The 387,500-nt window shown below is 40.3% G+C and carries 364 protein-coding genes, 8 tRNA genes, 2 rRNA genes and 1 pseudogene (2 of these 375 cut by a window edge); 153 read left to right on the top strand and 222 right to left on the bottom strand.

The genetic code is table 11. From position 1 onward, the window contains the following. The 7 genes from T7867_RS11195 to rpmH form a co-directional block, all read right to left on the bottom strand. A protein-coding gene (locus T7867_RS11195) for a DUF2480 family protein (RefSeq protein WP_273515014.1) crosses the window boundary here: on the bottom strand, positions 1-332 show its 5' portion. Its footprint begins 190 nt before the window's first position; 332 of the gene's 522 nt are visible here — the first part of the coding sequence; it begins with the start codon at positions 330-332; its stop codon lies beyond the left edge, outside the window. Next, entirely contained in the window at positions 332-1,015 is a 684-nt protein-coding gene (gene tsaB / locus T7867_RS11190; protein ID WP_068218662.1) for a tRNA (adenosine(37)-N6)-threonylcarbamoyltransferase complex dimerization subunit type 1 TsaB, read from the bottom strand. The genes T7867_RS11195 and tsaB overlap by 1 nt, the downstream gene beginning before the upstream one ends. Before the next feature lies 1 nt (position 1,016). Then, positions 1,017-1,829 carry a sulfite exporter TauE/SafE family protein gene (locus T7867_RS11185; RefSeq protein WP_084375614.1) on the bottom strand — a complete coding sequence of 271 codons (813 nt, stop codon included), beginning with the start codon at positions 1,827-1,829 and terminating at the stop codon, positions 1,017-1,019. A gap of 3 nt (positions 1,830-1,832) precedes the next feature. Continuing rightward, positions 1,833-3,473, bottom strand: coding sequence for a S41 family peptidase (locus T7867_RS11180; protein ID WP_273515018.1), 1,641 nt, complete (start codon positions 3,471-3,473; stop codon positions 1,833-1,835). Positions 3,474-3,614: 141 nt separating this feature from the next. Continuing rightward, positions 3,615-3,881, bottom strand: coding sequence for a YtxH domain-containing protein (locus tag T7867_RS11175; RefSeq protein ID WP_068218652.1), 267 nt, complete (start codon positions 3,879-3,881; stop codon positions 3,615-3,617). Positions 3,882-4,031: 150 nt separating this feature from the next. Next, positions 4,032-4,415, bottom strand: coding sequence for a ribonuclease P protein component (gene rnpA, locus T7867_RS11170; protein ID WP_273515020.1), 384 nt, complete (start codon positions 4,413-4,415; stop codon positions 4,032-4,034). 31 nt (positions 4,416-4,446) lie between these two features. Then, the gene (gene rpmH / locus T7867_RS11165) at positions 4,447-4,605 is read right to left on the bottom strand and encodes a 50S ribosomal protein L34 (RefSeq protein ID WP_068218650.1); all 159 of its coding nucleotides are present in this window, start codon (positions 4,603-4,605) and stop codon (positions 4,447-4,449) included. A 95-nt stretch (positions 4,606-4,700) separates the two neighbouring features. Between rpmH and T7867_RS11160 the strand changes: the two genes are divergently transcribed. Continuing rightward, on the top strand, positions 4,701-6,377 hold the full coding sequence (locus tag T7867_RS11160) for a M61 family metallopeptidase (protein WP_273515022.1): 1,677 nt from the start codon (positions 4,701-4,703) through the stop codon (positions 6,375-6,377). Between the two features lie 57 nt (positions 6,378-6,434). Here T7867_RS11160 and T7867_RS11155 read toward each other — a convergent pair whose 3' ends face one another. The 7 genes from T7867_RS11155 to T7867_RS11125 form a co-directional block, all read right to left on the bottom strand. After that, positions 6,435-8,492, bottom strand: coding sequence for a M16 family metallopeptidase (locus T7867_RS11155; RefSeq protein WP_068218644.1), 2,058 nt, complete (start codon positions 8,490-8,492; stop codon positions 6,435-6,437). Next, a complete protein-coding gene (locus T7867_RS11150; RefSeq protein ID WP_273515025.1) occupies positions 8,492-9,853 on the bottom strand; it encodes a M16 family metallopeptidase in 1,362 nt (453 codons plus the stop codon). The genes T7867_RS11155 and T7867_RS11150 overlap by 1 nt, the downstream gene beginning before the upstream one ends. Positions 9,854-9,962: 109 nt before the next feature. Continuing rightward, entirely contained in the window at positions 9,963-10,958 is a 996-nt protein-coding gene (locus T7867_RS11145; protein WP_068218636.1) for an adenosine kinase, read from the bottom strand. A 2-nt stretch (positions 10,959-10,960) separates the two neighbouring features. Beyond that, positions 10,961-12,133: a hypothetical protein gene (locus T7867_RS11140; protein WP_068218633.1), complete on the bottom strand. Its 1,173-nt coding sequence runs from the start codon at positions 12,131-12,133 to the stop codon at positions 10,961-10,963. Positions 12,134-12,210: 77 nt separating this feature from the next. After that, complete coding sequence (locus T7867_RS11135) at positions 12,211-13,086, bottom strand: glycerophosphodiester phosphodiesterase family protein (protein WP_322299270.1); 876 nt, start codon at positions 13,084-13,086, stop codon at positions 12,211-12,213. A gap of 3 nt (positions 13,087-13,089) precedes the next feature. Then, on the bottom strand, positions 13,090-14,103 hold the full coding sequence (locus T7867_RS11130; RefSeq protein WP_322299269.1) for an alkaline phosphatase D family protein: 1,014 nt from the start codon (positions 14,101-14,103) through the stop codon (positions 13,090-13,092). A 193-nt stretch (positions 14,104-14,296) separates the two neighbouring features. Then, positions 14,297-14,683, bottom strand: coding sequence for a hypothetical protein (locus tag T7867_RS11125; RefSeq protein WP_068218627.1), 387 nt, complete (start codon positions 14,681-14,683; stop codon positions 14,297-14,299). A gap of 181 nt (positions 14,684-14,864) precedes the next feature. Here T7867_RS11125 and T7867_RS11120 point away from each other — a divergent pair, with 181 nt between their 5' ends. The 14 genes from T7867_RS11120 to T7867_RS11055 all read left to right on the top strand — a co-directional run bounded on the left by T7867_RS11120 (position 14,865) and on the right by T7867_RS11055 (position 22,224). After that, a complete protein-coding gene (locus T7867_RS11120) occupies positions 14,865-15,290 on the top strand; it encodes a hypothetical protein (RefSeq protein WP_322299268.1) in 426 nt (141 codons plus the stop codon). Further along, a complete protein-coding gene (locus T7867_RS11115; RefSeq protein ID WP_068218621.1) occupies positions 15,287-15,589 on the top strand; it encodes a hypothetical protein in 303 nt (100 codons plus the stop codon). Before T7867_RS11120 ends, T7867_RS11115 begins: the two co-directional genes overlap by 4 nt. 200 nt (positions 15,590-15,789) lie before the next feature. Further along, complete coding sequence (locus T7867_RS11110) at positions 15,790-16,821, top strand: YqaJ viral recombinase family protein (protein ID WP_322299267.1); 1,032 nt, start codon at positions 15,790-15,792, stop codon at positions 16,819-16,821. Between the two features lies 1 nt (position 16,822). Continuing rightward, positions 16,823-17,077 (top strand): hypothetical protein, encoded by a 255-nt coding sequence (locus T7867_RS11105; RefSeq protein ID WP_068218604.1) that lies wholly within the window; start codon positions 16,823-16,825, stop codon positions 17,075-17,077. Next, the gene (locus T7867_RS11100; RefSeq protein WP_322299266.1) at positions 17,078-17,512 is read left to right on the top strand and encodes a hypothetical protein; all 435 of its coding nucleotides are present in this window, start codon (positions 17,078-17,080) and stop codon (positions 17,510-17,512) included. A 139-nt stretch (positions 17,513-17,651) separates the two neighbouring features. Next, positions 17,652-17,807, top strand: coding sequence for a hypothetical protein (locus T7867_RS11095; protein ID WP_322299265.1), 156 nt, complete (start codon positions 17,652-17,654; stop codon positions 17,805-17,807). Beyond that, positions 17,807-18,241, top strand: a complete 435-nt coding sequence (locus T7867_RS11090; RefSeq protein WP_322299264.1) for a single-stranded DNA-binding protein — start codon at positions 17,807-17,809, stop codon at positions 18,239-18,241. Before T7867_RS11095 ends, T7867_RS11090 begins: the two co-directional genes overlap by 1 nt. Positions 18,242-18,442: 201 nt before the next feature. Beyond that, complete coding sequence (locus T7867_RS11085) at positions 18,443-19,045, top strand: hypothetical protein (protein ID WP_322299263.1); 603 nt, start codon at positions 18,443-18,445, stop codon at positions 19,043-19,045. Continuing rightward, complete coding sequence (locus T7867_RS11080; protein WP_322299262.1) at positions 19,042-19,245, top strand: hypothetical protein; 204 nt, start codon at positions 19,042-19,044, stop codon at positions 19,243-19,245. Before T7867_RS11085 ends, T7867_RS11080 begins: the two co-directional genes overlap by 4 nt. After that, on the top strand, positions 19,242-19,595 hold the full coding sequence (locus T7867_RS11075) for a DUF2493 domain-containing protein (protein WP_068218584.1): 354 nt from the start codon (positions 19,242-19,244) through the stop codon (positions 19,593-19,595). The genes T7867_RS11080 and T7867_RS11075 overlap by 4 nt, the downstream gene beginning before the upstream one ends. 16 nt (positions 19,596-19,611) lie before the next feature. Then, on the top strand, positions 19,612-21,489 hold the full coding sequence (locus T7867_RS11070; protein WP_322299261.1) for a bifunctional DNA primase/helicase: 1,878 nt from the start codon (positions 19,612-19,614) through the stop codon (positions 21,487-21,489). After that, a complete protein-coding gene (locus T7867_RS11065; RefSeq protein WP_068218577.1) occupies positions 21,486-21,722 on the top strand; it encodes a hypothetical protein in 237 nt (78 codons plus the stop codon). Before T7867_RS11070 ends, T7867_RS11065 begins: the two co-directional genes overlap by 4 nt. Continuing rightward, the gene (locus tag T7867_RS11060) at positions 21,719-22,027 is read left to right on the top strand and encodes a hypothetical protein (RefSeq protein ID WP_322299260.1); all 309 of its coding nucleotides are present in this window, start codon (positions 21,719-21,721) and stop codon (positions 22,025-22,027) included. Before T7867_RS11065 ends, T7867_RS11060 begins: the two co-directional genes overlap by 4 nt. Further along, positions 22,024-22,224: a hypothetical protein gene (locus tag T7867_RS11055; protein WP_322299259.1), complete on the top strand. Its 201-nt coding sequence runs from the start codon at positions 22,024-22,026 to the stop codon at positions 22,222-22,224. The genes T7867_RS11060 and T7867_RS11055 overlap by 4 nt, the downstream gene beginning before the upstream one ends. A 49-nt stretch (positions 22,225-22,273) precedes the next feature. On the opposite strand, the gene T7867_RS11050 is transcribed toward T7867_RS11055, so the two are convergent. After that, positions 22,274-22,579, bottom strand: a complete 306-nt coding sequence (locus T7867_RS11050) for a hypothetical protein (RefSeq protein ID WP_322299258.1) — start codon at positions 22,577-22,579, stop codon at positions 22,274-22,276. A 101-nt stretch (positions 22,580-22,680) separates the two neighbouring features. On the opposite strand from T7867_RS11050, the gene T7867_RS11045 reads away from it, so the two are divergent. The 6 genes from T7867_RS11045 to T7867_RS11020 all read left to right on the top strand — a co-directional run bounded on the left by T7867_RS11045 (position 22,681) and on the right by T7867_RS11020 (position 35,157). Further along, on the top strand, positions 22,681-24,741 hold the full coding sequence (locus T7867_RS11045) for a DEAD/DEAH box helicase (protein ID WP_322299257.1): 2,061 nt from the start codon (positions 22,681-22,683) through the stop codon (positions 24,739-24,741). Then, the gene (locus tag T7867_RS11040; RefSeq protein ID WP_322299256.1) at positions 24,738-25,010 is read left to right on the top strand and encodes a hypothetical protein; all 273 of its coding nucleotides are present in this window, start codon (positions 24,738-24,740) and stop codon (positions 25,008-25,010) included. The genes T7867_RS11045 and T7867_RS11040 overlap by 4 nt, the downstream gene beginning before the upstream one ends. 62 nt (positions 25,011-25,072) lie before the next feature. Next, on the top strand, positions 25,073-26,719 hold the full coding sequence (locus tag T7867_RS11035; protein ID WP_322299255.1) for a hypothetical protein: 1,647 nt from the start codon (positions 25,073-25,075) through the stop codon (positions 26,717-26,719). Next, entirely contained in the window at positions 26,716-34,389 is a 7,674-nt protein-coding gene (locus T7867_RS11030) for a hypothetical protein (RefSeq protein WP_322299254.1), read from the top strand. The genes T7867_RS11035 and T7867_RS11030 overlap by 4 nt, the downstream gene beginning before the upstream one ends. A 72-nt stretch (positions 34,390-34,461) precedes the next feature. After that, entirely contained in the window at positions 34,462-34,842 is a 381-nt protein-coding gene (locus T7867_RS11025; protein WP_322299253.1) for a PEGA domain-containing protein, read from the top strand. Between the two features lie 9 nt (positions 34,843-34,851). Then, on the top strand, positions 34,852-35,157 hold the full coding sequence (locus T7867_RS11020) for a hypothetical protein (protein WP_322299252.1): 306 nt from the start codon (positions 34,852-34,854) through the stop codon (positions 35,155-35,157). Positions 35,158-35,243: 86 nt separating this feature from the next. Here T7867_RS11020 and T7867_RS11015 read toward each other — a convergent pair whose 3' ends face one another. After that, positions 35,244-35,477, bottom strand: coding sequence for a hypothetical protein (locus T7867_RS11015; protein ID WP_322299251.1), 234 nt, complete (start codon positions 35,475-35,477; stop codon positions 35,244-35,246). 89 nt (positions 35,478-35,566) lie between these two features. Between T7867_RS11015 and T7867_RS11010 the strand changes: the two genes are divergently transcribed. Then, a complete protein-coding gene (locus tag T7867_RS11010) occupies positions 35,567-35,971 on the top strand; it encodes a hypothetical protein (RefSeq protein WP_068218551.1) in 405 nt (134 codons plus the stop codon). Between the two features lie 14 nt (positions 35,972-35,985). Here T7867_RS11010 and T7867_RS11005 read toward each other — a convergent pair whose 3' ends face one another. The 41 genes from T7867_RS11005 to T7867_RS10805 form a co-directional block, all read right to left on the bottom strand. Continuing rightward, the gene (locus T7867_RS11005; protein ID WP_322299250.1) at positions 35,986-37,251 is read right to left on the bottom strand and encodes a hypothetical protein; all 1,266 of its coding nucleotides are present in this window, start codon (positions 37,249-37,251) and stop codon (positions 35,986-35,988) included. A 126-nt stretch (positions 37,252-37,377) separates the two neighbouring features. Next, complete coding sequence (locus T7867_RS11000) at positions 37,378-37,551, bottom strand: hypothetical protein (protein ID WP_322299249.1); 174 nt, start codon at positions 37,549-37,551, stop codon at positions 37,378-37,380. A gap of 46 nt (positions 37,552-37,597) precedes the next feature. After that, entirely contained in the window at positions 37,598-38,143 is a 546-nt protein-coding gene (locus T7867_RS10995; RefSeq protein WP_322299248.1) for a hypothetical protein, read from the bottom strand. A gap of 48 nt (positions 38,144-38,191) precedes the next feature. Next, positions 38,192-38,545, bottom strand: a complete 354-nt coding sequence (locus T7867_RS10990; RefSeq protein WP_322299247.1) for a beta barrel domain-containing protein — start codon at positions 38,543-38,545, stop codon at positions 38,192-38,194. Between the two features lie 52 nt (positions 38,546-38,597). After that, positions 38,598-41,732, bottom strand: coding sequence for a hypothetical protein (locus T7867_RS10985; RefSeq protein ID WP_322299246.1), 3,135 nt, complete (start codon positions 41,730-41,732; stop codon positions 38,598-38,600). Then, a complete protein-coding gene (locus T7867_RS10980; RefSeq protein WP_322299245.1) occupies positions 41,729-42,466 on the bottom strand; it encodes a hypothetical protein in 738 nt (245 codons plus the stop codon). Before T7867_RS10980 ends, T7867_RS10985 begins: the two co-directional genes overlap by 4 nt. Beyond that, positions 42,463-43,125 (bottom strand): hypothetical protein, encoded by a 663-nt coding sequence (locus T7867_RS10975; protein ID WP_322299244.1) that lies wholly within the window; start codon positions 43,123-43,125, stop codon positions 42,463-42,465. The genes T7867_RS10980 and T7867_RS10975 overlap by 4 nt, the downstream gene beginning before the upstream one ends. Beyond that, positions 43,122-43,736 carry a hypothetical protein gene (locus tag T7867_RS10970; RefSeq protein ID WP_322299243.1) on the bottom strand — a complete coding sequence of 205 codons (615 nt, stop codon included), beginning with the start codon at positions 43,734-43,736 and terminating at the stop codon, positions 43,122-43,124. The genes T7867_RS10975 and T7867_RS10970 overlap by 4 nt, the downstream gene beginning before the upstream one ends. Before the next feature lie 465 nt (positions 43,737-44,201). After that, a complete protein-coding gene (locus T7867_RS10965; RefSeq protein ID WP_322299242.1) occupies positions 44,202-45,263 on the bottom strand; it encodes a DUF5074 domain-containing protein in 1,062 nt (353 codons plus the stop codon). Beyond that, complete coding sequence (locus tag T7867_RS10960) at positions 45,260-46,333, bottom strand: hypothetical protein (protein ID WP_322299241.1); 1,074 nt, start codon at positions 46,331-46,333, stop codon at positions 45,260-45,262. Before T7867_RS10960 ends, T7867_RS10965 begins: the two co-directional genes overlap by 4 nt. Before the next feature lie 169 nt (positions 46,334-46,502). Beyond that, positions 46,503-46,919, bottom strand: coding sequence for a hypothetical protein (locus T7867_RS10955; RefSeq protein ID WP_322299240.1), 417 nt, complete (start codon positions 46,917-46,919; stop codon positions 46,503-46,505). Then, the gene (locus tag T7867_RS10950) at positions 46,916-49,051 is read right to left on the bottom strand and encodes a hypothetical protein (protein ID WP_322299239.1); all 2,136 of its coding nucleotides are present in this window, start codon (positions 49,049-49,051) and stop codon (positions 46,916-46,918) included. The genes T7867_RS10955 and T7867_RS10950 overlap by 4 nt, the downstream gene beginning before the upstream one ends. Next, positions 49,052-49,633 (bottom strand): hypothetical protein, encoded by a 582-nt coding sequence (locus tag T7867_RS10945; protein WP_322299238.1) that lies wholly within the window; start codon positions 49,631-49,633, stop codon positions 49,052-49,054. A gap of 66 nt (positions 49,634-49,699) precedes the next feature. Further along, positions 49,700-50,596, bottom strand: a complete 897-nt coding sequence (locus tag T7867_RS10940) for a hypothetical protein (RefSeq protein ID WP_322299237.1) — start codon at positions 50,594-50,596, stop codon at positions 49,700-49,702. 63 nt (positions 50,597-50,659) lie between these two features. Continuing rightward, positions 50,660-51,985: an SU10 major capsid protein gene (locus T7867_RS10935; RefSeq protein ID WP_322299236.1), complete on the bottom strand. Its 1,326-nt coding sequence runs from the start codon at positions 51,983-51,985 to the stop codon at positions 50,660-50,662. Positions 51,986-52,018: 33 nt separating this feature from the next. Beyond that, positions 52,019-53,125 carry a hypothetical protein gene (locus T7867_RS10930; protein ID WP_068218997.1) on the bottom strand — a complete coding sequence of 369 codons (1,107 nt, stop codon included), beginning with the start codon at positions 53,123-53,125 and terminating at the stop codon, positions 52,019-52,021. Positions 53,126-53,219: 94 nt separating this feature from the next. Continuing rightward, entirely contained in the window at positions 53,220-53,990 is a 771-nt protein-coding gene (locus T7867_RS10925; protein ID WP_068219000.1) for a hypothetical protein, read from the bottom strand. A 29-nt stretch (positions 53,991-54,019) separates the two neighbouring features. Further along, positions 54,020-56,275 carry a hypothetical protein gene (locus T7867_RS10920; protein ID WP_322299235.1) on the bottom strand — a complete coding sequence of 752 codons (2,256 nt, stop codon included), beginning with the start codon at positions 56,273-56,275 and terminating at the stop codon, positions 54,020-54,022. Continuing rightward, positions 56,275-56,790: an N-acetylmuramoyl-L-alanine amidase gene (locus tag T7867_RS10915; protein ID WP_322299234.1), complete on the bottom strand. Its 516-nt coding sequence runs from the start codon at positions 56,788-56,790 to the stop codon at positions 56,275-56,277. Before T7867_RS10915 ends, T7867_RS10920 begins: the two co-directional genes overlap by 1 nt. Next, positions 56,787-57,215: a hypothetical protein gene (locus T7867_RS10910; protein WP_322299233.1), complete on the bottom strand. Its 429-nt coding sequence runs from the start codon at positions 57,213-57,215 to the stop codon at positions 56,787-56,789. The genes T7867_RS10915 and T7867_RS10910 overlap by 4 nt, the downstream gene beginning before the upstream one ends. Next, entirely contained in the window at positions 57,212-57,544 is a 333-nt protein-coding gene (locus T7867_RS10905) for a hypothetical protein (protein WP_322299232.1), read from the bottom strand. Before T7867_RS10905 ends, T7867_RS10910 begins: the two co-directional genes overlap by 4 nt. 101 nt (positions 57,545-57,645) lie before the next feature. Then, positions 57,646-59,889 (bottom strand): hypothetical protein, encoded by a 2,244-nt coding sequence (locus T7867_RS10900; protein ID WP_322299231.1) that lies wholly within the window; start codon positions 59,887-59,889, stop codon positions 57,646-57,648. Positions 59,890-60,041: 152 nt separating this feature from the next. Then, positions 60,042-60,389, bottom strand: coding sequence for a hypothetical protein (locus tag T7867_RS10895; protein WP_322299230.1), 348 nt, complete (start codon positions 60,387-60,389; stop codon positions 60,042-60,044). Positions 60,390-60,467: 78 nt separating this feature from the next. Next, entirely contained in the window at positions 60,468-60,722 is a 255-nt protein-coding gene (locus tag T7867_RS10890) for a hypothetical protein (RefSeq protein ID WP_322299229.1), read from the bottom strand. 15 nt (positions 60,723-60,737) lie between these two features. Further along, positions 60,738-60,974 (bottom strand): hypothetical protein, encoded by a 237-nt coding sequence (locus tag T7867_RS10885; RefSeq protein ID WP_322299228.1) that lies wholly within the window; start codon positions 60,972-60,974, stop codon positions 60,738-60,740. Then, positions 60,971-61,639: a hypothetical protein gene (locus T7867_RS10880; protein WP_322299227.1), complete on the bottom strand. Its 669-nt coding sequence runs from the start codon at positions 61,637-61,639 to the stop codon at positions 60,971-60,973. The genes T7867_RS10885 and T7867_RS10880 overlap by 4 nt, the downstream gene beginning before the upstream one ends. After that, positions 61,636-61,872 carry a hypothetical protein gene (locus T7867_RS10875; protein WP_322299226.1) on the bottom strand — a complete coding sequence of 79 codons (237 nt, stop codon included), beginning with the start codon at positions 61,870-61,872 and terminating at the stop codon, positions 61,636-61,638. The genes T7867_RS10880 and T7867_RS10875 overlap by 4 nt, the downstream gene beginning before the upstream one ends. Beyond that, the gene (locus tag T7867_RS10870; protein WP_322299225.1) at positions 61,869-62,108 is read right to left on the bottom strand and encodes a hypothetical protein; all 240 of its coding nucleotides are present in this window, start codon (positions 62,106-62,108) and stop codon (positions 61,869-61,871) included. Before T7867_RS10870 ends, T7867_RS10875 begins: the two co-directional genes overlap by 4 nt. A gap of 5 nt (positions 62,109-62,113) precedes the next feature. Then, entirely contained in the window at positions 62,114-62,389 is a 276-nt protein-coding gene (locus T7867_RS10865; RefSeq protein ID WP_322299224.1) for a hypothetical protein, read from the bottom strand. Positions 62,390-62,412: 23 nt separating this feature from the next. Beyond that, the gene (locus T7867_RS10860) at positions 62,413-62,697 is read right to left on the bottom strand and encodes a hypothetical protein (RefSeq protein WP_322299223.1); all 285 of its coding nucleotides are present in this window, start codon (positions 62,695-62,697) and stop codon (positions 62,413-62,415) included. Further along, positions 62,694-63,032, bottom strand: a complete 339-nt coding sequence (locus T7867_RS10855; protein WP_322299222.1) for a hypothetical protein — start codon at positions 63,030-63,032, stop codon at positions 62,694-62,696. The genes T7867_RS10860 and T7867_RS10855 overlap by 4 nt, the downstream gene beginning before the upstream one ends. After that, on the bottom strand, positions 63,032-63,718 hold the full coding sequence (locus T7867_RS10850; RefSeq protein WP_322299221.1) for a DUF6808 domain-containing protein: 687 nt from the start codon (positions 63,716-63,718) through the stop codon (positions 63,032-63,034). The genes T7867_RS10855 and T7867_RS10850 overlap by 1 nt, the downstream gene beginning before the upstream one ends. Before the next feature lie 15 nt (positions 63,719-63,733). After that, a complete protein-coding gene (locus tag T7867_RS10845) occupies positions 63,734-65,167 on the bottom strand; it encodes a metallophosphoesterase (protein WP_322299220.1) in 1,434 nt (477 codons plus the stop codon). A gap of 16 nt (positions 65,168-65,183) precedes the next feature. After that, positions 65,184-65,453 carry a hypothetical protein gene (locus tag T7867_RS10840; protein WP_322299219.1) on the bottom strand — a complete coding sequence of 90 codons (270 nt, stop codon included), beginning with the start codon at positions 65,451-65,453 and terminating at the stop codon, positions 65,184-65,186. 1 nt (position 65,454) lies between these two features. After that, a complete protein-coding gene (locus T7867_RS10835; RefSeq protein ID WP_322299218.1) occupies positions 65,455-65,685 on the bottom strand; it encodes a DUF3310 domain-containing protein in 231 nt (76 codons plus the stop codon). Continuing rightward, complete coding sequence (locus T7867_RS10830) at positions 65,682-65,936, bottom strand: hypothetical protein (protein ID WP_322299217.1); 255 nt, start codon at positions 65,934-65,936, stop codon at positions 65,682-65,684. The genes T7867_RS10835 and T7867_RS10830 overlap by 4 nt, the downstream gene beginning before the upstream one ends. A gap of 1 nt (position 65,937) precedes the next feature. Beyond that, entirely contained in the window at positions 65,938-66,927 is a 990-nt protein-coding gene (locus tag T7867_RS10825; protein WP_322299216.1) for a hypothetical protein, read from the bottom strand. Beyond that, the gene (locus T7867_RS10820) at positions 66,924-67,415 is read right to left on the bottom strand and encodes a hypothetical protein (RefSeq protein ID WP_322299215.1); all 492 of its coding nucleotides are present in this window, start codon (positions 67,413-67,415) and stop codon (positions 66,924-66,926) included. The genes T7867_RS10825 and T7867_RS10820 overlap by 4 nt, the downstream gene beginning before the upstream one ends. Continuing rightward, positions 67,415-68,578, bottom strand: coding sequence for a DNA (cytosine-5-)-methyltransferase (gene dcm / locus T7867_RS10815; RefSeq protein ID WP_322299214.1), 1,164 nt, complete (start codon positions 68,576-68,578; stop codon positions 67,415-67,417). The genes T7867_RS10820 and dcm overlap by 1 nt, the downstream gene beginning before the upstream one ends. A gap of 123 nt (positions 68,579-68,701) precedes the next feature. Continuing rightward, complete coding sequence (locus T7867_RS10810) at positions 68,702-69,079, bottom strand: hypothetical protein (protein WP_322299213.1); 378 nt, start codon at positions 69,077-69,079, stop codon at positions 68,702-68,704. After that, the gene (locus tag T7867_RS10805) at positions 69,076-69,342 is read right to left on the bottom strand and encodes a hypothetical protein (protein ID WP_322299212.1); all 267 of its coding nucleotides are present in this window, start codon (positions 69,340-69,342) and stop codon (positions 69,076-69,078) included. The genes T7867_RS10810 and T7867_RS10805 overlap by 4 nt, the downstream gene beginning before the upstream one ends. Before the next feature lie 1,246 nt (positions 69,343-70,588). On the opposite strand from T7867_RS10805, the gene T7867_RS10800 reads away from it, so the two are divergent. The 34 genes from T7867_RS10800 (at position 70,589) to T7867_RS10635 (ending at position 84,992) form a co-directional block, all read left to right on the top strand. Then, positions 70,589-70,681 (top strand) — tRNA-Asp (locus T7867_RS10800). A gap of 17 nt (positions 70,682-70,698) precedes the next feature. Continuing rightward, positions 70,699-70,998, top strand: a complete 300-nt coding sequence (locus tag T7867_RS10795) for a hypothetical protein (RefSeq protein WP_322299211.1) — start codon at positions 70,699-70,701, stop codon at positions 70,996-70,998. Between the two features lie 171 nt (positions 70,999-71,169). After that, positions 71,170-71,427, top strand: coding sequence for a hypothetical protein (locus T7867_RS10790; protein WP_322299210.1), 258 nt, complete (start codon positions 71,170-71,172; stop codon positions 71,425-71,427). Between the two features lie 199 nt (positions 71,428-71,626). Continuing rightward, on the top strand, positions 71,627-71,932 hold the full coding sequence (locus T7867_RS10785) for a hypothetical protein (RefSeq protein ID WP_322299209.1): 306 nt from the start codon (positions 71,627-71,629) through the stop codon (positions 71,930-71,932). Next, a complete protein-coding gene (locus T7867_RS10780; RefSeq protein WP_322299208.1) occupies positions 71,929-72,330 on the top strand; it encodes a hypothetical protein in 402 nt (133 codons plus the stop codon). The genes T7867_RS10785 and T7867_RS10780 overlap by 4 nt, the downstream gene beginning before the upstream one ends. Next, entirely contained in the window at positions 72,327-72,521 is a 195-nt protein-coding gene (locus T7867_RS10775) for a hypothetical protein (protein ID WP_322299207.1), read from the top strand. Before T7867_RS10780 ends, T7867_RS10775 begins: the two co-directional genes overlap by 4 nt. Next, on the top strand, positions 72,490-72,804 hold the full coding sequence (locus tag T7867_RS10770) for a hypothetical protein (RefSeq protein WP_322299206.1): 315 nt from the start codon (positions 72,490-72,492) through the stop codon (positions 72,802-72,804). The genes T7867_RS10775 and T7867_RS10770 overlap by 32 nt, the downstream gene beginning before the upstream one ends. Positions 72,805-72,939: 135 nt before the next feature. Further along, on the top strand, positions 72,940-73,467 hold the full coding sequence (locus T7867_RS10765; protein WP_322299205.1) for a hypothetical protein: 528 nt from the start codon (positions 72,940-72,942) through the stop codon (positions 73,465-73,467). Further along, entirely contained in the window at positions 73,464-73,676 is a 213-nt protein-coding gene (locus tag T7867_RS10760; protein WP_068218910.1) for a hypothetical protein, read from the top strand. The genes T7867_RS10765 and T7867_RS10760 overlap by 4 nt, the downstream gene beginning before the upstream one ends. After that, complete coding sequence (locus T7867_RS10755; RefSeq protein ID WP_068218907.1) at positions 73,673-74,029, top strand: hypothetical protein; 357 nt, start codon at positions 73,673-73,675, stop codon at positions 74,027-74,029. Before T7867_RS10760 ends, T7867_RS10755 begins: the two co-directional genes overlap by 4 nt. A gap of 1,098 nt (positions 74,030-75,127) precedes the next feature. After that, a complete protein-coding gene (locus T7867_RS10750) occupies positions 75,128-75,448 on the top strand; it encodes a hypothetical protein (RefSeq protein ID WP_322299204.1) in 321 nt (106 codons plus the stop codon). 111 nt (positions 75,449-75,559) lie between these two features. Then, positions 75,560-76,123: an antirestriction protein ArdA gene (locus T7867_RS10745; RefSeq protein WP_322299203.1), complete on the top strand. Its 564-nt coding sequence runs from the start codon at positions 75,560-75,562 to the stop codon at positions 76,121-76,123. Positions 76,124-76,304: 181 nt separating this feature from the next. Continuing rightward, positions 76,305-76,637: a hypothetical protein gene (locus T7867_RS10740; RefSeq protein ID WP_322299202.1), complete on the top strand. Its 333-nt coding sequence runs from the start codon at positions 76,305-76,307 to the stop codon at positions 76,635-76,637. 132 nt (positions 76,638-76,769) lie between these two features. After that, positions 76,770-77,033, top strand: coding sequence for a hypothetical protein (locus T7867_RS10735; protein WP_322299201.1), 264 nt, complete (start codon positions 76,770-76,772; stop codon positions 77,031-77,033). A gap of 43 nt (positions 77,034-77,076) precedes the next feature. Next, complete coding sequence (locus tag T7867_RS10730; RefSeq protein WP_322299200.1) at positions 77,077-77,208, top strand: hypothetical protein; 132 nt, start codon at positions 77,077-77,079, stop codon at positions 77,206-77,208. Positions 77,209-77,217: 9 nt separating this feature from the next. Next, positions 77,218-77,457: a hypothetical protein gene (locus tag T7867_RS10725; RefSeq protein WP_322299199.1), complete on the top strand. Its 240-nt coding sequence runs from the start codon at positions 77,218-77,220 to the stop codon at positions 77,455-77,457. Next, entirely contained in the window at positions 77,451-77,825 is a 375-nt protein-coding gene (locus T7867_RS10720; protein WP_068218891.1) for a hypothetical protein, read from the top strand. Before T7867_RS10725 ends, T7867_RS10720 begins: the two co-directional genes overlap by 7 nt. Further along, positions 77,819-78,010, top strand: coding sequence for a hypothetical protein (locus T7867_RS10715; RefSeq protein WP_068218889.1), 192 nt, complete (start codon positions 77,819-77,821; stop codon positions 78,008-78,010). Before T7867_RS10720 ends, T7867_RS10715 begins: the two co-directional genes overlap by 7 nt. 44 nt (positions 78,011-78,054) lie before the next feature. Next, entirely contained in the window at positions 78,055-78,714 is a 660-nt protein-coding gene (locus T7867_RS10710; protein WP_068218886.1) for a hypothetical protein, read from the top strand. A gap of 82 nt (positions 78,715-78,796) precedes the next feature. Further along, complete coding sequence (locus T7867_RS10705) at positions 78,797-79,042, top strand: hypothetical protein (protein ID WP_068218883.1); 246 nt, start codon at positions 78,797-78,799, stop codon at positions 79,040-79,042. Positions 79,043-79,061: 19 nt separating this feature from the next. After that, the gene (locus T7867_RS10700; RefSeq protein WP_068218880.1) at positions 79,062-79,424 is read left to right on the top strand and encodes a hypothetical protein; all 363 of its coding nucleotides are present in this window, start codon (positions 79,062-79,064) and stop codon (positions 79,422-79,424) included. Between the two features lie 163 nt (positions 79,425-79,587). Next, entirely contained in the window at positions 79,588-79,881 is a 294-nt protein-coding gene (locus tag T7867_RS10695) for a hypothetical protein (RefSeq protein WP_068218877.1), read from the top strand. Next, positions 79,875-80,078, top strand: coding sequence for a hypothetical protein (locus tag T7867_RS10690; RefSeq protein ID WP_068218874.1), 204 nt, complete (start codon positions 79,875-79,877; stop codon positions 80,076-80,078). Before T7867_RS10695 ends, T7867_RS10690 begins: the two co-directional genes overlap by 7 nt. A gap of 168 nt (positions 80,079-80,246) precedes the next feature. Then, entirely contained in the window at positions 80,247-80,444 is a 198-nt protein-coding gene (locus T7867_RS10685; RefSeq protein WP_068218871.1) for a hypothetical protein, read from the top strand. Between the two features lie 63 nt (positions 80,445-80,507). Continuing rightward, positions 80,508-80,909, top strand: a complete 402-nt coding sequence (locus T7867_RS10680) for a hypothetical protein (RefSeq protein WP_068218868.1) — start codon at positions 80,508-80,510, stop codon at positions 80,907-80,909. 70 nt (positions 80,910-80,979) lie between these two features. Further along, complete coding sequence (locus T7867_RS10675) at positions 80,980-81,153, top strand: hypothetical protein (RefSeq protein WP_157717627.1); 174 nt, start codon at positions 80,980-80,982, stop codon at positions 81,151-81,153. Between the two features lie 218 nt (positions 81,154-81,371). Further along, a complete protein-coding gene (locus T7867_RS10670; RefSeq protein WP_157717563.1) occupies positions 81,372-81,590 on the top strand; it encodes a hypothetical protein in 219 nt (72 codons plus the stop codon). Between the two features lie 162 nt (positions 81,591-81,752). Next, on the top strand, positions 81,753-82,037 hold the full coding sequence (locus tag T7867_RS10665) for a hypothetical protein (protein ID WP_068218862.1): 285 nt from the start codon (positions 81,753-81,755) through the stop codon (positions 82,035-82,037). Positions 82,038-82,268: 231 nt separating this feature from the next. Then, positions 82,269-82,466: a hypothetical protein gene (locus T7867_RS10660; protein ID WP_157717620.1), complete on the top strand. Its 198-nt coding sequence runs from the start codon at positions 82,269-82,271 to the stop codon at positions 82,464-82,466. Positions 82,467-82,608: 142 nt separating this feature from the next. Next, positions 82,609-82,875 (top strand): hypothetical protein, encoded by a 267-nt coding sequence (locus T7867_RS10655; protein WP_068220882.1) that lies wholly within the window; start codon positions 82,609-82,611, stop codon positions 82,873-82,875. 142 nt (positions 82,876-83,017) lie between these two features. Then, complete coding sequence (locus tag T7867_RS10650; RefSeq protein WP_157717629.1) at positions 83,018-83,236, top strand: hypothetical protein; 219 nt, start codon at positions 83,018-83,020, stop codon at positions 83,234-83,236. A gap of 44 nt (positions 83,237-83,280) precedes the next feature. Further along, positions 83,281-83,466, top strand: a complete 186-nt coding sequence (locus T7867_RS10645) for a hypothetical protein (RefSeq protein ID WP_068221376.1) — start codon at positions 83,281-83,283, stop codon at positions 83,464-83,466. Positions 83,467-83,530: 64 nt separating this feature from the next. Next, positions 83,531-83,818 carry a hypothetical protein gene (locus tag T7867_RS10640; RefSeq protein WP_157717628.1) on the top strand — a complete coding sequence of 96 codons (288 nt, stop codon included), beginning with the start codon at positions 83,531-83,533 and terminating at the stop codon, positions 83,816-83,818. Between the two features lie 364 nt (positions 83,819-84,182). Beyond that, positions 84,183-84,992, top strand: coding sequence for a tyrosine-type recombinase/integrase (locus T7867_RS10635; protein WP_084375672.1), 810 nt, complete (start codon positions 84,183-84,185; stop codon positions 84,990-84,992). Positions 84,993-85,030: 38 nt separating this feature from the next. Here the strand turns inward: T7867_RS10635 and T7867_RS10630 are convergent, their stop codons facing one another. After that, on the bottom strand, positions 85,031-86,476 hold the full coding sequence (locus tag T7867_RS10630; RefSeq protein WP_322299198.1) for a tyrosine-type recombinase/integrase: 1,446 nt from the start codon (positions 86,474-86,476) through the stop codon (positions 85,031-85,033). A gap of 159 nt (positions 86,477-86,635) precedes the next feature. On the opposite strand from T7867_RS10630, the gene T7867_RS10625 reads away from it, so the two are divergent. Next, complete coding sequence (locus T7867_RS10625) at positions 86,636-88,855, top strand: M1 family metallopeptidase (RefSeq protein ID WP_322299197.1); 2,220 nt, start codon at positions 86,636-86,638, stop codon at positions 88,853-88,855. Between the two features lie 253 nt (positions 88,856-89,108). Then, positions 89,109-89,324 (top strand): hypothetical protein, encoded by a 216-nt coding sequence (locus T7867_RS10620; RefSeq protein WP_068221367.1) that lies wholly within the window; start codon positions 89,109-89,111, stop codon positions 89,322-89,324. Positions 89,325-89,330: 6 nt separating this feature from the next. On the opposite strand, the gene T7867_RS10615 is transcribed toward T7867_RS10620, so the two are convergent. Further along, positions 89,331-90,437 carry an AI-2E family transporter gene (locus T7867_RS10615; RefSeq protein ID WP_322299196.1) on the bottom strand — a complete coding sequence of 369 codons (1,107 nt, stop codon included), beginning with the start codon at positions 90,435-90,437 and terminating at the stop codon, positions 89,331-89,333. Positions 90,438-90,653: 216 nt separating this feature from the next. On the opposite strand from T7867_RS10615, the gene T7867_RS10610 reads away from it, so the two are divergent. After that, entirely contained in the window at positions 90,654-91,877 is a 1,224-nt protein-coding gene (locus tag T7867_RS10610) for a site-specific integrase (RefSeq protein ID WP_322299195.1), read from the top strand. 29 nt (positions 91,878-91,906) lie between these two features. Here T7867_RS10610 and T7867_RS10605 read toward each other — a convergent pair whose 3' ends face one another. The 3 genes from T7867_RS10605 to T7867_RS10595 all read right to left on the bottom strand — a co-directional run bounded on the left by T7867_RS10605 (position 91,907) and on the right by T7867_RS10595 (position 94,821). After that, on the bottom strand, positions 91,907-93,142 hold the full coding sequence (locus T7867_RS10605) for an ImmA/IrrE family metallo-endopeptidase (protein ID WP_322299194.1): 1,236 nt from the start codon (positions 93,140-93,142) through the stop codon (positions 91,907-91,909). A 683-nt stretch (positions 93,143-93,825) separates the two neighbouring features. Beyond that, positions 93,826-94,269, bottom strand: coding sequence for a hypothetical protein (locus T7867_RS10600; protein WP_322299193.1), 444 nt, complete (start codon positions 94,267-94,269; stop codon positions 93,826-93,828). Between the two features lie 9 nt (positions 94,270-94,278). Further along, positions 94,279-94,821 carry a hypothetical protein gene (locus T7867_RS10595; protein WP_322299192.1) on the bottom strand — a complete coding sequence of 181 codons (543 nt, stop codon included), beginning with the start codon at positions 94,819-94,821 and terminating at the stop codon, positions 94,279-94,281. Between the two features lie 221 nt (positions 94,822-95,042). Between T7867_RS10595 and T7867_RS10590 the strand changes: the two genes are divergently transcribed. Then, a complete protein-coding gene (locus T7867_RS10590; RefSeq protein ID WP_322299191.1) occupies positions 95,043-95,330 on the top strand; it encodes a helix-turn-helix domain-containing protein in 288 nt (95 codons plus the stop codon). A 17-nt stretch (positions 95,331-95,347) separates the two neighbouring features. On the opposite strand, the gene T7867_RS10585 is transcribed toward T7867_RS10590, so the two are convergent. The 4 genes from T7867_RS10585 to T7867_RS10570 form a co-directional block, all read right to left on the bottom strand. Beyond that, complete coding sequence (locus T7867_RS10585) at positions 95,348-96,850, bottom strand: hypothetical protein (RefSeq protein ID WP_322299190.1); 1,503 nt, start codon at positions 96,848-96,850, stop codon at positions 95,348-95,350. 340 nt (positions 96,851-97,190) lie between these two features. Continuing rightward, a tRNA-Pro gene (locus T7867_RS10580) sits at positions 97,191-97,267 on the bottom strand. A 48-nt stretch (positions 97,268-97,315) separates the two neighbouring features. After that, positions 97,316-98,221, bottom strand: coding sequence for a D-Ala-D-Ala carboxypeptidase family metallohydrolase (locus T7867_RS10575; protein WP_273515036.1), 906 nt, complete (start codon positions 98,219-98,221; stop codon positions 97,316-97,318). Positions 98,222-98,224: 3 nt separating this feature from the next. Further along, on the bottom strand, positions 98,225-99,808 hold the full coding sequence (locus T7867_RS10570) for a L,D-transpeptidase family protein (RefSeq protein ID WP_273515038.1): 1,584 nt from the start codon (positions 99,806-99,808) through the stop codon (positions 98,225-98,227). A gap of 170 nt (positions 99,809-99,978) precedes the next feature. On the opposite strand from T7867_RS10570, the gene T7867_RS10565 reads away from it, so the two are divergent. The 5 genes and pseudogenes from T7867_RS10565 to T7867_RS10550 all read left to right on the top strand — a co-directional run bounded on the left by T7867_RS10565 (position 99,979) and on the right by T7867_RS10550 (position 105,526). Beyond that, positions 99,979-100,314 (top strand): PadR family transcriptional regulator, encoded by a 336-nt coding sequence (locus T7867_RS10565; RefSeq protein WP_273515040.1) that lies wholly within the window; start codon positions 99,979-99,981, stop codon positions 100,312-100,314. Further along, the gene (locus T7867_RS10560; protein WP_273515255.1) at positions 100,314-101,522 is read left to right on the top strand and encodes an ABC transporter permease; all 1,209 of its coding nucleotides are present in this window, start codon (positions 100,314-100,316) and stop codon (positions 101,520-101,522) included. Before T7867_RS10565 ends, T7867_RS10560 begins: the two co-directional genes overlap by 1 nt. 39 nt (positions 101,523-101,561) lie before the next feature. Beyond that, positions 101,562-102,899, top strand: coding sequence for an ABC transporter permease (locus T7867_RS10555; protein ID WP_273515042.1), 1,338 nt, complete (start codon positions 101,562-101,564; stop codon positions 102,897-102,899). Positions 102,900-102,901: 2 nt separating this feature from the next. Continuing rightward, positions 102,902-103,108: pseudogene (locus T7867_RS19670) on the top strand (permease prefix domain 2-containing transporter); the annotation flags it as partial. Beyond that, on the top strand, positions 103,109-105,526 hold the full coding sequence (locus T7867_RS10550) for an ABC transporter permease (RefSeq protein WP_322299189.1): 2,418 nt from the start codon (positions 103,109-103,111) through the stop codon (positions 105,524-105,526). Positions 105,527-105,726: 200 nt separating this feature from the next. Here T7867_RS10550 and T7867_RS10545 read toward each other — a convergent pair. Beyond that, a tRNA-Val gene (locus T7867_RS10545) sits at positions 105,727-105,801 on the bottom strand. Between the two features lie 102 nt (positions 105,802-105,903). Further along, positions 105,904-107,553: an alpha-glucan family phosphorylase gene (glgP, locus tag T7867_RS10540; RefSeq protein ID WP_068221359.1), complete on the bottom strand. Its 1,650-nt coding sequence runs from the start codon at positions 107,551-107,553 to the stop codon at positions 105,904-105,906. A gap of 202 nt (positions 107,554-107,755) precedes the next feature. On the opposite strand from glgP, the gene T7867_RS10535 reads away from it, so the two are divergent. Beyond that, positions 107,756-109,036, top strand: a complete 1,281-nt coding sequence (locus T7867_RS10535) for an acetyl-CoA hydrolase/transferase family protein (protein WP_068221358.1) — start codon at positions 107,756-107,758, stop codon at positions 109,034-109,036. A 37-nt stretch (positions 109,037-109,073) separates the two neighbouring features. Here the strand turns inward: T7867_RS10535 and T7867_RS10530 are convergent, their stop codons facing one another. The 4 genes from T7867_RS10530 to T7867_RS10515 form a co-directional block, all read right to left on the bottom strand. Continuing rightward, complete coding sequence (locus T7867_RS10530) at positions 109,074-121,007, bottom strand: MBG domain-containing protein (protein WP_068221357.1); 11,934 nt, start codon at positions 121,005-121,007, stop codon at positions 109,074-109,076. 180 nt (positions 121,008-121,187) lie between these two features. Further along, entirely contained in the window at positions 121,188-121,955 is a 768-nt protein-coding gene (locus T7867_RS10525; RefSeq protein ID WP_068221355.1) for a succinate dehydrogenase/fumarate reductase iron-sulfur subunit, read from the bottom strand. Positions 121,956-121,983: 28 nt separating this feature from the next. Beyond that, the gene (locus T7867_RS10520; protein ID WP_322299188.1) at positions 121,984-123,993 is read right to left on the bottom strand and encodes a fumarate reductase/succinate dehydrogenase flavoprotein subunit; all 2,010 of its coding nucleotides are present in this window, start codon (positions 123,991-123,993) and stop codon (positions 121,984-121,986) included. Between the two features lie 10 nt (positions 123,994-124,003). Further along, entirely contained in the window at positions 124,004-124,690 is a 687-nt protein-coding gene (locus T7867_RS10515; RefSeq protein ID WP_068221351.1) for a succinate dehydrogenase cytochrome b subunit, read from the bottom strand. 303 nt (positions 124,691-124,993) lie between these two features. On the opposite strand from T7867_RS10515, the gene T7867_RS10510 reads away from it, so the two are divergent. The 5 genes from T7867_RS10510 (at position 124,994) to T7867_RS10490 (ending at position 130,757) form a co-directional block, all read left to right on the top strand. Beyond that, on the top strand, positions 124,994-127,867 hold the full coding sequence (locus tag T7867_RS10510) for a T9SS type B sorting domain-containing protein (protein WP_068221350.1): 2,874 nt from the start codon (positions 124,994-124,996) through the stop codon (positions 127,865-127,867). Continuing rightward, on the top strand, positions 127,867-128,268 hold the full coding sequence (locus tag T7867_RS10505; RefSeq protein ID WP_068221395.1) for a thiol-disulfide oxidoreductase DCC family protein: 402 nt from the start codon (positions 127,867-127,869) through the stop codon (positions 128,266-128,268). The genes T7867_RS10510 and T7867_RS10505 overlap by 1 nt, the downstream gene beginning before the upstream one ends. A gap of 64 nt (positions 128,269-128,332) precedes the next feature. Continuing rightward, entirely contained in the window at positions 128,333-128,761 is a 429-nt protein-coding gene (locus tag T7867_RS10500) for a hypothetical protein (RefSeq protein WP_157717625.1), read from the top strand. A gap of 76 nt (positions 128,762-128,837) precedes the next feature. After that, the gene (fabD, locus tag T7867_RS10495; RefSeq protein WP_068221346.1) at positions 128,838-129,710 is read left to right on the top strand and encodes an ACP S-malonyltransferase; all 873 of its coding nucleotides are present in this window, start codon (positions 128,838-128,840) and stop codon (positions 129,708-129,710) included. 189 nt (positions 129,711-129,899) lie between these two features. After that, a complete protein-coding gene (locus T7867_RS10490) occupies positions 129,900-130,757 on the top strand; it encodes an alpha/beta hydrolase (RefSeq protein ID WP_068221344.1) in 858 nt (285 codons plus the stop codon). Here the strand turns inward: T7867_RS10490 and folK are convergent. After that, positions 130,754-131,242: a 2-amino-4-hydroxy-6-hydroxymethyldihydropteridine diphosphokinase gene (folK, locus tag T7867_RS10485; protein ID WP_068221343.1), complete on the bottom strand. Its 489-nt coding sequence runs from the start codon at positions 131,240-131,242 to the stop codon at positions 130,754-130,756. The two genes, T7867_RS10490 and folK, sit on opposite strands and share 4 nt — an antisense overlap. 74 nt (positions 131,243-131,316) lie before the next feature. Between folK and bioB the strand changes: the two genes are divergently transcribed. Then, the gene (gene bioB, locus T7867_RS10480; RefSeq protein WP_068221393.1) at positions 131,317-132,420 is read left to right on the top strand and encodes a biotin synthase BioB; all 1,104 of its coding nucleotides are present in this window, start codon (positions 131,317-131,319) and stop codon (positions 132,418-132,420) included. Between the two features lie 18 nt (positions 132,421-132,438). On the opposite strand, the gene T7867_RS10475 is transcribed toward bioB, so the two are convergent. From T7867_RS10475 to T7867_RS10460, 4 genes are all read right to left on the bottom strand, one after another. Continuing rightward, the gene (locus tag T7867_RS10475; protein ID WP_068221341.1) at positions 132,439-134,322 is read right to left on the bottom strand and encodes an IGHMBP2 family helicase; all 1,884 of its coding nucleotides are present in this window, start codon (positions 134,320-134,322) and stop codon (positions 132,439-132,441) included. A 150-nt stretch (positions 134,323-134,472) separates the two neighbouring features. Then, positions 134,473-134,838 (bottom strand): dihydroneopterin aldolase, encoded by a 366-nt coding sequence (folB, locus tag T7867_RS10470; protein WP_068221339.1) that lies wholly within the window; start codon positions 134,836-134,838, stop codon positions 134,473-134,475. Between the two features lie 83 nt (positions 134,839-134,921). Next, on the bottom strand, positions 134,922-135,776 hold the full coding sequence (locus tag T7867_RS10465; protein WP_068221337.1) for a DivIVA domain-containing protein: 855 nt from the start codon (positions 135,774-135,776) through the stop codon (positions 134,922-134,924). Continuing rightward, positions 135,773-136,699 (bottom strand): WD40 repeat domain-containing protein, encoded by a 927-nt coding sequence (locus T7867_RS10460; RefSeq protein ID WP_068221336.1) that lies wholly within the window; start codon positions 136,697-136,699, stop codon positions 135,773-135,775. Before T7867_RS10460 ends, T7867_RS10465 begins: the two co-directional genes overlap by 4 nt. Positions 136,700-136,763: 64 nt before the next feature. Here T7867_RS10460 and T7867_RS10455 point away from each other — a divergent pair, with 64 nt between their 5' ends. Next, complete coding sequence (locus T7867_RS10455) at positions 136,764-137,387, top strand: 4'-phosphopantetheinyl transferase family protein (protein WP_068221333.1); 624 nt, start codon at positions 136,764-136,766, stop codon at positions 137,385-137,387. Here the strand turns inward: T7867_RS10455 and T7867_RS10450 are convergent. From T7867_RS10450 to T7867_RS10435, 4 genes are all read right to left on the bottom strand, one after another. Further along, a complete protein-coding gene (locus T7867_RS10450; protein WP_068221330.1) occupies positions 137,381-138,244 on the bottom strand; it encodes a transglutaminase-like domain-containing protein in 864 nt (287 codons plus the stop codon). The two genes, T7867_RS10455 and T7867_RS10450, sit on opposite strands and share 7 nt — an antisense overlap. Before the next feature lie 2 nt (positions 138,245-138,246). Then, complete coding sequence (locus T7867_RS10445) at positions 138,247-139,875, bottom strand: acyl-CoA carboxylase subunit beta (protein WP_068221329.1); 1,629 nt, start codon at positions 139,873-139,875, stop codon at positions 138,247-138,249. Positions 139,876-139,981: 106 nt separating this feature from the next. Then, a complete protein-coding gene (locus T7867_RS10440; protein ID WP_068221328.1) occupies positions 139,982-140,941 on the bottom strand; it encodes an MlaD family protein in 960 nt (319 codons plus the stop codon). Next, entirely contained in the window at positions 140,941-141,744 is an 804-nt protein-coding gene (locus T7867_RS10435) for an N-acetylmuramoyl-L-alanine amidase family protein (RefSeq protein ID WP_068221391.1), read from the bottom strand. The genes T7867_RS10440 and T7867_RS10435 overlap by 1 nt, the downstream gene beginning before the upstream one ends. Before the next feature lie 124 nt (positions 141,745-141,868). Between T7867_RS10435 and T7867_RS10430 the strand changes: the two genes are divergently transcribed. After that, complete coding sequence (locus T7867_RS10430; protein ID WP_068221326.1) at positions 141,869-144,535, top strand: putative LPS assembly protein LptD; 2,667 nt, start codon at positions 141,869-141,871, stop codon at positions 144,533-144,535. A gap of 58 nt (positions 144,536-144,593) precedes the next feature. Here T7867_RS10430 and lysS read toward each other — a convergent pair whose 3' ends face one another. After that, positions 144,594-146,303 carry a lysine--tRNA ligase gene (gene lysS / locus T7867_RS10425; protein ID WP_084375670.1) on the bottom strand — a complete coding sequence of 570 codons (1,710 nt, stop codon included), beginning with the start codon at positions 146,301-146,303 and terminating at the stop codon, positions 144,594-144,596. A gap of 148 nt (positions 146,304-146,451) precedes the next feature. Here lysS and T7867_RS10420 point away from each other — a divergent pair, with 148 nt between their 5' ends. Next, positions 146,452-146,811: a BlaI/MecI/CopY family transcriptional regulator gene (locus tag T7867_RS10420; RefSeq protein WP_068221325.1), complete on the top strand. Its 360-nt coding sequence runs from the start codon at positions 146,452-146,454 to the stop codon at positions 146,809-146,811. Beyond that, the gene (locus T7867_RS10415; RefSeq protein ID WP_068221324.1) at positions 146,804-147,904 is read left to right on the top strand and encodes a M56 family metallopeptidase; all 1,101 of its coding nucleotides are present in this window, start codon (positions 146,804-146,806) and stop codon (positions 147,902-147,904) included. The genes T7867_RS10420 and T7867_RS10415 overlap by 8 nt, the downstream gene beginning before the upstream one ends. A 75-nt stretch (positions 147,905-147,979) precedes the next feature. Here T7867_RS10415 and T7867_RS10410 read toward each other — a convergent pair whose 3' ends face one another. Further along, on the bottom strand, positions 147,980-149,191 hold the full coding sequence (locus T7867_RS10410; protein ID WP_068221322.1) for a proline dehydrogenase family protein: 1,212 nt from the start codon (positions 149,189-149,191) through the stop codon (positions 147,980-147,982). A 79-nt stretch (positions 149,192-149,270) separates the two neighbouring features. Here T7867_RS10410 and T7867_RS10405 point away from each other — a divergent pair, with 79 nt between their 5' ends. The 9 genes from T7867_RS10405 to T7867_RS10365 all read left to right on the top strand — a co-directional run bounded on the left by T7867_RS10405 (position 149,271) and on the right by T7867_RS10365 (position 158,225). Further along, positions 149,271-150,371: a chorismate mutase gene (locus tag T7867_RS10405; protein ID WP_068221320.1), complete on the top strand. Its 1,101-nt coding sequence runs from the start codon at positions 149,271-149,273 to the stop codon at positions 150,369-150,371. After that, entirely contained in the window at positions 150,364-150,903 is a 540-nt protein-coding gene (locus tag T7867_RS10400) for a prephenate dehydratase domain-containing protein (protein WP_068221318.1), read from the top strand. Before T7867_RS10405 ends, T7867_RS10400 begins: the two co-directional genes overlap by 8 nt. Before the next feature lie 221 nt (positions 150,904-151,124). Next, entirely contained in the window at positions 151,125-152,222 is a 1,098-nt protein-coding gene (locus T7867_RS10395) for a chorismate mutase (RefSeq protein WP_394364971.1), read from the top strand. Beyond that, entirely contained in the window at positions 152,219-153,244 is a 1,026-nt protein-coding gene (gene aroB, locus T7867_RS10390; RefSeq protein WP_068221314.1) for a 3-dehydroquinate synthase, read from the top strand. Before T7867_RS10395 ends, aroB begins: the two co-directional genes overlap by 4 nt. A gap of 7 nt (positions 153,245-153,251) precedes the next feature. Continuing rightward, the gene (locus tag T7867_RS10385) at positions 153,252-154,466 is read left to right on the top strand and encodes a 3-phosphoshikimate 1-carboxyvinyltransferase (protein ID WP_068221312.1); all 1,215 of its coding nucleotides are present in this window, start codon (positions 153,252-153,254) and stop codon (positions 154,464-154,466) included. A gap of 75 nt (positions 154,467-154,541) precedes the next feature. Further along, positions 154,542-156,293, top strand: coding sequence for an ABC transporter ATP-binding protein (locus T7867_RS10380; RefSeq protein ID WP_068221310.1), 1,752 nt, complete (start codon positions 154,542-154,544; stop codon positions 156,291-156,293). Next, positions 156,293-156,871: an NUDIX domain-containing protein gene (locus tag T7867_RS10375; protein WP_068221308.1), complete on the top strand. Its 579-nt coding sequence runs from the start codon at positions 156,293-156,295 to the stop codon at positions 156,869-156,871. The genes T7867_RS10380 and T7867_RS10375 overlap by 1 nt, the downstream gene beginning before the upstream one ends. Positions 156,872-156,895: 24 nt before the next feature. Further along, positions 156,896-157,552: a GDSL-type esterase/lipase family protein gene (locus T7867_RS10370; RefSeq protein ID WP_068221306.1), complete on the top strand. Its 657-nt coding sequence runs from the start codon at positions 156,896-156,898 to the stop codon at positions 157,550-157,552. A gap of 166 nt (positions 157,553-157,718) precedes the next feature. After that, positions 157,719-158,225, top strand: a complete 507-nt coding sequence (locus tag T7867_RS10365) for a DUF1036 domain-containing protein (RefSeq protein WP_068221304.1) — start codon at positions 157,719-157,721, stop codon at positions 158,223-158,225. 278 nt (positions 158,226-158,503) lie between these two features. Here T7867_RS10365 and T7867_RS10360 read toward each other — a convergent pair whose 3' ends face one another. The 3 genes from T7867_RS10360 to T7867_RS10350 are packed head-to-tail and all read right to left on the bottom strand — an operon-like array spanning position 158,504 to position 161,949. Then, on the bottom strand, positions 158,504-159,274 hold the full coding sequence (locus T7867_RS10360) for an ABC transporter substrate-binding protein (RefSeq protein ID WP_322299187.1): 771 nt from the start codon (positions 159,272-159,274) through the stop codon (positions 158,504-158,506). Beyond that, positions 159,274-160,341, bottom strand: coding sequence for a M42 family metallopeptidase (locus T7867_RS10355; protein WP_288343261.1), 1,068 nt, complete (start codon positions 160,339-160,341; stop codon positions 159,274-159,276). Before T7867_RS10355 ends, T7867_RS10360 begins: the two co-directional genes overlap by 1 nt. Before the next feature lie 21 nt (positions 160,342-160,362). Continuing rightward, a complete protein-coding gene (locus tag T7867_RS10350; RefSeq protein ID WP_322299186.1) occupies positions 160,363-161,949 on the bottom strand; it encodes an acyl-CoA carboxylase subunit beta in 1,587 nt (528 codons plus the stop codon). 138 nt (positions 161,950-162,087) lie between these two features. Here T7867_RS10350 and T7867_RS10345 point away from each other — a divergent pair, with 138 nt between their 5' ends. Both T7867_RS10345 and T7867_RS10340 read left to right on the top strand, forming a co-directional pair. Beyond that, the gene (locus T7867_RS10345) at positions 162,088-163,026 is read left to right on the top strand and encodes a Ppx/GppA phosphatase family protein (RefSeq protein WP_322299185.1); all 939 of its coding nucleotides are present in this window, start codon (positions 162,088-162,090) and stop codon (positions 163,024-163,026) included. A 10-nt stretch (positions 163,027-163,036) separates the two neighbouring features. Beyond that, complete coding sequence (locus tag T7867_RS10340) at positions 163,037-164,110, top strand: Ldh family oxidoreductase (RefSeq protein WP_322299184.1); 1,074 nt, start codon at positions 163,037-163,039, stop codon at positions 164,108-164,110. A 47-nt stretch (positions 164,111-164,157) separates the two neighbouring features. Here the strand turns inward: T7867_RS10340 and T7867_RS10335 are convergent, their stop codons facing one another. From T7867_RS10335 to T7867_RS10080, 52 genes are all read right to left on the bottom strand, one after another. Next, entirely contained in the window at positions 164,158-164,751 is a 594-nt protein-coding gene (locus T7867_RS10335; protein ID WP_322299183.1) for a hypothetical protein, read from the bottom strand. Between the two features lie 36 nt (positions 164,752-164,787). After that, a complete protein-coding gene (locus tag T7867_RS10330; RefSeq protein WP_068221292.1) occupies positions 164,788-165,087 on the bottom strand; it encodes an FtsB family cell division protein in 300 nt (99 codons plus the stop codon). A 232-nt stretch (positions 165,088-165,319) separates the two neighbouring features. Continuing rightward, positions 165,320-166,609: a phosphopyruvate hydratase gene (gene eno / locus T7867_RS10325; protein ID WP_273515093.1), complete on the bottom strand. Its 1,290-nt coding sequence runs from the start codon at positions 166,607-166,609 to the stop codon at positions 165,320-165,322. A 5-nt stretch (positions 166,610-166,614) separates the two neighbouring features. Then, on the bottom strand, positions 166,615-167,727 hold the full coding sequence (carA, locus tag T7867_RS10320) for a glutamine-hydrolyzing carbamoyl-phosphate synthase small subunit (RefSeq protein ID WP_068221280.1): 1,113 nt from the start codon (positions 167,725-167,727) through the stop codon (positions 166,615-166,617). A gap of 133 nt (positions 167,728-167,860) precedes the next feature. Continuing rightward, positions 167,861-168,403: a 50S ribosomal protein L17 gene (rplQ, locus tag T7867_RS10315; protein WP_068221278.1), complete on the bottom strand. Its 543-nt coding sequence runs from the start codon at positions 168,401-168,403 to the stop codon at positions 167,861-167,863. Between the two features lie 5 nt (positions 168,404-168,408). After that, positions 168,409-169,398 carry a DNA-directed RNA polymerase subunit alpha gene (locus T7867_RS10310; RefSeq protein WP_068221274.1) on the bottom strand — a complete coding sequence of 330 codons (990 nt, stop codon included), beginning with the start codon at positions 169,396-169,398 and terminating at the stop codon, positions 168,409-168,411. A 31-nt stretch (positions 169,399-169,429) separates the two neighbouring features. Then, positions 169,430-170,035: a 30S ribosomal protein S4 gene (gene rpsD, locus T7867_RS10305; protein ID WP_068221272.1), complete on the bottom strand. Its 606-nt coding sequence runs from the start codon at positions 170,033-170,035 to the stop codon at positions 169,430-169,432. 18 nt (positions 170,036-170,053) lie between these two features. Continuing rightward, the gene (gene rpsK / locus T7867_RS10300) at positions 170,054-170,446 is read right to left on the bottom strand and encodes a 30S ribosomal protein S11 (protein ID WP_068221270.1); all 393 of its coding nucleotides are present in this window, start codon (positions 170,444-170,446) and stop codon (positions 170,054-170,056) included. 36 nt (positions 170,447-170,482) lie between these two features. Continuing rightward, positions 170,483-170,860, bottom strand: a complete 378-nt coding sequence (gene rpsM / locus T7867_RS10295; protein ID WP_068221268.1) for a 30S ribosomal protein S13 — start codon at positions 170,858-170,860, stop codon at positions 170,483-170,485. A 2-nt stretch (positions 170,861-170,862) separates the two neighbouring features. Beyond that, a complete protein-coding gene (ykgO, locus tag T7867_RS10290; protein ID WP_084375668.1) occupies positions 170,863-170,979 on the bottom strand; it encodes a type B 50S ribosomal protein L36 in 117 nt (38 codons plus the stop codon). Positions 170,980-170,985: 6 nt separating this feature from the next. Beyond that, entirely contained in the window at positions 170,986-171,204 is a 219-nt protein-coding gene (infA, locus tag T7867_RS10285; RefSeq protein ID WP_068221267.1) for a translation initiation factor IF-1, read from the bottom strand. Position 171,205: 1 nt separating this feature from the next. Further along, a complete protein-coding gene (map, locus tag T7867_RS10280) occupies positions 171,206-171,979 on the bottom strand; it encodes a type I methionyl aminopeptidase (protein WP_273515099.1) in 774 nt (257 codons plus the stop codon). A 2-nt stretch (positions 171,980-171,981) separates the two neighbouring features. Further along, a complete protein-coding gene (secY, locus tag T7867_RS10275; RefSeq protein WP_273273197.1) occupies positions 171,982-173,307 on the bottom strand; it encodes a preprotein translocase subunit SecY in 1,326 nt (441 codons plus the stop codon). A 4-nt stretch (positions 173,308-173,311) separates the two neighbouring features. After that, complete coding sequence (gene rplO, locus T7867_RS10270; RefSeq protein ID WP_273273196.1) at positions 173,312-173,758, bottom strand: 50S ribosomal protein L15; 447 nt, start codon at positions 173,756-173,758, stop codon at positions 173,312-173,314. A 1-nt stretch (position 173,759) separates the two neighbouring features. Then, positions 173,760-173,939 carry a 50S ribosomal protein L30 gene (gene rpmD / locus T7867_RS10265; RefSeq protein WP_068221261.1) on the bottom strand — a complete coding sequence of 60 codons (180 nt, stop codon included), beginning with the start codon at positions 173,937-173,939 and terminating at the stop codon, positions 173,760-173,762. Positions 173,940-173,943: 4 nt separating this feature from the next. Then, complete coding sequence (gene rpsE / locus T7867_RS10260; protein WP_394364970.1) at positions 173,944-174,447, bottom strand: 30S ribosomal protein S5; 504 nt, start codon at positions 174,445-174,447, stop codon at positions 173,944-173,946. A gap of 18 nt (positions 174,448-174,465) precedes the next feature. Further along, entirely contained in the window at positions 174,466-174,810 is a 345-nt protein-coding gene (gene rplR, locus T7867_RS10255) for a 50S ribosomal protein L18 (RefSeq protein ID WP_273515101.1), read from the bottom strand. Between the two features lie 8 nt (positions 174,811-174,818). Beyond that, complete coding sequence (rplF, locus tag T7867_RS10250) at positions 174,819-175,370, bottom strand: 50S ribosomal protein L6 (protein WP_273515106.1); 552 nt, start codon at positions 175,368-175,370, stop codon at positions 174,819-174,821. An 11-nt stretch (positions 175,371-175,381) separates the two neighbouring features. Continuing rightward, on the bottom strand, positions 175,382-175,777 hold the full coding sequence (gene rpsH, locus T7867_RS10245) for a 30S ribosomal protein S8 (protein WP_068221253.1): 396 nt from the start codon (positions 175,775-175,777) through the stop codon (positions 175,382-175,384). A 138-nt stretch (positions 175,778-175,915) separates the two neighbouring features. Next, positions 175,916-176,185: a 30S ribosomal protein S14 gene (gene rpsN / locus T7867_RS10240; protein WP_068221251.1), complete on the bottom strand. Its 270-nt coding sequence runs from the start codon at positions 176,183-176,185 to the stop codon at positions 175,916-175,918. A 2-nt stretch (positions 176,186-176,187) separates the two neighbouring features. Further along, positions 176,188-176,748 carry a 50S ribosomal protein L5 gene (gene rplE / locus T7867_RS10235; RefSeq protein ID WP_068221249.1) on the bottom strand — a complete coding sequence of 187 codons (561 nt, stop codon included), beginning with the start codon at positions 176,746-176,748 and terminating at the stop codon, positions 176,188-176,190. Next, on the bottom strand, positions 176,741-177,088 hold the full coding sequence (gene rplX / locus T7867_RS10230) for a 50S ribosomal protein L24 (protein WP_273515107.1): 348 nt from the start codon (positions 177,086-177,088) through the stop codon (positions 176,741-176,743). The genes rplE and rplX overlap by 8 nt, the downstream gene beginning before the upstream one ends. Positions 177,089-177,090: 2 nt before the next feature. Continuing rightward, positions 177,091-177,459 (bottom strand): 50S ribosomal protein L14, encoded by a 369-nt coding sequence (rplN, locus tag T7867_RS10225; protein WP_068221245.1) that lies wholly within the window; start codon positions 177,457-177,459, stop codon positions 177,091-177,093. A gap of 2 nt (positions 177,460-177,461) precedes the next feature. Beyond that, complete coding sequence (rpsQ, locus tag T7867_RS10220) at positions 177,462-177,719, bottom strand: 30S ribosomal protein S17 (protein WP_068221387.1); 258 nt, start codon at positions 177,717-177,719, stop codon at positions 177,462-177,464. 7 nt (positions 177,720-177,726) lie between these two features. After that, entirely contained in the window at positions 177,727-177,921 is a 195-nt protein-coding gene (gene rpmC / locus T7867_RS10215) for a 50S ribosomal protein L29 (protein WP_068221240.1), read from the bottom strand. Between the two features lie 2 nt (positions 177,922-177,923). Then, positions 177,924-178,343 (bottom strand): 50S ribosomal protein L16, encoded by a 420-nt coding sequence (gene rplP / locus T7867_RS10210; protein ID WP_068221238.1) that lies wholly within the window; start codon positions 178,341-178,343, stop codon positions 177,924-177,926. A 23-nt stretch (positions 178,344-178,366) separates the two neighbouring features. Then, positions 178,367-179,089 (bottom strand): 30S ribosomal protein S3, encoded by a 723-nt coding sequence (gene rpsC, locus T7867_RS10205; protein WP_068221236.1) that lies wholly within the window; start codon positions 179,087-179,089, stop codon positions 178,367-178,369. 6 nt (positions 179,090-179,095) lie between these two features. Next, positions 179,096-179,488: a 50S ribosomal protein L22 gene (gene rplV / locus T7867_RS10200; RefSeq protein ID WP_068221234.1), complete on the bottom strand. Its 393-nt coding sequence runs from the start codon at positions 179,486-179,488 to the stop codon at positions 179,096-179,098. Continuing rightward, on the bottom strand, positions 179,488-179,763 hold the full coding sequence (rpsS, locus tag T7867_RS10195) for a 30S ribosomal protein S19 (RefSeq protein WP_068221231.1): 276 nt from the start codon (positions 179,761-179,763) through the stop codon (positions 179,488-179,490). The genes rplV and rpsS overlap by 1 nt, the downstream gene beginning before the upstream one ends. A gap of 6 nt (positions 179,764-179,769) precedes the next feature. After that, the gene (gene rplB / locus T7867_RS10190; RefSeq protein ID WP_068221229.1) at positions 179,770-180,591 is read right to left on the bottom strand and encodes a 50S ribosomal protein L2; all 822 of its coding nucleotides are present in this window, start codon (positions 180,589-180,591) and stop codon (positions 179,770-179,772) included. A gap of 10 nt (positions 180,592-180,601) precedes the next feature. After that, positions 180,602-180,889: a 50S ribosomal protein L23 gene (gene rplW, locus T7867_RS10185; protein ID WP_068221227.1), complete on the bottom strand. Its 288-nt coding sequence runs from the start codon at positions 180,887-180,889 to the stop codon at positions 180,602-180,604. 7 nt (positions 180,890-180,896) lie between these two features. Then, the gene (rplD, locus tag T7867_RS10180; protein WP_068221225.1) at positions 180,897-181,526 is read right to left on the bottom strand and encodes a 50S ribosomal protein L4; all 630 of its coding nucleotides are present in this window, start codon (positions 181,524-181,526) and stop codon (positions 180,897-180,899) included. 4 nt (positions 181,527-181,530) lie between these two features. Continuing rightward, on the bottom strand, positions 181,531-182,163 hold the full coding sequence (gene rplC, locus T7867_RS10175; RefSeq protein ID WP_068221224.1) for a 50S ribosomal protein L3: 633 nt from the start codon (positions 182,161-182,163) through the stop codon (positions 181,531-181,533). A 211-nt stretch (positions 182,164-182,374) separates the two neighbouring features. Then, positions 182,375-182,680 (bottom strand): 30S ribosomal protein S10, encoded by a 306-nt coding sequence (gene rpsJ, locus T7867_RS10170; RefSeq protein WP_068221223.1) that lies wholly within the window; start codon positions 182,678-182,680, stop codon positions 182,375-182,377. A 19-nt stretch (positions 182,681-182,699) separates the two neighbouring features. Next, the gene (gene fusA, locus T7867_RS10165) at positions 182,700-184,799 is read right to left on the bottom strand and encodes an elongation factor G (protein ID WP_322299182.1); all 2,100 of its coding nucleotides are present in this window, start codon (positions 184,797-184,799) and stop codon (positions 182,700-182,702) included. Positions 184,800-184,813: 14 nt separating this feature from the next. Then, a complete protein-coding gene (gene rpsG, locus T7867_RS10160) occupies positions 184,814-185,281 on the bottom strand; it encodes a 30S ribosomal protein S7 (RefSeq protein ID WP_068221221.1) in 468 nt (155 codons plus the stop codon). Positions 185,282-185,298: 17 nt separating this feature from the next. Beyond that, a complete protein-coding gene (gene rpsL, locus T7867_RS10155) occupies positions 185,299-185,679 on the bottom strand; it encodes a 30S ribosomal protein S12 (protein WP_068221218.1) in 381 nt (126 codons plus the stop codon). Between the two features lie 263 nt (positions 185,680-185,942). Continuing rightward, complete coding sequence (locus T7867_RS10150) at positions 185,943-188,180, bottom strand: hypothetical protein (protein WP_068221215.1); 2,238 nt, start codon at positions 188,178-188,180, stop codon at positions 185,943-185,945. An 84-nt stretch (positions 188,181-188,264) separates the two neighbouring features. Next, complete coding sequence (locus T7867_RS10145; RefSeq protein WP_068221213.1) at positions 188,265-188,588, bottom strand: DUF3467 domain-containing protein; 324 nt, start codon at positions 188,586-188,588, stop codon at positions 188,265-188,267. A gap of 3 nt (positions 188,589-188,591) precedes the next feature. Then, positions 188,592-192,902 (bottom strand): DNA-directed RNA polymerase subunit beta', encoded by a 4,311-nt coding sequence (gene rpoC / locus T7867_RS10140; RefSeq protein ID WP_068221211.1) that lies wholly within the window; start codon positions 192,900-192,902, stop codon positions 188,592-188,594. 46 nt (positions 192,903-192,948) lie between these two features. Next, positions 192,949-196,818: a DNA-directed RNA polymerase subunit beta gene (rpoB, locus tag T7867_RS10135; protein ID WP_068221385.1), complete on the bottom strand. Its 3,870-nt coding sequence runs from the start codon at positions 196,816-196,818 to the stop codon at positions 192,949-192,951. Between the two features lie 177 nt (positions 196,819-196,995). After that, positions 196,996-197,376 (bottom strand): 50S ribosomal protein L7/L12, encoded by a 381-nt coding sequence (gene rplL / locus T7867_RS10130; protein ID WP_068221204.1) that lies wholly within the window; start codon positions 197,374-197,376, stop codon positions 196,996-196,998. A 40-nt stretch (positions 197,377-197,416) separates the two neighbouring features. Further along, positions 197,417-197,950, bottom strand: coding sequence for a 50S ribosomal protein L10 (rplJ, locus tag T7867_RS10125; protein WP_068221202.1), 534 nt, complete (start codon positions 197,948-197,950; stop codon positions 197,417-197,419). 2 nt (positions 197,951-197,952) lie between these two features. Next, the gene (gene rplA, locus T7867_RS10120) at positions 197,953-198,651 is read right to left on the bottom strand and encodes a 50S ribosomal protein L1 (protein ID WP_068221201.1); all 699 of its coding nucleotides are present in this window, start codon (positions 198,649-198,651) and stop codon (positions 197,953-197,955) included. An 11-nt stretch (positions 198,652-198,662) separates the two neighbouring features. After that, complete coding sequence (gene rplK / locus T7867_RS10115) at positions 198,663-199,106, bottom strand: 50S ribosomal protein L11 (protein ID WP_068221200.1); 444 nt, start codon at positions 199,104-199,106, stop codon at positions 198,663-198,665. A gap of 1 nt (position 199,107) precedes the next feature. Further along, complete coding sequence (gene nusG / locus T7867_RS10110) at positions 199,108-199,665, bottom strand: transcription termination/antitermination protein NusG (protein WP_068221198.1); 558 nt, start codon at positions 199,663-199,665, stop codon at positions 199,108-199,110. Positions 199,666-199,676: 11 nt separating this feature from the next. Next, the gene (gene secE, locus T7867_RS10105; protein ID WP_068221195.1) at positions 199,677-199,865 is read right to left on the bottom strand and encodes a preprotein translocase subunit SecE; all 189 of its coding nucleotides are present in this window, start codon (positions 199,863-199,865) and stop codon (positions 199,677-199,679) included. Positions 199,866-199,887: 22 nt separating this feature from the next. After that, positions 199,888-199,960: transfer RNA gene (locus tag T7867_RS10100), tRNA-Trp, on the bottom strand. Between the two features lie 204 nt (positions 199,961-200,164). Next, entirely contained in the window at positions 200,165-201,352 is a 1,188-nt protein-coding gene (gene tuf / locus T7867_RS10095) for an elongation factor Tu (protein WP_068221192.1), read from the bottom strand. A gap of 78 nt (positions 201,353-201,430) precedes the next feature. Then, positions 201,431-201,505, bottom strand: a tRNA-Thr gene (locus T7867_RS10090). Positions 201,506-201,582: 77 nt separating this feature from the next. Then, positions 201,583-201,655, bottom strand: a tRNA-Gly gene (locus T7867_RS10085). Positions 201,656-201,731: 76 nt separating this feature from the next. Further along, positions 201,732-201,817 (bottom strand) — tRNA-Tyr (locus T7867_RS10080). A gap of 299 nt (positions 201,818-202,116) precedes the next feature. Here T7867_RS10080 and T7867_RS10075 point away from each other — a divergent pair. The 3 genes from T7867_RS10075 to frr are packed head-to-tail and all read left to right on the top strand — an operon-like array spanning position 202,117 to position 203,897. Further along, a complete protein-coding gene (locus T7867_RS10075; RefSeq protein WP_068221187.1) occupies positions 202,117-202,614 on the top strand; it encodes an acetyl-CoA carboxylase biotin carboxyl carrier protein subunit in 498 nt (165 codons plus the stop codon). Between the two features lie 6 nt (positions 202,615-202,620). Next, positions 202,621-203,328: a UMP kinase gene (gene pyrH, locus T7867_RS10070; RefSeq protein WP_068221185.1), complete on the top strand. Its 708-nt coding sequence runs from the start codon at positions 202,621-202,623 to the stop codon at positions 203,326-203,328. An 8-nt stretch (positions 203,329-203,336) separates the two neighbouring features. Then, positions 203,337-203,897: a ribosome recycling factor gene (frr, locus tag T7867_RS10065; RefSeq protein ID WP_068221183.1), complete on the top strand. Its 561-nt coding sequence runs from the start codon at positions 203,337-203,339 to the stop codon at positions 203,895-203,897. Between the two features lie 51 nt (positions 203,898-203,948). Here frr and T7867_RS10060 read toward each other — a convergent pair whose 3' ends face one another. Together T7867_RS10060 and T7867_RS10055 are read right to left on the bottom strand one after the other, a co-directional pair. Next, entirely contained in the window at positions 203,949-204,371 is a 423-nt protein-coding gene (locus tag T7867_RS10060) for a type II toxin-antitoxin system VapC family toxin (protein ID WP_068221181.1), read from the bottom strand. A 5-nt stretch (positions 204,372-204,376) separates the two neighbouring features. Next, positions 204,377-204,646: a DUF6364 family protein gene (locus tag T7867_RS10055; protein ID WP_245660232.1), complete on the bottom strand. Its 270-nt coding sequence runs from the start codon at positions 204,644-204,646 to the stop codon at positions 204,377-204,379. Between the two features lie 236 nt (positions 204,647-204,882). Here T7867_RS10055 and T7867_RS10050 point away from each other — a divergent pair, with 236 nt between their 5' ends. From T7867_RS10050 to T7867_RS10010, 9 genes are all read left to right on the top strand, one after another. Beyond that, positions 204,883-205,215, top strand: coding sequence for a PadR family transcriptional regulator (locus tag T7867_RS10050; protein WP_068221177.1), 333 nt, complete (start codon positions 204,883-204,885; stop codon positions 205,213-205,215). After that, positions 205,212-207,833 (top strand): ABC transporter permease, encoded by a 2,622-nt coding sequence (locus tag T7867_RS10045; RefSeq protein ID WP_068221174.1) that lies wholly within the window; start codon positions 205,212-205,214, stop codon positions 207,831-207,833. Before T7867_RS10050 ends, T7867_RS10045 begins: the two co-directional genes overlap by 4 nt. A 177-nt stretch (positions 207,834-208,010) precedes the next feature. Continuing rightward, a complete protein-coding gene (locus T7867_RS10040) occupies positions 208,011-208,349 on the top strand; it encodes a PadR family transcriptional regulator (RefSeq protein ID WP_068221171.1) in 339 nt (112 codons plus the stop codon). Next, positions 208,349-210,949 carry an FtsX-like permease family protein gene (locus T7867_RS10035; protein ID WP_068221168.1) on the top strand — a complete coding sequence of 867 codons (2,601 nt, stop codon included), beginning with the start codon at positions 208,349-208,351 and terminating at the stop codon, positions 210,947-210,949. Before T7867_RS10040 ends, T7867_RS10035 begins: the two co-directional genes overlap by 1 nt. Then, complete coding sequence (locus T7867_RS10030; protein WP_068221163.1) at positions 210,942-213,551, top strand: ABC transporter permease; 2,610 nt, start codon at positions 210,942-210,944, stop codon at positions 213,549-213,551. Before T7867_RS10035 ends, T7867_RS10030 begins: the two co-directional genes overlap by 8 nt. Positions 213,552-213,657: 106 nt before the next feature. Next, the gene (locus tag T7867_RS10025) at positions 213,658-213,999 is read left to right on the top strand and encodes a PadR family transcriptional regulator (protein ID WP_068221160.1); all 342 of its coding nucleotides are present in this window, start codon (positions 213,658-213,660) and stop codon (positions 213,997-213,999) included. Next, positions 213,989-214,714, top strand: a complete 726-nt coding sequence (locus tag T7867_RS10020) for a permease prefix domain 2-containing transporter (RefSeq protein WP_068221157.1) — start codon at positions 213,989-213,991, stop codon at positions 214,712-214,714. The genes T7867_RS10025 and T7867_RS10020 overlap by 11 nt, the downstream gene beginning before the upstream one ends. A gap of 341 nt (positions 214,715-215,055) precedes the next feature. Beyond that, positions 215,056-216,651 carry an FtsX-like permease family protein gene (locus tag T7867_RS10015; protein ID WP_068221155.1) on the top strand — a complete coding sequence of 532 codons (1,596 nt, stop codon included), beginning with the start codon at positions 215,056-215,058 and terminating at the stop codon, positions 216,649-216,651. 243 nt (positions 216,652-216,894) lie between these two features. Further along, on the top strand, positions 216,895-220,425 hold the full coding sequence (locus T7867_RS10010; RefSeq protein WP_068221152.1) for a hypothetical protein: 3,531 nt from the start codon (positions 216,895-216,897) through the stop codon (positions 220,423-220,425). Between the two features lie 107 nt (positions 220,426-220,532). On the opposite strand, the gene T7867_RS10005 is transcribed toward T7867_RS10010, so the two are convergent. The 8 genes from T7867_RS10005 to T7867_RS09970 all read right to left on the bottom strand — a co-directional run bounded on the left by T7867_RS10005 (position 220,533) and on the right by T7867_RS09970 (position 228,993). Beyond that, positions 220,533-222,701 carry an acylase gene (locus T7867_RS10005; RefSeq protein ID WP_322299181.1) on the bottom strand — a complete coding sequence of 723 codons (2,169 nt, stop codon included), beginning with the start codon at positions 222,699-222,701 and terminating at the stop codon, positions 220,533-220,535. A gap of 68 nt (positions 222,702-222,769) precedes the next feature. Then, positions 222,770-223,384 (bottom strand): thiol:disulfide interchange protein DsbA/DsbL, encoded by a 615-nt coding sequence (locus T7867_RS10000; RefSeq protein ID WP_068221142.1) that lies wholly within the window; start codon positions 223,382-223,384, stop codon positions 222,770-222,772. Positions 223,385-223,465: 81 nt separating this feature from the next. Next, on the bottom strand, positions 223,466-224,122 hold the full coding sequence (locus T7867_RS09995) for an ExbD/TolR family protein (RefSeq protein WP_322299180.1): 657 nt from the start codon (positions 224,120-224,122) through the stop codon (positions 223,466-223,468). Between the two features lie 86 nt (positions 224,123-224,208). Further along, complete coding sequence (locus T7867_RS09990) at positions 224,209-226,806, bottom strand: DUF5686 and carboxypeptidase regulatory-like domain-containing protein (protein WP_322299179.1); 2,598 nt, start codon at positions 226,804-226,806, stop codon at positions 224,209-224,211. A gap of 128 nt (positions 226,807-226,934) precedes the next feature. Continuing rightward, entirely contained in the window at positions 226,935-227,510 is a 576-nt protein-coding gene (nadD, locus tag T7867_RS09985; RefSeq protein WP_068221131.1) for a nicotinate (nicotinamide) nucleotide adenylyltransferase, read from the bottom strand. Positions 227,511-227,513: 3 nt separating this feature from the next. Next, on the bottom strand, positions 227,514-228,086 hold the full coding sequence (gene gmk / locus T7867_RS09980) for a guanylate kinase (protein WP_068221129.1): 573 nt from the start codon (positions 228,084-228,086) through the stop codon (positions 227,514-227,516). A 2-nt stretch (positions 228,087-228,088) separates the two neighbouring features. Then, entirely contained in the window at positions 228,089-228,382 is a 294-nt protein-coding gene (locus tag T7867_RS09975) for a hypothetical protein (RefSeq protein WP_273273151.1), read from the bottom strand. A gap of 8 nt (positions 228,383-228,390) precedes the next feature. Continuing rightward, positions 228,391-228,993 carry a sigma-70 family RNA polymerase sigma factor gene (locus tag T7867_RS09970; RefSeq protein ID WP_273273149.1) on the bottom strand — a complete coding sequence of 201 codons (603 nt, stop codon included), beginning with the start codon at positions 228,991-228,993 and terminating at the stop codon, positions 228,391-228,393. Positions 228,994-229,107: 114 nt separating this feature from the next. Here T7867_RS09970 and T7867_RS09965 point away from each other — a divergent pair, with 114 nt between their 5' ends. From T7867_RS09965 to T7867_RS09955, 3 genes are all read left to right on the top strand, one after another. Continuing rightward, a complete protein-coding gene (locus tag T7867_RS09965; protein ID WP_322299178.1) occupies positions 229,108-230,190 on the top strand; it encodes a glycosyltransferase family 4 protein in 1,083 nt (360 codons plus the stop codon). Between the two features lie 385 nt (positions 230,191-230,575). After that, complete coding sequence (locus tag T7867_RS09960) at positions 230,576-231,715, top strand: hypothetical protein (RefSeq protein ID WP_068221110.1); 1,140 nt, start codon at positions 230,576-230,578, stop codon at positions 231,713-231,715. Between the two features lie 266 nt (positions 231,716-231,981). Next, on the top strand, positions 231,982-232,170 hold the full coding sequence (locus T7867_RS09955) for a hypothetical protein (RefSeq protein ID WP_068221106.1): 189 nt from the start codon (positions 231,982-231,984) through the stop codon (positions 232,168-232,170). A gap of 99 nt (positions 232,171-232,269) precedes the next feature. Here the strand turns inward: T7867_RS09955 and T7867_RS09950 are convergent, their stop codons facing one another. Then, positions 232,270-233,289: a hypothetical protein gene (locus T7867_RS09950; RefSeq protein ID WP_068221105.1), complete on the bottom strand. Its 1,020-nt coding sequence runs from the start codon at positions 233,287-233,289 to the stop codon at positions 232,270-232,272. Between the two features lie 36 nt (positions 233,290-233,325). Next, the gene (locus tag T7867_RS09945; protein WP_068221102.1) at positions 233,326-234,165 is read right to left on the bottom strand and encodes a hypothetical protein; all 840 of its coding nucleotides are present in this window, start codon (positions 234,163-234,165) and stop codon (positions 233,326-233,328) included. A gap of 264 nt (positions 234,166-234,429) precedes the next feature. Between T7867_RS09945 and T7867_RS09940 the strand changes: the two genes are divergently transcribed. The 8 genes from T7867_RS09940 to T7867_RS09905 all read left to right on the top strand — a co-directional run bounded on the left by T7867_RS09940 (position 234,430) and on the right by T7867_RS09905 (position 243,313). Next, positions 234,430-236,487 carry a tetratricopeptide repeat-containing sensor histidine kinase gene (locus tag T7867_RS09940; protein ID WP_068221099.1) on the top strand — a complete coding sequence of 686 codons (2,058 nt, stop codon included), beginning with the start codon at positions 234,430-234,432 and terminating at the stop codon, positions 236,485-236,487. After that, positions 236,484-237,122, top strand: a complete 639-nt coding sequence (locus T7867_RS09935; RefSeq protein WP_068221096.1) for a response regulator — start codon at positions 236,484-236,486, stop codon at positions 237,120-237,122. The genes T7867_RS09940 and T7867_RS09935 overlap by 4 nt, the downstream gene beginning before the upstream one ends. Before the next feature lie 162 nt (positions 237,123-237,284). Beyond that, positions 237,285-239,549: an ATP-dependent helicase gene (locus T7867_RS09930; protein WP_068221094.1), complete on the top strand. Its 2,265-nt coding sequence runs from the start codon at positions 237,285-237,287 to the stop codon at positions 239,547-239,549. A gap of 59 nt (positions 239,550-239,608) precedes the next feature. Further along, positions 239,609-240,250, top strand: a complete 642-nt coding sequence (locus T7867_RS09925; RefSeq protein WP_068221092.1) for a DUF4290 domain-containing protein — start codon at positions 239,609-239,611, stop codon at positions 240,248-240,250. After that, positions 240,251-241,558, top strand: a complete 1,308-nt coding sequence (gene murA, locus T7867_RS09920) for a UDP-N-acetylglucosamine 1-carboxyvinyltransferase (RefSeq protein ID WP_288343312.1) — start codon at positions 240,251-240,253, stop codon at positions 241,556-241,558. 96 nt (positions 241,559-241,654) lie between these two features. Next, positions 241,655-242,389 carry a VIT1/CCC1 transporter family protein gene (locus tag T7867_RS09915; RefSeq protein ID WP_322299177.1) on the top strand — a complete coding sequence of 245 codons (735 nt, stop codon included), beginning with the start codon at positions 241,655-241,657 and terminating at the stop codon, positions 242,387-242,389. A gap of 43 nt (positions 242,390-242,432) precedes the next feature. Continuing rightward, complete coding sequence (locus T7867_RS09910) at positions 242,433-243,137, top strand: hypothetical protein (RefSeq protein ID WP_273273134.1); 705 nt, start codon at positions 242,433-242,435, stop codon at positions 243,135-243,137. Then, a complete protein-coding gene (locus T7867_RS09905) occupies positions 243,137-243,313 on the top strand; it encodes a hypothetical protein (protein WP_322299176.1) in 177 nt (58 codons plus the stop codon). The genes T7867_RS09910 and T7867_RS09905 overlap by 1 nt, the downstream gene beginning before the upstream one ends. Before the next feature lie 10 nt (positions 243,314-243,323). Here T7867_RS09905 and T7867_RS09900 read toward each other — a convergent pair whose 3' ends face one another. The 3 genes from T7867_RS09900 to T7867_RS09890 form a co-directional block, all read right to left on the bottom strand. After that, positions 243,324-244,046 carry a phosphoadenylyl-sulfate reductase gene (locus T7867_RS09900; protein WP_273273131.1) on the bottom strand — a complete coding sequence of 241 codons (723 nt, stop codon included), beginning with the start codon at positions 244,044-244,046 and terminating at the stop codon, positions 243,324-243,326. Then, positions 244,043-244,288 (bottom strand): DUF2061 domain-containing protein, encoded by a 246-nt coding sequence (locus T7867_RS09895; protein WP_407691172.1) that lies wholly within the window; start codon positions 244,286-244,288, stop codon positions 244,043-244,045. The genes T7867_RS09900 and T7867_RS09895 overlap by 4 nt, the downstream gene beginning before the upstream one ends. 423 nt (positions 244,289-244,711) lie before the next feature. Next, a complete protein-coding gene (locus T7867_RS09890; protein ID WP_322299174.1) occupies positions 244,712-245,131 on the bottom strand; it encodes an RrF2 family transcriptional regulator in 420 nt (139 codons plus the stop codon). A gap of 52 nt (positions 245,132-245,183) precedes the next feature. Here T7867_RS09890 and T7867_RS09885 point away from each other — a divergent pair, with 52 nt between their 5' ends. Beyond that, a complete protein-coding gene (locus T7867_RS09885) occupies positions 245,184-245,708 on the top strand; it encodes a hypothetical protein (protein ID WP_322299173.1) in 525 nt (174 codons plus the stop codon). A gap of 51 nt (positions 245,709-245,759) precedes the next feature. On the opposite strand, the gene T7867_RS09880 is transcribed toward T7867_RS09885, so the two are convergent. Then, the gene (locus T7867_RS09880; RefSeq protein ID WP_322299172.1) at positions 245,760-245,978 is read right to left on the bottom strand and encodes a hypothetical protein; all 219 of its coding nucleotides are present in this window, start codon (positions 245,976-245,978) and stop codon (positions 245,760-245,762) included. Between the two features lie 34 nt (positions 245,979-246,012). Between T7867_RS09880 and T7867_RS09875 the strand changes: the two genes are divergently transcribed. Both T7867_RS09875 and T7867_RS09870 read left to right on the top strand, forming a co-directional pair. Continuing rightward, a complete protein-coding gene (locus T7867_RS09875; RefSeq protein ID WP_322299171.1) occupies positions 246,013-248,568 on the top strand; it encodes a hypothetical protein in 2,556 nt (851 codons plus the stop codon). Between the two features lie 9 nt (positions 248,569-248,577). Further along, a complete protein-coding gene (locus tag T7867_RS09870) occupies positions 248,578-249,384 on the top strand; it encodes a GLPGLI family protein (RefSeq protein ID WP_322299170.1) in 807 nt (268 codons plus the stop codon). Between the two features lie 118 nt (positions 249,385-249,502). On the opposite strand, the gene dnaN is transcribed toward T7867_RS09870, so the two are convergent. Then, positions 249,503-250,624 (bottom strand): DNA polymerase III subunit beta, encoded by a 1,122-nt coding sequence (gene dnaN / locus T7867_RS09865; RefSeq protein ID WP_068221080.1) that lies wholly within the window; start codon positions 250,622-250,624, stop codon positions 249,503-249,505. 280 nt (positions 250,625-250,904) lie between these two features. Here dnaN and T7867_RS09860 point away from each other — a divergent pair, with 280 nt between their 5' ends. The 4 genes from T7867_RS09860 to T7867_RS09845 are packed head-to-tail and all read left to right on the top strand — an operon-like array spanning position 250,905 to position 254,711. Continuing rightward, complete coding sequence (locus tag T7867_RS09860) at positions 250,905-253,034, top strand: nitrite/sulfite reductase (protein ID WP_322299169.1); 2,130 nt, start codon at positions 250,905-250,907, stop codon at positions 253,032-253,034. A 1-nt stretch (position 253,035) separates the two neighbouring features. Further along, entirely contained in the window at positions 253,036-253,794 is a 759-nt protein-coding gene (gene cobA, locus T7867_RS09855; RefSeq protein ID WP_322299168.1) for a uroporphyrinogen-III C-methyltransferase, read from the top strand. A gap of 1 nt (position 253,795) precedes the next feature. Next, positions 253,796-254,392: a precorrin-2 dehydrogenase/sirohydrochlorin ferrochelatase family protein gene (locus tag T7867_RS09850; RefSeq protein WP_273515131.1), complete on the top strand. Its 597-nt coding sequence runs from the start codon at positions 253,796-253,798 to the stop codon at positions 254,390-254,392. A 1-nt stretch (position 254,393) separates the two neighbouring features. After that, positions 254,394-254,711 (top strand): rhodanese-like domain-containing protein, encoded by a 318-nt coding sequence (locus T7867_RS09845; protein WP_068221072.1) that lies wholly within the window; start codon positions 254,394-254,396, stop codon positions 254,709-254,711. A 158-nt stretch (positions 254,712-254,869) separates the two neighbouring features. On the opposite strand, the gene T7867_RS09840 is transcribed toward T7867_RS09845, so the two are convergent. The 4 genes from T7867_RS09840 to T7867_RS09825 all read right to left on the bottom strand — a co-directional run bounded on the left by T7867_RS09840 (position 254,870) and on the right by T7867_RS09825 (position 259,778). Further along, positions 254,870-255,349, bottom strand: a complete 480-nt coding sequence (locus tag T7867_RS09840; RefSeq protein ID WP_273515133.1) for an SAM-dependent methyltransferase — start codon at positions 255,347-255,349, stop codon at positions 254,870-254,872. 3 nt (positions 255,350-255,352) lie between these two features. Next, positions 255,353-257,758, bottom strand: a complete 2,406-nt coding sequence (gene gldG / locus T7867_RS09835) for a gliding motility-associated ABC transporter substrate-binding protein GldG (protein WP_322299167.1) — start codon at positions 257,756-257,758, stop codon at positions 255,353-255,355. Position 257,759: 1 nt separating this feature from the next. Next, complete coding sequence (gldA, locus tag T7867_RS09830) at positions 257,760-258,659, bottom strand: gliding motility-associated ABC transporter ATP-binding subunit GldA (protein WP_068221064.1); 900 nt, start codon at positions 258,657-258,659, stop codon at positions 257,760-257,762. Positions 258,660-259,088: 429 nt separating this feature from the next. Further along, positions 259,089-259,778, bottom strand: a complete 690-nt coding sequence (locus T7867_RS09825) for an SDR family oxidoreductase (RefSeq protein WP_068221062.1) — start codon at positions 259,776-259,778, stop codon at positions 259,089-259,091. Positions 259,779-261,476: 1,698 nt separating this feature from the next. On the opposite strand from T7867_RS09825, the gene T7867_RS09820 reads away from it, so the two are divergent. The 16 genes from T7867_RS09820 (at position 261,477) to T7867_RS09745 (ending at position 282,392) form a co-directional block, all read left to right on the top strand. Next, positions 261,477-262,037 carry a hypothetical protein gene (locus tag T7867_RS09820; protein WP_322300139.1) on the top strand — a complete coding sequence of 187 codons (561 nt, stop codon included), beginning with the start codon at positions 261,477-261,479 and terminating at the stop codon, positions 262,035-262,037. A gap of 126 nt (positions 262,038-262,163) precedes the next feature. Then, entirely contained in the window at positions 262,164-264,584 is a 2,421-nt protein-coding gene (locus T7867_RS09815) for a TonB-dependent receptor (RefSeq protein ID WP_068221056.1), read from the top strand. A 70-nt stretch (positions 264,585-264,654) separates the two neighbouring features. Next, a complete protein-coding gene (locus T7867_RS09810; protein WP_068221054.1) occupies positions 264,655-264,981 on the top strand; it encodes a hypothetical protein in 327 nt (108 codons plus the stop codon). Beyond that, on the top strand, positions 264,981-265,262 hold the full coding sequence (locus tag T7867_RS09805) for a hypothetical protein (protein ID WP_068221053.1): 282 nt from the start codon (positions 264,981-264,983) through the stop codon (positions 265,260-265,262). Before T7867_RS09810 ends, T7867_RS09805 begins: the two co-directional genes overlap by 1 nt. A gap of 8 nt (positions 265,263-265,270) precedes the next feature. Further along, positions 265,271-267,322, top strand: coding sequence for a PepSY-associated TM helix domain-containing protein (locus T7867_RS09800; protein WP_068221052.1), 2,052 nt, complete (start codon positions 265,271-265,273; stop codon positions 267,320-267,322). A gap of 246 nt (positions 267,323-267,568) precedes the next feature. Beyond that, complete coding sequence (locus T7867_RS09795) at positions 267,569-268,150, top strand: class I SAM-dependent methyltransferase (RefSeq protein ID WP_221405994.1); 582 nt, start codon at positions 267,569-267,571, stop codon at positions 268,148-268,150. An 811-nt stretch (positions 268,151-268,961) separates the two neighbouring features. Continuing rightward, the gene (locus T7867_RS09790; RefSeq protein ID WP_068221049.1) at positions 268,962-272,111 is read left to right on the top strand and encodes a SusC/RagA family TonB-linked outer membrane protein; all 3,150 of its coding nucleotides are present in this window, start codon (positions 268,962-268,964) and stop codon (positions 272,109-272,111) included. 19 nt (positions 272,112-272,130) lie between these two features. After that, a complete protein-coding gene (locus T7867_RS09785; RefSeq protein WP_068221046.1) occupies positions 272,131-273,768 on the top strand; it encodes a RagB/SusD family nutrient uptake outer membrane protein in 1,638 nt (545 codons plus the stop codon). A 245-nt stretch (positions 273,769-274,013) separates the two neighbouring features. Next, positions 274,014-274,631, top strand: coding sequence for a response regulator transcription factor (locus T7867_RS09780; RefSeq protein ID WP_068221043.1), 618 nt, complete (start codon positions 274,014-274,016; stop codon positions 274,629-274,631). A 130-nt stretch (positions 274,632-274,761) separates the two neighbouring features. Beyond that, positions 274,762-275,091, top strand: a complete 330-nt coding sequence (locus T7867_RS09775) for a DUF6686 family protein (RefSeq protein WP_157717622.1) — start codon at positions 274,762-274,764, stop codon at positions 275,089-275,091. 153 nt (positions 275,092-275,244) lie between these two features. After that, positions 275,245-277,599 carry a TonB-dependent receptor gene (locus T7867_RS09770; protein WP_322300138.1) on the top strand — a complete coding sequence of 785 codons (2,355 nt, stop codon included), beginning with the start codon at positions 275,245-275,247 and terminating at the stop codon, positions 277,597-277,599. Between the two features lie 35 nt (positions 277,600-277,634). Beyond that, the gene (locus T7867_RS09765; RefSeq protein WP_322300137.1) at positions 277,635-278,258 is read left to right on the top strand and encodes an HmuY family protein; all 624 of its coding nucleotides are present in this window, start codon (positions 277,635-277,637) and stop codon (positions 278,256-278,258) included. Between the two features lie 367 nt (positions 278,259-278,625). Beyond that, on the top strand, positions 278,626-279,450 hold the full coding sequence (locus T7867_RS09760) for a heme/hemin ABC transporter substrate-binding protein (RefSeq protein ID WP_322300136.1): 825 nt from the start codon (positions 278,626-278,628) through the stop codon (positions 279,448-279,450). After that, entirely contained in the window at positions 279,447-280,526 is a 1,080-nt protein-coding gene (locus tag T7867_RS09755) for a FecCD family ABC transporter permease (RefSeq protein ID WP_322300135.1), read from the top strand. Before T7867_RS09760 ends, T7867_RS09755 begins: the two co-directional genes overlap by 4 nt. After that, the gene (locus T7867_RS09750; protein WP_322300134.1) at positions 280,526-281,341 is read left to right on the top strand and encodes a heme ABC transporter ATP-binding protein; all 816 of its coding nucleotides are present in this window, start codon (positions 280,526-280,528) and stop codon (positions 281,339-281,341) included. The genes T7867_RS09755 and T7867_RS09750 overlap by 1 nt, the downstream gene beginning before the upstream one ends. Beyond that, positions 281,334-282,392 carry a hemin-degrading factor gene (locus T7867_RS09745; protein WP_322300133.1) on the top strand — a complete coding sequence of 353 codons (1,059 nt, stop codon included), beginning with the start codon at positions 281,334-281,336 and terminating at the stop codon, positions 282,390-282,392. The genes T7867_RS09750 and T7867_RS09745 overlap by 8 nt, the downstream gene beginning before the upstream one ends. An 879-nt stretch (positions 282,393-283,271) precedes the next feature. On the opposite strand, the gene T7867_RS09740 is transcribed toward T7867_RS09745, so the two are convergent. The 4 genes from T7867_RS09740 to T7867_RS09725 are packed head-to-tail and all read right to left on the bottom strand — an operon-like array spanning position 283,272 to position 289,444. Beyond that, entirely contained in the window at positions 283,272-285,743 is a 2,472-nt protein-coding gene (locus T7867_RS09740) for a TonB-dependent receptor domain-containing protein (RefSeq protein WP_273515161.1), read from the bottom strand. Further along, positions 285,724-287,091: an HTTM domain-containing protein gene (locus T7867_RS09735; protein ID WP_273515163.1), complete on the bottom strand. Its 1,368-nt coding sequence runs from the start codon at positions 287,089-287,091 to the stop codon at positions 285,724-285,726. The genes T7867_RS09740 and T7867_RS09735 overlap by 20 nt, the downstream gene beginning before the upstream one ends. Beyond that, complete coding sequence (locus tag T7867_RS09730) at positions 287,091-288,191, bottom strand: imelysin family protein (RefSeq protein ID WP_068221014.1); 1,101 nt, start codon at positions 288,189-288,191, stop codon at positions 287,091-287,093. The genes T7867_RS09735 and T7867_RS09730 overlap by 1 nt, the downstream gene beginning before the upstream one ends. A gap of 38 nt (positions 288,192-288,229) precedes the next feature. Then, entirely contained in the window at positions 288,230-289,444 is a 1,215-nt protein-coding gene (locus tag T7867_RS09725) for a DUF4856 domain-containing protein (RefSeq protein ID WP_068221383.1), read from the bottom strand. A gap of 830 nt (positions 289,445-290,274) precedes the next feature. On the opposite strand from T7867_RS09725, the gene T7867_RS09720 reads away from it, so the two are divergent. Further along, a complete protein-coding gene (locus T7867_RS09720) occupies positions 290,275-290,613 on the top strand; it encodes a helix-turn-helix domain-containing protein (protein ID WP_068221011.1) in 339 nt (112 codons plus the stop codon). 194 nt (positions 290,614-290,807) lie between these two features. On the opposite strand, the gene T7867_RS09715 is transcribed toward T7867_RS09720, so the two are convergent. Continuing rightward, positions 290,808-291,626: a purine-nucleoside phosphorylase gene (locus tag T7867_RS09715; protein ID WP_068221008.1), complete on the bottom strand. Its 819-nt coding sequence runs from the start codon at positions 291,624-291,626 to the stop codon at positions 290,808-290,810. 243 nt (positions 291,627-291,869) lie between these two features. On the opposite strand from T7867_RS09715, the gene T7867_RS09710 reads away from it, so the two are divergent. Continuing rightward, positions 291,870-292,397, top strand: coding sequence for an NADPH-dependent FMN reductase (locus T7867_RS09710; RefSeq protein WP_068221006.1), 528 nt, complete (start codon positions 291,870-291,872; stop codon positions 292,395-292,397). Positions 292,398-292,553: 156 nt separating this feature from the next. Here T7867_RS09710 and T7867_RS09705 read toward each other — a convergent pair whose 3' ends face one another. The 16 genes from T7867_RS09705 to T7867_RS09630 all read right to left on the bottom strand — a co-directional run bounded on the left by T7867_RS09705 (position 292,554) and on the right by T7867_RS09630 (position 311,169). Beyond that, positions 292,554-293,231 (bottom strand): helix-hairpin-helix domain-containing protein, encoded by a 678-nt coding sequence (locus T7867_RS09705; protein ID WP_068221005.1) that lies wholly within the window; start codon positions 293,229-293,231, stop codon positions 292,554-292,556. 703 nt (positions 293,232-293,934) lie between these two features. Next, a complete protein-coding gene (ftsZ, locus tag T7867_RS09700) occupies positions 293,935-295,503 on the bottom strand; it encodes a cell division protein FtsZ (RefSeq protein WP_068221001.1) in 1,569 nt (522 codons plus the stop codon). Positions 295,504-295,557: 54 nt separating this feature from the next. Next, positions 295,558-295,890, bottom strand: coding sequence for a four helix bundle protein (locus tag T7867_RS09695; RefSeq protein WP_322300132.1), 333 nt, complete (start codon positions 295,888-295,890; stop codon positions 295,558-295,560). A gap of 93 nt (positions 295,891-295,983) precedes the next feature. Then, positions 295,984-297,294: a cell division protein FtsA gene (gene ftsA, locus T7867_RS09690; protein ID WP_273274990.1), complete on the bottom strand. Its 1,311-nt coding sequence runs from the start codon at positions 297,292-297,294 to the stop codon at positions 295,984-295,986. A 7-nt stretch (positions 297,295-297,301) separates the two neighbouring features. Beyond that, a complete protein-coding gene (locus T7867_RS09685) occupies positions 297,302-298,069 on the bottom strand; it encodes a cell division protein FtsQ/DivIB (protein WP_322300131.1) in 768 nt (255 codons plus the stop codon). Beyond that, the gene (gene murC, locus T7867_RS09680; RefSeq protein ID WP_322300130.1) at positions 298,066-299,439 is read right to left on the bottom strand and encodes a UDP-N-acetylmuramate--L-alanine ligase; all 1,374 of its coding nucleotides are present in this window, start codon (positions 299,437-299,439) and stop codon (positions 298,066-298,068) included. Before murC ends, T7867_RS09685 begins: the two co-directional genes overlap by 4 nt. After that, the gene (gene murG, locus T7867_RS09675; protein ID WP_407691171.1) at positions 299,436-300,521 is read right to left on the bottom strand and encodes an undecaprenyldiphospho-muramoylpentapeptide beta-N-acetylglucosaminyltransferase; all 1,086 of its coding nucleotides are present in this window, start codon (positions 300,519-300,521) and stop codon (positions 299,436-299,438) included. Before murG ends, murC begins: the two co-directional genes overlap by 4 nt. Positions 300,522-300,550: 29 nt before the next feature. Next, on the bottom strand, positions 300,551-301,711 hold the full coding sequence (locus T7867_RS09670) for an FtsW/RodA/SpoVE family cell cycle protein (protein ID WP_068220985.1): 1,161 nt from the start codon (positions 301,709-301,711) through the stop codon (positions 300,551-300,553). A gap of 195 nt (positions 301,712-301,906) precedes the next feature. Next, positions 301,907-303,244 (bottom strand): UDP-N-acetylmuramoyl-L-alanine--D-glutamate ligase, encoded by a 1,338-nt coding sequence (murD, locus tag T7867_RS09665; protein ID WP_068220981.1) that lies wholly within the window; start codon positions 303,242-303,244, stop codon positions 301,907-301,909. Between the two features lie 2 nt (positions 303,245-303,246). After that, positions 303,247-304,461 (bottom strand): phospho-N-acetylmuramoyl-pentapeptide-transferase, encoded by a 1,215-nt coding sequence (gene mraY / locus T7867_RS09660; RefSeq protein ID WP_068220978.1) that lies wholly within the window; start codon positions 304,459-304,461, stop codon positions 303,247-303,249. A gap of 2 nt (positions 304,462-304,463) precedes the next feature. Next, a complete protein-coding gene (locus T7867_RS09655) occupies positions 304,464-305,933 on the bottom strand; it encodes a UDP-N-acetylmuramoyl-L-alanyl-D-glutamate--2,6-diaminopimelate ligase (RefSeq protein WP_322300129.1) in 1,470 nt (489 codons plus the stop codon). Further along, a complete protein-coding gene (locus T7867_RS09650) occupies positions 305,933-308,035 on the bottom strand; it encodes a penicillin-binding protein (protein WP_322300128.1) in 2,103 nt (700 codons plus the stop codon). Before T7867_RS09650 ends, T7867_RS09655 begins: the two co-directional genes overlap by 1 nt. Continuing rightward, positions 308,025-308,402, bottom strand: a complete 378-nt coding sequence (locus tag T7867_RS09645; RefSeq protein WP_068220969.1) for an FtsL-like putative cell division protein — start codon at positions 308,400-308,402, stop codon at positions 308,025-308,027. Before T7867_RS09645 ends, T7867_RS09650 begins: the two co-directional genes overlap by 11 nt. After that, entirely contained in the window at positions 308,383-309,312 is a 930-nt protein-coding gene (gene rsmH / locus T7867_RS09640; RefSeq protein WP_068220967.1) for a 16S rRNA (cytosine(1402)-N(4))-methyltransferase RsmH, read from the bottom strand. Before rsmH ends, T7867_RS09645 begins: the two co-directional genes overlap by 20 nt. A 6-nt stretch (positions 309,313-309,318) precedes the next feature. Further along, on the bottom strand, positions 309,319-309,765 hold the full coding sequence (gene mraZ, locus T7867_RS09635) for a division/cell wall cluster transcriptional repressor MraZ (RefSeq protein ID WP_068220963.1): 447 nt from the start codon (positions 309,763-309,765) through the stop codon (positions 309,319-309,321). A 429-nt stretch (positions 309,766-310,194) separates the two neighbouring features. Next, on the bottom strand, positions 310,195-311,169 hold the full coding sequence (locus T7867_RS09630) for a polyprenyl synthetase family protein (protein ID WP_068220960.1): 975 nt from the start codon (positions 311,167-311,169) through the stop codon (positions 310,195-310,197). A 74-nt stretch (positions 311,170-311,243) separates the two neighbouring features. On the opposite strand from T7867_RS09630, the gene T7867_RS09625 reads away from it, so the two are divergent. Next, complete coding sequence (locus tag T7867_RS09625; RefSeq protein WP_068220958.1) at positions 311,244-312,095, top strand: alpha/beta hydrolase family protein; 852 nt, start codon at positions 311,244-311,246, stop codon at positions 312,093-312,095. Here T7867_RS09625 and T7867_RS09620 read toward each other — a convergent pair. Next, positions 312,085-313,044 carry a lipid A deacylase LpxR family protein gene (locus T7867_RS09620; RefSeq protein ID WP_068220955.1) on the bottom strand — a complete coding sequence of 320 codons (960 nt, stop codon included), beginning with the start codon at positions 313,042-313,044 and terminating at the stop codon, positions 312,085-312,087. The genes T7867_RS09625 and T7867_RS09620 overlap by 11 nt on opposite strands. Positions 313,045-313,107: 63 nt before the next feature. On the opposite strand from T7867_RS09620, the gene T7867_RS09615 reads away from it, so the two are divergent. Genes T7867_RS09615 through T7867_RS09605 form a run of 3 tightly spaced genes read left to right on the top strand, consistent with a single transcriptional unit; the run spans position 313,108 to position 316,976 of the window. Next, positions 313,108-314,211, top strand: coding sequence for an aminotransferase class I/II-fold pyridoxal phosphate-dependent enzyme (locus T7867_RS09615; protein WP_068220952.1), 1,104 nt, complete (start codon positions 313,108-313,110; stop codon positions 314,209-314,211). 43 nt (positions 314,212-314,254) lie between these two features. Beyond that, positions 314,255-315,949 (top strand): 1-acyl-sn-glycerol-3-phosphate acyltransferase, encoded by a 1,695-nt coding sequence (locus T7867_RS09610; RefSeq protein ID WP_068221380.1) that lies wholly within the window; start codon positions 314,255-314,257, stop codon positions 315,947-315,949. Continuing rightward, on the top strand, positions 315,942-316,976 hold the full coding sequence (locus T7867_RS09605) for an NAD(P)H-dependent glycerol-3-phosphate dehydrogenase (protein ID WP_068220949.1): 1,035 nt from the start codon (positions 315,942-315,944) through the stop codon (positions 316,974-316,976). Before T7867_RS09610 ends, T7867_RS09605 begins: the two co-directional genes overlap by 8 nt. On the opposite strand, the gene T7867_RS09600 is transcribed toward T7867_RS09605, so the two are convergent. Together T7867_RS09600 and T7867_RS09595 are read right to left on the bottom strand one after the other, a co-directional pair. Then, positions 316,963-318,210, bottom strand: coding sequence for a M48 family metallopeptidase (locus T7867_RS09600; RefSeq protein ID WP_068220946.1), 1,248 nt, complete (start codon positions 318,208-318,210; stop codon positions 316,963-316,965). The genes T7867_RS09605 and T7867_RS09600 overlap by 14 nt on opposite strands. 10 nt (positions 318,211-318,220) lie before the next feature. Then, positions 318,221-319,255 carry a PorP/SprF family type IX secretion system membrane protein gene (locus T7867_RS09595; protein WP_084375664.1) on the bottom strand — a complete coding sequence of 345 codons (1,035 nt, stop codon included), beginning with the start codon at positions 319,253-319,255 and terminating at the stop codon, positions 318,221-318,223. A gap of 214 nt (positions 319,256-319,469) precedes the next feature. On the opposite strand from T7867_RS09595, the gene T7867_RS09590 reads away from it, so the two are divergent. Continuing rightward, positions 319,470-324,815: a T9SS type B sorting domain-containing protein gene (locus tag T7867_RS09590; RefSeq protein WP_068220940.1), complete on the top strand. Its 5,346-nt coding sequence runs from the start codon at positions 319,470-319,472 to the stop codon at positions 324,813-324,815. A gap of 75 nt (positions 324,816-324,890) precedes the next feature. Here T7867_RS09590 and T7867_RS09585 read toward each other — a convergent pair whose 3' ends face one another. The 11 genes from T7867_RS09585 to T7867_RS09535 all read right to left on the bottom strand — a co-directional run bounded on the left by T7867_RS09585 (position 324,891) and on the right by T7867_RS09535 (position 337,716). Then, positions 324,891-326,078, bottom strand: coding sequence for a phosphoglycerate kinase (locus tag T7867_RS09585; protein WP_068220937.1), 1,188 nt, complete (start codon positions 326,076-326,078; stop codon positions 324,891-324,893). Between the two features lie 3 nt (positions 326,079-326,081). Continuing rightward, a complete protein-coding gene (locus tag T7867_RS09580; RefSeq protein ID WP_068220934.1) occupies positions 326,082-327,047 on the bottom strand; it encodes an L-threonylcarbamoyladenylate synthase in 966 nt (321 codons plus the stop codon). Continuing rightward, positions 327,047-327,766 (bottom strand): tetratricopeptide repeat protein, encoded by a 720-nt coding sequence (locus T7867_RS09575; RefSeq protein ID WP_068220931.1) that lies wholly within the window; start codon positions 327,764-327,766, stop codon positions 327,047-327,049. Before T7867_RS09575 ends, T7867_RS09580 begins: the two co-directional genes overlap by 1 nt. Positions 327,767-327,817: 51 nt before the next feature. Then, positions 327,818-330,676: a T9SS type A sorting domain-containing protein gene (locus T7867_RS09570; protein WP_068220928.1), complete on the bottom strand. Its 2,859-nt coding sequence runs from the start codon at positions 330,674-330,676 to the stop codon at positions 327,818-327,820. Between the two features lie 46 nt (positions 330,677-330,722). Continuing rightward, positions 330,723-331,289, bottom strand: coding sequence for an NUDIX hydrolase (locus T7867_RS09565; RefSeq protein ID WP_245660230.1), 567 nt, complete (start codon positions 331,287-331,289; stop codon positions 330,723-330,725). After that, complete coding sequence (locus T7867_RS09560) at positions 331,267-331,632, bottom strand: hypothetical protein (protein ID WP_068220922.1); 366 nt, start codon at positions 331,630-331,632, stop codon at positions 331,267-331,269. The genes T7867_RS09565 and T7867_RS09560 overlap by 23 nt, the downstream gene beginning before the upstream one ends. A gap of 2 nt (positions 331,633-331,634) precedes the next feature. After that, on the bottom strand, positions 331,635-332,225 hold the full coding sequence (locus tag T7867_RS09555; RefSeq protein WP_068220919.1) for a hypothetical protein: 591 nt from the start codon (positions 332,223-332,225) through the stop codon (positions 331,635-331,637). 36 nt (positions 332,226-332,261) lie between these two features. Continuing rightward, the gene (locus tag T7867_RS09550; RefSeq protein ID WP_068220916.1) at positions 332,262-334,196 is read right to left on the bottom strand and encodes a RecQ family ATP-dependent DNA helicase; all 1,935 of its coding nucleotides are present in this window, start codon (positions 334,194-334,196) and stop codon (positions 332,262-332,264) included. A gap of 121 nt (positions 334,197-334,317) precedes the next feature. Then, positions 334,318-334,698: a hypothetical protein gene (locus T7867_RS09545; protein WP_068220914.1), complete on the bottom strand. Its 381-nt coding sequence runs from the start codon at positions 334,696-334,698 to the stop codon at positions 334,318-334,320. A gap of 184 nt (positions 334,699-334,882) precedes the next feature. Further along, positions 334,883-335,656: an enoyl-CoA hydratase/isomerase family protein gene (locus tag T7867_RS09540; protein ID WP_089082293.1), complete on the bottom strand. Its 774-nt coding sequence runs from the start codon at positions 335,654-335,656 to the stop codon at positions 334,883-334,885. Further along, positions 335,653-337,716, bottom strand: coding sequence for a ComEC/Rec2 family competence protein (locus T7867_RS09535; RefSeq protein ID WP_322300127.1), 2,064 nt, complete (start codon positions 337,714-337,716; stop codon positions 335,653-335,655). Before T7867_RS09535 ends, T7867_RS09540 begins: the two co-directional genes overlap by 4 nt. Before the next feature lie 132 nt (positions 337,717-337,848). On the opposite strand from T7867_RS09535, the gene T7867_RS09530 reads away from it, so the two are divergent. Then, positions 337,849-338,457 (top strand): Crp/Fnr family transcriptional regulator, encoded by a 609-nt coding sequence (locus tag T7867_RS09530; RefSeq protein WP_068220906.1) that lies wholly within the window; start codon positions 337,849-337,851, stop codon positions 338,455-338,457. 63 nt (positions 338,458-338,520) lie between these two features. Here T7867_RS09530 and T7867_RS09525 read toward each other — a convergent pair whose 3' ends face one another. From T7867_RS09525 to T7867_RS09510, 4 genes are all read right to left on the bottom strand, one after another. Next, positions 338,521-339,864 carry an alkaline phosphatase family protein gene (locus T7867_RS09525; RefSeq protein WP_322300126.1) on the bottom strand — a complete coding sequence of 448 codons (1,344 nt, stop codon included), beginning with the start codon at positions 339,862-339,864 and terminating at the stop codon, positions 338,521-338,523. Between the two features lie 73 nt (positions 339,865-339,937). Continuing rightward, complete coding sequence (locus tag T7867_RS09520; protein WP_322300125.1) at positions 339,938-343,117, bottom strand: TonB-dependent receptor; 3,180 nt, start codon at positions 343,115-343,117, stop codon at positions 339,938-339,940. A gap of 160 nt (positions 343,118-343,277) precedes the next feature. Continuing rightward, positions 343,278-343,718, bottom strand: coding sequence for a GNAT family N-acetyltransferase (locus tag T7867_RS09515; RefSeq protein WP_273515207.1), 441 nt, complete (start codon positions 343,716-343,718; stop codon positions 343,278-343,280). After that, positions 343,678-344,661 carry a PhoH family protein gene (locus tag T7867_RS09510; RefSeq protein WP_068220894.1) on the bottom strand — a complete coding sequence of 328 codons (984 nt, stop codon included), beginning with the start codon at positions 344,659-344,661 and terminating at the stop codon, positions 343,678-343,680. The genes T7867_RS09515 and T7867_RS09510 overlap by 41 nt, the downstream gene beginning before the upstream one ends. A gap of 88 nt (positions 344,662-344,749) precedes the next feature. Here T7867_RS09510 and T7867_RS09505 point away from each other — a divergent pair, with 88 nt between their 5' ends. The 3 genes from T7867_RS09505 (at position 344,750) to T7867_RS09495 (ending at position 346,172) form a co-directional block, all read left to right on the top strand. Then, positions 344,750-345,490 (top strand): SAM hydrolase/SAM-dependent halogenase family protein, encoded by a 741-nt coding sequence (locus tag T7867_RS09505; protein WP_322300124.1) that lies wholly within the window; start codon positions 344,750-344,752, stop codon positions 345,488-345,490. Positions 345,491-345,559: 69 nt separating this feature from the next. Further along, positions 345,560-345,853 (top strand): putative quinol monooxygenase, encoded by a 294-nt coding sequence (locus tag T7867_RS09500; protein WP_273515212.1) that lies wholly within the window; start codon positions 345,560-345,562, stop codon positions 345,851-345,853. Positions 345,854-346,090: 237 nt separating this feature from the next. Further along, positions 346,091-346,172 (top strand) — tRNA-Leu (locus T7867_RS09495). 682 nt (positions 346,173-346,854) lie between these two features. Here the strand turns inward: T7867_RS09495 and T7867_RS09490 are convergent. The 8 genes from T7867_RS09490 to T7867_RS09455 all read right to left on the bottom strand — a co-directional run bounded on the left by T7867_RS09490 (position 346,855) and on the right by T7867_RS09455 (position 360,737). Then, positions 346,855-347,358 (bottom strand): FlgD immunoglobulin-like domain containing protein, encoded by a 504-nt coding sequence (locus tag T7867_RS09490; protein ID WP_273515214.1) that lies wholly within the window; start codon positions 347,356-347,358, stop codon positions 346,855-346,857. A gap of 61 nt (positions 347,359-347,419) precedes the next feature. Next, entirely contained in the window at positions 347,420-347,887 is a 468-nt protein-coding gene (locus T7867_RS09485; RefSeq protein WP_273277554.1) for a hypothetical protein, read from the bottom strand. A 1,198-nt stretch (positions 347,888-349,085) separates the two neighbouring features. Further along, positions 349,086-349,607 (bottom strand): hypothetical protein, encoded by a 522-nt coding sequence (locus tag T7867_RS09480; RefSeq protein WP_273277552.1) that lies wholly within the window; start codon positions 349,605-349,607, stop codon positions 349,086-349,088. After that, positions 349,604-350,365: a hypothetical protein gene (locus T7867_RS09475; RefSeq protein WP_273277550.1), complete on the bottom strand. Its 762-nt coding sequence runs from the start codon at positions 350,363-350,365 to the stop codon at positions 349,604-349,606. The genes T7867_RS09480 and T7867_RS09475 overlap by 4 nt, the downstream gene beginning before the upstream one ends. A gap of 1,330 nt (positions 350,366-351,695) precedes the next feature. After that, positions 351,696-352,133, bottom strand: coding sequence for a hypothetical protein (locus T7867_RS09470; protein ID WP_068220862.1), 438 nt, complete (start codon positions 352,131-352,133; stop codon positions 351,696-351,698). Beyond that, complete coding sequence (locus T7867_RS09465; protein WP_068220858.1) at positions 352,130-354,211, bottom strand: hypothetical protein; 2,082 nt, start codon at positions 354,209-354,211, stop codon at positions 352,130-352,132. The genes T7867_RS09470 and T7867_RS09465 overlap by 4 nt, the downstream gene beginning before the upstream one ends. Before the next feature lie 267 nt (positions 354,212-354,478). After that, a complete protein-coding gene (gene porU2 / locus T7867_RS09460) occupies positions 354,479-359,548 on the bottom strand; it encodes a putative type IX secretion system sortase PorU2 (RefSeq protein WP_322300123.1) in 5,070 nt (1,689 codons plus the stop codon). Further along, entirely contained in the window at positions 359,538-360,737 is a 1,200-nt protein-coding gene (locus T7867_RS09455) for a putative type IX sorting system protein PorV2 (RefSeq protein ID WP_084375616.1), read from the bottom strand. The genes porU2 and T7867_RS09455 overlap by 11 nt, the downstream gene beginning before the upstream one ends. A 221-nt stretch (positions 360,738-360,958) precedes the next feature. Between T7867_RS09455 and T7867_RS09450 the strand changes: the two genes are divergently transcribed. The 6 genes from T7867_RS09450 (at position 360,959) to T7867_RS09425 (ending at position 367,131) form a co-directional block, all read left to right on the top strand. Next, the gene (locus tag T7867_RS09450; protein ID WP_068218794.1) at positions 360,959-361,294 is read left to right on the top strand and encodes a PadR family transcriptional regulator; all 336 of its coding nucleotides are present in this window, start codon (positions 360,959-360,961) and stop codon (positions 361,292-361,294) included. A 5-nt stretch (positions 361,295-361,299) separates the two neighbouring features. Beyond that, positions 361,300-363,753, top strand: a complete 2,454-nt coding sequence (locus T7867_RS09445; protein ID WP_185101233.1) for a PspC domain-containing protein — start codon at positions 361,300-361,302, stop codon at positions 363,751-363,753. Positions 363,754-363,887: 134 nt separating this feature from the next. Continuing rightward, the gene (locus tag T7867_RS09440) at positions 363,888-364,469 is read left to right on the top strand and encodes an RNA polymerase sigma factor (protein ID WP_068218799.1); all 582 of its coding nucleotides are present in this window, start codon (positions 363,888-363,890) and stop codon (positions 364,467-364,469) included. Next, a complete protein-coding gene (locus T7867_RS09435) occupies positions 364,459-365,244 on the top strand; it encodes a hypothetical protein (protein WP_068218804.1) in 786 nt (261 codons plus the stop codon). Before T7867_RS09440 ends, T7867_RS09435 begins: the two co-directional genes overlap by 11 nt. 26 nt (positions 365,245-365,270) lie before the next feature. Next, positions 365,271-366,143: an outer membrane beta-barrel protein gene (locus T7867_RS09430; protein ID WP_084375617.1), complete on the top strand. Its 873-nt coding sequence runs from the start codon at positions 365,271-365,273 to the stop codon at positions 366,141-366,143. Between the two features lie 25 nt (positions 366,144-366,168). After that, positions 366,169-367,131, top strand: a complete 963-nt coding sequence (locus T7867_RS09425; RefSeq protein WP_322300122.1) for a hypothetical protein — start codon at positions 366,169-366,171, stop codon at positions 367,129-367,131. A gap of 73 nt (positions 367,132-367,204) precedes the next feature. On the opposite strand, the gene T7867_RS09420 is transcribed toward T7867_RS09425, so the two are convergent. Together T7867_RS09420 and T7867_RS09415 are read right to left on the bottom strand one after the other, a co-directional pair. Further along, positions 367,205-367,666 (bottom strand): GyrI-like domain-containing protein, encoded by a 462-nt coding sequence (locus T7867_RS09420; RefSeq protein ID WP_322300121.1) that lies wholly within the window; start codon positions 367,664-367,666, stop codon positions 367,205-367,207. A gap of 22 nt (positions 367,667-367,688) precedes the next feature. Continuing rightward, positions 367,689-368,183, bottom strand: coding sequence for a hypothetical protein (locus T7867_RS09415; RefSeq protein ID WP_322300120.1), 495 nt, complete (start codon positions 368,181-368,183; stop codon positions 367,689-367,691). Between the two features lie 65 nt (positions 368,184-368,248). Here T7867_RS09415 and T7867_RS09410 point away from each other — a divergent pair, with 65 nt between their 5' ends. Then, positions 368,249-368,830 (top strand): TetR/AcrR family transcriptional regulator, encoded by a 582-nt coding sequence (locus T7867_RS09410; RefSeq protein WP_273277210.1) that lies wholly within the window; start codon positions 368,249-368,251, stop codon positions 368,828-368,830. A gap of 1 nt (position 368,831) precedes the next feature. Here the strand turns inward: T7867_RS09410 and egtD are convergent, their stop codons facing one another. The 3 genes from egtD to T7867_RS09395 form a co-directional block, all read right to left on the bottom strand. Further along, complete coding sequence (gene egtD / locus T7867_RS09405; RefSeq protein ID WP_068218820.1) at positions 368,832-369,797, bottom strand: L-histidine N(alpha)-methyltransferase; 966 nt, start codon at positions 369,795-369,797, stop codon at positions 368,832-368,834. Position 369,798: 1 nt separating this feature from the next. Continuing rightward, positions 369,799-371,070, bottom strand: a complete 1,272-nt coding sequence (gene egtB, locus T7867_RS09400) for an ergothioneine biosynthesis protein EgtB (protein WP_068218823.1) — start codon at positions 371,068-371,070, stop codon at positions 369,799-369,801. Positions 371,071-371,171: 101 nt separating this feature from the next. Next, entirely contained in the window at positions 371,172-372,263 is a 1,092-nt protein-coding gene (locus tag T7867_RS09395) for a ferredoxin--NADP reductase (protein WP_068218826.1), read from the bottom strand. A 175-nt stretch (positions 372,264-372,438) separates the two neighbouring features. On the opposite strand from T7867_RS09395, the gene purB reads away from it, so the two are divergent. Further along, complete coding sequence (gene purB, locus T7867_RS09390) at positions 372,439-373,782, top strand: adenylosuccinate lyase (protein ID WP_068218829.1); 1,344 nt, start codon at positions 372,439-372,441, stop codon at positions 373,780-373,782. A 60-nt stretch (positions 373,783-373,842) separates the two neighbouring features. On the opposite strand, the gene T7867_RS09385 is transcribed toward purB, so the two are convergent. From T7867_RS09385 to T7867_RS09375, 3 genes are read right to left on the bottom strand one after another with little or no spacing between them, the layout of a single operon-like run. Then, positions 373,843-375,357 (bottom strand): TolC family protein, encoded by a 1,515-nt coding sequence (locus T7867_RS09385; protein ID WP_068218832.1) that lies wholly within the window; start codon positions 375,355-375,357, stop codon positions 373,843-373,845. 13 nt (positions 375,358-375,370) lie between these two features. Next, a complete protein-coding gene (locus tag T7867_RS09380) occupies positions 375,371-376,747 on the bottom strand; it encodes an ABC transporter permease (protein WP_068218835.1) in 1,377 nt (458 codons plus the stop codon). A gap of 19 nt (positions 376,748-376,766) precedes the next feature. Further along, entirely contained in the window at positions 376,767-378,248 is a 1,482-nt protein-coding gene (locus tag T7867_RS09375; protein WP_084375618.1) for an efflux RND transporter periplasmic adaptor subunit, read from the bottom strand. 334 nt (positions 378,249-378,582) lie between these two features. Between T7867_RS09375 and T7867_RS09370 the strand changes: the two genes are divergently transcribed. Further along, positions 378,583-379,350: a class I SAM-dependent methyltransferase gene (locus T7867_RS09370; RefSeq protein ID WP_068218839.1), complete on the top strand. Its 768-nt coding sequence runs from the start codon at positions 378,583-378,585 to the stop codon at positions 379,348-379,350. Here T7867_RS09370 and T7867_RS09365 read toward each other — a convergent pair. From T7867_RS09365 to T7867_RS09330, 8 genes are all read right to left on the bottom strand, one after another. Further along, positions 379,329-380,309 (bottom strand): glycosyltransferase, encoded by a 981-nt coding sequence (locus T7867_RS09365; protein WP_068218842.1) that lies wholly within the window; start codon positions 380,307-380,309, stop codon positions 379,329-379,331. The genes T7867_RS09370 and T7867_RS09365 overlap by 22 nt on opposite strands. Further along, the gene (locus T7867_RS09360) at positions 380,309-381,265 is read right to left on the bottom strand and encodes a glycosyltransferase family 2 protein (RefSeq protein WP_068218860.1); all 957 of its coding nucleotides are present in this window, start codon (positions 381,263-381,265) and stop codon (positions 380,309-380,311) included. The genes T7867_RS09365 and T7867_RS09360 overlap by 1 nt, the downstream gene beginning before the upstream one ends. 1 nt (position 381,266) lies before the next feature. Continuing rightward, the gene (locus T7867_RS09355) at positions 381,267-381,776 is read right to left on the bottom strand and encodes a DUF4199 domain-containing protein (protein WP_068218845.1); all 510 of its coding nucleotides are present in this window, start codon (positions 381,774-381,776) and stop codon (positions 381,267-381,269) included. Positions 381,777-381,891: 115 nt separating this feature from the next. Further along, positions 381,892-382,422, bottom strand: a complete 531-nt coding sequence (locus T7867_RS09350; protein ID WP_068218849.1) for a DUF4199 domain-containing protein — start codon at positions 382,420-382,422, stop codon at positions 381,892-381,894. Position 382,423: 1 nt separating this feature from the next. Next, entirely contained in the window at positions 382,424-383,677 is a 1,254-nt protein-coding gene (locus T7867_RS09345) for a dihydroorotase (protein WP_068218851.1), read from the bottom strand. A 1-nt stretch (position 383,678) separates the two neighbouring features. After that, positions 383,679-385,676: a BatA domain-containing protein gene (locus T7867_RS09340; RefSeq protein WP_273515253.1), complete on the bottom strand. Its 1,998-nt coding sequence runs from the start codon at positions 385,674-385,676 to the stop codon at positions 383,679-383,681. Between the two features lie 150 nt (positions 385,677-385,826). Next, a 5S ribosomal RNA gene (gene rrf, locus T7867_RS09335) occupies positions 385,827-385,938 on the bottom strand. Between the two features lie 93 nt (positions 385,939-386,031). Beyond that, a 23S ribosomal RNA gene (locus tag T7867_RS09330) occupies positions 386,032-387,500 on the bottom strand (it continues 1,405 nt past the right edge of the window).

Genomic DNA, 387,500 nt, shown 5'->3' with positions numbered 1-387,500 from the left:
AAGGCATCTTGATAAAGAGCGTATTCTAAGGTTTCAAGAGAACCCATTACAACCTTATTCGCAACCCCTTCTAATTTAGTAGCCACTAACATATATGCCCATGTTGGCACAATAGCATCTTCAGAACAAGTGAGCGCAATGTTCTTTCCCTCGTACTTAGACCAATCGTGTTCCTTCACGAATTCTCTTAAATCCTTTTCGCGCAAAATCATTCCTTGAAAAAGGTTTTGCGCCAAATCATAAACTTCCCTTTCGCCTTTGTGATAATAATCTTCTAAATCGATTGTGACCAAAGGACTTGAGGCCACTCTATTTATTATTTCTTCTGCCATTACAATAATGATTTAGGCTTTGTTGCCTGAAACTCTTTCAAATAAACTGGTTCAAAGTATGCCAAGTCTTCCACCTGATTATTCTCTAACTTTTGAAAAGCCAAAACACCAACTGCCCATGCAGATGGTGATAGATCTTCGATAAATTCTGAATTTGACAGAGAGACCACCTCTTTGAACTTACCTGAACCGTTACCAAAAAATAACACAAAAGCATCTCCTAGAGTTTCTTGAAAGCTCTCTTGATTCAAGATTTTCGGATGTGGAGCCTGCAGCTCATCTAAACTCGAATTATACACCGCGGTGTAGACCTCCATCCTTCTAGCATCAATCATAGGACACAATAAAGCACTAGGTTTGGAGGTTGCTTGCACCTCATATGCCATCGCCTTCAATGTACTAATACCAATTAAGGGAACACCTAATGCGTAACAAAGTCCTTTAGCGGTAGACACTCCAATTCTCAAACCTGTATAAGACCCGGGCCCTTCTGAGATAGCTATTGCTTCTATATCGGACATAGCCCTACCCGACTCTTCAAGCACTTCTCGGATAAGAATGGTTAAGTGACTCGCATGAGACTTATCTTCTAACAGCTTCCTTGTGGCTATAACTTTTTTTCCGTCTGTAATGGACACAGAACAAACAGTGGTAGAAGTTTCTATACTTAGAATCAAAGGCATTTTAAATTAATTGAATCAGTTTATCGATAATGACAACCATTACGAATGCCACAAAGATATAACTGATTGTTTTTCCCGACAGTCTTCTGGCGACAGAAACACCAAATGGGGAGGCAATAACGACTCCGAGCGATAGAATAAGAGCTAGTGGCCAAACAATATATCCTGAGTAGTATTTGGCAGAATCAAAGCTAGTGACTGCAAAAACGTTCATTAACGTAAGACTGAAAGACGTAATGAATATAACTCCAAGAGAGATTGACTTGGCTTTCTGCATAGTCATTTTGAAACCTGTATTTAGCACTGGGATGATAATGGTACCACCTCCTAAACCAGACAATGCCGCAACAGCTCCGGCTGCACTACCTATAAATGAAAAACCTAGCACACCAGCTTTCTTATCTTCACCCTCGACTCTCTCAATTTTTGCTTGCCGCAATGTTCTCCAAACGATAAGCACCATTAAGCATATAACCACTATGTTGAATTCTGTTTTTTGGTATGCAGGGGTATTGACGAAAAAATACAGAATAGCCAAACTCACCAAAGTACCGAAGAAGCCAATACTCAAGACTTCCTTGGTATAGAACTCACCTCTTTTCCATAAGGCAACATTACCAGACAAGGCTGCGAACATGGTTCCGAAAATAGAATTAGCTATTGTGAGCTGAACTATATCTGAAGAGGGAAAGCCCATTGAATTTAAGAGATAAGGAAGCACTAAGACATACATTACCCCACCACCTATACCAATCAGACCTGCTAAAAAGCCTCCGATAAGCCCCATTAAAAACAGTAACAAATACGACTCCATTGACTACTGACCAGAAAGAGTCTGATTGTAGGTACTGGAACTTGAGAGCACCTCTATTGCCTTTTGAATATCTTTATCGAAGCTAAATGAGACCTCAATTTTCCCCGGCTCTAAAAACTGCCTTGTTACAAACTCTTCCTTCAGCAAAAACATGATTTCTGCTTTACTTTTTTCTAAGTCTAATAGCACATCTTTAGTCAAGGCCTTTTCTAGGCCACCCAACTGAGCAGCAATTCTATTTAACTCACCTACATCTTCTGCAGCAATCCTCAATTGATCTATTTCATCTTGTAAGGGATGACTATAACTAAACTCCTTATCCACAACCCATGCCTTGAAGTCAGTGAACACTGATTCTGGCAACCTATAAGTTACTGGATTATCAATCTCACCCAGTTGGTCATTATACTCATTTGCGAATCGGAAAATTAGGTCTTCGCTTAGCAACCCGATAGCTACGGGAGAGAACCTCCGCCTTTCTACAGAAAAATCTGGGTCTACCCCTCCTCCATCATAAACCAACCTACCATTATTCGTTTTGAAACCTGTTTTAAGGGAGTCTGCAATTTTTCCAACCGAGCCATCATCATTTCTAGTGCTATAGTCTATTGCCTGAATACAGCGACCACTCGGAGTATAGTATTTAGCAATAGTCACTTTCATCTGCGAATTATAGGAGAGCGGCAATGTTCTTTGCACAAGCCCTTTCCCAAAAGATTTTCTGCCAATTAGTACGCCACGGTCGTAATCTTGCATCACTCCAGCAACAATTTCAGAAGCAGACGCACTAGAACTATTAATTAATACTGCCAATGGGATTTCTGTGTCAGTTGCCGCATTTAAAGTTTTATAGGTAGCATTCATTTCTTCTAGCTTACCTTTTGTAGTAACCACCAACTCACCTTTGTCAATAAAAATGTTCGAGATATTAACCGCTTCATTCAACAATCCTCCGCCATTATCTCTTAAATCTAAAATCACCTTTTTAGCCCCTTCCTTTTTCAGTTCTCGTAAAGCAGCCTTCACTTCTTTCCCTGCGGCATCTCTAAACCCTGTAAGTTTTATATATCCAACCTCCTCGTTCACCATTCCGCTATAAGGAACATTAGGCAGTTCAATTTTCTCGAAATCAACTTTGAAATCTATTTGTCCTTGCCCTGGTCGCTCCACCTTAATATTTACTGATGAAGATGCCTGACCTCGAAGGTAAGTACCCGCCTTATCATAATCATTGCTTACATCTACACCATCTATTGAGAGAATTACATCGCCTCTTTTCATCCCTGCCTTTTCCGCGGGATAGCCTTTATTCGGCAAAATGACAGTAACCTCACCTCCATTTCTCTCTCCAATAATGGCCCCAATCCCTCCAAACTGACCAGTATTCTCCGTTCGAACATCCTCAATCTGATCTTCAGAATAATAAACGGTATAAGGATCCAATGAAGTCAGCATTGCATCTATACCTGTGCGCATTAGCGTGTTCGGGTTAAGATCATCTACATAGTTGGCATTTACCTCCTTATACATGGTGGCGAAAATGTCCAGGTTCTTAAGGATTTCGAAGTATTTGTCGTTTTGACGAAGAGATGCCGCACTTAGCACCATCACTCCAAGCACTAGACAAACGATGATCTTTTTCATAATCAAAGATTTGTTTCAGGATTAGAACGGAAGATAACAGATCATGTTTTTGAATAAAATCATTTTGATGTAGATGGGTTTAAAAACAAAAAAACCTCCGAAGGTCTCTCCGAAGGTTTTTAAACTACAATTAGTTTTAGTTTAAGATATGGCCAGTTTTTCTTTTGCTTTATCTACTCCATTTTTAGTAGAATTTGCAGCCTTTTCAAGTGAGTCGTTATAAGTCTCTTTGGCAGACTTTGCTTTTACTTCAGCTTCTTCCTTAAGGTTATCTACCATGTCATTGGCTCCTTCTGCAATTTTCTTTCTAGTATTTTTTCCGCTGTCAGGCGCTAGCAAAATACCTGTGACAGCTCCTGCTGCAACTCCTGCTACTACACCTGTGATGATTTTTGCTGTATTATTCATAGTCTTTCTGAGATTTAAGTTTAGAAATATTTTACTCAGAGAAGTTGCAAAGACTATTCCACAGGAAAGAACTGCTATTAAATTGATTAAAGGTGCATTTATTTAGAAACCGGCTCTCAGAATGAAAAAAAGGCTTTCAATATGAAAACCTTAAGCTAATTCTTTGTTCAACCTATCTAGAGATTTCAAAAAGCGCTTTTGAATAAATTTAAAGTCGGGCATATCATTAGAAGTGTAAACAAATGCCAACACAAGATGATCAGATTGAACTTGAGACTTATTCAGTCGGTAAGCCTCTTTCATTAGTCGCTTTATTCTATTGCGCGTTACTGCAGACTTGAATTTCTTTTTAGAAACAGAGAATAGCACCTGAGGCGGCTTAGAGGCATCTTCCTTGACAAGGAAAGTCACTCTAAACGGATACAAATAAAAATAGGAGCCTTCGTTAAAAAGCTCCTCAATTAATTTCTTGCTATGTAGTCTCTCCTCTTTAGGGAAAGTGAATTTCAAATCAGTTATAGCGCTTTCTGTCACGAGGTCAAGTTAACAAACCTCCGATCAAGAATTAGGCTTTGTGTCTTCTTTCGTCAGACACAGTCAACTTGTGACGGCCTTTAGCTCTTCTACTAGCCAAAACTCTTCTTCCTCCTGGAGTCTCCATCTTAGCTCTGAATCCGTGCTTGTTTCTTCTTTTTCTCTGCGAAGGTTGGAATGTTCTTTTCATTTTCTACTGCGTCTAATTGCAAAAGGACTGCAAAGATAGATAGTCTTTTTTTATTTGCCAACCTCTGCTTAAAATTGTTGAAGAAAAGATTCGCTATGCCAAAATATAAATTCAGTTACCAGAACCCTTTGAGCCATTTCTTGCATGTAGAAACGGTTTTCAATAACCTTAATGGGTCAGTTACGCTACATCTGCCTTTATGGAGGCCAGGTCGTTATGAGATTCAAAACTTCCCGAAACGCATCAGAGGTTTTAAAGTAACTGACAACAAAGGTAAACAGCTTCCTTTTAAGAAAACAGCAAAAGGCACTTGGACTGTAGATTTACAAGAGAGCTATTCTCTTAATGTTCAGTATGAATATTTTGCTGGACTTATGGATGGAGGAAACACCTGGTTAGACGATGAGCAACTTTATATTAACCCTGTTAACTGCTGCATGTACGAACCCTCACTAATGAATGAGGAAATTGAGCTCGAACTTGACTTACCTTCGGACTACACTCTAGCCTCTGGACTAAAACCAAACGGCAAGCATCAACTCTTGGCTAAGTCTTACTACCAATTGGTAGACAGCCCTATTTTCGCGAGCAATAAGCTAAGAACGGTTAACTACTCGATAGAAGGGTATGAATTCTATATTCACATTCAGGGCGATGTACCACAGTCTGACCAACAGGTAATTGACGATTTTGCCCCTTTTACCAAAAAGCAGATCGAAGTAATGGGAGGCTTTCCTTGCAAGCATTACCATTTTCTAATTCAGAGCCTACCTTACAAAGCCTACCATGGAGTAGAACACTGGAACTCAACGGTTATCTGTTTAGGCCCATCGGAAGATTTGAGTAAACGAGAGCTTTACAAAGAATTACTCGGTGTAAGCTCACATGAGTTATTCCATACTTGGAATGTAATTCGAATGAGGCCAAAGGAAATGACTCCTTACAATTTTCAGGGGGAAAACTATCATGAGACTGGCTTTATTACTGAGGGGCTGACCACCTATTATGGCGACCTTTTCCTTATCAGGTCGGGCGTTTTTAGTCTTGAAGAATATTTAGGCGAAGTGAACAAATTGCTAAAACGCCACTATGAAAACGAAGGCAGAAAGAACTATTCTGTTGCTGAATCTTCTTTCGATTTATGGCTAGATGGCTACGAGGCAGGTATTCCTGCCAGGAAAGTTTCTATATATAATGAGGGCGCTCTGGCTGCCATGATTCTAGACCTAAGCATTCGCAACAAGTTTAACAATGAAAAATCGCTCGATGATGTGGTAAAGACCTTATGGATATTAAGAGGTGAAAATCTCTCGGGCTACACTTATCAGGATTATCAGCAGGTAGCTGAAGAGGTTTATGAAGGTTCTTTAGGTTCATACTTTGAGGAAATAATTTCTGGCACCACTCCTTACGAGAACTATCTCAAAGAGCTATTTGAGGAATTCGGTTTAGACTTTAAGTTGACTTCGACCCAAAAGCCTGAAGAAAGGCATTATGGCTTTAGGCTCATTGACGGAAAGATCGCCATTATTGCCCCAGACTCACCTGCTGAAGCAGTATTAAGTTTGGGAGATCAAATACTTAAGGTGAATGGCGAAGACTTGAAGAATGAGTTTCCCGGTTCTGAAAGTATAGAGCTGAAGATTATGAGAATGGGCAGAAAGAAATCTATTCGACTTGAGTCGGGTGAGAGTGAATACTTTCAGGTTTATCAGGTTCAGATGGGTCACGGACCAAATGAGCTTCTAAAAAGATGGCTAGAGCTTGAGTAAAAAAAGAAGGCTGCTCTTCTCACGAAAAGCAGCCTTCTTTTTTAATACGTTATTCAATTAATTAAATATAGAATCGTCTATACCCTCATTAATTTTAACCTCGTTGATTACAAATTCCATAGGAACTGGTAGTGCAGCAGTTTTAACGGAGAGCTTCTTAGGCAATTTGATACCATTGTACTCAGTATAATCAGAATAAGAATAGGTACCATTCTGACCTAAATCTGACTGAACCTTTAGGCCAGTTTCAACATCATAGTACTCCATAGCTGTAAACGAACCAATGGTTACATCTACTCTATGCGCATCTTTTCCGTCTATCTTTTTCAAGCCCTTATACTCGGCTGAGAATCCTTCTTTCAAGTAGAATCTTTCACCAAACATTACAGCAAAGTACTTCAATGCATCTACCTGCGGGCCTTGTACCGGAATGGTTTGTCCACCTGCTATAACCTTTGCAGAACCAGCATTATATACTTGCTTCTGCTCTCCCATCATAGGGATAGTGGTTGCGTCTACAAACTTATCTGGAGATTTTTGATAAACCGTTCTAGATATCTCTAAAGATTGCCCTCCCATATTTAAAGTGGCATTAGCAGAATACTCTAAAGTCTCAACCCCATCTAAGGCAGCTTTACCTCCTATGGCCTCAATATAGTCAGCTATGATACTCTCCACAGAAACGTCTCCGGAGATCACCACTTTAGTTGGGTCATCCACCACATTTCCAAATGCATCGTAGTAAGTGATTTCCCCGAAAGGCTCTAGCTTAGAAGCTACCTCTTCGGCCTTACCTACTACTACAATATTAGCCTTATCAGGTCTGATATATTTCTTGGCCACCTCAAGTAAATCTTCTCTGGTTACGGCATCCACTCTTTGAAGATAAGTAGCATAGTAATCATCTGGCAGATTATTCAACTCAGTATTCAGAGCAAAGCTGGCCACAGTACCTCTTCCTTCTAAAGACCTAGCAAAAGAACCTTTAGCCGAATTCTTAGCAAGGACAAACTCTTCTTCTGTTACTAATTCTGAAGTGATTTTGTTGAGTTCGTACATAAACTGAGTAAGCGCGCTATCGGTCACTTCATTTCTTACACTTGCACCAGCATTGAAAATAGCACTGTAGCGGCTAGAACCAATACTTGAGTTAGCACCGTAAGTGTAACCTTTATCTTCTCTCAAGTTCATGTTGAGACGAGTAGAAAGGCCTCCTCCTCCAAGAATAGTATTCAGTAAAGACAGCTTAACTACATCTGGTGTGCCTGGCTTATTATCTATTGGGTAACTAATGCTAATTACAGACTGCACAGAAGAAGGTCTGTCTACAAAAGAGATGTTAGTCTTAGTAACCATTTCAGGAGCTTCAAACTCTTCTTTTTGAACCTCGCCAGACTTCCATGAACCAAAGTAATCTTTGGTTAAGCTCTGAGCCTCTTTCTTAGTAATGTCTCCTACAATAACTAAGTAGGCAATATTTGGCTTGAAATACTTAGCATAATGCTGCTTAAGATCTTCAAGTGTAATATTCTTAAGACTCTCTTCAGTAACAATTTCTCCATAAGGATGATCTTTTCCGTAATTGACAATACCCCTTACGTTAGCTGCAATTGCATCTGGATTATCTAAAGACTGCTTAATACCTGTTAAAGACTGCTCAATTGCTCTGTCGAACTCATCTTCTGGAAAAGCAGGGTTATACAGCACATCCGTCATTAGTTTCAGAATGTCTTCTTTATACTTCGAAAGAGAAAACGCACTGATTGAAGAAGACCCCACATTAAGAGAAGCCCCCATAAAGTCTACTTCTTCATTGAAAACATCTTTAGGTTTCGATACAGTACCTGCTCCCATTACCTGACCGAAAATCCCCGTATATCCGGCAATGTCGCCTTCAGTGATAGGCCCTGTGTTAAAGCTCAAAGTAAAGCCCAATGTTGGCAACTTATGGTCTTCTACAAGAATTACTGTAAGCCCATTTTTCAGCTTAAATTTTTCGTAGTCACCAATTTCAATCTCTCTTGCAGGAGCTGGTTCTGGCAACTTAGTTCTATCTATTTGTGCAGTAGCTGCAAAAGAAAGGCAGCTTAGTGCGATGATGAATAACTTTTTCATTATCTATTTCCTCCTTCCTTCTTTAGTTTAGTTTCACCTGGTTGTTCTTGTTCAGACTTAGGCCTGTAGGTTAGCTCCACCTTGTTTTCAGGTACCAAATATTTCTTGGCTACTCTCATTAAATCTTCGCGAGTTACCTTTCTATATCTTTCTATTTCTGTATTAATTAAGCCAGCATTACCAAAGTACACATGGTAATTAGCCAGGCTTTCTGCAATTCCTTGTACTGATCCATAACCAGAAATAAAATTGCTTTCTATCTGATTCTTCAGTTTTTGAAACTCTCTTTCTGGCACCATTTCAGTTTTTACCTGCTCTACCATTTTATCTACTTCGGCAGCTAAATCTTCGGTAGAATACCCCTGATTAGGTAGCGCAAAGTTGATGAATAGCCCTCCATCTTCTAGCGCCAAAGGAATAGCCTGAACAGCTAAAGCCATTCTTTTTTCGTCTACCAAACTTTTTTGGAATCTCGAGCTCTGGCCACCAGACAATAATTGGGTTAAGAACTGCAGTGCATAATAATCTTCAGTTCCCTGAGGCGGCATTCTGTAGCCCTGAATTACGGCCGGTACCTGAATGTTGTCGAAAACAGTAGCCTCTACCGTACCATCTAACTTAGGCGCTTCAATTTCTGGACGAGGGATATCTTTTGTTCCTCTTTTAATTTCGCCAAAATAAGCCTCTACCAACTTCTTAGTTTCTTTAATGTCAATATCTCCAGCAATTGAAAGAGTAGCGTTATTTGGAACATAGAAAGTCTCATAGAAGTCTACAAAATCTTGATCTGTTGCAGCATCTATATCTTCAAAACTACCTATTGGCGCCCACTCGTAGTTAGTGCCCTTGTATGCGTTCGCCAACATTTTCTCTAGAATAGAACCATAAGGTTGGTTATCTACCCTCAACCTTTTTTCTTCTTTAACCACCTCTTTCTGAGTAGCAATTCCAACAGAGTCGATTACTGCATGAAGCATTCTTTCAGACTCCATATAAAGGCCTAACTCTAGTTGGTTCGAAGGCAGAGTTTGATAGTAGTAAGTTCTATCGTTAGACGTGTTTGCATTCAAGCTTCCACCAGCAGCCTGAATAATTTTGAAATACTCACCTCTTTTAATGTTAGGAGAGCCCTCAAACATAAGGTGCTCAAAGAAGTGGGCAAAACCAGTTCTGCCCGGAGGTTCGTTTTTAGAACCTACATGATACAGCACTGCGACCGTTGCAATTGGCGTGCTATTATCCTGGTGTAGGATAACATGCAGGCCATTGTCTAAGTCATACTCTTCAAATTCTATGTTTTGCGCCCATGCTGAAGTAAGCATGAAACAAAACATGAGAAGAAAGCTAATTTTCCTAGTCATATTCCTATTTAAGTTTTTATGCAATGTAATTAAGCATGCAATAAAAAGCTTAAAAAACAGGAAATGTTTAGTGGGCTAAACCACAGGTAAACGGATTATAGCTTAGATGCTATTTTAGGTCGTGAAGCAGTCTTTGAACTTCATGTGTTTTTAGCCTTGGTCCAAACTGAGAAACCACCTTAGAACTAGCTAAACTCGCCAGTTTGCCAGCAGCAGCCATAGACATTCCATTAGTGATTCCGTAAAGGAAAGCACCGGCAAACATATCTCCAGCTCCGTTGGTATCAACTGCTTTTACTGAGTAAGGCTCGATATCTATAAAGGTATCTCCGTCAAAAATAATGGCTCCATTTTTTCCTTGGGTTATTGCAAATTGCTTAGCCTCTTTTTTCAATGCCTGTCTGGCATCTTCCAAATTGTCTGTACCCGTAAAAGTCATGGCTTCATCTTCATTACAGAAAAGCAAGTCTACGGAAGCACCAATTACGTCTTCAAACTGAGGTTTGAAGGCCTGCACAATAGAAGGGTCAGAGAGTGTAATAGATGTCTTCACTCCATTTTCTTCAGCAATTTTCTTGGCGAGCTTCATAGCCTCCACTCCGTTGGTAGAAGGTGTAAGGTAACCTTCAAGATAGATGTACTTGGAGTCTTTGATAGCCCTTTCATCTACCTCTTTTACTGAAATATTGGTAGTGGCTCCCAAGAAGGTATTCATGGTTCTATCAGCATCTGGCGTAATCATTACGAGGCACTTACCAGTTACTCCGCCATCTCTATCTTTACCATCGAGGTTAGTATCTACACCAGCCTCATTCATATCCTTAAGATAGAAATCGCCATACTCATCGTTAGAAACTTTGCATGAGTAGAAAGACGAACCACCAAATTGGCTAACGGCAATAATTGAGTTAGCTGCCGAACCACCAGACTTTCTTACCAAATCATTTTGGTTAATGGCGTTAATCAACCTGAATTGAGTGTCTTCATCTACCAAGGTCATCAATCCTTTTTTCACTTTATGATCGTATAAAAACTGATCGTTTACTTGGAACTCAAGGTCTACCAAGGCATTGCCTAGGCCATAGATGTCGTACTTTTTACTCATAATTATTGGATAATAGGAGCTCTTTTAAACTCCTTGGTTTCATCGAATAGTTTTCTGTAGGTAATGTGTGTTTTGTATTTCTGGCCACCGATTTGTTCAACCACTCTTATCATTTTTGGGTTGAAATCACCGATCCAGTTCATTTCAATATCGTTATAGCGGAAGCCATCTTTCCATGCCATTTTCTTCACAAAAGAAATGACCAATCCGCCTTCTACTCCTTTTTTCTGATGCTCTGGTACTACTCCAAATACAATTCCTAAGCCTGTTTTACACTTGCCAGTTTTGAGCAAATACAAGAATTTAAGCTTGCTCCATAGATTCCATTGTCCATTAAGGTGCTTATACAACTCATTCAACTCAGGAATTGAAATAAAGAAAGCCACTGGCTCACCTTTGTAAAAAGCGAACCACAACAATTTGACATCGGCAATAGGCTTTAGGGTTTTGAAAGTTGCCTTTGCCTGCTGTTCCGTCATAGGTTTTACCCCACTATGACCACCCCAGGCCTTATTATAAACTTCTAAAAAGTATTTATGCCCATGAGCATATTCTTTTTTAGAAAGATGCCTGAATTCATAATCTGGATTATCGAGCACGGTTTGCGCTCTTTCATAGAACCTTGGGGTAAAGTCTACCGAACTTCCCATTGGCCTTCGGTAAGTATACTGCTGAAAGTATTCCTTAAAGCCGTAAGCCTCAAATAACTCCTTGTAATAAGGAAAATTGTAAGGCATTTGATAATTAGGTTTGTGGAAACCATCTACCAGCAGACCCCACCAGTTATTTCTATCGCCAAAGTTTATAGGCCCGTCCATGGCCTCCATTCCCCTTTCTTGCAACCAAGCTTTAGCTGCATCGAAAAGCACAAAGGCGGCCTTTTTATCATCAATACATTCAAAGAAGCCAACACCTCCTGTTGGTTGTTCTTGTGCTTCAGATACTTTCTTTATGTAGAATGCCGCTACTCTACCAATTACTAGCCCCGCATCGTCTTGGAGAATCCAACGAATGGCCTCTCCTTGTCTAAAATTCTTGTTTTTTTGAGGGTCGAAAACTGATTTGATGTCCTTGTCTAAAGGCCTGACCCAATTTTTATCTTCTTTATAAAGCCTTACTGGCAGTAATAGGAATTGTTTCTCTGCGGACTTATTGTTGACTTCTACCAGCTTCATATTTCAGGGCACCAAAAATAATGAGTAATCCCTTACTAAAAAATCAGTCTAGGGATGTTTTACAAGGTAGAGTATTATTACCTCAGTCCTTTGGCTCTATCAGGATAATCTGTGATAATTCCGTCTACCCCCCAATTCACTAGTTTTTCCATTCTATCTCTATCATTCACTGTCCATGGAATGACTTTCATCCCTTCTTGGTGGCAGAGTTCAATGTCTTTTCGAGATAGCAGCGCGTGATATGGGCTGTAAATCTCAGGAACAAAGCCTAATTCTTTCAGGTTCCCCTTCACTCCTTTCATGTTCTCAACTAGTGCTACCAAATCTACATCTGGATATTTTTGGTGATAATACTTCAGCACTCTAAAGTCGAAGCATTGAATTGTGTACCTATCATTAGTAAGCACCTGATCTAAAACAGTTTGCACAATATCTGCAAACTCTTCTACCTGCGGGTGGCTTATTCCGTCACCTTTGGGCGTACTTTTCAGCTCTATATTATAAGCTACCTTCGGAAGTCCCTTTTCAGCTAGATAATTCTCAACCTGTTTTATCATATCTACCAAAAGTGGCTTACTCGCGGCCATTTTCTGTTGCTCTGGAAAGCGTGAATTTCCTCTAATCCCGCAATCGAACCGAGACACTTCAGCATAAGTCATCTGATAGATATTGAATTGCTCCATTTCACTGTTGGTCACTGGCTGACCGTTTGGCTTAGAGCAAATACTAATAGACATATAGGGCTCGTGAGAAATGACCACTTGCTTGTCTTTAGTAATTACCACATCTAATTCTAGTGTAGTAACGCCTTCTTCTAAGGCACGAATAAATGCCGGAATGGTATTTTCCGGCACTAAACCTCTTGCACCTCTATGGCCTTGAACATCTAATTCTTGAGATTTCAATGAAAGGGAAACCATTATGAAAACACAGAGGAGCAATATATTTTTCATAGTTTATCTTTTATCCCACTTAATGGTTACCTCATCTATGAGTGAACCTTCTGGGCTGAACATCTGACAATTTACACTAGTATTTTCTCCTTGCCAATCTATTTGCATCAGGCCAAAGCTCTTTTGAGTAATTAGATCGCTAATTCTGAAGGCGTTTAATTCGGTACTAGATTCAAAGCTGTGAGTCATTCCACTAGAAGTAAAATCGAAAACTTTTCCGTAGCCAGGTACATACATACTAGCTACTTCAGAAATATGTCTGTCTCCACTTAAGAAAAGAACGTTTTTTGGCTGAGTTTTTACAACAAGGTCTAACATACGTTGACGCTCCTTAGGGAAGTTGCCCCACTTTTCATAAGGATGTTCTTGTACTATAAACTGAATGCCACTACCAATAATGTGCATATCGGCATTACTGTCTGTCAATTCTTTTTCTAACCAAGCCCACTGCTTTTCGCCTAAGATTTTACCATCCCAGTTTAGTTCATAGCGGCCATTCTCTCTATGAAGTTCTTCTCTAAAGTATCTAATGTCTAGAAGTATAATTTTCACTCTCTTCCCATCCACCCCGTATTCATAAGATTGAAAAGCACCTTCTCTTTTTCTGGCAGGATGGTTGGCAGGTACATCTAAAAAGTTGAACATTAACTCCTTGCTCTCCTTCTTTTTAGGGTATTCTTTTCCCCCATCATTTACACCATAATCATGGTCGTCCCAAATACCAATTACAGGTATTTCTGAGGTGAATTTCTTATAAGCTGGGTTATTCTTCTGCAGCTCGTACTTGGTTTTTAGAACGTTTAAGTCTTCTGAGTCTCCGTAAATGTTATCACCTAGCCAAACCCATAACTCTGGGTTCTTATTGGCAATGTTTGGCCAAATGACTTGAGGGGCTTCTTGTCTATTACATGAGCCTATAGCAATGGTACTAAGTACTTGATTTGATGATGAATCTTGTGCCGTTGCCGCTCCGGCTAAAGCGCACAATACAGCTGTTATAGCGAGTAATTTTTTCATTCCTGCAAATTTCTAACAATTCCAATACAGCATGTGAATTGAGGGTTAATTAACTATTAACATTTAACACCTTAAAACAAGAATTTAGAGGGGTTTTTCCTCATAATCATTTTAAATATCTTGTTTTTTAGCACCTCACTACTTTTCAGCTACTCTCAGTCACTAAAACTTGCACACAATCCGCACACGATTTCTACTTGGTAAGGGCGTGAATCACCCCTCTAAGTCTTTCAATTTCTAGCTTCGCTTCGGCCAGCTCTTTCTTCTCTTTACTTCCGCTGTTTAGACTCCTTCCTAGGATGACCTCATCGGTAGTTACTCCCATTAGTTCTGCAAACTTCGCCACTTCTTGAAGTGTCATGTTTTGCTCGCCTCTAAAAATGTAGCCAACACTCTGAGCACTCTTGCCCCAGAGAGAAGTGAGGTTCATTTGAGTGAACTTCTCAAAGTACTTATTATTCTCCTTCTTGCAGAAGTAAGCGACTCTACTCGCCACCTTATCTTTAGAGGCCAAGGTTTCAGCAGCCTCTAAGTCTCCTGTTATTTTTCCTAACAAAGATAGGAATGCCCTCTCTTTCATATCATTATTCTTTTTGTTGACAATGCGAATATCGTTATAATTTTTTTACTAAACAACTATACATAATCTCTTTTTATTATTTACACAAGTATATTGATACTCGGATTCTATTTTTTATAAAGTATTTCTTGTTTTTCTACCCCCGAATAGATTCCTTTGTACTGTATCAAATACGCAATTGATGGCTAAACAAATTAAAAGAGAGCCTTTTGACGGAAGGGCTGGAGAAATGAGAGATAGCCCTTGGATGGCCAGTGAAGACCTCGAAGGAATCAACTCAATAGACTTGGTTATTGCCAATGTTTACAAAAACAGGGATGTAGAATTTGAGGGAGGGAGAAGCAAAGATGTAGTGTACTCGCTTGAGTTCTCAAAAGCCAAGAGACAACTAGTACTTAATGGCTCTAACAGAAAAACACTTGTTGGACTGTATGGTGCTGATGTAAAGAACTGGATAGGCAAAACTATCACGGTCTACGTTGAAGAGGGCATTAAGGTCGGGAGAGACATCAAGAAAGGGCTTAGAGTAAGAGCCTCTAAAGAAACCAATCAAGCCAAGACCCAAGAGAAGTCTAAGGCGGCACTAGATAGTCTGAAGAAATCTTGAAAAGAAAAAAGACAGGCGAGTTAGAGCTATTCAAAGAGATTTGGAATGAGCGGCCACATGAATCTGAAGTGTCAGGAGAGCTTATCTACGAGTTTAGTGTCAGTTGCTTCGCTCATGTGCTTTCAAAAGGTGCATACCCTTCATATAGGCTAGACAAGAGAAACATTGTCTTAATGACTCCTGAAGAACATCACTTATTCGACTTCAAAACAGACAAAGCAAAACAAGACAAGCGATTCTCTTGGGTATTCAACCGAAAAGAAGAGCTAGTCAGGGAGTATTACGACTCTCAGTTATAAAAAACGCAAACGAGGGGCTAGAGAATAGACAGTGTGATCTACCCCTTGCTTATCCATTCACTTGCAGACCCTTCCCTAACGGCCTTACTCAAGGTGAGAATTAAAGGACTGCAAGCATTCGGTTCTCTAGCGGAAACAATTTTTGCCGAGAATGATAAGCAGGGGTTTCTGAAAAAGTAAAACAACAACCAAACAGCCTAATGCTATCAAGAAAACTCCAAAAGTTTCCATACAAGAACTACAAAAACTTCATCAAGCTAAGACACAAGCTCCAGGGCTTTGGAAATACTGAAGCAGCAAGGCTTGGTGGTTCAGATATTGGCGTACTCATGGGCTTCGACCAATACAGAAGCAAGTTAGAGCTGTTTCACCAGATGATTAGAGAGACACCGCCTGTTCATTTCGATAACATATTCACTTGGAAGGGCAAAGTGTTAGAAAGAATCAGTGTAGAAGAATGGTGGCGCTACATAGATCCGCTAAACCAGTCGCAAGAAGTCTTTGAAGAGAATATCAACAAGGGTAATAAACTGCGCTCATACAGACCTGCAAACTTCACTTACATCAACCCTGAGTACCCACAGTTTGCTATCAATATGGACTTTATGTGCCGAAGGTATAAGGCCGTTCCCGAAGGCTGCGTAGAAGTGAAAAACACCTCTTCTCAAGCAACCGACAAATGGGAGTCGGGCGTATCTCCTGCCCACATCTACCAACTAATTACACAAGTACATACTTCTGGACACCAATACGGAGAGATTTTTCAGTTGAAAGACTCTACCTACCCAGAAATCATCCCTTTCTATAAAGAAGACACTAACACTATTTTTCAAAGTGTTGTACAGGCCGCAGACGACTTCCTGAACAATGTAATCTTCGTAAAGAAAGAACTCGCTAAAGGGCTTCAGGGCGAAGAAAAAGAAGCGCTAATAACCGAATACGAGCCAATGGCCGAAAGCGGAGAGGCTACCGAGAAATTCCTCAAAGAGAAATACCGAAACCTACCAGAGAATTTACCAATGGAAGGCGACATGGAAACCTTCGGTCTAGCTAAGCAATACCTAGAGTTCGGCCAAACCAAAAAAGAAGCTACAGCAGAGCAAAGCGGAATCAAAAACAGGCTTATCCAAATCATGGGCAACAACAAGGTTAAGTGCATAGACTTTGGCGCAGCGGGCAAGGTTTCCAACTACTCAAAATTCACTGTATCACCTAAAATACTAAAAGGCTAAGATGAAATTCGAGAAGATGGTGAGGCTAATTGTTAAGACCGTTTTGGAAGGGCATTCAAACTTCGATCCAGACGAGTTTATAACAAGAAAAGAGTTGGCTAAAAGGTGGAATGTACACACCAATACCATTGCCAGTTATCACGACCGAAAGAAATACAGCCCTAGCATTTCTTACTACCAATTTGGCAAGAGTATAAGCTACAAGTGGAGCGAGTGCCTAGAGTTTGCCAATCAAAACTTCAAAACAAGAGACTAAATGAAGATATGGGCATACATAGACCTTATCCATAGGCTTGAAACAATAGACGAGGATAGGCTTGAAATACGCAGGCTTTACTTCAGAAAAAGAAGAAGGCTAACCGAGCAACAGGCTCAGTCAATGCTAACCAAGCTCTACCCTGTCCTTGGTCGTTGCGCAGCTATTGTAGACTATCTAAGGAACGATTTCCCTAATAACGATAGAGACGAGCAGCAACTAGAAATATGGGCTATTGCAGAAAGACAACTAAGGTTAATCAGGTGGTTGGAAGACAGGCTAGAAGAAGAATGCACCGACCACGACTTTGTGCCCGAAATAGTCTTCACCCCAAAAGGAAGAGAAAAAACCATTCTAGCCTGTACCAAGTGCGGCAAAGAGGTGAGAATACTAACTCAAGCATTGATAGAAAAATACAACATAGAAACAGAATGAGAAGCACTTATCACACCAAAGAAGAAGGAGGTTATAATGTAACCTATCGAACAGGAATAACTGCCGCCACTCCTACACACACACACACACACACAACGGATGGGTAGAAGGTAAGCAGTACAATATCAAAATAACACCAATGACAGACGGTAGGCTTATGATCTACAAAGATACTAAGCACTTCAACGAGCCGTCTGGCTACCAAGTACACCCAACCTTTGAAGATGCAGAGAAAAGCTTCTCGTTCAAGGTTGACACAGTAGAAGTAAGTAAAGTCAAAATTGAAAGGAAATAATGAATAACAAAGTACAATTAATCGGAAGGTTAGGTCAAGACCCAGAGGTCAGACACCTATCAAACGGAAGTAAAGTCGCTAATTTCTCAGTCGCTACGTCTGATTTCTACAAAAACAAACAGGGCGAAAGAGTTGAAGACACTCAATGGCATAATGTTGTAGTGTGGGATGATAAACTCATTGAAAACGTGGTAGAAAAGTTCATGTCTAAGGGTTCCCAGGTGGGGCTTACTGGTAAGCTAAAAACAAGGAGCTACGAGACAAACAGCGGAGAAAAAAAGTACGTTACCGAGGTGGTCTTAGAAAGGTTTTCTGGAGAAATCTTATTGTTAGGAGGTAGAGAACCTTCTCAAAGAGACACAGACATCCAAAACTTTGAAGAGAGAAAAGCCCCTGTAAGCACAGAAGAAGATTCTGACGACTTGCCTTTCTGATAACTAACTGATAATCAATAAATTATGAAAACATATCTTATTACAGTAGGAATAATACACGTACTTAGTTTCGGATATTACTTAGCTAAACACGGACAGCCTAAAAAAGAAGATACCTATAACGCTTGGCACTACCTTATTGGGTTCGTTGCAACTTGGTTATTTATGTATTGGTGCGGGCTTTTTAATCACTTATAACCCATGCTATACACCAACCCTAAATTCATTAACGCTTCGGTAGAAATGAAGCTGTTTATCCATTACCTAATGGAGCATTGCAGCAAGGTTGGTTTATGGACTAAGGAACACGAAGAATACCCAGTGAAGACTGGAATCAACCCCAAACAACTAAAGGGATTACAGGAGCAGCTAGGAGAAGAAATAATCCTAGACTTCGGGAGCCACCTGCTCCTGCCCTTTTTTATGGAGTACAACCAACACCGAAAAAACGTGAGCCTTAGCAAAACAGCCTTGAAAGAACTCAATACCGTTTGTCCTCGGTGGTGGAAAGAACAACTAGCCTCTGGCCGATACATACTGTCCGACCAAGACCTAGAGAAACGGAAAGAAGCCTTCAGAAAGAAGATAATCGGGGTCATGAAGCAGTACGAAGAAGAAAAAGCCCAAGGCAAAAGAGATTGGGTTCCTACTGCCGAAGATGCTAACCTATTCTTCACGCACTGGTCTACTGTGGCTGACAACGGTCATCTAATGAAGTGCGAACTCAAGCAATTCAAACCCTGGAACACCAAAGGGAGGTTCGGAGCATGGATGCGAAGAAAAAACGAATGGAGTAAGAAGTGAAAGTAACCTTTGAAACCGAAGACGAAAAAGAGGCCAAGCGACTAGCCAAAGCAAACGACATGGCTTTTATGCTGTGGGATCTGGTACACAATGGATGGAGGGACTTCAAGCACACTGACTACGACTATGAAAAGTCCTGGAATAAAATACACGAACTGCTTGACCAGTACAAGATAGATGTAGATGAACTAGCACAATGACATTCAAAGTAATTATAGCAGGAGGAAGAACCTTCAATGATTACGAGATGCTTAAGGCCGTTTGTAAAGCCGCACTCCAACACAAGAAAGACATCGAAGTAGTTAGCGGAACCGCTAATGGAGCTGATAAACTTGGAGAGAGATATGCGAAAGAAAACGGACTTAAGCTTACTCAATTCCCTGCCGATTGGAATAGGTACGGCAAAAGCGCTGGCTACAAAAGAAACCGAGAGATGGCGCTTTATGCAGATGCACTCATAGCCTTCTGGGACGGAAAAAGCAAAGGCACAAAACACATGATAGACCTAGCCAAAAAGTCGGCACTTCAAATTCGGGTAAAGCACTACTAGCAAACAAAACAAATTAATGTCAGTAATAGACGAGTTTAAGGCCGTTGGCATAGATATTCCTGCCAATATCAACTCTGGGCAGCACAAAATCATGTGCCCTAGAGCTAAAGATGTTTGTGGAAGAAAGAACTGGAAGGAGAAATGCCTAAGCGTATCTATTGACGAAAAGCTATACAATTGTCAGCATTGTCCAGACTTTAAAGGCAAAGTTGGAGACACTAAGCTTTCAACCACCCACACCGAGCGCAAGCAGTATGAGCTACCCAAACGGCCTAACATCACCAAGCTATCTCAGAAGGGCTTAGACTACTTCACAGGGAGAAAAATTACCCAAGAGGTGGTCAACGCAAACAAGATAGCAGAAGAGAACGGGTGGCTTGTCTACCCTTATCACAAAGACGGAGTACTTACCAACTACCAAAAGCGTAAGATCGGCTCAAAAGACTTCAGACAAGCGCCTGGTGCCATGCCTATTGTCTTCAACTACGACAGATGTTGGCAGAATGTAACCGAAGGCAGCAAAGAGATAATTATCACCGAGGGCGTTGAAGACGGACTCAGCTTTGAAGTTGCTGGCTTCCCTTTCCATACAAGCGTAAACCAAGGAGCACCCAACGTTCAAGACAAAGATGCCTCTAATAAGATTGCCTGTATAGACAACTGTTACGACCTATTTGAAAAGGCCGAAGTCATCTACATAGCGGTAGACAACGACCCCAACGGCAAGAGGCTAGAGCAAGAGCTTGTCAGAAGGTTTGGAGAAGAGAAGTGTAAGACCGTTGACTTTGGCGAATACAAAGATGCTAATGAGGTGCTTAAATGGGAAGGCAAAGAAAAGCTAGTAGAACTCAAAGAGAACGCCAAGTTTGTTCGAATAGCTGAGGTGTACACAGCCAAAGACGCCAAAGATGAACTAGTTAGACAGTTGAAAGAAGGGCGAGTAAAAGGGTCTACCACATACTTCACAGACATTGACCAAGCTTGGACATGGAGGAAAAAGGAACTCAATCTATGGTCGGGATACGCAAACGAGGGCAAGTCTCTCATCTTAAATCAACTCGCTCTATTAAAGGCCGTTCATGACGGATGGAAATTTGCTGTGCTATCTCCTGAAAACTTCCCAGTTGAAGAGTATTTCGATGATTTTGTTCAGATGTACGTAGGGAAGCCAACAGACAATTCTCTGCCAAATTGCATTACAGAAAACGAATTGAAGGAAGCTTTAGACTTTCTAGAGAGCCATTTTTTCGTTGTTTACCCAGATAAAGACTTCACCATAGAGCACATTCACGCCAAGCTCAAAGCATTAGTGAGAAGGCATGGCATAGATGGGGTTATAGTAGATCCGTTCAATTGGCTTGCAAACAGGCAGAAAGGCAACGAAAACAGAGACCAATACATAACCAGTATGCTGTCTGACATGAAGCGGTTTTGCAATGAACAAGATGTCTCTTACAATCTAGTAGCCCACCAGCTTAAGCCAGAGAAAGATGGGTCTGGAAACTATAAAGCCCCAGATGCTTACAAAGTAAAGGGAGCCAGTGACTTTATGGATAAAGTGGATAACATGATACTTATTCAGCGCCCATTTGTGGCAACAGATTATCGAAACCCATTGGTGGAGTTTACTACGGCAAAGATTAAAAAGCCAAAGCTAGTCGGGAAGAGAGGTATTGTGGTTCCACTAGAGTACGACTATAAAACAATGAGATACCATCAAGAGTCGGATAAGTTTTGCCCCTTAGCAGGCAGAAGTTTAGGCGCAATAGAAAGGATAAGCCCCGAACAAGCCTACTCCCGAAACGACATCTTCAAGAGCCAATCAAGCGCTTTTGACGAGCCTGCAATTAAAGAGTCAGACTGGAAAACCGACAACGAAGAACCTCTCTTTTGAAAAAACAAGACGACTATGTAATAAGCTTATGGCTATGGAACAAATCAGGGAAGATAGAGGAAAGACATACAGTGTTTGTAGGTCATAAGGTAGAAGCAGATGATATGGTGGCTTATTGTAAGGCCGTGGCCAATGAATTATGGGTCGAATACCCTTCAAAACTCTTTAACAAAGAGGTCACAATCAAAAAGAACAGAAAAGTACTAATCACAAAAGACAATTTTAGAGAATGAGTGAACTAACAACAAAAAACCAAAACACACCAATAGACTTAATTAAAGACCAGATAGACTTGATAGAAAAGTCCATTTTCGTTCAGCCTGTATATGAAACTGGAAATTGGTGTTTTATTATCCACATACTCCCAAGCCAAGAAGATGTGTCTTTCGCAAAAAACAGCGAGTATGAAAATAAGGATTTATGGCTAAAAAGCGAGGTCTTAAATACTGACTGGTACTTACAGGAATATGAATCATTTACTCAGGCTCTGTCCGAAGGAATCAAATCAGCACGACAATACGACAAACAACTGAAATGAAACGGCCTAACGAAAAAGACTTCTTTGAGTATCGAGGTAAGCAAAGAATCATAGACTATGGGAGTGCCGACAACTATATAGACGCACTTGAAGAGTACATAGATTTTCTAGAAGAAGAACACCAATGTAAGTACATCAGAAAGATAGGAGAAAGCTGTACTGCGAACAACAACTGTAAATACCCTGATTGTCCTTAGTAAAACTTACAGCAAAACACCTAAAAACGGTACTGTTCTCGAACAATTGCTACCTCACAGGTACTATTGCATCCTCTATTTCTCTGACGCTAAAAACTACACACCCAAAAAGTTTGTACTTGCTCAGAACACCATTTCTGGCATGGTTTTCAAGGGTAGTCCGCTTAATTCCGTAAACCGACTCAATCATCTTGGGTCTCATGTACCTGACATCACTAGCACTAGTCGATAAATCAGAGAGTGCATGGTTAATTTTTCTCAACTCTTCCACTACCATTTCGTGTTGAACACTATGGATGCTCTCCATCATATCCACGAAAGCCCTGTACATTTTTTCTTTATTACCTCTATTCATAACATATTGATTATATGGCGTAAATATAAAGACAAAAAACAAAATAAAACATTATTTAAAGTATTTCTTGTTTTTATGAATCACTCATTTTACATTTGTATATGGATTTACTTGATTTTAAAGAATGGTTTGAATCACGCGGCTTAAGGCCGTTTGAATACCAACACAAGCTCCTTCAAGGGCTTAATGAAGCCTACAAAGAACACGAAGAGGTTGTCCTAGCCGCATGTACAGGGGCTGGTAAAACAAAAATGTCTATATATTTTGTTGAAAAATACCTGAAAGAAAACAAGCATTCCAGAGTCTTGATACTTGCTCACGGAACCGTTGTTCTCCGCTCCCAATTCCATTTAAGTATTGCAGAGTCCCGTCCCTCATTCACTTACAAGGCAATAGAATCTAGGGGCGAATTGGAAGAATCAAGAGAGCAAGTTGTTGTAACACTACCTCAAACAGTTTCTGGACAAGACTTATCAGGCTTTGACTTGCTAATTGTAGATGAAGCACATCATTTTTACTTCGGGAAAACTGTTCAAGACATGATTAATCAAGGCCGTTTTAAAAAGCAGCTACTTCTCACAGGCACTCCTAGTTCATTCGTTCTAAGAGATTATAAAATCTTATGCATAGCCGAAAATGAAGTGATTGATTACGGCCAAATATCTGACCTAAGCATTGAGATAGCATCTTCATCCTATGACTTTAGTATGGATGATTTTAACAAGTCACAAAACATAAAGGACGGTATTAAAATTGATGACGCACACACTCAGTTCACTATGGACGAACTGTTAAAACAGATTGTCAAAAGGCTGAAGTCAATCCACAAAAATGACCCAGAGGCTTACTACCAACTACAAGGAACAGTAAACTGGTCTTTGTCATTCAAGAGCATTGGTAAAACTATGATAGCTTGTCAGAATCAAGACCAAGCCCGATCCGTAGCTAATTACATGAGAAAGAATGGGGTAAGCTATGCCCTCAGTACTTCTCATACCGATTCTGAGTCAACCGAAATAGACAGGTTTCAAGACGACCCTGACTGTAAGCTGTTGATTGTGGTAAACCGAGGCGTTCTTGGATTCAATATGCCAGAATTAGAGACCGTTATAGATATGACGCTTACCCAGAACATTGACCGAATAAAGCAACTCATGGGCAGGGTTCTCAGGGTTCACCCTAACGAGAACAAGAAACTGTTCGTTAAGATTGCTCCAATTAGCCTCAAAGAGTATTACAAATACATAATGACTTGTGTTATGTGCTTGACCGACAAGGAGTATCTGACCACATACAACGGCAAAAACTTCAATAGCATGCGGATTCCTGTTAAGCGAATTACTAATCCGAATCCAACAGAGAACAAAAAGAAGACTACTTCCACTAATGAATTTCAGCCGATAGACTTTGAAGGAATGCCTTCTATCGAACTATTCAAGCAACTATCAAATAAAGAAGAGTCTGTGCTGAATGGATATGGGTATGTTGAGTTGATTGATGCCGTTGCTCAGATAGGGGTTTTGAGTAAGCTGCCAAACGACTATTGGACTTACGAAAGGTGTGCTAACGAATCCTTGAAGTATACTAAAAAATCGGACTTCCAAAAATGGAGCGCTGGTGCTTACAATGCGTCTTTTAGAAACGGTTGGCTAGACGAAATCTGCGCACACATGGAAACTTCAAGAAATGGAGGATACTGGACTTACGAAAGATGCGCTAAAGAGGCGTTGAAATACAATACAAGGGAGCGATTTCGTAAAGGAAGCAGTGGCGCCTACGATAAGTCTAGGATAAAAGGCTGGCTAGACGAAATCTGCGCACACATGGAAACTTCAAGAAATGGAGGATACTGGACTTACGAAAGATGCGCTAAAGAGGCGTTGAAATACAATAAAAGGACGGACTTCTGCAAAGGAAGTGGGGGTGCATACAATTCTGCCATTAAAAACAACTGGCTAGACGAAATCTGCGCACACATGAAAACTTCAAGAAATGGAGGATACTGGACTTACGAAAGATGCGCTAAAGAGGCGTTGAAATACAATAAAAGGACGGACTTCTGCAAAGGAAGTGGGGGTGCATACGATAGGTCTAGGATAAAAGGTTGGCTAGACGAAATCTGCGCACACATGGAATCAGCTAAAACAAGGAAAAAGAAATGAACATCGAAATACCATTAGAAGAAGTTGTTAAACAGGTAGTGAAAGAATTGGGTGCTGTATACAAATACTCTCCCGATGAATACATCACTGGATTGGAATTAGCAAACAGGCTTAACTTAAACCACAAAAGCTATAAATCGACAATTACTCGATGGAAAGACCCAAGAAAGCACAACCCTCCCCTAGTCTATTACAAAACAGGAAAAGAGCATTCTTACAAATGGTCTGATGTAATGGAATTCATTGATAAGCATTTAAGAGTAGACTAGCTCACTACAAGCCCTATTTTCACCCCCATTAGGGCTATTTTTGTTTTATAAATCGAGCATTAATGGCTAATCAGTTTACAAATACAGGGTTTGCAACAATCCTTCCAAGACAAACCCAAGGCGTTTACAACACTCTCCTTTACGGAAACCGACAAATACAACAGAATAAAGAGTTTCAGGCCAAGCAAAGAGCAGCCGTAGATGACTTTAACTACAAAGTGTTTAAAGACTACGCTAACCTAGATTTCAAAGGAATGGACGGCAATCATAAGGCCGTTTTGAAAGACATGGCTAGTGGTTATATGTCCACTGCATTAGACGCCTACAAACAAGCAAGACAACAAGGCGTAAAGCTTGACCCAACGGCCTTAGAGAAGATTAAATCCGATACATATGCTGCCAGAGACATCATGCTTTCTCACCAACAAGGAATGCAAGAGTTAAACCAACTTTACAAGCAAAATCCCGATTTGTACAGTGAAGACATGCTCAAAGATGCCTTTTCTCAAATGTACAAAACAGATGAAGAAGGAAAGATAGATGTCAACTCCCCTAACTTAGATTATAGCGCTCAAGATTTAAAGAAACTTGCTTCCGACCCCAAATACGTGAACTATGGCTATGGAGTAAACAAGTTTGTGGAAAACATGGGCAAGACCATCTCCTCTAAGTTCTCAACATTCAAAGACCCAAATTCAGGTGAGTTTTTCGATAGAGAGGAAGACTTTGAATCATACAAGCGATTAGTCGAGATGGGCGAAAACGGTAGGCCAAAAATAAGCGAGAAAACGGGCTTGCCAATATTCAAAGACTCTCAGGCCGTACTAGCTGAAATGGCTATTTCTCCCGACCCTGAAATTCAAGCATCTTACAAGGCGTTGCTACACAATGCAGAACAGCAAGGAATTAGCGCAGTAGACTTGCTAGACAAGGAACTGGCTCCAATGAGAACTTCAGACCTCAAGAAACAAGACAACACAAGGATAGCCAGAACAACAGGTAGTAAAAAGAAAGAAGACACGCCTAATACATTCAACCTAGTTCAAGGTGGTTCGGGCGAGTTTGAATCTAAAGGAAGAAGGTTTTCAGGAGATTCTATGCCAATGCCAGGGGCATTAAAAGGCGTACCTATTGATGTTAAAGATTTGGGAAAGACAGAAACAAAAAAGGGAACTCTAGACGACATAGGGTATGACCCAAGAACACTTGAGAAATCATTCATATTTACTGTCCCAGGCACTATGCAGGGCGAATTTGAAAAGGTCTACATTCCACTCGCTGACGAGAAGACTATGGCAACTGTTTTAAACATGCTTGATGACGATTCTCCAGAAGAAAAAGAAATTCTGAATGCAATAGACACCTTTAAAGAAAAGGGCGAGTTGAAAAGCTTAGGCTATAAAGAAGACCTGCCTATGGAAGCCTTAAAAATGGTAGACCAAATCAGATATGCAGGGAATTACAAGAAACAAGAAAAAGGCAGCAATGAGCAAACTCTTGACGTGATAAAAGGCATCGGTGAAGAATATGGAATTGATGTTTCTGACATTGTGCCTGAGCGCTCCGTTTGGGCAAAGAGCATAAAGATTGGCGATAAGTCATATTCAACAGAAAATGATGCTCAAGAAATAGCCAACATTCTTCTTGAAAGAATTAAACAGGCCAACCCTATTCAGGGCGAAATACCAACCACAGCAGACAACCTATGATAAACAACACTGATCCTAAAAAGAAGCTTTGGAATTTCCTTAGCCAAAAAGGACTGTATTCAAAAGACTACAACGCATTTCAAGAGCAGTTCAGCACGCCAGAGAGTCAGGGTAAGCTACATAGGTTTATGACCGAAAAGCAGGTTTACTCTAAATCAGCCGAAGACTTTTCGTCACAATTCTTCCCTCCTACAGAAAAACCACTTTCAACAGAAGAGCAAAGACAGTCTATCATAGACAAGTACGACCAACAGGCCGAAGAGCAAATTGGTAGCGACCCTGTTATTTCTCAAAAAAGAGACTCTTTACAGTCGGTTTACCAACAGAGGTTCAACCAAGTAGAAGAAGGTATTGCCAAGGAGGTAGATAGCTACTTGCAAGACAAGCAAGACTCTTTGCAGCAGCTATTAGATGCTGAACAAATAACCGAAGAACAGGCCAATAAGCAGTTAGATGAAGCCCGTTTGCAAAAGAGTGCTGAGTACAAACAAGCACTAGAAGAGCAGGCTAAAACATTCGATAGCGAATACGCCAAAGAACTCAACTCCTTGCCAGAAGTAAACGAGCGGATTCAGAAAATTGAGGCAGAGCGATACAAAAACCTGCAAGAAACCCTTAGTGCGTTCGATCAGATTGAGTTTGATAAGAGTCAAAAACAAGCAGAGGAAGCAAGAAAGGCAGGGCGAAAAGTAGCAATTGATAATTTAGGTTACGGACATGTGCTAGCTAACGACCTTGTTAATGCCGCACTCACTAAAGCTAAGTATGGCGTTCCTCAGTCGGTTAAGCAAATAGACTTAATGCAAACAAGTCAAAACATCTCAAAAGCTAAGGGGATATTAGACTCCCTTGAAGGTATAGAAGATGATACAATGGTAAAGGATGCATATTACTTCTCAACTTCCCCTGGTGCTAGACGAGTAAAAGCTTCTGAATTAAGGAAAGAAGCCAAAGAAAGGCTTTCCAACTCAGTTCAGGGAATGGAGAAATTAACTGAGGGCATTTCCAAATTAGAAGCCAAGATTGCAGGCGAGGGAATCAAAACCGACTTGCTTGCCGTAAAATCTTGGGACGACTTTTTTCAAACGGCCTCAAACATTGCGGGGGAGCAAGCAGTAATTATGCCTCTAGCCTTACTTGGAGGCTCTTACGCAATGGAAACGGCAGAGGCTTATTACTCACAAGTATCTTCTCTAGCCAAGGCCAAGGGCATAACCATTCAAGAGGTGATAGAGCAAGGCTTAGACAATCCCGATGCAGCAGCAACAGCAGGGGTGATTTCTGGCTCCTTAGATGTACTCGGTACAGGTAAAGTAGTGAATGCTATGCGTAAGGCCGTTACAGGAACCGTTAAAAAGAGGCTTGCCGAGTTTGGGGGCACAACCGCTACAGAGTTCTTAACAGAGTTTGCTCAATCCCTAACCCTTCAAACACAAAACAACCTTGTGTCTGGAGAGAAAATCAATCTGAGAGATGCCGTTTCAGAAGGTTTAGCAGGGGCTTTAATGGGCGGCTTATTAGGTTCTAGTGTATTCCTGAGTAACCCAGAAAAAACACAAATAGTCAAGAATGTAGAAAAAGAACTCGAAGCAACCACTGGAGACTTAGGGGTTCAAGACGGCCTTGATAACAGTACCGACAGTACAATTACAGAAGACAATTTAAACCATGAGAGAGGACAAGAACCCACTACTGCCAGAGCAGAGGAAGAAACTAATACAGATGGACAGCGAGATACAGCAGAACAAGAAGCAATTAGCGGAGACCAACCACAAACTACTGATGCTGTCGAAGAGAATGGAGTTGATGGACAGACAGAACAGCCAACTATTGCAGAAAGTGAAACAGTTGGAGAATCTACTGACACAACTGAGCAAGGACAGCTTACTAATGAGGGTGAGTTAGAGGTATTTGAAGACCTAGTAAAAGAGTCAGAATCATTTGAAGAGGCTTTTGTTAAAGCTAAGGAAGTCAAAGACGTACCTCAAGAAGTGGCTGACTTGTTTTCTGAAAAATACAATCCAGAAGGAAACAAAACTCAGGAGGAGGCATTTAGGGATTTTTATGATGAAGTAAAGCAGTCCGATGCACTCACCGAAAACGTAACCTCGCAACAAAGCAGCAGTGAGGAGTCAATTGAACCTACAGTAGAGGGTCAAGTAGAGCCTGTAAAAACAGCAACCCCAAAGCCTGCCCAATCTTTGGCACAAACTGAAAATAGTGCCGTTAATTTGCCTACAAAGGGCGCGGCTATCACTGCAAAGCCGAGCGTAAAAGTTCAGCCTGAACAGTTAAAAGCAGCAAGCGAAAAAATATCAGCCGCTTCTCAGAAAATTCAGGAAATTCTGAAGAAGCAAAGAGGGCAATTAAGCGCTAACCCCTTTACCGACCCTGAATTACTTAAGGCCGTTGGCGAATTAGCAGTAGGGCTTGTTGAAATGGGTTACTTGAAAGCCAAAGAGTTTGCCCAAGCATTGTCCGAATCACTTGGCTTCGAGGTAGAAGAACAGCAAGCCAAAGACCTGCTTAAACAGGCTAGAATTGCCACGGGTATAGACGAGGACACTAGCTCCGACATTATTGACCAAGCAAATGACGGAGCTACTGACGGAGCTACTGACGGAGTAAACGGTGGTACAATAGACGACACTGCCAATTCTAAAACAGGCAGGGAACGTTCTGGCTCTAAAACAATCAGAGACAACACCACTCCCGAAGCTAGAAAAACACTCAACAAGAATAAGCCATTTTTTAGAACAGTAGGCCGAGAAGAAACACTAGAAGAATCGGCTAAGTTTATTGACGATAACGGAGGTTTAGAAGCTACGAAAGACCTCCTTATGAGTAAGGATACCAAGATTGATGATGAAGTCCGTTTCGGTTCGTTATTCTTAGTCTACAAGCACTATGCGGATAAACTCAAACAGGCCATAGAAGAAGGGAGTCCTTCAGATGCAATTGCAGAAACCCTCCAGTCTATCAGAGACTATTTAGCAAAAGAAGGAACCCACGCAGGTAGGAGAATAGACTTGTTTAACCTCTTCAAGATGGACGGTGCTGAGGGTGTGATTCACATGCAGAACAAAAAGGCTCAAAAACACAATAGCAAGCCCAAGAACAAAAAGAAGTCAGATGGACTAGACAAGGCTTCGGAAGAGGTGGTTTCGGAGTACCAAGAGGCTATAAATAAGGCTGTAGATGAAGTGTTTAAAAAGTCGTCTGTAGCAAAGGCTACTAAGACCGCTTCCAAACGGTCTCAAACCAAAGACAAGCTCACTAAAATAAAGGCCAAGAGAGACAAGATTCACAAAGACTACAAAGAGTCTGACTTGTTTTACTCTTCGGTGGTTCCCTTCAAACCAGAGTTTATCACTTACGTATCTAAGCTTGCAGCAACCTATGTTGAAGAAGGCTATGTTCGTGCTTCAGATATTGCTGCCAGAATAGCCGAAGACATCAAGGAGAAGTTCAATAAAGACATAGACCTTGAGACTATTTCTGGCATTGTACAAGATTCACTAGAAGCCCTAAACGAGTCGCAAAGAAAGGCCATTGACGAGGCCATTAAATCAGGCAACTTCGACCCTAAGCCGTTAATAAACAAAGCTGCCAAAGACTTAGAAACCTCTTTAAGAAAAATAGCAGGGTACGATAGCAACGCCTTGTCCGAATCTAAAGACAAGTTAATTGAAAAGATAATGTCAGGGCTTGGTGATAGCCAAAACACTGAGCTAAAGAGCCTATTGTCAGAAGCTTTCGATCAAGCAATCAAGGAGAACCAAAACAAAGAGATAGAATCTTTCTTTAGGAGTAGAATATTTAATCCTAAAACTAAGGAAGAAGTGCTTAATTCTTTCTTTGAGAAAATTCAAAGGGTAATTAACGCAGGTGCTCTCCCTCAGTTTACTGAATCTATATCTGAGAAATCACTACAAAAAGTAATAGACTATCTTCCAGAGACTTTACGTGCAATAGCCAAGAAAACCAAGGGAGACAGGCTTAAGCATGGGGTGGCAATTGTAAACGAAGCCCTTTCTAGACTAGGATTAACACCAGAGCAAGTCAACCTTCTTTCGGGAGAAATAACAAGACAGTATGAGAAGCAAATAAAAGAAGAGCAGACTAAAATACTAGAGCAGTACTTTAAAGAAAGGATTGCCCCTCACCCAGACAATGTGTTGAAGAATTTCTACGCACGTATGAGTGGGCTAATTAACTCAGGGGCTACAAAAAGAAGCGATAGACTTACCAACATCTCCAATAAGATTTTAAGCAAGGCGTTAAAACATGCCGAACAAAAAATCAGAGACATTGTAAGGAACAATCAAACAGATAAGATAGATATAGACTCAATTATCGAAGAGGCTGTTGCTAATTTGGACATTGATGAAAACCAAAGGCCAATAATTTCAGAAGCTTTAAAACAAACTTACAATGCGCTAATTCAGCAAGAAAAAAGTAAGTTTGTAGAAGATTACTTCAGGGAGAGAAAGGTTAAAGAGCAAACTAAAGAAGAAAAAGCCAATAGCTTCTACGGCAAAATAAGCTCACTTATCAATGCAGGAGCCTTAAACAAATTCAAATCTAAGCTATCTGAAAAAGTATTAAAACAAGCTCTCTCAAACCTAGAGACAAGCATTTCCAAACTAGTCAACAAACAATCTGAAGGGATTGATTTAGAAGCTGTTTCAGAAGAATCCGTGTCTAACTTAGACATCACAAAAGAGCAAAAGGCCGAATTAAAAGAAGAGGTGAAGAAAATCCTTTCTGCCGCTATGCAAGAATATAGGGTAGAAATGGTCAATCGAGAGATAGAAAGGCTAGAGAAAAAACAAGAAGAGGGGTCAGAAAAATCAATCGAGGACAGGTTTTTCAACAGGGCTGCAAACCTTATTAAAGGAGGTGCAGAGAAGAACTCAGAGCTAATGTCTAAAATAGCTAGGCGCTTAATAGAAAAGACCGCTAAAGACTTAGAGATAGACCTTCAGCAAGTAATCAGGTCTCACTTCTTAGGGCAATTCAAAACTAGAGATACGCTTACTAACAGAATAGTTTCTCAGCTAGACCTAGACCCTGAAACGGCCAAGAGAGTTGCCGCCATTGTTGAAAAAGAGTTGGCTAGTACTATCTCTAGCATGCAAGACAGGGCACTTCAAAAGCTACTCGGACTAGACGAAAACAATCAGAAGAAAGAGGTTAAGCCAAAGGAGAAAAAGCAGTACCTAGACAAAATGATTGAACTCATTAACCTTGGGGTGTTCTCCAGAGAAGAGTTCAAAAATGCCTTTGCAGAAAAGTTTGGTCTTCTTCCTGAAATAACCAACTCAGACGCTATCAAGATTGAAAACCTCATTAAGCTAATTGAAGAAACAGAATCAGGTTCAAAAGCCTCTACCCTAGCTAAACTAGAATTTGTAAGGCTGTTGCAAAAGTATGAAATGGCTCAAAACTGGGCAGATGTTTCACATGAGGTAATCATTACCAACCTACTTTCGGGATGGACTACCGATGTGCAAAACACCAAGTTCAACATGTACTCTATTTTCTTCAAGTACGCAGTCTTGCCAATATTCCAAGGCAAGGCATGGAAGAAATCATACATGGCTTCGGTTAAGAATGGCAGCATTAAAGGATTCTTGAAAACCAATCCTATTATACAAGCGGCCTTAATGGAAAGAGCTGCTTTTAAGGCCGTTACTAACATGGGAGTGTTCAGTAAAAACCCTTCTAAAGCATGGGCTGGCTTTATGGACACAATCATTAATGGCGGTGTAGATTCTAAGTTCTTCGATGAACACACAGACCCTAGAGGCTTCCATTTGCCGAACATTGATAAAGATCCAAAAGCGCAACACCCTATTTACAAAAACTGGAAGATTCCTGTAACCAAAAACTTCTCCATCCCTATCAACCCAATCAGGGCTTTCCAGTTCAGAACAAGAACATTGCCTGCTATGGATATTTTCTCTAGGTCGGTGGCTGAGGAAATGATGTTCACTCAGTACTTTTTAGAAGAACAGCAGAACAGTAAAAATCCGTCTATAAGAAAGGCTTGGAGTAAGGCCGTTCGAGAAGGGGTAGACATGGATCAGGTAGAAGCGGAAACAAAAGAACAGGTCGGCTTACTAACTAAGTACGGTGTAAAGGTTTCCAAATATGCTGAAAAGGTAATCAGAGATGAAATTATTGAATCCAAGCTAGGTATTCCACAAGACGAGATCCAAGAACTAAAGGAAATATCAAGAGATATTACGGCCACAATGGAAAGAACTGGCTTCTTCCCTAAATTGGCAAACAAGGCTATTCAGGCTTCCAATTATGGTAGCCAAATGAATCATCCAATGGCTCAGTTTGGCAGTAAGCTGTTGATTAACGTGTTCTTCCCGTTCAAAAAGATTATAGGACAGATTGGCGATATTATGCTAGACTCGGTTCCAGTTTACAATTATGCTAGAACTTACGGGTACGGGGTTACGGGTCTAAAGAGAAGGCTAGAGCTGCAATCTGAATTAGGCAGAAGACAAGCTTGGAGTAGAAAAACCTTTGCCGAAAACACCTCTCAAATGGGTGAGGTTGGCTCCAGGAAGTTCAACAATCAAATGGCGTTGGCTCACCTCCATAATACAATGATGGTAGGTTTGGCGGCCTTATTTCTAGGTACAGACGAAGAAGATTATTTCTACATTTCTGGCGGCTACCACAACCTGTCTTTTAGCGAAAGAGAACTCCAAAACAAAAATGGAGTGCCTGCTAACACTATCAAAATAGGTGGACTCCAATTCAATTACTTAAACACACCATTACATATTGCAGCCTCGGTAATAGGCAACTGGAATGACGGCATGAAGTCGCCAGATTGGGATGAAGACGGCTTTATAAAGAGATCGGCATTGGTGGGGCTGTACTCCATGAACTCCATAAAAGATGTGTCCATATTTTCAGGTATTCAGGACTTCACAGACTTTACCGCAACAGCCTTAGAGCTACTAGATTCTGACTCTAGGATTCCTGAAAATGCTCTGGAAGAAAAAAGCTCTGCGGCCACTAAAGTTGTTAAGCCAATTGTGTCTTATCTTTCTAAAACATTGCCTTGGAATAACAACGGTATTCTTCAAGTGAAGAAAATGTTCGACCCTACCTCGTATTCTCAAAAGGATATTGATGAAATGCTTGCTTACCATGCAGGGCTTCACTTCTTCCCAGACGCTTCAGGGAGTATAAAAGCTAGGTTCGATATTTTCGGGAATGAAATCACTACCTACCCTGGTGAATCACTGTTCCCGTTAAGGCACTACTTAGACAAAGGCAAAGACAACAAAGACTTTATGTTTCTGAAAGAGATAGACGCCCTACCTTCTGCCCTAACCGACTGGAAGCTAAAAGACGATGAAGGCATTTATGTAGACGACCAAGACATCCCTGTTTCATTCCAGAGAAAGTATAAAGTATTAGCTTCTAAAAACTTCCAAAAGCTAGTTGCTGAAATAAGAACTGACTATGAATCAATGTCTGAGAAAGACAAACGGGCTTACGCAAAAGAAGACTATCGAGCGTATTATGGTAAAAAAGTGTCTAGGGCGCAGTTCGAAATAAAACTAGCCATGACAAGAGCTAAACTACTTGCTAAAGAAGAGCTTGAAGATGAGGTAGAGCGTTTTATTAAGAGGTAAGCTTTCATAAATACCTATTTCTTGGTATTTTGAAGCTTAAATAATTAGCGCACTTTGCCAAGAAAAATTGACATGAAAAATTTGAGACTACTTCCTAGTGTTGTTATCCTCATCACCTTTACTAGTTGCGCCACATTGTTTGCGCCAAACACAAGAGCTTTAGCCGTGTCTTCTCAGCCCGCTGGAGCAGATGTTTATGTAAACGGGTTTAAGATGGGGGCTACGCCTATCGAACTTCAACTAACCCCAGACAAATCATACAATATTGAATTTAGACTTGAAGGGCACGAGTCTGTTACCAGAGTAGTTAACACGAAAGTAGGCGGTGGATGGATTGTGCTTGATGTGCTTGGCGGTCTTATCCCAATAGTTGTAGACGCAGCGACAGGTGCATGGAACAAATTAGACCAAGATTCCGTTAATGCCGCCTTGGTAAAGTCTGGCGGTCAATAACATTCATACATGAATAAGAAGATAAAAATATCTCTTTATGCTTTAGGGCTGGTGCTAACTGCCTTGGTTATTACCAACCCTTCTCCATCTGAGTTTGATTCCTATTCCGTGAGTTTAATAAGAGAGTGGGGAGCTATAAATGAGGCTTGTGTAACTCGAAGCAGGGTGAGAAACAATTTCTTTTACAGCAAATACGAATTAACAGACGTATGTCATGAAAAATGGGATAGCTTCCTAAAAAAAGACGAGTTTGAAAGCTTTGTTGTTTTAGCTTACCTTGGTCGTTTTAAAGTAGTCTGGAGGGGCTACAAATAAGGCCGAATATTAAACTCGACCTCCCTAATTAATTGCCCCTACCAGTTATGAGTAGAGCCTCTTCTATATCCACTAGTCTAATCTTCCTATTCTTCATTATTTGAGTCTTTTTCTGTGTTTACGTTGGTTTCCTTTTCATCCTCAACTATCTTTGACGCTATGCTAAAGAGATGAAGCAGGGTGTTTTTTGTTGATGCACTATCTGTTTTACTCATTTTGTTGAACTGAGTATTTAAGGCTATCACAAAAAGCGATCTCTGAACGTCTTCTGCGTCCGTTACATCTAAAATCTGGTCGAAGCTGGCTTTTGTCTCTTGCATAATCAAATATTGTTGTTAACTTTACTGTCACCAAATGTACACAAAATTACTCAGTCTGACAAAAAATAGTTGGATGAATTGATAAAAAAATGCCAAAGACCGAAGACACAGCGTTAGCCAGAGAAATTAGCGGTAAGAATATTAAGTTCTTAATAGACCTAGACGGAAGCAAGCAAGATGCTTGGGGAGATAGGTTTGGATTAGGGCGTAATTCCGTTAATAACTACATCAACAAAAAAACGCTAATGCAAATCCCTACAGCTCAAAAGGTTTGTGCGCATTACAAGCTAGACTTAGGGAAGTTTTATGGGCAAATAATAAGTAAAGAAGATGTTGGCCTTTATGCGAATAACACTCCTAGTGAATTACTAGAGCCAGAAGCATCATATTCAAATCCTTCTCTTGATTCCATTTCTAAAGAAGATCTTTACAAACAATTACAAAAAGAAAAGGCTAAGGTGAAATATCTCACCGAAGCCCTTAGAAACCTTTAGTCTAGACAGTTATTCTACCAACCGTCTATCTCTTTTATCTTACTTAAGGCCGTTTCCACAATTTGTTTAGACCTCTCCTTTCGGTTCACCATCTTCCTAATCAATACGCTTATCAATACCAGGGAGATTAACAATAGCCCTCCAATAACCATTCTTTCTCTAAGGAGCTTCTTGTACCGAACAGATTGCAATGCCATAAGTCTAATGCTCTCAGCCTGAAACTCCGCAGCTCTTACCGATTCAACCTTTCTAATCCTGTCCACGTTTTCTTGGTGCTCTGCTGTTAGGTTCCAGAACTCACTTTTATAAGCACTGGCTTTGTTGTCTTCTCCAATTCTTGAGTAAGCGGTTGATATGTAGTCATACACTAGTAGGTATTTTGCATTGTCTTCAAACTTCCAATGATTCTCGACAGCCTCTAACAAATACCCCAATGACTTATCTTCTTTTCCTTGGTCTAGCCACATCTTGCCTTGATCCATAAGTACGTGGAATTTGCCGTAAGTGGACTTCATCTTAGGTTTAGCCATTTCGAAGTATCGCTGCGCCTTTTCCGTGTCTCCTATTGCTGCGAACGTCTTGGCAATATTGTGATGTCCGCTTCCCTCTAGCACCCCCCATTTATCGGCAATAACCGCTTCATGAAAATAAGAAAGCGCCTTTTCATTTTCTCCAATTGAATAGTTATTAAGGCCGATTTCACTAGCCACCCTTGGGAACACCTTTTCATGAACAGCCCCTTTTTTATAAAGAGCGGCTAATTCAAGATTTCCTTCCTCATACATGCTTCTACTCTGTGACTTAGAGACAGCAATATAAAATCTTGTTAAGTCTTGTTGAATCAAATCTAGCTCTTTCTGCTTGCTAGTATATCCGCTCTTGTCCCTCAATGAATCTATGGAAAGCCCATCTGAATAAGCCTTGGCTGCGCTCTCGTAATTACCAATGTTATAGCTTATTGCAGCTAGGTTTCTGGTGATTTGATAGATAAGGGAAATATCATCGGACTCAATTGACTTTAGCAACTCTAAAGACTGAGTGTAGCGCGTGTGTGCAGAATTATTATGCCCTTTTCTAGACTCAATCATGGCTAAGAACGCGTCATACTTAGCGTACCAATAAGTGTCTGCTTGTTTTTTAGCCTCTTGAAATAAAGAGATAACAGAGTCTTCTTGACTCCTGAAGTTATCCCTACCCCAATTAAACTTTTCTTCATCTGTTTGAGACTGTAGGTTTGCTGAAATCAGAATAGCAACCGCAATAAATAACCATTTTTTCATAGTGTCCATTGATTTAATAATATTTTGGCTATAGGCTGAGGAACCGATTTCAAGTAAACAAAAAAAAGCGTACAGTCAAACAACCATACGCTCTTTTTTGTTTTTTTGAGTAAATTAATTGTCGACTCAGCCATTCCCGCCAATTATAACCCCTGTGTCTCCTGGGTCAGGCAGGTTTCCATCATAATCCCCATTTAGCTCAATCTCTTGTGGAACAACGTCTTCACTGTCAGTGCAGGCCAGAACACCAAAAAATGATACAATTGCGATTAGGGCTACGTTCAAAATAGTCTTTTTCATAATGATTTGTTTTAAAATGGTTGTTTTATGTTACTACAATATAGTGTTAATTGGGGTTCATTTGACCTAACAAGTCAATAGAAGCCGCATCTTCCGCGCCACCTACCATATTGTTGAGTCCTGCATTAATTAACGCATCTCTTCTATCTCTTTTCTCAATGTATTTCTGGCCTTGGTTCCAATCCCATGCCTTGTCTTGATACCTGCCTAGAGTTTGTAAGGATCTTATGTTGTCTTGAAAGCTTTGGTATCTGAAGGCTTCATTTTTAGCCTGTTCGCCCAGCATTGCCCTATTTTGCTGAGACTGTGCATTCATAAGTCCTTGCATTACATTTGAGGCCGATCCTCCAACGTTTTGAATGGTGTCTACAATATTAGCTGCATTGGTTTGAATAACAGATTCGGCAGCACTAGCCCCTGGTCTCTGGGTTAAATTAGCCTGCTGCCTTGTAGCATCTGTGGCCTGTGTTACTGCGGTTGGTATTGAATATGTGGGGCGCTTGGGTTTCTTGGTAAACAACCCTGCCCCTGTTTGAATTATCCCTAAGCCTGTTTTGGCTAGAGAAGGAATCATTGCTGATGTTACTTCCATACCCCAAAGGTAGCTTGGTTGGGGTAGAAAATAGGGCTTGGAGGGGCTTTAACAACCCATAATTTCAGCTATCTTTCTTAGCTTCTCAACCTCTAGATTCCACTTGCCATAAGTAGGGATGGCATTTTTTATTCTGTCTACTAAGTCTTCTTGCTCTAGTTGTAGCGCAAGTTCCGCTTCATCAAAGTACAAAGTGTAATCAGGGGTAAGTTCGGTTTTCTGCCTACCTGTACTTATTTCGAATAAGCCAAATCCTTCCACTGTAACATATTTCCTCCCTACCTTTGATAGGACAGAAGTTTTAATATCCTTACTCCTTCGGAAAGCATTCCCAAACTCATTTGGCCTCAAGAAAACAGCCTGCCCTATCTCTGGCTTTTTATTGATACGGTCTTTATTCATACTGTAAAACAATATAAACGGGGATATAAAAACAAGTATATATTGTTTTTTTTTATTTCTGAGCAGCCAACAAATGTCCTGTCAATGGAGAATATCCTACATAGATAGCGTTTATCTTTTGCAGGTCTGAGGCCGTTTTTCTCAATGTAATTTCAACATATTTCGACTGAATTGGGTCTCCTGCCAAAATTGCTGGCTGCCCTCCTAGTAAGTCCGAGGCTGTGTTTTTGTCTCGCTTCAAGTACGCGTAATATTGGTTGTCTACCAAATCGAACTCAGCTTCCAATAAGTCGGTGTCTTGGCCTTGAGGGTTGGTAATGCTTAATACATCCCAAGCCTCGTCTGCGTCTAATGAAAGGTTATCGAACGACTTGTCTAAGGCCACATCAGGGTTGCTTACGAACGTAATTCGAGAGTCATACTGAGTGTTGTAGAAGTTGTTGTAAACACTATTGCTATGATGCTTCCAGATGTTCTGAGATTTGAATGTTGCAAAATTATTGCCTAAGCTTATTGACTGCTCAAAACAAAAGCTAAATCGGCCTATCCAGTAGCCTTTTTTAATATCCCACGCCCAAGTTTCTGGCGAAAGACCGTCTTGGTCTGGAAAAGTAACGAGATAGAGTCCAAGGTAAACGTCTATTGCCCCAAACACTTTGTAGCCTGAACTGTAAGTTTCTGCTTTGGTTCTGAAATAATCTTTCAACCCTTGATCGCTAATTGAATCAAGGCCATTTGCAGAATATCTAACAACACACCCATTGTTGGAATCCCACCAAAAACATTGCCCTAAATACTTCTTTACCGACTCAGGGTTAATGGTTCCATAGCCGCCTTTTAGTAGCCTTTCATCTCCAAAGAATGAATCGGTTGTAGTTACAGTGTCTTGTCCTGAAGCTTGCTTTAAGAACTTAGAGCCAATGTACACTGAGGTTGCATTTCTTTCGTGTAGAGCAAGCAGTACATCATTGACCACTTCTAAGTGAGTAATTGGGGTTCTCTCATTTGGCAAGTTAAACTCGTCCTCGAAATCAAATCTGTTAAGGCCGTTTATCTTAGTGTTTTCTACATAGCTGTTAGAAGCTATAAGTGTGTTGTATAGGTTTTTTTCACTATACTCAGTGTTTTCTATGTTTGCAACACCAATATCGGCTACTTTTTTAGAGTAATCTAAGGTAAGCGTTCTCTTTCCTTCTGACACGTTGAATCCTCCTGAATTAGTTAGCTCAGGATTTCTTATATCTACCAAGTCATTCTCGCTTACACATGGTGTTGGCGACTCTAATATACAGCCTTGTTCTGTTAGGTATGAATCGAACAGAGTGGAGCTTGGCTTGTTTGTTACTTCCTTGTAGACGAATCTAAACTCTGGGTCTGTCAAGTCTACATAAGCGGTGTCTCCATCAATAGTTATACCACCTCCGTCTGTAAATGTACTTCCTCCTACATCGTAAAACTGATTGTATTCAACTGTGTTTGGCTTGTAAAACTCAACAAAAAAATACGGACTCTTGCTAGACCAGTCTTCAAAGTCAAATCCTTCTACACGAACCACATTGGTGAATACATCGCTAACATATAAGTCACCTCCAGATATGTCAGAAGCGTTATTGTCTCCAGACTCTATTACGCGAACTCTCCATCCTATTTCTGGCTTAACAGGGATGTTGACTGGCAACTGAAAGTCTATCGCTGTGTAGCCCTGAAATTCATCTTGCCCACTGTTGTATGTACCGTCACCTGCTGAAAGTCTTACATCTGCCTCAGATTGTTCGTTCACATATAGGTTGCCGTCTAAAAAGGCGAAATTAGGATCCCCCTCTCCGAAGTTGACCGCAGCCGCTTCTGGCGCAGAGTAAAACAGTACATTGACGGGCACTTGTATGTACTCTTCATAGTTCTGCTCCTTAGTTGATACTACAACAACACTGTCAACCCATGAGGGCGCTGTTCCTGAAAACTCCACGCTAATTCTTGGTCTAGTAGAATGTACTTTCCCGAAGCCTGCATAGGTTCCATCTGGATCTTTGTAAGGAACGGTGATTTGCTTCTTTTTCAGTACTGAAGTCCTTCGGCCTTTCGCGTCTAAAAAAACCAATCCTATTTCGTATGTGCCTCCTTCTTTTGCGTACAAACCGCTAGAACTTCCTGAGTAATAGTCCACAGAAAGAGAAAAGTCATAGTTGCCACTAAGATCATATTCATCTAAGCCCTTAACCGCAACCATTCTATTTTCTGGGTAGGCAATAGAAACTGGTTGTCTAGAAATGTTTTCATACGGCTTCAACGCCTCCGATTCCGATAAGGTCTTACTGTTGTTGGCATTAGTAAAGTTGAATGTACCGCTTCCATCTGTCCCATAGTCTACTTCTCCCAAAAACTTGTGTACTCCTTCGTTGTTCTTGATTCCGTAGACTTCTATTTTGTCAACAAACTTAGCTAGAATATCCCCCTCTATTGCTGTAAAAGATATTGCAATCTTGTTTTTAGCGGAATTGTCGTAAGGATTCTTATTTGCCAGTGTCAGCCCTTGGTATTTCGTTAATGGTGACTTTGCTCCATTCTTAAATCTATACCTGAACCTAAATTGCCAGCTATCTTTGCCTACTGTATTGTTGAGTATAGTTGAGTCATAAGACTTGCTGAATGAAGCCACAAGTCTTGGCGCGAGTATGTAGAGACTAAAAGGGTCTAAGGAGAAGCTTACTCCTAAAAAATCTCCAGACAAAGAATCATAATCACCCGCCTTAGCTTGGGCAATATTTAGCTGTTTTAATTCGTCTCCGTCATTATAATATATCCACCCAGACTCAATGAATCCCTTTACGAAATCAACCGTATCGCTTAGGAATATCCCTTCGTCTAGGATAAGTATTTGGGTAAGGCTGTTTGCGGAGAAGTCATATTCTAGCAATGCCGAACTGTTTACCCCTTCAAAAGCACACGTACAAAACAGGTAAGCTAAAGAATTTTCTTCGTCTACCACCACCCCTTTGCAAGAGTAGTTTGTACCCGTCATTCCTGTTTGAGTAGCGGCTGAATTCCCTTTCAAGTTCTGTCTTTCACCTGAGTTACTAGCTCCGTTAGATACAGGGATAAGGTTTAGCATATCCCTGACCATTCCATTCTCTAAGGCTCTGGCGCTAGTGTCTTTGTCTATTGCTATGAATTGGTGTTGAGAAATCATCTAAGTTGGTTTTCTCCGTAGGCTTGTTTGTATGCGTCAATAATTCCCGTGAGAGTTAAGTTTGATTCTCTTGCGAACAATTTGCTTCTCTCTCTTTCAAAGCTCTGCTTTAAAGATTGTGTCTCGTAAGAAGATTCTCCGTTCTTGTGCCTAGAGTCTCGGTAGTGGATGTATTCATTGAGACAATTAGCAGCCAATGGAGTTAAGGCCGTTTCGCTTCCAGGTGTTTCTGGGGTGGCTAAGTACTCTACAAATATCTTTCGGCTAGTTACCCCACTATCGAATTGTAATTCTCTTGGGAACGTTCCTTTATTCTCTCTGAAATAGCCCTTGTTATTGTGCCCTTTTCCTTTGCTAGAGATTTCCAATCCATTCAATGGGTTTCTAGTGGTCGGACTGTTGCCAAGGGTGAATAAACTCCTTCTTTGGTAGAAAGCCTCATTTGGTGTCTTAGTTCCCTCATGGTGAAAAGTAATAGATCCGTCTTCAGACATTTCTGAAATTCGATCTCCCACCTTTGCAAACACCCTGACTAGCTTAACATAGTCAGTAGGTAGTTTTGCAACGTATATCTCATTCAGGGTCAGCTCAGCCGTTTTAACCTCAGCAACTACATCGAAAGACAACTCCTGAAAACCCCTCAATGCATAATGCAATCGGGAAACATACCCATGTAGCGTAGGGTTTTGAGTGTCGCCCATGTTCGACCTTACAACAGAATCAATAGTTATCATCTCGGAACGCTTGAGTTATCGTTTACTTCATCGGGCATTATACCCATTAATGATGCGTACTTTTGAAGAGTAGCATCTACAATTGTTTTTCTCTGCTCTGGGCTAATCGGCAATACATCGGTAATGCCGATATTCTCGTTTGCCACCGTAACTAGGGTTACCAGCACATTCTTTACCCCTTCATCTAACAAGGTCTTGCCCCATCTTTTAGTGAAGTAGATTCTATCGTCTAAAGCGAACCATGAGAACTGCCCTTCTAAAGCTTTCGTGATAGTTCCGTGATACACGTCCATCTCTTGCGGACGGGTGGGTATCATCGCTTTATTAATAGCCGACTTGGTAGTTACTGGCCGAACGCTCCAAATTCCTGTGCCGTCTGGCAAGTGTATGTAAGGAACTCCAACCGATACGTAGTTGGCCTTCTCAGAAGTATCAATACTTACTGGAAGAGTGAATGTGCTTAATAGCCTTGGGTTTATGGTTTCCCATTTGTTCTTTTTGGCCTCATACCATTTGTCGTAAACAGAAGATGCTAACTCTTGCCTCAAAGACTCTGCTATCTCTCTTTCGTCTAGCCTAGAGTCTTTGCTTGGAGTGCCTTTTGAGAGCATCCGAATGACCTGTTGAGCCATGTACTTTAGGGTAACTCTATCTGTCATTTGTCGGTCTGGTTTTTAAGTAGTTCAAATTGGGTTAAGTCCGTTTGTTTAAGGCTAACACCAAGGTATTTCAGTGTCTTGGCAAGTAGTTCTGGCGCTCTATGGGCAGGAATTTCTACGTCTGTACTACCTACTTCGCTAAAGATGTAATCCCTGCCATTCTCAGATAATGTTTTTCCGTACACTGCCTTTGTAGGCTTTTTTAGATAATTAATGTCTACCGATGAAACTGAACTTGGGAGTACTCTAACTTTCGATCCATAAATATTGAGCACAGGGTAGTCTGAATCAGCAGGACAAATAACATCGTTCTTTACTTCCCCCCAACGTTCGTCAGTCACCACGTCAATATTATCTTCAAACCCTGTTAATGAAGCATAGTCAGTAGGTAAATCACCTTCTCCCTCGGTAAGCGCTATTGTGGCTTTGGTTTTGAAAACTCTGAGCAAGTCATTGACCACTTGTGTTTTCTCGAACTCCGAACGGCCTTCATTAAACATGTCTAAAACGGCATCATTAATGGCCTCCGTTATTTCATCTACACTGAAGTACCTAGATTGCCTTCTGTTTGAAAGCTTATTGACTGCTTTTACTATGTCTTGAATAATCATTGACTATTGATTGTAATTTTTTCAGGCACTTGATTAAATCCTATTATTTGCCGTCTGATAAGCTCAACACAAACACTTAGTTTATCACCTTATGGAACATCATTGAATGACTCCCAACCTTCTTCAACGGCCTTGTCGTAAAATACAGCCGCACCATGCTTTGTGAATGTTGAAATGTAGCTGCTAATCCTTCCGTTGTTCCTAGCTATTATTACATCATTGACGGTTCCATCAATCAAGTTATAAGCATCAACAGCTTTGTTGAATTTACTGGCATCTTCATACTTATAGTCTTGTGCCTGTCTGTAGACATCTAAATACTTGTTTGCATTGCCCTATACATTGCCATTGCCCTCAATTATTTTATGCAATGGTATGTCTCGCTTATGTTGTTGACAAAACACTACTAAGGCCAAATCAATAGCTTCTATAAAGTCTCCGTTTGTTATAGTTTCTTTTATCATGTTAAAGTTTATTATAATATCTATTGTATGCGCTTGTAGATAAATTATTTAAATCGACTGGCATTTGCGCATCAGCGCCAAGAACATTTGGAGTATTGACATTCGCAAGTCCTAAAACTTCGTCAGCAGTAGCAGGACAGAAGTAAACAGCGCCCTTGCTGTCAACATATGTGCCTCCAGAATATTTTGTAGAACCTGATACTCCGCTAATAACTAACCTTATAGAGTTGTCGGATGGGTCAATCTCAAAAATTCGAGTTTCTCCATAAGGAGACAAGTATATTTTTCCGTTTTTGGCGATTGATAATGTAAAATATTTCCCCCCCCCAGACTGAAAAATATCAATAGTAGTAGTACTATTGTCAGACGGGTCGATGACCAATATGCTTGACGCATTAAATGGAGCACAGTATATCTTGCCGTTAGGGGCTAAAACTAACCCAGCATACTTTCCTGATGTAGACCCAAAACTACCGAATGTGGTAGTGCTATTGTCGGAAGGGTCGATGACCAATATGCTTGACGCATTATATGGAGCACAGTATATCTTGCCGTTAGGGGCTAAAACATTTCCGTAACCACCGCCATAACTGCCTAAACCTCCAATAGTAGTAGTACTATTGTCAGACGGGTCAATCACCAAAACGCTTGACGCGATTAAAGGCGTGCAGTATATCTTGCCGTTTGTAGCTAAAGATGCTCCAGCATATTTAATGGACCCACTAAAACTACCAAACGTGGAAGTGCTATTGTCTGATGGGTCTATGACCAAAATGCTCGTGGCATTTAAAGGAATGCAGTATATCTTGCCGTTGGGTGCTAAGCATAAACCAACATATTTTCCAGAAGCATCCCCGAAACTACCAAATGTGGTAGTGCTATTGTCAGACGGGTCGATGACCAATATGCTTGACGCATTAAATGGAGCACAGTATATCTTGCCGTTAGGGGCTAAAACTTGACCTACCCACTTTATATCGTCTGATGTTAAGCTCCCAAAAACAAAACTTTCCACTGGTAAAAAAGAACTACCCAATAAAGCATGTCTTCTTAGTAAACTCATATAGCAGAAGTTATTACTTTAATAACTGGTTTAGAACTATCCGTAAATGTTGCTGATTTCAAAAAAGACAACTCGAAGTACTTATTAGTACTGTTATCATTGGTAATGACTAAAGAAGTAATGTCAGCACCATCATTATCAACGAAATGATAATTTGTAGTGTCTAGCGTTACTGTTACATCTCCTGCAAGCGTTTTCTTTCCGAAAATAGACGTTACTTGAGCTGCCGTGCCAGCACTAAAAACTAAGCTTACCGATGCCGTGTTTGCCGTCCAGTCAAAGGTTGCCTGATCTTTACTTCCTCCGTTTACCGTTACCGTTGCGCCATCTGTTAAAGTTCCTAACGTTTTAGTAACTCTTTCACTCAAGTCGCTCTCTAAATCCGTAACGGTAGACTGTGCTTGCGTACCTGTGTGGTTGGCTCTATTTCGGTTATTAGTGTCTCTGGTATTGAGTTCTGCGGTTGTTTCGAAATTTTCAATATCCGAGCTAACTAGCTTTGACTCTAAGGCCGTTTGCAAACCACTAACCGTACTGATTGCCTGACTGCCCGTGTGATTAGCCCTATCTCTGTCTGACGAGTGATAGTGTAAAGAAGAGTCTCCACCATCTGTTAAGTCGGTTGCGTTAGCGTCTGAAATATTGTTTGCCTCAGACCCATCTTCAACATTGATTAAAGACCTTACCTGAGTAGCCGATAAATCTTCAGGATCGCCAGTACCTGAACTTACTCTACCCTTGATAGTAGCAGTAGAAACATCGGATAGTTTTGCGTTGGTGATTGAGTTATCCGAAACTGTACCACCACCTGCAAAAGCCTCAATATAGCCGTTACTCAAATCGTCTGAGACGTTATCGGCTGTAAACGGCCTTGATAAAGAAACAACCCTGTATAATGAGTTGTCTGTGATGTCAAGTAGTATTAGCTTTTCTTCGGCATACTTTCCTCCTTCTACATATTGCTTAATAGTATAGTCGTAAATAGACCCTAATGTGTCGGGTACATAGGGGTCGGTCGCTCCAACAAATAGAACGTTCTTATTCAGGTAGTAGAAGTCGTCTGCGGCCATTTAAGTTTTAGTTGTGTCTTCTTTGAGTTTTTTCAGCTCAATCAAGGCTGTTTGCAAATGAATGATACACTCGTTCACTTCAGCCCCTAAATTGTAGGGAAGCCTTACGTGTTCAGTCGTTTTCAAAATTTGAGATAGCCTAACTAATGCTTGTTGTGGTTCCATGTTTTTAAGATTCAGGTGGGACGTCCATTAGTCTAACCTCAACGTAAATCCTAGCTCCAGTAAGCGACTCATTATTCAATGTTATACTAGGAGATATAGGGCTATTAGTTTCAGTAGTATCAGAGTCTTCTTGAATAAGAGTCCCATTGTTGCTGTTTAATTTAGCTACTATATAAAGCGTAACGCTTCCCCCAGTGGAATTTGAAATATCTCCAGATGTCACGCTGTAACTAGGAGATATTGTCGTTCCGCTGTTTCCAATATTTATATTACTGGTGCTATCTTCATTGACAGAAGTGCTCCCTATTGTGCAACTAACCACCCCTTCTTTTTCAGCAAAGGAAGCGACAAAAGAGTAGTCACAAACTTTGTCTGAACTGATTAAATCTCCATCAATAACACAAGAAGGGGTTACTATCATACAACGTAAGTTCCGTATATAGTTGAAGTGCTCTCGGCTATTGTCAAGCACACTTGAGAAGCGCTATTTGCTGCCTTACCTGAGAAATCAGGTGCAGAGCCACCGCCACTCAGCCAGGTTATCGAGGCTGGCCAACCTGAAACAGTTCTCCCACCAGTTGCATCTTGTACGAATATTAAATTGTGAACTGAATTTTGTTTAATGTTTGACATAGATACCGTTGTTACGTTTTCATCTAAAAGTACGGTTCTAGTATTTCTGGTATCTAGGTCTATCGTCATTGTTCCTGAAGATATAGAGGCCGCACCTCCAACGGTTGTTGATGCTGAAGGCTGATACACCTGCCCTTTTAAAGCGGACGTACCATCAACCAATAAATTAGCCCCTTCTATCAACTGAAGATCTTCGTCTGTATATAGCAGCAAATCTTCAGCGTTAAATGATATCCCTCCTGTCTTCTCTACAGCGCTAAGGTTTTGAGCCTTAAAGAACAGTGTCGCTATTGAAGTAGAGATGTTTCTTACTGTAGTGCTTCCATTTATAACGGTGTCTCCATTTATAGTTTGCCCTTCAGAAAAATTGTTGTCAATATTTTTTCTGGCTACATCGGAAGATAAGGAAAGTGTCCTGTTTACAGTTAGATCACCCCCACCGCTAAGCCCGTCTCCTGACGAGATGGTTCTTGATGATTCTACGAATCCCGAAGAGTCTATCCCATCTAAAGTATCTGCATCAACATTCAATGCATCAACAAAAGCCTTGTCTACCCTAGCGTCAATAGCTGCATTTGCTCTTGATGTGGTGTAATACAGGTTACTGCCTTCTGAAAGGTCTGTTGTGCTTCGAGTTCCTAACCACGTTAAAGCCCTTGCGTCTGTATGGTATTGTGTATGGTCATCGTCAGACAGCCCTGTTAACGCCCCATGATCCGAAACCCCACCTCCTGACGCATCTAGCTGAGATTTTGTCACAAAGTCGTCCGACTCAGTTGCGTCAAATCCTTTTACTCTGGCGTAAAATGTGGCAATTCCATCTTCAAAAGTTAAGATATTAGAAGAAGTACCGTAGCTATTAGTTGAGCTTTGAAAGTACAGTTTATCTACGTGTTGCCTAAACCTCCAGTGCCTGGTAGACCCTGAATCAACAAGGTCTAGATTCGGGGCTGCCTTCTCCATAGAGACATCTCCCGATATTGTTCCTCCAGATTTATCGTACTTTCCACTTAAGTCCGTTTCTAAACCTACAACAGTAGATTGTGGTTGTGTACCCGTGTGGTTGGCGCGGTTCAATAAGTTTGCATCCGAACTGTTGGCCGTTGCTCCATCTTCAACATTTATAATGCTTCTGACTTGCGTGGCTGTTAAATCTTCAGGGTCGCCTGTGCTTGCTGTAACTCTACCTTTGATTGTATTCTGAGCCATGTTTGCAGCTTTGGCGTTTGTTACTGCATCGTTAGCAATCGTTAAAGCAGTGTCGCCTGTTACATCGCCTGTATGCGTTGCGTTTGAAACCTTGGCCGTGTTCGCTGCCACCGCACTGTTATTCGCCACTTCTGTATCGAAGTCGGATATAGTTGAGGCCGTTTGGGTTCCTGTATGATTAGCTCTTTGTATTGAAAAAGCCTGAATTGCCGCATCTGCTGCTGCCTGCGATGTGCTTACGGGCTTATCTATGTCGGCAGTATTGTCCGCATTTCCAAGGCCAACTTGAGTCTTAGTTACCGAATGAGGGTTGTCTGTGTCTGAAGTATGAGTGTGTGCAGCATCCCATTCAATAATATCTGTTGTGAGTATCTGTTTTACGTGAGTAGGAACCGTTGGGTCTGTCTCTGTTAGTAAGTCTCTTTCTTCTAATGTTAAAAAAGGAATACTAAGATCGTTCAGAGCGTATTGACCTACTTTGTCTAGCCCTCCTGCCTTACGTAAACGGTCTTCAACAATCTCAAACTGAGCATCAGTCCAAGTGTCTGTTCTCTTGAAAGAAATAACGGTGTGGCACGTTCTAAGGAAGTACGCTAGGTCTTGTTTTTCTTGCCAAGCACTACCACTTTCTTTAGCGCCTGCAACCTCTAATTGAAGCTGACCAACCCTAACCAATAAGTCATTAAGAAGTTCGGTCTTGTCTACTGCCATTTACTCTATTTCTATAACTCTTGCTGCGCTTGAATACTTACCTGTTTGAGCGAGTGATTGGGCTGCCATTATCTTTGTAAGAATAGGTGCTACTTGATAACTCAAAGCAGGAATGTCGAGGTCTACATCGTGGTCGCTTAGACTTAAAAGTATGTCATTAGCTTCTTGGTGTAGCTTTGGTAAAGGAAGTGCGTATGCTGTTGCAGTATCTTCGCTTAAGGCCGTTAGCTCTGCATCGGTATAGCTGTCTTCATCGGCTCCGTCTATCTGAAACTTACCACCTGATATGCCCTCATAAAGAGAAGCGTCCAAGGCGAATAAGACTAGCTTATGCACTCCATCTATTGGAGATATGCCGTCAGCAGTTTGGTCTACCGAAAGTGTCCATGTAGATACGGTTGTCGGGTCGTAAGTATTGAACTCCTTTCTTGTAGCCGTTAGGTCTTGGTTTAAATGATAGACCCTCATGATTAAAGCCAATTCATTCCTCGCAGGGTCAGAATAGCTTGTTTGGTCGGTGAAGGTCATTGTTTCACCATCTACCGTTTGGGCTGTTGCGTTAAAAGATACTGTTACTGCCATGTTGAAAGTTTAATTAAAAAAGGCGAGGGACTACTGCCACTCGCCCCACACGGAAACCACAATCAGTTAACCGAGGCTAACCTTAGTTCTTAATTCCCTCAATAAATTCGGGTTGTCTTTTAGGTAGTCCGTGAATTGAGCGTCTAGCGCTCCACCATTTGGTACTCCATCAAATAATGGTTTCTCGTCTTGGTTTTGAGCAAACCACCATATTTTGTGTCTGTGCTTCTTGATTACTTCTTGCTTTACTGCGGCCTCAATTAAAGCTCCGTAGTCGCTGAAGTTTGTGATTTTACCACTGGTTCCACCAACAATTTTCTCTGGGGTTTCGTCTGCTACTTCAAGTAGTTTGGCTCTAATCTGAACCCCTTTCATTGCAGCTGTTGTCTTGGCTCCAAAAATACTCTCTGCAAGCTTTAATCGCTCAGAAGAATCCATTGTTTCAACCGCAACAATAGCTACCCCTTTTGCGGATCTCTTTTCAGCATTCTTTTCAGCAGCAGCGTGTTCATCAAACTTTGAGAACTTGTATTTACCAGGAGAGATGTGCCAGTCCTTTCCTTTATTGTCTTTGTTTTGAGGGTGAATAGAGAGCAATTTTCTAAGCTCATATAACTCTACTCTTCCTTCTGGAATAATATGCGACCCTCTGCCCACCTTGGTGAACTTTACTTTGGCCGTTACTTTCGTGGCCTCACCTTTAGCGTTAAGGTCTGCAAGTCTTTCGCCTACAACCCAATTACACCTTACCGACTTTTTAGCAAAGTGGTCGTAAACCATAAACTCAGAGAGGATTGAAACCGAGGTAAGCGTAACTTTTTTTGGCTTACCCGATTCGTCTCTTACGTTTAACAGCTCGAACCTGTCTACTTCACCCTTTGAGAGAGGTGGGTAGATGTGCTTCTCTAAATACTCTAGGAACTTTGGGCTTGCTCCGTTAATTTCTAGTTGCCCTACTTTCATTATGATTGTGATTGTTGTGTGAAATAAAGGAGGGTGGCAATTAGCCCCCCTCCCTTTAGTGTGTTATTTTGAAACGTAAATCCACTCGTTTCCACAGAAACCTTGGAAACCAAACTCAGACTGCATGTTCAGTTCGAACTGGTCTTTGTTTGTGATGGTCTTGTCTCTAGTCCAGACGTTGTAGTATCTGTTCTCTTTGTCAGACTCTTTGTATCTGACCTTAAGCTTAAACTGACTGTTACCGTTCTTGTCAGTGTACTTATCAGCAGGCACAATGATACCCTCTTGAGGAAGGTTTGTGTTTTGAGTAATGCCCTGAGCGTTCATTGCTTCAACCACTTTTTGGTGGTAGGTTCTGTTGTTGATTCGGAAAGAATCGAACCCTAAGTCGATAGATCTTTGTTTGCCATCTCCTTTTCCAAAAGTTGAATAGTTGATACCAGTAGTCTCATTCAATCCTCTAAGCACTGCGTTTACCGAGATGTTTAGATCTGAACCCTGGAAGAAGAATACCTCATTACCTACATGGTTAGCGTTCAAAGTTTGCTCATAACCAGTAAAGTCGGCTAATGCCCAAGTAGTGTAAGAGTCATCGTTACCTAGAGTCTTTGCAAACCACTCCATACCGCCTGTTTCGTAGATAGTTTCTCCGTTTGAAGCTGTCTTGTCGTTTCTCTTTTGCCCCATTAGTAAGGCATAGTTTACCGACAAATCGTGGTCTTGCTTGGCTCTCTTCTCTTGCTTAATAGCGTAGTAGTGCTTGCCGTTGATTTTGCGATACACCTTGTTCGCTCTTTCAGAACCATTGATTCTGTACGCGGTCTTGACGATTTGAGTGTAGTTAGAGAAATCTAACGGCACAGAAGCGATACCATCAGGCATCTCTTCACCATCAGCAAAAGAGTTTGTCAGTCTACCAGCGATGTCGGCCGCGGCTAAATCGTCCACTAGGTTTACCCCTGTTTCTTGTGCTGTAATTGTGTGGTTGCTTGCAGAAGATTTATTTACCGAATTTACTCGGAAAATGTATCTACCGTTTGAATTATCAACCATGAATACGTCACCAACTTGCACAGGAGACTTGGTTCCACTGTCAATATGGTTTGCTTCTTCTAGCGTAATAGTAGCTGCGTTACCCGCGCCAGAAGCACCCGTTACCGACTCAATAGTGAACTCATTTCTGAGTGCATCTTCTTCAGTCCATTTGTATTCTGTCTGACCTGTTTTTTCAAGTCTTTTTGTCCAGACCATGAAGTCGAACAAGTTTGCCTGACCCCTATATCTGTCAGGAGCTTCGCCTAGCACTTCGGGCATGAGCAAAGCGTTTGATAGCGACATAAAGGAGGCGTTAACCGCGCCAACTACATTATGTCTGTTTTGTGCTGCCATTTGTTGTTTTTAGTTTTGAGTTTTTTGAATGTTTTAATACCCCATTTCATCTAGGAATGACACTAACTCGTTTTTAGAGCCAGCATTGACCTTTGTCTTCCCGTCAGTAGGGTTTTCGAGCTTTCTTTCTACGATGTCCGTATTTTTGACCGTTAATGCGTGTTCTGCTAAGTGCTTACCCAAAGTTCCGTTCTTGACATGGGTTAAGACCGTTGCAGCTTGTAGCATGGTATTGAAGTCGAAGCTTCCATCTTCTTTGATTCCCACAAGCGAAAGCAATTCTTGAGGGTCTTTTGCGATAGACTCAACCTGAGATTTGACAGAATCATCGGCAGCTAGATTGAAGGACTCCCCTTCGTTGTCACTAATCGAGATTTTGACTGGCTGAAAGTCTTTAAGAGCGTTTTGCACATTGGAACCAAACTGCTTCAGATTCTCCTGAACATCGGCATCTTTCTGTTGCGTTGGAGCAGGCAGTACAGCGTACTTTTCCTTTCTCTCCATCAAGCTCTTTCTTGCTTTTTTTATATCACCCGACTTTTTTAATCGGCTAAATTCAATGTCTTCTTTGTTGTTGCGCTCCCACTCAGCCTCTTCATCTTCATCCACAAAATCGGGCTTAACAACACTGTATGATTTAAGCTTGTCTTGGAATGCTTTTCTTACAAACTTTTCGCCATAATCCTCTAAGTCTTCCTTGTTTTTTAGCTTGAAGTCTTCCCAAAGAACGTCTTCATCAGACATCTTCTCGTAGTCGGCTTTTTTAAGGCGAAGGTACTCTTGCAAGTCACCTTCTCCTGCTTCTCTAAAGGCTCTTATCGTCTTTACTTCTTCGTCTTCCTCGTAAGACTTAAGGCTGTTCCGAACCCCTTCAAATTCCTGTTCTAGCCTTGCCTTTTCTTTTAAGGCAGAAACAAGTTCTTCTTTACTATTTACTTCATAGCCTTCTTCTCTAAGTGAGGCAATGATGTCGGGGACTTCTTCTTGTTCAGGTTCTTCGGAAGGTTGTTCTTGAGGTTCTTCTTGCTCAGGCTGTTCTTCCTCAAATTCAACCTCTTCTACTTGATTTTCAATGGCTTCTTCGGGGTTGTCTTCAACAGGATCCCCTATTCCCATCCAAATATCTTCGTCTTGCGTCATAGCTGTATTTCTCGTGATTTCCTAAGCAAAAGTACCTAGTCCGTCATAAAAAATACGGCTTGCAGCTTGCGTTTGTAAATTATTTTTTGTTTTATTATCCTTCGGTGTAAGATAACTCCACCACAAAAGTGAAGGCATTATTTCCCTGTGGATCTACGGGGTATTCCAAAAGTCCAGCAATATCTATTCTCCCTATGTTCATAAGCGGCTTTGAAAAATTAATCCACTTATTGCAGTCTTGAGGGTATAAAAAAGACGGGGATCCAGTTGATCCGTTTAGCTGAGAAGAAAAATCTCCATTATTAGCTTCGCTGCCCCATGGTACATTATCTAACTTGCTAAGAGCTTCGTTAACGTATAATTCATCTTCATTATCTCTAAAGTATAGCCTTAGCTCTGCAAATTTTAGCAATGCTATAGGGTCGCTCATATCTAAGAAAACGTTTCTGCCAGAAATTCTAAAGCCATGAATATTTAAGATTTCTCCATCCTTTGCGGTATACGCCCCGTTTTTAGTGCTTAGGGAAAATATAGTCCCCCCTGTTGTTGGAGATAATGAGAATCCGTTCGCTTCAGAGCAAACAACTGTTAAAAACAGGCTTTTTAGATTGTCATTTTTTTTTACGTACTCCTTGGATACCCATCTAAATATTGATTCAGAGTCTGTAATTTCATCGGTCGCCAATGAGGTATCTATTGCTTGTGGCTTTATTGAGATTTGAATATTCTCCTTGGTTGTAACCGTTATTACATTATTCTTCTTGTCAAAAAAAGAAGAGGCTCCGTCTAGTTCATATACACTTCCGTCAATATTTTCTAGGTATGAGTTTAAATTATCGTCTTTACTGAAAATTACACTTGCCATGATGCTTTGTTTGTAGTTATTGTTCCTTTTTAATTGTTGTTATTAGTAGTTATTGACTTGTTGGTCTTTTCGATTTGCTCTAGCTTCGCCTGCGCTTTAATAGATTCTTGAAGTCTGATTTCTTCTAGCTTATTTTTGTGTTTAAGCTGTTCGGTCTTCCTTTCTTCCTCTGCCTTGATTAGTTCGAGTTGCTTGGCTTGTTCTAGCTCTGCTTGCTTGGCTTGTGAGGCAACCATTGTTGATTGCTGTTGGGCTTGAGCGTTTGCTTCAATCTTTTCCATTTCTCGCTTACGACTCATTTTATCTCTTCTTCTTTCGAGCCTTCTTAACTCAAATTCGGCTTTCTTTAAGCTGTCTACTCGCCTTAGCATAGTGGCCTCGCTACCTGTTATTACTCCGTTGCCAAGCATTATGTCTACCGTTTCTAAGAACTTGGCTTTCTCCATATCTGAAGGGAGTGGTTCAATATCGAAGGAGTAGTCGTGCTTGGTGAGATCTAGGTTTTCTCTGAACATTTGAGAGCCTATTTTGCCATAAATTCTATTGTACCTGCCTGGCTTTCCGTATTTCTCCGAGTAACAGTGGAGTATGGCTAGCGACTTACATACTTCAATGAATATCTTTCTATCGGCATAGAACAGGTAGTCAAGCGCTAAGTCTGATTGTTGTATTTGAAGCTGGGTGGTAGTAGCTCCCGCCCTTTCCCCTAGCTGAGAGGCTACTGCAGCTGCATTCAATCCCAATACCTCGTCTAACTCTCCTAACTTATTAGCTATTAAGGCTAGGTATTCTTGAAGCTGAATGCCTTGATTGAGTTCGACTACTGCTTGGTCGCTAGACCCCTGCAATGGCTGTCTATCTGTAACCAGAATCTTTTTCTGAAACATGAAAGACAGAAGATCTTGAGGCTCCATCTTTTTATTCCCCCATTCAAAGGCCACCGCCTTTAAGGCATGGAGATTGATTTCAGCTCCATTAGGGAATGGGCTTGCAAGTATGTGCCTAACTTTGATATTATATGCCTGTAAATCGTCTAGGATTGGAATGATTTGCTCCCCTGCGCTTACTAATGTGTTGTTTCTCATTAGTGGGGCGTATACCTTAATTGACAAAGGGGTTTCGTTCATGTTGCCTCTTTTGCGCTCCATGAAGTGCTTCCTTCTGTAATTATAGATTAAGTCCGTTCCTAAAACCCAACAGCCTTCGTAAACCGAAGTGTATTTGTGTTGGATTTTGTCGTTCTTTCCGTTGCCTTTGTATGTGTTTTTCTTTCGGTACAGCTTAGGATTTCCAAACTCATTTATCTTTTTGGCATAAGTCTCTACCTCTGTGGTTTTCCACTCAAACCTTAAAACAGGAATAGACCTTACCGTTTCTTCAAATTCTGATCTGTAATAGCCTCCTAGCTTTCCAAGGTATATGTTTTGTTCTTCTCTAGTATCTTTAGCTATTTCTAGTTGCTCTTTAGTTAATTGACCTTGCGATTCTTTCTCAAGATCGGACAAAGAAATAAAGTCTAAATAGCCCCAATACTTTGCGTCTCTAAAGTCTGGATAGTTAGATTGAGGAAGAATAATTTTATCTACCTCCAGCCTGTCAATAAACGGAATAATATTCTCGTCTAAGCCAGTTATTACTGCTCCAATTCCTGCTTCTATCAGGTCTTGGGCGCACTCTCTTTTTAACTGATCGTAGTCATTATCTTTTAGGTGTTCTTCTACGGCTGTTTCTATAAGCGAAGCAGCAAATAACTTGGTGTGTGTTAAGTAGTCTTGAAGTTGGTCTTTATCCGAAGGGAGGTCTTCTAGTGATAGGTCTTCTGGCAGGTATTCTTCTATTGAGGCTATTTCTTGCAAGAACTCTTGAGACTCCATGAGTATTTTCATTTTGTCTCTGATTTCTGCTTTAAGCTCTGAGGCCGATTCGTCTACCGCATCGCAAGTGGCCTTGTACTTCATGCCTGCGATTTTGGACACGGCAATATTGATTCGCTTTGTGGCATAAGCAATAACGTCCCATCGAATGCCTTGAACAAAAGCCTCTGCATCGCTAGTTTGAGGGTCTACTCCTGCTAGTGGTTTGTACTGGTCGGGGTCTTGCCTACCGAGAAGATAGTCTCTTACCTCATTGATTTTTCTTGCCCGACCTACAAACAGCTCGCTGCCATACTTTTCGTGATGGTAGAAGATAGCCTTAGCCACTTTAAGGCCGTATTCTTTCGTTTCCTTGTCTTCAGGGCTTACCAGTTCATCAGGAAAGCCTGTAGCATCTTCAGTATAGCTCATTAGTAATTTTCAAGTTCTCTTATGCTCAACATCGTCCTGAATTTTAGCCAGTTGAACCCACTACCAGGGTCTTGTTTTGGGTCTTCAGGTCTTACTTCTGCCCCAGATACATCTGAATGTCTTGCAACTGTATCTAGGCTGATTAATGGGTATTCCTTCATCCATTCAGCACAAATGTTGGCTAGTGACGTGTACTGTGCCTCTGTAAATGTTTTGGGGTCTTTTATTTTAGCAATGAAGCTGTCGTAGCTATGCACGCCTTCTACTAATAACTCTACACCTAAGTAGTGGCTGTTAAGGTATTCAAGGCCGTTCCACTTAGATTTGCCTGCGTGTGAGGCTTTTTGTGGAACTGGCTTCATAGGCACTACTGAGCCGTCAGGCTCTACGAAAGCATGTACACTCAGTCCGATTGATGCTAAAAAGTCTTTGGCATGGACTGTCTTTCCGTCTTCATTCACCAAGTACTGAGCCATTGAATGAATTACTATGCCTTTTGGTTCTATTGTTTTCAAGATGCTTTTTTGGGTTCAAAATTCCCTACCCATTCATCGTTTTCGAATGGTGGGTGGTATTGAATGAAAATCTCAGTGTCGTCTTCTAATATTTGGGCATCGTGCCACATGAAAGGGGGGATTTCAAAGGCGCAAGACTCTTCTACTATGTAGCTTTCGAAAGGGGTGTTTATTTTGATTCTGCCTTTCAGGACTATGCCTGCTTCTTTGTTTTCGTGAAAATGTTTCTTGAAGTAGCCTTTGTTAGACTTATACAGCATGCAGTATGAGTCTTTTACTCCTGTGTCTACCTTTTTTGCTAAGTCACCTTCGATAGCTCCAAAAGCTTCCCATGTTCGGCCTACCTTTTGAACCTTGGTAGGCGTGTTTGGTAAGCCCTTTTTAAACATGGCTACCTTGAATTTATTAACCCCTTCTCTAATCATGGTTGAGATTTTAAGTGCTTCAGTTCTTTAATCCCATCCTTAATGTCTTCCAACTTTGGGGCAATATTCTCATTAATGACCTCCTTTACATTGCTAGGCATATTTTCTGTAACCCTGTAAACATTATCTACCGTATTGGCTAGGTTTCCGAGAATGTCATTGACTATCTTGGCCTGCTCTCTGATGTAGTCGTCTCTTTTTTCTTTAGACTTCCACAGGATATAGATAAAGCCTATAAGGACAAGGATGAATACACCCATTATCCCTTTTTCTAGTAGCGTCTCAGAAACTCCAGGCGCAGTGTTTTGTAACATTATTGATAGATTCATGCCCTACTGAGATATTTTGTGTGTTTGAAATTAGCGGGAGATGGTTTTGAACTTGTTAATGCAAATTTATTTAGTACGGGGTAGAAAATAGGGCTTGGAGCTTACCTGTACCCGAACAAGTTTTTTATATCCATTTTCTGAGTTTCTTGCACTTTTTCTTCCTCGTCTTTTGCTTCGAGTAGTGAAAGGCCGAATGAAACAGTAAGGTCAAAAACCTTTGTGTCTTTAGGTTCAAATTTGAAAAGCTCTTCAACAAGTGATAAATGCTTGTACTTATGTCCGTTTTGGGTTACGTCCTTTTTTATCTTACCTGTGTATTGTTCAATAAGACCGTTCGCACCCCCAGATGATGCTTGCCCTGGAATTGGGCTTGAAGAAAACTCTGTACCTAGTTTTGGCCTTATTAACCCTAGCAGCCCAACTCTTGTTAGATAGTTGATAAACTCGGCTTTATTGGATTCTGCATTTGCTGTTGCGCCATAGAACATAAGTCCATACGTTATTTCTTTAAATGCGTCTTCTGGGTTGTTGGTTCTCTTTCTGTAAATGGCTACGGGTATGTTTCTGAATTTTTTAGGAATACCCATGTGATTCCCCGTTCTAATCGTGCAGGCATTATCTGATCCTCGTTTCTTTTCATCCAAGAAGTCTACAAAGTGAGAAACAGGGTCAACTCCTGCGGTCATAAATTCATTGAGAGGTAGAATTGACTTTTGCTTTACCCTATCTACGTAATACATAGAATATCCGCTGGTGTAGTTGTTTGACTTGACCACTTCTTCGTCTGGGAACCAACATACTTCCCAACCGCCTTGAGGATGGTCTTCCCACCCTATTTTTCCATTAGCCTGTGGGTAGAACCTCACCGTTCTTATTGGCTTGTAATCGGGGTCTTTTAGCTTTACCTGAACATCTGAAAGAATGCCTTCATCGAAGTGGCCGCCTCCAGTTCCGAACATGAAAATCTCGTCTTCGTTGGTTGGGAATTTTCTAACGATTTGCCTGTATTCTGAGGGATTGTCTTTTACTGCCCTTCTTTGGTTGTCTACGTAAGGTATTCCCCCCTTCATGGCGTATTCACCGTATCGCTCTTTTAGGAATAAGGCCGTTTCTTCATCAGGGTTTTCTCTAACAGGAAATCCGTATTTGTCGCAAAAGATGTCGTATGCAGAAACTACATACTTGAGTACTCCGCTTGGTGTCTGTCCGTTTTGAGTGAGTTTGTTTGGGTCTGAACCGTCCCACATTAGCTTAAACTCGTCACCACCCTTTTCGATCTCTTCTACCGTTCCTGCTATCCAGAAGTTACCGACTTTTACCCCGTTACGCCAAACCGATTGCTTTTGGGTGTTGTGCCTAACCGAAGCCTTGGCTGTTGAAGGGTCTGTTTTCCCAGGCTCTTCTACGGCAATCATTCTCCTGGTAGCTCTATCGAGCACCCCTTCCCCTGCCGACTCAGGTAATAAGCTAGAATTTAAGGCCCTCTTTTGCTCTTGCTTGTGGGCAAATGAGTTTTTACCCCTTCTGGCAGGAGGTGAGAAAGTTAGCTTTGTGGTTGGGTTGGTTCCGTTGTCGTTTAGAGGGATAAGGAAGTCTGGGTAATTCTTATAGTGCTGAACTACCTTTTCTATGAAGAATAGCCTGGAGTCGTTATCGTTACGGCCTACTACTGAACAAATGGCGCTTTCGTTCCAAATGGTTTCTACGTATGAGGCGCAGGCCATGAGTGCTGACTTCCCATCTCCCCTTGGTGCTACTTCGATTCTACCTAAGTGTAGTTTGTGGTCTCTTACATAGTCCCAATGATAGCACTTTAATAAGTCGTTGATTTTTAGGTATGGGTAGCCGTTGTCGTTTTTTGCCCATTGGAGGTAAGTATAGTATGTGCCCGTGAGCCAAACGGCCATGCCTTTGAGCATAATCCATACGCCACCGCCTTTGTATGGGTAGCACCGTTCTAGTTCCCTCTTTCGGTAGTCGTTTAGGGCTTCTATACAGTAGTTTGGATTGGGCTTGATGTCTTTTACAGGCTTGGGGTCGCCATGTGTGTTGAGGTCTTCAGGATCTAAGCCTGTTTGTCCGATTATCTCTTGTCTTCTGGCTGTGTCCCAATCTACTCTAATGTCGTAATCATCGGGTTCGTCTACAAACCACTTGATGTCTTTTGCGCTGAAGGTTGGGATTTCATGACGTTGCCAGTACTGCTCTTTGATGGGTTTGTCAGAGAACAGTATTTCGCCTTGGGTCGGCATTTTGGGCACGTAGAATTTTATGCCCCCATAGAGTGTTTTGAATAGTCCTTTCTCGTCTTTCTCGTAGAAGGACTCAATAAGAGGTAGTGACATTGTTTTGTTTGTGGCTGTGTGCGAGTTAAGTGCGTTTGGGAACGGGCTTATAGTGTATTTCAAAGTCCAGATCCCAAAACACTGTGTATTCCCAACTCATGCTACAAAACTATGTCTTGTGGGGTAGAAAATAGGGCTTGGAGGGTTAGTGGCTACATCTGAAGAAACTCCCACAAGTCTGAGGGTGTTTTTAGGGTGATGTTTTCTCCTTCCATTTGAACCATTCCCTCTTTATAGTCTTTCCCGAAGTCTAGCTCCCAGATGAAGTATTCTATCCATCCTGTCTGTTCATCGTTCATGGCTAGTTTTACCAGTTTTAGCAATTGGCTTCTAAGAGGCTCGTTATTGTAGCATGAGATGTAGTCGTCAGGGAGTATTACTCTGAATGCCTCGCTACATTTACTGTCGTGCTTATGCTGCTTTTCAATTTGATTAATGGTTTCGATAAACAGCTCTTTTGTAATAGTAAGATTGCCGACTGGTTTAGGAATTGTGTTCATGGTTTGCGATTCGCGAATTAAGAATTATTCTCTCTCAAGGGTAGATTTTCTTTTCTGTATAAATGCATGAATCGGAGGCTATACTCGGTTAATCTCAAACCAATCAAGTCGAATCTGAACATTGTATGGCTCGTGCCAGGCTCCTTTTACTTCTAGTGTTTTGATGTACTCTAGATCGGGGTCTTCATCTGCTTTGTGACGGCTGAGTTCTTTGTGCTCTCCGTAATATTCATTGATGACTTCTTCCGCTTTTTCAACAGAATCGGCCACTCCAATAACAGATTGTTCGTTGTCGTTTAGGTCTTTTTCTTGGATTACTAATACCTGTTTCATGGTCTTGAGTTTTGGTTACACCTCAAAGTATTGTCTGTACTCTTCTTTGATGTTGTTGATGAAGTTGTTGCTCAGTTGGATTCCGTGAGTTAAGGCCGTTTGCTTATTGCCTTCTATGCTTGTTCTGAGCACATCCATGTGGCCATCATCATCGAAATTAGGCGTGACCTTGTCTTTGATTGCGTTGTATCTGGCGAGCATTCGCATGTTCTTTTCGTAAGAAGCTTGTACTGTGGTTTTTGCGTCTATCAAAATGTCTCTTCTCCTTTTACTAGTTTCTCAATGGTAAAGTAGTTTTGGGCAGACTGTACTTGTACTAGCCTGTCTCTGTCTCCGAATATTTTGAGTTCGTAGGTTTTTAATGCTTCTCGAATCTTTTCGGATTCAGCCCTGAATTTTGCCTTCTTCTCTTGGGCTGCGATTTGGTCTTTGTCCTTGTCTTCCTGAATGGGTGACATTCGGATCTTGTTGTTCTCCATGAGTTCGTGCTGGAGAATGCACCACTCTGACCAGTCTGACTTGGATTGAAAGCGTAGGTACTCCAAAATCATAAGTACAAACTCGTCTTCTTCTAGGTTGAAGAGTCTTTTGTCTACATTCTTTTTGAAGCCGTCTTCTTTCACCAGTCTTTCAAGCCCTGCTAGGTCTGCGGCTACAATCATTCTTTTGCTGAACTCTTCGAACTTGTACTTTGGGCTTTGGTGCAAGAATGAGTCGTGACTGTACACTAGAATGATGTAGGTGATTAGGGCATTTCTGTTAAGGCCGTTTGGCTTCATTTGCCCTGCGTAGGCTGCAAAGCTACCTATGGCTTTAAGGTCTTTGAAATGCTCTAATATGTCTGGCTTCTGGCCTCTCTCGTCTGAGGGAATGTTTAGCACATCGAACCTCATGTTTTGGCTTTGGGATTCTGTCATTTTCTCTTGAAGATTTCTTTATAGTCACTATCCTTACCACACCACCATGATTTTATGTTACTTTCTGAGGTCTCCTCAATCCAACATGCCCTGTAATCGCGTGTCCAAACACTTCTTTTACCTATCCACTCATTATTCACTATCCTCCAAAGAATATTGCTATTATCAAGATATGATGCCTGATGGCCAAAAGCACTCACAAGCGCTTCTCCTACATTATTGTTTATTGTCATTCTGATTCAGTTTTTGGAATTTCAAATCTTTTCGCCCAAAAAGTTGCCCCGTCTACGGTGTCCACTTTGTCTAAATTCATGGAGTTCATTACTGTTTCGAAACGGCCTTGATTCATCTTTTCACAAAGCAGGCTCAGTTCTTTTGTCCTTAGCTTAGAGAAGTCTTCATCGTCCCGCTCGCAGAAGCAGTCTTCTATTTCTAATTGGCAAGTGCATGGTCTTTTATCTGTATTCATTTTAATCATTCGTCAATTGAGATAATTTTTTTCGGTTGAAACTTTAATCCTCCTACCCCCTTTACATATCCATGTAGACTCACATCGTCATAATAACACACGTCTGTTACGTTATTGAATATCTGTTCCTTCATTTCTCCAAATAAGAATCCCTTAACTGTAATCTTTCTTGTAGAAAGCATCTCTGCAATTTCTTTCATACAGTTATCAAAATCCTCATACGCCTTGGTGGCTGTTTTTGACAATTCCTTTACTCTTTCAAAATCATTATCTGTGTTCATAGTATGTAATAGTTTGGGTTGGGCTACCATTCAATGGTGAAACTGATTTTCTCTTGAATAACTTCCCATCTCTCTTCTGATACAGAGAAGTCCTTGTGTCTCTTTTTGAATAACCTAAAAGCGTTTATAGTGCTCCAATCTCTGCTGCCCCACTCGTATTCTAGATTCCTACATTTATAAGCGCTTTCGCCTCGGCTCGCCTCTTTCTTGACTGCTTTTTTTATAGCCTTATAGTATGACAAAACCTCTTTTCTGTATTTTTTTCGGTTATGGCGATTTGATTTCTCTCTAAGTTTTTTTGCTTTCATATCAATTTCTCTGATTTTAGCATTTGGATTATCTCGTAGAAGTCTTCTTTGTACATTACTACAAGGTCTTTCTTGCGAGGTGCTTTGTGAAAGACAAGGTTGTAGTTACTGTCTTCTGGCATCTTGTCTAGTTCGGTTCTGAAGTTGGGTTGATTCTTATAGGCTTTGCATTGAATACTGAAGCAACCTGTTTCGGTAAGATCTACACAAGCATCGTCTAGCTTTCTGTTGGCGTATCGAGAGGTTTCGCAGTCGTTGAAGCCTAGTTCTCGCATTTCTTTAGCTACTTGGCGCTCGAAGTTGTGGCCTTTGGTTCTGGAGGTTTTGCCTGACATCACCAAATTCTTATTGTGAGGCCAACTCCTGCGTATGGACTAAGACCGTTGTTTGTTATTCCGTAGCCTGCCTGAAGGCCGAACTGCATTCTCTTGGGCTTGTGCTCTACCTCAAATTGGGTTAAGCCTGTAATGGTGCTGTTGGGGTTGTGACTGACTACTTGTACGGTGGTGACTCTTGGCTTGAGAAACCCTTGCTTCTTGTCGAAATTGACAATGGAAAGGGAGTCTGTGTATGAATAATTAAGGCCGTTTGTCTTGGGGTCGTACCGAAACTGTGTCCACTTGTCGGAATACTGAAGGGTTTCGTTTACCTTAATTGTATTGTTAACTACTAGGGTATCGTAAACGGTCTTAAGTATTACGCTATCTCTGGTTTCTGTGGTTACGTTGGTTACACTGTTTAGTCCTTTACCATTGCGGCCAATGCCAATGTTTTGCTTTCTGAGACTGTCTATCTCTGATTCGTAAACCTCTTTGGCTATTTGCTTTTCCGTCTTTACGGCTGTTACTTCCGCTCTAGCTTTGCCTGTTTCGTCTTTCCAGAAAGTTGCCGACTGTTGCTCTTTAGCTAAGGCCGTTTGGCTAAGGTCTCTGTCTCTTTTCAGGGCGTGAACCTTGAATATTCCGAGAATCAATAGGGCAGCAATCACCACCCATTGAATTTTGATTAATTGGTTTCTCATTCTTGTTTTGTTTGATTAGTCTAATGGCGTAAGAGTGTACTTAGCCTTTCCGTTGCCTGCGTTTTCGAACTCTAAGAAGCCAGGGTTTGAATTGAAGCCTAGCCCTTCTGAGTAGTAGTTGCCAGGGAATATGCTTGGAGAAACTACTTTGAGTACTTTTACTGAGTTTTGGAGCACTCTGAACTCGTGCAAATGACCCTGAACCCATACGTTGTAAACTCCATTGTTGCCGTATTCGAAGGTTAGGTCTTCGCCTTTCTTTTTACTGATTGAGTTGTGACCATGTGTAAGGCCGTACCCAATGCCGTCAATGATTTTGTACATCAAAAGGCTGTCGTACTCTATTGGGAATGCCTGTTGGAAGTTTCTTCTGAGTTGTTCGAGAATCATTAGGCCGATTTCGCCTGTTACATCTACATCTCTTCTTCCATCGCCCCTATCGTGGTTGCCCGACACTCCGATTACTTGTTCTACATTGCCAATGGAGCCAAGGAAGGAAGTGAGAATGTCTACGGCATTGAAGTAAGCCTTCTTTCCGTACACTCCATACTCCATGCCTTGATAGCTATTGGCGTGGTTGGTTCCTGTGAAAGACTCGATATAGTCGCCACCCAATAGCACGGAGACTTTCTTGGCCTTTCTGCTGTTGATTTGACGGCTTACTTCTTCCATCCACTCAGTAGCCTGATCCCTGTCGTAATCTTTAATGAGTCGGGAACCCATTGTTTTTGCTCCGAAGTGGGTGTCTGAAATGGTGACTACAATATGGTCTCGTTCGGTTGGTTCCAGAACGGTCTTAACCACAACGGGCGGCACTTGGTCTTCGTCTCTCTCGGTGGTTTCAAACAGGGTTTCGAACAGCTCTATTTTTCTGTTGCTCTCTATGGCTTTTTTGGCCTCTTTGAGCATGTGCTTTGAGTACTGCCTTTCTACTAGTTCGCCCATGTTGTCGGTGAGCGTTTGCAGCTTGCTTTCGACCATTTGCTCTAACTCAGCCTTTGGCGTGATTTCTACCGTGTGGGGCGAGAATATGTTTGAGCTTTTGTAGAGTAATAGTCGGTTTTTAAGGGCGTTCCACTCCCAAGGCTTTAGGTTGTACCTGTTTATCATCTGAACACTGTCCATGTTTTTGCCATGCCTTGAGTATTCAAAGAAGAATTGGTCTACCTTTTCAATAGGGAAAGTGACTTTTCCTCGCTTGGTTACAATTACATACGAATCGTTTTTGATGGTGTAAGGCTGTTTCTCTTCGGCCTCAATTTCGACAACCTCTCTTGGGTAGTCTTCGAAATAGCTAGTAAGAACCAGTCTGAGGTGGTTTACCGAATACTGATTGCCTCGGTTTACCATCTCTCTCGCTATTGAGGTGTTTGTTTTGAGTTCTGGGCACTCGTTTAGAACTTCTTCTATCTGAGTTTTGAACTGATTGTAGTCTCTCTTTTGAGTCATTCCGTTTTGTTTGTGGCTACCTGATTATGTTTATTTTGATAAGAGGCGCTCGGTAGTCCTTGCCTAGCTTTTTGTAAAGCGGTCTGAAAACAATTTCTTTGACCGTAAGACAATAGCCGATGGAAATGATTAATAAGGCCACGAAGTCAATTGTATGTTCCCATTTTTTGTACTCAGTGATAGACTCTGTTTGAATCAATGAAAGCATGAAAAAAGGAATAAGGGAGATTGCTAGGTAAACCAATGACCTCCATATTGTCTCTACTATAATTTGCTTTTTGTTCATCTTATTTGGATTTAAGTTCTTTTGCTTTGGATTCGTACCACTGAGCTTTTTTGAGGTCTCGCTCAATGGGCTGCTCTGGCTTTGCCCCTAGTCGCATTCGGTACTTGAAGGCGCTCATTTCGCAGTGTTTTACAAAAGCCTCTTCCCCCCAGATGTCTATCATCATTTCATAAACCTCTTTATCACCCTTTTTGTAGTGCTCAGGGTTTATGTAGTCGTAGGTTTGGCTCATTTCTCTAGTGGTTTGTATGCTGTTTCTAAATAGTTTTCGTCAATCTGAGGCTCGTAGCTTTTGCGAATATGCTTGTTGTACCGAATTGCCGCGTTTCTCCAATCTAAGGCAAAGGCATGGTGTAGGGTGCGGTAGTCTAGTGTTACCTTTTCGCTAAACAAGCAGTTGATAAACCAGTCTTCTAAGTAGCCTACATGCTTGTATTCCTTTTGGGCAAGCTTGTTTTCTTTTCTTCTTTGGGATCTGTTCATTTTAAGGCTGTTTGGGTTCCCACTTGAAAAGTATTTGTCCTTCGAATGCCAGAATATCGTTGTAACCCTCGAATTGAATGAAGTCGTTAAACCTTACTCTGTCGCCTTTTTGCAAAGGGTATGTACAACCTGTACCCACCCCTGTAATTTCACCATCGGTTATCTTTTGCTTGTCGATTACCGTTTCTGGAATGAAAAGGGTTGATTTTATTTGAGGCCGTTCGGGTTTGATGGAGAAGTATTTGCCAACGGGCTTAATCTCATTCTCTTCGATTTTAGCAAACACATTGACGTTCCAGGTGAGGAATACTTTTTTGCCTTCGATTTCTACCTCTTGCTCTCTCTTTTTGTGAACTAGTACGGTGTCTCCTTCGGCCACATCTTCTAGCCTAGCGCCTTTGATGCCTTTATTGGCTGCTATTACCTTACCATGACCAATTCTTCGGCCTGAGCTTGGCAATACTAACTCTAGGGTTCCGTACTTAATTCTTTTGCCCTTAACGGTGATTTTGCCTGCTTCAAACTCTTCAATGTCTTCGCCATGATAGGGTTCGTACAGTAAGTAGTGGTTCAGCATTTTGATTTCACCATCTACCACTTTGCAGAAGAGATCGTGATACTTGACCGAGATGATTACCTTCTTGGCCGACTGCTCTAAGATTACAGGGTTTTCTACCGCTAAAAAGCTGAAGTACACCGTGTCGCCTGCTTCTACGTCTACTGGATTGCCCGTGGTGGTTACTTTCTCGTATCGCTCGGCATCTGTGATAGGGCAAGACTTCTCGTGGTTGATTATCATGTTACCACTATGGGTACATGTGCCTACTACTTTGCCTTTGATGTTGTGGAAGTGAGAGTAGAAGCCCTTTTCTTTGGTTCCTGTTCTGCTAACGGACTTATAAAGCTTAAGGCCGTTGCCTACCTCCATTTGGTCAGACATAAGACTGTCTAGCTCAATGGCTACTGAGTATGTTCCTTGGTAATTATTCATGAGTTCAAGTATTTAGTGAGTGCTTCTCTTGGGCTTGGCTCCCAGTCGTCTGTATCAAGCTCGTCTGGCCTAATCTTGCCCATGTACCACAAACCCTCGAAAGTGTATAGCTCTAAGTCGGACTCGCCTAAACCTGTCAGGCTTTCTAGCACAAACTCGAACGGAAATAGGTTGTGAGACTGAGCAAAGATGTATTCTACCCTTTCCCTGATTTCGCCTGCTTTTTCGGTGCTATCGTTGGCTTCAGCCAGTTTATTGTACTCCTTCACCATTTTGGAAACGGCCTTAACAGGGTCAAAATCATTAGCTCCTACAAACGACTGCGCTCTAACAGGGTCTATTCTGAATATCTCGGCTAAATCTTCTAGCCATGCCTCGTTAGCTGCTTGTCTTTCTTCGAAGGTGCTGTCTACCCCTAGCTGTGCTTGCCTTTTAGCGTTGCGCTCTAGGATTCTGTCTACTCTTGCTTTTTTGGTTATTCCTGGCATTAGAGTCTTTCTGCTATTAGTTTTACTACATCTGTTGTTACTGCATTTCCGCACATTTTATAGCGTTGAGTTGCGCTAATTTCTTTGACAATACCATCGCCAAAATCTCCGTACTGAGTCCAATTGTCAGGAAATCCCTGAAGCCTTTCACACTCTATCTCGGTGAGCCTTCTTATTTTCCCTTCTTGCAAGGTTGCTTGGTGATTCCCCGTGTCTAAAGTCTGAGCACAGCCTTTGCCTATTCTGCCTCTTCTGGTTTTTGAGTTTGGGTTCGAAAGGTTTATACTGTCTCCAGTTCGTAATTCATCAAACCCTTTTTTAGTGTTTGTCTTTACTCCCCACCTACCTGCGGATGAATCTATCGTTGGGCTAACTCCTTTTGAGTCGAAAACTCTATTCTGCATGTAGGGCTGTTTGCCTCCTGATTCTTTAGAAGAGTTGATTTGAATTACCCCCGACTCTCTCCTGTTGCTTTGGTTGGTTTTTACTTGTATGTAATTATCTGTTCTCCCCATTTTGTAATACCTAGATGTTATGCAGTTAGCTACATCATCTGGACTTTTGGAGAGAACTCGCCCTGAAACTCGTTCTCTTTTTTTGATAAAGACTTCACAAGTTTCTCCGATAGGAAATACTTGTCTGCTACCCGCTTCTGCAAGATGTCCGACAAGGTAAATTCGCTCTCTATTTTGGGGTAATAACCACTTTGTATTAAGCAGTTGCCATTCAAGTCGATAGCCCCCAATGTTGGCAAACGCTTGCAAGATTGCCGTAAAGTCTGCGCCAGAGTTTGAGGAGAATGCCCCTTTAACATTTTCCCAGATAAATACACTTGGTCTGGCTTCAGTAATGAGCCTAATTGCTTCGAGGATAAGGCTACTTCTCTCTCCGTCCATTCCTGCTCTTTTTCCAGCCAAGCTGAAATCTTGGCAAGGGCTTCCGAAAGTGATAATGTCTGGTCTTTTGAGTTCTGACCCTTGAATATCTTTAACTGATCCGACATGAATTGCTTGTTTAAATCTGTGTCTGACTACTGCCGATGCATATTTGTCTATTTCTGAGTAGTAGTGCGTTTCTATGCTGTACCCAGCTCTTTGAAAACCGAGTGCAAATCCATCTATTCCGCCAAATAGAGATAGTAAAGTGATGTTTCGATTAATCAATCTCTCAGATATTGAACTACTTCAAAAATTGTTTCCTTGCTGTCGCCTCGGCTTACCATTTCGAGGACTTTGTTGAGGATTAAGGCCGTTGACTCGGTTTTATTGGCCTTATTCACAGCCTCCTTAAGCTCTTGCAGATTCACACTCAGCTTCTTTAAATGCCTTTTCTAGTTCTCTTTTCTGCCTGCTAGTCATAGAGATATTAGATAGGCAAGAGAATGGTAGGCAGTTGCCGTCTTTTCTGTACGCCCAAGTACCTTCTACATACTCTACCTGAAATTCTTCTAGTAATTCGAAGCCCTTATAGTTTTTAGCATCTACCACTAAGGCAGTATCGCCCTCTTTGAACCTTCTTTCTGAGGGGTTTTTCTGGAACAACTGCCTCATTTGCTCTGTAAAGGCTGGCGACTTATCCCAATCTTCTCTTCTGTCGAAATTGTAAATGCCTCTGTCTACTGATGGGCTTGTAGTGTTAGTGCCGTTTGCTGTCTTGGTATTCATCTTTTTTTACGTTTGTTGTGAAATTCTTTTATGCCTTCTGAAATAATGAAGAGTAGTGTAGCAGGGAATGACCTCTCTAGTGTTGGTCGGTCAGGATATACAGCCTTGTGAATTATCTCATTGCCCTGAATAAACTTCAACTCAATAGCTCCAGACTTTTCTTGGTTTACATCCAGTCTTAATCCTTCAACCCTGCCGTCATTTTTGCTTATAGACATGAGTTCGTTAGCCCATGCCATAGAAAGTTTTTCTTGCTCTTCCATGATTCAAAGTAAAGTAATCCGTGATTGATTTCCTAATTTTTATAAAGAATTTCTTTACTTTTTATTGCTTAAGGCCATTTAAAGACCATATGAAGCGGTTAACATGTATTTTTTATGTTGATAATACTTGTTTTATTACCCCCGAATAAATAGGTTTGCATCATTATAGGTTACAGCGAGCAGCGATTCCCTTGAAAGGTGATGTTTTCTAAAAATCGGTTTTAGTTTTATTTGCTTCCCTTTGCGCTATATAAGGAACCCGTCTAACAGGCACGGAAACCATACGCATAACTACACCAAGCGCAATAAACTCTGCGGGGGAGGTTGAAGACAGATAGGCTATGAGGCAACATCAGTAAAAGAATAAGCCTCAATTCCCAACTCTACCTTTAGTAGGTGGTTATGCGGGGTAGCCTGTGGTGTGCCTACTCTATTCTTAACACAATATATCTATTAATTTGTTTATTTTCTAATCAATTCAAATTTATTAAAGTTTTACTTGTTTTTTAATCGCAGACTCCGTTAGTTTGTGTCATAAGGCTGTTGAAAAACGGTCTTAAAACAAGTTCTTTGAGATAAGAAAATTAAAGCGAGTGGCGGAAATGGATACGCTAGAACGTGGTCTCTTTGAGGGATAAGAGACTCCATAGTTCTTAGTCAGGTGAGTTAACCTGGCTGCAAGGCAAACACCCTTGTGGGATACCCGATTCAGGTTCGATTCCTGAACTCGCTTTAAAATATTTACGAATAGTGGCGGAAGCGCATTTGAGTACATGCTTTGTTGAGAAATAACTGAGAGTACATGTGAAAAGTAGACGCTATGCGGGGAAACTGCCCTAGGCAGAAGGAAAGAGTGAATCACTGCCATGCAAGCATCAAATCTTGCCTATTCGTAAAACATGCGCTCATGTTCCTTGGCTGGCGAGTTGGTCTCCAAAACCGACTGTGATAGGTTCGATGCCTATAGCGCGTGCAAATTTAAATAAAAACAAACAGTACATCAAGCGAACTCAAAAGCCGTAATGGATTGAATCGTACCAGTTGATGTCTTTTGCAAAATCCATTCCCCGTTAAGGAAAGCGGATCGGGGCAGGAGTTAGAGAGGTCTCCCGAACAAACCAAATCTATACCGTGTGGCAGAGTTGTGGAATCTCTGCCTTTTTAACAGAACCCGCTTTGCTTACCGTCAGATCAGCTTGCGGGTCTTTTTCCAAGTAAGGCTGGTTGCAAACGGTCTTACTTACACTGTAACGTGGTGGAATTGGCAGACACACCTCCCTATCTCGGAGGCAGAGACAAGCGAAAGCCCTCTATGAAGGTTCGAACCCTTCCGTTACAGCCCTTAAATCACAAACCATGAAAGCTAAGTATGTCAAGTTCAGGTCAATAAAATACAAGGAAAAAGAAAAAGACAAGAATGAGTCTTTGAGCGACCGTGTATTGAGAGAAATAGAAGGCAAAGAAGATAATCCACTCCTATTTGAAGTAGAGACCGATGAATTTACTGTCAGTGAATACATTGATGTAAATCGAATAGTGAGTTTTCATGAGTCTATCGACAACAGAAAGAGAACGCTAGTAGAAACTGACCCCTACATGAACATGGAGCTAGACCACCCTATTGAAACGGTCTTAAAAATGATTCAAAATGCCTGATATTTCTAAGTGCATTGGTACTGACTGCCCTCTAAAAGAGAAATGTTACAGATATACTTCTAAGCCGAATCCATATAGACAATCATACGATGAATTTTGGAAAGGCATTCAAAAGAGCGGAACCCATACTACTTGCGAATATTTCTGCCCCAACAATCAGACTGAGATAAAATGAGCGAAGCAATCAATACAACCCAACTAATAATAAGCCTCTTCCAAGATGGAAACACACTTGAAAAGACCAGTGATGAATACGAGGAAATGGAGGTCAAGATACTTACTCAGGGCTTAGATATTTCGGATGAAGACAGAACATTCTTCACCATCAAAACAGATACAAGCTGGTCATTTAACGACAGAGAAGAATGGATTTCATTTTTCGACAATCACATAGCTAAATACCTACCAAAAGAGGGGGTGAAGAAGTGAGTCCTGAACCTTGGAGCGAGTCAGATTTCAAGGCGTTTGTCCGAAAATGCATAGACAAGCAAAGAAATATTGCTTCCTCTAGAATAGTACTGAAGTCTTTCTACTTCGGTGAAGTTAAGAAGCCCAAGAACGTAACTATAAAGCAGTTTGATTGGCTTAGGTCGATAGCTGAAAACGAATCACAAACATGCAAGTCAAAATGAGCCACTACACCTTAGAACAACCCCCGTTCGATTTGAGAAAGCTAGTCTGGATTGTAATTGCCATAGGACTACTAATCATTATCATGGACTCATGTGCAGAGAAGAGTTACCCGACTATTCAGGGTAAGGCCGTTTCGGTAACTTTTACAGTGATTGGCTCAGATGTATCTACTACCCTAGTTTGCGATTCTGTAAACTTTAAAGGCAATACGGTCGAACTATTTACAAACGGCCTTAAACAAGAGATCCTTCTTGGCGAAAACGTAATAGCAAACAAATCAAAACTCCCTCACATAAGATGATACAATGGATTAAAGATAATTGGCCTGCTTCTAGGAAAAGGGTTGAAAGCGTTAATGCCGAAACAGTAAAGAACTTCGGTAAAATCATGAATGAGAGAGCTAGTAGACTTAGGCTTGCTAACTCAATAGTAGACACTCTAGACAGTGCCATCCCTGCAGTAAAACTAGAAGCCTCTTTCACCAAAAAAAGAGTAGATCTTTTAGAAACGGCCTTAATCGACCTATGGCAACAGCTAAACCCAAGCAAGTACAAACAGGGAGAAACAGTAAGAGGCTGGACAATCGCCAAGCTAACAGTAGACACTAGTCAATTGCCAGAGCTGACCTACCAATACACCGTAGAGAAAGACGATGAAACAAGAGTGCTCCAAGAGCTTACTAAAGAAACCCTAGCGTGAACACCCACATCGACCAACTCTACGAAAAGATTAGAGAAGTAGAAGAAAAGCCTACCAACGATCAGTTCTCTGATACTCTAAAAGAAGGAATACTAGAGGGCTTAACCCTAGCCTTAGAAATTCATATTAATTGTCGTGAGACTTTAAAAATTTTTGAAAATGAACCTCAACAACATCAAGAAACAACTTAGAAAACTAACCGAACAGGTAGAGTCTATTGAGTCCAAGAAGCACACACCAACCAGTGACGAACTATTTAACAACCCATCAGCATACATCTCTTTATCGTGCGCACTAAATTACTCGGCAATCATTCTGACGGATATGTCAGGCCAATCCTCCAGACAACCCAACAAGGTGTATATACGGGTTAAGAGCGGATTTTCTTTAAGGGAAGAACAAAAGAAGGCCTTAAAGATTTTTTATAAATCAATGACTAAAAACACTGAAGTAATCATAGAGGATGCACGATAAACAAGAAGCAACCCTAACATTCACCCCCAAACAGTTCGAAAAACTAGTCACACAAGCCTGTACTTACAGCCAAGACAAACGAACTCGATACAAAGCATACGAAATCATTGATAACCCATTCAAATTCTTGAAGAAATGAACGACTTACAAAAATTCAGAAACGGATTAGCCTCAGTATACTGCGATTTACCCGAAGAAGGGTTTAATAAATTCTTAGAGAAGGTTTATTCTATGGAGGGTAGCTTCAAGCTCGACACCGCATGGACGACTCCCTATACAAGTGGAGATTGTTACGAAATACCAGACAGATCCAACAGAATACAGAGAACAAACAGCGGTAGATTCACTCCATTACCCATGAGCCATATACTCAATCAAGATACTGAATGGAAACCACAAAGAGGCGAAAGGGTTTTGGTTAGAGATTCCGAAGCTACAGGGTGGAGGGAAAGGATTTTCTTATGTGAAATAGAGGGGTCTGAATCTCCATATACCACAGTAAAAAAGGCATATGAGGCCGAGTTTGAGAAGAAAGAGATGTTCGAACATTCCTGTTACGAACAAATGAAGCCCCTTAACCAAACACCCTTAATCGAAGTCACCATCTCAGAAATAGCAAAACTAAAGGGAGTAAAACCAGAGCAAATCAGAATAAAGAAATGAGAACCTTTAACGCAGAAGCCCGAAGTAAAGAAAACTTCTTAAATGACCTCCAAAAACTAAAAGACAGCTTCTCAGAACAGAGACATATAGCTAGAAAGGAGAAAAACGAAGAAGACATCATTTCAACCGAGGCCAAAATAGCGACCATCGACCAGGTTCGTTCAATCTTCAACAAACACTTCCCAATACTAAACCAAGAAGTACAATGAACCCAGAAGAACTCAGAATAGGCAATCTGTATAATTGGACAGCAGAAGGGAATGATTATGTGTTTGAGGTTGAGTCAAAAGACTTCAGTGATGAGAACTACAAAAACTTCGAGCCAATACCCCTAACCGATGAATGGCTAACCAAACTCTGGTTCTGGCCTGAAAAAGAAAACCACAGAGTAACCCCATGCTGCAACTACGCATTAGTAAAGCTAAAAGATGGATACTACATATACAACCACTCAGAAGTTGACGGAAGCCTGACATGGATTAGAACCAACGCAATCCAATACGTACACCAACTCCAAAACCTATACTTCGCACTCACTGGAGAAGAACTGCAACTAAGATGAAAATCCTGAAACAACTCTTCTGCAAACACGAATGGAAACCAAAAGGAAACCCAATCGACCACCCTTACGCTTTCTTCCACCAACATAGATGCCCCAAGTGTAAAAAGATCAAAACCACGCATTTTACCAAAACCTCTAAGACAAGTTTTTAGGGGTTTTATTTTGCCTATATTGTAAAGTTATACTTGTTTCGGTGTGATTGTGCCAATAGAATGATTGGAGGGCTTAAAACGGCTTAAAATGGGTCATGGAAATACAGGGTTTTGTACAGTGGATGATGGTTGGGGCTACCCCTACAAACACCCCCTCCCAAAAACCCATGGGAAATCCAAAAACCTAGACGGGGTGGAGTCTTCCCCTGGAGTCCGAAAAAAGCTCATTAAACCCACAAACAAAGGAAACTAAAACAGCTCAAAAGGCTAAAAAAAGGCCATTAGATTAATTTATAGTTAACATTCAAGGCCATTTAAAGCCAATGAAAGCCCTTTTTAAGGGAATTGTGTGCGCTTTGTGTGCAAGCCAGTGACTGAGAAGACTATTAACTACGAAATCCTTCGTACTTGTTTTGTCCTATTATTGGGAAGTCTCAAATTGTGATGTTTCGCTTAGGGGAAATCGCTATTAACGGTATCAAAAAGGCCGATTTGATTTTTCTCTGTTCATGGCTTACTTTCTTGGAAATATACAATTTTAGGCGTTCGTTTTTCCTCATATTTCGCAAATATTCTCAATTCTTGAGTAGTACCTAATACAAACCAACATTTCCAAACCTATTCAAACCCTTCTATAATCGGCCTTTTTGACTCTATAACCCACATTATCAGTATTGACCTAACAAACCTAAACAATCTAACTAAAATCAAGCCTTGAAGGTGTGCGGGCTTCGCCCGTCTGCTTACTCTATATATGTGTATTTCTTATAGTAGTGTCTCTTTTTATTAAGGCCGTTTCTAAATCTTTACAACATTCTTTCATTATTTATTATCCTCATTCTCAATACGTTACATTTTATTTGAAATATTTCTTAAAGTATTTATTGTTTTTTAAATTTCAATCCACCACCTTTGAAACATCATCACAAACAAAACAGCATTAATAATGAAATACCCAAAAGAACAACAACAAGTATTTGAAAGGTTTTTAAAGAAAATCGCACCTATCATTGATATAAAAAACTCAAATGGTCACTCGCTGCATTTCATGTGCTTTCAGCAACATAGCGAAGGGCAAAAGCACAACTGGCTTTACAACACTACAGAAGGATTAAAAAGGGGCTACAAGCTTACAGAAGATGAAGAAGCGCATAAGTTTTTCGAATCTGATTTTGAGTTCGAGTTATACCCTGAAGGGTGCAATGATAGCCATGTTGAAACAATGATAAAATACACACTTAAAAACATAGGACTAGCTAAAGATTGACTATTAAACCCATTTCGGAACATTAGCAGAGTTCGATTCTCTGCATGGGTTCAAGGCTTTTAATTAAGGCCGTTACACAAACAAAACATTTAACACTAAAACAAAAACAAGATGCAAAACGCAAGAATATTTTTAACAGACTACGCAAGCTACAACAACGGAACACAATTTGAGTTTGGGCACTGGGTTGACCTCTCAGATTTTTCAGATGCCTCTGAGCTTATGGATTACATTTCTGAGCATTTCAAACAAGCAGACGAAAAAAGCCCACTCGATGAATTTGGAAGCACTCGCGAGGAAATAATGATAACAGACTTTGAAGGCTTCCCTAAAGACTTCTATTCTGAAAGCATGAGTGAAGATGATTTTGAGAACCTTTACAACTTTTTTTATAGATGCAATCAAACACATCTTGATTATGAGGTGATTGAAGCCTTTGCTAATCTCGGTAATTATGACATTGAAGATGTAGATAAATTCTTTGATGCCCTAGAGGAGAGCTATCAGGGCGAATATTCAAGCGATGCGGACTTTGCGCAAGAACTTGCGGAAGAATTGGGCTACACGAACGAAAAAGTCTTTTGGCCTTATACGCATATAGACTGGGAGTGGGCGGCTAGAGACCTTATGATGGACTATTACGAATCTAACGGGCACTACTTTAGGGCTATTTAGTTTAAGGCCGTTTGGCTTGGGGCTTGCCATTAAAAGCTCCGCATTTCCAAAACGAACAGCCTTAACAATGGAAGACCTAACCAAAGAAGACTATATAAAAATGATTATCGGCCTAGCCTTAGTAGTAATAGGATTGATTCTGAAGTAAGGCCGTTTGTATAACCAAAAAACACTAGAACAAATGAAAGAATTTAAAGGAACAAAGGGAGAATGGTGGACTAAGTTTAGCGAGTTAAGCCTATTAAGCCCAGAAGGAGAGTCTATAGTAAAAGCAGGAGAGATAGGCACGCCAGTATGCATATTACCAATGCCATTAGGAGGTATAGACACAAAGGCAAAAAACATCGCCAACGCCCAACTAATAGCAGCAGCACCACAACTTCTTGAGGCTCTTGACAAGGCAAGCAAGGCACTCAAGAACATAAAGTCACAGCTTACAAAAGAAGAAAGTGATGAGGTTTTAAATGCTCACTTAGATGCCGAACGAGCAATCAAAAAAGCACTAGGAGAATAAAAGAAACTTGTTGTTTTAGTGTAAGGCCGAAAGCAAAAGCGAGTAGGCCACCTAAAACTGCATCAAAGTTCATTCACTAAGCATTCAAAACGGGCTTAATGAGTGAAAAATCAAACACTAAACAAACAGAACATGAAAGACTTTACAATAATAGAAAGAACCTCAGAAGAGAGAATCCCGATGATAGGGACTATTACAGGCGTTTATAATAGCCAAACATCCATTGATGGGTTCAAAAAAAGATTCATTCAAGCAGTATCAGAACACTTTGATATTGTAGACTTCAACCATGATGAATTGCCCAACTTATTTGATGGAGAAATTAAGTGGGAGGTAGAGATTGAAGCAGAAGGGATCAATTATCCACTAGTAATAATGGAAACTTACCTCTATTAGTAAGGCCGTTCCGAAACGCACTTAACACTAAAAACAAAACAAAATGCAAGCAACAAACGAAACAATCACTCAAGGCAACAGATTAATTGCCGAGTTTATGGGGTTTTATGGCAATCCGACAACCAAAGAGCCTATCACAAGTATTGAGAAAGACTCTAAATATCATTCATCATAGGACTGGTTAATGCTAGTAGTTGAGAAGATTGAGTCTATCAATAGCATTAAGGATCAATCCACTACAGATTATTTCTTTCAGGCCACAAATTTCATTCAAAATTACACGGCCTCAATAATGTCAAGAGATAATTTACTTATAGTAGAAGCTGAAGGGGAGGCTAGAATTGATGCATCTTTCAATGCAGTTGTAGAGTTTATCGAATGGTATAATCAAGACCGTTCGGAAAAGGAGGTGCAGTCATGCTAATCCAGGACTTTAAAGACCAGTTCGAATCTCACCTTTCAACATTAGAAGATATGATTCTCAGAATGCCAGAGAAAGGGAATACTGAAAGCGAATCTCAAGCAATAGTTTTGAAAAACAGGTTAGGCGATTTATGGCACAGCCTGAACGGAACAGAGCAAGAAGATTTAATCTTTGAATATGACGAGCTACCAGAATTTGTTCAGGAATGCATGTCAGACTTTGACGAAGATGGAAACCAAAAAGAGGAATGTGTCAGAATCATTCACAAACTTAATCAAATTGGATGGGCTGCCAACTATGGACTGGATTGTGTCCTTTACGATTTCAGGAGATTGTCTGACCAAGAAAGAAAGGACTTATCATGCTAATCCAGCTAGACAAAACCAACGGAGGACGCGGAAGAGTTCAGTCTGTCAGGATCTACGAAGACGGCAAACTGTCAGCCTCTATACATTGGGGAAAGCATGGTCTGGTATATTCTGCAAAAACCACCAAACAGAACGTAAGAATAGAAGAAGCAACCCCAGGAGGATTTAAAGTTATTCAAGATTAAGACCGTTTTTAAAAGATTTATATTTACATACAAAAATTAGCGACATGAAAAACTTAGAACAATTTACAATTGAAACTCATCACGACACTGAATATGCGCTTGTATTCGAAGCATTGGCCTACCGATGGGAAGATACAGCAGACCCAGAGAGAGAAGATTCCAAATTCTTTTTTGAACTAGACAAGGCTATTGAATACGCAAAATCAATCGAGTTAGAAATCGGTTTTCATCCAGTGGTTGAAAAAAAGGGAATTGAAGTAAGTGATATTAATGAGTGTGAGGACGAACTCGATACTGCCGAAGAATACATTAACTATTTTGATGTGGAAACTTTTGATGATGTATGGAGAGGCTGTGTTAATAATGGAAGAAGTATTGAAGGCGACATTGTACTGGTATGGTCTTACGAAAAACACGTTGGTTATGCTCGGAACTTCTTAGAAATTAGATACGGAGGCCATAACGAATTAGAGTCTGATTTAGTAACAACAAATCACGAAAGGGTTTGGTCTCCTGTGGCTCAAGTTCTACTAGAAAAAACGAAGGTTAAAACCCTGTCAGATGAAGAGATACTCGAAGCTGTCAATTGCGAACTATACGAGGCCAGGGAATGGAAATGGAATCACTTTAAAAACCAGCCTACCGACCAAAAAATAATAGACGGATTAGGGTTAAGTATTGAGCTAGAAGAAACCAAAGACTAACTCTCGCAGTTTCTCGCTAATTCTGCGAGAAAAGCCTTGGCCGAGGGCTTTGTACTCGGCCATATTTAAAAAAGACCACAAAATGATTGAAAGCATAAAGGAAGTTAGGGATTTAGTAATACCTGTTATTCAGGAGATAGGGTTAACTATTGACAGGACAAAGCAAACAACCTCCGACCAGTCTATTTATATATATACAAATGAAGGAGTGGTTAGAATTTCTGACCATCACAACCAAAATTCATTTGATAAATGTATAGTTTCAATAACTGTTCCTGTCAAAAAAGAAGTTGCGATTAAAATGATAAGGCTGTTAAGAAGACAGTAGATATTCGACTTAAAGATTTATGAAGCTAATAGATTTATCACTCCCTAGTTTCGCCTTTTTAGACGATCAAACAGGCGCCACTCACCAGCTAGAAGACCGAACGGTAGTTTGTCAGCCTAAAACTGGCTTAGTTTTCGAGGTGTTCAGTAATGAAGAGCCTGTGGCTATTACTACCGATAACTTTCAGAAAAAGTACAGCTATCAATCGCCAATAGTGGCAGACGCAAAAGAAAAGCACACGATAGTAATGCACGTAAACCCTAGCGGACTGCCTCTAGATATGATTGAGGAAATAGCGGACATGCTCTGGGCGTGGTACTCTGCATATTTGAAATGGGAAGATGGAAACATTGCGAATCAAAACAGGCCTAGGCTTAATTAAGTAAGGCCGTTTTTAAAAGATATTTTTGTTTAGTGTTGAATGATAGAGGGGAAGCGAGAGCCAGTACCCTCTTTTCGCAAACAGCCTTAATAAAAACAAATATTTCTTGTTTTTCTACACCTAAAACCCTAAATTACAGTAACAAACAAAACACTATAAAAAGATGCAAACACTTAACAGATTAGTATTCAAGGCCACCAGGGAGCCTTCACAAAACATTATAACACTCAGAAATTACGAGCTTCACTTGGAGTCAGAGTCAAACAGAGGCTTTTGCTACTCTCTATTCAAAAACGGAACCCGAATCGCTCAATGGAAATGGGAAGCAGACAAACAATTCACAAGCATTTCTTTATTCAGAAGAAATAGCACTCCTCCTACCCTTCAGTCAGACTTAACCGAAGCAATCAGGAAAGCAGGCTTTTGGACATTTCATTCTCAAGTAGAAGTATGCTAGAAAAAAGACTAACACTAGAGGGCTACCAAGATCTATATATAAACGGTCAGCCCCTACTTACTACCGAAGCAAAACACACGGTAAGGTATAGAATTGAATTGCTCGAAAAGATGGTTGAAGGCCGTTCCGAAACGGTCTTAAGACAAGCCAGTCAAATCAAATCTCAGCTCTTCTCAGACTTTCAGATCGGAAGGTAAGGCTACGTGCCTCGAAGGGCATAGAGCCAAACGTGCCGAGTATATGAAACGGTGGAGATAGTATGCGCTTACCTATCCGAAACCGATAACCTTTATTAAGTGCAAGTGGGCTAAAAAGACACACAACACCCCACTGTTTTACATACTGTGTTGTGTGCAGTACGAATTATGAATAAGTATCTTTTAACAGCTAACGTAACTATAAGCGTTTATACAGAGGTAGAGGCTGAAAATTTAGCAGAAGCTATGAGAATAGCAGAAGAACGTGATTTAATGCCAATTGTGCATAGTGGTGGAGAAACGCAAGAAGATACATGGATGTGTGATGAATTAGATGGTGTGCCTGAAAATATTACGGAAGCGTAGTATTGCACACAAGGCTGCACTGCGTAAGCATCGTGCGAGTGAAAGAATTTAAAAGAGAATATTATGAATAACGAAAGGTTTATAGGATTATTAGAGATGAAGTTGATTGGAATGATTTCAGCTCATAGACTGATTACTGAGTTTGACAACTCTTCAGTTGACCATTATCAGAGAGAAGTAGATATGTTAAAGAATAGAATTTCTCTTTTAAAGGCTGAAAACGAGATAGATGCTTCGGATGCGCCAGATGTAAAGCATGATGCTTACGCGGATGTTAGAAATCTGGAATGCGAAGCGGATAGCACCGACACAGTAGCGCATACGAGCAGTGCAGCGTTAGAAACTAGAATTGATTTAGAGAATTTATGTGTGTGTACTAGTCCTAATTTCCATAAGGAACCTAGAACTGGCAATATTATTTGCCTTAAATGTACTAATCTGCATATAACACACTTAAATGAATAAATCATAGTGAGCGAGGTACGCAGCGAGCATTCTATTTTCTAACGGCACTTGTATATAAAATCGTAAAATTATGGAAGATATAATAACAAAAGACAGAGAACAATTTTTACTTTCTGAAATGAAACACTTTGGCAAAAGAAGTATTGAAAGGTTCAAAAAGTATATGAAAGATATGGACACAACTTGTAAAAATTGTGGTGTTTATTATTGGAAAGGTTGTAAAAAGAGGTGTGAATGCGAATAATTTTATGTTTTATATACAATGTTATGTTCTCGTTTTAATGGAACATAACAGTTCTCAGCGTATGGTGAGTAACAATGGTTTTCTGAGGTACGAAGAAAAGGAGAATTGTTACTGGCCATTTGGGGAAATGCTTGTTGGGGTGAGTTATTCACCATACGCCTTAGTTGGCGTTTCGTGCCATGTACTAAAGTAACGGATTAGATTAAACAATAAATATTATGAGCGAAACATTGAAAACGATGGATGAGCGTTTTGACGAATTGGAAAAAACGTTCGAAAAAGAGGGTGTTACATTTTTAGACATCCAATGCTGGTTGAGTGCAAGGCACAACAAAACGCTTTGTGATTCTGATGTTCTGATGAATATGAAGGACAGGTTGCATGATGAAGTAGGCGCAGAAGGTTGGGATGTAGATTGGGATCTGGAATGCTCCTAAGTATCCATATTTATTGTGCATTTCTCCAAAGCTGAGAACTGTTGGCGTTCATGAGGCTGCAAGGAGCGACCGTAGGGAGTGGGCAGCCGTCCCATTCGGGGCATGAACGCCAACGCTCTGCGTATATCTGAAGTAAGCGAGAAAGAATATTAAATACGATTTATGACTGATGTAGTAATTGGAAGTTTTAATGATAGTGGTGAGAACACCGTATCAATTGAAAAAACAATTAAACGATGGAATCACTTATGGTGTTTGATTCAATGGGAGGAAAAGTTTACTCTAGTGAAATACCTGAGAAAAGATTCACCCATTACGGTACTGAAAACACAAATAAGTGATACTCAGGCAAGGCAACTAATTGATGTACTATCATTAAAACGTACCCAAGGGTTTATGAGTTCATCTGCATCTTCATCTTGGAGGAAAGATGAACATAGTATTTAATATTCTGAGAGCGCGTCTTCAGATCAAGGCTAGCTGCCAGCTTATTGCAGATATACGGCTGTTTGGTTGCAGTTTGAGTAGCGGTGAATTACCATAAACAGCAAGCTAGACTTGGCGCAGAGCGATGGGTTGAAAATGCAGAGGAGCGAGAATGTGAGGTACGAACATGTAGCTACTCAAATTCGACCAAACGTTCGCAGGTATCAGACGTGAATTGTGAAGGAATCAAAAATGAAGACAAGGAAAATACAAAAGACATTTAAACCTAATGAGGTATTGCATGATGAATTCAATGAGTTTATATCTATGTCATTACATGGCAATTATACTGAGGTTTACTCTGGAGATTACCCAATACCAGATCAAATGTTTAAAAATAAGGTAAGGGTAACGATAGAAATTTTTGAGGCCGAAAACAAGATCGGATGACGGCTCAATGCCTCTGATTCATGGCTGATACTAGATGTTAGGATTACGTGCCCGAAGAGGTGTGGTACGGTTAACAGCGCATTGAGACGCTGCGAACGTTAGGATTAATGAGTGAACGATGAATTTAAAAACGCTATAAGATATGAGTACAATAAACATTACCTGTGAAGGTTGTGGTAAAACGCACGAAGTTAGAAGGACTCCTGAAATCCCTGACCATGTGGTTAGTATGGGGTGCAACTGGTGTCCAGTATGTGAAGACAAAGCGGAAGATTATTACGAAGAATGGTATAATGAATCTGATAGAGATAATGGAGGTGATGATATACCACCTAATCAGCTTTGTATGCCATTTGAAATGGAAAGGATTATAGGTCAGGATATTCAGGAGGAGGCTACTAGTTTTTAAATGGCAGTGAACGCCCCTCGAAGGGCATTAATCCTAACGGTTTGTGTATGTGCCGTGCAAACCACTAACAATTGAATAACGGCACTAACTTTCGCTGCATGGCATATACACTTTGTTATGCACCGTTTTTTAAATGATTGAAATGAAAATACTAAAACTTAGAAAAGTAAAATTGGGTAATGAATACCCCTTAATTAGAGTTACTTATAAAACCTTGTTTGGGAGCAAGCAAAGAGATGTAATAAAGAAAACTGGTATAGGTTGGAAATGGGTGGATACAGACGATTTCTGCTTAAATGATTGCTTGCTGGATAAATTTCACGAGAGCAGTGAATTTGAGTATGTGCTAAATGGTGCATAACGCTTTGGGCGTATGCTCAGTGCAGGCGATTAAAATTTTATGATATGGAAAAACTGTTAGACATCAAAAATAGCACTAAAGAAGAGCTATTAAATGAGTATGAGAATTGTATGAATGATTGGGGTAAATATAGCTGTGATTCATTCGGCTACTATATCCAAGCTCTTCATAGGGAAATCGTAGATCGTGGCGGATGGAGCAATAAAATTTTAAGTAAAGTTGGAATCTGAGCATTTGGTTCAAGGCATTGAGCATAAGCCATGTTGTACTCTGTGACCCCGTAAAAAGATGAAGATGGAAAAAGATATGAAGCAAATATTGATTGACTTCTTAGATGTCATTCGAGAACATCCTTCTATTCAGATTTTCGCACCTACTCAGGTGGTTGTTGATTGGCATGAGAAGGAAATCAATTGCCTTGAAGCAAAGCCCAAAGCGTTGCACTCAATGAAGTGTGACGAGAAGGTTTGCTGCTACGAGTTAAGTGATGAAGAATTTTTAAATACTAAAGTATCTGATACTTGTAAATGTAATAAAGACGAATGCAAACATGAAGGCACACGACCCTCTAGGGGTCATTGAGTGCAACGGTTTGTGTATGGGTAGTGTGGGATTGGAAAGCACATACCTATCGAATAATAACAAAACTTAATAAATAGAAATTATGAATGAATTAAACGAAAAACCCACATTACTTATACACGGTGTTATGCCCCGTTTTTCTGCCGAAAGTTGTGAATGGGCAGTTAAAAGGGGTTACGTACCAACATACGGAGTAACTGGTGTAGTTGAATGTAAATATCACGAATGTAAAAGTCAACACTGCCCATTTTGGAAGGAATGCTTCGTTAAAGGCAGAACTATTCAGGTAAATATGTCCTAAATGGGGCATAACTCCCATATATCATTAACCCCTACCTAACTATCTAATAGACGGCACAATAGAATGAGTCAAAAGCTAAAATCTTCCACACATGCATTTATACAGAAAATGCGTGTTTTAAGGTACGGAGAGACAACCATAAAAGCATACTCTAAGAGTTTAGAAGATCTTTTTATTTTTTGTCAAGGCACGCCACCTGCCAAGATAACCTACAACCAGGTTGAAGCATTTCTTTACAAGAGGTATCTAGATGGTGTTTCTTGGAGTACTCAGAATGTCTACATAAATTCATTTAATCTCTGGCAAAAGTTAGCCTTTAAACAGAAGAAAAGAAATTACGATAAGTTTAGGCCAAGGAAGACTAAAACCCTACCTAAACCTATTAGCAAAGAGCAAATCAAGTCTGGGTTCAGTCAAATCAAAAACAAAAAACACTTGGCAATCTGCCAGCTTCTTTACTACTGCGGACTTAGACGAAGCGAAGTTATAAATGTGAAGTTTACTTGGTTCAACGCAGACAAGACTATCACAATATTTGGTAAGGGAGGTAAAGAAAGAAGTGTGCCTTGTGACATTATTTCCGAAAGCTTAAGTGCGTATGTAAAAGAATTTCAGCCAAAAACCTACCTGTTTAATGGACAAAAAGGAGAAAAATACACTGCGAGCAGCATCTATAGCATTGTCAATAAGTACTTTCATTGCAGCCCTCACCAATTAAGGCACTCATTTGCTACACATCTATATCTAGCCAAAACAGACCTAATCACTATTAAAGAACTACTTGGCCACGAGAAGCTAGAAACCACACAGATTTACACTAAGCTTGACATTGACACAAAAAAAGAAGCCGTCAGGGTTTTGGCAGCTTCTTGAATTTAATCTAGTTTTGTAACGTTTTGTTTGTGAATGGCCTAAACCGCTGTTTGCATCTTGGGAGGGGTAGTGTCCTCCCTTCTTTTTTGGTAAAAATCGTTAATTGCCGAATTAAAGAAGCTGTTTGATTGGTGTACACTCTTAGTAAGATTCACATGCTTATACCACCCCTCAGTAATACTTATGCTAGAATGACCCAATATTTCAGAGACAACCTCTATCGGCATACCGCTTTGAAGCATAAAAGCGCCAAACCCGTGCCTAGCAGTATGCCATGTAAGGAGGTTATATTTCTTCTCGTAAGTCTCTACCCTCTCCGATCCATCTGGATATTTGACAACTTTTATCCTCTCGTCTAGCCCAAGGCTCTTATTCATATTATTCAAACGGTCAAGAGATCTTTTAAGGCTTTGATTAGTGAATGAAGATTTTCCGCTAAAGTTATAAATCAATGGCTCTTTTGTAGGGTCTAAAACCTTACTAGGGCGCTCAGATATGATTTCTAACAATATTTCAGAGCACGGGGTAAACAAGTCTTGTTTTTTCCCCTTCTGACTCTCGTTTAAAATCCCTTTCACCTGCTTTAGTTCTCCATCAACACTAGCAGTTCTTGTAACTATATCTGAATACTTTCTATCTAATATCTCAGAAACTCTCATTCCTGTAAAGTATAGAGCAACATATAGGTTGATGTAAAACCTGTACCTATTTGGAAGCTGTTTAGCCGCCTCATAAAGCTCTATTGTTTCTTCAACCGAAAGATACACTCTTTCTTTTTCTGCTCTATCTGGAACCCTGTATCCCCTTAGTAAATCAGCCTTTCTCACATCAGGAATCTCAAGTATCTTTGAATCAACAAGGCTCCTCTTTTCTACTTTCTTTCTGTTAATAATTTTCTTAGCCTCATTTATCGCATTGATGACATAAGTTATCCTAATCTTGGCAGTCTCAAGGCTTCTCTTTTCTACCTCGTTTTTACAGATTGCAAATGCATGGTCATAATCAAAGTCAAAAGCGCTCAACTTCTTGCCTATTAGCCCCTCATACTCTTCTACTGATTTTATTGAGTACCTTATGACTTTCTCGGTATTCTTACTTCTTTTCTTCAGACTTAACAGGTCGTGAATTAAGTCCGTTAGTAAAGGGATATTTGTTTTTTCTTGGCTATTTTTTATTGACAGCTTTTTTTCAATAGCATCAAAAAACATGAGTGCTGAAGGCTGAAAACCTTCTTGTTCGACTATTGAATCTTTAAGCTCAAAAACAACATAGTCCCTGAGATCAAGCAGCTTGCTCCTGACTTTTTTATCAGCTAATGATGATGCGCTGACTATTTTGCTCTTACTGTCCCAAGAAGATCTTTTTATCGTTACGCCTGTCGACCCAGACTTCCTTTCCCCGAGGTACCTCACTCGGTACATTACGTTCACAAAATCTGACTTACCTCTATGAATAAAGAACGAAAAGCTTACTTTGCCACTCATTTATTAGATATTTTATTTTGAATTTACCCGTAGTATAAAATATTATTTGCACATAATATTACACATAATTACAAAAAATGCGATCAATTTTCAAGTATTTAGCGCATAACATTAATTAACTATTATTGTTATTGAAAAAACACTTTCAAACGACTAGAAATGAAAAGTACTTTATCAATTTTTTTAATGCTCTTAGCATTTACCGCTACCAGTCAGACTGGTTGGCAGGGAAAGTTTGAGCAGATGGGCAACATGCTCCCAACCCCGAACCAATACAGGACAGGTTCTGGGGAACCGGGACCAAGTTATTGGCAGCAGAAAGCCGACTACAAGATTAAGCTTGAGTTGGACGATGAGAACCAAAAAATCACAGGTTCTGAAGTGGTAACTTATTACAACAATTCCCCCTCGGCATTGAGGTATCTTTGGGTTCAGTTAGACCAGAACGTTAGGCAAAAAGACAACCTTTCTAGCCTTACCAGTGGCACAAGGGGTATTCCTGACAACGTAACCAGCTTAAGAACTACTCAAGCACAAAGTGCTTTGGGAGACACTGGTTTTGATGGTGGCTTTAAACTAATGGCAGTTAAAGACACCAAAGGGAACGACTTAGACTATGTTGTGAACTTTACCATGATGAAGATTAACCTGCCTGAGCCATTGGAAACAGGTGACTCATTCAGTTTTAATATCGATTGGTGGTATAACATCAATGACAGAGGCTTAATTGGAGGTCGCTCTGGCTACGAATATTTCAAAGAAGACGACAATTACCTTTATACCATCGCTCAGTTCTACCCTAGAATGGCGGTGTATGACGATTTCAACGGATGGCAAAACAAGCAATTCATTGGCTCTGGAGAATTTGCTTTGACTTTCGGTGACTTTGAGGTAGAAATTACCGTTCCTTCAGACCACATTGTGGCATCTACAGGAGAGCTTCAAAACCCTAAAGATGTGCTTACATCTAAAGAGCTACAGCGATATGAGCGTGCTAAGGAATCTTTCGACAAACAGGTTTTTATTGTTACGGAAGACGAAGCTAAGAAAAAAGAAAAATCTAGATCTAGTAAGAAGTCTACTTGGGTCTATCATGCAGAAAACGTAAGAGACTTTGCTTTTGCCTCTTCTAGAAAGTTTATCTGGGATGCTCAAGCGGTGAAAGTTGGAGAAAAAACTCCTTTAGCCATGTCTTATTATCCTAAAGAAGGAAATCCCCTTTGGGAAAGAGAATCTACAAAGGCAGTAATCAATACGTTAATCAACTATTCTGAAATGACCATTGACTACCCTTATCCTGTAGCCATTTCGGTTCATGCAGCAAGTATTGGTATGGAATACCCAATGATCTGTTTCAACTTTGGCCGCCCGAGACCTGATGGTACTTACAACGATTTTGTAAAAACCAGAATGGTATCAGTAATTGTGCATGAGGTTGGACACAATTACTTCCCTATGATCATCAATTCTGATGAGCGCCAATGGGCATGGATGGATGAAGGATTAGACTCATTTATGGAATACATGACCATGAAGCGTTTTTACCCAGACCTTCCGTACAACTCTAATACACCAGAAGCCATCATCCCATATATGAAAGGAAGCAAGGATTACATGCGACCTATCATGACTAACCCTGAGCAATCTCTACAACTAGGACCTGAAGCATACTCAAAACCATCTGCCGCTTTAGTGGTGCTTCGCGAAGAAGTAATGGGGCCTGAGCTTTTTGATGCTGCTTTTAAAGAGTACTCTAGAAGATGGGCGTTTAAACATCCTAAACCAGCAGATTTCTTTAGAACGATGGAAGATGCTTCTGCTGTAGATCTAGATTGGTTTTGGAAAGGTTGGTTCTTTTCTACAGACAATGTAGATGTTGAGGTAGCCGATGTGAAATGGTTCAAGATTAAGGGCGAAAACAAATCTTTAGAGGGTGAAGTAAAAGCGCAAGCTGGCAACCTTGGTGGTAATAGCCAGACCAACGAAGACAACCCTTTTTACGGACAGCCGCAGGAGTTAAGCCTTAATGATGATCAAGTAAGAGGCGAGTACCGAGGTGAAATTGATAACGAAGCCATAAAACAGAGGTTTGCAGGTAAAAACGTTTACCAAATCACCTTTAAAAATAATGGTGGGCTAATCACTCCAATAACTTTGGAGTGGACCTATAAGGATGGCTCGAAGGAAATTGAAAAGATACCTGCCGAAATCTGGAGAAGAAATGAGGCAGAAGTAACTAAGCTCTTTGTAAAAGACAAAGAGGTAGACAATGTAGTGTTCGATCCATTTAAGCAATTGGGCGATGTGAACACTGAGAACAACTCTTTCCCACAAGGAGAGTCAAGAAACTCTAGATTCGATCAGTTCAAAAAGAACTAAAAGCGGAAACATCAACCTTAAATAGAAGAGGCTGTTTCAAGAGCTAACTGTAATTTCAGACCCCGTCCAGATAAATCAGGAGGGAATGACGAAAAAGCAGCTTTTGAAACAGCCTCTTTTTATTGCAAATGCATTATCTCAGAATTACACTAAAATGTACTAGAGCCGACAAATGAATTAAAAATCTACCGTTTGTCAGAAACATTAGCCTTAGCTACTAGGCTTCGCGTTAGCTGCTTTATACTTTTTTACTGTGGACGAGAGACAACAACTAGTAGCACAGCCAGCTCACAAACTGGCCATTCCCCTTTTTCTGTTAACTGCACTGCTTTACATGGGCACTGTTGCTTTTGAATACTTTACCAACTGTTGCCATGCTTTCGATGAAACTTTCGCGTGGTTCGGTGGCTTCTACATAACCTTGGGAGTGATTTTCTTGGTAATTAAGAACCTGAAAAGCCAAGAATAGGCTCGTCTAATTCTTCATTCCGTCATTTCCAAGTAGAAAACCTACTGGCTTCAGGATTGGGATATGATCACAGGCAATTTTTACAATGCCGAAAAGAGGAATAAAGGTAACCATCCCCATTATCCCCCAAATACTTCCTCCTAATACAACTACAATAATAATAGCCACAGGGTTAAGACTCACCTTATCGCCCACCACGTACGGCTGCAGTATATAGTTTTCTACAACTTGAGCTACGCCAAACGTAATAAACACTCCTATAAAGGTTCCTAAATCTCCACCAGAAAAAGCCGCCAAAGCTAAGGCCAAAGCAAAACCGATAATATTTCCTATATATGGGAGAAACGTGAGCACAGCAGCTATTACACTAATGAGGATGGCATGCTTTACGCCAGAAATGGCTAAGCCAGCTGAATATAGAATAGCGAGAAAAAGAATCAGCAAAAACTTACCAACTAAGTACCCCTGAGAAAGCTTTACCGACTCTTCAATCATATTCTGAGCTTTCTCTTGTTCATCTTCAGCTACAAATTTGAGCAAGGACTTCTTAAGCATTCTTCGATAAAAGAGTAAAAAGAACAGATATATGAGTGTAAGAAATGCTAAAGAGAGAAAGTCAAAGAAACTGAGTAATGCTTGCCCTGCAGATTTTATAACCGAAGAATTTTTGAGCATTTCTTCCTTCTTATCCTCTTTCTGGGAAGCCCCTGCCCCCTCATCAGAAAAGATATCGAACAGATTGGTTTCGTTGAAAGTAGACATGCCGGTTTTTTCTGCCAACCAATCTTGAGCAGTGCCCACTTTAGGTTTCATTTGTTCTTCTATCTCTGGCCAGTCGGAAGCTATACTACTCACTTGAAGGCTAAGTAGAAAGAACATGCCCACAAAGAATAAAGCAGCAATAGATATAGAAGTAAGGGATGACAAACCTCTATTCAGTCCCAACTTTTCTAGCTTGTTGGCTAGTGGTGAAAACATCATGGTCAATAACATAGCCATGGTTAGAGGCGCCAAGAAAGATTTGGCGGAGACTAACCCCTCGATTAGAAAGTATACTCCAACAATTAAGGCGAACGCTACAAAAAGTGATTTTTGTCCTTTAGAAAAGCTCATGGTTAAAAAATGGTCTACCTATAATTGACCTTTGAAAAGGCATTTTGTTTGAATAGATCAGAGGACTTTCGAAACTGAACTACAAAAAACAATAGCCAGCGATGGCTGGCTATTGTTTTTTGTCGGGATGACAGGATTTGAACCTGCTTTTAATCGCGAGTAAAGAAAGATACTTGGTACTAGAAATCATGTAAAAACTAGATTTCTGTACTAAAAATGAAAAATGTTAAAAGAGTAATTCTTTCTAACCAAGCTAATAAAGAAGGCTATTGTACAATCTACTTTGAAGTTTCAGATTCTTCAAAACCAAATAGAAGTAGAAAAAGAATTTCATCAGATATTAAAGTAAAGCCTAAGAGTTGGTCAAAGAAAAAATCCCTTGTTCTTAAATCTGATCCTGATTTTCTAATAAAAAATGAAAGGCTTGATGAAAAGCTAAATGAGATAGTTGGTGTCAAACCAGAAGTTGAAAAAAATAATCAGTCCGAGCTCATTAATTACCTTGAACAGTTCATTGAACTTAGAATAGCTCTAGGAAGAAAAAGAACCTCTTACAAAGAGTTTATTACTATTAAGAATAGGATGATTCAATTTGAAGAATTCAGACTTTCACAAGGCTTAAATCGGATTAGATTTCAAGATTTGACACTTAGATTTTCTGATGACCTAAAAATGTGGATGTCCAGTAGAAAGTATGACCCTAATACTATAAAAAAGCATTTTTTAACACTGAAGACTTTTGTCAATCACTACTTTAATAGAAGGACAGAATATCCAGAGATTCAATTTACTGATGACTACTTAAAGTCAGAGTTTGGAAAAGTAAACACCCATTCATCTCCACCTCTACCTCTTAACGATACTGAATTTTCAGTTTTGCAAGATTGTGATCATTTACTAGTGAACAAGCCTTCTTTGATGAAAGTGAAAGACGCATTTCTATTTGGGTGTGTAACTGGATTGAGGTATTCAGACCTATTTACTATTTCGAGAGCTAATATTAGAGAAGGCTTAATCATAGTTAGCCCTTCCAAAACTGAAAACACCAAATCAGATAACCATTGTAGAATTCCATTGAACTTAATAAGCCAAAGTATTCTGGAAAAGTATAATTGGAATACAAGAGCACTCAAGCTTAGCAATCAGGTTTACAATAGAAGATTGAAGGAGCTATTTCAACTGCTAGGATTTGATGATTTGATAGAGACCAAAATCTATTCTGGACTAGGCTCTCCATCAGTGAAAGTCATTCCAAAATATAAGCTAATATCCTCTCACAATGCACGTGATACATTCATCACAATGTGCATTAAAAAGGGAATTGGAATTCCATTGATTATGGAAATGACTGGTCACACCAAGTATGAGACTATGAAAAAATATGTTAAACTGGACGACACTGATCTTTTGAAGTTAATGGGAAGTTTTTTAAATGGTTAATGTCTAGATAAATGCTTGACTCTTCTATTTCAAAAATCATCGAATAAAGCCCTATAGATTTCCCTAGCTTCATCTTTGAATTTGTCCTTTTTTCTAGCGTAGGTTATTAAGTCAAGCTCCTCCAATTTGTATAGAATACTAGTTTTTGATGTATTAAAAAACTCTGCTAAATAATCAATTATTTTCCCAAAGTCCTGAGTATTCACTGGTTGATCATCTAGAAAAATATGCCCATATTTTGCAATTCCTATACTTTTTTGGAATGAACATAACCTGTTAAAAAAAGCAATGGTGGGCATTAACAAGTAGCTTGCAAACTTGTTAGCCTGCCATTCAATCCAATGCTTAGGATTAATCAAGTCATGCTTTCCCAAGTATAGATTAAGACTAGAATCGCTGAAATCATTATAAGACTCTTGGTTTAACTTAAGATCACTATGAAGTATTAAATGGCCAACTTCATGGGCTAAGACAAACCCAAATCTACTAGTTTCGAAAATGGAATTGTCTACTATAATTTTATTTGTCTTTGAATCAAATTTCCCAAGATCACCCTCTTCTAACTGTGCCTTGACATCTACTTCAACACCATATTTATTTTCCAAATGGTGGATTAAAGACTCCAATTTAAGCTTCCTTACTCCAATTTTAATTTCTTCATCTATTTCATCTAACAATTTGATTGCACTTTTCTCGAGTGACTTTGTTGAGAGCTTTTTAAGTCCTAAAATAACACTAGATTGAAATAAGCTTTTAATGGAATTCTCAACATCTATGCCTAGGGATTTTAAGACTTGGTCTTCTTCATACTCCATTTTATTTCTCTTCCAGAGTAGTTTGGAATCAGATTGATCAGAATTTACCTGAATGATCATCATCCCAGTATTTTTGGCATAGATCAGTGATGAATCAGTGTATTTACTATTAGTAATGAATATTGCCTTTCCATTTAATTCTGCTACATCATTAACATCACTCGCAAATTTTCTTATATCACCTATTGGCACTTTTTTAGTGGAGTAAGACTTGCATTCAATCAAATAAAGATTGGTGTAATTAGTAGCATTAGGAGGCCATATTTCAATAGCTAAGTCAAAAACAATCTCCTTTTCAAGTTTCTTAGAATAGTATTTAGCTTTTTGATAAACTCTCGCATATTTCTTAGAGAAACCAAACTCTTCATTTTCAACAGCTTTAATAATTCTATTATAAGAATCGAACTCAAAGGCATCACCTTTTTCTACACTGCTTCTAACTTTTCCCAAGACTCTTCTTTTTAGAAGAAAATTAAGAATATTTATTCAATAATAAATTTTAACTATTAAGATAGTCTAACATGTTCCCTAAATGCCCTTCACTAAGGATTTCATGACTCCAAAATGTCTGCAATTAAGCGTGCTTAATTCTAGCGTTGGCCTTGAGCCTTTTGGAGTAGAATGAAATAGGGCTGGTTTTTTATTGATTAAGGAGGGTAGGATTTTGCGAAGCCTCTGCGAGTGCGAAGAATACTCCTTCAAGAGGAAAATTACGTGAGTAATTTGATTGAAGGTAGGATTCAAGCCAGCAGGCGAGCTCAAACTCTAGCTATGGATTTTTCTTTTAACCCATCTGCCGAAGGCTACAATTAACTAAAAGAAAAATAGGAATAGCTGTAGCAAAGTACCACAAGGCAACAAATGGAATAAAAAGCAAATTGGCTAAAGGGTGGGTAAATTGTGGAAGGAATAAAATGACACGATGACACCTTATCTGCTTTCATTTATTTAAATGAGTGCAAAACAAATGAGCTTCTTTCATGGTGTCATTTTATAACTGGAACACTTTAAGGTGGGAAATTTACTTTTTATGGAGTGCAGCTTGACTGAGGACACTTTGATACTCCGCTTTACCTGCTACTGTATCTCAACCTCTGTCGCATCCTTGTGACCAAGGGGAACAACTGATTCTATTAGATTCTTTTCTTACTAATTATATAAACATTCTGCTGCCTATATCCTTCGTATCTTTTATCATAGTCCCACAGAATAGCTATGTTACCATCGGCATCATTAATGATTACAACAATATTATCATTTGATTTATAGACAAATAACTTATCCTTTTCATTGTATTCTACAAAACTGAGGTAGATTTTCTTTGTTCCAGCAACGGTAGAATGAGTCATACCATCAGATTCAATCAAGAATTCACTGTATAGGTTTGCAACACTCTTTTTTTGCTTATAAATGTTCTTCTTCTTTTTGTAGACAACATCAATATGAACAAATGTCTGTGACTCATAAATTGTTCCGATGAGAGGCTTAGTTTGTGCTGTTAAACTAGTGTTGATGAGAAGCGTAGTCAACAATAGACAAAGTGTTAAAATGTCGAGCCTTGCTTTAATTTTTGTCATGACTATATGCTAAAATAAATTACCATCCTTGATTTGAATCCCTTTCGTTTTACCAAGGTGAATAATTGCCTTTTTAATCTTATCTGCAACCTCGGAGTTATCTGCAATCACAATCTTCATTCTGTCTATATTTTCATTAAACTTTACTGGTTGATTTGGATTATTAAGGTTCTTAGTACCTCTAAGAGATGAGAATTTGTTTGACACATAAATAGAAATTACATATTGTCCACCAGCCGCACTCACAGTGGAAACCTTATTAATGTCTCTTATGTCGATAACTTCCCACATTGAAACTATTCCTGCAACATCATAACCCCAGATCAGAATGTTCTCAAAGGCATCATCAGATAATGTTTGGTTGGCAAAAGTTTCAGCATCTTTTTTCAGAATATTAGTTGAAAAGAACATGGCTGAGTTATCAAAATCCTTGAGTGTGTTTTGTTCGAAATTCTCAACTATGAATTCCTTAGTGTCAACAATTGACTGTCCATGTATCAATTGAGCTTGAAGTAGGATAAAAAGAGTTAGAATTATGTAATAATTTTTCATCTTAAAATATGTTTGGTGAGAGAATAGACCCCGGTATGCCCCAATTTTCGCATTGGTGGGGGGTGTCTTTTTGAATACCTGCATGCTTTCATGAACAATAAAAATGTGCAATACTTTATTTATGTGCTTTTATAACAAAAACTTGTGAGTTAGACTTAAAATCTGTGTTATGATCACGTACATAAACATAATGAATTAAAACCAATCCTAGCATATATGCCATGCCGCATGACTTCTCATTTGTATTGTTTCGCCATGTGGCAGAGAAGAAATGGCACCGAGACAATGTTGATGACAAAAGACTGAAAGCTTTTGGGAAGCACCTTGCTGAGATAAGAAAATCCAAAGGGATGACTCAGGAAGACTTGGCCTTCAAAAGTGAACTCTCTTTTACTCAAATTGCTAGAATAGAAACAGGGGTAATAAATACTACTTTGAATACCATTTTCATTATCTGTGACGCTCTTGAAATCAGCCCAGCCATCCTTTTTAATGGATTTGAGTCCTAAATATTGGATATTCTAATCTAACCTGTCCCTGTTTGACTCTGAAATTTAACTCTTAACTGATCAATTCCACTTTTTTGATATATCCAATATTCTGATTGAACCGTACCTACGTAGCCTATTCCTTTCTGCATTTCCTCTTTCAACACTTGTCGGATATAATTCTCTCTGTCAACCACAGTTACTATGCTGTCATGAATAGTGAAAATAGGAACTCTCCTGTTTTCTCTGTTAATTCTACGAGCAACTCTATTAATCAAAAGCTCACTCTCTATATTCTGAAGGAGTCGTGGTAGAGTAGTGTGATCCTTTGACTTAATAAGGCTAAAAAGGTTGTAGACTGAAGGGTATCTTTTTCTTATAGCTCTTTTTACAAAGGCTTGTGGAGAATTTATGGTTTGATTCCTTGAGTAAAAGCTTGTAAGAACGCATGTTTTGAGAGCCTTATAATCATTCAATACCTGTTGTAAGAGGTTAACATCCCAATTACCACTTTTTATCTTTTCTAAACCGAACTTGACAACTACATCCTGTAGCTCTTGTTTTACTACTTGATATAGTCTTCCACTTAATACATCATCTCTGTACATGGTAATATCCTGACTAACAACTGGTTGTAGATTATTTACTAAGTTAAGGGATGTAGTATAATGAGAATATGAAGAATTAATATTGATAGATTGTATATAATTTTTCCCTAAGCAATGAATATTAATTAATCCCCTCGAACAACCATTTGTATCCCAAAAGTTTGGATTCAATAGAGTCAAAGACAAATAGGGTTGAGAATTTTTCAAGTCTAGTGATACTAACTTTTGGCCATTGTAAGTCAGAAAATTTCTGAGTTCACTTTTCATATTGGTTAGGTTAGAATGAAATCTACCCTGCTCATCAGTTGTAAAATGAAAAAAACCGTTTTCAAACCTATGAATGCTATTACAAGCAGCATTATATTTATTCTCAGGAGATTCTACTCTGTTTGAAATGTCCTCTTGGTAGGACAATTCGATTAATTCTGATGCACTTTTGACATCTAATTCAAGTTTATCAAACCATTTTTTGAGAAAACCATGTTTATCGAATTCAACTGAAGTTGGCTTATCTGTTTTTAATCTACCTACTCTTGTCCTCTTAACAGAAAGTCTCAATTGTGCTTTTATCAATTTCTTACTAATGATATGAATAGGTTTTACTTTGCATTGGTAATGGATACTGAATCTGAAACCAGTACATTTTTCAGAGTCTATCCAATGATTATCAGATTCAATCACATTTTCTTGTATCAATAGATTTCTATACAAGGGGAAATTCCTAATCCCTAGTTGTTGAATTCTGCGGGAACAGAGGGGGGCAAAACCATTTTTGAAAAGGTCTTTCTTATAATCCTTAAACCCTAGTACATCATTAAGGCTATTGAGAATTACAATTAATTCATCCTTATTAATCCAAGGATTAGATTTTTTGTGTTTTAAGACAAAATTGGTGGGGCTGAAGTTTTCAGGAATATACTGCTTTAGTTTCATGTCGTAACTCAATTTTGAGACATAACAAACCAGTATGGCTGTATGTCATTTTTTCAAAATGAGTCACTTTGAGCATAAAAAATGCAGTATCTAATTGTAAGTGACTTACCAATAAAATTCACGGGTTCCGTGAAGAAAAATAAAACTAGATAGATGAGTAGAAAGTTCCCTTTATTATGGATTTTTCGAAAAATTAATTGGGGTAGCCTCACTTCCTACTATTGTCAAAATCATTACTTTAGTACTGAATTTTAAATCTAGTACCAAGTAGATTTCCCCAGTGATTAAAAGTATGCTCTAATGCATGAAAAAAGCCCATTTTTGAAAAATTAGCTTTTCATGGTCGGGATGACAGGATTTGAACCTGCGACCACTCGCCCCCCAGACGAGTACGCTACCGGACTGCGCCACATCCCGAAGAGGGGTGCAATTATACCTTTTTGGATGAGATTTTTAAACTAATACCTACCACCTAGCTCTTTTTCCTCTTACATCTACATGGATAAAACCGCTGTGACGTCCGTTCTCTTTGTAGAAACCTAGTCCACCGACAAACTTTTTATAGTCCTGCTTCTCGAATTCATCTTCCACCAGGTTATAGAAAACGCGCACATCCTTCTCATCAACCTTTCCATCTTTATTCAGATCATCCATTCGTCCATCTTTGTCTTGATCTATGAAAACATCTGCAGCACCACCCCAGACGTGTCGACTGTATGGCACATTACCGATGGACTTATTGTAAAAAGGTGTTCTGTAACCACTGATAAACCCAAAGGTATCAATCTCCATTCCTTTAGACTTAGCTATTTCCAGAAGGTATTCCAGCTTTAGCAGTAACCTTTCCTTTACAATGATATACTTGGGAAAGCCACCTGCTTGCTTACAGATGAACTGACTCATATTGAAGTTTGGTGTGAGTTGAAGATTCTGAGTTTCAGCAGTAATCTCAAATAAGCCTTTGGGCCTATCGTAAATGGGATCGTCATTCAGAGGAGTAACGGGATAGTTTCCAATTCGGTAGCCATTCAGGTACTCGCCCTTCTTATTCGACATTGGTGTTAACACCAGAATATTTAGCACCATTCTTTCAGCATCCTTGGCTAAAGTAACCTTGTATGCTCCTGGCTTTTCAGGTGCCTTTACGGTATACTTTGAATCTGATTTTCTAGAAACAGCCATCCCGCTTGCTCCCAAATCGAAAGAACCATTTGCAGAAAGATTAAGAGTTTCGCCCGGCATCACGAAAAAGCTAAAAAGCCTGTATGGAACTTCTTCACCATTTATCGACACTTCAAAAGAAAGCTTGTCACCAGTATTGCCCATAATCATTGAGGTAATGAGGCAAAAAACAATCAAAAACTTCCACATAGCCTATTCCATAGTAGGGGCACTTTCTGCCAGCGCTTCAATAACTGCAGCATCTCTTTGGTACACATCATTTCTGAACTGAACTCCAGAATCATCAGCCCAAGCGGTGAGGTACAGAATATGGACATTGATAGGCCTCTTGAGCATCACCGTTTTATCTTTACCAGTTTTCAATGTGTTGTCTACTTTCTCTGAGTTCCAGTCTGGGATGTCGGTAATCAGGTAATCGACAAACCCCATTGGCTTATTCAGACGAATACAACCTGAGCTAAAAGCTCGGTCTGGTCTATTGAAAAGTTCTTTACTTGGAGTATCGTGAATATAAATATTGTACTTATTCGGAAACATAAATTTTACCGCACCCAAGGCGTTTGTTGGCCCAGGGTCTTGCCTAATGGTGTAAGGAAAATTACTTCGAGAAAGCTTCGACCAATCAATGCTTTGAGGGTCTACAACTTCGCTCCCTTTAAGCACTTTCATATTCTTCACTTTTAGGTAGTTGATGTCCTTTTTTACCTCTGGCAACACATCATTAAAGAGAATAGTAGGCGGAACCGTCCAATAGGGGTTCAGTACAAAATATGTCATTAAATCACTAAAAACAGGGGTTTTACGAAATGGCTTTCCCACCACTACGTTCTGCTGATAACTCAAAGTATCGCCTCTGTAAACTTTCATGGTGAAGTCGGCAATGTTCACAAAAACGTAGTGAGCTCCCATGTCTTGACTGATCCACCTCAAGCGCTCCATATTGGCTCTAATCTGAGCTATTTTAGAGCTGACAGGAATATTTAATGAAGCAAGAGTTTGCTTACCTACATTACCATCTACTTCCAGGCCATGGTGTTTTTGAAACTCACGAACGGCTTCAGATAAGTCTTGCGTATACACATCGTTAGGGTCTCCCTCCATCAGGAAATAACCTTCAATAGATAGTCTATGCTTTAGAGCAGTAACTCTAGCACCCGCCATTTGCGGCTTCAGTGTTTCTCCAGCTTCGAGTAAATCCCAACCACCGTTATTCTGAATTTCACGATACTTCTTTAATGCCTTCAATAGGCCATGATAGCTTACATTTTCTGGCTCTAGTTCCTTGAAGTGCACTTCAATATTGCCCGAAGCCAAACACTTCTTCAGAAAAGACTTGGCATTACCCTCTCTCCTTACGGCTTGCCATTCTCCCTCCACTTCTTCAGGATTCAGCTTGCCGTTGAGAAAATGACTGGCATAAAGTAAAAAGGCATCGGTAAAAAGGATTTCTGCATCGGTACTTTGAGACTCGACTGCATCTGCATGAAGGGCATTGATAGCACTAAAGTGATAGTCGGCTGGGTTTAAACCGTGCTCATAGGCTCTCCTCACCAAACCTAGAAAGGAAGCCTGAAGCGGCCTTGTCCACACCCTTTGAAATTGGTTCTCAAAATAGAATTCCGGCAAAAGAGTCGTGCTATGAATCAGCTGACCTTGTACTTCGGTTGGCACTCCGGCACTGATGCTTTCAGTATACTTTCTAATGGCTTCGCTCGACTGAGATAATGCGCTGGCAGAAAACACCGTCAGGGCAATTAAGGTCAAATGCAGTTTCATAAACACTTCTGTTGGGTATTCTAATATAACTCTGAATAAGACGGATTGATAATGAAAAGTCACAAATAAGAATCACTCCTATTCAAAAACCTCAGCCATTAAATTTACATAAATATAAAATATTTGGAATTCAGATTTTATATTATTTACATTTATATAAAATATAAGTTATGAAAGGAGACTCCTTAGGAGAGTTTGAAGAATTGGTGCTACTGGCTACTTGTTCATTGGGGGAAGAAGCCTATGCCAATACTATTAAGGATGAAGTTGAAACACATAGCCAACGCACTTATAACCTAAGTGCTATTCATGCTGCTCTCTACAGGCTAGAAGATAAAGGCTTTCTTAGCTCTCATTTGGGTGACCCTACTCAAAAGCGGGGTGGTAAACGCAAACGCATTTTTCAGCCTACCTCTTATGGAATTAAGAGCTTGAAAAAGAACAAGGAAATGCGTGAATCGCTCTGGCAAAACATTCCCGCCTCCACCTTAAACCTAGCCAAGTGATGCACCAACCACCTAAAGTTCCGCTAAAGCTTTTAAGATGGTTCTGCACTGACAGGTATGTTGAAGAAATTGAGGGCGACTTATTCGAAGCCTACCAAGATTGGCGTGAAACTAGAAGCAAGCTAAACTCCAATTGGCTTTACTGGTGGACTACTATTCGCTCCATTTTTCTGCATAAGCAAAAGAGAAATCAATCCGGTTTCTTATGGTTACAGATTAGACATTACTTCAAAACTGCCTGGAGAGAAATTAACAGGCACAAAACGGTAGCCAGCATTAACCTCATTGGACTGTCTCTAGGTTTTACCTGCTGCTTGCTCATGGGTATTTATATCTTCGAGCAAACTCAGTTCGACAATTTCTTTGAAGACAAGAGCGAGGTTTATCGTCTAGAAGGCACCAATACAACCATATCGGCCTCGGGCAACAGTTGGTCAATTCATCCGGGAATCCCAGAAGTATTAGAAAAGAACATCCCTGAAATCGTAGATTATTGTAGGGTTAACAAATATGACATTGAGTTTCTTTCTTTAACTGAAAATTCACGTGAGTTCTTCAGGGAAAAAACCGCTATCGCAGACTCAAACTTCTTTAGCTTCTTCCCTTTCGAAATTATTTATGGTGATCAAGGGGCACTCACAAACAAGAGCAACCTAGTTGTTTCTGAGCGCTTTGCTCAAAAATTAGGAGGAATAGAAAAAAGCATTGGCAAGAAACTTATGATAGAGTATGACAACTCATCTTTCACCATTGCTGCTGTAATGAAAAACCCTCCCCAAAATTCTTCCATCCAGTTCGATATTGTCCAACCATTAGACATCCCTTACGGCATTAACTCAAGAGGTTACTCTCCGGCAGTGGTTTTTCTTAAAACCACAAAGGGTACTGACGCGAAAATGCTGGAAGGAAAAGTTCAGCCGACTATTCTGGCAAACTCAGACAACAACATTTTAGAAGGAAAAAGCTACGAACTCTTTGCCTGGAATGACTTGCGGTTTAGAAAAGAGGTGCTCGATGGTGTAATAGACGTTACTGACAAAAATGTAATTGTTCTCTTTACCATAATCGGAGCGCTGATTCTAGTGTTGTCTATTTCTAATTATGTCAATCTCACAGCATCCCGAGCTTTACAAAAAGGGGCTGAATCGGGCATGAGGAAAGTATTAGGAGCCGGACGGTCAAGTTTTATGCTTCAGTACATTATCTAGTCTATAGTGTCGTGTTCAATAGCTCTCCCAATTTCCATATTGCTATTGAAGTTAGTTACTCCATACTTTGAATCTGTTATAGGCAGAGAACTGTTCTTTTACTTTTGGACTGAACCGATCTTCTATATCGCTTGTATTGCAGGTACCCTGTTCATTGCCTTGATTGGAGGTTTATACCCAAGCATTTTAGTGGCCAACTTTAAATATTCAGATTTTCTTAAGGGTAAACTTACTTCTTCCCGGAAAGGAAGATGGTTTAAGAATGGATTGATTGTCTTTCAGTTTGTCATCACTGCCACACTCATTATATCTGCTATCACAGTTAAAAATCAGCTAAAATATATTCAGAAGGAAACCCTCAGTTTTCACCCTGAACAAGTTCTCGTCATTGACCGAGCAATAACCACCAAATTTGGAGCTCTCAAAAGGGAGTTAGGGAAAATAGCCAGTGTACAAAACATTAGTTTCACCTCAAGCCCTCCGGGAGGTGATAATCGATACATGACGGCCAGAAGCAATACTATAGACATTCCGGTAATTGTGCATCAGGTTGATGAAAAGTACTTCGATTTACTAGATTTGGAGTTTGTATCAGGCCATAATTTCGACCCACTAATAGCGGAGAACAATCCTGGTGATGTGATTATTAATGAGGCTATGGCGAATTACCTGACCAACGCTAATTATCATCAAACCGAAAAGCCCCTGGAGAAAGAATATGACTTTCAGATGAGGACTATGGGAAAGATTGTTGGCATTGTGAAAGACTTTCAAATGGAATCGGCTCATAACCAAGTTGAGCCTATGGCCTTTTCTTTTAGCTCATTTAAAGGTTATACCGGGGGTTGGACATTGCTTAAAATAAATACTGCCAATACCTCCGAAACTCTAGAACAGATTGAAGAAGCATGGTATAAGGTGTTTCCTAACAAGCAGCTGAGATATCAATTTCTGAGCACCAGATTTGAGCAACTCTACACGGAAGAAACCAGATTGGCCAAAAACTTCAATGCCTTTACGGTATGTGCTTCAATCATTTCATTGCTTGGGCTATTAGGTTTGATCGGATTTATCATCGAAGGTAGAATTCAGGAAATTGGCATTAGAAAAGTGATGGGTGCGGATGCAATTCAAATCACCAGTATTTTCGTAAAACAAGTTTACGCGCTTGTAGGGCTTGGCTGCTTAATTGCCATTCCGTTGTCTGTCTACCTAGGTAATAGGTGGCTCCAGGACTACGCACTGAGAACACCCATTCCCTACCTATCGATAATTCTGATTGTACTCCTAATATTTTTGGCCACCGGATTGACTGTTGCTTTAAGAGCCAAAAGAGCCTCTGGACTGAACCCTGTTCATACACTGAGAAACGAATAGACATGTACCACCATAAGGATAACAAATACAATTATCAACCACCAAAGCTTCCTTTACGGATCTTTCGTAAGTTTTGCTCTGACAGGTATGTTGAAGAAATTGAAGGTGACTTGTTTGAACAGTATCAAGATTGGCGTGAAACCAAAAGCAAGCTAAACTCCAATTGGTTGTACTGGTGGACGGTTATCCGATCGTTTAGATTCTACCTTATGAAAAAACACACATCTAGTCCTAGTATGTTTTTGCTTATGCTAAGGCACTTTATTAAAACTGCTTTTAGAGGTTCACTCAAGCATAAGCCTCATACTTTCATCAACCTTTTGGGCCTAAGCATTGGCATTGCCACTAGCCTAATGTTAGCCATGTTCATTGCTGATGAGGCTCGAATGGATTACGACCTGAAAGACAAGGACCTGATCTATCGGGTTGAAAGCTACAACTCCCTGAGGTCGCAAGAGGGCTTTAATGGCCGGGTTCATACTGGCCTAGGGCCTGCTTTAGTTGAAATGATTCCGGAGATCACTCATCAGACTAGAATGGGTAAACTCAACTGGACGGTGATGATTGAGGAAGATGAGAAAAGAAGCTTCTTTCAGGAAGAGTTTATTCTAACAGACTCAACTTTCTTCGAATTCTTTCCTCTGGAGTTTATTCACGGGAACGAAAAACAGGTACTAACCAAAGTAGGAGATGCAGTGCTTACAGAGTCGCTTGCTATAAAGCTTTATGGCACTACCGATGTTATTGGTAAAGGACTTCATACTACCAGTAACTTCGATAACTATTATCAGATAAAAGGAGTGGTAAAAGACCCTCCTACTCATTCAAGTATTCAATTCAATATTCTTGTACTTAAAGACAGGAGCAGAGAGAATATTAGAGAGCAAATCTCGGTGTGGTCAGCTACATACATTAAAACACTCCCTGACATTTCACCTAAGTATCTAGAAACCAAAATAAACAAGACGATAAAGCCTATAGTTTCCGGAAAAACCATGAAGGCCACCACTTTCAAACTGTCTTCATTTCAAGATGCCAAATACGACAAACACACTGATGACACCATAATTGAGGCTCGTGACAAACAGATGTATGCTGTTTTTGCAATGGTCGCTATTTTTATTCTGGTTTTGGCTATTATTAATTACACTAACCTCACCGCTGCCAGAGCTTTGCAAAGAGGTCAAGAGGCGGGAATCAGAAAAATTATTGGAGCAGGCCGAAAAAGCTTCTTTTTTCAGTTTGTTACAGAGTCTACTCTAATGTGCTTTTCATCACTAGCGGTTGCTCTTCTGCTTACTGCTTCTCTCCTACCCTCCTTCGAGCAGGCTATCAACCGACCACTGCTATTTAATTATTGGGTCGACCCTTGGTTCTGGGGAATAGTCATTTCTGCCATCATCTTACTTTCAACTATTGCCGGTATTTACCCTGCCATATTGGTTTCCCGATTTAGGTTCTCTGAGTTTATCAAAGGCAATATTGCCAACTCAACCAAAGGGGCTCTTCTGAGGAAAAGCTTGGTTATTTTTCAGTTTGCAGTGGCCATAATTATGATTGTTAGTGCCACAGTGGTGAAAGATCAAATCGATTTCATCATTAACAAAAAGCTGACCTATAAACCAGAGCAAATCATTTTGGTAGACGCTGCAGTCTCCAACAACCTTGGCCTTTTCAGAGATCAGCTTAAGCGTGTCCCTGATGTAAACTTAGCATCTGTGACAACAAGCCCTCCTGGTGGAAACTCACATAGGGTGAGCAGTGATAGAAATGTATTTGGACAAGCCATTTACCAACATAATATAGATCACAATTATGCTGAGCTTCTCAATTTTGAATTCATTAGCGGAGAAAACTTTAACCCAGAAAAACCTTCAACAAACGGAGAGGAAGTCATCATTAACGAAACATTAGCCAAACTAATCCAATCAGTGAACCCTAAGAATGTGAATGAGCCATTGGCCGAAACTTATCAATTCACTGTTGAGCCGGTCAAGATTAGGGGAATCATAAAAGACATTCACATGGAGTCTCTCTATGAATCAGTTAAACCAATGATTTTTGCTTATGAGCCATCGAATGGTTTTAATGTGTCTCGGGTTTTAATTGAAATCCGCACAGACCAAATACAGGAGACCATTGCAGCCATTGAAGACTTATGGACTGAAGTTATTCCTGATCAAGGTTTCAACTTTCAATTTTTGGACTCGCGCTTTGAAAAGCTCTATACCTCTGAGATTAGATTGGGTAAAATCATGAGTGTTTTCACCTCTATAGCCATTCTGATTTCTTGCATGGGGCTTTATGGACTAATAATGTTCTCCATTCAATCGAAAACCAAGGAAGTTGGCATTAGAAAAGTAATGGGCGCTTCGGTTTCTCAAATCGTCATACTCTTCAATAAGCAAGTTTTCTGGTTAATTGGTTTAGCTGTTTTAGTAGCCATTCCAATTGCCTATTGGACGATGAATAGCTGGCTCAATGGATTTGCGTATCATGTAGATATCTCAGCCCTGACCATCATTTTGACCATTTGCTCAAGTTTTTTACTGGCCTTTTTAACTGTGTTCTTCAGGTCATATAAAGCAGCCAATGCAAATCCGGTGGATGTCTTAAGGAGTGAGTAATAGTGATTCTGAAACAAGTTCAGAATGAAGAATTCATGAAATGCAAAAAGCCTAATTTTTGTCTATGAATTGTATTGGATTATATCGCTACGCTTATGATATCTCGGGGGCCTCGTGAAGCTCCGCTTTCGAACCAACTGGCTCTCATCTCAAAACACTACAATCAAAAAGACCAGCCGTTTGGCTGGTCTTTTTGATTGTGGGATATACTGGATTCGAACCAGTGACCTCTGCCCTGTCAAGGCAGCGCTCTAAACCAACTGAGCTAATATCCCTTAAGCTCTAAACCTCCCGATAACTATCGGGAGAGCTAATATCCCAATAAGAAAAGTAGTCTCACAACTGCCTCGCAATATTAGTAAAAGTCTTAATTCCTCTTAATGATTATACAGCTTTTTATAGTACTCATCGGCCATGCGTGATGCCCTGAAATACTTATTCACATCTTCCATACTTTGAAAATTGACCTCAACCCAACGGTCATGATCATCATAATACATCGGTACAATTTCTTCTTCCAAAATACGCATCATGTGATCTGCATCCCACTGGTCTTGCTCACCCTCTGGTGCAGATGTATCAGCTTCAGGAATTACGAAACCGTTTTTCCCGTGCTCACCAAACTCCAGTATCCAACCATCATTAGTTGAAAAATTGAGAGAACCATTCATAGCAGCCGTCATACCAGATGTTCCGGAAGCTTCTAGTGGAATTCTTGGGTTGTTCAGCCAAACATCAGATCCTTTCTTCATTAAGGCAGAAAGGCTCAACTCATAGCCTGTAAGAATGGTGGCATTGTGGTACTTTCTAGTAAAATGCACCAACCAGTTAAAAGTACTTACTGCTGAATGATCTAGTGGATATGGTTTCCCTGCCCAAATCACCTGAACTGGGTAGTCTTTATTATTTAATAAACGCTCGAACCTCGCAACATCTCTTGCTATCAGGTCAGCCCTTTTATATCCGGCAAATCTCCTTGCCCAAACTATAGTGAGTGCATTCGGATCTAGAATTTTCCCTGTCTGATCTGCAACCAATTGAAACAACTCGTTTTTGAGCTCCTTCTTACGCTTTACAAACTTCTTAGCATTACGTTTATCATACGCCTTCTCTAATTCTTTGTCCGTCCAATAAGCCTGGTTCTGGGCATTAGTAATGGGTATGATGTCGCAGATATTCTCAAACTCTCCCCACATTTCATTAGAAACCTGCTGATGTTTCTTAGAAACAGCATTGGCAATTTTAGACAGTCTTAAAGCAGCTAAAGTATGATTGAACATGCCCTGATCTAAACCGATTAGCTCATCAATTTCTTGAATGCTGAACCCATTGAAGAACCCTAGTTTATGCAGAAAATTAGGATCGTTAACTTCATTACCTGCTTTTACAGGCGTATGAGTAGTAAACACCAACTTCTCTTTCACTTTTTCAACACTTCCTAACTTTTCCAATAGCCTAAAAGCAGCGGGTAAAGCATGTGCCTCATTGAAGTGATACATATCTACTTCATGCCCCAGCGCCTCTAAAACCTTAGCTCCACCAACGCCCAATAAAATATACTGTGCAATTCTTGTCGCTATGTTATTGTCATAAAGCTTATGCGTAATGGTATGCGCCAGGTGATCATTTTCAGGATGATCGGTAGAGAGTAAAAAGATAGGTGCTGTCCCAAATACTTCAGGAGCCAAGTAATATACCTTTGCTTTTACTGGATGGTTATCAACCGAAACTTCAATATCGAAATCCATTTCCTGTAAGAAATTGTAATGCCTTTCTTGCCAAAGTACATCCAGTTCATTATTGTGCTTCCTCACCTGATCGTAGTATCCGTATTTCCATAGAATACCGATACCCACAACGTTCTGCTTAAGATCGTAAGCGCTTCTCATGTGAGATCCTGCCAAAAATCCGAGACCACCAGAGTAGATTTTCAGTGGTTGATCTATGGCAAACTCCATTGAAAAATAGGCCACAGGCTTTTCGTAGCCCTTGCCAAACTTGTACGGATGCTTAAGCTTGAAACTCATATCGATTCAATTGTTGAGATATTAAAATTACACGATTGGTTCAGCTATTTAACCGAGCCTGAACATTTCTTTTATGCAAACGATTGAGAACTTAACATGAAAAAACAGAGCATAAAAAGCTTATTCAAATTTCATTGTTATATGATCTAAATCAACTTTCTACGGGGCAGCTTTCAGCACCTTTGCCTCAAACAAAATCGCCATGAAAGTCAACTCCGCTTTAGAAGCAGTATCCATATTAAAATCTGGCCACAACGTATACCTTCATACAGCCGCGGCAACCCCAATTGCTCTTGTAGAAGCTATGAGCTCAAGAGCTTCAGAACTTAGAAATGTTTCTATCTATCAAATGCATACAGAAGGCCCTGCGCCTTATGCTGAACCAGAACATGAAGAATCATTCATTATCAACTCCATGTTTATTGGAGGAAATGTCCGCAAGGCTCACAAAGAAGGTAGGGCTAACTTTATTCCGTGTTTTTTGAGTGAGGTACCCATCATGATCAGGTCAGGGGTAGTTCCTATAGATGTGGCAATGATTCAGGTTTCTCCGCCCGACAGCCACGGTTTTTGCTCTTTAGGAGTTTCTGTAGATGCTACAAAAGCAGCAGTAGACACCGCACAAATTGTTATTGCACAGGTGAACCCAAGAATGCCAAGAACTCATGGCGATGGACTTATTCACCTCAGCAAATTTACTCGGTACTTTGAGCATGAAGCAGAACTACCTGAGCACCCAGCTCATGAATTAACTGACGTAGAACAAGAAATTGGTCAAAATGTAGCAGAACTAATCGAGGATGGTGCCACGCTACAGATGGGGATTGGTGCCATTCCTGATGCGGTGCTTTCATGCCTTGGTGGCCATAAAAACTTGGGAGTACACACTGAGATGTTCTCCGATGGTGTTATTCCTCTCATTGAAAAAGGTGTAATCAACAACAAGTTTAAAACTAAACATAAAGACTACTTGGTTTCTGGCTTTATGATTGGCACAAAAAAGCTTTACGATTTTGTAGATGACAACCCTATGATTAGAATGCTGGACATTCAATATGTAAATGACACTGCGGTGATCAGAAGAATGCCAAAAATGACCAGCATCAACTCAGCCATTGAAGTAGACCTTACAGGGCAAATATGCGCAGACTCTATCGGTACTATGATGTACTCGGGTGTTGGTGGTCAAATGGACTTTATTAGGGGAGCTAGTCTCTCGCCAGGCGGAAAACCAATTATTGCCCTTCCTTCAATTACGGGTAGAGGCGAAAGCAAAATTGTCCCTTTATTGAAACCTGGAGCAGGAGTTGTAACTACACGTGCACACGTACATTATGTAGTCACTGAATTTGGCGTGGCAGATCTCTACGGTAAAAGCATAAAGCAAAGAGCACAAGCACTTATCAATATTGCTCACCCAAACCACAGGGAGGAACTCAGCAGAGCCGCTTCAGCAAGGTTTATGGGCAAGTGCTTTAAGTAATAGAAAAAGCCTCCATCCCGAGATGGAGGCTTTTTCTTTATCTAATAACAATGAACTTCTTCCTAAGAAGCTTATTCTCACTTCTTACAAGCACTATATGTGTACCTTCCGGAAGGTATGATACATCAAGGCTTACCTGCCTTGTGGCTTGCTGAAGGGTAGTTTGACTAAACTCTGTACCAATATTGCTCAGTAGCTTAATGGTAGTTCCTTTTTGCAAGGTCTCTTCGAACTCAAGTTCCAGTACATCAGTGGCAGGAACAGGGTAAATCTTGGCCGAAATCTCCTGATAACCATCTTCTATACCTGCAAGCACTACTTCCACTAACTCTGAAGTAACTGAACATCCATTGGCATTAGTAGCTCTTAGCGAGTATTGTCCTGAAAGAACAGGTTCAAAAGCACTCGATGTTGCCCCTTCAATCTCTTCTCCATCCAAAGTCCATTGGTAGGAGATATTACTTACCTCTGTGGTTGTAAGCGTTCCCTGATTGTTAGTGACTGTTGGTACATCAGGTATACTATAAAGACTTGCTGTAACAGGAATTCTGAGCTTTGATTCTATACCTGAGAAAATGCCCGCAACGTAATAAGTCTTAGTCTCTGTTACATTAACTTCTATACTGCTACTCGTTGCAAAGGATGTTCCTTCTAATGCTGAGGTATACCAGTTATAATCGTCAGCTCCGGATGCTGATAAGTTTATTGAACCTGGACCACAGCTTCCTTCGTCTTTAACAGCAATATTAGAACCAAGTACGTCTACCGAGATTGTAATGGTCTTAGTATCTACTCCTCCATTAGCTGTTCCTCCATTATCCTTGATAGTTACCTCGATCGTTCCGCTACCGGTTTGATCTTGGATAGTTTGGAAGTTAAGCGTTGCGGATTCATTATCTGAGTTGATTGATATTGACGAACTTTCTACAATTCCAGAAACAGAGCTATTCAGTTCTATAGTCTGGTTTGCTTCTTCTCCTGCACTTAGCCCTGTTACAGTTAAGCTCAGCTCTCCAAGGTTCCGAACTATCTCTATTGCTTCTACCTCATTAATAGTTGGCTCCTCATTTACGTCAGTTACACTTATACTGAACGTTTTCGAATAGGAACCTTCATAATTATCTGTGGCTGTAACTGTAATGCTGTAGGTCGACTTCTCTTCAAAATCCAAGACATCCTTGACAACTAGGTTTGATCCATTAATCTCGAACGAATCATTATCTGTTACCCCTGACTCTAGCTCATAGGTATGCGTATCGGTACTATTCTGGTCTGTAGTAGAAAGTAATCCTATTACTGTAGCACTAGCTGAATTTTCCAGAACAGTAAGGCCTGAGATTTGGATGTCTTCGGGCACTATGTTCAACACTTTAAGGGTAGCTGTGGTTTCTCCTTGATAATTAGCATCATCAATCACAACTTTCACTATATACTCCCCTACTGTGGAAGGCACAGCTGACTCTTCATCATATGTAAGGGTGTAGTTCAAACCCGATGGAACTGTTGTGACTGTAACTGGTGTTTCCGCCTCACTATTAACAAACTCTAGTTCACCTAACATAATTTCAGCTTCAGCCTTGGCGATGTTCACTGCAAAAGTGGTAGTCACTGATTTACCTCTAGTATCCGTTGCCTTTAAAGTTACATTGGCTTCTCCTGCTCCCTGAACATTCATGTTCAAAACACCATCTGTAGAACTGATTGCCTCTGCAGTAACCACTGCTTCTGAGTCTATAGAAACAACTTCATAAGTCAGTTCTTGATCAGTACTCTCTGCATCTCTAAAATAGTCAAACAAACTTACCTCAAACTGACCCTCAGGAGCATAGGTCTCTTCCTGAGAAGGGATGTCCAATGCTGCCGGAGCTGTGTTTGGAGCTAATACATTGATAGTGATTTCTTGCTCTTTGACCTTTCCCTTACCATCGGAAATGAACAAAGTAAAACTATGCTCTCCTATATCCGATTCTTGAGGTGTTCCTGAGATAGTAGGCACAGTGTAACTTAATCTGTCTATTCTATTTGGTCCGCCTAATAAAACATCTCCATTAGAAAGTTCTTTTATGGCATAAACAGGAGAGAACACTACATCTTCTACATTTCCATAAATCGGCCCTTGGTATCCCTTCCCAGCAATAGTTGAGATGGTTCCCTCTTTCAAGTCAAGCTCCCTTAGAGACAAGTTGAAATCATCAAAAAATAGAATTTTACCATTTCTTAATAACTCAGAACTAGAAACTGAAGAAAACTGCGCCTCTTCCAAGCTTCCATCCTTAAACCCATAACCTTTAAACCCAGAGATAGACCTTACACTATTATCAGCCAATAACTTTAGTTTGTAGTTCTGGCTATCCCATATCAATATTGAGTCTTTGCCTAAAGCTATCAATGACTTGATGTTATAGAACCTCGCATCAGACAGAGCTCCATCAGCATCTTCTGGCGTAAATGTAAATGCCGGATTACCTGATAAATGTGAGTAATTACCTGTATCATCAACCTTTCCCAAAGAGAAAAGCTCGCCAGAAAATAAGCTACCAGTAACGTCTTCTACCAGCCCAGAAATCCAGAAAGGTATAGGGTCTCCAGAGTTATGATCGAAACCTGTATAAGCGGATAGTTGAGCGATAGGTCCTGATCCTAAAAGCGTAGAAACTTGACCATTAGCATCAATTAACCTGATAGAGGCATTTTTCCTGTCTCCAATTAATATATCTCCATTTGACCTTACTAGTAGACGTCTTGGCCAGTTAAATTGAGCTTCTGAAACATCGCCATTCAAATAGCCGGCTTCACCTGTACCTGCAAAAACCTCAAACTTTCCGTCTACTAACTTCATAATTCTATGCCCAGAACCATCTACAATTAGCGTATCACCCGTATGGGTAACTGCAATATCACTTACATTCACCGCCAACCGTTGTTGACTTGAGTCTGGCAAGGACTCAGAATAAATTGTATTAATAAACTCTTGGACTACCTGAGTAGAGTCCGCTGTAAGCCAGCCAGGGAAATCAGTAGAATTAAAAGCTAGGATATCACCATCCAAATCGCTTGCATCAAAGTTTAAGTCAAAGGAACTTCCTACTTCAACTTCAACATGGTCAGTTCCTGTGAAAATTGGCAAATCATTCTCTGGTTCTATAAAGAGGGAGATTTGGCCATTCATAGCCAACCTTCCTCCTAACTTTTTGAATTCAAAAAGGATATCAAATGTGGACCAATTTTCAGAAGAGAAATGGAGACAGGAAAGTATCTGATTGATTTGCTCTACATTTCCATTGATTAACCAAGCACCATCGCTCTGCCTTTCTAAAACACTTTTTTCATTGTGTATTAGATCAACTTCTATACCTTCGTTAACAGCAATTTTTACCTCCACGTTTTCTGATAAATCCGCTTCAATAGTTATTTCTGGAAGTTCAACTCTATTGGTTGATTCCTTTGCAAACAATACAGTATCTAGACCGGAGACTTGCAGTCTATCGTTTGAGAAAACCTGAATTTGAAATTCCTCAGACGCTATACCATCTTGATGATCCTTTACAGTCAACCTTATATGATTTTCACCCACATCGCTATCTTCCGGTAGTCCATAAAGCACTGGAACATCTACCCAAATTCTCCTAAGAGAGAATCTATCTGCTACATAAATTGCATTGTCTTCGATCAATAAATTGCCAACACTTCGGAATTGAATTTCATCTTCTAACCCGTCAGAGTACAGGTCACTATTGGCTACACCTGCTAGGGTCTCAATAAATCCAGAATTATTAATTTTCCTTAACAAAGTCCCTCCAGCATCTGTAAAATAGATTTCTCCATTTTTAGCTTCCTTTATCCCTCTTACACTACTAAGAGTCGCTTGACTTGAATATCCATCCGAAAGGCCATACCCTGCCCCATATTGATATAAGTATTGTCCAACTGAATTGAATCGATAAATGGCGTTTGTCGCTGCTATCAGGAAATCTCCATTGCTAGCTATATCGAAGGAATTCATTCCATTAAGAGTAACACTGGAAACGTTCAGTAGTGTTGAAACTTCTTTATCAATGAGATCCAAAACTCTAATTTCATTTCTCTGTTGAATGTAAATTTTGGTTTCGTCTTCAGAGAGTTCCAAATGTCGAATCCCTGCAAAAGTGGCTTCCTCTGATGTTCCATTAGCATTCCCATTCTCTCCAGTTCCTGCAAGGGTTGAAACATTCATATCCAAATCAATAAGCCTAATCACATTATTACCTGCGTCTGCAACGTAAATGAGACCTTCCGAAGAAATTGCTACTCCTTTTGGATTATGAAAAAGAGCCGAATTTGTAGAGCCATTTAAATAGCCTAGTTTCCCTTTACCTGCAACAAGAGATACCTCTCCCGAGTCAGCTATCTTAACTATTGAATGAGTTGCAGCGTCTGTCATTATAATCTCACCTTCTGAATTGAAGGCCATGTACTGAGACTCATATGGCCCAAAGTATAATTCCTTTTTAAAGAAGAATCCATCTCCATTAGGATCACCAGCAACCAATTCAGATTTGGACTTGGCTAATCGATAGGTTAACCAACTAGGCTTCTCTTGGAATTCTATACTCAGGTTCTTTCCATCTTCAGGGTCATTGAACTCAACTGGAATAATTATATTCTCGTTAACGAAGCTTACTGTGTCAGATATACTCTCAATTGTTGGCAAATCGTTAACAGGAGTCACATTCAGAGATATATAATCTTTATAAAAGAGCTTTCCTCCCTCCTTTCTGATATTAAACTCTACATAGCCGTTATAACTATTATTGAGTGACGGTTCAAACGAAAGCGTGGTTAGAATGTTATTCAACTCACTTTTAGAAGCTTTAAGATGATAGCTTTGACCTGCCTTAAACAAGGACAGGTCAGTATGCGAGGACTGAATAGTTCCAAAAGCATTGTATAGTCTAAAGGATACCTCAAAAATTTCATTCTCCTCTCCTGAAACAATTTCTATTGGATCCAGATCAAATTTCGGGTCATCCTCAATGTAGTTGAAAGCCTGAGGAAGCCCCGTTACATCAGGCCTGTCTCCAGGAAGTACTTCAAGAGGTACGTCTTTATTTATAGTATTGCCTGTAACATCTGTAATCTTAAATACTAGGTTAGTAGAACCAGTTGCCCCTTCAGTCGGAACACCAGTTAATTTATATTGTGGATTAAGTGTAATAACACGAATATCTCCATAGAGATTATCAAAAAAGGCATATCTATTTTTACCAATCCTAACAATATCAGAGTAATTACCCCAACTTGATTCTTCAATGTCGCCATCAGCTAGTGGTAAAATTCCTCTAGCTGTGATCGACCTGAAACGATTCGTTGAACTATCATATAGGTAGATAGTTCTATTGAGAAAAACGAGGATTTTCGAATTTTCGAAAGCAAAAAACTTTGTAGGATATGCAAAATTAGAATTAGACAGTGGAAATGCGTACTCAATAACCTCATTTCTAAGCCTGTGGTATTTTCTTCCACTGGTAGCACTTGAAATAATAACAGAACCATCTGTATCTAATTGAATAGCAGTTATGTTATCGAAATAAAATGGATTACCCAGCTCATCCTGAACAAAGCCATTGCCAGCAACTGTTTTAACGAGGAAATCAGCAGACATATGCCTCAGGGTATTTCTACTTGCAATAAAAAAACCATCATTTCCATCTGAAATTACATCTCGAATGTCATTAAAGTATGCATTTGTACCACTTCCATCAACATCACTAGTGAATCCACTTTCATTACCAGCCAAAATTTCCAGTGAATTATTAGCAAAGCGAAATATTCTGGAATTATCGAATAAATAGATTTGGTCATTTATAATCTTTATTCCTTTAAATCCAGAGAAGTTAGCTAAACTATATCCGGCATCATAAATGGTAACAACTTCTCCCTGTTCAGATACTCTTCTAATCTTATTTTTATCGGCTACATAGAAATAACGAGACTCCAGATTGTAAGCTAAACCTCTTGGTGAAGAGAATTTTGCTTCACCTTCGCCTCCATCAGTAATTTGGTTTTCGTTATAAACAATCTGAAAATCTGCAAGGGTTGAAACCTGAGCACTTAAGTCTATGTTCAACGCCATCCAATCGGGCATATTCTCGACATCAAGAACATACATATCGTTATCACCGTCTTCCACATTAACTTGGATATCCAAATTCAGGCCTTCCATTGCCTGCATGGCCAAGGGTGAGATTAAAACTGGATCATCATTTACAGGGCTCAGGTTAATTTGGAATTGTGCTTCCCTCGTAAAAAACCCATTCTCTCTCTTTGCTTTTACACCTACTACAATAGTCCCCGAGAAATCCTCTTGCGGATAAAACTCAAATGAATTCAAGAAATCATTTAGTTCAGTTTGAGTCCCTTTTATCCTCCATTCTCCTGTTTGCTCATTGTACCCGTTTTCTAATGTGGTACTCAGCTTAAACTTACCAGCATTAGGGTTGGATAAAGTAAGACTCAACTCAATATTAGCATCTGTCACTCCTGACATACTCATACCAGATAGGCTAACTGTCTCTTCATCTTCAACCCCAAAGAATGTCTGTTCCATTCCAATCAAAACGGGCATTCCATTCGATCTAACCTCTATCTCCATATCCAAAAGATAAGAAGACTGATAACCCTCGCTAAACTGAACCTTAAGCTGATTACTTCCTAGGTCAATATCTGATGGAGTACCATAACCTGTAATGCTCTGAATCCTCACTCTTCTTAAGTTACCTTGGTTAGAGTCGGCAATTAGTAGAAAACCGTCTCTTGTATTTACAAGGCTTAGCGGATTGTTAAATAGAGCTTCCTCGCCTACCCCATTTTCATAACCATAAGTATCGGATCCTGCAATAGTTCTCACAACTCCGTTCGATGTGAGAACACGTAGCCTATTCTGCTCTAAAAACCATGTGTTTCCATAATCATCTACCTCAATGCTTCTTATAATTGTTATGCCTGCATCAGTACCCTGGCCATCAGAACTAATAAATGAGCCGTTTCCAGCCAAAACTGTGATGTTTTCTGATGAAAGATCTGCTTCCCATACGTACCTTTCTCCAGCCATTAATAATTTACCAGTTGGAGAAAATGCGATAGTTCCCACATAACCACCTCCAAAGGTGGAAAATGCCCCCTCATTATTGTTAGTATATTTTCTTTCGACTACAATTTCAACTTCTTTATCTGGAGATAGCTTCAGTATTCTCCAAGGGTCATAAGTGTTTCCTTCTAGTATATATAGCTCTCCTTCAGGAGAAACAACCATGTCTCTTATCAGATTGATGTAAAGTGAAGGTTTCCATCCATTTTCTAGCCATGAACGACTTTCACCTGCAATAGTCCTCACAACACCTTCTCTGTCAAGCATTTTCAGCTTGTTATTCCAGGTGTCACCAAAGTAAATATTACCGGATTGATCAACGGCAATTCCTGACAACAGACCAAACTTGGCATTAGCGGCAGGGCCATCTTGATCTCCATTATTTATTGAACCCGCTATAGTACTTACAACACCAGTTGGACTAATTTTCCGAACTGAATACTGGTCTAGAAAAACGATAGTGCCATCTTCCAGTCTAACCATATTTGATGGGTTAACATATCGGGCTTCATCTAAACTCCCATCCAGTATGGTTTTTTCATCTATTGAACCACTATAAGCAAATACCTCAGGTTCTGATTTGATTGTTAACCAATCAGGCTTATCTAAAACCTCAAAATCGAAGTAGTAGTCGTCAGGGTCTGTTAGACTAAAATCTGTAAAGTACGGTATTTCGTTGTAGGCACTATCAGCAGGTAGAGGTTCAATAACCAAAGGGTCATTCACCGGGATTACCTCAAGAGTAATTGTTCCAGTATTTGGAACATGGCCTCCATTCCTAATGATTCTAACTTCTATTTGTGAGTCCTTGTCCAGGTTTTCCGTTGGAATAAACTGAACCTGCGCTAATGCTGTATTCACTTGTCCTGTTGTTCCAATGACTGACCATTCTCCTGAATTAGCAACATATGACTCCCCACTTCCAGATTCTGCTGATAGAATTCCTTGATTAGGCTTTTTAAATGATAATAGGACTTCAATGAGTTCATCTGCCGTTGTTCCTGAGATTACAATATCCTCTAGATCTACTACCGCATCTTCGGTATAAGTTAGGCTTTGGTTTAGGTTAGTAGCAGTCACTTTGTCTGAGGGAGACACATTAATAACAGTACTATGAAATCTTTCTACTCCAAAAATATCCCTAGCTATCAAAGATAGTTCTTGTTCGCCTACATCGTCATGATCAAAAACACCCTTTACTTTATCTATGGATTGATAGTGAATCATTAGCGTACCTCTCCTCTCATCATTGACTAGAATTCTTCCTTCATCAACGAACAACTCAAACCCAAGAATACTATGATGCAAAGAATTCCCCTCCTCAATAAATGGAGCGGCTCCTGCTCCAGCAATCTGATTAAGCTCCTTTGTAATCAAATTGAATGTATACAATTTGAGCAGGTTGTCTACTTCCATATTAAAGACAACAACATCATCTGTCAAATAGGCTATGTTTGTTGACTTGAATTCCTGATTGGGTAATGGAATTATTTCCATTACCCCATTTTTCACCTTGTACAGATTATGCGAAAAGTGGTCTGCAACAATAATCTCATCTCGAGAGTTTATATCAGCTGCAGTAGGGTAAGCCCATTCATTTGTGTCAAAATAGGTGGATACAACATTATTGTTAGTATCAAGCTTTCGAATACGCCCACCAATTGGCTCTATTATATATATATGCCCTTTACTATCTATTAAAACATCACTTGGATCCAGTAGTTCAGCGACATTTGCAGGACCATCAACATATCCATCACGCCCATGCTTCCCAATAATAACTGTACCTTCTGCTTCTGGTGTTATCTTAATCAACCTGTCTTCCCAACCATCATCGATGACATAGAGGTTATCATTACCGTCAATAGTAATACCTGACGGCCCTTTAAACTGTAACTCTGAGCCAATTCCTTCATTGAGACCGTGAGTCCCTCCCGCGAATAAAGAAACCTCTCCAGAAGGTGTAACTTTGTATATTTTAAAGTTACCCCTATCCATTATAAAGTAATTTCCTCTTGAATCCTTGACTAAACGGTTAGGCTGATTGAATTGAGCGGAAATCCTTCCTCCTAGACGATCCCCCTTAACACCTGTCCCTAGGAAGGTAGCAACTCTCCATGTAAGATTAGCACTTAGTGACTCTGGTAACTCTAAAGGCAAGACCTGTACTGGAATCTGGGTCTCAACTTCTGGTATATGGTTAAATTCAAGCTCAGCATAAGCGTTTACCTCTGTTGGTGATACAAAGTCAATTTGGTTAGGATACGGCAAAACAATAACTGGCTGATAAATCACTGTATTCAATGCCCCGTCTGATAGTCTGAGTCTAAGATCTGTAACCCCTAAATCTTTATTGTTTGTTTTAAATTTGACTTTATAAGAAGACTTGTCTTCCAAATACTCAAAAGTCACATCGTTACCATCCACAAAGTCATTATCAGAGGAAATATCCATTTCCATTGTAACACTCTCATCTTCATAAAGTCCTGGAGAGACTCCGGTTATTAAAAACTCATATTCTCCAGCATCACTAAACTGAAAAAATTGAGGTTCAATAGGATCAGTAATAGGCGGATCATTTCTTCCAGCCACTTCAACTATTGCAGTTCTCTCATCATCTGAGAGAAACTCTCCATCCGTTGCCCTCAACTTAAAGGCTTCAAGTTCACCGAATTGATCCTTAGATGGAGTCCAACTATAGTTTAAAGTTCTGTACAACGTATCGCCTACTTGCGCTTCTCGATAGTCTCCCTCGAAACTACCTTCAATCTTTCCTGAAATTAACTCAGTAAGCAGATACCTCACCTCATCTCCATCTTGATCAGAAGAAATAACACGATACCAGAAGTTTGAAGATTGAAAGTCCAAGGCATAATCCTCCACCCCTCCCGTTATTAACCTAATTTCAGTTAACTCAGGTTTGTAATCATTAACAGGGTTCACTATAAATGGGCCTACCAATGTTTCTACAAGGTTAATCCCATCTTGGATTGTCACTTTAATATTATCTACTTGACCGTATTCATCTTCTAATGGCGTGAGTATTAGTTCAAAGAATGTAGTATCTCCATCAGTACTTAGTTGATTCACCTGAAGCCCAGAATTGTTCATTAATGAGGTTCCAGCCTCATCAATGCTAGCCGAAACCTTAAGTAAGTCTTGTTCTTTATCAACTACCTTGAAGGTCATTCTACCATCATTATCTTCATCTACAATAGTGGATGAAGTTTGCCTATATACCACAGGCTTTGAATTACTAGCTGTGCTGAACCAACTTAAACTTTCCGAATTATCCACCGCAGCGACTGAATACACTCTTTCATCTAAAGTTGGCAAATCAACACCAGAGAAGGGCTCTGATATTGACTGTATAAATACGGTATCCAACACATTATCCTTCATCGTAGAATAAACCCGCAATTCAGTAGTAGATGGATGAGTCATTCCGAATGAAAGACTTAATTGATTTAAATAATCGGTGTTATCATGCTTTCTACGAGAAGTTAACACTGGAGGCATTAGGAGATTTGTTGAAGCTGGTGTATTCAGAAAACCAGAATAGTCGACCACTCCATAACTAATGTAGTCATTATAGTGATAGATTGTTTCCTCTATTTGATCCGAAGTTGTATACTGATCAAAGTAGTTACTCTTGGCATCTACTGGCTTTGAGCTTAAATTACTAATAGCATCTAAAGGATGTGAATAGAAATTTGAGTTATTAACAACGAACGAGGCGAAGTTCTCCAAACCCAATACTCCGTTGGTTCGTCCTCCATCATAGTTAACCAAAGTTGAATTAAGTATTTTAGACTCTCCTGATATATTATAACCATCATACCCTGAAATATGAATAGCCCATCTTCCGCCATCCCCATTCACGTAACAATCTGTCATTAATAGTCTACCCACTTTGAGTGGAGCTGCTACGTATATTGTACCAGACGAACCATTTGATAAATTCTTGTCTACAAAAAAGACAGATTTATCAGCGATAACGTAAGCACTAGGCAAGTGAATGGGAGAGTTAATAAACTTCGAATTGGCTATATTAATAGGGCCAGCCTTTGGATTCCCATCCCCCTCAATAACTTTTGAGTCAACCAAAGTGGTATTTCGAAAATCGAGATTTGCTCCACAGCAACCAATAAGAAACTCACTATCATAGAATGAATTATGACTTAATAATATCCCTGCGTTATATGAACCACTATAGATTCTGGAATTTTCACCTTTAGAATCCCTTATTTCTATTGGCTCACTTCTTGGATATGCTCCGTACACCGTGGTATAATTCAGGTATGAGTGTTTAATAACCAACTTACCTGAGCTTTGATAGCCATCTGTTGCCAGATAGTTACCGAGAAAACTAGAATTTGAAACAGTCAGTGTTCCTGTTACTTTGATAGGCGCTTGTTGATGTTCGGTCTCTTTGCTTACTCTTAAAAAGAGTGATTTAATATCATAATTAGAAGCCCTAGACTCAACTTGAAGATAGGAGAGAGCACTGTTTGATAAGTTTGTTTCCTGAAAACTTAGAAAAAATTTAGATTCTGAAGCCTGACTAATCAACCCATCTTCAAACCTTATTGAATCAGTACTAGCCCCTTGCGCATTTAAGGAACCTTTAATAAGAATTTGAACATTTCCAGTTCGTCTAACAATTACCCCTGGCTCAATAGTCAAAGTAACTCCTGTCCCAATTCCCACATCACCAGTTAAAACATATGGCGAATTGGTCTTAGACCAAGTTGTGTTGGTTAAAATATTCCCACTAACATTGGTCTGAGAAAATAGAACTGTACTGCAAATAATTAGCAGAAAGGAGATTAATAGTGCACGCATATCTAAAAATTAATGGCCAATAATACCACTACAAACACACCTAAAAAAGCCGTTGAAATAATATATTTTCAAAGAAATAAGAAATATCACTTTTTCTTGACAAGACTCTCGAAATAAAAATGAAAACACAAAAAAAAGCCTCCAATTGGAGGCTTTGAACTTCAATTTCTGTTAAGAGAACTACTCCCCTTTTATACTTGCACTTAAGTACTCTCTATTCATTCTAGCTATGTTGTCTAGGGAAATTCCTTTAGGGCATTCCACTTCACATGCACCAGTGTTTGAACAGTTTCCGAAGCCTTCTTCGTCCATTACTTTTACCATGTTTTGTACACGTTCTTTAGCTTCTACCTGACCTTGTGGTAACAAGGCAAACTGAGAAACTTTAGCAGAAACGAACAACATAGCAGAAGCATTCTTACAAGAAGCTACACAAGCACCACAACCAATACAGGTGGCTGCATCGAAAGCTTCATCGGCCTTTTGCTTCTCAATAGGAATAGCGTTAGCATCTTGGGTGTTACCTGAAGTATTGACACTTACAAACCCACCAGCAGCCATTACTCTATCAAAAGCACTTCTGTCTACCATCAAGTCTTTGATAACAGGGAAAGCCTTTGCTCTCCATGGCTCAATGTAAATGGTATCGCCATTATTGAATTCTCTCATATGGAGCTGGCAAGTTGTAATACCTCTACCAGGACCATGAGCTTCTCCGTTGATGTACATTGAGCAGCTACCACAGATACCTTCTCTACAGTCGTGATCGAATACTACAGGCTCTTTACCCTCTTCAATCAACTGCTCGTTTAATATATCCATCATCTCTAGGAAAGAGCTATCTGGTGAAATATCAGAAACCTGATAAGTCTCCATTTGGCCTTTTTCCTTTTGACTTTTCTGTCTCCAAACTTTAAGCGTAAGGTTTAATCCTTTATGAGCTGACATATTTTGAATATCTATTTTCTTAAATCAATTATTTGTAGGAACGAGTCTTGAGTTCAATATTCTCATAGACTAATGGCTCCTTGTGTACCACTGCATCTGAAGGCTCTCCTTTATATTCCCAAGCAGAAACATAGGTGTAATTTACATCATCGCGCATTGCCTCACCTTCTTCAGTACTGTGCTCTTCTCTAAAGTGACCACCGCAAGACTCTTCTCTTTCCAGAGCGTCTCTTGCAAACAACTCCCCTAACTCTAGGAAGTCTGCCACTCTACCAGCCTTCTCCAACTCTTGGTTGATTCCTTCTGCAGAGCCAGGCACCTTTACATCTTTCCAGAACTCCTCACGGATTTGTTTGATTTCAGCAATAGCTTCGTTCAATCCTTGAGCATTTCTAGCCATACCCACTTTATTCCACATTACTTTACCTAAACGCTTGTGGAAATAATCTACCGACTTGCTTCCTTTATTATTCATAAAGAAGTCGATTCTATCTTTTACTGCTTTCTCAGCCTCATCGAACTCTGGTAAGTCAGTAGAAATTTCGCCAGTTCTAATGTCATCTGCTAAGTAGTCTCCAATGGTATAAGGCAATACGAAGTACCCATCTGCCAAACCTTGCATTAGAGCAGAAGCACCTAAGCGGTTGGCTCCGTGATCTGAGAAGTTAGCCTCACCAATAGCGTAACAACCAGGAATGGTAGTCATTAAATTATAATCAACCCAAACACCACCCATTGTATAGTGTACTGCTGGGTAAATCTTCATTGGAGTTTTGTATGGGTTATCTGCAGTAATCTTCTCATACATCTGGAAGAGGTTACCGTATTTTTTCTCAACTACTTTTTCTCCCAACTCTCTAATTTGAGTTTGAGAAGCGTTGTGGTATCCTTTTACGTTCGCTTCTTCCTGGCCATATCTCATAATGGCTGAAGAGAAGTCTAAGTAAACAGCTTCACCAGTTTCGTTCGTACCTACTCCGTAACCAGCATCGCAACGCTCTTTAGCCGCTCTAGAGGCAACATCTCTAGGCACTAGGTTACCGAATGAAGGATATCTTCTTTCTAAGTAGTAATCTCTGTCTTCTTCAGCAATGTTAGTCGGATCTAATTTTCCGGCTCTTACCGCTTCGGCATCTTCTTTCTTTTTCGGAACCCAAATTCTACCATCATTCCTTAAAGACTCAGACATCAAGGTCAATTTAGACTGCTGGTCTCCGTGCTGAGGAATACAAGTAGGGTGAATTTGAGTGTAGCAAGGGTTAGCGAAGAATGCACCTTTTTTGTGCACTTTCCAACCTGCCGAAACGTTCGACCCCATGGCATTGGTTGAAAGGAAGAATACGTTTCCGTATCCACCAGAAGCAATAACTACTGCATGAGCCGAATGTCTTTCAATTTCGCCTGTAACCAAGTTACGAGCTATGATTCCACGGGCTTTTCCGTTCACAATCACCAAATCGAGCATCTCGTGGCGATTGTACATTTTGATTTTACCTTTACCAATTTGACGAGACATGGCTGAATAACAACCTAGTAACAGCTGCTGACCTGTCTGCCCTTTGGCGTAGAAAGTTCTTGATACTTGAACACCACCGAATGAACGGTTATCTAACAACCCACCGTAATCTCTAGCGAATGGAACACCTTGCGCTACACACTGGTCAATGATGTTTGCAGATACTTCTGCCAAACGGTATACATTAGCTTCTCTAGAACGATAGTCACCACCTTTTACAGTATCATAAAACAATCTGTAAGTAGAATCACCATCACCCTGATAGTTCTTCGCTGCGTTGATACCCCCTTGAGCTGCAATTGAGTGAGCTCTCCTAGGAGAATCTTGGTAGCAAAATGCTTTTACGTTGTAACCCAGTTCTGCAAGAGTTGCTGCCGCTGAGCCACCAGCCAAGCCCGTACCCACTACAATAACATCGATAAGACGTTTGTTTGCAGGGTTTACTAGCTTGATATTATTCTTATGATTGGTCCATTTATCTGCAATAGGACCTTGAGGGATTTTTGAATCTAGCTTTGTCATTCTTACTTACTTAATGTGAAGTTAAATGATGATATAAGGCGATGAAGATGAATCCGGCAGGAATCAAAATCGCGTAGATGTTTCCGAACTTTTTGATGCCCGGAGTATATTTTGGATGTCTCGCTCCCATAGACTGAAAGGCCGACTGAAAACCGTGCATTAAGTGCATGGCAAGTAGTATAAAAGAAAGTGAGTAAATACCTACTCTCACAGGGTCATGGAACTTCTCAACCATCTCATGATAATAGCGATATTCGCCATTTATCATTCCAGACATATCTCCTTCAATATACTTGGTAGTAATCTCAGGCACCCAGAAGTCGTAGAAGTGCAGCCCTAAAAAGGCTAAAATCACCGCTCCTGAGATAATCATGTTACGAGAGAACCAAGATGAATTTGCCTGCCCTTTATTCATGGCATACTTAACTTCTCTTGAATTTCTGTTCTTAATTTCTAGAGCAAATCCCATTGCAAAGTGATACACCACAGCAAAAATAAGAACTGGCTGAAGTGCGAACTGCACAAGAGCATTCGTTCCCATAAAATGAGAAATGTCGTTAAAGACAGTCTCACTAAATACTGAGGTGAAGTTGATGACAAAATGCTGAAGAAGGAAGATCATTAGGAAGAGTGCCGAAAGTGCCATGGCAAACTTTCTTCCTATCGAACTGCTGAAGGTATTCTTTACCCAACTCATTTAATTTCAATAGTTAAAATTCAGAATCAAAATTACTGTTCAAACCTTTGCAAACAAAAGCAATTTAGCTTGGAACTATTCTAAATAAGCTCCATGCCAGACGAACAGCCTGTTTTAAAAGTTTGTTTGGGCAATACTGGTAATTATTTAGAAATCTAAGCCCAACTAGAAAAATGCTCACAGTGTCTTAAAGGTAGGTTATTTATTATCTCAGGTGTGATATTGGTAACCTTAGCGTGATTTTTCTGTTTGAAGATATAACTTAGAGACTTAATTGCGTTTAGCAAAAGGGCTATTGACATTATGCTGCGAAAACTTCTACTTCTAACTATCCTTCTATCGTTTGCAGCCATTGAGGCTTGGGCAACCCACATAAGAGCAGGAGAACTGACTGCGGTTCGAATTTCTCAATCTAGTCTTAGGTATCGTTTTACACTCGTAATATATAGAGATACAGAGTCTGGAGTAATTGTTGGAGAAGGCGGGCTTTTGAATTTTGGTCAAGGAAGAATTTTGGAAGGAAAGCCAGAATTAGAGGCCGCCTCTGTGAGTGGCTCTTTCTCAGAAACCAATATAGGCAACCAAACCTCAAAAGTGGTTATTGAATGGGAACACACTTTCGATGGCCCTGGGGTTTATGTAGTTAGTTACACAGAACAAAACAGGAATGCCAATATTGTGAACCTTGGAGGTGCTTCTTCAGACAACATCCCATTCCACATTGAGACGGTAATCCGAATTGACCCAGGGTTAGATGTAAATGGCACACCACAACTAACCATTCCTCCTATAGATAGGGCTTGCATTGGAGCTAAATTCATTCATAACCCAGGTGCTTACGACCCAGACGGTGACAGCTTAGCATATAAACTAGTAACCCCACTACAAGATAGAGGCACTGAAGTAGTTCCTTATTTGCCTCTAGATGATCCCTCAATTTCTACAATCAGTGAAGGAGGAGGTAGTCCGGCTCAATTTAGTATTGACCCTGAAACAGGAGATTTGATTTGGAACGCCCCTATGTTTGCCGGAGAATACAATGTTGCATTCATTGTTGAAGAATGGCGTTTTTCCTCGTTTACTGGTCGTTATGAGCTTTTGGGTTATGTGACTAGAGATATGCAAATCATTGTAGAAGATTGCGATAATGAACGCCCCCTTTTAGAAATACCAAACGACACATGTATTGAAGCTGGTACGCAATTAGAAGCATTAATTCGAGCTACCGACCCTGATGGCAATGATGTATTAGTAGAGGCTTTTGGAGGACCATTTCAGGTTAATACATCTCAAGCCGAATTCTTGAATCTGCCTGGCCTAGACGATACTCGCGACTTTAGACCTGAACCATCTGAACACTTATTCAGATGGCAAACGAACTTCTCACACATTCAGTCTAGACCCTTTGAAGTACAATTTAAAGTGACTGATCAACCTAATGATCCTGATGCACCTAAACTTACTGATTTTCAAAGATGGAACATTAAGGTTGTGGCTCCAGCACCTACAGGGTTAACAGCTAACATACTAACAGGTCAATCCATCGAACTCAATTGGGACAACTATGTGGCCGCCAACCTGAATCCAAAAATGGAGATTTACAGAAGAGTGGAAAGCTACGATTTCACCCCTGAGAATTGTAATGTTGGAATCCCTGCTAACTCTGGATACGAATTGGTAGATGACGTTGCCATTGGCCAAACTTCTTTTACCGATGATAACGACCTTAGACCAGGAGTAAACTATTGCTACAGAATTGTAGCAGAATTTCCATTGCCTTCTGGAGGAACCAGCTATGCATCTTCCGAGGTTTGCGTTCTTATTCCGCTAGATGTGCCAGCTATAACAAATGTATCTGTAGAAGAAACTAGTGATACCAATGGTGAGATTTTCGTGAAGTGGACCTCTCCTCTTGAGATCGACCAAACCTTATTTCCCCCACCTTATACTTATGAATTAGTAAGGTACAATGGTTTTAATGGAACAAGTGGAAGGACTTTACTTACCACTACTACCGATACAGTTTTTAACGACACTGGCTTGAACACAATGGATCAGCCATACAATTATCAGGTTAGATTTTACGATGCTGGCGACAATCTGATAGACAGTTCTGCCACTGCATCTTCTGTTAGACTAGAAGCACTAGGCAGAGTTAAAGCTGTTGACCTTTCATGGTCTGCAGATGTCCCTTGGTCATTACAAATCCAAAGCGCCCCTTATCATCTAATCTATAGGAACAGAACTGATGCTGCAGCTGAAGACGAAAGTAACTTTGTCCTAATTGATAGTGCACTGGTCACAGCAGACGGATTAAAGTATTACGATGATGGCTCTTTTAATGGTATAGAACTGCTAGACGATAGGGAGTACTGTTACTTCATTACAACCAGAGGTGGCTATGGAAACCCAAAAATCCCTTCACCTTTAATTAATAATTCACAAATTCTATGTGTTCAACCTAACGATGAGGTTGCACCTGAAAAGCCTGTTATTGAAGTAGACCCAGAAAAACCAACTGAAGAGATTGAAGGGCCAGATGGACCTTTGGTTGTGTTGGAAAATGAAAACTGTGAGAGACTTCAGTTCGAACCCTGTAGCTTTGCTAACTTTAGCAACACCATTACTTGGACTTCTGATGATATAGATGATGATATCGCTAGGTATAATATATACTTCTCTCCAACTGGTGCGGAAGCTGATTATAGTTTGGTGGGAACTAGTCAACAAACCTCCTTCCAACATACTGGACTAGCCTCGTTAAAAGGCTGTTACAAGGTGTCTGCAGTAGATAGGAGCAATAACGAAAGCGAATTGAGTTCAGCTATTTGCTTCGACAATTGTCCTTATTATGAGTTACCAAACACTTTCACTCCAAATGATGATGGTATTAATGATACGTTCAGAGCATTTGATCAACCCAACGGCAAATGTCCGAGGTTTGTGGAGTCGGTTGCTTTCAAAGTATTCGACAGATGGGGAGGAAAAGAAATTTTCAGCTACTCTACTACAGACACTACCGAGCCTAACTTCTTTATCGACTGGAATGGCTTAGATTCTAACGGAGTTCAGCTACCTAGTGGAACCTATTATTATACAGCTACTGTTACTTTTGATGTACTTGACAAGAGAAAAGAAACACAAGAGTTTAAGAATTGGGTAAAGCTGATAAGATAGTGGAGAAAGATATTTTACTATTTGACGGGGTCTGTAACTTGTGCAACAGTTCCGTCAATTTCATCATCGATCACGACCCCAAGGGGCACTTCAAGTTTGCGGCATTGCAATCTGAATTCGGCCAAAAGAAACTTGAAGAGTTAGGATTTGACCAAGAAGAGTTCGATAGCTTGGTGCTATTGTCTGGAGACAAAGTTTACAAGAAAAGCTCGGCTGCCTTAAGAATTGCCAAGAAGCTTTCAGGACTGTATCCACTCCTATACGTCTTCATCATTATTCCCCCGTTTATTAGACATGGAATTTATAACATTATAGCCAAAAACCGCTACAAGTGGTGGGGAAAAAGAGACAGCTGCAGAATGCCTTCATCAAATTTACAGGCTCGCTTCAAAATAAAATAATTTGATTTATTGAAAATCTTAACCTATTAATGCATATGTTTATTTAAAAAGAAAATAATCGCATATGAAAACTCTATTTGTAATTCTCATTTCGTTTATGACAATTCCAACAACCTCAAAAGTTATTGAAAATGACTCTTTTGGAAATACATCGCCCTCATTTGAATTACTAATGTATGATTCAAGTGGTAATTTGGTAGACCCGAGTACAATTTCATCTGGTTCAGGTTATAATTTTAGAGCAAGGGCAATAGGTAATATCTGTCCAAATAATTCTGCTTATCAGGTTGTAGAAATATTCAATGTTTCCTCATCTCTTCTTGGTTACGCAAGAGATGCATCATGCGGAACATTCACAATAGCCGGTGGTAATTTTTCTGTTAATTCCTCCAATTGGTATGTCACCGTAGCGCCACTTGATACACAAACTTGGAACCCTGATATGGGTTCTGCAAAATGCATAGGCCCAAGTCAACTTGCTCCTTGTATTTAATATTAACACGAACATTTTAAGCAAAGAGATCGTGATGGCGATCGCTTTTTTATTAATACCAAATGATATCTCATTTATGAAAGCATATGTTTTCCCAGGTCAGGGAGCACAATTTCCAGGAATGGCGAAAGACCTTTACGAGTCTTCCGAAGAAGCAAAGAGACTGCTGGAAGTAGCCAACGAAATTTTAGGATTCAGAATCACTGACATCATGTTCGATGGAACTGATGAAGAGTTGAAGCAAACTAAGGTGACCCAACCTGCCATATTTCTCCATTCTGTGATACTAGCCAAGATTTCTGATGATTTTAAGCCAGACATGGTAGCTGGTCATTCTCTTGGAGAGTTTTCTGCCCTTGTAGCCAGTGGCGTGCTATCATTTGAAGACGGATTAAAATTAGTCTCGCAGAGAGCTTTAGCCATGCAAAAAGCTTGCGAAACCAACCCTTCTACTATGGCGGCTATTCTAGGTTTGGAAGATGCTGTTGTAGAAAAAATATGCTCTGACATTGATGAAGTAGTTGTTGCAGCCAATTATAACTGCCCTGGACAACTGGTTATTTCAGGTTCACATAAAGGTATTGAATTAGCTTGCGCTGCTGCTAAAGAAGCTGGAGCGAAGAGAGCCCTCCCCCTACCCGTTGGTGGAGCATTCCACTCTCCACTTATGGAGCCTGCAAGGGAAGAACTAGAAAAAGCAATCGACTCAACAGTATTCAGCCAAGGCATTTGTCCTATTTATCAAAATGTGACTGCCAAAGCCTCTACTGACATCAACGAGATCAAGGAAAACTTGAAAATTCAATTAACGGCTCCAGTACGATGGACTCAATCGGTTCAGGCTATGGTGGCCGATGGTGCAACTCAGTTTGTGGAATCTGGCCCAGGCAAGGTACTACAAGGCTTAGTGAAGAAAATTCACAGAGCAGCTGAAGTAAGTAGCATCTAAAATCACCTTCCGAATAATATTATAGGCCTGATTCTTATGAATCGGGCTTTTTATTTTCAAAAAAATCTTTTCTCTTCCAATCACTCTATCATCTAAAAAACCAATACCTAAAACCCTACCATTCATAACATGTCTATTGTGATTGAAGTGTCTTTTCTGGAATTTTCTAATTAAACCACGATCACTTTTATGAAAACGCGCTTCATATTAATCCTATTTCTAACGGCTATCAGCTTATCAGCTCAAACTGGCAAAGTCTACGACAACCTCTCCTTAAAAAGCGAGATATTGAAGATGGATAGGAAATTTGCCATCTACCTTCCTCCTGACTATGAGACTTCCGAGAGAAGCTATCCAGTCCTGTATTTACTTCATGGAGCAGGAGACGATCAAACAGGTTGGGTACAATTTGGAGAGGTACTTAGAATTACTGACCAAGCCATTAAAGATGGTTCCGCCACCCCAATGATCATTGTAATGCCCGATGCCAATACAGGCCAGCGAGGCTACTTCAATATTCCAAAAAGCGAGTGGAGATACGAAGATTTCTTCTTCGAAGAATTAATGCCTTATGTAGAAGACACTTATCGCATAAAAAAAGAGAAAAGGTTTAGAGCCATATCTGGTCTTTCTATGGGAGGCGGTGGCACATTTATGTACGCTATGCACAGACCAGATTTGTTTTCTTCAGCAGCACCATTGAGTGCGTACATAGGTCCTCTTTCGCTAGAACAATACAAACAACAGGTGCAACGCATGAACCTTGAGGCATCTGATGCCGAAATAGAGACCTATTTCAAAAGACACAACGCCCTTTCATTAATTGAAGAAGGAGATGTAAAAGAACTAAGCTCTGTTAGATGGTTCATAGACTGCGGAGATGATGACTTTCTTTATGAGGGCAATAGCCTTGTACATATCGCCATGCGCAAAAAAGATATACAGCATGAGTACCGAGTTAGACAAGGAGGGCACACGTGGACCTATTGGAGAGAATCTCTACCTGTTGTGCTCAAATTTGTTTCAGACGCTTTTCACCAGTACTAGTATTGATCAAACACGGAAACCTCTAGCTGATCTTCACAAACACTAAGAAGTTCAGCTTGAGTTTTCTCCAGAACCGGATGCACCATTTCTGAAGCAATTTCTACCAAGGGTACTAATGTAAACCTTCTGTCTGCAATCCCTGGGTGAGGCAAACTCAAGTCGTTCTCTTGAAAAATCAGATCATTGAAGTAAAGAATATCTATATCAATGAGTCGTTTACCCCACTTCTCGTAACGAACCCTACCCATTTCATTTTCTATAAGCTGAGTGATCTGAAGCAGACGCTGAGGAGATTTCTTAGTTTCTATCTCAATTACTTGATTTAAGAACGCCTCTTGATCTTCATTCCCCCAAGCTGCGGTCTCGTATATCTGAGACTCCTTCTTTATGGTTATACCATTACTGACTATCAATTCTTTAGCTCGATCGAGATTCTTCAATCTTCGTCCAATATTGGATCCTAGTAAAAGATAAATTCCAGACATGGCTGCAAATATAGGCTTTGTTATTGGAGTTGAAGGGCTACCTAAGTATTTTGCCACTTCATAAGCAAGAATACATGAGTGAACTAAGACACGACTGGACGAAAGAGGAGATTCTTGAAATCTATAATAGACCATTGCTAGACTTGGTCTATGAAGCAGCATCGATTCACAGAAAATATCACAACCCCAATGAAGTACAGGTAAGTACTTTGCTCTCCATTAAGACTGGAGGTTGCCCAGAAGACTGCGGGTACTGTCCGCAAGCAGCGCGTTATCATACAGACATTGAGACCAATGACTTGATGACTGTTCAACAAGTGAAGGCGCAGGCCCTACGAGCAAAATCTTCAGGCTCATCTAGAGTTTGTATGGGAGCCGCTTGGAGAAATGTGGAAGACGGCCCAGAGTTCGATCAAGTGTTGGACATGGTTCGCACCATCAACTCGCTAGATATGGAAGTATGTTGTACGCTAGGGATGTTAACAGAAAATCAAGCTCAGCGTTTGGCAGAAGCAGGACTTTATGCCTATAACCATAACCTAGATTCATCGGAAGAATATTATAAAGAGATAATCTCTACTCGTGGTTGGGAAGACAGACTTGAGACCCTGAAAAATGTTCGCAAGACGAACGTAACGGTGTGTAGTGGCGGAATCATTGGAATGGGAGAATCTATTGAAGATAGAGCCGGCATGCTGGTAGCGTTATCATCTCTAAGCCCACAACCTGAATCAGTTCCAATTAACGCGCTGGTTTCGGTTGAAGGAACACCTTTAGAAGAGCAGCAAGTAGTACCGATCTGGGATATGATCCGTATGGTGGCTACTACAAGAATTGTACTTCCTACTACCACCGTCAGGCTTTCAGCAGGTAGAACCGAAATGAGCAAAGAAGGTCAGGCCTTCTGTTTCTTGGCAGGAGCAGGTTCTATTTTTGCAGGAGACAAACTATTAACCACTCCGAATCCTGATGTTAATGAGGACATGGAGTTGTTCAATATCTTAGGAATCAACCCTATGAAACCATATGCAAAAGGAGCCAAACCTCAGCCATTACCTATGGATGAAATGACTCCTGAAGAAGGAGAGAAAGTGAAATGGAGTCGTCCTAAGCACAGAATTGAAAAGAACGTAGAAGCCACTAAAAAGGCCAATCAAAAAAGAAAGGAAGCTATATAGCTTCCTTTCTTTTTTTCTCTAATACAAAAACTCAAAGGCACTTCTGTAGCCTCCAACCTTCTGAGCATAGTCTAAAACGGCATTGTAAAAGTTGTCCTTTCCTAGAGTTCCAGAGTCACCAATAATTACTAATTGAGTTTTGGCTCGGGTCATGGCTACATTCATCCTGCGATATTCCTTAAGGAAACCTATCTCATTTTTGTCATTGGAACGTGTGAGGCTGATATAGATAATATCTCTCTCCTGCCCTTGAAACGCATCTACTGAATTGATGCTTATGTTATCACGAACCTCATCGAAAGCTTCATTGTCCTTTATCAGCTCTCTGAGAACTTCAGTTTGAGCTTTATACGGAGCAATTATTCCGATCGACATATCTACTTGAAGGTTATCAGCAAGGTGCTTCACTAATAGAGCGGCCTCCTCCTCATTATAAGTGCTGAGCGTTTGCTTCTTCACTTTTTCAGAAAAACCAGTTCCGGCAGTGTCAATAAACACAAAGTGTTCAACAGTCGATTCTCTTTCCCTTTCAATTACCGAGTCAGCAGTTTTCAAACCTCCTTCATAGAAATAATCGCTTGAGAATTGCATAATCTGAGGATGCATGCGGTACTGAGTTTCCAGCATAACAGAAGCAGGTGGAATCTTCATTGCTTTCTCAAAGAGTGTATTCTCTAACCCTTCTTTAGCCGCCTTGATAGACTTTACCGTGGGAGGCAACTGTAAATGATCACCAGCCATTACTACGCGATAAGCTTTGCGAATGGCTATCCAGGCACCTGGTTCCAGCGCTTGAGAAGCTTCATCGATAAAGACTGTCTTGAAGATTCTGTCATTAACCAACGAATGGGTTGAACCAACCAAAGTACAAGCAATTACCTGTGCTCTATCGAGCAAATCTTCTGTAATGTGCTGCTCTATTCTATCGGCATCTTCCTTTAGCATTCGAGCTTCCTTTCTCAGCAGGTCGCGCTGCATGCGTTCATGATGACCGAAGTTGCGTTTGTATTTACCTGCCATTCTTCGGTACTCTTCAGACCGCTTTCTAATTTCTCGAAGTTCTTTGAAATAAGCATGACCAGAGATTTTAACATCCAAGCTATTCTCAATCACCTCTGGAGTAAGTCTGGCCGGGTGGCCCAGTCGTAAAACATCTAGTCCTAGGCTATCTAGTTTTTCGACCAGCAAATCGACAGCAGCATTGCTTTGAGCACAAACCATCACTTGGCGCTCATTTTTCACCACTTCCTTTATGGCATTGACCAAAGTGGTAGTCTTGCCCGTTCCCGGAGGGCCATGAATAATGGCTATATCTTGCGCATTAAAGATATTGGTGAGCGCCTTATTCTGGCTTTCATTGAGGTTGACCGATTGGAACTCAAAACCATTTTTAAATGAGGGCTCTTTGGCACCATAGAAGATTTCTCTTAAGTCAGCTAGTCTGCCATGCTCTGCATTCAGCACTTCTTTCAGTGCCTTTTTCATCTCGCGGTAGCTACCTTCATCGAAGAGCAGATTCACTCCAAGCTTACCATCGTTAATCCAATCGGGCAGCTCATCACTATTGATAACAATTCGCATTTTGTTATCTCTAATAAAGCTAATGACACCTTGAGTAGTACTGTCCTTTTCGTCTTCACCAAGAAACAAGCTCACCACTGCTCCCGACTGGAAAGCATGATTTTGTTCGAGATGAGAAGTCCGTTCTACCTCTACGGTCCAGCGCTCCCCTGTACTAATGAAGTGATTTACCTTCACCGCTGGGTACCAGGTCACCCCTTGTTTTCTGCGTTCTTCTAAAGAAGTATTCAGCATCTTTTTCTGATACTGAGCATAGTCTTCGTCCTTCTCTATTTTCAGAAGATCGATTAGTTTGGATATTTCGGCTTGCGCTGGAGTCATTTCTTAGAAAGGCCGCAAGATGGGGGATTGTTTTGAAAATCAGGAATCGAAATCGTAAATAGAACGTCATCCCCGACCTGATTGTGGATCTCAATGGTATTGAAAAAGATTTAGGGATTCCCGCCTACGCGGGAATGACGGTATCACTGACTACTTACGCACCCTGATCATTGTAATCTTAGATTGAGCAATAGGAGCATCAATAGGTGGGTTCTTCTTAGCCACAGCTACTTTTACTTCTGTAACTGTTGGAAACTGCTCGAAGCACTTTTCAATGATTCTGCCGGCAACTCGCTCTAAAAGTTTGGTCGATATTTCCATTTCAGCCTTCACCAAGGCATGAAGCTCTTCGTAGTTGACGGTTCCGGAAAGCTCGTCTGTTTCAGCGGCCTTTTCGAATGAGGTAGTCAGGGCAACATCCACCACAAAATGATTACCCTTTTCTCTCTCCTCTTCATAAAAACCATGAAAGGCATAGAACTCCATGCCTTCCAGTGCAACGATATCTTTATTCATCGATTCGCTTAAATATTGGAATGAATATCCTCAATCGTCCAATGGTGATGACACCATCTATGGCGTGAGGTGAGTTAATTGAATCAGTCGAACTGATCGAAGAAAGAGCCTTTTTCCTTATTCTCAGAAACCCCTTCCATTACTTGTTCTTGCTTCTTTGGCTTTTCGGCCTTCGGTTCTTCTGGCTTCGGCTGCTCCGGCTTAATTTCTTTGGTTTCGGTAGTTTGAGGAGTTTCATCAATATCTTCTACCATAGCAATTGAATCCTCATCGTCAGTATCTTCTACCATTTCATCGATACTGGCCTCAGCTTCCTTTTTCTCGTTGTGGGCAATAATTTTATTCACATCCACCGGGCCATTATTCTCATTCACCTCTCTGGCCAATTCTTTGGCCTTCTTTATATGAGGTTTAATATCTGCCGGAAAATCTTCGTGACGACCGAGCTTAGATAGGATATCTTCTGCCAACATTTTTAAGTCTCCCATCAAAGAGGCCTTATTGGCATCGAGGCTTCTGAAAACCTGTTCGAGCTGACGAATTTCGTCTTCCATATCTTCTACAATCTGGCCAGCTCTATCTTCAGCATCTTCTATGATAGACTTCGCTCTAGACTTTGCTTCGCTCATCAATGCATCAGCCTTCATTTCGGTTTCACGCATATGAAGCTCAGCTGTTCTGGTTGCCTGCTCAATCATGTTGGCGCCAGTATCTTCTGCCGTTTTCAATGTTTTGAATAGTGAGTTTTCTACTTCGCGCAGCTTCTTCACTTCTTCATGAGCCGCTTCCAACTTAAACTTTAATTCCTTGTTTAAATCGTTTAGCTTCTCCCACTCTATGGAAAGAGAGTTTAAAAAGGCTTTAACCTCGTCTTTGTCAAAGCCTCTGAAGTTCTTTTCGAACTCCTTTTGTCTAATTTCTAATGGTGTAATATTCATTCCTCAGAAAATTTAAAATTGATATCCCAGATTGAAATACTCCGGTCGTCACTTGCCGACAATAGTAGGTTGTTGAAGTTGGTCCATAGTACTTTATTGACTGAAGTACCGTGACCTGCGTGTCGCGCTTTGTCTATGACTTTTAGCAGATGGAAAGTCTCGGCATCCCAGACCTTTATTGACTTATCCATGCTACAAGTTACAAAATGTTTGCCATCAGCACTAAAAACCAGATGGTTAATTGCATACATATGCGCCACTATAGACTCTTTAAGCCTATAATCAGATTCAACATCCCAAATTTTTAAATGAGCATCTCTACTGCCACTGAGTAGATAACGTTGATCTGGCGAATATTGTACTGTGAAAACAGAGATTTTATGGGCTGGAATTACTCTTTTCTCACTGAAATCGTGAAGGTTATAAATCCGAATATGGTTATCGCTAAAGCCAACTGCAAACTCTCTGTTTACTTCAGAAATTGCTATACACCTAGCACTTTCGGTTGAGGCTTTTATCACTTTAATTGTTTCTAGCGATGTAATGTCCAAAATGTGGATTTCTCCGTTACCGAGAGAACAAAACACCCTATCGTTCAATACTTTTATATCGAAAATCTGAGTATTCCCAAGCTGAATAGATCCACGCTCTTTGCGCTCTTCAAGATCTATAATGTGGATTCCATCGAAGTTTTGCCCTACCACTAAAGCGTTCCGCTTCGGATAATAGCAAAGGGCATACACGGAACTCGGAACTTTTGCCAGCATTCGTCCTTCTTGTGGCTTGGTCAAATCCCACTCGGCAATTACACCATCACCTCCGGAAGAGAAAAAAACATGTTCTTTTGGACCTTTTTCAATGGTATACACACAGTCTTGATGACCTGCGATAGTATCTACTTTAGTGACTTGAATTTTAGACATATCTTTGGCTCATTGAAAGGGCTTGCAAAATTAAGCAGCACAAAATCAAATTCGCAGTAAGTACATGCCTATTATAAAAAAAGGTTTAAACGAACCAAATATTCAGTTTGCCATTTGGGAAATCACTGAGAGTGAAAATGAGTTATTTGACGCTTTGGGCTCGAGCATTAAGGACGATGAACCTTTAGCAGAAATTAAAGTTGAATCAAGACGTTTAGAGTCATTAGCCGCCAGGTGCGCTTTACAAGAACTACTTAAGCCTTATGGGGATTTTGAGATTTACAAAGATCAGTTTGGCAAACCTCATTTACGCGATGAAAGCATAGGCCTTTCTATTTCTCATGCTAAAGGTTTTGCTGCCGCTGCTATTAATTTGGATGGTGACATTGGAATTGACATTGAGCATGAGCGTGATCAGGTAGTTAAAATTGCTCACAAATTCATTCATTCTACAGAGAGAGAATGGGTGGCTCAAGACATTCATAGACTTACACAGGTTTGGTCTGCCAAAGAGGCCCTGTACAAACTGCATGGGAGAACTAAATTAGCCTTTGCTGAACAGTTAATCACCAAAAACTTAGACCGAGAACTCGGGGAAGGTAAAATTATAGAGAAAAAAGAAGGAGTTTCGCTATACAAGCTTTACCAGCCCAACGAAACTCCTTTGGTTACAGTAATTGCTTACTGATCTACCTTCTCTTCAATTATTCTGAGCATTTCAGCCACTTCTTCTACCTTTTCTGTGTGGCCTAGCTTTTCATGTGCATGACTTAAGTTTCTCAAAACTCTGGCCACGATTTCCACATTTTCGCATGGCTCATAGTACTTATCGTTTGGAGAGAGTCTTAAATTAGTTAAGTACTCATCTATCTCCTTTTTTGAAAAAACTAGCCCCCTATTAAATGCGTTGATGTAAAATTGAACATCTCCCTGTTTGTAAGTCATTACGAAAAGGTTCGGCAAATTTACTCCGTAAATAGGCAGGTTCAATTTTTGGGCAACCAACATGTAGATAACGCAAAGGGCTATTGGATTACCCTTTTTTGTTTGCAGCACCACATTGAGCATTGAATTGCCCGGAGAATGAAAATTCTTTGTGTTAGCTCCAAACTTGAGCTTATTGAACAACACCGAATTGATCAGCTTCACTTGATCTACCGGATGCAACTCGCTTTTGAATTCCATCCATACATCATAATAGATTTGCTCAATTTCTTTGCTGAGTTGCTCTAACTCCAAATCAGGATATTGATAGGTACTAATGAGCCACATACCCTCTAACAGATCTTTGCCACCTTGTGCCTTCCAAGCATATAGTTTTTCTTTGGTGAGCTCAAATTGCAAGCTATGCACGAGTTCTTCTATACGCTTCTGAACAACAGGGTTAAAACTGCTCTCCCACTCAAACTCTAAGTACGGTATTATATACGTACCCAAAGCCATTATCCTATCTTCCACATGTTGAACTACCTCGATGTCATCATCATCTAATAATGACACCAAGGCTTTAAGCTCATTGTTATTCAAATTACCCGATTCTTCCATACTTAAGTCTGAATCACACCTACATTAAAAGACTCTTTAATAGGTGCATGATTCGCTGCTTCTATACCTTTTGATATTACTTTTCTGGTTTCTTGAGGATCAATAATTCCATCGACCCATAATCTTGATGCGGCATAATACGGGCTCATTTGTTCATCGTACTTAGCCTTAATATCTTCCAAAAGCGATTTCTCTTCTTCTGGAGAAATCTCCTTACCCTGTGCTTTTAAGGTAGATACCTTGATTTGCAAAAGCGTTTTCGCAGCAGAAGCTCCACTCATAACTGCTATTTGAGCGGTTGGCCAAGCGTAGATTAACCTAGGATCATAGGCCTTTCCACACATAGCGTAGTTACCTGCTCCAAATGAGTTACCTGTAATGATGGTAAATTTTGGCACCACTGAGTTGGCCATGGCATTCACCATTTTAGCACCATCCTTAATAATTCCTCCATGCTCGGCTCTACTCCCTACCATAAACCCACTTACATCTTGCAAGAAGACCAATGGTATCTTTCGCTGGTTGCAATTCATAATAAACCTTGCTGATTTATCTGCTGAGTCGGAGTAAATAACTCCTCCCATTTGCATTTCGCCTTTTTTAGACTTTACAACCACGCGCTGGTTAGCTACAATACCAACAGCCCATCCATCTATTCTGGCGTAGCCACACACAATGGTTTGTCCATACTTTTCTTTATACTCTTCAAACTCAGAGTTGTCTGCAATTCTGGCTATGATATCGCGAACATCATAAGGCTTCACGCGATCTTGCGGCATTATACCGTAAATCTCTTTAGCATCTTTCTTTGGGGCTACAGGCTCTTTTCTATCGAAGCCTGCCTTTTCAAAAGAGCCAATCTTATCGAAAATAGACTTGATATAGTCTAAGCAACTCTGATCATCTGGAAACTTATTATCAGTGACTCCTGATATTTCGCTTTGGGTTGTTGCCCCACCTAGTGTTTCATTGTCAATATCTTCACCAATAGCGGCTTTTACCAGATAAGAACCCGCTAAAAATATAGACCCTGTTTTATCGACAATAGCAGCCTCATCGCTCATAATTGGCAAATATGCTCCTCCTGCCACACAGCTACCCATAATAGCAGCCACCTGAATAATACCCATAGAAGACATTTTTGCGTTATTTCTAAACTGTCTTCCGAAGTGTTCTTTATCAGGAAAAATCTCATCCTGCATTGGTAAGAAAACACCTGCACTATCTACCAAATAGATAATTGGCAACCTGTTCTCCATGGCAATTTCTTGCGCTCGTAGGTTTTTCTTGGCCGTAATTGGAAACCAAGCACCGGCTTTTACAGTAGCATCATTGGCTACAATCATACACTGTCGGCCGCTTACGGTTCCAATACCCGTTACCACGCCTCCAGAAGGGCAACCACCAACATCTGAATACATGCCATCGCCTGCAAAGGCACCAACCTCTAAAAAGTCTTCTTGGTTATCAATCAGGTAGTCTATCCGTTCACGAGCAGTGAGCTTTCCTTTCTTGTGCTGAGATTCGATTTTCTTTTCTCCTCCTCCAAGCTTCACCTTCTTCAACCTAGTGTTTAGTTGAAAAATGAGCTGACGCATTTGGTCGTCATTTTTATTGAAGTCTATATCCATTCAATTTCCGTTGTGAGTTACTCAATTCCATTATAGTTTACAGGTCTAAAAATAGACCCGTACACTAAGAATTCAAACCGGAAATTTGAGCGACTGTTTGGAACTGCTATCTATTTGAGCTTCTACCGTCAGCAGGTGGACGATTTTTTCTGCCGAAAAGAGAGAAATGCATGTAGCGTTTCGGGTTATAACGCAAGTCTATCATCAGACTATCCAGGTCTGCCATAGTCTGTGTAAGGGTGTTATAAAGAGAGTCGTTGGTCATTAATTTGCCCAAAGTACCATCGTTAGAGTTAAGCCTAGTAATGAATGTTTCGGCTCCAGTGAGTACAGAATCTATTTTAACAAGTCTACTTTCGAAATCAACAGCATTAAGCTTTTCGCCCAATTGCTGATATTCTGCCAAAAGTGGCTTTACTCCTCCCATGGCAACCACCAAAGAATCTGTTACATACTCCATTTGCAGTCTAAACTGTTCCATGGTTGTTTGTGCAACTCTATTGGTAACAATAAGCTCATCAGATAGCTTTTTGAAGTTATCCAAAGCAGCACCGATGGTATCACTTTTTTCCACAAAAGGATCTAACACATCATTGATTTTATTTACCAAAGAGGTTAATTGATTGGCTGCAGAGATACCTTCTTGTGTAAGTAGTTCAGTAATACCTCCGTCTACTTCACCATTAAGTGTATCGCCCATTTCTAGGAGTCTTGTTCCTCCTGGCTTTAGAATAAGCTGAACTTCTATACCACCTAGTAAGTCTGGCTTGGCTAACCGTGCATAGGTACTATCGGTTAGTTTGATCGTTTTATCGATAGCCATGGTAACCAAGATTTCGTTGTACTGATCGTTTGAGAACTTTCGCTCAACTACACTACCAACATCTAAGCCGTTGAGTATAATTCTATCTCCTTTGTTAAGCCCACTTACGTTCTGATATTTCACGTAGTAAGTGTTTAATGGAGAAAATACGTTCAACCCTCTTAGGTAGTTAAAACCTATGTACAACACAGCGGCCATTACGACCACAAATAACCCAACCTTAAATTCTCTGCCTTTAGCCACTAGTTCTGTGTGGTTTTTAAGTATTCAAAATAATCTCTAATTGCCCTAAAAATAGCCGAGGCTATATAGTCCTGAACTTGCTCAGTAGCTAACTCACTCTCCTCTTTCGGGTTGGTAAGATAACCTATTTCTATCAAAACACTTGGCATTGCCGTGTTCCACAGCACCCATAGGCTCGACTGTTTTACACCTCTACTCTTTCTACCTGCCCTTTTAGAGAATTGCTCCTCAACGTTCTGAGCTAATCTAATGCTATTTTCCTGATATGCCTCCTGCTGAATTTCAAACATAATATTCACCTCTGGTGCCTCAGGATCAAAACCTTGGTACTTCTCCTTATAATCTGCCTCTAGCATAATTACGGAGTTCTCTCTCTTTGCTACTTCAAAGTTTCTTCCTTCGTTTTTAGTTCCCATTACATAAGTTTCGGTTCCGAACACATGGGAATTACCTGCTGGCATAGCATTTGCGTGGATGGACACGAACAAATCTGCTTCTGCCTGATTGGCTTTTGTAGCTCTAACTGCAGGATGGCTATACTCATCTTTAGTACGCGTAAAAATGACCTCAATGTCGTCAGTATACTCATTTAGGTACTTCCCTACCTTTATTGCAACTGGGAGCACCACATCTTTTTCTTTCAGCTTTGCCCCCATGGTTCCAGAATCCTTGCCTCCGTGGCCAGGATCTAAAACTACCTTGTACTTCTTTTTTTGCGTTTGCCCGAAAGAATTAGTCGTCAAACCGGCAAGGATTGTTAAAAGAACTAAAGGAATCAGATAAAATTTCACTTTAATGCGCATGAAACGGCTGATTGAAATAACTTTACGCAAAAATCTTAAAAATTCGGAAAAACCGAAATACAGCGTGTTTTCAAACGGAAAAATATATTTACTTCTCATTTTTCTTTTTTGCTTCTCCAAAGGTATGGCTCAGACTAGTCCGATCCTCCAAGAAGATAGACAAAACCGTGCCGATCTTAATAGCATCAATGAGAACGATACAATTCCTGGACAGTCAGATTCTCTACAAGTTGTTGTAAATGGAATTCAAACCACAATAAAATACTACGCTGCCGACTCCATAATTACTAAACTTTTAACAAACCAAACCTACCTCTATGGAAAAGCCCGAATTGAATACGGTGATATAAACCTCGCAGCGGAAAGAATTGTTATCGACAGAAACAAAAATGAGCTAACCGCCACAGGAGTTCAAGACTCTACGGGAGTCTGGCTGGGCAGACCTGTTTTCAAAGACGGTTCAGATATCTTTGACACTGAAGAGATTAGATACAACTTTGAAACACAGAAAGCCTATATTAAAGGAGTAGCCACTCAACAGCAGGAAGGCTTCTTGAGGGGGAGTGTAGTAAAAAGAGAGGCCGATGAAAGTGCATATATAAAGGATGGAAAATATATACCGTGCCCAGATGACCCTGATGCAGGCACATACATCAAAGCCAAAAAAATTAAGATCAACCCGGGTAAAAATGTCATAACAGGGCCTTTCCTATTATACGTGGGTAATATTCCAACTCCACTAGGCCTACCCTTTGGTTACTTCCCTGATACACAAGAAGCTACTTCTGGCATATTGTTCCCTAAATACGGTGATGAGCGAAGAAGAGGGCTTTTCTTGAAAGAAGGGGGATATTATTTTGCTTGGAATGACTACATCCATACTGCTGCAACTGCTGACGTCTATTCTAAAGGTAGTTGGGCAACCACTATTAGGTCTGTGTACAGGAAGCGCTATAGCTACGGTGGACAGTTCAACGTTACTTATAATAAAAACATTACACCCGAGTACGATCCTGATAGACTGAACTCTAGAGATTTTTGGGTGAGTTGGTCGCACACTCCTGAGTCTAGAGGAAGAAACTCTCGGTTCTCTGCTAGTGTGAATGCAGGTACTAGCACTTACAACCAAAACAATTTAAACACCACAAACCTATCTAACAACGTCCGTTCCGAGTTTAGGTCAAACATTCAGTATAGTGGTTCTATCCCAAGGTCACCGTTTAGTTACTCTTTTAGTGCAAGACATAATCAAAACGTTCAAACAGGAGTAATAGATGTAGCCTTACCAGAAATGTCATTAAACATGAATAGGATTTATCCATTCAAAAATGCTGAGGCAGACATTTTAAATAGAGTAAACTTTGATTGGAGGTTTAACGCATCAAATCAGATAACAAATATTGTTAGGCCAGGCTCTGCAGGCTTTAACATTGCCAATAGAGCCACTGAAATTGACACCATTACTGTAGGTTTTGATACGCTTGGTGAACTCTTAGATAATGCTAAAAATGGAGCCAGGCACAATGTGGGGCTATCCACTTCTTTCACCTTACTGGAACACTTTAACTTTTCACCATCTTTTCAAATAGAAGAACTCTGGTATTTGCAAGAATTAGACTATGAGTTTCTTGAAGAAGAGAATGCAGTAAAAATTGATACCATAAACGGCTTTAGCAGAGCAATGACCTACAGCGCTTCATTAGGTCTGTCTACACAAATCTATGGAAAGTTCAACTTCCCTAAGAGCCGTAAAGTCGAAGCGATAAGACACATCATGAGTCCAAATATTAGTTTCAGCTACAGACCAGACTTTAGTGATCCTAAATATGGTTTTTACCAAGAGGTTCAAACCGATACAACAGGAAATGGCACATATAGACTTCTTTCAAAGTATGATGGCTTTCGCTTTGGCTCACCAAGTTTAGGGGAGTCTGCTTCAATTGGTTTTGGAGTTAGCAATAAATTTGAGATGAAAGTAAAGAACGACACAGCCAAGGCAGAAAAAGTAGCACTTCTAGAAAGCTTAAACTTTCAAGGCAGTTATAACTTCTTAGCCGATTCATTTAATCTTTCTCCCATAGCCATCACAGCCAGAACCACTTTATTTAATAGAAAACTTAGTATTAACGCAGGCGCTACATTAGATCCATACACTTACTTAACTCAAGTTTCTGAAACAGGTGTTGAAACCTTAAGAAGAGTTGACGCCCTAGCGATAAGGTCTGGACAAGGGCTCGGCAGAATAACAAGTGCAAGATTCTCGCTTTCCACTAGCTTAAACTCAAAGGCTGCCAACTCCGGAGGAAACAATCAGGGTTTCTCAAGAGAAAATGCCAGTATGATAGGCAGTATGGGTGATGAAAATGAATTTGGCACAATCAATAATGGAGGAAGCGACATAGTACGGCAAATGGAGCAGTACTTTTATGACGAAAACTCCTACGTGGATATCAGTGTTCCTTGGAATATTAGGTTGAGTATGGATTATAGCTATCGCTGGACACCAACAAATACCACGACTAGAAAGTCAATAAAAGCCAACGGACAAATTGGTCTGACCCCAAAATGGCAGGTAACCTACAATACTGGGTATGACTTCGATGCCAAAGACTTCACTACTACATCAGTAGGACTGTATCGTGACTTAGGTTGTTGGGAAATGAGAGCCAACTGGATTCCTTTTGGTGCTTTCACATCTTACACCATAGACATTCAAATTAAATCTTCCGTACTAAAAGACTTAAAAATTAGCCGAAGAAGAAGTCAGTTTGATAATAATAGAGGATTCTAAGACACAAAAAAAGCACATACTTTGCAGCATGTGCTCTCATTTATTTTTCTACTAATCTTTATCCAACAAACTCCACCGTCAGCGAGTCGTCAGTTTTCTGTACTTTGGCTAAGCCATTTTTAGTTAACTCCTTAATGGCTTTATCCCACTTCTTATTTGAAAGACCTGTACTTTCTTTAAATGAGTTTAAGTCAGTTTTACCAGCTTTCTTCAAAGATTCCATTACACCTTTGGCATCTTCACTCAACTCCACAGAAACTTTTTTCTCTGGCTTCATTTGAGGAAAGAACAACACATCTTGAATAGAGTTTGAATTAGTCATAATCATGGAAAGCCTGTCTATACCTACACCTAAACCAGCCGTAGGTGGCATACCATACTCTAAAGCGCGAAGGAAGTCTTCATCGAGCACCATGGCTTCATCATCTCCTCTTTTACCTAGCTCTAGTTGCTCTTCGAATCTGGCTCTTTGATCAATAGGATCATTCAACTCAGAGAAAGCATTACAGATTTCTTTTCCATTACAAATGGCCTCAAAACGCTCCACTAATCCTTCTTTAGTGTTGTGCTTCTTAGCCAATGGAGACATTTCTACTGGGTAATCAGTAATGAAAGTTGGCTGAATCAACTTAGGTTCGCAGTGCTCACCAAAAATTTCATCAATCAGTTTTCCTTTACCCATTGAATCATCTACATCTACCTTTAGATCCTTAGCCGTTGCCCTTAGCGCGTCTTCGTCCATTTCGGAAATATCAACGCCAGTAAAGTGCTCAATAGCCTCGAACATAGTGAAACGCTTCCAAGGTCTTTGGAAGTTGATTTCATTCTCGCCCACCTTTACTTTAGTGGTTCCGTGAAGATCCATTGCTACTTTTTCGATCATAGCCTCCACAGTGTCCATCATCCAGTTGTAGTCCTTATAAGCTACATACAACTCTACCTGAGTGAATTCAGGGTTATGGAAACGAGACATACCTTCATTTCTAAAATCTTTTGAGAACTCAAACACACCATCGAAACCACCAACAATCAATCTTTTTAAGTAAAGTTCGTTGGCAATTCTCAGATATAAAGTCATATCTAAGGTGTTGTGATGAGTCTTGAATGGACGAGCTGCTGCTCCACCATAAAGTGGCTGAAGAATTGGTGTTTCCACTTCTAAGTAGCCTTTATCGGCCAAGAAGTTTCTCATTGAATTCACCAATTGTGTCCTTTGAACGAAAGTCTTTTTCACCTGCGGATTCACCACTAAATCTACATAGCGCTGACGGTATCTTTGCTCTGGATCAGTAAAGGCATCGTGCACCTTACCTTCTGCATCAGTTTTTGGTAATGGCAGTGGCTTAAGTGATTTAGAAAGCACTACAAGCTCTGTTACATGTACAGAAATCTCTCCAACCTTAGTCTTAAAAACATGCCCTTTTACCCCAATAAAGTCACCGATGCTCAAAATCTTTTTGAAAACGGTGTTATATAAAGTCTTGTCCTCTTCAGGACTCACCTCATCTCTAGCAACGTAAACTTGAATTCGGCCTTGTGAGTCTTGTATTTCGGCAAAAGAAGCTGATCCCATAATTCTACGGCTCATCATTCTACCGGCCAAAGTCACCTCTTTGTATTGATCAGGATTCTTATCGAAGTTTTCCTTTATTTCCTTTGAAAATGCGGTTACCTCAAATGTCTTTGAAGGATATGGGTTTATCCCCATTTGCTCCAATTCTTCTTTCTCCTGTCTTCGTTGAATTTCCTGTTCGCTCAATACTTGCATTTCGCATCAAAATTTTGAAGCCGCAAAGTTAATCATTCAACCAAAACATTTAAACAATTGACCTCTTGTGTTTACAGGTGAAAAAGAATTCCTAGTTTTCTAGGAGTTGTCCGAAATTATTAGGACATTTCCGAAATACTTAGGAGTTATGAAAGATTTAACGAAAGCGGAAGAGCAAGTAATGCAGATAGTATGGGAGTACGATCAGCTCTTCATAAAAGAAATTGTAGATAAAATGCCCGAACCAAAACCTGCATACAACACTGTGGGAACATTTCTGAAAATATTAGAAAGCAAGGGCTTTGTAACTAGGACTAAATTAGGCAACACCTTCTCCTACTCTTCGGCAATTGAAAAGAAAGCATATACCCGAAAGTCTATGAATGGACTATTGAGTAATTACTTTGAAGGATCAGCTGAAAAGCTATTCTCTTTTATGGTTCAGGAAAAGAAACTGAACATGGAGCAGGTTGAGGATTTAATGAAAAAGCTGAAAGACGATGAGTAATTTCCTAATTGAATCGTCCATTTGCTTGGCAGTTTTCTACCTGTTCTACTGGGTGTTTCTGCATAGAGAGAAGCTGCTCAACATAAACAGAGCATACCTTTTAATATCAGTTATTATCTCTCTGATTATCCCATTTCTGAACATTGAAACGAACTGGAACCTGTTTCCTTCAACTCCACCTATTCAAGAGGCAGTTTCAGTAGAAGACTCAATTGCAACAAATGGTAAAGGCGGCATTAGCATTTCATTTGGGTTAATCTACATACTCGGGCTAACCACCTCTTTAGCACTCCTTTTAGTAAAGCTCTTGCTTGTTAAAAGAAAGCTAGGCAAAAACTTCGTTCTAAATAGAAAGCATGTTGAGATAATCGAAATAGAAGGCAATGAAGCGTTCAGCTTCTTGAATACTATTTACATTGGCAAGGATTTAGCTTCCCAACACAAGTTCCGAGAGCAAGTCATAGCCCATGAATTTGCTCATATTGATGGAAAACACACTTTAGACACACTATTTTTTGAATTACTGAAGTGTTTCTATTGGTTCAATCCATTTAGCTACTTCTATAGTAAATCGGCTCAGCTTCAGCATGAATTTATTGCCGACCATTATGCACTTAGCAAATCTGACGCAAGGGCCTATGAAAAATCATTGCTTGAATTAACACTGAGCAAAATAAATCCTAGCCTAGTCGCCAACTTCGGTCAACACCCGATTCAAAAAAGATTGAAAATGATAAAAACTATAAACTCAAATATCATGAAACGTTTAAAACCATTATTCGCATTACCGGTACTTGGAGCATTGGTCTTTGCTCTCGCATGTACTGAAGAGGCAAATCCTGAAACCAATGAAATTGTGTTCGAGGAAACGGAAATTCCAATTGATGTAGACTTAAATCCAATAGTGGAGAATGTAACGAGGTCGTACTGGAGCCCCACTGACTCACTTGTGGCTTCCAAAATGATCAACGGAAAAGTCAAAGTATACTTAAGCCCTCAAATTCAAAAAAGAGTGGATGACAATACAGTTATTGAGGAAGAGGAAATCCCATTAAGCAGAGTTGTGTCTGTCGAAATTATTAAGAGGGACTAGAACCTATCGTTCCTCAAAAAAGAAAGGCTGGAAAATATTTTCCAGCCTTTCTTTTTTTATGTGTTATTAGAACTATCAGAACTTATCCTGATGCCCTAACTGCTTCTTAAATAACTTCCTTCTAGAGAGCTCCTTTTTAACGTTGCTCAGTTCCCTTCCACTCTGACCTTTAACCGAGGTGTTTTCGTTGGCTCTTCTAATTAAGTAAGGAATTGTAGCCTTTAGTGGCCCGTAAGGCACATATTTAATCACGTTATAACCAGCATCGGCTAGATTAAAGGAAATATGGTCACTCATGCCATACAACTGACCAAAGAAAATACGGTGGTCGTTCTTTTGTAAGCCCAGTTCATCCATCACGAGCGTGAGCTTATAATTTGATGCTTCATTATGGGTTCCTGAGAAAAGACCAATTTCATGGATATGTTCCACACAGTACCTCACAGCTAAATCGAAGTCTCTATCAGAAGCCTCTTTGTTAGGCTGAATAGGATCTTCGTACTCCATTTCTTCAGCTCTCGCTCTCTCCTTTTCCATGTAGGCTCCTCTAACCAACTTGGCCCCCAAGCGATAACCATTATCCCTACCATGTTGATGAAGCCTCTTGAGATTATCTAACATGCTATGGCAATACATTTGGAAAGTATAGTAGATGAGCGCTTTTTCTCGGTTATAGATACTCATCATTTTGAGCGTCAGTTCATCTACAGGCTTTTGAATCCACGTTTCCTCCGCATCTATCAGTACAGAAACATCTTTCTCGTAGGCCAGCCTACAGATTTTATCTACTCTTTCGAAAACCCGATCATAAGCAGCTTGCTCATCTGGAGTTAGCTTTTCACCAGCATGGATTTTGGCTAAAAGGTCGAACGATGCCAACCCTGTAATCTTAAAAGCGGCAAAGCGGATGTACTCCATCTCTCCTGCCCTTTCAATTGTTCTCAACAGTTCGTTTGTGGTTTGATCGAACCCCTCTTCTGTTTTTTCACCTTCTACGGAATAATCGAAGATGGCACCAATACCAAAAGCCGCTAGCTCGTGAGAAGAACGTTGACAACCATCTAAGGTTTCTCCTCCACAAAACATATCAAAGATGGTACTTTTAATAAGCCCTTTAACTGGCAACCGAGCGGCTAGCGCAAACTTAGTCATGGTGGTTCCTATTTTAACCAGCCATGGCCATTGCATAGTACTGAAAATGAAATGACGCTTTTTCAGCGCTTCATCGGTTTTAGATCTGAAGGCTGTTTCTAATTCGTCAAAATCGACAAACTTCTTTAACTCCATAGGCGAATTTAGGTCGGCAAATATAAGAACAAACCAATAGGTTTTTACTTTTGTTATTTGGTTCTAAAAGCCATTGCTCATGAACATCCGCGAACTTAAAAATTGGTATCAGGACTACAAAAAACCATTGATTATTTCAGGGCCCTGTAGTGTAGAAACTGAGCAACAGTTTAGAGATAGTGTATTACCTATTTTAAATAAAGTAGACTTTGTAAGAGGGGGAATTTGGAAACCTAGAACTAGGCCTGGCAACTTTGAAGGCAATGGAGAAAAAGCCCTTAAGTGGGTAAAGGCTTTGAAAGAAGAAACTCCATTCAAATTTGCCATGGAAGTGGCCACCCCAGAACATGTAGAGCTAGCTCATCAATACCAAGTTGATTTAGTTTGGATTGGCGCAAGAACAACCGTAAACCCTTTCAATGTTGCAGAGCTCGCTGAAGCCTTACAGGGGTCCGAATTACCAGTTTTGGTCAAAAACCCCATCCATGCAGAGCTTTCCCTTTGGAAAGGAGCTCTAGAAAGATTCAGCAAAGCGGGCGTCACTAAATTAGGAGCTATACATAGGGGCTTCCATACTTACCAGCAAAGTAAGTACAGGAACATTCCCATGTGGCAAATTCCTCTTGACTTAAAAAGTGAGTTTCCCGAATTACCATTAGTATGCGACCCAAGTCACATTGCTGGTGCTCGAGATTTAGTGCCTGAAATTGCTCAAAAAGCAATGGATCTAAACTATGATGGTTTAATGATTGAGGCTCATTGTGAGCCTTCTAAAGCCTGGAGTGATGCTGCGCAACAAGTTCCTAGCAACGACCTCAGCGCCCTTCTTGACAATATAATATTAAGAGACTCCGCATTTACTAAAGATAACATCATTAATCAGTTAGAGGTAATTCGAGAGCAAATTGATGCTGCAGACAGAGAAATTCTAGAGGCAGTAAATTTAAGGATGAACTTAGTGGAGAAAATTGGTGAGTTCAAGAAAGAGAATAATGTAGCCATTTTTCAGCTAAGCAGATGGAAGGAAATCTTCAACTCTAGACAGGAATGGGCCGAACAGCTCAACCTGGATAAGGATTTTGTGGTAGATATACTAAGGCTACTACATCAGCAGTCTGTCAAAACTCAAACCGAAGTTTTCAATAAAAACGAACAAAATATAAATTTACCGAATGACTGACTTAGGCCTTCTTGGGCCAGAATACACTTTTCATGATTTAGCCCGTAGACGCTTTTTGCCAGAATTAAAGCATACCTACTACAGCTCATTTGATGAGGTATTCAACGCCCTGAAAAGTGGAGAAATTAAACATGCTCTTATTGCTTTGAGAAACTCGCACAGTGGAGATGTAAATACTAACAGTAAGTTAATACAGAACAAAGGACTTAAGCTTTTAAAAGAATTCGATCTGGAAGTCAACCTTTGCTTAGGCGGCTTCTTCAAAAACAATATCAGCTCTATTCAAAAAATTCATTCACACCCAATGGCCATAAAGGAGACTCGTGATTATTTCTCCAAATACAGTCATATCAAATTCATCTCTAGTAAGAGCACTGCTGGAGCTATTGAAGAATTACGAAATGGACGAGATAAATGGGCAGCCGTCATTAGTTCTAAAGAAGCTCTAATAGCGAACTCACTTTCTATTGTCGCAGAAAACATACAAGATAGCAACCAAAACGTCACTACTTTTGGTCTTGTATCTCACTAACTAACAAACGTTTGTTTCTACAATCGATTTCCAAAATTTCTAAAATAAAGTTTTCTATGTTTCTAGAAACTCAATATGTTTAAGGCATGAAGACATGGTTCGCGGCTTACTTTTACTTTTTTTATTTCTTTACGAGAGTGAGGTGAACCGCAGCTTATTAGAAAAAATTTAACTTAACATATAAGCCCGGTTCACAAGAGCCGGGCTTTTTTATTGTCAAAATCATGGAAATTGTAGACATCAAAGATTGGGGTTTAGGACTATCGGAGCACACCTTAATCGCTGGCCCTTGCAGTGCAGAGAGCCCAGAACAAATTGAGGCTATCGCTAGAGGCTTAAAAGGTAGCAGAGTAGAAATGTTCAGATCTGGAGTATGGAAACCAAGAACAAGGCCTGGCTCTTTCGAAGGTATTGGAGAAGATGCTCTGGAATGGCTCAATATTGCCAAAGACATATTGAACGTGCCCGTTACTGTAGAAGTGGCCAATGCAGCTCATGTTGAAGCAGCATTAAAAGGTGGTGTAGACGTTCTTTGGATAGGTGCCAGAACAACTGTAAACCCTTTTTCCGTTCAAGAAATCTGTGACTCATTAAAAGGAGTTGATATTCCTGTAATGGTAAAAAACCCAATCAACCCAGACCTACAACTTTGGCTTGGAGCATTCGAAAGACTAAGCAAAGTAGGCATCAATAAATTGGCAGGTATTCACAGAGGCTTCTCCGACCCATACGAAAAACGGTACAGAAATAAACCTGAGTGGAGTATGCCTATTCACCTAAAACGCATGATGCCGGGTATATCTGTAATTTGTGACCCTAGCCACATTGCAGGGACCCGTGAAATCATTGCATCTGTAAGTCAAAGAGCCATCAACTTTGGCTTAGATGGTCTAATGATTGAAACCCACCATGACCCTGACAAAGCTTGGAGTGATGCCAAGCAACAAATAACTCCAGATACCTTAAAAATTATTTACGACAATTTAAATTTCCGTGAGTCGATAGATAAACACCCTGAGGCAATTACAGAACTCGAAGAGCTCAGACAAAAAATTGACCTATTAGATGCGCAATTAATTGAGTTATTTGCCGACAGATTCCAAATCATTAAGCAGGTAGGTGACTATAAGCGGGAACACAATCTTGCAGTGTACCAACCAGGCCGATGGCAAGAAGTGATGGAGTCTAGAATTAAAACCGGGAATAAAAAGGGCATGACTGAGAAGTTTATGAAGAGCTTACTTTTCGCTATACATGAAGAATCGGTAAAAATGCAAGAGGCCCAACTCAAAGAAGCTAAAGCTGAAATTAAAGCATGAGCATAAAAATCGATGACATTGGCACTAGCCTTTCAGGTTATTTTGCTGAACATCAGTACTCAAAGGTAGCGGTGTTGGTAGATGAAAATACACACCAATACTGCTACCCTATAATCGAGAGTCTTTTACCTCCACATGTTCTCATTCAGATTCAATCTGGAGAGATCAATAAAAACTTAAGCACTTGTGAACATATCTGGTCGGCTTTAACCGAAAACCAATTCGACAGAAAATCGCTTCTAATCAACTTAGGCGGTGGAGTGATTGGCGACATGGGTGGCTTTTGTGCAGTTACTTATAAAAGAGGTATAGACTTCATCAATATTCCTACTACCCTATTGGCTGCAGTTGATGCCAATATTGGAGGAAAACTAGGAATTGACTTTAATGGATTTAAAAACCACCTAGGCTTCTTCCAAGATCCAAATGAAGTATTCATTGACCCTGTTTTTCTTGAAACTCTTAGTGAAAGAGAATTAAGGAGTGGGTTTGCTGAAGTAGTCAAACATGGCCTAATTACTGACAAAGACTATTTCAATGAAGTGACCAAAGATGGGTTAAATCAAGCCAATTGGAATGCCGTGATTGCCCACAGTGTTCAAATCAAAAATGCAGTAGTTACTGAAGACCCGAAAGAAAAGGGCTTAAGAAAAATCTTAAACTTCGGGCATACGGTTGGGCATGCTATTGAGAGTTTTTATCTCGACACGGAGAACCATTTACTTCATGGCGAAGCCATTGCTATTGGTATGATTTGCGAAGCCTTTCTTTCTACAAAACTATTGGGCATGGCTAAGGAAGAATTGGAAATCATAAAAACTACCTTAACCCTAATCTATCCGAATCTAAACATTCATAAAGGAGACTTTACATCCATTATAAAACTGATGTATCAGGACAAAAAGAATGTCAATAGCTTTTTAAATCATTCTTTGCTTTACGAAATTGGTCGTGCCGGATATGATGTTGCGGTAGATGAAAAGGACGTAATGGACTCACTGTTCTACTATCATAAAATATAGACTCAACTTGGAATCAATAGAACTACAACATTGCTCGAGCCTCAAAACTGTAGAGGTACCGCTAGAGGCCTCAAAGAGTGAGAGCAATAGAGCCTTGATCATTAATGCCGTTTCAGGAGATAAATCTACTCTCCACAATTTATCGAATGCGAGAGATACTCAAACCATGTTGAGGTTATTGAAATCGGACGATGAAACCCTGGATGTACTAGATGCGGGAACAACCATGCGCTTTCTTACGGCATACAGCATTTTAGGAGATAAGCCTAGAGTAATGACGGGAACTGAACGCATGCAACAGCGCCCTATTCACATTTTAGTTAAGTCTCTAAAGCAAATTGGTGCAAAGATTAAGTACTTAAACGAAGAAGGTTACCCACCCCACAGAATCAAACCTCTTGAGGTACAGAAGACCAATCAGGTAGGCATAAAAGGTGATGTCAGCAGTCAATTTATTTCTGCTTTGCTAATGATTGCTCCTGCCCTTCCACAAGGACTCTCTCTAAGACTCAAAGGAAAAGTTGGTAGCCGCCCCTACATTCAGATGACACTGGATATGATGAAGCTCTTTGGTGTACAGGCCAGTTGGACGAACAATACCATTGAGATTGAACCGCAAGAATACAAAGAGTACCCTTACGTAGTAGAGTCAGATTGGTCTGGTGCAAGCTACTGGTACAGCTTTGTGGCTTTGGCAAAAGAAGCCAAAATCAAACTGCTCGGCTTAAGACAAAAGTCGCTTCAAGGCGATATTGCGATTGTACACATCATGAACCGACTCGGAGTAATGAGCACATTCGAAGAAGATGGTGTAGTACTTGAGAAAATTCCGCATCAACAAGAGTTTGAATATGATTTCTCGGATTGCCCTGATTTAGCCCAAACTGTTGCTGTAGTTTGTGGAGTCAAAGGTATAGAGGCTAAGTTCACAGGCCTTGAAAGCTTGAAAATTAAAGAAACCGACAGAATTAAGGCCTTGAAAAAAGAGCTGAAAAAGTTCAAAATCAAGCTAAAAGAGACTGAAGAAGGAGTTTATGAAATTAAGTCGAAGTTTCAACCTACTGAGGAAATCATAGAAGTAGAAACCTATGAAGACCACCGCATGGCCATGGCTTTCGCTCCTATGCTTACGCATCAATCGATCAGAATTTTAGATCCTTCCGTAGTGAATAAATCTTACCCAAGCTTCTGGGAGCATGTGGAGTTGGTGACTGATCTGTAATTGTCTGCTGAATTACTTTTCCTAAATTGAATTAATTCTTATGAGGTGGCGTTAGCCACAGATTAGCATTGATTTATGGCGAAAAAGAACAAACTCGAAAATATATCGGTCAAGGAGGTATTTAGCAGAATTATTTGGCCCAAACGCGGCATGCTCCTCTTCGGCTTAGTACTCATCTTACTTAGAAGTGCCGCTACCATCATCCCTCCAAAAGCAACTCAGTACTTGATAGATGATGTAGTAATAGATGGTGATTTACAAGAACTTAAGCTTACGGTAGGCCTCATTGTTTTAGCTATTATAGTACAAGCAGTAACCTCTTTTACACTCACAAGAATTCTGAGTGTGCAGGCACAGAAACTCATTGCAAAATTGAGAGTGCAGGTGCAAAAGAAAATACTTTCTCTACCTATCAACTTCTTCGACAGTCAAAAATCTGGAGCTTTGGTTTCCCGAATAATGACTGATGTAGAAGGGGTGAGAAATTTGGTGGGAACCGGTTTTGTTCAGCTTATTGGTGGTGCTATCACTGCTGTAGCTGTGCTTTTTATCCTCATCAACACCAATGCTAAGCTTACCGCCCTAATTGTTTTACCTATTATTCTCTTTGGAGTAATTGCCATGAAGGCCTTCGGTGTACTTCGCCCAGAGTTCAGGAAAAGAGGAAAACTAAATGCAGAGGTAACTGGCAGGTTGACCGAAACGCTGAATGGCGTTAGAGTAATTAAAGGCTTCGGGGCTGAACAACAAGAAATTAAAATCTTCGAAAAAGGGGTTGACTCCCTCTACAAAGTGGTGAAAAAGACACTGACCGCCACTGCCTTTGTTTCTAGTTCAGCTACTTTCCTACTTGCCGGAGTAGCCAGCACCAGTATTCTTGGCTTGGGCGGATATTACATTATGGAAGGCACTATGACTCCTGGTGAACTCTTTGCCTTTATAGGATTACTAGCTGTGGTTGTAGCTCCCGTACTACAAATGTCAAACATTGGTAGTCAGATCACCGAAGCCTTCGCTGGGTTAGATAGAACGGAGGAAATAATGCAAACTCCTTCTGAAGAAGATGATACATCTAGAACTGAGGAGCTAGGTATAATTCATGGCGAAGTAAAGTTCGACCAGGTTTCATTTGCTTATGAAGAAGATGATGATGTAATCAAGAATGTGTCGTTCAATGCTCCTGCAGGCTCTGTTACCGCACTTGTAGGTTCGTCTGGCTCGGGTAAGTCTACAATTGCTGGATTAGCGGCTACTTTTTTAAACCCTAGAGAGGGAACCATAACGATTGATGGAACAGATCTTTCAAAGGTTAAGCTAAGAAGCTTCCGCTCGCAGTTAGGAGTTGTACTGCAAGACGATTTCTTATTTGAAGGCACCATAAGAGATAACATTCTATTTCCTCGCCCGGAATCTACTGAAGCAGAGTTACAAGCAGCAGTAAAGGCAGCATATGTGAATGAATTCACGGATAGGTTCGAAAAAGGACTAGATACAGTAATTGGAGAACGTGGGGTTAAGCTCTCTGGTGGTCAGAGACAAAGGCTAGCTATTGCTAGAGCCATTTTGGCCGATCCAAGAATACTCATCTTAGATGAGGCCACCTCTAACTTGGATACCGAAAGTGAATCGTACATTCAGCAAAGCTTGAATGAGCTAATGAAAGGTAGAACCACATTTGTGATTGCGCATAGGCTAAGCACCATTAAACGAGCAGACCAGATTTTGGTCATTGAAAAAGGCGAAATTGCCGAACAAGGAACTCACGATGAACTAATTGCCAAAGAAGGCAGGTACTATCAATTATACACCTATCAGGCCAGAATATAATGGAAGAACGAGTTAAGATTATTGAAGAAAGGAGTCTCTCCGAAGGCTGGTTCAACCTTAAAGAGGTTATTTACGATTACACTTGGTTCAACGGCAGGGTGCAAAGACAGTCAAGAGAGGTAGCCAAGAAAGGAAACTACGCTGGCATTCTACTTTACAACAAAGAGAAACGCACTGTTATTCTAACCAGACAATTTAGAATGCCTTCTTATTTGAATGATACCTCAGATGGTTTTATAGTAGAGGCGTGTGCTGGAATGCTTGATGATGATGCCCCCGAAGAATGTGCAAAGCGCGAAGCACTTGAAGAAACTGGTTTTAAAGTCAAGAATATTGAAAAGGCCTTTGAAGCATACACCTCTCCGGGCACTCTGAGTGAACTTGCACATCTTTATGTAGGTGCCTATGAAGACGATATGAAAGTGTCTAAAGGAGGTGGTGCAGACGAAGATGAAGATATAGAAGTGCTAGAAATCTCCTTTACCCAAGCATTGGAAATGATTAAAACTGGTGAAATTAAAGATGCCAAGACGATAATGCTTTTACAGTACGCTCAAATAAATGAGCTTTTAAACTAGTACGCGAACCGCAATTTTCCACTAATGAAAAAGACCAACTATCTACTAATCATATTATTACTCATTACTTCTATCGACCTATTTGGTCAAGACCCATTAAGGTTTGCTGAAGAGGTTAAAAAGTTCGAAAACGCTTCATTGCAGTATCCTGCACAAAACCGAATTGTATTCACGGGTAGCTCTAGCATAAGACTTTGGGTAGATTTTAAGTCTTACTTTCCTGAACACAACGTCATCAACACTGGCTTCGGTGGTTCAGAGACTTCTGACCTGATTCACTACAAAGACCTATTGATTTCTCAGTTCAACCCAAAGCAGGTATTCATTTATGAAGGCGATAATGATGTAAACTCTGGAAAGTCAGGGCTGCAGATATTAGCAGACATGAATAAACTAGTAAACGACCTGCTAGAAGAGGGTGTAGAAAACATAGTGATCATCACTCCTAAACCAAGCGTAGCACGTTGGGAACTAAAAGAAAAGTACGAAAAAGTAAACGCGTCTTTTAAAGCTATGGCAGACCTCTCACCAAATGTAAAATTTGCAGATGTTTGGGCACCAATGCTCAACGAAGATGGTAAAGTGAAGAGTGATATCTTCATAGAAGACAACCTCCACATGAACAAAAAAGGCTACGATATCTGGATAAAGGTGATAGGCCCACTGTTAATAAAGCCTTGATAAAGACTATTTTAACGAGCTAAAAAAGCCTTCTCAATCTAAAGAGAGGGCTTTTTTTCGCTAATACGTAAAGTTAACACTACATGAATCAATAAAACTTTTTATGAATATATGTTGAATTTTTCATGTAAAGTCTCCATCTTTAAAAACCGTTTCACCTAAACGTATGAAAACATTAGCCGTCTATGCACTAGTGCTTGGGACAGGCGTAATGAGCTTGCTTTCTCTTTCCGAGAGTAAGGAAGATCATACCGCTGAATTCCCGAGTTTGGAATTAAGCTCACTTTTAGAGCTAAACTCCAACGAATTACCAAGCTTACCAAGTGCCACACCACACTCAGAAGTAAGAAAGAAAGAATATCACATCTATTTTGAAAATAGAGCAGAAGAGCCTCTAGAAGTTGCTATTAGATATAAAGACTACAATGGTGACTGGCAAACAGAAGGATTCGTAACCCTAAAGTCTGGAGAAAAAAGACATATGGGAGTATCCGATCAAAAGACCTACTTCTATTATGCCGAAAATCAACACAAGTGGAAAAAAAGAAAATGGGCGGGGAAGTATAGTTTCCCCGTCAACGAAGCTGCATCTAATAAGCTTCGATTTGTGAAGCAAGATATTTGGGAGTGTTACGACACTAAAATGTGCAACACATTTGCCGTGTTTAGGTAATGTTGAGAGGGAAGCTGCTGGGGCTTCCCTTCTTTTTTTGCCAAGACTTTGTTTCTCCCTAATCCCACTCACCAACAAGGGCTTAGGCCATACGGCAACATAACCTAAGGGCAATTACCTTTGACGAACTTCATTAAGATACGCCTCCACTAGATGCGAACTTTGCAGTTGCTAGAATCAAAAGTTAGTCAAAGATTGACAGCAAAGTCTTGTGACCGCTAATCTCCGCCTTTGGTGGTCTTGTGACCGCCACACCTATGGCAGCAATGCTTCGAGGCTTACAAAGACTTGAAATAAGCAGGAGCTTTCACTAATCGGCTTCCATACCAACTGAACATTTCTCCATCTACCAACCTCACTTCTACATTGGGTAGTTCAGCTTTCAGTTCTTCAATATGCTTATCTTTGAAAGGATAAGGTTCAGAACTCAAAAGCACTACTTCAGGAGCAAGGTCTTTGATTTCTTGTACGGTCAGTTCTGGGTACCGATCTTTCTTTACTTGATTTTCGAAACCAGCTACCTTAAGCATTTCATTGATAAACGTTCCTTGACCGGCAGCCATATACGGTCCTTTCCAGATCAGGTAAACGGCCTTCTTTGCAGGAACATATCTTTCTTCCAATTCAGCGAATCCACTGAGGATATCGACTACTATGGCCTCTGCTTCCTTTTCTTTGGCTGTAAGATCACCGATCATCTCAATCATATCCAAAGCTTCATTAAGGTTTGAAATATCGCTCATCCACACAGGGTATTTCTTTGCTAGCTCAGTGATGAATCCCTCCTCATTCTCTTCCTTATTTCCGATGATAAGGTCAGGCTGAAGTTGATCGATAATATCGAAATGAACTTGTTTAGTCCCTCCTATAATGGTCTTTTCTTTTCGCCACTCTTGAGGATAAACACAGAATTTGGTGATACCTACAACTTCGGAACCCAGTCCCAAATCATAAAGCAATTCTGTTTGCGAAGGAACAAGAGAAATGATTCTTAAAGGGGCTTCAGGTACGTTGACCTTTCGCCCCATTTGATCTTTTACAGTTGGCATTATTTTAAATACCTGAAGTCATGACCACCTTCTAGCTGAGTCAAGAATTGATACATCAATTCTATTACCTGATCAATATCTGTTTCGTGAGCTGTCTCGACAGTAGTATGCATGTACTTAAGTGGAAGTGAAATCAATGCAGCCGGAACTCCCTCATTAGAGTAAGCAAAAGCATCAGTATCTGTTCCTGTAGACCTTGAAGCTGCCGAGCGCTGGAATGGAATTTCATTCTTCTCTGCCACCTCAATCAGCATATTCAAAAGGTTATTCTGAACTGCTGGACCGTAAGTAAGTACAGGGCCGTTTCCAGATTTTTGATCTCCTTGTAGTTTCTTATCATACATAGGAGAATGAGTATCGTGGCAAACATCAGTGATAATAGCCACATTAGGTTTGATTCTCGCAGCAATCATTTCAGCACCTCTTAAACCAATTTCCTCCTGAACAGCATTCACTATGTATAGACCGAAAGGCAATTCTTTACCTTCCTCCTTTAACTTTCTAGCAACCTGAGCAATCATGTATCCACCAATTCGGTTATCCAAGGCTCTACCACACCAATATTTCTCGTTCAGTTTGAAGATTTCATCATCGAAAGTAGCCACAGTTCCCACATGGATTCCCATATCTAAAACCTCTTGCTTGGTGCTAGCACCTACATCAATAAAGATGTTCTTCAATGAAGGTGCGCTTTCGCTTTCTTTCTCTCTAACATGAATAGCCGGCCAACCGAAAACTCCCTTCACCACTCCCTTTGGAGTATGGAGATTCACCCTTTTTGAAGGTGCTATTTGGTGATCACTACCTCCATTTCTGATCACATAGATATATCCATCATCAGAGATATAATTTACAAACCAGCTAATCTCATCAGCATGTGCTTCGATAACCACTTTGTATTCTGCTTCAGGATTAATGACTCCTACAGCAGTACCATAATTATCCGTAAAGTATTCATCTACATAAGGCTTCATATAATCTAGCCAAATCTGTTGGCCACTAGATTCGAAACCTGTTGGCGATGCGTTATTCAAATATTTAACTAAAAACTCTTCTCTTTCCATCATCTGCTATCTATTAAATATTCATTAAAGCGGAATGTTACCATGCTTTTTCTTAGGTAGAGTATCTACCTTATTCTCAAGCATTTTGAATGCTCTAATTAACTTCTCTCTAGTTTTTTCAGGCTCAATTACTTCATCTACATAACCACGTTTTGCAGCATTATAAGGATTAGCAAATTTGGCCGTATATTCATCAACCTTCTCTTGAAGTTTGGCTTCAGGATCTTCAGCAGCAGCAATTTCTTTACGGAAGATGATTTCGGCAGCTCCTTTTGCACCCATCACCGCAATTTCTGCCATTGGCCAAGCGTAATTCATGTCCGCACCAATGTGTTTCGAGTTCATTACATCATATGCTCCTCCGTATGCCTTTCTAGTAATTACTGTAATTCTTGGTACTGTGGCCTCTGCGAATGCATAAAGTAATTTAGCTCCATTAGTGATAATTCCATTCCACTCTTGGTCGGTTCCAGGAAGGAAGCCTGGCACATCTTCCAACACCAAAAGAGGAATATTAAAGCTATCGCAGAAACGTACAAAACGAGCACCCTTCGTTGAAGCATGGATATCCAAAACCCCAGCAAGCGCAGCAGGCTGATTACCCACAATACCTACACTTCTTCCTCCAATTCGGGCGAAGCCTACAATAATATTCTCTGCAAAGTTCTTATGCACTTCAAAGAAAGAATCCTCATCTACCAAATGCTCAATAACCTCATGCATATCATAAGGCTGATTTGGGTTATCAGGAATGATTTGGTTCAGTTCCTTTCTGATTTCAGACTGCGCATCATACTTGTAGATGGGAGCATCGTCTTCACAGTTTTGTGGAACGTAAGACAATAGTCTCTTAATATCGTTGATACATTGTACCTCATTGGCTGAAGCAAAATGTGTTACACCACTTTTAGTGCTATGCGTACTCGCTCCACCAAGTTCTTCAGAAGTAACATCTTCTTGTGTTACTGTTTTTACCACATTTGGGCCAGTAACAAACATATATGAAGTGTTCTCTACCATGAAGATAAAGTCGGTAATTGCTGGAGAATACACAGCACCACCAGCACAAGGCCCCATTACTGCGGAAATCTGAGGAATAAGTCCTGAAGCACGAGTATTTCGGTAGAAGATATCGGCATAGCCACCTAATGACACCACACCTTCTTGAATTCTGGCTCCACCACTATCGTTCAAACCAATGATTGGAGCACCATTTTTCATAGCCAGGTCCATGATTTTACAGATTTTCTCTGCATGAGTTTCAGAAAGTGAGCCTCCAAAAACGGTAAAGTCTTGTGAATAGACATAAACCAAACGGCCGTTTACTGTTCCATAACCGGTAACCACTCCATCGCCCAGAAACTTTTGCTTATCAAGACCAAAGTCAGTAGCTCTATGCTCTACAAACTTTCCAATTTCTTCAAACGAACCTTCATCCATCAATAAAGCTATTCGTTCTCTTGCGGTAAGCTTATTTCTATCGTGCTGTGCATCAATTCTCTTTTGCCCACCCCCTAAAAGTGCTTTCTGATTCTTTTCCTCTAGCAAAGCATATTTCTCTGCTTTACTAAGAAGTTTAACTGAAGAAGATTCTGATTTTTTGTCTGCCATAGGTTCCATTAGATTTGGTAGCCAAAGATATGGACATACGTGGAAATATGAATTTCAAAGCCATGAATTGTCCTTCCGAACAGCCTTATTTTTAGGGAATAATATTATATATTCGGCCAACTTTTCGAGGAGTGTGGCATGAGGAAAGCTGTAATAGATTTAGGTACTAATACTTTCCACCTGTTCATTGTTGAACTGGAGGATGGCCAGCTAAAGACGCTCTACAAGGAGAAAATTGCTGTAAAAATTGGCAAAAATGGCATCAGCAAGGGCTATATAGCCAAAGATGCCATGAAAAGGGCAGTTCATACTCTTGAGGTATTCAAAACTGTGCTCGACCAATTTCATACTACCGATGTTATCGGTGTGGCTACCAGTGCCATCAGAAACGCAAAAAACGGTCAGGAACTACTAGACCAAATTCACAATTCAACTCAGATAGAGATTCAAATTATTAGTGGTGACCGCGAGGCAGAACTAATTTTTGAGGGAGTTAGAGCTGCAGAAGCCGTAGATAACGCACCACAGTTGGTGATGGATATCGGAGGCGGCAGCGTTGAGTTTATTATAGGAAATGACTCTCAAATTTTCTGGAAGAGAAGTTTTGAAATTGGGGCACAACGCTTGCTGGATAAATTCCACAAGCATGACCCTATGCCTGCTAGCTCGGTAAACGAAATGTTTAACTGGCTAGAAGCAGAACTTCAAGAGCTTAAAACAGCCATTGAGAAACATAAGCCAATTGGCCTGATAGGGTGTTCAGGAACGTTTGATACGCTCGTAGAAATACACTTTAAACAAACTGGAGAAGACAGGCCTGTGCATCCGAAAGTATTTGAGCTACCTATTAAAGCCTACCGAGACATGCACCGAGATTTACTTATTCAAGATAAGGAAGCTAGATTGCTGATTCCAGGTATGGTTTCTATGAGAGTAGACATGATTGTGGTAGCCAGTTGCCTTATCTCTTTCGTTACAGACCTCATTCCTACAGAACACATTACTGCGTGTACTTACGCTTTAAAAGAAGGTGTTCTTTATTCCATGGAACACAAACCTATTGCAGAAAAGCAATAACATTTTCCCAATGAATCATTTTAGCTACGACCAACTGTATCGTTTTTCCAAAGACATTTTCATCGCTATGGGTTGCCCTGAAAGTGATGCAGAAACAGCGACCAAAACATTACTTTCCGCAGATATGCGAGGGGTAGACTCTCACGGGGTAGCTAGACTTAGCGGTTATGTTAGGCTTTGGGATAAACAAAGAATTAACGCCAAGCCAGATATTAAGGTGATACATGAAACACCAAGTACAGCCACCATCGATGGTGATGCAGGACTTGGTTTAGTGGTAGCGCCTTTTGCCATGCAAGTGGCTATTGAGAAGGCTAAAAATGCTGGAACAGGCTGGGTAGCGGTTAAGAATTCAAACCACTACGGAATTGCAGGCTATCATGCCATGAAGGCCTTAGATCATGACATGATTGGCATGTCAATGACGAATGCAAGCCCATTGGTTTCGCCTACATTCTCTAAGGAAAGAATGTTAGGCACTAACCCTATTGCCGTTGCTATTCCTGCCAATGAGCAACCTCCATTTGTAGGTGACTTTGCTACAACACCAGCGGCTAATGGAAAACTTGAGGTGCTTATGCGAAAAGGCGAAAATGCCCCTCTCGGATGGATTCAGGACCAAGGAGGGCAAAGTACAGACAATGCTCACGGCATTAAAGAAGGCGGATCTTGGCTACCACTTGGAGGTGATAGAGAGCATGGAAGTCACAAAGGTTTCATCTTGGGTTCCATTGTCGATATATTTTCTGCCGTACTTTCTGGCGCTAATTATGGCCCATGGGCTCCTCCTTTTGTTGCTTTCCTAGAGCCAAGTAAGAACCCTGTAGGCGAAGGGCTCGGACACTTCTTTGGAGCAATGAGAGTAGATGCCTTCCGTCCTGCCGAAGAATTTAAGTCGCACATGGACAACTGGATTACTAGATTTAGAGAATCTGACCGAGCCGATGAAAATCAGCCTGTCGTTATTCCTGGCGATCCGGAAAGAGCTTATGAAAAAGAAAGAAGTGAAAATGGTATTCCTCTACTTGAGCCGGTAGAAAAGGACCTGAGAGCTTTAGGAGAAAGGTTTGGGGTAAAATTTTAAGGTGAAACGAAGGCAATTAGCCCTTGAAGGACTCATTGCCTTAAGACTTATCTCACTATTATCCCTCCTCTACTAGCCAGCGGACTACCATAAGGCGATCTATTATCATCATAAATCACATTATACATCAGCACCAAATTAACAGATAGATTGCGGCCTATAGGATATGTTACACCCCCTCCGATAAAGAAACCAGGAACCCAGTCTCTACCAGTATTGGAAGTACCGTCATTAAGTGGCACTAAGGTATTAAGGCTTTCAAATTCTGTTTGAAAAAAGTAATTATCTAAGAAGCGATAACGCAGAAAGGCTCTCGGACCGTAAGTATTGTTTTTAAGTTTAACGCGGTTATAGCTAGGCAAAAAGATATACTCTCTAGATACATAGAGGTAAGACAAGGATAGTCCCCCTGAAAATGTCTCGGAGAACCTATACCCCACTAAAGGAGACACTTCTATGTACTGCGACTCAACATCTCCAAAGGAGAAGCTTAACCCAAAGTTCCCTCCAAAAAACACCCTGTCCTCCAGTGGAATCTTCTCGGTCTCTTCTTTGTCCTTTTTTTCTTCTTCAAAATACTGTGCCGATACACTATTCGAAATGGCTATCAACAAAAGGAAGCCTAATACAAGTCTATTCATGAGCTCAATAAAAAAGTCCTCGAGTGAGGACTTATCTTAATCTTCGATTACAATCATATAGAGGTCTTCACTCTTTTTCTTCATCATGTAGTTTTCTCTTGCAAACTTTTCGAGCAGTTCAGTATTTGTACTGAGCTCTTCACGATCTTTTAAAACCTCTGTTTTCTTTTCTAGGTAATACTCTTTCTCAGCCTGCAAATCATTCAGTTTGCGAGTCATTCTAATTTGCGATACCACATCATTGGAGTCTACAAACAGCATCCAGATAACGAAGAAGAGACCAAATAGAACATAATAGTTCTTGAGAAATTTCGGGAGCCTGGTGAAAGGATTCATAATATAAAGATACGGAAGTTTTAATTTGAAAGTCAATGCTGTTTGAAATCCTCCGGCCTTTGACCACCTGCTTAAAAAAAGGAAGAATGATTGTTGTCAGAGTTGAGAGATTCCTCTCGTTAAATATCGGGATCGCGGGAATGACAGTACCTAGACATAAAAAAAGCACCTCATTCGAGGTGCTTCTGTCTAATATATAAAGTCTATGTACTCCAGTACTTTGTACCAGATACTAATACGCTTTTCTAAAGTCCTTACCAGGGAATCTTCCAACTTCGCCAAGTTCTTCTTCGATTCTGATCAATTGGTTGTATTTAGCCATTCTGTCTGAACGAGAAGCTGAACCAGTTTTGATCTGACCAGTGTTCAATGCTACTGCCAAGTCAGCGATGGTATTGTCTTCAGTTTCACCAGATCTGTGTGACATTACAGCAGTGTAACCATTGGTTTTAGCCAAGTTAACAGCAGCAATAGTTTCAGTCAAAGTACCAATTTGGTTTACTTTGATTAGGATTGAGTTAGCAATACCGTTATCGATACCTTTCTGAAGTCTTTCTACGTTAGTCACGAACAAATCGTCACCTACTAGCTGTACTTTATCACCGATTTTCTCAGTCAAAGCTTTCCAACCTTCCCAGTCATCTTCAAACATACCGTCTTCGATAGAAACGATAGGATATTTCTCGGCAAGACCTGCTAAGTAGTCAGCCATTTCTACTGGAGAAAGCTTCTTACCTGTTGAATCTTTAAAGTAGTAAACGTTCTCATCTTCTAAGTAGAACTCTGAAGAAGCTACGTCCAATGCGTAAACGATGTCTTCACCTACTTTATAACCAGCATTGGTTACTGCCAAAGAGATAACTTCTAATGCCTCATCGTCAGAACCTAAATTAGGAGCGAAACCACCTTCATCTCCAACGTTTGTAGCCAAACCTCTTTCTGAAAGTACTTTCTTCAGGTGATGGAAAACCTCAGCACCCATTCTGATGGACTCAGAGAATGACCTTCCGCCTACAGGCATAATCATAAACTCTTGGAAGTCGATTGAGTTATCGGCATGAGAACCACCGTTGATGATGTTCATCATAGGAACAGGAAGCGTGTTAGCGCTTACACCACCTACGTATCTGTACAGTGGAAGTCCAAGTTCAGCAGCAGCCGCTTTAGCAACAGCAAGAGAAACACCCAAAATAGCGTTTGCTCCTAAGTTTCCTTTGTTTGGAGTACCATCGGCCTCCAACATGATCTTGTCGATCAAGTTTTGTTCGAAAACTGAGAAACCGATGATTTCAGCTGCCAACACATCGTTAACATTCTGAACCGCCTTAGTTACTCCTTTTCCTAAGTATTTTGATTTATCGCCATCTCTTAGTTCTACAGCTTCGTGTGCTCCAGTAGAGGCACCAGAAGGAACTGCTGCTCTTCCTAGTACTCCATTTTCAGTAACTACATCTACTTCAATGGTTGGGTTACCACGAGAATCTAATATTTGTCTGGCGTGTACGCTTTCAATTAAGCTCATATTGATTATGATTTAAATAGGTCTATGAATTGGTCGAACAAATAACGCGAATCGTGAGGGCCCGGACTAGACTCTGGGTGATATTGTACGGAAAACGTTTTCTTTCCCTTTACAGCAATCCCTGCACAAGTATCATCGTTCAAGTTTACGTGAGTAAGCTCTACCAAATCAGACTTTTCTACATCTTCTCTGTTTACGGCAAATCCATGGTTTTGAGAAGTAACTTCACTTTTGCCAGAAACTAAGTTCTTAACAGGGTGATTCAATCCTCTGTGACCATTATGCATCTTAAAGGTTGGCACACCACAAGCCAGCGAAATAATTTGGTGACCTAAACAGATACCGAATAGCGGATAATCTTCTTCCATTATTTTCTTAGCTGTTTCTACGGCATAAGGCATAGAAGCTGGGTCACCAGGACCGTTAGAAAGGAAATAACCATTTGGTGCCCACTCCTTCATTTCTTCAAATGAAGTTTTAGCAGGAAACACTTTTAAGTAAGCTCCTCTATATGAAAGGTGCTTAAGAATGCTTGTTTTAACCCCTAGGTCTAAAACAGCCACCTTATAAGGGGCACTCTCATCTCCAACAAAATACGGCTCTTTAGTAGATACGAAAGAAGACAACTCTAGGCCATTCATATCTGGCACTTCGGCCAACTTAGCAGCCAATTGCTCATCAGTTAGATCTTCAGAAGAAATGATAGCATTCATAGCCCCTTTATCTCTGATATGCCTTACTAACAAACGAGTGTCTAACTCTGAAATACCTACAATGTTATTTTTGTCTAGATAATTCTGAAGTGAGTCTGTTCCTGTTGGTCTACTAAAATCTTGAGAGAAGGTATTTACTACCAAACCTCTAATCTTAGGAGAGTCAGACTCTTGTTCTTCATCTTCTACACCGTAGTTACCTATATGAGAAGTAGTATTTACTACAATCTGCCCAAAGTACGAAGGATCTGTATAGATCTCCTGATACCCGGTCATACCGGTGTTAAAGCAGATTTCTCCACCTATCGTTCCAATTTTACCAATGGCTATCCCCTCGAAACGAGAACCGTCTGCAAGTAGTAAAACAGCCTTTTTTTGTGATTGATCAAATGTTTTTTGCGACATATTTTGAATGGCTTGCGTTTAACGCATCGTGCAAAAATAACAGGTATTTATTTGGTAGCAAAACCAAATAAAAAAGGGATTGAACTTCCGCTCAATCCCTTTCAATATCTAGTAATATAAAATTACTCTTTGCTTACTTTTTCTCTTCTTCAGCGTTATCAGCAGCTTCAGCTTTAGGAGCTTCCTCCTTTGCCTCTTCTACCTTAGCTTCTTCTGCTGCTGGTGCGGCAGTAGTAGCCTCAGTAGCTTTCTTGCCACCTCTTCTGCTTCTTCTGGTTTTCTTAGCGCTGTCGTCTTTAGTTTCACCTAACAACAACTCGTTATAGTCAACCAATTCGATGATACACATGTCAGCATTATCACCAAGTCTGTTACCAGTTTTGATAATTCTGGTGTATCCACCTGGTCTTGTTGCTACCTTCTCTGCTACTTCATTAAAAAGTGTAGTAACAGATTCTTTGTCTTGCAGGTAAGAGAACACTACTCTTCTAGAGTTAGTTGAATCGTCCTTTGCTTTAGTAATCAAAGGTTCAACATACTTTCTTAAAGCTTTCGCTTTTGCTACAGTTGTAGTGATTCTTTTATGCTGAATCAAAGAAGAAGCCATGTTAGAAAGCATCGCCTTTCTGTGCGAAGCCGTTCTACCTAAATGATTGAATTTCTTCCCGTGTCTCATCTCTATTAATCCTCTTCCAGTTTATATTTAGCCAAATCCATACCGAAGGTAAGGTTCTTTTCAGCTACAAGTTGTTCCAACTCGGCCAAAGACTTCTTACCGAAGTTTCTGAACTTCATCATGTCAGAAATCTCTAATTTCACCAAGTCGCCAAGTGTACGAACATCAGCAGCTTTAAGGCAGTTGTAAGCTCTCACAGAAAGATCTAGATCGTTCAATGAAGTCTTAAGCAACTTACGCATGTGAAGCATCTCTTCGTCTACTTGCTCTGGCTCATCCAATGCTCCTGTCTCTAAGATCATATTCTGATCAGAGAACAACATGAAGTGTTGAATAAGGATATGAGCAGCACCTTTCAATGCATTCTCAGGGTGAATAGAACCATCAGTTTTGATGTCTAAAACTAACATTTCGTAGTCAGTCTTTTGCTCAACCCTTGTGTTCTCCACGCTGTATTTCACATTCTTAATAGGTGTGAAAATAGCATCGATTGGAATGAATCCGAAAACTTGTTCGCTTGGCTTGTTTTCCTCTGCAGGAAGGTAACCTCTACCCTTCTCGATAGTCAATTCAATCTCGAATTTGATATCGTTGTCTATGTGACAAACAACATCTTCTGGGTTCAAGATTTCGAAAGCGCTGGTGAATTTTCCAATATCACCAGCTGTAAACTTATCCTGACCGTCTATTACGACATTGATTTTATTATCTACTGTATCAGAGATTTTCTTGAACCTTACTTTCTTCAGGTTAAGGATGATTTCTGATACGTCTTCTACAACACCTTCAATAGTAGAGAACTCGTGCAACACACCAGGTATTTTGATACCGGTGATGGCGTAGCCCTCTAGAGAAGAAAGCAATATTCTTCTCAAAGCATTACCGATAGTAACCCCGTAGCCTTTTTCAAGGGGTTTGAACGTGAACAGACCGTGAAAATCGTCTGCCTTCTCCATCACCACTTTCTCCGGGATTTGAAATGCGAGTATCGACATATATGTAATGTTTAAAAGGTTCTTAAATTGATTATTTAGAGTAAAGCTCGACAATCAGCTGCTCCTTAATGTTCTCTGGAATATCTTCTCTTGTTGGAACATTAATCATTTTACCAGCTAATTCAGCTTTGTTGAACTCTAACCAAGGGTACCTCTGAACAGTGTTAGCAGCAACGCTATCAGAAATTAATTCCAATGATTTAGACTTCTCTCTTACTGCCACTACATCGCCAGGCTGCACGTGGAAAGATGGAATATTCACAATTTCACCATTAACAGTGATGTGCTTGTGAGATACCAACTGTCTTGCAGCTCTTCTTGTAGGAGCGATACCCAATCTGTATACCAAGTTGTCTAATCTCGCCTCCAATAACTGAAGCAAAATTTCACCTGTAATACCAGATCTTCTTGAAGCTTTGTCGAATAGATTAGCAAATTGTCTTTCTAACACACCGTAAGTGTACTTAGCCTTTTGCTTCTCCATCAACTGGATGGCATATTCAGATTGCTTTCTTCTTCTTCCTCTACCGTGTTGGCCAGGAGGATAAGCCTTCTTCTGTAATGCTTTGCTATGACCGAAAATAGGATCGTTAAACCTTCTCGCGATTTTAGCCTTTGGTCCGTTATATCTTGCCATTACTTCTTAAATTCTTAATTAAACTCTTCTTCTTTTCGGTGGACGACATCCGTTGTGAGGTAGTGGAGTTACGTCTCTAATCACAGTAACTTCGATACCTGAATTTTGGATGGTTCTGATAGCTGATTCACGACCAGATCCAGGACCTTTCACAAAAACCTCAACTTTTCTTAAGCCTAATTCATAAGCCTTTTGAGCACAGTCTTGTGCTGCCATCTGAGCTGCGTAAGGAGTGTTCTTTTTAGAACCCTTAAAGCCCATTTTACCAGCAGAAGCCCAAGAGATAACCTGTCCTTGCTGATTAGTCAAAGAGATGATGATGTTGTTGAAAGACGCCTTAATGTGCGCCTGTCCAAGAGCATCAACCTGTACTACTCTCTTCTTAGCTTTATCTTTTCTTTTTTGAGCCATTTTCTAATTCTTTTTCGGCATTAAAAAACTCACCTATTACTTAGTTGCTTTCTTCTTGTTAGCAACCGTCTTTCTCTTACCTTTTCTGGTTCTAGAGTTGTTCTTGGTGTGCTGACCACGAACAGGAAGACCTCTTCTGTGTCTCAAACCTCTGTAACAACCAATGTCCATCAATCGCTTGATGTTCATTTGTACTTCAGACTTAAGAACACCTTCAATTTTGAACTCTTCACTAATGATAGTTCTGATGTCTTTCTGCTGATCGTCATCCAGGTCGCCAATTTTAGTATTTACATCAATACCTGCTTTAGCCAAAATGTAGTTGGCTGAGCTACGACCGATACCGAAAATGTATGTCAAACCAATTTCGGATCTTTTGTGATCTGGAATATCTACTCCTGCAATCCTTGCCATAATTACCCTTGTCTTTGTTTGAATCTAGGATTCTTCTTATTAATCACGTACAACTTTCCGTTTCTGCGGATTATCTTACAATCGGCACTACGCTTCTTAATAGAGGCTTTAACTTTCATTTTTCTTTATTTATACCTGTAAGTAATTCTTCCTTTTGATAAATCGTAAGGAGACATTTCTAGTTTTACTCTATCTCCTGGCAAAATTTTGATGTAGTGCATTCTCATTTTTCCTGAGATATGAGCCAACACCACATGTCCATTTTCAAGCTCAACACGAAACTGTGCATTAGGCAATGCCTCTACAATTGTTCCGTCTTGTTCTATAGATCCTTGTTTAGCCATATTAAAATTTTACTACTTCTTCTATGTATTTATGACTTGTCAATATTTCAGTCCTGTCTTTGAAGATAGCTACCGTATGCTCAAAATGTGCAGAAGGCTTTTTATCTCTGGTTCTAATCGTCCAGCCATCGCTTTCTTGCACAATATTTCGAGTTCCTAGGTTGATCATCGGTTCAATTGCAATAACTAAACCTTCATTCAACTTAGGACCACGGCCTCTCTTGCCATAATTTGGAACTTCAGGCCCCTCATGAAGGCTTCTGCCCAATCCATGTCCTACTAATTCTCTAACCACTGTATAACCTCTATCTTCTACATACTTCTGTATGGCGAAAGCAAGATCACCTATGCGGTTACCAAACTTGGCTTCTTCAATACCTACATACAACGACTCTTTCGTTGTCTTAAGAAGTGATAAAATTTCTGGGGATGTGTCTCCTACGGGGTAAGTGTAAGCGGAATCGCTATGAAAACCTTGGTAGAAGACTCCACAATCTACAGAGATTATATCACCGTCTTTCAATTCATAATCGCTCGGAAATCCGTGAACAACTACCTCATTCACAGAAATACAAAGCGTGGCGGGAAAACCATTATAACCTTTAAAGGAACCGGTTGCCCCATGATCTGCGATAAACTCTTCAGCGACCTTATCTAGATCTTTGGTTTTTATGCCAGGCTTAATAAGCTTGGCTACTTCTCCGTGAGCTTTTGCTAATATCTCAGCACTCTCACGTATCTTTTGAATTTCTTCTTCTGTCTTATAAAAGATCATATTTACGCTACAGCCATGTTTTGAGACCTACCTCTCATTTTTCCTGACTTCATCATTCCTTCGTAATGTCTCATCAGTAGGTAGCTTTCAATTTGCTGTAAGGTATCTAAGATCACACCAACCATAATCAACAATGATGTACCTCCGTAGAAGTATGAAAACTGCTGCCCTACTCCTGCATTGTATGCGAAAGTTGGAAGGATGGCGATAATAGCCAAGAAAATAGATCCTGGCAAAGTGATTTTATCTAAAACGCTTCCGATAAACTCAGAAGTTGGTCTTCCTGGCTTAATACCCGGAATGAAACCACCGTTTCTCTTCAGATCATCCGCCATGCTAGACGGGTTAACAGTAATTGCTGTATAGAAGAAAGTAAATGCGATGATCAAAATAGCGAACACCACAGTGTACTGCCATGAATAAGGATTAGAGAAAACATTTGCCACTCTAAGTGCTAAATCACTTTCTTCTTGCCAAATCTGACCAATCAATGTTGGCAGAATCATTAAGGCTTGAGCGAAAATAATTGGCATAACCCCAGCAGCGTTAACCTTTAAAGGTATAAACTGACGCTGGCCGCCATATACTTTACCTCCTACAACCTGCTTAGCATATTGTACGGGAATTCTTCTTACAGCTTGTACTAACGCTACTGTTACGATTACAACACCGAACAATACAAGTATTTCAACTACAGAGAATAATGCTCTGCTTAATCCATTTGTAGTAACAAATTCATACCACGCAGCACCTGGTAGGCTAGAGATAATACCGATCATGATCAACATTGAAATACCGTTTCCGATACCCTTATCAGTAATTTTCTCACCTAACCACATACAGAACATTGTACCTGAGGTTAAAAGAACCATTGAAGAGATCATGAAGAATGTAGGATCGATATTCGGAGAGATTGCTTCACTAGGAATAGTCACTCTCAAATACCCTACACTCTGAGCAAGAGTAACCAATATAGTTAGCACTCTCGTGATCTGAGTCAATTTCTTTCTTCCAGACTCTCCTTCTTTTTGCATCTTCTGGAAACTAGGGACAGCCACAGTCATCAACTGAATCACAATGGAAGCAGAGATGTAAGGCATAATACCTAAACCAAAAATAGAAGCTCTACTAAATGAGCCTCCTAAAAGAGTATTAAGGATACCAAGAATACCACTGTCTGCATCATTCAACATAGTAGGATCTACACCTGGTAGAACCACGAATGATCCAAGTCTGAAAATGACAAGGAATCCTAGCGTAGCCAGGATCCTGTTTCTTAATTCCTCAATGGAAAAAATGTTCTTTATCGTAGTTATGAATTTCTTCATCTGATTACAGCTTTGTAACAGTTCCGCCAACTTTCTCTATAGCTGCCTCAGCAGATGCAGAGAATTTGTGAGCTGTCACGTCTACCTTTGATTTCAATTCGCCTCGGCCTAAAACTTTGATCAAGTCATTTTTAGCGGCTAAACCATGAGAAGCTAATACTTCTACAGTGATATTAGACTCGCCAGACTGATCTGCCAACTGTTGTAGTGTATCTAGGTTAATAGCCTTATACTCTACTCTGTTAGGATTAGTGAAACCGAATTTAGGAACTCTTCTCTGAAGTGGCATCTGACCACCTTCGAAACCAGACTTGGTTTTATAACCTGATCTTGATTTAGCTCCTTTATGACCTCTTGTAGAAGTACCACCTCTACCGGATCCTTGACCTCTACCAATTCTTTTATCTGATTTTGTAGAACCTTCTGCAGGTTTTAATGTATTCAGTTTCATCTTATGCTTCCTTTACAGATACAAGGTGATTTACTTTATCAATCATTCCAGCAATCTGAGGAGTCATTTCAACTTCTACAGATCTGTTGATTTTGCCCAAGCCGAGTGCCTGAATAGTTCTCTTCTGTCTCTCAGGTCTGTCTATGGTGCTTCTAGTTTGTGTAATAATAACCTTCGCCATCTTCTTACCCGTTAAAAACTTTATCTAATCCAACACCTCTTTGCTCAGCCACAGTGTAAGGGTCTCTCATTTGCAATAAAGCATCGAAAGTAGCCTTAACCACGTTGTGTGGGTTTGAAGAACCTTTTGACTTAGCAAGTACATTGTGAATACCCGCTGATTCAAATACAGCACGCATTGCACCACCGGCAATTACACCAGTACCTTCTGATGCAGGCTTCACAAGAACGAAACCACCACCAAACTTACCAAGAGTCTCATGAGGAACAGTACCCTTAAATACTGGAACCTCTACCAAGTTCTTCTTAGCATCATCTATACCTTTAGTGATAGCATCGGTTACCTCGTTAGCTTTTCCTAAACCGTAACCAACAACACCGTTTCCGTCACCTACTACTACAATTGCAGAGAAACTGAACCTTCTACCACCTTTTACTACTTTAGCTACACGCTTAATGGCAACAACTTTTTCTTTCAAGTCGATGTCACTAGCCTTAACTCTGTTCATTTTTTGTGTCATCTCTAATTAAAATTTAAGACCACCTTCTCTGGCACCATCTGCCAAAGCTTTCACTTTACCGTGGTAGATATATCCATTTCTATCAAATACTACTTCACTAATTCCGCTAGCAGCAGCCTTTTCAGCTAACTTCTTACCAACTTCTTTAGCTACTTCAATATTGGTGTTTTTCTTAGCACCAAGCTCAGCAGATGAAGCCGACACTAGAGTGTGTCCTTGCTCATCGTCTATGATTTGAGCGTATATCCTTGTATTGCTCTTGAAAACAGAGATTCTAGGCCTAACTGCCGATCCAGAAATCTTTTTTCTGATACCTCTCTTAATTCTAAGTCTACTCTTACTAATAGCCATGATAACTTTTATTTAGCAGCAGTTTTACCAGCCTTTCTTCTAATCTTCTCACCAACAAACTTGATACCTTTACCTTTGTAAGGCTCAATTTTTCTAAGTGATCTGATCTGAGCAGCTACTTGTCCAATCAATTCTTTATCGCTACTGCTTAGAGTAACAATTGGGTTTTTACCTTTCTCCATTTTGGCATCAGCAGAAACCTCTTGAGGAACCTGAAGATAAATATTGTGAGAGTAACCCAAGTTAAGCTCTAACACATTATTTGCAACAGCGGCTTTATAACCTACACCTACTAGTTCCAACTCTTTGGTGTAACCTGAATGAACACCAACTACCATATTGTTAATCAAAGCTCTGTAAAGACCATGAAGAGACTTATGTCTTTTCTGGTCTGTAGGCCTCTCTATCGAGACAACACCCTCTTCAACAGATACTTTAAAGTCAGGGTCTATCGCCTGAGTCAATTCTCCTTTCGGCCCTTTAACAGTAACCGCTGATGCAGCTACGTCTACAGACACTCCCGAAGGAAGATTAATCGGTTTTTTACCAATTCGTGACATCTATCTATAATCTAGTATACGTGACACAATATTTCTCCACCAATGTGCTGAGTTCTTGCTTCCTTATCGGTCATAATACCTTTAGAAGTAGAAATAATAGCTATACCAAGACCATTCAATACTCTTGGAAGCTCTCCAGCACCAGCGTACTTTCTCAAACCAGGTTTACTGATTCTTTCCAGCTTTATAATCGCTGGCTCTTTAGTACGCGAATTATATTTCAAGGCTATTTTAATCTTACCTTGAACACCATCATCTTCAAACTTGTAGTTCAAGATGTAGCCTTTGTCAAAAAGCACTTTAGTCATCTCCTTCTTCACATTCGAAGCAGGAATTTCGATAACCCTATGCCTTGCTTTAATAGCGTTTCTTAAACGCGTTAAATAATCTGCTATTGGATCAGTCATTTTTAAAATGTTTTACGCCCTTTAGGCGTGTGTACCTTGGCGATATCTCCCAAGAATACCCTTTATAAAATGTTAAATACCTTCCGGCCGAAACCGGCCTGCAAAGGTATTAATAATTTTCAGATATAAAAAGAAAGATTACCAGCTTGCTTTAGTCACTCCAGGTATTTTACCTGCAGAGGCCATCTCTCTAAAAGTTACCCTAGAGATGCCGAACTTACGCATGTAACCTTTAGGTCTACCAGTAAGCTTACATCTATTGTGAAGTCTTACGGGCGATGCGTTTCTTGGCAACTTATCAAGACCCTCGTAATCACCTTCAGCTTTAAGCCTTGCTCTTTTCTCAGCATAGCGAGCTACAAGTTTCTCTCTTTTTCTTTCTCTAGCTTTTACTGCTTCTCTTGCCATAATTAGTCTTGTTTTTTACCAGAAGCGAAAGGCATTCCCATAGCCTTTAGCAACTCATAACTTTCTTCATCAGTATTTGCTGTGGTAACGAACGTAATGTCCATACCAGTGATTTTATTCACTTTCTCGATAGAGATCTCAGGGAAGATAATTTGTTCCTTGATACCTAAAGTGTAGTTACCACGTCCATCGAAACCTTTATCTTTTACACCTCTGAAGTCTCTTACACGAGGAAGAGCGATATTCAAAAGCCTGTCGATAAATTCGTACATTCTATCACCGCGCAATGTAACTTTTGCACCAATTGGCATACCGTCTCTTAACTTAAAGTTTGAGATGGAGTTCTTAGCAACAGTTGGAACAGCCTTCTGACCAGTAATGGTAGTTAGCTCTTCTACTCCTACATCTACCAATTTCTTATCGGCTACAGCAGCACCAATACCTTTGTTAAGTACAACCTTGGTGATTTTTGGCACCTGCATAACGCTGGTGTACTGGAATTTCTCCTTTAGCGCAGGAGCAATCTCCTTGCTATATGTTTCTTTTAATCTCGGACTAGCCATTTTTAATTACCTCCCCAGATTTTTTAGAGTATCTAACAAGTTTTCCATTTTCATCAGCTTTTCTACCTACTCTGGTTGCATCACCTGATGAAGGATCTATTACCATTAGGTTAGAAAGATGAATAGAAGCTTCTGTCTTCTCAATACCACCATTTGGATTGGAAGCCGAAGGTTTAATATGCTTGGAGACAACGTTTACACCTTCTACAATAGCTCTATATTTTGAAGGGATTACCTCAAGAACTGTCCCGGTTTTGCCTTTGCTATTACCAGAGATCACCTTAACGGTATCGCCTTTTCTCACATGAAGCTTTTTCACAACTGTTTGATTCTTATCCATGATTACAATACTTCAGGAGCCAATGAAACAATCTTCATAAATTGCTTTTCACGCAACTCTCTGGCTACAGGTCCGAACATACGAGTACCTCTTGGTTCATCGTTATTATTCAATAACACTGCAGCATTATCCTCAAAACGGATATAAGATCCGTCTTTTCTTCTTACCTCTTTTTTGGTTCTTACGATTACTGCTTTAGAAACAGTTCCTTTTTTGAGGTTACTTGAAGAATGAGCAGATTTTACTGAAACCACAATTTTATCACCTACTGTGGCGTACTTCTTTTTAGTACCACCAAGTACACGAATACAGAGCACCTCTTTAGCACCACTGTTATCGGCAACGCTTAGTCTTGATTCTTGTCTAATCATGATTACTTGGCTCTTTCAATAATTTCTACTAGTCTCCAACGCTTGTTTTTACTCAGCGGACGAGTCTCCATGATCTTCACGGTATCTCCGATACCACAATCATTCTTTTCGTCATGAGCGGCAAATTTTGTTGTTTTCTTAACAAACTTACCATAGATCGGGTGCTTCTCTTTTCTCTGAACAGCTACAGTGATGGTCTTATCCATCTTGTTGCTTGTTACTACCCCGACTCTCTCTTTTCTAAGATTTCTGGTCTCCATGCTCATATTAGTTAGCAAGTTCCTTAGCCCTTAACTCTGTTCTCAATCTCGCGATCAGACGTTTTGAATGTCTGATTTTCATCGGATTTTCAATAGGAGAAATAGCATGTGCAAAGTTTAACTTCTGCAGACCGCTAACTTCCGTATTTATCTTTTCTCTAAGCTCCTCTACAGTGAGCGCCTTGATTTCTGAATTCTTCATAACTATGCCACGTAATCTCTACGAACAATAAATTTGGTAGAAAGAGGCAACTTCTGAGCTGCAAGTCTCAAGGCTTCTTTCGCCAATTCAACATTTACACCAGCTGCTTCGAAAAGCACTGTACCTGGTTTAACAACAGCTACCCAATATTCAGGAGCACCTTTACCCTTACCCATCCTTACTTCAGCAGGCTTGCTAGTAATAGGCTTGTCCGGGAATATTCTAATCCATACTTGGCCTTCTCTTTTCATTGCTCTCGTCATAGCAATACGAGCAGCTTCGATCTGACGGCTTGTAATCCAACCTGGCTCAAGAGACTTGATACCGAAGGTTCCGAAATCCAATGTATGTCCACGTCCGGCCACACCTTTGATGCGACCTTTCTGCATTTTTCTAAACTTGGTTCTTTTAGGCTGTAACATCTTCTCTCCTTTTTACAGTTGGGTTACTTCTTTTTATTACGGTTAGGTCTTCTAGCACCACCTCTACGGTCGCCACCACCCATTTGATTAGGGTTACCAACGTTTGGAGATAAGTCTCTCTTACCGTAAACCTCGCCTTTGAAAATCCATACCTTGATTCCGATTTTACCGTAAACAGTGTCGGCCTCAGAGATAGCGTAATCAATATCTGCTCTTAATGTATGAAGAGGAATTCTTCCTTCTTTGTACATCTCAGTTCTTGCCATTTCAGCACCACCAAGACGACCAGAGCATTTAACCTTGATACCTTGAGCACCTACTCTAACAGCAGAAGCAATAGCTTGCTTCATAGCTCTTCTGTAGGAAATTCTTGCTTGCAACTGCTGAGCGATTGACTCACCCACCAATTTTGCATCTAGCTCAGGTCTCTTGATTTCGAAGATGTTGATTTGAACGTCCTTTCCAGTAAGCTTCTTCAACTCTTCTTTAATACGATCAACTTCTTGCCCTCCTTTACCGATTACAACACCAGGTCTGGCAGTATGAACAGTAATGGTGATTCTTTTGATAGTTCTCTCAATTATAACTTTTGAGATACCACCTTTAGGAATTCGGGCATCGATATATTTTCTGATCTCCTGATCTTCAACCAGTTTATCAGAGAAGTCTTTTCCACCGTACCAGCTAGAATCCCAGCCACGTACAACTCCTAATCTGAAACCAACAGGGTTAACTTTTTGTCCCATCTGTTTTTAATTATCAGTTTCGTTATTTATTACTTCTTCAGCGGTAACCTCGGTTGAATTCTTTGAATCAACTACGATGGTCACATGATTTGATCTTTTTCTAATTCTATGAGCTCTACCTTGAGGTGCAGGTCTTAATCTCTTTAACATTCTGCCACCATCAACGCGAATTTCTTTAATAAAAAGATCTGCGTCTTCAAGTCTCTCATCTTCGTTTTTAGCTTGCCAGTTAGAGATTGCTGAAAGCAACAATTTCTGTAGCCTAGCAGCGCCTTCCTTCGGCTCGAATTTCAAGATGTTCAACGCAGTATTCACGCGCTCGCCTCTGATCATATCAGCGACCATTCTCATCTTACGAGGAGAAGTTGGAACATTGTTAAGTTTTGCAACAGCTTCCATTATCTCTTCTTATCTTTTTTAGCAATGTGACCTCTAAAGTTTCTTGTCGGAGCAAACTCACCAAACTTGTGTCCTACCATGTTTTCAGTAACAAACACAGGGATGAATTTATTTCCGTTATGAACTGCAAATGTGTGGCCGATGAAATCTGGAGAGATCATAGATCTTCTAGACCAGGTTTTGATAACTGACTTCTTGCCAGTTTCTTCCATCGCATCGACTTTGTTTGCCAATCTAAAATCGATATATGGTCCTTTTTTTAATGAACGTGCCATGCTAGATTATTTCTTTTTACCGATTATTAGTCTATTCGAGTATTTCTTAGGAGTTCTGGTTTTTTGACCTTTAGCGTAAAGGCCTTTTCTAGATCTTGGATGACCTCCAGATGATCTACCTTCACCACCACCCATTGGGTGATCTACCGGGTTCATTACCACACCTCTTACTCTAGGTCTTCTTCCTAACCATCTCTTTCTACCAGCTTTACCTAACCTCACGTTCATGTGTTCAGCATTACCTACGGCACCAATAGTAGCCATACATGTAGATAAGATGTTTCTTTGCTCGCCTGAAGGAAGCTTTACAGTAGCGTATTTCCCTTCTCTAGCAACCAACTGAACATATGATCCTGCACTTCTTGCCAAAGCAGCACCTTTACCAGGCTTAAACTCCACATTATGGATAATAGTACCCAAAGGAATTTTTGACAAAGGAAGAGCGTTTCCAACCTCAGGAGCAACAGCTTCACCAGATACAATCTGCTGGCCAACTTCTAATCCTTGAGGAGCGACTATATATCTTTTCTCACCATCCGCGTAATAAAGCAATGCAACTCTGGCACTTCTAGACGGATCGTACTCAATGCTTTTAACTGTAGCCGGCACATCGAATTTATCTCTTTTGAAATCGATAACTCTCAGTTTTCTTTTGTGACCACCACCCATGTAGCGCATGGTCATTTTACCGGTATTGTTTCTACCTCCAGATCTCTTAAGAGGAGCAAGCAAAGACTTTTCAGGAGTTGATGTTGTTACATCAGCAAAGTCTGGAGCTATACGGCCTCTTGTGCCGGGGGTCATTGGTCTTAATTTCTTTACACCCATCTTACTTCAATTAAATGCCGCTATAAAAATCGATTACCTCTCCTTCAGCAACAGTTACAATTGCTTTCTTAAACGAACTTGCTCTACCAGAAATGATTCTGGACTTAGTGTAGCGCGATTTGTCTTTACCCTGATACTTCATGGTATTAACATCTTCTACGGTTACACCGTACATATCTTCTACAGCCTTCTTAATTTCAACTTTATTGGCATTCAGGTCTACAATAAAACCGTACTTACCTTTTTCGTTTAAGGCCGATACTTTCTCAGTTACTAATGGCTTCTTTAAAACACTCATCTTCAGATTACTTTAGAAGGTTTTCAAGCTTTTCAATTGAACTTTCGCTAATCAATAGGCTATCAGCGTTCAACACATCATAAGTGTTCAATGAGTCAGCCGTTGTAATTTTAGCATTCTTCACATTTCTACCTGAAAGCACAACATTCTTGTTAGCCGAATCAGGAAGAACCAAAAGAGTTTTCTTGTCAGCCACAGAAAGGCCATTAAGAACTTTTACGAAATCTTTGGTCTTTGGAGATTCGAAGTTGATATCTTCTAACACTACTAAACCATTGTCTTTCGCTTTATAAGCCAATGCAGACTTTCTAGCTAAAGACTTCAATTTCTTGTTCAGCTTAAAGCTGTAATCTCTAGGCTGAGGACCGAATACTCTACCTCCACCTCTAAATATAGGAGACTTAATACTACCTGCTCTCGCAGTACCAGTACCCTTTTGTCTCTTTATCTTTTTCGTAGAACCAGCAATTTCATTTCTTTCCTTAGACTTATGAGTTCCTTGACGCTGATTCGCCAAGTATTGCTTAACATCTAAGTAGATGGCATGATCGTTTGGCTCAATACCGAAGATATCGTCTGAAAGAGTAATCTTTCTTCCAGTGTCTTCTCCACTATTTTTTAATACTGAAATCTCCATCTTCTTATTTCTCTAGTACTACGATTGAATTCTTAGCACCTGGAACAGAACCACTCACTACGATAAGATTCTTTTCAGGCATTACTTTCATCACTTTCAGGTTCAAAACCTTCACTCTGTCGTTACCCATTCTTCCAGCCATACGAGTACCTTTAAATACTCTAGCAGGATAAGAGGCACCACCAATAGAACCCGGAGCTCTCATTCTGTTGTGCTGACCGTGCGTAGCTTGACCAACACCACCGAAGCCGTGTCTTTTAACCACACCCTGGAAACCCTTACCTTTAGAGGTTCCAATAGCATCAACAAAATCGCCTTCTTCAAACACATCACCCACATTGATGACGTTTCCTAGAACGACTTTATCTTCGAATTCTTCACGGAAATCTCGAAACTCAACCACTTCTTTCTTAGGCGTTGTATTGGCTTTTTTGAAATGCCCTTTCAACGAACTTGGCGTATTTTTTTCTTTACGCTCACCGTAAGCAAGTTGTACAGCTCTGTATCCGTCTGTTTCCTCATTTTTTACTTGCGTAACTACGCAAGGACCAGCTTCTATAACCGTGCATGCGACACTAAGTCCATCGGCACCATAGATGCTAGTCATTCCGATTTTTTTTCCGATTATTCCAGACATCTTTTAATTCTTTTTAAACGCTACAAATCTAGCGCTTCCGAGAAACGGACTGCAAAGATAGGAAATTAATATTCTGCAGCAAACGGCACCGTTAGAATTTCTAAGAAATATTTAGCTAACTGTTTGACTGACAATAAAAAGCCCTCTCTATGCATAAAAAAGAGGCCATTCTAAGCAGAACAGCCTCTCTTAATTTCTCAGTATTATATAATTATACCTTAATCTCTACGTCTACACCAGATGGGAGCTCAAGCTTCATCAAAGCATCTACCGTCTTTGCACTAGATGAGTAGATATCTACTAATCTCTTGTAAGTACAAAGTTGGAATTGCTCACGTGACTTCTTGTTCACGTGTGGTGATCTTAGCACTGTAAATTTCTCTTTTACTGTTGGCAACGGAATTGGTCCGCTAACAATAGCACCAGTTGTTTTCACAGCTCTCACGATCTTCTCTGATGACTTATCCACCAAGTTGTGATCGTATGACTTTAATTTGATTCTTATCTTCTGTGTCATCTTATTAAAAATTTACAGCTTATTCGCCTTTTGTCTTTTTGATCACTTCTTCAGCAATGTTGTTAGGAACAACATCATAGTGAGAGAATGTCAAAGAAGCAGTTGCTCTACCAGAAGACATTGTTCTCAAATCTGTTACGTAACCAAACAATTCTGAAAGTGGCACACTAGCCTTAATTACAGTAGAAGTACCTTTGGTATCCATACCTTTCATAATACCTCTTCTTCTGTTCAAGTCACCAGTGATAGATCCGGTATAATCATCTGGAGTTACCACATCTACAGCCATAATTGGTTCCATCAATTTAGGGGTGGCCTTTCTAGCTGCATCTTTGAAACCAAGTCTTGCTGCCATTTCAAAAGAAAGTGCATCTGAATCCACATCGTGGAATGAACCGTGGAACAATCTAACTTTCATTCTCTCTACTGGGTAACCAGCCAAAGGACCGTTATCCATAGCAGATTTGAAGCCTTTCTCAATTGCTGGGATAAATTCTTTAGGAATTACACCACCAACAATTCCATTAACAAACTGAAGACCTAAACCCTCAAATTCATCATCGGCAGGGCTAAGTTCGAATACGATATCGGCAAACTTACCTTTACCACCCGATTGCTTCTTGTAAACCTCTTTGTGCTCTACTAGTGAGTTAACCGACTCTTTATAAGCAACCTGAGGAGCACCTTGATTAACCTCTACCTTGAATTCTCTTCTCAAACGATCCATGATGATGTCTAGGTGAAGCTCACCCATACCTCTAAGGATTGTTTGACCAGTTTCTTCGTCAGTATTTACTGTCAAAGTTGGATCTTCTTCAACTAGCTTGGCAATAGCCATACCCAGTTTGTCTACATCGGCCTGAGTTTTAGGCTCAATAGCATATCCAATTACAGGATCAGGGAACACCATAGATTCAAGAACAATTCTATTCTTCTCATCACAAAGTGTATCACCCGTCTTAATATCTTTAAACCCTACCACAGCAGCGATATCACCAGCGTGCAATTTCTCAATAGCATTCTGCTTGTTAGCGTGCATTTGGAAGATTCTAGAAATTCTTTCTTTCTTATTAGTCCTTGTGTTGTACACATAAGAACCTGAATCTAGCATACCAGAGTAAGATCTTACAAAGCAAAGACGACCTACGAATGGGTCTGTTGCAATTTTAAATGCCAAAGCAGCAAACGGACCGTTTGGATCTGGCTTTCTTGTAATCTTCTCTTCGGTATCAGGATCGGTACCAACAATGTTATCTCTATCTAACGGTGAAGGAAGAAGCTCCATCACGTAGTTTAACATTGACTGAACACCTTTATTTTTGAAGGCAGAACCACAAAGCATTGGAACGAAGTCCAAGTTAATTGTTGCCTGTCTTAAAGCAGCTAAGATCTCGTCTTTGGTGATTGAATCTGGATCTTCGAAGAATTTCTCCATCAAAGTATCATCATATTCAGCGATGGCTTCCAACAGATACTCTCTGTACTCAGCAACATCATCAACCATATCTTCAGGAATGTCGATCTCGCTATAAGTCATACCTTGATCTTCCTCATTCCAAACAATTGCCTTGTTCTCTACTAAGTCTACCACTCCTTTGAATGTATCTTCAGCACCGATAGGTAACTGAAGAGGAACAGCCTTAGTACCTAACATTTCCTTCACCTGCTTACAAACAGCAAGGAAATCAGCACCTGCACGGTCCATCTTGTTCACAAAACCAAGTCTTGCTACTTTATAGTTATCTGCAAGTCTCCAGTTAGTTTCTGACTGAGGCTCAACACCATCTACTGCAGAGAATAAAAACACTAGACCATCCAATACACGAAGCGATCTGTTTACCTCTACGGTAAAGTCAACGTGACCAGGAGTGTCAATAATGTTAATGTGGTACTCTTCATCTTTATAAGGCCAGAACACTGTTGTAGCAGCAGAAGTAATGGTAATACCTCTCTCCTGCTCTTGCTCCATCCAGTCCATGGTAGCAGCACCATCGTGAACCTCACCAATTTTGTGAGAAACACCTGTATAATAAAGGATACGCTCGGTAGTAGTTGTCTTACCCGCATCAATATGGGCTGCAATACCGATATTCCGAGTTAATCTTAAATCTCTTGCCATGATTTGTTTAGGAATTAAAATCTAAAGTGTGAAAATGCTTTGTTAGCGTCTGCCATTCTGTGAGTATCATCTTTCTTCTTCACGGCACCACCTTCTCCTTTAGAAGCGGCAATGATTTCTCCAGCCAATCTCTCTGTCATGGTTTTCTCGCCTCTCTTTCTTGAGAAAGAAATCATCCACTTAATTCCTAGTGATGTTTTTCTGGCAGGTCTAACTTCGGTAGGCACCTGAAAGGTTGCACCACCTACTCTCCTTGACTTTACTTCGACAGAAGGCATGATGTTACTCAATGCTTTTTTCCAAGTCTCAAGACCATTCTCACCAGTACGCTTTTCTACCAATGCAACTGCATCATAGAAAATTCCGTAGGCAATACTCTTCTTACCGTCCACCATAAGGTAGTTCACGAACTTCGTTACCAAAGTATCTCCGAACTTCGGGTCAGGAAGAATATATCTCTTCTTTGGTTTAGCTTTTCTCATTATTAAATAGTGTTATCTTATTTTTTGTCTTTTGGTCTTTTGGCACCGTATTTAGATCTTCTTTGCAGTCGACCATTTACACCGGCAGTATCCAAAGCTCCACGGATGATGTGATATCTCACACCTGGAAGGTCTTTTACTCTACCTCCTCTAATCAATACAATTGAGTGCTCTTGAAGGTTGTGACCTTCACCTGGGATGTAGGCGTTCACTTCTTTTCCGTTAGTCAACCTTACTCTTGCTACTTTTCTCATAGCTGAGTTAGGTTTCTTTGGAGTAGTTGTATACACCCTAGTACAAACCCCTCTTCTCTGTGGGCAGCTATCCAAAGCTGGAGACTTTGACTTCGAAGTCAATTTCTTACGGCCCTTTCTTACTAGTTGTTGTATAGTAGGCATTTACAGAATTTTAGATTTTATTTCCTAGTTACAAATTTTGGACTGCAAAGGTAGTGAAAGGATTCTTAAGAACAAATAGAGAAAAGTAAATTAAAATCATGACGATGAAGCGATTAAAAGGTAGTCGGGCTATTGAGGATAAGAGAATTTCATTGCCTCCGCATCAATCTGTGCAACATTAGGCGTTCACAACCTTATGTGGTATACTAAGATTTTTGAACCAGATTCTATATCATCTTACGCATTTTGACATAGGCTCCATACTATTGCAAAGGAGGATTAAAAAACAAATTCCAATTTGAAAAAAGAATGAGTGTATAAATTATGACAAGTAATAGGCCAGACCAAATCCTCGTTTTGATTGACTTTCGAATATCAAAGAAAAGACCTGCAACTGAAATAACAACTGCAGTTGGAACCCCGATAAATGCTAAATAAATATACTCCTTAATCATTATTGAAGCGACAATTATAGGAAGACCAATAATCAGCATCAAGGCAAGTATATAATACTGCCCCTTCTGAATGGGACTCGATTCTGTCCGGAATGAATTTATTTCAGAACCTTCCTCCTCCAATTCACTTTCAACGGCTTCCTCAAAATTTGAGTCTTGAGTATCAGAAAAAAGTGGTGTCTCAGGTTGGGTTCGAATCTCTGCTTTTGGAGTAGTTAACTTCTTAAGTTCTTGAATAAACAGTCCTTGATCCTCTTCCAACACCTTAATTCTTGCCTTTAATCTTTTCAAATCCTCATCCTTAGAAGCGCTTATTTTCGAAACCTCACTTACCATACCTTCTCTTTCTTCAAGCTTTCCCCTTAACTCTGACATCTCATCATGCATTGATTTATGTTTTCTATTCAACTGAGATTCAATAAAAGGAACTTGTTCTGATTCTTCTAATTGAGAAAATTGCTCAAGAAACACGTTGTCTGCCATACAACTGAGCATCACCCTTTCATCATTGATACCCATTAATTTAAATTTTTGTGCTGATTGTTGCACAGCCACAGAATGATTAGAGTTTGTATCGAAAGCCGTGCTTGAAAGAGCAGAGATAAATGCTTTTTTATAATCGTCCGTAGGAAGAGGTATAAACCTCAGTAGCTTCCCTAGAAGAAAGCTCGGCAAAAAAAACACTGGCACATAAACTGTTCTATCACTTCTTAGTCTATATTTATCAAACCCTATCAAAGTTTTATCAAGAGTTAATCCATAGTACTTTACATCATTCATTGATACAGCCTTAGTACCTCTTAAAAACAAAATAGCTTCACGCAAGAATACGTCATGTTCTAAGAGATGGTCGTCTTTAGGTTGTTTATAATCTAACCCTTTTTCGACTCTAGTTTCATTTCTAAACTTCTCGTACTCCTTAAATGCACTTGTTTCATTTATTATATGTTGATACCCACTCTCTTCTCTTAGACTTTTAAAGTTCGAGTTATAAATTAATACGCCTTTTTCTTTAAGGGAGGCAATATGATGATCAATAATTTCAGTAGGATGCGGAGTTTCATCACCATACTCTAACTTCTGCTCATAATATTTCTTAGAGAAACCGTCAAGATTACCAGATGATAGCAGGGCACTTATTTGATGCTTAGTGAAACTTGTCCTTGCAATGTTTTTATCAAAATCTTTCTTTTTATTGAGTAATTCTTGACGAGTATCAGGTATATAAGTTAATCTGATGTTTAATTTATGATCTCTAATTATTCTGACAATTTGATTGCAAGCATCATCCTCATCGTGTTTATGCAAATTGAGGATTGAGTATAGAAAGTTGGTATCCAAGAAGACAACCCAATCCATAAAATTAAATTCGCTAGCTCTTTCATAAGTCTCCTTATCCATCCCTAGAGAAAAGAATAATTCAGCCTTGTACGCTAGTTTCTGCAAGTAATCTAAATCATCTGAATTCATCACATCAGTGAAATGCTCGACCAAGTCTGTAAAAACACGTTTTTCATTGGGGCTAAAACTATCAATGAATGGTTTTAATATTTGATGCTTAGTCCTCCTTTCAACCTCAGTCAGTTCACCTGATATAATATTTACTGCTCTTCTTCCATACTCATAGAAGCATTCATACATGTATTGAGTAAATGAAATAAGGATTTTTTTGTGTACCTCTGGAGCTAGATTAGAAGAGTCAATTTCATCAATATACTTCCCTATCCGTTTTTGCCTTTCCTCTTGCCTTAAAGCAATACTTCTGCTATGAGCTCTTAAATCAGCAACTCTTGAATCTGAAAGTTTAAACTTGGCATCTGCTATTCTTTCTAGATTACCCTTCTTTAGCATTTGTGAGGCCACACTTTTTAATTCAGCAGGGTCAAACTGAACGTCAAATTCCAATTTTATAAAATCACAAATAGCAGCTATATCCTGAGGTGAGTCTAGGGTATAAACAACGTATTCAATGAGGTTCGCAAGTGCTTCATCTCTATTTTCCGAAGTAACATAACCAAAAGCCTTAATCAGTTTGGCTAATTCCATATCAATTAGTATTGTGCAAAAAAATAAGAATATAAAAAAAGGGTCGCTTTTGCAACCCTTTCTTTTTCCTATTCATATTTGACTTTAAGCCTCTCCGACTGTACCCCCGAAATTCATCGGAAATTTAGGTGGAGCATCAGCCTGTTTTATCTCTCCGAAGTGATCTTCGAACTTATCGATATTATCCTTCAAAGCATATAACAAGCGTTTGGCATGTTCAGGAGTTATAACAATTCTAGACTTAACCTTAGCCTTTGGCACTCCAGGCATCATCTTTATAAAATCTATTACAAACTCGCTGTTCGAGTGAGCAATCATCGCTAAGTTGACATATTGGCCTTCGGCAACTTCTTCCGACAGCTCAATATTCAATTGGTTCTGTTGCTTTTGCTCGTCCTTTTCAGCCATGGCTTAAAGCTCTACTTTTTGTTCTGAAGACTCAGACTGATAAGCTTCTTGTGCGGCCTCAAGAGTTTCTAATTCCTCTTTATTACCAACAATTAGATTATCATACTCTCTCATTCCTGTACCAGCAGGGATCAAGTGTCCAACAATTACGTTTTCTTTCAATCCGTTTAATGTATCAGCTTTTCCTTTGATAGAGGCCTCGCTCAATACTTTAGTAGTTTCCTGGAATGAAGCTGCTGAAATGAAGCTATCAGTACCCAAAGATGCCTGAGTAATACCCTGCAACTTAGGCTTAGATACAGCTGGTTGAGCGTCTCTTACCTCTACCAATTTCAAGTCGCGTCTCTTCAAGCTCGAGTTCTCATCTCTTAGCTCTCTTGGGCTCACAATCTGACCTGGTTTAAGGTTTTCTGAATCACCTGCATCAGATACAACCTTCATATCAAGGATAGCATCATTCTCTTCCATGAAGACGAATTTATCTGCTACCTGACCAGGAAGGAACTGCGTATCACCAGCATCCATGATCTCTACCTTCTGCATCATTTGCTTCACAATAACCTCACAGTGCTTATCATTGATCTTCACACCCTGAAGTCTGTATACTTCTTGAATCTCGTTCACCAAGTATTCTTGTACAGCAGTTGGTCCCTGAATATTCAAGATATCGTTTGGAGTGATGGCACCATCAGATAATGGATAACCAGCTCTCACAAAGTCATTGTCTTGAACAAGGATGTGCTTAGAAAGTGGCACCATGTACTTCTTCTTCACACCGTCTTTAGACTCTACGAAGATTTCGCGGTTACCTCTCTTAATACCACCATATGTTACTACACCATCGATTTCAGAAACTACAGCTGGGTTAGAAGGATTTCTAGCCTCAAACAATTCTGTTACCCTAGGAAGACCACCAGTAATATCTCTCGATTTACCCATAGTTCTAGGAATCTTAGCCAATGGCTGACCAACTTTCACTTTATCTCCAATCTCTACAGCCAAGTGAGCGCCTACAGGAATGTTGTAAGACTTAGAATCGTCTTTATAGTTTACAACTACCGCAGGGTTCTTATTCTTGTCTTTAGTATCGGTGATTACTTTCTCTCTGTGACCAGTTTGTTCATCGAATACCTCTTTGAAGGTAATACCTTCTTCAATAGCATCGAACTCAATAGAACCGTCAAACTCTGAAAGAATTACAGCGTTATATGGATCCCACTTACAAAGCTCTTGACCCTTTTCTACTTTATCTCCCTCTTTCACCTTCAATACGGCACCGTAAGGAACGTGATTAGAGATCAACACTTTCTTAGACTTAGGATCGATCACTTGGATTTCACCAGTACGTCCCATTACAATGTCAATCTTATTGCCTTCATCGTCTGTAGTAGGAAGTGATCTCAACTCTTCGAATTGAATAACACCATCGAACTTCGCCTGAATCATTGCGTCTACAGCAATGTTCGAGGCAGTACCACCCACGTGGAAGGTTCTTAGTGTAAGCTGAGTACCTGGCTCACCAATAGACTGAGCAGCAATTACACCAACTGATTCACCTCTCTGTACCATTTTATTGGTTGAAAGGTTTCTACCATAACACTTAGAACAAACACCCTTCTTAGACTCACAAGTCAATACAGATCTGATCTCTACTTCTTCAATTGCAGACTCATCGAGTTGTTCAGCAATTTTCTCAGTGAACTCGTCACCAGAAGCAATGATCAATTCTTCTGTAATAGGATCATAAATATCATGAACAGATACTCTACCCAACACTCTTTCAGAAAGAGCTTCTACAACATCTTCGTTGTCTTTTAGGGCAGAAACTGTCAGACCTCTTAATGTACCACAGTCTTCTTCATTAACTACACAGTCTTGAGCAACGTCTACCAAACGTCTGGTTAGGTAACCAGCATCCGCTGTTTTAAGGGCGGTATCGGCAAGACCTTTACGAGCACCGTGAGTTGAAATAAAGTACTCCAATACATCAAGGCCCTCTTTAAAGTTCGAAAGAATCGGGTTCTCAATAATAGCTCCTACAGAACCTGCAAGGTTCTTTTGTGGCTTCGCCATTAGACCTCTCATACCACCTAACTGACGAATCTGCTCTCTTGAACCACGAGCTCCTGAGTGCATCATCATATAGATTGAGTTGAAACCTTGACGGTCTTCCTCCATCTCTTGCATCAATCCATTAGTCAACCTAGTATTCACACGAGTCCAGATATCAATTACCTGGTTGTATCTCTCGTTGTCTGTGATTAGACCCATTAAGTAGTTTTGCCATACAGCATCTACCTCTTCTTTGGCACTTTCAATAAGGCCGTCTTTGTTATCTGGAATGTGGATATCATCTAGACCCATTGAAAGACCACCTTGGTACGCCATTTGGAAACCAAGCTCTTTAATATCATCTAGGAATCTTGCAGTTTCTGCAACACCACAAATATTAACTACATTCTGAATAATCTTCTGAAGCTTTTTCTTGGTCAAAAGTTCATTCACAAAACCTACCTTTTCAGGAACAGTTTGGTTGAATAATACTCTACCAGCCACAGTTTCAATCACCTTCTCTACTAACTCTTCGTTCTCACGAACTTTAGTTTTCACATGAATGTATGCATGCTTAGAAAGCTTACCTTCATTCAAGGCAATGATTACTTCTTCTGCAGAGTAGAATCTCATACCCTCTCCTTCAACCTTGAAGTCGTCAGTACTTCTTCTACCTTTAGTTACATAGTAAAGACCCAAAACCATGTCTTGAGAAGGTACCGTAATTGGATTACCATTCGCAGGGTTAAGGATGTTGTGAGAAGAAAGCATTAGCATACTTGCCTCTAACACCGCATCATGACCTAGTGGTACGTGAACAGCCATCTGGTCACCATCAAAGTCAGCGTTAAATGCTGTACATACTAATGGGTGTAACTGAATAGCTTTACCTTCGATCAGTTTTGGTTGGAATGCCTGAATACCTAATCTGTGCAACGTAGGAGCACGGTTAAGTAGTACAGGGTGTCCTTTCAATACATTTTCAAGGATATCCCAAACCACAGGATCTTTTCTATCAACAATTTTCTTAGCCGACTTAACTGTCTTTACAATACCTCTTTCAATCAGCTTTCTGATAATGAATGGTTTGAACAGCTCAGCAGCCATATCTTTAGGAAGACCACACTCATGGAGTTTCAATTCAGGGCCTACTACGATCACCGAACGACCAGAGTAGTCAACCCTTTTACCCAACAAGTTTTGACGGAAACGACCTTGCTTACCTTTAAGCATATCACTTAAAGACTTAAGTGCTCTGTTTCCATCAGATCTTACCGCATTTACTTTTCTAGAGTTATCGAATAGTGAATCTACCGCCTCTTGAAGCATACGCTTTTCGTTTCTCAAAATCACCTCTGGTGCTTTGATATCTATCAGACGCTTCAAACGGTTGTTTCTAATGATCACTCTTCTATACAGATCGTTCAAATCTGAAGTAGCAAATCTACCTCCGTCTAGTGGAACCAATGGTCTCAATTCTGGTGGAATTACAGGGACCATCTTAATAATCATCCACTCAGGACGATTCTCGATTCTAGTTTTTGCATCACGGAATGCTTCTACTACTCTTAGTCTCTTCAAGGCCTCTGCCTTTCTTTGCTGAGAGGTATCTGTAGCTGCCTGGTGACGAAGTGCGTAAGACATTTCGTCTAACTGCAATCTTGAAAGCAACATTTCAAGACCTTCAGCCCCCATTTTCGCGATGAATTTCTGTGGATCTTCATCATCTAGCATTTGGTTCTCACGAGGAAGTTTATCTAGAATATCTAGATACTCATCTTCAGTTAAGAAATCCATGTAGCTGATGCCTTCCTCTTCTTTGATACCTGGCTGAATTACAACGTATCTTTCATAGTAGATAATCTGATCCAGCTTCTTGGTTGGCAAGCCAAGCAGGTAACCAATTTTGTTAGGAAGAGATTTGAAATACCAGATATGAGCAACAGGAACCACCAACTCGATGTGTCCCATTCTTTCTCTACGAACCTTCTTCTCTGTTACTTCAACACCGCAACGGTCGCAGATAATACCCTTATATCTGATTCTCTTATATTTTCCACAATGACATTCCCAGTCCTTCACAGGACCAAAGATTCTCTCACAGAACAAACCACCCATTTCTGGCTTGTAAGTTCTGTAGTTGATAGTCTCCGGTTGAGTTACTTCACCATGTGAAGACTCCAAAATAGATTCCGGAGAAGCCAAGCTAATAGTGACTTTGTTAAAGTCGTTGTTAAGTTTTCTATTCTTTTTAAATGCCATAGCTTTTTTGATTCAATTGTTGTGGCCGAAGCCAAATAAATATGCCTTAGTCTAAGGTAATTTCTAGAGCCAATCCTCTTAATTCGTGAACCAATACATTGAATGATTCTGGAATGTTTGGCTTAGGAATTGAATCGCCTTTAACGATCGCTTCATAAGCTTTAGCTCTACCAATTACATCATCAGACTTAACGGTCAAGATCTCTTGAAGCACGTGAGAAGCACCGAAGGCTTCTAATGCCCAAACCTCCATCTCACCGAATCTCTGACCACCAAATTGAGCTTTACCACCCAATGGTTGCTGAGTAATCAATGAGTAAGGTCCAATAGATCTTGCGTGCATCTTATCATCAACTAAGTGACCTAGTTTCAGCATATAAGCTACACCTACTGTTACTGGCTGATCGAATTTCTTACCGGTTAAACCATCGTATAAGTATACTCGACCTGCTTTAGGAAGTCCTGCAGCTGATAATTCAGCATCTACTTCTTCCATGCTAGCACCATCGAAAATTGGAGTAGCGTATTTCTTACCCAATTTCTCTCCGGCCCAAGCCAAAACAGTTTCATAAATCTGACCAATGTTCATCCTTGAAGGTACACCAAGTGGGTTCAATACGATATCCATTGGAGTTCCATCCTCAAGGAATGGCATATCTTCTTCTCTAACAATTCTGGCAACAACACCTTTGTTACCGTGACGACCTGCCATCTTATCACCAACTTTTAGTTTACGTTTCTTAGCGATGTAAACTTTTGCAAGCTGCACGATACCTGTTGGCAATTCATCTCCTACTTCAATAGTGAAACGCTCACGCTTGAATTCACCAGCGATCTCATTTCTCTTAATGTTGTAGTTCTTCACCATTCTGATGATAAGCTCATTAGTGTGCTCATCTTCTGTCCATCCGTCAAGATTCAAGTCAGCAATCAGGTTTACTTCTTCCTGAACGCTGTAGTTACTCTCATCTCTGTAGATGTTTTTCTCTGGGAAGAGATTGTTAGAAATATTGTTTCTATTGAATTTAACACCTTTAGAAATAATCTCATCTCCAAACTTATGCTTCACTCCTTGAGAAACTTTGCCTTCAAGAAGTTGAACAAGTTTGTCAACCATCTGATTTCTAACAACTGTTAAGTCTTTGCTGTACTGTGCTTTTAGCACTTCAACCTCTTTCTTAGACTTAGCTCTTAGGTCTTTGTCCTTCTTAGGTCTAGAGAAAAGCTTAGTATCGATAACCACACCTCTTAAAGATGGAGAAGCTTTCAATGAAGCATCTTTTACGTCACCAGCTTTATCACCGAAGATCGCTCTCAAGAGTTTTTCTTCAGGAGTTGGGTCAGTCTCTCCTTTAGGAGTGATTTTACCGATTAGAATGTCACCTTCCTTAATTTCAGCACCAACTCTGATTATACCATTCTCATCAAGGTTTTTAACTGCTTCCTCACTTACGTTCGGAATTTCAGAAGTTAACTCTTCTTCACCACGCTTAGTATCTCTTACCTCTAGCTCATACTCATCGATGTGAATAGAAGTAAAGACATCATCTCTTACAACTCTTTCAGAAATTACAATTGCATCCTCAAAGTTGTATCCTTGCCATGGCATGTAAGCCACTTTAAGGTTTTTACCTAGTGCTAACTCACCGTTCTGAGTAGAATAACCTTCACAAAGCACTTGTCCTTTTTGAACTTTATCTCCTTTAAGCACAATTGGCTTAAGGTTGATAGAAGTGTCTTGGTTAGTTCTTCTAAACTTAATTAGGTCGTATGTTCTATATTCAGTATCAAAGTTCACCAACTCATCTTCTTCAGACTGGTTGTACTTGATAACAATTTTCTTAGAATCTACGAAATGAACTGATCCGTTCTCTTCCGCAATTATTAGCGTTCTAGAATCTCTAGCGGCTCTACCTTCCAAACCAGTTCCTACAATTGGAGCCTCTGGTTTCAATAATGGAACTGCTTGACGCTGCATGTTCGATCCCATCAAAGCACGGTTTGCATCATCATGCTCCAAGAAAGGAATCAATGAAGCCGCTACCGATACAATTTGGTTAGGCGCTACATCCATGTAAGAAAGCTCTTTAGGCTCTACTACAGGGAAATCACCTTCGAATCTTGCTTTAACTCTATCGTTTTCGAAATCACCTTTATCACTAATTGGTGCATTTGCCTGAGCTATGTTGTGAGTATCTTCCTCTTCTGCAGTTAGATACTGAACATTCTCTGACATATTCACTTTACCATTGTTCACCTTTCTATACGGTGTCTCAATGAAGCCCATGCTGTTAACTTTCGCATGTACACAAAGAGAAGAGATCAAACCAATGTTTGGACCTTCCGGAGTCTCAATAGTACAAAGACGACCATAGTGAGTATAGTGAACGTCACGAACCTCGAAACCAGCTCTTTCTCTTGAAAGACCACCTGGTCCTAAAGCAGACATTCTTCTTTTGTGAGTAATCTCAGCCAATGGGTTTGTTTGATCCATGAACTGAGAAAGTTGGTTTGTTCCGAAGAATGAGTTGATTACAGAAGACAAAGTTCTCGCGTTGATCAAATCAACTGGCTTGAAGTCTTCATTATCACGAACGTTCATTCTTTCTTTAATGGTTCTAGCCATACGAGCCAAACCAACACCGAACTGAGCATAAAGCTGCTCACCTACTGTTCTTACCCTTCTGTTAGAAAGGTGATCAATATCATCTACAACTGCTCTTGAGTTGATCAAACCGATCAAGTACTTCACAATTGAAATGATATCTTCTGTAGTCAATACTCTTTTCTCAGAATCGATTTCTAGTTGAAGTTTCTTGTTGATTCTATATCTACCAACTTCACCTAAATCATATCTCTTATCTGAGAAGAAAAGCGACTGTATAATATCTCTTGCTGTTTGCTCATCTGGCGCTTCAGTATTTCTCAACTGACGATAGATTTGCTCAACTGCTTCTTTTTCTGAGTTTGAATTATCTTTTTGAAGCGTGTTATAGATGATAGTGTAGTCTGCAATATTGATATCCTCTCTATGAAGGATTACTGATTCTACATCTGCTTCAATGATTAACTCGATATCCTCTTCAGAAAGTACTGAGTCTCTTTCCAACAACACTTCATTTCTATGAATTGAAACTACTTCTCCAGTATCTTCATCCACGAAATCTTCAACCCAAGTTCTTAGTACCCTTGCTGCCAATTTTCTACCTACCGCCTTCTTCAGCTGAGTTTTGTTGGCTTTAATCTCTTCAGAAAGACCGAAAAGATCTAGGATATCTTTATCTGTACCGTAACCAATTGCTCTTAATAAAGTGGTTACAGGGAATTTTTTCTTACGGTCGATGTAGGCGTACATCACGCTATTCACATCTGTTGCAAATTCAATCCAGCTTCCTTTGAAAGGAATAATTCTGGCCGAATAAAGGGTAGTACCGTTAGTGTGCTTACTCTGTGCGAAGAACACACCTGGAGACCTGTGCAACTGAGATACAATAACTCTCTCGGCACCATTCACTACAAATGACCCCTTCTCGGTCATGTAAGGAATATTACCAAGGAACACCTCTTGCTCAATTGTCTCGAAGTCTTCGTTGTCCTCGTCATTACAAGTTAGACGAAGTTTCGCCTTCAATGGCACTGAATAAGTCAGACCTCTATCGATGCATTCAGACACATCATATTTTGGAGGATCGACCAAATAATCAATGAATTCTAATACGAAGTTTTCTCGTGAATCGGAGATTGGGAAGTTCTCAGAGAACACTTTGAAGAGTCCATCTTGAGTTCTTTTGTCGGCAGGGGTTTCTAACTGAAAGAAATCCTTGAACGACTTAATCTGCACATCAAGAAAATCAGGATAATCCAATACTGATTTAATCGAAGAGAAATTTATTCTTTCTGATTGATTTGCTAGAATAGCCAAGGCCGTATAATTTTTGTTTTCAATAATTCAAATTGCACCTGACCGGTGCTGGTAGGAGTTAGACACCTCCCAAGTGTGTACAAACAGGAAAAGACCCGTGATCCCGACCCCTCTAAAGAGGGACTGAGACCAGGGCCTGATCCTTGCCATAATTACTTATGGCTGTTCAAATTACTTAAGCTCTACTTCAGCGCCAGCTTCTTCTAGTTGCTTCTTAAGCGCTTCTGCTTCGTCTTTAGCAACTCCTTCTTTTACAGCTTTAGGAGCGCTGTCTACGATTTCTTTTGCTTCTTTCAATCCTAGGCCAGTAAGTTCTTTTACAAGCTTAACAACAGCAAGTTTAGATCCACCTGGAGCGTTCAATACTACATCGAATGAAGATTTCTCTTCAGCAGCACCTTCGCCATCACCACCAGCAGCAGGGCCAGCTACAGCTACAGCAGCAGCTGCAGGTTCGATACCGTATTCTTCTTTAAGGATATCAGCAAGTTCGTTTACTTCTTTCACAGTAAGGTTTACCAACTGTTCTGCGAATTCTTTCAAATCTGCCATTTTATTAATTGTTATAAAGTTTTAAATCTTAGTTAAATAATTAGTTCTCACGTTCAGACAAAGTCTTAAGAATACCAGCCAATTTGCCACCTGCACCTTGAAGTCCAGAGATAACATTTTTAGCAGGAGATTGTAGTATGGTGATAACTTCACCAATAAGCTCAGCCTTCGACTTAAGCTGGCTCAACATATCTAAATTCTCTTCTCCAATAAAAAGATCAGTGTCGATGGAAGCGCCTTTTAACACTGGAGATTGTCCGCCCGATTTTTTTCTAAATTCCTTGATTAATTTTGCTGGTGCGTTAGCATCCTCACCTGAGAACATAACACCAGAAAAACCTTTTAATACTTTCTCATCGAAAGGGGTATAGTCAGAATCCATCTGCTCCAACGCCTTAGCGATAAGTGTATTCTTTACAACTTTGTACTCGATACCTTTATCGAAGCACAGTCTTCTCAATGAGTTGGTCTGAGCAACCGACATTCCGGAAGCATCAGTGATGTAGAAGTTCATATTGGCTGAAAACTTTTCTACCAACTCGCCTATTACAACTGCTTTTTCTTCTCTAGTCATGATTATAATCCGGAAATAGAGTTTTTATCAACTTTCACACCAGGGCTCTGAGTTGTAGAAAGGTTGATACTTTTAAAGTATGTTCCTTTCGCAGATGCAGGCTTCAACTTAGAGATAGTCTGGATTACTTCATTTGCGTTGTCAGCAATTTTCTCAGGAGAGAAAGAAGCTTTACCAATACTTGTATGAATGATTCCGTACTTATCTACTTTGAAGTCGATTTTACCACCTTTTACATCTTGAACTGCTTTACCCACATCAAGAGTAACTGTACCCGCCTTAGGGTTTGGCATCAAACCTCTAGGACCTAGTACTCTACCTAAACGACCTACTTTCGCCATCACAGTTGGCATGGTGATAATCACATCGATATCTGTCCAACCACCTTCAATTTTAGCAATGTAATCGTCAAGTCCAACGTAATCAGCACCAGCATCTTTAGCCTCTTGCTCCTTATCTGGAGTACAAAGCACCAATACTTTCACTTCTTTACCAGTACCATGTGGAAGGGCAACAACGCCTCTTACCATTTGGTCTGCTTTACGTGGATCTACACCCAATCTAATATCAATGTCTACTGATGCATCGAAACTTGCAGAGTTTACCTCTTTAATGATTCCTGCAGCCTCAGTTAGCGCATATAATTTTGTTGGGTCATATTTACTTAAAGCCTCTTTTTGCTTTTTAGTTAACTTTCCCATGTGTTAAATCTTTAGTTTTCCCAAGGGGCTTTACCTGAAACCTTCAATCCCATACTTCTTGCTGTACCAGCCACCATTTTCATGGCAGACTCAACAGTAAAAGCATTTAAATCCGGCATCTTAACCTCAGCAATCTCCTTAACTTGATCCCAGGTTACACTTCCAACTTTTACTCGATTTGGTTCAGAAGAACCTTTCTTTTGTTTAGAAGCTTCCATCAACATCACCGGTGCTGGAGGAGTTTTAATTACAAAATCAAAAGACTTATCAGAATAAATAGTAACGAGAACAGGTAGAACCTGACCCATTTTATCCTGAGTACGTCCGTTGAATTGCTTACAAAACTCCATAATGTTAAGTCCCTTTGAACCCAAAGCAGGACCTACCGGAGGAGAAGGATTGGCTTGGCCACCCTTGACTTGCAACTTCAGATAACCAGAAATTTCCTTAGCCATCTTAATCTTGTTTTTCGACTTGCATGTAACTTAATTCAACGGGGGTATTTCGACCGAAGATCTTAACCATTACGTTAAGCTTTCTTCTTTCCTCGAAAACCTCCTCAATAGTACCCGTAAAACCACTAAAGGGACCGTCCATAACTTTAACGGTCTCTCCAACTATATATGGAGTATCTAGTTGTTCGTCAAACTCATCAATTTCCTCGACCTTACCTAAGATACGATCGACTTCACCTTGACGCAAAGCAACTGGCGGAGTGGAAGCATTGCCAGCTGAATGACCTAAGAACCCTATGATACCAGGTATATTCTTAATTAAATGAACGACTTCACCGTTTGATAAATCGGCCTGAACCATGATGTAACCAGGGAACATATTTCTGTCTCTTGACTTCTTCTTACCATTTCTGATTTCAAAAATCTTTTCAGACGGAATAAGTACTTGAGGAATTTGCTCAGAGAAATTCTCTTGAACAATCTCGTTATCGAGATACTCCTTCGCCTTACGCTCCTGGCCCGACACAGCCCTAACCATATACCACTTCAGTTCTGACATCGCTCCTTATATTATAGGTTATAAAACCAATCCATGATAGTATCGAACCCTAAATCGATTAAACCGATCACTAGGGCGAAAATCAAAGAGGCCACTAAAACTAATACAGAACTACTCTGGAGCTCTGATAGCTTAGGCCAACTTACTTTGTGTCTCATCTCATCGTATGATTCACTCACAAAGGATACTAATTTACTCATTGGTTTTACTCCTTAATTTTTGCACGGGTGGTAAGATTCGAACTCACGACCTTTGGTTTTGGAGACCACTGCTCTACCAACTGAGCTACACCCGTTTGTTAATGATTTTCAGACAGCAGAATGAAAATCAGTACTTTACAATATTTTAAAAAGCTTTTCTTTCCGAAAAACCATAACACAGCCGCATGAGTAGTGACCCAAAACGGGCTGCAAATGTAGACAAATTTATTTAACAGAACAAACGCGCTTCCGAAAATTCCGAAAACGCGTTTGTCTTAAATATATCTATTATTAGATGATTAGTCTAAGATCTCAGTAACCTGACCAGCACCTACGGTTCTACCACCTTCTCTGATAGCGAAACGAAGACCTTTGTTCAACGCAACAGGCTGAATCAAGTTAACTTCGATTGTTACGTTATCACCTGGCATTACCATTTCGATATCTGCTGGAAGTTTAATCTCACCAGTTACGTCAGTAGTTCTTAGGTAGAACTGAGGACGGTACTTGTTAAAGAATGGAGTGTGACGTCCACCTTCTTCTTTTGATAGAACGTAAACCTCTGCTTTGAAGTGAGCGTGAGGAGTAATTGAACCAGGCTTACAGATAATCATACCTCTTTTGATATCAGATTTCTCGATACCTCTAAGAAGAAGACCAACGTTGTCACCAGCTTCACCTCTATCCAAAATCTTACGGAACATCTCAACACCAGTAATGGTAGACTTAAGGTTTTCAGCACCCATACCGATAATATCTACAGGGTCACCTGAGTTGATAACACCACTTTCGATTCTACCAGTAGCAACAGTACCACGACCAGTGATCGAGAATACGTCCTCAACAGGCATCAAGAAGTCTTTGTCAGTAAGACGCTCAGGAAGTGGAATATAATCATCCACAGCAGCCATAAGCTCTTCGATCTTACCTACCCACTTGTCATCTCCGTTCAAACCACCAAGAGCAGAACCTTGAATAACAGGAATATCATCACCAGGGAATTCGTAGAAAGAAAGCAATTCTCTTACTTCCATTTCAACTAATTCTAAAAGCTCTTCATCATCAACTAAGTCAACCTTGTTCATGAATACAACTAGCGCAGGTACACCTACCTGACGAGCCAAAAGAATGTGCTCTCTAGTTTGAGGCATTGGACCATCAGTAGCCGCAACTACTAGGATCGCACCGTCCATCTGAGCTGCACCAGTTACCATGTTCTTAACGTAGTCAGCGTGACCTGGACAGTCAACGTGAGCATAGTGCCTGTTTGCAGTTTGATATTCAACGTGCGAAGTATTGATAGTGATACCTCTTTCTTTCTCTTCAGGAGCGTTGTCAATTGAAGAGAAGTCTCTTAGTTCAGCAAAACCAGCTTTTGCAAGAACTGTAGTAATCGCTGCAGTTAAAGTGGTCTTACCGTGGTCAACGTGACCGATAGTACCAATATTAACGTGCGGCTTGGAACGGTCAAAGGTTTCTTTAGCCATGATTGTAATTAGTTAATATTAATGTTTATATAATTCTAAAATCAGTCACCCATTTTGGGCACCATATTCAATTCCTCTTGGAGCCAATGACGAGATTTGAACTCGTGACCTCTTCCTTACCAAGGAAGCGCTCTACCCCTGAGCTACATCGGCTTAAATAGCTTTAAGCTCTAAGTTTCATGTTAGAAGTAACGGAACTTAAAACTCAAAACTTTGAACTCAAAGGTTTGAGCGGGTGACGAGGCTCGAACCCGCGACCTACAGCTTGGAAGGCTGTCGCTCTACCAACTGAGCTACACCCGCTTTTAAACTACACACCAAACCTCAAAAATCAATCCCTGACTAGCAGGGATTTGATCTATGATTTTGACGTTAGTCTTGGTGGGGGGAGAAGGATTCGAACCTTCGAAGTCATAAGACAACGGATTTACAGTCCGTCCCAGTTGGCCGCTTTGGTATCCCCCCGAATCAATCTTTAAAAGAACGATTTAAATAGCCTTTACGCGAAAGGGAATGCAAAATTAGACCCTTTTTTATATTAATCAAACAATTGCCACAAAAAGATAATTCTTTTTCTACCTCTTTATAAATATCAGTCTGAGACTCAGCAAACAAGCATTTATAAAAGGTGAAAATAATAGTTAAACATTCGCAAAAGTCTCAAGTGGTTTACTCTCTCACAATAAAAATAGTTACCTATATTTGTGCGATTTGGAACGGTGAATTTTTCACTTTCCTTTAAGTCTCAGAACAAACCTGAATTGATGTATCGCACGGAAACTGCTGCTGGAGATCAAGTCGAAATTTCTTTTGAAGGCAACAAGCCTTTATTTAATGGCTCTCCTATTAATTGGTCTCTTATAGAAGAAAAAAGTAAGAGATACCTTATATCTAAAGACCACAAGAATTTCAAATGTGAAGTTCTTAGTTTGGATCAACTCACCAAAACGGTGGAGATTAAAATCAACAAGAACATTTACACCATTAGCCTTAAAGACAAAATGGATGTTTTGCTAGAGCAAATGGGTATAGACATGGTGGCTGCTAATGTGGTAAATGATTTAAAAGCCCCTATGCCAGGCCTTGTTCTTGAAATACCAGTTTCGGTAGGTCAAGAAATAAAGAAAGGCGACCAGCTCATTATTTTGGAGGCTATGAAAATGGAGAACGTACTAAAAGCCGTTGGTGATGGCGTTGTAAAGAGCATTGAAGTAGGCAAAGGAGATAGCGTAGAAAAGAATCAAGTACTTATAAAGTTTTAACAATAGATGTCTTATAAAAGGATATTACTAAAACTGAGCGGAGAAGCTCTAATGGGTGACCAGAATTATGGAATTGACTCTAAGAGGCTCGAACAATACGCTTTGGAAATTCAAAGGGTGAAAGAGCAGGGAGTTGAAATTGCCATAGTTATTGGTGGTGGCAATATATATAGAGGCGTTCAGGCTGAAGCTTCAGGAATTGACAGAGTTCAGGGAGACTACATGGGCATGTTAGCTACAGTAATTAACGCTATGGCTATTCAGAGTGCATTAGAAAAGCACGGAATGTACACAAGGCTGATGTCGGGAATCAAAATGGAGGCTGTTTGTGAGCCATTCATTAGAAGAAGAGCAGTAAGACACCTAGAAAAAGGCAGAATAGTTATTTTTGGTGCTGGTATTGGCAACCCTTATTTCACAACAGACTCTACCGCCAGTTTGAGGGCTATTGAGGTTGAAGCTGATGTTGTACTGAAAGGAACTCGTGTAGACGGTGTTTACTCTGCCGACCCAGAAAAAGACCCTTCGGCCGTAAGGTTTGAGAAACTTAGTTTTGATGAAGTAATTCAAAATGGTTACAGTATCATGGATATGACAGCCTTTACGCTTTGTCAAGAAAACAATGTGCCAATCATTGTTTTTGACATGAATAAACCTGGAAACCTCGAGAGACTGGTGACAGGCGAAGAACAAGTAGGAACGCTTATTAGTTAAAGAATATCATGGAAGAGATTGAGATATATCTGGACGCTGCCCGAGAAATGATGGAAAAGGCAGTAGTACACACAAAAGCAGAACTTGCTAAAATTAGAGCAGGCAAAGCTATGCCTAGCATGCTAGATGGCCTCAGAGTTGAGTATTATGGAAACCCAACACCTGTTAGCCAAGTAGCTTCGGTATCTACCCCAGATGCCAGAACCATTTTTATTAAGCCTTGGGAAAAAGCTATGGTTGGCGAAATTGAAAAGGCCATCATTAACAGTGATTTAGGTTTAAACCCTCAAAACGATGGAGAGAATATTATCTTAAATATTCCACAACTCACTGAGGAAAGAAGAGGCCAACTAGCAAAACAAGCTAAAGCTGCCACTGAAGATGGTAAGATTAGCATAAGAAATGCTAGAAAAGAAGCTAATGACGAACTTAAAAAACTTCTAAAGGACGGAGTTTCTGAAGATGCCGTTAAAGGAGCTGAAGAAGAAGTTCAAGAGCTTACCGATAAGTTCGTTAAAAAAATGGACGAGCTTTATGAGCACAAGGAAAAAGAGATAATGACGGTGTAAATGTGGTAACCTCTAATCAAAAACTTAAAAGCACTCTAGTAGTGCTTTTTTTTATTTAAAAATATACGTTTTTAAAAACTGCTCTGAAGAAAGCACCGGAATCTCAGCAAAGTAAAAATCATCAAGGTTTTCTGTTACAATACATTTGCAGCCAGCCTCTACCGCTGCATAATACTGAAAACCATCTTCTACATCCTGCACCTTTGGATTTAACAAAGCTTTATTAACCGCTGCTTTATCAATTTTGGCAATTGAAAGGTGTTCGTAGATAAGCGCAAGTTTCTGCTTAGCCATTTGCTTACCTGATTTTTTTGTAGCGAAATAAAAACCAATTGCTAAGCACAAAGGGCTCGTGTATAACTCTACTCCTTTCAAGCTTCCCGAAGAAAGCACTCTAGAAGAATAAGTAAAAAGTGGATACTCTTTGTTCAGTACCGAAACAATCACATTTGCATCTACAAAAGCTTTTAGCATTACTTCTACTTCTTCTCGTAGAAATCTGACTTAGGGATTTTTCGCGACTTGGTATGATATTCGGCCTTACCTTCGGCAACTTCGTTTACCCAATCTGCAATTGGCAAACTGTCTAAGGACTTATAATCCTTAGATACGATTTGACTATACAGGTATTCTGTAAGGCGAGACAAACTGATATTATGTTGCTCAGCAAATGCTTTTGCTGAAGATATTACTTCCTTGTTGAAACTGAGTGTAACCTTTGCATCCATAACTCTAATGTTATACGACAAAAATATAATTTTTATACGTAAAAAAAAGAAGCTTGGTAAAGTCACTTGCGATTCGCCTCCTTTACCTACCAACTCAACACCAATAATTCACAACTCGTTACAAAAAAATTTTCTACTAACAACCTCTTCACTATCTATACCTTGTGAAGGTATCAAACTCATATTTTCTCTATTTGTATAAAATACCATTTTAGTCAGATTCATTTTTTATACATTTAATGAATAAATAGAATCCTATGAAAGGAACCAACTTAGGAGAGTTTGAAGAGATAGTACTATTAACCATTGCTGCCCTTATGGAAGAAGCCTACAGCGTAGCAATATGTGACGAAATAGAAAAGGTTACTGGGAGAAAGGTAAAGCTAAGTGTAGTTCATGCCGTGCTTAACAGATTGTCAGATAAAGGTTATGTGCAATCTGAGCTCGGTGCCCCTACTAAAGAACGTGGTGGACGCAGAAAGCGCTTCTTCTATGTTACGCATGCGGGCAAAGTTGCACTAACAAAATCTAAAGAACAGCGAGACCAATTGTGGAGTCTTATCCCAAGTTTCAACCTAAAATTTACTTGAAGAATAAAAAGACCATACCGCCAAAATGGGCCGATCGCTTTCTAGAGTGGTACTGTAAGCCTTCGTTATTTGAAGACTTACAAGGCGACCTTTATGAACACTTCTACAGGCACATAGAAGATAAGGGAATTAGAAAGGCCAAGCTCATTTTCGTGTTGAACGTCTTTAAATTCTTCAAACCTTATACAGTCAAAAAACTCAATTTTCTGAATAAATTAACTCAATTCATCATGTTCAAGAATTACTTCAAAACCTCTTTTAGGAGCATTGCTCGAAACAAACTGTTCTCCTTTATCAATGTATTTGGCTTGGCGGTAAGCATGTCGGTATGTCTCTTAATGATCACCCTACTTACTGAAGTTAAAAGTTACGAGAAGTTTCATGCCGATGCTTCCGACATATACAGGGCAACCAATTTATATCAATACCTGGAAGAGGAGCCTAACCTTTTTGCCTCTACCTCAATCATTGCTGGTAAAAGAATAAAGGAAGAAATTGCTGGAGTCGAAGCTGCCACCATTATGCGAAGAAACTTTGCAGGCGATTTTGAAAATGACAATCAGAAGTTTGCCCTCAGAGGTATTTGGGCCGATGAAAGCTTCTTTGACGTTTTCTCCTTCGAAGTAATTTATGGAGACAAAGACCAAGCATTGACCAACCCAAAGTCTCTGGTTATTACAGACGAAACTGCTCTAAAAATATTCAATCAACTCAATGTTGTTGGAGAGACTTTGTTGAAGGGAGATGAACCATATCAGGTTACTGCAGTGGTAAAAACGCCACCATTCAACTCGCATATTAAGTTTGAGGTTATTGGGTCGTTTTCAACACTAGATCAGGCTCAAATGCAGAGAAACGCTACAGGTTGGTTGAGCTGGCAAAACATGTGGATGAACTACACCTACTTTAAAGTAGCCGATGGACAGTCAATAAAGAACATTCAAGCTGCTCTTGACAAAATAAGTATCGACCAAAACTCAAGAGAAAAGTACACCTCTATTCAATTGGGAGCTCAACCTATACTAAAAATAATGACAGGACCGCAAATATCTAACAGCCTCGGCATGAATATGGGAAGTGAAACATTATGGATCTTAGGCATTCTATCTTTTGTGGTTATTCTATCTGCAGGCTTTAACTATACCAACCTCTCTATAGCGAGGTCTTTAAGAAGAGCCAAAGAAGTTGGAATTAGGAAAGTGGTTGGCGCAAAACGGGGGCAAATATTCTCGCAGTTCACAGTTGAGGCCTGCATTATCTCCATCTTTTCACTCATACTTGCCTATGGAGGGTTTCTACTAATCAAGCCATTATTCTTAAGCCTTAATCCTGAAATGTCTAGGATGCTTCAGCTCAAGTTAGAACCAATTACAATTATCTATTTTGTGCTGTTCGCAATTCTTGTTGGCTTCGCTGCTGGTTTGCTCCCGTCTTTAGTGCTTTCTAAACTCAAGGCTATACAGGTTTTAAAAACCACTTCCAACACCAAGCTATTCTCTAGTGTAAGCCTTAGAAAAGCGCTGATAGTTATTCAGTTCACGTTGACCCTCGGCTTCATTATTTCTGCTAATGTGGCTTATAATCAATTCAAATACTCCGTGAATTTTGACAAAGGATTTAACGGGGAAAACATAATTACAATTGGCCTAGCAGGCAATGACCCAGAACAAGTAAAGACTCTATTTGAGCGAATTCCGGAAGTAGAACAAATATCTATGGCTGCCATGGTTCTTGGCACAGGAGAAAGATGGGGAGACGATTTGAAATACAAAGACCCGCTTGACTCTACCACCATATATTACTCTTCGGTAGACCAGAACTACATCCCTATGCTGAAGCACAATTTAATTGCTGGTAGCAACTTCCTTAGAACACCAACATCTGATAATGAGTCCGAGATAATTGTGAATGAAACACTTTTAAAAAGATTCAATATTGGTACGCCACAAGAAGCTATTGGAGAACAGGTACTTGTAGGTTCTAACAAGCTCACTATAATTGGTGTGGTTGAAGACTTCCATTATGCCCCCATTAACGAACCAATCGAGTCTTTCGGCTTTAGGCAAAACCTAGAAGATATTCAATTGCTTAACCTTAAAGTGAACAGCACTAACCTTGTGGGCACAATGGATAAACTGAGAGCTGCCTGGGAAGGCTTTGACGAAGTTCATCCTTTTGAATCTCGTTTTCACTCAGAACACATCGCAAGAGCCTACGACACTTATGAACTCATGTTCACGATTGTAACCTTCTTAGCTTTTGTAAGCATTTCTATTGCATGTTTAGGCCTATTAGGAATGGGAGTTTATACAGCAGAAACGCGCATGAAAGAAATTAGCATCAGAAAAGTGCTAGGAGCATCAGAAAGCAGTCTTATACAGTTATTAGTGAAGGGCTTTATGTATTTACTTCTCATTGCCGCAGTTATTGCCATCCCAGCCACCTACTATTTGTTCGATAGTATAATCTTAGCCGATCAAGCAAACAGAATCTCAATTGGTCTTAATGAAATGGGACTAGGTGTTCTATTTATATTCTGTATTGGGTTTTTAACCATTAGCTCACAAGTTTGGAAAGCCGCCAAGGCCAATCCTTCTTCTACATTAAGGAGCGAGTAAATGACCGAATAATCCGAGCTAATGCGTAAGCTCTTACCTACACATTAAACAACATAAATAATGGCGATCAGTCTTGAATCGCCATTTTGTTTTATTGAATGTTATATATTTAATCCATTTAGTCTTCATTTAAGAATTTAATCCCTATATTTCATCTCCATTTAAGAATTAAATAAAATGAAAGGCACTTACTTAGGCGAATTTCAAGAGGTAGTACTTCTCACCATTTTGGTGTTAGAAGGTAATGCTTATGGGGTAAGCATTCAGGAAGAAATTGAAAAACGTACGGGCAGAAGCGTAAGCCGCGGGGCATTGCATACCGCCCTGACCCGATTAGATGAAAAAGGGTTCATCAATTCCGAATATGGTGGTGCAACAGCAGAAAGAGGCGGCCGTAGGAAACGTTTCTATCAGGTAACCAACCTTGGCAAAAGCGCGCTGGAAGAAGCCAAGTCTTTAAGAGAAGACTTGTGGAGCAGCGTTCCAAAAGTGGCACTTCAAAAAATTCAAGGATAATGGAGAACAATAAAACACCACGATTCTGGACGAAAATCTTCAAATGGCTGTGCCATGACAGCCTATTTGAAGAACTACAGGGAGACTTAGAAGAGTCATACATTAACAACACCAATACCAGAGGAGAAAGAAAAGCAAAAGCTATCTACAGGAAAGAGGTTTTGAAGATGGTGAGAGGAAGCGTTATCCAAGCTAAACTTCCTATTCCTAAAAAACTCAAGCTCTCTCTTTTCCGAATGCATTTCATATTAAGCCTAAGAAGCATTAAGAGAAATACCTCTTTCACTATTCTTAATGTAGTTGGTTTTGCTGCAGCTATTAGCGTCTGTCTATTTATAGCCAACACAATTCTTACGGCTTATCAGCTAGACAAAAGCTTTACCAACAAAGAAAATATTTACAGGATAAGCACACATATCCATGACAGGGACGGTAGCCAGTTCACATCTTATAGCCCTGTTTATCTGTATGGCTATTTGAACACCATTCTACCAGAAGCAAAGCGCACTACTGGTTTTAAAGAGTTAAATCGTAGAATGAGCTTTAGAGGCAGGGATATAGACATCAGCAGTATTGAAGCCAGTCCTAACTTTCTAGAACTACTCGACTATAAAGTTTTAGAAGGGGCTATTGAAACGGTTATTGAAAACCCTTCGCATATAGCTTTAACCAAAGATTTCGTAGACAAATACTCACTTGGGCCTGACCTTATTGGAAAAGACTTTGGCGGACATATTATATCAGCAGTGCTTGAATCGCCAAAACTCACATCACACTTAGGTTTTGAGTGGCTTAACTATAATGATCAACTCGATTATGTTCCACCCGTAGAGCTGAAATACGAGTATTATGTCGATCGCTCACGTGTCAATTATATAGAGATACATGATAATGCTGAAATAGAAATCATTGAAGAAAAACTGAATAGGTTTGCTTCCAACATCAACGATACATTAGATACCAAATCTTATAAGTTTCAACTCGAAAATTTGGCAACTCTTGGGCTATCTAAGGCCTCATTATATCAGTCAGACTTATTGACTAGCGAAGGCATTGAGGTTATGCTCATTTTCATTTTAATAATGACTGTAATAGCCTCTATCAACTACACCAATCTTGCCAGTGCTAAAGCTATGCATAGACTTAAGGAAATTGGTGTTCGAAAAGTAATTGGAAGCAAAAAATCGCATATACTCAGTCAATTCCTTATTGAGACAGGTTTATTAGGCCTCTTAGGATTAGGTCTTGGCTTCCTTATCTACTTTTGGTTTTCAAAAGATGTAGGTGACTTAATTCCTTTTGGATTCAACCCACAAATTTCGGCACCAACCATTCTAGTTTTTATCATCACAGCCCTGCTTGTCTCCTTAATAGCCGGAATTGTACCTGGCATCTTCTTATCAAAGATTTCTCCTTTGAATTTGTTCAGACCTAAAATATCTAAGAAAAGCTTTAGCCTTCACACCTTAAGAAAGGTTCTATTAGTAATACAGCTTACGGTAAGTGCCTTTGTTTTTGTTTTTGGAAGCTTATTCTGGAAGCAATACGATACTTATCAAAGTGAAGAGCTGAGTATGGACATACGTGATACATATATGCTAGATTTTGACTGGCCAGACTCTACCAAACATTTGAGAGCTTTAAAGAATGAAATAGATAAAATTCCTGAAGTCGAAGCCAGCAGTTTTATGTCTAAACTGATTCCGATAGATGACGTCAATGGGCTTATGATGATCAAAACGGAGAGTGAGTCAGACTCTATTCTCACCTCCATCTCTTGGGCAGACACCTCATTTCTTCATACCCACCAACCAGAAATGAAACTACTAAATGCATCTATCATTAAAAACAATAGCTCATCGATGTTGGTCAACCAATCTTTGCTAGATCAATTGAACATTCCCCTAGAGTCTGCCTTAGGTACAATCATCAAGTCTGGAGAGAACTTACACCCTATTGCTGGGGTATTTGAAAAATCCATCAGCACCAACTACAGCCCTATTGTTTCTGTTGGAAAAGAGAATGGAGATAACTTTTCTGAAACTGTAATCTTAAAACCTAATTCCATTAATAATTTACTCATAGTAAAGGTCAATAATCAAGAAAAGAGCTTTGATAAAATTGAAAGTGAGTTTTTAAATCTATTTCCTGAAAAGCAACTCACCTTCAGGTCAATTGAAAGCCTTGCCAGAAATAGATACTCGGAATTAAGGAATGTATTGAAAATATTCACCTATGTGTTCTTGTGCATAATTTTGATAACACTTATGGGGCAAATGGGCATGGCCATATTCAACGCTAACATAAAAGCTAAAGAGATTGGAATCAGGAAAGTATTGGGAGCTTCTGTACCTCATTTAAGCTTCAACCTTGTTAAAGGAACCTTAACACAAGTCATCATTGCACTGCTCATAGCCATCCCGATAGCTACATTATTATTCAAGAACGCAATGGGAGATTATAGAAACCCCATCCCACTAACACCTCAACTCTATTCCTCCATTATACTAATATTCGTGTTGATTATAGTTATAACGGTTGTTACACTCATTGTACCTAGAGCAAAGGCCAATCCCACAGAATCTCTGAGAAATGAATAGTCAGCCACCTAAATATTTCACTCGCCTTCTAAAATGGTTTTGCCATTCTAGTCTGTTTGAAGAACTGCAGGGCGACTTAGAAGAATCATTCAATAAAAACACCAATACCAGAGGAGAAAGAAAAGCAAAAGCTATCTACAGGAAAGAGGTTTTGAAGATGGTGAGAATGTCGGCAATAAAGATTGAATTGAAACTTCCGAAATTTATTCATACTTCCCTTCTGAAGTTTCACTTTCTATTGGCTTTCAGAAACCTGAAGCGGAACAAAGTTTTTAGTGCCGTCAACATTTTTGGATTGGCGGCTGCACTTACTATCTGTTTGTTTGCGGTGAACATGATCTATACTGGATATCAGTATGACAAAGATTTCAAAGATGTGGATAGACTATATAGGATCACTACATCGGTAGAAAGCCCTCATGGCAAAACAAAATGGGCCACCTCCTCTTTTGCCCTGAAATGGTACTTAAACTCAATCCCTCAAATTGAAGCTTCCTCCATCATACTAACCAATATGTACGAGTATTTTGAGGTAAATGGTCAGGACATTTATATAAATGGCTACCCTATTGACCGGGAATTTCTCGACATGTTCAACTTTGAAGTGATCGAAGGCAATCCTTATGATCTATTCAATGATCTACAGTCAGTAGTTATAACCGACCAGCTAGCTCAGAAGGTTTTTGGCGATGAAAGTGCTATTGGCAAACAAACTAAATCTGGAGCCATTGTTCGAGCCGTAATCAAATCCCCTAAAAAGCAATCTCACTTCAATTTTGAATTCCTCTCGAATATAGAATTTCTGGGAAGTAGAATAAGTCCTGAGGAATTTGAATCCGTACTAAAAAGGTGGCAAAACTACGATCAAAGCTATTACAGCTACATCAAGTTGAACCAGAATTCCAATATCGATCAGCTAGAATCGCAATTTGAGCAGATCAGTAATAAAATGACCTCAGCAATGGCTGATGGCAACACCTACAGCATGCAATTGCAGCCTGTTTCAAACATAATGTTTGGCAAGGAGCTAATAGCAGATCACAGGCATGTCTATTCTAGAACAGCCCTCATTATTCTCATCGCACCAATTGCACTTTTAATTACGCTGGCATCATTTAACTACACCAACCTTTCTATTGCCAGGGCAATTCAACGCTCCAAAGAAATTGGAATTCGTAAAATCAACGGCAGTACACGTGGTCAAATCATTAGTCAAATTCTGGTTGAAACAGTGGTTTTCTCACTGCTGGCCCTTGTCTTAGCATTATGTTTCTACAAATACCTCGTGCCGTTTTTCGAGATGTACATCTCTGAATTTTCAGCGCTTTTTACCAGTCAGCTGAATGTTGAGATCATCACCTGGTTTGTATGTTTCAGCTTGCTGGTAGGTTTTATTGCCGGATTCTTACCTTCCCTTTATTTCTCGAAAATCTCACCATTGGCTTCAATCAATGAGTCGTTCAACAAAAAAGGAATTAGAATTTCAACGCTAAGGAAAGTCTTTGTTGGCATTCAGCTCACCTTCTCCACCTTTTGTATTCTGTTTGTAGTCCTTAGTTTGAATCAGAAAGACCAGATACTCAATACAGATCTTGGGTTTACTTCTGCTGACCTCATCGCCTTTCCGCTTAAAAAAGTTGATCCGAAACTAATTGAAGCAGAGTTGAGCAAAATTCCAGAGATAGAGAACTTCTCTTTTACCTCTATAATACCGGGAACTGGCGGGATGTCCAGAAGATTCGGCTTCAGTGAGAACAGAATGGACACTTTCTCAACCCGATATGCTACAACCGATGAGAGATTCAGCCAAGTTTACTCACCACAGTTAATCATAGGTTCAGACTTCACCGAAGGGCTTAACAACGAAATTCTGGTCGATGAAAACTTCCTCGCCTCTATCGGTGTTTCAACATTAGACGCACTCAATACTGAAGTAATCATTGATCATTATGATGTTGAAGAAAAGCTTCGGATTGTGGGAATCTTAGACAACTACATCTGCGATGGTCTGGAAGACAACAGCCTTCCATTAATGATCAGGAACTTGAAAGACACCTTTCTTACAAAGTATGCCACCATCAAGCTTCAGCCAGCAAATTCTGAAAAGGTATTGAGTAAGCTTGAGAGCATCTGGCTAAGTATTGCTGGTGACAAACCTCTTGAAACAGAATTCGTGGCAGATAAAATCGAACGTAACTATAGACCCTTTTTCAATATGATGAACATCTTCTTCATTACCGGATTATCCATCGTAATAATTGCTCTTTTGGGTCAGTTTGGTATGGCTCTATACGCTACACAAAGCAGAACCAAAGAAATTGGAATAAGAAAGGTGTTGGGAGCAAGTATTGGATCAATAATCACTTTGCTTTCACGCGGATCTTTTAAGACACTATTCTTCTCCACACTCATTGCCTTGCCACTTGTATTCCTAGTTTTTAGAGAGATGATTTTCCCCACCATTGCCATAAAGCTTGAGATATCCACCCCGCATTTACTTCTCACTGTTATTGGAACCTGGGCGATCGTCTTGGGCATTGTAGCACATCAATCATGGAGAACAGGTCTGGTTAACCCCACAGAATCGCTAAGAAATGAGTAACCTAACAACCAAATCAACTCATTTCTAAATCAACAAATCAACACCAAGTCTACATTTTAGAACTTTATTTTTTTTATCTTTCGTCTACAAATTAGAACTTGTAGATATGAAAGGGAATAATTTAGGTGAATTCGAAGAGCTTGCACTTTTAACCATTCTGGTTTTAGGCGATGATGCTTACGGAGTAACCATCAGACAAGAAATTGAAAAACAAGGGGAGCGAAAAATCAGCCGGGGCGCACTTCACACTGCTTTAAGCCGCTTGGAAGACAAGGGCTTTTTGAATTCACGCCAAGGCGAAGCTACTGAAGCTCGTGGCGGACATCCAAAGCGATATTACGAAGTAACCAACAAGGGTAAGGAAGCACTTCATGAAGCTAAAAACACCCGAGACAGGCTTTGGAATCAGATACCAGAAGTAAGGTTGGAGCTTCAATATGCATGGTAGCCAACACCCTTCTGAATTCTACCAAAGGCTCTTTCGGTGGTTTTGCAAAGATGAATTCTTCGATGAACTACAAGGAGACCTTGAAGAAGAGTTCTATTTCAACTTAAAAGAGCTAGGCACTAAGCAGGCACAAGCGATATATAAAAAGGAGGTACTGAAAATGATCAGGCCTTCGGTAATCAAAAGGTTTAAACTCAGCAACAACTCAATCTTTTACGACATGTTCAAAATCAACGCAAAACTCGCACTCCGCAACTTGGTCAAGCACAAACTTTATACAGCCATCAACATTGGTGGTTTGGCAGTAAGTATAGCCGTTTGTGCTATACTCCTACTCTATGTAAACAGTGAAACCAATTACGACAACTACCATCCCAACGGAGATCGAACTTACAGAATGGCACTCGACAGGTTCTATCCTGATCACACCTCTTACTATGCCATCACTCCATTTTCAATAGCAGAACAAGCTGCAATGGACTTCCCCGAAATAGAGGACTTCACCAGAATATTCCCAGCTGGCTTTGGGGTGAATGTAACCTATAACAATGAAACTTTTCTGGAGAACAACATCATCGCTAGCCAGGCAAATTTCTTCGAATTCTTTGGGATAAAGCTATTGGATGGTAATGCTGAAAAGATCTTCGATGTGCCCAATTCAATCATTCTTTCAGAAGACATGCAATTAAATACTTTGGCCAAGAAAATCCTCTAGGCAAAATACTGGAAACCGGAATTGGAGACAAAGTCGTTTCTGGCATAGTTGAAAACACACCTAAAAACACCCACTTTAAGTTCGACTTTCTGATCAACCTAGATGACCTACCATTTTTCCAACAGGCCAATTTTATCAACTTTTCGGTTCACAACTATTTTCGCCTTGGAGAAGGTGTAGAACCTGAGGTTATCAATGACAAACTTGTTGAAACAGTTGAAAAATATGCAGCCGGACAAATAGAAAGAGAGCAGAGAATTTCATTCGAAGAATTTAAAGCCAGTGGAAATGGCTATCACTATTACCTACAACCTGTTTCCGACATCCATCTAAAGTCTCATTTGGAAGCTGAGTTCGAACCCAATGGGAATATTACCTACGTCTATATTTCCCTTTCCATTGCGGTGTTCATTGTAGCTCTAGCTGCAGTGAATTTTATCAACCTGGCAACAGCAAGGTCTACCGAGAGAGCCAAAGAAGTTGGCATCAGAAAGGTGCTAGGCTCTGAAAAGAAACAGTTGGTCAGTCAGTTTATCATAGAGTCGGTCATGGTTAGCGTGGTCAGTGTAACCCTCGGATTGCTACTGGTTTACTTCATCATCTCCCCTTTCAATAACTACCTAGATAAGCAAATCGACATTATGAGTTTTGCCACTCCTTTGAACATTGGCCTCATTATCATCTTCAGTTTTGCCCTTGGACTTATTGCTGGTATTTATCCAGCATTTGTGCTTTCTAGCTTTAAGCCTGTAGTGGTACTTAAAGGCAAACTCATCAAGAGCAAGCAAGGCTACTGGATTCGAAATGGCTTAGTGGTTTTTCAGTTCTTCATTTCCATAGTACTCATTTGTTCAACGCTAATCGTAGGACAACAAATGAGGTACCTACAAAATAGAAATCTTGGTTTCGACCGAACCAATTTGGTCACCATTCAAAGAGCCTTTGCCGTACAAGACATGGAGACTTTCAAGAATGAGCTTTCTGCAATACCGGGAGTGTCTTCTGTAGGAATTACCTCTGCCATGCCTGGAAATGGCTTCTATTATGGAGCTTCATTTAGGCCTCAAGGCTCTAACGAATCTATTGCCCTCAACTGCGCGGTTTTTGATGAGGACTACATTCAAACCATGAACATAGAAATGGCTTCCGGTAGAAGTTTTTCCAGGGAGTTTCAGGATACCCTTTCTTTGATTTTGAATGAAAGTGGCGCTCGTGCTTTAGGTATTCAAGACGACCCAATTGGCAAGAGAATCATTAATGTTCAGGGAGCGAATAACCCTCAAGACATTATTTACGAAGTGGTTGGTGTTATTAAAGACTACAACTACAAGTCACTTCACACTGAAATAACGCCTATGGCCATCTTCAGTACTGAAGGAGCACAAGGTGGAAATGCAGGAATAATGACACTGAAAGTCAATCCTTCACAAGCCAGTAACATTGTTGCTCGTGCCGAAGAAGAATTTAAGCAAATGGCTCCTAATGAAACGTTCATCTACAACTATTTAGATGAAGAGCTCAACGAACTCTATGAAACAGAAAAACGATCTGGAGATATGTTCTTAGTCTTTTCAGGAATTGCCATCTGGATCGCTTGTATCGGACTATTTGGACTTGCCACCTTTATGATTGGCAATAGAATAAAAGAAATTGGAGTAAGAAAAGTCTTAGGTGCTAGTTCCCAATTAGTGGTTTGGTTGCTGTTAAAAGACTTCAATAAGCTTATTGCCATATCCTTACTTCTGGCAGTTCCTGCTTCGGTTTGGGTAATGGGTCAATGGCTTGGAAGCTTTGCTTATAGAATTGAAATGGTCGACACCTGGATTTCATTCATACTTGGTGGAGCACTTGCCCTTGTTGTAGCTTGGCTGACCGTAAGTTACCATTCAATTAGAGCAGCAATTGCCAATCCGGTGAAGAATCTGCGTACTGAATAGCTATCAGAAAACGGAGAAACGGGGGAACAGAAATCAGTGGATTAGCTCAATCAGTGTCTCCTGCAAGGGACACTGATTCATGCTGCGATCATCAGAGTCCTCTAAGAGAGACTCTGATGGATTGAAATAATGCACTAGTTTGATGTTTTGAAAACGTTGATAAAACTTAGCAGCGAGCTTCTAGTTTGACCTTTTACCTTGGTTTGTTAATTTGGTAAGGATAAACTGAACAAGTTTTCTTTCATGAATTATTTTCCAAAGCTGTCCAAATTCCTCGTTGTCATATTTCTGTTTACCGTAGAACTGAATCTTTCAGCTCAAGAGTCAAGTCGTCAGGAAATTTATTTCAACGATGTAAAAAGTGGAAATACTCAGCTTACTGGCTATGTTACCATAGCTATAGAACCTGTTTTTCTTAATAACCCATATATCAAAGCCAAATGGGAAAATATCAGAATAACTACGGTAAAATATAAAGGCAAGCTATTTAGCAAGGGTAGTTATGACTATGACCTTAACAAGCTTGGAGATTATTTCAACTTCCCATACTACGTAACGGATAAGTCAAAGCAAATTGGTGCTGAAATAAGCGTGTCTTCGTACCCCGATGATATAAGTACCTTATTAGTTCACAGCTTTCAGGCAGATCGTTTGGTCGGAATAACTGACACCTACGAATCAGAAGAAGCAACCGACTTCTTCAAGGAATACAAGAACGCAAACGGGCTGAGCGACAACGATGTATGGAAAAAAGCACGCCTAGATGACGCAAGAATCACCTATTTATCCGAAGGCATAGGCAGAGATATAGCCATGAAGTTAGACTTGTGGTTCAAAGAACAAGGCAAAAAAGCCTATGCCGATGAAGCCAAAAGTTGGATATCTAAAGCTAACCTATCATACGGAGCCAACAATGTGAACACTGTCAAGCAAGGTCTGGATCACATTAAAAAAGCGAAAGATGCTGCCGTTAAGGCGGGCAGTGCATCTTTACTTCAAAGAGCAGAAACACTCGAAGGCCAAATTGTCAATAAAATCACTGATCTAAATAAGCGAGAGTATGATGCCAAAATAGCTCAATATGAACGCGAGCAGAAGAGAAAGCAAGAGATCCAAAACCTAAGAAACGGACCTCAATACCAGACCTATGAGCAGAGGATGCAACAAATTGAGCAGAACTGGAATAATGGGTTCACTCAATTGGCTCAAATATTCACTTCAGGTTCTGGCTATAATGCTGAAAGAGAAACCAGAAGAGATGAAGCATTTATGGCTAGAATAAATGCCAGTAAAGCCAAGGCAGAACGAATGAAATCTTTCCTTGTCGGCTGGGATAATTTGGCGAAAGGTATGATGAATATTTTCACCGATTCTGGTGAAAGTACCAAAGTGATGCTAGATAAATCAGATCCTGGTAGTGGTGGAGGTTATAGCCCAAAGAGATTGAAAAATGAATTTAGATACTATATCTCTAGCCAGCGGCTATTTCCAAAAGGCTACTCCAGTCAAATAGACCATGAACGAATGTCTGGTAAAACCCAAAAACTAAACAATGTAGGCAGTACTTTTTCCTTGCAAGACAACCTAGAATTGGCCATCCGCAATAACATGAAACAGGTTTATGGTAAATGGATTGGCATTTCAGTAGACCTTCGAAAATTTCCGGACCGGTTCAATATAGACCTCAACACCATAGATGTAGAAATACCCACTGCCATGCTGGAAATCTTGCCAGACAATGAAGCCTTTAGCACCATTGAAAAGGGGATTAATTTTAAAAAACTGGGGATAGATAAAGACAATATTATCCTCACCTGGAACGATGAGTATTGCTACGAACAGAACAATACTACCTTGTGCAGAACCATACCTGGCTTCAATAAAGATTATTATGTAGATGGCCAAATGCTATTTTTCGCCTTTTCTACCGAAGAATCGCAACTGAACAGATTAGTGAACAAAATCCATCAAGATCTAAACCGACTAGGTGAGGTAAATGAAAAAAGCTCAAAGGATTTTGATATCACACCACTTCAAAAGCTTTATGCAGACAGCAGAAAATATGTCCGTGCGATTGAGAAAGACTTCGATACGCAAATGAGCAATGTTCAAGGTTTGTATCAAGACGGAAAGTGGAACGAGTGTAGAAAAGCCATTTCTGAGCTTTCGGCTTTCACTAGAAAGCACTCGTTTCTTGAACTACCAGCTCAGGCCGAATCCATATTCATTGAAAGCACCGAGAAATTGGAAGAGTTTATAGAACTGGTAAAAAAAGGCAATCAAGAATTAAATGAAGAGAACAAATTACTCGCTCTGGAATATTTCAAAAAGGCTCAAAGTATATATGCACACCATGCAGAGGCCAATGAAAAAATTGAAGAGCTATCTGTAGAATTGGATGCCAAAAGAGAAGCGTACCGAGAGGAGCTTGAGCTAATTGATAAAATGGAAACCGAGGGTTTAGTAACTGCAAAGAAAACAGCCAAATACTTAGATAGGGCTAGAACAGCGGCAGCTAAAGACCTAAGAGATATATTGCTTAGTAAGTCTACAAGCTCCGGAGAAATGATTGAGAGGTATGAATCTCACTTGAAGAAATATCCTAACGACCTGAATGGCACACTTGAATTCACTGAATACTTATTGACCAAGGAAGATCAGGACGAAAGAATTAATCAATTCATCTTAAAAATAGACTCACTTTCAGGAAGTCTCGGCCTTGGGTTAAGCAAGTCAGCTTGGTTAAAATTTAGAAAAGGCAAATACGAGGATGCTCTTCAAGATTTTGAAAGAGCTAATGAAATGCTCTCTTATGCCGATAGCATGGCCTTATACAGATCGCTCACCACTGCGGACTCGGCCTTCAGCAACTCTAGCTTTCAGCTGCTCCTTGAACCACAGGTTGGCAAATTAGCCTCTGTTGCTAAAGCCAGACAAATGGAACACCCTTCCATTGAAACCCTGCACAAGGCTACTTGCGATGGTTCTAAAGCATTCAATAGCTATTGTAGTGTTTCCTGGCCATACCGCACCCATAAAGGAAGGTGGATGATGATATTAGAAAAAGGAAAGTCTGACCAGACTTTAGAAAGGGCTATTTCCTTAGAAGAGGTACAGGCCCTGATGCTGGACTATCAGGACAAAGCTCTCTTTCAGGACTTGGCTAATAATGATCAGGAATTTCTGGCCGTTTTCGATCCTTCACTTTCGAGCAATAACCGATTGATTGCACAGAAGAACTTGGCAGATGTCAAAAAAGAGTATGAAACTGTACACAGAAGCACACATCGGTTTGTTGATGTAATACCTTATCGCGATCAGTGGCTTATGCTACTCTCTAATAATTCTGAACAGACATATGGCATTTTCGCCTTTAGCAGCACTGCTAACGCATTGATTAAAGGCTTTGATTCAGATAGTAAAAAGGGTGCTGAAACCATTAAACTTTCGGCTAATACCAAGTATTACCCTCGTAATGTCACCATTTCCAACTTTGTTAGTTTCTCCAGCAGAAACTTTACTGATGTTAAACGAGAAATTGCGACCAGTCAAGAACAATTCGACCAGAGTATTGAAGAGTATTTTAATAAAGGATATTACCCTCTGGAAACTAAATTATTGGAAGATAAAGCCGTAACCATCTTTATGAAGACAGATAAACCGAAAGATGATTATGTAATTAAATTCTACTATTCAGCATCGGAGGTATATAATGACTTTATGAAGAACTATCGAAACAAGTTCAGAATCATCAACCTGGAATATCACAGGTAAGGGTAAGATTTGGTGACATAAAATATAACATCATTCAGAGCGAAGCAAAGAACCTACTTGACTAGGGAGATTCTTCGGTCGTACCTCCCTCTGAATGACGTTCTTATTTATTTCCTGCTTCCAGGGTTGTAGGTTTCCTTAGCCCTGGCCACTACATCTTCTTTATAATAGGCTACATCCTTGAACTGAACATCGGCATAGCGTTGAGCCTGATCATCGAAGTGAGGTGAATTTGGATCATTACTTTGTCCACCAGCCAACATACTCTTAGCTTTTACCTTATCTCCAAATTCTACCACAGCAATAAAGCTGTTTCCTGAAGAGCCATAGATTTTTTTGGTGTCATGAGTGTTCGCTCCGAAAGAAGCCAAAGCTCCCCATCTGCCAGAGGCCATACCCACAGCAATACTCGGTTGGTCATCATCATACTTCAAATCTATATCTCCCGAAAGTCTTTGGAATCTGTTGTACTCACCCCAAGGTAATTTCCATGTCCCAAAATCATCTTCAATGTTCTTCAATGCAGTCTCTAAAATTTCAATCTTCTTAGTATCAGCCAGGCCATTTCCTAAGTATTCGAAACGCTCCATACCATTGCCTTGTCTTGGCATTTGACCACTTCTGTAGTAAGCATTTCCATAGAACTGAGCTATCGTCATGGCAATAGACTCCTTCCCTGTTGCAAAGTCCCAAGCCTTTAGAATATCATAAGCCTCTTTTAACTGCCGTTTCTTAGCTGGATTCTTATCCAAAGCTGAAATAAGTCCTGGAATAGTTCTTTCGAAGGCAGGAATATAAGGGTCGTAAGCCAAGTCAATCAATCCATCGAGTGTCAAATCATTGGCTTCGCTTAGTACACGAACTGCATGTACTCCCCTGAAATTCTCCTCATCAGGAGCCATGTAGAAAGGATAATCTTCTTGCTTTGGACTAAATTCTGCAGCCGCGGTAAATGGGGTGGAATTACAGTTCTGAATCCAGCCATTCTCTGGGTTCACAATAGTGATGATGTCTTCCAGACTGTGCATTCCCTGCCAGTCGGTTAGAGGGTTAGACCCATCAACTGGTCTTGAGTAATCGAACTGAGGATCTCTTTTCGGAATGAAATCCCCATGGTAGTAAGCGATAGTTCCATCTGCATCTGCGTAAACAGTATTATTTGATGAGTTTCTTCTGATTCTCATCATTTCCCAAAACTCATCATGGTTGTTGGTTTTGGTTCTGGTGAAAGACTGAATCAGTGCATCAACTGGCTCCCAGTTCAAAGCAGTGGCAATCCATTGATCTCCAGATTTTCCGGTAATTGGCCCATGATGCGTTCGGTACATTGGAAAAGTTCTTTCCTTCATTTCTTCACCATCCTTATATTTCAAAGTCACTTGAGAAGTCCATACATCTCTCCACTCTTCTCCATACTTATATTGAAGCTTTCCATCTCTTTCTTCTACTGTTTCCAAAAAGTCATCCTTGAAATCTACCCTAGTGGAAGTGTGCATCCATCCATTTTTCTCATTGAAGCCTTGATAGATGAAGAATTGCCCCCAAGTTGTAGCTCCATAAGCATTCAGCCCTTCCTCACTTACTACTTGAGACTCGCCTCTGAAATAAAAACTAGTATGCGGATTGATTAGCAACATAGCGTTCCCTGAAGCAGTATGTTCGCCTGCAATGGCAAAACCATTAGAACCTCTTGGCTCTTCGAACAAGTCTTGCTCCTCCACCAAGTCAGATAAAGCTACTTGCCCATTTGGGCCATAAAAAGAGGAAATTCCTCGTGTGGATACACTTTCTATATCTCCTCCAATAGAGCCTTCAAAGAAGAACATCGGGAACCATGGTTCAAACTTGGTTAATACTTTAGGTTGAACTTCTGGGTGCGTATGGAGATAATAATTAATACCATCGGCATAGGCCTGGCATAATTCCTTCAGCCAATCTGGAGCTTTTTCATAATGCGCCTTGGCTTCATCTATTGTCATGTATAGGCGAGCTCTCAAATCTGAATAAAGCGCCTGTTCTCCTTCTACTTCGGCCAAGCGGCCAATGGCCCAATAGTAGTTTCTTTCCACCCTTGGAAAATCATCCTCGCATTGCGCGTAGAGCATACCAAATACAGCATCTGCATCGGTTTTTCCATAAATATGAGGAACACCAAAGTCGTCTCGGATAATTTCGACCCGAGCAGCCTGTTCTTCCCACTTCTCTACCTCTGTTTGCGGTTCAGATTGGCAGGAAATAATTAGGGCTAAAAGAAAAAGGAAAGATAGTTTCTTCATCAGATTAAGGTTTCCCTCAATTTGATGGAAGATTTACTATTCTGCAATAGTGATTTTGTGAATGGAGCTTATTTCTGCTCTAGAAGATACTTAGTGATCTGCCTAAGATCATCCATGGTTCTCATGCTCGACAGGTTGATCTTATATTTATGATTTACCACTATGGTAGGAACATTATCGATACGCCTTTCTACCCATAGCTCAGACATAGCTTTTGCTCTATTAATAACCGATTGACTGTTATACAACGCATCAAATTTAGACTCGGAAACTCCCTGATCTAAGAACAACTGCTTGATCTTGGCCTCTGAATCTATATTTTCTTGCTTTACATGAATGGCTGCAAAGAATGTTCTTCTAAGCTTCTCTTCCATATCTAAATCTAGCATCACATTGTAAGCCTTTACAATACCAAAACTCACCGCCTTATTATCTCTTGGTATATAATCTACATGAGACCTCTCGAAAGTTACGCTTTCAGGTAGAGAGTGATGTAATGAGTCTATGAACGGATCGAAGCTAAAGCAATGGCCACAGAACAAAGAAAAGAACTCTGTAACAGTTGGCTCCTCAGATTTCTTCTCTGCCACCACCTCATAGTGTTGACCTTCTATAAACCTGCTTTGTGCCATTGCCAAGGAACCGACAATAACTAGAGTTAGGACTAAAGCTACTTTTCTCATCTCTGTTCTTTTTTTGCGAAAATAGGTCAAAAGCTATTCGATTGAAAGACAAAACAAAGATTAGGCCTAAAGATGGTTTAATCAGTTTTCTGCTGCTTTGGTTGGCTCAGCTAGAGAAACTGCCTTATTAATTCCACGCTTGCCTTTGTCATATAAATACCTCTGCTCAGGATCAGTTCTATTTAGCTTACGGTACTCTTCGGCTGATAGCCCCACCCTCTCTCCATAGATTTTATAATAGGCGGCAAAGACTTCGTCCACTACCTCAATGTACTTCTGATAAGTGCTTCCCCTATCGGTTTTAATTGACACTACTGCCTTACTTGGCCCATCAGACGAAGTGTCTTTTCCTAGATTGGCCCTGATATGACTCTTCATTGAAGGTGGCAGTGAGTTGAACACTTCAACATCACTAATATCATCTACCACTTTCTTGGCATTAGGACTTCTAAAGTTTAGCACGAAGTCATAAACCATTGCTCTCAATTGAGAAATGTCTTCTAAAAGTTCTTCTTCGACTAAAAGCTGATCTAAAGAGTTAATCTGGATTTTTAATATGTTCCTCTCATTAATAGGCGTATCCGTAATAACATCTGTTTTGGGCGGCAACACCATAGGCAAACCCTTATCGGTTGCAATTTGTGTGGTTACTAGGAAGAAGATGAGAAGCAAGAAGGCAATATCGGCCATAGAGCCAGCATTAACTTCATTTTTAGGGCGATCTTTTCGGTATGACATAGCTTTAAAATTAAATACATAGTTAATTAACTATAATATTAGTTTTAAATCAAACTGTTTATCGATTCGCTGAATATTTCTCCCCTCTAGTTATCGAAAATTGAAGAAACGCCTATTCTAACTCCAAAGTCTTTGGCTTTCCATCCTTGGAATGACTGAACTAACTCCAGTCTGAAAATACGAAACAGGTTATCTATTGTGTAACCTACTTCCATGTAGTTATCAGAAGTTGGCGTGTGCAGGTAATTCACAAATAGATTCTCCTTTATTCCCAATAATCGAACTGCAGGAATATGAGTAAAGGCCAACTTCCTAAAACGAATGTGAGTTAGAATGGAAGCATATTCTTGGGAGGTGCTGTATTTGTAGTAGTCTAGCATGCGGTAACTACCCGTCACATCCATCGGACTCACCTCTAGCCTGTTACCTCTAAAGTGCTTATAGTCCATAAACTCCAAGGTTGGGGTAGCGAAGAACTTACCAACTTCAGCATCTACATCAATGATTGCCCTGACTCCAAGGTTCATTTCTGCATTCAAACCAAGTTCTAGGTGGTCAAAATTAACCTCGCTACCCAAACCGTTAATACCTTTTCTGTACGTAAGGCGAAATTCTGGAGATCTATCATAAATAGGAATCAGCCTTCCGTTGTATTTCCTAAACTTCACCCAAGGCCTAGCCCTCAAAGTTACATTGGTGATTAACGCGGTATTATCTTCAAACCCTTGTGCGCTGTTCTCAAAATTAGTTGGTGCGTTATCACTAAACCTCCTATTATCTCTATCAAAGAAGCTATAATCTGTGTTGTTAAATAGCTCACTTCTATTCGCATATTCAACACTTGCTCCAAGGGTATATCTATACTTAAACCTTCTGGCGAAGCTTGCCTTGGCGAACTGCTTTTCATAAAGATTAACGTAATTTCTTTCTAGCAAAAGTAAATACAACGACCCAACTAACGGATCGATTATACCCGGATTGAACTGCTCTATGTAGCTACCACCAGAAACTCTGATAGTACTTCTTTCTTCTGCCTTTCCTATTCCAAATACGCTCTCTAGTTTGGCATAAGGCTGCTCACTAGCAAAACCGTACCGAACGAAAGGGGAAATTCTTAGTCTGGTAGTTGTATCATTTCTCCACTGAAAAGTTCCTGTAAAGGTTAGGTTCAGCCCTTCTACGGCATTGTAATGGATGTCTTCTAAGAAGCCAGGAAAATCGTACCTCAACCTTTTTCCTAATTTGTAATAGCTGCCGGTTAGTATTTGGCCAGGTTTAAACTTCTGACCGTTTCTAACTTTATTAGAATCTGCCTCGGCTTGAATCTTCTCTGCAACGTACGTACTATCGTCTTTGGCGTAACCTGCCACTTCTTTAGAGGTCAATGGCACTGGCCTGATAGACTCCCAATACAATGAATCCTTTTTGGCAGCAAGCGAATCCATTTTGTAACTATAATCTGAGATAACATCGGGCTCTTCTGTTTCTTCCAGCTCCTGCTTCTCATATTCCTTCATCATTTTCCGGAACTGCTTTCTAGAAACCTCTTTCTCTTCTTCAAAGACTTGCTCCATGCCAGCCTCCAAGTTCTTTTCTTTAATCGCTTCAATTTCTTCAGGCGCTGGCTCTATTTTTTCATCGACCAATACTACAGATGCATCCAAGTCGGCATTAGGCACCACTTCATAATTAGACACAGAGGCCAAATAACTGTACTTTCCTGCCACTCCGAAAATCTGACCAGAGAACTCATACTGCTGGGTTACTGGCATCCAAACCTCATCTTCTATTGGCGCATAAATTTGCTGAACTTGAACTTCGAACCCATAAATACTCGTTCGTAAATCGAGTGAGTAAATATTCCAGAAATCTTCTCTGATGTATATTTCTCCCTCGAACACATCGTCACCCTTCGACCTTGGAGTAACCTTGATTTTATTCACTTCATAGCCATTTTCCCTAAAGCTTCCTTGGTACTCAAATTTGTAATAAGAAAAAGCCCTTGGGTGAAGAGGCGATATGGCATTTACCACTTTGGGCAAATAAAAGCTACTATTGATGTACGAGTTGGGACTAGCATTGGCCATATCCTCACCTGAGGCTCGAACAGAAATTACTCTTTCAGAAAAGGTATTTGGCCTCTCGAAAGAAATTTCGCTAACTGATTCTGAGGTGAAAACCCTGCTTGTATCCACACCTTCTTTCTCTAAAGTCTTTCTCAAGAACCACGGCACTTTAGTTAACTGACCAGTTCCTTTCATATACACTTGAGCTGTATAAGAATCATTCTGAAGCAAATGATACTTAGCCTTAGCAATGGCTTTTCGCATTATGGTATAAGAAGGGTCTTCGGCCTTACCAGAAACCACCACCGTTGGCAACTCATAAACCTGAGGCCTCAGTGTAATATCTAGGGTGGTATAACCATTGCCTACCTGAATTCTGTGCTGCTCTGAAGCAAAGCCCATAAACTGGAAAGAAACATCATAAGCACCAGGCTTTAGGGGAAGCTCGTAATCTCCTTCAAGGTTAGAGCTTGTTCCTGTCCCTGCTTGTTTCACATAAATAGATGCAAATGGCAAGGGTTTGCCTTCACTGTCTTTAATATTTCCTTTAATACCCTGAGCACTAAGTTGACCACATAGGATCAAGGCCATGAAAAGAATTGTTGAGGTTTTGAGCATGGTTTGAGTTTTTGACTTTCGAGCAAAATACAGACCAATAGTTAATTCTGCTCGGAAATTGAGTTTACAGTTTATAGACGCAATAAGCGGCTAAAAGGTATGCCTCAGTTTAGCTAAAAACCAGAAGATTATTGATAAAACTTCTTAAAACGAATGTAATCGATTACGGGAGAGGGAAGCAAATACTGAACAGAGTGATCGTTTCTTATTGAACTTCTTATGAAAGTAGCAGAGATATCTAGCATTGGCGAGTCTATGTACTTAATATTCTCGTGCTTGATTTTAATTTTGCTTTTATCTACCTGAGGGCGAGGGTAAACGTACAATCCAAAGTTCTCTAGTACCGATTCGTAGTTTTTCCATTTGTGAAAATGGACTAAGTTATCTTCCCCAATAATGAGCTTAAATTCATTCTGAGGGTATTTATCTGAAAGATAGGCAAGTGTATCCGCAGTGTAGCTAGGTCTTGGCATGTTGAATTCAACATCAGAAGCCCTGAACTTGAAATTATCTTCAATGGCCAATTCAACCATCTTTAATCTATCGAACTCGTGAAGCAAAGAACTGCTGCTCTTAAAAGGATTCAGCGGGCTAACCACAAACCAAACCTGCTCTAGGTCTGTCTGGTCGGCCATAACATCTGCAATAACCAAATGACCTATGTGGATGGGGTTAAAAGAACCAAAGAACAGACCTACTCGCACAGCTTAAGCATTTAGAAACTCATCTACCAAAACCTGAGCTTTTTCATAAGACTCATCTAGGTTTTCGTTGAGAAGGGTAATATCAAATTTATTTTCGAAAGTAAGCTCAAACTCGGCTCTATACAGTCTTTGCGACATGCTCTCGCGAGACTCTGTACCTCGGCCGGTTAGTCTTTTCTTAAGCTCTTCTAATGATGGGACCTTAACAAAAATAGCCAAAGCCTGATCTCCGAAGTATTTTTTCAGGTTCATGGCTCCTTTAACTTCAACATCAAAGAGTACCGTTTTACCTAGGGCCCAAAGCCTTTCTACTTCAGATTTGAGTGTACCGTAATAATTGCCAGTGTACACTTCTTCCCATTCAATAAATTCGTCAGAGTCTATTTTAGATTTGAATTCTTCCTTAGAAAGGAAGTAATAATCTTTTCCATTTTCTTCTGTCCTGCCGCGTTTGTCTCTAGTAGAAGCAGAGATAGAAAACGCTAATTGCGGATTGTTGGCAAGCAGATGTTTTACGATGGTCGTTTTTCCTGAGCCCGATGGCGCAGTGAAAATAATGGCCTTTCCAGATGTCATGCTTAAAGGTCTACGCTCTTGCGAATGGTAGATACCAAGTTATTTGGCATCTCAGCTCTATGTTCGCAGAGTTTCTTTTTAATCTCTAGTTTTATTGACTTCTCCTTTTCGTAAGACATGTTAGACTTTACACAAGTTCTAATCTTTTGTTCGAAGATAGACCTTGATTCCTCGTCAGCCTCATTATCCAATACTAGTTGAACAATTTCAGCAAACTGATTCTCATCTATCAAATTACCTTGTTCGCAGTAACACTTCTTGAATGTGTCTTTAAACCATGCTGAGAATTCCGACATTGTTTCACTCATTTGTTATACCCCATTTCCTTTGCGTAACTGGCCAGCTTATCTTTCATCATGTTTCTGGCTCTATGCAGTCTAGACCTTACTGTTCCAATCGGAATATCGAGAATTTTCGACATTTCTTCATAGGTAAAGCCCTCTAAATCACTCAATATTATTACAGTTCTGAAATCTACTGGTATGCCATTTAAAGCACCAGAAATCTCGTCCCCGATCATATGCTGAACAGTCTCAACCCTTAAGTCGGTAGTGAAGCTTTCATCTACATCGTCTGAGTTATAGTATTGTTCAACCTCGTTATAGTCTACCTTATTCGGTTGTTTACTCTTCTTTCTATACTCATTAATGAAGCTGTTCTTCAAAATGCGGAACAACCATGCTTTTGCGTTAGTTCCACGCTCAAATGAATTGATAAACCTAAATGCCTTCAAATAAGTATCTTGTACCAAATCCTTGGCATCATCTTCATCAAAAGCAAGGCGAAAGGCAAAGTTGTACATGGAGTCTACATGTGGCATGAACTCTCCATCGAAAATCTCTGTTTTCTCCTTCTCTGAGTAATCCTGTCTACGAGCTTGTTGCTCTTGTTCGGTTTCTTCAGACATGCATCAAATTTAAGAAATTAAACACCAGTGTCTAAGCGCAAGACACCGACCACAAACATACAACAGAAAAGGCTATTTGTCGTAAGTTTGCGGCATAGATTAAAATCAAAAGGTTTGCGAATACTATTTCTGACTTATCAAGGAGGCATGGCAGGCTCCACCTATTCCATCACCTATTTAGCTAAAGGCCTGGCCGATCGTGGACACAAAGTATTTGCAGGGCTTCGAAAAGAAATGCCTATTTGGGACTTGATTGAACACCCAGGGGTAACCCGAGTCCCCATGCGGATTAAAGGGAAGTTCGATTTTGAGAATTGGAGAGAGATTCGTGATTTAGTTCGAAATGAAAAAATTGATATCATCAATGCTCAATCTAGTCACGACAGATACACGAGTATTTTCGCTAAACTGAGGTTTAACCTCCCAGTTCAGATAGTACATACACGCAGACAAAACCCTTTGAGTGCTGGTGGTTGGCTGCAACGCAAGTTTTACATAAAGAACACAGCTAATATTGTTGTAATCAGTGATGGCCTGAAAAGGATTTTTATTGAAAAGGGCTATCCTGAACATCATATTAAGGTTATCCATAATGGCATTCCCAAGAAGCGACTTGAGCAGTGGAGCCAAGAAAAAGTAGAGCAGTTCAGAAAGCAACTAAACCTTCAACCTGAAGACAAGGTGGTGGGCTGCATTTCCAGATTCAAAGAACAGCCTCAACTAATTGAAGCCATAGCAAGGCTAAACGACCCTAACATTAAACTCATTTTCGCAGGCATCTCGCCAGAGCAAATTCAGCCCTATTTAGACAAGTTCAACATCGAGAATGAAGTGCATGTTTTAGGCAAAGTTCCACCTGAAGATATTTTGAACATATACAGATTACTTGATGTAAATGTTCTAGCCTCTACTATGGATGGTTTCGGATTGGTGTTGGTAGAAGCCATGGCCATGGAATGTCCTGTAATAGCCACCAATTTTGGCGGAATCCCCGATGTAGTAGAAGACGGAGTAAATGGCTTTTTATTCGAAAACGAAGACATTGAAGGTTTAGCTGAACGAATTCAAATGGTACTTACTGACAACTCTTTAAGACAACATCTGATAACTAATGGTCTTAAAACGGCCTTCGAGAAATACACCATGGAGAAAACTATTGATGGTTATGAGGAGTACTTTGAGAGCTTAGTGAGATAAATCTTTGTTGTAAAATTTATAGATTTAAGGAGTACCAAACACACTACATCACGTGTTGATGACAAAGACTATTAAGGTTTTTCAAACCTTGCTAATACTAACATATTTCGCCTTTTATTTCTTTCCAACATGGTTTGACTTTAACAGTCAAAGATGGTCGCACTACATTTTGGCTTTCCTTTTTGGTACGCTTATCGTGACAGGCATTTATGGGCTTCAGTCTAAAAGTCAAAACAGAAAAAGAAACTGAAGCATTGACACGCTCTCAAAAAATGAGGAGTATAACCTAAAATTGATTCGAGAAGCTTAAGCCCCGCTTTATTCAAGTCTACAAAAAGCTATCTTCTTATTGCAAAAGAGATGATTGAAAATTATACTTGTATAAATGCAATTCAATAAACACTCACTCCTTCTTTTACTTATACTTTGGGCTTGTTCTAAAAAAGAAGTCACCCAACAAGACACTCCCATAATAAGCGAGATTGCTACTAGTCTCGTTTCAGAGATTAAAATTGATAGTGTCTCTCTAGCACCAGAAAAATATTCGGGTTTGGGTCGCTTAGAGCTCATCAACAACAAGATTGTTTACCTAGACTTAGTTGATCATACAGTGAATTTCTTTGACGAGAGCTTAAAGCTCGAAGGAATGTACGGAGGACAGGGCAGTGGTCCTAATGAAGTGCGAAGCATCAACTATATCGCAGAAGCTCCTGGCTCAAACTATTTGATGATAGACAACTTCGGCTTTAATGTGTTTGAGAATGATTCCATTAAGCTTTCATTCAAACTTTTCGATTGGGACAGTCAAACCTCAAGCCAAGAGCTTTTAGCCAATCCCAATGCAGAAGACAAAGGAATGTACACCATAGATTGGAACCCCAATATACAAAGCAATTTTACCAGCATTCATAATGGTTTTCTTTACCTACCAATCATTACAGAGCACCCTGAAATGAATGCTTATCAAGACGAGGAGTTCTATACAGATACCTATGCAATAGGTAAGTTCAACATAGAAAGTGGAAAACTTGAAAAAATGGGAGTTAACTGGCCAAGCTTTTATTTGGAAAATAAGTTTATTCCAAATTTCGCTGGGCTAGATTTGACTCATTTAAAAGATCATCTAATAGTCGGTTTTCAGACAGATTCTTTGATCCATATTTATGACGAAAATCTCCAATTGGTAAAGAAGTTTGGCGTATCTGGTAAAGGCTTCAAATATGAATACAAAAGGACTAGAACAGTTGAAGAAGCCATCGACTCTTGGGATAGCGACCTAATGGACCAAAGCTATTATGCTAGCTTATGGGCTAATGAAAACATGGTTTTCCGAATCTACCATCCCAATGGAAAAAATGGTCATACGAAAATGCAGGTTTACCAAGGCGAGGTTTTAACCCATGATGTTGAAGTACCCCAAAGATTCAGAGTTATTGGTAAAATTGGCGATTACTACTATGCCGATGGCCATGTCAGCGAAACCGATGAATCTTTATTTGTATATCGATTTAAATTATCTCCGTAATGCACAAACTATTGATAAGCCTACTTCTTTTAGTCGGCTTTTCATCTTTACCATTTGCCCAACAAATTGAAGTGAAAGATACTGAAGGTAAGCCTTTACCTTTCTGCCACTTAAGAGTGGAGAATCAGAAAACTTCCAGTTTTTTTTTAACAGAACACTATCTTCTTATTACACAAACTACAAAAGGAAGGTATGGCAAAATCAGGGCTTAAGTGAATACATGGAACAGTATGGCAAGCATTTAGATTTTAGACAAGCTGTAGAATATGAGGCAATCAGACTATTGGGAACAATTCAACCAGTACCTCAATGAGATTGGTAAAAAAATGGGATTAGTTGGCCTGAAAACTAAGGATGTAGAAAAAAGTACTGGAAGATGGAGAAACAGAGACTCATGTTATCGAAAAGATTCTAAAGACCGTCTTCGAGAAGTACACTATGGAAAAAACCATTGATGGGTATGAAGAATACTTTGAGAGTTTGGTTTTAAGTTAATAATCAAATAAAAAAGCACTCCATTGAGAGTGCTTTTCACGCATAAAAACCTTAATCTCCTATTTTCTCGACTTATCTCGATTAATAAATTTCTTCATACCGAAAATCACATCATCTGTCATCCTTTCAGCTACTAGGTCAACTCCATCTAAATACCATTTCTCTACATTGCCCGTTTTCCTTTCTAAATCTGCGAGCATTATGGGGTCCATCTGAAAGTACGATGCACTCATCGTTAGACCATCTCTATACATATTCATTAGTTTAGCGCCAATTCTTCCGCTATATTCCTTATCCTTTTCATCATCGATAGTAGTTACCACAGCCATTTCAAAACCCCTGAACACCAGAGACCTACCTCCCTTTTCTATACTAACTCGTACCGCAATGAGCAAAGAAGCATCTAAACCGAGTTCCTCTGTAATCAAGCCAATATTAGAAGGTGACTTAAAGTCCATAGAAACAGTCTTAGCAGTAACAGGGTAAAAAGCATAACCATCGGCAGACACCGATCCAGTTCCTCCATTACTATTACCTTGTAACCTATTTAATAGGCCATTGCTGAAAAACTTTAAAATTCCACTCAATTCTACCCTAGAAGGGCCATTAAAGTAAATTTTCTTTTGCTCTTCGTTGGTAATAAACTCATCAGGCTCCATTAGATTAAAACCGGCCGAGGTGTATTTTGCTCTAATCTTAGGAAGTATCTCCTCCATTATCCTATTGGAGATCATGTTACTTCCATCTTCTGAGATAAAGTTTTTCTCATAATACACCCAACCACCTGCTTTACTAGACTTCCATGTACTCTCATCCCAAAGCTGAAAGGTTAGCACCCCAATATCCTTTGGGTTTGGCGTATTTTCTTCTTTTAATAATCCTACATCTATTAAGCCGTCAATGAGCATTAGTTGACTTATATAGTAGTCGCTTCCTTTTCTAAAATTATCCCACTTCTTGTCTTTCATTTGAGCAATCTCCATGAAATTCTTTTGAGCTATGAGAGATCCGTTAAGCACTAGTAGTAAGCCAATTATAAGCACCCTAGCCACTGAATTATTTTTTCTAATCTGATTCATTTGAATAAATTTTTGGTGATAATTTTCTTTTAAAAATTATAGCCCTATACCAAAGGTGTACCTTACTGCTAGCGTAAATAGATAAGCGTCACTGTAAGGCCTTAGACTTAGTTCATAATTGATAGAGCGAGTACCGTAGAATAGCTTCTGAAAGCCTATTCTGGCACCAAAAGAGGTAGCAGGATCTAACGGCACTACCTGCCCATTAGCATCCGTCCCAGGCTCTGGTAAATTTGTAATTGGGGTATAGATAAGGTCTAAGTAAAACTGTTTGTCGTAATGTGTGTCATAGATATAATCACCCACTTCCACTTTGGCATGCTCTCGTTTTCTACGAGTAATCCCGAGTGTCAGTCCGGCATTAGAAGCATCTGAACTACTAAAACTGTATAGACCTACTTTTGCTAATAAATCGGTTTTCACCTCACCACGAGGCCTGAAAGACTTTTCATAAGAGCTTATATAACTACTACTGTAGCTTCCCGCACTTTCAAGAATTATTTTTACATCGTCTTTCTTTTTCTTACCCGGAATAATAGGAAGCATCACTCCGCCATTCAGTTCCATGGGTTTGGCTTTATATTCTAAAGGCCCTCGATCTATATGACCTACCCCCACTAATTCTCTGTGACCCTGAAACCAAGCAGTAAGCGGCAGGCCAGGTATATCGTACTGCCCCCTTACTTCTAATGAAATACCAAGAATAGTGGCTCCACCGAGGAACATACCTCCTCCACCACCAATAAAACCTACATATTTATCTACATCAGACTCCAAAAGCTTATAGCTAAGCTTTTGACTTGTTACACTCTGAGCCTCAGCTAGGTCGACTCCAATTAGGGCAAATATTACTATGAGAAGGGTGAGTTTTTTCATTTCTTTAATGGTTGGATTTTAAAATTTAATGCCCTTCGCGCAAAGGCGAAGGGCTGCTCTCTTTCATAGATTCTCAAAGCCATCAGAGAGCAAATGAGTTTGTATATAAAGTTTTATTAATCTGAGATGACGGGTCAGAAACTGTACTAGAGTTTCTTGATAAAAAATAGGCATTATAAATAGATGCATGACTTTGAGAATTATTGATATCCCAAAGTTCACGCTTACACTCCTGACTCCCTCTCGTGGTAATTTGGTATTTGTATGTGGAAAATACGTAGATGGTCGTGTCTGACTTTATGTTTAAGCATTTTCAGCTTTTCAGCTTTTGGCCAAGGGGCTATAGACAGCCTGACTACCAAACTAGAAACCGCTTCAGACTCTTCTGAATTAATGATGATTTACAAGGCTCTTGGAGATGAGTACTTTAATCAGGAAAATGATCTAAAGGCATTAGAAACTTATGAAAAGCACCTTCAAATTAGTCTTGCTAGAGAAGACTCTTTCAATATCCTTTCAGGCTACTTCAATGTTATTCAACCCTTAATCTATTTGGAGAAACTACCTCGCCACCTTGAAATAGCTCGTGAAGGTTTTGACTACGCCTTGAAGTTTAGCAACTTAAAATACCAAGTGATTTTTGGTAATGAGATTGGAGTGCTATACCGTAAAATGGGTTTGGGCGATAGTTCCATAGTATATCTAAACTCTGCGCTTGAAGCTAGCATTGTACTTAAGAATAAAGGTTATGAATCTTTCATTCTAGAAAATCTAGGAAACACCTACAGTAATCAAGGTGATTTTATAGAGTCAATTCAATCCTATTTAGCCGCTCAAAAGATTTATCGAGAATCTAATGACCATAAAAGTCTACAAGAGTTAGAGTACAACCTTGGAGTTCTTTATAAAAAAATTGGAGAATATGGGAAGTCAATGGATAGTTACAAAGAGGTACTTCAGTATTTCATTCTGCAGAATGACACAACTTACATAAGAGGCACACTCCATAATATTGCTTCTCTTTATCAAATTCAGAATAGGCTAGACTCGGCTCTAATTTATGCCACAAAGAGTGCCAAGTTAGAGTTTAATATGGATGACCTGTGTAATTCCGGAAACTCTGCCTTGCTTGGGAGAATACATCTTGGCTTGGAACAATTAGACTCAGCAGAGTACTACTTAAATAAAGAACTTTCGACTATGGAGAACTGTAATTCAAAGTTCTACTATTCGCCAGCCAAATCAGCACTCGGAGAAATCTACCTAAGGAAAGGTCGTTTAGAACAGTCCGAAGCATACTTTAAAGAAAGCTACAATTACGCCATTGCAAACAATTACCAAGAAGACATAATTGAAAGCTCAAAAGGTTTATTTCAAGTGTACCTTGCCCAAAATGACTATAAAAAAGCTCTGACCTATCATAGAAAATTCAAAAATGCGGAAGACTCCCTACTTAACTTAGATAATACTAGAAAAATAGCTTGGCTAGAAGCTAATCAAAGAATGAATTACCTGGCAGATAGCCTCGAATTTGAGCGCCAACTGAGTGAAACTAAACTTAACGCAGAAATCAATTCCCAAAAAGTAAAAAGACGAACAATAGTCTTTATAGCAACCACGACATTAATAATTGCAGGGGTTTGGTTCTATTTTCTACAAAAAAGAAAACAGATTAGGCATAATGAGCAACTTGCTAAAGAACGAGAAGAAGGCCTTCAAAATGTCTTGGTGGCTACAGAAACAGAACGCAGTCGCATTAGCAAAGATTTACATGATGGAGTCGGACAGCAGCTCTCCGCCATTAAATTGGCGATGTCCGATATCATGGGCAAAGTAGAGGACTCAGCAAAACCCCAAATAGCGCAACTCAACGATCTGCTTACCAGGTCTGCTGAAGAGGTACGCACTATTTCACACCAAATGATGCCAAGAGCTCTTGTGGATCATGGTTTGATTGAAGCGATAGATGACCTACTCAAAAACTCTTTTACGTATTCTGAAATCGAATATGAATTTGAATACAAAAATATCTACAGCAGATTCGGAGAACGTATCGAAATCACTATCTATCGTATTTTACAAGAGCTTATAAACAATGTTCTAAAACACTCAAATGCTACATTAGTAAATGTTCAGCTTTATAAAACAGGCAATCAGCTTACTCTTTTGGTAGAAGATAATGGTGATGGATTAAAACATGACAAACCAAAAGGACATGGCCTGCAAAACATAAAGAGCCGACTCACAATTGTAAATGGCAAAGTAAATTTTGAAACAAGCCAAGGTACCACCGTTTTTGTTAGTATACCTGTAGATAAATGACCAAAGTAATAATAATTGATGATCACGAATTAGTTGCCGAAGGCATTAGCAGACTAATAAATCAACTTGAGGGTTTTGAACTGATAGGCATATATAGCAATTCGAATGAAGGTCTTACCAAAACAAAAGTTCTAAAACCAGATCTGCTTATAACCGACCTTGATATGCCTGGAATAAACGGACTCGAGCTTGTAGAAAAACTTATAACTGCTAATGCTAAACCCAATTGCATATTACTCACCATGCACTTGGATAGAAATACAGTAAAAAAGGCCTTAAAACTTGGAGTTGAGGGCTACATACTTAAAAATGCAGATTCTGAAGAATTCCTACACAGCATAAAAACTGTCAGTAAATCGCACACCTATTATACTCCAAAAGCAATGGAAGCTCTTATTGAAAATGGAAAAGAGGTGAAATCAAGCAGTCTGAAGAAAATCCAGCTCTTAACAGAACGCGAATTGGAAATTTTAAACCTTGTGGTTCAAGGCCTTTCAACCAACGAAATCTCCGAAAAACTCTTTATAGCACGGAGAACAACAGAAACTCACAGAAAATCAATCATGTCAAAACTAGGCGTTAACAATGTTGCTGGAATGGTTAGAATTGCCATGCAAGAAGGTCTAATCGATTAATTAGCAAAAGCAGTCTCACTTGTATTGATGGTTATTGACAATACTTCCAAACTTTGATTACCAAAAATTAGATTCAAGTCTTAACTTGCAGGGTCTTAGAAATCAGCGATTCACAATAATGATAAAGCTGATTTATTTCTCGATAGAAGCTTCTTGTGCTGAATGGATTTTCTCTCAACCCTTAATGAACCACAATACGAAGGTGTAGTAAACACCGAAGGCCCAGCCATGATTATTGCTGGAGCAGGATCTGGTAAAACTCGGGTACTCACCTACCGCATCGCTTACTTGATAAAGGAAAAAGGTGTTGATCCTTTCAACATACTATCACTGACCTTTACCAATAAGGCTGCAAGAGAAATGCGCGAGCGTATTGAAAAAGTGGCAGGCCTGAATGCCCGCAATCTTTGGATGGGCACCTTCCACTCCGTATTCGCCAGAATTCTGAGAGCCGAAGCAGATCGATTGGGTTACCCGAGCAACTTCACCATTTATGATAGTGACGATTCTAAATCGCTCATTAAAACTATCGTTAAGGAGTTTGGGCTAGATGATAAGGTTTACAAACCAAACGTAGTGCTCAACCGTATTTCGGGAGCTAAAAACCGACTGGTAGAATGGTCTGAGTACATCAACAATCCGCTTTACGCGGCAGATGATGCTGCAGCTCAAAAGCCAGAAATGGGTAGAATCTACAAAACCTATTGCCAACGCTGCTTCAAAGCAGACGCTATGGATTTTGATGACCTTCTGCTGAACACCAACATACTTTTTAGAGATCATTTAGATGTGCTGCACAAGTATCAACACAGATTTAAATATGTATTGGTCGATGAGTTTCAGGACACCAATGTTTCGCAGTACCTCATTACCAAGAAACTCTCTGCCGTAAGTCAGAATATTGCGGTAGTAGGTGACGATGCCCAGTCTATTTATGCCTTCCGTGGTGCTAATATTGAGAACATCCTCAACTTTGAGAAAGACTTTCCAGACCTTAAGGTCATTAAGCTAGAGCAGAATTATCGCTCTACTAAAAACATTGTTGAAGCGGCCAACTCACTGATCGCTCAAAACAAAGGGCAGCTTAAAAAGTCTGTTTGGACAGCCAATAATGATGGCAACCGAATAGAACTCATCAAGTCTATCTCAGACAATGAAGAAGGGCGATTTGTTTCTTCAACCATTTTCGAACAAAAAGCACAAAACAATTACGAAAATAAGGACTTCGCTATTCTCTATAGAACGAACAGCCAGTCGAGGGCTATAGAAGAAGCGCTTAGAAAAAGCGGTATTCCTTACAAAATCTATGGTGGTCTTTCCTTCTATCAAAGAAAGGAAATCAAAGACCTGATGGGCTATTTGAGGTTCGCCATCAATACCAACGATGAGCAATCTTTCAGAAGAATCATCAACCTACCGAAACGAGGCATTGGACCTACCTCGGTTGAAAAAATGGTGGTTGCGGCTTTTGAGCATGACATTCCGCTCTGGGAAGTGCTGACCAACATAGACATGTTCCTTCCGGGAAGAGCCGCCAATGCCGTTAGAGACTTTGTTACCTTGGTTAAAAGTTTCAAAATCTATGTAGACTCTAAAGATGCTTTTGAAGCGGCAAGTCATATAGCCAAAGCTTCGGGCTTGCTTAAAGAGCTTTACGATGACAAAACGGTTGAAGGACTTAACCGCTACGAAAACGTTCAGGAACTCCTGAATGCCATGAAGGAGTTCGTAGAAACGCCTGAAGTAGAAGACAAAACCTTGGGCGCATTTCTTCAAGACATTGCTCTATTGACGGATGCAGACAATGAAGACCCTACAGACAATGACTTCGTTTCTTTAATGACAATTCATGCATCGAAGGGACTAGAGTTTAAAAACGTATTCATCGTTGGTTTGGAAGAAGACCTCTTCCCTTCTCAAATGATGTTGAGCAGTAGAGCCGACTTAGAAGAAGAACGCAGGCTTTTTTATGTGGCCATTACGCGGGCTCAAGACAACCTGTACTTTTCTTATGCCCTTTCGCGTTACAGGTTTGGTAGGCTCATTAATTGTGAACCAAGCCGTTTTATTGAAGAAGTAGACCCCAATTATATCTTTGTGAACACACGCTTTGGAAGCAGAGAACCTAAGTTGGGTAAGAGCGAACAGCCACCGGGTTTTTCTTCAAGCTTTGCAAGAAACTTGATGAGCAATAAAAAACCAGTAGCCAAAAAGCCGCTTCAATACCATAAACCTTCGGTAGATTTTAAGCCTAGCGACACATCGAAGCTTGGAGAAGGCATGAAGGTAGAACATCCGAAATTCGGCTTCGGAAAAGTACGAAAACTAGACACCGAAGGCGCCAACAAAAAGGCAATAGTCATATTTGAAGACTTTGGCGAAAAAACGCTCTTGCTGGCCTTTGCAAAGCTTAGAATAGTAGAATAGATAAGCTTAAAACTAGCTTTTCAATAATAATTAGTAATTTGAACCAAGACTAAAAATCAATGGGATTAGAATATAATACGGAGCGATCTGAAGTGAAATTGTTAGAGTATGGTCGCAACATCCAAAAGTTGGTTAATCATATAAAAACGATAGAAGACAAGGAAAAAAGAAGCGCTTACGCAGAAACCTTGACAGATCTGATGAAGCAGATCAACACCAACATCAAAGGCAATCAGGATTACGATCAGAAAGTATGGGACGACTTGTATTTGATCTCCAACTTTGAACTAGAAGTTGAAGCGCCTTTTCCAATGCCTGACAAAGAAGCTATTGGCAAAAAACCACAAAGGGTTAATTACAAAAGCTCAAACATTAAGTACATGCACTACGGCCGTAGCGTAGAAATAATGATTGAGCAAGCCATTGCCATGGAAGACGCAGAAACTAGAGAGTCTGCCATTATTCACATTGGCAGACTGATGAAGTCTTTCTACAATACTTGGAACAAAGACAATATCGATGATGAAATCATCTTAAAGCACATTAAGGAGCTATCTAAGGGGCAGCTAGATATTGACATTGAGAAAGTGAAAGAATTCGGTCTCTTTAACAATAACGTTAAGGAATCGCATCGTTCTAACAGGAACAATAACCGCGACAATAACCGAAGAAGAAACAACAACAAAAGACGCAGAAACTAAATGTCCTCTTTCATTATTGAAGGTGGCACCCGCCTTTCAGGAGAAATTATTCCACAAGGTGCCAAAAACGAAGCTTTACAAATTCTATGTGCAGTTTTGCTTACCGCAGAACCTGTTACAATTAACAAAGTCCCAGACATTCGTGATGTTAACAAGCTGATTGAGCTTTTGGCAGAAATGGGTGTAGATGTTAAATATCTTGGCAATGAGAGCTATCGCTTCTGTGCTAAAAATGTAGACATCGACTACCTAGAAACAGAGGACTTCAGAAAGAAAGCTTCATCTCTCAGAGGTTCAATAATGATTTTAGGTCCGCTTTTGGCTCGTTTTGGCAAAGGAAAGATTTCTAAGCCCGGAGGAGACAAAATTGGTAGAAGAAGGCTAGACACTCACTTCATTGGCTTTCAAAAACTTGGAGCCAGATTCCTTTATGAGGCAGAGACAGGCATGTACCATATCGATGCTAGTCAGCTGAAAGGAACATACATGCTGCTTGACGAGGCTTCCGTAACTGGAACTGCCAACATCTTAATGGCAGCAGCCATGGCCAAAGGAAAAACCACCATTTACAATGCTGCCTGTGAGCCATATCTTCAACAGTTGAGTAAAATGCTCAACCGCATGGGAGCCAAAATCACTGGAATTGGCTCTAACCTCCTTCATATCGAGGGAGTAGACTCACTAGGTGGTACAGAGCATACAATGCTGCCTGATATGATTGAAATTGGTTCTTTTATAGGCATGGCAGCTATGACTCAGTCTGAAATTACTATCAAAGACTGTAAGATTCCTGAGCTTGGTGTAATTCCTGATACCTTCAAGAGACTAGGAATCGAAATGGAGTTCAGAGGTGATGACATCTTCATTCCTTCTCAAGATCGATACGAAATTGAGACCTTTATTGATGGTTCAATTATGACTATCGCTGATGCTATTTGGCCTGGCCTTACCCCTGACCTTCTTAGTATTGTGCTAGTGGTGGCAACTCAGGCCAAAGGAACAGTATTAGTCCACCAAAAGATGTTTGAAAGCCGCCTGTTCTTTGTAGATAAACTGATTGACATGGGCGCTCAAATAATCCTTTGCGATCCGCACAGAGCTACAGTTATTGGCTTGAATAGACAGCAGAAACTTAAGGGAATTCGAATGACATCGCCAGACATTCGTGCCGGACAAGCCCTATTGATTGCCGCACTTTCTGCAGAAGGCCGATCTATTATTGACAATGTAGAACAAATAGATAGAGGCTACCAACATATTGACACCCGATTAAAAGCCCTTGGGGCTAAAATCGAAAGAATGGATTAGTTTATAAGCCTGACACCCGTCAGGCTTTTTTATTTTTCACTCTACTTAGCCAAGCATTCAGACTATATTAGTACAAGTCTTACTACAAAATTGGTTATGGCTAAGCATCTAGAACCCAAACTACATGGAGAGAATAAGTGGTTCTCTCGCTTTCAAGATTACATTGGAGAGTTCATTTATGGCGGCATTGATGGCTCCGTTACCACCTTTGCTGTAGTAGCTGGAGCTGCTGGCGCACAGCTGGATAGTGCAGTTGTGTTAATTCTTGGCTTCGCGAACCTGTTTGCCGATGGCTTTGCCATGTCTGTGGGCAGTTACCTTTCTACCAAGTCAGAACAAGAGAATTACCAAAAACATAAAGCCATTGAATATTGGGAGGTAGACAATCTGCCTGAAAAGGAAAGAGACGAGATTAGGGAAATATATGCTGCTAAGGGTTTTGAAGGTGAGCTTCTAGAACAAGTAGTAGACAAAATCACTGAGAATAAGGATCGCTGGGTAGATGTAATGATGAAGGAAGAACTTAACATGACCGAAGAATCCAAATCTCCATTTCAAATGGGCTTTGTTACCTTCATTTCATTCCTTAGTCTAGGCTTTATACCTCTGATTGTATATGTCATAGACTACACGAGCTCAAGCATTTCTGGCGATCTATTTCTTTATTCATCGGTTCTTACTTTTGTAACATTTGCAGGAATAGGCTTTGCCAAAAGCTACGTAACTCAGGCCAACAAGCTCAGAAGCACTTTGGAAACACTTTTTCTTGGAGGTTCAGCAGCAGTATTAGCTTATTTCGTGGGCGACTTTCTTGAAAAAATGATAGCTTGAGAAGCTAATAAAATGGTAAGGTCAATTTCAGGAACAGCAAGTAATGGTCAAAATAGGTACTTCGAGGAGGCTTAAGAAATCAGCCGCTTCAAAAAAGTTAAGGAGAAGAGACTTCTTTACATATTTTATGGAAGTTTTGCTGATCATCTTTGGTATCAGCGTAGCCTATCAGCTCAATGTTTATTACGAGGGTCAGAAAGATCTTCAACTAGAAAAAGCTGCTTTAAGAAAGGTTTACCGAGAAAACGAAACCAATATGGAGAACTTCTACAGCATTGTTCCAAGCCGGAATGAACTGCAAGAAGATACTCGAGAATTAGCCAGAATACTATTTTCAGGTGGCCTGCTAGAAGACGACAACATTGGAACTTATCTCTTTAACATCAACAGAACTTACAAACCTATCATTCAGCTAGAAGCCATCAACTTCTACTTAAATACTAATTACACGAATAGAAATTCTGACGTAAAAAGTGAACTAATCACGCTCAAGAGCAAGTATTTGGAATTAAGAGACGTGGTAGATTACTATGTAAGGATGAAGGAGAAGTACTACTCAGAATTTTTGGTGTCGGACGTAGACTTCGGGGAAGAAAAAATCATCTCTTACGAGAAGATTAAGAGTGTAGAATTCAAAAACTTAGTAGTTAACCTACTAGCCAATGAACAAGAGCTCAACCGATTGTTTGAAGACACCTTTGAGCTGGCTCTAGATTTGGATGAAATGATTGAGGAGAAGCTAAACTAATGCGACAATTAATAGGAGCTCTTCTTATTCCATTGGGCATTATATTTATATACCGAGCAATTTTACCGAAGGAGAAAAACCCTAAGGACAAACACGAAGCATCACATCGTATAGAAACATTTTCTGGAGGGCTTTTCTTGGCTTCAGCTGGAATTCTTCTATTGATTGGCTGGTAGCAAACAAAGTTTAGATGCTAGCAGTCGCTTTATTTACCTGATGTAGCCCACACTCTTTTTGGGAGGTCTCCCAATACCATCTGCCGGCTCTTGGGTGTTCTCCTGGCTCAATGGCGCGAGTACATGGTGCACAACCTATGCTGATATATCCTTTGTCATGCAACTTGTTGTAAGGCACTTTGTATTGTTTGAGGTAATCGATCATTTCTTCATAAGACCAACGAAGAATTGGATTGAATTTGATGACCTGATTAGCTCCATCCCACTCCAAAAGATCAAAGCCCTGCCTATTCTCAGACTGATCTGACCGTAAGCCCGTCACCCAAACTTTAGCGCCTACCAAAGCTCGTTTTAATGGTTCAACCTTACGAATAAAGCAACATTCCTTACGGTTCTCTACAGACTCGTAAAAGCTGTGCATACCTTTTTTATTCACCATAGTCTCCACTCGCTCCGCTTTAGGGTAATAAACCTTAATTGGCTTTTTATATCTGGAACGAGTCTGATCTATCAGTTCATAAGCCTCCTTAAACAACCTGCCAGTGTCGAGTGTAAACACCTCTATATCGACATCGTTCCTAAAGATTGCATCGGCAACTACTTGGTCTTCCTGACCAAAAGCAGAAGAAAACCTAACCTTACCAGGAAAAGCGTTAGCAACAATGCTCAACGACTCCGCCAAAGACTTCCCTTCTATTTCCTCAATTAACTGGTTGATTATTGCTTCACTCATTTTCTAACTTTTATTGTAGCCCAAACTCGCTCATGTAGGTAATAGAGAATCATTTTAGTGACTACTTCAACCGAACCGATTGAAAAAGCAGTGGCAAAATTTCCCGTAATAATATATGATATCACCATGGTGTCTATGGTACCTACAACCCTCCAGCTTACAGTTTTCAGTAAGCTTTTGAGGTTACTATCAGCCTTTCGGCTCTCCTCAATCTTTCCATTAACAAGCGTATCTACCAACATATTCTCTAGTCTTAAATAGATTCGATTCGACAAATCTATATATTCCCTACCATTTTAGTAGACTTTTAACCCAGAAAATTTCTGAGCGGTTCAGAAAACTTAAATATTCGTTCAATAAAACGATTAGAATATGACTCTGTGATGTTTGAGACTTAAGAAACAGAGCTTCTCTGCCGCCAGTTATGGCCCCTCTCCATGAGCTTCTCCTGTTAGTGATCTCCAGATGTCAACCAGTGAAGACATCGATTGTAGCAAAAGATCTATCAGAAACTTGAGATTGCTTGCCAGTCATTGTGTCCTCACCGTGACTATGACAGTCTTAAACTAATACTCGAGAGTCAACCAGTAAAGACACCGATTGTGGCAAAAACTTAACTCTTGCTCAACCTAATAGGTGGAATTCCATTCTTAGTTCATTGAGATTTAAGAAGCAGAACTTCTTAGCACATCGGCTAAAGTCTTATTTTCCAATACCTTCAATGTATTGTCTCGAACCTCCGCCATAACGTGATTAAGTCCACAAATCTCTTCTTGGCAGTTCTCACACTTCTCATAATAGTTTAAGCTTACACAAGGCAGCAGTGCAATTGGGCCATCGAGCATACGAATAACCTTAGCCAACTTAACTTCTTCTGGAGGCTTAATGAGATAATAGCCTCCACCCTTTCCTTTTTTACTACCTAAAACTCCGGCCTTTTTTAACTCCAGTAGAATATTTTCCAAAAACTTCAACGAAATCTGTCTCTCTTGAGAAATCTCAGAAATCAGTATTGGACCTTTCTCCTGGTTTTCGGCAAGATAAGTTAGTGCGTGAAAGGCATATTGGGTCTTCTTTGAAAGCATCTACAATAATCGAGAAAAATGATTGTGTCTGCAAAATGTCTATTTTTACTCAATGGTAAAAACACACGTTTCAATCTTATTCTTGAGCTTGCTTTTGGTGGGCTGTAGTCTCTTTGAGACGCTTAACCCAAAACCAGAGCTACCGGAGACTACTACCAACGGAGCCAATACTTTTGGAGCACTTGTAAACAGAAAAGTATGGGAAATCCGAAACAGCTTTAGAATGAGATCTCACTACCTCAATTCGGAATATATCTCGATATCCGGCAATTACCGCTCTAAAGAAATTGATCAGCACCTGATCATTCAAATCAGCAATGAGCCTATTGCTGAAGGCGACTACGTATTCAACAAAAGCTTATATCTTGACAGGCTGCTCAGCTGGGCCGATGACAAATTAGACCAATACTTTAGCGGTGACGATCCGAATGTAACTTTCAACGGAACACTTACTATTTTTAAGCTAGATAGATCTAACAAGATTGTTTCTGGAACCTTCGAATTCCAGATTCACAAAGCTGGAGAAGCCACCGTTAATATCGGTAATGGCAGATTCGACATGATCTATGGCCAATAAAAAAGGAGCCGAAGCTCCTAAATTTAATTATCGCAAAACACTTTTAGAATACTAATTTTGTGTTTGCTCTCTTCTTTGAGCACAATAAGAGTTAACGAAGGCCTGAGCATCTGCATAATTATCTGCCTCAAACTCGAATCGATATCCGTCTAAGCAGACTCCAATGTACCTGTTAAAATCAACTTCCTCCATATCTGAATTTACACTTCCTGCTTTCAAAGCAAAAAAGGATGAAAAAACAAAAACTGAAGCTAAAACTGCTTTTTTCATAATAATTTTATATTTATGTTGTGAATAATTGATCATGAATTTTACTTATAAATCCATTTTATTCCTACTAATATTACTTTTTTTTATTAGGCAATTTGGAATTTCTCAGGAGGTGATATTAGAGGGTGGTGTATTTGATGAGGCCAATGAACCAATCCCTGGAGTTTTGGTCTCCGTAGTAGAAAAGGACACCATGATCCACTATCAGTTTTCAGGAGCCGAAGGTGAGTTTCACCTAAAAATTGATACAACCTTATACTCATGGCCAATAAGAATTAAGGCATCATCTTTTTTTTATAAAGACACAGTAATAATTGTTAACACAATACCCACTAGTCCGATTCTAATTTTTATGGGCTTTGAAAACAACGAACTAGACGAATTTGTTGTAGAAACCACCTCGATAAATAATGATACTACAAGCCTGAATTTTCAAAAATATAACATCCAAAAATTGGAAAGCCTGGAAGAATCATTGAAAAAAATTCCTGGTATTAGTGTAGATAAAGATGGGCGAATAAAATATTGGAATCGGGAAATTGAGAAGATATTGATTGATGGTGAAGATTTGGCTAATCGTCAATACACGTTCATTTCTAAAAACCTCAGATCCGAAGTGATAGATGACGTTGAGCTTTTAAAAAATTTTGAGGAAAACACGGTATTAAAAAACTCACAACGCTCAGACAAAATCGCCCTCAATCTTAAGATTAAAGAGGAATTTCAAAATGTATGGTTTGGCAACTTAGCCAGTGCATTTGGAATGGGAAGTGGAGATAATGAGGTGAAGCAAGCCGCCAACATCGGACTCTTAAAAAAGAAAATAAAACTTCTCGATGCTTTTAAATATTCAACCCTCGGAGCCAAAGCTATTCCATTCAATGTCAACTACTCAGACAATTCTATAATAGATAAGCCGCTATACAGCGCCAAATCATTAGACATACCTCTACCTGTAGAACTCACTAATAATAACAAGGCTCTTGGCAACACCTTCCTCTTAAATAAGAAGATAAAAAATACTGATTTTCGCATCACACATTTTCTTGGAAGAGACATTCAAAAGCAGGAGTCCTTTCGTAGTCTCGAGTTTTTCTTTGACGATCAGGAATCATTCAGCGAAACCAATAACTACCTCAACAAAAACCTACTTCTTTCAGGTGAAGTGGAGTTAAAAAACTCACATCTGGACAACAAATACTACACAAACAAATTCAACTACACCTATGGATCTGGCGACTATTCATCTAACTCTCTTTTCAGTTCCAATAGAACAGAAGACCGTACCAAAAACAACGATGTTTCCTTAAGTAACCAGTTTCAATTTACCAACCAGTTAAAAAACGGTTTAGTCCTTGACAATGAACTAGCCATTGGAGCCTCATTTTTAAATGAAACGGCAGACGTAGCCTCTGATGATCTTAGAAACTTCCTGAACGATGAATCCTTAATAACTCAAAAAGTAAACAACGATTTTCAATACATAACCCTTAAATCGAAGATTGACCACTTTATCAGTGATAGAGTAAAAACCCGGTTAGGCCTCAATTTTGATAAAAGTCATCAAGAAATCCTTATCGATTTCGAACCCGACCCAAACACCTATCAAAACGAACAAACTTTTAGAAGAACCCAAATCGGCCTATCTCCAACTTTGGTTTATGACATTACAAATAGCATCGAACTCAATTCGTCAATCCAGAGCACATATGCCAGCTTTCAAAACTGGAATGACCTATTATTTAACTACCGAGCTGAACTCTACATCAAATTCTTTGGGAACCTTCAAATGAGTTATTCGAGAAACCAAGAACTGCCAAAAAATGAATTTTTTCTTGAACGATACTATTTGGTAAACAACAACTCATTTAAACGTGGTGGACTTTTCTTCTCCCCTCTCGACTACGAACAATTCAAAACTTCACTTACAAACCAAAACAAGCGCAGCACCTTCAACAATGAGATATCCTTTACTCACAGAAGATCCAAATCCACTCTCTTGCAAGAATTCACAGCGACAGACAACATCAATTTTAACAATGGCATTCAAATATTCAGGGAAGGAACTGATGATCTGCTTAAGGAACAACTGGTTATCTTAATTAACAATTTGGTGTTTAATATAGAGACTTCTCATACCTTTTTCCGAACACCTCTCTCTAATGATCCTGGAGAACTTAACCGCATTTATTCCAGTGATTACAGACTAGAGATTAGTTCTTATTTCTCCAAAACCTTCAACTTCAGCCTGACTTCTGGCTATCAGAAAAGCGTCCAAAAATTCGGAAACAAATCCTCTGTTTTCGACACTAAAAACCTAAGCGTAGACCTAGATTGGGAAATATTGGAAGATGTTGCTCTTAACCTAAATGGTGGAATCTATGAAGTGAGTGACACTATTTATAAAATATTTAATTCGAGTATAGAGTACACTCCAGAAAACAAAAGGATCTCGTACGGTCTATACTTGAATAATATTCTAAATGAAGATGAGTTTTCCTTTCAGGCAAGGAACTCATTCTTCTATTCATTCTCATCAATCCCACTGGTTCCACGATATATTCTATTTCAAATAAATTACACCTTCTAAATAAACGCTATGAAAACTTTTCTAACATTAACGCTACTGTTCCTCACAATTCACCTGGCAAAGTCCCAAAATCAAAGCCAAGGAGTGATCTACTATGACCATGTAGACAATCATTACGGGGTGGTATATAACGCCTATTTGGCATTTGATAAATCTAAATCTCATTTTGTTACTGCTAAACACTCCTTGGGGATGTCGGGCACGAATAAAGGAGAGACTTCCAACGATAACGCTGTCGTAGAAGTTGCTGACTTTCAAAACATTGAAAAAACATGGGAAAAAGGGCTAGAAGTTTTCTTCAATAGCCAAACCAGCACAATGTATTTCTCTAATGCATTCTCTTTAGTCTCTCCAACACTTTATGTGGTTGAAAGTGTACCGAACTTCAAATGGACCTTTGAGAAAGAACAAAAAACAATTGGCAAATTTCTATGCAAGAAAGCCACCACGGAGTTTCGAGGGAGAACTTACATATGTTGGTATACTGAAGAAATTCCATTGCCGTATGGACCATGGAAGCTTCAGGGCCTACCTGGGCTTATTTTAGAAGCAGAAACCAAGGATGGTTTTTTCGCAGCCAAGTTTAAACAAATTAAATACCCCGACAGCAGCATTCATTTACCCAAGAATGAAGAAGAGATGATATCAGGAAAGGCGAAATTCATCTCTTTAAATGACTATATAAAAGAACAGAGAACCGAAATTGAAACAACAGACAATCGGCTTAAGGTTACAGCTCAAAAGTTCAATGTCAGAGTTCAACCATTCAGCGAGAGAGACAACTTTCTAGAGATATTTGGCAAAGGTGACAACTAAGTTTTGGCATTGAAATGGAGAATATCTGTCTAGAGACAGACGAACACATCAATACTAAAATTACACTGATAACAAAAAAGGGAGCCGAAGCTCCCTTTTTACTTGATTATATAAAACATTAATAGTTGTTCAGCATAACTGGCATTACAAGCATCAAGATATCTTCGCTTTCGTCCTTCTCTGCAGGAATAATCAAACCAGCACGATTAGGAGCAGACATTTGAAGCGTAATTGATTTAGAGTGAATATTACCAAGCATTTCTACTAAGAACTTAGCATTGAAACCAATTTCAATATCCTCCCCTTCATGCTCACATGCCAAAGTTTCCTTCGCCTCATTTGAGAAATCTAGATCTTCAGCAGAGATGGTTAATTCACTACCAGTAATTTTTAACCTGATTTGGTGGGTTGTTTTGTTCGCGTAAATAGAGATACGCTTTAATGAACCTAACAGCTCACTTCTTTCAATTGTCATTTCGATTGGGTTCTCCGCAGGAATCACGTTTTCATAATCTGGGAAACGCTCATCGATCAAACGACAAATCATTTTAATATTATTGAAATGGAAGTATGCGTTAGATGCATTGTATTCCATTACTACGTTCACATTTTCCGAAGGCAAAGTAGACTTCAACAAGTTCAAGGCCTTACGAGGAATAATGATAGACATTCCTGAGTCAGTCGCTACATCCACTCTTCTGTAACGTACCAATCTGTGTCCATCCGTTGCAACAAATGTTGTATTTGTATCTCCTAACTTCACGAAAACCCCAGTCATAGCTGGTCTTAATTCGTCATTAGAAGTGGCGAAAATGGTATTATTGATAGCACTGCTCAACACATCTGTAGACATATCTACAGAATATGCATCAGTAACTTCTGGCACCTTAGGGAAGTCTGTTGCATTCTCACCTGCCAGCTTATATCTACCATTATCAGAGTTTATTTCTACGCTATAAGTTTCATTGTCTATGCTGAAAGTAACAGGCTGCTCAGGTAAGTTCTTAAGTGTGTCCATCAAAATTCTTGCTGGCACAGCAATACTACCATCTTCCTTGGCCTCTACATCAATCTCCGTAATCATAGAGGTCTGAAGATCGGAAGCGGTAACGGTCAAAAGGCCATCATTTATCTCGAAAAGGAAATTCTCAAGAATAGGAACAACCGGATTGGTTGTGATAACGCCATTGATATTTGATAGGCGCTTTAAAAGTTCAGCTGAAGAAACTATAAACTTCATAGAAGATTGAATTTTTGAGTGGTTTTAATAAGCGGATAAAATTAAAAATAAAATCTATATCGCCCATCAATTGTAAGGATTTTGGCGCATTCTACTTGGCCTCAACTTCATTTTGGCCTCAATATTTTTTTAAAGACTAAGGTTGATCATTGAAATACTAGATAAAAGCAAAAGAAAGCATCTCCGAATTATTACCCTACTTTTTTGGTAGACTTTATATTCTTTTATTTAAACTTGCATATCAAAAGCCATCTGTACTACCAGAAAAGAACAACTAACCATGAGCTTGACATATAAAAATAACATCAGCGCGGCCGCCAAAAAAGACATTCTAGAGCTGGAAAAACGAATAGAAAAGTTCAATCAGGGAGAAATTGCTGAAGATAAATTCAAGCTCTACCGACTTACCCGAGGCGTTTATGGACAACGGCAAACAGGTGTTCAGATGATTCGTATTAAGCTGCCTTACGGAAAGGTAACGCCCCAACAGCTCATTACCATTGCCAATGTTTCGGACAAATATGCCACAGGCAACCTACATCTAACTACTCGGCAAGACATACAATTGCATTTTGTTAAGCTGGCAGATTCGCCTGCGCTTTGGGCAGAATTGGAAGAAAGCGATGTTACTCTTAGAGAAGCTTGCGGAAATACAGTCCGAAATGTTACCGCCTCTCCCGATGCGGGAGTTAACCCAAACGAACCATTCGATGTAACGCCTTACGCTCACGCACTGACTCATTTCTTCCTAAGAAATCCTATCTGTCAAGATATGGGCAGAAAGATGAAAATCGCTTTCACAGCCGATGAGCAGGACACAGCCATGACCTACTTCCACGATATAGGCTTCATTCCTAAAGTTGAAAATGGAACCAAAGGCTTCAAAATAGTAGTTGGCGGTGGCTTGGGTGCAGTAGCCATGACAGCCCAAACAGCGCATGAATTTCTACCTGCCGAAGAAATCATTCCTTTCTCCGAAGCACTGATCAGAGTATTCGATAGATATGGTGAAAGAGCAAATCGCAATAAAGCCCGGCTCAAGTTTCTATTGAAGAACATTGGTTTGGAAAAACTGATGGAGCTCATAAATGAAGAAAGGAAGTCCTTAAAAGCTACCGCTACAGATTTCGATCTTAGCCTTACAGAGGCCAACATACCTGAGATCAAGGCCATTCCAGAAACTCAAATAGAAGACTGGGAAGCATTTGAAAACTGGAAACGCACCAATACTTTCGAGCAAAAGCAACAAGGGTATTATGGTATTTGGCTTAGAGTTCCTTTAGGAGATATTGATTCTAACAGAGCCAGAAAGCTGGCTGCTCTAGTACAGGAATTTGCGGGTGATGACATTCGTGTTACTGCCAACCAAGGCCTTCTTCTAAAGTACGTAAGGCCCGATTTACTGCCATTCTTCTTCCAGTCACTTACCGAACTTAATCTTGCCAAACCAGGGTTCAATAGTACCCACGATATCACTTCGTGCCCGGGTAGCGACACCTGCAACTTAGCGGTGACCAATAGCACGGGCTTAGCCACTGCTCTGGAGAACCTACTAGCTAAGAATTTTAAGCACCTTATCGATGAATCAAATATTAAGATCAAGATCAGCGGATGCATGAATGCCTGCGGGCAGCATATGGCGGCCAATATCGGTTTCCACGGCAGCTCCATTAAACACAATGGCTTGGTGATACCAGCCATGCAGGTGGTGATTGGCGGTGGTATTTCTCCTACAGGAGAGGGCTTTATGGCCGAAAAGGTGATCAAGCTCCCAACAAAAAGAATTCCTACCGCCCTTTCTTTACTCTTAAACGCTTTTGAAACGAATGCTGATTGGGGCGAATACTTCAACGACTTCTATCAACGATTAGGAAAAAGGCATTTCTACCATCTCTTGAAGCCTTTGGCCGAACTAGAAACACTAGATCAAGCTGAGTACATCGACTGGGGTAAAGAAGAAAAATTCATCCCGGAAATTGGAGTGGGAGAATGTGCCAGTGTAATGCTCGATGTAATCGGAACGATAATAGATGAAGCACAGGAAAGGTTAGAGTGGGCTGAAGCAGGTTTGAAAGAAGCAGCTCATGCCGATGCCATCTACAATTCCTATTCAGCTTTTGTGATTGGAGCGAAGGCTTTACTGCTAAGCGAAGACGTAAAGTGCAATACGCAAATCGGTATTCTTGAAAGCTTCGAAGAAGTGTTTGGCAACAATGCGAGATTCACCTTCGCAGAAGGATTCAAAGCTTATGTGCTCAGAATGCAGCAACATGAACCTTCGGCTGAATTTGCTCAAGAGTACTTTAATCAGTCGACCGAATTTTTAAGGACTGTCAGAAATCATAGAGGCGAACAGCTCGCAGCCCAAGGAGAAGATAAAGTAGTGATCAGCGATTTTTATAAAGCTTAAGATGAACAATAACGCAAAACTAACTTTGGTCGGTGCTGGACCGGGAGATCCTGACTTAATCACCGTTAAGGGCATTAAAGCCATTGCCGGTGCTGACGTCATACTCTATGATGATTTAGCCAGCAAGGCCTTACTCTCCTACGCCAAACCCAAAGTGGAGAAAATCTATGTGGGTAAAAGAGTAGGAAAGCATAGTCATACACAGCAAACCATCAATGAGCTCATTGTTCACTTTGCTCAGGAAAATGGGCATGTGGTTCGGCTGAAAGGTGGGGATCCATTCATTCTCGGAAGAGGCTATGAGGAGTTGGAATACGCTAAGCAATTCGATATTCCTTGCGAAATAGTACCAGGGATTAGCAGTGCTCATGCCGTGCCAGCACTTCAGCAAATACCAATGACCTCAAGAGGCTTCAGTCAAAGCTATTGGGTAGTTACTGCTACCACCAAGGAAGGTGGACTTACTCCTGATATTGCTCTTGCAGCTCAATCGACAGCCACTATTGTAATTTTAATGGGCACCAAAAAACTTCATGAAATCTGCAACACTTTCCGCTTTTATGGAAAGCAGGACACTCCGGTGGCTATCATTCAAAATGGAACTTTAGAGAATGAAAAAATGGTGATTGGCAACATTTCCAACATTGAGTTTCAGGCTTCGAAACATAACATCTCCTCACCTGCGGTTATTGTAGTGGGAGAAGTGGTAAAATTGGGCAAAGCCTACATAGAGGAATTCAAACACATTCAGGCAGTTTAATATGGCAAATGAGCTCTATCCCGTATTCTTAAAGGTTCATCAGTTTGAAACACTTATTGTCGGAGGTGGTGAAGTAGGTCTTGAAAAGTTGAGTTTTCTACTGAAAAGTAGTCCTCAGGCCAAGGTCACTTTGGTGGGAAAATCCATTAAAGAAGAGATCAAAACCTTGGTCAAGGCTCATCCTTCAGTTACTCTTTATGAGAGGGCATATTTCCCAGAAGATCTAACGGGAATGCAGATGGCACTAATAGCCACGGAAGATCATGAAACCAACATAGGGATTCAGGAAGAAGCCAAAAGTCTTGGCATCTTGGTCAATGTAGCTGACACTCCAGACTTGTGCGATTTTTACCTTGGTAGCATAGTTACCAAAGGCGACTTAAAGATTGGTATTTCAACCAATGGAAAGTCGCCAACAATTGCCAAAAGACTCAAGGAAACGCTAAATGAAGTACTGCCCGATGAAATTGATGAACTTTTACAGCGAATGAGGGAGATTCGTGATGAATTAAAAGGTAACTTCGGTTACAAAGTGAAAAAGCTGAACCAACTAACTTCGAGCTTGGTTTCAAAAAAGTCCATCGACAACGAGAATTAAAATGAAGGAAATAACAGTAAAAGAATTGAAGGCATTAATGGATAACGGTGCCGACTTTCAATTAATAGACGTTCGTGAACAGCACGAAGCAGAGATTGCTGAAATCGGTGCGGAGCTTATTCCATTAGGCACGGTGCCCGAAAATGTTGATAAATTCGCTAAAGACAAGCAAGTAGTGGTTCATTGCAGAAGTGGCGCCAGAAGTGGTAATGCCATTCAATGGTTGGAGGCTAACCATGGCTTTGAAAACCTTTACAATCTCAAGGGCGGCATCCTAGCTTGGGCAGATGAGATTGACCAGAGTGTGCAGAAATATTAATTGTATGCCATCCCCGCTGAGGCGGGGATCTCATAAATAATTGATGAGATTCTTCAGTCGGCCTATGGCCTCCTTCTGAATGACGAGACGAAAAAAACTTCGGCAACAATTCCTCCCCTAACCTAGGGGAGGTGCCCAACGGGCGGAGGGCTTCAAACTCACTTCTCAAACAAGTAGATAAACTTGGTATCTCCTGACATGAGAGGAAACTCTACCGTTTCCTTGGGCTCCCATGCTGGCATGTCAAAATCATGGGTCACAATCCTTGTTCTTTTAGGAGCATGTATTTCAAGTGGCAATGAAAATTTGTTCAGCTCATTGCGAGTAAGGTAAAGCAAGTAGACCGTTCCTTCTGAAAAATCATGTTCCGAAAAATCCTTTTGCCTGATTTCTATTCTATCTGAAAGTCCTGACTCCTCCACAGCTTTAGTGGCCATTTCAACAATCTCTGAGTCAATTTCATAACCGATTGCTCTACAGCCATAACGCTGACAGGCCGCTATCATCACGTATCCATCACCGCAGCCCAGATCAATAATTAGGTCGTCTTTGGTTATCTGCGCCAATTCTAGCTTTTTATCAAGAAGTTCTTCAGGAGTCCTTACAAAAGGCTCTCTGTAGTATGTGTGTTCAGTCATTATTTAAAATGTGTATTTACGCTTTCGTATATAGGCTCTAACAAAACCAAAAATTACCAGAATCACTAAGGGACCAGCCAAGTTCAGGGCCTGCCAGAAGCCTCTTTCCGATTGAAGTTTTGTTCGGTTCAACGGTCTTAAAGTGATTTCCTTGTTCCGAGAGGTAATCAATCCGTTTTCATCAGTGAGATAAGCCAGCGCATTGAACATGAAGTCTTTATTAGCATAGCGCACCTTTTCACCATCTTCCCTGAAAGGGTTCACGCCTAATTCATACGGTGTTCTATTTCTTAAATTCAGTTCATTGCGAATAAAGTCACCATCGGAAACCACCACTATTTTGGATGGCAACCCTTCCTCGAGATAAGAAGCTTTATTCACTGAATCTGGTAAAACCCTGTTCTTGAAAAGTGAAGTAAAATTACCTTCGAGCAAATAACTCACAGCCTTCTTTCCTCCAGAGAATAAACTAGGGTCAGGCTGATTGGCATAATCTTCTAAAGCTACAGGTGCTGGAGCTGGCAAAACCCTCGTAAACTCAGAGGTGAACATCAACGGAGTTTTGGTTACACCACCAGCTTTCACCGTATCTATTGTGCTAAAGAAACGGAGATAAACGGCATCCAAATTCTTGGTGATAGGATGCTCCGCAAAGTCATTGACAGAAGCATAAAACGGCCATGGCAAATTGATAATCTCATTTTGTTCACCAACTACTACCGGATATCTCCCGAAATTCTGAATATCCTGAACATAATTTCCATTAAGTCTGATTCCATAACGGAAAAGCAAATCTTCCAAATTGTGATTGATAGGAGTAGCAAGTGTCCCCATTCCTGCCGCCTGAGACATATCGGCCTGCAATGATTCTATGAGGAACATGACCTTACCACCGTGCATCACATATTGATCGAGTACATACTTCTCCGATCGGCTAAAGGCAGAAGTAGGTTTCGCTATGATTAGGGCGTCATAATCTTCAGGATAAACCTGCTGATCCAGTTTCATCTCCTTCATATCGAAATACTGAACCATTTCACTCATAAAGCCCACAATATTCATGGAATCGAGTTCCTGATGACCACGCACCAAACCGATTGTTTTTCTATTGAGGTTAGCCAGGCGTTGTAAACCGACAGCCAGCTCAAACTCAACATTCTCAATAGCTTGATTAATGGTTTCATTCGGGCTTCCACCCTTTCCACCTTTGAGTAGTAAAATACCGGCAGCCTGTTCACCATAACGAACAATCACATAAGGGAAAATGATCTTCTGAATCTGCCTTCCATCTTCAGTATCCACTACATTGGTTGGCTCGAATCCATTTTGCATCAAATAGCGAATATTCTCATCGCGAGTTTTTGCATCTTCTGCTGCAGATGGATCAGTAAAAAAGTAATTGATCACCCCCGGCTTATAGACATCGAACTCATCGATGGTCTCTTTGATCGACTTTCTGAAACGCTCAAAACCGGCAGGTAAATCGCCAGCCAAGAGAATTTCAATGGTCATCGGCTGATCCAACTGCCTTAGTAATTCTTTTGTCGCAGGCTTCAGTGTGTACCTTTTATCCTCGGTAAGGTCGAATCGATAGAAAAAGTTGGCAGCCACAATATTGAAAACCAACAAAGCCAGCATACCGAGAAATACTCGCTTATAAAGTCTCGATCTGATAGGCTTGAAACTTAGCTTTCTAGCAATAATCTTCCAATGCGTGATAATCAGAATAAAGATGATAGTCGATAAGAAGAAGGTCAAATCTCTGGTATCAATCAAACCACGGCTAAGCGCATCGTAATGAAAGCTCAGGCTCAAATCTTCAATGTAAATGGCAGAAGGACCACTCACTAAATCGGCCAGAGAGCTTATGCCTGTATATAGGAAAAAGCAGAGAAAAACCGCCAGAATAAATGATACAATCTGATTTTCGGTAAAAGCCGAAGCCGCCAAACCAACAGCGGTAAACACACCTCCAAGTAGAATTAGACCAATATAGGACCCGATAATTCCTGGTATATCCAGATTACCAACAGGGTTGCCCAATTGATAAACCGAATAGAAATAAACGAGTGTGGGAACAACTGATAGAATAACCAGCGTAAAAGCCGCAAAGTATTTCCCCAGCACAATCTGCCACTCCGTCAATGGTTTGGTGAGCAGCAGCTCAATGGTTCCTGCCCTTCTTTCCTCCGCCACCATTCGCATGGTGATGGCCGGAATGAGGAACATAAACACAAATGGCCCCAATGAAAAGAGGCTTTCCATATCGGCAAAGCCATAATTGATGATGCTGGTTTCTGGGAACACCCACATTAATAGGCCAATTCCCGTGAGGAAAACGCCAATCACCACATAGGCGATGAGTGAATTGAGGAACTGACGGATTTCTTTAGAATAGATCGCCCACATATCAGTTCGCTTGGGTTAACTGGTGAAAAATCTCTTCCAATTCCTGAGTTTCCTGGCTCATGCTTAGAATTACCCAATCTTCTTCCTTGGCCATTTTGAAGAGCACCGACCGCAGGTCTTTTCCGGCTTCGCTGGAAATGCTAAACTGGTTTGCTCCCTTCTCCTCCACCTGACCTAAAACAGACAGTTTCTGTACATCCACAGCCGACTCAAATTCCACCTTCAGCACCACGCGGTTACCCATGAGGTTTTGAAGCGTATCATCGGCTACAATTTTGCCTTGGTTGATGATCACCACCCTATCACACAAAGCTTTCACTTCCTGCATAATATGGGTACTAAAAATCACAGTCTTGTTCTTACTAATTTCCTTGATCAGCTTTCTGATTTCCACCAGTTGATTGGGATCAAGCCCAGTGGTGGGTTCATCCAGAATCAATACTTCCGGATCGTGGAGCAGCGCCTGAGCCAGCCCCACCCTTTGCCTGTAACCCTTGGAGAGCATGGCAATCTTCTTGTTCTGCTCTTTGGTGAGCCCGCAGAGTGCCACCATTTCCTTTACCCGAGCCTTGGCCGATGCCCCTTTTAGCCCATGAGCCGATGCCATAAAAAGCAAATACTCATGCACATACATATCTAAATAAAGAGGATTATTCTCCGGCAGATAGCCAATCTTCCTTCTGGCTTCAACGGGCTGATTCATCACATCGATACCACAAACTTCTACCGAACCTTCAGAAGGTGGAATAAAACCAGTAGCAACCTTCATGGTGGTGGACTTGCCAGCTCCATTGGGACCCAAAAAGCCCAGAATCTCTCCCGGTTGGGCGATAAATGAAATATCATCTACCGCATGTTGTTGCCCATAAATTTTAATTAGCCCGGCTACCTTTACTGACATTGATGAATGAACGTCTTTTCGTTTTAGGAATTGTCAAAGATAGTGGAGAAGACGGAAGACCGAAGTCGGAAGCCGGAAGTTTTTGCTGTATAGGTTAATCGTTATCGGTTATCAGTTAATCGTGGATGGACAAATACTGTTGAGCCAAACTCCTCCCCTGAAGGGGAGGTGGCTGGAAGCCGGAGGGGTATATCCTCACTGAGAACCCATATAAGTGAATCCCTTGCATCAAGGGAACAACTGTTTCTATAGACTTGAAAGTCGTCTGACCACTTGGAGTGGTCTGACGACTAATCTTTGGAAGATTACCAATTCTTTATTCAGGCAAAACATTGCTGCAGTGAGCCCCTGACAGCATATAAAACAAAAAACCGAACAACTATGCTCGGTTTTCTAATCTTTCCAAATGGCTTTTAGCTCTCTGCTTCTCTACCCTTTCGGTTTCAGCGGTCTTACTTCCACATCTACTACATGGTAATTCGGATGAGTTTGTAGCGAACCTAGAATAGTCTGAGCGATGTCTTGAGGACGCATCATGTTTTCATTCGCGTTAGCAAACTCCATATCATCGAAGAAGTTGGTATTTGTACTACCTGGGTAGATGGTTGTCACCTTAATTCCGTAGTCTCTCAACTCTTGGAAAATTGAGTGTCCGATACCCGTTACTGCATGCTTAGACCCGACATAGCCACTCATGGTTTTCACACCATTGGTTCCTGCAATAGACGAGATATTCACAATATGTCCTTCCTGATTATCAATCATATCTGGTGCTGCCATTTTAATACAGTAAAATAAACCGTGCACATTCACATCGTACATAGACTTCCAGTCTTCAACATCTATCTCATGGATTAATCCCTGAATACCGAAACCTGCATTATTGATAAGCACAGCAGGGTTACCCAACTGCTCTTTAGTGGCCTTGTAAGAAGCCTGAACGTTCTCCCAGTCGGCAACATCAGTTTTAAAGAAGTGGTAATTTTTATGATCTATAGAGTTATTGGTTCTTCCCCAGCCTGCTACATACATGCCAGCTTCCAATAAAGTTTTAACTGTTTCTAAACCGATGCCTTTACTGACACCGGTTACTATCGCTAGTTTTCCTTTTAATTCCATGTGTATTTAATCAATCACGGAGCGATATAGTTTCACGTGATTCCAGTTTTTAGATTCCGGATATTTTTCTTTGCTCGAAAAACTGCAAAGAAAAATTACGGAATGACATACCGATATCAATTTGCTACCTTAGCCACCACCACATAAAAGTCTTAGGGAGATCCTAAGACTAGTTGTTGCATCCTTTCAGAAAATATTATTCTTCCTTTATGATGAATAAGATCCTTTGCTTCTCTCAGAATGATTGAGCCGAGCTTACCTCACTGACCGTCATTCCAGAAAATCTTTTGACACTTTTCCAGTCAAAAGATTTTCTGGAATCCTCTCAAACCAGCTTATTAGATTCCGGATATTTTTCTTTGCTCTAAAGCCTGCAAAGAAAAATTCCGGAATGACGAACGAATATCAATTCGCTACTCTAGTCACCACCTAATAAAAGTCTTAGGGAACCCTAAGACTAGTTGATGCATCCTTTCAAAAAATACTATTCTTCTGTAATTATGGATAAGATTCTTCGCACCTCTAAGAATGACTGAGCCGAGACTACCTCACTGACCGTCATTCCAGAAAATCTTTTGGCATTTTTTCCAGCCAAAAGATTTATCAGGAATCTCCTCAATCCAGTTTTTTAGATTCCGGATATTTTTCTTTGCTTCAAAATCTGCAAAGAAAAATTCCGGAATGACGTACTGATATCGATTCGCTACTCCTGTCACCACCGCATTAAAGTCTTAGGGGACCCTAAGACTAGTTGAAGCATCGTTTCAAAAAATACTATTCTTCTGTAATTATGGATAAGATTCTTCGCACCTCTAAGAATGACTGAGCCGAGACTACCTCACTGACCGTCATTACAGAAAATCTTTTGACATTTTTTCCAGTCAAAAGATTTTCTGTAATCTCCTCAAACCAGTTTTTAGATTCCGGATATTTTTCATTGCTCCAAAACCTGCAAAGAAAAATTCCGGAATGACGAACGAATATCAATTCGCTACTCTAGTCACCACCGAATAAAAGTCTTAGGGGACCCTATGACTAGTTGAAGCATCGTTTGAGAAAATACTATTCTTCCTTTATGATGAATAAGATTCTTCGCACCTCTAAGAATGACTGAGTCGAGACTATCTCACTGATCGTCATTCCAGAAAATCTTTTGACATTTTTCCAGCCAAAAGATTTATCAGGAATCTCCTCAAACCAGTTTTTTAGATTCCGGATATTCTTTGCTCTAAAAACTGCAAAGAAAAATTCCGGAATGACGAACGAATATCAATTCGCTGCTCTAGTCACCACCGCATAAAAGTCTTAAGGAGATCCTAAGACTAGTTGATACATCCTTTCAGATAATGCTATTCCTCTACATAACGAATAAGATTCTTCGCTTCTCTCAGAATGACTGAACCGAGACTACCTCACTGACTGTCATTCCAGAAAGTCTTTTGGCATTTTTTCCAGCCAAAAGATTTTCTGGAATCTCCTCAAACCAGTTTTTTAGATTCCGGATATTTTTCTTTGCTCCAAAACCTGCAAAGAAAAATTCCGGAATGACGAACGAATATCAATTTGCTACTATTTAAAAATCTTATCGCCCCTAAGGCTAGTTGCCTCATCCAGATGATGTCCCTTCCAAATTGCCTAGAGAACGTTTAGTCGATCTTTCGGATTGAATAATACGACTTTCCTTATCTTGCCCCCTGAATGAGCGAGAAAAAACCTTTTCTAGACAGTCAGACATACATCACCTTAGGTTATTTAACCGTAGTGTTGATTGGAATGATGTTCGATTATAAATACTACAATCACTTCGATATCAATATTTTTGAATATGCTGACATCCTTGACTTTTTGTTGGCTCCTGTTAAAAACTTTGAGCTTATCCTTTTTGCAGCAGCAAGTTTAATAGCCGTATTGATCTTCTTTCAAGTCGATAAGCTTTGGCAAGGTCGATGGCCGAAATCATATAAACGGTTCAATTTCGGAATGTCTACCAACGCCTTGAAGAAATATCGCCCGTACATTATTGTTCTTTCCGCCTTAGCTTATTTGAATCTAGCCTCTGAATTCTACGGTGATAGAATGTTCAAGCGATTTAAAGAAGCTCCGAAAGAAATTGAGATCGTTTTTCAATCTGACGAAAGGGTTTTAAAAGGAAAGCTGATTGGTAAAAATGCAGACTATGTAATTATGCAAACCGATGACCAAGCCGTAAAGGCCATACCGGTTTCATCAGATGTACAAGAGATTATCATCCACAGATAAGCTCCATTCATTCTTCTTCTTTAGCAAGTAGCTACCAATAGCGCCAAGATTCACTAGCACTAGTGATTGCAACGGCAGGTGGTGTAATATACTTTTGCGCCATTATTAAGAATCAGTCTAAATAAGATGAAAAAAACTTTACAAATAATCATTCTACTGCTGTTAGCAGTACCAGCTTTTGCACAAACTGGTAGCCTCAAAGGGAAAGTGCTAGACAACAACCAAGAACCGCTCATAGGAGTGACCGTCCTGGTTCTTGGCACCGAAAAAGGGGCTGTAACAGATATAGACGGCACATTTACTGTCGGCAACTTACCAACAGGACAGGCCGTTGCCCGTGTTTCATTCGTAGGCTTCAAAACGGTTGAACTTCCTATTACCATAGAAGCGAACCAAGCCACAACTTTAGAAGACATCACCCTATATGAGGGAAATGAAATTCTTCAAGATGTAGTGGTTACTGGAGAACGAATTAACCAGTTCTCTCGTGAGCAAACAGCTTACGTTTCTAAGCTGCCATTAAAAGACCTTGAAAATACGCAGGTGTATAGTACCATTACCAATGAGCTTTTAGTTTCTCAAACTGTAACCAATTTTGAAGACGCTCTTAAGAATGCCACTGGCGTTGATAAGCTCTGGACTTCTACCGGGCGCGGTGGTGACGGTGCTGGATATTATAGCTTGAGAGGTTTTTCGGTTCAACCCCAATTGGTAAACGGAATGCCAGGTTTAACCAACGGAACCATTAATGCAGCCAATATTGATAGAATTGAAGTAATTAAAGGTCCATCGGCTACCCTTTTTGGAAACTCCGTGGGTTCTTATGGAGGAATTATCAATGTAGTAACCAAAAAGCCATTTGCCGGAACCGGTGGTGGCATTAACTTCACAACGGGTTCATTTGGGTTGAACCAGTTGACTTTTGACTACAACACTCCACTAGATGCCGCTCAAGATATTTACTTCCGCCTAAATACTTCTTACCAGTATAAAGGAAGCTTTCAAGATGCTGGATTCAGAGAAACATTCTTTGTAGCTCCTTCATTGACTTACAGAGTAAACAACAAGCTAACCTTCTCCTTTTACGGAGAAATAACCAAAGCGGAGCAAACTAACCCGACCATGCTTTTCTTGAACAGAGCTGCACCGAGTGACGCTCCTGATTTAGATGCGCTAGGGTACAACAACAAGCTTTCGTTTACCAGCAACGGACTAACCATTGCCACTCCAACAAGCAATTTCAGAGGCGAGGTTAGCTATAAAATCTCTGATAACTGGACTTCTCAAACCGTAATATCTACTAGCCAGACCACAACCGATGGGTACTACTCCTACTTATATGATTATGGCGTATACCCTGGCAACATTTTCACCAGGTTCATTAATAAGCAGAATGCGCAGACCAATACTTTCGACATTCAGGAGAACATTATTGGTGATTTCAAAATTGGTGAATTAAGAAACAGACTGGTTTTCGGAATCGACTATTTAGAAGCAAAGTCGGTTGACAACAGTTCAGGATATGCCTACTATGGCAACGTAAGCCCTACAGGCGAACTTTTCCCAGACAACCCATTTACTCCTGCCACCGAAACCGGTCCATTTCCTCTAACCACTTCTGCTGTAGATCAAGCCATTGCTCCTTTAGCCAACGGAAGCTCAGTAGTTAGACAAAATGTAATCAGTTCTTATGTTTCAGATGTTATTAACTTCACTCCTAGCCTTTCTGTAATGGCTGGTGTTCGTTTAGATAGGTTTGAAAACTTGGGCGACATTAACGGTGAAGGTGGTTTCGACCAAACTACCCTATCTCCAAAATTCGGAGTGCTTTATCAGCCAATTGCGGATAAAATGTCAATATTCGCCAACTATCAGAACAGTTTTAACAATGTAGCCCCTGCCCTGGTAGGCGACCCAAATGCTGGCCCGCAGACGCTCAAGTCATTCGATCCTGAGCAAGCCAATCAGTTAGAATTTGGCTTAAAAACTAACCTTTTCGATTACCGACTAAATGCCACTATTAGCTACTATGACATTCAGGTGAGCGACAAAGTAATGACAGACCCTTCCAATCCTTTCAACCGGGTGCAAGAAGGAACTATAGAGAGCAGTGGTTTTGAACTAGAAGTGAACGCAAACCCTATCGATGGTTTCAACCTAAGGGGTGGGTACACTACCAATGAAAGTGAGATTACAGAAACTGACGATGCAAATCAGTTAGGAACTAGACCTTTGGAGGCTGGCCCGAAAAACCTTTACAACTTCTGGGCAAGCTATGAGCTACAAAACGGCAGTTTGAAAGGAATTGGTTTTGGGTTCGGAATTAACGGTTCCAGCGAAAGAGCAGTCTTGAACTATGCTAATACTGGCACCTTCTTGCTTCCTGAATACACCATAGCAAATGCCTCCGTGTTCTATCAGGTAGCCAAGTTCAGAGTAGACCTCAAAGTGAACAACCTTTTCGACAAAGAATACTATTCTGGTTGGTCTACTATTACTCCGCAAGAGCCAAGGGCATTCTTGATGAGCTTGAAGTATAGATTTTAGTTTTAGTTAGTTAACCCTAGGGTGTCGCTTAGTGATCATCATCAGGCGGCACCCCTTTTTGCTTTAAACCATGGTAAGCACATCTATTCTACTTTGCCTGCTTGGAAGTTTCTTCCTTTACAGTACCTCCACCAAAATGAAATCGGTGAATGTTGAGTTTCGAGGAATAAGCCAGTCACAAAACCGACTTAGAAAACATGCTGGACTTCTCCTTCTGCTAAGCTCGTACATCGTGCTAGGAATTTATGCCGGATTCGGAGCGGCAATAGCCTTTTTTCTGTTGATACTCACATTTGCCGTTTCCATGGTTGTGCTCCTTTATCCACTGAAAGTGCTCACCAAATTCAGCCTGCTTATCATTCTCTTTGTTTCACTCGCCATTGAATTTCTTATCTAATGCCAGCGAACCCTAAATACTTATCGTCAGGACCAGATCGTGCTGCAAAAATTACTGCGGGGCTCATTGGTGGCTACTTATTATCAGCCATGTTTCACTATGTGCTAGGCCTATTGGTAGAAAACAAAGCAGCGGTTGTGGCTACATCGGTCTATACGCTTTATATGCTCTGGATGGTATTTTTCATTATCCCATTTATGATGAAAAGTGGAGCCAAAGCCTGGGTCTACTACCTAGTCTCCATCGTTTTGCTTGTCACAATTGCCTACTTAATCCGATAGTCTGAATTATGAGTTCTGAATCGAAGAGAAATTATCACGTATTCTTTCACCTACATACGGTATCGGGTATTGTTATCAGCACAGCCTTGTTCGTCATTTTCTTTTGTGGTGCTTTTGCTTTAATAAAAGATGAAATCACTGCATGGGAAAAGGGGGATAAAGTGAATGTGGAAGAAGCGATCGACATTGATTATGACCGTGCCATTGAAGTAATCAAGTCTGAAGATTATGAACTATATGGTCGTGACTTACGCATTTTGGTTCCTGATGCTAAACAAGAGATTTACTTTCAGCTAAGTGAATCGCAAGACACTATTAAAGCCCCTACCAAAGAAGATAAACTCTACTATTTCTTTATAGATGCTCACGATTATACTTGGTCAGAATACTATTCTTTCTACAGTATTGGCGAGCTAGTTTACCGCCTGCACTTCTTCTCACAAATCCCTTACGTAGGCATTTATATTGCGGGTTTTGTAGCGTTTTTCTTTCTGCTAGCAATTGTATCAGGAGTAATTATTCATTGGAAGAAGATCGTTTCCAACTTTTATGTTTTCCGCCCTAAGGCCAAGGCCAAAACCATTTGGACCGATGCTCACACTGCTTTAGGAGTGATTGGTCTGCCGTTTCAATTCGTATTTGCTGTAACCAGCTGCTTTCTCTGCATGTCCATTTTTGTTTTAGCACCTGCCTCTCTTATCTATAATGGTGACCAAGACAAGCTACTTGAAGAAGTACGCCCAATGATGCGAACCTATGAGTTAGGTCAACCAACCGAGAATATTGGGAGCTTAAATGGCTTTATGGAAGATGTGCAAAGCCGTTGGGAAGGCTTTACGCCCGTGCAGGTTTACATCCGCAATTATGGAACAGACAACATGATGTTTCAAGTGGATGGCATGTTGATGAACCAGAAGAAGTTTGTAGCGCATGGCCGAGCCATCTATGATGTTGCCAGCCGTGAGCTTATTGCGGAGAAGCTACCAGATGAGCCAAACTATCTGGAAGGTGTTGAGGCAACCGTACGCGCCCTGCACTTTGGCGATTGGGGTGGTTACCCGCTCAAAATGGTGTATTTCATTCTGGCGCTTATCACCTGTTTTGTCATTATCAGTGGCGTATTAATTTGGCTAACCGCCCGCGAGAAAAAGAATATTTCTGCTAGCCAAAGGCTTTTCAATCGAAAAGTTGGCCACTCATTTATCGCCATCTGCATGTCTCTTTACCCGGTAACCGCTTTCGCTATGATTGTTGCGCGTGTGCTACCTCGTAGCATGGATGACAGCAGACAAAGCTTGCTTTACCTTGCTTTTTTCATTGTAGGAACCATAGTAACGCTATTCTTCCGCTTTAAGCGAAGTAACTACTTCACTACCAAATACACTTTGCTATCTGGTGCAGTGTTGGGGCTACTCATTCCTATTGTAAATGGATTGATTTCTGGTAACTGGGTTTGGACAATGATTGCTCAAAATCAGGTAGAAATTGCTTTGGTAGACCTTATCTGGATTGGCATGAGCGCCATCGTACTTTTCACCCTTACAAAAATTAAAAAGCCTGAGCCCCTTTCTCCAAGCCATAAAGAACTGCTGGCTCAACAAAAAGAAGAATTTACTGCTGAATCAACATCACAAACTGAAACAGAAAAACCAATGAAATATAAAATCGCTATACTCTGGCTGGCCAGTGCCATTGGCTACATATTGCACGGCATGTATGGGCTTTATGGTGTCTACTACCATGAAAACATGATGATGGATGATGCAACTGGTCATGTACCTTTATCACACCATTTATGGCGTGTAGGGCTAGAAGGACTTGCCTTTCTATTCTCGGTACTCTGCCTAGAAGTGAAAGTGCGCTGGTTCTATTGGACAGCCTTTACTTGGGCCATTTTGCAAGGAATGTTCAACGTTTATCATTTCTTCACTGCATTGATGTACGAAGCCTCAAACGTTTCTGAGATTGTGGCTTTAGCTGTTATGGTATTGATCAGCATCTTCCTTATCAAAGCATTCAGAGAATGGAATAAGGAGTTGATTGTCTGGATTGAAAAGTAAGGAATTATAGGTCGAAGCGAAAGGCTTCGACCAGAGAGACACAGTCGGGTGATCGACTAGCGCAGCTCTACAGGTAATAATGAAAATGAATGCTCTCCGCATATCGCTAGTGAGCATACAAAATCAATACACTTAAAGAACCTAGTAAGAAAAAAGGACATGAGTAAGGTTGAAATTTTCGAAAAAGAACGGGCTTCCAATTACAATCAGTTTGTATAAGACTGGATTCCGAACTACAGCTATTTTATGGAAAAGCTGCCCAAGCTTTTGAGTGACACCGACAACAAAGATCTTTTGGTAGTGGGTTGTGGTACTGGCAATGAAATAGTGCAGTTTGCTAAAGCTGATCAAGACTGGAAAATCACTGGAGTTGACCCTTCGCCTGAAATGATAAATCAAGCTAAGGAAAGACTAGCTAAACACGAAAACATAGAACTCATTAAAGGGCTTGTGAGCGACCTAAGTCAAGACAGAAAATACGGAGCTGTCACACTTCTGCTGATCCTACACTTTTTAGAAGACAATGGAGAAAAGCTAAACTTACTCAGGCAGATCGCTCAACGCTTAAAAACTGAGGCTCCCCTTGTTATGCTCGGTATAACAGGTGACCAGAAGCAGATGAAAACAAACCTCAAAGTGCTGAAGCAACTTCTCCCTAACAACCTAGACAAAGACCTGTTGCAAAATAGACTTCAAAGAATAGAAAACGACTTGCACTATGTGCCTGAAGAAAGGCTAATGGAGCTATGTCAAGAAGCTGGTTTCGAACGGCCGATCAGGTTCTTTCAAACTTCAATCTATATGGGTTGGATAACCTGGAAGAAGTAAAATCAACTACTCGACATATTGAGAACTAATGAATTCAGCCCTTCCGTTCATCAAAAAAATGCTCATCATGAGACTACCTAGAGATAGTCAAACTGGTCATTATTGCGAATTTTAATTTTTTTTAACACTTCAAGAATTTGAATTACGGTTTTTTTTCGCCCAATTCAGGGTTAAACTTTTTTTAGAAAATTATAAAAATATAAGGATGCTGTCTTTTCCACTTTAGTCCTTCTTTTCAATGCCACTTTTGCTTTCAGCATTACAAAAAATTAACTATTTCTTATTACAAAAATCTTGGCGAATACAAACTGACAAAACCGTAACCCCCTGTATTTCAAAATATTTACGCCCCTCACTCAATAGCTGAACAACCGAAACCTCAACTACGCACAGCCTATCATATTCATTAGAGAGCTCTACTAAAACACCTTCTTTTAAGGAGAAAAGAGCCACACACTAGATGAAAAAATACACTCAGTAAAATGAGCCACTTTTTGCTTCGCAGAGAGGCTAAAAGCGCAAAGACCAAGTGACCTTCAGGTAAGGGCTTAACTACTTCTCCATTGTGTTCTTTATATCTTTACCGAGAGAGAGGAAAACCATAATCAATACTATCTCTTCTCGGCTTTCTTATTCAACGCCTGAGCATTAGAGAGAAAATTACTCATCGGGTAAGCCGTAATTTTTGATTTACTAAAAATCCAAAAATTAAGTTTCAATTTGCCTATTAAAACCAATCAAATAAAAATAAGAAGATTCACTCACGTAAACGTTATATATTGATCACTACAATTAAACTACCCATTTATTTATGAAACATTTTTTACTAAGCTTTATGGCTCTGGTGCTTGTTATTTCGCAAGCCTCAGCGCAGCAAAGAACCGTAACGGGAAAGGTGACCACGGCAGAAGATGGCCTGGCATTTCCTGGTGTTTCCGTTTTCGTAAAAGGCACCACAGTTGGTGTTATTACGGATAGCAACGGAAATTACTCTCTGTCCATTCCTTCGGAAGCAGAGACACTAGTATTCTCCTTTATTGGATATACTTCACAAGAGAAGGAGATTGGCAACAACTCTGTTATTAATGTAGCTATGACCCCAGATGTAACTGAGCTGGGCGAAGTGGTAGTTACAGCTTTTGGTACAACTACTAAAAGGGACTTTACAGGGTCTGCCTCTTCTATTGCCTCAGAAGATCTAAAACTTAGACCTGTAACTAACCCAATTGCAGCAATTGAAGGTAATGCAACAGGTGTACAGTTCATTAATTCCTCTGGAGCTCCAGGTTCATCTCCGAACTTGGTAATTCGTGGAGTAGGAACATTGAATGGAGGTAGCACAAGCCCTCTTTTCATTGTAGATGGAGTGCAGTTCGAAGGAACGCTATCATTGATCAACCAAGAGGATATTGAGTCTTTCACAATCCTTAAGGATGCCGCTTCTACGTCATTATATGGATCTAGAGCAGCTAATGGTGTTGTTATAATCACTACGAAAAGCGGAAGAAAAGGCGAAGCAATGCAGGTAAACTTCTCAACCCAAACCGGTTGGATGTCACCAGCTATTGAGCAATATGAAGCTACCAACCCTAAGCAATACTACGAAGTAATGTGGGAAGCTTATAAAAACTCTTTAAGCGTAGCAGATCCTGCAGCACAAGCTTCAGCTAATATCTACAACAGATTAGGATACAACCCTTTCAATGTTCCTAACGATCAAATTGTAGGAACTGATGGTAGAATTAACCCTAATGCTGAGGTTAGATACCCAGCTCTAGATTGGTTCGATGTATTACAAAGACAGGGTACAAGACAAAACCACAACTTGAGTATCACTGGAGGAAGTGAGAATAGTTCTATATTCTTCTCAACAGGTTACTTAAAAGAAGAAGGTTATGTGATTGAGAGTGACTTTGAAAGGGTTACTACAAGATTAAAAGCAGACTTTACTCCAAAGGAATGGTTAACGATAGGAGGTAACATTAACCTATCCTTGTCTGACCAAGGCGGAGTTGGAGGAGCTGGCTCAGGAAGTATTGTAAACCCATTTGGTTTCGCTAAAAATATGGGAGCAATTTACCCTGTATATATTATAGATGATGCCACTGGCCAAATTGTTAGAGATGCTGCGGGTAATCCATTATATGATAGAGGTGAAGGTTACAGCCAGTATGGAATTTCTCCAAGACCTCAAAGCCCAGGTAGACATGCGATAGAAGAAGCTTATCTGAACGATATTTTCGATAGAGAAAACGCGTATGGTTTTAGAACCTATGTAGACATTGACATTCCAAAAGTTGAAGGTCTTAGCTTAAGAGTTACTTATGGTAGAGATTACCAAGAAAGAACACTTAAGGATTATGAGAATGCTGAAGTTGGTGATGGCCAGCCTACAGCAAGATACGCGGAGACTCGTTCAAGAAGAATTGTTGAAAACTTCAATCAAATTCTTACCTATAAAACATCTATTAATTACGATCACAACTTAGACATCACAGTTGGACATGAGAGCTTTGATAGAAACTTCTCTGGAAACAATACTTTCGCAACTACTCAAGTAGCCGAAGGTATTTATGAGTTCGACAACTTCTCTGTTCCAGTAAGCATTGGTGGATCTACTACTGACAAAACCCTAGAAGGTTATCTTGCTAGAATTAACTATAACTACAGAAATAAGTACTACCTGTCACTATCAGGAAGAAGAGACGGAAGTTCTGTATTCAGCGAAGATGTAAGATGGGGTAATTTCTACTCAGTTGGTGCTTCTTGGAGATTGAGTGAAGAGTCTTTCATGAGCAACGTTGGCTTCGTAGATGATTTGAAAATCAGAGCATCTTACGGTGAAGTAGGTAATGATAACCTTGGTGATTATTACATTTCGCAAGCCCGTTATCAATTGACTTCAAATGCGGGTAATCCTGCAATTTCACTTTCAGATCTTGGAAATCAAGCCCTTACTTGGGAGACAATCGAGAACTTTGATGTTGCTGTAGAATTCTCTCTATTCAACAACCTAATTGATGGTTCAGTAGAATACTACAGACGTAATTCTTCAGACCTCCTTTACAATGTGCCAATCGCAATCTCTAACGGATTGAATTCAATTCCTGATAATATTGCCGACATGTACAATGACGGTCTTGAGATTTCATTAACTGGTCATATTCTTCAAGATAGAGAAGGATTAAGCTGGGACATCACTGCTTTAGGTACTACTTTGAACAACCAGATTACTAATATCCCAGATCCATTCCAGAATGGTTCTAAAAGATGGGATGTTGGTCGTTCTAGATACGACTTCTACATCTACCATACTGCAGGTGTGGATCCTCTAACCGGTGATCAATTATATTATAAGTTCGAAGATGATCCAGAAACAGGAAATGGTGTTCCTGTATTAGATTCTGAAGGAAATCAAGTAACTACTAACGACTGGGCCGAAGCAAACAGGGCCTTTACCGGAGATAGTTCTATTCCAGACTTTATCGGATCAGTATCTAACAGACTGAATTACAAAGGATTCTCTTTAAGTATCCTTGTAGCATTCTCTTCAGGGGGTAAAATATTAGATGGTGGTTACTCTGCAATGATGGGTAGCGGAGACTTCGGTGAGTCTCACCACGTAGATCAACTTAATGCTTGGAAACAACCAGGAGATATTACAAGTGTTCCAAGGTTGGAGAATGGAAACGCAGAGCAGGTTCAAACGCAATCTACCAGATTCTTAACAGATGCTTCTTGGATCTCTTTACGTAACGTAAGCCTTTCTTATACATTCGATGACAGCATGGTGAACCGTTTAGGTCTTAGCAATTTGAATGTCTTCATTTCAGGTGACAACTTATGGTTCAGCGCTGCAAGAAAAGGCCTTAACCCTCAGTACAGCCTTGCTGGAACAGGATCAGGTAATGATTACAACCCGAACAAAATATTCTCAGTAGGTCTAAACCTAGGACTTTAAGATTTAAAGAAGTAAAAACATGAAACGAAGATTTTTATATTTATTGATTTCGTGCATGGTTTTGGCCAGCACGAGTTGCGATGATGAGTTTCTAGAAAGAACGCCTACAGATGCCATCGCGGCAAGTGATGCACTTGCAACCACTGCAAATATGAGACTTGTTATTAATGGACTTCACCGTTTATTATATGCTCAGTCTCAGGTTATTCTACCTGGAGGTTCTTCAACCTTCTCTGGAGAGCATTATTGGATTACATCTGACGATGCTATGGTAGGTAATGTAATTCACTCTGCCCCTGCAAATGGATGGTTAAGAGATGAGCTACAATGGAATGCACATAGCTTACCAACTGATCCTATCAACTTCCATAGATGGTATCAGAGATATCACATAGTTGCTAGTGCCAGTGCTATCATTAATAAAGTAGAAGAAGATGCTATTCCTGTAGATGATGAATTAGCAGATATTTTAGGTCAGGCTTATGCTTACCGTGCTTATGCTTATTATGACCTAATTACGCACTTCGCTAGAGGTTATTTAATCGGTAATCCAGCTTCAGATCCTGGTGTTCCGTTGCAAACGGGTACTGAGCCTCCTTACACTAGTGGCCCTAGAGCTACAGTGCAAGAGATTTATGACCAAATGAGAGCTGATATCAATGAGTCTATCAGCTTCTTTGAGCAGGCATCTGCCAGATGTACAGGTACTCCCGACTGTAAGTCTAACCTGAATATTAATGTTGCTCATGGACTTAAAGCTAGAATTGCACTTTCTAGTGGAGACTGGGCTACTGCAGCTGCTTCTGCTGTTGAGGCAAGACAAGGTTACCCTCTAATGTCAGAATCTGAGTGGAAGTCTGGTTTCAATACCAACTCTCTTCCAGAAGTAATTTGGGGTAGTAATGTAATTAGTACTGAAACCGTATTCTTCAGATCTTACTTCTACCTAATGTCTAACACCTTTAATGGTAGCCAGAACAGAGGTAATCCTAAGCTTTTCAATGCTGAAATGTATAATCAGATTCCAGATACTGATTACCGTAGAGATGTAGTTCTGCCTTTGGCTCCTAACACAAACCCTTCAGCTAACAATGATCAAGGTGGAAGCGCAGACGTAGATCCTAACTATGATGATCAGGCTAGATTTGAGTTTGTTGCTGATTCAATCAGAACAGTTTACGGTACAGATGGTTTGGGTCATAATCTTCACCCTTACATGCACTACAAAATGAAGAATAAGAACCCTGGAACTATTGATCCAGATGATATCATTCTTATGCGTTCTGCTGAAATGTACCTGATCGAAGCTGAAGCTGAAGCTATGCAAGGCAACATCCCTGCAGCTCAAAACGCCCTTCAGGAACTAGTTGGTTCTAGAAACTCTGCTTATAATGCTGCTCTATTCGCTACGCAGGCTGACTTGATGGATGAAATCAAGCTTCAGTGGTATGTGGAGTTATTTGGAGAAGGATTCGGTTATGAAAACCACATCAGATGGGATCAGCCATTAGACTTAACAAACTCTGGTGCTGACCCAACTTACTATGGTGACGGCTTTATGCAAGCTGCACCTTCAGTAAATGATGATTGGATTTGGAAGATTCCTCAAGCAGAAATCGATGCTAATCCAAACCTAACGGAGAACAATCAGAACTAAGAGCCACTTAGTTTAGGACCAAGGTCCGCTTAATACAGACAAAAAGGTCTCGCCCACTTGGAGCGAGACCTTTTTCGTTTACTAGATTTTCGTAAACTAACTCCAAGAGCAAACCACCCGTTCTTGGATCATAGGAGTGGCACATTAGAGTTACTGTAGGTCATACAATTTTATGAAAAGCCACTCTGCTTCCATATAATCGATTACCTTTGCATTGTTTTTAATCAGTCTAAATAAGAACTGCATTGATAGCAGCCATCTACGATCCACAATTCTTAACCCGCGAGGGTGCAAAAAAACTATTAGAGCAACATCAAGGTGTAGTGGCTACGCATGTATTCAATACAGAAATTAATTTGGAAGAGCAGATTAATAAAACCCAACCAGATTTTCTGATACTTGAGTACAAGGGTCAGCAAAGCATACAACCCGATACATTAGACAGAATAAAGAACAAGCTTCCTCAACTCAAAACATTGATAATAAGCGAAGATGACGACCCTATAGTTATCAGACAGTTCATCAATTCAGGAGTGGAAGGCTTTTTAACCAAGCGATGCTCAAATCAAGAAATTAAGACGGCTATTAGCTCCATAAGCGAAGGAGGTAAGTTCTACTGCGACAGAGTGATAAACATTATCACGAACAAAGACCTACCAAACCCTATGGAGTTATCTGACCGAGAAATGCAGGTAATCAGATACGTAGGGAAAGGACTTTCTTCAGAAGAAATTGCCTCAGAGCTCAATGTAAGTATCCATACGGTTAATTCTCACCGAAAGAACGTTCTAAAAAAACTTGGGCTTAAATCACCTACCGAACTTATTGTATATGCCTTAAAGCAAGGCTGGGTTTCTTTCTAGTTCAAGGCTTTAGTCGATTTAAACATACATCAATGACCTACTAGAAATAGCTACGCTCATTCACTAGTATTAGCCATTGTGATTAGCATGCCGGATGATGTACTTCACACAATTCCAAAAAAACAAGCCTGTGTGTAAAACTGAACCCGTTAACCTAGTAGAAGAACACTTCATTCACATCTCTATGTGTAAATGCTGCAAGCGCATTGGACTACATTACACCAATCTATTATGCAGCTTTCGGATTTTAGGATTCAAAAGCTTTGCCTCATCCATAATCAGAACCAATTTCAATTATAACGCGGTTTACTTCCCAGATCAGACAAACCGCATCATCATTAGCACTTGCCATCAGGATATTCAGTTCTGCTTTACAGAGCCTGAGTTCTATGATTTCCAACATGCCATGAACGAAGCATTACTTATGCTAGAAGTGCACATAGCTATCCAAGAGCCATAAGCCACACAAACTCTGAGTGTTGCTTAATGGTAGTATTCCGAACTGACCTCACTACTACTAGGGAGACTCTTTCACTAATACTAGTTATTGTTCGGCAAACCATTCTAGGCTTACATTTGCACTGTTTAGAATTAATCTAAATAAGAAAAGTAAATGAAGAAACTATTGGCCCTCGTTTTCTTAGCAACACTAACGGCTATACCTGCCATGGCTCAGTACTCTATTCAAGGCAAGGTTGTAGATAAAGGCGGCACCCCTATCGCCTTCACCACTATTCAATTGCTACAGACTAGTAAAGCCGTTAGCTCAAATGAAGCCGGTCAGTTTAGCATCAATAATGTAAGCCAAGGTTTCTATGCGCTGAAAGTATCTTTCGTAGGCTTTAAATCCATTACCCAACAGCTGACCGTAGCAAACGAAAACGTGGACTTAGGTACGATAGTCCTTTCAGAAGCCATCACTAATCTAGACCAAATGGTGGTTACCGCATCTAGATTGGAGCAAACCATCGCAGATGTTTCTATTCCTATTCAGGTGATAGATCAGAAACAGATTGAGCGAAGCAGCAACATCAGGCTCAACGAAATTTTAATGGAGCAAACTGGGCTAATGATCAACTCAGATCATGGTGCTGGTATTCAAATTCAAGGTCTTAATTCCGAATATATTCTGATTCTTGTTGATGGAGAGCCACTAATAGGAAGAACAGCTGGCACCTTAGACCTCACGCGAATAACTGTCAATAACATAGATAGAATTGAAGTGGTTAAAGGCCCCTCCTCTTCCCTCTATGGCAGTGAAGCGATGGGCGGAGTGATTAACATTATCACCAAAAATCCACGAAATGGTTTGGGAACTAGCCTTTCGGGAAGGCAAAGAAGGTTCAACACAACAGACTTAAATGCTACGTTAGAATATGCTAACGATAAAGTTCAGGTAAGCACCTTCTTTAACCGTTTAAGTTCCGGTGGTTACGACTTGAACGATAACACCCTTAGCCAAACTGTGGCTTCATATACCGCTAGCACTGCCCAGGCAAAGTTGAAATATAAACTTACTGACAACTTAGATTTATCTATTTCTGGGCGATACTATAACGAGCCTCAAGAAGATCAGACAACGGTTACAATTAGTAATGGAAGCGCAAGCTCAGATGTTGTTCACGACTATAATGCTCAACAAACCGACTGGAACATTCTCCCTAAGCTAGAATGGAGAATTGGAGAGAATTCACTGGTAACGCTCAGACAATACATTAGCAATTACCGAACTGAGACGCGCATCACCAGAGCATCAGACAACAACCTTTACAGCCTCGATATATTTGAACAGAAGTTCAGCAGAACGGAAGGCCAAGGAGACCTATTTATTAACGAAAACAGCACGATCACTTTTGGTGCAGGGTATATTTGGGAAGGTGTAAACTCCACTAGGTACGTAGATAGTTCATTCACATCGGCTTATGCATTTGCCCAATATTTATGGGAACCAACAGCCAAACTAGACATAACCACAGGCTTGAGATATGACGATCACGTGGCTTATGGCAACAACCTGAGCCCAAAACTAGCTGTGGGCTACAAGCTAAATGAAAAACTAAAAATTCGAGTCTCGATTGGAGGAGGCTTCAAGGCGCCAGACTTCAGACAACTATTGCTAGACTTCTCAAATCCAACGGTTGGCTACAGCGTAATGGGCACTTCTGTAGTTCAAGATGGTATTGAAAGACTAATATCTGCTGGAGAAACCTTCCGAACAGACCCTCAAGAAAACCCTAATGCCATAAACAATGCGAGGGCAAACGCAGCGGTTGCAGCAGAAGGATTGAGTGCTGAAAGATCACTTTCAATCAACCTAGGTGCTGACTATCAACTCACAGAGAAAATTCTCATTCAAGGAAACTTATTTAGAAACTATATTTCAAACCTTATCGATACTTGGGCTGTGGCACAAAAAGACAATGGTCAGTTTGTCTTTAGCTACCGCAATGTGGAAGATATTGTAACACAAGGCGCTGAGGTAGAAGCTACTGTTCAACTCAATTCTAACCTGAACATATCTGCTGGCTACCAGTACTTAGACACATACGATCAAAATGTAATTGACCAAATAAAGGAAGGAACTCTGGCCTATAGACCTTTGGGAGAAATAGTATCTCGAAGAGTCACAAGAGCCGATTATGGCGGGCTATTCGGGCGTTCTAGACACTCCGGAAACTTTAAAGTAACCTATACCTACTCTGCCTTAGACTTGACAATTTATTTCAGAAGTATCTACAGAGGAAGATGGGGCTTTGCCGATCGTGATGGCAATCAGGTGTTGGTTGGAGACTATGAGTATGCTGAGGGGTACTTCCAACATAACCTCTCTATCCAGAAAGCTTTTGGTAAATACTGGACTGCAGATATAGGCGCCAATAACCTGTTCAACACCACTAATGAATTTGAACCTACACTGGCAGGAACCATGTGGTTTGCAGGCCTAAAATTCAACCTACATAAAGACTAAGAATACCCTAAAACGAATAATTAAATAGTAAAAAGATGAGAAAAACGTATCTATTAACCCTAGCAGTGATGATGCTCGCAGTAGTTGCCTGTAGCGAAGATGATCCTCAGCCGGTAGCGCTTGAAGTAAAGTCGGAATCTAACTTTGAAGCCCCTGGAGATGTCTATGACTACACCACTCAACCGCCAACTTTGGTACAGGAGAATGATTACCAATACTATGACTTCTCTACAAACAGCGAAGTAAGTGCAACGGGCGACTGGGATATTGCAATTAAAGGCACCACCATCATCACCAATGGAGGAATAAATGGTGACGGAGGAGTTCAGGCCACAACGGTAGCGGCCATCTTCGATGAACTAGATGAAGTCCCAGCCAGCGCCACTTTTGCTGCCGATACTGAGGCAGCTTTAGCCATTAACAAGAATACAGATTTTGCTAATAGATGGTACTCTTATGCTAATGGCATAATTAGCCCAGTTCCAGGAAGAGTTGTACTGATAAAAGATACAGAAGGCAATTATGTTAAGCTCGAGATTCAATGCTACTATAGAGATTGCCCTACTGAGCCAACTTCTGGTTCTGATAACGGAATTTACACCTTCAGATATGTGTACCAACCAGATGGTTCAATGCAGTTCGACTTTACAGGAAACTAGTCGCATGATTAATAAGTGAGATTAAAAATTACTGAAACAAGCGAAGAGTTTTAAGACAATGCCCCCACTTGTTTGATTGTACGTTTCTAGTACATAGTGCGAATCGTTAAGGCCACCCTCGGGTGGCCTTTTCATTTGTTGAGTCAAAGATTTTTTGTCTACCTCCTACCTCACAGCTCAACCGCCAAGAATAGCTCAACTTACCAGATGTACCCACCATAGCCCATAACCTGAATGTGAATAAGGAATATTGCACATGAAACAGATCATAACCACTAGTACTAGTGATTGCATTACAAGCACTTAGCCAATACATTTGCTATTATTTAGAACTAATCTAAATAGAGGCACAAAACCTATCGTCACTGTGAATAGACTAAAAATACACTTAACCATTTTAATGCTCTCGCTTGCCTGTACAGCTCAAGCCCAGAGAATTATTACTGCCGGAAGCTCGTCTACTGAAATTGTCTGTGAACTCGGTCTTTGTGACAAAATTGTAGCAACAGACAGAACTAGCCTTTACCCTCCTCAAATGCAATCGCTACCCTCAATAGGTTACCGAACTAGCATAACCGCTGAAGGCATCATCTCCCTAGAACCAGATGTTATGATCTTAGAGAAGGACTACGTGAACGATGTGGTGCTAAACCAGCTTAAAAATGCTGGACAAAAAGTATTGGTTGTTGAAAACAACAGCAACCTAGAAGACACGAAGCTCAGAATCAGACAGATTGCTGCAGCCCTGAACAAAAAGCCTGAAGGTGAGGCCTTAATTCAGAGGATGGAGACGGAACTAACTTCTTTGGCTAAGAAGGTAGCTCAAGCAAATAATACCCCCACCGTACTCTGTGTATATGCCAGAGGTGCTGGAAACCTTCAAGTTGCGGGTAACGATACAGGCTTTATGATCATTGAGATGGCCGGTACACAAAATGCCGTTCTAGAAATAAGTGGTTATAAACCACTCAATGCAGAGGCTCTTATTAATGCCAACCCCGATTACTTACTCTTCATGGCATCTGGCTTGGAAAGCCTTGGAGGCATAAACGGTGTACTAAAAATACCTGGAGTGGCGCAAACTACAGCAGGCAAGAAAATGCAAATTATTGCTATTGATGGCGTAAAGCTCACCAACTGGGGACCAAGATTAGCCGAAGCAGCATTAGAAATCTTCGAGAAAACGCATTGAACTCATCAATTACCATATCGAAACTGAAATCTCAAAAGCTTACCGCGGGCTTCCTTACTACAGCCATGGCGCTATTCTTATTAGCCCTGTTCTTATTCTCCTTAACCATTGGTGCGGTAGAACTCAGCGTGAGCGAAATATCATCTATTCTTTTAGATAGACTAGGCTTTACCAACCAAAACTTCACGGCTGTTCAGTCTGTGGTTTTAATGGATATAAGATTGCCACGGCTCATTTTCACCATATTAATAGGTACTGCCTTGGGTGTTTCAGGCGCTGCACTACAAGGTATATTCAGAAATCCATTGGTAGAACCAGGAATCATTGGTGTTTCTAGCGGAGCGGCATTAGGAGCCTTTGTGGTAATTCTCGGACTTACTTCCTTCATCGGAGAAATACCCGACTCTCTGAAGGTTTGGCTGCTTCCTCCATTTGCCTTTCTAGGTGGAGTATTGGCCACATTTATGACGCTCAGGTTAGGCAACTATCAGGGAAAAGTTAGGGTAACCATACTTATTTTGGCTGGAGTAGCCATTTCCGCACTGGCCAATGCCATCATCGGTTTAGGCATTTACTATGCTGACGATCAGCAATTAAGAACCTTTACCTTTTGGACTTTAGGCGACCTAAGTGCGGGTACCTGGCAGAAGATTGGCATCATTACAATCCCCATTGTCGCTTCAACCTTGATACTTACCAGAATGGCCAAATCTCTGAACGCTATTGCCTTGGGTGAGTCGGAGGCCTTCCACAGCGGAGTGAATGTTGAAAAAGTGAAGCGCACCATCGTGTTCCTTTCTGCACTCTGCGTGGGCGTAGCGGTTTCCTTCTCTGGAATTATCGGCTTTGTTGGCCTAGTAATTCCGCATATTATCAGAATGGCATTCTCTTCCGATCATAGGATTGTGATCCCACTTTCTGCATTGGGTGGAGCAGCCTTACTTATTCTAGCCGATTTATTCGCCAGAACTGTGGTAGCACCTTCTGAACTGCCCATTGGCGTAGTAACTGCAGCATTAGGAACGCCATTCTTCATTTACCTACTCACCGTTGCTAAAAGAAAAAATCTAATCTGATGCTACAAGCCAACAACATATCATATCAAATTGGAAGTAAGAGCATACTTCGAAATTGCACTATAAGACTGAAGCCAAAAACATTCACCGCCATTGTTGGACCTAACGGAGCGGGCAAAAGCACACTTCTAAAAGCAATTACCAACGAGGTGAAATTGCGCAATGGATCTATTATGGTAAATGGTCGTGCATCTTCTGCGTTAGACAGCAAAGCACTATCACGAATTCGGGCAGTTATGCCTCAACACACCAACATCAACTTCCCGTTTAGCATAGAGCAAATAATAGAAATTGGACGCTTTCCTCATCATACATCGCCCGTAGAAAATGAGGAGATCATTGAAAAGGTCATTGAAAAAACAAGGCTTCAATCTTACCGAGGCCGAACTTATCAGACCCTTTCTGGTGGAGAGAAACAAAGAGTACAACTCGCCAGAATTATGGCTCAGGTTTGGGACAAAAGTCCTCACCCAAAGTACTTGCTGCTAGATGAACCCACTTCTGATCTAGACATTCTGCATCAACATGCCTTGCTGGGAACTGCCCGTGAATTAATGAGCGATAACCTAGGCGTTTTAGCTGTTCTTCACGACCTGAACTTAGCCGCTCAGTATGCTGATTATTTAGTCTTTATGAAAAATGGGGAAATAGTTAAGCAGGGTGAAACCCGAGAAGTATTTACAAAAGAAAATATAGAAACTACATTTAACCATCCGGTTCAAATGCTAGAAGATCCAACAACGGGTCAAACCATTGTGGTTTCCATTCCAAACCACATGCATTTAGAACCACAAAAAGAAATACGATATGCCTGAAGTATTAACTACAGCCGCAGCTACTTTAAAAGAACGCTGGGAGCAATTCAAGGAAGAAAATCCGAGAGTAAGAATTAGAGAAGCTGCTAATCAGCTAGGAGTAAGCGAAGCCGAGCTATTAGCAACTGGACTTGGTGATGATGTAATCAGACTTGAAGGAGACTGGACCGAACTACTCAAGAGCTTTAAGGAGCTAGGCAATGTGATGAGTCTCACTCGCAATGAAGCCTGTGTATTAGAGCACAAAGGTTCGTTTGAAAAAGTGAGCACTTTTGGCAGAGGCAACCATCACATAGGTACTGTCATTGGCCCAATTGAAACACGAGTATTTTTTCAGAACTGGGCATTCGCCTTTGCCAGTGTCATCAGAAAAGGTTCACGCGTTCTACCCAACATTCAGATTTTCGATAAAGCTGGCACAGCTATCACTAAAGTATACGTACAAGAAGATGGCGACCTAGAAGCTTATGAGCACATAGTTGAGAAATTCACCTCAGCGAATCAATCTCCCAATCTGGAGATTAGCCCAATCGATAAAGTTGAGTATGCCGAAGATATTGATCAGGAAGCCTTTCTAGCCGACTGGGCAGCCTTGGAAGACACCCATGACTTCTTCCCGATGCTTAGAAAACATAAAGCCCAGAGAGAGCACGCAGTACAATTAGCAGAAGGCAAATTCACCAGAAAGATTGCCAACACGGCAGTGAACACCATTTTAGAGAAGGCATCTGAGAGCCAATTACCAATCATGATCTTTGCCGGAAACCATGGCAACCTGCAGATTCATCAAGATGTGGTAAAAAAGATTGTACCGATAGAGAGAGAGGAAACTAGGTGGATCAACGTGATGGATCAGAAGTTCAACTTACACTTACGCACAGACCTTATCGCTAATAGCTATGCTGTGGAGAAACCAACAAAAGACGGTATAGTGACCTCAGTAGAGCTATTTGATGAAAATAGAGAAATGATCGCTCAGTTCTTCGGTTTAAGAAAACCAGGCCAAACTGAATTGACAGACTGGAAAGAACTAGTAGCCGAACTCAATTAAAACAACAGATTTTTTCAACTCAGGGGTGTTGGGGTCATAGATTCCTTCACCCTACTTTTACCCTATTCATCTGGCTTTTTGGAATGACCTGACCAGTTTCTCACCTAGTTGAAGCGTCTCGCTTCGACTTAACACTAGGGTCTTAGCGAGACGCTAAAGACCAGAGAGAATCGCCAAATCTAAGTACTATTCAAAAGCCACGGTAACAGACATGTTGAGGCCCCGAAGTATCGGGGGAAACATCTTATTACCCTTTGCTAAGCGCCTCTATTCAAGTATAAGATTCTTCGCTGCACTCAGAATGACTTAGACGAGAGAGCATCAGGCAAAACAATCTAAAGCAGTACCTGTAAGCCTAGCCCCCTCCTAGTTGAAGCGTCTCGCTTCTACTTAACACTAGAGGGTCTTAGCGAAACGCTAAAGACCAGAGAGAACGGCTAAATCTAAGGGCTAAACAAAGGCCACGGTAACAGTCATGTTGAGGTCCCGAAGTATCGGGGGAAACATCTTATTACCCTTTGCTAAGCGCCTCTATTCAAGTATAAGATTCTTCGCTGCACTCAGAATGACTTAGACGAGAGAGCATCAGGCGCAACATTCGAATACATAAAGGCAAGTTTCTGGCTAACCATACCTAGTTGAAGCGTCTCGCTTCGACTTAACACTAGGGTCTTAGCGAGACGCTAAAGACCAGAGAGAAAAGACCAGAGAGAATTGCCAAATCCAAGGACTAAACAAAAGCCACGGTAACCGTCATTCTGAGACCCCGAAGTATCGGGGAAGCATCTTATCCACCAGCAAAGACTAGCCACACTATTCGTCAGACCGGCTCGAAGCGGTCGGACGAATCTCCAAGCTAGTGGAAGCGGTCAGACGAAACTACAACCTAAGCTGAACGGTAAAGTAATAGCTCCTTGGGTCGGAAGGGATTATTCCCGGACCAGGGTATCCTGTTGCTCTTCGAGTGAAATACTTTTCATTCAATAAGTTGTTCACCCCAGTTTCCAGCTTCCACTTTCCTAACCTATAGGATAACGAAAAGTCCATAATGCTGTAAGCCGGAATTTTACCAATAAGCCCATTTCTAGCATCCCCAACCTCGGGTACTTCTGAGTTTTCAGCATCGGTAAATTGCTCCGACAGATAAGTAAATTGCAGGCTAGACATCAGGTTTCTCCAACCGAACTTGAGCCCCGTCTTTAGGTTAATGGCGGGAATAAACTCTACTTCCCTACCCTCCACATTATTTTCATCAGAATTCAAATACTCAGAAGTAGTAAAAGCGGTGTTGACGAAAAAGCTCGACTGAATGGCTCGATCTGACCAATCCGCAGTTTTAGCAATATCCCATTCCGCAAAAGCTTCAGCCCCTAAAATTAAAGCCTTGCCAATGTTCGTTCTTACTCGGTTGGCTCTATCATCTAGAATAATGCCTATTCTATCATTATAAACCATGGTGAATCCGCCCACATCATAAGACAGCACACCATTCCATGCACCTCTGGCTCCAAAATCTGCGGTAAAGCCCTTTTCATCCTGAATATCTGGATCGATAATGAAACTTGGATTCACCGTTCTGATATCGCTGAAAGTCACAGACCTGTAGTTCTGAGAGACATTGGCGTAAACCTCAAAGTCTTCCGATTGATCATAGCTAAAGCCAAGGCCAAAGAGAAAAAATGACCTTTCAAGTTCTCTGTTATCAGTCAGCTGTTGGTTGGAAATTGGATTACCAGCATTATCGAAAACCACATTGTTGTATTTACCAGCACTCTCTGTTTTAATGTATTCAAACCTGAAGCCCGGAGTTAAAGAAATTTCATCATTCAAGTAGAAAATATTCTCTCCAAACACCGAAGCATTGAGGTTCGGAAAATCAAAATCCGACTGATTGGGGTAATCGGGATATTGGTCAATTGCTAGACTGAAATCAGCATCTGTACCATTACTTCCCGGCCCTTGTAGAGATGAATTCTCCGCTTTGTAGAATTTCGAACCAATTAAAAACACTGACTGATGACCGCCTAAATTATACCTGGTCAACAACCTAGTTTCAGCACCCCAGTTGTTGAAATCACCTTTGATCAAGTCTCTTGGGTCGACAAAAGAACCATCACTAGCCTGCTCATCAATATCGGTTATGGGATTGGAATTCAAGTTAGACACGCTGCCCCTAAAACCTACGGCATTTCTGGCAGCATTTAGACCGAATAAATTGAGGCTCCAATCCGTTCGGTCACTAAACTCATGTTCCAACTTTAAGCTGAATAAATTCCAATCTACACTAAACCAGTTTCTTGTACGATTACTGAAAGTTGGGTCAGCATTAAACTGAGTATCAGTTAGTCCTCCAGCTTGTTGAGCCAAATAATTTAGATAGGTATACTCTAAACTCAGTTGAGTTTTACTGGAAAGTTCATAGCCCAAATGAGCGTAGAAATTCTTCGATTCAAATTCGGAATTAGGTCGAAAACCATCTCCCTGTTTATAATTAAAGTAAGTGTAATAGCTCCATCGGTCTTTGGTTCCGCTTAAACTATTGAAAGAGGTGAACAGCCCGAAAGACCCCAAGGTTTGTCGGCTTACCCACTCCAGAGGCTTATCAGGATTAGGCTTCTTCATTTTAAAATTGATGAGTCCACCAAATTGAGTTCCGTATTGCAAAGAAGCCGCCCCTCTAATCACCTGAATTTCCTCCAAAGCCTCTGCTGGAGGCGTATAATAACTTTCAGGATATCCGAGCACATCGGCACTAATATCATATCCATTTTGACGCGTGTTGAAATTAGAAGTCCGGTTAGGATCTAGTCCTCTACCTCCAATACTCAGCTGCAAACCTGCCGCTTCACTATCGTAAATATTTAGCCCTACCACTTGAGCATAAACCTGCCTAGCATTGTTGGAGGCAAGATTCCCCACCATACCATTCAACAAAACCACCTCAGATTTCTTACCAGCATAAATGGCCGTTCCCTCTACAGGTCGCAGCCGACTAATGTTAAATACCTCTTCCCTCTCCTGAACTATTTCTACTTCCGATAGGTCGTTGGAAATTTCTTTCATGCCGAAGTCTAAGGTAAGATCACCATCGACAACCACTAAGGTGTCATTCACAGCGTAACCAAAGGCAAAGGCAACAATAGGGTAAGTACCTGCGGAGTCGACTGTCATTTGGTAGCGCCCATTCGCATCTACCCTGCTGATTTCCGCAGTCAGCTTATTATAAACTTCCGCTCGGTCTATTATTTCACCAGTATTGGCATCTGTTACTTTTCCCGTAATTCTTATTTGAGCAAAAGCACAGTTAGCCAATGTAGCTAGCAGCACTAAACTAAAGACCTTTAATCTCATCGTTAAATGGAAGTATCCAGTTTTTATGTTTAAATGATTCTTTCTGAAGTGTGAGATCTATTTCTGGGTTGATGTATGGTTGGCTTCTGCGCCCATTGAGCGCCACAAAACTTTCAACATACACCCCTATATTTTTATGCCCCTGACTTTCAAAGTGCTCCTTCAGATAATGAGCATATTCCAGAATAAAATCGGGTTGAAAAGACATTTGCTTCTCCTGAAATGAGGTTAGAAAATCAGTGTTATCGACATAGAATCGCTCCCCTGTTGACTTATTCACTACTTTGAAGTTGGCATAGCCAGCCTTTTCCATGAGCATTACACGCCATGAAAACCGGAATCCCTCTTCGGTCCAAAACAATTCTCCAGGATAGAGATAATGCCTGAACGGCAACAGCAATTGCAGAGCGAAAAAACCGACAATCAACTTTCTCTTGAAGCCTCTGCTGTCCCAAGTTTTTTGGTTCAAACTATTTCCATTCCCGAAGTGGTTGAATGGTATTTTAGCCCACCTTGAAACGATCGACAATATTCTCTGATGAATCGAAGCATCGAAGAATATTAACGAACTCACAATCATTATATAAGGGAACATGCCGATTGGAAACAGCACCCGTGTAAGCACGTGAAAGACAACCACCAGAACAAAGGCGAAGGGTCTGGTTTTTCTGTAAAGCAGTAGAAAAGGAATGGCCAAATCATAAGCTGCACCAGCCCATGAAAAACCGTAATGAACCCATTCTTGCTGTAGTAAATCGCCCAACAATGGAAGGTCATACCTGCCTGGCAGCCATATTTTTAGTGGCATGGCATTAATAAGCCAATCTGAATTGAGCTTTGCCAGACCAGCATAGAAATAAACTATCCCTAGAAGTAGCTTTATGCTATCAATTGTCCATCTGGGGATCAATTGATGACGGACTTCGCTGCGCTTAAAAGCATCATAAGAAAAGTAACTATTGGCTGGCAGAAACATCATCAGAAAACTAAGCAGGCTGATGAAATAGTAGTGATTTAGGTAAGTGGTTTTGTCCATCAGCTCTATGTAAGTAAAGCTGATAAAGAAGCTGATTATTGCCCATTTATAGCGATAGCCGAAGGCCACTGCCAATGCAGAAAGTGCACAAATCACAAACAGACCGTAGGTCCATAAGCCAAGCGGTTTCACCCATTCGAAACCATAGTAGGAGAAGAAGAATTTAGGTTGAATGTATAGCTTGTCGATCCATCCATTCGCCCAAAACCTGACGATACTGAAGAACATCATCAACCCAAAGAAAATACGAAAGACTGCCAATGGGGCAGCCTCTGTATTTTGATTAAAATATGTCTTCAGTCCAGACCTCATCAGTCACCGTCTGCATCTACATAATCGATGCGTATGTTCAATTTTTGAAACATATCTACCTTCATCAGAATCACATTTTTCTGTAACTCATCATATGCCTGAAGCATTTTAGAATTATCACTTTCCACTTGAAAGTAGAAGTTATCATTGAGCTGAGATACCGCGCTTTTTGCAGCTTCAAACTGATTGATGATCGCTACACTCAAATCTTCTGTGCTGTTTAGTTCGCTCAAATACCTTAAGTACTGCTCTAAGCTCTCGCCAGTTGACTCCGATTCAAAGTGTTTTCCTTTGAAGAAGTTAATGGTGGCATTCAGTGAAGCATTGAATAAGCCTTTCGAGTATTCTTTGCTGTAAAGCCCTTCAACTCTGTCGCTCAAAGGAGTACTAGAAAATACACCTGACGGAATTCCAATTTTTCCAGCCCTTAAGCTTTTCTCATAGTAGAACAAGAAGTCATTGACCAACTTGTTTACTGAACTACTGGCAGTAGAGCCACTATTCGACACAAATGTGTCTCTATAGCTGCCTTTCCACTCACTCAATACTTGGCTTGATAGAGTCTCTATTCTATCTACTAAGCTACTCAGGTAAGTTGAATAACTGTCAGAACTTAGCTTAACCAAAATCTCCGCATCTGTATCGGCCGTACCAAATAAGAGGTAGTCTAACGCAGGAAATCCCTGAGCATCTATAGTGCTGGGTAAAGTGAGATTATAGTCTCCAGAAGCTACAAAACTCTCTATTTCCGCAGCATCTGTAGGGTAAATGTTGGTGTAATTTCGGAGGCTAACCGATTCTGCTGGACCAATTTCAAACATTGAAACGCTTTGAAATGCAGTGTAAGCTTGAAGCCAGTTATTCCTAAGTTCTCCTAAGGTTGTAAGACTTGGCTGCGTAGTGAATGCATCGGTAGAAGCCTTCATATCTGCCACGGCAGAAGCATAGGCTTCATAAGAGGGTATGATAATGTTATCTGCCCAATTGACAAGCATAGCGCTTCTATCGAAGTTATCTGCCACTTCTGTAGGCTCTCCATCAGACGATGAGCAGGCCATGATCAGCGCAAAAGATAAAAACAGACTTACAATTTTCCTCATTACAACAAATTGGTTTGTTCAGAGATTTTGTTCGGCAATTAGTTACCTGCCTCAGCTACAGTAAAGTCGAACTTAGCGGCTATACTGGCCGAAATAGCGTCTAAAGTGGTAGCGTCCACATCCCAGAATCCATTGGTTGAACCGTACAGGTCATCGATCATTTGATCAACTTCTTCACGGCTAAAGAAGCTATCTCCAGCAATCGGGTTATGCGTAAAACGTAAGCTGTAAATGAAGCCAAAGCCTTCAGATAAATCGTGGAAGGCAGTACCATATTGCTGGTTCTCCAAGGCTATTTTTCCTTGTTGCAGATAGTAAACTGCTCTAATAGCTATTATCTCAGAAAGTTTTTGCTTGATGATGTCAGCTTGTGCATCTCTCACTTCATATTGTTGAGCAACAATTGCAGCCCTGCCTAATATCAAAGCGTCAAATACTTCTTGGGCTACACCTGCGAAATCAGCATCGCCTTCTACCCTTCCTAGGTATTTATTAAGGTAGCTATCTGAGCTACCAAGTTCTGTCAAAGGACTTGCTGTGTTGGCCGCATTACCGAAAAGGTAACCATAAGCCTCATCCCACTTATGTTCCATAGTGGTATAGTTTTTTCCGTCTGCCAAAACACCAGCATTATTATCTTCTTTGTTAGAAGCGGCATCTAGCACAGCTGTACTCAAGTAGTTATTCACCAACTGATCTAGCATAAGGCCACCGATCAAAGATTTGGTGAAGGCTTGGTTGTACTCCAAACCCTTAGCATTTACGTATCTGGTAGAGGTTCCATCGGCCAATTGACCTGCATTACCAGCAGTAGCCAGTTGGTTTCTATTTGGGTAAATCTCATTGATTTGACCTGCAATCCAGCTTTCGAACTGAGCCTTAATTTGAGACGACTCTGTGGTATTTGCAGCAAATAGATCTTGAGAAGCGGCTACTTTACTTTTGATGCTTTTGGTAGCGCTATTCAAGTCGGCATCTTCAAAAGGACTGACATCTCCGCCTTGTCCATCATCATTCCTAAACATTTCTAGCAAAAGCGCCTCTGTTGTATTGTCAAAATCCAAAAAGGCCGAATTCAATTCTTCTGCCATTTTTATTCTAGTTGTCTGTCCCGAGAAAGAAACTGTGCTTTGTGAGTTTCTCTCGAAGGAGTAACTCGAAGGAGCTTCAACTTCTGGTAAACCTTCATTATCATCACAAGAGAATAATGCTAAAACAAGGAGTAAAACAGCCAAGGGATAATTTCTGGTCATCTTTTGTTTTCTATTTTTATTTGGATTCATTTTAAACAGTGCGCAAAAGTATAACAGAGCACTCAGGCTAACAAGCATTAGGTTAACTTATTTTTAATCGATCTAAATAATAATAAAAATCAAAGGCCTATTCTAGATAACGGAAAAGTACCAGAAACAAGCAAGCTAGTCTATTGATTAGGTCTGCACTAGTTAAATAGCCTGGAGATTTAGGGATAGACTAGCAGGATGCTAAAGACTGGAAAGTTTTTTTGTAGTGCCCCAAACTTATTCGTCTGACCACTTTGAGTGGTCTGACGAATCCCCTCCTAGTTGAAGCGTCTCGCTTCAACTAAACACCAAGGCCTTGAACAAACACCTCGGTAACAGTCATGTTGAGGCCCCAAAGTATCGGGGGAAACATCTTATTACCCTTTGCTAAGCGCCTCTATTCAAGTATAAGATTCTTCGCTGCACTCAGAATGACATAGACGAGAGAGCATCTGGCAAAACAATCTAAGACAACTGCTATAATCCTTGTGACTACTAGTTGAAGCACCTCGACTCGACTAATCGCTGCGGACTTAGCGAGACACTAGAGACCAGCGTGCCTTCCACAAAAACCTCAATAACAGTCATGCTCAGATGCGAGCGATCAAATCCTTTTCCGACTTCTATTTAATAAATGTCCTAGCTCCATTCGTTTATCAGCAAACTAGTACTAACTGAAACACCAAATCCCACTTGTACTGAAACAATAATTGACACTAAAAATCATTTATGCTCATTTAATATTCGCATTTGTTATTTTTTGTTCATTATTTTGAATCACTTACTAGTATAGTATAGTTATGAATTACAATTTTATACAAGAAGCAATAGACAAAAGCGGGCAATCTATTACAAGCATTGCTGACAAAATTGGCATCAACAGAAACACACTATATAATTGGATAAAAGAAGGTGAAGACCTTAAGAAAAGTAAGCTTATCAGAATAGGCCAAGCAATTAATCATGACTTTACAGATGTAAAAAGAACCATTTACAATAAAAATGAAAATGAATTGATGATGTTGGACGAAGCTGAATTATTACAAAAGGTTCAAGCCCTGAGTGAGCAAATCCAACTATTAGAAAGTAAAGTGACACGTCTTGAGGTAGACATAATTAGGCTTAAAATGTATAAATAAATTAGGCAGTGGGTGGTGTACAAGTACATATACGCCAAGATTTGCAATTAAGTAAATTGAGATTTGCTGAACTACTCCATAAATAGCTCCAGCCACAATCACCCACTGCATCTAATTTGATATTATTAACCTAAAGAACCTTTCAATAAATATGTCTAGCCGATTTGAAAGACACATCAAAGAGGTAATCAGACCTACTGCTTACTGATTAATTCCTTTATAATCTTAGTCATTCCCTTCTCTGCTTTGAAGGCTGCTGCAAGAATATTGGCTATTTCAGCTTTCTCGAGGTTATCTGGATCGCAGAGATCTGTGATGGCTGACACCGCAAACACTGGCAAGTCCATATGCCGAGCCACAATCACTTCTGGAATGGTAGACATGCCTACTGCATCGCCACCAATTCTACCAATGAATCTGTACTCAGCTCTGGTTTCTAGGTTCGGACCGCTTACTCCGGCATACACTCCTTCGTGACAACGGATGTTATTAGCTTTGGCAATCTCTAGTGCTTCATCGATCATCTTACGCTCATAAGGCTCGCTCATGTCAGGGAAACGCCCGCCAAACTCATCAAGGTTTTTGCCTGTCAACGGGTTCTCTTTGGTTAGATCTATATGGTCTTCAATAATCATCAGATCGGCCACTTGATAATTCAGGTTGACTCCCCCAGCAGCGTTTGAAATAAAGAGCTTCTCGATGCCCAGTAACTTCATAACTCGTACAGGGAAAGTAACTTCCTTCATAGTATAACCTTCATAGTAATGAAATCGGCCTTGCATTGCCACTACCTTCTTTCCAAAAAGTTCTCCAAAAATGAGCTTACCATGATGGCTCTCTACCGTAGACACCGGAAAATGAGGAATCTCGTCATAGCCAATTTCAGAAGTGACATTAATTTCATCGACCAAGGCACCAAGCCCTGTGCCCAGAATAATTCCAAACTGAGGCACTACGTCAGTTTTAGATTGAATGAACTGAACTGATTCTTGAACTTTCTCTGTATAAGTCATGCCGTGAATTTAGTAGCTTATTTTTTATCAAGTAAGCTGAAAAACGACAAATAATCAGATTTCAATATCGATGATCCTTTGCCTCTAAAAGCCAACTCTGGCCGAATGAATGATGGAAGATTTACTAGTTAGCCTGAACTTTTTAGCTCAATTTAATTTTACCAATAAATACAAACAGATTTAGAGCCACCGAAACTCGGTCAATTAACTGAATGCCTTTAAGTTTGTAGCATAAGAAAAAGCATGATTAGTATAGTAGTTGGAACCAATAGAAAGAATTCAATGAGCACCAAAATCGCTCATTACTATAAATCGATTTTAGATACCAAAACCGACAGTGCCTGTCAAATAGTAGATTTGGTAGACTTACCCGAAGATTTCTTGTGTAATGCGTTATATGAAAACAACGGCAACAACGAGTCATTCAATGCTATTCGAGAAAAGGTTCAGGCTTCGGAAAAGATTGTTTTTATAGTTCCTGAATACAACGGTTCTTTCCCGGGTGTGCTAAAGGCTTTTTTAGATGGGTTGAAATACCCTGAAGGGGTTAGAGATAAAAAAGGAGCCTTAATTGGGGTTTCTTCTGGCGTACAAGGTAGTGTAATGGCCATGTCTCACTTAACCGACATACTTAACTACCTAGGTATGAATATTCTTGCTTTAAAACCTAAGCTTGCAGGCATTGAGCAACATTGGGACGGAGAGAAAATTACCCAGCCGTTGTACAACACTCTCCTACATCAACAAGCAGAAAAATTGGTGGCGTTTTAAAAAAGGAGACTGCCCCAAAAGCTAATCGTTATTCTCAACTACAGCCCGTTAAAGTCAAAAAAAGACTCTAAAGACCTATAGGGATTCCCAGTCGAGCTGGGAAAGACGAAAATAGCAGCACTTGAGGCAGTCTCATTCAATGAGAAGGCAAGTAGTTTATTGGTTATTTATATAAACTAACCTTGCCAATCTGTCCAATTCTTTCTCATCTACATACTTGCCGATTTCTTTGTAGAACCTATCCATATTATCGTAAGGTCTATACTCAAGAAATTCATGCACCATTTTATCGCTTAAGCCTGGTAGCGCCTTTATATCATCTTCAGAAGCAGAGTTTAGCTCAACTGGTACAAATACGTAGCTTTCGTACCTCTTCACTTCCGCATCGTCTACATACTTGCCAATCTCTCTTCTAAATTGTGCAATAGAAGTATATGGTCTGTATTCTTCGAACTCATGAGCCATTTTATCTCCAACACCTGGAATCATCTTGAAATCTCCTTCAGCAGTTGTATTCAAGTTAAAAGGAACAAAAATGCTTTTGTAAAGCTCTTCTTTGTTCATGTCTGCCGGCACTAGAGCATCAAAGTCATTCATGGTAATGAATGGACGATTTTCCATAACCTGCTGAATCATATCTGCTGTTAAACCAATCTGAGTGAGTTCTTCTTCACTAGCCAAATTAGCATTCAACACTACACTTGGAGCTACTTTTGATTCTGACTCTGTACTAACAGCATCGGTAGACTCTTCATTGCTTTTAGTATTACCACATGACACTAGACCAATTAGGGCTAAGGCCAAGAATAGAATGGAAATTTTATTTTGTTTCATTCTCGTTATTTATGCTTGATAAGTAAATAAATCCTAATAGTGTAAAGACCAACATGCTCATTGGAGCTAAGGCTGGCAGGGCTCCTGAAAAGCTAGCCCAAAACAAGTCTCCCCCAGAGTCATTTGGCCTCATCTCTTTTTCAAACTGGAAATTTGAGTCTAAATGAAAATAAACTCCGAGGACTCCAGCTACAGCACAAATACACAACACAACTCTGAAAATCTTTCTAATAGCTATAGTGTTATTGAGGAGTAGAATAATAAAAAGAAAGAGAGCCGACCCTATTGATATTATTGGTATCAGTTGGTTTGTGCCTTCATAATGCTCAATGAGAATTAACTCAAGCAAAGCTCCGACAGACGCCAGTACGATGCTAGTTACCACCAGAGAAATGGTCTTCGATTGATGATTTGAATTGAGCTTCTTTTCCAACGGTCACAAAAGTAGAAAAGGATTATTCTCACAGAAAATTATTTAGAACATTTCTAAATAATTTTCAGCTCGCACTCGTCTAGTAGCTTTTTCGATTCAGACAATGACCAGTTTTTATCAGCACTAAAAGAAGTAAGGCTTCTAGCCTTTAAGGACTGGAAGCCTTAAAGAAAAATTCTATCAACTAAAAAAGACAGCCCATGGCAGTAGGCTGTCTTTGTTCACATGTCTCAACTTTAACCGTTGATCAAGCTAAAAAAATGGATATCCTTAATCGACATTGTCATGAAGGAATTTATTGTCCCCCATAATCTCATCGTCATCATTTAGGTTATATCTTGAAATATTTCTCTCAGAAGATGGAGAGTTTTCACTCAAACGCACTTGTCTTCTTTGGTAAGCAGGAACTTCTAGTTTCTCCTTAAAATCATCGTTATTCATACCATAATTAGAAGAACCTCTGAGCCTTTCTTCTCTCAAACGTGCCTGCTCTTGAAGCTTCTGACGTTTCATTTCTAAGAAGTTCTTATTCCTGTCTTCATAGAAATCATTATCTAAAGACCTGCTTCTCTCTTCAGCCTCATCTTCTCTATCAGCATTAGATGAGTACTCTTCAATCTCATACTTTCTGGCCAACTTGGCTAAGAATGAATAGCCTGCTGGTAATTCGTTTTCATCCTCATCTTCTTGCGTATTCACTTCTGGACGAGACTCTTCTTTAGGCGTTTCTTTTGGAGCCTCGAAAAGAGTAGTCTGAGACTGTGGCTGTGGAGTGGTAAAGTTGTTTTCAGGCCTCATGTCGATCTCTCGATTACTCTCGAGATCAATCACCTTTTTTGTTGCCTCACTCGGACGTGTTTTCAACTCTGGAGATTCGAACCCCGTAGCGATTACAGTTACACTGATGTTCTGACCGTGGTTAGCATCGATACCATGCCCGAAGATCACCTCAGCATCATCACCAGCTTTCTCCTGAATGTATTCCGTAATATCGGTTAGTTCATCCATTTGCAACTCTGCTTCTTCTCCAGAAATAATGGAAAGAAGAATCTTGGTTGCTCCGTTAATATCTTTGTTGTTCAGTAACGGAGAAGAAATGGCCATCTCGGCTGCGCGAAGTGCTCTGCCCTCACCATCGGCAGTTGCTGAGCCCATTACTGCTGCTCCAGCTCCTTTCATTACCGTCTGAACATCCATAAAGTCCACATTCACATAACCAGGCACCGTGATTATTTCGGCAATACCTTTTGCTGCAGTGGTTAAGATGTTATCTGCTTCACCAAAGGCTTTACTAATCGGAAGATTACCGTGCACCTCTCTCAATTTATCATTGAGGATAACGAGCACCGTATCGCAATTCTCCTTGAGCTCCGCGATTCCTTGATTTGCAGCATTTGTCTTTTTCTTTCCTTCAAAACTGAAAGGAGCAGTTACAATACCTACTGTAAGCAAATCCATATCTCTCGCAATTTTAGCAATGATAGGAGCCGCACCAGTACCAGTACCTCCACCCATTCCGGCTGTTATGAATACCATTTTGGTATCGTCAGAAAGCATGGTTCTAATCTCTTCCTTACTTTCTATTGCTGCGTTTTTGCCAATTTCAGGATTAGCACCTGCACCGAGTCCTTCGGTAAGGCCCATTCCCAATTGCAGTCGGTTAGGAACCGGACTACTTTTTAAAGCCTGTGCATCTGTATTGCACACTACGAATTCCACATCTTTGATCCCTTGATTATACATGTGGTTTACTGCGTTGCTTCCGCCACCGCCAACACCAATCACTTTAATGATTGATTTGTGGTGCTTTGGAAGTTCAAACATATATGAATCTGCCATGTCGTTATGTTTTGAGCTGGGAGCGAGAAGCTTGAAGCTTGAAGCTCACAGCAGTTATTTTAATCTTTTTCTAAATCCTACTATCATGTTCAAGAGGTTGAAACACCTGTCATAATTGACTGTAAATTCATCCTCAGTTAAATAACTCCTGTTCCTTGCTTTGTAAAGACAAGTCACAACCTCTGCAATCGATCTTACAGAGTAACCTAAAAACCTACTGAACTCAGCGTCTGATTGACCAATCGATCCCTCTGAAATATTCAGAGCAACTGAATCTATCGCTCTTATAATCTGACTAGAGAGATTGAACTTTTCCCGATCAGGGAACTTGTAAGAAAGAGTATTAATCTCCTCACCTAAGTCCATCGCTTCTATCCAAATTTTCATCCGTTCAAACCTAAAGCTCATTCTGTGTGTGATCTAATTTCAAGTTTATAAGGAAGCCATTTGCTTCCCGCTTCAAGCTCCTAGCTTCCAGCTCTAGTACTCTCCTTTATCATGGAAATCATCCATCAAAAGGCCTTTGGTTTTGTCTATCAGTTTGCTGAAAAACTCAGCTCCTTTTTTCTGTCCTTTGAACTCTTTTTTAACTCCCATGCCTGAAGCTTTAGTTTCGTTGTAGCGATTTTCGCGCTCATCTAAAGCTCTAAAGCCTGAAAGCACCAAACCTACCGTTGTAGCATACATTGGGCTTTTAATTGCTTCAATTTTAGACTTGCCCAGGTGTTCGTTAGGGTAGCCTATTCTCGCATCCATTCCTGTCATGTATTCGAACAGTTGCTGCACATAAGCCAGCATAGAACCACCACCAGTAATTACAATACCTCCGGCTAACTTATTGGCATAGCCTGAAGTAATGATTTCAGCATGTACCAATTCAATAATTTCCTCCATTCTAGCCTCAATTATGTGGGCCAGATTACGGATAGAAATCTCTTTTGGCGGTCTGTTTCTCAAGCCCGGAATAGACACAATCTCGTTTGGATTGGCCTCTTCGGCAATAGCTTTACCAAATTTGGTTTTCAACAATTCCGCCTGATTCTGCATCACTTTAAGGCCTTCCTTGATGTCGGTAGTTATAATGTTTCCACCGAAAGGAATTACCGCAGTATGACGAATAATATTATCGTGGAAAATAGCGATGTCAGTAGTACCACCACCAATATCCACAAGGCAAACACCAGCCTCTTTTTCTTCATCACTTAGTACCGAAAGGCTAGATGCCAATGGTTCTAAAATGAGATGTTCTATTTCTAAGCCACCACGCTTAACACACTTATTAATATTTCTTATGGCGTTAGTCTGAGCAGTAATTACATGGAAATCTGCCTCTAACTTAACACCAGACATACCTACAGGATCTTTAATGCCATCTTCATAGTCTACAATGTAGTCTTGTGGCATTACGTGAATAATTTCACAGCCCGGAGGCATTACTATTTTATGAATATCGTTTGTTAGCCTGCTAATATCTTCAACGGTAATCTCATCATCTACCCTATCTCTGGTAATGCTTCCGTGGTGTACTGAGCTCTTGATGTGCTGCCCAGCAATACCTACGTTCACCACATTAATTTCAATACCAGATTGCTCACTGGCCTCTGCAATGGCCTTTTCTATGGCAATTATCGTTTTGTCGATGTTAGTAACTATTCCACGGATTACCCCGTCTGAAACAGCTTTTCCCATTCCCAAGACTTCGAGCTTCCCGTACTCATTCTTGGTACCGACAATGGCACAAATCTTTGTTGTCCCTATGTCTAGTCCTACTACTATTTTATTGTGTTGCATGGCGTTGTTATTCACAAATTATCTGATCCTTATATTCTACATTTACCCTCTCATAGATGTTCCATCCTTTGCTTGGCATTATCTGCTTGAAGAATATCTCTAACTTCTTAAACTTCCTCTCCAAATCTTCAGCATAACCAAACTCCAGTCTCTGATCTCCCACCTGTGGGTACATTACTACTTTACCTTTACTATTAATATCTATCTGACCAATCTGCATGGCCCAAAACTTATGCTCATTGATGTAATTGATGAGTTCAAATACTTTCGAAGCATATTCATCTTCTGCCACTTCGCCTAAACCCATCAATTGCTCCGTATAACGCCCAGTAACAACCGGTACTCGAGCGGTATATTTAGGCGACACCGGAAGAATGTCTCCATCTTCTCCTATGTAAGCGTTTCTACCATTGTTAGAAATGAGTCGAGCCACAGGCTTATTCTGTCTGGCCTTTACTACCAAATGACCTTTCAGGTCTCTGTAAACCTCGGCATCTTTTACAAAGCTGTGCGACTTGATTCGTTGTTCAACGGCCTTTAAACTGACTGCATTAAAGCCGTCTCCAAGAATAGAATCGCTCTCATCTTGCATAATAAGCGCCATTACATCATCTGCATCTACAAAGAAGTTCTCATAGGCATTTTCTATCTCCACATCGATATCTTCCATGTGATACCCCATGTCTCTGTTCTTCACAGAACTTGCTAAAACCACCAAAATGAAGCACCCTACAACAATGCCTAGCACTCTCAAAACAGTATCTCTATTCTTCATGACAATGCACTTTTTATTGGTTGAACTAATTTGTCTATGTCGCCAGCACCCACGGTCAATAGTACCTCCGGCTGCCATGCTTTTATATTATCTATCAAGCCTTCTTTGCTTGAAATCATTTTCTTTTCACAGCTGATGCCTTCCATTAGCATCTCTGAATTCACTCCTTCTATTGGAAGTTCCCTTGCAGGATATATATCCAGCAAAATCACTTCATCGGCCAAAGACAGACTTTCAGAAAACTCTTGAGCAAAATCTCTAGTTCTGCTGAAAAGGTGTGGTTGAAAAACAGCAGTCACTTTCCTCCCTGCGAACAAGTCTTTCACAGACTTGAGCAATGCTGTAATTTCTACTGGATGATGCGCATAGTCATCTATGAACACCAAATCATCTCTTTTGATGATGAACTCGAATCTCCTTTTTACCCCTCGGTAGCTTTCTACCCCAGATTTAATTGAAGAATCATCTGCTCCTAGATGACGGCTTACTGAAATAGCCGCAAGCATATTCTCCACGTTGTGGTAGCCTGGAACATTCAGTCTTATCCCTTCAATGGTTTGCCCGCCATTCTTATAATCGAAGATGAAAGCGGCATCTTCAAAGCGAATATTTTCAGCAGTTATCGAAGCATTGGTTAAGGCATAACCTTCATAGTTCAGCTCATCATCGGAAATCAATTCAGTAGCCAATTCATTCTTCACGAAGAGCTTACCTTCTTTCTTGATCTTTTTGATGAAGTCTCTAAAAGAATCTTTCAATGCATCCTTATGACCATAGATATCTAAATGATCTGCATCTGCTGCCGTCACCACCGCCCATTCAGGATGAAGTGTCAGGAATGATCTGTCGAATTCATCAGCTTCAATCACTGCGATAGCCTCACTGCTTTCGTTGAGGATCATGTTGGTATCGTAGTTGGCACTGATTCCACCAAGGAAGCCCGCCACATCGAAGCCAGATGCTTTGAGCAAGTGTACAACCATAGATGAAGTTGTGGTCTTTCCATGAGTACCTGCCACAGCAACACTTCGCATATTCTGGGTAATAATTCCCAAAACTTGCGACCTCTTCAGCACTTCAAAACCATTATCCTTCAACCAATTCAACTCTGAATGATCTTTAGGAATAGCTGGTGTATATATCACCAAACTACCTTCAGGATTTGCTTTTACCTGATCATCTATCAGGTCGATATTATCTGTAAAGTGAACCTCAATTCCTTCCTGAGCCAATCGATTGGTTAACTCAGTTTGGGTGCGATCATAACCAGACACACGCTTTCCATTGTGCTTGAACCAACGGGCCAAAGCACTCATACCGATACCACCGATACCGACAAAATAGACGCTATGTATCTTTTCTAAATTCACGCGATGAGTTTCAATATTTCATCTACAATTTCATTGGCCGCATTTGGCTTGGCCATAGCCTTTATGTTAGAGCTCAATTGAGCTTTCTTCTCTTCATCTTTCAGCAATTCGATGGCTCTGTCAATGAGCACTTCCCTTGCCTCAGTATCTTTTACTAGCACAGCGGCATTGTTTTCTACCATTGCCTGTGCATTCTTAGTCTGGTGGTCTTCCGAGACATTCGGTGAAGGCACAAAAATGGTCGGCTTGCCAGCTATACTTAATTCAGAAACCGATAATGCTCCAGCTCTGCTAATCACCACATCGGCCACAGCATAAGCCAAGTCCATTTCTTTCAGAAACTCAAAAAGCTTAACAGAACCATTATTAACCACCTTAGCTAGTTTTTCCTGCATTTCTGTGTGGTAGAACTTACCACATTGCCACAGCACCTGAACATTAGAATCTATTAGCTTCTCAATATTCTGAATCATGCTATCATTCAATGTTCTCGCCCCAAGACTTCCACCTAAAACCATTAGTACTGGTAAATCTGGATTCAGACCAAAGTGTGTAGCAGCAGTAGCTCTTTTATCGGCTAACTCGGTTATATCTTTTCTAACAGGATTACCCGTTAAAACCACCTTTTCAGCAGGAAAGAATCGATCCATATTTGGATATGCCACACATATCTTTTGGACCTTCTTTGCCAACATTTTATTGGTTAGACCAGCGTAAGAATTTTGTTCCTGTACTATGGCAGGCACCTTATTCTTTACGGCCATTCTCAATAATGGACCAGAGGCGTAGCCCCCAACCCCAACAGCCGCATGTGGCTTAAACCTTCTGATGATTTTTTTACTCTTCATCAGACTGTCGAGCACCTTAAATGGAAAAGAAAGATTGTCTAAAGTCAGCTTACGCTGAAGACCACTGATCCAAAGTCCCTTAATGGTGTAACCAGCCTCGGGCACTTTCTGCATCTCCATTTTACCCTTCGCCCCAACGAACAAAATCTCGGCATCTTCGAAGCGAGCTTTAAACGCGTTGGCAATGGCTATGGCAGGATACACATGTCCTCCGGTGCCTCCACCGCTAATGATCAATCGATATGGTTCTTTCTTTTCGATGATTAAGCTGTTCTTAATTTATTTTTCACTTCGCCATTCATGGCCGAATAATCTTCTTGTTCTCCACGGCTCACACTGAGGATAATTCCCAGAGAAAGGCCAGTGAATAGTAGGGAAGTTCCTCCCATACTTATCAGCGGAAGCGTTTGCCCCGTAACAGGACCAAGACCTACCACAACGCCAATGTTTACCAAAGCTTGAATCACAATAGCAAAGGTGAGCCCTGCCGAAAGCAAGCCGCCAAAAGCCCTATCACTGTTTGCCACTACTCGCATACCTCTGTAGAGCAAAACCAAGTAGAGGAAGAGTACAAAGACACCTCCTACCAAGCCATACTCTTCGATGATAATAGCGTAAGCAAAATCTGAATAAGCCTCTGGCAAGAAGTTCCTCTGAACACTACCACCGGGACCATTCCCAAAAACACCTCCTGTAGCAATAGCCATGTTGGCTACTTTAGCCTGATAAGGCACTTCCGTAGGATTAATGAACGATTCAACCCTGCTCAAAGCCGTAGCTCCACGTTGACCAACCTTCATTGCTATTAACCCGGCAAAAACACCCACTACTAAAAGCATAGCGAGGTATTTCACTGGTACACGACCAATGAAAAGCAAAAGCATACAGGTTGCAAAAAGCAACACCGCGGTAGAGATATTGGTCATGGCGATGAGGGCACAGATACCCCCACACCAAGCCAACATTGGAATTAAAGATTCTTTAAAGTCATCTATCTTTTGCTGGCGTTTGGCCAACATGGTAGCCAAGGCCGCAATCAATGCTAATTTTGCTAAGTCAGACGGTTGAAATTGTAATCCAATGAATGGTAATTGAATCCATCTAGAAGCTCCATTATGACTCTCCCCTTTTAGCCAAGCATAGAGTAAAAGCGGAACAGCCAAAAGCAAAGCATAACGAGTAAGCTTTGAATAATATCTATAATCAATCTTGTGGGCAATCCACATCACGAATAAGGAAAGACCAACCATAACGGCATGTCTTACCAAATACATTTCAGTGTTCACCCCTGCTCTGTAGGCTAATGAGCCTGTAGCCGAATAAACTACTAGAATACCAAAAACAGAAAGGCAAATAACCACCAGCCAGATGACTGGGTCACCCTCAATGTTTTTATCTGTCCAACTTTTTACTTTGTCTAGCATTCTACTTTCCCCCTTGTATCCCCCTGCTAAAGGGGAATTGGGTTTCGTTTATGTTTTTGGTCTCATCTTTACGATGAGGGTTCTTCTTTTCAAATTCCAACCAATCGATCGGAATCTAATTTCTCCCCTCTTAGGGGAGTCCCGAAGCTTCGGGACAGAGGGGTTACCCCCGACCCCTAAAGGGGTGCCTAGTAATCAGAGATCTAGAACAGCTTTCTTAAACTGTTTTCCTCTATCCACATAATTCTGGAACAAATCGAAACTGGCGCAAGCTGGAGAGAGCAATACTACATCTCCTGGCTCGGCAAGTTCTTTTGCCCAGCGTACTGCCTGAATTAAATCGTCAGTAGATTTTACTGTTGGCACCAGGTTTTCGAAAGAAGTGATGAGCTTGGAATTATCTTTTCCCAAGCAGATCAGCGCTTTCACTTTATCCTGCACCAATTGATTTACCAGACTATATTCATTTCCCTTATCAACTCCTCCGGCTATCCAAACAATAGGACTATCGAAGGCATCTAGGGCATACTTTACTGAATCTAGATTGGTTGCTTTAGAGTCGTTGATATACTCTACTCCATCGAGTTCGCGAACAGGTTCTAGCCTATGTTCAGCGCCTTTGAAAGTCTTAAGAGCTTCCAACAAAGCTTCTGGAGAAACGCCAGCTACCAAAGCTGCATTTCCGGCCGCGGCTGCATTCAACGCATTGTGTAGTCCCTTGATTGAGATATCTGCTCTGGGGGCAGATACCTCAATACCATTAGGGACATAAAACAACCTATCATTTTGTATATAAGTTATCTCAGCAGCGTCTCCGCTGAGCGAAAAGGGATGTGCATTTAGGCCATAAGTGGCTTTTGCAATGCCTTCCCCGATTTGGGTGTCATCCTGCCAATAAACAGCATGACGTCCCAGGTGTACAAGGTGAAATATGCGCATCTTAGATGCGATATATTTTTGAAAGTCATTGTCATATCTATCCAGATGATCTGGAGTGATATTCAATAGAACTCCTATTTCTAATTTCAATTCGTAGGAATCGTCTAACTGGAAGCTACTCAGTTCGAGCACATACCAATCAAAGTTTTCAGTCAGCACCTGACGTGCAAAACTTGTCCCTACATTTCCTGCCAGCCCAACATTAAACCCACCAGTTTTTAGTATGTGGTAAGTGAGCATTGCAGTGGTGGTTTTACCATTTGTTCCAGTAATACCAATCAATTTGGCATTGGTGAATTGCGCTGCGAACTCGATTTCTGAAATGATCAGATTTCCGTTAGCTCTAAGCTTTTGAATCAACTCAGCCTTTTCCGGTATACCTGGACTCTTTACAACAAGATCAGCCTGTAGTGCTTTTTCCGTTGTATGCTTCCCAGACTCAAACTCAATTCCATTATCCTGAAGCTCTTTGAGATATTGCTCTTTGATCGACCCAGCGTCAGACACGAAAACCTCATAGCCCTTTGCTTTTCCAAGCAAGGCTGCTCCGATTCCGCTTTCTCCAGCACCTAGTATGACCAACTTTCTTTTCAAGCCTATCTCAGTTTCAATGTTGCCAAAGCAATAATTGCAAGCAGGATTCCCACAATCCAGAATCGCGTAACGATTTTAGGTTCTGGGATTTCCATTTTCTGGTAATGATGGTGAAGCGGAGACATCTTGAAGATTCTTCTACCTTCACCATATTTCTTTTTAGTGTATTTGAAATAGCTCACCTGCAAAATCACAGAGAGGTTTTCTATCACGAAGATTCCGCACAATACAGGAATCAAAAGTTCTTTTCTGAGCACTAAGGCCAAAACCGCTATAATTCCACCTAATGACAGACTACCGGTATCTCCCATAAAGACCTGAGCCGGATAAGAGTTGTACCACAAGAAACCGACACAGGCTCCAACAAAAGCAGTACAGAAGATTACAAGCTCTCCTGAGTTTGGAATGAACATTACATTCAAGTACTCAGAAAATATGGCGTTACCCGATATATAAGCCAGTATAGCCAGCGTCAATCCTATAATAGCTGAAGTACCAGCAGCCAAACCATCGATTCCATCGGTGATATTTGCTCCATTAGAAATGGCGGTCACAAAAAAGATCACAATCAGAATGTAAATAGCGGCCGTAATCAGGTCATTCTCTGTTGGATTAAGTTTGCTGTAGTCCAACTCATTATTCTTAACAAAAGGGATTGTTGTGGTAGTAGACTTTACATCTTCATAATTAATAACAGTATCTCCGCTAGCCTGAATTTCTGTTGGTGTTTCGCTGAATTCGCGCACCACTACATCTTCGCTAAAGAAAAGTGTAGCTCCAACAATTAAACCTACCGCAACTTGACCGACTACCTTGAACCTTCCGGCAAGGCCTTCTTTGTTCTTCTTAAATACTTTGATGTAATCATCTAAAAAGCCGATAGCTCCTAAAACCAAGGTGGTTACCAAAAGCAGAATGACATAAATATTTTCCAGCTTGGCGAACAACAGAGTAGGCACTACAATGGCCGCAATTATGATAAGCCCACCCATAGTTGGCGTACCCTTCTTCTGCATTTGACCTTCGAGCCCTAAATCACGTATGGTTTCTCCCACTTGCTTCTTTCTAAGCATAGTAATGAGAGACTCCCCAAAAGTGATAGTGATAAGTAAAGAGACCAATACAGCCATACCCGCCCTGAAGGAGATATACTGGAATACACCAGCTCCGATCAGGTCAAATTCTCTATCTAAGTAGTCGAATAAGTAGTATAACATGCTTAGTTAGGCTTATGTATTAGGTTCAACATTTCACTCAATACTTTTCGGTCGTCAAAGTCATTTCTCACTCCTTTAATTTCCTGATATGTCTCATGACCCTTTCCAGCCACAAGTATGATGTCATTTGGCTGCGCCATAGCACAAGCAGCCTTAATTGCCTCTCTTCTATCTTCGATAGTTAAGGTTTTTCTGAAGTTGGAAGGCGTTATTCCTGCCTGCATATCCTTCAGAATATCACTAGGCTCTTCGAAACGCGGGTTATCTGAGGTAAGAATTACCTTATCGCTTAAATCGCAAGCAATCTTAGCCATGATTGGTCGCTTGTCTTTATCACGATTCCCACCACAGCCTACAACTGTAATGACAGTTTCATTGCCTGTTCTGAATTCTTTTATGGTTGAAAGCACATTTTCCAGTGCATCTGGCGTATGAGCATAATCTACCAAAGCGGTAATTCCAGTATTGGTAATTACTTGTTCGAACCTGCCAGGTGCAGGATCCAAATTAGAAAGCTGCTCTAAAACCTCTGTTTCTTCCTCGCCCAGCAATACTGCTGTACCAAAAACCGCCAAGAGGTTATATGCATTGAAATCGCCAATGAGCTTAAACCAAACCGTATAACCAGAAATATCCAGTTCTAAGCCCTGAAGGGTATTGGATAGTATTTTGGCTTTATAATCGGCAAATGACTTTAAGGCAAACTTATGCTTCCATGCTTTTGTATTCTGGAGCATGATTGGCCCTCGTTTGTCATCATAATTCACTAAAGCGAAAGAACCTGCTGGTAAATTATCGAACAGCAGTTTCTTCGCTTTAATGTACTCATCGAATGTTTTATGATAGTCCAGGTGTTCGTGTGAAAGATTTGTGAAGACAGCTCCTTGATATTTAAGTCCTGCAATTCTGTTTTGCACAATTGCGTGGGAGCTTGATTCCATAAAACAATGAGTACAGCCTTTAGACACCATCTGTGCCAAGGTTTCATTTAAAGTGATAGCATCCGGAGTGGTGTGTGTTGCCGGAAGCTCCTCTTCATTTATTTTGTTGACAACAGTTGAAAGGAGGCCTGTATTATACCCTAGAGCTCTGAACAACTGATGTAATAGCGTAACACAGGTGGTTTTACCGTTTGTACCTGTTACCCCAACTAATTTTAATTTCTCTGATGGATTACCGTAGAAGTTGGCAGCCATAAAGCCCAAAGCTTTTGAAGAATCTTGCACCTGAATAAAGGCAACTCCTTCAGGTTGATCTTTGGGCATTTCTTCGCAAATAATGGCAACAGCACCGCTTTCAATGGAAGAAGAGATAAACTCGTGCCCATCTACCTGCGTGCCTTTAACTGCTACAAAAGCAGTTCCGTCTTGTACCTTTCTAGAGTCGAAGGCAAGCGATGTTACTTCAGTTTCCATATTACCAGAAACCGATTGTAAGGACACTTTATATAATATGTCTTTTAATGCCGCCATTACCCTAACTCCAATTCTATAGTTCCACCTTTTGAAGCCCTAACACCTGGCCCTAACGACTGCCTTTTGACACGTCCATTACCAGAAATAGAAACTTTCAATCCAATATTCTCGAGGATGTATATAGCATCACGCAAAGTCATACCTTGCACATTTGGAACTAAGCCAGTATCCTCATGATTTTTTCGCCAAGTAATGGCATTGTTATTTACAGCGCTCCTCACCCATTCACCAGCCTCTTGGTTAGGGTGATTGGAAATACCTAACAGGTTACAAAGCTCATTCAACTCCTCTAATCTTCCCGCACGAATCACAGGAAACGTCCCGTTGTTAGCAGCCGTATATTCAGGAGTAAAGGAATCGTGAATCTCAAGATTCTGAGCATAGATCATGTCTGCAATTTCTTTGAACACCGGAGCTGAAACATCACCTCCATAGCGATTCCACCCCTTTGGGTTATCGATAACTACTATGCATGAATACAGAGGATCTACAGCCGGGAAGTAACCAGCAAACGAAGCATAATAGCTTTGAGTCATGTAACGACCATTCACTAACCTTTGAGCTGTACCCGTTTTACCAGCAATTTTATAGTGTTCGTTTCTAACGTTTTTGGCAGTTCCTCTTTCCACAACCCCCTCTAACATTAGACGCAATTTCTCGAGTGTCTCGTCTGACGCAATCTTCTTATTCAACACTTTGGCCTTGAAAGTTTCAACAGGCTTATTGGCCCTGTTGATACTCTTTATAAGAATTGGCTGAATCATTTTGCCATCGTTGGCTACAGCGTTATAGAAAGCCAAAGTTTGAAGTGGAGTAAGGCTGGTTTCATAACCTACTGACATCCAAGGCAAAGTTGTACCATACCACTCAGGATCATCAGGCCCTTTGATTAACGGCTCTCCCTCACCAAGTAATTGAAAACCGAGAGGCTTACCATAACCTGTTCTCTTAATAAGATCTACATATTCTTGTGGATCATCGCCAAAATGATCAACCACAAGCTTTGCTATTCCTACGTTTGAAGACTTCTCAAAAACCTCCTGAACAGTAATCTTGCCGTAACCGCCATTCTTAACATCAGTTAATGTTCTATCGAAAAACTCAATTGTACCTTCACCAGTATCAACAGTATCAGACAAATCAACTTTTCCAGCTTCGAGTAAGGCTAGCATAGAAGCTAACTTAAAAGTGGACCCAGGGTCATTATTGGTTCCTACAGCATGATTATACAATTCAGCATAGCCACCAGAACTCGTTCTCTCAAGGTTAGAAATAGCCTTAATCTCACCAGTTTTTACCTCCATGAGAACAACCACTCCGTACTCAGCCTCATAGGTTGAAACAGCTCTTAACAAAGCATTTTGAGCAACATCTTGGAGGTTTATATCTATGGTAGTATGAACATCGTAACCATCGATTGGACGAACATCGGTTGAAGCATTTACCGGCTTCCAATTTCCACCAGCCACTCTTTGAAAGAGTCCTTCACCATTTTTACCCGCCAAATAATCTTCAAAACTTGCTTCGACACCAACAAGCCCTCTGCCTTCATTATCAAGAGAACCAACTGTTCTTTGTGCCAAGCGCCTGAAAGGCCTATGCCTTTCGTCCTCTTTTTCAAAAATAACACCACCCCTCATCTGGCCTTTTCTAAAAATTGGCCACTGTAACATCTCTAGCCTGTCTTGATAATTCACCAACTCTCGGTTAAGCACCAAGTAGCGGCTCTTCATTTGCCGAGCCTCCGAGATCTTCTTCTTATAGTAGTCTGAAGAATGATCTCGGAAAAATTTCGACAATAGGTATGAAAGGGAGTCTATTTTAGACGTAAATGTTTTATCATCGACCAACGAGGGATCAAATGCCAGCTTGTAAAACGGAAGTGATGTAGCTAACAGGTCTCCGCCATCGGCATATATATTGCCACGAGTGGCTTTAATAGTTCTATAATCGAGACTACTTTGCTGAGCCATTTCTCGCCAGTGATCTCCATCGATCATCTGAACCTCGACAAGCTTATAGACTACGGCCAAAACAAACAAAACCGCAACCAAGAAAGCTATTCGAACACGAAGCAGTATGGATCGCTTAATATTCATCTTTGTCTACAATGATTTTGATTGGCGGCTCTTTACTCTCTTCCAAACCAAGATCTTTAACCTTCTTGGCCACTTCAGACTGCTTACTGCTGTACATGTACTCCGCTTCTAGCGTAGTTACATCCGCGCGCAAATCTTCCACTTCTCCTTCTAGTTTATCCAGCGTTCTGGTAGACCTTTCGGCATAGTGGTTGTTCCATACGTAGACAATACCCAACAGAACTGCGAAAATCACCTTAGGCATATATTTAACAGGAAAGCCTGTCTCGAAGGCCTTGCCTAACTTTAAACCAGACGACAAAAACCCGAAGAATCCCTTCCCCGAGCCCTGATTTTCCGATTTAACTTTAAACCTGTTTTGTGCCATCTTCAATACGCTCAGCTACGCGAAGTTTCGCACTTCTCGATCGGCTGTTTTCTGTTAGTTCTTGTTGGTTTGCCGTTACCGGCTTTCTATTCACTGCCCCAAAGGGCTTTAATTCGTTTCCAAAAAAATCTTTCTCCACATCGCCAAAGACCTTGCCCTTGTTGATGTAATTCTTCACCATTCGGTCTTCCAGAGAATGGTAGCTCATCACCACCAATCGACCTCCTGGCTTCAGCACTTCTGCACTTTGACTTAAAAAGTCTTCCAACACAGCCATCTCTTCATTCACCTCTATTCTGATGGCCTGAAAAACCTGCGCGTAGTACTTGAATTCTTTTCCTCTTGGCGCAAACTTCTTCAGCAGCTCTATCAGATCGAAAGTAGTCTGAAATGGCTTCGAGAATCTTTGAGAGACAATTGCAGCAGCCACAGACTTTGCATTTCTGATCTCACCATAGATTCCGAGTATTTTATGCAACTCCCTTTCTTCATATTCATTCACCACGGTTTTAGCAGATTTAGCAGCCGACCTATCCATTCTCATATCCAATTCAGCATCACCGCGAGTTGAAAACCCACGAGAAGCCTCATCTATCTGATGAGAAGAAATTCCCAGATCAGCCAAAATTCCATCTACCTGCCTTACACCATGCAGTTTTAGGTAGCGCTTCAAATACCTGAAGTTGGCTTGTACAAATGTGAAAGAACGATTTTCTATAATCTCAGCATTCGCTTTTGCGTCCACATCTTGATCGAAACCAAAAAGCTTTCCGCCATCAGACAAATGCTTTAATATCTCTTTTGAGTGCCCTCCACCACCGAAGGTCACATCAACATAAATTCCGTCAGGTTTGATATTGAGCCCTTCAATACATTCTTTCAGCATTACGGGCACATGATATTCAGCCATCACTTGTTAATCTTCTGCCAAGTACTTTTCGGCCAATTTGGAGTATTCCGAAGTGTCGTTGATGAGGTTTTCTTCATACAGATCAGGATTCCATATCTCCACACGATTACCCAAACCCACCAAGACCACATCCTTTTCCAGCGAAGCAAAACTCATCATTCTTGCAGGGATATTAATTCTCCCAGAACCGTCCATCTCTATTTCTAGATTCCCACGGAAGAAGCTTCTCTGAAACCTCCTGTACTCTTCATTAAACTCGCTCAATGACCGAACGCGGTTGATAATCTTTTTATACTCGAGCATTGGATACAACACCAAACATGACTCAAAGCCCCTCCTAAGAACAAGCTCCTGAGCAGCCACATCAGGCAACGCTGCTTTCACCTTTGCAGGCAAAGCCAACCTTCCTTTTGCGTCTAGCTTACAGTCATATTCTCCAGTAAAAAAAGTCATTACACACCTGAACTAATACAAAGATAGAAAAACATTCCACTTCACCCCACTTTTTTCCCCTTTTTCCCACTTTGTGGTAGAAATTAAGAAAAAGCATTCAATTCAGCACTATTCAGCCAAAAACTAATCTGAAAATATTTCTAAGAAACATTTTACAAAATACTGTAAATCAGTTCTTTAACTCAATGCAAAACACCACAAGAAAGAAGAGTGTTAGAAAAGTGGAACTCGGTGGGAGATTTCCCCACACATGCTGTGGTTTACGAAAAAGAAGAAGCTAAAATGATTTTTAGAAGTGGGAGACTAAGGTTCTAAGCTAGTCTGGTTGTTCAAATTTTACAGATGAGAAATAACTAACTCATCGACCAACGAAAACAAATACTTTAACTACTAACAAATAGCACCCGTTGAGAAACACAGCGGGTGCTATCATTTTGAACGCTCGATAGTGAATTGAACAAGATCTAACAGACTCTGGCGGTATTTAGAATCAGGAAACTCCATTAATAGATTGCGAGACTTTTCGTAATACTCTTGCATTACCCCTTTAGCGTAATCGATTCCACCTGAGGCCTTTACGTAGTCAATTACTTCCTGTACTTTTTTGTTGGTCTGCTTATTACTCTTTACAATCCGCTTAATTCGCCTTCTATCTGAAGCACTTGCTTTTTGGAGCGCATAAATAAGCGGCAAGGTCATTTTCTTCTCTTTGATATCTATGCCTAGCGGCTTGCCTATTTCATTAGTACCATAATCGAATAGGTCGTCCTTAATTTGAAAGGCCATCCCCACATTGAGACCGAACTCTCTCATTTTCTGAACCGTTTCTTTGTCGGCTCCGGTAGACGCTGCTCCTACCGCACAGCAAGAAGCTATCAAAGAAGCCGTTTTCTGTCGAATGACTTCATAATAAATCTCTTCAGTAATATCTAGATTTCTGGCCTTAGCCATCTGAAGCAATTCACCTTCAGACATTTCCCTAACCGCCTCAGATACAATCTTAAGCAGATCGAAATCTTCATTATCAACCGAAAGCAACAAGCCTCTTGAGAGGAGATAATCTCCTACCAAAACTGCGATCTTATTCTTCCAGAGGGCATTAATTGAGAAGAAGCCTCTTCTGAAGTCTGAATCATCGACAACATCATCGTGAACCAATGTGGCAGTATGGAGCAATTCTATCAGAGACGCTCCCCTGTAGGTTCTATCTGTAATGGAGCCAGCGGCTCCTGCAGATAAAAACACGAACATAGGACGCATCTGCTTACCTTTCCGCTTGACAATATAACTCATGATCTTGTCTAGCAGAAAAACTTTGCTCTTCATGAATGACCTGAATTTCTCTTCGAAATCGACCATTTCGGAGGCTATCGGAGCCTGTATTTCTTTTAGTTGGAGGGCCATTTGACTTGAGTGGTACAATGATAATAGTTAAACTAGCAACCGCAAAAACATAACCGCAAATTCAAATAAACAAGGTGCATCAACTGACCAAAAAAGAACTTCTTATTTCGGGCCAAAGCCCGCTGAAGCCAATTACCGCAGACATTACCTTTAAGGACAATAACCAGCTCAAACCTTTGGTTATTTTTATTCATGGTTTTAAAGGATTTAAAGACTGGGGACCTTGGCCAATTGTAGCCAATAAATTTGCCGTTGAGGGTTTTTGTTTCTGCAAACTCAATTTTTCGTTCAACGGAATTACACCAAACAATCTCTCAGAAATAACTGACCTTGAAGCGTTTGGATACAATAACTTTAGCAAAGAGCTAGATGATATAGATAGGTTATTAGCGCATCTGGACGCTAATAATCTGTCAGATCAATTACAAATAGATCTAAATGAAGTATACCTGATTGGGCACAGCAGAGGTGGAGGCATCTCCATTATTAAAACCTCAGAAGATAGCAGAATAAAGAAACTTGTGACTTGGGCATCGGTTTATGACTTCGCTACATACTTCTCTCCTGCCGAGCTTATGTACTGGAAAACTCATGGAGTAGTTTATGTGAAAAATTCTCGCACAGGCCAGAACTTCCCTATGTATTACCAGTTTGTTGAAGACTTTTTGAGAAATGAAGAAAGGTTTGTGATAGAGAAAGCTATCATTAAAGTACAGCAACCTACATTATTCGTTCATGGCACAAATGACGAAACCGTAAATATCAATGCAGCCTTTCAGCTTAAGGAATGGAAGCCAGAAGCTTACTTACATGTAATAGAGCGAGCCAACCACACTTTTGGAGGAACACATCCATTTAGTGAAGAAAAACTACCAGAAGACTTAGAAAACGCAACCGATAAAACCATAGAGTTCCTTAAGGAGTAACGCCCTTAAAAGGTAACCTGAGGTCTAACTGAAAAGATATATAAGAATGCCTGCCGGCCCTGGTCTTAACCTCTCTACTCAACCAATTATATAATACACGAAATGTACTATGTTGGGTGTTAGTTACAAACCCAAGCCTTAAATGGCGAACCCACGGCACAATTTCTTCAGTTATCGGGCTATCATCATCAAAAACATGTCCTTCTATGGTTACATTATGGCCCACAGCCTCAATTCCATACCCAGCAAAGAAGTAGCTATGCTTTTCAATGGCATCGCTACCTTCTCCAATCAGGGCATTAAAAAAGGAACTATGCCTAAGGCTTTTAAGATTCCCAAACCTTAAGTCTACACGCTGCCTTAAGTTGGTAAATGCATTGCCTAGTGATCCAGAAGTAGATGTAACAAGGTCTATCTCCGAAGGTATGAGTTGAAATTGATAATTAAACTCTAGTTTGAAATCAGCCACGAAACCCGTAGAAATCTGCGTATCCCACCCTTCGGGATCTGGAAAGCCAAATAAGTTGTGATAACCTTCTTGAAATGCCTGTGCCCCAGATGGCTTACCAGTAACTCCAGCATCTACACCATACATTAACCTTGAGTTTTCACCATAAAAGCTAGCATCTCGGTACGACACATTAAGCATACCCGCGTATGGGCGATAATAAAATTGACTTCTCGTGATGGTAACATCTTGGGGAGTCCAAAACCTGTGAGATAAGCCTAGGGTGTAAACTCGCTTAACCCCACCTTTTGTAGAATCCTCTCTTGGAGACCACCTGTAATTCAGAAACACACCATTAGAATAGTACTTATCGAAATTCATTAGCAAGTACACATCATTCTCATTAGTGATAGACACCTCCTTATTACGGAACTCAACCTGAGCGGATAGATTTATAGAAATGAGAAAAGATGCTACAGCAATTGCCTTGAGAAACCTCATGTATTTGTAGATTGGTGGCAAAAGTGGCAATATTTTTCGTGTTGCCCTACCCTTTAGACTGAAATGGACTCACTAGAACACAAGCTTGAAGCTAGAAAAAAGGACAACTCCTTTAGGTCTTTAAAGAATGAAACTTCGGACTTAATAGACTTTTCTTCAAACGATTACCTTGGCCTGGCTAGGTCTGAAGAGTTGAAGCAGAAAATACTTTCTTCATACCAAAACGGACAGTGGCCCAATGGCGCCACAGGCTCTAGACTAATTACAGGCAGTAATGAACTAAGTAGCCTTGTTGAAGATAACTTATCTGCCATATTCAACTCACCTTCGGGATTAGTATTTAGCTCTGGCTACATGGCTAACCTAGCCATTTTCTCTACACTACCTCAAAGGGGCGACACTATTGTATATGATGAACTTTCTCATGCATGTATTAAAGACGGTGCTAGATTAAGCATGGCCAAAAGGCTCTCCTTTAAACACAACAGTTTAGAAGATCTGGAAAGGAAATTAAAAGCTGGCGAAGGCCAAATTTATGTGGCATGCGAATCTGTCTACTCAATGGATGGAGACATGGCTCCACTGAAGAATCTCAGTGAGCTTTGTGCTACTTATAACGCAAGACTGATTGTAGATGAAGCCCATAGTACAGGTGTTTGGGGTGCCCATGGATCGGGGCTAGTTAACGAACTAGGCTTAACTACTTCGGTATTTGCAACCACCTACACTTTTGGAAAGGCTATGGGAATACATGGAGCATTTGTAGCCTGCAGCCAAAATGTCCGAGATTTCCTGATCAACTTTTCTAGGCCATTCATTTACACAACAGCACCTTCTGCCTTCGAGCTTATATCAATACAATCGGCTTTCGAGCACCTAAAAACTCACCCAAGCCTTCAATTAAACGTACTTAGTAAATCTACTCTTTTCAATAGCCAACTACCTGAATTTTCGAGCCCTACTCCTATAAAATCGGTAATGATTGGAGGCAACAGCCAAACCAAAGCACTGGCTGGAGAGTTGCAAGAGTCAGGCTATGACGTTCGTCCTATCTTAAGCCCGACTGTAAAAGAAGGGACCGAAAGGCTCAGGATTTGTCTTCATAGCTTCAATACTGAAGAAGAAATTATATTACTTTGCGACCAATTAAAACGGCATTTAGACTAAACTGACCTTTCTAATGCCCGGTGATTCTTACTGAATGCAACAAATCTCTAAAGACTACAAAAAGCAAAAGTTCGACCAGGTGCTGCCTGGCGGAATTAATGAATGGCCTGTTGTTGAGCTTAGTAGAAACAGGGAAGCCTTTATTAAAGAGGTGGCCGAAGAGAGTATTAGAAGAATTAAAGCCCAGAATAAATCTCGCGATGCGCTCATTGAAGAAATCGAGACTACCGTCTATAGAGAAAAGTTAAGGATAAAGAGAAATCCTTGGGCTGTAGACCCACCAGACGAACAGAAATTTCTGAATTCGGTAAAAGCGCGATTAGTAGATATTTCAAACTCCGATGAGGAAGAAGAGAAGAACAGAATCTTAGATCAGATTCTATCTGAGTTTGTAATTCGCTATGCAGATGAAATTGCAGGCAACTTCAAAAAATCGCGCTATAGAATGGCCCGATCGATTGTTACTTTCGGTTTTGCCAGATTGCTGAACGCTTCTAGAGCTAGAGGTTTTTGGTCTATTTTCAGTACGCAGTACACTCTCCAAGATAAAATTCATATTACTGGGCAAGTAGACCAGATCAGAACCCTGGCTAAGAAAGGAACCATTATTATGGTACCTACTCATTTCAGTAATTTGGATTCCATTTTGATTGGTTGGGTTATTAACGCTTTGGGGCTTCCAGCCTTTATTTATGGTGCTGGCCTTAACCTGTTCAACATAAAAATCTTTGCCTACTTTATGAATAGCCTAGGTGCTTATAAAGTAGACCGGAGAAAGAAGAACATGCTTTACCTAGAGACGCTAAAAACTTACTCTAGCATGGCCATTCAGAAGGGTTGCCATAGTTTATTCTTTCCAGGAGGAACTAGGTCTAGGTCGGGACAAATTGAAAAAAGATTGAAGCTTGGCCTCTTGAGTACTGCTATTGAAGCCCAGCGCATCAACTACCAGAAAGGGAAACGAGATGAACTGGAAAAGATTTTCGTAGTACCAGTAACGCTCAATTACAACTTTGTTCTTGAAGCTCCAAGCTTAATAAAACAATACCTAAAACTACAAGGCCAAGAGCGATACTACGTAGAAAACGATGAGTACTCTACCTCATATAAGATTTCTGCCTTCTTACTAAAGTTCTTCACCAAAGGGTCCGACATTTCTGTTTCTATAGGTAGAGCAATGGACGTTCTCGGTAACTTTGTAGACGACCAAGGCCAGAGCTATGATAAAAGTGGACGAGTGATTGACACCCAAGAATACTTTACCCATGACGGGAAAATCATTTCCTCTAACCCACAAAGAGAAGACGAGTACACCAGAATGCTCAGTGAACGGATTGTGGAAGAATACCACAAAATTAATAAGGTCTTCGCCAGCCACTTAGTGGCTTTCACTGCCTTTGTTATTTTCCAAAGACAGTTCAAGAAATTAGACTTATATAACCTACTCAGGCTTCCGGAAGAAGACCTGTCTATTCCTTATGAAGAGTTTAAGACAGCCTTCGAAAGCGTATTAGCAAAGGTTCATCGCATGTACAATGCTGGTGAAATTGGAGTCTCACCATATTTAACTGGAGACGTTGACAAAATCATTAATCACGGACTAAAAAATGTGGGCATGTACCATGCTAAGCGTCCATTGATTAAGACCAAACGAGGTGATATTACAACGCAGGATCTTAACCTACTGTATTATTATCACAACAGACTATCGGGCTATAACTTAGAAAAGTATGTCTAAAGAATTGGTTGGAGTAATAGGAGCTGGCAGTTTTGGCACTGCGGTATCTAACATTCTAGCAAAAAACGTCAACGTGTTGCTCTATGCTCGTAACCCCGAGACCTTTGCAGAAATAAGTAAATCCAGAATTTCTGCTGGCCAAAAGTTAGATGACAATGTAGAGGTAACTAACTCATTAGAAGACCTTCCTCAGCAGTGCAATGTGCTATTCCCTGTAATCCCTTCCTCTAGCTTCAAGGACATGATCAAGGAGTTGGCACCGCACCTCAGACCATATCATATGATGATTCATGGCACCAAAGGACTACACTTGGAGTACCCTGAAAAGAGAAGCCATGATTTTGTATTGAACAAAGATTGCCTCTTTACCATGAGTGAGCTCATCAGAAAAGAGACTGTTGTTGTACGAGTCGGTTGTATGGCTGGGCCAAATTTAGCCTCTGAACTCTCTTTGGGTCATCCTGCGGCAACGGTTATAGCCTCTCCTTTCACCGAAGTGGTAGCAAAAGGGAAATCTTTGTTAAGATCTGAAAGCTTTCAGGTATATGGCAATTCTGACCTTAGAGGAGTAGAACTTTGCGGTGTACTCAAGAACATTATTGCTATTGGTTCTGGAATTCTCTCAGGTTTAGGTTTAGGCGAAAACTCTAGAGGCTTATTGGTAAGCCGTGGCTTGGTAGAAATGATTTATTTAGGAAAGGCACTTGGTGGAGAAATTAGCTCTTTCGTAGGACTGGCAGGTATTGGAGACTTGGTTGCAACCACCACAAGTACCAATAGCCGAAACTATACGCTTGGCCATAAAATAGGCAAAGGGGCAACGCTAGACCAAGCGCTTTCAGAAATGGACGAAACAGCTGAGGGAGTTAACACCATTAAGATTGTAAAGCAACTGGCCGAAAGTCAAGGCCTAAAACCACTTATTACTGATACGCTGCATAAGATCCTTTTTGAAGACATGACAGCAGAGCAAGGCGTGAACTACCTCATGCGCTACCAAGGCAATATTGATATCAACTTCCTTTAGTTAACTCTTCCATAGCCTCTAACCTTTGCAACAATGGCGGATGCGAATAATGGGCGAATACGTAAGCTGGGTGTGGAGTAAGATTACTCAAACTCGAAACAGAAAGCTTCTTCAATGCATCCATTAATGGCTTTCCTGCATATGTTGTAACTGCGTAAGCATCTGCCTCAAATTCATTTTTCCTACTTAAGGCATTCATCGCTAAGCCTGTCAATCTAGAAATAGGTGTGTATAGTAAGCCAAAAGCAATAAAGTTTAAGTGAATTGCCATTTGACTTCCACCTAAGGCTACCGATAAATTATCACTAAAAACGAATAGAGACAGCACATAAAATGTAACAGCCATCTGCAAAATGCTGAGCACCAAACTCAGCACAATGTGCTTCTTCTTAAAGTGCCCTACCTCATGCGCCAAAACAGCTACTAGCTCTTCTTCAGAATGCTTCTCGATTAAGGTATCGTATAACACAATCTTCTTCTTTTTCCCTATCCCTGAAAAGAATGCATTCGCTTTAGTAGACCTCTTGGAACCATCTATGACGAAGATATTATCTAGTGGAAAATCGACTCCTGAAGCATAGGCCATAATTTTTTCCTTTAGCGCGCCATCTTCCAATGGCTTCAGCTTATTAAAGATTGGAAGAATCAGTGAAGTATAAAACAGGTTCATAATCAGCATAAATGCCGAAACCAAGGCCAGTGCATACAGCCAAAAGTTATCTCCTAGTTGGTGAACAATCCAAAGTAGAGCATACCCCAGAACCCCACCTACAATGACGGTGAGTAAATAACCTTTGAGCTTATCCATCACAAAGGTTTTTACGGTCGTTTTGTTAAAACCAAAGCGCTCTTCAATTACAAAAGTTGAATAGAGCGAAAACGGTGTATTTACTATATCAGAAAGAATAAAAAGCACACCGAAGAAAGCCAAAGAAAGCAAAATTGGGTTTTCTATATAAGCTCTTAGAAATTCATCTAGCACACCAAAACCACCGAATAACAATACTACCATGGTCAGCAGCGTGCTAAATGCCGAAGTCAAAAATCCGAACCTAGACCGGGCTTTCTGGTAGGCTTGAGACCGAGCGTATTCCTCTTCATCGTACAGATCTTTAAGCTTATCGGGTACAGCAGTTTTCGAATGCTTGAAATTCAAGAAGTCGAGCAGTTGATCTATTACATAGTCTACCACTACTATACCTAAAATGAGGTAAAGCCATTCGTTCGGATTCATAAGAAAATGATTAGTTCTTAGGACAAGGAATTCTCCACCTATCTCTTGGCACCTTAACTGGCTTATTGAAATCTAAGAAATAGGAAAGCGAAAACTCATGAGCTCCACCAGCTTCTATGCCCAGCTCAGAGATGGTGTAATCAAAGCTATACCCAATATTGAAGTTGTTGGTAGTAACTCCCACCGAAAAAATGATAGCCTCATTATTCGGAAACTCTTCAAACTGTTTAAATGGCACTCCTCTATACTGAACACCAAGATTAATTGGCTCCAAATGAACAAAAGCACCAACATCTAGCTGAGAGAATTTACCTTGTGTTTTATACTGAAAAACCGGAGTTATACTTCTTTCTGCTCGAGTATAGGTTAGGTCTCTTCTCAACGGCCCCTCACCTATTTTTAATTTTATACCACCATGAATAGTTAACCTCTGTTGAAGCGGGCTTACTCCATCAATTAAAGACTGATTCGGTTCTGTTAGGTGTTGTACCGCAGCACCAAGAAACAAGGTTCTTGAATAAAGCACTCCACCAACACTAATATCTCCAAAAGAGGCTCTTAAATCTTTATCTAGTACGGAAGGGTCAGTCACGTTGAGATCCACCTGCCCAGTTATCGGGTCTATCTGATTGGCGAAAATAAGTCCATAGCCAGAGCTTCGTGTAAAGTAGCTAAACTGAACCCCAGGTCTAAATACCAGATTATCATTGATCTTTAACTGATAAGCATAACTACCACCAATACTGGTAGACTTTAATCCGATAGAGCCTTCTTGGTCTGTAGTTACAATTAAACCGATTCCACTATTGGCACCATACAAGTAGTGATCCATATAAAACGAAAAGGTCTTGAAAGAAGACTGAAGGTTAGGCCACTGATTTCTATAGTTTACTCCGAGCCGAGTGTAACCAGAAGCTCCGGTAAAGGCTGGGTTAATGTATAAAGGTGCCGCGTAGAACTGCGAGAACTGCGGATCTTGAGCCTTAAGCTCATTGAAAGACATTAGTGAGATTATCACAAATAAGAGTAGGCCGGTTCTGCGCATCTAAACTTTTAACAATTAAACGGAAAGAAACCCTGTTACTATTATATGATAGAATGAGGATTTTTTACTTTTTCTTGATTAACACCTCGTTCCAACATACAAGATTTCCGTTATCTTAGGGCATCGTAACGAAGGGCTGAATATAATAAAAACCTTTATAAATGCGTATAAGGGATACCGATTCGGCCGTTGTATCTAAGTTAGAAATCATAAAGTGTCCGTAAAGAAGCTAACTCTCTTACTAGTTGCTGTTCTGTTTCAAACTTTCTCCCTAACAGCACAGAATTTCACCCAGCATAATTGGTACTACTCTGGCAATGATCAGGCGCTGATTTTTGGTAAATCACCTGAAGCAACACCAATCTTAAGTCCTGGCAAAATTCCTTTAACCAATATTGGAGAAAAGCTAACAGCAACAGACCCGACCACTGGCGATCTGCTTTTTTATTCTGATGGAGTAAACATTTATGATGGAACAAATCAGGTGATGGTAAATGGAGCAGGCATAACGTCTGATCCGACCGCTATTCAAGGCTTAAGCACTAGCCCAGTACCCGGTACAGGCAATGAGTTTTTGCAGTACTTTTTCTATAGAAACGCTACCGGTGACATACTCTACACTATCGTTAATACCAGCGCCCAAGGCAATAGGCTCGAAGGCCCTCCGGCAGGAGAAGTTTCACTAGGCACTAAAAATATTCCCACCGGGATTACAGGCAGAGGAGATGGCATGATTGCCATTGGCTCTAGAGATTTAAGCGAGTTTTGGCTCCTTACACAAGACGAGGCAACTGGAATGTTTGAGTTGTATTCTATCCCTCAACCTGGAGGCACATTCGACCTTGTGACCAACCTTAATCTTACTGTAGACATAGACGCTTCTCATTTTTCCTATCACAATGCAACAGGTCAAATAGCCATTACGCCAGCGAATTCTACGAACATTCAGGTAATACAATTTACAGAAGGAGGAACCGGACCAGAATTAAACTTTACCAGAAGTATCTTAAACTCTTTCAATGCTGCTGAGCGCTTTGGCGGATCAACAGGTTGGTCTTATTCAGGGCAATTTCTCTACTTCAGTAGAAACGGTGCCGAAGGAGGGCTATATCGTTTCGACATTACTGACAATAGACCTGAAGCCTCTATAGAAACGGTTGAAACCTACAGTGGCCAAGAAAGCTTGAGTTTACAGCTAGCTCCAGACAGTACTATCTATCAAATTACTCAAGAAATAGGCGGAGGAGTAATGCAGGTAAATCGCATCAACTATGGAGATAGTGCGGTTGCCCAGTTACAATTCGAGTCTGGACTATTTGATGGCGAAGACCCAGAGTCTTCATACTTCAGTCAATTCAGTCCGCTAAAGAACCTACAACCTACCATAACAGTAGGCATCCAATCTGGCAACCTTTGTCAGAACACACCTATTCAGTTTTACCCAATTATTGACCCACCAACCGCAATTCCTAGCAGGGTTTTGTGGGACTTCACTTCACTTGGCATTGAGTCTGAAGCTTTTGCTCCTGTTGTAACATTCGATCAGGCAGGCCCTTTAATGGGTTCACTAGAAGTTGAAATTAACGGAATCACCTATCCAGGCATTATTTCTGGCAACATTGAGCAAAACGACCTTCAGTTATCATTACCTGATACTACCATTTGCCCAGGAGAAACGCTAGAGCTAGACGCTGAACCACAAAGTTCAGGAGGCGGAGGTGCTGGTGGTGGCGGCACCGGTGGCGGTGGTTCTTACGACTACCTTTGGAGCACAGGAGAGACTACCCAAACCATTGAAGTATCCGAATCTGGAGATTATTGGGTAGTAGTTACCCCAACAGGTGGAGGCTGCCCAGTGTATGGCACAGGACGAGTAACCGTTTATGGGGACGAAAATCAGACTTCTAACATTTGGTATTTTGGAAATGGTGCAGGACTAGACTTTAACGAAGAAGAAGGACTAGACCCTCCTCCACGGAGTATCACGGAAGCTCATGCTATGGATGCACCCGCAGGAACTTCTACCATTTCAGACGCCAATGGAGACGTACTTTTCTATACTAACGGAACCTCGGTTTGGAACAGAGAAAACGGCCTCATGCCGAACGGAAATCAAATTGGTGGTGATAGTGTGGCTGTTCAATCCGTGCTCATTATTCCGTTTGTGGAAGATGAAACCATGTACTATCTGTTTACAACCGAGCAGGTTTATGGAGAAAACACCTTCGCCTTAAAGTATTCAATTGTAGACATGAAGGCCGACAATGGCCGTGGTGATGTGGTAATGAAAGATGTGGTGCTTTATGCCAATAATACTGAGCGCTTGGCTTCTTTTGAAGGCGGAGATGGCTATTGGCTAGTGGCTCATGAATATGGCAATAATACATTCAGATCTTATCCAATTACTCCTGATGGAATTGGCACACCAATATTGTCTTCCGCAGGAGGTGTTCACTCTTACAATAATGCCTCCACAGCCCAGAGTGGAATGAAATTCTCTAGTACTGGCGAACGAATTGCAGTGTCTATAGTAGAGGGGAATGAAGACTATGTAGAGCTTTTCAACTTTGACACGAACACTGGAGAAATTACCGAATTTGAATACAGAATTGACCTCAATGAGGGAAGTGCTGGAACAGACGATGTTTATGATGTGCATTTTTCCCCTGGAGGAAACAAGTTGTTTGCTTCCATGAACAATAGGTCTGGAGGATCGCCAGGAGGAAGAATTCTAGAATATCGAGTAGACTCTATGTCTACAGAAACTACCAGACTGGCATCGCAAACCAACATTGCTGCCGCAACAACAGGCCTTAATTTCGGGCAAATACAAACAGGACCTAACGGAGTAATTTATGTTGCTGTTGAAACCCCAGGCAACCCTAGTGGATCAGCCTTTGTAAGCTCAATCAACGTAAATGAAGATACCTCAGCCACTTCAGGAATTACAGCTCAGGCTGTAGCCCTTACCGTAGGCAACTCTCGCCTTGGTCTTCCAAATATTGTACAAAGTAATGCCAACCCTCAGCAAGAGCCAGGCATGACTGCGCCAGATGAAGTTTGTGTGGAGCAACGAGTAGAAATGACTGGCTCTGGCACTTCAGATATAGATGTATTTGTTTGGTCTATTACTAGCCAAGATGATAACAGCACTGTATTTAGTGCAGAAGGTCAAGATACAGCCTATGTTTTCCCTGCCGAGCAATCTGGCCTGTTTAATATATCACTCAATATTTCCAACCGATGTGGTTTTGACACTACATTGGTGCAGCCGATTGAGGTACACCCTATTCCAGACCCACCACTTATTCCTCAATCCATTGCATTGTGTGAGGGAGATACCCATATTCTAGATGCTTTGGGCGAAGGCAACCCCGACAACCCAGATTTAACATTTGAATGGACGGATAGTCAGGGTAATGTGGTTTCTACGAGCAGAACCTATGAGGTCACTCAGCAAGAAATATACTCTGTAACTATTTCTAACCCTTTAGGGTGTAGTAGTTCTGGAGAAACTTTTGTTGGGCCTCCTTTTGAAATTCAGCTACCCGAATCTGCCACTATTTGTCAGGATGGATCTCTCACGTTAGATCCAGAGGTAAATGCCGACAATTATATATGGACAGTTACCGACTCTAACAACGCTACCACTACTCTACCAAATCAAAGAACCGCGGATGTTGATAGTAGTAATCCTGGAGATTTCCTGTATGTTGTATCAATAGAAGACCCAATCAACCCTGGCTGTTTTGTAAACGACTCAACCAGAGTTACCATTAACCCATTGGCTCAGGCTTCAGCTCAAAACATAATAAACCCAGCATGTGGTGCTACAAATGGAAGCTTTGAATTGAATATTAGTAGCACAGGAAGCTACTCATACACAGTTAACGGAAACTCGGCAGGACAAGTAGCGCAAAACTCTGTTACAGGCCCAACAACTCAACTTATAGACAACCTGACAGCAGACACTTATTCAGTAACCATAACTGATAACAGCAGTGGTTGTGTGAATACAGTTTCAGACATTCAGGTTCAAAACGATCCTCCTGACTTCACCATCACTTCCACTACTCCGTCAGATGCAGATTGCACCAACCCTACCGGAAGCGTGATTGTAAGTTTAAGTGCCGATGTATTCCCAATTGATTACGTGCTAACGAACAACACAGATGGAACAAGCTATACTGGAACAGTTAATACGGCCATACCTGCTACTACCTTTAACTTCGAAGTAACAGGGTTAAGCGGGGGTGAATATGATTTAGAAGTAACTTCAAACGGAGGCTGTGTTCAAAGTAGTACAGGCATTACTATTGACCAACCTCAACCTGTGCAGAACTTACAAATTAACGGAGACACGGAGGTTTGTGCTGTAAATCCTAGCACCAGCCTAACCGCTACTTCAGATAACGGCACTGCCTACACTTGGGTCACACCAAGTGGAACAACAATAAATGGCGCTACAATAACCGCTACTGAGTCTGGTGATTACACCGTGACAGCCGATGCTCCTGGCACAGCATGCCCTACTTCCGAAACCGTAACTGTAACACTTACTGTTCAGCCAGATGTAAGCTTCACTGTTGGTGATGTTTGTACAGGTGAAGCTCGCCTTGAGGCTGTCATTAATAATACTCAGCCTAATGCCTCTTACAACTACAGATGGACTAACGGCAGTGGAGATGTTATTGGAACGAGTAGAGTCATTACCGTAACTACCACCGATAATTACACATTAATAGTTAGAGAAGCCGGAGACCTAACTTGCTCTGGTACTTACAGCGAAGCAATTGATATTCCGGAAGAGCTTGAGGCAACTATTACTTCTTCTCCTGCTTGTGACGATGGTTCACCCGTAACACTTACTGTAGATGTTACCTCGGGCAATGCAACTAGTTTTACTTGGGTAAGAGGAGAAAATACTCCTGTACCTCAAACAGGATCTACTATTAGTGTAGACCAAGAAGGGGCTTACACAGTAACCATATCTAATGGCACCTGCTCTATTCAAAGAAGCATTAATGTTAGAAGACAAGCTATTCCTGAAGGCCTGCTTCCTGAGGTGGAATATTATTGTTCTACCAGAACCACCAACCCTACACTTTTAGCCGGCAGAGGTTTTGAAACCTACGAGTGGACATTAGATGGTCAACCTTACCCGGCCGCAGGCAGAACGCTAGATGTGGCTGCTCCAGGCGTATACGTAGTGACAATGACTACTGCTATAGGTTGTGTACAAACCGACACGGTGACTATTATTGAAAGCTGCGACCCTGAGGTTGTAGCACCAAATGCTTTTGCACCAAGTAGCCCTGCCCCTAACAATACTTTCTCTGTATTCCCGAACGACTTTGTAGACAATTTTGAAATTTTCATTTACACCAGATGGGGTGAATTGATCTACCAAAGCAACACCACAGAATTTAAGTGGGATGGAACATTGAACGGTGAGCTCGTGCCTGTTGGAGCTTATCCTTATGTAATTAGGTTCACTTCGAGGTTCGAGCCTGAGAGAGGAGTTTTTGAACAGCGGGGAACAGTGGCAGTCATCAGATAAAATCTTTACTCCCAACCAAAAAAAGGGTGCTCAAAATTAGATTCAAGCACCCTTTTTCTTTGATAAAGTTCTCTTTTAGTCTTCTAAAGCAGCAACTCCAGGTAACTCCTTACCCTCCATATATTCGAGCAAAGCACCTCCACCAGTAGAAACATACGAAACATCATTTCCATAACCCAAAGTGTTTACCGCAGCAGCAGAGTCTCCTCCACCAATGAGAGAGAAAGCACCGCCTTTTGTTGCTTCAACAATTGCTTCTGCCACAGCCTTAGTACCTGATGAGAATTTCTCCATTTCAAAAACACCCATTGGACCATTCCAAAGAATAGTTTTAGACTCTTTTACGGAGTTACTAAATACCTGAGCAGCTTCTGGACCTATATCTAAGCCCATCCAACCTTCCGGAATGGAAACATTCAGGCATATCTGTGTATTTGCATCATTACTGAAAGCATCTGCAATTACTGAGTCAATCGGGAGCATAAGGTTTACACCCAACTCTTTAGCCTTTTTAATCAGTTCTTTGGCTAAGTCTAGCTTATCTTCTTCTAGTAAAGAGCTGCCAATATTACCGCCCATTGCCTTAAAGAAGGTATACGCCATACCTCCACCAATCACTAGGTTGTCTACTTTTTCCAATAGCCTCTCAATAATTAAGATTTTATCGGAAATTTTGGCTCCACCCATAATGGCTGTATAAGGCTTTTGAGCATTATCTAATACCTTTTGAGCATTGTCTAACTCTGCCTGCATTACAAAACCACAGCCCTTTTGCTCAAAGAATTGAGCTATTATTGAAGTAGAAGCATGTGCTCTGTGAGCCGTACCAAATGCATCATTTATGTAGATATCTCCATGAGATGATAGCTTTTTGGCAAAGTCTTCATCTCCCGCAGTTTCTTCTTTGTAAAACCTTAGATTTTCCAAAAGGAGAATATCGCCAGATTCTAATGTAGAAGACAGCTTATTGGCCTCTTCGCCTACACAATCATCAGCAAACTTCACCTCTCTATTGAAGACTTGAGATAAATGAGACACCAAATGCTTTAGTGAGAATTTATCTTCTGGTCCCTCTTTAGGTCGGCCTAGGTGCGACATAAGTACTACTGCTCCTCCCTCATCCAAAATCTTTTGAATGGTTGGCACGGCAGCCTTAATTCTTGTATCATCAGTAATATTGAAGTCACTATCTAAAGGAACATTGAAGTCCACTCGGATGAGTGCTTTCTTTCCTGAAAAATCAAAGTCGTTGATGGTTTTCATAGGTTATTTTTTATTAGCTGTAGCTCTTTTTATACGATCGTTTATTGCACGACCTAGCCCTTCATTGGGCACAAATTCGACAAGTATGGTTTTTATTTTAGCTTCCTGATCCAGCCTTCTCAAAGCTGAAAACAGATTTCTAGCAGCCTCATCTAGGTTACTGGTATGCGAAAGAATCACTTGGTTTTCCAGCGGGATATCCTTCAGTGGCTTATTAAATACAATGGTACCAATTTGAGAAAAATCGATCTCCTTATTCCAATCGAAATCATTTATCAATTCAATCGATTTACCTGGTGCATAATGACTTTTAAGCATTCCAGGCGCAGTAGGTCTAGAACTAGAGTGCTGATTCACTTCCACTGAACCTATAACCTCTTCTATCTTCTCCACTGCTAAACCTCCCAGTCGTAAAACTCGAGGATTACCTTCCAAGAAGCTGACTATGGTAGACTCAACACCTACTCTACATTCGCCACCGTTCAATATATAAGCCACCTTTTCTCCCAGCTGAGCCTCTACATGCTCTGCAGCTGTAGGGCTCACATAACCAAAAGGATTCGCACTTGGAGCAGCCAGCGGAAAATCTATCTGCGAAAGTAACTCTAAGGTGAGGGGGTGAGAAGGAATTCTGACAGCCACCGAATCTAATCCTGAGGTGACTAGGTCTGGCACTATGGCCTTCTTTTTGAGCAAAATAGTGACGGGGCCAGGCCAAAATTCACTAACTAAAAGCCTTGCCTTTTCCGGTATAGCTTCAACAAAGCGTTCTACCTTTTCAATGCTGTTGGTATGAACAATGAGTGGGTCAAAGGAAGGCCTGTTTTTGGCTTTAAAAATTTTAGCAACAGCTTCCTCATTTAAGGCATTGGCCGCTAAACCATAAACAGTTTCAGTCGGAATTGCCACCAGATCTCCAGAGACAAGGCTACTTCTGGCTTCGGCTATATCGACTCCAATCTTTGCCACTACTGCATACAGTTTTGAGCAACCGCATCGGCCGCACCCTCAAAATTTAGATTTTGAGCCTCCATGAGGTAAGTACAACCATCTGTTTTATTGTCTAAGGCTAACTCTGCAAGACCTAACCAGTAGTAGGCTTCCCCATACTGAGGGTTCATTTCAATGGCCTTTTTCAAATCGTAAATAGCATCATCAGAATTATTAATCCTTAATTCGGCCTTCCCTTTGTTTAGATACAAAAGTGCGTTTTCAGGATCCATTCTTAAGGCAAACTCAAAGTCGAACAAAGCCCTGTCGAATTCATTATACTTAAAAAGGATAGCACCTCTATTGAGGTATGCATCTACTACATCTGGCTTCAACTCTATTACATAATCGTAATCTAGCATTGCCTCATTATCTCTACCTAATAACCTGAATGAATTTCCTCTATTAAAAAAGGCTTGGTACTGAGTTGTATCCGTATTAATAGCTTTAGTGAACACCTCTATAGATTCATCTAATTGGCCTAACCTGAGTAAGGCCACTCCCTTGGCATTCAATGCTGTATAATTGTTCGGCTCTTTCTCAAGGGCCTCATTGAACACTTTAACTGCCTCGGCATACTTATCGGCTGCCATTAAGTCTCTTCCTGACTCCACAAGTTCCTCTACTGGAGGAGAACAGGCTGCCAAAAAAGTAATTAGAATGATACCAAAGACTGATTTCCAGGTGGTTTTTAACATATCCTTTGTTTAAGGCTGTAAAGATAGCAGTACTATGAGAGTTGCGAAAAATTAATTGCGCTGAAGGATAACTCTTTTACTTTCCTCTCCACCTTCATGGGTGATTCTGATAATATATAAACCACTAGAAACTGGTTGTTCTTGGTTGTTAGTTCCATTCCAGAAAAAGTCATTCTCTCCCTGAAAAGCTAGACTACTAGTGATGCGCTTTACCTCGTTTCCATTGGTATCATAAATTCTCATAATAACGAATCGAGTATCAGGGGAATTGATTTTGATCAATACTTTTTCAGAAAAAGGGTTCGGATAGACCGTTTGAACTTCAAGTTTGTCTACCTCTACAAGGTTATCATTTTGCACAACTGAAGCAATCTGTGAAGTATACAAACCACCTCCATGAGTGGCTACTGCAATTTTACCATCTACCTGACGGTAATCGATCATATTGACAATAGTATTCCCTATACCCTCTGGAGATTCTTGTACCCAAACTGGTTCTACTCCTTCCTCAATAGATGTAGTAGAGAATAAACCTATACTCGTACCAGCATAATACTCATATCTACCTGATGTTTTCGGTACTATGGAAACCCACCTAACAGAAGGGCCTGTTCCTGCACCAGTTGGGTCTCCCTCTAGGTTGCCAGCAGCCATGTGAAAGCTCTCTCCCCCATCAACACTTCTATATATACTGTGAATATTATAGTTAGAAAAAGCTACCAGAATATGGTTTGCGTCTGTAGGGTCTACAGCAATACTCCTTATATATCCCTCACTGCTAAAAGATGAACTGGTAATCTCTGTAACCTCGTAAAGCTCACTATGAGCATTTTCTACCTTATAGAGTTGTCCGTTAGAAGTCCCAAAGTAAAGTATATTTCTAGGGTTGGTAGAGACTTGCAATGCACTTATAGTGCCGTCAGCTATTTCAGTTTCCTCTAATTTATCCCAGTTCACCGAGGTAGGCTGTTGAGAGCCTGACGGGATTTGAGACAAATTCTGGTTTCTCCAGATATGATCACCTCCTGCCAGATACATCCTATTGGCATAATTAGGGTCTAAAATATAAGGGTTAATAAAAAGATAAGATTGGGAAGGGTCGCTTCCTCCACCTATAGGATCTACTCTAGCAAAAGAGGTAAGCTGAGCCCTCTCATTCAGTGCAAGCCTGAATATTCTCGAGTTCTGAAATGACATGTAATAGTAAATCCCAAAGTCTGTAGTGGCAGAAAAGCCACCGTCTCCACCAATTACAGTCACCCCATTAGGGCCATTGTCTGTAGCTGTGTTAAAAGTGAGAATAGAGCCATTATCTTGAGTACCTCCAATAACTAAGTCTTCTGCCTGGTTTCTGCTAATTGCACCTGTGTAAAACTGAGTTGTAACATAACCATTGTTTAAAGAAATATATTCAACCTCATCAGCTAGGTTGTTTTCTGTTAAAAAGAGCCCGCCATCATTGGCAGAAATCATCTTATTCGGGTCACTTGGTAAGAATACAAGGTTATGCTGGTCTGGGTGGTGATTTTCATAAACAACTACATCTCCATCTTCGTCTAAAGCATAACCACCAATCCATTGAGTATTTTCGCTAGAAGTAAAACCATCAGTTGACCTGTATAAGTTAGTTCCTCCTACATAAACCACATTTGGATTTTCAGGATGAACACCTACTACCAGATTATATGATTCTTGAGACTCCAATTCTTCTATATCATCTCCCCCATCAGGAAGGTTGTCACCTAAATCAGTGAGCGCATCTGTAGAGGCGTTATACCTATACAGACTATAACCTCTATTCGCTCTATCCGATAAAAAATAGACAATGTTCGGATCAGAAGCCGAAGATGCTATTTCTGTTCTCTGCACAGGGCTAGAGTTCCAATTGGCTATTACAGACCAAGAGGCTCCATCATTTGACCTATAGACTCCTCCCTTAGATGAAAGATTACCACTTGAGTTTGTTACATTACTGAGTGTAGCGTAAAATACACCATTACCTGCCCTATGTATATCGGTATAAAATATAGCCTGAAGCTCATTAAGATCTGTAGACGAAGGTTGATTAAGAAAATTATCTCCCAATACAGTTGTCCACGTGTTACCTCCATCTGCCGACCGAACAATTCCTCCCCATACAGCTGCTAAAATCACATCTTCAGGAGAGTTAGGGTCTGTGGTTATATCCCACACATATTGAAAAGGAGATACAAAACCTGCCGGAGTTAAGCTTTGAGTAGATGTCAGTACCTGCCAAGATAAGCCTCCATCAACTGATTTAAAGATGCCGTCACCCCTAAAAGGTGCTCCAGGAGCTCTACCAGAGTTACCTACTAGCTCGCCTGTTCCATAATACCAAACATCTTCTTGGCCCGACCTTACATCTTGGGTAATTGCGGTTACACTTTGTATTTGATTTGGCGAGGTAGTTTTAGACCAAGACTGTCCGCCATTAGTTGAACGCCAGACTCCTCCTGAAACCCCTCCTGCTAGAATGGTATTTTCATTTCGAACATCTAAAGCTAAGGCCCTGGTTCTTCCTCCTATATTTTGTGGGCCAATTGATGTCCATTGATTTAAAACACTTAGGGCGTTAAAGTTATCGCTACCGGCAAGAGACTTCTGCAACCTCAGTTTTTCATTCTCGAATTTGAGTTGATTTAAGAACTTGAGCTCTTTGCTACGAATATCTTTAGGAACTTCACCCGTTTTTGGGTCGACCAGCATTTCTCTTTCGTAATCTGCTCTAGATTGAACATTTCCTTCCTGAAAGAAAGAAGCTTCAGGAGCAATCAGCTCTACAGATTCAGTTTCTGGTGAATGATTAGGCTTTAGAGAAATCACTGTGCAGGCTAATACATAGCACAGAATGGCACCTATTAAGAGGGACTGCTTTCTTATTATGGTCATTACTCAAATATAAATTAGAACCATTAAGGACGGGTAAATGGGTTTGCTAATTTCTTAACTTCTCAGTTTTACTAATCATTCTGCTAATAGAATCATTTTCTAGAAAGTAAGTCTTAGCTTCCTCTAACTTAACCCATTTCATGGAGTTAGACTCATGATTGATCTGAATTGTTTCGTCCATGTTTCCGTAAACCAAGAACCTAACATCATAATGATCGTGGCCCGGAATACCCTTACGTTCGGGAATAAAATGTATATCTAAATCAAAGATTTCGCCATCTGCCAGACAGATGTCTTTTAAGCCCGACTCTTCTGTAACCTCCTTCAAACAAACTCTACGCAATTCAGAGTCGCCATCGGCATGACCTCCAAGCTGAAGCCATCGGTTAAGTTTAGCATGGTGAGTAAGCAAACAATGAGTAAGCTCTCTGTTTACTAGCCAAGCAGAGGCCGTAAAGTGAGCATGGAGCAAGCTACGCTCGAAACAGTTGGGGTAATTGTTAAGCAAAAAAAGCATTCTCTCACGGAATGCCTTTTCTATCTCGCTGCTCGGCTCATAGGCCGTTAGCATATTTCTTAATACCTGTTTGTCAAAGTTCGGAGATGACGACATTGGCTTTATTCAACTTTTTCATTTCTAAATCGGAGATTATCTCTCCACCACCAGCATTGGTCATGTCGTCTTTCTCAACTCTTACGTAATATTCTTTCCTTGTAAGCTTTTTAAAAGTAACAACTCCTTTTTTGCTGGTTAATAAAGACTCTTGTACTGGGTTTTTCTCAGCTTTATAGTCTGCTGCGTTGGCATACAAGGTTACTCTGGCAGCAACTACCACATTCCCTAAATCGTCTACAACAGTAATTTTCAACTTAGTATTGAAAATTTGAGCCTGCGCTTCTGGCTTTATACCGACCGCAGCAATAGCTAAAAGTAGTACTACTAAATACTTTCTCATGTTTATGGTTTTATATCAAAGACTTTATCGAGTAAATCCTGAAAAGGTTCTGCTTCTGTATATTGGCGATCTTGATAGACATTTGCCATAAATTTTATATAACTGGGCTTTCTGTCTACATCAATCTTCTCAATGAGTACATTACCGAACCTCTGGTTTACAATTCCTGCCTCAAGTTCTTCTGAAATTGGCTTTAAATACCATTTTTCTATCGTTTCCTCATGACTCTCCTTGTCCAGAATTCTTCTATCTGCTTGAGCAATTTTGTAGCCATTTTCTAGAACTTTCTCTTTTAGGTAGTCGAAAATATTTCGAAAATTTTCTTTCCCTATGTTCTCATTATAACTGATAGCAAAGCCGTTGGCATATTTACTGTCTAGCAAATGTACATCTATCTCTGAAAGCATGCCTTGCTTTTTAAGATAGTAACCGCGTTCAATTTCCTTTAGCAAGTCTATCCCCTCCTCTGTGTGCAGCCATGCCTGATAGTTAGCCAACTGCTTTTCAGATCGCTCCAATACTTCGTGTATATAAGCGGCTTTTGAGGGCTGCTTACCGAAGAGTTTACCTACTACATCATCGAAAAAGCTCATAAATCAAAGGTAATGATAAGGCTTCAACTAAAAGACTTATTTGATAGTTCGTGAAAGTTTCAGAAAGCCGAATTCGTTGTAATGCAAATCTCCATGATCGATCAACTTAGAAAGCAAATTTAGAAAGAGTGTTTTGTCTGAAGGGTCTAACACTCTCACCATTTCATCTTCATTGAAGTCCTCATCTTTAGCTAACAACTCTAGTATTTGCTTTTTGTAATGAACTCGATGATAGCCGTCCTTTTCGTGCTTATGTCGGTTCAGACAGTTGTCGCATACCTCACAGTTTTTATAATCCTTCTCTCCAAAATAAGCCAATAGCAACTTGGTTCGGCAGTCTTCTTCATTGTGCAGGTAAGAGATTACCGACTCCATTTTATCTAGCTTCAGCTTTCGCTTAGCATTTAGTGCTTTTTGGTCGAGTCCTAATTTATCAGGGGCTTTCCTAGGGCTAAGAAAACTCAGCTGTGGCTTTTCCTTTTGCTCATTGTATTCTACAATCTCTCGTTGACTCAAATGCTTTAAGCTAGCGCGAAGTTGGCTTACACTTGTGCCCAAAAGAGCAGAAAGGTTGTTTTCTTGAAGACTAACGAAGTTCTGATATAGCTCCCCGCCATGAAGTCTTAGTAGTGCTTTTATTAGCGGATCGAACTGAGCATTGGCTATCTGAAACTCATACAACTTTCGCTGGTCAATCCTGAATTTGAGTTTACTTGGGCTGAAGAAAGACTCTGAGAGCGTGATGAGCCCCTGTTCCTGCAGCACTTTAACCGCATTGAATATCTCTAGTGGATGACGTTTAAAGCGTTTCGAAAATTCATCAAAATCAAAGTCGAAACTTTCCTGAGGCCAGCTACCAACAGCCAATTGGTAGTAATTTCCAAGCATTTGATAAACCTCCTTGAGCGTATCTAAATCGGGTAAAGACTGTTCTGTTTTTCGTCTTATATGCTCAATATCGGCCTGATTGCAAATGACTACAGCAAAAGCCTTTTTCTCATCTCTTCCCGCACGGCCAGCTTCCTGATAATAGGCCTCCAGATTATCTGGCAAATCCATATGCGCCACAACTCGTACATCGGGCTTATCGATTCCCATTCCAAAAGCATTGGTAGAAACAATGACTCTGGTTCGGTTGTGAATCCAGTCCTCTTGCCTAATATTTCTCTCCTGAAAGGTTAGGCCAGCATGATAGAAATCCGCTGAAATATGATACTGACTTAGCATTTGAGCAACTTCCCTAGCATGCTTTCTAGTACTTACATAAACCACTGCAGAACCCTGAATCTTTTGCAGAACTTCGAGCAGCTTTCGCTCTTTGTGTTCTTCATACCGAACAGAATATGAGAGATTAGGACGTGCAAAACTTTTTGTAAAAACCTTGGCCGACTTGAAATTCAGTCGTTTCTGAATATCCTCTCGCACCTTTGGGGTTGCCGTAGCAGTGAGAGCAATTACAGGCGTCTTGGGCAAAACCTCTCTCAGGTCGGCTATTTCCAAATAAGCGGGTCTGAAATCATAGCCCCACTGAGAAATACAGTGCGCTTCATCTACAGCAATAAGGCTTACACCGCGTCTATCGGCTACTTTCCTAATACGCTCAATGAAAATCTCGGTCTTCAACCTTTCTGGTGAACAATAGAGAAACTTGAGGTCGGAATTGGCCGCATTATCCAAGAGGTAATCAATCTCTCTTTTGGTTTGCCCTGCATGTAATGCAGCAGCAGAAATCCCCCGTTTTTGTAGTTGCTGTACCTGATCTTTCATCAGAGCAATAAGAGGAGAAATCACTAAACACAATCCATCCATTGCCATGGCCGGCACCTGAAAACAAATGGATTTACCTCCACCCGTTGGCAGCAGGGCCAATACATCATTTTGCTCAATTACAGCCTGTATTATATCCTCCTGCAGCGGACGAAAAGCATCGTATCCCCAGTATTGTTTAAGGATGTCTATTGGCTGGTTCATTTTTTTTGAATATAGTGATCGGTTGATCAGAAAATGGTTAATCATCTTAAAAGCCTATGGGTGCCCCTAAGAACAGATAAGTCTAACTATTTAAGGAATTGTGCCATATTCAGCAACTGAATTACTTTATAATATTAAGTGTTGTTTCTAAAGATAAATCACTAAAGTTTGCCGTTGTAGCTACCTTATAATAATCCTTGCCAACCTCGAGAATGGTAACAGTCAAAGTATCTCCTTCATTACCTAACAAAGAATCATCTCCACTTAAAACTTCCGAATTGAACAGTTGATATTTACAGTTGTCCAACCACTTTAATGAGTACTTCATTTTTATTCCCGATTTCTCATTGTATTCAACTTGATTCTTTTCGGTTCTAGTGATCAGAAAGTCTCCAAATTCTTCTGACTTCAACACAAACTCACCAGTCCTGACTGATTGACAGTTGTCTTGAGAAAAATTGGAAATACTGAGGAAAACCAAAAAATAAAAGACTGCCTTCATATGTTTATCGTTTTTAGCTATCGTTTAGGCACTAAACGAACCCAAATACAAGCCTGAGTGTATTTATGGTCTCAGGGTGACCCTAAGACCAGATTCGGTTTTGGAATCCAATATTTACCCCAACCCTAAAGGGTGAAAGATAAAGCTTCTACTCCATCCAAGTCCCCTTTAGGGGATTTAGGGGTCACCAGCTAGGCTTCTCTTTATTTAAGAAAGATGAAATTCCTTTCTGACAATCTTCTGAGGCTCGGGCTTTGGCATTTTGTTCTGCAGCGTGATTCAAACCATCTTCTAAACTCATTTCTTGAACCCCAGCAATCATTTGCTTGGTGAACTGCATAGATTGGCCAGAATTCTTCTTTACTAACTTCTTAGCAAAATCGCTTACCGTTCCATCCAACTCATCTTCTCCAACCACCTTATTCACAAGACCGAAATCTTTAGCTTCTTCTGCGGAAATCAGATCACCAGAAAGCAGCAATTCTTTTGCTTTTCCTTCTCCAATCTTTCTCAACAAAAACACTTTAACTATAGCTGGAATAAACCCGATTCTTACTTCGGTATAGCCAAACTGAGCTTCTTGAACAGTGAACGAAAAGTCGCAAACGGTAGCCAATCCACAACCACCTGCAATAGCATGACCTTGGATTTTAGCAATGACAACTTTCGGATGAGTGTAGATTTGGTAAAACAATTCTTTCAAGTGATTAGAGTCGGCTAAATTTTCTTCAAAAGTATTCTTCTGAAGCTGTTGTAAATAGGCCAAGTCTGCACCTGCACAAAAGGCTGAACCTCTAGCAGCCAAAACAATCACCTTGGCGTCAATATCTTCAGCGGCATAAGCAAATGCCTGCTTCAATTCACTCACAACCTGCTCGTTCAGAGCGTTTCGCTTGTCAGGCCTGTTGAGGGTTATGGTACAAATTCTGTCTTTTACCGAATATTCAACAAATGTCATTTTCTCCATAGACTGCTAAAATAGCCATTGGCACTGACTTGGTGTATATCAACTCGGTTTTCCTTAGCCTCTTCCAGTAAACTTCTTTGAGTGTAGAATGAATTAGACTTATCCAGAATAATCTGATCGGCTAAAATGAATGCTTCTAACTGTTTCAAGCTTTTAATCGCATTGTTAGAAATGATAAGAAAATCAACTTCTATCCGGTCGAAGTCAAAGTCGCCAAGTGGGCTGTTCAACCAAAGAATTGATTTCCCATCAAGTACTATAAGTTCGCCAAAAGGGAGTTTGGTATGTGGAACAGCTAATTCATCTTCCGTTATTTGCTGCTTCACCCCAGACATTAGCCTTTTTCCAGATAAGCTGAACTGTTGACTTTCAGGATCGTTCAAAAACTCATCATTGGCAAAAACTCTCCCCTTAAAACCAGCACGCAGATCTATTACTGAGTGATTAGAAGCATTCAATACAGAAAGCTCGAGCGAATCTGAGTAGGAGCTAAAATGGGCAATCTGCGAAATACTGAAAGCCAAGGCACAGCTCAAACCTAACTTCAAGTAAGCTTTTCTATTGGTTACTAAAAACAGAGTTATTCCACCTAAAACAACATACACTAACCATGTATCGAGTATTGAAAAGTAAACGCCATCGATAGTGCTGTTTGGAAAGCGGCTGACTTGAGCTACCAACCAATTCACCAAGCTGACCAGTCCTCCTAAAACGGTTCCAAATAATGCTGCAATGGCTGGAGCAAAAGAAAGAGCTAAGAGTATCAGTCCACCAATCAGAATGGCAAAAGCAGCAGGAATGATGAATAAGTTAGAAACCAGAAAGTAAGTTGGGAATTGATGAAAGTACAGCATACTTAAGGGGCCTGTAGCTAATTGGGCCGCAATTGACACACAGGTTATCGACCAGACTTTGTCTAGAAAACAGTTGTCAACTTGCCATAGTCCATAGACTTTTGGGTGCAAGTATACTATTCCGAATACTGCTAGAAATGAGAGCTGAAAGCCAACACTCATAATGAGGTAAGGATTGTAAAGCAGCAATGCCAAGGCAGAAAGAGATAGCGTATTGTAGATATTTCCCTTCCTAAAAAGTGCGCGACCTAAGGCCACAAATGAAAACATGGTAACTGCCCTAAGTACCGAAGGTGATAGACCTGTGAGTAAAGCGTAAGTCCAAAGAACCAGAATACTAATAGCGGCCATCCACCATCTGTACTTTCTTTTGTGGAGCCCAACCGCCTTCAGCACCCAAAATATGATTCCGAAAATAATCCCAACGTGCAAACCCGAAACAGCCAGCACATGCATAGCACCAGTTGCAGAAAATGACTGAATCAATTCATTATCCAGCTCATCTTTCACACCGAGAACCAAGGCTAACACAACTGCTCTAGACTTTGGATTTTCTATATACTGGCTTAACTGGGCCACACAGACTTCTCTAATTTCTATAGCTCTTGCCACAAACCAATTGGGTTCAGCATGGCCTATTACATCAAATTCATCACCGACAAACTGCTGAAAATGAATATTCTGGTATGCCAGATAGTTTCTATAATCGAACTCGCCCGGGTTGGCAGGAGAAGTGGTTTCGTTCGGAGCTCCATCAATTAGAAGTAAATCGCCATAAGAAAGAGCTAGCCCCTCCTCTTTTGAGAAATAGCCATTTACTCTACTTTCACTTTTTACCCAACCAGAATCATTGAGCAATTCATAAATCTCCAAAACAGCTCTTGCGGAATTTTTCTTTTCCTCTGGTTCACTAATCAATTGCGCTTTGTAAGCCTTGGTTGACTCAAAATCTCCTACATCATCTACCAAAAAGAAATCTAACCTGTAGGCACCTAAACTAAAGAGCAACACAAAACTTAGAATTGCCAATACCCGCTGATATTCGAGTGAATTCTTAAATAGCAGTAACAGATAACCAAGAATAAAGGCAAAAAGCAGTAGTTGCGGTAGAAGCACAACTTCGCCCAAGTAATGCCTAGAAACAATACCTAGCGCAAAGAAAAAAGTGAAGCGAACAAATGGAAACCGCTGAAACATTGTGTTAGTGCTTATTGATGCAGTAAACTCAACTTTACTCAGTTCTTAAACCATTAATCACTCTTAAACTTAAAGCAATATTGAGTTCACAGCCTGTTGAATTTAGTGAATTTACTTTGAGCAAAAAATAAGATGGAGCTCTACGACTACCTCAACCAGTCATCAGCCTACGACTTAAAAGCTGTAATGAAGGAATACACTGTTCCCAAAGGGCATTCTATCTATACGCCTGGAGCATCTACCCATTATATGTATGAGGTAGTTAGTGGCGCTGTAAAACTTGGCAGCTATGGCAACCAAACCCAGAAGGTAACCTACGACATTCTTCCCCCTTCATTTACTTTTGGTAATTTGAGGTATTTAGATGGGCAGTTTTTTGAGTATGCCGAATCTATTATGCCTACCACTTTAAGAGCTTATCAGCTCGATTTTTTCAAGCGAATCATTGAAGAAGACCCAGTGGCTTCTGCTTGGTTTAATAGAAAAGTGGTAAGAAGATGGTGCATTGCAGAAACTCGTCTTTTCAAAATTCGTGGTCTAGACAAAAAAGAGAACCTCAAATCGATTATTACTGAGTTAAATACCGTTGTAAAAGATGCCTACGGCAGAACTAGAAACCTACTAAGTGAACTCAGTATGCAAGACTTGGGAGATCTTTCGGGCATGACCCGACAAACTGTGAGCACACAACTTAAGCAGTTAGATTTAGGGAAGAGCATTATCTTGAAAAAGGCGTTGTAAAGGTTAACAGACTGCCCAAAGTCTAGCTGCTCTGGAGCAGTCTGTACAACAACCTAATCGCTCTTATTTTTGCTTGAGAATACCCGGAAGTAATACTCCATCTGGTGCTTCAAAATCTAGCTGAAGCAGCTCTGAAATTAGAGGCGCTACATCTTCCAAGCCCATAATATGGATGGTCTTCCCTTTCTGCACTCCAGCACCAAAGGCTACAAAACCAGTTTCAATCTGCTTGAATTCAGGAAAATAACCGTGGGTACCTCCCCCGCCAGACACTACATCGTTTCCAGTAGCCGATGACGACATGGCCACTCCTGGAATTGTTGCAATACCAAAGGCAGCATTCGGGTCTGCCCCTACTTGGTTAAGCTCTTCTTTCTCTACTATTCTGAAAAGCTTTTTAGTTCTTTCTGGCAGTGCTTCTATTGCAGCTCTTACTTTCTTTAAAGTGGCTTGATCATTCTTGTCTTTTAAGTGTAAAAAGGCCGATGCCCCAGAAGTATGAAAAGCAGCCTTCCAGTTACCTCTGTCTTTCTCTTTTCCTATTAATCCCTCTTTCTGCAGCCATACATTTGGAGCTAACCTTGTATGAACATCAACAAAGCCATGGTCTCCCGATACTATGATGGTAGTTCTATCGGCAATACCAGCTCTTTCGGCTGCTTCCCAAATCTTACCGATGGCTCTATCTGCAGCAGCAAGTGCAAAAGCTACCTTTTCACCATCTCTTCCTCCTTCATGCTGAAAGTGATCAGTTGCAATAAGATGCAAGGTCATCAGGTTTGGCTTATACTTCTCTAGCACATAAGCAGCCATTTCACCAGTTCGGTCTTCACGGTTCATATAATCACCGTTGAAGGTTCTCTGATTTAACTTTCCAGTTACTTCTAACTCTAGTTCTTCTAAAAATCCATCAGGCACATCTTTGTCCCTCATAGGTTGAATTCTGTCGCTTCCACCTTCTAAATACCAAAACTCTGGCAGGTTATAATCAATAGGCGCATCTACTGAAACTGGCCAAATGAATGAGGCCGATTTCATTCCCTTTGCTTTAACAGCATCCCACAGAGTTGGCACCTTTATTTGGTTTTCGAACCAATACCAAGCACCTGTTTGGCCGTTCTCTTCGAATGGAGAGTTATAAAAAACACCATGTCGGGCTGGCTTGGCCCCCGTAATCAAAGTGGTGTGAGAAGGATATGTAACTGTAGGAAAAACACCCCTTACTCCTTCGGCCTTGGCTCCATTTTCGGCCATATACTTAAGGTATGCAGCTGGCCATTTTTCTTCCATATAAAAATCTGGCCTAAAGCCATCTATGGAAACCAAAACCACATGGTCAGAAAGTCGCTCTTGAGCACTTGCTGCAAAGCTGGCCAAGAGCATTAAAATGAATAATACTTTTTTCATGAATAATATGATTAGCAAAAGCAGGTAGACTTATTCGTCTACCCGCCTTTACACTATGAAGAAAACTAACTAATTACTGACCGAAGGTGTATTTCAGGCCAAGCTGAAGCCTCCAAGGCGTTCCGCTTATTGGCTCGTTGGCCGAACCTGTTTGCACTGAATACTCATAGGCATTGGTTGCCTGATCGAAACCGGTGATTCTCATCAGTTCACGGTTTCTTCCATAATTGTGGGTATTACCTTTAGACTTGTTCAAGAAATTGGCAAAATTGAATAGGTCGGCAGAGAATTCTAAACCATGACCATGAGGCAACTTAAACTTCTTAATCAATCTTAAGTCTATGTTCGCGAAGAATGGGTTAACCCCGGCATTTCTCTCGGCAAACCTTCCGAAATTATCTCTCAAGTAATCTTTGAAGTGTTGTGGCACCTCAGGATCATCCAAAATCTCGTTGTAACCATTTCTAATAGCTTCAGGAGTTGCCGGATCATTCGGGTCGAAGATATAGGCTTGGTCGTTTGAAAGGTTAAAGTCACCATTCGCACTTCTATTATTATTGTCCACCACAAAGTTGAATGGCGTTCCACCAGTTCCTGTAATTGTAGCACCAAGCACAAAACCGTAGAACGAAGGAGTTGCAGCATTCACCACTAACTTCTCTCTAAAATTATTGTCAGAGAAGCCATAGTTTAAATCTCTCGGATCTCCAGTAACAGGAAGGAAAGTTGAGGTATTGGCCACACAACAGTTGTAAGAAGAGTTGTCTTTAGACCTGTTCCAAGTGAAACTGGCATTTACGTAACCATCTTCTCCCACTCTGGCTGAACCAGAAACAATAACGGCTTGCTGTCTAACAATACCCTCAGACTCAAGCACCAATGTTCTACCAATTTGATCAGAGATTCTGCTGTTTGTCCAGTCTGTAATTCCGCCACTAGTAATAGTATTAGCAGGAACAAACACCTCTCTACCTTCAGGAGTAACAAAGTACGGCTGCTGAACTAAGTTGGCCTCTTGGTAAACGTAGTTATTGGTGGTTTTACTTGCAATGAAGTTAACTGATACTGAATATCTATCATCGAAGTAGTGCGTGTAATCCAAGTTCATTTTAGCAATAGTAGGCACTTCAAAATCATCGCCCACAGCATTGATTGTGCTGAATGGAGTCTGACCAGCAGGAACACCAGGAGCAGTACTCGGATCGTTTCTATATGAATTAAAATCAGGAGTAGGCACATTGGCACCCGTTACATCAATAGCACCTAATAAAGTACCTGAATTCTGAATGTTATTTACCTGAGCGTAATAGTGAGGCTGTGAGTTAAAAATACCTCCACCTAGCTTAATTACATCTGTATCTTTTCCTCCAACATTCCAGATGGCCTGTAGTCTTGGCTGAATATTATCTAAGTCTGAGGGCTTATTGTCTGTTCTGATTCCAAGTTCGTTAAACACTAGCGGGTTAAACTCAGCTGCTTCGCTGAAAATGGTAGCATCCCATCTCAAGCCAGCCGTCAAGTCTACATCTGGGTGAGGCTGAAACTCTGCCTGAGCGAAAAGTGAAAGGTCATATACCGTTTGCTTTACCAAAGGCAAGCCCTGAAGTGGCACCTCTCTAGCATATCTGCTTGGCGTTAGGTTATCGAAATCATCTAATGAGTCGAAGAAGAACCTACCGTTTTGCTCATTGGAAAGTAAAGTTTCCAGATAAGTAATCATGTTATCTGTACCGAAAGTAAAGTTGAACTTTCCGCTTGTTAAATAAGCCGTATTAGTAAACTGAACTTGTTTTTCTAAGTTAGTTTCTGGCGTAAAGCGCTGACCACCAATCTGAGCAGTAATTGTTCTGTTAGAACCATTTGGCAATACAGAGTTGATGTTTACAATAGCTCTAGGAATATTGGCTGAAGGCAACAATGGGCTAGCTTGGAAAGCTCTCTCAGCATGCTGATACTGTAGCTTGAACTCATTAGTAAAGTTGGCGTTAAAGGCAGAACGCAATGACAAGCCCAAAGTATTTTCTTTCGACTCAAAGTCTGACCAGCTCTCTCTAACTTCTATACTTGAGTTATCACTAGTATTGAACGGTCTGAACCACTTGTTATAGTTGTTCTTAATGGTTAGTCTGTGAATATCGTTCAACTGCCAATCTATTCTGGCAAAGAAGGTATTAGCTTCAGAGCTTCTTTCGAACTGACCTACTTGCTGATCGTCAGAAAGTCCATACTTATCTCTTGCAATTTGTAAGAACCTGTTCAGGTTAGCATCAGTTACACCCAATCTGTTCTCATCATCTTCAGTATTGATGTCGGCAATAAATAATGGCTCAGTAGCATCTTGCTGCTCATACACTGCAAAGAAGTGTACCTTGTCTTTGATTATTGGCCCACCTACACTTAAACCGTACTGAGTATTATTGAACTCAGCGGTTCTTTCGTTTTCTCTGATATCGAATTTATTCTGAAGGTTCTCATTTCTGTGGAACACAAAGGCGCTACCAACAAAATCGTTAGTACCCGACTTAGTTACAGCTTTGATGGCTCCTCCACCCTGACGGCCTTGAGTTACATCATAATCGTTGGTAGAAACTTCGAAAGTACGGATAGCCTCTTGCGAAATAGTGTAAGGGCCACGGCCGATTTCACCTGCAGTAAGGGTGTTTCTAGCATTCAATCCATCGATAGTTACATTGGTTGAGGTTCTTCTCTGACCACCCAAGTTGATGCTTCCGCCTCCTTGTAGTGGAGAAAGGCTCACTAGGTTGGTAAAGTTTCTTCCTTCAGAAGGAAGGTTCTGAATTTGTCCAGCATCAATCAAAGTTCCTTCACCTTGTCGGTCTATGCTGGTTCTTAGCTGATCTGCGGTCACCACAAAAGTTTCCAAATCAACAGCCGACTCGCTTAATGTAAAGTTGATTTCCAGTTGGTCTCTCTGGTTGATGAAGAAACCTTCTTTCTTTTGAGTTCCAAAACTCACAAAGGAAACCGTGATTTCATAAGGACCACCCAGCGGTACTTGGCGGAAACGAAATTCGCCAGTGGCGCTAGTTAATGTTCCAGTTTCAAAGCCCGTAGCAGTATTTTTAAGTACTACGGAAGCTCCCGGAAGTGTAGTATTATCGTCTGTTTTGACAACACCACGAATGTTGGCATCGGTAGCTTGACCGAATACCGAAGTGCTCACACCAAATAGCATAAGCAACATCAGGGCACAAAAGGCCTGACTCTTCTTGATTAGGTTTGTTAGTCTCATAAGGATAGCATTTTGGTTCGAAGCTATCCTAAGTACTCTAGGCCGATATGTTAAAAATTAACATGCCGCCCTTAATTAACACAAGCATAAGAAAACTGTCAGATTGTTAACCCAACATTAATCCGACAGTAAAGGTGGGTTTAAGGTTCAAGGCTATTCTTTAGCCCTGAACCTTTTTCTGCATTTCGTAATGATCGATACCTACTTCATCGAACATTTCGCCAACTTTTTCAAAACCAAAACGGGTATAAAGTCCCATGGCCGCTACTTGAGAGTGAAGGTAAATCAAAGTACCTTCCGCTAGGCCTTCCTTATCCAAGTAACCCAAAACGGTTTGCACTAATCTTTTACCAATACCTTCTCCTCTGAATTTCTCTAGAACAGCAAAGCGCTCAAGCTTTACGCCTTTAGAGGTGGTTCTAAACCTACACGTACCAGCGGGTTCACCTTTTACATAGGCTATGAAGTGCGTAGCTTCTTCATCGAAATCATCGAATTCTTCTTCTTCCGGACAGTCTTGCCCTACAATGAATACTTCTCTTCTGATTTCAAAAGCTTCATCAAGCTCCTGCTGATTCTCTATTTTCTTTACTCTGATCACTTTTTTTAGTCGGTTTGTCGTATGCGTTTATAATCTCTTTAACTAGTTTGTGTCTTACCACATCCTTCGTATCCAACTCTACGGTTGCAATGCCCTTAACGTTTCTTAAAAGTCGCACTGCTTCGGCCAACCCTGAATGATGATGACGAGGCAAATCTACCTGAGAACCATCTCCTGTGACTATCACCTTAGAGTTTGGCCCCATTCTGGTAAGGAACATTTTCATCTGCATAGATGTGGTATTCTGCGCCTCATCTAAAAGTACGAAAGCGTTATTCAACGTCCTACCCCTCATGTAGGCAAGCGGAGCAATTTCTATGATATTATTCTCTTGATAGAACTTAAGTTTTTCGGAAGGTATCATTTCACCTAAAGCATCGTAAATAGGCCTTAAGTACGGATCTATCTTTTCTTTCAGGTCACCAGGAAGAAACCCGAGGTTCTCACCTGCTTCTACTGCCGGCCTGGTAATAATAATCTTCTGTACTTCCTTATTCTTCAGGGCCCTAACAGCCATTGCCACAGAAATGTAAGTTTTACCCGAACCAGCAGGGCCAATGGCAAACACTAAGTCGTTGTTATGCACCGCCTCAACCAACTTTCTTTGATTGTTGGTTTTAGGCTTAATTACATTGCCCCTGTTACCATAAACCAGTGTCTCATCACTAGCATCTTTGTCTAAATGACTGATTTCGCTGCGTACGTAAGACCTAACGCTTTCTTGCGTTACTTTTCCGAATTTATGATAATGCTTTACCAATGACTGAACGATGTCATTGATCTGGATGATCTCAGAAGCACTTCCTTTTATCAATAGTTCATTTCCTCTTGAAACGATCTTGCTTTTTGGAAAAGCAGAGGCTACTTCCTTAATATTTTCATTCCCCACTCCGAGGAAATCGACCATAGTAATATTATCGAGAGTTATAAGTTTTTCTACCAAATTTCAGATGCTTCTAAATGATTGTCTAAGCCTAAATTTTCAATACTTTTGCTATCACTAAATTATAGAATTAACGCCAAAAGCACATATGACCCTTATCACTTTCACTTCAGATTTTGGACGGAGTGACCATTATGTGGCGCAATATAAGGCGAGAATTCTATCGGAGTATTCAGAGGCTCAAGTCGTTGACATTTCTCATGAAATTAAAGCCTTCAATATTGCGCATCTTTCATACACCATAGGCTCAGTTTTTAGAGACTTCCCGAAAGGAACCATACACCTTATAGGTGGAAACAGCCAAGGCACGTATTTGGTTGCGCAGATCGAAGAACATTTGTTTGTTGCGCCAGATAATGGAGTACTCAGTCTTATTTCTGATCAAATAACTCAGGTTTATCAATTAAGGACTGAGAAAAACCCGAACAAGGAAATACCAGCCGCTGTAGCCAAATTAGCACAAGGTGAAAAACCTGAAAACATGGGAGAGCCTGTAGCCGAATTCAAGAAATTTATGCGCAGAAAGTCTAGAGCTACTAAAAAGGAGATTTCAGGCCATGTAATTCACATAGACCATTTCGGCAACCTGATCACCAATATTGACAAAGTAGATTTTGATATTCTGAGCAGAGACAGAAACTACACCATCTTTTTTGCAAGAGAGCATGTAAACAGTGTGCAAACTTCTGTAGACCAGGTAGACCCAGGAGATGTATTTGTTATGTTCACAGATGGTGAGCAATTAATGATTGGCATCAACCAAGGTAGTGGAAGCCAACTGCTTGGTTTGGAGTACGACAGTCCTGTTACCATTCAGTTTGAAGATTAATAACCCGGCCAACTTCTTGTGTCCCTACAATTTTGAATACACAATGACTGGCTACCAAATAGTTGAGCAATGTTAGTACGAATTGTTAGAATGACTTTTAAGCCTGAGGAAGTTGATGCCTTTCTAGAGCTTTTCCATGCGACAAAAGACAAGATCAGAAATTTTGAAGGTTGCCAACATCTAGAGCTGATGCAAGACTTCAACCATGATAATATTTTCGTCACCTACAGTTATTGGGAATCTGAAGAGCATTTGAATCAGTATAGATTCTCACCTCTATTTGGTGAAGTGTGGAAAGCCACCAAAGCTAAGTTTGCCGATAAGCCAGTGGCGTTTTCTTCTAAGAAGGTGGTTGAGGTGTAATAAGTACGTCATGCCAGAAAAATAGGGCCTAAATTTAAAAAAGGGTCTATTCTATCCAGTATCTCACTATGGCTATTTCAAAAAAGAGATTCCGGAATTTTTCTTCCCCATTTTAATTTGAGAAGAAAAATTTCGGAATGCCGATCAGATCAATTTTCCTTTACTTCAGTGTTGTTTAATAAAAAATCTTTATCCATTTTTGCACTCCCAACTTCAAGGGAGGAATATTCTCCAAATGCCTTGGTGGCGGAATTGGTAGACGCGTTGGTCTCAAACACCAATGTCTTCGGACGTGCCGGTTCGACTCCGGCCCAAGGTACAAAAGCCTCGACATTGTCGGGGCTTTTTCTTTTTACTCCTGAATTTATCGAAGAACCTACCCCGTATTTCCAACCTTGAGCTTACTGGAAAATCTGCCCTATCGAATTTTCATTTCAACACTATTTCTCTTGGCTGATCCCTCCGTTACGGTCGGGATAAAAAAGGATACAGCTTCTATGAAACTCCGGGTTCGGCAAACACACTTTAGTTATGACATTGGGCTACGCTGTAGCCAGGAATAAGTGATCATTCAATTTAGTCTTAGAGCGAAGACCAAAAGGCAAACTGCAAACCCTAGCTCCGTAGGAGCTTAATGTTAGAACAACCGAACTTAAAAGTAAAGTGAGCTCCAGAGGAGCGAAATAAAAAGTAGTTTTATTGAAGCTCTCTAGCTAAACAACAACTAGACCCCAATTATTTATTTTGCCTCCATCGGTCAAAGAAACGTCTGGTTTTACCAAAAGGAGAAAGAGTCAAATATGTAATAACACCCAAAATCACTCCTATTAAAATATAGTATCCACCTCCGGAAGCCGTCTCCTGCTGTAGGTAATAGTCATAACCTCTTGCATATTTCTCCGACACCAACAGGTACACTCCCCAGCTGATAAGAAATATTGAAAAGGTCGTGACTCCAATTGTCCCCCAAATATGGTCTCTATCCTTTTTCAAATGGACTACTACCTAATAATCACCAGCTTGCCGAAGTCGTTATTGAAGGCTTTGTCTTTTCCTGTGCCGCGGTGGCCGAGGTCTTGGCCATTGGCTTTTACTTGCACACGGTATATATAGGTTCCGTTGGCTAATACATCACCAAACTCATCTCGACCATCCCATGCATAGTCTGTGATATTGTTCCCCACACGGACGGGACCTATCTCATCTTGAGTTATTTCTCGTACTAACTTGCCAGAAACTGTAAAAATCTGAATCTTAATCTGATCAGGGGTTTCGCTTCCTGTTAAGGTAAACACAAACCTTGTACTAGTAGAGAATGGATTCGGATATGGATAAAAGTGAGTAATAGTAGACTCGCTTACTACTTCAAAAGTAATTTCATAAGGCCCTACCCCTGCAGGGTTCCCAGAGGCATCGCTTGCATTTACTTGCAGCATATACTCTCCATCTTCTAAGGCTTCTGGCTGAAACTGAATCTTGAAATTTTCATTTTCGGCCAGACTCACAACACCAACTAGGGTGAAATGCCCCCATCTGCATCATACAGCAAGTAATAATGGCATGCGTTTAGTCTTCCCCGACCTTGAAAAATAAAACCCATTTTTCGCTGTCTCCAATGGCTATAGACATGTCTAACGTACTATCAGTTAATGAATTCCACCCGCCTTTACCGTTACCTTCCCATGGGTTGTTGCCCCAATTAGTGTAAAATCTTCTACTATTATTGTCTAATTCTCTCAATAATAGTGAAATTAAATGCTCAACCTTTTCTGTTGAGAGAACTTCTGAGTTTAGAAATGCCAAGTCAAATCTAAGCATCTGATGCATCATGATAGTGGCTTCATTTTTTTCAATTTTACGCCAACCATCACCAATTATATAGAGCCCCTCTTCTTTACAAATTCGATCAAGTATCTCTCTATCATCTATTCTTAAATCAGACTCCATTTTGTCCATTGAATAAGTTACAGCTCCACCTAAAAAGTATTTGTCCAATTCATTTACCTTGTAAAGGTCCTTCAATTTTTTCATCATTTAGTGATTTAAATAAAGGTAAAAATAAAACTCTATGGATTGGGATACATTGACTTTAACATCCAAACACCATTAACCTTAGAATAGATTGCTTGAACACTATACATGGTCACCTTTGATCCCCCGCCTGACGGATACCCATAACCAAAAGGTAAGCTTGCAGTAATTTTTTGTACAAAACTATTTTGAGTAGAAGAAGGATTGAACCCACTAGTTCCAGGCCCAGTATTTTGTAGTGCCTCTCTCACTTTATCTGAGGACTCAAATTTCGAACTGTAAGGTGGTGGAGTTGGTCGTTTTGAACCATCAGGTGCAACACCCGTATTTGCCCTTTTAATCAAAGCCTCATCCGTTACATCATGCCCATGTCTTTCTAAGGTATGTGCATTTTTATGCTCTGTGAGCTTTGTTAAATCTGATTGTGAATATCCGCTTACATCAGGTGTCCTTTTGTAATGGTAATTATCACCATTTTTATATAATTGATAACCTCCCTCTGGCTCTCCTATAGGTGACCCGCTACTGCCATATTTTGAAAGTAAAAGATTACCATTTTTTACAACACCAATTTCATCAGTATTTTTACTGATGTATTAATTAAAGAGCTAGCTCCCTACTTATCTAACAAATTAATTACCAATTGAATTTTCGAATGATAATTTAACCAGTTAAAATATTTCCCGATATTGAACTCTCTTCCTCCCTTCGTTTTTCGAGAAAACACATCCAAAATTTTATTTTGATATTCTCTATCTACTGGACCATTACCCAGTTCACCTTTATATGCTTTAGTGATATCAAAACTTTTAACCAAACAATGCTCAAGAAAAGCATCTAGCCTTATCCACTCCCTATTGTTATAACCAACCTACGCTTCTAGACCACCATTTCTCTGTTCTACATATTTAAATTCTAGACCTTCAAAATCACAAATCATTTGTTTCTTTTTTTATTTGACATAAGTAAAAGTAGAAGGATTATAAGTATATCCTAACCCACCCTACGCGACTCGCTTAGTCAATTAATCATGTTTTCTTCTGAAAAAAGACAAAGCAGAACCTTGTTTAAAAGTGTTTGTTGTTTTGTCGTGCCCTCTCAATAGCCCTCTATTTGATATTCTCATTAATTAGGATGAGCTTATACTGTTATGAGAATATAAAGAAATACCCAATAAACTAAATAAATAGTTATACTTCCATTAGAACTGTTTATATTTAAAGTGAAAGAAAGGTTTCCTTACTATTTCAAAACTTGAATTCTCTTCTTTTAAACAGCTTTCATGAGCAAAGAATTCCTGAATAAATTCTATCTGGGAAGTCCTCAAAAGCGGAGAAACTAGTATTTTTTTTATGGCAACCATTGGTTCGCTCAAGAATTCATTTAGCGCTAAATAAGACTTAAATAGGTCATTCCTAATTTCTCTTGGGTGCTCTTTTTCCAATTGGTTAATTGAATTTACAATTGAATAAAGCCCTACACTTATATCTGAGTGAAAAACAGACATCATTGACAAGTCAGTAGAGCCACTCTTAACTTCCCAAAGAAAAGGGAGTAGCTCAAAGTCAATGTAGTTTATAATTGGGAACATAGGCTTCTTTGCTCCAGATGAGAAACCTTCAGTTAACACATCATAGAATGATTTACCTAGTTTTTCATTTTCAAATCTTTTTAGCAATTCATAGCTGTTCTCGATTCTAACTCTATTCTCCTCCAATGTCATCTTTTTACCCAGGTTTTATTATTCGCATTAAAAACATAACCATTACTTTGTAAAAGCTCGACTTCTCTTCCAAAAAATGATAAAACACCTCTTGTTCCTACTTCAGTTTGACTAATCGGTAAACCATTTAAGTCTACAAATTGATCAAATTCATTCTTTTTGAACCTATTGTTAATATCAAATGGGTTAGACACGTTTCTAATTATATCATTATTAGAGATAGCCTCATATAACCATGGCTCATTTACATTTGCCCAAATTTCACCGTCAGTTTTATATATATCTGTATTTGCTGATAAAATATTAAACCCTCCAATATTCCTACCAGAGGAAGTTAAACCCGATTCATTAATTTTTTTTAATCCTACACCATCCACTCTATCTATCCACTTGCCTATAAGAGTTGTTGTCTTATTCGGGTTTGCTGTAATTTCTCCACCAAATCCAGTGTATTTAAAAGTCAGTACATTGTTAGTTACTCTGGCAACTTCATCTCCATTTTTACTAATTCGAATAATGCTTCCATCGACATCAGCCTTAAGCCCTTTTTCCAGTGCTAAACCAATTTCATCAAGGTATTTTCTACCGTACTTTACAAACTTAAAGCCTTTACGTACCACTCGGCCTGTGCGCCACACTGTTTTAAATAGCTTATCAGGAGTAAAAGTCTTCAAAATTAAGCCAACTATGCCAGCAGATGTGGGAGCAGCTCTTCCTGTTCTTAGTTTTGTTCCTTGAGGAATACTTACCTCTACCATTCTGTTAGGCGATCCCTCTGGTATGGCAAACTGACTTTTAATTTGTACAAGTGCAACCCTGTTATATCAGACTTCTTCATAATCCATCGTCCCTATCGAATTTTCATTCCAACACTATTTCTCTTGGCTGATCTCTCCGCTACGGTCGGGATGAAAAAGGATACCGCTTCTACGAAACTCAGATTTCGGCCAAAACACTTTGGTTATGACATTGGACTACGCTGTAGCCAGAAACGTGCTAATACAATTTAGTCTTAGAGCAAAGACCAATAGGCCAACTGCAAACCCTAGCTCCGTAGGAGCTACATGTTATAACAACCAAACTTGAAAATAAAGTGAGCTCCATAAGGGCTACTACTATTACAATCATTTTAGCTGATAATTAACAATTCTTCTAGTACCCGAAGCGCTTGTGCGTGCATTTAAGAATGATGATGTATTAGACTCTGTTTTATTTATAGCTTCAGATACAACTTCCGGGGAGTAGAAATTAGAATTATAAGCTGGTTTAATAAAGCGAGTATTATTTATTGTAGAACCATTAGGTGCAACACGGGCATTTAACCTTTCGTTAACGGTTTGTCCGATACATCAATTTTATGGTTCGCTTCAACAGCGATATGATTGAACCAATTACGTTTAACGGATAAACATTTTTGCTCCGAATTATTTTAATCTTATCCAGTCTGCAATCAGGAATTTATCCGGATTTTGTTTTTTTTTTTAATTCGAGATTTAAATTAAAAAAGACTGATGATCATAAAGATGAAAACGCCTAACACTATCAATATAATTGTTTAATTGTTGATACACCTCTTCAATATCAAACCATCTTTTTTAGTCCTCTAGCAATAAGATCAGCTGCTCTTCTATCTTTTTTTTCTGTGAATGATTGAGCATACTTTTTGCTTCTATTATTTCTAAGAGATGATATTCAACAATTGATTTTATGTCATTCGAGGAATAAATATCCACTGAATTGAACATCTTTGAGTTCTTGGCTATTTGATGCTAATCTACTGCAGCTAGGAGCATTGCACTTTTATATTCCTGTCGCAATCGTCCTAATTGAATAACTCTTTCGTTTATTAGGCGTTTAAGAGAGTCTCTACATCCGTCTACTCCCAACTCATATAACCATTCTTCTTCGAATAACTATAATACCTGTATTAACACCTTAAATGTCATGGTTTTATCGGGTGTATTGATGCCAGTTGCTACTGACCTAGAATAAGTTCATATTTAGCTTCAACAGAATAAATATCCTCAAAACCTTTCATATCCTTCTTAACACCTTTACTAAAAGGTATGAAACTAAAAGGATCTTTCTTTATGTGTTAATAAGTTGATAATCCCCACAGTCAAACGGCTCAAAGGTATCTCGAATTATCTTTGCGTTTATCTCATTCATATTAGAATTGGAAGGCCATTCAGTAAATCGTAGTTCCTTTTTAGTGTCATTATTAAAAAGTAGGTTAGCGTTTTTTATATCTATTGTATAATCACTGCCATATATATTTATCGGCTGAACTATTACTTGATTGCCTTTCAACGTATAAGACATTGGAATGCACTTTTCAAAATCAAAACTCTTTGCTGTAAAATCTACTAAATCTCCAATTCTAGAAACTTGAGAAGCAACCATTAACTCGCTGAATGATTTGAAATAGTAGGCATTTAACGCTATTACTATTTCATCACTTTTTATTCTATGCCCCCCTATAATACTTGGTTCTTCCAAGTAATAACCATTTTGTCTCAAAATCATGGTTTAAAAAACTGTTTAGTCAAACTATTATATTGATACCCACTACTGATAAGCGTGTGTACTTCTTTCCCAAAGAAACCAAGATTATCAAACAATGGTGAACCCGTTCCAAAAGAAGTCATATAATCTGCCACCTGACTAAAGTTATTAAAGTTCAAGTTCTGTGGGTTAAGATATAAGATGTTTGATGTTTGGACTGGATCAGCGGTTAATCGTATTATATCCTTCCTGAAAATAGCATCATCTAGCCAAGCCCTATTAAACTCCCATTTTTCATCAACAGTACCATTTGGCAAGTCTCCCAAAATATTCATCCCTCCTTTGTTACTACCTTGCTTCGCCAAACCAGCATTCCAAATGTTCTCAATTTGATTCTCCCATTTACCAATTACTGTTGTCGTTTTATTTGGAACGGTAACAATATCTCCACCAAACCCAGTGTATTTAAAAGTCAGTACATTGTTAGTTACTCTGGCAACTTCATCTCCATTTTTACTAATTCGAATAATGCTTCCATCGACATCAGCCTTAAGCCCTTTTTCCAGTGCTAAACCAATTTCATCAAGGTATTTTCTACTGTACTTTACAAACTTAAAGCCTTTACGTACCACTCGGCCTGTGCGCCACACTGTTTTAAATACCTTACCCGGAGGAAAGAACTCTGTGACAATTCCCACAATTCCTGCAGTTATGGCTACTGCATCCATCTTATTAGCACCTTCTATTAAGTCTTTAAAAGCTAAAGTCAACCCTCCACCTGGTACAGCTTCAATCAAAAGCTCACCGATTAAAGGCTTGAATATCCCCCATAGAGCCTCCCACTCCTGAGTTGAAAGAGGCCACCTACTTTCGTTTATTTGCTTTTTAACCTCTGGATAGAAATCAATGAAAGCGGCATTCCTCGTGATCTCCATCTGATGCACTGGATGGAGGTCGTCAATTTTAAAATTTACAGATTGCGCAGTTAAATAGACCTCACGCCCCATATAAGCTAAAACATGAAGCTCTTCAGCCGTTAGGCTTGGATCTGAAGCAGCCTCACTCAATGAATAGGCAACCTCTTGAGTGTCTGGGTACCTAATAAGCTCTGAAGCGGTTAAGGTCATAAAAGAGGCCAGAACATCTTTAGCATCTCCTGAAGGACCACTTTGAATCATTTCAGAGCCCGGATTATGCCCAAGGTCATCCTTTGGAGAATCTAAGTAATCCTCTAGACCTCCTGTATAATCCGTATGTCCTCCTCCTCCTCCAGTTCTATAAAAGTCATTATCATAGTAGATTGGGTCGTTGTAATTAGTGTCAGGATACCCACCACCATCAACTCCATCATAATAAGTAACAGGCGAATTAGGAGAAAGTGGATCATTGGGCCTAACTACAACTTCTGGAACGCAGTCTACCCAATACTCTGCGATGACATCACCAGTATTTGCGTTGATCACCCACTTTTTGGTACACATCAATCCATAATCCCACGGCTCAACATCACCATAATTAGAGTCTGGGGCATCTCTAAAAATTAACCCTCCTATGGTAATACTCTCGACAGCATTAATCTCTTTCTCTGCTTTTAATAAATATGATGCGACTAACAGCGACTGTCGTTGCATAAGCTGAGCCTCAGTAAGATTGTCATAAACACTCCTATCGGCTATTCTAAAAGTTTCTTCACCATTACTAAAACGCCTATATAGGAGCAACGCGTTAACTGAGCCTCCTTCTTCAGAAACCATAGGTATTAGGATTTCTTGCTCACCTATTTCCGACTGCACCTCTTCACTGCTTTCAGATGCTTCATAATTCTTTTTAACTGATTTCTTTATCCCTATTATACTATGATTCCATTGTGGGAAGCCTAGCTTTTCACTTAATGCCTTAGTTAAGTCGTTTGAATTAGGTTGGTTTCTAAATAAATCTATTGCCCATAATACTTCTCTGTTTGTCCCATCATACTCGAAAAATTGATTATGGATTTCGAGTTGTTTGATTTCCGATTGGTCGAGCGGATCTAACTCTTTATCTCTGTCACAACCAACAAAAAGAACTATTATCAGTAAAGGATAGATTATTTTTCTCATGGTGTTTATTATTTTTCAACAAACCACATTATAGCAATTCATTTTGTAACTTAAAATGATTGATTATGTATTTTATGATTTTATTAACAAGATCATGTTGTTTTACAGGTTAAAAAAACGACTCCTCTTCAAAAAAGAGAAAGCAATTAGCAACATGATTAATCTGTCCACTATAATTACTCGCGGGCAACTCTATAATGAACCACTTGAGTATAATAAAAGCTTTGTGAGGTTAACTAGCCGGCAGGGTTCAAAGACCAACAATAATCACCTAATAATCACCAGCTTGCCGAAGTCGTTATTGAAGGCTTTGTCTTTTCCTGTGCCGCGGTGGCCGAGGTCTTGGCCATTGGCTTTTACTTGCACACGGTATATATAGGTTCCGTTGGCTAATACATCGCCAAACTCATCTCGTCCATCCCATGCATAGTCTGTGATATTGTTTCCCACGCGGACGGAGCCAATCTCATCTTGAGTTATTTCTCGTACTAACTTGCCAGAAACTGTAAAGATCTGAATCTTAATCTGATCAGGGATTTCGCTTCCTGTTAAGGTAAACACAAACCTTGTACTAGTAGAGAATGGATTCGGATATGGATAAAAGTGAGTAATAGTAGACTCACTTACTACTTCAAAAGTAATTTCATAAGGCCCTACCCCTGCAGGGTTCCCAGAGGCATCACTTGCATTTACTTGCAGCATATATTCTCCATCTTCTAAGGCTTCTGGCTGAAACTGAATCTTGAAATTTTCATTTTCGGTGGCTGGCGTATAATTGACAAATCCATCGGAGAAGTTAATTCTCTTTAATGTACAGCCATCGCAAATCTGACCGAGGGAAATCTCTATGCCTGTGGTATCAGTCTTCAATAAATACGGATTGTTATCTCTGAGCTCAATATCTACGGTTGGGGTTGGAGAAACAATATCGCCATCCACTATATATACTCCATCGAAGGTTACATCCATAGCAGGGTTCACCTCGTCTTTCTTCACCTCTAGAAAGTCATCGAGCCTAATTACATTATTAGTATAGTACTGCTCTAGCTCATCTCCAGGGTTTACAAAAATCTCAAAATCGTTTAGCCCCAACTGACCTTCTGTTTCAATAGGCACAGTAAAATCTACCGACTCTCCTGCTGCCACCGGAGGAATCTGAATGTTAGCTGTTATTTCATTCCCGGTATTTTGGTTAGTTACGCTATAGTTCACATTCAATTGCCCCTGAAAACTATAAGCAGATATATTGCTAAACCTAAATTTTGCCTCGAAAGGCTCGCCATTCTGCAACTCAATTCGTTCATTTTGGTCGTTTTGCAGAGTCAATACCCCTTCTGGAACACCCTGATAAGTAACCACCCAGTTCTTTAGCTGAGGAGGTGTAGCAGAAACTCTATCTTTTGCACTTAAAAAGAGTCGCACATAAGGATACTGTTGAGGATCTATACTGCTCATATCGAGCTCATCTACATCATTCAAAGTAAACAAAACTGTTTCGGTTCCATCTTGTGCTCTACCACGTACTTCAAATACTAGCTCATCTTCAGCAGGGTTATCATCAAACCTTTTTGAAAGGCTACCCCATTGACTCACCGGACCAATTACCGGAGAAATAACTGACCCACTATCTGTACTTGCAAATATGGATGTCTGAAACTCTATTTCGGTACGAGTAGCATCAGTCTGAGCCCCTGCTGGTGTACCTTCTACTAAGGTAGCAGTCCCTACCGTGGCGCCTTTTACACCATATACAATCACTGGCTCACCAGCAACGCTTGGCAAGTCATTGGCCCTAACACCTATGCGCGGAAACTGATTGTTATTTAGGTCTGTCCAGCTATTATAATCGAGTTCTCCTATGCTGAACATCAATACGTAATCGCCAGTACTCACTCCATCTAGGTAGTTTTTGAGAAGCGCATCATCATTGTTAATGGCCGTACTCAAATTTTCATCTGGTATCCTATTTATTACTTGAGGTGTTACTCCACAGTTTAATGGATCTTGTGTCTCAAACTCTGCCCCTGGAGTTCTCAAAACTAAATAAGGCCTACCACTATCTTTGTCGAACGCAATAAGGTTTAGAGACTCTGGTGCGCACGAACCATTGGTAGAGCTTCTAAATAGTGACTGTCCGTTAATCTCTATTGTCATATTCAGCGGCTGCCCTCCTAAAGGGTGCTGTTCACCATAAGTAACAACATTGATGAATGTCTCATTCCCCTCAAAGATCCAGGTTTCAGAAGCCTCATCTTTACCAACAGAACTCAAGCTCAAATCTCTAAACTGATCGAATTCAGTTTGCCCCCATCCTTCAACACCATTCTGAATATTTGTAAAGGTAGAAACTGCCCAAGGCTGAGGATCTTCCAATAACTCCTCTTCAAAGATGGTTCTCCAGTAATATTGAATAGTATCATTAAGAGTGTGTGGCAATAAAGTAACCTCCCAGCTGGCCAAGCCTTTTCCCTCTAAATTATTCACTTGTTTCCACGGGCTATCGAAGGTATCTACCGTATCTATTTCAACAATGAAGTTTTGATCGTTAGCCTTTAAGTTGGCAGATTGAACTACTAGTTCTACTGTCTCTTTGTCTAAAGTAGCAAAGTTGGTTGGCGCAGTGTTGAAGGTGCCAGAGGCTCCAAGAAAGATAGAAGCAGAGGCAGTATTGTTAAACTCACTTCCCTCATCGACTTCATTGTTTAGATCTAAAGTAACTTCGAAAATATTCGCTCCAAAAACATCTAGCCCTTGGTTGCTCACTTCATAATAAACCGTATCTCTATTTCTTACAGGAGGAACCTCAATTTCAGGCAATTCTAACACCTGACCATTCGGCAAGGTTCTTCTCACATTTACCTTTACTGGTTCATCTGTAGTTCTACCAGCATTGTTTACCACCACCGCTAAATTGAAGAATTGCGTAGAAGCAGTTACTGGTAAGCCATTGATAGAACTAGCCCGAATATCTTCCTCGCGAACAATATAATCTACTTTATCATGACCGAAAATTGGAATTGCAGGGTCTCCCTGAAGATTGGTTTGCTCTACTAGGGCATGGTCAATTTCATTGATTGAAAAGCCTTGAAGATGCCTTTTTATCACCTCCTTCTGAATCTGACCTACAGACTTGGTCATCCACAAGGTATCGGCCATTACTTCGTAAAATTCCTCGGTATATTCTCTTAGGTAATTGGGGATTCCCACATCACTGTGAGCCAAAATATTCACGGCCCCTTTATCTCTTGCGGCCATCCAGTTTTCAACAAAAGCGTTGAAGTAGAAAATCTCGCCTCCTCTACAGCCATTCACCAACATTACTGGGTAGCGCCCTTTATTGTCGTAGCCGTAGGCCGGGTCGGTAACCCTTCCTACATCAATATCTGTATAGTTAGTAGAAGAGTGACCGAAAAAGGTAACAAAGCCAGTTCCGTTATTGATCTCTTCGGAAATATTGATGGTTTGGTATGCATTGTTATTCGTTTTAGAAACATTGGTTACAGCCGCCCCCAGATAGTCTTGAGCAATTATTCCTTCAAAGTCCTCAATAAACTCTCTAAAGCGGATTAGCTCATCGCTACTTATTCCTCCACTAAGCTGAAGAAAGTTCTTTGTCCATGGAGAGTTTTTAATGTTAGATTCCTTTTCAATCACTTTGTCTAGGTAATTGGCCACTTCAGCAGGCTTGGTAACCGACAAACGCCCCACGGGAAATACTGGCAAATGCTCGGTACCATCTAACTCAGTAGTGTAAACCACATCAGAACCAGGAGCCCCTAGAGTAGGCACTAATTCTGGTGTTCCTGCAGCCAGCGGATTAGGCAACCGCTGCATCTGATTATCTACTCTTCTAGATTTTCCAATTAGGAACAAATACTGTGGGTCTGCCTCCTGATAGGCCTTTCTTACAAATCGCTTAATAGCTAAAGGGGTATACTCTCCATAACTGAACTCATTATACAAATCAGTAACATCTGCATAGTGGACTTTCCAAGCCCCACCTTCTACTGATTTTCTATAATCTATATAAGCTTGAATCGGATCGTCATAAGAGCCATCGACTGGCTTTCGCAAAAACGGATGCGATACCATGAAGTAGTTGAAGCTACTAACATCTTGAAACTTGAATTGAACCGCTTCTACTTCTGCCTCCACTACATTACTTTCTCCTTTTAAAAAGAGCTTTTTCTCTGTAGAGGCTCCAGAAACACCCGCTAGGTAACTATTTGCATTGAGTTGACCTTGAATGAGTTTTGGGTTCTTATAATCCGTAACATCATATAGTGTTGGACTACTAGGCACATTTGGAATAAGAATCTGGCGACTACTTGCGTCTGGCTGAATGTAAAAGAACTTATCTGTGCCAAAAGCATCTATCTCTCTTGGATAACGTAGCCTTAAATAACCAATGGAAATGAGGTCTCGAGGGTATTCATCATAACCAACATTCTCAACCCTGAACACCACTCTGCCTTCATCGCTTACTCTATCCCAATTGAGCTGAAGGTTTTCTCGGGTTCCGAAGTTATTGAATGAAAGGGTAATATCTTGAACCAGAGGCTGGAGACCATCTTGAGACGGACCAACATAGGTATTGGCTCTATGTTGAGCTATATTATTGAACCCAATGATCTGAAAGGTCAACTCAGGTTTAGAAACACTAGGAAGTTGCTTGGTAATTCCATCGAAAACAAAATCTCTCTTGTTTCGGCCACTAGCTACGGTTGAAGCTGTTTTCTCTATGACATCGCTCATAAACATTTGTCCAACGTCATAGTAAGATCGCTTCACCTCGCCAGTAGGGTTACCGATAGGGTAATACTGACCAAAGCTGAAGACTTCTGAGCGAACTTGTAAAATATTCTCCTTATGATAAGTGATAGAGGGAAGACCACTTGGGCTAATATTTTCTACCTGCATTCTCTTACCTTGAGCCTCACCTACGGTTAAAAAGAAGGCGGTGGTGTCTGAGAACATGTTATAGAACTTATGGATTTGATGCTGTGGCCTATAAAACAGCTCTGTATCTTGAGTTCCGTCATTTTTTCTACCCCAGAATTCTATGTAATCATCGGCATCAAAAGATGCATCGTCCATACCTACCGTTCTGATAGCTACCTCCTCGCCTCGGTGAAATAGTTGAAGTTGGGCAGGAGAAATACTGGATACATCGAAGCCCGCATCTACTAAAGCTTGATAAGTGATTCGATGAACATCATCAGTCCCTGTCTTAATCTTAAAGTAAGATTGGTCGTAATTAATCCACTCATTGCCTAGCTGTTGCCCAAGCAGCAAGTGCCCCATTAACAAAAAGAAAAGTACAAGCTTACTTCTCATCCTTACCCTCCTTTTTCACAATTCTCCTCTTATTTCTAGAATAAATACCTGGCAGTTTTTCTAATGAATACAGAATAGAAAATACATGGGAGTAAGGCGATTCTGCAACATTACCTATATCTGTAAGGGCATAGTCTATGGTGAAGTCTTCTAATTTGATACCCATGCCTACATTGGGTTGAAAAGACCAAAAAGTAGACTCGTTGCTCTGTTCAGCAAAACTAAAATCCTTGACCCGCTGAAAATTGCCAACGCCCATTCTAAAGAAGAACTTATCTTCATAGTCAAACTCGGCCCCTAACTGTGGGTCTATTGAAGTAAATCGAGATTTAACGAGTACATTCCTTCTGCCATCAAAAGTAAATACTAAATCGGCCGATGCCAATACATCAACTTTGTTGGTAATCTTAAATGACCTGGAAGCCCCAAAAATTGCTTTAGGTAAAGTAATCTCTGTTGAGTTACCAGGTATTTCATTATTGGTCTGATTGAAAATTGGCCTGAGTTCCTCCTTATTGATGGTCCAAGTATTAAAAGTAGTAGTAATGTCTCTGAGCATTACACCAAAGTTCCAATCGTTATAGCGGTACTTAGCTGAAGCATCTAAACCAAAGCCCCAAGCATCGGCAAACTCGCCAATTCTTCTTCTTATCACTTTGGCATTCATTCCAAAAGTTAGCCCTCCGCCATCAGCAAAGTTTTCACCAGAAATAAAGCTCACACCTCGAGCGTAAGAAAATACTATGGCTAAATCTGAAGAAGAGAAAAAGTTGATTCTGGAATAATCTATTCGACCCTGATCGTCAAACAACAACCTAGTATCTGGAATATCATCTATTCCTAAGCGAATAATACCTATACCCATGTGGCTATCAGTATCTATTGCCATTGCAGCTCCTAGATAGTCGTAATTAGCTACTCCAGCAAAGTAAGCTGCATGCTGAAAAGAGAACTGATACCTATGTTCTATATCGGTTAGTGCTGCCGGGTTCCAATAAATAGAAGTTACATCGTCAGAAACGGAGGTCATAGCATTAGACATAGCCAATGCCCTTGCTCCAACTCCTATTGCCATAAACTCATTACTGTACTTAGGAGAACTCTGAGCCAAGACCTTATGAGAGGACAAAAATATAGGGATGAGCAACACCCCTTTTAATATATAAACCGCAATGTGCTTCACGCTCATGTGTAAGTACTACAACCCAAAAATAATTATACCTACTGGATTTGCAGCATTTTTAAGCTTCAACCTCCAGAAAGATTTTTTATTATCTAAATCGGGCTAAAAACATTCGTAAAACCACTTTTTCACAACCTAAGCACCACAAGGTAATATTTTTTATATAGTACTATGCAACACATAGTACCTTCTTTCGTATATTTGCACAAGGTCTAAAACTTGAATAGATGAATTTGGAGAATACACAAGTGCAAATGCGGAAGGGGATTTTAGAATTCTGCATACTGCATATCATTTCGAGAGGCGAGGTCTACGCCTCCGACATGCTCGAGGAGCTAACATCGGCCAAAATCATGGTTGTTGAAGGAACACTTTATCCACTATTAACGAGGCTTCGCAAAGCAGGTCTTGTTGAATACAAGTGGGTAGAATCTAGCTCGGGGCCACCCCGAAAGTACTACACTATCACATCTCAAGGCCAGGAATTTGTTAGCAGCCTTGACAAAACCTGGAAGGAGTTGGTCAACTCCACCTCACAAATCATCACAAAAAAATCTAAGTAATGGTCATGAAGAAGAACATAAGTATCAATATAAGCGGCATCATTTTTCACATCGAAGAAGATGGTTATAAAAAACTCAAAGACTACCTAGACTCTATCAATAAGTACTTCAGTAGCTATGAAGAAAGTGAAGAAATTATTGCGGATATAGAGAGCCGTATCGCTGAGCTTTTCTTAGAAAAACTAGATGAAGATGGTAAACAAGTAATCTCTAATGAAGACATAGATCAGCTTGTAAGCACCATGGGGAAAATATCTGACTTTGAAGCCATGGAAGAAGAAGCTGGTTTTACACCTGCTGGCGAGCCAAAGGAGAGCAAAACGGAAAACAAATCTTCTGCAAAGCAGGAATACCAAAACACTTACGAAAAAAGAAAGCTATACCGCGACCTGAATAATCAGATTGTAGGTGGTGTGGGGTCTGGTTTGGCCAATTACTTCAATGCGGACCCTATATGGTTTAGAGTAGGGTTCTTACTATTGCTTGGTACAGGTTTTGGCCTTTTAGGCTACATCATTCTTTGGATAGCAGTTCCAGGTTCAAGAGAGCTTAAAGAAGATGAAAGCATTAAGAAATTCTACCGCGACCCAGACGATCGGGTACTTGGAGGTGTTGCCTCTGGTTTGGCCAACTACTTCCGGACAGACTCCATCGTATTCCGGATAATTTTTATAGTTCTGTTCTTCGGAGGCGTAGGTATCATAGCATATATAGTCCTGTGGATCATTGGTCCGCAGGCTAAATCTCTTACAGACAAAATGCAGATGAAAGGGCAAAAAGTAACCCTTTCTAATATCGATTCTAACATAAAAAGAAGCAAAGAAGAAGATCTTAATCCCAAGGGAGAAGGAGCTTTTACTAAAATCCTTTTATTCCCATTTCGCTTAATCGGCAGAATCTTTAGAGCAATTGGTAGTGCATTAACCCCTCTCCTTTTGTTCATTGCCGCTGCCTTTAGAATATTTATAGGAGCCGTTATTTCCATAGTCGGAATCTCTGCAATGTTCAGCCTTTTAGTTACTGCAGGAGTATTATTGGGGCTTCATGATAGTGATTGGTTTATGTTTAACGACTCAGACTTCCCACTTCATATTTTCTATAACACGCTACCCGAAATAGGAATTCTTTTCGCCTTTGCTGCGATTTTCATTCCTTTCCTATACTTGTTCATTGCAGGCATTACCATTATTGCCAAGCGAAAAGTGATGAGCAGCTCTGTAGGTTGGAGTATTTTGGGTATTTGGATGATCTCGGTTTTGGGAACATTTGCCACTGTGCCGAATGTAGTTCGTGATTTCAGAGAAGAGGGCTATCACGATGTTTCAGAAGTGATAAACATAGAAGCAGATACCGTTACACTCTCATTAAGCGAGAGCAAAGAATACAGTTCTGAATTTAGAAACAGAAGAAGGTATAGACGTAACAACAGCTACAAGTCAGAATTTACCGACCTAGACATTCGTGTTAGTAGAGATAACACTTGGAGAATAGACAAAAGAGCTACAGCCAGAGGTAGAAACATTGAAGATGCTGATAGAAATGCAGAAGAAATAGCTTACGAATATCGAGTTACAGGAAACGAGATCGTCTTCGACAATGAACTTACCATGCCTGAAGATGCTGAGTTTAGGTTCCAAGACTTAGATATTACGCTACATATACCTGCGAACCAACCATTCAAAATCAATACCGACATGGGCAACTTGCTCAACTACTTCAGCTACCGTTACAACTGGTGGGAGGTTTACAGAAATACGTGGATGCTCGATGACGATGGCACTCTAATATGTCTTACTTGTGAAGAAGAGGCTGATGAAGAAAACGATGGCTCAACCAGCAACTCTGATTCAAAAACCTTTGAGTACAGCGACTTTGAAAAGATTTCGGTTTACACCGGACTACCTGTGACTATTAAGCATGGAGAAACATATGAAGTAACAGCAGAAGGCTCTAGCAATAAGTTTGACGAACTAAACTTTAGAATTAATGCAGGCAACCTAATCATTTCAGCTAAAGATGATTTTAACAATTGGCGCGGCACAGAATTGATCATTCAACTTCCAGAATTAAAAAACCTAAGCCTTAATGACGATGCCAATGTAACTGTGAATGGCACTAGCTTGGTAGACACCCGAATTGTGTTAACAGACCAAGCTCGACTTCAGCTTACTGGCCGTCTTCAGCGTCTATCCTTATTGGCACTGCAAGAGAGCAGAGTAGATTCTGATGCAACTATTGACGACCTAACCATGGAAGTAATGGACAAAAGTAGGTTTTACGGGTATGATGGAGAAGTTGTAGACTGTAAGCTAACTACAAATTCAGAAGCAAGAGCTAGACTAAATATTACCGAATACCTAGCTGTAGAAGCCAACGGATTCTCTTCGGTAAGATACAAAGGCTCTCCTAAAGTGGATATAAAAGACAAATCAAATTCAGCAATTATAAGCCAATACTAGAATACACAACTAACTGAATAACAATACATTTACTATCTTTAACCTGCACGCATGTCTGTTAAATAAAAAAATTGACAACATGCGTGCAACGTTATTTATCATTCCTACATCTACCTTGTGTAGTCAACCAAAACATGCTTCAAATCAAAAGGTCAAAAACTGAAGAGAGGCTCTTAGAAGATTGCCGTAAAGGCGACAGAAAAGCGCAAAGAGACGTGTACGAAAAGTACTCAGGGCTCATGTTTTCTATATGTCGCAGGTATATCAATGAGCCAGAGGCGGCAGAAGATGTTTTGGTATGCGGATTCATGAAGGTGTTCAGCAAAATAGACCAATTTAAGAGTGAAGGCAGCTTTGAAGGCTGGGTTCGCAGAATAATGGTCAATGAATCACTCACATACATCCGAAAAAATAAAAGCCTGTATATGCAGGTAGAGATTGAAAATGCAGAGCGCGAGCCCGACTACAGTCAGCTTAGCGATCACCTGGAAGAAGAAGACCTCATGAAAATGATCAACAGACTTCCGGCCGGTTACAGAACGGTTTTCAACCTCTACGCTATTGAGGGTTTTTCACACAAGGAGATTGCCGAACAACTGGGCATAAGTGAAAACACTTCTAAATCTCAGTTGAGTAGAGCAAGAGCACATTTACAAAAGCTTTTGATCGAGGCAGAGCGTTTTATGAATGATAAATTAATGAGCCATGAAGGGTAATAAAATTGATGAACTCTTCCGTAACGGACTTGAATCTCACAAAGCTAGCGCACCAGTTGGCGCATGGGATAAAATAGAAGCTGGCCTTCCACAAAAGAAGAAGAAAGGTGCAATCTTCTGGATTAGCATAGCAGCTAGCTTTACACTATTAGCTGCAGTTAGTTGGTTAGCATTAGACAACAAGCAGCAAGCTCAGCTACAACAGCAGGAAATTCTTTCTGAAAAAGAAGCCCAACCCGAGAGCCTTAACAAAGGCACCCTAGCTCAGGAAGAAAATCAACAAGAATATCCTGTTCAAAACAAGACTGTTCCTACAGAGAAAATTGATCCTATCTCAAATGAAATTGATCAACTTCCTTTACTAGTAGCAGATAATTCAGCAAGCTCAAAAGAGATTCAAGAAGAGATTCAGGCCGAATTTCAAGAAATGAATGAACAAGCTTTTGAGCTGAAAATAGAACTTATTCAGCCAAGGGCTCTTAAGCCACAATTTATGGCTCGAAACCTATCGAAATCAGACTTTATTATTAACACAGACTTCTTGAAGGAGAGCTTTTCTATTGCCCCAGAAGGAAGGGATGCACTTGAAAACGAACGCAAGAAAAAGTTTGGCTTCTTAGACGGCATAGTATCTATGGCCAAAAGTGTTAATAGCGGAGCAAAGGCCATTTCTGAAATGAGAAAGTCCAAGAACGAATGGGTTAGCAACGATCTTAAATACGGTGATAAAGCCGAAGACTCAAAAGAAGAAGACTCTGATTTGAAACAACAATAGTCTAAACTCAAAATAACTTATTAGCAATGAAAACTATCTTTAAAACTGCCTCACTTATCGTGTTGGTCACATGCTTGGTGAGCCCAAATGTCTACGGCCAAAATGGTCTTTCAGACAATCTATCAATTACTTCAAGCGTATTTCAGAAGGGTTTAACTCCTTCAAAAAACTTAACGGAGTACACACCAACCAATTCGCTGAGAGTAGAAAAACCAACTAGTTCTGCAGAGTTCTCTAGCACAACAAATAGAAGAGACAGAAGCTTCGGCATAGACAAGTACTACCCGAGAAGAGGCACTCAAAACTTTGTAAACTTCTACCTAGGTTTAAACAACTGGTTAGAAGATGGAGATTTGCCAAACAGTGATAAAGCCTACAGCTTGATACCAATTAACTCGTGGTACTTTGGCGTAAACTTCGACAATGTAACTAATATACTAGGCCCACTTTATCTAGACTGGGGTATTGGCGCTAGCTTAATGGATTATGCCTTTGAAAACACTCGTGTACAAGTAGTGAAAGAAGATGATGGCATAGTATTTCAGGAGCTGGCAGATATTACTGGTAGAAAAAGTAAAATCAATGTAGGGTACTTAAATGTACACTTTGTTCCCACCATTGCTTTTGGCAGATATAGAGATTTCCGCGTTGGCTTCGGAGTTTATGGTGGCTACCGAATAAGCAGCAATACCAAGATGAAGTTTGATGATGCCGATGGCAACAAGCAGAAGGAAAAAGTTAAGGACAGCTTTCATATTAACTCGTTCAAATACGGATTTAGAGCACAAATTGGATGGGATTTCTTTGATATGTTCTTCAACTATGACTTGGTAGAATTCTTCAATGAAGATGTAGATGCTCCAAGGCTAACTCCAGTAACATTCGGAATTGTATTCTAATACGAACTCAAAACTTACAAACAACATGAAAAAAATTACTCAAACTATCATCGTGGGACTGATACTGGTCATGTCAGTCTCACAAGCACAAGCTCAGTGGCGCTGGATGCGCTATGGAGACTACGAAAAATTAGATACTGTGGTCAGTATCCCTAAGCATGAAAGCAACAAAGTCTATATTTCTGATGATGACTTTTACTTACGCATAGGCTTTTTTGGTATGGAAGTAGAAGTTGAAGATCGTTGGGATTGGGACTGGGACTATGATAGCAACTGGAGAGGCAGACGTAACTCCAACACAATTGAGTATTACGAACAGCACGATCACGGTACTTTGAAAGGCCTTAATCTTGAGTTCGGTTTTAATAACTTTTTGAAAAACGGTGACTTTCCTTCTTCTAGCGATTTGTATCAGGTGAAGCCAATCAGCTCAAACTATGTCGGCCTTTTATGGAATCATACTACCTATGTTTCCGGGCCTCTTTACTTAGAGTGGGGCGGTGGATTTAGCTGGTATAATTTCAAATTTGAAAATGCCGCCACTCGCTTAGACCCTAACGGAGGTCAGCTGAACTTTATAGAAGACACCAATGCCAACAGCGTGCTCAAAAGTAAGCTAAAAGTAACTTACATTGGTTTTCAGGCAGTTCCTATGCTAGACTTCGGAAGAGGAAAACGCGTAGTGAGAAGGTTTATGGAGGACGATGTTCGTGTTGGGTTTAGTGCACGTAGAGGCTTCAGAATTGGTGTTGGCCCTTATGTTGGCCTAAGGTTAAGCAACAAGGCAAAATACATCTATCGTAATGATGATGGTAGACAGAAGGATAAAGAAAAAGGCGGGTTCTTCGTGAACGATTTCCGATACGGGCTAAGAGCGCAAATAGGAATTAATGGTTTCGATATGTTCATGACTTACGACATGAATGAGCTATTTGAAGAAGGGAGAGGTCCGCAGCTAAACCCAATAACCATAGGAGTTACTTTTTAAACTCTTTAAGAATAATACTTGAAAGGGATATTTAAACCTCGGTTTGGATATCCCTTTTTTTCTCCCTTTACGCCTAATCTATAGCAATGAACACATCTACTTCTGCATCGCTCCAGTTAGCACTTCTTTCGTCATATACCTCAAAATCGTAGGTGAAACTCCTGTTCACATTACTCGACCAAACAGACTTCCATACATCGGTAATACACTCCGGCATCACTCCTTTAGCCAAAAACCTTTGATATGTCTGACTTGGTACGGTTAAGGTTTGCAAACCGGTTGGAACGGTTGCGTTTTCAGGTACTGCACAACCAATAAAGTAAGAAAATGGCTGATTTTCATCTCCATCATAATCAAAATACACTGCATATATAGCGTTATTGAGCTTACCTGCTATCTGATCTGCAATAGCTTCCTTTTCAAACTTTTGCCATAACTCCCCACAGTCTTTACTAGACTGCCCGTTCTCATTGCTCGTTTTTCCAGCAAGTCTCAAACCTATAAGCCTGATTGGTTCCAATTGTGTGTTTTTCATATAAAAATGGTTATTTGTTTTACTATGCTTCCATCCACTTTTTCTCATCCCCCTTAAGCTTAAGGAGTTTAGAAAAGTACCTGCCAGAAGGTCGGTTGGCTGTAATTAAAATCAAAAACAAGGTAAAGACAAGCGCGTAAATCATGTCTCCTTTTTCGTACAATCCATAAGCACCTATTCCAGCACCCAGTGCCCATAATACATTCCTATAGATTATCGGCTTCTTGAGCATTTTCAGCCTCACGTCTAACTCCTTTACCTTGTCTGTTGCTCTACGCACATCTCTAGTCCAAGTAGCAGTTGTTCTTACAATAATGTATCCTACCCCAATGAACATTACTCCATGAAACATCAGGTCTGGATTCTCAAAAACTACAGATCGGAGGCTACCATTTCCATCTTTCTCAAGAAAAACCCAGCCAAAGGCTAAAAGTGGGAGCACTAAAAAAAGATAAACAACAGACTCTAACTGCTTGATAAAAGTACTTTTATTGAATTGCGGGTCGCTTAATTCCATAGAGTGTCTATATTAGCCAAATTCGAATACTTGCTAACACCTGTTAGCCTCATTACTTTTGTTAAATGGAAACTGTGGTAAAGAAAACGCGCAAGCAACAAATAGAAGAAAAAGCTACCAAACTATTTCGACAAAAAGGCTACGCGGCCACTTCTATGAGAGACCTTGCTCAGGTGCTAGGCATAGAAGCGGCCAGTCTTTATTCACACATCAAATCTAAGGAAGAAATACTTCAAAAGATATGTTTCCGAATGGCAGATGAATTTTTTGACGCCTGGAAAGAAGTAGAAATGGAGTCGGGCAACCATGCTGCTAAAATGGAAAAGGCTGCTATTTGCTATGTAAAAGTGATTACTAAAAACACTGATGCTTCTGCCGTTTTCTTTCACGAATGGAGACACTTAAGTGAGCCATACCTTTCGGAATTTTTGGCCATGAAAAACGACTATGAAGGCAGGTTTATAAAAATCCTCAGAGACGGTATGCAAAGCGGTGAGTTTCACGAAGCAGATGAAAAATTTATGATGCTTACCATTCTATCATCACTTAACTGGACCCACAACTGGTACAAACCCACAGGAAATTTAAGCCCAGAAGAGGTTGGCTCAAAACTGGCCAACCTAATTCTTAATGGCCTCAAAAAGTAGCCTATACTTTTTCCCAGAGACTATCTACAAACAACTCTTTGCTATCAGTAAAGTGGCGAACAATTTTGAAACCAGCATACTGAGCAAATTCTTCGATCATTTGGAATGAGTATTTCTGAGAAACCTCAGTGTGAATAGCCTCCCATTGCTTGAGTTCTAGTGTATAATCAATTGCTTTGAAGTGAACCTGCTGAGCCTCTCTACTCACCAAATAGCTCTTGGTCTCTCCCGTAATAGGGTTATAAGTTGGGTAATGCTGAAACTTATCTACATCGAAGTCAGCATCTAATTCATCGTTAATTCTCTTTAGTAAGTTGAGGTTGAAATCTCTCGTAACACCTTCTCTATCATCATAAGCAGCAAGCACTACTCTAGGGTCTTTCATTAGATCGAAACCTATGAACAGCATATCTCCGCTAGAGAGATTATTACTCAATTCTTTAAGAAAATTCTTACCCGCTTCTAGCCCGAAGTTACCAATGGTTGAGCCAAGAAAAAGCAGTACCTCCTTTTGTAGGTGGTTAGAATTAAGCTCGCTTAATGCTTTAAAATAATCTCCTTGAATGCAATCTATCTTTAGGTTAGGAACTGCCTTGAGCACCCCCTCCTCTAATTGATTCAGTACACTTTGAGAAATATCTATAGGACTGTAAACAAAGTCGGTGCCCTCATTTACGAAGTGCTCTAGTAGTACTTTTGTCTTAGTTCCATCGCCAGCACCTAATTCAACCAACCTAAAGTTAGCATCGCCCCCTAAGAAGCTTTTTAAAATTTCAGCCCTATGGCTTTTTACAATTTCCATTTCCGCCCTAGTGAGATAGTACTCATCTAAAGCCATAATTTTCTGAAAAAGTCTATCCCCTTCGGCATTATAAAAATACATTGAAGGGAGTTGCTTTGGGGTTTGGTTTAAAGCATTCACTACATCTTTTGCGAACGTCTTGTTAACCTCTATTGTATGCTCCATGTTAGGTGAATTCTGCCAGTCTAAAACCTGTGAAATGCCAACGCAGGTGTGGATGAAAAAAGTTTCTGTAAGTTGGCCTAATATGATTGGCCATGGTAGCAAATGAGCCTCCTCTTAGCACCATTTGGTTAATCATGAATTTACCATTGTATTCGCCTAAGGCGCCATCTACTTTTTGGTAATGCGGGTAAGGCAAGTAAGCCGAATTGGTCCACTCCCAAGCATCGCCATAGAACTGTGGGTTAGCGCCCACTCTTGGCATAGTTCGGAAGTTGCGGCTGTCCATAAAATTGGCCTCCGCAGGTATTTCTGGCGAGTGAAGCTTACAAGCTACTTCCCACTCAAATTCCGTAGGTAATCTCATCCCCTTCCACTTGGCAAAAGCGTCTGCCTCATAAAAACTAATATGAGTTACCGGCTCATCGAGATTCAGTTTCTCCTTTCCTCCAAGCGTAAAGTAGAACCACTCTCCCTCCTCTTTTATCCAGTAAAAAGGAGCTCTAATATTCTCTTTCTTTACCCACTCATGGCCCTCCATTAGCCAATGGTTGAAATTTCCGTAGCCACTATCTTCAACAAACTCCAGAAACTCGCCATTAGTAACCAACCTATCCTGAACCTGAAATCCGGGCAGATAAACTTTGTGCTTACCTTCCTCATTATCGAAATGAAAATCTTTACCCTCATAGCCAACCTCATAAACACCTTCATCAACCCTAAGCCAGTTGGTCTTTAAATTAGGTTGATAGTCGGGAAGGTTGCTCCTCTTATAAGTAGGAAATAACGGATTGATGCCTAAAATATGCTTGATGTCGTACACCATCAATTCTTGATGCTGTTGCTCGTGGTTAAGTCCAATTTCAAAAACATTCAACTGCTCTTCATTGAGCTCAGTGGTTTTTAAAAATTGCAACATGCTATCATCAACATAGCTTCTGTAAGCCATGATTTCCTTAACCCAAGGGCGACTCAATACTCCGCGTTCCGAGCGAATCCACCGATCTCCCTCATTTTCATAATAGCTATTAAATAAGAAGGGGTAATCGTCATCGAATAAGCGGTAATCTGAGACATACTTTTTAAGAATGAAAATCTCAAAAAACCATGTTGTGTGAGCCAAGTGCCACTTAGGGGGGCTCACGTCTACTACGGGTTGAACCACAAAATCTTCAGGCTGAAGCGGTTCACAGATTTCTAAGGTAAGTTGCCTTACTTCATTAAAACGGTTGGTAAGTTCTTGCTGCCGACCTACCTGGGCTGTGGAAATATCCATATTGTGAGTTAATGAATATAGAACACAAACCCAAAGCCAATGGTTTAGGAAAACCTAAAAGGTCGGGAGAATAACAGAAAGATAATGTAGAGAAAGGTCTGTTAACCTATCTCCACTACAACATCGTCAGTCATAGGATGCCCCACACAGAGAAGCACATAGCCCTCTTCCAGCTCCGCTTCAGAAAGGCCATCACTAGCATCCATTTTCACTTTACCCGATACACATTTACCTCTACAAGCAGTACACAATCCGCTTTGGCAAGAGAACGGAAGGTCTATCATTTCATCTAAACCCTTCTCAAGAATAGTCTCTTTTGGTTCAACAGTATATTTGTGCTCTTCTCCATCTAGAATAACCGTAACCTCTCTTGCTACAATTTCTTCAGATTCATTAGTAGGCTCAACCGCACTTGAGCTTGGCGTAAAGCTTTCCTTTCTAATCAGTCCTTCAGCAACACCAAGGTTTTTAAGTGAGTTAATGGCTATATCCATCATCGGAGTAGGCCCACAAACAAAGTATTCTGCCTGAGCATCGTTAACAGACTCTTTTACCTGCTGAACAATAGATTGAGAAATATAGCCTTGGTGCTGTCCGTAATTATCGTCATTACTCTCCAGCACATGTATTACTTCCAGTTGAGCGAATCGGTCTTTTAAAGCCTCTAATTGTGACTTGAAAATGATAGATCCGGCATTTCTATTGGCATATAACAAAGTCACTTTTGAGTTTGGCTCAATGTTCAAAGCCGATTTTGCTAAAGACATCATGGGTGTAATTCCACTTCCTCCAGCAATTAGAACTATGTTTCTAGAATTATTGGCTGAGAATTCTGTAGTGAAATTTCCTAAAGGTGGAATAACCTGCATTGTATCTCCAGCTTTCACTTCTGAATTCAAGTAATTAGAAACAATACCCCCCTCTACTCTCTTTACTGCCACAGCTGGAAACTCGTCTACTTCTGGTGAAGAACAAACCGAATAAGACCTTCTTTCCTCTTTCCCATTAACATTTACAATAAGGGTAAAGAACTGACCAGCCTTATAATTAATCTTACCATTCTCTGGGTTTTCAAAATGAATAGAAACAGCATCAGCGGTTTCCTTCACCACATTCTTCACCTTGAGACTGATAATGCCAGTATCCTGTTTTTCAATCTTATCTTTCTTCTTCTTGAATAAGCCAAAAGCCATAGTTATCTATTTTCTCGTGTAAGAACCCAATGTAAACCAAAGGGTTCATTTGCTGGCAAAAATAATGAGTAATGCCTTACGAATGAAGTATATGCCAATACATTGCCTTTGATTTCTCAGGTTCAAGAATTTGGATTGCTTATCTTTGCGCTTTCCAAAAAAATAATCGCTTTTCATGGATTTAAGCAGCTTAACAGGCATTTCTCCGGTAGACGGAAGATACAGAAGAGTAACCGCAGACTTAGCGGCTTACTACTCAGAGTTCGCTCTTATTAAATACAGAGTAGAGGTTGAAGTAGAGTACTTTATTGCGCTTTGCGAAATGCCACTCCCTCAGCTTGAAGGAGTAAACCAAAACGTTTTTGAAGACCTAAGAAATGTCTACAGAAACTTTAGCATTTCTGATGCTCAAAGCATTAAGGAAATAGAAAAAACAACCAACCATGATGTAAAAGCGGTTGAGTATTTCTTGAAAGAAAAATTTGATGGCCTAGGACTAAGCGATGTGAAAGAGTTTATTCACTTTGGACTAACCTCGCAAGACATTAACAACACTTCAGTTCCTCTTTCATTGAAACGAGGACTGCATGAAGTAATTGAGCCTGCTATTTTAGAGGTTAATGACCTTATTAAGCAAATGGCTGAAAGCTGGAAAGAAGTTTCCATGTTAGCCAAAACTCACGGACAACCTGCTTCTCCTACTAGGCTAGGTAAAGAAATGGTTGTATTTTCTACTCGGGTTGAAGAGCAATTGGTATACCTTGGTGATATTCCGTTTGCAGCTAAGTTCGGTGGCGCCACTGGTAATTTCAATGCTCACCATGTAGCCTACCCTGAAACTAATTGGATTGAATTCGGTGATAACTTTGTAAAGGAGTACTTAGGACTTCATAGAAGTCATCCTACTACTCAAATTGAGCATTATGATCACTTGGCTGCATTGTTTGATGTACTAAAAAGGATTAACACCATTCTGCTCGATTTCTCTAAAGACATCTGGCAGTATGTTTCCATGAACTACTTCAAACAGAAAATCAAAGAGGGTGAAGTTGGCTCATCGGCCATGCCACACAAAGTAAACCCTATAGACTTTGAAAATGCTGAAGGGAACTTCGGGATTGCTAATGCTGTATTTGAGCACTTGTCTGCTAAACTCCCAATTTCACGACTCCAGAGAGACCTTACCGATTCTACCGTACTAAGAAATGTTGGTGTTCCACTGGGCCACACTCTAATTGGCCTAAAGTCTCTAGTAAAAGGAATTAACAAGCTTGAGTTGAACCAAACAGCAATAGATGCCGACTTAGAAGATAACTGGGCTGTAGTTGCAGAGGCCATCCAGACTATTCTTAGAAGAGAGGGCTACCCTAAACCTTATGAGGCACTTAAAGGGCTAACTCGCACAAATTCTAAAATCACAGAACAGACTATTAAGGAGTTTATTCAAACCCTGAATGTGAGCGAAGAAGTGAAGGAAGAGTTGGGAAGAATTACCCCGTTCAACTACACAGGTATGTAAAAAAGGAAAGCCCCGGACATCAAGTCACGGGGCCTTCGAATAGACAAAATCTATTTCTATTTATCTCTTCGGCTGAACCTCAATCACTGAGTCAGTCTTAGGATCATACTCCAATAATGGATTGTAAAGCAATTCATTATTACGGAAGTCATAAAGAGTTAAGCTTCTCAACTCATAATAAGCAACCCAATACTGTTGCAGAGCACTCACATAGTTTCTTACTGCTGAGTCCTTTGTTTCACGAGCATTGTTTAATTCCAAAATCCCAACTTTACCAGCCAAGTACCTTCCATTAGTAATTTCAAATCCCTTTAAAGCAATAGCTTGCCTTTTCTCAGCTATCTCAATTTGATTTCTAATCTGATCGAAGTTTCTAACAGCATTAGTAATCTCTTGCTCAAAGTTGATCTCGTTTTGCTCTACTGTAAACTCAGTATTTGTTTGTCTTGCTTTTGCTTGGTTCATTCTAGCCTTGTTTCTACCTCCATCCAAAATAGGAAGGGTGAAAAATAAGTTAACCGTAGAACCCGTAGCTACATTATTACCGTCATAGACATCCCCTAAATCAGTAGTCTGTGCACTATTATATCCAAAAGTTGCTCCTAGACTAGCATTAAACCTTTGAGCTCTAGCGGAGGCTACTTGTCTCTCAGCCTCTAATCTTTGAATCCTAAAGTCAAGAAATTCTGCCCTATTATCCTTAGCGTATTGTAAAGCTTCTTCAGCATCTATGTAGAACTCAGGAACTTCAGCAGGAGGAACTAACTCAAGGCTTACATCATCTCTCAAGCCTATAAAATTCCTCAATTCTAATGAAGTAGATTGAACATCTAATCTTGCTTGTTGCGCTTCAGTCTGAGCAGTCAACAAGTTCAGTTCTGTTTGAAGCAGCTGATCTTCAGTTGATGTACCAATATTATATCTTCCCTCTTCTATACGATAGATGGTATCATTGGACTGTTCGTTTTGAATAGCAATTTCTAGGTTCTTTTGTTCAACCAATAGCCTAAAGAAGAACTGCGCTGCAATTCTAGAAGTCTCTTCCATAGCTTGTACATAACTTCTTTTGGATTGCTCATATTCCAATGGAGCTATTTGCCTATTCCACTTGAATTCATTAACAGCAAACAAAGGCTGTTCTATAGAAAAGCTCACTGGATCACCTTGATACCTAGTAACATCTCCATCATAATCATCGAATCGCTGAAGCCTCGTATCTACAGAAACTGTTGTATTAGTCCAAGGTAATACCTGCTCCAAGCCAAGTCGAAGCTCTGAATTATTTTGGTTAACAGTTCTATACTGAACCGAACCATCTGGCTGAATAATAGGAGTTGCTCTATTGACATATGCAGGTAGAGTACCTCTTAATAAAAGCTGTGGTCTCATTTGAGATTTAAAAACCTGATTACTCCAATAACCTAATATTCTGGAAGTCTCTGCTTGCTTAGCACTTCTCGAGTTCTCCTTTGCTAAACGGATTGTTTCTTCTAGTGTAAGCACTTTTTTTTCTTGAGATAGTGATACACTAACCAAGCAACAAAGTGCTGCAATTGTAAAAATGACCTTTTTCATATTGTTAAATGGTTTATTCGTGTCTTAATGATGTGATAGGATCTTGGCTTGCAGCTCTTCTTGCAGGGGTAATTCCGAAGACCAACCCTACTGTAGCAGCAACACCAAATGAAATAAAAATAGATGTAAGGCTAATTGCCGTTGGAAAGTCTGCCAAGCTAGACACCGCATAGGCCAAAACTATACCTAAAATTACACCCACTATTCCTCCAGTAATCGAAATCATTACGGCTTCAAAAAGAAACTGCATAACAATATCTGATGATTTAGCGCCAATAGAAAGTCTCAATCCGATTTCTTTGATTCGCTCCATCACAGAGGCCAACATAATATTCATAATACCAATACCACCAACCAGTAGAGAGATTGCAGCAATTGCAGCCAATACAATATTGAAAATATTCTGTGTTCTCTGCTGTTGTTTCAACAGCAACTCAGGTATGGTAATTTCAAAATCTACCACCCCATAATGCCTTCTTTCTAACATTCTGGCCAAAACATCGGCAGTAGGGTTTAACTTTTCAGATTCTTCAACCTGCACCACAAGTCTATCTATTTGGTGATAGTTTGTAGGCTTGCTGTCGCTGCTACTGTTATCCGATGAGCTAAAAGAAATCATGCCTCTAAAGCCACCGAATACGCTTATTCCACCAAAGCTTTTCTTCAATCCAGAGCCCGTTACCAAGTCTCTATTAATGTAGCGGATAAGAACTGTTTGAATTGGGGTGTAAACATCCATGTTGTAGTCTCTAATACCTAGATTAGATATGGCCTTTTCAGAGATAAATCTTTCCTTAAGCACACCAATAACTTCTAACCATTGGTTACCCACCTTAATCTTTTGACCAATAGGGTTTTCTCTTGGAAAGAATTTAGAAGCTATCCCTTTGCCAATAATACATACTGGCATACCAAGCTCTAGCTGTTTATCGTTGAACATTTCTCCATCTAACAGCTCAAAATTTGCTACTTCAAAATAAGAGGGTTCAACACCCACAAGCTTTGAGCTTCTTCTTATTCCATTCTTTATAATGTAGCTCTCTAACATAATTTCAGGGCTCAATTTCTGAACCCCTGGAATGGTTTTCTTAATGCTCTCTACATCTAGAAGCTTAAGGCCTGGAGAAAACTTCTTAGACTCCTCTTCTTCAGAGGCGCCAATCTTCTGCTCTACTTGTTCTATGTTAGGCTGAACAATTATATTATTCACCCCAACTAGTTCTATTTGTTCCAAAATTTCACTTTGCGCACCATTACCAATGGCTAGCATGGCAATTACAGCTGCCACACCGAAGATGATACCCAATGCTGTAAGTAAAGACCTTACTTGGTTGGCTATCACTGCCTCTAGCGCAATGTAGAAATTGGACATTATACTTTTCTTATTCATAAAAAGAGGGCTTCAATGATTAATTACCTGCCTGACCAGATCTTGCAGCTCCTGACCCACCTTGTGGTCTTTGACCACCTCTTGAGCCACCACGACCATTCATCATATTCTGAAGTTGAGAAGGGTCTGTGATACCTCTGTCTTTCAATCTTTGGATCATATCTTCAGACATAGGCTGACCATTTGGTAATACCCACTTAGAATCATCTAACATATTTTCAGGCTCAGTAACCTCATACTTCTGGTTTCTAGTACCGTTTAGTTCAGGGATAAGCTTAGGCTCTTTTCCTTCTATTCCTTCAGGTCTAGAAAGGTAAAGCACATCACCTTCTTCTACACCCATTTCTATTACTGCCTCGTTACTGTTAGTTAACCCAACTTTCACCTCTTGAAGCGTACCGTTCTTCTTGATAACGTAGTTAATTGAATCATTATAAGTGTTCAAACACTCTAATGGAACATACACTACATCTTCCAATTTCTGAGTAATAATAATATTACTAGTAGTCATGGCTGGTCTTAAGTCACCATCACGCTCGTTTACTCTAGCAATTACTTCAAATACCTTAGCATCAGAGTTAGGGTTCTGCTGACCGACTCTAGCAACTCTAGTTACTCTACCTGTTAATCTTTTCTCAGGGAAAGCGTCTAATCCAATTTCAACTTGTTGGCCTACTTTTACTTTTCTAATATCAACCTCATTGATAAAGGTGGTAGAAATCATACTAGAAAGGTCTGGAAGTTCAGCTACCTCCGGACTCCATACATTAATCTGAGAACCTTCTACTACTCTTTCACTTCCCATTTTGGTATAGATAACCATACCTGCCTGAGGCGCCATAATTGTGAAATCAGACAATACCTCTTGCATATCGTCATAACGATTTTGTCTTCTTCTTAAGTCAGAAGTCTCCTCAATCATTTTAGCCTTAGCCTGCTCAATTTTTAATTGATACTCTTCTTTAGCTCTAACTTTATCTCTTTGAAGCTTTTCTAGCTCATTCTCATATTTCTTGATTGTAGCTGGTGGCTCGTACTGAGACTGATCTAACTGAAGCTGCTTCTCTTCAATTTGATAGTCTAGATTGATCAACTTATCTCTTTCCGCTCTAAGAGTAAGTGCAGTATCGATCTTTGCGTTGTCAAACTCAGCTATTTGTGCATCTAACTGGTCTTTTTCTTGTTGAATTTTATCATAAAGCTCACTCGGGTCTAATTGAGCTACAAAGTCTCCTTCTCTTACCTGAGTACCTTCTTCTACTAATCTTTGAACAGAGATTTGTCTAATTCCATACTCTCGAGCGTTTAGAGGCCCCATAATCTTAGTAGACCTTTCAGCTGAAAGCTCTCCTGTAGATGTTACTTCAACAGTGAATTCACCGCGCTCAGCAGTAGTGAAAAGTGCAGGACCTTCCTCAGCCGAAGACGGGTTAAAAACAGTGGCTGCTACAATGATAACGGTGACAACAACAACACCGAAAATGATCAGTTTCTTCTTCATGACTTTTTGTCTATTCTAAATTCGTTTGCGAAATTATGTTTATTCTTAGTTGGTTTTCGTCCACCTAAAAAACTTTAATGCCTCTGAAATAATTAGTTAGCTGAGACACTTTAAGGTTTAACGGACTTACTACACAACCTCCAACTTTTTTATTTGTTCGTAAGCCCTAGAGCACAAAACCGTTGATTTTTAGATGTTTGCGAGGGTTTAAAGGTTTAATGGAAAATTTCTGATTTATAGGAGCGGTAAATATTATTCATATTTCGGCACATCTCTGTTTGGATGGCGAGCGTCCGAAAATTTAACATGTCTATATTTGTCCGAAACTTAGACAATGAAGAAAATCATAAGTTTAGCGCTGAGGTATATTCCTCGTAAATACCTTCAGTATGTTAGTCACTATTTCTTAAGGTTCATAAGCCTATTCATGAGGGGCAATAATGTTGAGTGCCCTATCTGTGAAATTAGTTACCGAAAGTTTCTGCCATATGGAAGACTGAACCCAAGGCCCAACGCTTTATGCCCTGACTCATTATCTCTAGAGAGACATAGGCTTATGTGGCTTTACCTAAAAGACAAAACCAACTTCTTTACGCAGCCACAAAAGCTGTTGCACATCGCCCCTGAGCTTTGCTTTATAGATAAGTTTAAGGCAATGGATAATCTAGACTATACCACTGCCGACCTAGAGTCTCCTTTAGCAGATGTAAAAATGGATGTTCATGAAATACCATTCGATAACAACACGTTCGATGTGGTGTTTTGCAACCATGTAATGGAGCATGTAGATGACGATATAAAAGCGATGTCCGAGATTCACCGAGTATTAAAGCCTGGAGGCTGGGCAATTATCCAATCTCCGCAGGACTATAGCCGCCAAGAAACACTAGAAGATCCAAGCATTACAGACCCGAAAGAGCGAGAGCGAATCTACTGGCAATCTGATCACGTGAGACTCTTCGGTCTAGATTACGGGAAAAGGTTAGAAAAAGCGGGTTTTAAAGTAACAGAAGATAGATACGTGATGGAACTGCCTACAGAAACAGTAAACAGGTATGCGCTTCCTGCAAATGAAATTATCTATTTCTGCGCAAAGAATTGATTTCCTCTGGGCTTAATTACCTCTGCAATCATTCCCATACCGTAACCAAGGAGTTGCATAAAAGAGCTTATCATGCTGAGAAAGCCCACATTAATATTGTGGCTCTTTAAAGTGCTATGCCAAAATATAATAGTAAAGTACAGGCAGAGCAAAACCGCCCCAACCTTAAACAGTGGCATATATAGCCATAAGGTTGAAAGCCAAACTAACAAACCCAGTACAAAGAATAGAGGCAAGAGGTGCACTAATTTTACCTCACCAGGCCAAAACCTATTTACATTAATCCTAGCCCTTCCGAAAAAATGAAGCTGCTTATATAGCTGACTTAAGCTCGTCCGTCTTTTATGGTAAACAAAAGCATTAGGAATGAGCGCTGTTGAGAAACCTTCCTTCAGTATGCGAATACTGAACTCAATGTCCTCACCCATTCTGGTAATTTTATACCCTTGGGTTTTCTCAAATACTTCTTTGGAAATCCCCATATTGAAGCTCCGGGGATGAAACTTACCAACATGCTTTTTATTACCTCTAATACCGCCAGTAGTTAAAGGAGAAGTCATTGAATAACTAATCGCCTTTTGAAGGTCATTAAAGTCTGGGTGCGCCTTATCAGGCCCTCCAAAGGCATCTACCTTATTACTCTCTAGAAATGAATCTACTTCTTTAAAGTAGTCTTTGGGAATAATACAGTCGGAATCAAATACTACAATGTAATCACCCTTGGCCTTTGCGAAACCATAGTTACGAGTAAACCCTTGACCTGAATTTTCTTTGAAGAAATAGTAAAGATTCAACTTAGAGCGGTAAGTATCCACTACATCTAAACACTTATTGGTTGAACCATCCTCAATAATTAACACTTCAAAATTAGTAAAGGTCTGTTGGGTCAATGACTCAAGTAGTTCAGCAACTTCCTGTGGTCTATTATAAACAGGAACAACTACAGAATAGAAAAGCATTAGTCTAAACCTATGGTTTCTTCAACAATATAGTCGCTCTTACGTGTGTTGTTCATTACCATCATTTCTCCTATAAAACCAGCCAGAAACAATTGCACACCAATGATAATTGCAGCTATTGCAAGAAAAAACAAAGGTTGATCAACCACATCTCTATAGTCAGATGAATGTAGAATATAAATGGCGTGTATCTTTTCCCATACAATCCATAGCACCATTAAGAATCCGAGCAGGAATGAAAGAGTGCCCAGGCTACCGAAGAAGTGCATAGGCTTCTTTTTATACTTGCCTACAAAAGTAATTGAAAGCAAATCTAGAAGGCCATACATGCGCTCTAACCCAAACTTTGTCTTCCCATACTTTCGAGCTCTATGCTCAACTACCTTTTCCGTTATTTTCCCAAAGCCATTTCGCTTTGCAATAACCGGAATGTAGCGGTGCTGTTCACCATAGATTTCTAGCGTTTTCACAAGCCTGCTGTCATAAGCCTTTAATCCACAATTAAAATCATGGAGCTTAATATCTGAAATGATTCTAGTTAACCTATTAAAAAACTTAGAAGGTAATGTCTTAGAAATTGGGTCGTGCCTTTTCTTTTTCCAACCAGACACTAAATGTTGACCCGACTTAATCATATTATAAAGTTCGGGAATCTCATCAGGGCTATCCTGAAGGTCTGCATCCATTGTAATAACAACCTCTCCGCTGGTATTTCTGAAACCCGTATTCAATGCGGCCGACTTTCCATTATTTTGCCCAAAGCGTAGTGCCTTTATTGGATGGGTCTTACTCAGCGCTTGAATCACCTGCCAAGAAGAGTCAGTACTTCCATCGTCTACCAACACTATCTCATAAGAAAAGCCATGTGACCTATTCACACGGCTTATCCATTCAATGAGTTCTGGTAGTGACTCGTCTTCGTTGAAGAGCGGTATTACTATAGAAAGATCAATCAATTTAGAATTCTTCTGCTTCGTTCTTGTTGATAGCTGAAACAATGGATCCCCAAATCAGCCCACCTAACAAAACTAGGATGATACCAACAATTAAACCAATCTCTGGGTTAGAAAATCCTGAAGAAAAGCCACTCATTTGTTCAATTTGCTCTTCAGACATTCCCTGCTCTCTCCATGCATCTTGCATGGCTTGGGCAATTCTGTCAGTTACACCAGGATCTATAACTTTTACATAAATGTAATTTACTACACTCCTCAAAACCCCAGCAATTAGGGCGGCAGTAATACATATTCTAAAGCCCTCTCCAAAGGTCATGTAGCCACCGTTATCTCGCTTGAATTCTTTAGTTGCCATAACATAGCAGAAAATAGCAACTGCAATAAGTAAGAAACCAGTCCACTGAGCTTGAACCTCAAGAATTAAGGGAACTAGAGCTATTACTAAGGTTACAAGCCCATAGATAAGCCCCCACTTTTTAGCGTATTGTCCGGTAGAAATCTCGTTTTCCATTGTTTGATGATTAAGGTTGATAGTTTCAAAAAATTCTTAATAACATCAAGTTAACTCCAAAATATCTAATTCACGAAATTTTTCCTTGAACGACATATACTAAAGATTAACGCATTTATCTGGGCTTGTGAGTTCTCAGAATTATAGAAAATATTGGAGCCAAAAAGAAACCTATGAGTACTCGCTTAATAAACTCGCTCCAGACATCATCAAAGGCTGAAATTTCTTTTAGGCCTTCTACCCGAGTATTGTAGCTATCTTCTCCGAACTGATCTATCCACTGATCTTTCTGAGTAATGACCAGTTCTCTCTGAAAGTCCAACTTATCTTGCAAGTAAGAAGGCTCAATCACATTAATAAATATTAAATACAATAGGGTGAAAACCAGTGCCATGCTCACATAGCTCAAAAAAGCAATGGACATTCCATGGTAAAACCGGAGTTCGCCATCGTTATGATATTTTTTGAATTCCTTGATTGGTAGAAAGGTAAAGAAACCTATAACTACTACAGAGATAATCAAAGTTATTAGACTCCATCCAGGAATTCCTAGGTAGTGAAAAATAACAAAGGCTAGCATAAGCATTAAGCCTCCTACAGCTCCATACTGAACTCCTAGGCGAGGAATAATTGGTCTAACTTTCATTTCAATTCAATATCAACTGACCATTATTAACTATTCCCAAGACTTTCCCTTTAAGTTGCTTACCATAGAAAGGAGATGCCACACTCTTGGATTTGTTGGTTTGAGAGTCCAAAGTCCACGCATCTTCAGTAAATAGTGTCAAACAAGCATTCTGTCCCTCTTCAATTTTAGGCACCTGCATGTTCAACAACTCTCTTGGCTTGGTAGTGAATAACTCTATATAATCCTCAGTTCTGCTTCCAAATACTTCAGATAAAACTGAAAAGAAAGGCTGCTGATTACTAGAACCAAAGTCAGCTAGATCAAACTCGAGTTTCTTACTTTCCTCATCATGTGGAATATGATCCGACACTATACAATCTACAGTTCCATCCTTGACCGCTTCAATAAGAGCAATTCTATCATTCTCGGTTCGGTATGGAGGGTTAACTTTCAGGTTGGTATCATAATCGGAAAGGTCTTGCTCCGTGAACTGCAAGTAATTAACACCTACATCACACGTAACATTTAGTCCTTTAGATTTCGCTGCTCTAATCAGCTCAATTCCTTCTCTGCTCGAAACCAAACTAAAGTGCAGCCTACCACCTGCATATTCTAGCAACTTCAGATCTCGATCAATCATAACCGTTTCGGCCAAAACTGGCATTCCTTTTAGTCCAAGCAATGTACTGGAATGACCTTCATTCATATGGCCAAAAGCAGTCAACATCTGATCTTCTGCCTTGTTTATTAACAGCCCGTTGAACTTTTGTAAGTACTGAAGGCCTTTAAGCATGATATCAGTATGCCATATCGGCTTTAATCCATCTCCAAAACAAACTGCACCTGCCGTAAACAAGTCAATCATTTCTGTTAGCTCTTTGCCCTCACACTCCAGTGTTACTGCAGCCATAGGATGCAGTTGAACCGAAGAGGTTTTATTCCACTTAGAAAAGTAAGAAATAGCATTCTTTGAACTTGTTACTGGCTGTGTATTTGGAAGAAGGACTACATCCGTAAACCCACCAGCAGCCGCAACTGCAGATCCAGAATCTAAATCTTCTTTATGTTCATTACCTGGGTCTTGATAATGTGCTCTCATATCAATCCAACCGATCGATACCTTAAGGCCTTTTGCACTAATTACTTCCCCATCAAAACTAATATTGTCATCAATCTGCTTGATGATCCCATTAGAGATTAAAATGTCTTTTTGAGATTGATGAAATGGGGAAAACTTATCTATAATTTGAGCGGAACGGATCAAAAACTCCATGCTACAAATATCGGATTAAAATTATTTCCACAAAAAGAAAAAAGAGAGCTCCAAGCAAAGCATACTTCCACAAAGATTTACCTATAATTTTAGCCTCAAGAAACCTCTTTACGTCTCCATCCCCTTCTAGTCCCATTACAGTCACATGATTTAGTTCGGCCAATTCACTAAAGATGGCAGGATCTAATGGTGATAGGTCGGACTCACTTTTCGGAATATTGAAAGAAAGGGTCCCAACGGACTCACTCCCCTGCATAAGTGAATAATGACCAGCTCTTATTAAATCCTTCGGAATCTCCAATACTAATCTATCACCATCAATTCTTTGGTCTGGAGTAAGCTGGCCAGCTTCCGAGCTCATTTGAAAAATGGAACCAGGGTTAACTTCATCTATTGGAAAAAATACCGTTTCACTGTCAGTGTAATAGTAAAGGTTAGAGAGATTTACCTTACTACCTAAAGCCAATTTATACATAACTGGTACGAATAAAGCATGACTAGGGAAAGAAGAATATTTTATATCGAACGGAGAAGCAAAAAAGAAGAGATTTCCATCTGAAATAACTTTCGAAAGATAACTCCGTCCATTTACAAACTGTAGATAATCAAGTTCTGAATTTAACACCCTAAAAGAAACGGTAGCCTCTGGCATTTCTATATTCTCGTCTTCATCTTCAAAAACACCTTGATAAAGTGGGTTTTCAAAGTCTGGAGAAGATAGCTTAACCCTCTCTTGAGATTCAGCATTAGCTCTAATCCCTAGCCGAGACAGCTCTCCCTCACCACTTTCAGCGCTTGGAATAACTACAACCGTACCACCTGACTCTAATAAGCCATTCACCGAACTGATCAACTGATTAGATGGTTTTTGGATTTGATTTATAAGCAGAAAATTAGCTGAGGACAATAATTCATTATCTACAAACCTAGAATCTATTCTATCGAACTGAAAGGCCTCATTATCTTCAAAAAGAGCGCTTAGAAAGCTGGGAGAATTCTCATCATAAACTTCTATTACTCTTACCCTATCAACTTTATTAATTGATAAATAGAAAGAGTTGTCAAACTGTAAGGTAGGATCTTCAATTTGTAGTTCTATCCTTTCCAGACCTGGCAAGGCACCCTGCAACTCAAACACATGATTAGCAACCAACTGATTTCCAAAATCAACCTCTCCAGTCCCATAAAGCTGACCATCAATCAACAATTTAATATTGACTTCCTCATTATCTCTGTAGTTTCTTCTCAACGTAACATTAAGCAGGTTCGAGAACTTTCCAGATAAATAAGAATTCTCCAAAAATACGCTATCAACAAAAACATTATCCAATGACTCCGACTGAATAAGCTTAACAAAGTACTGGTTGACACTATCTTTCCTAATGGAGGTAAAATCGGATTTACCCTGAAAATCAGAAAGAAGGTAAACATCACCAACAAAATCACTACCCTTAATCCTGCTATATAACTCCTGAGCATCTCTATCTACACCAACCTGCTCAACCTCCGTCAAAAGCTCCTTCAAGGACTCCCTAGTAAAGCCAGTCGTTAAGGAATTCCCGTATGCATTTTCTACGAAATGAAAAGACGCGCCTTCAGGATAAGAATCAGCTATTGAACTTCCATCATTGACTATTTCATCAAAATTAGACGCTCCGTTATCTCCTTGCGCAGACAGACTTAAAGAGTTATCTAGATAAATGAGCACATCGGTCCCAAGGCTAGCACTGGTACTATCATCCTTAATAACCGGTTGAGCAAAAGCAATAACCAATAAGGATATCGCCATAATTCTGCTAAACAACACCAATAATTCTATAGGCTTTCTTTTTGCCGAACTCTCTTCCTTAATTCTCCTTAACAAAGTGGTATTAGAAAACTCAACTCTTTTTACCCTCCTAAGATTAAATAGATGAATTATTATCGGTATAACCACTGCTAAGAGCCCCCAGAACCCCAAATCATTTAAGAAGATAATAGTTGTGATAGTAGCTATCATGCAAAGAGTTTGAGTGATAAGCCGAAGCTAAAAAATATTCACTACAAAAGGACACGGAGTTTCACCCGTTCATCAAATTCCTCCTACTGACAGCTAAAAAAAATGGGCATAAAAAAAGGGTCACTTAAAAAGTGACCCTTAGATCAATAAGGTTGGCGACTACTTACTCTCCCACCGGTAAAGGCAGTACCATCAGCGCAAGTGGGCTTAACTTCTCTGTTCGGAATGGAAAGAGGTGGGCCCCACCGCTATAATCACCATAAAATCTTAAATATTTTATGACATATTAATTGTAAGAGTATCACACAAGATTAGGTGTTGCAGGCTGTCCCTGTAAACAAGGACAGCCATGCGTTACGGAAAGTCTACGGGTAATTAGTACTGCTCAGCTATGACATTTCTGCCTTTACACCTGCAGCCTATCAACGTCATCATCTATAACGTCCCTTAAAGGAAGTCTCATCTCGAGGGGAGTTTCGCACTTAGATGCTTTCAGCGCTTATCTCTGCCCAACGTAGCTACCCAGCAATGCACCTGGCGGCACAACTGGTACACCAGCGGTTAGTCCAACTCGGTCCTCTCGTACTAAAGTCAGGTCCTCTCAAACTTCCAACGCCCACAACAGATAGAGACCGAACTGTCTCACGACGTTCTGAACCCAGCTCGCGTGCCACTTTAATGGGCGAACAGCCCAACCCTTGGGACCTTCTCCAGCCCCAGGATGTGACGAGCCGACATCGAGGTGCCAAACCTCCCCGTCGATGTGAGCTCTTGGGGGAGATCAGCCTGTTATCCCCAGAGTACCTTTTATCCTTTGAGCGATGGCCCTTCCATGCGGAACCACCGGATCACTATATCCGTCTTTCGACCCTGATCGGCTTGTAGGCCTCACAGTCAAGCACCCTTTTGCTATTGCACTCTGCGCACGGTTACCAAGCGTGCTGAGGGTACCTTTGAAAGCCTCCGTTACTCTTTTGGAGGCGACCACCCCAGTCAAACTACCCACCACACACTGTCTCCCTTTAGGGATTAGGCATCAGATAAATAAAGGGCGGTATTTCACCAACGACTCCAACATGCCTAGCGACACGCCTTCAAAGTCTCCCGCCTATCCTACACATCATTTACCCAATACCAATGTGAAGCTATAGTAAAGGTTCATGGGGTCTTTTCGTCCCGTTGCGGGTAAGCGGCATCTTCACCGCTACTACAATTTCACCGAGCTCGTGGCTGAGACAGTGCCCAGATCGTTACACCATTCGTGCAGGTCGGAACTTACCCGACAAGGAATTTCGCTACCTTAGGACCGTTATAGTTACGGCCGCCGTTTACTGGGGCTTCAGTTCAATGCTTCTCCTTACGGATAACATCCCCCCTTAACCTTCCAGCACCGGGCAGGTGTCAGGCCTTATACTTTATCTTTCGATTTCGCAAAGCCATGTGTTTTTGCTAAACAGTCGCCTGGGCCTTTTCACTGCGGCCTCTCTTTACAGAGGAGGCGCCCCTTCTCCCGAAGTTACAGGGCCATTTTGCCTAGTTCCTTAGCCACGGATCACTCGAGCACCTTAGGATTCTCTCCTTGACTACCTGTGTCGGTTTACGGTACGGGTGCCATATACATTACTTAGAGGTTTTTCTTGGAAGTCTGATTAGGATCACTATCCACGCTGCCGAAGCATTGTGGTACTATCAGGTTCAGCTAGTCTGGCGGATTTGCCTACCAAACCAATACCTACTCCCTTTAACGAACTATTCCGTCAGTTCGCGGATCTTTCACTACTCCGTCACCCCATCGCTGCATATGCCAGTATTGGAATATTAACC

The sequence above is a fragment of the Roseivirga spongicola genome, from assembly GCF_034376045.1.
GTDB classification, from domain to species: Bacteria; Bacteroidota; Bacteroidia; order Cytophagales; family Cyclobacteriaceae; genus Roseivirga; species Roseivirga spongicola.
Note: the sequence above shows the minus strand (reverse complement) of the source record. Positions and strands in the feature narration are given on the sequence as shown.

What these genes read in the sequence shown, in the direction of transcription:
- T7867_RS09735 (WP_273515163.1), bottom strand. Translation starts at nt 287,091, where the DNA reads ATGAGGTCTGGACTGAAGACATATTTTAATCAAAATACAGAGGCTGCC.
- T7867_RS10525 (WP_068221355.1), bottom strand. Translation starts at nt 121,955, where the DNA reads ATGTCAGCTCATAAAGGATTAAACCTTACGCTTAAAGTTTGGAGACAG.
- T7867_RS10755 (WP_068218907.1), top strand. Translation starts at nt 73,673, where the DNA reads ATGAACCCAGAAGAACTCAGAATAGGCAATCTGTATAATTGGACAGCA.
- rplC (WP_068221224.1), bottom strand. Translation starts at nt 182,163, where the DNA reads ATGTCTGGAATAATCGGAAAAAAAATCGGAATGACTAGCATCTATGGT.
- T7867_RS10795 (WP_322299211.1), top strand. Translation starts at nt 70,699, where the DNA reads ATGAAAGCTAAGTATGTCAAGTTCAGGTCAATAAAATACAAGGAAAAA.
- T7867_RS11150 (WP_273515025.1), bottom strand. Translation starts at nt 9,853, where the DNA reads ATGACTAGGAAAATTAGCTTTCTTCTCATGTTTTGTTTCATGCTTACT.
- T7867_RS09350 (WP_068218849.1), bottom strand. Translation starts at nt 382,422, where the DNA reads ATGAAAGTTAGACCAATTATTCCTCGCCTAGGAGTTCAGTATGGAGCT.
- T7867_RS09770 (WP_322300138.1), top strand. Translation starts at nt 275,245, where the DNA reads ATGAAGAAACTATTGGCCCTCGTTTTCTTAGCAACACTAACGGCTATA.
- T7867_RS10940 (WP_322299237.1), bottom strand. Translation starts at nt 50,596, where the DNA reads ATGAAAGTAGGGCAACTAGAAATTAACGGAGCAAGCCCAAAGTTCCTA.
- map (WP_273515099.1), bottom strand. Translation starts at nt 171,979, where the DNA reads ATGATCTTTTATAAGACAGAAGAAGAAATTCAAAAGATACGTGAGAGT.
- T7867_RS09840 (WP_273515133.1), bottom strand. Translation starts at nt 255,349, where the DNA reads ATGACTGAACACACATACTACAGAGAGCCTTTTGTAAGGACTCCTGAA.
- T7867_RS10590 (WP_322299191.1), top strand. Translation starts at nt 95,043, where the DNA reads ATGCCGCATGACTTCTCATTTGTATTGTTTCGCCATGTGGCAGAGAAG.
- T7867_RS11175 (WP_068218652.1), bottom strand. Translation starts at nt 3,881, where the DNA reads ATGAATAATACAGCAAAAATCATCACAGGTGTAGTAGCAGGAGTTGCA.
- rplN (WP_068221245.1), bottom strand. Translation starts at nt 177,459, where the DNA reads ATGATTAGACAAGAATCAAGACTAAGCGTTGCCGATAACAGTGGTGCT.
- T7867_RS09905 (WP_322299176.1), top strand. Translation starts at nt 243,137, where the DNA reads ATGCGACAATTAATAGGAGCTCTTCTTATTCCATTGGGCATTATATTT.
- secY (WP_273273197.1), bottom strand. Translation starts at nt 173,307, where the DNA reads ATGAAGAAATTCATAACTACGATAAAGAACATTTTTTCCATTGAGGAA.
- T7867_RS11015 (WP_322299251.1), bottom strand. Translation starts at nt 35,477, where the DNA reads ATGCAAGAGACAAAAGCCAGCTTCGACCAGATTTTAGATGTAACGGAC.
- purB (WP_068218829.1), top strand. Translation starts at nt 372,439, where the DNA reads ATGGATTTAAGCAGCTTAACAGGCATTTCTCCGGTAGACGGAAGATAC.
- rpsN (WP_068221251.1), bottom strand. Translation starts at nt 176,185, where the DNA reads ATGGCAAGAGAAGCAGTAAAAGCTAGAGAAAGAAAAAGAGAGAAACTT.
- T7867_RS09340 (WP_273515253.1), bottom strand. Translation starts at nt 385,676, where the DNA reads ATGATAGCTACTATCACAACTATTATCTTCTTAAATGATTTGGGGTTC.
- rpsK (WP_068221270.1), bottom strand. Translation starts at nt 170,446, where the DNA reads ATGGCTCAAAAAAGAAAAGATAAAGCTAAGAAGAGAGTAGTACAGGTT.
- rplL (WP_068221204.1), bottom strand. Translation starts at nt 197,376, where the DNA reads ATGGCAGATTTGAAAGAATTCGCAGAACAGTTGGTAAACCTTACTGTG.
- T7867_RS09480 (WP_273277552.1), bottom strand. Translation starts at nt 349,607, where the DNA reads ATGACATTGGAGGAGAATAGAGTTAGAATCGAGAACAGCTATGAATTG.
- T7867_RS10535 (WP_068221358.1), top strand. Translation starts at nt 107,756, where the DNA reads ATGAAAGTCAACTCCGCTTTAGAAGCAGTATCCATATTAAAATCTGGC.
- T7867_RS09925 (WP_068221092.1), top strand. Translation starts at nt 239,609, where the DNA reads ATGGGATTAGAATATAATACGGAGCGATCTGAAGTGAAATTGTTAGAG.
- T7867_RS11105 (WP_068218604.1), top strand. Translation starts at nt 16,823, where the DNA reads ATGAAATTCGAGAAGATGGTGAGGCTAATTGTTAAGACCGTTTTGGAA.
- T7867_RS10810 (WP_322299213.1), bottom strand. Translation starts at nt 69,079, where the DNA reads ATGAATACCAAGACAGCAAACGGCACTAACACTACAAGCCCATCAGTA.
- T7867_RS09645 (WP_068220969.1), bottom strand. Translation starts at nt 308,402, where the DNA reads ATGGCACAAAACAGGTTTAAAGTTAAATCGGAAAATCAGGGCTCGGGG.
- T7867_RS10675 (WP_157717627.1), top strand. Translation starts at nt 80,980, where the DNA reads ATGGAAGATATAATAACAAAAGACAGAGAACAATTTTTACTTTCTGAA.
- rplR (WP_273515101.1), bottom strand. Translation starts at nt 174,810, where the DNA reads ATGGCTATTAGTAAGAGTAGACTTAGAATTAAGAGAGGTATCAGAAAA.
- murA (WP_288343312.1), top strand. Translation starts at nt 240,251, where the DNA reads ATGTCCTCTTTCATTATTGAAGGTGGCACCCGCCTTTCAGGAGAAATT.
- T7867_RS09380 (WP_068218835.1), bottom strand. Translation starts at nt 376,747, where the DNA reads ATGAATAAGAAAAGTATAATGTCCAATTTCTACATTGCGCTAGAGGCA.
- T7867_RS10565 (WP_273515040.1), top strand. Translation starts at nt 99,979, where the DNA reads ATGAAAGGAGACTCCTTAGGAGAGTTTGAAGAATTGGTGCTACTGGCT.
- T7867_RS10410 (WP_068221322.1), bottom strand. Translation starts at nt 149,191, where the DNA reads ATGGAGTTAAAGAAGTTTGTCGATTTTGACGAATTAGAAACAGCCTTC.
- T7867_RS11160 (WP_273515022.1), top strand. Translation starts at nt 4,701, where the DNA reads ATGCCAAAATATAAATTCAGTTACCAGAACCCTTTGAGCCATTTCTTG.
- T7867_RS10550 (WP_322299189.1), top strand. Translation starts at nt 103,109, where the DNA reads ATGAAAAAACACACATCTAGTCCTAGTATGTTTTTGCTTATGCTAAGG.
- T7867_RS10360 (WP_322299187.1), bottom strand. Translation starts at nt 159,274, where the DNA reads ATGCCAACTGTAAAAGATCAAATGGGGCGAAAGGTCAACGTACCTGAA.
- rpsG (WP_068221221.1), bottom strand. Translation starts at nt 185,281, where the DNA reads ATGAGAAAAGCTAAACCAAAGAAGAGATATATTCTTCCTGACCCGAAG.
- T7867_RS11055 (WP_322299259.1), top strand. Translation starts at nt 22,024, where the DNA reads ATGAAACGGCCTAACGAAAAAGACTTCTTTGAGTATCGAGGTAAGCAA.
- T7867_RS09945 (WP_068221102.1), bottom strand. Translation starts at nt 234,165, where the DNA reads ATGAAAAAACTCACCCTTCTCATAGTAATATTTGCCCTAATTGGAGTC.
- T7867_RS09705 (WP_068221005.1), bottom strand. Translation starts at nt 293,231, where the DNA reads ATGAAACAAAATAAAATTTCCATTCTATTCTTGGCCTTAGCCCTAATT.
- T7867_RS10510 (WP_068221350.1), top strand. Translation starts at nt 124,994, where the DNA reads ATGCTGCGAAAACTTCTACTTCTAACTATCCTTCTATCGTTTGCAGCC.
- T7867_RS11000 (WP_322299249.1), bottom strand. Translation starts at nt 37,551, where the DNA reads ATGAAAAAGACTATTTTGAACGTAGCCCTAATCGCAATTGTATCATTT.
- T7867_RS10735 (WP_322299201.1), top strand. Translation starts at nt 76,770, where the DNA reads ATGAAAGACTTTACAATAATAGAAAGAACCTCAGAAGAGAGAATCCCG.
- T7867_RS10725 (WP_322299199.1), top strand. Translation starts at nt 77,218, where the DNA reads ATGCTAGTAGTTGAGAAGATTGAGTCTATCAATAGCATTAAGGATCAA.
- T7867_RS09620 (WP_068220955.1), bottom strand. Translation starts at nt 313,044, where the DNA reads ATGAGGTTTCTCAAGGCAATTGCTGTAGCATCTTTTCTCATTTCTATA.
- T7867_RS10685 (WP_068218871.1), top strand. Translation starts at nt 80,247, where the DNA reads ATGAATAAGTATCTTTTAACAGCTAACGTAACTATAAGCGTTTATACA.
- T7867_RS09870 (WP_322299170.1), top strand. Translation starts at nt 248,578, where the DNA reads ATGAAAACTTTTCTAACATTAACGCTACTGTTCCTCACAATTCACCTG.
- T7867_RS11130 (WP_322299269.1), bottom strand. Translation starts at nt 14,103, where the DNA reads ATGAAAAAATTACTCGCTATAACAGCTGTATTGTGCGCTTTAGCCGGA.
- T7867_RS10340 (WP_322299184.1), top strand. Translation starts at nt 163,037, where the DNA reads ATGAATCATTTTAGCTACGACCAACTGTATCGTTTTTCCAAAGACATT.
- T7867_RS10330 (WP_068221292.1), bottom strand. Translation starts at nt 165,087, where the DNA reads ATGAATCCTTTCACCAGGCTCCCGAAATTTCTCAAGAACTATTATGTT.
- T7867_RS11185 (WP_084375614.1), bottom strand. Translation starts at nt 1,829, where the DNA reads ATGGAGTCGTATTTGTTACTGTTTTTAATGGGGCTTATCGGAGGCTTT.
- T7867_RS10695 (WP_068218877.1), top strand. Translation starts at nt 79,588, where the DNA reads ATGCAAACACTTAACAGATTAGTATTCAAGGCCACCAGGGAGCCTTCA.
- T7867_RS09955 (WP_068221106.1), top strand. Translation starts at nt 231,982, where the DNA reads ATGAGGCAATCAGACTATTGGGAACAATTCAACCAGTACCTCAATGAG.
- T7867_RS10740 (WP_322299202.1), top strand. Translation starts at nt 76,305, where the DNA reads ATGAAAGAATTTAAAGGAACAAAGGGAGAATGGTGGACTAAGTTTAGC.
- eno (WP_273515093.1), bottom strand. Translation starts at nt 166,609, where the DNA reads ATGAGCTTAATTGAAAGCGTACACGCCAGACAAATATTAGATTCTCGT.
- T7867_RS09970 (WP_273273149.1), bottom strand. Translation starts at nt 228,993, where the DNA reads ATGTCTGAAGAAACCGAACAAGAGCAACAAGCTCGTAGACAGGATTAC.
- T7867_RS10005 (WP_322299181.1), bottom strand. Translation starts at nt 222,701, where the DNA reads ATGAAGAAACTATCTTTCCTTTTTCTTTTAGCCCTAATTATTTCCTGC.
- T7867_RS10840 (WP_322299219.1), bottom strand. Translation starts at nt 65,453, where the DNA reads ATGAACAAAAAGCAAATTATAGTAGAGACAATATGGAGGTCATTGGTT.
- T7867_RS09825 (WP_068221062.1), bottom strand. Translation starts at nt 259,778, where the DNA reads ATGGAATTAAAAGGAAAACTAGCGATAGTAACCGGTGTCAGTAAAGGC.
- rplD (WP_068221225.1), bottom strand. Translation starts at nt 181,526, where the DNA reads ATGGAGATTTCAGTATTAAAAAATAGTGGAGAAGACACTGGAAGAAAG.
- rplF (WP_273515106.1), bottom strand. Translation starts at nt 175,370, where the DNA reads ATGTCACGAATTGGTAAAAAACCGATTAATCTTCCTTCGGGAGTGTCT.
- T7867_RS10930 (WP_068218997.1), bottom strand. Translation starts at nt 53,125, where the DNA reads ATGACGCAAGACGAAGATATTTGGATGGGAATAGGGGATCCTGTTGAA.
- T7867_RS10455 (WP_068221333.1), top strand. Translation starts at nt 136,764, where the DNA reads ATGCCTATTATAAAAAAAGGTTTAAACGAACCAAATATTCAGTTTGCC.
- T7867_RS10435 (WP_068221391.1), bottom strand. Translation starts at nt 141,744, where the DNA reads ATGCGCATTAAAGTGAAATTTTATCTGATTCCTTTAGTTCTTTTAACA.
- T7867_RS10380 (WP_068221310.1), top strand. Translation starts at nt 154,542, where the DNA reads ATGGCGAAAAAGAACAAACTCGAAAATATATCGGTCAAGGAGGTATTT.
- T7867_RS10040 (WP_068221171.1), top strand. Translation starts at nt 208,011, where the DNA reads ATGAAAGGCACTTACTTAGGCGAATTTCAAGAGGTAGTACTTCTCACC.
- T7867_RS09790 (WP_068221049.1), top strand. Translation starts at nt 268,962, where the DNA reads ATGAAACATTTTTTACTAAGCTTTATGGCTCTGGTGCTTGTTATTTCG.
- T7867_RS10860 (WP_322299223.1), bottom strand. Translation starts at nt 62,697, where the DNA reads ATGAAAGCAAAAAAACTTAGAGAGAAATCAAATCGCCATAACCGAAAA.
- T7867_RS10665 (WP_068218862.1), top strand. Translation starts at nt 81,753, where the DNA reads ATGACTGATGTAGTAATTGGAAGTTTTAATGATAGTGGTGAGAACACC.
- T7867_RS10370 (WP_068221306.1), top strand. Translation starts at nt 156,896, where the DNA reads ATGAAAAAGACCAACTATCTACTAATCATATTATTACTCATTACTTCT.
- bioB (WP_068221393.1), top strand. Translation starts at nt 131,317, where the DNA reads ATGAGTGAACTAAGACACGACTGGACGAAAGAGGAGATTCTTGAAATC.
- T7867_RS10655 (WP_068220882.1), top strand. Translation starts at nt 82,609, where the DNA reads ATGAGTACAATAAACATTACCTGTGAAGGTTGTGGTAAAACGCACGAA.
- T7867_RS10145 (WP_068221213.1), bottom strand. Translation starts at nt 188,588, where the DNA reads ATGGCTGAAAAGGACGAGCAAAAGCAACAGAACCAATTGAATATTGAG.
- T7867_RS10670 (WP_157717563.1), top strand. Translation starts at nt 81,372, where the DNA reads ATGAGCGAAACATTGAAAACGATGGATGAGCGTTTTGACGAATTGGAA.
- T7867_RS09990 (WP_322299179.1), bottom strand. Translation starts at nt 226,806, where the DNA reads ATGCTCAAAACCTCAACAATTCTTTTCATGGCCTTGATCCTATGTGGT.
- T7867_RS11095 (WP_322299265.1), top strand. Translation starts at nt 17,652, where the DNA reads ATGACAGACGGTAGGCTTATGATCTACAAAGATACTAAGCACTTCAAC.
- tuf (WP_068221192.1), bottom strand. Translation starts at nt 201,352, where the DNA reads ATGGCTAAAGAAACCTTTGACCGTTCCAAGCCGCACGTTAATATTGGT.
- rplB (WP_068221229.1), bottom strand. Translation starts at nt 180,591, where the DNA reads ATGGGTGTAAAGAAATTAAGACCAATGACCCCCGGCACAAGAGGCCGT.
- T7867_RS09410 (WP_273277210.1), top strand. Translation starts at nt 368,249, where the DNA reads ATGGAAACTGTGGTAAAGAAAACGCGCAAGCAACAAATAGAAGAAAAA.
- glgP (WP_068221359.1), bottom strand. Translation starts at nt 107,553, where the DNA reads ATGAGTTTCAAGCTTAAGCATCCGTACAAGTTTGGCAAGGGCTACGAA.
- secE (WP_068221195.1), bottom strand. Translation starts at nt 199,865, where the DNA reads ATGAGTAAATTAGTATCCTTTGTGAGTGAATCATACGATGAGATGAGA.
- T7867_RS09555 (WP_068220919.1), bottom strand. Translation starts at nt 332,225, where the DNA reads ATGAGCTTTTTCGATGATGTAGTAGGTAAACTCTTCGGTAAGCAGCCC.
- T7867_RS10850 (WP_322299221.1), bottom strand. Translation starts at nt 63,718, where the DNA reads ATGAGAAACCAATTAATCAAAATTCAATGGGTGGTGATTGCTGCCCTA.
- T7867_RS10690 (WP_068218874.1), top strand. Translation starts at nt 79,875, where the DNA reads ATGCTAGAAAAAAGACTAACACTAGAGGGCTACCAAGATCTATATATA.
- T7867_RS10965 (WP_322299242.1), bottom strand. Translation starts at nt 45,263, where the DNA reads ATGAGTTTACTAAGAAGACATGCTTTATTGGGTAGTTCTTTTTTACCA.
- T7867_RS11050 (WP_322299258.1), bottom strand. Translation starts at nt 22,579, where the DNA reads ATGAATAGAGGTAATAAAGAAAAAATGTACAGGGCTTTCGTGGATATG.
- T7867_RS09875 (WP_322299171.1), top strand. Translation starts at nt 246,013, where the DNA reads ATGAATTTTACTTATAAATCCATTTTATTCCTACTAATATTACTTTTT.
- T7867_RS09950 (WP_068221105.1), bottom strand. Translation starts at nt 233,289, where the DNA reads ATGAATCAGATTAGAAAAAATAATTCAGTGGCTAGGGTGCTTATAATT.
- T7867_RS10060 (WP_068221181.1), bottom strand. Translation starts at nt 204,371, where the DNA reads ATGCTAAAAGCTTTTGTAGATGCAAATGTGATTGTTTCGGTACTGAAC.
- T7867_RS10950 (WP_322299239.1), bottom strand. Translation starts at nt 49,051, where the DNA reads ATGGCAGTAGACAAGACCGAACTTCTTAATGACTTATTGGTTAGGGTT.
- T7867_RS10595 (WP_322299192.1), bottom strand. Translation starts at nt 94,821, where the DNA reads ATGAAAAATTATTACATAATTCTAACTCTTTTTATCCTACTTCAAGCT.
- T7867_RS10615 (WP_322299196.1), bottom strand. Translation starts at nt 90,437, where the DNA reads ATGAGCTTTTCTAAAGGACAAAAATCACTTTTTGTAGCGTTCGCCTTA.
- egtB (WP_068218823.1), bottom strand. Translation starts at nt 371,070, where the DNA reads ATGGATATTTCCACAGCCCAGGTAGGTCGGCAGCAAGAACTTACCAAC.
- rplA (WP_068221201.1), bottom strand. Translation starts at nt 198,651, where the DNA reads ATGGGAAAGTTAACTAAAAAGCAAAAAGAGGCTTTAAGTAAATATGAC.
- T7867_RS11140 (WP_068218633.1), bottom strand. Translation starts at nt 12,133, where the DNA reads ATGAAGCTGGTAGAAGTCAACAATAAGTCCGCAGAGAAACAATTCCTA.
- T7867_RS10925 (WP_068219000.1), bottom strand. Translation starts at nt 53,990, where the DNA reads ATGGCAAGTGTAATTTTCAGTAAAGACGATAATTTAAACTCATACCTA.
- T7867_RS10995 (WP_322299248.1), bottom strand. Translation starts at nt 38,143, where the DNA reads ATGGAAGTAACATCAGCAATGATTCCTTCTCTAGCCAAAACAGGCTTA.
- T7867_RS10490 (WP_068221344.1), top strand. Translation starts at nt 129,900, where the DNA reads ATGAAAACGCGCTTCATATTAATCCTATTTCTAACGGCTATCAGCTTA.
- ftsZ (WP_068221001.1), bottom strand. Translation starts at nt 295,503, where the DNA reads ATGGCAGATTCATATATGTTTGAACTTCCAAAGCACCACAAATCAATC.
- T7867_RS10335 (WP_322299183.1), bottom strand. Translation starts at nt 164,751, where the DNA reads ATGAATAGACTTGTATTAGGCTTCCTTTTGTTGATAGCCATTTCGAAT.
- T7867_RS10745 (WP_322299203.1), top strand. Translation starts at nt 75,560, where the DNA reads ATGCAAAACGCAAGAATATTTTTAACAGACTACGCAAGCTACAACAAC.
- T7867_RS09890 (WP_322299174.1), bottom strand. Translation starts at nt 245,131, where the DNA reads ATGCTTTCAAAGAAGACCCAATATGCCTTTCACGCACTAACTTATCTT.
- T7867_RS10405 (WP_068221320.1), top strand. Translation starts at nt 149,271, where the DNA reads ATGAACATCCGCGAACTTAAAAATTGGTATCAGGACTACAAAAAACCA.
- T7867_RS11005 (WP_322299250.1), bottom strand. Translation starts at nt 37,251, where the DNA reads ATGAAAAAATGGTTATTTATTGCGGTTGCTATTCTGATTTCAGCAAAC.
- T7867_RS09655 (WP_322300129.1), bottom strand. Translation starts at nt 305,933, where the DNA reads ATGGCGGCATTAAAAGACATATTATATAAAGTGTCCTTACAATCGGTT.
- T7867_RS09960 (WP_068221110.1), top strand. Translation starts at nt 230,576, where the DNA reads ATGCAATTCAATAAACACTCACTCCTTCTTTTACTTATACTTTGGGCT.
- T7867_RS10025 (WP_068221160.1), top strand. Translation starts at nt 213,658, where the DNA reads ATGAAAGGGAATAATTTAGGTGAATTCGAAGAGCTTGCACTTTTAACC.
- T7867_RS09445 (WP_185101233.1), top strand. Translation starts at nt 361,300, where the DNA reads ATGAAGAAGAACATAAGTATCAATATAAGCGGCATCATTTTTCACATC.
- T7867_RS09650 (WP_322300128.1), bottom strand. Translation starts at nt 308,035, where the DNA reads ATGAATATTAAGCGATCCATACTGCTTCGTGTTCGAATAGCTTTCTTG.
- T7867_RS09540 (WP_089082293.1), bottom strand. Translation starts at nt 335,656, where the DNA reads ATGACATTTGTTGAATATTCGGTAAAAGACAGAATTTGTACCATAACC.
- T7867_RS11025 (WP_322299253.1), top strand. Translation starts at nt 34,462, where the DNA reads ATGAAAAATTTGAGACTACTTCCTAGTGTTGTTATCCTCATCACCTTT.
- T7867_RS10985 (WP_322299246.1), bottom strand. Translation starts at nt 41,732, where the DNA reads ATGATTTCTCAACACCAATTCATAGCAATAGACAAAGACACTAGCGCC.
- T7867_RS09375 (WP_084375618.1), bottom strand. Translation starts at nt 378,248, where the DNA reads ATGAAGAAGAAACTGATCATTTTCGGTGTTGTTGTTGTCACCGTTATC.
- T7867_RS11070 (WP_322299261.1), top strand. Translation starts at nt 19,612, where the DNA reads ATGTCAGTAATAGACGAGTTTAAGGCCGTTGGCATAGATATTCCTGCC.
- folB (WP_068221339.1), bottom strand. Translation starts at nt 134,838, where the DNA reads ATGAATAAAGATATCGTTGCACTGGAAGGCATGGAGTTCTATGCCTTT.
- T7867_RS09355 (WP_068218845.1), bottom strand. Translation starts at nt 381,776, where the DNA reads ATGGAAAACGAGATTTCTACCGGACAATACGCTAAAAAGTGGGGGCTT.
- T7867_RS10625 (WP_322299197.1), top strand. Translation starts at nt 86,636, where the DNA reads ATGAAAAGTACTTTATCAATTTTTTTAATGCTCTTAGCATTTACCGCT.
- T7867_RS09475 (WP_273277550.1), bottom strand. Translation starts at nt 350,365, where the DNA reads ATGGTAGAGGTAAGTATTCCTCAAGGAACAAAACTAAGAACAGGAAGA.
- T7867_RS09785 (WP_068221046.1), top strand. Translation starts at nt 272,131, where the DNA reads ATGAAACGAAGATTTTTATATTTATTGATTTCGTGCATGGTTTTGGCC.
- T7867_RS11135 (WP_322299270.1), bottom strand. Translation starts at nt 13,086, where the DNA reads ATGAAAAATATATTGCTCCTCTGTGTTTTCATAATGGTTTCCCTTTCA.
- rpmD (WP_068221261.1), bottom strand. Translation starts at nt 173,939, where the DNA reads ATGGCGAAGGTTATTATTACACAAACTAGAAGCACCATAGACAGACCT.
- T7867_RS09900 (WP_273273131.1), bottom strand. Translation starts at nt 244,046, where the DNA reads ATGAGTGAAGCAATAATCAACCAGTTAATTGAGGAAATAGAAGGGAAG.
- T7867_RS10905 (WP_322299232.1), bottom strand. Translation starts at nt 57,544, where the DNA reads ATGAATCTATCAATAATGTTACAAAACACTGCGCCTGGAGTTTCTGAG.
- lysS (WP_084375670.1), bottom strand. Translation starts at nt 146,303, where the DNA reads ATGCAAGTATTGAGCGAACAGGAAATTCAACGAAGACAGGAGAAAGAA.
- T7867_RS11090 (WP_322299264.1), top strand. Translation starts at nt 17,807, where the DNA reads ATGAATAACAAAGTACAATTAATCGGAAGGTTAGGTCAAGACCCAGAG.
- nusG (WP_068221198.1), bottom strand. Translation starts at nt 199,665, where the DNA reads ATGTCAGAACTGAAGTGGTATATGGTTAGGGCTGTGTCGGGCCAGGAG.
- T7867_RS09720 (WP_068221011.1), top strand. Translation starts at nt 290,275, where the DNA reads ATGAATTACAATTTTATACAAGAAGCAATAGACAAAAGCGGGCAATCT.
- T7867_RS10900 (WP_322299231.1), bottom strand. Translation starts at nt 59,889, where the DNA reads ATGTCACTACCTCTTATTGAGTCCTTCTACGAGAAAGACGAGAAAGGA.
- ykgO (WP_084375668.1), bottom strand. Translation starts at nt 170,979, where the DNA reads ATGAAAGTTAAAGCCTCTATTAAGAAGCGTAGTGCCGATTGTAAGATA.
- T7867_RS09595 (WP_084375664.1), bottom strand. Translation starts at nt 319,255, where the DNA reads ATGCGCAGAACCGGCCTACTCTTATTTGTGATAATCTCACTAATGTCT.
- T7867_RS09805 (WP_068221053.1), top strand. Translation starts at nt 264,981, where the DNA reads ATGCCAGCGAACCCTAAATACTTATCGTCAGGACCAGATCGTGCTGCA.
- T7867_RS10520 (WP_322299188.1), bottom strand. Translation starts at nt 123,993, where the DNA reads ATGACAAAGCTAGATTCAAAAATCCCTCAAGGTCCTATTGCAGATAAA.
- mraZ (WP_068220963.1), bottom strand. Translation starts at nt 309,765, where the DNA reads ATGACTTTTTTTACTGGAGAATATGACTGTAAGCTAGACGCAAAAGGA.
- T7867_RS10575 (WP_273515036.1), bottom strand. Translation starts at nt 98,221, where the DNA reads ATGTGGAAGTTTTTGATTGTTTTTTGCCTCATTACCTCAATGATTATG.
- rplJ (WP_068221202.1), bottom strand. Translation starts at nt 197,950, where the DNA reads ATGACTAGAGAAGAAAAAGCAGTTGTAATAGGCGAGTTGGTAGAAAAG.
- T7867_RS10895 (WP_322299230.1), bottom strand. Translation starts at nt 60,389, where the DNA reads ATGAACACAATTCCTAAACCAGTCGGCAATCTTACTATTACAAAAGAG.
- T7867_RS10450 (WP_068221330.1), bottom strand. Translation starts at nt 138,244, where the DNA reads ATGGAAGAATCGGGTAATTTGAATAACAATGAGCTTAAAGCCTTGGTG.
- mraY (WP_068220978.1), bottom strand. Translation starts at nt 304,461, where the DNA reads ATGTTATACTACTTATTCGACTACTTAGATAGAGAATTTGACCTGATC.
- T7867_RS09385 (WP_068218832.1), bottom strand. Translation starts at nt 375,357, where the DNA reads ATGAAAAAGGTCATTTTTACAATTGCAGCACTTTGTTGCTTGGTTAGT.
- rplO (WP_273273196.1), bottom strand. Translation starts at nt 173,758, where the DNA reads ATGAAACTGAATACATTAAAACCTGCAGAAGGTTCTACAAAATCAGAT.
- frr (WP_068221183.1), top strand. Translation starts at nt 203,337, where the DNA reads ATGGAAGAGATTGAGATATATCTGGACGCTGCCCGAGAAATGATGGAA.
- T7867_RS10650 (WP_157717629.1), top strand. Translation starts at nt 83,018, where the DNA reads ATGAAAATACTAAAACTTAGAAAAGTAAAATTGGGTAATGAATACCCC.
- T7867_RS09455 (WP_084375616.1), bottom strand. Translation starts at nt 360,737, where the DNA reads ATGAGCGTGAAGCACATTGCGGTTTATATATTAAAAGGGGTGTTGCTC.
- T7867_RS09585 (WP_068220937.1), bottom strand. Translation starts at nt 326,078, where the DNA reads ATGAAAACCATCAACGACTTTGATTTTTCAGGAAAGAAAGCACTCATC.
- T7867_RS09630 (WP_068220960.1), bottom strand. Translation starts at nt 311,169, where the DNA reads ATGGCCCTCCAACTAAAAGAAATACAGGCTCCGATAGCCTCCGAAATG.
- T7867_RS11040 (WP_322299256.1), top strand. Translation starts at nt 24,738, where the DNA reads ATGAACATCGAAATACCATTAGAAGAAGTTGTTAAACAGGTAGTGAAA.
- T7867_RS09560 (WP_068220922.1), bottom strand. Translation starts at nt 331,632, where the DNA reads ATGAGAAAGTATTTAGTAGTACTACTTTTAGCTATTGCTGCGGTCGGT.
- T7867_RS10765 (WP_322299205.1), top strand. Translation starts at nt 72,940, where the DNA reads ATGAACGACTTACAAAAATTCAGAAACGGATTAGCCTCAGTATACTGC.
- rpsJ (WP_068221223.1), bottom strand. Translation starts at nt 182,680, where the DNA reads ATGACACAGAAGATAAGAATCAAATTAAAGTCATACGATCACAACTTG.
- T7867_RS10910 (WP_322299233.1), bottom strand. Translation starts at nt 57,215, where the DNA reads ATGATTAGAGAAGGGGTTAATAAATTCAAGGTAGCCATGTTTAAAAAG.
- T7867_RS10640 (WP_157717628.1), top strand. Translation starts at nt 83,531, where the DNA reads ATGGAAAAAGATATGAAGCAAATATTGATTGACTTCTTAGATGTCATT.
- cobA (WP_322299168.1), top strand. Translation starts at nt 253,036, where the DNA reads ATGAACAATAACGCAAAACTAACTTTGGTCGGTGCTGGACCGGGAGAT.
- folK (WP_068221343.1), bottom strand. Translation starts at nt 131,242, where the DNA reads ATGTCTGGAATTTATCTTTTACTAGGATCCAATATTGGACGAAGATTG.
- T7867_RS09485 (WP_273277554.1), bottom strand. Translation starts at nt 347,887, where the DNA reads ATGATGAAAAAATTGAAGGACCTTTACAAGGTAAATGAATTGGACAAA.
- rpsL (WP_068221218.1), bottom strand. Translation starts at nt 185,679, where the DNA reads ATGCCTACTATACAACAACTAGTAAGAAAGGGCCGTAAGAAATTGACT.
- T7867_RS09425 (WP_322300122.1), top strand. Translation starts at nt 366,169, where the DNA reads ATGAAAAAAATTACTCAAACTATCATCGTGGGACTGATACTGGTCATG.
- T7867_RS10585 (WP_322299190.1), bottom strand. Translation starts at nt 96,850, where the DNA reads ATGAAACTAAAGCAGTATATTCCTGAAAACTTCAGCCCCACCAATTTT.
- T7867_RS09975 (WP_273273151.1), bottom strand. Translation starts at nt 228,382, where the DNA reads ATGTCGGAATTCTCAGCATGGTTTAAAGACACATTCAAGAAGTGTTAC.
- T7867_RS10960 (WP_322299241.1), bottom strand. Translation starts at nt 46,333, where the DNA reads ATGGCCGCAGACGACTTCTACTACCTGAATAAGAACGTTCTATTTGTT.
- T7867_RS09795 (WP_221405994.1), top strand. Translation starts at nt 267,569, where the DNA reads ATGGAAAAGCTGCCCAAGCTTTTGAGTGACACCGACAACAAAGATCTT.
- T7867_RS10530 (WP_068221357.1), bottom strand. Translation starts at nt 121,007, where the DNA reads ATGCGTGCACTATTAATCTCCTTTCTGCTAATTATTTGCAGTACAGTT.
- T7867_RS09505 (WP_322300124.1), top strand. Translation starts at nt 344,750, where the DNA reads ATGACCCTTATCACTTTCACTTCAGATTTTGGACGGAGTGACCATTAT.
- rpmH (WP_068218650.1), bottom strand. Translation starts at nt 4,605, where the DNA reads ATGAAAAGAACATTCCAACCTTCGCAGAGAAAAAGAAGAAACAAGCAC.
- T7867_RS10365 (WP_068221304.1), top strand. Translation starts at nt 157,719, where the DNA reads ATGAAAACATTAGCCGTCTATGCACTAGTGCTTGGGACAGGCGTAATG.
- T7867_RS11180 (WP_273515018.1), bottom strand. Translation starts at nt 3,473, where the DNA reads ATGAAAAAGATCATCGTTTGTCTAGTGCTTGGAGTGATGGTGCTAAGT.
- infA (WP_068221267.1), bottom strand. Translation starts at nt 171,204, where the DNA reads ATGGCTAAACAAGGATCTATAGAACAAGACGGAACAATTGTAGAGGCA.
- T7867_RS09765 (WP_322300137.1), top strand. Translation starts at nt 277,635, where the DNA reads ATGAGAAAAACGTATCTATTAACCCTAGCAGTGATGATGCTCGCAGTA.
- T7867_RS10770 (WP_322299206.1), top strand. Translation starts at nt 72,490, where the DNA reads ATGAACCTCAACAACATCAAGAAACAACTTAGAAAACTAACCGAACAG.
- rplX (WP_273515107.1), bottom strand. Translation starts at nt 177,088, where the DNA reads ATGGATAAGAATCAAACAGTTGTGAAAAAGCTTCATGTGAGAAAAGGC.
- T7867_RS10310 (WP_068221274.1), bottom strand. Translation starts at nt 169,398, where the DNA reads ATGTCGATACTCGCATTTCAAATCCCGGAGAAAGTGGTGATGGAGAAG.
- T7867_RS09915 (WP_322299177.1), top strand. Translation starts at nt 241,655, where the DNA reads ATGGCTAAGCATCTAGAACCCAAACTACATGGAGAGAATAAGTGGTTC.
- T7867_RS10350 (WP_322299186.1), bottom strand. Translation starts at nt 161,949, where the DNA reads ATGGCAGACAAAAAATCAGAATCTTCTTCAGTTAAACTTCTTAGTAAA.
- T7867_RS09470 (WP_068220862.1), bottom strand. Translation starts at nt 352,133, where the DNA reads ATGATTTTGAGACAAAATGGTTATTACTTGGAAGAACCAAGTATTATA.
- T7867_RS09575 (WP_068220931.1), bottom strand. Translation starts at nt 327,766, where the DNA reads ATGTTAAAAACCACCTGGAAATCAGTCTTTGGTATCATTCTAATTACT.
- rpsQ (WP_068221387.1), bottom strand. Translation starts at nt 177,719, where the DNA reads ATGGAGACCAGAAATCTTAGAAAAGAGAGAGTCGGGGTAGTAACAAGC.
- rplE (WP_068221249.1), bottom strand. Translation starts at nt 176,748, where the DNA reads ATGGCTAGTCCGAGATTAAAAGAAACATATAGCAAGGAGATTGCTCCT.
- T7867_RS10820 (WP_322299215.1), bottom strand. Translation starts at nt 67,415, where the DNA reads ATGCCAGGAATAACCAAAAAAGCAAGAGTAGACAGAATCCTAGAGCGC.
- T7867_RS10420 (WP_068221325.1), top strand. Translation starts at nt 146,452, where the DNA reads ATGAAAGATTTAACGAAAGCGGAAGAGCAAGTAATGCAGATAGTATGG.
- T7867_RS09815 (WP_068221056.1), top strand. Translation starts at nt 262,164, where the DNA reads ATGAAAAAAACTTTACAAATAATCATTCTACTGCTGTTAGCAGTACCA.
- T7867_RS10920 (WP_322299235.1), bottom strand. Translation starts at nt 56,275, where the DNA reads ATGAGCTATACTGAAGATGCTACAGGCTTTCCTGATGAACTGGTAAGC.
- T7867_RS11020 (WP_322299252.1), top strand. Translation starts at nt 34,852, where the DNA reads ATGAATAAGAAGATAAAAATATCTCTTTATGCTTTAGGGCTGGTGCTA.
- T7867_RS10000 (WP_068221142.1), bottom strand. Translation starts at nt 223,384, where the DNA reads ATGAGAAAAGTAGCTTTAGTCCTAACTCTAGTTATTGTCGGTTCCTTG.
- T7867_RS11035 (WP_322299255.1), top strand. Translation starts at nt 25,073, where the DNA reads ATGGCTAATCAGTTTACAAATACAGGGTTTGCAACAATCCTTCCAAGA.
- T7867_RS11110 (WP_322299267.1), top strand. Translation starts at nt 15,790, where the DNA reads ATGCTATCAAGAAAACTCCAAAAGTTTCCATACAAGAACTACAAAAAC.
- carA (WP_068221280.1), bottom strand. Translation starts at nt 167,727, where the DNA reads ATGTCGCAAAAAACATTTGATCAATCACAAAAAAAGGCTGTTTTACTA.
- T7867_RS11010 (WP_068218551.1), top strand. Translation starts at nt 35,567, where the DNA reads ATGCCAAAGACCGAAGACACAGCGTTAGCCAGAGAAATTAGCGGTAAG.
- T7867_RS10830 (WP_322299217.1), bottom strand. Translation starts at nt 65,936, where the DNA reads ATGAACAGATCCCAAAGAAGAAAAGAAAACAAGCTTGCCCAAAAGGAA.
- T7867_RS10710 (WP_068218886.1), top strand. Translation starts at nt 78,055, where the DNA reads ATGAAAAACTTAGAACAATTTACAATTGAAACTCATCACGACACTGAA.
- T7867_RS10680 (WP_068218868.1), top strand. Translation starts at nt 80,508, where the DNA reads ATGAATAACGAAAGGTTTATAGGATTATTAGAGATGAAGTTGATTGGA.
- T7867_RS09860 (WP_322299169.1), top strand. Translation starts at nt 250,905, where the DNA reads ATGAGCTTGACATATAAAAATAACATCAGCGCGGCCGCCAAAAAAGAC.
- gmk (WP_068221129.1), bottom strand. Translation starts at nt 228,086, where the DNA reads ATGACATCTGGAAAGGCCATTATTTTCACTGCGCCATCGGGCTCAGGA.
- T7867_RS09935 (WP_068221096.1), top strand. Translation starts at nt 236,484, where the DNA reads ATGACCAAAGTAATAATAATTGATGATCACGAATTAGTTGCCGAAGGC.
- T7867_RS10035 (WP_068221168.1), top strand. Translation starts at nt 208,349, where the DNA reads ATGGAGAACAATAAAACACCACGATTCTGGACGAAAATCTTCAAATGG.
- T7867_RS09395 (WP_068218826.1), bottom strand. Translation starts at nt 372,263, where the DNA reads ATGGCTTTTGGCTTATTCAAGAAGAAGAAAGATAAGATTGAAAAACAG.
- T7867_RS11155 (WP_068218644.1), bottom strand. Translation starts at nt 8,492, where the DNA reads ATGAAAAAGTTATTCATCATCGCACTAAGCTGCCTTTCTTTTGCAGCT.
- T7867_RS10635 (WP_084375672.1), top strand. Translation starts at nt 84,183, where the DNA reads ATGAGTCAAAAGCTAAAATCTTCCACACATGCATTTATACAGAAAATG.
- T7867_RS09800 (WP_068221052.1), top strand. Translation starts at nt 265,271, where the DNA reads ATGAGTTCTGAATCGAAGAGAAATTATCACGTATTCTTTCACCTACAT.
- T7867_RS09750 (WP_322300134.1), top strand. Translation starts at nt 280,526, where the DNA reads ATGCTACAAGCCAACAACATATCATATCAAATTGGAAGTAAGAGCATA.
- T7867_RS10030 (WP_068221163.1), top strand. Translation starts at nt 210,942, where the DNA reads ATGAATAGTCAGCCACCTAAATATTTCACTCGCCTTCTAAAATGGTTT.
- T7867_RS09725 (WP_068221383.1), bottom strand. Translation starts at nt 289,444, where the DNA reads ATGACCAGAAATTATCCCTTGGCTGTTTTACTCCTTGTTTTAGCATTA.
- T7867_RS09550 (WP_068220916.1), bottom strand. Translation starts at nt 334,196, where the DNA reads ATGAACCAGCCAATAGACATCCTTAAACAATACTGGGGATACGATGCT.
- fusA (WP_322299182.1), bottom strand. Translation starts at nt 184,799, where the DNA reads ATGGCAAGAGATTTAAGATTAACTCGGAATATCGGTATTGCAGCCCAT.
- T7867_RS10630 (WP_322299198.1), bottom strand. Translation starts at nt 86,476, where the DNA reads ATGAGTGGCAAAGTAAGCTTTTCGTTCTTTATTCATAGAGGTAAGTCA.
- T7867_RS09940 (WP_068221099.1), top strand. Translation starts at nt 234,430, where the DNA reads ATGTGGAAAATACGTAGATGGTCGTGTCTGACTTTATGTTTAAGCATT.
- T7867_RS09500 (WP_273515212.1), top strand. Translation starts at nt 345,560, where the DNA reads ATGTTAGTACGAATTGTTAGAATGACTTTTAAGCCTGAGGAAGTTGAT.
- T7867_RS10415 (WP_068221324.1), top strand. Translation starts at nt 146,804, where the DNA reads ATGAGTAATTTCCTAATTGAATCGTCCATTTGCTTGGCAGTTTTCTAC.
- fabD (WP_068221346.1), top strand. Translation starts at nt 128,838, where the DNA reads ATGAAAGCATATGTTTTCCCAGGTCAGGGAGCACAATTTCCAGGAATG.
- T7867_RS10600 (WP_322299193.1), bottom strand. Translation starts at nt 94,269, where the DNA reads ATGACAAAAATTAAAGCAAGGCTCGACATTTTAACACTTTGTCTATTG.
- T7867_RS10445 (WP_068221329.1), bottom strand. Translation starts at nt 139,875, where the DNA reads ATGGATATAGACTTCAATAAAAATGACGACCAAATGCGTCAGCTCATT.
- ftsA (WP_273274990.1), bottom strand. Translation starts at nt 297,294, where the DNA reads ATGCAACACAATAAAATAGTAGTAGGACTAGACATAGGGACAACAAAG.
- T7867_RS10075 (WP_068221187.1), top strand. Translation starts at nt 202,117, where the DNA reads ATGTATCGCACGGAAACTGCTGCTGGAGATCAAGTCGAAATTTCTTTT.
- T7867_RS09880 (WP_322299172.1), bottom strand. Translation starts at nt 245,978, where the DNA reads ATGAAAAAAGCAGTTTTAGCTTCAGTTTTTGTTTTTTCATCCTTTTTT.
- T7867_RS10780 (WP_322299208.1), top strand. Translation starts at nt 71,929, where the DNA reads ATGATACAATGGATTAAAGATAATTGGCCTGCTTCTAGGAAAAGGGTT.
- T7867_RS10610 (WP_322299195.1), top strand. Translation starts at nt 90,654, where the DNA reads ATGAAAAATGTTAAAAGAGTAATTCTTTCTAACCAAGCTAATAAAGAA.
- T7867_RS09415 (WP_322300120.1), bottom strand. Translation starts at nt 368,183, where the DNA reads ATGGAATTAAGCGACCCGCAATTCAATAAAAGTACTTTTATCAAGCAG.
- rpsS (WP_068221231.1), bottom strand. Translation starts at nt 179,763, where the DNA reads ATGGCACGTTCATTAAAAAAAGGACCATATATCGATTTTAGATTGGCA.
- T7867_RS09530 (WP_068220906.1), top strand. Translation starts at nt 337,849, where the DNA reads ATGGAGCTCTACGACTACCTCAACCAGTCATCAGCCTACGACTTAAAA.
- T7867_RS09845 (WP_068221072.1), top strand. Translation starts at nt 254,394, where the DNA reads ATGAAGGAAATAACAGTAAAAGAATTGAAGGCATTAATGGATAACGGT.
- T7867_RS09820 (WP_322300139.1), top strand. Translation starts at nt 261,477, where the DNA reads ATGAGCGAGAAAAAACCTTTTCTAGACAGTCAGACATACATCACCTTA.
- T7867_RS10865 (WP_322299224.1), bottom strand. Translation starts at nt 62,389, where the DNA reads ATGAACACAGATAATGATTTTGAAAGAGTAAAGGAATTGTCAAAAACA.
- T7867_RS09695 (WP_322300132.1), bottom strand. Translation starts at nt 295,890, where the DNA reads ATGAAAATTTGGATAGAAGCGATGGACTTAGGTGAGGAGATTAATACT.
- T7867_RS09545 (WP_068220914.1), bottom strand. Translation starts at nt 334,698, where the DNA reads ATGAAGGCAGTCTTTTATTTTTTGGTTTTCCTCAGTATTTCCAATTTT.
- T7867_RS09605 (WP_068220949.1), top strand. Translation starts at nt 315,942, where the DNA reads ATGTCTAAAGAATTGGTTGGAGTAATAGGAGCTGGCAGTTTTGGCACT.
- T7867_RS10355 (WP_288343261.1), bottom strand. Translation starts at nt 160,341, where the DNA reads ATGATGGAAAGAGAAGAGTTTTTAGTTAAATATTTGAATAACGCATCG.
- gldA (WP_068221064.1), bottom strand. Translation starts at nt 258,659, where the DNA reads ATGTCAGTAAAGGTAGCCGGGCTAATTAAAATTTATGGGCAACAACAT.
- T7867_RS10570 (WP_273515038.1), bottom strand. Translation starts at nt 99,808, where the DNA reads ATGAAACTGCATTTGACCTTAATTGCCCTGACGGTGTTTTCTGCCAGC.
- rpsE (WP_394364970.1), bottom strand. Translation starts at nt 174,447, where the DNA reads ATGAACAGAGTTAAGGCTAGTGACATCGACTTGAAAGAAAAAGTTGTT.
- gldG (WP_322299167.1), bottom strand. Translation starts at nt 257,758, where the DNA reads ATGTGGGCGATCTATTCTAAAGAAATCCGTCAGTTCCTCAATTCACTC.
- T7867_RS09525 (WP_322300126.1), bottom strand. Translation starts at nt 339,864, where the DNA reads ATGAAAAAAGTATTATTCATTTTAATGCTCTTGGCCAGCTTTGCAGCA.
- dnaN (WP_068221080.1), bottom strand. Translation starts at nt 250,624, where the DNA reads ATGAAGTTTATAGTTTCTTCAGCTGAACTTTTAAAGCGCCTATCAAAT.
- T7867_RS10150 (WP_068221215.1), bottom strand. Translation starts at nt 188,180, where the DNA reads ATGGAATTAGCCAAACTGATTAAGGCTTTTGGTTATGTTACTTCGGAA.
- T7867_RS11075 (WP_068218584.1), top strand. Translation starts at nt 19,242, where the DNA reads ATGACATTCAAAGTAATTATAGCAGGAGGAAGAACCTTCAATGATTAC.
- T7867_RS10400 (WP_068221318.1), top strand. Translation starts at nt 150,364, where the DNA reads ATGACTGACTTAGGCCTTCTTGGGCCAGAATACACTTTTCATGATTTA.
- T7867_RS10970 (WP_322299243.1), bottom strand. Translation starts at nt 43,736, where the DNA reads ATGATTATTCAAGACATAGTAAAAGCAGTCAATAAGCTTTCAAACAGA.
- T7867_RS10375 (WP_068221308.1), top strand. Translation starts at nt 156,293, where the DNA reads ATGGAAGAACGAGTTAAGATTATTGAAGAAAGGAGTCTCTCCGAAGGC.
- T7867_RS10935 (WP_322299236.1), bottom strand. Translation starts at nt 51,985, where the DNA reads ATGGCAGCACAAAACAGACATAATGTAGTTGGCGCGGTTAACGCCTCC.
- T7867_RS11085 (WP_322299263.1), top strand. Translation starts at nt 18,443, where the DNA reads ATGCTATACACCAACCCTAAATTCATTAACGCTTCGGTAGAAATGAAG.
- T7867_RS11125 (WP_068218627.1), bottom strand. Translation starts at nt 14,683, where the DNA reads ATGAAAGAGAGGGCATTCCTATCTTTGTTAGGAAAAATAACAGGAGAC.
- T7867_RS10835 (WP_322299218.1), bottom strand. Translation starts at nt 65,685, where the DNA reads ATGAGCCAAACCTACGACTACATAAACCCTGAGCACTACAAAAAGGGT.
- T7867_RS10465 (WP_068221337.1), bottom strand. Translation starts at nt 135,776, where the DNA reads ATGAATATTACACCATTAGAAATTAGACAAAAGGAGTTCGAAAAGAAC.
- rplV (WP_068221234.1), bottom strand. Translation starts at nt 179,488, where the DNA reads ATGGAAGCTGTTGCAAAACTTAACAATGTTCCAACTTCTCCTCGTAAG.
- T7867_RS10880 (WP_322299227.1), bottom strand. Translation starts at nt 61,639, where the DNA reads ATGACAGAATCCCAAAGCCAAAACATGAGGTTCGATGTGCTAAACATT.
- T7867_RS10975 (WP_322299244.1), bottom strand. Translation starts at nt 43,125, where the DNA reads ATGACAGATAGAGTTACCCTAAAGTACATGGCTCAACAGGTCATTCGG.
- T7867_RS10845 (WP_322299220.1), bottom strand. Translation starts at nt 65,167, where the DNA reads ATGACTCAAAAGAGAGACTACAATCAGTTCAAAACTCAGATAGAAGAA.
- T7867_RS10515 (WP_068221351.1), bottom strand. Translation starts at nt 124,690, where the DNA reads ATGAGTTGGGTAAAGAATACCTTCAGCAGTTCGATAGGAAGAAAGTTT.
- T7867_RS10805 (WP_322299212.1), bottom strand. Translation starts at nt 69,342, where the DNA reads ATGGAAGAGCAAGAAAAACTTTCTATGGCATGGGCTAACGAACTCATG.
- T7867_RS09420 (WP_322300121.1), bottom strand. Translation starts at nt 367,666, where the DNA reads ATGAAAAACACACAATTGGAACCAATCAGGCTTATAGGTTTGAGACTT.
- T7867_RS10705 (WP_068218883.1), top strand. Translation starts at nt 78,797, where the DNA reads ATGATTGAAAGCATAAAGGAAGTTAGGGATTTAGTAATACCTGTTATT.
- T7867_RS09520 (WP_322300125.1), bottom strand. Translation starts at nt 343,117, where the DNA reads ATGAGACTAACAAACCTAATCAAGAAGAGTCAGGCCTTTTGTGCCCTG.
- rpoC (WP_068221211.1), bottom strand. Translation starts at nt 192,902, where the DNA reads ATGGCATTTAAAAAGAATAGAAAACTTAACAACGACTTTAACAAAGTC.
- rpsM (WP_068221268.1), bottom strand. Translation starts at nt 170,860, where the DNA reads ATGGCAAGGATTGCAGGAGTAGATATTCCAGATCACAAAAGATCCGAA.
- T7867_RS10785 (WP_322299209.1), top strand. Translation starts at nt 71,627, where the DNA reads ATGAGCCACTACACCTTAGAACAACCCCCGTTCGATTTGAGAAAGCTA.
- rpsD (WP_068221272.1), bottom strand. Translation starts at nt 170,035, where the DNA reads ATGGCAAGATATAACGGACCAAAGGCTAAAATCGCGAGAAGGTTTAAC.
- pyrH (WP_068221185.1), top strand. Translation starts at nt 202,621, where the DNA reads ATGTCTTATAAAAGGATATTACTAAAACTGAGCGGAGAAGCTCTAATG.
- T7867_RS09465 (WP_068220858.1), bottom strand. Translation starts at nt 354,211, where the DNA reads ATGAGAAAAATAATCTATCCTTTACTGATAATAGTTCTTTTTGTTGGT.
- T7867_RS09435 (WP_068218804.1), top strand. Translation starts at nt 364,459, where the DNA reads ATGAAGGGTAATAAAATTGATGAACTCTTCCGTAACGGACTTGAATCT.
- rpsC (WP_068221236.1), bottom strand. Translation starts at nt 179,089, where the DNA reads ATGGGACAAAAAGTTAACCCTGTTGGTTTCAGATTAGGAGTTGTACGT.
- T7867_RS09600 (WP_068220946.1), bottom strand. Translation starts at nt 318,210, where the DNA reads ATGAATCCGAACGAATGGCTTTACCTCATTTTAGGTATAGTAGTGGTA.
- T7867_RS09370 (WP_068218839.1), top strand. Translation starts at nt 378,583, where the DNA reads ATGAAGAAAATCATAAGTTTAGCGCTGAGGTATATTCCTCGTAAATAC.
- T7867_RS10790 (WP_322299210.1), top strand. Translation starts at nt 71,170, where the DNA reads ATGAGCGAAGCAATCAATACAACCCAACTAATAATAAGCCTCTTCCAA.
- T7867_RS10760 (WP_068218910.1), top strand. Translation starts at nt 73,464, where the DNA reads ATGAGAACCTTTAACGCAGAAGCCCGAAGTAAAGAAAACTTCTTAAAT.
- rplW (WP_068221227.1), bottom strand. Translation starts at nt 180,889, where the DNA reads ATGAGTGTTTTAAAGAAGCCATTAGTAACTGAGAAAGTATCGGCCTTA.
- T7867_RS10010 (WP_068221152.1), top strand. Translation starts at nt 216,895, where the DNA reads ATGAATTATTTTCCAAAGCTGTCCAAATTCCTCGTTGTCATATTTCTG.
- T7867_RS10890 (WP_322299229.1), bottom strand. Translation starts at nt 60,722, where the DNA reads ATGAAACAGGTATTAGTAATCCAAGAAAAAGACCTAAACGACAACGAA.
- T7867_RS10875 (WP_322299226.1), bottom strand. Translation starts at nt 61,872, where the DNA reads ATGACAATAAACAATAATGTAGGAGAAGCGCTTGTGAGTGCTTTTGGC.
- T7867_RS09365 (WP_068218842.1), bottom strand. Translation starts at nt 380,309, where the DNA reads ATGCTTTTCTATTCTGTAGTTGTTCCTGTTTATAATAGACCACAGGAA.
- T7867_RS10475 (WP_068221341.1), bottom strand. Translation starts at nt 134,322, where the DNA reads ATGACTCCAGCGCAAGCCGAAATATCCAAACTAATCGATCTTCTGAAA.
- T7867_RS10050 (WP_068221177.1), top strand. Translation starts at nt 204,883, where the DNA reads ATGAAAGGAACCAACTTAGGAGAGTTTGAAGAGATAGTACTATTAACC.
- T7867_RS10870 (WP_322299225.1), bottom strand. Translation starts at nt 62,108, where the DNA reads ATGAATACAGATAAAAGACCATGCACTTGCCAATTAGAAATAGAAGAC.
- T7867_RS10700 (WP_068218880.1), top strand. Translation starts at nt 79,062, where the DNA reads ATGAAGCTAATAGATTTATCACTCCCTAGTTTCGCCTTTTTAGACGAT.
- rpmC (WP_068221240.1), bottom strand. Translation starts at nt 177,921, where the DNA reads ATGAAGAATTCAGAAATCAAGGCGCTCACTGTAGAGGAGCTTAGAGAA.
- T7867_RS10955 (WP_322299240.1), bottom strand. Translation starts at nt 46,919, where the DNA reads ATGATAGTAACCCCTTCTTGTGTTATTGATGGAGATTTAATCAGTTCA.
- T7867_RS10500 (WP_157717625.1), top strand. Translation starts at nt 128,333, where the DNA reads ATGAAAACTCTATTTGTAATTCTCATTTCGTTTATGACAATTCCAACA.
- T7867_RS09850 (WP_273515131.1), top strand. Translation starts at nt 253,796, where the DNA reads ATGGCAAATGAGCTCTATCCCGTATTCTTAAAGGTTCATCAGTTTGAA.
- T7867_RS09745 (WP_322300133.1), top strand. Translation starts at nt 281,334, where the DNA reads ATGCCTGAAGTATTAACTACAGCCGCAGCTACTTTAAAAGAACGCTGG.
- T7867_RS10645 (WP_068221376.1), top strand. Translation starts at nt 83,281, where the DNA reads ATGGAAAAACTGTTAGACATCAAAAATAGCACTAAAGAAGAGCTATTA.
- T7867_RS10855 (WP_322299222.1), bottom strand. Translation starts at nt 63,032, where the DNA reads ATGTCAGGCAAAACCTCCAGAACCAAAGGCCACAACTTCGAGCGCCAA.
- rplP (WP_068221238.1), bottom strand. Translation starts at nt 178,343, where the DNA reads ATGTTACAGCCTAAAAGAACCAAGTTTAGAAAAATGCAGAAAGGTCGC.
- T7867_RS09740 (WP_273515161.1), bottom strand. Translation starts at nt 285,743, where the DNA reads ATGAGATTAAAGGTCTTTAGTTTAGTGCTGCTAGCTACATTGGCTAAC.
- T7867_RS10945 (WP_322299238.1), bottom strand. Translation starts at nt 49,633, where the DNA reads ATGGCAGTAACAGTATCTTTTAACGCAACAGCCCAAACGGTAGATGGT.
- T7867_RS10345 (WP_322299185.1), top strand. Translation starts at nt 162,088, where the DNA reads ATGAGGAAAGCTGTAATAGATTTAGGTACTAATACTTTCCACCTGTTC.
- T7867_RS09930 (WP_068221094.1), top strand. Translation starts at nt 237,285, where the DNA reads ATGGATTTTCTCTCAACCCTTAATGAACCACAATACGAAGGTGTAGTA.
- T7867_RS10660 (WP_157717620.1), top strand. Translation starts at nt 82,269, where the DNA reads ATGAAGACAAGGAAAATACAAAAGACATTTAAACCTAATGAGGTATTG.
- T7867_RS09885 (WP_322299173.1), top strand. Translation starts at nt 245,184, where the DNA reads ATGGTAAAAACACACGTTTCAATCTTATTCTTGAGCTTGCTTTTGGTG.
- T7867_RS10720 (WP_068218891.1), top strand. Translation starts at nt 77,451, where the DNA reads ATGCTAATCCAGGACTTTAAAGACCAGTTCGAATCTCACCTTTCAACA.
- T7867_RS10715 (WP_068218889.1), top strand. Translation starts at nt 77,819, where the DNA reads ATGCTAATCCAGCTAGACAAAACCAACGGAGGACGCGGAAGAGTTCAG.
- T7867_RS10990 (WP_322299247.1), bottom strand. Translation starts at nt 38,545, where the DNA reads ATGAATAAAGACCGTATCAATAAAAAGCCAGAGATAGGGCAGGCTGTT.
- T7867_RS11060 (WP_322299260.1), top strand. Translation starts at nt 21,719, where the DNA reads ATGAGTGAACTAACAACAAAAAACCAAAACACACCAATAGACTTAATT.
- T7867_RS10750 (WP_322299204.1), top strand. Translation starts at nt 75,128, where the DNA reads ATGAAATACCCAAAAGAACAACAACAAGTATTTGAAAGGTTTTTAAAG.
- rpsH (WP_068221253.1), bottom strand. Translation starts at nt 175,777, where the DNA reads ATGACTGATCCAATAGCAGATTATTTAACGCGTTTAAGAAACGCTATT.
- aroB (WP_068221314.1), top strand. Translation starts at nt 152,219, where the DNA reads ATGAGCATAAAAATCGATGACATTGGCACTAGCCTTTCAGGTTATTTT.
- T7867_RS11045 (WP_322299257.1), top strand. Translation starts at nt 22,681, where the DNA reads ATGGATTTACTTGATTTTAAAGAATGGTTTGAATCACGCGGCTTAAGG.
- T7867_RS09895 (WP_407691172.1), bottom strand. Translation starts at nt 244,288, where the DNA reads ATGTTGGTAGATACGCTTGTTAATGGAAAGATTGAGGAGAGCCGAAAG.
- T7867_RS09430 (WP_084375617.1), top strand. Translation starts at nt 365,271, where the DNA reads ATGAAAACTATCTTTAAAACTGCCTCACTTATCGTGTTGGTCACATGC.
- T7867_RS09910 (WP_273273134.1), top strand. Translation starts at nt 242,433, where the DNA reads ATGGTCAAAATAGGTACTTCGAGGAGGCTTAAGAAATCAGCCGCTTCA.
- T7867_RS09615 (WP_068220952.1), top strand. Translation starts at nt 313,108, where the DNA reads ATGGACTCACTAGAACACAAGCTTGAAGCTAGAAAAAAGGACAACTCC.
- T7867_RS09565 (WP_245660230.1), bottom strand. Translation starts at nt 331,289, where the DNA reads ATGTCGTCATCTCCGAACTTTGACAAACAGGTATTAAGAAATATGCTA.
- T7867_RS10560 (WP_273515255.1), top strand. Translation starts at nt 100,314, where the DNA reads ATGCACCAACCACCTAAAGTTCCGCTAAAGCTTTTAAGATGGTTCTGC.
- T7867_RS09710 (WP_068221006.1), top strand. Translation starts at nt 291,870, where the DNA reads ATGATTAGTATAGTAGTTGGAACCAATAGAAAGAATTCAATGAGCACC.
- T7867_RS10825 (WP_322299216.1), bottom strand. Translation starts at nt 66,927, where the DNA reads ATGAATAATTACCAAGGAACATACTCAGTAGCCATTGAGCTAGACAGT.
- tsaB (WP_068218662.1), bottom strand. Translation starts at nt 1,015, where the DNA reads ATGCCTTTGATTCTAAGTATAGAAACTTCTACCACTGTTTGTTCTGTG.
- T7867_RS10730 (WP_322299200.1), top strand. Translation starts at nt 77,077, where the DNA reads ATGCAAGCAACAAACGAAACAATCACTCAAGGCAACAGATTAATTGCC.
- T7867_RS11145 (WP_068218636.1), bottom strand. Translation starts at nt 10,958, where the DNA reads ATGAGTAAAAAGTACGACATCTATGGCCTAGGCAATGCCTTGGTAGAC.
- T7867_RS10460 (WP_068221336.1), bottom strand. Translation starts at nt 136,699, where the DNA reads ATGTCTAAAATTCAAGTCACTAAAGTAGATACTATCGCAGGTCATCAA.
- T7867_RS09345 (WP_068218851.1), bottom strand. Translation starts at nt 383,677, where the DNA reads ATGGAGTTTTTGATCCGTTCCGCTCAAATTATAGATAAGTTTTCCCCA.
- T7867_RS09670 (WP_068220985.1), bottom strand. Translation starts at nt 301,711, where the DNA reads ATGCTAGACAAAGTAAAAAGTTGGACAGATAAAAACATTGAGGGTGAC.
- T7867_RS11120 (WP_322299268.1), top strand. Translation starts at nt 14,865, where the DNA reads ATGGCTAAACAAATTAAAAGAGAGCCTTTTGACGGAAGGGCTGGAGAA.
- T7867_RS09730 (WP_068221014.1), bottom strand. Translation starts at nt 288,191, where the DNA reads ATGAGGAAAATTGTAAGTCTGTTTTTATCTTTTGCGCTGATCATGGCC.
- T7867_RS09535 (WP_322300127.1), bottom strand. Translation starts at nt 337,716, where the DNA reads ATGTTTCAGCGGTTTCCATTTGTTCGCTTCACTTTTTTCTTTGCGCTA.
- T7867_RS10020 (WP_068221157.1), top strand. Translation starts at nt 213,989, where the DNA reads ATGCATGGTAGCCAACACCCTTCTGAATTCTACCAAAGGCTCTTTCGG.
- rplQ (WP_068221278.1), bottom strand. Translation starts at nt 168,403, where the DNA reads ATGAGACACGGGAAGAAATTCAATCATTTAGGTAGAACGGCTTCGCAC.
- T7867_RS11100 (WP_322299266.1), top strand. Translation starts at nt 17,078, where the DNA reads ATGAAGATATGGGCATACATAGACCTTATCCATAGGCTTGAAACAATA.
- T7867_RS09715 (WP_068221008.1), bottom strand. Translation starts at nt 291,626, where the DNA reads ATGACTTATACAGAGAAAGTTCAAGAATCAGTTCAGTTCATTCAATCT.
- T7867_RS10430 (WP_068221326.1), top strand. Translation starts at nt 141,869, where the DNA reads ATGGCTCAGACTAGTCCGATCCTCCAAGAAGATAGACAAAACCGTGCC.
- porU2 (WP_322300123.1), bottom strand. Translation starts at nt 359,548, where the DNA reads ATGAGAAGTAAGCTTGTACTTTTCTTTTTGTTAATGGGGCACTTGCTG.
- rsmH (WP_068220967.1), bottom strand. Translation starts at nt 309,312, where the DNA reads ATGGCTGAATATCATGTGCCCGTAATGCTGAAAGAATGTATTGAAGGG.
- egtD (WP_068218820.1), bottom strand. Translation starts at nt 369,797, where the DNA reads ATGGAGCATACAATAGAGGTTAACAAGACGTTCGCAAAAGATGTAGTG.
- T7867_RS09440 (WP_068218799.1), top strand. Translation starts at nt 363,888, where the DNA reads ATGCTTCAAATCAAAAGGTCAAAAACTGAAGAGAGGCTCTTAGAAGAT.
- T7867_RS09570 (WP_068220928.1), bottom strand. Translation starts at nt 330,676, where the DNA reads ATGACCATAATAAGAAAGCAGTCCCTCTTAATAGGTGCCATTCTGTGC.
- T7867_RS09995 (WP_322299180.1), bottom strand. Translation starts at nt 224,122, where the DNA reads ATGTCATACCGAAAAGATCGCCCTAAAAATGAAGTTAATGCTGGCTCT.
- T7867_RS09450 (WP_068218794.1), top strand. Translation starts at nt 360,959, where the DNA reads ATGAATTTGGAGAATACACAAGTGCAAATGCGGAAGGGGATTTTAGAA.
- T7867_RS11030 (WP_322299254.1), top strand. Translation starts at nt 26,716, where the DNA reads ATGATAAACAACACTGATCCTAAAAAGAAGCTTTGGAATTTCCTTAGC.
- rplK (WP_068221200.1), bottom strand. Translation starts at nt 199,106, where the DNA reads ATGGCTAAGGAAATTTCTGGTTATCTGAAGTTGCAAGTCAAGGGTGGC.
- T7867_RS09810 (WP_068221054.1), top strand. Translation starts at nt 264,655, where the DNA reads ATGGTAAGCACATCTATTCTACTTTGCCTGCTTGGAAGTTTCTTCCTT.
- T7867_RS09685 (WP_322300131.1), bottom strand. Translation starts at nt 298,069, where the DNA reads ATGAAGAATAGAGATACTGTTTTGAGAGTGCTAGGCATTGTTGTAGGG.
- T7867_RS10980 (WP_322299245.1), bottom strand. Translation starts at nt 42,466, where the DNA reads ATGATAACTATTGATTCTGTTGTAAGGTCGAACATGGGCGACACTCAA.